Source organism: Microbacterium lacus (genome assembly GCF_039531105.1).
Classification (GTDB): domain Bacteria; phylum Actinomycetota; class Actinomycetes; order Actinomycetales; family Microbacteriaceae; genus Microbacterium; species Microbacterium lacus.
The window spans coordinates 909,755-1,371,127 of sequence record NZ_BAAAPK010000001.1 but is presented as its reverse complement, the minus strand read 5'-3'; the positions used below and the strand labels follow the sequence as shown (position 1 = coordinate 1,371,127).

The 461,373-nt window shown below is 69.7% G+C and carries 412 protein-coding genes, 2 tRNA genes, 2 pseudogenes and 2 riboswitches (1 of these 418 running past the window's edge); of the genes and pseudogenes, 167 read left to right on the top strand and 249 right to left on the bottom strand.

The window, feature by feature from the left end; genetic code table 11:
* Nucleotides 1-129 precede the first annotated feature (129 nt).
* Entirely contained in the window at nt 130-2,061 is a 1,932-nt protein-coding gene (locus ABD197_RS06390) for an anthranilate synthase family protein (protein ID WP_344052745.1), read from the top strand.
* Here ABD197_RS06390 and ABD197_RS06385 read toward each other — a convergent pair.
* The 3 genes from ABD197_RS06385 to ABD197_RS06375 all read right to left on the bottom strand — a co-directional run bounded on the left by ABD197_RS06385 (nt 2,052) and on the right by ABD197_RS06375 (nt 5,037).
* Nucleotides 2,052-3,311, bottom strand: coding sequence for an RNA polymerase sigma factor (locus tag ABD197_RS06385; RefSeq protein WP_344052743.1), 1,260 nt, complete (start codon nt 3,309-3,311; stop codon nt 2,052-2,054). The two genes, ABD197_RS06390 and ABD197_RS06385, sit on opposite strands and share 10 nt — an antisense overlap.
* Entirely contained in the window at nt 3,308-3,676 is a 369-nt protein-coding gene (locus ABD197_RS06380) for a YciI family protein (RefSeq protein ID WP_344052741.1), read from the bottom strand. Before ABD197_RS06380 ends, ABD197_RS06385 begins: the two co-directional genes overlap by 4 nt.
* An 80-nt stretch (nt 3,677-3,756) precedes the next feature.
* The gene (locus tag ABD197_RS06375; protein ID WP_344052739.1) at nt 3,757-5,037 is read right to left on the bottom strand and encodes a M50 family metallopeptidase; all 1,281 of its coding nucleotides are present in this window, start codon (nt 5,035-5,037) and stop codon (nt 3,757-3,759) included.
* Between the two features lie 64 nt (nt 5,038-5,101).
* Here ABD197_RS06375 and ABD197_RS06370 point away from each other — a divergent pair, with 64 nt between their 5' ends.
* Nucleotides 5,102-6,721: a Mur ligase family protein gene (locus tag ABD197_RS06370; RefSeq protein WP_344052737.1), complete on the top strand. Its 1,620-nt coding sequence runs from the start codon at nt 5,102-5,104 to the stop codon at nt 6,719-6,721.
* 6 nt (nt 6,722-6,727) lie between these two features.
* On the opposite strand, the gene dxr is transcribed toward ABD197_RS06370, so the two are convergent.
* Both dxr and ABD197_RS06360 read right to left on the bottom strand, forming a co-directional pair.
* Complete coding sequence (dxr, locus tag ABD197_RS06365; RefSeq protein WP_344052735.1) at nt 6,728-7,822, bottom strand: 1-deoxy-D-xylulose-5-phosphate reductoisomerase; 1,095 nt, start codon at nt 7,820-7,822, stop codon at nt 6,728-6,730.
* 24 nt (nt 7,823-7,846) lie between these two features.
* Nucleotides 7,847-8,800, bottom strand: a complete 954-nt coding sequence (locus ABD197_RS06360) for an FKBP-type peptidyl-prolyl cis-trans isomerase (protein ID WP_344052733.1) — start codon at nt 8,798-8,800, stop codon at nt 7,847-7,849.
* Between the two features lie 174 nt (nt 8,801-8,974).
* Here ABD197_RS06360 and ABD197_RS06355 point away from each other — a divergent pair, with 174 nt between their 5' ends.
* Nucleotides 8,975-9,691 (top strand): lysophospholipid acyltransferase family protein, encoded by a 717-nt coding sequence (locus tag ABD197_RS06355; protein WP_344055806.1) that lies wholly within the window; start codon nt 8,975-8,977, stop codon nt 9,689-9,691.
* A gap of 4 nt (nt 9,692-9,695) precedes the next feature.
* Here the strand turns inward: ABD197_RS06355 and ABD197_RS06350 are convergent, their stop codons facing one another.
* Nucleotides 9,696-10,190: an OsmC family protein gene (locus tag ABD197_RS06350; RefSeq protein WP_344052731.1), complete on the bottom strand. Its 495-nt coding sequence runs from the start codon at nt 10,188-10,190 to the stop codon at nt 9,696-9,698.
* A 54-nt stretch (nt 10,191-10,244) separates the two neighbouring features.
* On the opposite strand from ABD197_RS06350, the gene ABD197_RS06345 reads away from it, so the two are divergent.
* Together ABD197_RS06345 and ald are read left to right on the top strand one after the other, a co-directional pair.
* The gene (locus ABD197_RS06345; protein WP_344052729.1) at nt 10,245-11,234 is read left to right on the top strand and encodes an asparaginase; all 990 of its coding nucleotides are present in this window, start codon (nt 10,245-10,247) and stop codon (nt 11,232-11,234) included.
* A 35-nt stretch (nt 11,235-11,269) separates the two neighbouring features.
* Nucleotides 11,270-12,385 (top strand): alanine dehydrogenase, encoded by a 1,116-nt coding sequence (gene ald / locus ABD197_RS06340; protein WP_344052726.1) that lies wholly within the window; start codon nt 11,270-11,272, stop codon nt 12,383-12,385.
* Nucleotides 12,386-12,406: 21 nt separating this feature from the next.
* Here the strand turns inward: ald and ABD197_RS06335 are convergent, their stop codons facing one another.
* From ABD197_RS06335 to ABD197_RS06315, 5 genes are all read right to left on the bottom strand, one after another.
* Nucleotides 12,407-13,969 (bottom strand): APC family permease, encoded by a 1,563-nt coding sequence (locus ABD197_RS06335; protein WP_344052724.1) that lies wholly within the window; start codon nt 13,967-13,969, stop codon nt 12,407-12,409.
* A gap of 31 nt (nt 13,970-14,000) precedes the next feature.
* A complete protein-coding gene (locus ABD197_RS06330) occupies nt 14,001-16,811 on the bottom strand; it encodes an FtsK/SpoIIIE domain-containing protein (protein WP_344052722.1) in 2,811 nt (936 codons plus the stop codon).
* 72 nt (nt 16,812-16,883) lie between these two features.
* A complete protein-coding gene (locus ABD197_RS06325; RefSeq protein WP_344052720.1) occupies nt 16,884-17,708 on the bottom strand; it encodes a PP2C family protein-serine/threonine phosphatase in 825 nt (274 codons plus the stop codon).
* A gap of 97 nt (nt 17,709-17,805) precedes the next feature.
* Entirely contained in the window at nt 17,806-18,804 is a 999-nt protein-coding gene (locus ABD197_RS06320) for an aldo/keto reductase (protein WP_344052718.1), read from the bottom strand.
* Nucleotides 18,805-18,896: 92 nt separating this feature from the next.
* Nucleotides 18,897-19,616 carry a large exoprotein gene (locus tag ABD197_RS06315; RefSeq protein ID WP_344052716.1) on the bottom strand — a complete coding sequence of 240 codons (720 nt, stop codon included), beginning with the start codon at nt 19,614-19,616 and terminating at the stop codon, nt 18,897-18,899.
* Nucleotides 19,617-19,794: 178 nt separating this feature from the next.
* Between ABD197_RS06315 and ABD197_RS06310 the strand changes: the two genes are divergently transcribed.
* On the top strand, nt 19,795-20,292 hold the full coding sequence (locus ABD197_RS06310; RefSeq protein ID WP_344052713.1) for a DUF4282 domain-containing protein: 498 nt from the start codon (nt 19,795-19,797) through the stop codon (nt 20,290-20,292).
* 4 nt (nt 20,293-20,296) lie between these two features.
* Here ABD197_RS06310 and ABD197_RS06305 read toward each other — a convergent pair whose 3' ends face one another.
* The 13 genes from ABD197_RS06305 to prmC all read right to left on the bottom strand — a co-directional run bounded on the left by ABD197_RS06305 (nt 20,297) and on the right by prmC (nt 31,265).
* The gene (locus ABD197_RS06305) at nt 20,297-21,046 is read right to left on the bottom strand and encodes a YaaA family protein (protein WP_344052711.1); all 750 of its coding nucleotides are present in this window, start codon (nt 21,044-21,046) and stop codon (nt 20,297-20,299) included.
* 1 nt (nt 21,047) lies between these two features.
* On the bottom strand, nt 21,048-21,308 hold the full coding sequence (locus ABD197_RS06300; protein ID WP_344052708.1) for a F0F1 ATP synthase subunit epsilon: 261 nt from the start codon (nt 21,306-21,308) through the stop codon (nt 21,048-21,050).
* Between the two features lie 2 nt (nt 21,309-21,310).
* The gene (gene atpD / locus ABD197_RS06295; RefSeq protein ID WP_344052706.1) at nt 21,311-22,759 is read right to left on the bottom strand and encodes a F0F1 ATP synthase subunit beta; all 1,449 of its coding nucleotides are present in this window, start codon (nt 22,757-22,759) and stop codon (nt 21,311-21,313) included.
* A 27-nt stretch (nt 22,760-22,786) separates the two neighbouring features.
* Nucleotides 22,787-23,683, bottom strand: a complete 897-nt coding sequence (locus ABD197_RS06290) for a F0F1 ATP synthase subunit gamma (RefSeq protein ID WP_344052704.1) — start codon at nt 23,681-23,683, stop codon at nt 22,787-22,789.
* Between the two features lie 21 nt (nt 23,684-23,704).
* Nucleotides 23,705-25,345 carry a F0F1 ATP synthase subunit alpha gene (gene atpA, locus ABD197_RS06285; RefSeq protein ID WP_344052702.1) on the bottom strand — a complete coding sequence of 547 codons (1,641 nt, stop codon included), beginning with the start codon at nt 25,343-25,345 and terminating at the stop codon, nt 23,705-23,707.
* A gap of 63 nt (nt 25,346-25,408) precedes the next feature.
* Nucleotides 25,409-26,200 carry a F0F1 ATP synthase subunit delta gene (locus ABD197_RS06280; RefSeq protein WP_344052700.1) on the bottom strand — a complete coding sequence of 264 codons (792 nt, stop codon included), beginning with the start codon at nt 26,198-26,200 and terminating at the stop codon, nt 25,409-25,411.
* Nucleotides 26,200-26,748 (bottom strand): F0F1 ATP synthase subunit B, encoded by a 549-nt coding sequence (locus ABD197_RS06275; RefSeq protein WP_344052698.1) that lies wholly within the window; start codon nt 26,746-26,748, stop codon nt 26,200-26,202. The genes ABD197_RS06280 and ABD197_RS06275 overlap by 1 nt, the downstream gene beginning before the upstream one ends.
* Nucleotides 26,749-26,776: 28 nt before the next feature.
* Nucleotides 26,777-26,998, bottom strand: a complete 222-nt coding sequence (atpE, locus tag ABD197_RS06270; RefSeq protein WP_175525226.1) for a F0F1 ATP synthase subunit C — start codon at nt 26,996-26,998, stop codon at nt 26,777-26,779.
* Between the two features lie 47 nt (nt 26,999-27,045).
* Nucleotides 27,046-27,837, bottom strand: coding sequence for a F0F1 ATP synthase subunit A (gene atpB / locus ABD197_RS06265; RefSeq protein WP_344052696.1), 792 nt, complete (start codon nt 27,835-27,837; stop codon nt 27,046-27,048).
* Nucleotides 27,838-28,000: 163 nt separating this feature from the next.
* On the bottom strand, nt 28,001-28,468 hold the full coding sequence (locus ABD197_RS06260; protein ID WP_344052694.1) for a Cg1360 family ATP-synthase-associated protein: 468 nt from the start codon (nt 28,466-28,468) through the stop codon (nt 28,001-28,003).
* Nucleotides 28,465-29,643, bottom strand: coding sequence for an MraY family glycosyltransferase (locus ABD197_RS06255; protein WP_344052692.1), 1,179 nt, complete (start codon nt 29,641-29,643; stop codon nt 28,465-28,467). Before ABD197_RS06255 ends, ABD197_RS06260 begins: the two co-directional genes overlap by 4 nt.
* Nucleotides 29,640-30,341: an L-threonylcarbamoyladenylate synthase gene (locus tag ABD197_RS06250; RefSeq protein WP_344052690.1), complete on the bottom strand. Its 702-nt coding sequence runs from the start codon at nt 30,339-30,341 to the stop codon at nt 29,640-29,642. The genes ABD197_RS06255 and ABD197_RS06250 overlap by 4 nt, the downstream gene beginning before the upstream one ends.
* A gap of 42 nt (nt 30,342-30,383) precedes the next feature.
* Nucleotides 30,384-31,265: a peptide chain release factor N(5)-glutamine methyltransferase gene (prmC, locus tag ABD197_RS06245; protein WP_344052688.1), complete on the bottom strand. Its 882-nt coding sequence runs from the start codon at nt 31,263-31,265 to the stop codon at nt 30,384-30,386.
* A gap of 117 nt (nt 31,266-31,382) precedes the next feature.
* Here prmC and cysK (ABD197_RS06240) point away from each other — a divergent pair, with 117 nt between their 5' ends.
* From cysK (ABD197_RS06240) to epsC, 3 genes are read left to right on the top strand one after another with little or no spacing between them, the layout of a single operon-like run.
* The gene (gene cysK / locus ABD197_RS06240; RefSeq protein WP_344052687.1) at nt 31,383-32,321 is read left to right on the top strand and encodes a cysteine synthase A; all 939 of its coding nucleotides are present in this window, start codon (nt 31,383-31,385) and stop codon (nt 32,319-32,321) included.
* 24 nt (nt 32,322-32,345) lie between these two features.
* Entirely contained in the window at nt 32,346-33,299 is a 954-nt protein-coding gene (cysK, locus tag ABD197_RS06235) for a cysteine synthase A (RefSeq protein ID WP_344052685.1), read from the top strand.
* Complete coding sequence (gene epsC / locus ABD197_RS06230) at nt 33,296-33,865, top strand: serine O-acetyltransferase EpsC (RefSeq protein ID WP_344052683.1); 570 nt, start codon at nt 33,296-33,298, stop codon at nt 33,863-33,865. Before cysK (ABD197_RS06235) ends, epsC begins: the two co-directional genes overlap by 4 nt.
* A gap of 6 nt (nt 33,866-33,871) precedes the next feature.
* Here epsC and ABD197_RS06225 read toward each other — a convergent pair whose 3' ends face one another.
* From ABD197_RS06225 to ABD197_RS06180, 10 genes are all read right to left on the bottom strand, one after another.
* The gene (locus tag ABD197_RS06225) at nt 33,872-34,273 is read right to left on the bottom strand and encodes a hypothetical protein (protein ID WP_344052681.1); all 402 of its coding nucleotides are present in this window, start codon (nt 34,271-34,273) and stop codon (nt 33,872-33,874) included.
* 90 nt (nt 34,274-34,363) lie between these two features.
* Nucleotides 34,364-35,443: a peptide chain release factor 1 gene (gene prfA, locus ABD197_RS06220; protein WP_344052679.1), complete on the bottom strand. Its 1,080-nt coding sequence runs from the start codon at nt 35,441-35,443 to the stop codon at nt 34,364-34,366.
* A 20-nt stretch (nt 35,444-35,463) separates the two neighbouring features.
* Complete coding sequence (gene rho / locus ABD197_RS06215) at nt 35,464-37,536, bottom strand: transcription termination factor Rho (protein ID WP_344052677.1); 2,073 nt, start codon at nt 37,534-37,536, stop codon at nt 35,464-35,466.
* 158 nt (nt 37,537-37,694) lie between these two features.
* Nucleotides 37,695-38,657: a homoserine kinase gene (thrB, locus tag ABD197_RS06210; protein ID WP_425561002.1), complete on the bottom strand. Its 963-nt coding sequence runs from the start codon at nt 38,655-38,657 to the stop codon at nt 37,695-37,697.
* Nucleotides 38,654-39,757, bottom strand: coding sequence for a threonine synthase (gene thrC / locus ABD197_RS06205; RefSeq protein ID WP_344052675.1), 1,104 nt, complete (start codon nt 39,755-39,757; stop codon nt 38,654-38,656). Before thrC ends, thrB begins: the two co-directional genes overlap by 4 nt.
* A gap of 2 nt (nt 39,758-39,759) precedes the next feature.
* Nucleotides 39,760-41,088, bottom strand: a complete 1,329-nt coding sequence (locus ABD197_RS06200; RefSeq protein ID WP_344052673.1) for a homoserine dehydrogenase — start codon at nt 41,086-41,088, stop codon at nt 39,760-39,762.
* The gene (gene lysA / locus ABD197_RS06195; RefSeq protein WP_344052671.1) at nt 41,085-42,521 is read right to left on the bottom strand and encodes a diaminopimelate decarboxylase; all 1,437 of its coding nucleotides are present in this window, start codon (nt 42,519-42,521) and stop codon (nt 41,085-41,087) included. Before lysA ends, ABD197_RS06200 begins: the two co-directional genes overlap by 4 nt.
* Before the next feature lie 151 nt (nt 42,522-42,672).
* A complete protein-coding gene (locus ABD197_RS06190; protein ID WP_344052669.1) occupies nt 42,673-43,494 on the bottom strand; it encodes an LmeA family phospholipid-binding protein in 822 nt (273 codons plus the stop codon).
* Between the two features lie 7 nt (nt 43,495-43,501).
* Nucleotides 43,502-45,166 carry an arginine--tRNA ligase gene (gene argS / locus ABD197_RS06185; RefSeq protein ID WP_344052667.1) on the bottom strand — a complete coding sequence of 555 codons (1,665 nt, stop codon included), beginning with the start codon at nt 45,164-45,166 and terminating at the stop codon, nt 43,502-43,504.
* A gap of 50 nt (nt 45,167-45,216) precedes the next feature.
* Nucleotides 45,217-46,083, bottom strand: a complete 867-nt coding sequence (locus ABD197_RS06180; RefSeq protein ID WP_344052665.1) for a transglutaminase-like domain-containing protein — start codon at nt 46,081-46,083, stop codon at nt 45,217-45,219.
* A gap of 73 nt (nt 46,084-46,156) precedes the next feature.
* Between ABD197_RS06180 and ABD197_RS06175 the strand changes: the two genes are divergently transcribed.
* Nucleotides 46,157-46,984: an SGNH/GDSL hydrolase family protein gene (locus ABD197_RS06175; protein WP_344055804.1), complete on the top strand. Its 828-nt coding sequence runs from the start codon at nt 46,157-46,159 to the stop codon at nt 46,982-46,984.
* A gap of 24 nt (nt 46,985-47,008) precedes the next feature.
* Nucleotides 47,009-47,084: transfer RNA gene (locus tag ABD197_RS06170), tRNA-Arg, on the top strand.
* Nucleotides 47,085-47,108: 24 nt separating this feature from the next.
* Here the strand turns inward: ABD197_RS06170 and ABD197_RS06165 are convergent.
* Genes ABD197_RS06165 through ABD197_RS06155 form a run of 3 tightly spaced genes read right to left on the bottom strand, consistent with a single transcriptional unit; the run spans nt 47,109 to nt 48,799 of the window.
* Complete coding sequence (locus tag ABD197_RS06165) at nt 47,109-48,017, bottom strand: tyrosine-type recombinase/integrase (protein WP_344052663.1); 909 nt, start codon at nt 48,015-48,017, stop codon at nt 47,109-47,111.
* Nucleotides 48,014-48,232 (bottom strand): Arm DNA-binding domain-containing protein, encoded by a 219-nt coding sequence (locus tag ABD197_RS06160; protein ID WP_344052661.1) that lies wholly within the window; start codon nt 48,230-48,232, stop codon nt 48,014-48,016. Before ABD197_RS06160 ends, ABD197_RS06165 begins: the two co-directional genes overlap by 4 nt.
* 9 nt (nt 48,233-48,241) lie before the next feature.
* Nucleotides 48,242-48,799, bottom strand: a complete 558-nt coding sequence (locus ABD197_RS06155; protein WP_344052659.1) for a hypothetical protein — start codon at nt 48,797-48,799, stop codon at nt 48,242-48,244.
* Between the two features lie 147 nt (nt 48,800-48,946).
* On the opposite strand from ABD197_RS06155, the gene ABD197_RS06150 reads away from it, so the two are divergent.
* Both ABD197_RS06150 and ABD197_RS06145 read left to right on the top strand, forming a co-directional pair.
* A complete protein-coding gene (locus tag ABD197_RS06150; protein WP_344052656.1) occupies nt 48,947-49,177 on the top strand; it encodes a helix-turn-helix transcriptional regulator in 231 nt (76 codons plus the stop codon).
* Between the two features lie 143 nt (nt 49,178-49,320).
* Entirely contained in the window at nt 49,321-49,482 is a 162-nt protein-coding gene (locus ABD197_RS06145; protein ID WP_344052654.1) for a hypothetical protein, read from the top strand.
* A 35-nt stretch (nt 49,483-49,517) separates the two neighbouring features.
* Here ABD197_RS06145 and ABD197_RS06140 read toward each other — a convergent pair whose 3' ends face one another.
* The 5 genes from ABD197_RS06140 to ABD197_RS06120 all read right to left on the bottom strand — a co-directional run bounded on the left by ABD197_RS06140 (nt 49,518) and on the right by ABD197_RS06120 (nt 54,045).
* Nucleotides 49,518-50,762 carry a DUF6716 putative glycosyltransferase gene (locus ABD197_RS06140; RefSeq protein ID WP_344052652.1) on the bottom strand — a complete coding sequence of 415 codons (1,245 nt, stop codon included), beginning with the start codon at nt 50,760-50,762 and terminating at the stop codon, nt 49,518-49,520.
* Nucleotides 50,763-50,769: 7 nt separating this feature from the next.
* Nucleotides 50,770-51,642 carry an N-acetylneuraminate synthase family protein gene (locus tag ABD197_RS06135; protein ID WP_344052650.1) on the bottom strand — a complete coding sequence of 291 codons (873 nt, stop codon included), beginning with the start codon at nt 51,640-51,642 and terminating at the stop codon, nt 50,770-50,772.
* Complete coding sequence (locus tag ABD197_RS06130) at nt 51,639-52,853, bottom strand: cytidylyltransferase domain-containing protein (RefSeq protein WP_344052648.1); 1,215 nt, start codon at nt 52,851-52,853, stop codon at nt 51,639-51,641. The genes ABD197_RS06135 and ABD197_RS06130 overlap by 4 nt, the downstream gene beginning before the upstream one ends.
* Nucleotides 52,850-53,770 (bottom strand): hypothetical protein, encoded by a 921-nt coding sequence (locus ABD197_RS06125; RefSeq protein WP_344052647.1) that lies wholly within the window; start codon nt 53,768-53,770, stop codon nt 52,850-52,852. The genes ABD197_RS06130 and ABD197_RS06125 overlap by 4 nt, the downstream gene beginning before the upstream one ends.
* A 119-nt stretch (nt 53,771-53,889) precedes the next feature.
* Complete coding sequence (locus tag ABD197_RS06120) at nt 53,890-54,045, bottom strand: hypothetical protein (RefSeq protein WP_344052645.1); 156 nt, start codon at nt 54,043-54,045, stop codon at nt 53,890-53,892.
* A gap of 193 nt (nt 54,046-54,238) precedes the next feature.
* Between ABD197_RS06120 and ABD197_RS06115 the strand changes: the two genes are divergently transcribed.
* Nucleotides 54,239-54,451, top strand: coding sequence for a three-helix bundle dimerization domain-containing protein (locus ABD197_RS06115; RefSeq protein WP_344052643.1), 213 nt, complete (start codon nt 54,239-54,241; stop codon nt 54,449-54,451).
* A gap of 24 nt (nt 54,452-54,475) precedes the next feature.
* On the opposite strand, the gene ABD197_RS06110 is transcribed toward ABD197_RS06115, so the two are convergent.
* From ABD197_RS06110 to ABD197_RS06045, 14 genes are all read right to left on the bottom strand, one after another.
* Complete coding sequence (locus ABD197_RS06110; RefSeq protein WP_344052641.1) at nt 54,476-54,718, bottom strand: three-helix bundle dimerization domain-containing protein; 243 nt, start codon at nt 54,716-54,718, stop codon at nt 54,476-54,478.
* Between the two features lie 50 nt (nt 54,719-54,768).
* Nucleotides 54,769-55,605: a phosphate ABC transporter ATP-binding protein gene (locus ABD197_RS06105; protein ID WP_344055803.1), complete on the bottom strand. Its 837-nt coding sequence runs from the start codon at nt 55,603-55,605 to the stop codon at nt 54,769-54,771.
* Between the two features lie 768 nt (nt 55,606-56,373).
* Nucleotides 56,374-57,252 carry a sortase gene (locus tag ABD197_RS06100; RefSeq protein ID WP_344052639.1) on the bottom strand — a complete coding sequence of 293 codons (879 nt, stop codon included), beginning with the start codon at nt 57,250-57,252 and terminating at the stop codon, nt 56,374-56,376.
* A 128-nt stretch (nt 57,253-57,380) separates the two neighbouring features.
* Nucleotides 57,381-57,953 (bottom strand): hypothetical protein, encoded by a 573-nt coding sequence (locus ABD197_RS06095; protein ID WP_344052637.1) that lies wholly within the window; start codon nt 57,951-57,953, stop codon nt 57,381-57,383.
* Between the two features lie 215 nt (nt 57,954-58,168).
* Complete coding sequence (locus ABD197_RS06090) at nt 58,169-59,263, bottom strand: hypothetical protein (protein ID WP_344052634.1); 1,095 nt, start codon at nt 59,261-59,263, stop codon at nt 58,169-58,171.
* A 197-nt stretch (nt 59,264-59,460) separates the two neighbouring features.
* Nucleotides 59,461-61,089, bottom strand: coding sequence for a hypothetical protein (locus tag ABD197_RS06085; protein ID WP_344052632.1), 1,629 nt, complete (start codon nt 61,087-61,089; stop codon nt 59,461-59,463).
* 52 nt (nt 61,090-61,141) lie between these two features.
* On the bottom strand, nt 61,142-62,263 hold the full coding sequence (locus ABD197_RS06080; protein WP_344052630.1) for a hypothetical protein: 1,122 nt from the start codon (nt 62,261-62,263) through the stop codon (nt 61,142-61,144).
* Nucleotides 62,264-62,461: 198 nt separating this feature from the next.
* Nucleotides 62,462-65,104, bottom strand: a complete 2,643-nt coding sequence (locus tag ABD197_RS06075; protein ID WP_344052629.1) for a hypothetical protein — start codon at nt 65,102-65,104, stop codon at nt 62,462-62,464.
* On the bottom strand, nt 65,101-66,702 hold the full coding sequence (pstS, locus tag ABD197_RS06070; RefSeq protein ID WP_344052627.1) for a phosphate ABC transporter substrate-binding protein PstS: 1,602 nt from the start codon (nt 66,700-66,702) through the stop codon (nt 65,101-65,103). The genes ABD197_RS06075 and pstS overlap by 4 nt, the downstream gene beginning before the upstream one ends.
* On the bottom strand, nt 66,699-67,976 hold the full coding sequence (gene pstA / locus ABD197_RS06065; protein WP_344052625.1) for a phosphate ABC transporter permease PstA: 1,278 nt from the start codon (nt 67,974-67,976) through the stop codon (nt 66,699-66,701). Before pstA ends, pstS begins: the two co-directional genes overlap by 4 nt.
* Entirely contained in the window at nt 67,973-69,109 is a 1,137-nt protein-coding gene (gene pstC, locus ABD197_RS06060) for a phosphate ABC transporter permease subunit PstC (RefSeq protein WP_344052623.1), read from the bottom strand. The genes pstA and pstC overlap by 4 nt, the downstream gene beginning before the upstream one ends.
* A 148-nt stretch (nt 69,110-69,257) precedes the next feature.
* A complete protein-coding gene (locus tag ABD197_RS06055; protein WP_344052621.1) occupies nt 69,258-71,003 on the bottom strand; it encodes a protein kinase domain-containing protein in 1,746 nt (581 codons plus the stop codon).
* Nucleotides 71,000-71,752, bottom strand: a complete 753-nt coding sequence (locus ABD197_RS06050) for a lytic transglycosylase domain-containing protein (protein WP_344052619.1) — start codon at nt 71,750-71,752, stop codon at nt 71,000-71,002. Before ABD197_RS06050 ends, ABD197_RS06055 begins: the two co-directional genes overlap by 4 nt.
* A 52-nt stretch (nt 71,753-71,804) precedes the next feature.
* The gene (locus ABD197_RS06045) at nt 71,805-72,296 is read right to left on the bottom strand and encodes a hypothetical protein (protein WP_344052617.1); all 492 of its coding nucleotides are present in this window, start codon (nt 72,294-72,296) and stop codon (nt 71,805-71,807) included.
* Between the two features lie 582 nt (nt 72,297-72,878).
* On the opposite strand from ABD197_RS06045, the gene ABD197_RS06040 reads away from it, so the two are divergent.
* A complete protein-coding gene (locus tag ABD197_RS06040; RefSeq protein WP_344052615.1) occupies nt 72,879-74,291 on the top strand; it encodes a M23 family metallopeptidase in 1,413 nt (470 codons plus the stop codon).
* 11 nt (nt 74,292-74,302) lie between these two features.
* On the top strand, nt 74,303-75,271 hold the full coding sequence (locus tag ABD197_RS06035; protein ID WP_344052613.1) for an FKBP-type peptidyl-prolyl cis-trans isomerase: 969 nt from the start codon (nt 74,303-74,305) through the stop codon (nt 75,269-75,271).
* Nucleotides 75,272-75,594: 323 nt separating this feature from the next.
* On the opposite strand, the gene ABD197_RS06030 is transcribed toward ABD197_RS06035, so the two are convergent.
* The 6 genes from ABD197_RS06030 to ABD197_RS06005 all read right to left on the bottom strand — a co-directional run bounded on the left by ABD197_RS06030 (nt 75,595) and on the right by ABD197_RS06005 (nt 80,819).
* On the bottom strand, nt 75,595-75,999 hold the full coding sequence (locus ABD197_RS06030; RefSeq protein WP_344052611.1) for a hypothetical protein: 405 nt from the start codon (nt 75,997-75,999) through the stop codon (nt 75,595-75,597).
* Nucleotides 75,989-76,180 carry a helix-turn-helix transcriptional regulator gene (locus tag ABD197_RS06025; protein WP_344052609.1) on the bottom strand — a complete coding sequence of 64 codons (192 nt, stop codon included), beginning with the start codon at nt 76,178-76,180 and terminating at the stop codon, nt 75,989-75,991. Before ABD197_RS06025 ends, ABD197_RS06030 begins: the two co-directional genes overlap by 11 nt.
* 586 nt (nt 76,181-76,766) lie before the next feature.
* Nucleotides 76,767-77,156 (bottom strand): nuclear transport factor 2 family protein, encoded by a 390-nt coding sequence (locus tag ABD197_RS06020; protein ID WP_344052607.1) that lies wholly within the window; start codon nt 77,154-77,156, stop codon nt 76,767-76,769.
* A gap of 147 nt (nt 77,157-77,303) precedes the next feature.
* Entirely contained in the window at nt 77,304-77,435 is a 132-nt protein-coding gene (locus ABD197_RS06015; protein ID WP_344052605.1) for a hypothetical protein, read from the bottom strand.
* Nucleotides 77,436-77,622: 187 nt separating this feature from the next.
* Entirely contained in the window at nt 77,623-79,131 is a 1,509-nt protein-coding gene (locus tag ABD197_RS06010) for a leucyl aminopeptidase family protein (RefSeq protein WP_344052603.1), read from the bottom strand.
* Nucleotides 79,128-80,819, bottom strand: coding sequence for an MFS transporter (locus ABD197_RS06005; protein WP_344052601.1), 1,692 nt, complete (start codon nt 80,817-80,819; stop codon nt 79,128-79,130). Before ABD197_RS06005 ends, ABD197_RS06010 begins: the two co-directional genes overlap by 4 nt.
* Before the next feature lie 133 nt (nt 80,820-80,952).
* Here ABD197_RS06005 and ABD197_RS06000 point away from each other — a divergent pair, with 133 nt between their 5' ends.
* Nucleotides 80,953-81,450, top strand: coding sequence for a hypothetical protein (locus ABD197_RS06000; protein ID WP_344052599.1), 498 nt, complete (start codon nt 80,953-80,955; stop codon nt 81,448-81,450).
* 192 nt (nt 81,451-81,642) lie between these two features.
* Nucleotides 81,643-83,205: an SLC13 family permease gene (locus ABD197_RS05995; protein WP_344052597.1), complete on the top strand. Its 1,563-nt coding sequence runs from the start codon at nt 81,643-81,645 to the stop codon at nt 83,203-83,205.
* Nucleotides 83,206-83,906: 701 nt separating this feature from the next.
* On the opposite strand, the gene ABD197_RS05990 is transcribed toward ABD197_RS05995, so the two are convergent.
* From ABD197_RS05990 to ABD197_RS05975, 4 genes are all read right to left on the bottom strand, one after another.
* On the bottom strand, nt 83,907-84,230 hold the full coding sequence (locus ABD197_RS05990) for a hypothetical protein (protein ID WP_344052596.1): 324 nt from the start codon (nt 84,228-84,230) through the stop codon (nt 83,907-83,909).
* 536 nt (nt 84,231-84,766) lie between these two features.
* A complete protein-coding gene (locus tag ABD197_RS05985; protein WP_344052594.1) occupies nt 84,767-85,333 on the bottom strand; it encodes an RNA polymerase sigma factor in 567 nt (188 codons plus the stop codon).
* Nucleotides 85,334-85,550: 217 nt separating this feature from the next.
* Nucleotides 85,551-86,300 carry a VOC family protein gene (locus tag ABD197_RS05980; protein WP_344052591.1) on the bottom strand — a complete coding sequence of 250 codons (750 nt, stop codon included), beginning with the start codon at nt 86,298-86,300 and terminating at the stop codon, nt 85,551-85,553.
* 42 nt (nt 86,301-86,342) lie between these two features.
* Nucleotides 86,343-87,329 carry an aldo/keto reductase gene (locus tag ABD197_RS05975; RefSeq protein WP_344052589.1) on the bottom strand — a complete coding sequence of 329 codons (987 nt, stop codon included), beginning with the start codon at nt 87,327-87,329 and terminating at the stop codon, nt 86,343-86,345.
* Nucleotides 87,330-87,453: 124 nt separating this feature from the next.
* On the opposite strand from ABD197_RS05975, the gene ABD197_RS05970 reads away from it, so the two are divergent.
* A complete protein-coding gene (locus tag ABD197_RS05970; protein ID WP_344052587.1) occupies nt 87,454-88,329 on the top strand; it encodes a helix-turn-helix transcriptional regulator in 876 nt (291 codons plus the stop codon).
* A gap of 153 nt (nt 88,330-88,482) precedes the next feature.
* Nucleotides 88,483-89,571, top strand: coding sequence for a hypothetical protein (locus ABD197_RS05965; protein WP_344052585.1), 1,089 nt, complete (start codon nt 88,483-88,485; stop codon nt 89,569-89,571).
* A gap of 360 nt (nt 89,572-89,931) precedes the next feature.
* Here the strand turns inward: ABD197_RS05965 and ABD197_RS05960 are convergent, their stop codons facing one another.
* The 5 genes from ABD197_RS05960 to ABD197_RS05940 all read right to left on the bottom strand — a co-directional run bounded on the left by ABD197_RS05960 (nt 89,932) and on the right by ABD197_RS05940 (nt 94,643).
* Nucleotides 89,932-90,669: an AAA family ATPase gene (locus ABD197_RS05960; protein WP_344052582.1), complete on the bottom strand. Its 738-nt coding sequence runs from the start codon at nt 90,667-90,669 to the stop codon at nt 89,932-89,934.
* A 152-nt stretch (nt 90,670-90,821) separates the two neighbouring features.
* Nucleotides 90,822-91,712 carry a CPBP family glutamic-type intramembrane protease gene (locus ABD197_RS05955; protein ID WP_344052579.1) on the bottom strand — a complete coding sequence of 297 codons (891 nt, stop codon included), beginning with the start codon at nt 91,710-91,712 and terminating at the stop codon, nt 90,822-90,824.
* 4 nt (nt 91,713-91,716) lie between these two features.
* Nucleotides 91,717-92,949: an MFS transporter gene (locus ABD197_RS05950; RefSeq protein ID WP_486341519.1), complete on the bottom strand. Its 1,233-nt coding sequence runs from the start codon at nt 92,947-92,949 to the stop codon at nt 91,717-91,719.
* A 92-nt stretch (nt 92,950-93,041) separates the two neighbouring features.
* Entirely contained in the window at nt 93,042-93,710 is a 669-nt protein-coding gene (gene trmB / locus ABD197_RS05945) for a tRNA (guanosine(46)-N7)-methyltransferase TrmB (RefSeq protein ID WP_344055801.1), read from the bottom strand.
* Between the two features lie 99 nt (nt 93,711-93,809).
* Nucleotides 93,810-94,643 carry a DUF3097 domain-containing protein gene (locus ABD197_RS05940; RefSeq protein ID WP_344052577.1) on the bottom strand — a complete coding sequence of 278 codons (834 nt, stop codon included), beginning with the start codon at nt 94,641-94,643 and terminating at the stop codon, nt 93,810-93,812.
* Nucleotides 94,644-94,838: 195 nt separating this feature from the next.
* Between ABD197_RS05940 and ABD197_RS05935 the strand changes: the two genes are divergently transcribed.
* The 4 genes from ABD197_RS05935 (at nt 94,839) to ABD197_RS05920 (ending at nt 99,077) form a co-directional block, all read left to right on the top strand.
* Complete coding sequence (locus ABD197_RS05935) at nt 94,839-96,863, top strand: TPM domain-containing protein (RefSeq protein WP_344052575.1); 2,025 nt, start codon at nt 94,839-94,841, stop codon at nt 96,861-96,863.
* Between the two features lie 66 nt (nt 96,864-96,929).
* Nucleotides 96,930-97,691 (top strand): PspA/IM30 family protein, encoded by a 762-nt coding sequence (locus ABD197_RS05930; protein WP_344052573.1) that lies wholly within the window; start codon nt 96,930-96,932, stop codon nt 97,689-97,691.
* Between the two features lie 109 nt (nt 97,692-97,800).
* On the top strand, nt 97,801-98,619 hold the full coding sequence (locus tag ABD197_RS05925; protein ID WP_344052571.1) for an arginase family protein: 819 nt from the start codon (nt 97,801-97,803) through the stop codon (nt 98,617-98,619).
* Nucleotides 98,616-99,077 (top strand): Fe-S oxidoreductase, encoded by a 462-nt coding sequence (locus tag ABD197_RS05920; protein ID WP_344052569.1) that lies wholly within the window; start codon nt 98,616-98,618, stop codon nt 99,075-99,077. Before ABD197_RS05925 ends, ABD197_RS05920 begins: the two co-directional genes overlap by 4 nt.
* Nucleotides 99,078-99,163: 86 nt before the next feature.
* On the opposite strand, the gene ABD197_RS05915 is transcribed toward ABD197_RS05920, so the two are convergent.
* The 4 genes from ABD197_RS05915 to ABD197_RS05900 form a co-directional block, all read right to left on the bottom strand.
* Nucleotides 99,164-99,475 (bottom strand): hypothetical protein, encoded by a 312-nt coding sequence (locus tag ABD197_RS05915; RefSeq protein ID WP_344052567.1) that lies wholly within the window; start codon nt 99,473-99,475, stop codon nt 99,164-99,166.
* 127 nt (nt 99,476-99,602) lie between these two features.
* Nucleotides 99,603-100,082, bottom strand: a complete 480-nt coding sequence (locus ABD197_RS05910; protein WP_344052565.1) for an SIP domain-containing protein — start codon at nt 100,080-100,082, stop codon at nt 99,603-99,605.
* Nucleotides 100,083-100,146: 64 nt separating this feature from the next.
* Nucleotides 100,147-100,890: a tyrosine-protein phosphatase gene (locus ABD197_RS05905; protein WP_425561030.1), complete on the bottom strand. Its 744-nt coding sequence runs from the start codon at nt 100,888-100,890 to the stop codon at nt 100,147-100,149.
* Nucleotides 100,884-101,393 (bottom strand): carboxymuconolactone decarboxylase family protein, encoded by a 510-nt coding sequence (locus tag ABD197_RS05900; RefSeq protein ID WP_344052561.1) that lies wholly within the window; start codon nt 101,391-101,393, stop codon nt 100,884-100,886. The genes ABD197_RS05905 and ABD197_RS05900 overlap by 7 nt, the downstream gene beginning before the upstream one ends.
* Before the next feature lie 56 nt (nt 101,394-101,449).
* Here ABD197_RS05900 and ABD197_RS05895 point away from each other — a divergent pair, with 56 nt between their 5' ends.
* The 8 genes from ABD197_RS05895 (at nt 101,450) to ABD197_RS05860 (ending at nt 108,907) form a co-directional block, all read left to right on the top strand.
* A complete protein-coding gene (locus ABD197_RS05895) occupies nt 101,450-102,376 on the top strand; it encodes an alpha/beta fold hydrolase (RefSeq protein WP_344052559.1) in 927 nt (308 codons plus the stop codon).
* Between the two features lie 138 nt (nt 102,377-102,514).
* Nucleotides 102,515-104,029 carry an ABC transporter substrate-binding protein gene (locus tag ABD197_RS05890; protein ID WP_344052557.1) on the top strand — a complete coding sequence of 505 codons (1,515 nt, stop codon included), beginning with the start codon at nt 102,515-102,517 and terminating at the stop codon, nt 104,027-104,029.
* The gene (locus tag ABD197_RS05885) at nt 104,026-104,976 is read left to right on the top strand and encodes an ABC transporter permease (protein WP_344052555.1); all 951 of its coding nucleotides are present in this window, start codon (nt 104,026-104,028) and stop codon (nt 104,974-104,976) included. Before ABD197_RS05890 ends, ABD197_RS05885 begins: the two co-directional genes overlap by 4 nt.
* On the top strand, nt 104,976-105,893 hold the full coding sequence (locus ABD197_RS05880) for an ABC transporter permease (RefSeq protein WP_344052552.1): 918 nt from the start codon (nt 104,976-104,978) through the stop codon (nt 105,891-105,893). The genes ABD197_RS05885 and ABD197_RS05880 overlap by 1 nt, the downstream gene beginning before the upstream one ends.
* The gene (locus ABD197_RS05875) at nt 105,890-106,681 is read left to right on the top strand and encodes an ATP-binding cassette domain-containing protein (protein ID WP_344052549.1); all 792 of its coding nucleotides are present in this window, start codon (nt 105,890-105,892) and stop codon (nt 106,679-106,681) included. The genes ABD197_RS05880 and ABD197_RS05875 overlap by 4 nt, the downstream gene beginning before the upstream one ends.
* Complete coding sequence (locus tag ABD197_RS05870) at nt 106,678-107,487, top strand: ABC transporter ATP-binding protein (RefSeq protein WP_344052547.1); 810 nt, start codon at nt 106,678-106,680, stop codon at nt 107,485-107,487. The genes ABD197_RS05875 and ABD197_RS05870 overlap by 4 nt, the downstream gene beginning before the upstream one ends.
* A gap of 9 nt (nt 107,488-107,496) precedes the next feature.
* A complete protein-coding gene (locus ABD197_RS05865; protein WP_344052545.1) occupies nt 107,497-108,564 on the top strand; it encodes a M4 family metallopeptidase in 1,068 nt (355 codons plus the stop codon).
* Between the two features lie 31 nt (nt 108,565-108,595).
* Entirely contained in the window at nt 108,596-108,907 is a 312-nt protein-coding gene (locus ABD197_RS05860) for a protealysin inhibitor emfourin (RefSeq protein ID WP_344052544.1), read from the top strand.
* On the opposite strand, the gene ABD197_RS05855 is transcribed toward ABD197_RS05860, so the two are convergent.
* From ABD197_RS05855 to ABD197_RS05845, 3 genes are read right to left on the bottom strand one after another with little or no spacing between them, the layout of a single operon-like run.
* Complete coding sequence (locus ABD197_RS05855) at nt 108,876-109,490, bottom strand: GNAT family N-acetyltransferase (protein ID WP_344052542.1); 615 nt, start codon at nt 109,488-109,490, stop codon at nt 108,876-108,878. The genes ABD197_RS05860 and ABD197_RS05855 overlap by 32 nt on opposite strands.
* Nucleotides 109,491-109,494: 4 nt before the next feature.
* Nucleotides 109,495-110,196, bottom strand: coding sequence for a uracil-DNA glycosylase (locus ABD197_RS05850; protein WP_344052540.1), 702 nt, complete (start codon nt 110,194-110,196; stop codon nt 109,495-109,497).
* Nucleotides 110,196-110,981, bottom strand: a complete 786-nt coding sequence (locus tag ABD197_RS05845; RefSeq protein WP_344052537.1) for an SDR family oxidoreductase — start codon at nt 110,979-110,981, stop codon at nt 110,196-110,198. Before ABD197_RS05845 ends, ABD197_RS05850 begins: the two co-directional genes overlap by 1 nt.
* Nucleotides 110,982-111,111: 130 nt before the next feature.
* On the opposite strand from ABD197_RS05845, the gene ABD197_RS05840 reads away from it, so the two are divergent.
* Nucleotides 111,112-112,434, top strand: coding sequence for a bifunctional o-acetylhomoserine/o-acetylserine sulfhydrylase (locus tag ABD197_RS05840; protein WP_344052535.1), 1,323 nt, complete (start codon nt 111,112-111,114; stop codon nt 112,432-112,434).
* A 94-nt stretch (nt 112,435-112,528) separates the two neighbouring features.
* Here ABD197_RS05840 and ABD197_RS05835 read toward each other — a convergent pair whose 3' ends face one another.
* Nucleotides 112,529-113,224: an SDR family NAD(P)-dependent oxidoreductase gene (locus tag ABD197_RS05835; protein ID WP_344052533.1), complete on the bottom strand. Its 696-nt coding sequence runs from the start codon at nt 113,222-113,224 to the stop codon at nt 112,529-112,531.
* Nucleotides 113,225-113,369: 145 nt separating this feature from the next.
* On the opposite strand from ABD197_RS05835, the gene ABD197_RS05830 reads away from it, so the two are divergent.
* Nucleotides 113,370-113,588, top strand: coding sequence for a hypothetical protein (locus tag ABD197_RS05830; protein WP_344052532.1), 219 nt, complete (start codon nt 113,370-113,372; stop codon nt 113,586-113,588).
* A gap of 146 nt (nt 113,589-113,734) precedes the next feature.
* Nucleotides 113,735-114,946, top strand: coding sequence for a homoserine O-acetyltransferase MetX (gene metX, locus ABD197_RS05825; RefSeq protein ID WP_344052531.1), 1,212 nt, complete (start codon nt 113,735-113,737; stop codon nt 114,944-114,946).
* Between the two features lie 2 nt (nt 114,947-114,948).
* Here the strand turns inward: metX and ABD197_RS05820 are convergent, their stop codons facing one another.
* The 6 genes from ABD197_RS05820 to ABD197_RS05795 form a co-directional block, all read right to left on the bottom strand.
* Entirely contained in the window at nt 114,949-115,701 is a 753-nt protein-coding gene (locus tag ABD197_RS05820) for an NUDIX domain-containing protein (RefSeq protein WP_344052530.1), read from the bottom strand.
* Nucleotides 115,694-117,079 (bottom strand): serine hydrolase domain-containing protein, encoded by a 1,386-nt coding sequence (locus ABD197_RS05815; protein WP_344052528.1) that lies wholly within the window; start codon nt 117,077-117,079, stop codon nt 115,694-115,696. The genes ABD197_RS05820 and ABD197_RS05815 overlap by 8 nt, the downstream gene beginning before the upstream one ends.
* A 29-nt stretch (nt 117,080-117,108) precedes the next feature.
* Complete coding sequence (locus tag ABD197_RS05810) at nt 117,109-118,326, bottom strand: MFS transporter (protein WP_344052526.1); 1,218 nt, start codon at nt 118,324-118,326, stop codon at nt 117,109-117,111.
* Nucleotides 118,327-118,389: 63 nt separating this feature from the next.
* Nucleotides 118,390-118,716, bottom strand: a complete 327-nt coding sequence (locus ABD197_RS05805; protein ID WP_344052524.1) for a thiamine-binding protein — start codon at nt 118,714-118,716, stop codon at nt 118,390-118,392.
* A 17-nt stretch (nt 118,717-118,733) separates the two neighbouring features.
* Entirely contained in the window at nt 118,734-119,960 is a 1,227-nt protein-coding gene (locus tag ABD197_RS05800; RefSeq protein ID WP_344052522.1) for a hypothetical protein, read from the bottom strand.
* Between the two features lie 23 nt (nt 119,961-119,983).
* The gene (locus tag ABD197_RS05795) at nt 119,984-120,826 is read right to left on the bottom strand and encodes an ADP-dependent NAD(P)H-hydrate dehydratase (RefSeq protein WP_344052519.1); all 843 of its coding nucleotides are present in this window, start codon (nt 120,824-120,826) and stop codon (nt 119,984-119,986) included.
* A 29-nt stretch (nt 120,827-120,855) separates the two neighbouring features.
* Here ABD197_RS05795 and ABD197_RS05790 point away from each other — a divergent pair, with 29 nt between their 5' ends.
* Nucleotides 120,856-121,920, top strand: a complete 1,065-nt coding sequence (locus tag ABD197_RS05790) for an NADH:flavin oxidoreductase/NADH oxidase (RefSeq protein ID WP_344052518.1) — start codon at nt 120,856-120,858, stop codon at nt 121,918-121,920.
* Between the two features lie 42 nt (nt 121,921-121,962).
* Here ABD197_RS05790 and ABD197_RS05785 read toward each other — a convergent pair whose 3' ends face one another.
* Both ABD197_RS05785 and ABD197_RS05780 read right to left on the bottom strand, forming a co-directional pair.
* Nucleotides 121,963-123,018: a hemolysin family protein gene (locus tag ABD197_RS05785; RefSeq protein WP_344052516.1), complete on the bottom strand. Its 1,056-nt coding sequence runs from the start codon at nt 123,016-123,018 to the stop codon at nt 121,963-121,965.
* Nucleotides 123,015-124,346, bottom strand: coding sequence for a hemolysin family protein (locus ABD197_RS05780; protein WP_344055800.1), 1,332 nt, complete (start codon nt 124,344-124,346; stop codon nt 123,015-123,017). Before ABD197_RS05780 ends, ABD197_RS05785 begins: the two co-directional genes overlap by 4 nt.
* 317 nt (nt 124,347-124,663) lie before the next feature.
* Here ABD197_RS05780 and ABD197_RS05775 point away from each other — a divergent pair, with 317 nt between their 5' ends.
* A complete protein-coding gene (locus tag ABD197_RS05775) occupies nt 124,664-125,626 on the top strand; it encodes a hypothetical protein (RefSeq protein WP_344052514.1) in 963 nt (320 codons plus the stop codon).
* Between the two features lie 119 nt (nt 125,627-125,745).
* On the opposite strand, the gene guaB1 is transcribed toward ABD197_RS05775, so the two are convergent.
* Nucleotides 125,746-127,203 carry a GMP reductase gene (gene guaB1, locus ABD197_RS05770; protein WP_344052512.1) on the bottom strand — a complete coding sequence of 486 codons (1,458 nt, stop codon included), beginning with the start codon at nt 127,201-127,203 and terminating at the stop codon, nt 125,746-125,748.
* A gap of 177 nt (nt 127,204-127,380) precedes the next feature.
* Between guaB1 and ABD197_RS05765 the strand changes: the two genes are divergently transcribed.
* Nucleotides 127,381-131,130 carry a multifunctional oxoglutarate decarboxylase/oxoglutarate dehydrogenase thiamine pyrophosphate-binding subunit/dihydrolipoyllysine-residue succinyltransferase subunit gene (locus ABD197_RS05765; protein ID WP_344052510.1) on the top strand — a complete coding sequence of 1,250 codons (3,750 nt, stop codon included), beginning with the start codon at nt 127,381-127,383 and terminating at the stop codon, nt 131,128-131,130.
* 48 nt (nt 131,131-131,178) lie between these two features.
* Here the strand turns inward: ABD197_RS05765 and ABD197_RS05760 are convergent, their stop codons facing one another.
* From ABD197_RS05760 to ABD197_RS05750, 3 genes are read right to left on the bottom strand one after another with little or no spacing between them, the layout of a single operon-like run.
* Nucleotides 131,179-132,477: a GNAT family N-acetyltransferase gene (locus ABD197_RS05760; protein WP_344052508.1), complete on the bottom strand. Its 1,299-nt coding sequence runs from the start codon at nt 132,475-132,477 to the stop codon at nt 131,179-131,181.
* A gap of 32 nt (nt 132,478-132,509) precedes the next feature.
* Entirely contained in the window at nt 132,510-134,051 is a 1,542-nt protein-coding gene (locus ABD197_RS05755; RefSeq protein ID WP_344052506.1) for a glycerol-3-phosphate dehydrogenase/oxidase, read from the bottom strand.
* Nucleotides 134,048-134,629, bottom strand: a complete 582-nt coding sequence (locus ABD197_RS05750) for a TetR/AcrR family transcriptional regulator (RefSeq protein WP_344052504.1) — start codon at nt 134,627-134,629, stop codon at nt 134,048-134,050. Before ABD197_RS05750 ends, ABD197_RS05755 begins: the two co-directional genes overlap by 4 nt.
* A gap of 34 nt (nt 134,630-134,663) precedes the next feature.
* On the opposite strand from ABD197_RS05750, the gene ABD197_RS05745 reads away from it, so the two are divergent.
* Complete coding sequence (locus tag ABD197_RS05745) at nt 134,664-136,301, top strand: FAD-binding oxidoreductase (protein WP_344052502.1); 1,638 nt, start codon at nt 134,664-134,666, stop codon at nt 136,299-136,301.
* A complete protein-coding gene (locus ABD197_RS05740; RefSeq protein ID WP_344052500.1) occupies nt 136,298-137,188 on the top strand; it encodes a diacylglycerol kinase in 891 nt (296 codons plus the stop codon). Before ABD197_RS05745 ends, ABD197_RS05740 begins: the two co-directional genes overlap by 4 nt.
* A 7-nt stretch (nt 137,189-137,195) precedes the next feature.
* Here ABD197_RS05740 and ABD197_RS05735 read toward each other — a convergent pair whose 3' ends face one another.
* Both ABD197_RS05735 and ABD197_RS05730 read right to left on the bottom strand, forming a co-directional pair.
* The gene (locus ABD197_RS05735; RefSeq protein WP_344052497.1) at nt 137,196-137,438 is read right to left on the bottom strand and encodes a zf-HC2 domain-containing protein; all 243 of its coding nucleotides are present in this window, start codon (nt 137,436-137,438) and stop codon (nt 137,196-137,198) included.
* Nucleotides 137,435-138,121, bottom strand: coding sequence for a sigma-70 family RNA polymerase sigma factor (locus ABD197_RS05730; protein WP_344052495.1), 687 nt, complete (start codon nt 138,119-138,121; stop codon nt 137,435-137,437). The genes ABD197_RS05735 and ABD197_RS05730 overlap by 4 nt, the downstream gene beginning before the upstream one ends.
* Before the next feature lie 66 nt (nt 138,122-138,187).
* Here ABD197_RS05730 and aroA point away from each other — a divergent pair, with 66 nt between their 5' ends.
* From aroA to bcp, 3 genes are read left to right on the top strand one after another with little or no spacing between them, the layout of a single operon-like run.
* On the top strand, nt 138,188-139,561 hold the full coding sequence (gene aroA / locus ABD197_RS05725; protein WP_344052493.1) for a 3-phosphoshikimate 1-carboxyvinyltransferase: 1,374 nt from the start codon (nt 138,188-138,190) through the stop codon (nt 139,559-139,561).
* Nucleotides 139,562-139,576: 15 nt separating this feature from the next.
* Entirely contained in the window at nt 139,577-140,617 is a 1,041-nt protein-coding gene (rsgA, locus tag ABD197_RS05720) for a ribosome small subunit-dependent GTPase A (protein ID WP_344052491.1), read from the top strand.
* 29 nt (nt 140,618-140,646) lie between these two features.
* Nucleotides 140,647-141,117, top strand: a complete 471-nt coding sequence (bcp, locus tag ABD197_RS05715) for a thioredoxin-dependent thiol peroxidase (protein ID WP_344052489.1) — start codon at nt 140,647-140,649, stop codon at nt 141,115-141,117.
* A 3-nt stretch (nt 141,118-141,120) separates the two neighbouring features.
* On the opposite strand, the gene ABD197_RS05710 is transcribed toward bcp, so the two are convergent.
* Nucleotides 141,121-141,510 carry a histidine kinase gene (locus ABD197_RS05710; RefSeq protein WP_344052487.1) on the bottom strand — a complete coding sequence of 130 codons (390 nt, stop codon included), beginning with the start codon at nt 141,508-141,510 and terminating at the stop codon, nt 141,121-141,123.
* Between the two features lie 211 nt (nt 141,511-141,721).
* Between ABD197_RS05710 and ABD197_RS05705 the strand changes: the two genes are divergently transcribed.
* Nucleotides 141,722-141,970, top strand: a complete 249-nt coding sequence (locus ABD197_RS05705) for a WhiB family transcriptional regulator (protein WP_018171995.1) — start codon at nt 141,722-141,724, stop codon at nt 141,968-141,970.
* Nucleotides 141,971-141,987: 17 nt separating this feature from the next.
* Here ABD197_RS05705 and ABD197_RS05700 read toward each other — a convergent pair whose 3' ends face one another.
* From ABD197_RS05700 to ABD197_RS05690, 3 genes are read right to left on the bottom strand one after another with little or no spacing between them, the layout of a single operon-like run.
* Complete coding sequence (locus ABD197_RS05700; protein ID WP_344052485.1) at nt 141,988-143,475, bottom strand: sensor histidine kinase; 1,488 nt, start codon at nt 143,473-143,475, stop codon at nt 141,988-141,990.
* 9 nt (nt 143,476-143,484) lie between these two features.
* A complete protein-coding gene (locus ABD197_RS05695) occupies nt 143,485-144,861 on the bottom strand; it encodes a CpaE/TadZ family protein (RefSeq protein WP_344052483.1) in 1,377 nt (458 codons plus the stop codon).
* Nucleotides 144,858-145,487: an SAF domain-containing protein gene (locus tag ABD197_RS05690; RefSeq protein ID WP_344052480.1), complete on the bottom strand. Its 630-nt coding sequence runs from the start codon at nt 145,485-145,487 to the stop codon at nt 144,858-144,860. The genes ABD197_RS05695 and ABD197_RS05690 overlap by 4 nt, the downstream gene beginning before the upstream one ends.
* A gap of 98 nt (nt 145,488-145,585) precedes the next feature.
* Between ABD197_RS05690 and ABD197_RS05685 the strand changes: the two genes are divergently transcribed.
* A complete protein-coding gene (locus ABD197_RS05685) occupies nt 145,586-145,867 on the top strand; it encodes a helix-turn-helix domain-containing protein (protein ID WP_344052477.1) in 282 nt (93 codons plus the stop codon).
* Between the two features lie 21 nt (nt 145,868-145,888).
* Here ABD197_RS05685 and ABD197_RS05680 read toward each other — a convergent pair whose 3' ends face one another.
* Nucleotides 145,889-146,488: a hypothetical protein gene (locus tag ABD197_RS05680; RefSeq protein ID WP_344052475.1), complete on the bottom strand. Its 600-nt coding sequence runs from the start codon at nt 146,486-146,488 to the stop codon at nt 145,889-145,891.
* A 129-nt stretch (nt 146,489-146,617) separates the two neighbouring features.
* On the opposite strand from ABD197_RS05680, the gene ABD197_RS05675 reads away from it, so the two are divergent.
* Nucleotides 146,618-147,058, top strand: a complete 441-nt coding sequence (locus ABD197_RS05675; RefSeq protein WP_344052473.1) for an Rv3235 family protein — start codon at nt 146,618-146,620, stop codon at nt 147,056-147,058.
* 24 nt (nt 147,059-147,082) lie between these two features.
* Here the strand turns inward: ABD197_RS05675 and ABD197_RS05670 are convergent, their stop codons facing one another.
* From ABD197_RS05670 to ABD197_RS05650, 5 genes are all read right to left on the bottom strand, one after another.
* Nucleotides 147,083-148,309 carry a pyridoxal phosphate-dependent aminotransferase gene (locus tag ABD197_RS05670; protein WP_344052470.1) on the bottom strand — a complete coding sequence of 409 codons (1,227 nt, stop codon included), beginning with the start codon at nt 148,307-148,309 and terminating at the stop codon, nt 147,083-147,085.
* Between the two features lie 70 nt (nt 148,310-148,379).
* Nucleotides 148,380-149,195, bottom strand: a complete 816-nt coding sequence (locus ABD197_RS05665; RefSeq protein ID WP_344055799.1) for an ABC transporter permease — start codon at nt 149,193-149,195, stop codon at nt 148,380-148,382.
* A gap of 26 nt (nt 149,196-149,221) precedes the next feature.
* Nucleotides 149,222-150,139 (bottom strand): ABC transporter permease, encoded by a 918-nt coding sequence (locus ABD197_RS05660; protein ID WP_344052468.1) that lies wholly within the window; start codon nt 150,137-150,139, stop codon nt 149,222-149,224.
* 1 nt (nt 150,140) lies between these two features.
* The gene (locus ABD197_RS05655) at nt 150,141-151,292 is read right to left on the bottom strand and encodes an ABC transporter ATP-binding protein (protein ID WP_344052466.1); all 1,152 of its coding nucleotides are present in this window, start codon (nt 151,290-151,292) and stop codon (nt 150,141-150,143) included.
* A gap of 1 nt (nt 151,293) precedes the next feature.
* Nucleotides 151,294-152,523 (bottom strand): ABC transporter substrate-binding protein, encoded by a 1,230-nt coding sequence (locus ABD197_RS05650; RefSeq protein WP_344052464.1) that lies wholly within the window; start codon nt 152,521-152,523, stop codon nt 151,294-151,296.
* Between the two features lie 200 nt (nt 152,524-152,723).
* On the opposite strand from ABD197_RS05650, the gene ABD197_RS05645 reads away from it, so the two are divergent.
* Nucleotides 152,724-153,182 carry an Lrp/AsnC family transcriptional regulator gene (locus ABD197_RS05645; protein ID WP_344052461.1) on the top strand — a complete coding sequence of 153 codons (459 nt, stop codon included), beginning with the start codon at nt 152,724-152,726 and terminating at the stop codon, nt 153,180-153,182.
* 22 nt (nt 153,183-153,204) lie between these two features.
* On the opposite strand, the gene secA is transcribed toward ABD197_RS05645, so the two are convergent.
* The gene (gene secA, locus ABD197_RS05640) at nt 153,205-156,009 is read right to left on the bottom strand and encodes a preprotein translocase subunit SecA (protein WP_344052460.1); all 2,805 of its coding nucleotides are present in this window, start codon (nt 156,007-156,009) and stop codon (nt 153,205-153,207) included.
* 231 nt (nt 156,010-156,240) lie between these two features.
* On the opposite strand from secA, the gene ABD197_RS05635 reads away from it, so the two are divergent.
* From ABD197_RS05635 to ABD197_RS05625, 3 genes are all read left to right on the top strand, one after another.
* Nucleotides 156,241-156,831 (top strand): PadR family transcriptional regulator, encoded by a 591-nt coding sequence (locus ABD197_RS05635; protein ID WP_344052459.1) that lies wholly within the window; start codon nt 156,241-156,243, stop codon nt 156,829-156,831.
* Nucleotides 156,832-156,870: 39 nt separating this feature from the next.
* Nucleotides 156,871-158,652: a DEAD/DEAH box helicase gene (locus ABD197_RS05630; RefSeq protein WP_344052458.1), complete on the top strand. Its 1,782-nt coding sequence runs from the start codon at nt 156,871-156,873 to the stop codon at nt 158,650-158,652.
* 64 nt (nt 158,653-158,716) lie between these two features.
* On the top strand, nt 158,717-160,033 hold the full coding sequence (locus tag ABD197_RS05625; RefSeq protein WP_344052456.1) for a coiled-coil domain-containing protein: 1,317 nt from the start codon (nt 158,717-158,719) through the stop codon (nt 160,031-160,033).
* Nucleotides 160,034-160,092: 59 nt separating this feature from the next.
* Here ABD197_RS05625 and hpf read toward each other — a convergent pair whose 3' ends face one another.
* The 5 genes from hpf to mtrA form a co-directional block, all read right to left on the bottom strand.
* Nucleotides 160,093-160,749 (bottom strand): ribosome hibernation-promoting factor, HPF/YfiA family, encoded by a 657-nt coding sequence (hpf, locus tag ABD197_RS05620; protein WP_344052454.1) that lies wholly within the window; start codon nt 160,747-160,749, stop codon nt 160,093-160,095.
* A 124-nt stretch (nt 160,750-160,873) separates the two neighbouring features.
* Entirely contained in the window at nt 160,874-161,554 is a 681-nt protein-coding gene (locus ABD197_RS05615) for a ComF family protein (RefSeq protein WP_344052451.1), read from the bottom strand.
* A gap of 92 nt (nt 161,555-161,646) precedes the next feature.
* Entirely contained in the window at nt 161,647-163,329 is a 1,683-nt protein-coding gene (locus tag ABD197_RS05610) for an LpqB family beta-propeller domain-containing protein (RefSeq protein ID WP_344052449.1), read from the bottom strand.
* Nucleotides 163,326-165,011 carry an MtrAB system histidine kinase MtrB gene (gene mtrB / locus ABD197_RS05605; RefSeq protein WP_344055798.1) on the bottom strand — a complete coding sequence of 562 codons (1,686 nt, stop codon included), beginning with the start codon at nt 165,009-165,011 and terminating at the stop codon, nt 163,326-163,328. Before mtrB ends, ABD197_RS05610 begins: the two co-directional genes overlap by 4 nt.
* Nucleotides 165,012-165,084: 73 nt before the next feature.
* On the bottom strand, nt 165,085-165,765 hold the full coding sequence (gene mtrA / locus ABD197_RS05600; protein ID WP_344052447.1) for an MtrAB system response regulator MtrA: 681 nt from the start codon (nt 165,763-165,765) through the stop codon (nt 165,085-165,087).
* Between the two features lie 190 nt (nt 165,766-165,955).
* Between mtrA and ABD197_RS05595 the strand changes: the two genes are divergently transcribed.
* The 6 genes from ABD197_RS05595 (at nt 165,956) to ABD197_RS05570 (ending at nt 172,444) form a co-directional block, all read left to right on the top strand.
* Nucleotides 165,956-167,323: a glycerophosphoryl diester phosphodiesterase membrane domain-containing protein gene (locus ABD197_RS05595; protein WP_344052445.1), complete on the top strand. Its 1,368-nt coding sequence runs from the start codon at nt 165,956-165,958 to the stop codon at nt 167,321-167,323.
* On the top strand, nt 167,314-167,997 hold the full coding sequence (locus ABD197_RS05590) for a DUF4129 domain-containing protein (protein ID WP_344052443.1): 684 nt from the start codon (nt 167,314-167,316) through the stop codon (nt 167,995-167,997). Before ABD197_RS05595 ends, ABD197_RS05590 begins: the two co-directional genes overlap by 10 nt.
* Complete coding sequence (locus ABD197_RS05585; RefSeq protein WP_344052441.1) at nt 167,994-169,202, top strand: DUF4350 domain-containing protein; 1,209 nt, start codon at nt 167,994-167,996, stop codon at nt 169,200-169,202. The genes ABD197_RS05590 and ABD197_RS05585 overlap by 4 nt, the downstream gene beginning before the upstream one ends.
* Nucleotides 169,199-170,182, top strand: coding sequence for an AAA family ATPase (locus tag ABD197_RS05580; protein WP_344052439.1), 984 nt, complete (start codon nt 169,199-169,201; stop codon nt 170,180-170,182). Before ABD197_RS05585 ends, ABD197_RS05580 begins: the two co-directional genes overlap by 4 nt.
* Nucleotide 170,183: 1 nt before the next feature.
* The gene (locus tag ABD197_RS05575) at nt 170,184-171,488 is read left to right on the top strand and encodes a DUF58 domain-containing protein (RefSeq protein ID WP_344052437.1); all 1,305 of its coding nucleotides are present in this window, start codon (nt 170,184-170,186) and stop codon (nt 171,486-171,488) included.
* A 143-nt stretch (nt 171,489-171,631) separates the two neighbouring features.
* A complete protein-coding gene (locus ABD197_RS05570; RefSeq protein ID WP_344052435.1) occupies nt 171,632-172,444 on the top strand; it encodes an aquaporin in 813 nt (270 codons plus the stop codon).
* A 59-nt stretch (nt 172,445-172,503) separates the two neighbouring features.
* Here the strand turns inward: ABD197_RS05570 and ABD197_RS05565 are convergent, their stop codons facing one another.
* Nucleotides 172,504-173,499: a stage II sporulation protein M gene (locus tag ABD197_RS05565; protein ID WP_344052433.1), complete on the bottom strand. Its 996-nt coding sequence runs from the start codon at nt 173,497-173,499 to the stop codon at nt 172,504-172,506.
* A 16-nt stretch (nt 173,500-173,515) separates the two neighbouring features.
* On the opposite strand from ABD197_RS05565, the gene ABD197_RS05560 reads away from it, so the two are divergent.
* The gene (locus tag ABD197_RS05560; RefSeq protein WP_344052431.1) at nt 173,516-174,370 is read left to right on the top strand and encodes an RDD family protein; all 855 of its coding nucleotides are present in this window, start codon (nt 173,516-173,518) and stop codon (nt 174,368-174,370) included.
* Nucleotides 174,371-174,379: 9 nt separating this feature from the next.
* Here ABD197_RS05560 and ahcY read toward each other — a convergent pair whose 3' ends face one another.
* The gene (gene ahcY / locus ABD197_RS05555; protein WP_344052429.1) at nt 174,380-175,840 is read right to left on the bottom strand and encodes an adenosylhomocysteinase; all 1,461 of its coding nucleotides are present in this window, start codon (nt 175,838-175,840) and stop codon (nt 174,380-174,382) included.
* A 29-nt stretch (nt 175,841-175,869) separates the two neighbouring features.
* Nucleotides 175,870-176,079 carry a DUF3499 family protein gene (locus tag ABD197_RS05550; RefSeq protein ID WP_344052427.1) on the bottom strand — a complete coding sequence of 70 codons (210 nt, stop codon included), beginning with the start codon at nt 176,077-176,079 and terminating at the stop codon, nt 175,870-175,872.
* A 169-nt stretch (nt 176,080-176,248) separates the two neighbouring features.
* Between ABD197_RS05550 and ABD197_RS05545 the strand changes: the two genes are divergently transcribed.
* Nucleotides 176,249-176,692: a metallopeptidase family protein gene (locus ABD197_RS05545; protein WP_425561001.1), complete on the top strand. Its 444-nt coding sequence runs from the start codon at nt 176,249-176,251 to the stop codon at nt 176,690-176,692.
* A gap of 8 nt (nt 176,693-176,700) precedes the next feature.
* Here ABD197_RS05545 and ABD197_RS05540 read toward each other — a convergent pair whose 3' ends face one another.
* The 4 genes and pseudogenes from ABD197_RS05540 to manA form a co-directional block, all read right to left on the bottom strand.
* Nucleotides 176,701-178,119, bottom strand: coding sequence for a DUF5719 family protein (locus tag ABD197_RS05540; RefSeq protein WP_344052425.1), 1,419 nt, complete (start codon nt 178,117-178,119; stop codon nt 176,701-176,703).
* Nucleotides 178,120-180,320: 2,201 nt separating this feature from the next.
* Nucleotides 180,321-180,962 (bottom strand): annotated as a pseudogene (locus ABD197_RS16705) (glycosyltransferase family 2 protein); the annotation flags it as partial.
* Nucleotides 180,963-181,054: 92 nt separating this feature from the next.
* Nucleotides 181,055-181,375, bottom strand: coding sequence for a WhiB family transcriptional regulator (locus ABD197_RS05530; protein ID WP_344052421.1), 321 nt, complete (start codon nt 181,373-181,375; stop codon nt 181,055-181,057).
* 146 nt (nt 181,376-181,521) lie between these two features.
* Nucleotides 181,522-182,682, bottom strand: coding sequence for a mannose-6-phosphate isomerase, class I (gene manA / locus ABD197_RS05525; RefSeq protein WP_344052419.1), 1,161 nt, complete (start codon nt 182,680-182,682; stop codon nt 181,522-181,524).
* A 42-nt stretch (nt 182,683-182,724) separates the two neighbouring features.
* Between manA and ABD197_RS05520 the strand changes: the two genes are divergently transcribed.
* The 4 genes from ABD197_RS05520 to ABD197_RS05505 are packed head-to-tail and all read left to right on the top strand — an operon-like array spanning nt 182,725 to nt 186,452.
* Nucleotides 182,725-183,717 carry an O-antigen ligase family protein gene (locus ABD197_RS05520; protein WP_344052417.1) on the top strand — a complete coding sequence of 331 codons (993 nt, stop codon included), beginning with the start codon at nt 182,725-182,727 and terminating at the stop codon, nt 183,715-183,717.
* A gap of 51 nt (nt 183,718-183,768) precedes the next feature.
* The gene (locus ABD197_RS05515) at nt 183,769-184,128 is read left to right on the top strand and encodes a hypothetical protein (RefSeq protein ID WP_344052415.1); all 360 of its coding nucleotides are present in this window, start codon (nt 183,769-183,771) and stop codon (nt 184,126-184,128) included.
* Nucleotides 184,125-185,444: an O-antigen ligase family protein gene (locus ABD197_RS05510; protein WP_344052413.1), complete on the top strand. Its 1,320-nt coding sequence runs from the start codon at nt 184,125-184,127 to the stop codon at nt 185,442-185,444. Before ABD197_RS05515 ends, ABD197_RS05510 begins: the two co-directional genes overlap by 4 nt.
* Before the next feature lie 12 nt (nt 185,445-185,456).
* Nucleotides 185,457-186,452, top strand: a complete 996-nt coding sequence (locus ABD197_RS05505) for a glycosyltransferase (protein WP_344052411.1) — start codon at nt 185,457-185,459, stop codon at nt 186,450-186,452.
* 3 nt (nt 186,453-186,455) lie between these two features.
* On the opposite strand, the gene ABD197_RS05500 is transcribed toward ABD197_RS05505, so the two are convergent.
* Together ABD197_RS05500 and ABD197_RS05495 are read right to left on the bottom strand one after the other, a co-directional pair.
* Entirely contained in the window at nt 186,456-187,196 is a 741-nt protein-coding gene (locus tag ABD197_RS05500; RefSeq protein ID WP_344052409.1) for an ABC transporter ATP-binding protein, read from the bottom strand.
* Nucleotides 187,196-188,005: an ABC transporter permease gene (locus ABD197_RS05495; protein ID WP_344052407.1), complete on the bottom strand. Its 810-nt coding sequence runs from the start codon at nt 188,003-188,005 to the stop codon at nt 187,196-187,198. Before ABD197_RS05495 ends, ABD197_RS05500 begins: the two co-directional genes overlap by 1 nt.
* 103 nt (nt 188,006-188,108) lie before the next feature.
* Between ABD197_RS05495 and ABD197_RS05490 the strand changes: the two genes are divergently transcribed.
* Nucleotides 188,109-190,214: an acyltransferase family protein gene (locus tag ABD197_RS05490; RefSeq protein ID WP_344052405.1), complete on the top strand. Its 2,106-nt coding sequence runs from the start codon at nt 188,109-188,111 to the stop codon at nt 190,212-190,214.
* 10 nt (nt 190,215-190,224) lie between these two features.
* On the opposite strand, the gene ABD197_RS05485 is transcribed toward ABD197_RS05490, so the two are convergent.
* The 6 genes from ABD197_RS05485 to rfbA all read right to left on the bottom strand — a co-directional run bounded on the left by ABD197_RS05485 (nt 190,225) and on the right by rfbA (nt 199,097).
* Nucleotides 190,225-192,318 carry an acyltransferase family protein gene (locus tag ABD197_RS05485; protein ID WP_344052403.1) on the bottom strand — a complete coding sequence of 698 codons (2,094 nt, stop codon included), beginning with the start codon at nt 192,316-192,318 and terminating at the stop codon, nt 190,225-190,227.
* The gene (gene glf, locus ABD197_RS05480) at nt 192,315-193,466 is read right to left on the bottom strand and encodes a UDP-galactopyranose mutase (RefSeq protein ID WP_344052401.1); all 1,152 of its coding nucleotides are present in this window, start codon (nt 193,464-193,466) and stop codon (nt 192,315-192,317) included. Before glf ends, ABD197_RS05485 begins: the two co-directional genes overlap by 4 nt.
* Nucleotides 193,467-193,526: 60 nt before the next feature.
* Nucleotides 193,527-195,647: an acyltransferase family protein gene (locus ABD197_RS05475; protein ID WP_344052399.1), complete on the bottom strand. Its 2,121-nt coding sequence runs from the start codon at nt 195,645-195,647 to the stop codon at nt 193,527-193,529.
* Between the two features lie 163 nt (nt 195,648-195,810).
* Nucleotides 195,811-197,223 carry a sugar nucleotide-binding protein gene (locus ABD197_RS05470; RefSeq protein WP_344052397.1) on the bottom strand — a complete coding sequence of 471 codons (1,413 nt, stop codon included), beginning with the start codon at nt 197,221-197,223 and terminating at the stop codon, nt 195,811-195,813.
* 6 nt (nt 197,224-197,229) lie between these two features.
* Nucleotides 197,230-198,228: a dTDP-glucose 4,6-dehydratase gene (gene rfbB, locus ABD197_RS05465; RefSeq protein WP_344052395.1), complete on the bottom strand. Its 999-nt coding sequence runs from the start codon at nt 198,226-198,228 to the stop codon at nt 197,230-197,232.
* Nucleotides 198,228-199,097: a glucose-1-phosphate thymidylyltransferase RfbA gene (gene rfbA, locus ABD197_RS05460; protein WP_344052393.1), complete on the bottom strand. Its 870-nt coding sequence runs from the start codon at nt 199,095-199,097 to the stop codon at nt 198,228-198,230. Before rfbA ends, rfbB begins: the two co-directional genes overlap by 1 nt.
* Before the next feature lie 132 nt (nt 199,098-199,229).
* Between rfbA and ABD197_RS05455 the strand changes: the two genes are divergently transcribed.
* From ABD197_RS05455 to ABD197_RS05440, 4 genes are read left to right on the top strand one after another with little or no spacing between them, the layout of a single operon-like run.
* Nucleotides 199,230-201,938 carry an LGFP repeat-containing protein gene (locus ABD197_RS05455; protein WP_344052391.1) on the top strand — a complete coding sequence of 903 codons (2,709 nt, stop codon included), beginning with the start codon at nt 199,230-199,232 and terminating at the stop codon, nt 201,936-201,938.
* Between the two features lie 41 nt (nt 201,939-201,979).
* Nucleotides 201,980-202,726 carry a glycosyltransferase family 2 protein gene (locus ABD197_RS05450; protein ID WP_344052389.1) on the top strand — a complete coding sequence of 249 codons (747 nt, stop codon included), beginning with the start codon at nt 201,980-201,982 and terminating at the stop codon, nt 202,724-202,726.
* Complete coding sequence (locus ABD197_RS05445) at nt 202,723-203,133, top strand: DUF2304 domain-containing protein (RefSeq protein ID WP_344052387.1); 411 nt, start codon at nt 202,723-202,725, stop codon at nt 203,131-203,133. Before ABD197_RS05450 ends, ABD197_RS05445 begins: the two co-directional genes overlap by 4 nt.
* Nucleotides 203,120-204,412, top strand: a complete 1,293-nt coding sequence (locus tag ABD197_RS05440; RefSeq protein ID WP_344052385.1) for a lipopolysaccharide biosynthesis protein — start codon at nt 203,120-203,122, stop codon at nt 204,410-204,412. The genes ABD197_RS05445 and ABD197_RS05440 overlap by 14 nt, the downstream gene beginning before the upstream one ends.
* On the opposite strand, the gene ABD197_RS05435 is transcribed toward ABD197_RS05440, so the two are convergent.
* The 7 genes from ABD197_RS05435 to ABD197_RS05405 are packed head-to-tail and all read right to left on the bottom strand — an operon-like array spanning nt 204,380 to nt 213,222.
* Nucleotides 204,380-205,480: a glycosyltransferase family 4 protein gene (locus ABD197_RS05435; protein WP_344052383.1), complete on the bottom strand. Its 1,101-nt coding sequence runs from the start codon at nt 205,478-205,480 to the stop codon at nt 204,380-204,382. The genes ABD197_RS05440 and ABD197_RS05435 overlap by 33 nt on opposite strands.
* Nucleotides 205,481-205,510: 30 nt before the next feature.
* The gene (locus tag ABD197_RS05430) at nt 205,511-206,596 is read right to left on the bottom strand and encodes an acyltransferase family protein (RefSeq protein ID WP_344052381.1); all 1,086 of its coding nucleotides are present in this window, start codon (nt 206,594-206,596) and stop codon (nt 205,511-205,513) included.
* Nucleotides 206,593-207,729 (bottom strand): NAD-dependent epimerase/dehydratase family protein, encoded by a 1,137-nt coding sequence (locus tag ABD197_RS05425; protein WP_344052379.1) that lies wholly within the window; start codon nt 207,727-207,729, stop codon nt 206,593-206,595. The genes ABD197_RS05430 and ABD197_RS05425 overlap by 4 nt, the downstream gene beginning before the upstream one ends.
* A 49-nt stretch (nt 207,730-207,778) precedes the next feature.
* Nucleotides 207,779-208,672 carry a glycosyltransferase gene (locus ABD197_RS05420; RefSeq protein ID WP_344052377.1) on the bottom strand — a complete coding sequence of 298 codons (894 nt, stop codon included), beginning with the start codon at nt 208,670-208,672 and terminating at the stop codon, nt 207,779-207,781.
* A complete protein-coding gene (locus ABD197_RS05415) occupies nt 208,669-210,603 on the bottom strand; it encodes a DUF6541 family protein (protein ID WP_344052375.1) in 1,935 nt (644 codons plus the stop codon). The genes ABD197_RS05420 and ABD197_RS05415 overlap by 4 nt, the downstream gene beginning before the upstream one ends.
* A gap of 37 nt (nt 210,604-210,640) precedes the next feature.
* Nucleotides 210,641-211,540: a glycosyltransferase family 2 protein gene (locus ABD197_RS05410; RefSeq protein ID WP_344052373.1), complete on the bottom strand. Its 900-nt coding sequence runs from the start codon at nt 211,538-211,540 to the stop codon at nt 210,641-210,643.
* Nucleotides 211,537-213,222, bottom strand: a complete 1,686-nt coding sequence (locus tag ABD197_RS05405) for a glycosyltransferase (RefSeq protein ID WP_344052371.1) — start codon at nt 213,220-213,222, stop codon at nt 211,537-211,539. The genes ABD197_RS05410 and ABD197_RS05405 overlap by 4 nt, the downstream gene beginning before the upstream one ends.
* A 189-nt stretch (nt 213,223-213,411) precedes the next feature.
* Between ABD197_RS05405 and ABD197_RS05400 the strand changes: the two genes are divergently transcribed.
* Nucleotides 213,412-214,278, top strand: coding sequence for an ABC transporter permease (locus tag ABD197_RS05400; RefSeq protein WP_344052369.1), 867 nt, complete (start codon nt 213,412-213,414; stop codon nt 214,276-214,278).
* On the top strand, nt 214,262-215,002 hold the full coding sequence (locus ABD197_RS05395; protein ID WP_344052367.1) for an ABC transporter ATP-binding protein: 741 nt from the start codon (nt 214,262-214,264) through the stop codon (nt 215,000-215,002). Before ABD197_RS05400 ends, ABD197_RS05395 begins: the two co-directional genes overlap by 17 nt.
* Nucleotides 215,003-215,004: 2 nt before the next feature.
* On the opposite strand, the gene ABD197_RS05390 is transcribed toward ABD197_RS05395, so the two are convergent.
* The 6 genes from ABD197_RS05390 to ABD197_RS05365 all read right to left on the bottom strand — a co-directional run bounded on the left by ABD197_RS05390 (nt 215,005) and on the right by ABD197_RS05365 (nt 220,799).
* Entirely contained in the window at nt 215,005-216,102 is a 1,098-nt protein-coding gene (locus ABD197_RS05390) for a glycosyltransferase (protein ID WP_344052365.1), read from the bottom strand.
* Between the two features lie 5 nt (nt 216,103-216,107).
* Nucleotides 216,108-217,589, bottom strand: a complete 1,482-nt coding sequence (locus tag ABD197_RS05385; protein ID WP_344052363.1) for an LCP family protein — start codon at nt 217,587-217,589, stop codon at nt 216,108-216,110.
* A complete protein-coding gene (gene purE, locus ABD197_RS05380) occupies nt 217,586-218,053 on the bottom strand; it encodes a 5-(carboxyamino)imidazole ribonucleotide mutase (protein ID WP_344055796.1) in 468 nt (155 codons plus the stop codon). Before purE ends, ABD197_RS05385 begins: the two co-directional genes overlap by 4 nt.
* A 130-nt stretch (nt 218,054-218,183) precedes the next feature.
* Nucleotides 218,184-219,320 (bottom strand): 5-(carboxyamino)imidazole ribonucleotide synthase, encoded by a 1,137-nt coding sequence (locus ABD197_RS05375; RefSeq protein ID WP_344052361.1) that lies wholly within the window; start codon nt 219,318-219,320, stop codon nt 218,184-218,186.
* 70 nt (nt 219,321-219,390) lie between these two features.
* A complete protein-coding gene (locus ABD197_RS05370; RefSeq protein WP_344052358.1) occupies nt 219,391-219,954 on the bottom strand; it encodes a PH domain-containing protein in 564 nt (187 codons plus the stop codon).
* 50 nt (nt 219,955-220,004) lie between these two features.
* Nucleotides 220,005-220,799: a biotin--[acetyl-CoA-carboxylase] ligase gene (locus ABD197_RS05365; protein ID WP_344052357.1), complete on the bottom strand. Its 795-nt coding sequence runs from the start codon at nt 220,797-220,799 to the stop codon at nt 220,005-220,007.
* Between the two features lie 87 nt (nt 220,800-220,886).
* On the opposite strand from ABD197_RS05365, the gene ABD197_RS05360 reads away from it, so the two are divergent.
* Together ABD197_RS05360 and ABD197_RS05355 are read left to right on the top strand one after the other, a co-directional pair.
* Nucleotides 220,887-222,476, top strand: a complete 1,590-nt coding sequence (locus ABD197_RS05360; RefSeq protein WP_344052355.1) for an acyl-CoA carboxylase subunit beta — start codon at nt 220,887-220,889, stop codon at nt 222,474-222,476.
* Nucleotides 222,473-222,700, top strand: a complete 228-nt coding sequence (locus ABD197_RS05355; protein ID WP_344052353.1) for an acyl-CoA carboxylase subunit epsilon — start codon at nt 222,473-222,475, stop codon at nt 222,698-222,700. The genes ABD197_RS05360 and ABD197_RS05355 overlap by 4 nt, the downstream gene beginning before the upstream one ends.
* A 283-nt stretch (nt 222,701-222,983) precedes the next feature.
* Here ABD197_RS05355 and ABD197_RS05350 read toward each other — a convergent pair whose 3' ends face one another.
* The 3 genes from ABD197_RS05350 to ABD197_RS05340 are packed head-to-tail and all read right to left on the bottom strand — an operon-like array spanning nt 222,984 to nt 225,959.
* Nucleotides 222,984-224,045 carry a hypothetical protein gene (locus tag ABD197_RS05350; RefSeq protein ID WP_344052351.1) on the bottom strand — a complete coding sequence of 354 codons (1,062 nt, stop codon included), beginning with the start codon at nt 224,043-224,045 and terminating at the stop codon, nt 222,984-222,986.
* Nucleotides 224,042-225,298, bottom strand: a complete 1,257-nt coding sequence (locus ABD197_RS05345; protein ID WP_344052349.1) for an ATP-binding protein — start codon at nt 225,296-225,298, stop codon at nt 224,042-224,044. The genes ABD197_RS05350 and ABD197_RS05345 overlap by 4 nt, the downstream gene beginning before the upstream one ends.
* The gene (locus ABD197_RS05340; protein ID WP_344052347.1) at nt 225,285-225,959 is read right to left on the bottom strand and encodes a response regulator transcription factor; all 675 of its coding nucleotides are present in this window, start codon (nt 225,957-225,959) and stop codon (nt 225,285-225,287) included. Before ABD197_RS05340 ends, ABD197_RS05345 begins: the two co-directional genes overlap by 14 nt.
* 98 nt (nt 225,960-226,057) lie before the next feature.
* Here ABD197_RS05340 and pseI point away from each other — a divergent pair, with 98 nt between their 5' ends.
* Nucleotides 226,058-227,098, top strand: a complete 1,041-nt coding sequence (pseI, locus tag ABD197_RS05335; protein WP_344052345.1) for a pseudaminic acid synthase — start codon at nt 226,058-226,060, stop codon at nt 227,096-227,098.
* On the opposite strand, the gene ABD197_RS05330 is transcribed toward pseI, so the two are convergent.
* The 7 genes from ABD197_RS05330 to ABD197_RS05300 all read right to left on the bottom strand — a co-directional run bounded on the left by ABD197_RS05330 (nt 227,079) and on the right by ABD197_RS05300 (nt 233,830).
* Nucleotides 227,079-228,416 carry a GNAT family N-acetyltransferase gene (locus ABD197_RS05330; protein ID WP_344052343.1) on the bottom strand — a complete coding sequence of 446 codons (1,338 nt, stop codon included), beginning with the start codon at nt 228,414-228,416 and terminating at the stop codon, nt 227,079-227,081. The two genes, pseI and ABD197_RS05330, sit on opposite strands and share 20 nt — an antisense overlap.
* A 143-nt stretch (nt 228,417-228,559) precedes the next feature.
* The gene (locus ABD197_RS05325) at nt 228,560-229,300 is read right to left on the bottom strand and encodes a cytidylyltransferase domain-containing protein (RefSeq protein WP_344052341.1); all 741 of its coding nucleotides are present in this window, start codon (nt 229,298-229,300) and stop codon (nt 228,560-228,562) included.
* Nucleotides 229,300-230,427: an aminotransferase class V-fold PLP-dependent enzyme gene (locus tag ABD197_RS05320; protein WP_344052339.1), complete on the bottom strand. Its 1,128-nt coding sequence runs from the start codon at nt 230,425-230,427 to the stop codon at nt 229,300-229,302. The genes ABD197_RS05325 and ABD197_RS05320 overlap by 1 nt, the downstream gene beginning before the upstream one ends.
* 11 nt (nt 230,428-230,438) lie before the next feature.
* Nucleotides 230,439-231,419, bottom strand: coding sequence for a UDP-N-acetylglucosamine 4,6-dehydratase (inverting) (gene pseB, locus ABD197_RS05315; protein WP_344052337.1), 981 nt, complete (start codon nt 231,417-231,419; stop codon nt 230,439-230,441).
* A 36-nt stretch (nt 231,420-231,455) separates the two neighbouring features.
* Nucleotides 231,456-231,785, bottom strand: coding sequence for a hypothetical protein (locus tag ABD197_RS05310; protein WP_344052335.1), 330 nt, complete (start codon nt 231,783-231,785; stop codon nt 231,456-231,458).
* Between the two features lie 82 nt (nt 231,786-231,867).
* On the bottom strand, nt 231,868-232,548 hold the full coding sequence (locus tag ABD197_RS05305) for a glycosyltransferase family 29 protein (protein WP_344052332.1): 681 nt from the start codon (nt 232,546-232,548) through the stop codon (nt 231,868-231,870).
* 10 nt (nt 232,549-232,558) lie between these two features.
* Nucleotides 232,559-233,830 (bottom strand): class I SAM-dependent RNA methyltransferase, encoded by a 1,272-nt coding sequence (locus ABD197_RS05300; RefSeq protein ID WP_344052330.1) that lies wholly within the window; start codon nt 233,828-233,830, stop codon nt 232,559-232,561.
* A 47-nt stretch (nt 233,831-233,877) separates the two neighbouring features.
* Between ABD197_RS05300 and ABD197_RS05295 the strand changes: the two genes are divergently transcribed.
* Together ABD197_RS05295 and ABD197_RS05290 are read left to right on the top strand one after the other, a co-directional pair.
* Nucleotides 233,878-234,525: a Maf family protein gene (locus tag ABD197_RS05295; RefSeq protein WP_344052328.1), complete on the top strand. Its 648-nt coding sequence runs from the start codon at nt 233,878-233,880 to the stop codon at nt 234,523-234,525.
* Nucleotides 234,526-234,644: 119 nt separating this feature from the next.
* Nucleotides 234,645-236,411 (top strand): acetyl/propionyl/methylcrotonyl-CoA carboxylase subunit alpha, encoded by a 1,767-nt coding sequence (locus ABD197_RS05290; RefSeq protein WP_344052325.1) that lies wholly within the window; start codon nt 234,645-234,647, stop codon nt 236,409-236,411.
* A gap of 209 nt (nt 236,412-236,620) precedes the next feature.
* On the opposite strand, the gene ABD197_RS05285 is transcribed toward ABD197_RS05290, so the two are convergent.
* Nucleotides 236,621-238,069 carry an NAD(P)H-quinone dehydrogenase gene (locus ABD197_RS05285; RefSeq protein ID WP_344052322.1) on the bottom strand — a complete coding sequence of 483 codons (1,449 nt, stop codon included), beginning with the start codon at nt 238,067-238,069 and terminating at the stop codon, nt 236,621-236,623.
* A gap of 107 nt (nt 238,070-238,176) precedes the next feature.
* On the opposite strand from ABD197_RS05285, the gene ABD197_RS05280 reads away from it, so the two are divergent.
* Genes ABD197_RS05280 through ABD197_RS05270 form a run of 3 tightly spaced genes read left to right on the top strand, consistent with a single transcriptional unit; the run spans nt 238,177 to nt 241,290 of the window.
* On the top strand, nt 238,177-239,010 hold the full coding sequence (locus ABD197_RS05280; RefSeq protein WP_344052320.1) for a purine-nucleoside phosphorylase: 834 nt from the start codon (nt 238,177-238,179) through the stop codon (nt 239,008-239,010).
* A complete protein-coding gene (locus ABD197_RS05275; protein ID WP_344052318.1) occupies nt 239,007-240,698 on the top strand; it encodes a phospho-sugar mutase in 1,692 nt (563 codons plus the stop codon). Before ABD197_RS05280 ends, ABD197_RS05275 begins: the two co-directional genes overlap by 4 nt.
* A gap of 10 nt (nt 240,699-240,708) precedes the next feature.
* Nucleotides 240,709-241,290, top strand: a complete 582-nt coding sequence (locus tag ABD197_RS05270) for a GNAT family N-acetyltransferase (protein ID WP_344052316.1) — start codon at nt 240,709-240,711, stop codon at nt 241,288-241,290.
* A gap of 4 nt (nt 241,291-241,294) precedes the next feature.
* Here ABD197_RS05270 and ABD197_RS05265 read toward each other — a convergent pair whose 3' ends face one another.
* On the bottom strand, nt 241,295-243,223 hold the full coding sequence (locus tag ABD197_RS05265; RefSeq protein ID WP_344052314.1) for a BglG family transcription antiterminator: 1,929 nt from the start codon (nt 243,221-243,223) through the stop codon (nt 241,295-241,297).
* A gap of 134 nt (nt 243,224-243,357) precedes the next feature.
* Between ABD197_RS05265 and ABD197_RS05260 the strand changes: the two genes are divergently transcribed.
* The 9 genes from ABD197_RS05260 (at nt 243,358) to ABD197_RS05220 (ending at nt 251,244) form a co-directional block, all read left to right on the top strand.
* On the top strand, nt 243,358-243,705 hold the full coding sequence (locus tag ABD197_RS05260) for a hypothetical protein (protein ID WP_344052312.1): 348 nt from the start codon (nt 243,358-243,360) through the stop codon (nt 243,703-243,705).
* A gap of 123 nt (nt 243,706-243,828) precedes the next feature.
* On the top strand, nt 243,829-244,167 hold the full coding sequence (locus ABD197_RS05255) for a PTS sugar transporter subunit IIB (protein WP_344052310.1): 339 nt from the start codon (nt 243,829-243,831) through the stop codon (nt 244,165-244,167).
* A gap of 1 nt (nt 244,168) precedes the next feature.
* The gene (locus tag ABD197_RS05250; RefSeq protein WP_344052308.1) at nt 244,169-244,444 is read left to right on the top strand and encodes an HPr family phosphocarrier protein; all 276 of its coding nucleotides are present in this window, start codon (nt 244,169-244,171) and stop codon (nt 244,442-244,444) included.
* A gap of 2 nt (nt 244,445-244,446) precedes the next feature.
* Nucleotides 244,447-246,129: a phosphoenolpyruvate--protein phosphotransferase gene (gene ptsP, locus ABD197_RS05245; protein WP_344052306.1), complete on the top strand. Its 1,683-nt coding sequence runs from the start codon at nt 244,447-244,449 to the stop codon at nt 246,127-246,129.
* A gap of 23 nt (nt 246,130-246,152) precedes the next feature.
* Nucleotides 246,153-247,706: a PTS mannitol transporter subunit IIBC gene (locus tag ABD197_RS05240; protein ID WP_344052304.1), complete on the top strand. Its 1,554-nt coding sequence runs from the start codon at nt 246,153-246,155 to the stop codon at nt 247,704-247,706.
* 99 nt (nt 247,707-247,805) lie between these two features.
* A complete protein-coding gene (locus tag ABD197_RS05235) occupies nt 247,806-248,243 on the top strand; it encodes a PTS mannitol transporter subunit IIA (protein WP_344052302.1) in 438 nt (145 codons plus the stop codon).
* Complete coding sequence (locus ABD197_RS05230) at nt 248,243-249,394, top strand: mannitol-1-phosphate 5-dehydrogenase (protein ID WP_344052300.1); 1,152 nt, start codon at nt 248,243-248,245, stop codon at nt 249,392-249,394. The genes ABD197_RS05235 and ABD197_RS05230 overlap by 1 nt, the downstream gene beginning before the upstream one ends.
* 9 nt (nt 249,395-249,403) lie before the next feature.
* Complete coding sequence (locus ABD197_RS05225) at nt 249,404-250,186, top strand: alpha/beta hydrolase (protein ID WP_344052298.1); 783 nt, start codon at nt 249,404-249,406, stop codon at nt 250,184-250,186.
* 215 nt (nt 250,187-250,401) lie between these two features.
* Nucleotides 250,402-251,244, top strand: coding sequence for a hypothetical protein (locus ABD197_RS05220; protein ID WP_344052295.1), 843 nt, complete (start codon nt 250,402-250,404; stop codon nt 251,242-251,244).
* A 79-nt stretch (nt 251,245-251,323) separates the two neighbouring features.
* On the opposite strand, the gene ABD197_RS05215 is transcribed toward ABD197_RS05220, so the two are convergent.
* From ABD197_RS05215 to ABD197_RS05180, 8 genes are all read right to left on the bottom strand, one after another.
* Complete coding sequence (locus tag ABD197_RS05215; RefSeq protein WP_344052293.1) at nt 251,324-252,439, bottom strand: adenosine deaminase; 1,116 nt, start codon at nt 252,437-252,439, stop codon at nt 251,324-251,326.
* A gap of 61 nt (nt 252,440-252,500) precedes the next feature.
* Entirely contained in the window at nt 252,501-253,793 is a 1,293-nt protein-coding gene (locus ABD197_RS05210) for a thymidine phosphorylase (protein WP_344052291.1), read from the bottom strand.
* Nucleotides 253,790-254,191, bottom strand: coding sequence for a cytidine deaminase (locus ABD197_RS05205; RefSeq protein WP_091704313.1), 402 nt, complete (start codon nt 254,189-254,191; stop codon nt 253,790-253,792). The genes ABD197_RS05210 and ABD197_RS05205 overlap by 4 nt, the downstream gene beginning before the upstream one ends.
* Nucleotides 254,192-254,262: 71 nt before the next feature.
* Nucleotides 254,263-255,546: an ABC transporter permease gene (locus tag ABD197_RS05200; RefSeq protein WP_425561000.1), complete on the bottom strand. Its 1,284-nt coding sequence runs from the start codon at nt 255,544-255,546 to the stop codon at nt 254,263-254,265.
* Nucleotides 255,543-256,847, bottom strand: a complete 1,305-nt coding sequence (locus ABD197_RS05195) for an ABC transporter permease (protein WP_344052288.1) — start codon at nt 256,845-256,847, stop codon at nt 255,543-255,545. The genes ABD197_RS05200 and ABD197_RS05195 overlap by 4 nt, the downstream gene beginning before the upstream one ends.
* Complete coding sequence (locus ABD197_RS05190) at nt 256,844-258,385, bottom strand: ABC transporter ATP-binding protein (RefSeq protein ID WP_344052286.1); 1,542 nt, start codon at nt 258,383-258,385, stop codon at nt 256,844-256,846. Before ABD197_RS05190 ends, ABD197_RS05195 begins: the two co-directional genes overlap by 4 nt.
* A gap of 93 nt (nt 258,386-258,478) precedes the next feature.
* On the bottom strand, nt 258,479-259,588 hold the full coding sequence (locus ABD197_RS05185) for a BMP family lipoprotein (RefSeq protein ID WP_344052284.1): 1,110 nt from the start codon (nt 259,586-259,588) through the stop codon (nt 258,479-258,481).
* 193 nt (nt 259,589-259,781) lie between these two features.
* Nucleotides 259,782-260,897, bottom strand: a complete 1,116-nt coding sequence (locus ABD197_RS05180; protein WP_344052282.1) for a mannose-1-phosphate guanylyltransferase — start codon at nt 260,895-260,897, stop codon at nt 259,782-259,784.
* Between the two features lie 210 nt (nt 260,898-261,107).
* On the opposite strand from ABD197_RS05180, the gene sdhC reads away from it, so the two are divergent.
* The 10 genes from sdhC (at nt 261,108) to ABD197_RS05130 (ending at nt 270,700) form a co-directional block, all read left to right on the top strand.
* Nucleotides 261,108-261,530, top strand: a complete 423-nt coding sequence (gene sdhC, locus ABD197_RS05175; RefSeq protein ID WP_344052280.1) for a succinate dehydrogenase, cytochrome b556 subunit — start codon at nt 261,108-261,110, stop codon at nt 261,528-261,530.
* A complete protein-coding gene (gene sdhD / locus ABD197_RS05170) occupies nt 261,530-261,979 on the top strand; it encodes a succinate dehydrogenase, hydrophobic membrane anchor protein (protein ID WP_344052278.1) in 450 nt (149 codons plus the stop codon). The genes sdhC and sdhD overlap by 1 nt, the downstream gene beginning before the upstream one ends.
* 25 nt (nt 261,980-262,004) lie before the next feature.
* On the top strand, nt 262,005-263,807 hold the full coding sequence (sdhA, locus tag ABD197_RS05165) for a succinate dehydrogenase flavoprotein subunit (protein WP_344052276.1): 1,803 nt from the start codon (nt 262,005-262,007) through the stop codon (nt 263,805-263,807).
* Nucleotides 263,807-264,589, top strand: coding sequence for a succinate dehydrogenase iron-sulfur subunit (locus ABD197_RS05160; protein WP_344052275.1), 783 nt, complete (start codon nt 263,807-263,809; stop codon nt 264,587-264,589). Before sdhA ends, ABD197_RS05160 begins: the two co-directional genes overlap by 1 nt.
* A gap of 19 nt (nt 264,590-264,608) precedes the next feature.
* Complete coding sequence (locus ABD197_RS05155) at nt 264,609-265,826, top strand: MFS transporter (protein WP_344052273.1); 1,218 nt, start codon at nt 264,609-264,611, stop codon at nt 265,824-265,826.
* Between the two features lie 22 nt (nt 265,827-265,848).
* Nucleotides 265,849-267,114 carry a YihY/virulence factor BrkB family protein gene (locus ABD197_RS05150; RefSeq protein WP_344052271.1) on the top strand — a complete coding sequence of 422 codons (1,266 nt, stop codon included), beginning with the start codon at nt 265,849-265,851 and terminating at the stop codon, nt 267,112-267,114.
* 41 nt (nt 267,115-267,155) lie between these two features.
* Nucleotides 267,156-268,004, top strand: coding sequence for an exodeoxyribonuclease III (locus ABD197_RS05145; protein ID WP_344052270.1), 849 nt, complete (start codon nt 267,156-267,158; stop codon nt 268,002-268,004).
* A gap of 83 nt (nt 268,005-268,087) precedes the next feature.
* Entirely contained in the window at nt 268,088-269,095 is a 1,008-nt protein-coding gene (gene trpS, locus ABD197_RS05140; RefSeq protein ID WP_344052268.1) for a tryptophan--tRNA ligase, read from the top strand.
* A 121-nt stretch (nt 269,096-269,216) separates the two neighbouring features.
* Complete coding sequence (locus tag ABD197_RS05135) at nt 269,217-269,783, top strand: GNAT family N-acetyltransferase (protein ID WP_344052266.1); 567 nt, start codon at nt 269,217-269,219, stop codon at nt 269,781-269,783.
* A 38-nt stretch (nt 269,784-269,821) separates the two neighbouring features.
* Nucleotides 269,822-270,700: an Fpg/Nei family DNA glycosylase gene (locus ABD197_RS05130; protein ID WP_344052264.1), complete on the top strand. Its 879-nt coding sequence runs from the start codon at nt 269,822-269,824 to the stop codon at nt 270,698-270,700.
* A 6-nt stretch (nt 270,701-270,706) separates the two neighbouring features.
* Here the strand turns inward: ABD197_RS05130 and glpK are convergent, their stop codons facing one another.
* On the bottom strand, nt 270,707-272,221 hold the full coding sequence (glpK, locus tag ABD197_RS05125) for a glycerol kinase GlpK (RefSeq protein WP_344052262.1): 1,515 nt from the start codon (nt 272,219-272,221) through the stop codon (nt 270,707-270,709).
* A 79-nt stretch (nt 272,222-272,300) separates the two neighbouring features.
* Nucleotides 272,301-274,022: a glycerol-3-phosphate dehydrogenase/oxidase gene (locus ABD197_RS05120; protein WP_344052260.1), complete on the bottom strand. Its 1,722-nt coding sequence runs from the start codon at nt 274,020-274,022 to the stop codon at nt 272,301-272,303.
* A gap of 129 nt (nt 274,023-274,151) precedes the next feature.
* Between ABD197_RS05120 and ABD197_RS05115 the strand changes: the two genes are divergently transcribed.
* The 7 genes from ABD197_RS05115 (at nt 274,152) to ABD197_RS05085 (ending at nt 280,883) form a co-directional block, all read left to right on the top strand.
* Nucleotides 274,152-275,150 carry a sugar-binding transcriptional regulator gene (locus ABD197_RS05115; protein ID WP_344052258.1) on the top strand — a complete coding sequence of 333 codons (999 nt, stop codon included), beginning with the start codon at nt 274,152-274,154 and terminating at the stop codon, nt 275,148-275,150.
* Between the two features lie 36 nt (nt 275,151-275,186).
* Nucleotides 275,187-275,349, top strand: a riboswitch (FMN riboswitch).
* A gap of 55 nt (nt 275,350-275,404) precedes the next feature.
* On the top strand, nt 275,405-276,445 hold the full coding sequence (ribD, locus tag ABD197_RS05110) for a bifunctional diaminohydroxyphosphoribosylaminopyrimidine deaminase/5-amino-6-(5-phosphoribosylamino)uracil reductase RibD (RefSeq protein ID WP_344052255.1): 1,041 nt from the start codon (nt 275,405-275,407) through the stop codon (nt 276,443-276,445).
* Nucleotides 276,446-276,448: 3 nt separating this feature from the next.
* Nucleotides 276,449-277,087: a riboflavin synthase gene (locus tag ABD197_RS05105; protein WP_344052254.1), complete on the top strand. Its 639-nt coding sequence runs from the start codon at nt 276,449-276,451 to the stop codon at nt 277,085-277,087.
* Nucleotides 277,084-278,373, top strand: coding sequence for a GTP cyclohydrolase II (gene ribA, locus ABD197_RS05100; RefSeq protein WP_344052252.1), 1,290 nt, complete (start codon nt 277,084-277,086; stop codon nt 278,371-278,373). Before ABD197_RS05105 ends, ribA begins: the two co-directional genes overlap by 4 nt.
* Nucleotides 278,370-278,849 carry a 6,7-dimethyl-8-ribityllumazine synthase gene (ribH, locus tag ABD197_RS05095; protein ID WP_344052250.1) on the top strand — a complete coding sequence of 160 codons (480 nt, stop codon included), beginning with the start codon at nt 278,370-278,372 and terminating at the stop codon, nt 278,847-278,849. The genes ribA and ribH overlap by 4 nt, the downstream gene beginning before the upstream one ends.
* 164 nt (nt 278,850-279,013) lie before the next feature.
* Nucleotides 279,014-279,376, top strand: a complete 363-nt coding sequence (locus ABD197_RS05090) for a Fe-S protein (protein WP_344052248.1) — start codon at nt 279,014-279,016, stop codon at nt 279,374-279,376.
* A gap of 43 nt (nt 279,377-279,419) precedes the next feature.
* Nucleotides 279,420-280,883: an MFS transporter gene (locus ABD197_RS05085; protein WP_344052246.1), complete on the top strand. Its 1,464-nt coding sequence runs from the start codon at nt 279,420-279,422 to the stop codon at nt 280,881-280,883.
* A 117-nt stretch (nt 280,884-281,000) separates the two neighbouring features.
* Here the strand turns inward: ABD197_RS05085 and ABD197_RS05080 are convergent, their stop codons facing one another.
* From ABD197_RS05080 to ABD197_RS05050, 7 genes are all read right to left on the bottom strand, one after another.
* On the bottom strand, nt 281,001-281,681 hold the full coding sequence (locus tag ABD197_RS05080) for a DUF4166 domain-containing protein (RefSeq protein WP_344052244.1): 681 nt from the start codon (nt 281,679-281,681) through the stop codon (nt 281,001-281,003).
* Entirely contained in the window at nt 281,678-282,301 is a 624-nt protein-coding gene (locus ABD197_RS05075) for an SRPBCC family protein (protein ID WP_344052242.1), read from the bottom strand. The genes ABD197_RS05080 and ABD197_RS05075 overlap by 4 nt, the downstream gene beginning before the upstream one ends.
* Nucleotides 282,298-282,684, bottom strand: a complete 387-nt coding sequence (locus ABD197_RS05070; protein ID WP_344052240.1) for a hypothetical protein — start codon at nt 282,682-282,684, stop codon at nt 282,298-282,300. The genes ABD197_RS05075 and ABD197_RS05070 overlap by 4 nt, the downstream gene beginning before the upstream one ends.
* Nucleotides 282,681-283,469 carry a TetR/AcrR family transcriptional regulator gene (locus tag ABD197_RS05065; RefSeq protein WP_344052238.1) on the bottom strand — a complete coding sequence of 263 codons (789 nt, stop codon included), beginning with the start codon at nt 283,467-283,469 and terminating at the stop codon, nt 282,681-282,683. Before ABD197_RS05065 ends, ABD197_RS05070 begins: the two co-directional genes overlap by 4 nt.
* A gap of 117 nt (nt 283,470-283,586) precedes the next feature.
* Nucleotides 283,587-284,411 carry an ABC transporter permease gene (locus ABD197_RS05060; RefSeq protein ID WP_344052236.1) on the bottom strand — a complete coding sequence of 275 codons (825 nt, stop codon included), beginning with the start codon at nt 284,409-284,411 and terminating at the stop codon, nt 283,587-283,589.
* Nucleotides 284,408-285,286 carry an ABC transporter permease gene (locus ABD197_RS05055; RefSeq protein ID WP_344052234.1) on the bottom strand — a complete coding sequence of 293 codons (879 nt, stop codon included), beginning with the start codon at nt 285,284-285,286 and terminating at the stop codon, nt 284,408-284,410. The genes ABD197_RS05060 and ABD197_RS05055 overlap by 4 nt, the downstream gene beginning before the upstream one ends.
* Complete coding sequence (locus ABD197_RS05050) at nt 285,283-286,224, bottom strand: ABC transporter ATP-binding protein (protein ID WP_344052232.1); 942 nt, start codon at nt 286,222-286,224, stop codon at nt 285,283-285,285. The genes ABD197_RS05055 and ABD197_RS05050 overlap by 4 nt, the downstream gene beginning before the upstream one ends.
* 99 nt (nt 286,225-286,323) lie before the next feature.
* Between ABD197_RS05050 and ABD197_RS05045 the strand changes: the two genes are divergently transcribed.
* Nucleotides 286,324-288,219 carry an ABC transporter ATP-binding protein gene (locus ABD197_RS05045; protein WP_344052230.1) on the top strand — a complete coding sequence of 632 codons (1,896 nt, stop codon included), beginning with the start codon at nt 286,324-286,326 and terminating at the stop codon, nt 288,217-288,219.
* 155 nt (nt 288,220-288,374) lie between these two features.
* Here ABD197_RS05045 and ABD197_RS05040 read toward each other — a convergent pair whose 3' ends face one another.
* Nucleotides 288,375-290,255: a phosphoenolpyruvate carboxykinase (GTP) gene (locus ABD197_RS05040; RefSeq protein ID WP_344052228.1), complete on the bottom strand. Its 1,881-nt coding sequence runs from the start codon at nt 290,253-290,255 to the stop codon at nt 288,375-288,377.
* Nucleotides 290,256-290,373: 118 nt separating this feature from the next.
* Between ABD197_RS05040 and ABD197_RS05035 the strand changes: the two genes are divergently transcribed.
* Entirely contained in the window at nt 290,374-291,816 is a 1,443-nt protein-coding gene (locus tag ABD197_RS05035; protein ID WP_344052226.1) for a helix-turn-helix domain-containing protein, read from the top strand.
* Between the two features lie 2 nt (nt 291,817-291,818).
* Here the strand turns inward: ABD197_RS05035 and ABD197_RS05030 are convergent, their stop codons facing one another.
* The 4 genes from ABD197_RS05030 to ABD197_RS05015 all read right to left on the bottom strand — a co-directional run bounded on the left by ABD197_RS05030 (nt 291,819) and on the right by ABD197_RS05015 (nt 297,464).
* Nucleotides 291,819-292,805, bottom strand: a complete 987-nt coding sequence (locus tag ABD197_RS05030) for a DUF4436 family protein (protein ID WP_344052224.1) — start codon at nt 292,803-292,805, stop codon at nt 291,819-291,821.
* Between the two features lie 24 nt (nt 292,806-292,829).
* Nucleotides 292,830-293,909, bottom strand: coding sequence for a winged helix DNA-binding domain-containing protein (locus tag ABD197_RS05025; protein WP_344052222.1), 1,080 nt, complete (start codon nt 293,907-293,909; stop codon nt 292,830-292,832).
* 84 nt (nt 293,910-293,993) lie between these two features.
* Complete coding sequence (locus ABD197_RS05020) at nt 293,994-295,478, bottom strand: NAD-dependent succinate-semialdehyde dehydrogenase (RefSeq protein WP_344052221.1); 1,485 nt, start codon at nt 295,476-295,478, stop codon at nt 293,994-293,996.
* Nucleotides 295,479-295,586: 108 nt separating this feature from the next.
* A complete protein-coding gene (locus tag ABD197_RS05015) occupies nt 295,587-297,464 on the bottom strand; it encodes an FAD-dependent monooxygenase (protein WP_344052219.1) in 1,878 nt (625 codons plus the stop codon).
* A gap of 152 nt (nt 297,465-297,616) precedes the next feature.
* On the opposite strand from ABD197_RS05015, the gene ABD197_RS05010 reads away from it, so the two are divergent.
* Both ABD197_RS05010 and ABD197_RS05005 read left to right on the top strand, forming a co-directional pair.
* Entirely contained in the window at nt 297,617-298,318 is a 702-nt protein-coding gene (locus tag ABD197_RS05010) for an IclR family transcriptional regulator (protein ID WP_344052218.1), read from the top strand.
* Nucleotides 298,319-298,542: 224 nt separating this feature from the next.
* Entirely contained in the window at nt 298,543-300,195 is a 1,653-nt protein-coding gene (locus ABD197_RS05005) for a thiamine pyrophosphate-binding protein (protein ID WP_344052217.1), read from the top strand.
* A gap of 39 nt (nt 300,196-300,234) precedes the next feature.
* Here the strand turns inward: ABD197_RS05005 and ABD197_RS05000 are convergent, their stop codons facing one another.
* Complete coding sequence (locus tag ABD197_RS05000; protein ID WP_344052215.1) at nt 300,235-301,614, bottom strand: MFS transporter; 1,380 nt, start codon at nt 301,612-301,614, stop codon at nt 300,235-300,237.
* 114 nt (nt 301,615-301,728) lie between these two features.
* Here ABD197_RS05000 and ABD197_RS04995 point away from each other — a divergent pair, with 114 nt between their 5' ends.
* The 11 genes from ABD197_RS04995 to ABD197_RS04945 all read left to right on the top strand — a co-directional run bounded on the left by ABD197_RS04995 (nt 301,729) and on the right by ABD197_RS04945 (nt 312,566).
* Nucleotides 301,729-303,273 (top strand): fumarylacetoacetate hydrolase family protein, encoded by a 1,545-nt coding sequence (locus ABD197_RS04995; RefSeq protein ID WP_344052213.1) that lies wholly within the window; start codon nt 301,729-301,731, stop codon nt 303,271-303,273.
* Complete coding sequence (locus tag ABD197_RS04990) at nt 303,255-303,971, top strand: GntR family transcriptional regulator (RefSeq protein WP_344052211.1); 717 nt, start codon at nt 303,255-303,257, stop codon at nt 303,969-303,971. Before ABD197_RS04995 ends, ABD197_RS04990 begins: the two co-directional genes overlap by 19 nt.
* A gap of 23 nt (nt 303,972-303,994) precedes the next feature.
* Nucleotides 303,995-305,518, top strand: coding sequence for a 5-carboxymethyl-2-hydroxymuconate semialdehyde dehydrogenase (hpaE, locus tag ABD197_RS04985; protein ID WP_344052209.1), 1,524 nt, complete (start codon nt 303,995-303,997; stop codon nt 305,516-305,518).
* Nucleotides 305,519-305,602: 84 nt separating this feature from the next.
* A complete protein-coding gene (gene hpaD, locus ABD197_RS04980) occupies nt 305,603-306,757 on the top strand; it encodes a 3,4-dihydroxyphenylacetate 2,3-dioxygenase (RefSeq protein WP_344052207.1) in 1,155 nt (384 codons plus the stop codon).
* Nucleotides 306,758-306,862: 105 nt separating this feature from the next.
* The gene (locus tag ABD197_RS04975; protein WP_344052205.1) at nt 306,863-307,648 is read left to right on the top strand and encodes a 2-keto-4-pentenoate hydratase; all 786 of its coding nucleotides are present in this window, start codon (nt 306,863-306,865) and stop codon (nt 307,646-307,648) included.
* Entirely contained in the window at nt 307,633-308,436 is an 804-nt protein-coding gene (locus ABD197_RS04970) for an HpcH/HpaI aldolase family protein (RefSeq protein ID WP_344052203.1), read from the top strand. Before ABD197_RS04975 ends, ABD197_RS04970 begins: the two co-directional genes overlap by 16 nt.
* Nucleotides 308,437-308,522: 86 nt before the next feature.
* Nucleotides 308,523-309,320 (top strand): transglutaminase-like domain-containing protein, encoded by a 798-nt coding sequence (locus ABD197_RS04965; protein WP_344052201.1) that lies wholly within the window; start codon nt 308,523-308,525, stop codon nt 309,318-309,320.
* Nucleotides 309,321-309,365: 45 nt separating this feature from the next.
* The gene (locus ABD197_RS04960) at nt 309,366-309,929 is read left to right on the top strand and encodes a hypothetical protein (protein WP_344052199.1); all 564 of its coding nucleotides are present in this window, start codon (nt 309,366-309,368) and stop codon (nt 309,927-309,929) included.
* 153 nt (nt 309,930-310,082) lie between these two features.
* Nucleotides 310,083-310,937, top strand: a complete 855-nt coding sequence (locus ABD197_RS04955) for an ABC transporter substrate-binding protein (RefSeq protein ID WP_344052197.1) — start codon at nt 310,083-310,085, stop codon at nt 310,935-310,937.
* Between the two features lie 52 nt (nt 310,938-310,989).
* Nucleotides 310,990-311,835: an amino acid ABC transporter permease gene (locus tag ABD197_RS04950; protein ID WP_344052195.1), complete on the top strand. Its 846-nt coding sequence runs from the start codon at nt 310,990-310,992 to the stop codon at nt 311,833-311,835.
* On the top strand, nt 311,832-312,566 hold the full coding sequence (locus tag ABD197_RS04945) for an amino acid ABC transporter ATP-binding protein (protein ID WP_344052193.1): 735 nt from the start codon (nt 311,832-311,834) through the stop codon (nt 312,564-312,566). The genes ABD197_RS04950 and ABD197_RS04945 overlap by 4 nt, the downstream gene beginning before the upstream one ends.
* Before the next feature lie 196 nt (nt 312,567-312,762).
* On the opposite strand, the gene ABD197_RS04940 is transcribed toward ABD197_RS04945, so the two are convergent.
* Both ABD197_RS04940 and glyA read right to left on the bottom strand, forming a co-directional pair.
* A complete protein-coding gene (locus ABD197_RS04940; RefSeq protein WP_344052192.1) occupies nt 312,763-313,644 on the bottom strand; it encodes a bifunctional methylenetetrahydrofolate dehydrogenase/methenyltetrahydrofolate cyclohydrolase in 882 nt (293 codons plus the stop codon).
* Between the two features lie 3 nt (nt 313,645-313,647).
* Nucleotides 313,648-314,922 carry a serine hydroxymethyltransferase gene (glyA, locus tag ABD197_RS04935; RefSeq protein WP_344052190.1) on the bottom strand — a complete coding sequence of 425 codons (1,275 nt, stop codon included), beginning with the start codon at nt 314,920-314,922 and terminating at the stop codon, nt 313,648-313,650.
* A 39-nt stretch (nt 314,923-314,961) separates the two neighbouring features.
* A riboswitch (ZMP/ZTP riboswitch) is annotated at nt 314,962-315,045 on the bottom strand.
* Between the two features lie 68 nt (nt 315,046-315,113).
* Between glyA and ABD197_RS04930 the strand changes: the two genes are divergently transcribed.
* The 5 genes from ABD197_RS04930 (at nt 315,114) to ABD197_RS04910 (ending at nt 319,994) form a co-directional block, all read left to right on the top strand.
* Entirely contained in the window at nt 315,114-316,622 is a 1,509-nt protein-coding gene (locus ABD197_RS04930) for a family 20 glycosylhydrolase (RefSeq protein ID WP_344052188.1), read from the top strand.
* A complete protein-coding gene (gene nagA / locus ABD197_RS04925; protein ID WP_344052186.1) occupies nt 316,619-317,764 on the top strand; it encodes an N-acetylglucosamine-6-phosphate deacetylase in 1,146 nt (381 codons plus the stop codon). The genes ABD197_RS04930 and nagA overlap by 4 nt, the downstream gene beginning before the upstream one ends.
* A gap of 66 nt (nt 317,765-317,830) precedes the next feature.
* On the top strand, nt 317,831-318,199 hold the full coding sequence (locus ABD197_RS04920) for a YrdB family protein (RefSeq protein ID WP_344052184.1): 369 nt from the start codon (nt 317,831-317,833) through the stop codon (nt 318,197-318,199).
* Entirely contained in the window at nt 318,196-319,596 is a 1,401-nt protein-coding gene (locus ABD197_RS04915) for an FAD-binding oxidoreductase (protein WP_344052182.1), read from the top strand. The genes ABD197_RS04920 and ABD197_RS04915 overlap by 4 nt, the downstream gene beginning before the upstream one ends.
* Nucleotides 319,593-319,994, top strand: coding sequence for an NUDIX hydrolase (locus ABD197_RS04910; protein WP_344052180.1), 402 nt, complete (start codon nt 319,593-319,595; stop codon nt 319,992-319,994). Before ABD197_RS04915 ends, ABD197_RS04910 begins: the two co-directional genes overlap by 4 nt.
* Before the next feature lie 10 nt (nt 319,995-320,004).
* Here ABD197_RS04910 and ABD197_RS04905 read toward each other — a convergent pair whose 3' ends face one another.
* The 7 genes from ABD197_RS04905 to ABD197_RS04875 all read right to left on the bottom strand — a co-directional run bounded on the left by ABD197_RS04905 (nt 320,005) and on the right by ABD197_RS04875 (nt 326,992).
* A complete protein-coding gene (locus ABD197_RS04905; protein ID WP_344052178.1) occupies nt 320,005-320,640 on the bottom strand; it encodes a hypothetical protein in 636 nt (211 codons plus the stop codon).
* Nucleotides 320,641-320,662: 22 nt separating this feature from the next.
* A complete protein-coding gene (gene nagB, locus ABD197_RS04900) occupies nt 320,663-321,442 on the bottom strand; it encodes a glucosamine-6-phosphate deaminase (protein ID WP_344052176.1) in 780 nt (259 codons plus the stop codon).
* Nucleotides 321,435-322,361, bottom strand: coding sequence for an ROK family protein (locus ABD197_RS04895; protein WP_344052175.1), 927 nt, complete (start codon nt 322,359-322,361; stop codon nt 321,435-321,437). Before ABD197_RS04895 ends, nagB begins: the two co-directional genes overlap by 8 nt.
* 43 nt (nt 322,362-322,404) lie before the next feature.
* Nucleotides 322,405-323,376, bottom strand: a complete 972-nt coding sequence (locus tag ABD197_RS04890; protein WP_344052172.1) for a carbohydrate ABC transporter permease — start codon at nt 323,374-323,376, stop codon at nt 322,405-322,407.
* A complete protein-coding gene (locus ABD197_RS04885) occupies nt 323,373-324,341 on the bottom strand; it encodes a carbohydrate ABC transporter permease (RefSeq protein ID WP_344052170.1) in 969 nt (322 codons plus the stop codon). Before ABD197_RS04885 ends, ABD197_RS04890 begins: the two co-directional genes overlap by 4 nt.
* A gap of 99 nt (nt 324,342-324,440) precedes the next feature.
* A complete protein-coding gene (locus ABD197_RS04880; RefSeq protein WP_344052168.1) occupies nt 324,441-325,727 on the bottom strand; it encodes an extracellular solute-binding protein in 1,287 nt (428 codons plus the stop codon).
* Nucleotides 325,728-325,804: 77 nt separating this feature from the next.
* Nucleotides 325,805-326,992: an ROK family transcriptional regulator gene (locus ABD197_RS04875; protein ID WP_344052166.1), complete on the bottom strand. Its 1,188-nt coding sequence runs from the start codon at nt 326,990-326,992 to the stop codon at nt 325,805-325,807.
* 196 nt (nt 326,993-327,188) lie between these two features.
* On the opposite strand from ABD197_RS04875, the gene ABD197_RS04870 reads away from it, so the two are divergent.
* Complete coding sequence (locus ABD197_RS04870) at nt 327,189-328,664, top strand: L,D-transpeptidase family protein (protein WP_344052164.1); 1,476 nt, start codon at nt 327,189-327,191, stop codon at nt 328,662-328,664.
* Between the two features lie 19 nt (nt 328,665-328,683).
* Here ABD197_RS04870 and ABD197_RS04865 read toward each other — a convergent pair whose 3' ends face one another.
* Together ABD197_RS04865 and ABD197_RS04860 are read right to left on the bottom strand one after the other, a co-directional pair.
* Nucleotides 328,684-329,649 (bottom strand): acetylxylan esterase, encoded by a 966-nt coding sequence (locus ABD197_RS04865; RefSeq protein ID WP_344052162.1) that lies wholly within the window; start codon nt 329,647-329,649, stop codon nt 328,684-328,686.
* A gap of 8 nt (nt 329,650-329,657) precedes the next feature.
* The gene (locus ABD197_RS04860) at nt 329,658-330,680 is read right to left on the bottom strand and encodes a LacI family DNA-binding transcriptional regulator (protein ID WP_344052160.1); all 1,023 of its coding nucleotides are present in this window, start codon (nt 330,678-330,680) and stop codon (nt 329,658-329,660) included.
* Between the two features lie 294 nt (nt 330,681-330,974).
* Between ABD197_RS04860 and ABD197_RS04855 the strand changes: the two genes are divergently transcribed.
* The 6 genes from ABD197_RS04855 to ABD197_RS04830 all read left to right on the top strand — a co-directional run bounded on the left by ABD197_RS04855 (nt 330,975) and on the right by ABD197_RS04830 (nt 338,621).
* A complete protein-coding gene (locus ABD197_RS04855) occupies nt 330,975-332,291 on the top strand; it encodes an ABC transporter substrate-binding protein (RefSeq protein ID WP_344052158.1) in 1,317 nt (438 codons plus the stop codon).
* Between the two features lie 67 nt (nt 332,292-332,358).
* Nucleotides 332,359-333,387: a carbohydrate ABC transporter permease gene (locus ABD197_RS04850; RefSeq protein WP_344052156.1), complete on the top strand. Its 1,029-nt coding sequence runs from the start codon at nt 332,359-332,361 to the stop codon at nt 333,385-333,387.
* The gene (locus ABD197_RS04845; protein WP_344052155.1) at nt 333,384-334,295 is read left to right on the top strand and encodes a carbohydrate ABC transporter permease; all 912 of its coding nucleotides are present in this window, start codon (nt 333,384-333,386) and stop codon (nt 334,293-334,295) included. The genes ABD197_RS04850 and ABD197_RS04845 overlap by 4 nt, the downstream gene beginning before the upstream one ends.
* Entirely contained in the window at nt 334,292-336,724 is a 2,433-nt protein-coding gene (locus tag ABD197_RS04840; RefSeq protein ID WP_344052154.1) for a glycoside hydrolase family 2 protein, read from the top strand. The genes ABD197_RS04845 and ABD197_RS04840 overlap by 4 nt, the downstream gene beginning before the upstream one ends.
* Nucleotides 336,721-337,689, top strand: a complete 969-nt coding sequence (locus tag ABD197_RS04835; RefSeq protein ID WP_344052153.1) for a glycoside hydrolase family 113 — start codon at nt 336,721-336,723, stop codon at nt 337,687-337,689. Before ABD197_RS04840 ends, ABD197_RS04835 begins: the two co-directional genes overlap by 4 nt.
* Nucleotides 337,686-338,621, top strand: a complete 936-nt coding sequence (locus ABD197_RS04830; RefSeq protein ID WP_344052151.1) for an N-acetylglucosamine kinase — start codon at nt 337,686-337,688, stop codon at nt 338,619-338,621. The genes ABD197_RS04835 and ABD197_RS04830 overlap by 4 nt, the downstream gene beginning before the upstream one ends.
* Before the next feature lie 68 nt (nt 338,622-338,689).
* On the opposite strand, the gene ABD197_RS04825 is transcribed toward ABD197_RS04830, so the two are convergent.
* Nucleotides 338,690-340,909: an NADP-dependent isocitrate dehydrogenase gene (locus ABD197_RS04825; protein WP_344052149.1), complete on the bottom strand. Its 2,220-nt coding sequence runs from the start codon at nt 340,907-340,909 to the stop codon at nt 338,690-338,692.
* Nucleotides 340,910-341,054: 145 nt separating this feature from the next.
* Between ABD197_RS04825 and ABD197_RS04820 the strand changes: the two genes are divergently transcribed.
* Nucleotides 341,055-341,507, top strand: a complete 453-nt coding sequence (locus ABD197_RS04820; protein WP_344052147.1) for a GNAT family N-acetyltransferase — start codon at nt 341,055-341,057, stop codon at nt 341,505-341,507.
* A gap of 220 nt (nt 341,508-341,727) precedes the next feature.
* Here the strand turns inward: ABD197_RS04820 and ABD197_RS04815 are convergent, their stop codons facing one another.
* The 11 genes from ABD197_RS04815 to ABD197_RS04765 all read right to left on the bottom strand — a co-directional run bounded on the left by ABD197_RS04815 (nt 341,728) and on the right by ABD197_RS04765 (nt 355,394).
* Complete coding sequence (locus ABD197_RS04815) at nt 341,728-343,545, bottom strand: ABC transporter ATP-binding protein (RefSeq protein WP_344052145.1); 1,818 nt, start codon at nt 343,543-343,545, stop codon at nt 341,728-341,730.
* A complete protein-coding gene (locus tag ABD197_RS04810) occupies nt 343,542-345,383 on the bottom strand; it encodes an ABC transporter ATP-binding protein (protein WP_344052143.1) in 1,842 nt (613 codons plus the stop codon). Before ABD197_RS04810 ends, ABD197_RS04815 begins: the two co-directional genes overlap by 4 nt.
* Before the next feature lie 130 nt (nt 345,384-345,513).
* Nucleotides 345,514-345,864: a hypothetical protein gene (locus tag ABD197_RS04805; protein WP_344052140.1), complete on the bottom strand. Its 351-nt coding sequence runs from the start codon at nt 345,862-345,864 to the stop codon at nt 345,514-345,516.
* A 97-nt stretch (nt 345,865-345,961) separates the two neighbouring features.
* Entirely contained in the window at nt 345,962-346,453 is a 492-nt protein-coding gene (locus ABD197_RS04800) for a methylated-DNA--[protein]-cysteine S-methyltransferase (RefSeq protein WP_344052138.1), read from the bottom strand.
* On the bottom strand, nt 346,450-348,009 hold the full coding sequence (locus ABD197_RS04795) for an AlkA N-terminal domain-containing protein (RefSeq protein WP_344055794.1): 1,560 nt from the start codon (nt 348,007-348,009) through the stop codon (nt 346,450-346,452). The genes ABD197_RS04800 and ABD197_RS04795 overlap by 4 nt, the downstream gene beginning before the upstream one ends.
* An 82-nt stretch (nt 348,010-348,091) precedes the next feature.
* Complete coding sequence (locus ABD197_RS04790) at nt 348,092-350,143, bottom strand: hypothetical protein (RefSeq protein ID WP_344052136.1); 2,052 nt, start codon at nt 350,141-350,143, stop codon at nt 348,092-348,094.
* Between the two features lie 16 nt (nt 350,144-350,159).
* Nucleotides 350,160-351,224, bottom strand: coding sequence for a glycoside hydrolase family 130 protein (locus ABD197_RS04785; protein ID WP_344052133.1), 1,065 nt, complete (start codon nt 351,222-351,224; stop codon nt 350,160-350,162).
* Between the two features lies 1 nt (nt 351,225).
* Nucleotides 351,226-352,065: a carbohydrate ABC transporter permease gene (locus ABD197_RS04780; RefSeq protein ID WP_344052131.1), complete on the bottom strand. Its 840-nt coding sequence runs from the start codon at nt 352,063-352,065 to the stop codon at nt 351,226-351,228.
* On the bottom strand, nt 352,062-353,045 hold the full coding sequence (locus ABD197_RS04775; protein WP_344052129.1) for a carbohydrate ABC transporter permease: 984 nt from the start codon (nt 353,043-353,045) through the stop codon (nt 352,062-352,064). Before ABD197_RS04775 ends, ABD197_RS04780 begins: the two co-directional genes overlap by 4 nt.
* Before the next feature lies 1 nt (nt 353,046).
* Nucleotides 353,047-354,330, bottom strand: coding sequence for an extracellular solute-binding protein (locus tag ABD197_RS04770; protein ID WP_344052127.1), 1,284 nt, complete (start codon nt 354,328-354,330; stop codon nt 353,047-353,049).
* 14 nt (nt 354,331-354,344) lie between these two features.
* Nucleotides 354,345-355,394 carry a LacI family DNA-binding transcriptional regulator gene (locus ABD197_RS04765; RefSeq protein WP_344052125.1) on the bottom strand — a complete coding sequence of 350 codons (1,050 nt, stop codon included), beginning with the start codon at nt 355,392-355,394 and terminating at the stop codon, nt 354,345-354,347.
* A 193-nt stretch (nt 355,395-355,587) separates the two neighbouring features.
* Here ABD197_RS04765 and ABD197_RS04760 point away from each other — a divergent pair, with 193 nt between their 5' ends.
* Nucleotides 355,588-357,015 (top strand): dihydrolipoyl dehydrogenase family protein, encoded by a 1,428-nt coding sequence (locus ABD197_RS04760; RefSeq protein WP_344052122.1) that lies wholly within the window; start codon nt 355,588-355,590, stop codon nt 357,013-357,015.
* Between the two features lie 100 nt (nt 357,016-357,115).
* Here ABD197_RS04760 and purH read toward each other — a convergent pair whose 3' ends face one another.
* The 3 genes from purH to ABD197_RS04745 all read right to left on the bottom strand — a co-directional run bounded on the left by purH (nt 357,116) and on the right by ABD197_RS04745 (nt 361,027).
* Nucleotides 357,116-358,720 carry a bifunctional phosphoribosylaminoimidazolecarboxamide formyltransferase/IMP cyclohydrolase gene (gene purH, locus ABD197_RS04755; protein WP_344052120.1) on the bottom strand — a complete coding sequence of 535 codons (1,605 nt, stop codon included), beginning with the start codon at nt 358,718-358,720 and terminating at the stop codon, nt 357,116-357,118.
* 62 nt (nt 358,721-358,782) lie between these two features.
* The gene (gene purN, locus ABD197_RS04750; RefSeq protein WP_344052117.1) at nt 358,783-359,370 is read right to left on the bottom strand and encodes a phosphoribosylglycinamide formyltransferase; all 588 of its coding nucleotides are present in this window, start codon (nt 359,368-359,370) and stop codon (nt 358,783-358,785) included.
* 4 nt (nt 359,371-359,374) lie between these two features.
* Nucleotides 359,375-361,027, bottom strand: coding sequence for a cell division protein PerM (locus tag ABD197_RS04745; RefSeq protein ID WP_344052115.1), 1,653 nt, complete (start codon nt 361,025-361,027; stop codon nt 359,375-359,377).
* Between the two features lie 124 nt (nt 361,028-361,151).
* On the opposite strand from ABD197_RS04745, the gene ABD197_RS04740 reads away from it, so the two are divergent.
* The gene (locus ABD197_RS04740; protein ID WP_344052113.1) at nt 361,152-362,618 is read left to right on the top strand and encodes an NCS2 family permease; all 1,467 of its coding nucleotides are present in this window, start codon (nt 361,152-361,154) and stop codon (nt 362,616-362,618) included.
* Nucleotides 362,619-362,919: 301 nt separating this feature from the next.
* On the opposite strand, the gene ABD197_RS04735 is transcribed toward ABD197_RS04740, so the two are convergent.
* From ABD197_RS04735 to sucC, 3 genes are all read right to left on the bottom strand, one after another.
* A complete protein-coding gene (locus tag ABD197_RS04735) occupies nt 362,920-363,360 on the bottom strand; it encodes a nitroreductase family deazaflavin-dependent oxidoreductase (RefSeq protein WP_344052111.1) in 441 nt (146 codons plus the stop codon).
* A gap of 76 nt (nt 363,361-363,436) precedes the next feature.
* Entirely contained in the window at nt 363,437-364,339 is a 903-nt protein-coding gene (sucD, locus tag ABD197_RS04730) for a succinate--CoA ligase subunit alpha (protein ID WP_344052109.1), read from the bottom strand.
* A 12-nt stretch (nt 364,340-364,351) separates the two neighbouring features.
* Nucleotides 364,352-365,515 (bottom strand): ADP-forming succinate--CoA ligase subunit beta, encoded by a 1,164-nt coding sequence (gene sucC / locus ABD197_RS04725; RefSeq protein WP_344052106.1) that lies wholly within the window; start codon nt 365,513-365,515, stop codon nt 364,352-364,354.
* A gap of 175 nt (nt 365,516-365,690) precedes the next feature.
* Between sucC and ABD197_RS04720 the strand changes: the two genes are divergently transcribed.
* The 4 genes from ABD197_RS04720 (at nt 365,691) to ABD197_RS04705 (ending at nt 370,085) form a co-directional block, all read left to right on the top strand.
* Entirely contained in the window at nt 365,691-366,365 is a 675-nt protein-coding gene (locus ABD197_RS04720; RefSeq protein WP_344052104.1) for a TetR/AcrR family transcriptional regulator, read from the top strand.
* A gap of 64 nt (nt 366,366-366,429) precedes the next feature.
* Complete coding sequence (locus ABD197_RS04715) at nt 366,430-367,659, top strand: acyl-CoA dehydrogenase family protein (RefSeq protein WP_344052102.1); 1,230 nt, start codon at nt 366,430-366,432, stop codon at nt 367,657-367,659.
* Nucleotides 367,660-367,745: 86 nt separating this feature from the next.
* On the top strand, nt 367,746-368,900 hold the full coding sequence (locus ABD197_RS04710) for an AI-2E family transporter (protein WP_344052100.1): 1,155 nt from the start codon (nt 367,746-367,748) through the stop codon (nt 368,898-368,900).
* A 138-nt stretch (nt 368,901-369,038) separates the two neighbouring features.
* Entirely contained in the window at nt 369,039-370,085 is a 1,047-nt protein-coding gene (locus tag ABD197_RS04705) for an ATP-dependent DNA ligase (protein ID WP_344052098.1), read from the top strand.
* A 125-nt stretch (nt 370,086-370,210) separates the two neighbouring features.
* Here the strand turns inward: ABD197_RS04705 and ligD (ABD197_RS04700) are convergent, their stop codons facing one another.
* The 5 genes from ligD (ABD197_RS04700) to ABD197_RS04680 all read right to left on the bottom strand — a co-directional run bounded on the left by ligD (ABD197_RS04700) (nt 370,211) and on the right by ABD197_RS04680 (nt 377,047).
* Nucleotides 370,211-371,257: a non-homologous end-joining DNA ligase gene (gene ligD / locus ABD197_RS04700; RefSeq protein ID WP_344052096.1), complete on the bottom strand. Its 1,047-nt coding sequence runs from the start codon at nt 371,255-371,257 to the stop codon at nt 370,211-370,213.
* A 149-nt stretch (nt 371,258-371,406) separates the two neighbouring features.
* Nucleotides 371,407-372,486 carry an SseB family protein gene (locus tag ABD197_RS04695; protein ID WP_344052093.1) on the bottom strand — a complete coding sequence of 360 codons (1,080 nt, stop codon included), beginning with the start codon at nt 372,484-372,486 and terminating at the stop codon, nt 371,407-371,409.
* Between the two features lie 31 nt (nt 372,487-372,517).
* On the bottom strand, nt 372,518-374,953 hold the full coding sequence (locus ABD197_RS04690; RefSeq protein WP_344052089.1) for an ATP-dependent helicase: 2,436 nt from the start codon (nt 374,951-374,953) through the stop codon (nt 372,518-372,520).
* Nucleotides 374,954-374,990: 37 nt separating this feature from the next.
* A complete protein-coding gene (locus ABD197_RS04685; protein ID WP_344052087.1) occupies nt 374,991-376,118 on the bottom strand; it encodes an ABC transporter permease in 1,128 nt (375 codons plus the stop codon).
* Nucleotides 376,115-377,047 carry an ABC transporter ATP-binding protein gene (locus tag ABD197_RS04680; RefSeq protein WP_344052085.1) on the bottom strand — a complete coding sequence of 311 codons (933 nt, stop codon included), beginning with the start codon at nt 377,045-377,047 and terminating at the stop codon, nt 376,115-376,117. Before ABD197_RS04680 ends, ABD197_RS04685 begins: the two co-directional genes overlap by 4 nt.
* 36 nt (nt 377,048-377,083) lie before the next feature.
* On the opposite strand from ABD197_RS04680, the gene ABD197_RS04675 reads away from it, so the two are divergent.
* On the top strand, nt 377,084-377,491 hold the full coding sequence (locus ABD197_RS04675; protein ID WP_344052083.1) for a YccF domain-containing protein: 408 nt from the start codon (nt 377,084-377,086) through the stop codon (nt 377,489-377,491).
* Here the strand turns inward: ABD197_RS04675 and ABD197_RS04670 are convergent.
* The 5 genes from ABD197_RS04670 to ABD197_RS04650 all read right to left on the bottom strand — a co-directional run bounded on the left by ABD197_RS04670 (nt 377,478) and on the right by ABD197_RS04650 (nt 383,665).
* A complete protein-coding gene (locus tag ABD197_RS04670; protein ID WP_344052081.1) occupies nt 377,478-380,489 on the bottom strand; it encodes a hypothetical protein in 3,012 nt (1,003 codons plus the stop codon). The genes ABD197_RS04675 and ABD197_RS04670 overlap by 14 nt on opposite strands.
* A 47-nt stretch (nt 380,490-380,536) precedes the next feature.
* A complete protein-coding gene (locus ABD197_RS04665; RefSeq protein ID WP_344052079.1) occupies nt 380,537-381,760 on the bottom strand; it encodes a Dyp-type peroxidase in 1,224 nt (407 codons plus the stop codon).
* On the bottom strand, nt 381,761-382,294 hold the full coding sequence (locus ABD197_RS04660; RefSeq protein WP_344052077.1) for a copper chaperone PCu(A)C: 534 nt from the start codon (nt 382,292-382,294) through the stop codon (nt 381,761-381,763).
* Entirely contained in the window at nt 382,291-382,956 is a 666-nt protein-coding gene (locus ABD197_RS04655) for a copper resistance CopC family protein (protein WP_344052075.1), read from the bottom strand. Before ABD197_RS04655 ends, ABD197_RS04660 begins: the two co-directional genes overlap by 4 nt.
* Before the next feature lie 103 nt (nt 382,957-383,059).
* Complete coding sequence (locus ABD197_RS04650; protein ID WP_344052073.1) at nt 383,060-383,665, bottom strand: hypothetical protein; 606 nt, start codon at nt 383,663-383,665, stop codon at nt 383,060-383,062.
* A 107-nt stretch (nt 383,666-383,772) separates the two neighbouring features.
* Here ABD197_RS04650 and ABD197_RS04645 point away from each other — a divergent pair.
* Both ABD197_RS04645 and ABD197_RS04640 read left to right on the top strand, forming a co-directional pair.
* A tRNA-Met gene (locus ABD197_RS04645) sits at nt 383,773-383,848 on the top strand.
* Nucleotides 383,849-384,021: 173 nt separating this feature from the next.
* Entirely contained in the window at nt 384,022-384,519 is a 498-nt protein-coding gene (locus tag ABD197_RS04640) for an NADPH-dependent FMN reductase (protein WP_344052071.1), read from the top strand.
* A 9-nt stretch (nt 384,520-384,528) separates the two neighbouring features.
* Here ABD197_RS04640 and ABD197_RS04635 read toward each other — a convergent pair whose 3' ends face one another.
* Nucleotides 384,529-385,383, bottom strand: coding sequence for a sulfurtransferase (locus tag ABD197_RS04635; RefSeq protein ID WP_344052069.1), 855 nt, complete (start codon nt 385,381-385,383; stop codon nt 384,529-384,531).
* 234 nt (nt 385,384-385,617) lie between these two features.
* On the opposite strand from ABD197_RS04635, the gene ABD197_RS04630 reads away from it, so the two are divergent.
* From ABD197_RS04630 to ABD197_RS04620, 3 genes are read left to right on the top strand one after another with little or no spacing between them, the layout of a single operon-like run.
* Nucleotides 385,618-386,691, top strand: coding sequence for an amino acid ABC transporter permease (locus ABD197_RS04630; RefSeq protein WP_344052067.1), 1,074 nt, complete (start codon nt 385,618-385,620; stop codon nt 386,689-386,691).
* Complete coding sequence (locus ABD197_RS04625; RefSeq protein ID WP_344052065.1) at nt 386,688-387,488, top strand: amino acid ABC transporter ATP-binding protein; 801 nt, start codon at nt 386,688-386,690, stop codon at nt 387,486-387,488. Before ABD197_RS04630 ends, ABD197_RS04625 begins: the two co-directional genes overlap by 4 nt.
* A gap of 46 nt (nt 387,489-387,534) precedes the next feature.
* A complete protein-coding gene (locus tag ABD197_RS04620) occupies nt 387,535-388,536 on the top strand; it encodes an ABC transporter substrate-binding protein (protein ID WP_344052063.1) in 1,002 nt (333 codons plus the stop codon).
* Nucleotides 388,537-388,601: 65 nt separating this feature from the next.
* Here ABD197_RS04620 and ABD197_RS04615 read toward each other — a convergent pair whose 3' ends face one another.
* The 7 genes from ABD197_RS04615 to ABD197_RS04585 all read right to left on the bottom strand — a co-directional run bounded on the left by ABD197_RS04615 (nt 388,602) and on the right by ABD197_RS04585 (nt 395,392).
* Nucleotides 388,602-389,705 carry an FAD-dependent oxidoreductase gene (locus tag ABD197_RS04615; protein ID WP_344052061.1) on the bottom strand — a complete coding sequence of 368 codons (1,104 nt, stop codon included), beginning with the start codon at nt 389,703-389,705 and terminating at the stop codon, nt 388,602-388,604.
* Nucleotides 389,702-390,247 carry a GNAT family N-acetyltransferase gene (locus ABD197_RS04610; RefSeq protein ID WP_344052059.1) on the bottom strand — a complete coding sequence of 182 codons (546 nt, stop codon included), beginning with the start codon at nt 390,245-390,247 and terminating at the stop codon, nt 389,702-389,704. Before ABD197_RS04610 ends, ABD197_RS04615 begins: the two co-directional genes overlap by 4 nt.
* Before the next feature lie 74 nt (nt 390,248-390,321).
* Nucleotides 390,322-391,158, bottom strand: a complete 837-nt coding sequence (locus ABD197_RS04605; RefSeq protein WP_344052056.1) for a DUF1684 domain-containing protein — start codon at nt 391,156-391,158, stop codon at nt 390,322-390,324.
* A gap of 10 nt (nt 391,159-391,168) precedes the next feature.
* On the bottom strand, nt 391,169-392,539 hold the full coding sequence (locus ABD197_RS04600) for an NtaA/DmoA family FMN-dependent monooxygenase (protein WP_344052054.1): 1,371 nt from the start codon (nt 392,537-392,539) through the stop codon (nt 391,169-391,171).
* 18 nt (nt 392,540-392,557) lie between these two features.
* A complete protein-coding gene (locus ABD197_RS04595) occupies nt 392,558-393,754 on the bottom strand; it encodes an LLM class flavin-dependent oxidoreductase (protein WP_344052052.1) in 1,197 nt (398 codons plus the stop codon).
* 100 nt (nt 393,755-393,854) lie between these two features.
* Entirely contained in the window at nt 393,855-394,910 is a 1,056-nt protein-coding gene (locus ABD197_RS04590; protein WP_344052049.1) for an LLM class flavin-dependent oxidoreductase, read from the bottom strand.
* A gap of 128 nt (nt 394,911-395,038) precedes the next feature.
* On the bottom strand, nt 395,039-395,392 hold the full coding sequence (locus ABD197_RS04585; protein WP_344052047.1) for a carboxymuconolactone decarboxylase family protein: 354 nt from the start codon (nt 395,390-395,392) through the stop codon (nt 395,039-395,041).
* Nucleotides 395,393-395,607: 215 nt separating this feature from the next.
* On the opposite strand from ABD197_RS04585, the gene ABD197_RS04580 reads away from it, so the two are divergent.
* Together ABD197_RS04580 and ABD197_RS04575 are read left to right on the top strand one after the other, a co-directional pair.
* Nucleotides 395,608-396,312, top strand: a complete 705-nt coding sequence (locus ABD197_RS04580) for a GNAT family N-acetyltransferase (RefSeq protein WP_344052046.1) — start codon at nt 395,608-395,610, stop codon at nt 396,310-396,312.
* Nucleotides 396,313-396,576: 264 nt separating this feature from the next.
* Nucleotides 396,577-397,914, top strand: coding sequence for an HNH endonuclease signature motif containing protein (locus ABD197_RS04575; RefSeq protein WP_344052044.1), 1,338 nt, complete (start codon nt 396,577-396,579; stop codon nt 397,912-397,914).
* Nucleotides 397,915-398,041: 127 nt separating this feature from the next.
* Here ABD197_RS04575 and ABD197_RS04570 read toward each other — a convergent pair whose 3' ends face one another.
* The 6 genes from ABD197_RS04570 to ABD197_RS04545 form a co-directional block, all read right to left on the bottom strand.
* Entirely contained in the window at nt 398,042-399,244 is a 1,203-nt protein-coding gene (locus tag ABD197_RS04570) for an aminotransferase-like domain-containing protein (protein WP_344052042.1), read from the bottom strand.
* Between the two features lie 19 nt (nt 399,245-399,263).
* On the bottom strand, nt 399,264-400,937 hold the full coding sequence (locus tag ABD197_RS04565; RefSeq protein ID WP_344052040.1) for a dipeptide ABC transporter ATP-binding protein: 1,674 nt from the start codon (nt 400,935-400,937) through the stop codon (nt 399,264-399,266).
* Between the two features lie 23 nt (nt 400,938-400,960).
* Nucleotides 400,961-401,809, bottom strand: a complete 849-nt coding sequence (locus ABD197_RS04560) for an ABC transporter permease (RefSeq protein WP_344052038.1) — start codon at nt 401,807-401,809, stop codon at nt 400,961-400,963.
* A complete protein-coding gene (locus ABD197_RS04555; protein ID WP_344052036.1) occupies nt 401,806-402,822 on the bottom strand; it encodes an ABC transporter permease in 1,017 nt (338 codons plus the stop codon). The genes ABD197_RS04560 and ABD197_RS04555 overlap by 4 nt, the downstream gene beginning before the upstream one ends.
* 74 nt (nt 402,823-402,896) lie before the next feature.
* Nucleotides 402,897-404,558 carry an ABC transporter substrate-binding protein gene (locus ABD197_RS04550; protein WP_344052035.1) on the bottom strand — a complete coding sequence of 554 codons (1,662 nt, stop codon included), beginning with the start codon at nt 404,556-404,558 and terminating at the stop codon, nt 402,897-402,899.
* Between the two features lie 40 nt (nt 404,559-404,598).
* On the bottom strand, nt 404,599-406,011 hold the full coding sequence (locus ABD197_RS04545) for an FAD-binding oxidoreductase (RefSeq protein WP_344052033.1): 1,413 nt from the start codon (nt 406,009-406,011) through the stop codon (nt 404,599-404,601).
* 259 nt (nt 406,012-406,270) lie between these two features.
* Between ABD197_RS04545 and ABD197_RS04540 the strand changes: the two genes are divergently transcribed.
* From ABD197_RS04540 to ABD197_RS04530, 3 genes are read left to right on the top strand one after another with little or no spacing between them, the layout of a single operon-like run.
* Nucleotides 406,271-407,467, top strand: coding sequence for an LLM class flavin-dependent oxidoreductase (locus ABD197_RS04540; RefSeq protein WP_344052031.1), 1,197 nt, complete (start codon nt 406,271-406,273; stop codon nt 407,465-407,467).
* Nucleotides 407,464-408,831 carry an NtaA/DmoA family FMN-dependent monooxygenase gene (locus ABD197_RS04535; RefSeq protein ID WP_344052029.1) on the top strand — a complete coding sequence of 456 codons (1,368 nt, stop codon included), beginning with the start codon at nt 407,464-407,466 and terminating at the stop codon, nt 408,829-408,831. Before ABD197_RS04540 ends, ABD197_RS04535 begins: the two co-directional genes overlap by 4 nt.
* Nucleotides 408,832-408,833: 2 nt before the next feature.
* A complete protein-coding gene (locus ABD197_RS04530; RefSeq protein ID WP_344052027.1) occupies nt 408,834-410,756 on the top strand; it encodes an FAD/NAD(P)-binding protein in 1,923 nt (640 codons plus the stop codon).
* A gap of 18 nt (nt 410,757-410,774) precedes the next feature.
* Here the strand turns inward: ABD197_RS04530 and ABD197_RS04525 are convergent, their stop codons facing one another.
* The 3 genes from ABD197_RS04525 to ABD197_RS04515 form a co-directional block, all read right to left on the bottom strand.
* Complete coding sequence (locus tag ABD197_RS04525; protein WP_344052025.1) at nt 410,775-412,250, bottom strand: protein adenylyltransferase SelO; 1,476 nt, start codon at nt 412,248-412,250, stop codon at nt 410,775-410,777.
* A gap of 70 nt (nt 412,251-412,320) precedes the next feature.
* Nucleotides 412,321-412,593 (bottom strand): hypothetical protein, encoded by a 273-nt coding sequence (locus tag ABD197_RS04520; protein WP_344052023.1) that lies wholly within the window; start codon nt 412,591-412,593, stop codon nt 412,321-412,323.
* Between the two features lie 46 nt (nt 412,594-412,639).
* The gene (locus tag ABD197_RS04515) at nt 412,640-413,224 is read right to left on the bottom strand and encodes a GNAT family N-acetyltransferase (RefSeq protein WP_344052021.1); all 585 of its coding nucleotides are present in this window, start codon (nt 413,222-413,224) and stop codon (nt 412,640-412,642) included.
* Between the two features lie 187 nt (nt 413,225-413,411).
* Between ABD197_RS04515 and ABD197_RS04510 the strand changes: the two genes are divergently transcribed.
* Nucleotides 413,412-415,082, top strand: coding sequence for an alpha-keto acid decarboxylase family protein (locus ABD197_RS04510; protein WP_344052018.1), 1,671 nt, complete (start codon nt 413,412-413,414; stop codon nt 415,080-415,082).
* A 32-nt stretch (nt 415,083-415,114) separates the two neighbouring features.
* The gene (locus ABD197_RS04505; RefSeq protein ID WP_344052016.1) at nt 415,115-415,906 is read left to right on the top strand and encodes an IclR family transcriptional regulator; all 792 of its coding nucleotides are present in this window, start codon (nt 415,115-415,117) and stop codon (nt 415,904-415,906) included.
* A 5-nt stretch (nt 415,907-415,911) separates the two neighbouring features.
* Here the strand turns inward: ABD197_RS04505 and ABD197_RS04500 are convergent, their stop codons facing one another.
* From ABD197_RS04500 to ABD197_RS04490, 3 genes are read right to left on the bottom strand one after another with little or no spacing between them, the layout of a single operon-like run.
* Nucleotides 415,912-416,652 carry an IclR family transcriptional regulator domain-containing protein gene (locus tag ABD197_RS04500; RefSeq protein WP_344052015.1) on the bottom strand — a complete coding sequence of 247 codons (741 nt, stop codon included), beginning with the start codon at nt 416,650-416,652 and terminating at the stop codon, nt 415,912-415,914.
* A 14-nt stretch (nt 416,653-416,666) separates the two neighbouring features.
* Nucleotides 416,667-417,803 (bottom strand): alanine racemase, encoded by a 1,137-nt coding sequence (gene alr, locus ABD197_RS04495; RefSeq protein WP_344052012.1) that lies wholly within the window; start codon nt 417,801-417,803, stop codon nt 416,667-416,669.
* Complete coding sequence (locus tag ABD197_RS04490) at nt 417,800-419,299, bottom strand: amino acid permease (RefSeq protein WP_344055793.1); 1,500 nt, start codon at nt 419,297-419,299, stop codon at nt 417,800-417,802. The genes alr and ABD197_RS04490 overlap by 4 nt, the downstream gene beginning before the upstream one ends.
* Before the next feature lie 324 nt (nt 419,300-419,623).
* Here ABD197_RS04490 and ABD197_RS04485 point away from each other — a divergent pair, with 324 nt between their 5' ends.
* The 3 genes and pseudogenes from ABD197_RS04485 to ABD197_RS04475 all read left to right on the top strand — a co-directional run bounded on the left by ABD197_RS04485 (nt 419,624) and on the right by ABD197_RS04475 (nt 423,454).
* Complete coding sequence (locus ABD197_RS04485; protein ID WP_344052010.1) at nt 419,624-420,685, top strand: homoserine dehydrogenase; 1,062 nt, start codon at nt 419,624-419,626, stop codon at nt 420,683-420,685.
* Nucleotides 420,682-422,088: an aldehyde dehydrogenase family protein gene (locus ABD197_RS04480; RefSeq protein ID WP_344052008.1), complete on the top strand. Its 1,407-nt coding sequence runs from the start codon at nt 420,682-420,684 to the stop codon at nt 422,086-422,088. Before ABD197_RS04485 ends, ABD197_RS04480 begins: the two co-directional genes overlap by 4 nt.
* Nucleotides 422,085-423,454: pseudogene (locus ABD197_RS04475) on the top strand (aspartate ammonia-lyase). Before ABD197_RS04480 ends, ABD197_RS04475 begins: the two are co-directional and overlap by 4 nt.
* A gap of 2 nt (nt 423,455-423,456) precedes the next feature.
* Here the strand turns inward: ABD197_RS04475 and ABD197_RS04470 are convergent.
* On the bottom strand, nt 423,457-423,900 hold the full coding sequence (locus ABD197_RS04470) for an Lrp/AsnC family transcriptional regulator (RefSeq protein ID WP_344052006.1): 444 nt from the start codon (nt 423,898-423,900) through the stop codon (nt 423,457-423,459).
* Nucleotides 423,901-423,990: 90 nt separating this feature from the next.
* On the opposite strand from ABD197_RS04470, the gene ABD197_RS04465 reads away from it, so the two are divergent.
* Nucleotides 423,991-425,193 (top strand): trans-sulfuration enzyme family protein, encoded by a 1,203-nt coding sequence (locus ABD197_RS04465; protein ID WP_344052004.1) that lies wholly within the window; start codon nt 423,991-423,993, stop codon nt 425,191-425,193.
* Nucleotides 425,194-425,318: 125 nt separating this feature from the next.
* On the opposite strand, the gene ABD197_RS04460 is transcribed toward ABD197_RS04465, so the two are convergent.
* On the bottom strand, nt 425,319-426,329 hold the full coding sequence (locus tag ABD197_RS04460) for a glycerophosphodiester phosphodiesterase family protein (protein ID WP_344052002.1): 1,011 nt from the start codon (nt 426,327-426,329) through the stop codon (nt 425,319-425,321).
* 126 nt (nt 426,330-426,455) lie between these two features.
* Between ABD197_RS04460 and ABD197_RS04455 the strand changes: the two genes are divergently transcribed.
* Both ABD197_RS04455 and ligD (ABD197_RS04450) read left to right on the top strand, forming a co-directional pair.
* Nucleotides 426,456-427,382: a Bax inhibitor-1/YccA family protein gene (locus ABD197_RS04455; protein WP_344052000.1), complete on the top strand. Its 927-nt coding sequence runs from the start codon at nt 426,456-426,458 to the stop codon at nt 427,380-427,382.
* A gap of 125 nt (nt 427,383-427,507) precedes the next feature.
* Nucleotides 427,508-428,710: a non-homologous end-joining DNA ligase gene (gene ligD, locus ABD197_RS04450; RefSeq protein WP_344055792.1), complete on the top strand. Its 1,203-nt coding sequence runs from the start codon at nt 427,508-427,510 to the stop codon at nt 428,708-428,710.
* Here the strand turns inward: ligD (ABD197_RS04450) and ABD197_RS04445 are convergent.
* From ABD197_RS04445 to ABD197_RS04410, 8 genes are all read right to left on the bottom strand, one after another.
* Complete coding sequence (locus ABD197_RS04445) at nt 428,677-430,122, bottom strand: carotenoid oxygenase family protein (protein WP_344051998.1); 1,446 nt, start codon at nt 430,120-430,122, stop codon at nt 428,677-428,679. The genes ligD (ABD197_RS04450) and ABD197_RS04445 overlap by 34 nt on opposite strands.
* On the bottom strand, nt 430,119-431,651 hold the full coding sequence (crtI, locus tag ABD197_RS04440; RefSeq protein WP_344051996.1) for a phytoene desaturase family protein: 1,533 nt from the start codon (nt 431,649-431,651) through the stop codon (nt 430,119-430,121). Before crtI ends, ABD197_RS04445 begins: the two co-directional genes overlap by 4 nt.
* An 80-nt stretch (nt 431,652-431,731) precedes the next feature.
* Nucleotides 431,732-433,126: a glycosyltransferase gene (locus tag ABD197_RS04435; RefSeq protein WP_344051994.1), complete on the bottom strand. Its 1,395-nt coding sequence runs from the start codon at nt 433,124-433,126 to the stop codon at nt 431,732-431,734.
* Between the two features lie 193 nt (nt 433,127-433,319).
* Nucleotides 433,320-434,903 (bottom strand): glutamine-hydrolyzing GMP synthase, encoded by a 1,584-nt coding sequence (guaA, locus tag ABD197_RS04430; protein WP_344051992.1) that lies wholly within the window; start codon nt 434,901-434,903, stop codon nt 433,320-433,322.
* Nucleotides 434,900-435,430: a DUF3817 domain-containing protein gene (locus tag ABD197_RS04425; protein ID WP_344051990.1), complete on the bottom strand. Its 531-nt coding sequence runs from the start codon at nt 435,428-435,430 to the stop codon at nt 434,900-434,902. The genes guaA and ABD197_RS04425 overlap by 4 nt, the downstream gene beginning before the upstream one ends.
* A 21-nt stretch (nt 435,431-435,451) precedes the next feature.
* A complete protein-coding gene (locus ABD197_RS04420) occupies nt 435,452-436,309 on the bottom strand; it encodes an SURF1 family protein (protein WP_344051988.1) in 858 nt (285 codons plus the stop codon).
* Nucleotides 436,306-437,424 carry a GuaB3 family IMP dehydrogenase-related protein gene (locus tag ABD197_RS04415; protein WP_344055791.1) on the bottom strand — a complete coding sequence of 373 codons (1,119 nt, stop codon included), beginning with the start codon at nt 437,422-437,424 and terminating at the stop codon, nt 436,306-436,308. The genes ABD197_RS04420 and ABD197_RS04415 overlap by 4 nt, the downstream gene beginning before the upstream one ends.
* Nucleotides 437,425-437,470: 46 nt before the next feature.
* Nucleotides 437,471-438,106, bottom strand: a complete 636-nt coding sequence (locus tag ABD197_RS04410; protein WP_344051986.1) for a TetR/AcrR family transcriptional regulator — start codon at nt 438,104-438,106, stop codon at nt 437,471-437,473.
* A gap of 82 nt (nt 438,107-438,188) precedes the next feature.
* On the opposite strand from ABD197_RS04410, the gene ABD197_RS04405 reads away from it, so the two are divergent.
* Nucleotides 438,189-439,649 carry a DHA2 family efflux MFS transporter permease subunit gene (locus tag ABD197_RS04405; protein ID WP_344051984.1) on the top strand — a complete coding sequence of 487 codons (1,461 nt, stop codon included), beginning with the start codon at nt 438,189-438,191 and terminating at the stop codon, nt 439,647-439,649.
* 59 nt (nt 439,650-439,708) lie between these two features.
* Here ABD197_RS04405 and ABD197_RS04400 read toward each other — a convergent pair whose 3' ends face one another.
* The 4 genes from ABD197_RS04400 to guaB form a co-directional block, all read right to left on the bottom strand.
* The gene (locus ABD197_RS04400; RefSeq protein ID WP_344051982.1) at nt 439,709-441,397 is read right to left on the bottom strand and encodes an ABC-F family ATP-binding cassette domain-containing protein; all 1,689 of its coding nucleotides are present in this window, start codon (nt 441,395-441,397) and stop codon (nt 439,709-439,711) included.
* 110 nt (nt 441,398-441,507) lie between these two features.
* Entirely contained in the window at nt 441,508-441,786 is a 279-nt protein-coding gene (locus ABD197_RS04395) for a DUF2277 domain-containing protein (protein ID WP_344051980.1), read from the bottom strand.
* A gap of 38 nt (nt 441,787-441,824) precedes the next feature.
* Nucleotides 441,825-442,451 (bottom strand): TMEM175 family protein, encoded by a 627-nt coding sequence (locus tag ABD197_RS04390; protein WP_344051977.1) that lies wholly within the window; start codon nt 442,449-442,451, stop codon nt 441,825-441,827.
* 108 nt (nt 442,452-442,559) lie between these two features.
* Nucleotides 442,560-444,062 carry an IMP dehydrogenase gene (guaB, locus tag ABD197_RS04385; protein WP_344051975.1) on the bottom strand — a complete coding sequence of 501 codons (1,503 nt, stop codon included), beginning with the start codon at nt 444,060-444,062 and terminating at the stop codon, nt 442,560-442,562.
* A 336-nt stretch (nt 444,063-444,398) separates the two neighbouring features.
* Between guaB and ABD197_RS04380 the strand changes: the two genes are divergently transcribed.
* The 4 genes from ABD197_RS04380 to ABD197_RS04365 are packed head-to-tail and all read left to right on the top strand — an operon-like array spanning nt 444,399 to nt 448,405.
* Nucleotides 444,399-445,640, top strand: coding sequence for an ABC transporter permease subunit (locus ABD197_RS04380; protein WP_344055790.1), 1,242 nt, complete (start codon nt 444,399-444,401; stop codon nt 445,638-445,640).
* Nucleotides 445,641-445,645: 5 nt separating this feature from the next.
* Nucleotides 445,646-446,623: a branched-chain amino acid ABC transporter permease gene (locus ABD197_RS04375; RefSeq protein WP_344051973.1), complete on the top strand. Its 978-nt coding sequence runs from the start codon at nt 445,646-445,648 to the stop codon at nt 446,621-446,623.
* Between the two features lie 49 nt (nt 446,624-446,672).
* Nucleotides 446,673-447,638, top strand: a complete 966-nt coding sequence (locus ABD197_RS04370) for an ABC transporter ATP-binding protein (protein WP_425561029.1) — start codon at nt 446,673-446,675, stop codon at nt 447,636-447,638.
* Nucleotides 447,635-448,405, top strand: a complete 771-nt coding sequence (locus ABD197_RS04365; RefSeq protein ID WP_344051971.1) for an ABC transporter ATP-binding protein — start codon at nt 447,635-447,637, stop codon at nt 448,403-448,405. Before ABD197_RS04370 ends, ABD197_RS04365 begins: the two co-directional genes overlap by 4 nt.
* Before the next feature lie 314 nt (nt 448,406-448,719).
* On the opposite strand, the gene ABD197_RS04360 is transcribed toward ABD197_RS04365, so the two are convergent.
* Nucleotides 448,720-449,994, bottom strand: coding sequence for an ABC transporter substrate-binding protein (locus tag ABD197_RS04360; protein ID WP_344051969.1), 1,275 nt, complete (start codon nt 449,992-449,994; stop codon nt 448,720-448,722).
* A 249-nt stretch (nt 449,995-450,243) separates the two neighbouring features.
* Between ABD197_RS04360 and ABD197_RS04355 the strand changes: the two genes are divergently transcribed.
* Genes ABD197_RS04355 through ABD197_RS04345 form a run of 3 tightly spaced genes read left to right on the top strand, consistent with a single transcriptional unit; the run spans nt 450,244 to nt 453,016 of the window.
* A complete protein-coding gene (locus tag ABD197_RS04355) occupies nt 450,244-450,453 on the top strand; it encodes a heavy-metal-associated domain-containing protein (RefSeq protein WP_344051967.1) in 210 nt (69 codons plus the stop codon).
* A complete protein-coding gene (locus ABD197_RS04350; protein WP_344051965.1) occupies nt 450,453-452,717 on the top strand; it encodes a heavy metal translocating P-type ATPase in 2,265 nt (754 codons plus the stop codon). The genes ABD197_RS04355 and ABD197_RS04350 overlap by 1 nt, the downstream gene beginning before the upstream one ends.
* Nucleotides 452,714-453,016 (top strand): metal-sensitive transcriptional regulator, encoded by a 303-nt coding sequence (locus ABD197_RS04345; RefSeq protein ID WP_344051963.1) that lies wholly within the window; start codon nt 452,714-452,716, stop codon nt 453,014-453,016. The genes ABD197_RS04350 and ABD197_RS04345 overlap by 4 nt, the downstream gene beginning before the upstream one ends.
* Before the next feature lie 9 nt (nt 453,017-453,025).
* On the opposite strand, the gene rarD is transcribed toward ABD197_RS04345, so the two are convergent.
* Nucleotides 453,026-453,997, bottom strand: coding sequence for an EamA family transporter RarD (gene rarD / locus ABD197_RS04340; protein WP_344051961.1), 972 nt, complete (start codon nt 453,995-453,997; stop codon nt 453,026-453,028).
* 206 nt (nt 453,998-454,203) lie between these two features.
* Nucleotides 454,204-454,500 carry a co-chaperone GroES gene (groES, locus tag ABD197_RS04335; protein ID WP_017203655.1) on the bottom strand — a complete coding sequence of 99 codons (297 nt, stop codon included), beginning with the start codon at nt 454,498-454,500 and terminating at the stop codon, nt 454,204-454,206.
* Between the two features lie 427 nt (nt 454,501-454,927).
* Between groES and ABD197_RS04330 the strand changes: the two genes are divergently transcribed.
* From ABD197_RS04330 to ABD197_RS04320, 3 genes are all read left to right on the top strand, one after another.
* Nucleotides 454,928-456,841 (top strand): Hsp70 family protein, encoded by a 1,914-nt coding sequence (locus tag ABD197_RS04330; protein ID WP_344051959.1) that lies wholly within the window; start codon nt 454,928-454,930, stop codon nt 456,839-456,841.
* Nucleotides 456,842-456,861: 20 nt separating this feature from the next.
* Nucleotides 456,862-459,423, top strand: coding sequence for a LuxR C-terminal-related transcriptional regulator (locus tag ABD197_RS04325; protein WP_344051957.1), 2,562 nt, complete (start codon nt 456,862-456,864; stop codon nt 459,421-459,423).
* Nucleotides 459,424-459,517: 94 nt separating this feature from the next.
* Complete coding sequence (locus ABD197_RS04320) at nt 459,518-460,204, top strand: IniB N-terminal domain-containing protein (protein WP_344051955.1); 687 nt, start codon at nt 459,518-459,520, stop codon at nt 460,202-460,204.
* 498 nt (nt 460,205-460,702) lie between these two features.
* Here ABD197_RS04320 and ABD197_RS04315 read toward each other — a convergent pair whose 3' ends face one another.
* Nucleotides 460,703-461,373, bottom strand: partial view of a dynamin family protein gene (locus ABD197_RS04315; protein ID WP_344051953.1) — the final stretch only. The gene runs 955 nt beyond the window's last position; 671 of the gene's 1,626 nt are visible here — the last part of the coding sequence; the start codon falls outside the window, past its right edge; the stop codon is at nt 460,703-460,705.

Sequence of the window (461,373 nt, the reverse complement as noted above, 5' to 3'; positions counted from 1 at the left end):
CCGCATGCGCACGAACCGCACCTGGTGGCCCGCCTTCTAGGCGGTGTGTTCGCATTCTCTGACCACAGACCGCCCACCGGGCGGTCTTTTTCGTTTCGTGGCGACCGCCCGCCCACACCGGAGGCCCCGATGACCGACGCCGGTCCTGCCGATCTGATCGACCTCGCCGCCCGCGGCGTGCCCTTCGCGCTCATCGCTCGCGACGCCGGCTCGATCGAAGTCCTCACCGGCGACGTCGTCGATGTCGAGCTTCTGGGCGACATCCCGCTGCATGACGCCGCGGGAGCGCCGCTCGAGGTGCTCGCCCTCGTGCCGTTCCGCCAGGTCCGCGAGCGCGGCTTCGAGTGCCACGACGACGGGGCGCCGCTGCGCTGCCTGATCGTCCGCGAACACCGCGTCGTCGACCGCGAGGCCGCGATCGCGGAACTGCCGTCGGCCCCGGTGCCGCTCGCCGACCCGGGTTTCGACATCGCCGATGAGGAGTACGCCGACATCGTCCGCCGGGTGATCGCCGATGAGATCGGTCTGGGCGAGGGCGCGAACTTCGTGATCCGCCGCGACTTCACCGCGGGCGTGACCACGGATGCCGCCACCGCGGCCCTGACGTGGTTCCGTGCTCTGCTCGAGGGCGAGCGGGGTGCGTACTGGACCTTCGCGATCGTGACCGGCGACCACGTGGCCGTCGGCGCGAGCCCCGAAGCGCACGTGAGCGCCCGCGACGGCGTGGTCACGATGAACCCGATCTCGGGCACGTTCCGCCACCCCGCGGGCGGCGCGACGATCGAGACGCTCACCGAGTTCCTGGAGTCGACGAAGGAGACCGAGGAGCTCTTCATGGTCGTCGACGAGGAACTCAAGATGATGAGCGCCGTGTGCTCGGACGGCGGGAGGATCACCGGTCCGCACCTGAAGGAGATGTCGCGGCTCACCCACACGGAGTACGTTCTGCGGGGACGCAGCCGCCTGGACCCCCGCGAGATCCTCCGCGAGACGATGTTCGCGCCGACAGTGACCGGCTCCCCCATGCAGAACGCATGCACCGTCATCACGCGGCACGAGCGGTCGCCGCGCGGCTACTACTCGGGAGTGGCCGCGCTGTTCACCCCGCGCACCGACGCGATCCTCGCGGGCGAGTCCACGCATGATCTGGACGCGCCGATCCTCATCCGCACCGCCTATCTGCAGGACGGACGTCTGCGAGTGCCGGTCGGTGCGACGCTCGTGCGCCACTCCGACCCCTACGGCGAAGTGAGCGAGACGCACGGCAAGGCCGCCGGCGTGCTGGGCGCGATCGGCGCGGTGCCGCGCGACCGGCCGCTGGAGGTGCGTGCCGACGTGATCGACGAGGATGCGCCGACGGCCGACCCGTTGCCGCTCGCGGACGACCCGGGCATCGCGGCGCTCCTGGCCTCCCGCAACGAGCGACTCGCGTCGTTCTGGCTCAACCCGCAGCACGCGCTCGCCGGCGGCGGTCCGTTCCACGGACGCTCCGCTGTCGTGGTCGATGCCGAGGATCGCTTCACCACGATGCTCGCCCACCAGCTGCGCCATCTGGGGCTGAATGCCCGCATCATACCGTGGAGCGCGGTCACCGATGACGAGATCGATGCAGCCGAACTGGTGGTCGCCGGTCCCGGCCCCGGCGACCCGCGGGATCCCGGCACCCCCCGGATGCGCCGCATGCGAGAGGTCGTCACCCACCGCCGCGCGACGGGTCGGCCGCTCCTGGCCGTCTGCCTCAGCCACCAGATCCTCGCCGACGGGTTCGGCATCGCGCTCGCTCCTCTGGATGCTCCGCATCAGGGCCTCCAGAAGACCGTGGACGTGTTCGGGCAGTCGGCCTCGATCGGCTTCTACAACACGTTCACCGCACGGGTCGAACCCGGTACGACGGCGGTGGGCGATGCGGAGGTGTCCGCGGACGCGGACGGCGACGTGTACGCCCTGCGCGGGCCCGGGTTCGCCTCGATCCAGGGCCACCTCGAGTCGATCCTGTCGCGCGACGGCATGAGTACTTTGGAGCGTCTGGTCGCGAGCGCGCTCGTGCCCGTTCAGGCCTGACCGCCGCCGACCCGCGCCGCCAGCAGTCGTCGCTCGGCCTCGTTCGCGGTCAGTTCGAGGGCGACGAGGTCCTCGGCCAGCGCCTCGTCTTGCCGGCCGACCTCGCGCAGCATGCGTGCGCGCACGGCGTGCCACAAGTGCGAACGCTCCAGTGCTGTGCGCAGGGCATCGACCTCGGCGAGCGCCGCAGCCGGTCCCGCCACCTCGGCGAGCGCGACCGCCCGATTGAGGCGGACGACGGGCGTCGCGTCATACGCGAGGAGCATGTCGTACAGCGTGAGCACCTGCAGCCAGTCGGTCTCCGCCGCCGTCCGCGCGTCGCAGTGGCAGGCGGCGATCGCCGCGTGCAGCTGCCATCGGCCGGGGCGGCGGAGCGTCGCCGCGCGCGCGAGGGCCCGCCGTCCCTCAGCGATGAGCCGGGAGTCCCATCGTGAGCGGTCCTGAGCCGCCAGGAGAACGAGTTCCCCGTCGACGGCGCGCCCGCCTTCGCGGGCCCGGTGCAGGAGAAGGAGGGCGAGAAGCCCCTGCGCCTCCGCCTCGCGGGGAAGCGCCGCCGCCACCACGCGGGCGAGCCAGACGGCGTCCTCCGCGAGATCGCGGTCCGCGCCCGCATCCCCACCGGCCACGAGGTGCGCTTCGGAGTACATCACCGAGATGACGGTGAGCACGATGTCCACGCGGGCGAGCAGACTCTCCGCCTCCGGGATGCGGATCGGGATCCCGGCCGCGGCGATCTTGCGCTTGGCGCGGACGATGCGTTGCGCCACCGCCTCCTGCGTACTGAACGTCGCGCGCGCGATCTGAGCCGTCGTCAGACCGCAGACCGCCCGCAGGGTGAGGGCGAGCTGGGCGTCCGCCGAGAGCGCCGGGTGACAGCATCCGAACAGCAGCGGCAGACGCTCGTCGACGTCGGGTCCGCCTGCCGTGACGGTCGGCTCCGCCACGAGCTGCGCGAGCTTCTCGCGATAACGCTTCTCGCGACGGAGGCGGTCCAGGGCGTTGTGCCGTGCCGCCTGGAGAAGCCAGCCACCGGGGTTCGCCGGGATCCCCCGGCGCCGCCACTGTGCGAGCGCTTCGAGCACAGCTTCGGCCACGGCGTCCTCCGCGACGTCGAAGCTGCCGGTCCACGCCGTGAGCGAGCCGACGATCCGGCCGGCCTCCTCACGCACGATCCGCGAGAGGAGGACATCCGATGCCGCAGCCCGGGCGCCGTCGAAGGCGCCCGGAGCCGCGGCATCCGTGTCGGTCATTCCTCGAATTGGCTGTAGTCCACGACCATCGGCCGGACTTCGACCGACGTTCCGGGGATCTCGAGCATCGGCCAGCTGCGGGCCAGGGCGATCGCCGCGTCCAGATCCGCCACGTCGATGACGGTGAACCCGCCGACCGCCTCGCGGGCCTCGGTGAACGGCCCGTCGACCACGACGGGGCCCTCCGGCGCGTGCCGGACGGTGGTCGCGGTCTCCACGGGCTGCAGCTCGGCGCCGGAGTCGGAGATGACGGCCGCGTGCTCGCCGAACCACTCGTAGACGCGGGCGTAGACCTCCTGCTGGCGCTCCGGCGGCACGGCCGCATCCAGTTCCGGAGTGCTGGTGAACATGATGACGTACTTCACGGTGGTGGTCCTTTCGTCAGGGAGACCGTTTCATCCCTTCAGCGAACGGACAAGACCGTTTTCGACACCACAGCGGAAAATCAGATGATCGAGAGCGGATTGAAGATGTCGGCGAGGATCAGCACAGCGCCCATCACGATGAGTCCGATCACGACGACGAACGTCACCGGGACCAGTTTGGTCGCATCCACCGGCTTCGGCGGCGGCCGGTGGAAGAGCTTGGCGAGGAACCGCTTGAGCCCGTCCCACAGGGCGACCACGATGTGGCCGCCGTCCAGCGGAAGCAGCGGGATGAGGTTGAACACGAACAGCGCGATGTTCAGCGACGCCAGGAGCCCGAGGAATCCGGCGACGCGATTGAGCACCGGCGCCTCCGCGGCGGCGACCTCCCCCGACAGGATGCCGGCACCCACGATGCTGAGCGGGCTGTCGGCGCTGCGCTCCTCACCCGTGATCAGCGTCGTCGCCGTCTGGTACACCTTCACGGGCAGCTGCCACATGATGCCGGCGACCGCGCCGACGTTCTCGCCCGCCGCAGCGGCCCCCGCCCAGATCGGCTGGCGCTCGTACTCGACGGTCGGGCGCACCCCCAGGAATCCGATCCGTTCGGCCGACCCGTCCGCCCCGGTGGCATCGATCGCGGCCGGGACGACGGTGACCGTGCGCTCCGCACCGTCGCGCTGGATCACGAGGGTGAGCTGCTCGCCCGGCGAGGCCTGGATGATCCTCGACACCTCGTCGAACCCGGTGACCGCAGTGCCGTTCACCGACACGATCGTGTCGCCCGGCTCGATGCCCGCCGCGGCGGCGGGCGGCGCCGGATCTGAAGACGTGCACTCGGTCACCCCGGCCTGCGGCACGCACTCGCTCAAGGCGCTGACGGTCGTCGTGGCCGTCTGCACTCCGATCCCGGTCAACAGGATCGAGAACAGCACGATCGCGAAGAGCAGGTTCATCACCGGACCGCCGAGCATGATGATGACCCGCTTGTACACAGGGAGCTTGTAGAACACCCGGTCGTCGTCGCCCTGCAGCGTCTCGTCGTTCGCGGCCCGCGCGTCCTGCACCATCGTGGCGAAGAATCCGCCTCCGGCGCGCCCTGTCGCCGCGCGCTCGGCGGGAGACGGCGGGTACATCCCCGCCATCGAGATGTAGCCGCCGAGCGGAATCGCCTTGAAGCCGTACTGCGTCTCGCCGTAGCGGCGCGACCACAGGGTGGGGCCGAAGCCGATCATGTACTGCCCGACACGCACGCCGAATCTCTTGGCCGGGACGAGGTGCCCGATCTCGTGCAGGGCGATCGAGACCGCCAGGCCCACGATCATGAGCACGACGCCGATGACGAACGCGATGGCTTCCACACGCCCACGGTACTCGCGGCGGCTTTGAGTCAGCCGAGCAGGCGGATGAGAGGATGGTCAGGCCATGGCGAACGACCTTCCCTCCCACCTGCCCCCCGTGCTGCGCCCGGACCACCCGCCGACCCACCCTCTGCGGGAGCTGGCCGATCGGTACGCCCGGGACGTCCGCGGCGAGATCGGCGACGCCACCCTCACCGGGTTGACCCTCGCGACCGCGGACCTGCGTCCGGGTGATGTGTTCGTCGCCGTCCGCGGGGTGAACCGGCACGGCGCCGACTTCGCGGCATCCGCTGCGGAGAAGGGCGCGGTCGCCGTCGTCACGGACGCGGAGGGCGCGGACGCCGCCGCCGGGACCGGGCTCCCGGTCATCGTCGTCGATGACCCACGCGGCATCCTCGGCGACCTGTCCGCATGGGTCTACGGCACCGGCCGCGACGACGATCTGCCGCTGCTGTTCGGAACGACCGGCACGAACGGCAAGACGAGCGTGTCCCACCTGCTCGAAGGGATCCTCGGCCAGCTCGGAGTCGTCACGGGACTGTCCTCGACCGCCGAGCGGCACATCGCCGGTCAGATCGTCGTCTCGCGGCTGACCACGCCCGAGGCGTACGAGATGCACGCGCTCCTGGCGCTCATGCGCGAACGCGGCGTCGAGGCGGTCGTGGTCGAGGTCAGCGCGCAGGCGCTCAGCCGTCGACGTGTGGACGGCATCGTCTTCGACGTCGCCGCGTTCACGAACCTCACGCACGACCACCTCGACGACTACGCCGACATGCGCGAGTACCTCGAGGCCAAGCTCCCCCTCTTCCGTCCCGATCGCGCGCGCCGCGCCGTGATCTCGCTCGATTCGGATGCCGCCGCCGAGGTGCAGGAGCGCTGCGAGATCCCGTTCGTCACCGTCGGCACCCCGGCGATCGCCACGGACCCGGATGCGGCCGCGCGGGCGGACTGGGTCGTGGAGATCGTGCACGAGCGTCAGACCGGGACGGAATTCCGCCTGACGGCCGCCGACGGTCGCACACTCACCACGATCGTGCCCGTGATCGGCCGGCACATGGCCGCGAACGCGGGTCTCGCGATCGTGATGCTGCTCGAGGCCGGCTACGCGTGGGAGCGGATCGTGGCGACCCTGACGGGCGACGGCGGGATCCGGGCCTACCTTCCCGGCCGCACGGAGCGAGTGTCCGGGGACCGAGGGCCCGCGGTGTACGTCGACTTCGGCCACTCACCGGACGCGTTCGAGAAGACGCTCGCCGCCGTCCGCCGGGTCACGCCCGGCAAAGTGGTCATGCTCTTCGGAGCGGACGGCGACCGCGACGCCACGAAGCGCCACGACATGGGCCGCACCGCGGTCCTCGGCAGCGACATCCTGGTCGTCACCGACCACCACCCGCGCTTCGAGGACATCGACTCGATCCGCGCGACGCTGATCGAGGGCGCGAGGCGTGCGCGACCGGATGCCGAGATCCACGAGTTCTCACCCCCCGAGGTCGCGATCGTCGAGGCGGTCGCCCTCGTCGGCGACGGCGACGCGATCCTGTGGGCGGGGCCTGGTCATCAGGACTATCGCGACATCCGCGGCGTCCGCACGCCCTATTCGGCGCGCGAACTCGCCCGCCGCGCGCTGCGCGACGCCGGGTGGCCCGTCCCCGAGCCGCACTGGCCGGTGCCGTACCCCGACTGAGCGGACTCAGCCTGCCGCGATCGCCCGATCCGCGGCATCCCGCGCCCACCGCTCCGCCTCGGCGAGCGAGTCGCGCGTCAGCGTCGAACCGACCGTCGCCTCGGGGTCGTGCGTCTCCACGACGCGCTCGATGAGCTCGACGATGCCGGTGAACGGCAGGCGCCCGTCGTGGAATGCGTCGACCGCCTGTTCGTTCGCGGCGTTGAAGACGGCGGGATAGCTGCCGCCCGCCCGTCCGACCTTCTTTGCGAGCCGGACCGCGGGGAACGCCTCGTCGTCGAGCGGTTCGAAGGTCCACGACGTCGCGACCGACCAGTCGATCGGCCGGCCCACGCCGGCCACGCGATGCGGCCAATCGAGGCCGAGCGAGATCGGCAGCCGCATGTCCGGCGGTGAGGCCTGGGCGATCGTCGAACCGTCGAGGAACTCGACCATCGAGTGCACGACCGACTGCGGATGCACGACGACGTCGATGTGCGCGTAGTCGACGTCGAACAGCAGGTGCGCCTCGATGACCTCGAGCCCCTTGTTCACCAGGGTCGCCGAGTTCGTCGTGACGACGCGGCCCATGTCCCACGTCGGGTGGGCGAGCGCCTCGGCGGGAGTGACGGCCTCGAGGGACGCACGGCTGCGTCCGCGGAAGGGGCCGCCGGACGCGGTCAGCACCAGCCGTCGCACTTCGCCGCGCTCCCCCGCCCGAAGCGCCTGCGCGATCGCGGAATGCTCGGAGTCGACCGGGACGATCTGACCCGGGCGCGCGATCGCCGTCACGAGGTCACCGCCCACGATGAGCGATTCCTTGTTCGCGAGGGCGAGCGTGCGTCCGCTCTCCAACGCCGCGAGCGTCGGGCCGAGACCGACCGACCCGGTGATCCCGTTGAGCACCACATCGGCGTCGACGTCGCGGACGAGCTGCTCGGCCTCCGCGGCGCCGAGCGCCGTGTGCTCCACGCCGAACTGCTCGGCCTGCGTCTGCAGCTGAACACGGTCGGATCCGGCCGCGAGCCCCACGACCTCGAAGCGTTCCGTGTTCGCGCGGATCACCTCGAGCGCCTGCGTGCCGATCGAACCGGTGGAACCGAGGATGAGGACGCGACGCATGAGGCCAGACTAGCCAGCCCGCGCTTACTGAGCGGGCGCCTGGTGCTGCGTGCCGAGGATGTCGACGACGAAGACGAGCGTCTCACCGGCGAGCTCGTTCTCGGACGAGCCGGCCTCGCCGTAGCCGAGCGCGGGCGGGATGACCACGAGCACCTGCGAACCGACCGTCTGGCCCTCCAGCGCCTGCCGGAAGCCGTCCACGACCCCGGTCGTCTGGAAGGACGCGGGTGCCCCGTTCTCCCAGCTCGAGTCGAACACCGAACCGTCCGACCACTTCACGCCGGTGTACTGGACGAGGACGGTGTCGCCCGATTCGACGGTGGCGCCGTCGCCCTTCTTCAGGGTCTCCAGCTGCAGATCGGCGGGCGCGTCGCCGCTCGGGATCTCGATGGTCGGGGCGCCGTCATCGGCGAGGGTGACCTCCGGCAGTCCGGCCTGGGGCTCCTGCGGCTCGCCCCATGCGGCATCCGGCACCGTCGAGACGAAGTCGAACACGTACACCTGGCCCGGGTTGGGGTCGGCGGGCGGATAGGCGACGACGACCCGCGTTCCGGGAGTCGCGCACCCGAGGATCTGGCCGATCGGGTTGTCGGGCGAGATCTGCACGGGCAGCACCGGGTTGCCGTCGTATCCGATCGCGCCCAGCTTCTCGCCGGTCTCCGCATTAAAGGCGCTCAGCGCGTACGTGACCAGCTCGCCGGATTCCACCGGGTCGCCCGATCCCTCTTCCACGACGGTGGTCTGCAGGTTCGTGATCTCCAGCGGCGACGTGAACGTCGCGGTCGACTCCTGGCCCACCTCACCCTCCACGGTGACGGCATCCGATGCCGCGCCGGACGGCGCCGCGGCGCTGCACAGGTCCACGACCGGTGCGGCCGTGGGGCTCTCGTCGGCCGTCGGCGCGCTGGACGCGCACCCGGCGAGGAGGACGCCGGACAGCGCGATGGCGGAAAGGGCGACGAGCGGGCGAATGCGCACAGTGATCCTCAGGATGAAGGGAAGGGAAGTGACCATCTTCCCCCACGATTCCTCTGTCCCGGCTGAGAGGACACCATGCCGGTGAGGGTATGGAATCGGGAGTACCCTCGACGGGTGACTTCCGCGGACGCTCCCGATTCCACAGAAGCCGGCTCCGCGCTCGCCCCCCGACAGATGGGGGCGACGTACGGTCTCGGCCGCTTCGTCATCGCTCCGCTGGCCCGCATGGTCTACCGTCCGCGCGTGGAGGGTCGGGAGAACGTGCCGCGCTCCGGACCCGTCATCTTCGCGAGCAATCACCTCTCGTTCATCGACTCGATCGCGATCCCGGTCGCCGCGCCGCGCCCGGTGCACTTCCTCGCGAAGTCGAGCTATTTCGACGGCCCCGGATTCTCCGGCTGGCTGTCCAAGGAGTTCTTCACCGCGATTGGAGCCGTGCCCGTCCAACGCGGAGCCGGACAGGCCGCCCTGGACGCGCTGGATCAGCAGCGCCGGCTCCTCGACGCCGGCAACGCGGTCGCGCTCTATCCGGAGGGCACGCGCTCCCTCGACGGCCGGCTGTACAAGGGCCGGACCGGCGTGGCGTTCCTCGCGCTGCAGACCGGTGCCCCCGTCGTCCCCGTGGGGCTGATCGGCACGGACAAGGTCATGCCGGTCGGGGCACGCCTCCCGTCGCTGCGCGAACGCGTCACGGTCAAGTTCGGCGAACCTCTCGATCTCTCCCACCACGGCGGCGCGGATTCCGGCCGGGCGCGTCGCCTCGCGACGGATGACATCATGGCGGCGATCCACGCCCTCTCGGGCCAGGAGCTCGCGGGCGCCTACAACGAGGCACCGGCTCAGAATCCGATCGAGCGCATCCGCCAGGTCCTGCCGCACGAGCGTCGCTGAGCGGTCACTCCGATACGACGCTCGCCGAGGCGGACACCTCGATCGTCGGGACGTGGCGCACCGGGAAGTTCACGGAGTTCGCGATGAAGCACCACTCGTTCGCCTGCGCGTGCGCGGCGGTCGCGGCATCCACCATCGCGGCGTCCGCGACGACGACGTGCGGCCGCAGCTCGACCTCGCGGAAAGCCCCGCCGCCCCTGCCGTCCTCGACCATCACTCCGGTCGCCTCGTCGCGGTAGGCCACCACCACGACCCCGGCTTGCACGCACGCGTGCAGATAGGACAGGAGGTGGCATTCGCTGAGCGCGGCGAGCAGGAGATCCTCGGGATTCCAGCGCGCCGGGTCACCGCGGAACGGCTTGTCGGACGAGGCCAGCAGGTCGGGCTTCCCCTCGACTTCGATCTTGACGCTGCGATCGTAATCGCGGTAGCCGCGGGTGCCCGCACCGCGGTTCCCGGTCCAGATGGTGCGCAGGGCGTACCGGTGCTCGCCGAACATCGTCCCAGTCTGACACGCCCGGGATCGGCGGGGTGCGGGCGGTAGGCTGGCGGGGTGCCGCAGACCTTCGCCGTCGCCGATGCCGTCGAACTCGCCGTCGTCGAACGCAGCGGCTTCGTCGAATCCCGGCACGCGGGCGCCGCGATCGTGGTGGATCCCGCCGGTACTCCGGTGCGGGTGCTGGGCGACACCTCCGCGCCGATCCTCCCCCGTTCGAGCCTGAAGCCGCTGCAGGCACTGGCGTGCCTGACCGCGGGTGCGCCGCTCGACGGCGAGCGACTCGGCATGGCGACGGCGAGCCACTCCGGCACGGACCGGCATGTCTCGGTCGTGCGCGACGTGCTGGACGCGGCAGGCCTCTCCGAGGACGCGCTGCGCTGCCCGCCGGCATGGCCCGGCGACCAGAGCACGCGGGATGAGGTCGTACGCGCAGGTGGCGCACCGTCGCGCATCCGCATGAACTGCTCGGGCAAGCACGCCGCGATGCTCCTCACGTGCACCGTGAACGGGTGGCCGACCGAGAGCTATCTCTCCCCCGAGCACCCGCTTCAGGTCCACATCCGCGATGTGGCCGAGCGTCTCGTGGGCGAGCGCTTCGCGGCGACCGCGATCGACGGATGCGGCGCTCCGGTCTATGCGATGAGCCTCGGCGGGCTCGTCAAGGCGATCCATCGGGTCGGAACGTCCTCGGAGCGCTCCCCCTTCGCGCTGCACCGCAGCGCGGGGATGCTCGTTCGCGCCGTCCGGGAGAACCCATGGACGATCGACGGCCCGGGGCGCGCGGACACGGTCGTGATCGAACGCCTCGGCGTGTTCGCGAAGGGCGGCGCCGAAGGCGTCATGGTGATGGTGGCCCCGGACGGCACGACCGTGGCACTGAAGATGCTGGACGGGAGCGGGCGGGCGGCCACGGTGGTGGCGCTGCGACTCCTCGAGCAGCAAGGCGCCCTGGCCGCCGCGGACGTCGCCGCCGCCACCGCAGAACTCGCGCTGTCCGTCTCGGGCGGCGACCAGGTTGTCGGGGCCATCCGCCCCGCTTTCTAGAGGCGCTCCGACCCGGAGCGGAAAGGATCTCGACGATGAGGATCTCCGTCCCCACCGAAGTCAAGAACAACGAGTACCGTGTGGCTCTCACGCCCGCGGGCGTCCACGACCTCGCGCAGGCGGGTCATGAGGTGTTCGTGCAGCGCGGCGCGGGCGCGGGCTCGTCCATGCCGGATGCCGAATACGAGGCCGCCGGAGCGACGATGCTCGACGAGGCCGCGGAGGTGTGGGCCCGCGCCGAGCTTCTCCTGAAAGTGAAGGAGCCGATCCAGAGCGAGTACGGCTTCTTCCGCGACGACCTCGTGCTGTTCACCTACCTCCACCTCGCCGCCGACCGACCGCTGACCGACCGGCTGGTCGCAGACGCAGTGACCGCGATCGCGTACGAGACCGTGCAACTCGCCGGCGGCGGTCTGCCCCTGCTGGCACCGATGAGCGAAGTCGCGGGGCGTCTGGCACCGACGGTCGGCGCGTCGACCCTCATGCGTTCCGCGGGCGGTCTCGGGCTGCTCATGTCGGGTGTGCCGGGCACGCGACCGGCCCGCGTGACCGTGATCGGCGGCGGCGTGGCGGGTGCGAACGCCGCGGTGATCGCCGTCGGACTCGGGGCCGACGTGACGATCTTCGACACGAACGTCCAGCGCCTGCGCTACCTCGACGACCACTTCCAGGGGCGCGTGAAGACCGCGGCCTCCAACCCCCTGGATCTCGACCGTGCGGTGGTCGATTCCGATCTCGTGATCGGCTCCGTTCTCATCCCGGGGGCGAAGGCACCCAAGCTCGTCACGAACGAGATGGTCTCCCGGATGCGCCCCGGTTCCGTGCTCGTGGACATCGCGGTCGATCAAGGCGGCTGCTTCGAGGACACGCACCCCACCACGCACGCCGATCCGACGTTCCCGGTGCACGGCAGCGTGTTCTACTGCGTGGCGAACATGCCCGGCGCCGTGCCGAACACCTCCACGTCCGCCCTCACGAACGCCACGATGCCGTACATCCGCCAGATCGCACGGCACGGCTGGCGGGACGCGCTGCGGGCCGACGCGGCGCTCGCAGGCGGTCTGAACACCCACGGCGGAGCAGTCGTGAATCCGGGTGTCGCGAACGCGCACGGGATCGCGCCGGTCCCGCTCGCCGACGCCCTCCGCTGAGACGCCGGTCGACGGCGGCGGTCAGACGCCGCCGTCGACCGAGCGGATGTAGGCAGCGGGGTCGTCGGGAACGAGAACGGGCGTTTCGCGATTGAGGCTCTGCCCGCGGAAGAACGCCTTGGACCGCGGGAACGCGAACCAGATGAGCATCAGGACGACCCCGAACGCGAGGGATCCGATGCCCAGGACGAACGTGCCGCCGATGCCGAACAGCACGGTGTAGCCGTAGTCGACGTCGTACATGTCGATCGCGGACTGGACGAACGCGTACGTGAGCATGAGCGCGCCCAGCAGCGGGAAGAGGCCCTTGTAGAAGAAGTCGCGCGCCGACGAGAAGAGGTCCCGCCGGAAGTACCAGACGCACGCGTAGCCCGTCACGGCGTAGTAGAAGGCGATCGCGAGCCCGAGCGAGAGAATCGAGTCCTGGAGGATGTTGTCGCTGATCAGCGTCATGCCGATGTAGTACACCGATGCCACCACGCCCATGACGAGCGTCGAGAAGGACGGCGTCTTGTAGCGCGGGTGGACCGTGGCGAACCGCTTGGGCAGCGCCTTGTACGCCGCCATCGCGAGAGTGCCGCGCGCCGTCGGGAGGATCGTGGTCTGCGTGGACGAAATCGCGGAGATCATGACGGCCACCACCAGGATCCAGCCGACCGGACCCAGCAGTCCGTCCTTGATCGCGAGGAAGAAGTCATCCGCGTTCGCCTCGTTGCCCAGGCCCGTCCCGGTGTCCCCGAGACCCGCGTACATCATCGCGGCGACCGTGACGCCGACGTAGGTGATCAGCAGGAACACCGTGGTGAGAAGGGCTGCGCGTCCGGGGATGCGCTTGGGATCCTTCGTCTCCTCGTTCAGCGCCAGGCAGGTGTCCCATCCCCAGTAGATGAACAGGGCGAGCAGGATCGCCTCGATGAAGCTGCTCCAGTCCCCGAGCGCGAACGGGTTGAACCACGCCCAATCGAACGGGGTGGGGTCCGGCGCCGTCCCGGCGAAGAAGTGCCAGAGCGCCGCGACGACGAAGATCGCCAGTGCGAGGTACTGGATGCCGAGCAGGATGTTCTGGACGCGCTCGCCGATCTCGACTCCTCGCCAGCTGATCCACGTCATCGCGGCGATGAAGACCACGCCGGTCACAGTGACCAGCGGAACGTTGTCGGCCAGCAGGGCGTCCGACGGGTTCTGGATGATCCCGTCCACGAGAGCCCAGAAGTAGATGCCGGCGATCTGGGCGAGATTGGCCAGCACGACCATCCCCGCCACCGCGACACCCCACCCGCCGAGCCAGCCGACCCAGGGGCCGAACGCCTTCGTGCCCCAGGTGAAAGTCGTGCCGCAGTCCGGGATCTCGTTGTTGAGTTCCCGGTAGGCGAAGGCGATGAACAGCATGGGCACGAAGGCGAGGATGAAGATCACCGGGGCCTGGGCGCCGACGGCGAGCACGACGAAGCCGAGCGTCGCGACGAGCGAATACACCGGGGCAGTCGAGGCGAGCCCGATGACCGTGGATCCCCAGAGTCCGAGTGTGCCGGCGGCGAGTCCCTTGCCTTCGGGTCGGTCGAGGGAGATCGGTGTTGTGGTCACACAGTGACCGTAGGGGGTGGCGTCAGGGCGGTCAACCCGGTGCGGGCAACACGACGCGCTGCGCCGGTCCCCCCGCGCGCATCAGCCAGGCCCGGTGGGCTCGGGGTTCGCAGTACGGCGGGAGATCCCGGTCGCCGGTGAGCAGCCGGTAGTCGGCGGCGCAGCCGGCGTCCACCACGAGGTCGTGGTCGGCGCGGAACGTGTGCAGCCAGCGCCACTGACGCTGCCAGTCGTCGGGGTCTCCCGTCACGACGACGCGGCCGGAGCGAGCCCACTCGCCCCGGACGAATTCCTCGAGGGCAACGATGCACACGCCGGCTCCCACCCAGGCGTCCGGCGGGCGCAGGACGGAACCGCGACGGATCATCCCGGTCAGCGGACCCTCGGGGATCCACGGAGCCGACTCCGGCGCGACCGGCACAGGGGCGTCCGGGACGACGGCGACCTGCACGGCACGACCGTCGAGCCAGCCGCGCCCCGGGGGCAGCGCGGGCGCGTACACGGCCGGGTCGCCTCCGGCGGCGATGTGCTCCGAGCGCGAAGAGGTCCCCAGCACGAGTCGACGCGGGAGGAGTTCGGCGATGCGCGCGGCCCCGCCGACGAGCCGCTGCGCGGCGGCCACGACACGGATGCCGCTCTCCCCCGCCCGGCGGGTCAGTCGCTCGATCCGCTCCAGGAGCTCTCGGCCGTACTCGGCAGGCAGGTCTCCGGTCAGGGTGTCGAGGTCGTCGATCACCACGAGGGTCCCGGGCGTCGCGCGGGACGCGGCCGCGACGGCATCCCAGACCTGCTCTCCCGACCCGGCCACGCGGACGACATCCGTCGAGCCGGCCAGGAGCGAGCGCAGCACGGTGGACTTCCCCGTTCCGCCCGCGCCGACGACCAGCAAGCCACGTTCCGATGCGGCGAGCCCCACCGTGCACTGGCTCTGCCGCTCCGGTTCGTCGGCCAGCCCGAACGGCAGGAAACCCGGTTCGGCCGGGCCTCCTGGGGGCCCGGGCAGTTCGGACAGCAGCACGGACACCGGAAGCTCCGGCAGCCAGGGGCGTCTCGGCGGCGGCTCCGCCGCAGCGGACTCGGCGATCGCGGCGGCGTCCGCCGGCGCGGACAGCGCGACGCGCACACGCCGCGCCGAGGGGTCGGCTGCCGTCCGCACGAGTGCGATGCCGCGCGAGCCCGGATCGCCGGGCAGCAGCGCCGCCCGCTCGGTGCCGATGACAGCCCTGCTGTCAGCAGGATCGGTCACCCTCAGACTGATCCGGAGCGGGCAGTTGGCGAGCAGGCTCTCCCTGATCACCCCCGACGGTCGCTGCGTGCCCAGGATGAGGTGCATCCCGAGCGCGCGGCCGCGCGCGGCGACGTCGGTGAAGACCGCATGCAGTTCGGGGTGCTCGCCCAGCAGCGCCGCGAACTCGTCCACGACGATCACGAGGCGGGGAATCCGGACCCGGGGGTCGCGGATGTCGCGCGCGCCGACCCGCGCGAGCTCCGCCTCGCGCCACCGCACCTCCGCACGAAGGCTCTCGATCGCGCGACGCGCCCCTGTCCCGTCGAGGTCCGTGATGACGCCGGTCACGTGCGGGACTCCCGCGAGAGCATCGAACGCGGTTCCGCCCTTGAAGTCCGCCAAGAGGAAGCTCACCTCGCCGGGCGGGTGGCGCGCGCTCAGCGCCAGCACCCAGGTGATGAGCAACTCCGACTTTCCCGAACCGGTCACCCCCGCCACGATCGCGTGCGGCCCGTCGTCCACGAGGTCGATCACGCAGGGCTCGTCCGCTTCGAGTCCCACCGGAGCGCACAGGCGCCCCGGCACGGACGGCGGGGCATCGAGCAGAAGACCGGCGAGGGCGATGACCGCGACCCGGCCCTCCTCGCGCCCCTCGTCTCCGGCCCGGCGCACGAGCCAGGTCGCCAGCCGTCGCGCCTGCGCTTCGCCGATCGCCTCCACGGCGACCGGCACGACCTCGCCGCCGACGTCCAGTACGGCATCGTCCGGCGTGCGCACCGTGAGCACGACATCCGCGACGGGCGGCGGATCCTCGGTTCGGGTCCGGATGATCATGACGTCGGCGTCGTGTGCAATCGCCTCCCCCGGCGCCGCGAGAGCGAGCCCGAGGCCCGCGGTCGTGCGTCGGTGCGGAAGCACCTCGGCCCACGCATTCTCGCCGCGGAGGGGGCCGACGACGCGGAGGGCTCCCGGTGGACTGATCAGGGCGAGCTGGAGCACGACGGCGCGGACGACCGCGCGGGCGAGCACAGGCGGGCCGACGACAGCGAGAGTCGACGGAAGGGGTACCGCGACCGGAGCCGACGCCAGCAGACTCGCGCGTCGCCGCAGGTCGGCGCTCGCGGGATCGTCACCGCCCCCCGTGACCCGAAGCGCGCTCGGACGCTCGCCTCTCCCGAGCACCAGGGCCTCGGCGCGACCGGGTACGACCCGCCAGACCTCGGCCGGCCGGTCGGCGAACCCTGCGAGATCCGGATGCCGAGCGCGGAGTCGTTCGCGCTCGTCGGCGTGACGCTCGTCGATGTCGTGACCGACCTGGGCGCGCGCGATGCTCGCCGCGCGCTCCGCGCGGCGCTTCTCACGTCGGCTGCTGCGCGCTCCGTCGAGCATGCTCGCGCCCGCGATGAGGGGCCCGAGCGCTGCCAGCCAGAGAGCGAGGATCGAGCCGGTCACAGCCCACAGCGCAACCGCACCGACCACCGGGACGACCGAGGCGAGGAGAGGGACAGGCGGCCGAGCGGGCTCGGTCCACGGCGGGGGCAACTCGAGCGGCTCCGGTGGCGGTGCAACGGTGCGGACCCGCAGAGCCTGCGGCGGGGAGAAGGACGCGCTCACGTCCCGAGCACATCACGTGTTGCCGCTCTGCAGGACGGCTCGGGAGGGATCGGGGAAGAAGTGCGACGGCGCTCAGGCTGGGGAGGAGTCGGCGATCGTCGCGGGAGCGTTCTCCGGATCGTCCGCCGTCACGCGCACCGTGACATCGAGCACGATGATCGTGATGTTGTCACGCCCCCCGTTCTCGAGCGCGGCATCCAGCATCGCCTCGACAGCGGCGGCAGGATCGTCGTTCTCCCTCAGGAAGTGCTGGATCCCGTAATCGGTGAGCTCTTTCGTGAGCCCGTCCGAGCAGATGACGAAGCGGTCGCCGTCCACCACGTCCAGCCGCACGTAGTCGGGTGCGACACTCTCGCTGGGACCGACGGCGCGCGTGATCACGTTGCCGTAGGGGTGGTTCTCCGCCTCTTCCGGGCTCAGTCGTCCCGCGGCGATCAGCTCCTGGACGACGGAGTGATCCGTCGTGATCTGCTCGATGTCCCCCTCGCGGACGAGGTAGACCCGCGAGTCGCCGATGTTGAGCGTCACCCACTGCGGAGGGCCGTCACTCAGGTCGAGGTAGACGCCGGTCAGGGTCGTCCCCGTGCCGTCGTCGGTCGTCTCCGGGTGCGAGGCGATGTCGCGCACCGCGCGCGTGAGCGCCTTCTCGATCGTCTTCGGGTTCACCGGACCGTCCGCGACGACACCACCGAGCCGATCGACCGTGCTGGCGCTGGCGATCTCCCCGCCGATGTGCCCGCCCATGCCGTCGGCGACGATGAACAGCGGATAGCTGGCGAGCAGGGCGTCCTGGTTGATCTCGCGTCGGCGCCCGGTGTGCGTCACACCCGCCCAGGTGAGCTCGATCGTCCCGTCCGGCGTCGGCACGGAATGGGAGTGGGTGGATTCCTCGGGCACGCCCCGTCCTCCCGTTAGCCGACATCAGCGGCGACGGAACCCGAGCGGTCCTGTCGACGTCTTCATATCCTACTGACATTGCCGACGGCGGCCCCGGTCACACGCGCGCGGCGGGGTCCTCCACGAGCGGGAAGAGTCCGTCGATGACCGCCAGGTCGGCGTCGGACGGCGTCCACGCCGCGGCGGCCTCGGCGTTGGCGCGCACCTGCTCAGGGCTCGTCGCACCGGCGATGACGCTCGAAAGCGCCGGCTGCGCGAGCAGCCAACCGAACGTCGCCTGCAGCATCGAGATGCCGCGCTCGTCGCAGAACCGCTGGTACTGCTCGAGCGCGTCCCAGGGGGCGTCCTGCCACACATGACGACGCTGCATCATGATGCGACTGCCCTCCGGTCCGCCGTCGCGCGTGAACTTGCCGGTGAGCAGCCCGTTGTGCAGCGGGAAGAACGGAAAGAACCCCAGCCCGAAGTGCCGCGCCGCCGGCAGCACATCACGCTCGGCCGCCCGTGCGAGCGGGCTGTAGTGGTTCTGCGCCGAGACGAAGCGACTGCCGCGATCCGTCGCGCGGTGATCGGCATCCGCGATCTGCCATCCGGAGAGGTTCGAGTGACCGAAGTACCGGATCTTGCCCTCGCGGACCAGATCCTCCAGAACCGACAGGGTTTCGGTGATCGGCGTCTGCGGGTCGGGGACGTGCAGCTGATACAGATCGATCCAGTCGGTGCGCAGACGTCGCAGCGACTCCTCCACCGCGACGCGCACATAGGACCGTGAGCCTTTCGCCGCGGAGATCCGGTATCCCATGTCGCGGCCGGGGTGACCGAACTTGGTGGCCAGGACGACCTGGTCGCGGCGTCCCTGCAGTGCCTCGCCCATGAGCGTCTCGCTGAGACCCGGCTCGCCGCCGTACATGTCGGCGGTGTCCAGGAACGTGACACCCGCCTCGATCGCGGCATCCAGCACCTCGATCGTCCCGTCGAGCGTCGCGGTGCGCGTCCCCGGCCGGCCGAAGTTGTTGCAGCCGAGCCCGGTCGCCGACACGAGAAGGCCGGAGCTTCCGACGCGGCGGACGGGGACGGCGGTATCGGTGGTGTTCACGCATCCACGCTAACCCGAGCGTCCGGTGCTCCGCCCATGCCGGACGCACTCGAGCCCCCACCCGGACGGGTGAGGGCTCGAGTGCGGAACGATTACGAAGCGGGCGTCGTCGGCGGCGCGGGCGGCGTCGTCGGCGGCTCGGGAGCTCCCGGCGGCGTGGCGGACGGCGGCGTCACGGGAGGCTGCGTGGCAGCCGGCGGCGTGGCGGCCGGCGGCGGCGCGTAGCCGGCGGGCGGCGGCGGGGGCTGGTAGCCCGCCGGCGGCGGGTAGGCGCCGGGCTGGGTCACCGGGTTGGTCGGGTATCCGCCCGCGGGCGTCTGATCGGGGATCCCCGCCCACGACGTGCGGTCGGAGAGGAAGCCGTTGCCCGCCCAAGGTGCGGCGGGGATCGCGGTGTTCCAGCGCGACTTGTCGAACGCGAGGATGCCGAGCCAGACGAGCTGGAGGAAGAAGTAGAGGATCAGCCAGACCGGCTCCTTCTGGAGCTTGAGCCCGACCCGCCAGGCGGCGAGCAGCGTCACGACGAAGGCCGCGACGCCGATGATCTGGCCGATGACCGGAATCCAGCCGAGGACGATGCTCGCGCCGATCGCGATCAGGATCAGCCAGGGGCTCAGATCCCCCAGCTTGCTGAAGACCATGTAGTTGTAGATCGGCACCCACGCGCGCCACTTGCCCTGGACGCCGGCCTTCTCGAAGATCTTCATGAGGAAGATCGAGCCGACGATGTAGAACGCGATCGCGAAGATGAAGAAGAGCAGGTAGACACCCGCGAGAACCGCGAGACCTGCCCCGTCCGAATAGTCGTTCATGGGTGTTCCCCCTGGTGTGTGAACCACGACGCAGGCTCACGTCGGCACGGCGCCTCGCCGTGCGTCTCACATGCTAGCGACGGCGCGTGCCCGCGGACAGGTGATTCCGCGATACTCGCAACACGTGTCGCCCGTCGCTACTCTTGCGGGACACACGTCCGAACGACAGAAGGACTCCATGAGCCAGAACACCCCCGGCGCCGTGCCGCCGCTGCCGTCGCAGCCCGCGGACGAAGCCGCCCGCGCGGCGGACGCCGGTGCCCCGGCATCCGCACCCGCTTACGATCCTGCCCGCGATCCGGATGACACGGGCGTTCCGACGTCCCTGCACGGTGAGATCGACGACGTGGGCCGCGGCTTCCTCCGCGCGCTCTTCGACTTGTCGTTCCGGACCTTCATCACCCGTCGCCTGGCGAGCGTCTTCTACCTCGTGGGTCTTATCGCGATCGCGATCGGGTTCATCGTGTACTTCGTCTCGGGACTGGTCAGCGGCGTGAACGCACTGTTCTTCAACGTCGGTGCGGGCATCTCGCTCATCATCGCGACGCTGATCATCGTGCCGATCGCGGCGTTCCTGTCGATCGTGATCCTGAGGTTCCTGATCGAGGCCGTCGTCGCGCTGATCGCGATCGCGGAGAACACCGAGCGCACCGCGGAGAACACGCGCGGGCGCTGAGCGGCTACGCGAAAAGCAGCATCTCGCCGGGCGCGCCTTCGCTCATGCGCAGGCCGCGCCCGGCGGCCCACTGTGCCAGCCCGCGACCGGTCGACAGACGGGGCCGATCTTCGCCGAGGGCGCGCACGAGAGCACCCTTCGCGTGCTTGTTGAAGTGGTTCAGCGCCCGCACCGCTCCCCCGCCGGCATCACTGACGACCCGCACGTACACGGAGGCGCACCCGGCGGGGACGGGGCCGAGTGCGACGTACGCCTCGGAGCGCAGGTCCAGCACGAAGCGCGGCGCAGCGTGCGCGAGAGCCTCCGTGACCGCGTCCGCCCACACGCGCCTGAGCGTCGGAGCACCCGGCAGCGACACGCTCGCCCCCATCCGGTAGGCGGGGATGCGATCGAGCGCGCCCACCGGACCCAGCGGGGCGGTGTGGATGAGCACGTGTGCGCCGAGCCAGCGTCGCTCCGCCGGGGCGAGGGATGCAGCATCCACGGCGTCGTAGAGGACACCCGTGTACCGGTCGATCGCAGCCATCGTCCCGGCGGAGCGCACGCGAGCGTTGACCTCGATCTCGCCGAGCTGGCGCGGGCTGAGACCCAGCACACGCGCAGCGGTCGAAGGGTTCTCCGAGAGCCCGGCGAGGGCATCCAGGATCCGCTCACGCTGCAGACGCAAGGAAGGAAGGGCGAGCGCGTCGAGGTCCAGAGACGAGCGACCCCCTCCGGACCGCTTGGTCTCGGAGGGGGGCAGCAGGATCAGCAAGTCAGCTGATGAGTGCGGCGTTGCCCGCGACGATGGTGACGATGTCACCCTCGACAGACAGGAAGCCGTCCTGCGCGTTCGCGATGATCTTGCTGCCGTCCTCGAGCGTGATACGCACCTCGCCGGCCGCGAGCACACCGAGAACGGGCTCGTGACCGGTCATGATGCCGATCTCGCCGATCGTGGTCTTCGCGACGACGAGGCTCGCCTCGCCCGACCAGACCTCGTGGTCGGCCGCGACGAGGTTCACCGTGAGCGCCATGATCAGCCGTTCTCCTTCTGGATGCGTGCCCAGTTCGCCTCGACGTCGGAGATGCCGCCGACGTTGAAGAAGGCCTGCTCCGCCACGTGGTCGAAGTCGCCCTTCACGATCGCGTCGAACGACTCGATCGTCTCGGCGATCGGGACCGTGGATCCCTCGACGCCGGTGAACTTCTTCGCCATGTAGGTGTTCTGCGACAGGAACTGCTGGATGCGGCGTGCGCGCGACACGACGACCTTGTCCTCTTCGGAGAGCTCATCGACACCGAGGATCGCGATGATCTCCTGCAGTTCCTTGTTCTTCTGGAGGATCTGCTTCACGGCAGTGGCCACCCGGTAGTGGTCGGCGCCGATGTAGCGGGGGTCCAGGATGCGGCTCGTCGAGGTCAGCGGGTCGACGGCGGGGTACAGACCCTTCGAGGCGATCTCGCGGCTGAGCTCGGTCGTCGCGTCCAGGTGGGCGAACGTCGTGGCCGGAGCCGGGTCGGTGTAGTCGTCGGCGGGGACGTAGATCGCCTGCAGCGAGGTGATCGAGTGACCGCGGGTCGAGGTGATGCGCTCCTGGAGCACACCCATCTCGTCGGCGAGGTTCGGCTGGTATCCCACCGCGGAGGGCATGCGGCCCAGCAGCGTGGAGACCTCGGAGCCGGCCTGCGTGAAGCGGAAGATGTTGTCGATGAACAGCAGCACGTCCTGCTTCTGCACGTCGCGGAAGTACTCCGCCATCGTCAGAGCCGACAGTGCCACGCGAAGACGCGTCCCCGGCGGCTCGTCCATCTGGCCGAACACGAGCGCGGTCTTGTCGAAGACGCCCGCCTCCTCCATCTCGTGGATGAGGTCGTTGCCCTCACGAGTGCGCTCGCCGACACCGGCGAACACGGAGACACCACCGTGATCCTGCGCAACACGCTGGATCATCTCCTGGATGAGGACGGTCTTGCCGACGCCGGCACCGCCGAACAGGCCGATCTTCCCGCCGAGCACGTACGGCGTGAGGAGGTCGATGACCTTGATTCCGGTCTCGAACATCTGCGTCTTGGACTCGAGCTGATCGAAGCTCGGCGCCTGACGGTGGATGCCCCAGCGCTCGGTGACCTCGACGGTCTCGCCGGGAGCGGCGTTGAGGACCTCGCCGGTCACGTTGAAGACCTTGCCCTTGGTGACGTCGCCGACGGGGACCGTGATGGGGCCGCCGGTGTCGCGCACCTCCTGGCCGCGGACGACGCCGTCGGTCGGCTTGAGGGCGATCGCGCGCACGAGGTCGTCACCGAGGTGCTGCGCGACCTCGAGGGTGATCTCGGTGGACTCGTCCCCGATCGTGATGGTCGTCTTGAGCGCGTTGTAGATCTCGGGGAGCGAGTCGTGCGGGAACTCGATGTCGACGACCGGACCGGTGACGCGCGCGACGCGCCCGACGACCGAGGTCTCTTCGGCGGTAGCGGTGAGGGTCATTGTCTTCTTCTCTTTCGCAGGTGGTTTCTAGTTCGTCGAGGACAGGGCGTCGGCGCCGCCGACGATCTCGGCGATCTGCTGGGTGATCTCGGCCTGACGCGCGTTGTTGCGCAGGCGGGTGTAGTCGGTGATGAGCTTGTCGGCGTTGTCGCTGGCGGACTTCATCGCCTTCTGCGTAGCCGCGTGCTTCGCCGCGGACGACTGCAGCAGCGCGTTGAAGATGCGGCTCTGGATGTAGACCGGCAGGAGGGCGTCGAGAACCGTCGCGGCGTCGGGCTCGAACTCGTACAGCGGGAACGCGTGCGTCTCGGCCTGCGCTTCGGTCGCCTCGACGACCTCGAGCGGAAGCAGGCGCACCGTCTCCGGCGTCTGGGTCATCATGCTGACGAAGCGGTTGTACACCAGGTGGATCTCGTCCACGCCGCCGTTGTCGCCCCCACGAGCGAAGGCCTCCAGCAGCGTCTCCGAGATCTGCTCCGCGAAGCGGAACTCGGGGGTATCGGTGTCACCGGTCCACTCGGCGGCGCTGGCGATGCGACGGAACTGGAAGAACGCGACGGCCTTGCGCCCGACGAGGTAGTACGTGACTTCCTTGCCCTGCGACTCCAGCAGCGCCGCCAGCTCCAGCCCCTCTCGCATGATCTGCGAGTTGAACGCTCCGGCGAGACCGCGGTCCGACGCGAAGATGACGACCGCCGACCGCGACACCTCGCGGGACGAGGTCAGCGGGTGATCGATGTTCGAGTGCGTCGCCACCGCCGACACGGCACGGGTCACCGCACGCGCGAAGGGAGCGGACGCGCGGACGCGTCCCATCGCCTTCTGGATGCGCGAAGCGGCGATCAGCTCCATCGCCTTGGTGATCTTCTTGGTCGTCTGAGCAGTGCTGATCTTCTGCTTGTAGACCCGTAGTTGTGCGCCCATGGTCTCGTATCCGTCGCCGCGTTACTTGCGGCGACCCTTGACGATCTGCTCCTGGTTGACGTCCTCGGCATCGGCGGCGGCGTACTCTTCGTGACCGGGGTCATCGAGGTGACGGCCTTCACCGGCCCGGAAGTCCTTCACGAACGCGTCCACCACGTTGCCGAGCTCGGTGACCGTGTCGTCGTCCAGGACGTTCGTCTCGCGCAGGCGATCCAGGATCGTCGTGTTGCGGCGGACGTGGTCGAGCAGATCGCGCTCGAACCGCAGGACATCCTCGACCTCGATCGTGTCGAGCTTGCCGTTGGTTCCGGCCCAGATCGAGACGACCTGCTCCTCGACCGGGTACGGCGAGTACTGCGGCTGCTTGAGGAGCTCGGTCAGGCGCGCACCACGGGCGAGCTGACGACGGGATGCCGCATCCAGGTCGGACGCGAACATCGCGAACGCCTCGAGCGAGCGGTACTGCGCCAGCTCGAGCTTCAAGGTTCCGGAGACCTTCTTGATCGACTTCACCTGAGCGTCACCACCGACGCGGGAGACCGAGATGCCCACGTCGACCGCGGGACGCTGGTTGGCGTTGAAGAGGTCGGACTGCAGGAAGATCTGGCCGTCCGTGATCGAGATCACGTTCGTCGGGATGTACGCGGAGACGTCGTTGGCCTTCGTCTCGATGATCGGGAGACCCGTCATCGAGCCGGCGCCCAGCTCGTCGGACAGCTTCGCGCAGCGCTCCAGCAGACGGGAGTGCAGGTAGAAGACGTCGCCGGGGTACGCCTCGCGGCCCGGCGGGCGGCGCAGCAGCAGCGAAACGGCACGGTAGGCCTCGGCCTGCTTGGTGAGGTCGTCGAAGATGATGAGGACGTGCTTGCCCTCGTACATCCAGTGCTGACCGATCGCGGATCCCGTGTAGGGGGCGAGGTACTTGAAGCCGGCCGGGTCGGATGCCGGGGCCGCGACGATCGTGGTGTACTCCATCGCGCCGGCGTCCTCGAGCGCGCCCTTCACGGAGGCGATCGTGGAGCCCTTCTGGCCGATCGCGACGTAGATGCAGCGCACCTGCTTGTCGACGTCGCCGGATTCCCAGTTGCTCTTCTGGTTGATGATCGTGTCGATCGCGATCGCGGTCTTGCCGGTCTGGCGGTCGCCGATGATGAGCTGACGCTGCCCGCGACCGACCGGGATCATGGCGTCGATCGCCTTGATGCCCGTCTGCATGGGCTCGTGCACGCTCTTGCGCTGCATGACGCCCGGCGCCTGGAGCTCGAGAGCACGACGCCCCACCGTCGCGACCGGTCCGAGACCGTCGATCGGGTTGCCGAGCGGGTCGACGACGCGACCCAGGTAGCCGTCACCCACGGCGACGGAGAGGACCTCACCCGTGCGGCGGACTTCCTGTCCGGCCTCGATGCCGGAGAACTCGCCGAGGACGACGACACCGACTTCGTGCTCGTCCAGGTTCAGCGCGAGGCCCGACGTGCCGTCGGCGAAGGTCACGAGCTCGTTGGCCATGACACCGGGCAGGCCCTCGAGGTGCGCGATGCCGTCGGCCGCATCGACGACGGTGCCGACCTCGGTCGCCGCGGCGCCGGTGGGCTCGTACGCGGCGGCGAAATCCTTCAGCGCGTCACGGATGACATCGGGGCTGATCGTTAGTTCTGCCATTGTGTTCCTTCGTTTCGAGGGGCCACGGCCCCAGAAGCTTCCGCCGGAGCGGGAAATCTCGAGTTATCCGGCGAGGCGCTGGCGCAGGTCGGTGAGCCGCGCTGCGACGCTCGCGTCGATGACGTCGTCCGCGATCTGCACACGCAGTCCGCCGACGATGGTGGGGTCGATGATCGGGTTGAGAGCGACCTTCTTGCCGTAGCGCTGCGTGAGCACCGCGCTCAGACGCTCAGCCTGAGCCGGCTGGAGCTCGGTCGCGGTCACGACGGTGGCGACGATGCTGTCGCGCTGATCGGCGACGAGGTCCATCGCCTCCGTGAGCATCTGGCGCACGCGCCGCTCGCGCGGCTGCTGCACGAGCGAGGAGACGATCAGGACCGTCGCGTCGCTCACGCGTCCGCGCAGAAGCGTCTCCACGAGCGCGCCCTTCGCGGAGTCGTCGCCCAGCTTGCTGCCGAGCGCGAGTTCGACCTCGGGGTTGTCGGCGATGAGTCGCGTGGTGCGGAACAGCTCACCGTCCACGTCGACGTCGGGCGACGCGATCGCGGCCGCACGGACCGCGAGCTCTTCGATTCCGTCGACGAGCTGACGCGCGCTGGACCAGCGCTGCGCGGCGGCGGCACTGAGCAGCGCGACGGTCGTCGCGCTGAATGCGGCGCCGAAGACGTCGGTCACCACACGCTGACGAGCGGCCGGAGCCGCAGCGTGATCCGCGAGCGCACCGCTCAGCTGCGGCGACTCGCCCACGATGCGCGACGCGGCGAACAGCTCGCGCGACGTGTCGAGGTCGACCGACGCCGCGGCGTTGAGAGCCGACGTCGTCGCCGCGAGGGCCTGAGTGGTTGCGCTTCCCACTAGCTCCTCGCCTTCTCGGAGGCTTCGAGCTCGGCGAGGAAGCGGTCCACGACCGCCTGTGCCTTCGCATCTTCGGAGAGGGTCTCCCCGATGACGCCGCCGGCCAGGTCGAGAGCGAGGCTGCCGACGTCGGACCGCAGGGAGGCCAGGGCCGCCAGGCGTTCCATCTCGATCTGCGCGTGCGCGTTCGAGGTGATGCGCGCCGCCTCGGCCGTGGCCTGCTCGCGCATCTCCGCCACGATGGCCGAACCGTCGGCGCGGGCCTTCTCGCGGATCTCCCCCGCCTCGGCGCGCGCGTCGGCGAGCTGGGCGGTGTACTTCTCGAGTGCGGCCTGAGCCTCGGCCTGAGCGGCCTCGGCGGAGTTGATGCTGCCCTCGATCGCCTCGGCGCGCGCGTCGAGCAGCTTGTTCAGGTTCGGAAGGATCTTCCAAACGAACAGCGCGAGGATGATGAGGAACGCCAGCGTGCCCCAGACCAGGTCCGGAAGCGTGGGGAGAAGCGGATTGATCTCCCCCGCGTGGCCTTCTTCGGCGAATGCGACGAGCATTCGGACTCCTTCGGTCAGCAGCGGGTGGTTACGGCGCGGGGAACGGGATGAAGGCGACCGCGATCGCGATGAACGCGAGGGCCTCGGTCAGTGCGATACCGAGGAACATCAGGCCGCTGAGGCGACCCTGAAGCTCGGGCTGACGTGCGACCGATTCGATGGTCTTGCCGACGATGATGCCGACGCCGATACCGGAGCCGATGGCGGCGAGTCCGAAGGCGAGGGGTGCGAGCTGTCCGACGACGTTCACAGGGATTCCTTTCGAAGGGGTTGGTGGGTCTTGCAGCCGGGGACGGGTCAGTGTCCGTCGGCGAGCGACATCTGGATGTAGATGGCGGTGAGGATCGTGAAGACGTACGCCTGCAGGACGGCGACGAAGAGCTCGAGCACCGTGAAGGCGATGCCGAACGCGAACGTGCCGATGCCGAGCAGGCCGATGAGGTTGCCGCCCGCGAGCACCGTGAAGAAGAAGAAGTTCGTCGCGGTGAAGCAGAGCACGAGCAGCATGTGCCCGGCGACCATGTTCATCAGGAGTCGGAGGGCGAGCGTGATCGGACGCAGGATGAACGTCGAGAGGAACTCGAGCGGGATCAGCAGGATGTGCAGCGGCCACGGGACACCCGGGATGATGAGGGCGTTCTTCAGGTATCCGAAGCCGTGACGACGGAAACCGGCGTAGACGAACATCACGTACGCGACGACCGCGAGGATGAGCGGCAAGCCGATCACGGCCGTCGAGGCGATCTGCAGGCCCGGGAAGATACCGGTGAGGTTCATCCCGATGATCAGGAAGAAGAACGTCATCAGGATGGGCAGGAACCGCTTGCCTTCTTTTTCACCGAGCGTGTCGAAGACGATCGAGTTGCGGACGAAGCCCAGCATGTACTCGAGCGCGGCCTGACCGCGGGTCGGCACGAGCTTCATGTTGCGGGTGCCGATCCAGAGCCACAGCACGAGGGCGGCGACCACGAGCAGGCGGATCAGCATGACCCGGTTGAGCTCGAACGGCGTCCCGACGAACAGGAGGCCTTCCGGGACGAATTCGCCGATCGAGGGGCCGACGAAGCCACCATCTGATTCGTCGGCCATGACGAGCGACAGTGCGGGGAGGAGCGTTGCGGTAATCAGGAGATTCTCCGGCGTCGGGCGTCCGAGACGTTGGCGATCAGGGGGAGCTTATGAGTTCAGCCTAGCAAAACTCTCAGGGCCCAGAGGACACATCCTGGGCCTCGGCCGCCGGGCGGCGGCCGGTTCAGCGGGCGTCCGGCGCAGTGTCCTCGGGGGCACTCGCGGGCAGCTCGACGTCACCCACATACGGCGTGCGCGCCCGCTGGAACGCGATGACGTCGAAGACGAGGGAGCCGACGACGGCGATGATGACGGTGACGAAGAACACCGTGGGATCCAGCCACGTCTGTGAGCGGAGCCAGATGGCCAGGACGACGAAAAGGACGAGCTTGAGCACCCACGAGCCGAGCACGATGCCGAAGAACAGGGGGGATCCCGGGTCGTTGCGCGTCGAGTTGATCGCGAGCTGGATGCTGAGCGAGGTGAGGGCGAGGAAGACGAGCCACATCGCGGCGCCGAGGAGGCCGCTGACCATGCCCTCGACACCCGCGACGAGGTATCCGATGACCGCTCCCCCGACGGCGAGGATGCCGATCGCGATCGCCGGCCACTTGAGGCTGGACAGGACGGTGAAACTGCGGGGCGAACTCATCGGGCGGACTCCAGGGTCTGGGTGTCGCCGTGCGGCACGACGACGGGCGGTCTGCGCCGCCGCGAGGGCAGCAGGGTGACGGTGAGGCAGGCGGCGGCGCCCACGAGGCCGAACAGGACGCCGAGCGCGTACTGACCCGGCCAGTTCTCGCGGGTGCCGATGTACATCAGCAGCACGGCGATGCTGATGACGGCCGTCCATGCATAGAAGATCAGGACGGCATCGCGATCCGAGTGGCCCATGTCCAGCATCCGGTGATGCAGGTGCTTGCGATCGGGAGAGAACGGCGATTTGCCCGCGCTCATGCGCCGGATGACGGCGAGACCGAAATCCAGCAGCGGCAGGAGCACGACAACGACCGGCAGGAGGATCGGGATGAACGCGCCGAGCAGCTGCGAGCGTCCGAAACCCTCCGGATCCAGCGTCGCCGGATTCAGCTGACCCGTGATCGCGATCGCCGACGTCGCCATCAGCAGCCCGAGCATCAGCGCTCCGGAATCCCCCATGAACAGCTTCGCGGGGCTCCAGTTCAGCGGCAGGAACCCGATGCACGCGCCGATGAGCACGGCGGCGATGAAGGAGGCGAGGTTGAAGTACGTGCTCGCGCCGGTGTCGCGCACGAGGATGTAGGTGTAGGCGAAGAACACGCCGTTCGCGATGAGGCAGACTCCCGCGACGAGACCGTCCAGCCCGTCGATGAAATTGACGGCGTTCATGACGACGACGATCGCGAACACCGTCAGGGTGAAGCTCACCCAGCTGGAGGCGACGATGATGCCGCCGATCGGCAGCGTGAAGATCTGCAGCTGGCCGAACCACGCGATGATGCCGGCGGCGAGGAACTGCGCGCCGAGCTTGATCATCCAGTCGAGGTCCCAGAGGTCATCCGCCACGCCGACCACGACGATGAGCAGTGTCGCACCGAGGATCGCGTAGACCGGGGCGGGGTCCTGCCAGAAGATCGCGAAGTACGGATGCTGCGATGAGACCGCGAAGGCCGCCACCACCCCGAGGAACATCGCGACACCGCCCAGGCGCGGGGTGGGTGTCTTGTGCACGTCCCGCTCGCGGATGCCGGGGTACAGCTTGTACTTGAGGCTCAATCGCCAGACCGCCCACGAGAGCGAAAGCGTGATCGCGGCGGTGAAGAGGATCGTGAAGAGGTATTGCTTCACGATTGCTCGCCGGGGCTGTCCCCCGGCGTCGGATCCGGCTCGAGCAGGTCGCCGAGGACGCCGCGCAAGTCGGTGCGCGCCACCGCGCCCTCGCGGAGGACCCGGACCAGCGGCGCGGACCCGCTGCCCACCAGACTCGTGGCGTCCACGATCGTCGAGGCGATCCCGGTGAGCGACGGTCCGCCGTCGAGGTAGACCGCGACGCTGTCGCCGAGCATCCGCTGGGCGTCCGCCGCCGTGATCGCAGCCGCCTGGCCGGTCAGATTGGCACTGGACACGGCGAGGGGCCCGGTCTCCTCCAAGAGCTCCAAGGCGAGGTTGTTCGCCGGCATACGCACCGCGACGGTGCCGAAGGTGTCGCCGAGGTCCCAGGACAGCGACGGCTGCGCGGGCAGCACGATCGTCAGGCCGCCGGGCCAGAACGCCTCGACGAGTCGCTCGACAGGCTCGGGGACCTCCGCGACCAGGGCCCGCAGGGTCGCAACCCCGGCGACCAGGACGGGAGGCGGCGACTGACGACCGCGCCCCTTGGCCTCGAGCAGGCCCTGTACCGCTCGCGCGCTGAAGGCGTCGGCGGCGACGCCGTAGACCGTGTCGGTGGGAAGGACGACGAGTTCGCCGCGGCCGATGGCCTGACGCGCCTGGCGCATTCCGGCTAGCAGCTGGGCCTCGTCGTGGCAGTCGAAGACGGGAGACATGACGCGGTCAGTCTAACCGGCGACACCGGGACGCCTGGGCAGTCAGGGGCGCACGGCCGTCGTCGCGCGGTCCCGCATCGTCAGGTCGGGGTGAGTGGATGCCGCGCGCCAGCCGTCCGCGGTGAGGAGGTCGCGGACGGCGGCCCCCTGCCATTCTCCGTGCTCGATGACGATCGTCCCCCCGGGGTGGGCCAGGCGCAGTCCCGTGCGGCTGAGGACGCGGACGACGTCCAGGCCGTCCGGGCCGCCGTACAGCGCCTCGGGGGGATCGAAGAACCTGACCTCCGGATCACGCGGGATCGCCTCGTCGGGGACATAAGGCGGGTTGGAGGCGACGACGGAGACGCGACCGTCGAGTTCGGGGAAGGCGCGCTCGAGGTCGATGAAGGCGAGCCGAGCGTTCTGCGCGGCGACATGGGCGAAGTTCTCGGTGGTCCACACGAAAGCATCGACGGAGTTCTCCGCCGCGAAGACCTGGGCGTGCGGGACCTCGGTGGCCATCGAGAGCGCGATCGCCCCGCTGCCCGTGCCGAGGTCCACCGCGATCGGCGACGGGGACGCCGCCGCCGACAGCGCATCGATCGCGAGCTGGGCGACCATCTCGGTCTCGGGTCGCGGCACGAAGACCCCCGGCCCCACCCGCAGTTCGAGATGACGGAACGGAGCGCTGCCGGTGAGGTGCTGCAGGGGAACGCGCGTCGCCCGCCGCGCGACCAGGTCCTCCAGGCCCGCGGCCTCCTCGGCCGTCAGGGCGTCTCCGCGCACGGCAGCTGCCTGAATCGCGCCCCGCCCGGTGCCCCGCACGTGCGCGGCGAGGAGTTCGGCATCCACCTGCGCATCGTTCACGCCCGCGGCGCCCAGGCGCGCGGCGGCGCGCCGGAGGGCATCACCGAGCGGCACGGAATCGGGGGGGATCGCAGACATGGCGACCCCAGCCTACGGCTCACCGGCGCGGGCACCCGCGGTCGTCACACAAGGTCCGGGGCGTGCACGCTCCTTTAGGCTTGACCCGCACCCGCTGACCCCTCGAAAGGCTCCGACATGCCCGGTATCCACTCCGACATCACCTCCGCCTTCGGCGACACTCCGCTCGTCCGCCTCAACCGCGTCGCAGAGGGTCTGGGCGGCAACATCCTCGCCAAGCTCGAGTTCTACAACCCGGCCTCGAGCGTGAAGGACCGCCTCGGCATCGCGATCGTCGATGCCGCCGAGGCCTCCGGCCTGCTTCAGCCCGGCGGCACGATCGTGGAGGCCACGAGCGGCAACACCGGCATCGCCCTCGCGATGGTGGGCGCCGCGCGCGGTTACCGCGTCGTCCTGGCGATGCCGTCCTCGATGTCGGTCGAGCGTCGTCTGCTGCTGAAGGCGTACGGCGCCGAGCTCGTGCTGACCGATCCCGCCGGAGGCATGAAGGGCGCCGTCGCGAAGGCCGAGGAGCTCGTCGCCGAGATCCCCGGCGCCGTCCTCGCCCGCCAGTTCGAGAACGAGGCGAACCCCGCGATCCATCGCAAGACCACCGCGGAGGAGATCATCCGGGACACCGACGGCGCGGTCGACTACTTCGTCGCCGGCATCGGGACGGGCGGCACGATCACGGGTGTCGGTCAGGTGCTCAAGGAACGCGTACCCGGCGCGAAGGTGATCGCCGTGGAGCCCGCCGACTCTCCGCTGCTGACGAAGGGAACGCCCGGACCCCACAAGATCCAGGGCATCGGCCCCAACTTCGTCCCGGCGATCCTCGATCAGAGCGTCATCGACGAAGTCGTCGACGTCGAGTTCTCCGACGCGATCGACACCGCCCGCGCCGTCGGGACGAAGGACGGCATCCTCGTCGGCATCTCCTCCGGCGCGGCGATCTGGGCAGCGCTGCAGATCGCCGCGCGCCCCGAGGCCGAGGGCAAGAACATCGTCGTGATCGTGCCGTCGTTCGGGGAGCGCTACCTCTCCACGGCGCTGTACGAACACCTCCGCGAGGACTGAGCGCTTCCGCGAGAAAGGCACCCCGTGCCCGGCATCCATTCGGACATCACGTCCGCGTTCGGCGACACCCCGCTCGTCCGGCTCAACGCGCTCACCGCGGGCCTCGCGGCCGAGGTCCTGGTCAAGCTCGAGTTCTACAACCCCGGTGCGAGCGTGAAGTGCCGTCTCGGCATCGCGCTGATCGACGCGGCGGAGGCCTCAGGGCAGCTGCAGCCCGGCGGCACGATCGTGGAGTCCACGAGCGGCAACACCGGCATCGCCCTCGCGCTGACCGGCGCCGCGCGCGGCTACCGCGTGATCCTCACGATGCCCGCGTCGATGTCGAAGGAACGCCGAACCCTGCTCAAGGCTTACGGCGCCGAGCTCGTCCTCACGAACCCCCACCTGGGGATGACCGAGGCCGTCGCGACCGCGGAGCGCATCGCGGCCGAGACGCCTGGGGCGATCCTCGCCCACCAGTTCGACAGTCCCGCGAACGCCGAGATCCACCGCCGCACGACTGCGGAGGAGATCTGGCGCGACACCGACGGACGGGTGGATTACTTCGTCGCCGGCTCGGGCACGGGCGGGACGATCACCGGCGTCGGCAGCGTGCTCAAGCAGCGCAATCCCGATGTGCGCGTCGCCCTGGTCGAGCCGAAAGACTCCCCCGTGCTCACGGAGGGCCGCGCCGGCGGTCACCGGATCCAGGGCATCGGGCCGAACTTCGTCCCCGCGGTCCTGGATCGCTCGGTCGTGGACGAGATCTTCGACGTCGAGTTCGACGATGCGATCCGGGTGGCCCGCGAGCTCGCGACGCGCGAAGGCATCCTCGCCGGGATGTCGGCCGGTGCCGCCGTGTGGGCGGGCCTGCAGATCGCCGCGCGGCCCGAAGCCGCAGGCAAGCGCATCGTCGTGATCGTGCCGGATGCCGGTGAGCGCTACCTGTCGACGGCGCTGTACGAGCACCTCCGCGAGGACGAGGCGGTCACGGCATGAGCGCGTGGGCGCGCGTGCGCGAGGACCTCGCCGCCGCGAAGCTGCGGGACCCCGCCGCACGGGGAAGCCTCGAGATCGCGCTGCTGTATCCCGGTCTCCACGCCGTCTGGGCGTACCGGCTGTGGCACGCCCTCTGGGTCCGCCGCCTGCGCTTCGTGGCGCGGCTGGGTTCGCAGCTCACCCGCTGGCTCACCGGCATCGAGATCCACCCCGGTGCCACGATCGGCCGGCGCTTCTTCATCGACCACGGCATGGGCGTCGTGATCGGCGAGACCGCCGAGATCGGCGACGACGTCATGCTCTACCACGGGGTCACCCTCGGCGGCCGTCAGCGCGAGGGCGGCAAGCGGCACCCCACGATCGGCGACGGCGTGGCCGTCGGGGCGGGCGCGAAAGTGCTCGGACCCATCACGATCGGGGCGGGCTCGGTGATCGGCGCGAACGCCGTGGTGACGCGCGATGCACCCGCGGACAGCATCCTGGTCGGTGTTCCCGCGAAGCCGCGCGTCAAGCGCGAGGGCCTGGACACCCGGGCGATCCTGACGGTGCCCGAGTACAGCATCTGAGCCGGATCAGTCCGCCCGGCGCTGCGCGACCTGCTTCTTCAGGAACACGAGCGGCAGCAGCCACGTCGCGAGCGCCGTGATGATCCAGACGATCACGGGCGCCAAGACCCACGCGAGCGGGTCGGAGATGCCGATCCCGGCGTTCGGGATCAGCACGACGACGAGGATCGCGACGAACGTCGAGATGATGCCGATGCCGCCGAGCAGCGCCGGGGCATGGCGGCGCGTGATCTTGAACACCCACGGGGCGAGCACGCTCTGGATCACGGCGAAGATCAGCACGGCCAGGACGAATCCCCACCAGTCCGACCAGTCGATGTGGAAGCCGGGCAGAATCAGATCGGCGACGATCAGGCCGAGGGCCGCCGAGAACACGAAGATCGCGGCGCGGATGAGGAACGTGATCACCCTCGGAGCCTATCGGCCCGGCATCCGCCCCACCTCGCCGCACGCGCCCGCGCGGGCACCGCGTCGAGATGAGCGGGAGCGGATGCCGGATCAGGAATCGGCGCCGAGGGAAGCGAGGCGCTCCTCCTCGTCGGCCGCGATGCACGAGTCGATGATCGGCTGCAGCGCGCCGTCCATCACCTGATCGAGGTTGTACGCCTTGTAGCCGGTGCGGTGATCGGCGATGCGGTTCTCGGGGAAGTTGTACGTCCGGATGCGTTCGGAGCGGTCCATGCCGCGGATCTGCGACTTGCGGGCATCCGATGCCGCGGCGTCGATCTCCTCCTGCTGCTTCGCGAGGATACGGGCGCGGAGCACACGCATTCCCGCCTCCCGGTTCTGCAGCTGCGATTTCTCGTTCTGCATCGACACCACGATGCCGGTCGGCAGGTGCGTGATGCGCACGGCCGAGTCGGTCGTGTTCACCGACTGGCCGCCCGGACCGGACGAGCGGAACACGTCGATCTTCAGGTCGTTCGGGTTGATCTCGACCTCGTCCGGCTCATCCACCTCGGGGAAGACCAGGACGCCGGTCGTGGAGGTGTGGATGCGCCCCTGGGACTCCGTCGCCGGGACGCGCTGCACGCGGTGCACGCCGCCTTCGTACTTCAGCGACGCCCACACGCCCTGCGCCGGATCGGTCGATGACCCCTTGATCGCGACCTGGACGTCCTTGTATCCGCCGAGGTCGGATTCGTTGCGCTCGAGCAGCTCGGTCTTCCATCCGCGCGATGCGGCGTACTGCAGGTACATGCGCAGCAGATCGGCCGCGAAGAGGGCGCTCTCGGCGCCGCCTTCACCGCCCTTGATCTCCATGATCACGTCGCGCGCGTCGTCGGGATCCCGCGGGATCAGCAGGCGCCGCAGCTTCTCCTGCGTCTCGGCGAGCCGCGCCTCCAGCGCGGGGACCTCCTCAGCGAACGCCGCATCCTCACGGGCGAGTTCGCGTGCGGCATCCAGATCATCGGATGCCGCCATCCATGTGTCGTAGGCGGCCACGATGCGCGACAGCTCGGCGTAGCGCCGGTTGACGCGCTTCGCGCGCGCCGCATCGGCGTGCACGGCCGGATCGGAGAGCTCCTCCTGAACGGCCTTGTGCTCCTCGATGAGGGTCTTCACCGATTCGAACATGAATGCTCCGAACGGCTAGATCAGCGGATGCTGTTCTCGTGCCCGTGGCTGTGGCCGCCGCCGGTCGGCGTCGGGATCGACTTCTGCATCTGCACCAGGAACTCGACGTTGGACTGGGTTTCCTTGAGCTTGCCGAGGACGACCTCGAGAGCCTGCTGCGGGTCCAGGCCCGCGAGCGCACGACGCAGCTTCCAGGTGATCTTGACCTCGTCGGGCGAGAGCAGCATCTCTTCGCGGCGCGTGGAGGACGCGTTGACGTCGACCGCCGGGAAGATGCGCTTGTCGGCCAGCTGGCGCGAGAGGCGCAGTTCGCTGTTGCCGGTGCCCTTGAACTCCTCGAAGATCACGTCGTCCATCTTCGACCCGGTCTCCACGAGGGCCGTGGCGAGGATCGTGAGCGATCCGCCGTTCTCGATGTTGCGCGCAGCGCCGAAGAAGCGCTTCGGCGGGTACAGCGCCGAGGCGTCCACACCGCCGGACAGCACGCGTCCGGACGTCGGCGCCGAGATGTTGTAGGCCCGGCCCAGGCGCGTGATCGAGTCGAGGAGGACGACCACATCGCGACCGAGCTCGACGAGGCGCTTCGCGCGCTCGATCGCGAGCTCTGCGACGGTCGTGTGGTCTTCGGCCGGGCGGTCGAAGGTCGAGGCGATGACCTCGCCCTTGACCGTTCGCTGCATGTCCGTCACCTCTTCGGGACGCTCGTCGACCAGGACGACCATGAGGTGGACCTCGGGATTGTTCGTCGCGATCGCGTTCGCGATCTGCTGCAGCACGATCGTCTTGCCGGCCTTGGGCGGCGCGACGATCAGGCCGCGCTGTCCCTTGCCGATCGGGGCGACCAGGTCGATGATGCGCTGCGTGAGCTTCTCGGGCGCGGTCTCCAGGCGCAGGCGCTCCTGCGGGTACAGCGGCGTGAGCTTGCCGAACTCGACACGCTCCGCGGCGTCGTCCACGGAGAGACCGTTGACGGAATCGACCTTGACGAGCGCGTTGTACTTCTGACGGCCCGACTGCTCGCCCTCGCGCGGCTGCTTGATCGCGCCGACGACCGCGTCTCCCTTGCGGAGGTTGTACTTCTTGACCTGTCCGAGCGAGACGTAGACGTCGCTCGTGCCCGGCAGGTAGCCGGTGGTGCGGACGAACGCGTAGTTGTCGAGCACGTCGAGGATGCCGGCGATCGGGATGAGGACGTCGTCCTCGCCGATCTCGGTGTCGAACTCGTCACCGGCGCCCTGTCCGCGGCGCTTGTTGCGCTGGCGGCCCCGGCCGTTCTGCCCTGCGTCGTCGTCGGCGTCCGCCGCCGGGGCGGGTGCCTGCGCGTTCTGCGCGTTCTGGCCGCCCTGGTTCTGGCCGTTCTGCCGATCCTGCGCGTTGCGGTTGCGGTTGCGGTTGCGGCTGCGGCTGCGACCGCGAGACGGGGTCTCCTCGCCGTTCTCGCCACTGTCGCTGTTCTCCCGGTTCTCGCCGTCGGCGGCGGGCGCATCGGCGGCGGCGTCGGAATCCTTCGTCGCAGAGGCGTCGGATGCCGCAGCCTCGGCATTCGCGGTGTCACCGGCGTCGGTCGAATCCGCGGCGTCGGCGGTGTTCGAGGTGTCGGTGGCCGCCTCCGCGGAGGAGGCGTCGGATGCCGGTTCCTCGGTCGTGGCGGCTGCGTCCGGCGCGGGCTGGGCGGCGACGTCGGCGCTCTTGGCGCGGCGCGGGGCGCGCTTGCGCGGCGCCTTGACCGGCGCGGGCTCGACCGGCGCCTCATCGGCGGCGGGCGTGGCGTCCACCGGCGAGTCGGCCGGAGCATCGGCGGGCGCGGACTCCTCAGCTGCGGCGGGCTCCTCGGCCGGGGCGGCCTCCGCAGCCTGAGCGTCCGCGGGCGCGGAGTCGTCAGCGGTGGCGGGCTCCTCAGCCGGAGCGGGCGCGGCAGGCTCCTCGGCCGGAGCGGACGCGTCGGCGACGGCATCCGCCGCGGGTGCGTCGTCCTCGGTCACGGCCGGGGTCTGCGCGGCCGCGTCCTCGGTGGTGGTGTCGGCGCCTTCGGGCGCGTCGGTGCGCTCCTGCTCGGGGGCGTCGTTGTTCTGGATCTCGGAGATGGACTCCACGAGTTCTCCCTCGTAAACGTGTGGATGATTGTGACTGCGCGAAACGTCCGCCACAACGGCCGTGCACCCGCGCCGCACTTCAGCAGACTGGATGAATGGTGAAGGCAGGGGGTCGTGCAGGGGTTCGCAGATTGCGAATGGAGGCCAGATTCACGTAGCTACGTGGAACCCTCCGTTATGTCCCTCACTGTACCACCCTTGAAGTCGACGGCCAGTAATTGGGCGTCCCATGACGAGCCCGTGGCGGCGGCCGCAGCGGCTGCCGCCTCCAGCCGCTGTCCGGGTCCGTCGGCGAGCACGAGCACGCTCGGTCCCGCGCCGGAGACGACGGCGGCGAAGCCTGCGGCGCGCAGCATCCGCACGAGCCGGTCGGTCTCGGGCATGGCCTGCGCACGGTAGTTCTGGTGCAGCTTGTCCTCGGTGGCCGCGAGCATGAGCTCGGGACTCTGCGTCAGCGCGGCGATGAGCAGTGCGGAGCGCGACACGTTGAACACGGCGTCCTCGCGGGGCACCTGCAGCGGCTGGAGACTGCGCGCCACACTCGTGGACATCGTGTGCTCGGGGACGAACACCAACGGGGAGACCCCGCGGTGCACCAGGAGCTTCTTGTGCTGCGGGCCGGACTCGTCCACCCAGGCGATCGTGAGCCCGCCGAAAAGGGCCGGTGCGACGTTGTCCGGGTGCCCCTCGAGCTCGGTCGCCATGCGCAGCAGCGCATCCGGACCGAGTTCGACATCCCCCGCGAGAAGGCCCTTGGCCGCGAGCAGCCCGGAGACGACAGCGGCCCCCGAGGAGCCGAGCCCCCGCCCGTGCGGGATGACGTTGCGTGCCTGCAGCCGCAGGCCCGGCATCCGCCGCCCGACCGCATCGAACGCGTACGCGATCGTCCGCACCACGAGATGCGACGCATCGCGCGGCACGTCGTCGGCGCCCTGCCCCTCGACGAGCACCTCGAGCTCACCCTCGGGGAGCGTGGTCACGATCAGTTCGTCGTAGATGCTCAGCGCGAGTCCCAAGGTGTCGAAACCCGGACCGAGATTCGCGCTGGTCGCCGGAACCCGCACCGCGACGGTGCGCCCCTCGACAGGCACTTCCGCCTGACGCGAGGCGGATGCGGTCACGCGTTCGTCCCCGTCGGGACGGGCTCGCTCGGACGCAGGCCCAGGACGGAGGCGACATCGGAGGTGGTCGCGTCGACGACGGTGGGCTCGACCTGCGTGCCGTCCGCGTTGCGGAGGGCCCACTGCGGGTCCTTCAGGCCGTGGCCCGTGACCGTCAGCACCACGCGCGCGCCCTGCGGCACGACACCGGCCTCGACCCGGTCGAGCAGACCCGCGACGCTGATCGCCGATGCCGGCTCGACGAAGATCCCCACCTCGCCGGAGAGGAGCTTCTGGGCGGCGAGGATCCGCTCGTCGTCGATCGCGCCGAAGTACCCGTCGGTCGCGTCGCGCGCCTGCAGCGCGAGGTCCCACGAAGCGGGGTTGCCGATCCGGATCGCGCTAGCGACCGTCTCGGGGTTGCGGACGATCTCGCCGCGGACGAGCGGCGCGCTGCCCTCGGCCTGGAACCCGAACATGCGCGGAACGCGGGTGGAGACGCCGGCCTCCGCCTCTTCGCGGTAGCCGCGCGTGTACGCGGTGTAGTTGCCGGCATTGCCCACCGGGATGAAGTGGAAGTCGGGGGCGTCGCCGAGCTGCTCGACGACCTCGTAGGCGGCGGTCTTCTGACCGTCGATGCGGTCGGGGTTGACCGAGTTCACCAGGTGGACGGGGTAGTGATCGGCCAGCTCGCGCGCGATCTCGAGGCAGTCGTCGAAGTTCCCGCGGATCTGGATGAGCTGGCCGTTGTGCGCGACGGCCTGGCTGAGCTTGCCCATCGCGATCTTGCCCTCCGGCACCAGGACGGCCGCGGTGATGCCCGCGTGGGCGGCGTACGCGGCGGCGGATGCCGACGTGTTGCCGGTCGAGGCGCAGATGACGGCCTTCGCGCCGTGCTCGATCGCGCGCGAGACGGCGACGGTCATGCCGCGGTCCTTGAATGATCCGGTCGGGTTCATGCCCTCGAACTTGACCCAGACGTCCGTCCCGGTGCGGTGGGACAGCGCGGGTGCGGGCAGCAGCGGCGTGCCGCCCTCGCCGAGCGTGATGACGGTGGAGGCGTCGGTCACACCGAGCCGGTCGGCGTATTCGCGCAGGACTCCGCGCCAGACATGGGCCATGGTCAATCTCCTTCTACGCGCAGGACGGACACGACCCGCTCGACGACGCCGCTGGCGGCGAGTCGATCCACGGTGTCGCTGAGATCCTGCTCACGGGCTCTGTGGGTTCCGATGACCAGGCGCGCGACCGGCACGCCCGATTCGGGATGATCGATCACGGTCTGCTCGACCGTCGCGATGGACACGCGTCCCTCGCTGAGGATGCCGGCGACCGTCGCGAGGACACCGGGCTGATCGTCGACCTCGAGGGTGATGTGGTAGCGCGTCGTGACGCGTCCGATCTCGACGATCGGCAGGTTCGCGCGGGTGGACTCCCCCACGCCGACGCCGCCGGCGATGTGGCGACGTGCGGCCGAGACGACGTCGCCGAGGACGGCCGACGCGGTCTGGACGCCGCCGGCGCCGGCACCGTAGAACATCAGGTTCCCGGCGGCCTCCGCCTCGACGAACACGGCGTTGTTCGCGCCGTGCACGCTCGCGAGAGGATGGTCGCGGTGGATGAGCGCCGGGTACACGCGCACCGAGATCGCCTCACCGCTGGCCGACGCCTGGGTCTCGTTCTCCAGCCGCTCGCACACCGCGAGGAGCTTGATGACGTAGCCGGCGTGACGCGCGGCCTCGATCGCGGTCTTGTCGATCGTGGTGATGCCTTCGCGGTGCACCGCCTCGAGCGGCACCGTGGTGTGGAAGGCGAGGCTCGCCAGGATCGCGGCCTTCTGCGCGGCGTCGTAGCCTTCCACGTCCGCGGTGGGGTCCGCTTCGGCGTACCCGAGGGCCTGAGCCTGTGCGAGGACGTCGGCGAACTCGGCGCCTTCGGTGTCCATCCGGTCGAGGATGTAGTTCGTCGTGCCGTTGACGATCCCCATGATCCGCTGCACGCGGTCTCCGGCCAGCGAGTCGCGCAACGGTCGGATGATCGGGATCGCACCGGCCGCGGCCGCTTCGTAATAGACCTGCGCGCCGACCTGGTCGGCCGCGTCGAAGATCTCGGGTCCGTGCGTGGCGAGCACGGCCTTATTGGCCGTGACGACGTCCGCCCCGGAGTTGATCGCCTGCAAGAGGTAGGTCTTGGCGGGCTCGATGCCGCCCATGAGCTCGATCACGATGTCGGCGCCGACGATGAGCGACTCCGCGTCCGTCGTGAACAGCTCCTTGGGCAGGTCCGTCTCACGCGGCGCATCGAGGTCGCGGACGGCGATCCCGATGAGCTCAAGCGCAGCACCGGCGCGGTCGGCCAGCTCGTCCCCGTGCTTGAGCAGGAGGGCGGCCACCTGCGAGCCCACGGACCCCGCGCCCAGCAGCGCGACCCTCAGTCGGCGGTAGTCGATCATCCGGCTCCCTCATTCGTCTGGTCTGATCCGGGCTGCGCGGGAGCGGCATCCAATCCCGCGTCGAAGGACAGCAGATCACGCACGGTGATGCCGCGCACGATCGTGCGCGCCGCGCCGTCGCGCACCGCGATCACCGGCGGTCGCGGCACGTAGTTGTATGTGCTCGCGAGCGAGAAGCAGTAGGCGCCGGTCGCGGGCACGGCGAGCAGATCGCCCGGGGTGATGTCACCAGGGAGGTACTCCGCATCGACGACGATGTCACCGGACTCGCAGTGCTTCCCCACGACGCGGACGAGGACGGGCTCGTCGTCGCTGCGCCGGGAGGCGATGCGCGCCGAGAAATCCGCGCCGTACAGAGCCGGGCGGGCGTTGTCGCTCATTCCGCCGTCCACGCTCACGTAGAGCCGTTGTGCGCCGCCGTCGACGTCGACCGCCTTGGTCGTGCCCACCTCGTACAGCGTCACGCCCGCGCGACCGACGATCGCCCGGCCCGGCTCGAACGCGAGGTTCGGCATCGGGATCCCGTGCCGGGCGCATTCGCGCGCGACGGCGTCGACGATTCCGGACGCGAGGGATTCGATCGGCGTCGGGTCATCCACCGAGGTGTAGGCGATGCCGAAGCCGCCGCCGAGGTTGAGCACCGGGATCTCTCCCCCGGCGCTGAGCTGCGCGTGGAGGGCGACGATGCGCGCCGCGGACTCCTCGAAACCGCTCGTGCCGAAGATCTGCGAACCGATGTGGCAGTGCAGGCCGACGAAGTCGAGTCCGGCCGTGGCGCGGATGCGGGCGACGACCCCCGGCGCCTCGTCGAGGGTGAAGCCGAACTTCTGATCCTCGTGCGCCGTCGCGAGGAAATCGTGGGTCTCGGCGTGGACGCCGCTGTTGACGCGGACCAGCACGGCCTGCGTCGCCGTCCCGCGCTGCACGATGCCGGTCAGGCGATCCAGCTCCGCCCAGCTGTCGATCACGATCGAGCCGATGCCGACCCCGACCGCATTCTCGATCTCGTCCACGCTCTTGTTGTTTCCGTGGAAGCCGAGACGGGCCGGATCCGCCCCCGCCGCGAGAGCGACCGCCAGCTCACCGCCGGTGCAGACGTCGACGGCCAGGCCTTCCTCGGTGACCCAGCGGACGACCTCGGCGCACAGGAAGGCCTTGCCTGCGTAGTACACGCGCGCCTGCACGCCGTGCGGCTCGGCTGCCGCCCGGAACGCCGCCAGAGTCCGGCGGGCGTTCGCACGGACCTCGCCCTCGTCCACGATGTACAGCGGGGTGCCGAAGTCGCGCTGCAGCTGCGAAACGGGCACACCCGCGATCGACAGCACGCCGTGCTCGTCACGTTGTGCGGATGCCGGCCACACCGACTCGGCGAGCGCGTTCGCGTCAGCGGGCGGCAGGAGCCACTCCGGGGCGAGCGTGGTGGAGGCGGACAACTCGGACCAATCGTGGGAAGGAGGCTTCAGCGCGACTGTTGCGGGCGGTGCTCGGTCGAGCGGGATGCCGCGGCAGCGGTGCATTCACGCGCCGGGCGGTCCCTGAAGTCTAGAGCACGCCGTATGCCGCGCTCGGACTGCGCTCCGGCGGTCAGGGACAGGTCCCGTTCTCCTGCAGCGCGGGATCCGTGACGATCGCGGGGTCGATCACGAGGTCGGCCGTCACCTGCTCCCCCGTCACGGCGATCGACGACAGAGTGACCCCCGCCGGGACGTTCTTCGCGATGCACACCGTCCAGTCGCGGAGGACCGTGTCGGCGAGGCCGCCGAACTGCTCTTTCAGCGCCGCCGCCGAGATGTCGCTGCCCGCGAGCTGCAGCGACGTGGGACTCAGCACGATGTCCCCGTCCACGGCGCTCGGCGTCAGCGCGACGCCGACCGGCAGGGTCAGTCCGAACAGGCTGAGGGCGCTCGAGAAGGTCACATTCGGCTCGGCGAGTCCGAGCGAGTCCACCGGGAAGTTCTCGACGGTGGACATCAGGCCCCGCAGTTGCTCCTCGTCCAGGACCACGGTGGCGGATGCCGATCCCGTACCGGCACCGCCGCGGATCGCGATGTCCTGGGCGCGCACGGTCACGTCGCCCGCGAACGCCTGCAGCTGCACGTCCTCCGACGAGATCGTCACATCCTGCAGAGTGCCCACGATCAGCTGCGGCAGGACGGCGCCGGCGACCTCGACGTCGATCTTGTGGTCGGCAGGCAGGGAGAGCTGCGTGATGACCAGCTCGCGGATCGTGTTGGTCACGACGTTCCGGGCGATCGCCTCACCGGCGAACCAGGCCCCGACGGCGAGGCCTGCCACGACGATGAGAGCGACGATCCACGGCCACGCCCGGCGCCGACGACGCGGGGCCGTCGGGGCCGGTGCGTTGCGGGGCAGCGGCAGGGTCGGCTGGGCGTCGCCGGAGGTCATCGCGGTCCTACATTCTCTCGGGCGCGTCGACGCCGAGGAGGGTCAGGCCGTTGCGCAGCACCTGTCCTGTCGCGTCGTTGAGCCACAGCCGGGTGCGGTGCAGGTCTTCGATCGGCTCGTCGCCGAGCGGGATCACGCGGCAGTTGTCATACCACCGGTGGTACAGGCCGGCGAGTTCCTCCAGGTAGCGTGCGACCCGGTGCGGCTCGCGCACCTCGGCCGCGAACGCGACGATCCGCGGGAACTCCTGCAGGGCGCCGAGCAGAGCGGACTCCGTCTCGTGCGCGAGCAGCTCGGGTGCGAACGCGGAGCGGTCCACTCCGGACGCCGCGGCGTTGCGCCCCACGTTGTGCGTGCGCGCGTGCGCGTACTGCACATAGAAGACGGGGTTGTCGTTCGTGCGCTTCTGCAGCACGTCCAGATCGACGTCGAGGTTCGAATCGGTCGAGCTGCGCACGAGCGCGTAGCGGGCGGCATCCTTCCCCACGACCTCGACGAGGTCTTCGAGCGTCACCACCGTGCCCGCGCGCTTGGACATCCTCAGCGGCTGACCGTCCTTGACGAGGTTGACCATCTGCCCGATCAGGATCTGGAGGTTCACGCCCGGCTCGTCCCCGAAGGCTGCTGCCATCGCCATCATCCGCTGTACGTAGCCGTGGTGGTCGGCGCCGAGCATGATGATGCAGCGGTTGAAGCCGCGCTCGCGCTTGTTCAGGTAGTACGCGAGGTCTCCCGAGATGTAGGCCGGCGTCCCGTTGGAACGGATGATGACACGGTCTCGGTCGTCACCGAAGTCGGTGCTGCGCAGCCAGGTTGCACCCTCGGATTCGAAGATGTGCCCCAGGTCCCGCAGTCGCGCTATCGCCCGGTCCACGGCCCCTGACTCGTGCAGGTCGTTCTCATGGAAGTAGACGTCGAAGTCCACGCCGAACTCGTGCAGGCTCGCCTTGATCTCCTCGAACATGAACGAGACGCCGATCTCGCGGAAGGCCTCCTGCTTGGCCGCCGGTTCGAGCTCGTCGATGTCGCCGTCGTACGCGAGGGCGACGCGTTTGGCGATGTCCAGGATGTACCCGCCGCCGTAGCCGTCCTCCGGCGTGGGCAGGCCCTCGTGCGCCGCGACCAGGCTCCGGGCGAACCGGTCGATCTGCGCGCCGTGGTCGTTGAAGTAGTACTCACGCGTCACCTGGGCGCCCTGCGAGGTGAAGATCCGGGCGAGGGAGTCGCCGACCGCAGCCCAGCGGGTTCCGCCGAGGTGGATCGGGCCGGTCGGGTTCGCCGAGACGAACTCGAGGTTGATGATCTCGCCCGCGCGCGCGGTCCCCGTGCCGAAGGCGGCACCGGCGTCGACGATCGTCTTCGCCAGGGCACCTGCGGCGGCGGCATCCAGACGGACGTTGATGAAGCCGGGCCCCGCGACCTCGACACTCGCGATCCCGGGCGTGGCCTCCAGTCCGGCGGCGATCTCCGTGGCGAGCTCGCGCGGGTTCGCGCCCACGGTCTTCGCGAGCTTGAGCGCGACATTGGAGGACCAGTCCCCGTGGTCGCGGTTCTTCGGGCGCTCCACGGTCAGATCAGCCGCGGTGAGGCCGTCCGTCGAACCCTCTCGTCGCGCCTCCGCGATCGGCGTGACGACGGCAAGCAAGGCGGCGGCGAGTTCTTCGGGGTTCATAACCGCACCAGTCTACGTACGCGGGCCTGGGCGCCCCTGCCGTCGCGCTGTCAGGCGAGCTGGATCAGAGAGGTGAAGTCATCGAGCGACGGGTCCTCCGAGAGTTCCTCATCCGCCGAGGGTGCGCGCCCCTCGCCCTCGAGCCCTTCCGATGAGACGGCGTCCGGCATCACCCACGCATCCACGCGCATGTGCGAGAGGCCGACGTGGCCGCCGTGGTAGCTCAAGAAGGCGCAGTCCGCGGCATCCCGGCCGGTCGCGATGCGCACGAGCGAGCGTCGGTTCGCGAGCCGGGTCGCGTCGATCACGTACCAGGCGCCGTCGTGGTACGCCTCGGCCACGGCGTGAAAGTCCATCGGCTGGAGTCCCGGCGCGTAGCAGGCGGCGTAGCGCGCGGGCATGTCCATCGCCCGCAGCAGCGAGATGACGACGTGCGCGTAGTCGCGGCAGACGCCCTGCCCCGTCATGAGGGTCGTCACCGCGCTGTCGGTGCCCTGGCTGAGTCCCGGCGTGTAGGTCGTGCTCGCCGAGACGAAATCGGACACCGCCGCGATGAGATCGTGTCCCTGCAGCCCCCGGAACTGCCGCCGCGCCTGACCGAACACCTCGTCGGACTGGCAGTACCGGCTCGGACGCAGGTAGGTGATCGCCTCGAGGTCGCTCGTGCGGCTCGTCGCGGCCTGCCCGTCGACGGTCGCCTCGTAGCGCACCTCGAGTCGCCCCGCCTCGCCGGTGAGGCGGTGCAGGCGGCTTCCGGACTGGTCGACGATCTCGGTCGGGGTGTACACGCGCTCGCCCTGCGTGAACGTCAATTCCTCGCTCACGATCGGCACATGCTGCGCGGCCGCCACCTGGAAGATCAGGTCGACGGACGACCCCAGTTCGAGGTCCAGTTCGGCGGTCACGACGCGTTGCACCGAAGTATCCTCGCACGCCGGATCGGGTGCGTTCGGCGGAGGATGAAAGTTCGCTTACCCTCGGACCGTGAGCATGCCCGCCACCCCTCCGCGAACCCACGGGACTCCCGTGCGTCGACGGCGCGGATTCGCCGCGGTCGCACTGGTGGCGGCCGCCGTCGCGGCGGTGTGCCTGCTCGCTGCGCTGCACCCCTGGACGGATGCCGCGGCCCCCGTCACGGCGACGGCCGAGGAGTCGACATCCGGCGTCATCGCCCCCCGCCCGCTCGCTCTCCCCGATCAGCCGCGCGTGCTGATCTTCGGCGACTCGTGGACGTACGGCTCCGCCGCGTCGCTCCCCACGCTCGGCTATGCGTACGTGCTCGGCGAACGCCTGGACTGGCAGAGCACGGTCGACGGTGTGCGCGGCAGCGGGTACCTCAAGCCGGGTCTGGACGGCGGCACCTACGGCGAGCGCATCGCCGCTCTGGATCCGGGGCTCGATCCCGACCTCATCATCGTGGAAGGGTCGATCAACGACCGGCGCCTGCCCGCAGAGGGCTATCGCGAAGCGGTGAGCGCCGCGTGGGATGCCCTCGCCGCGCTCTATCCGGCGGCATCCGTCGTCATCATGGGGCCGGCGCCGCAGGTCCTGCCCGTCGAGGAGGCGACCGCCCGCATCGACGCAGACCTGGCGGCCCTCGCCGCAGAGCGGGGCTGGTGGTACGTCTCGCCGATCGCGGAGGAGTGGATCACGACGGAGAACTACACCGAGGTGATCGACACGACGATCGGGCGCTACCATCCCTCGACCGCCGGGCACGCGTACCTCGCGACGCGCCTCGCGGAGGCGATCGCGGCGATGGGCGACGAGGCGCCGGTGATCGCCGATGCTCCACACGAGGGTCCGTCGACACCTTGACCCGGTGATAACCTCGATCGGTGCGCCTCCGTAGCTCAGGGGATAGAGCGTTGGTTTCCGGTACCAAAGGTCGCAGGTTCGATTCCTGTCGGGGGCACCAGTAAACACAAGGGATCGCGGGTCTTCAGGACTCGCGATCTTTTGCATCTGACAACATTTTGACAACATCCGATTCGCGCTTGGCGCGATCGAGCGCCGCGGCAACGGCATCCAGATCGTCGTCGAACAGATCCGCGTAAACGTCCAGCGTCATCGCCGCTGAGGCGTGCCCCAGCATTCGCTGCACCGATTTCACGTGCGCTCCCTCGCTCACGGCGAGCGAGGCGGCCGTGTGGCGCAGGTCGTGCGGTGTGATGCGAGGGAATGTCGGGTCCTCCACCTGGGCGGCGCGCACCGCCTTCGTGAACCACCCGTTGCGCGATGCCGGCAGCTTCACGTGCCGGTGACCGTCCCCGAACAGCAACTCGTCCGGCGCCTTGCCGGTCGTGGCCTCCTGCAGCTGCGCGGAGAGGAACTCGGGGTACGGCACGGATCGCGATCGGTGGGTCTTGGGCGAGCCGACATGCACCTGGTGGGAGACGAGCACGGCATTCTCCTCGACCTGGACACGGCGGCGCGAGGGATCCACGTGTCGTACGCGGAGCGCGGTCGCCTCTCCCCAGCGCAGCCCCGTGTAGGCCAGGAAGAGGACGAGGGTGGGGTGCCGCGCCTTGTCGACGAGCAGCTGCACCTGTGCGTGGGTCAGATAGTGTCGCGCGGCGGATCGCGCTTTCGTGGGCAGCTTCACCTCGCGTGCGACATTCCGGCTGATTCGCCGGTCGCTGACGGCAACGTCCAGTATGCCCGCCAGGATCCCGTGCGCTCGGCGGACGGTGGTGGGTCCGCCCGCGATGCTCGACACCCACGACTGCACTTCGGAATGCCGGATGCCGCCGATCGCTCGGCTCCCCCACTGCGGCTCGACGTGCTTCTTCCAAGCGGACTGCAGGGGCCGCAACGATGACGGCTTCAGCACACCCTCCCGCTGCGTCATCCACGGCCGCCCCACGCAGCCACGGTGACCCGCGCCTGCGTGGGGTTGACGTAGTCACCTCGCGACTTCGACAGCTCAAGCTCGGCGAGCCGCAGCTCGGCGTCCCGTTTTGTCTTGAAGCCTCGCTCCGAGGTCTGCGAGTGGTCGGGGCGTCGATACGCGATGCGGTAGCGCCGCGCTCCACTCGCGGTCTCGTAGGAATAGACGCTTCCCATCGGCTCGGCTCAGCTCTCTGCCTGCCGGCCCACGGCGTAGGTCATCCCCTCGAGCCACCCGCCTTTGCGCGCGGTTGCGATCCAGTCAGAGGCAGTGCGGTGCGGGACTCCGAACTCCTCCTGGACGGCCTTCACGGGCGCGAGCCCAGCGAGGGCGTTCACGCCGTAGACGATCTGGATCGCCTCCATCCGCGCCTGCTTCGCGCCGCGTTTCACCGCCTCGCGCGTGACGAAGTCGGGAAGCAGCCGCCCCTCTCTTTGGGCAAGATCGCTCACCGTCACCCACTGCGAATCGCTGAACTGGCGCTCCAGATCGATGGCCATGCACTGCGGGATCGCCGCGCGGAGGATCGGCGACGCCGTCGCCCTCCGCAATGCCTCCGGGTCGAACTCGTCATCAATGGCCCGATTGACGACCGTGAAAACGACGAACCGACCCTTGTCACGTCGATAGCGCGCCTCGAGGGTGGTCTCGACCCCGACCTCCGTGTTGACCATTGACGCGACGAACGCCGGGGCGATACGGAGCGAGTCGCCGATCCGCTCCGTCATCGCGTCCAGTGTCATCGGAGTGTCCTCGACCGTCATCACCGTCACCACGAACACCATCTTGCCTTTGCGCGGCGCTATTTCGCAGCTAGGCATTGACGAACTTCATTGCTTAGCCGTTTACTTATGTGAAATCGAATTTATGATACGCAGAAGGAGTCGATCATGACGAACCCGTCCCCCACCGGTGCAGCTCAACTCAGTCATCGATTCCTCGCTCCGGACGAGGTCGCCGCACTCCTCCCCGGCGTCACCCGGAACACGCTCGCGATGTGGCGCTACGAGCACAAAGGCCCGAAGTACTACAAGCTCGGCCGCAAGGTCGTCTACGCGCTCGACGACGTGGAGGCCTGGGTGGCTGCATCCGAGGTCGCAGACGCCGCCGCGCGGACGTGAAGGTGAAGGACACGGCGCCTCGGGATGAACGCCGACTGGGGCACCACCTAGGAGAAGCACGGTCGCCAGCGGCCCGTGCGTCGGATGCCGTTTACCCGAGTCCGCTATTCTCCGCAACGAAACTCTTCCCGACGGAGATGTGCATGGCCAGTATCAAGAAGGTCAACTCGCATCTGGACGCCGCGCGTCATCAGATCGAGTCATTGCAGCGTCAGCAACTGAATCCCGAGATCGTCGCTGCACTGGCGAACCTCCATGCCGCCCTGGACGAGCTGGCGAGCATCGTTCGGAGCGACCGCGTCTGATCGCCGTCGGTGCGGGCCGGCGGACACGATCGCCGTCACCCACTCGGCCTGAGCTTGCGGCGGTAGTACGGCCGTAGCAGCGGACGCAGCACAACGCGCATGGGCGCGACGATCGCGAAGACTGCGTAACCCGCGGGAGTGCGGTCCTTATGGCCGAGTGCCAGCTTGCGCTCCCAGACGTCGCGCACGCGACCCCCGCGACGACGGCGGCCGGCCTTTGGCGGAAGCGCCCCGCGACGACGGCGACCGACAAGCCCGTCCAGGCGCTCCACCCAGTCGTCGACTGTCGGGTCGTGGAAATAATTGTCGGCGAGCCATCCCTGATCCGGAAACCGGAACTGTCGTCGCACGACAGACTCTTCCGACCCGAACAGCCCGCTTCCGACGAAGACCGGGTTGATCAACGCGTCGTCCACGCCGAAGGTGTCCAGCGCGATCACGGGGATCCCTCGCGCAACCGCCTCGATCGCCGCGGTCGAGCTGACGGTGACCAGTCCCTCCGCCGAGGCGAGCACCCGCCCCATCGGCTCCGTCGAGACCACCAGGTTGGCCGGCAACGGCCCCAGCCCTCGCAGCAAGTCCGGGTAGGAGTACTTCTGCGCGTGCGTCTGATGCTCGCCGGCCGCCGCGCGCTCCTTGACGATGACACGCCGTTCCGGATGCGCACGAGCAGCCGCGATGAGAAGGCGCGCCACGCGGACCCGGTCAACGCGCCCACGAGGGACGATGGACTGAGACGCGAAGACCAGGTCGCTTCCTCCGTCCCCGCGCACTGCGGTCGGAGAAGCGAAAGGCAGACTCGCGAGCCCGAACCGTTGAGTGAGCCCGCGGCGTTGCGCCAGTCGCGCGAACTCGCGGACCTCGCGCGTGGAATGCAGGACGAACATGTCGGACTGCATCCGGTGCACCATCGCGGCGGTGGTCGCGGGGATCGATATCCCCGGAAGGCCCGAGACGATGACGGGCCGCGGATCGAGCTCCGCGACGAGCGAGATCAGCACACGGACGACCGGGCCCCGAGCCGCGACCAGCACCGCATCGGCGTCCCGCGCCGACAGCACCTGTGTCAGATCGCCGTATTCGACCCGCCGGACATCCTCCGCTCGCAGCCCGCTTCCGGCGAGGGCTGCTTCCTGCTGAGCAGCGCTGACCGCCAGCGGGGTCTCGACGATCAGCAATTCCACATCCCAGGACTCCGGCATGCTGCCCAGCAGCGCGGCTGCCCATTTGACGTAGGAATCGGTGTCCGCGAGCGCGACGATGCGGTGCGGACGGCTCACCGAATGCTCACGTCAGGATGCGGCGCAGCTTCGCCATCGGCGCCTGCTCGCTCGGGAACACCCGCTTCACGCCGTCGCCGAGCGCCTGCTCGATGATGCGGATGTCACGCACGAGATGCGTCAGTCCCGTCGGTTCGAGCGATGCGGCGTGATCGGATCCCCACATCGTCCGGTCGAGGGTGATGTGACGTTCGACGGCAACGGCGCCCAGGGCGACCGCTGCGACGGAGATCTGCAGCCCGCGCTCATGCCCGGAGTAGCCGACCGGAACCCCCGGGTAGCGGTCACGCAGCGCCGGGATGACGCGAAGGTTCGCCTCGTCGGGTTCCATCGGGTAGGTCGAGGTCGCGTGCATGAGCACGAGCCGATCGGTCCCGAGCACATCGATCGCGGCGTCGATCTGTGCGATCGTCGACATCCCGGTCGAAAGGATCACCGGCTTTCCGGTCTCGCGCACGGCCTCCAGGAGCGGAAGATCCGTCAGGCACGCGGACGCGATCTTGTGAGCGGAGACGCCGAGATCCTCCAGGAACGCGACGCTGGGCACATCCCACGGCGACGCGAACCACTCGAGACCTCGCAGGAGGGCGTAGTCGGTGATCTCGATGTACTGCTCCCGGGTGAACTCCACGCGGTACCGGTAGTCGAGATAGGTCATCGTGCCCCATGGGGTCTCCCGCAGCACATCGCGCATGTGCGCGGGCGTCGAGATCTCCGGGGTGCGCTTCTGGAACTTCACCGCATCCGCGCCGGCGTCGGCCGCGACGTCGATGAGCCGCTTGGCGATCTCCACGTCACCGTTGTGGTTCAGTCCGATCTCGCCGATGACGTAGGCGGGCCGGCCGCCGCCGATGACCCGGGTTCCGATGGTGACCGTCATGAGTGCAGCCTTTCCGCTGTGGGATCTTCGCTTCGCATCGATTCATCGCTCGGGCGATCCGAGCGCTCCCCCAGCACGCGATCGGCGAGCTCTCGCACGGCGCCGTGACCACCGGTGTGTCGGAGGACGACGCGCGCCGCGGCCAGGACGAGGGGGTGGGCTTCTGGCACGGCGACCGGGAAGCCGACGATCTCGAGGCAACCCAGGTCGTTCACGTCGTTGCCGATGTAGGCCACGCGCGACAGCGGAACGTTCTGCGCGGCTGCCCACTCCCGCAGCGCGCGCGCCTTGTCGTGAATGCCCTGTCGCACATCGACTTGGAGCTTGCGCGCCCGGGCGGCAACGACGGGGTTCGTCTCACTGGAGAGGATCAGGACGGGGATCCCGGCTCGGCGGAGCCGCGCGATGCCCATGCCATCGGACCGACTGACGCGGACGCTCTCGTTGCCCTCGGCATCCGTCACGACCGTGTCGTCGGTGTGGACGCCGTCGAAATCGGTCACCACCGCCGTGGCATCGATGAGGCTCGCACCGTGCGAGACCAGGGGCGAGATGGCCTGTGCGAGGGCGAGCTGCTCTTCGCTATCGATCTCGATCGCAGTGCTTTCCGAGACCTCGACGAAGCCGATCCGACCGAAGAAGCGGTGCCCCGCCGCACGGTAGCCCGCGGTATTCATCACGTAGAACGCACCGGTCTCGAGGTAGTGCGGCTGCCGGTCCTGGCGCCGCGGGCGCACGTGCTCGTCGTGGTTGACGCCGCGTGCGACTCCGGCGTCCTCCTGCCAGAGGAACCCGTAGGTTTCGATCGCCGAGAACACGCAGTCGTGCTCGTTGGCGAGGACGAGGTCGACGGCCACGTCGATGTCGTGCGGGTCGATGAAGGGCGATGTCGCCTGCAGGAAGACGATGACCTCGGGAGCCTCTCCCCCCTCCGCGAGCTCGTCGAGCGTGTGCAGCAGGGCGCTCTCACTCGTCGCCGTATCGCCCGAAAGCCGCGCCGGCCGCCGGACCACCCGCGCACCCCACTCTTCGGAGACGGCAGCGATCTCGGCGTCGTCCGTGGAGACGATCACTTGATCGATCGACGCCGTCGCCCGCGCCGCGGCGACGGCTCGCGCGATCAGCGGCACTCCCCCCACCCTGCGGAGGTTCTTGCGGGTTACCCCTTTGGACCCGCCACGCGCCGGGATGACCGCGACGACCGATGTCATGCGTGCACCTGATCCGCGCTGGCGGCGGGAACGATCACGCTGCCGGACCCGCGCAACACCGACGGGAGCGTCGTCGACGCAGACGATGCCAGGGTCATGATCTCCAGCGGCCGAGTCGTGCCTGCCAGAAGCAGTTCGGCGGGAATGCGGCGGTCGACGACCTTCACTCCGGCGATCGCAGATACTGCATTGCGCTGAGCATCCGTCTCGCGCCGGTGGGGCAGGTAGGTCACCGACGCACGTGCCGCCTGAGCGCTGACCCAGTCCAGGTACTGCGGAAGCGGCATCCTTCCGTCGGCGGGGCGGGCGCTGCCCAGGACGATGCGGCCGTCGGTGTCATCGGTGAACGGGCGCGCGCTCTGCCGCGTCCAGGCGAAGCGGTGGCGGCGGACGCGGATGCCGAGCGCGTCGATCTCCACCGCGCGCCGCGAACCGAACTCGAACGCCGTGAAGAAGTCCACCCCGCCGGCGTACGCGCGCCCGAGCACCTGCTCGAGCACGAACGGCCGCAGCCGGGTCACGACCCCGCGCTCAGCGACGCCGGGGCGGCACAACGCCCCCCGACCGGTCAAGGCATCCGCCAGCGCGAGGGTATTGGCGCCGTCGTCGAGGAAGGTGATGCGTCGGGGTCGCAGAACGGCGACCGCGAGCCGGAACTGACCCGAGAACCCATCGCCGACAAGCCAGTGGCGATGGCGTGCCAGCAGGTTCCACGGGATGCCGAGGTACGGCTCCGTGTCGCTGAAGGGCGCGCCGCGCGCGACAAGCTCATCCGCCGTCTCGGACATCTGGGTGGTCAAGCGCCCGGCGACCGGGACCTTCGTGTCATGCGCCGAAGCCCATTCCGCAGCACCGATGAGCTGCAGCGGAGACTCCACCCACGCGATCGGAGGTGAGTCTCGGCGGGTCTCACTCATGACGCCTCCGCAATGTGTTCGCGTTCGAGGTGCCCACGATCCGCGGCTGCCGTGAACGCACCCACGCCGAGGAATGTCAGCGGATGGACGGATGGGTGAACAGTCGGAGAACCGGTCGATCAGTGCTCGCGCGCCCGCTCTTCCTCGATCTCCAACTCGTCGTCGCCCTCGTCAAGGTCGAGCTCGAAATCCTCGGGAGCATCGAATTCCTCCCCCTCGGCATCCACGTCGAAGCCGGTCTGGGCGAGGTACGGGTCGGGTGCGTTCTCTCTCATGCCGCAGACGGTACGCCGCGGCGGTGGCACGTTCGATGGACGAGTGATGAACAGTTCCTGGCGGTGTCGGACCTCCGACGAGAGCTCGACTTTTCGATCTCCCACCTCAGCGCGCGTCCCCCGGACCACCGGCGTCGCGCTCATGGGTCGGCAGAGCGACCGTTTACCTCATCCCCTTTCCCTCGGAGTCCGCATGACACACGAACCACCGACTGCCGCGCAGACCATCACCGATATCGTCCAGCGCTTAAGCGAGCGGTTTCCTAGCACTCCCGCCGAGACCATCCGCCGCGTCGTGACAGAGACGTACGCGGACTTCGCCGACGCGAAAGTGCGCGACTTCGTCGAGGTGCTGGTCGAGAAACAAGCGAAGAAGCGTCTCAAGAACGAGAATGCGGCTGCCTGAGCCGATCGCGCTGGGCAACTCGAATCAGGACGCGAGCAGGTTACCTCGATCTGGGGCGACGGTGCGTTGGGCGCGGAGACGCCGCATGAGGTTGTTCTCCACCAGCACGGGAACGTAGGCCCGCAACGGCACCCCGTCGAAGGACTCGAGTTCGTCGGCGATGAGGCGAAAGGCACTTTGCTCATCGAGTGCGGGGAATCGCGCGCACAGCCGCTCCGCAAGATAGACGAGTTCCTCGAACTCGTTCTCCGGATTGACGTGGCTCATACCCCCATTTTCCTCCGCGTGCGCGAAGTCGGGGTGGGAGTCAGTTCAACTCACCCGAAGACGCCGTTGACGTAGTCGTACGTGCGTGGGTCGATCGGGTCGGAGAACATGGCGTCCGTGTCGCCGTGCTCCACGATCGCGCCGGGGGTGCCCTGCGAGGCCAGGAAGAATGCACACTGCTGCGAGACTCTCTGCGCCTGCTGCATGTTGTGCGTGACGATCACGATGGTGACCTCGTGCGCGAGCTCGAGCATCGTTTCTTCGATCACGCGAGTGGACGTCGGGTCCAGCGCCGAGCAGGGCTCATCCATCAGGAGGACGCGCGGCCGGACAGCCAGGGAGCGAGCGATGCACAGACGCTGCTGCTGGCCTCCCGACAAGCCCGCGCCGGGTGCGCGCAGACGATCCTTCACTTCCTTCCACAGACCGGCCTTCGTGAGGCACGACTCCACGAGTTCGTCCTTCTCGTCTCGCGTCGCGTGCGTGCCGGTGAGCTTGAGCCCGGCGATCACGTTGTCGTAGATCGACTGAGCGGGGAACGGGTTGGGCTTCTGGAAGACCATTCCGATCTCCTTGCGGGCATCCACGAGCTTTCGCGTCGGGTCGTAGATGTCCACACCGTCCAGCAGGACCTCGCCGGCGAGAGAAGCAGAAGGGACGAGTTCGTGCATACGGTTGAGGATGCGCAGGAAGGTCGACTTGCCGCACCCTGACGGCCCGATCAGTGAGGTGATGATGCCGGCGTGCATCGTGAGCGAAACCCGATCAAGCACTTGGTGATCACCGAACCACGCCGTGATGTTGCGGCCCTCCAGCGTCGCCAACGGTCCCACGACGGTCGGTATCGTCGCAGCATCGCGCGCTCCGCGCTCGCCGTGACCTCGCATCCATCCAGCCGTGGCCAACCCGAGAAACGCGGTGCGCGTCTGTCCGGGATCGCGCGACGGTTCGGCGCGCGACGGTTCGGCGCCGATCGGCGGAACGAAGACCGTGATGTCGTCCGGTCCGACCGAGCCCGAGGTGTCGGACTCGATGACGGGTCCAGGGGTCGCGGCATCCTCGCCAGCGACCGCCTCGGCTTCGCGGGCGGCCTCGGCTTGGCGGGCGGCTTCGGCCTCGCGAGCAGCTTCGGCCTCGGCCTCCGCGGCAGCCAGATGCGCCGCCTCAGCGGCTGCAGCTGCGGCCGCTTCCGCATCCGCCGCCGCCCGGATCCGCTCGCGGAGAGCAGCTGCCTCAGCGGCCGAAGCGGCCTCGGCCACCGCTGCCTGGCGCGACGCCTCCGCGGCTGCCTCCGCCGCCGTACGTGCCGCTTCCTGCGCGGCGTGTACCGCATCGGCCGCTCGCTCGGCCTCGAGGCGCTTGGCCTCCTCCGCGACCAGCGCCGCGTCCCTGGCCGCCTGCTCCTCCGCGTCCGCTTCCGCGCGCAGCCTCTCCGCCGCGGCTTGGGCTGCACGCGCATGCTCGGCCGTCTGGGCTGCGCGCTCGCGGGCACTCTCCGCCCGCGCGTCGCGCGCGAGCGCGGCGTCGTCGGCGCCGCCGTCCGATGTGGTGTCACCCGGTGCACGCTCGGGAGCCGCACTGCGGGGGAACAGGCCGAGGAACTTCGAGGGAGTGGATGCCATCGGGGTGACCTTTACGGGGATGAGATGTCGGGTTCAGAGGACATTGGGAAGCAGACGGACGATCTCCCCGGTCACCCACAGCGCCGCGAACAGCGTGAGGGGCACGAAGACGATCCACGTGCGGCGGGCACCGACGTTGCGGTACGACCACACCGCGGCGATCTCGACCGCCACGAGGAACTGCAGGGCGAAGACGAGTGCCCACGCCATCGACGTGTCGCCCATCATCGGCTTGTCCGCTTCGGGCAGCGTCGCGAGCCGGGTCTGGCGGAGGCCCGCCGGCTGCGTCTCCGTCACCAGCCGCGCATCGACTCGGGCGATGCCCGATGGGGCGTACGGGATACCCCGCGCGGTCGTCAGGATGACCCGGCTCTCGCCGGCACGCAAGCGGGGCGGTGACGGGTCGCCCGCATAGCGGAGCCCGATGACCTCGAACTCGTGCTCGCCCTGGCCTGTCACGATCGTGAACTGATCGCCCGGCGCGAGCTCCTGGATGCGCCCGAATGCCCCGCCGAACCCGGCCGCGCGGCCGATGATCACACTCTCACCGGCTTGTCCGGGAAGGCTCGTGTCGCGTCGGTGGCCGGGGCCCAACTGCGTGGTTCCGGAGTCGGAGCCTTCGACGATCACCTCTCGGATGCCGAGCCGGGGGATCTCGATGATGCCCACCGGTGCTCCATCTGCCAGCAGCACGTCGTCGACGTCGCCTTCGCTGACGGGAGCGGTTCCCTTCGCGAGCTGATCGAGGAACATATCGCTCAGCTGCTGCTGTGCGACGAGATGCCGCAGCTGGCCCACGACCATGACGTTCAGCGAAAGAGCAAGGAGAAGCGCCGCCAGAACGGTCAGCGCGCCGCGAATCGCCTGCTCACGCGCTGTGAACGGTGCGAGCGGACGCGTCGGTTGCGGCATCCGTCTCGGTCGCGGCGGAGGACCCTGCCCCTTGGGGAGCTTGGGTGGCCGCGGCGGTCGCGGCGGCTTCGGGTGCTTCGGTGCGTCCGGAATGTCCGTAGACGCACCGGGGATGTCCTCGGTCAGCGTCATGCCGACACCACGACCGGAAGACCCCACCGATAGCGACCGTACGCCCACCAGCCCACCCGGCTGAGCGCCGCGATGCCGGTGATGACCGCGATGCTGAACAGCGGAGGGACGAAGAGCGTCACGTCGCGCCCAATCGGCGCGACTTCGGTGCCCGACACCTCCTCGGGCGGAGTCAGAACGGCGTTCACGTTCAGCACGATGTGTTGGCCGAGATCCGTGAACACCGCCTGAACCCGACGGGTCTCGTCGGGTTGAAGGTCATCAACCGCGATGTCTCCCGTCTTCGCGATGAACCCACCGAAAGCGTTGTCGACCCAGAAGACGGCCGTGGAGTCGAACGGACTCGGCGAGATGTTGCGAACGACGAAACTCACCGTCACCGACCCGTTGCCGACATCGATCCATGGAGACACCGATGTCGAGAGTCCGCTCATCGTGAGAACGCCGTCCACGACCACGGGGTCGTCCGTCACCGCGTCGTCGGCGGTGGCGGCGTCGGGGATCGTGGCCTGGGTGGCGACCGATGACGCGGACGAGCCCGTGGCAGACGATGGGGTGCGCGGCGGCACGGCCGAGCCCGTCCGGGGTGGCTTTGTGGACGGCGCCGGTGTCGGTGTTGCCGTGTCATCGGCCACCTCGACCGAAAGCCCACCGTCGATCTCGCTGTCGTCCGAGCTCGCGTGCGCTCCGGGGATCGGGCCCGCCCAGGCGGAAAGGGCAAGGAGAGCAGCGACTGCACCCAGAATCAAACTCGCCTGCAGACACCGCGCCATGCGATGCGGAGTCACTCGCTCGACCTCGTGCCTGCACCGACGAGGTCGGCTTCAGCCTTTCGCTTCGCCTCGGCCTCCGTGTACTCCATCCATGCCTCGGCGCGCTTCTGGTCCGCACGCCGACGCCAGGCGCGGAATCCGAATACAGCGCCGAGGAGCAAGAACACGATCAACAGGAGCCAAGGGACGGCGACCAATGGCGTGTCCCGTGACACGGGCGACACGGGAAGCTGCGCGGCGGCATCCGGGCTGTCGACGAACGGGTGCAGTACCACCTCCGCATTCAGGTAGCCGAGCTGGGCGACGCCGCTGACCGCGATCTCGTAGGTCGCCGAGTTGCCGGGCAGCAGTTCGGCGATCGACCCGCCCGACGCCGAGTCAACGGGGATTCCGAACCACGTGCGCACCTCGCCCGACGCGTTCGCCGACAGCGCGACATTGCCCGGATTGCTGACGGTGTAATGCACCGTCGTCGTCCCGCTCAGGAGGTTCCACCAGTCGCCGTTGTATGACCCGTCGATTCCGCTGATGGCGAGCCGCGGTTGAAGATCGCCGGCGACGCGGGCATACAGTCGAGAGGCGACCCGGCGGTCGAGGTTCACCTCCTCGCCCGGGGTGATCACGGATGCGAGCACGCCGCCGACATGGTCACCCGGAGTCGCATCGGCAGGAACCTGCATCGTGAACGGCAGTACTCGACTCTGACCGGGTCCGAGTGTGAACTCGATGCGATTCGCTCCGTTCTCGAACGTGACCCACGTGCCGATCTGCTCGGGAGACTCGCCGGTCGCCAGGAGCGCATAGTCGCCCTCACCATCGTTGAACGCGTCGGTCGCAACCACGGTGAACGCCTGGTCCGCAGTGCCGGTGTTGGAGACGAGAAAGTAGTCGTCCACCCGCTGACCGGGATCGATCTGATAGCGAAAGCTCGTCCTACCGTCAGGACGCCCGGCTGCGTCGGCCGGCTGCGCCGAGATGCCCACGGTGTCCTCGGCATGAGCGGCGGTGGGGCTCGCGATCGGAACGAGAACGAGGAGTGCCAGGAGGGCTACAAGTCCGAGACGGACAGCCCGGAGCGCGCGCGGAGTCGTCGGGGAAGAATGCACGTCCCATTTGCGCACGCACGGGCAACGGAACCGGGCTCCGCACGTGAATGGTCCGTGAACGCCGCACGCTCTACGAGTGACCGACCCTCCCCCGCACGTTCCGCTGAAACGCATCGGTGCGGGAGGTCGTAACGACCTCCCGCACCGGGGCTGTTCAGTTGTGAGGTTCGCTCGGGCTCGAGGCCCTCGCTCGAGGTCTACTTCGAGGCGAGGGTCAGGGTGAGCGTCGAGGTATAGGTGCCCTTCTTGGCGGTCTTGGGCGCCTTGAAGGTGAGGTCGGCGTCGAACTGGGTGCCGTCCTCCAGCGTGGTGGAGCCGGCTGCTCCCTCGGCGACCAGCGTCGAGGCCCACTCGTCACCGGCGACCTTGGCTGCCGATCGCGTGGTCACACCGTCGACCGCGTCCCCGACCTTCTTCGCAGCGAGGCCCAAGGCGCTGCCCGGGATTGTCTCGCCTGCCGCGTTCGTGAAGTCCGCGACGGTCGCGTTGAGCGTCCAGCCCTTCAGGTCGTTGCGGTCGTCGGTCACCGTGAACGCGCCGAGGGCCACCGGAGCGGTCGTCGCGCCTCGCTTGGCCGTTCCGAGCGGAAGCGGCGCCGTCCGGACACCCTCGAGGGCGAACTTGCCCGAGACCGTGACCTCAGCCGTCAGCGGCGTCTCGGTCTCGAGCGCGAACTCCGGTGCGGGCACGACCACGTTGCCCCAGGCGACAACGGTGTTGTCGGCCTGCAGCAGTGCGATCGTGTGGGCGTTGCCGTCCTGCAGGGCAGACGGAACAGTGATCGTCGCGATGCCCGAGGCCGGGACCACGACCGAGCCGAGGTTCACGGGAGTCGACCACGCGTACGCGGTGTAGGTGCCGGCCGGCACACCGGTCAGCGTCACGACACCGTCGACGGGCGCGGCGAGGGTCTGCTTGGTCCCGGCGTCGGTGGCATCGGTGGGCTCGGTGACGGGGGCAGTCACGGTCAGCTGGACCTCGTTCGTCGTGACCGAGCCGCTGGCGTTGGTGAAGACGGCCCGGAACTTCGTGAGCGACTGGGCGACCGTGACCGACGCGACGGTGAGCGTCGCGTTGGTCGCTCCGGAGACGTTCGACCAGCTCGTGCCGTCCGTCGAGGACTGCCACTGAACCGTCGGGTCTCCGGAAGCGGCGGCGGTGAAGACCGCGTCCGCTCCCGCAGTGACGGCGACGCTCGTGGGCTGCGTGGTGACGACCGGCGCCGCGACCGGCGCCGCGGTCTCGACCGGGTCGACCGTCCAACGATCGGTCGCGGCATCGACGTGGATCGTGCGGTAGATCGACACGATCGGGGTGACACCGTTGTTCTTCGTGAAGGCGAGACCGACGTACCAGTCACCGCCTTCCGTGAAGACCGTGTCGACGCCGCCGTTGTTGCCCTGCAGCTTCGAGTCGAGCTGGAAGTCATCCGTCAGGAGGCCGCCGTTCGGCCCGGCGACGAACGTCGACGAGTACCCGCGCCACGTGTTCGTGCCCCCGGAGAGCTCGTTCGAGCGGGCGACGAAGCGGTAGACCTGGTCGTACCCGCCGGCGACGGCCGCCGCCGGAACCGGGATCTCCGCGAGGACGTCCGTCTTGCTGCCCGCGATGATCAGGCCTTCATTGCGCGCATACGAGCGAGCAGGGTCGCCGTCTGCGAACTCGCCGGTGTTGCCGTCCCAGATGTAGAAGGACCCGGCGGATCCGTTGGACTGGGGGTTGAGGATGTCACCGTCGGCGGCATTGGCCGCGGCGGCGCCACCGCCGACGAGGGCGATCGCGATGGCACCGGCGAGAGCCGCGCGCCACTTCAAGCTGATTTTCATGTGAGTTGTCCGTTTCGTTTCTGAGTCTGTTTCGCGAAGGGTGGTCGGCGGATCAGCCGAGGTTGGCACGGAACGGGGTCGTGGTCGACGGCGCGAGGAAGCCGAACTTCTTCTTCACCGAGCCGGCCTGAGACGGCAGGACGCTGGCGGTGTTGCCGAGCTTGCTCGTGGCGTTGCTGACGAGTTCAGCGAGCTTGGCGTCGTACTTCGCGTCACCGGCGGTGACGCGGGCGTTCTCGACGATCACGTAGGTGTCGCGTCCCCACGTGCTGTTGGAGTAGTAGGCCGCGTTGGGGACCATCGCGGTGCCGGTGCCGCTGACCGGCGATACGCCGGCGAGGGGGGATCCGATCTTGACACCCGATCCGCGGCGATCCACTCCGGCGCCCGTGTTCTGCGCAACCCACTGGGCAGCCGACATCGGGGTGACGGCGTTGGCCGGGAAGGCGGCTCCACCGGCGATGCTGTTCGTGTCGTGCTCCTGACCGACGACGACGCAGCCGCCCTCGGAGACCTCGAGCATGCTCGACTCGGTCGCACCGATCTTCGCGAGGAAGTCCTTGCGGGTGCCGGAACCGGCCTGCGGGATCACGGGCGTGACCGTCACGCCGCCGACCTGGGTGACGGTGCACTCGAAGATGCCCTTGAGCGTCGCCTGGTCGATGTTGTCGAAGGCCGCATTCGATCCACCCGAGTGGGCGTAAGAGAGGGCGTCGCGCCCGAACGGCACGTAGAGCAGCGCACCATTGGCATTGACCGTGGCCCCGGAAGAGGAACGGGCGACGTCCACCTGTCCGGCGATGTTGACGTTCGCCGGCGAGCCGGGAGTCGCCGAGGTGTACGGCTGCCCATCGATCGACCGACTCAACGCCTTCACCCCGTCGCCTGAACCGTTAGGGCGGCCGAAGTGCGCGCCACCCGACTTCGTCTGGATCGTCACGGAACCGGTCGCGTCGAAAGACGCGACCGCGGACGAACCCGCCGTCGAGCGGACCGGCGATCCCGTCACGTTCGTGCCGTTCGTGAGAGCGTTCATGACGTCCTGCAGGGTGTCCGAACCGACGATCACCGGTCCGTTCGCGACGGGCTCGGCATTGGCGGCCGGCACGGTGGCCATCAGTGTGGCTGCCAGGCCGAGGGCGGCCCCGGCGGCGATGAACTTCTTCTTGTTCACAGCTTTCCTTTTCTGGAGGGGTGGTGATCTGGAACCGGCATCTCGGGAAAGCGGCCGGCTTGGCGGCACCGCAGGGGGACCACCAGGATCTGAGGTGATTCAGGGTCGGTTCTGACCCGATTCCCAGGTTTCGGGTGCCAGGTGAACACTCGACGCAGTTCGAGCAAAGAACCGCTGTCCACGACGTTTGCGGCCGGATCAGGTGCGACGGCGTACGCGGGACACCGCGAGCACGGCAACGGCAGCCAGGAAGCCGACCGCCACTCCGAGCGGGATCGCGCCGCCCAGGGGACCGACGTCCGGATCGTCGGGCGTGGCAGATCCAGCCAGTGCTCCCGCAACCTCTCCGGTCACCACGGGTTCGGCAGCGGCCGCCGCGCCCGCTTGTGCGGGCGCGGCAGAGGCGGGGGCGCCGGCAGCGGCAGAGGGCCGTGAACCGGAGGTCGGAGCAGCTGCGGATGCCGGCGGCACGGTTCCCGTCGACCCACCACGTTCGATCTCGTTCGCAGCCGCTCGCGCCTGAGTCACCCACGCGGCGGGAAGTGGAGCGTATCCGGGCGGCAGCTGGCCCACATCCGTGCCCGGTTCCTGCCCATCGACGGCGGCGTAGCGGATCAGGTTCGCGTAAACCGCACGCAGCGTCGCATCGCTCTGCTTGGGATTGAGCGCGGCGTAGACGGGCATCGCGAGCGGATAGGACGTGGTTGCGGCCCGGACCGAGGGACTGCTGAAGTCGTACTGCGCCACCTGGGCGTTCGAAGGCGTGGCCGTCATCGCCGCTGCGGAGGCCGCGAGAGACTCACGGGTCGGCGGGACGTATTGGCCCGCCGGATTCCGCAACGAGGCGACCACGGTCTGATAGAGAGCGGCAGCTGGCGTCGTCGTGAGCGCGAAGACCTTCTGGCTGCCGAACAGCTCACGCACGGACTTGCCGAATTTCGCGGGCACGGCGAAACGGTCCCAGGCTCCGAGAATGTTTCCGTCGCCGCGGAGGACGTGGTAACCGCCGTCGGCGAAGCTCTGCGTATAGGGCCGCCAGGTGACGAGGTTGATCGGACCGGTGCCGTTCGCGGGGTCGGACACGGTGGTGTCCGCCTTCTCCGCGGGATCGGCCTTGGGGAAGTTGTCCAACGGAAGGGCGAGACCCACCCCGGTGGGGTTCACCTCGGGATTCGTCGAGTACCAGGGATTGACGATCATCCCGTTCTCGTCCGGCGCGCCGTCCAACCACGCCAATGCGGCGGGATCCGAGATGACGTACTCCCACAGCCGGGTGGCGATGTCAGAACGTCCGGACGGCGCGAGGACGTCCGCCACGGACGCTCCCACGATGATCTGCTTCGACCACTCCGGGTCGTTGATCGCCTGGAACTCCTTGTCCTGCACGATCGTCCGCGGGTTCTTGCCCGGCTCGGAGAAGCTCTTGTAGCCGATATGGGCTTTGCTGGCGCCGTCGGGCAGCGAGTCGACGTAGGACGAGGTGAGCAGCTTGGCCACCAGGCGGGGGGTCAGATTGACTTCCGTCATCGGCAAGCCGGCGCGGGCGCGTTCCTCCGGAGACGCATCGATCGGATGCGGCTGCCGGTCGATCGAGAAGGAGATCGCGACTCCGGACAGCGCCACCGGCGCGTACACGACGGGATCCTTCGCCCCGCCGATCCGCTCGACATCCAGCGGACGCGAGGTGAAGGCGAGCGGGCTCGGCGCCGTGCCCGCCGCCCGAGCGACAGCATCCGCTTCGTTGCCCTCGCTCAAGACGAAGGGCGAACCCTTCTCACCCTGGCAGAGTTCGGGCTGCCAGGCGGCGATGGCGCCCGCGATCAGCTCGCTGCCGGCAAGCTGCCGTTCGGCGGCGCCGATCTGACAGCGGACTCCGAGCGGCTTGAACTCGAGCTTGACGGCGACGTGGTGCTCCCATGCATCCCACCACAGACCGGACCGATTGATCTCGCTCGAGCCCGAATCGCCCTGCCCGCGCGGGATGATCACGAGCCAGCACGACCTGCCGACCACGGAGCCGTCGGTCTCCTCGATCGGCGCACCGCAGCCCAGCGCGGTCGATTGCATGTTGGTCTGCACTTCGAACGGCACCGAGCCCGATCCGTCCGCACCGGCCCCCGCCCATTTGACCTCATTGGTCGTGTAGGCGGTGAAGAACTGGTTGGTGTTCAGATCCACGTAATCGGCGCCGGTCTTCTGCACGACCTTGCCCTCGGCGTTGGTGGTCAGGTTGGTCAGGACCCGGTCGGCGGGAGCATCTTCCTCATCGACGATGCCCGCGGAATTGACAGCGACGAAGGGGATGCCGGTGTAGGTCGGGGAGAAGAAGCTCTCGCTGATGTGCGTGTACGGCAAGTCCTGCTCGGCGACATCCGACGCCTCGGTCGTGCCGTCCCGATACGATCCCGCGCCGAGCGTGCCGCCGTACTGACACGTTCGCCGGTCCGGGTGGCCGGGGTGCGTGGGGTCTTCTCCCCAGCACTGCGCGATCTGAAGGAAGTTCGTACCGCCGACGGTGCCGGCCGGTCGTTCGGAGGGCTTGCCCCCCGTCCAGCTGACGACGATTCCCTGCGAGACGAGGTCCTTGGTCTGCGACACGGTCACGGCGAGATCGGGGAACGGCGAACCCTCCGCCACGAGCGCATCGTCTTTGGTCGTGAGTGTCACGGCACTCGATGTCAGCTCGTCGCCGGTCGCAGCGGCAGCCGGGTCGGTGGTGAGCACGGCGCTCGCCCCGCCCGCGAGCACCGCCGTGACGAGGCCCACGACGAGCCCGGTCGAGGCCACCCGCACCCAGACCGATGGCCAGGTCGCGTGGGGCCTGCGGTGTCGTCCGCTCATCGCGCGGCATCCGATCGGCCGGACTTCGGCGAGCGCCGCAACCGGGGCGACAGCACGGGCGGAATGGCGATCACGGCGGCGAGGAGGATCACCGCGCCGAGCATGACCGACTGCTGCCACCCCCAGCCGTTCGAGGCCAACGTGAAGGGCAGGGCCGTCGCCACGCCGGCCACCGCGCCGTCACCGGAGATGAGGTTGCCCTCGGAGTCGTAGACGGCGGCCGCGGAACCGGTGCCGGTCGCCGCGGCGCCGGCGGCTGCCGCTCCCCCACCGGACGCCGCGGCAGCGCCGGTCGTCGCCGCGCCACCGGACCCCGTCCCGGTGACGGGCGTCTCCTGCGGGGCGCCGGCTGTTCCCGTCGTGCACTGGTTGGGCCCGCGCTTGTCGCAGTCGGCCGGCTGGGCGGCCGTGAGAGCGAGCTGGTTGTTGCTGGGCGAGTCCCCCGGCTTGAACGTGGGATTGTTGCACGTATTCGGGTCGGTGCTGGCGGTGTTGCCGGGAATGCGCTTGATCTGATCGAATCCGGCCAGCACGAGGTTCATCGGCAGCGGCGAGTACCCCAGGTCGCGCGCCTGCTGCTGCCCTTCGCACAGCATGTAGCTCGCGAACGTGCTCAGCGTGTTCCCCTTCGCGGTGGTGAAGACCCCGCCGACCTCGGTGGGAACGATCATGTACGAGTAGCTCGAAAGCGGGTACGTGCGCGGATCGGCGTTGTTGTAGACGCCGTCGAGGATCTGCGTGAGGTAGTCCGGCGAGGACGGGTCGTTGTTGATCTGGGCCTGCAGAAGGGCGACGGCGACCGAATCCGCGGTCGGTTCGACGTAGTAGTCCGCCGCGTTCAGCACCTTCGCGACCGGAAAGCCCGCCTCCAGGGCGTAGGAGTATTCGACGTAGGTGATGGCGCCTTCCCCATACCCCTGACTGACGTAACCGGCAACACCGGATGATCCGCTCTGCGCCTTGCCGTTTGCCGGCGTGGGGAACTGCGAGCGCATCCCCGCCGTCCAGGCGTCGCCGTGCTGCTTCGACATCCACAGGGTGAACTGCGCGGACGAGCCGGAACCGTCGGATCGGACGACGGGCACGATCGCCTTATCTGGCATGGCGAGCCCCGGGTTGTCGGATTGAATGGCGGGGTCGTTCCAATTCGTGATCGCCCCGGTGAAGATGCGCGTGATGACCGCGCCGGAGAGCCGCAGGTTCGTCACCCGTTTGCCCCCAATGGTCAGGTGATACATGAATGCCGTACCGCCCGCGACGATCGGCATGTAGGCGTAGCCACGCGGCGGAACCTCCGGAGCGGAGCCATCCTCCGGTCGCGACTGGAACGGGATCTCGCTGACCGCGTAGTCGACGCTGCCCTGGATGAAGTCGCGGCGGCCGGCCGACGACCCGACACCGGAGTAGTTCACGGTCATGCCGTAGTTCGACGCGACGTTGCGCCGCCACTGATCCAGTGCGTTCTGCGACCAGGTCGAGCCGGTCCCGGTGATCACTTCGTAGGACGCGGCGTGAGCGGGCAGGGCGACACCGATACTGATCAGTAGCACGCCGAGCGCAGCGATCAGCCTGGCGCGTCCGCGGGAGGTCGGGGTCATTGCGGGTCCTTCGAGACGGGGGCGGATGCCGGGTGGGAGTTCTCGATCCGGGCGATGTCCCGCGCGGAGCGGGCGAGCGCCGCGCGTCGCTGCCGCGGCGACAACTCGCCCGCTCCTCTCCCGCCCAGGACCCGCGCGATCGCGAAGAGCGTGAGAACGAGAAGCATGAGCACGGCCGCGGTGCCGAAACCACGCGCGATGATGTTCGGTTCCGGCGAGCGGACGAAGTCGAACACCTGCAGGGGCAGTGAGATCATCGGGCCTTCGAACGGGTTGAGGTTCATGACGTTCGTGATGCCGGAGGTGAGCAGGACGGGAGAGGTTTCGCCGATGCCGCGGGCGGTTCCGAGGATGATTGCGGTGACCAGCCCCGAGCGCGCCGTGGGTAGCACGACATGCCAGACCGTGCGCCACCGCGAAGCGCCGAGGGCGTAGGAGGCTTCACGCAAATTGCCCGCGACCAGTCGGAGCACCACGTCCGAGGCGCGGATGATGATGGGCAGCATCATCACGGTGATCGCGAGTGCAGCCGCGAACCCCGACCGCTGGTGGGTGAAGAGCAGGATGAAGGCGGAATAGATGAACAAGCCCGCCACGATCGACGGCAGAGCAGTCATCGCGTCCACGATCGTCCGCACAAAGCGCGCGAAGCGGCCGCCGATCTCGTTGAGGAAGAGTGCCGTGACGATCCCCAGCGGGATGGAGATGGCGAGTGCGATGCTGATCTGGATCAGCGTGCCCATGATCGCGTGAGCCACACCGCCGACATCCAGCCCATCGAGAGGCCCGGCGAACTCCATGTCCTGGAAGAAGAAGTTGACGTTGGTCAGCGCCTGCCAGCCGCGCAGCATCGTGAAGATCACCACGAACAGCAGTGCGGACATCAGGATCACGCCGGCGCTGATCAGCACGACCGTCATCACCCGGTCGATCACCTCGCGCAGGTCGGAGGTGATGCTGACCAGCAGCGCGTACAGCGCGACGAAAGTCAGGAATGCCACGACCACGAAACCGATCACTCCGCTCAGCGGTGCGATCCAGCCGAAGAGCAGCCCGGCGACGGCGAGCGCGCCCGCGGCAGCACCGAGGATGGCGAAGCGGTCGTCCAGGCGCGCGGCGCGCACATTGCGTCGCTCGCCGACCTCGATGTCGTCGCGGCGCGGGATGACGGTGCGCCCCGCGCGCTCTGCGACCCTGGCATTCGGCGTCGCATCGTCCGGGGGTGCGGCGACGGATGTGCCGGTGGTGTTCGGTTCGAGAGTGATCGTCATCATGCCTCGCTCTGCGCGCCCGAGCGCGACCGGGCAACGATCGATGAGGCGGAGAAGTTCACGACGAGCGTGATGAGGAACAGCACCAGGCCTGCCGCCATGAGGGCGGACAACGCGAACTCGCTCGCCTCTCCGTAGCGCAGAGCGATCAGTGCTGAAACCGAGTTGCCGCCGGTCTTCAGCACCTGCCAGTTGATGAAGAAGATCGGCGAAATGATCATGTACACCGCGATGGTCTCACCGAGCGCCCGGCCCAGCCCGAGCATCGTGCCACCGATGATTCCGCCTCGCCCGAAGGGCAGAACGACGGCGGTGATCATGCCCCACCGTGTGGAGCCGAGCGCGAATGCCGCCTCGCGTTCACCTTGGGGGGCCTGCATGAACGCCTCCCGCATGATCGAGGTCTGGGTCGGGACGACCATGAGAGCCACGACGATCCCAGCGATGAACGCGGACGATGTGAAGGCTGACGCGTCAGTCAATGCCTCGCCGTCCGCGTCGGTGACGGCGAAGACCGGGATCCACGCGAAATACGTGGAGATCCAGCGAGAGACGGGGATGATCGCCTCCTGCAGGAAGAAGACGCCCCACAGCCCGTACACCACGCTGGGGACCGCGGCCATGAGATCCACCAGAGTGATCGCCCATTGCTTCAGGCGTCCGCGCAGCACTTCCGAGATCAGAAGAGAGGTCCCGAGCGCAAGCGGCACGGACACAGACATCGCAATGATCGCGATCGTGATCGTGCCGAACAGCACCGCGGCGATCCCGAAGTCGCCGGTCTCGGGCGACCATGCCTGCGTCGTGAGGAAGCTCAACCCCGCACCATCAGGAGGCAGGATGGCCTGCCCCGCGCGAAGCGCCAGGAAGAGCCCGACCGCCAGCATGATCGCCACGGTCACCCCTCCCGCCGAGAAAGCGACCCGCCGAAAGACGGTGTCCGCGAATGTCGGAAGTGACGCGAGGCTGCGCGGGCGGGAGGTGGTCGCGCGCGCGGGACTCGATCCGCCCGGGATGACGGTCGTGTGATCGGAGGGGCTCGGGATCACGGCGGTGGCAGTACCCGGAGCAGGATCGGTCGTGAGCTCTGCCCGGTCATCGACCGTGTCCGCGGGCAGGGGCGGCTGCGGATTCATGCCGACTCCTCGCCGCGCGACGATACGGCCATCGGTGTCCTTCGGGTATGGGCGGGGTGGCCGGGGTCGGGATTCACAGCCTCCGCCACGGTGCGCGGGGAAGATGAACGCGCGGCATCCGCCGGGCGAAGGACGACTGTCGAGCGCCTCACGGAGCGGCACCTGCTCTTCCCGCGGCGCCCGGTGTCGGGGTGGTGGTGGGTGTCGGGGCGTCTGGAGTGGGACTCGGCGACGCCGTCGGAGTCCGTGGCACCGCTTCGAAGACGGTGATCACCGTTCCGATGGCATGCAGGGTTCCGGCGGAGGGGGACGTGCCGAGGATCGTTCCCGGGAGTGTCTCCGACGGAGCATCCCGATAAGCGAATGACGGCGCGAACCCCGCAGCCTGCAGCAGCGCGGCGGCCGCGTCGCGTCCCTGTCCCGCCACGTCGGGGATCGTGTGCGACCCGGACGCCACCACCAGGACGACCGCTGCGCCAGGATCGATGAGCGTCCCGGCGACGGGGGATGTCTCCAGGACGGTCTCCGCCGGGAGAGCGGACTCGACACGACGGATCTCCCCCACCGCGAATCCCTCTGTCCGCAAGGCCAGTTCTGCCTCTGCACGAGACTGACGCATCAGGTCGGGTACCTCGCGCCGGAGATCTTGCGGCGGAATGGGCTCTGCGGGTGACGCGGCGATGACGGTGGGCGCGCTGGCGGCCGGCTCTGGGCTGGACACCGCTTGGGGTGGCGCGCCTCCGGATGCGGTGGGTGTGCCGGTCACCGCGACTGCGACGATCGTCGCCACGATCAGCGCCGAGGCCGTCGCAACGAACCACAGCGCGGCGCGAGAACGCCCGCGAGGTGCCGCGGTAGGCGCCGCAGCCGTCAACGCCGATGACCCGCCGCCGTCCGTTCGCCGAATCGGCGGCGCGGTCGCCAAGACGCGCGTCACCTCTGCCCGCGACGGAGCGGCAGGCGGCGGCATCGTGGCTGTCGCCGCCGCGGCCCCGGCATTCTCGACCGGCGCGTTATGGCGCTTGGTGAGTGCCCGCCGCATGTCCGAGGCCGTCGCGAAACGGTCCTCAGGATTCTTCAACAACGCCCGCACGACGATGCGGTCGAGGTGACGCGGAATGCGGCGATCCGTCACCGAGGGCACGGGCGGCGGCGCGGCCAGGTGGGCCCGCATCGTCAGATCGATCGTCTCTCGGACGAACGGCGCCCGTCCGGTGAGCGCGAAGTACAGGACCGCGCCGGCCTGGTAGATGTCCCCGCGCGCGTCGACGGCTTCCCCGCGCACGTGTTCCGGAGACATGTAGCCCACGTTGCCCAGCACTCCGGCGCGACCGGTCGCGTGCATGTTGAGCAGATCGTCGGTGCCGACCACGGCCGCGCCGGCGGCATCCGCAAGTCCGAAGTCGAGGAGCCGGATGCTGCTCGGCGCGATGCATCCGCGTGCGTCAGTGTCGAGCATGATGTTGGCGGGCGACACATCGCGGTGGACCAGCCCCGACTCGTGCGCGTGCTCCAACGCCCGCAGCACCACCTCCAGCATCGGGGTCGCTTCCTCGGCGGACAGCGCGCCTCGGGCTGCCACGAGTTCGGCCAGGGTCACTCCCTGCGCCCGGTCCATCGCGATCCACGCCACCGGATCATCACCACGGTCCTCTACTCCGACCCCCCGGACACCGACGATGTTCGGATGCAGGAGCCGCTGCGCTCGTGCCGCCTCAGCAAGAAACGCATCACGTGCAGCGGGGCGAGTCGACAGATGCGGATGAAGCACCTTGAGCGCGACATCCTCACCGGACGCCTCGTCCCGGGCGGCGAACACCGACGCGGATCCCCCCGTGCCCAGAAGCTCGCCGAGCCGGTAGCGATCGCCGATGAGGCGATCTCGCGCCGTCATGGGTCCGCGCGGGCTGCGTAGTCTGTGGCGACGCCCGCGACGGCATCCACATACGAATCCAGGTGGTTATAGGAGAAGACCGCCTGACGCCAGCCGGCCGGGTCCGTCAGCACGGAATCGTGGCAGAGGTAGCGCGCCGCGGCGAGCGCGGCATCATCGATCTGCTGCGGGTCGCGGATGCCGTCGCCGTTGCCGTCCGCACCCCAGGTCTCCCACGTTGCGGGGATGAACTGCAGCGGCCCGACCGCGCGATCGATCTCTGCCGTGCCGTCCCAGCGTCCCGCGTCCGTGTCGGTGATGCGCGCACTGGATTGCCCTGTCAGAGGGATGCCGAAGATCGCCGGCCGAGCGATGCCGTCCACATCGAGCGCCGACCCGCCATGCGTGCCATGGCCCGACTCGATCCAGCCGATCGCGGCCAGCGTGTTCCAGCGAACACCGCACCCAGGGTCCTCGGCGGCGAGTGCGAGTTCGGCCGAAGCGTACGCGTCCAGAGCCCGTTGCGGGATGCCTGTCGTGGACGCGACGCGCTCCGCCCACGCGGCATCGACCCGACCGACCGTCGCCGGCTGCGGCTCGGCGGGGCGCTGCGCCTTCCCCGTGCCCGTCTGCCCGCCGGAGACCGAGACGAGCTGCGAGACGGCGGGAGCCGCATCCGCTGCAATGAACGCCGCGGCGTCCGGAGGGCTCGTCGCCCCGACCGCGAGGACGGCACCCAGCCCGGCGAGCGGGACGAGAAGTCCGATCACCAGCGCGCCGCTCCAGTGCCCCGCGGATCGCGGCGCCGCTTCTGCCGGATGATCACGGAGCGGCATTTGCATCCAGGGCAGTACGACGTCGGAACCTCCCGGAGGAGTCGCTGCGGTCGGGCACGTCCGTGATCACCGCTGTGCGCAGCGCGGCGAGCGCGCCCGCAGCGGCGACCGCCCCGGTCGAGAGCGAGCCGTACCACCGGCTGCACGTCATGACCGGAGAACCGGAGGCGAGCACGACCCAGCCGCGGGACCCACTCGTCGGGCCCGGCACGTGTTCGATCGTGAGCGCATCCGGATCGGATTGCAGCTGCGTGACGTGCGCTTGCGCAGACTCGATCCGCCGATATAGCAAGAAGCTCCGACCGAGCTCCCGATTGTTGGTGGCGAGGAGGCGCCACAGGCCCGAGACGGGGTCAGCGGCGCGGGCGGGTCTCAACGGCGCCGGCACCCGGGTGGGCCCCATCGCGAGCGCACCCCGGAAGCGCGCCCACGCCAGGAGCATCGGGTCATCCGGAGACAGGAACTCGGTGAAACGCACACGGGCGTGAGACTCGGGGGACGCGCTGAACGCCAACGTTGTTCCATTCTTCCGATGCGTGAGAACCGGCGCGTGACGTCGTTCGATGCGAACGGGCACGGAGGCAGGAGCCGCCACCGTGCGGACTGCTCGGGTGTGAACGGGGACGTCCAGCGCCGAGGATGGACAGCCCCGATGAACGCCGATGTCGAGACGGTCGAGCAACGCGTGTCGCTCGGGTTACCGATCGGTGTCGCAGCCGCTCGACGGCATGCCACCTCCCCCACCCCTCCTGCCACCCACGGCCTGGCGCGAGGTTCACCCTTGGACGACATCTGTTGCACGTCGGATCGTCACCGATAGGACACTTTGTGCCTTCACCGTGATCGGGTGCTGCCTCGCCCTGGAAAGACCACCCCTCGGCGTGCGCTGATCCTGGTCGTCGCCGCGGCCGTCGTCCTCAGCGCCACGGGAGCCGCCGTGGCTCCGACACCGGCGCCCACCGATCCGGCGCCGATCGAGACCTCAACGCCGACACCTGTCGCCGTGGATCCCTCACCTCTCCCCACGCCTTCCGCGTCGACGGCCCCCACGGAGGATCCGGTGCCCGGTACCACCGTGCCGACGACCCCGCTCCCCGCCACCACGCCGAGCACCCCGCCGTCACCGTCCAGCCCGGCCGTTCCGACCCAGCTCAGCGATACGTCCTCGTACACCGCCACCCCGACGGCACCCACGTCGTTCGCCCGCTACTTTCCGACCAATCCGTGGATCTACAACGGTCAGCCCGGGACCCGCTACCTCGACCCGCGGGAGACCGACTCCCGAGGGGTCACCCGTCTTCACCTCGGCATCGACGCGCAGGGCGCCGAACGGCAACCCATCTTCGCCGTGGCGGCCGGAACCGTCATCGGGGGGACGTGGGGAACGTCGCGTCGCGACCGTCACGGATACGGCAACCAGATCGAGATCGCCCACGCCGAGGGATACGCCACACGCTACGCCCATCTCGCCGAACCCCCGCTGGTCGCCGAAGGCGAACACGTAGAGGCGGGGCAGCTCATCGGATACATGGGTGGGAGCCAGCGCGGCGACCTGAACGCGGTTCCGCGCCACCTGCACTTCGAAGTGACCAAGGACGGCGTGAATGTCGACCCGCTCGCGTTTCTCGGCGCAGCGACGACGGCGCCGGAGCCCGGCGTGGGGACCGCGTCGACACCACCCACCGGGCCGTTCCTTCAGGAGATCCGGACGAGGCCCGATGGCGGCTACGTCACCGTATCGACCGGCCTGCCTGTGAGCTCATCCGTCTACAGCGCCGTGGACATGGGTGGCGACTCGGCGCAGATCATGGCGAGCGCCGGAGGCACGCTGCATCAGATGGCCGTCGTCGCCGGCACCTGGACCGACGTCGACACGCACCTCCCCCTCGACGCGACGAGCATCTCGGCGGTGGACTCCGGCACCGGCTTCGCCGAGCTGTTCGCCGTCGAAGGCGGGCGCCTGTTCCACATCACCGGCGACGCCGCCGGGTGGACCAAAACCTGGACAGGTCACTTCTTCTCCGGCACGGTGAGCGCCGTCCGAATGCCGGACGGAACGGTGCACGCCATGCTGCAGCAGTCCGGATACCTCTACTACCTGCACCCCGCCCAGGGCGCCCTCTGGGATGTCACCGACACCGGCCTCAGAGCGGGCGACCGCGTCGACGCTGTCCTCGGCGAGACCGGCACGCCGGAGGCCATGACGGTCATCGGCGGCGAAGTTCACCGCATCACCGTGGTGGACGGGGTATGGCAATCTCAGCGCACCGGACTTCCGGCCTCCGGCTCTGTCGCCGCCGTCTACGCCGGCGGCGGTTGGCCGATCGCGATCAGCGCGGAGCCGCACGCTGTGGGAGTCTCCCGGGTCACCAACGGGGTCTGGACTCGGTACCTGTACGGAGTGCTCGCCACGGGCCCCTTCGAAGCCGTGACTCTTCGTAACGCCGGCACTGTGCTCTATTCCGTCGGCTGACCCGGGCCTTCATGACTCGCTTCTCGCTCCTCACCCTTCCGGAGGTCTCCGTGCTGTCTCGCCGCATGGCCACGCTGTCCGTCGTCGCCGTGATCCTGGTCACGGCGACCTCGTGCACCGCGACCGTCCCCTCCGACCAGCTTGAGGTCGCGGAGACGGTCGACATGTGCGCAGCAGCCGCCGCTCCGGGCGTGGCCTCCGACGCGGTGGAAGCGACAGGCGAGATCGGCACCAGCGCCTCCGCGACCTTCGCCAGCCCTCTGGCCGTGACCTCGACAGAGCGCACCGTCCTCGTCGAGGGAGATGGCCGGGAAGTCACGGGGACCGACATCGTCGACTACGCACTGACGGTCTACGACGCAACCAGCGGCGGACTCATCAGCCAGGAGGGATACACCGGTCCGCCGCAACTCCCTCTCGCGGCCGCGACCATCGGACCCATCCTCGGTTGCGCGCGCGTGGGATCACGCGTGGTTGCAGTCATGCCGGAAACGGATCAGGGCGGTCCCACCGTCTGGGTCCTCGATGTTCGCAGTGCGAGTCCGGCGATCGCCACCGGGGCGCCTCAGGCTGTGCCCGACGGGATGCCGACGGTGACGCTCAGCGAGGGCGGCGTGCCGACGATCACGGTGCCCAACGCCGAACCTCCGGCCGAGGTCGAGCTGGCCGTGCTGAAGAAGGGCGACGGCCCGCTCGTGGCCGCAGGTGACACGGTGTTGCTCCAGTACTCCGGCGTCCGCTGGTCGAACGGGAAGGTCTTCGACGCCAGCTGGAGCAAAGGTGCGCCCGCCACCCTCACGACCACGGACGTGATCGAGGGCTACCGTCCCGCGCTGGAGGGCCAGACCATCGGTTCCCAAGTCCTCGTCGTGATCCCGCCGGCGTCCGCGTACGGCGAAGGAGCAATCAACGACACAGACCTGACGGGCGAGACCCTCGTCTTCGTCGTCGACCTCCTGGCGAGCGCGCCGCCGCGTTGACACGAGCCGTGGCGCTGAGAGCGTGCGCTCACCCGGGCATCGCGAGCGCGGCCGCCGTCGTGTAACACGGGTGCAATTCCGCTTCGTTCCACCGGCACTTGGGAGCGCGGACGAGTGCGTTCCGGAGCCAGGCGGGGTATTTCGTGTTGCTCATAAGCAGTCGGTCGGACAGTAGCGCGAACTTTCGGGCTTGCGAGCACCCACGCAGTGTCGACCGCGTCCTGACGATGGCACCGGGCCCGCGCTGTACGTCCGGACTCCTTCCGGTGATTCAACGACATGTACAGATCAGCAAGCTGGGAGACGCGTTGCTGTGCTCCGTGTCATCGTGTGGCGACAACGCGGGAGTTGGACACCGCCCACACGATGGACAGCAGGAGCAGCTGGCCGCAGCTGAGCATGATCAGAAGGGGGTCGGCGAGAACGATGCAGACCGTCGCAGCGAGCAGCGAAAGGATGAGTGCCGTCCCGCCGACGGCACTGAAGCCCCGCCGGGCAAGCTCGCGATCGCGTTCATCGCGATATTCAAGGGCGTTCACCCGGGTGATGTCCTGCGAATCAGGGCGCCGTGCGTATCGAGCCGCTACCGTCGCGAAGACAGCGATGAAGCCGAGGAATGCGGTGCCAAGCCAGTTGCCGAGGATGGCTGTCGTGGCAGCGCCGGCGGTGAGCAGCCCCACCAGCAGCATGTTGATGGGCGAGAGCGGAAAACGGGCTTCAGGTGACATGAAAGATTTCCTCCACGGATGAATCGAAGAACCGGGCGAGCCGTATCGCCAGCGTCAAGGACGGATCGTACTTTCCGGTCTCTATCGAATTGATGGTCTGTCGAGATACTCCGAGGGCGGCACCCAGCGAGGCCTGCGACAGACCTGCCGCTTCTCGCCGCGCCCGGACCGAACTCTCCACATGACAAGCTTGCTTGACACATCCATCAGTTGTCAAGGACGCTTGACATCCTGCTGCAGTGGTCGCCGCTGCGTTCTCATGAGTGCGTCGCACCAGCCGGTCAACCAGTGCGACGCCCGTCGTCGCACAGAGGATCCGCCAACGAACGGGATTAACTCTCGTCGTGGGGTGCGCTCAGCCGGATGTCGCGGCGTCGGACGGCTGTCAGTCCTTGGCGAGCAATGTCCCGCGCCTGGTTGTTGTCGCGCGAAGCGCGGTCCTCTCGCCGAAGCGCCACTCGCCAGATCACGACGTAAACGACGAGGGCGACGACTACCGCGCCGCACAGCCCAATGACTTTCGGAACTATCGGACCTGGCCCGAAGGCGATCACAATCGCAACGAAGACGAGAGGAAGGCCGATGTAGCGGACGAACCCGCTGAGGAAGGAGCGGTGCATTGGCCGGCTTACCTCCAATCAGCGCCTGCGTGAAGTGACGAGGTCAGCACATCATATGCGTGGACGTGCGGGCGCTGGCACGGCCAGTGATCTGTACCCTTCAGCACCAGCTGCTGATGCGGTAGTGGATGGGCTTGGGCCGTGAGGTCAGCTCTTCTTGCGGAGGTTGTTAAAACTGTCGCGAAGAGGTGCGGTGTCGTAGACGATGTGGAGATTGTCGATCAGTCCATGCTCGGTGAGTTCTGCCACATCGACAACCGCGAACGGCGCTGGCTCGCCGTTGCTGAGCACCCAGTCGAAGTTGAACCAGAAGCTGACCACGGTGCGCCCCTCGGCGGTACCGACCATCGTGGCCCGCAGCGTAAGTTTCGATTCGGCGGTGTCCTCGAACAATCGCGGATAGAACTCTGTGGCCGGGAGGGTTCCGTACAGCGGCGAATGCACGGTCCCGGAGGGAGCGAACAGCGCCAGAACTCCGTCGAGATCGGACGCCTCGAGTGCCTTTAGGTAGCTCGCCACGAGCTGATCGGTCGTCATCGCAAGATTTTGCCACGAGACCGTCTCAACGCACCCCGCCCGACAAGGATCTCTCGCTCCCTCGCTGCGCGCAGCCGTCCCTTACTCGGGCCCTGCCCGTTTGCGGATCCACCTAAGCGACGCCGGCCTTAGCGGTGAACTACCGGGCTACTCATCGCGCTGAGAACCCATCGGCGCCGGTGCGTTGCTCAGTAGTCCTGTGAGAATCGCTGACAGCCCGGCTTCGAAGTCGATGACGTCGATCGCCTGAAGCACGCGCTCCAGGGTTGCCTCGTCCATCTTGTTCCCGCTGTCGGCCAGAGTGTCGGCTAGTGCGCGAGCGTCAACAGGCGGCAATGGCTCTGGGGGCGAGAGTGTGAGGAGCGCCGATCCCAGAGCGAACGCGACCACGGCGTTGACGCAGGTGATGGCCGATCGTTCGTCAGTTCCGCTGGATTCGCCGTGAGGACGCCTTCGGGCGGCAGCGTTACGCCGTGAATGCGCGTGCGGTTTCGAGGAGGATCCGCGCGCCGAAGCCTGTGGCCCCTGCCGAGCGCCAGGAGTCGTCCTTCTCGGTCTGCATCGTCCCGGCGATGTCGAGATGAGCCCAGGGGGTGTCGCCCACGAAGTGCGCGAGGAAAAGGGCTGCGGTCGTGGCGCCGGCGTACTTGCCGCCGAGGTTGGAGATGTCGGCGATGTCGGAGTCCAACTGCGAACGGTACTTCTGCTCGAGCGGAAGCTGCCAGAGCTGCTCATCGGCGTGAGCGGATGCGGCGAGGGCGAGATCTGCGACGCGCTGGTCGTTGGCGAATACGGGTGCTGTGGAGGTTCCGAGCGCCATGAGTGCCGCCCCGGTCAGCGTGGCGATATCGATCACGGCATCCACACGGGCCTCGTTGGCGAGGACAAGCGCGTCCATCATCACTAGCCGACCTTCGGCGTCGGTGTTCTTCACTTCGACGGTGGTCCCGCCGCGCGCGACAAGCACGTCTCCCAGCTTGTACGCGGTGCCTGAGGGCATGTTGTCAGTGCACATGAGCCAGCCGGTGATCTTTGCCTGCACGCCTGTATCCCGCAGAGCGGTGAAAGCGCCGAGGACGGCCGCTGCGCCGCCCATGTCCATCTTCATGAGCAGGTGCATCGGATCGGAGGGCTTGAGACTGATGCCGCCGGAGTCGTACATGATGCCCTTGCCGACCAAACCCAGATGACCCGTTGCCGCACCCTCGGGTGTGTAGGACAGCTTGATCATCCGGGGCTCTTCGACCGACCCCTGGTTCACGCCGAGGAGGCCTCCACACCCAAGGCCGATGAGGGCTTGCTTGTCGAACAGTTCTACCTGGAATCCGAACCGGGCTCCGAGTTCGACGGCGACTTCGCCCATGTCGGTCGCGGTGAGATGCCCTGGGGGTGTGTTCGCCAAGTCGCGGGCGATGACGGTCGCTCGGGCTTCTATCAGACCGGCTGATGATCCGCGGATCACTGCGCCCGGATCCACTCCGGCCACGTGCAGCGCGAGCTGACGCAACAGGGTGTGCTTCGAGGCGGATTTGAGCGGGGTATAGCGGTAGCGCGCCAGCGCGGCCCCCTCGGTCAGCGCGCGCGCCGCGTCTTCGGGTCCGGCATCGACCGCCCCGATGACCAGGGCAAGGCGGGAACGGCGGGCGGCGGCGCGGGTGAATGCGGCGGCGAGATCCCGCAGGCGGGTGGTGTCGAGTTTGGTCGGGCTGTCGGCTCCCACGGCGATCAGGTCCGGGCCGGAGGGGGTCGGTATCACGAGGGTGTGTCCGACCTTCGGTTCGAAGCCCGCGCGTGTGAGGGCGTCGCGGTCAAGGCCGAGCTCCGCCGGCACGGGGCCTTCAGCGTAGACCGTGTAGCCGATCGCCTCCGAGTCCGGGGGCGGGTCCGACGCGAGGATGGTCAGCGCCCGGAGCGCGTCGTATCCGGGCAGAGTGGCGAACTCGGCGGGGATGAGCTTGTTTGCACTGCGTGTCATGACACGTTCTCCTCGTCATGCGCTACCTGATTCAGCGGCACATCCTCATCGATGCGGTCAGGATCGTCTGGTTCGACCTGCTCGGGCAACTCCCCGGCGATACGCCCGGGCATGCGCGTGGCCGGCACGATCGCCAGCAACGCGAGTCCGGCGAGGCCGAGCAGAGAGATCTTGAGCGAGAGAAGCCGCGCTTCCTCGTTGATCGCGATCGCCGCAGCGGCTTCGGCATCCGTTGCGCTCGTTTCGGCCAGGACCGCCTCGAGTTGCGCGTTGGTGAGGAAGTCGGCCTGATTGATGTTGACCTCGCTGATCAACTGATCGGATATCTCCGGGTGCTCGTCAGCCGAGGTCTGCAGCGTCGCCGCCAGGATGCCGACGGCGAACGCGCTCGCCACCGCGATGCCGATCGAGCCGCTCAAGTTGTGCACGAGCCCTCGCCACGCGCCCACGTCCCCGGCGAGCTGCTTGGGCGCCGAGGACAGAAGTGTGTTGAACACGAGCGCCACGATCGAGCCCTGTCCCAGGCCGAGGAGGATCAGCCCGGCGACGATGAAGAATTGACCCCATTCGCCGCGCACCGTGAATGCGATCAGGGTGAGCGCCGCCGCGACGACGACGAAGCCGACCGGGCCGAGGACGCGTGGCGGGGCGAGCTTGTACAGGTAGGCGACGAACGTGGAGGCGAGGAAGATCGAGATCGTGTAGGGGATGATCGAAAAGGACGTCTGAATGCCCGAGAGCCCTTGCACGACCTGCATGTACAGCGGGATCAGGAAGTTCGCCGCCGTGCCGACGAAAAGCATCGTGGCCATGCAGGCGGTGACTGCCAGTTCGCTGCGTGTTGCGAGGACCCGCAGGTCGAAGATCCGTGATCGATGCTCACGCTGTCGTTTCGAGATCCAGACGAAGAAGATCTGACCGCCGATCACCCCCAGGATGATCAGCAACGGGGCAGGCGAAATTCCCAGGATGCTGAACGGCGCCTGGCTTGTGGCGAACCACACTCCCCAGGCATTCAGACCCGAGAATCCGAAACTCAGCAGGATGATCGAGACGGCGGCGAGGAGCGCCCCTGTCCAGTCGATCACCAGGTCGTTCTGGGCGGGTACCTTCTTGATTCGGAAGCTGAGCAACAGGTTGACGGCACCGAGCGCGACCATGAGGGCGAACGACCAGCGCCAGCCGATCGTCTCGGCGAACCATCCCGCGAGCAGCAGGGCCAGAACGCCTGCGAGCGGAATCGCCGCGGCGAGCAGGCCGATCGCCTTCGCCTGACGGTCGCCGTGGTAGTTCGTCGCGATGAAGACGGTCAGGGCGGGTGCGATGAGAGCGATGACCGCACCGGAGGAGGCCTGGGCGATGAACAGCATCGCGGGGCTGAGACTCAGCGCCACACCGGCCATCGCCGCGGCATGAATCCCAACAGCGATCTGGAAGACGCCGCGGGTGCCGAACCGGGCACCGATCTTCGCGCCCAACAGGATGAACGCCGCCATCGCGAACGTTCCCGCCGTGATGGCCGTGCCGACCGAGGTCGCCGGGGTATCGAGATCCGTCGTGATCCCCGCCATGGAGACTGTCAGTGCGTTCACCGCGAAGGACGCCTGTATCTGCGTGAGGACCACGACGATCAGCGGTAGCCACGAGGCTGCTTTCACGTCCGTGCCCAGCGAGTTGACTGCGGCCATCACGCTCCCTGCGGGTGAAGGATCGCACCGTTGCGGTCTGGCGCAAGCATATTGGTAGACACGGCGACGAGGTCCGCCGATTCGAAGACAAAAAGGGGCCCACGCGACCGGTCCACCGTGCCAGCATGACGTCATGGACGATTACATGTGGGTGTTGAAAGACTCCGAGCGGGACCTCATGCGCGAGCTCGAGCCGAAACGCCTGGCGTCGCTTGACGAGGACGATCTCCTCAACTTGCACAAGCGCGTGCGACGGGCGCGCAACAAGCACGTCAAGAACTACCGGCGCGGCGCGGCGCGCAGCGTGATCGATCAGGCCTCTCGCGGCTCGGCTGCCCCGAAGAGCGCAAAGGCCCGCCACCGCGCCGAGGCGTTCGAAGAAGCACTCGCCATCGTGTCGGAACGTCTCGCGGTCGTCGCTCACGAGGAGGCGGAACGGCTCAGGACCGAGCGGTTGGCGCGTGCGCGCGCGGGTCGCGGAACCGGACCAGCCGCGACCGGCACCGGCAGCAGCCCGGTCGACGGCCCTGGGAGAGCACCCGGACACATCCAAACCACCGGCGGAATCAAGCGCGATGCCTCGTCGCAGTCTCAAGGTGCGCGCCGCCAAGCCAAGCGCGACTCCCGCTGACGCGCCGTGACAATTAGCGCGGCGCAGGCTGCGAACTGATGGCCCCGCACAGCCGCCAGGTGAGGGCAGTCGGGATCCTGCTCTCCCGGCTCGACCGCGAACGCGTGCGAGGCGCCCGGCCGGCTCGGCACGGCCCCATCTTCGGCATGACCCCTCTCGCCCCGTGCGCGGCGCTGAGCAGCCAGTGAGCCCATGGACCCCGTCGCCGCAACGCTGCTGATCTTGGCGCTGTCTATCGCCGCTTTCGTCAGCAACCGTCTACCCCTCGGCATAGTCGCCATCGGGGTCTCGCTCGCGCTGTTCTTCACTGGGGTACTGTCGCTGCCTGACGCGCTCGCCGGGTTCGGGGATCCCACCGTGCTGTTCATCGCCGCACTCTTCGTCGTGAGCGAGTCGCTCGACGCGACCGGAGTGACAGCCTGGGCCGGCCAGAAGTTGATCGCCCGGGCCGGAACCAGACGGATAGCGCTGCTGGTCGTGATCAGCCTTCTCGTCGCCGGTGTCACGGCCCTCATCAGCGTGAACGGTGCCGTCGCCGCGCTCCTTCCTCTGGTCGTGGTCGTCGCCGCTCGCGCGAGCATCCCGACCTCACAGCTGCTCATGCCGCTCGCATTCGCCGCGCACGCAGGCTCGATGCTGCTCCTCACCGGAACGCCGGTGAACATCATCGTGTCCGAGATCGCAGGAGAGAACGGCGGCCACACTTTCGGCTACTTCGAATTCGCCCTCGTGGGGGTGCCCCTCCTCATCGGGACGATCCTGATCATCGTTCTGCTCGGCAGACATGTTCTTCCCGAGCGCAACGGAGCGCTCATGCCGATGGACCTCGTGCGCCACGCGCGTCTCCTGCGTCAGCAGTACTCGCTGAGCCTGGACACCTCGATGATTCTCGGGCCCGTCAACGGCGTCACCGAAGTCGTCGTGCCACCCCGGTCGCCGCTGATCGGTGTGAGTCTGAGCGTCGGCATGGTCACGCCCAGCGGTGATCTCGTGCTGTTGGCAGCCCGCCGCGGAGAAGAGCACCTCCGCGGCCGAGAGTTCATCGTCCAGGCCGGGGACATCCTGTTGCTGCAGGGCGCATGGGACGACCTTGAGAAGCAAACCGAGGGCAGCAACGTGCTCGTCGTGGACGCACCCATGGAGCTGCGCCGCTCAGTCCCGCTCGGCAAAGGCGCCAAGCGCGCGATCGGGATCCTGGCCGTGATGGTGCTGCTATTGGCGACCGGTCTCGTCCCGCCGGCCGTTGCTGCCCTGCTGGCGGCAAGTGCACTGGTCCTGACACGCACCGTCAGCGTCACGCAGGCCTACCACTCCATCTCCTGGACAACCGTGGTGCTCGTGGCCGGAATGATCCCGCTTTCGACCGCATTCATCCAGACCGGTACGGCCGACCTCGTCGCCAGCTGGCTGCTCACCCTCATCGGGAACTCGGGAGAGCACGTCGCCCTGCTGGCGCTCGTGATCCTGACAGTCGTGCTCGGCCAACTCATCAGCAACACCGCGACAGTACTCATCGTCGCCCCAATCGCCGTCTCCATCGCCGCAACCCTGGAGCTGTCGATCCAGCCCTTCATGATGGCGCTGACCGTCGCCGGTGCGGCATCCTTCCTCACCCCGATCGCCACGCCCGCCAACCTGATGGTCCTCGAACCGGGCGGCTACCGCTTCGGCGAGTACTGGAAGCTCGGGTTGCCGCTCGCGATTCTCTTCATCGTGATCGCCGTGTGGTACGTGCCCCTGATCTGGAAGTTCTAAAGTCCACCCGCTCGCCATGCGTTCGACGAACATGGCTTACTCGGAGACGTACGGCTGCCCGCTCTCAGTCGACACGCCGGTGCCCCTGACGGTTCGGGGGCCGAGTTCAACATCGCCCGATGCAGCCCGCTCCAACCTCCGATCCGTGACAACATTTTGACAACATTCGTGCCGAATTGGGCCTGATCGATCTGATTGAGCGGGAGCCAAAAGTGTTGATTTTCCAAGGATTCCGGCCATCACGCTGAGCCCGAAAAGACGTGGATTAGGTTTCCGGTACCAAAGGTCGCAGGTTCGATTCCTGTCGGGGGCACCAGTGAACACAAGGGATCGCGGGTCTTCAGGACTCGCGATCTTTTGCATCTGAGACGGCGAACGAATGTGAAGGAACCGACACCTGGCTCAGCAAGGGCAGGTCAGGCCTCATCCTCGGCAACTACCTCTACATCGACGACATCGACGGCTCAGCAGCAACGGTCACCGGCGGTCTGCAGCCAGCCGACTGAGATGTAAGCGATCCGCGATAGACCACCCCTACCCGGCAGTCGCAAGCCGATCTCCGTTGATCGTCTCGGTGAGCGCCCCGTCGAATGACGATCCCCCATCGAAGCAGGTGTGGGGGCGCAACTGCTGATCCGTCCCCGTGTGGACTGATCGTCGTCCGGCTGGGTGCACTCTCAATAGCGGATGCCCACTGAACACTAGGCGCAGTACTCCGGGGGGATCTCTTCGGTCGCGGGCAGCACGGTGACCATATACGCAAGGCCGTCCCTGAACTCGAAGATGATCGAGGTGTCCCCCATAGTGACCCGGAGCGCCGAGTCCGAGAACAGGGTCTCCTCTACCGTCGCATCCGGGTAGGCGGTGCGCACGTCTGCTTCGGTCGATCGGAGACCGACGCCTTCTGCCGTGTGCGGCAGGGGTCCCTCGCCCGTGCCGCCGTCCTGCACCTTGACGCTGCCGATGACGTCCGTGCCGGTGGTCACGCCGCCCTGGCTCACGGTCTGGGCGATGACGTAGGTCATCAGCGGATTCAGATCACCGGCCGAAGCGAACCACGGGCACCTGTCCTCGAATGAGGGATCTCGTTCCTCAGGACCAGGCAGACCCAGCATTTCGCGAGCGTTCCCGTACGAGCCGCCCAGCAGGTACGGTCCGATACCCTTCGCGCTGATCAGCAGAGGGTCGATCGTCGACGGCTCCGACGGAGCGGGTGTCGGTGACGCAGATGTGGACGGACTGGGGGTGGGGGTGGTCGTCGGTTGCGTCGTGGAGGTTTCGCTCGGTGTGGGCGTGCTCGCCGTCGGTGTTCCGGCGTTGAGTGCCGCAGTGGCGGTGAGTCCGACGACCCCGCCCACCAGGATCAGCGCAAGCGTTGCGGCCGCCCATTGCATCCCATGCGGCCGGCGGGCAGGTCGAGGGGTGGAAGGGTCGGCGTGGATCGCTGTCGGCGCCGACGCGGATGTCGATCCGACGGTGGCGCGGCCGTGTAGCGATGCGGCTGCGTGTCGGATCAGTTCTTCGCGGATCGCGTCCGAGCGGGACGGGGTGAAGTCAGGCATCAGGCACCTCCTTCTGCAGATAGGTCGGGTTGAAGATCAGCGCGCAATCGGGACCGCACCCGCGACAGTCGCATCTTGGCGGCGGGCTCGGAAATGCCCAGGGCGCCGGCTGCCTCGATGACGGTGAAGCCGTCCAGGGCGGTCATCGCGAGCAGCTGCGCATCGACGGGCCGCGCTTTCGAGATCAGCGCGCGCAGCCGGATGACCATTTCGTCATTCTGATCCGCGTGCGATTCTGCGTGGTCCGGTTGATCGCCCGGTGGAGGCAGTCGGGACAGGAACCGTCGATAGCGGATGCGGGCCCGGGTCGCGTTCCTGGTCACGTTCTGTGCGGTCACGATCAGCCAGGGAAGCGCCGACTCGTCGACGAACCGGATGCTGGATCGTCGACGCCAGAGCTCGAGGAAGACGGCGGCGGTGAGGTCTTCGGCATCCGTTGCGGAGTTGCCGCCCATCACCAGATGACGGAACACCCGGTCGCGGTGCCGATCCCAGATCAGGCCGTACGCCCGCTCGTTGCCGGCCAGCAGTTGCTGCCACACGGACTGGTCAGATTCGTCTCTCACACTTCATGGTGTCCGCAGCGGCGTGATTGGTCACACATACCGCCAACTTCGACACGAGAGTGTCGCGGCGCAACCCACCGATAGGAGCTGCTCGCGGCGTCAACACTCAATGTCCGCCCGCGGGCCGATGGGCAAAGCGGCACGCTCAACCGGCATACGGATCCCCAACCGGGCAATGAGCGATTGGGGATCCTCAGGGTTTCGGCAGCCGAGGGGGCTATTGGTCGTGTGCGTCGACGGTCGATGCCGCGCCGTCATCGATATCGCCCCACGCTGCGATGTCGACACCGTGGTTGTCGGGCGACGCGAACGTCCACCACTGCGGTGCGTGCGAGTCATCTGCGAGCCGCCCACCCGCGTCGAGGATTGCGGTTACACGCTCGGCGGCTCGATCGTTCGGTACGGCCACATCTATGTGGGTGCGACCGCGGCCCGGTGCTGCGATCTCGTCGAACCACATTCGCGGTCCGCGGCGCAGCGGGTCGACGATGATTCCGTCGAGCGACTCATAGCCCAGAGCCGCGACCCAGAACTCCTGGGTGCTCCGGTCCTCCGCCTCCGCGATGGCGATCTGAATCGTATGGAGACGAGACGGGTCGGGGGCAAGCCCCAGCTCTGCGGCGATCCCGGCGATCGAACGCACGAGTTCTACATCGGCGGTGTCCAGTCGGCCGCGCGGTGTTGCGGCAGTACGAACGACCGCCGCCTCGGGTCGCAGGTCGATGTCCGGCTCGCGACCGACCGCGTCCGTGACGAGCGCAATGCGCCGGATGAACTCCACGCCCGTCGCGAACGAGTCCGTCGGAAACACCGTCTGCGCCCCGCCGTACGCGGCGGCGGTGTCGATGAGCCGGTATCCGGTCTCAAGGGCGGCGTGCACCGCCGCCACGGTCTCGTCGGGTGTGGTCTGGAACACCCCGAACCCGAGAGCCGGCATCCGGATGTCGTTGTCGAGCGTGAGTTCCACTCCGCATGCCTCCAGGCAGTCGGTGATGTGTGCGGTCGCCGGCTACCGGCCGACCATTCCCATGCCGGCGTCGTCGTACCGGTTCCCCGCGACCCCGAGCCGGTCGACCAGGCTGTTCAGGTCTGCGAGGTCGTCCGCCGACAGCCCGACAGTGGTGGCTGCGGCGTTCTCGTCGATCCGCTCCCGCCGACGGGTCCCCGGGATCGGGACGATGTACGGGCGCTGGGCGAGAAGCCATGCCAGCGCGACCTGCGCGGGAGATGCGGAGCGCGTGGCGGCGAGGGCCGTGATGTGGTCGATGAGGGCCTGGTTCGCGGCGAGGTTCTCCGCCTCGAACCGGGGCACCCGTGCCCGGATCTCGCCGGGCGCGAATGTCGCGTCAGGGGTGACTGCCCCGGTGAAGAAGCCCTTGCCGAGCGGGCTGAACGGCACGAACCCGATGCCCAGCTCGTCGCACACCGGCAGCACCGCCGCCTCGGGGTCCCGCGTCCACAGCGAGTACTCGCTCTGGACCGCCGTCACCGGAAACACCGCGTGCGCGCGGCGAATCGTCCCCGCGCCGGCCTCGGACAGCCCGAAATGCTTCACCTTGCCTGCCGCGACCAGCTCCCCGACGGCGCCGGCGACGTCCTCGATCGGAACCGCGGGGTCGACCCGGTGTTGGTAGAACAGATCGATCGCCTCCACCCCGAGCCGCTGCAGCGACGCGTCGGCGACGCGGCGGATCTGGTCCGGCCGCGAGTCCGTACCCTGCATGGTCCCGTCGACGATGCGCCACCCGAACTTCGTCGCGACCACGACATCATCGCGGATCGGGGCGATCGCAGCGCCCACCAGCTCTTCGTTCACGAAAGGGCCGTACACCTCGGCGGTGTCGATGAAGGTCACGCCCTGCGCGACCGCGTACCGGAGCACGCCGATCATGTCGTCCCGGTCGCCCGGATTGGGGCCGTATGACATCGACATGCCCATCGCCCCCAAACCGATCGCCGAGACCTCGAGCCCCTGACCCAACGTCCTCGTGTGCATGCCTGGTCCGCCTTTCCTCGATGTGGTTCCAGACAACCGCGTCCCCACGTCACGTGGGAGTGGCGGCCGTCACCGGTACTGCCAGTCCCTCCCTCGCCCGCGATGACCGGCGTACGGTCGTGGCATGGACAATCGCAGCGAGGTAAAGGAGTTCCTCACCACCCGCCGCGCACGCATCACGCCCGACGCCGCAGGACTCCCCGCGTTCGGCGGCAACCGGCGCGTCCCCGGATTGCGCCGCGAAGAAGTCGCCCTGCTGTCCGGGATGAGTGTGGACTACTACACCCGCCTCGAACGCGGCGACCTTTCCGGCGTCTCCCCCGGCGTCCTCGACTCCCTCGCCCGCGCCCTGCACCTCGACGACGCTGAAGCCGCTCATCTTCACGACCTCGCTCACGCCGCGAACACCTCCCCGGTCGCGCGCAAGCCCCGCAAGAGCACCACGACGCTTCGACCCAGCATCCAGCGTCTTCTCGACGCCATCACCGAAGCACCCGCGATCATCCGCAACAACTACTACGACTACGTCGCAGCGAACCGCCTCGGCCGCGCCCTCTATTCACCCGTGTTCGCCGAACCCGCTCCCAACAGCGCCCGGTTCGCCTTCTTCAACCCTGCCGCGCACGACTTCTACCCCGACTGGGACAAAGTCGTGCAGGAATTCGTCGCCGCCATGCGCGGCGACGCCGGCCGCAACCCGTTCGACAAACGCCTCACCGACCTCGTCGGCGAACTCGCCACCCGCTCCGAAACGTTCCGGACCCTCTGGGCCGCACACGACGTCCGCTACCACCGCACCGGCGTCAAGCGCATCCACCACCCCCTCGTCGGCGACCTCGAACTCACCTATGAAGCGTTCGAGCTGCCCGCCGACCCAGGACTGCAACTCTCGACCTTCACCGCCGAACCCGGCTCACCATCCGAAGACGCCCTCACACTTCTCGCCACGTGGGCCGCGACCACCGACGCACCCCTGACAACCGCCCCGAAGGCAACCTGATGCGCGAGCGCAAAGACCCGGCGTGATTCACGCAGTCTCCGAACCCGATTCCTGAACGGATCCGGGCGGCGGATGATGTCGGCATCCTCATCAGCGGGCGATGGTGAGTCGGCGGGCATCTCTCGGGCGGTGCCGGCCTCTTAGGCTCGAGGAGTGTCCAGCGCGCCGGTTTCGACGGAAGAGGACGCGGAGGGTCCCGCATCCCCGTCTCGATTGCGACGTCGGGTGGTTCTGGCAGCAGGAGCGACTTTCGCTGCAGCCGTCGCAGTACTGGTGTTCTTGCTGGCGATCTCCACCGGATCGAACGGCCAGGTGTCCGTCTTGATCGGAACGATGGGGTCCTCGCGGATCGGGACGGTGGCCGTCGTCGCGGCTCTGACGTCTCTTGCGGTGGGACTGTGTCTGATCCCGGTGTCGCGGATCTGGCTGCTCGTGATGGTTCCGGCGCGTCTCGCCGCGATCGCTGCCGCGTGTCTGGCCGGATTCGTCTGGGTGCTCACCTCTTCCGCGACGGTCGTACCGCTGATCAGCGCCGGGTGCGAAACCGGATACGTGATCGAGGAGGACTCCTTCCTCCTCGCCGGCTGGGGCACCGTGTACCGAACGGATGGCATCTTCGCAACCGCCGTCGAGCGGACCGGTGGCGACGACGGATATCACCCATTCGCCGACGGCGCCTATGCCGTGGCGGGCGACGGTGATGCGCTTCGGGTCTGGTACTCCTCCAGCTTCGACTACCTGGCCGCCCCGACAGCGACCGACGGCGAGCCCGCCTTCACCCTCCCCACACGAACCGACCGAGCCTTCTCCTGCGGTCTCAGCGCGGGCACGCGGGAGCCCTCGCCGACACCGCCGCCCCGGCCCGTCTACACCGCCGACGAGGCTCGCGCAGGAGTCGCGGAGATGGCGGCTGCCTCGCTTGCCGCAACTGCGGGGTCAGCCCGCAACGCCACGGGAGCCATCATCGACGCACAAGAGCTCGAACTCGTGACGACCGCGTGCGGCGAGGACGGGACCCGCGTCGGGGTCGGAATCGAGTTCACAACGGACGACAACGCCGCCTCGCTCGCACGAATCCTCCAGGTCTGGGATGCGGCCGGCTACTCTCCCGACCGCGCCATGCAGGAAGACATCCGCTACAGCGGAACCCTGCCCGTCGAGAAGATGAGCATCCGGGACTCCACGACGATCGACGGCCTCATCCGCATGGGCATCTCGTCCCGATGCAGCGCGCCGGAGTGAATCGGGCTTTGCCTCTGGGCGACTCGCCGCTCGGGATTCGATCGGCGGGGGTTGGACAGTTCTCCGGACGAGCGACGCTGGGCGACGGCGATACGGAGTCCCGGCCACCGCGCGACTGATCGTTCGATCCCCGTCGCGGGCACCAGCAAGGAAAGCCGTCCCCTGAGGGCCGGCTTTCCTTGTTCCCGACTGTTGCGCGCACGGTCGGGGTGGGTCGGCGCCGTTCCCCCAGAAACGACGCCGACCCATGAGCTGGAACGAGCAGCCACACGGAGTGGCAAGCGAGGGTTCGACCCCTCCGCTACTTCCAGGACGCCCCGGACGGCATTCCATTACGCGACGGTCGAGAATCGCCGCCGGTCAGTCGAGCAGATGGCGCAGGTAGCGCTCCGGAGCCGCGAGGTAGGAACGCCAGTGGGTGACGAGCTCGAGGTCCTCCCACGCCGACGCGCGCAGTCCCCATTCCCCCACCTCGACGATGTGCGCGCCGGGCAGCGAGGCGAGCACGGGCGAGTGCGTCGCGCAGAGCACCTGCCCACCGGCATCCGCGATCCGACGGAGCGTCGCAATCAGCGTGAGGGTCGACGAGAACGACAGCGCCGCCTCGGGCTCGTCGAGGCAGTAGAAGCCGGGCGAGTCGAACCTGGTGTCGAGGACGGCCAGGAACGACTCCCCGTGGCTCATCTCGTGGAAGACCGGTTCGGGACTGTTCGTCGGGTTCTCCTCCAGATAGGAGTAGAACCCGTGCATCGTTTCGGCGCGGAGGAAGTAGCCCCACCGGGGTGCGCCGATGCCGCGCTGCAATCGGATCCGCTCGGACAGGTCCGACTCGCTCGGACGAGTGCGGTGCTGTGCGGAAGCGGATCCCCCCTCGGCCGAGAAGCCGTACGCCATCGCGATGCCCTCCAGGAGGGTCGACTTGCCCGAGCCGTTCTCGCCGACGAGGAACGTCACGCCCGGCTGGAGGTCGAGGCCCGCGTCGAGCAGTTCTCGGACGGCGGGGATCGAGTCGGGCCACCGCCCCGGCGTCCCTCGAGGCGCGTCCTCGCGGGGAACGACCTTGACGACCGGAGGCTGTCGGAAGTCCCTCGAGCGCATTCCCGCAGTTTGGCACGCGCGCCGGACATCCATGCCGCCCGGAACAGGAGCTTCGCGCAGGGCAGGCCCTTTCCGCGCCGGATCGTCCTGCGTTGGCCGAATCACCTGTTCTCAGTCCACGCCCGCGCGCGCGCAGCGCCGCGGACGAGCGCTCAGACCAGGAAGATCCCATCGAGCAAGCCCGGGTTGTGCGCGTGCACGAGGACCAGGAACACAACCGCGTCGAACAGCAGGTGGACGGTCACCACGTATCCGAGCGAGCGGGTGCGCTTGAAGATGTAGGCCTGGACGAGTGCGAACGGGATCGTCAGCAGCGGACCCCACGCCTGGTAACCCAGCTCCCACAGGAACGAGACGAACACGATCGCCTGCAGGATGTTGGCCTGCCAGTCCGGGAAGTGCCGGCGCAGCAGAGCGAAGACCGTGCAGATGAAGAAGAGCTCGTCCCAGATGCCGACCGCGCCGACGCCGACGAAGAGCCGTGCGATCAGGTCGGGCGTGTCCACGACCGGCCAGTTCATGTAGACGCCCGACGTGATGAAGTAGAACGGCAGGATCAGCCAGCCCAGCACGAGCACGCCGATGAGCCAGCTCCACTGGAACGCCGTCCACCGGCCTCCGCCGCGCCACGGGAACCGGATCGCGTAGTCCCGGTAGACGAATCGCGAGATCACGTACGGCACGACCACCGCCCCGCCGAGCGCGAGGGTGAAGCGGAGGAAGGCGAGGTTGTCGAGCTCGGCCTTCAGGTCGATCACGCTCACGATCAGCATTCCGACCGTGATGAGCGAGAGGTCGCGGACGAGGCTCGGCGTGCGCACCCCGGCCGTTGTCTGGGGCGACCGTGCCGCATCGGCCTCAGCATCCGTCCGTGCACGTACGAGCCAGGCGATCAGCATGCCCGCCGCGAGCAGCGCCCACCCCAGCCAGGGCAGCCGGACCACGAAGAAGGCCGGCGCCGCGAGGCAGATCAGCAGTGCCGGGATCAACCCCACCGAGAGCGTCGGGCGGATGCCGAGGACCGTCGATGCGTGTGCGGGCATGTGTTCAGTCTGTCAGCGGATGGGCGATCTCGTCCTTCGGCATCCGTGCTGCGGCGATGGCGATCAGGCCGAAGACGAGCGGAAGGATGCCGGCCGCGATGAAGATCGTCTGGATCGGGACGACCTCGGCGAGGGGTCCCGCCACCGCCATCGACAGCGGCATGAGGGCGAGCGAGACGAAGAAGTCCAGGCTCGAGATGCGTCCCAGCATGTGCCGCGGGACGCGGCGCTGCAGCAGGGTGCCCCAGATCACGTTGCCGTAGCTGAACCCGAACCCGACCACGAAGAGCGAGGCGAGGAGCAGCCAGTACTGGTCGGTGATCCCGACGATGATGAACGGCAGCGTGCTGATGCCCCACACCAGATTCATCGTCGTGAGGTACCGGCGCGGCAGCGGGAGCGAGGAGACCACGATCGAGCCGGCGACTCCGCCCGCGCCGTACACCGCCAGCAGGAAACCGAACAGGCGGGGATCCTCGCCGATCCGCTCGCGCGTCAGGAACGGCAGCAGCACCTCCTCGGGCCCGACCACGACCAGGACCCACATCGTGGCGAACAGCAGCGTCCACAGCAGCCACGGCGTGCGCACCGTGAAGACGACGGCTTCGCGGAGGTCGTGCATCACGCTGCGGGTCGAGGGCTCTTCGTGCTCGGCGGCGACCGGCTCGGGTCGGAGGAACAGCAGGATCACGAACGCCGCCCCGTGCGCGAGCGCGATCACGATCGCCGCCTGCGCGGGGATGAGCGCCGCGAGGATGAGTCCCGCGGCTGCGGGTCCTGCGGCCTGTTGCAGCGCGGGCCGGATCGCTCCCTCGAGCCCGTTCGCGGCGAGCAGCTGTCCGGGCGGCAGGATGCGCGGCAGGATCGCGCTGTAGGCCGGAAAGAAGAAACCGGCACCGGCGCCGAGGACGAACGCGACGATCGTGAGTTGCGGGATGCCGACCTCGCCGAACGCGCCGACGACCACGACCGAGCTGATCGCGAGGAAGTCCGCGAGCGAGACCATGCGCACGATCAGGCGACGGGACACCCGATCGGCGACGATCCCGCCCGGGATCGCACACGCGAGCAGACCGGTCGCGTTCGCCGCGGCGACGAGCGAGAGCTGCAGCGGTCCGCCTCCGGCCGCGATCACCGCGTAGACCATCACGACCGCCCACATTCCGGCGGCGAAGATCGACAGCACCACGGCGCTGAACAGCGCCCGGAAGTCGCGGTGGCCGAGCGGACGCACGATGCGCCACCGGTCTTTCGCGACGGCCGGCCCGTCGGCCGGGAGGGCCGCCGAGGCTTCGGGCGCCGGGGCGGATGCCGAGGCTTCGGGCTCGGTCACGTCCGTGGCCGCCGCACGTAGACGAGGTCGCGGATCTCACGACCGGCGCGGGCGCCCTTCCGCTCGAACGCCGTGAGGATGCGACCGTCGAACCGATCGGCCCAGCCGCCCTCGAACCCGCGCGTGAACTCCGGCGCGGCATCCAGGACGTCCCGCATCTGTCGCGCGTACTGCTCCCAGTCGGTCGCGAGGCGCAGAACTCCCCCGTCGCGGAGCGCGGTGGCGGCGGCGACCGACGCGAACTCGGCCGTGACCAGGCGGCGCTTGTTGTGCTTGTTCTTGTGCCACGGGTCGGGGAAGAACACCCACAGCTCGGTCACCGACGCCGCGGGCAGCAGGTGGGCGAGCACTTCGGGCGCGTTGGCCTCCACGAGCCGGAGGTTCTCGATGCCCGCCTGCTCGGCGTTCAGCATCGTGCGCGCGAGCCCGGCGGTGAAGACCTCGACCGCGAGGAAGTCGTCCTCCGGCCGCGAAGACGCCGCATGGATGATCGCATGTCCCTGCCCCGAGCCGACCTCGACGATGAGCGCGGCATCCCGCCCCCACACGTCGCGCGGCGAGATCACGGCGCCGGGCCGCACGCTCGTGGCCGCTTCGTCGCGCGGCGCCTCCAGGACGTAGCGCGGCGCGAGGTCGGCCCAGGCCCGCTCCTGACCGTCGGTCATGCGGCCGCTGCGGCGGACGAAGGAGAGCGGGCGGTCGCGGAAGGAGACGGGTTCGGACACCCCTCCAGGCTAGCCAGCGCGGCGGTGCGCTCGTACGGGTCAGGCCGTCACGAAGTCGATGAGTTCCTCGACACGGCCGAGGAGCGCAGGGTCCAGGTCACGGTAGCTCGAGACCCGCCCGAGGATGCGCTGCCACGCGCGGGCGAGATCCGCCGGTGTCTCACTCGGCCAGCCGAGCGCGCGGCAGGTGCCGACTTTGATGTCGACGCCGCGCGGCACCGCCGGCCACGCGTCGATGCCCATCGCGCGCGGGGTGACGCACTGCCACACGTCGACGTGCGGATGACCCACGATCAGGACGTGAGCGCCGTGCGGCCCGCGTGCGATCGCGTCCGCGATGCGGGATTCCTTGGACCCCGGCACCAAGTGGTCCACGAGCACGCCGTACCGGCGCTCCGCGCTGGGCGGCTCGGCGCGCAGTGCGGACTCGAGGAGGTCGACTCCCTGAAGGAACTCGACCACGACGCCCTCGGCGCGCAGGTCATCGCCCCACACCTTCTCCACGAGCTCCGCGTCGTGCTTGCCCTCCACCAGGATGCGGCTCGCCCGCGCGACGCGGGCGCGGGACTCGGGGGCGGCGTACGATCCGGATGCCGTCCGGCGGGGCGCCTGCTGGGTCGCACGCACCGGCGGGTCGAGCACGACATCGGCTCCGTCGATGAGGAAGCCCGGGCCGAGCGGGAAGAGCCGGCGGCGACCGCCGCGATCCTCGAGTTCGACCAGGCCCGAGGCGACCCCGACGACCGCGCCGCAGAAGCCGTCCGCCGCGACCTCGACGACCAGGTCGTGCGTGGCCGCGATCCTCGGGACGACGCGCCGACGGCTCGCCCGCCAGTCGCCGGCCAGCACATCGGCGGGATAGCGATCGTCCATGGTTCTCCGAAGGTGCGCGCACCGATCGCGGGCGGGATCCCGGCGTGTGCGTCGAAATCGACACGCTACCCGTCGGACGCGACGGGTGACGGCACGACCCGCCCGGCGGGCCGTACCGCGCCTACCGTCGCATGCCCGCAGATGAATAGACTCGATGGTCCGGGGTGTGCGCTGCACGCGGCGGAGGAGGGCAACATGCGTTCGCGATGGGCATCGACGCTCACGACGGCGCTGAGCGCCGCGCTCGCCACCGTCCTCGTGCTCACGTCCGCCGCAGCGGCGTCGGCCACCGACCCCGTGACGCTCGGATCCGGCTATGTGCTCGACGATGCGGGAGTGCTGTCCGCCGGCCAGGAGGCCGAGGCGCAGAGCCGGCTCGAGAAGCTCAAGACCGACTCCGGGCTGGATCTCTGGGTGGTCTACGTCGACGAGTTCACCGACCCAGCCGCGTCGGAGGAGTGGGCGAACACGACCGCAGAGATCAACGGCCTGGGGCCCACGCAGTACCTCCTGGCCGTGGCGACCCAGTCGCGCCAGTTCTACCTGTCCGGCGACTCCGCGGGCCCCGTCTCGGGCGACCAGCTGAGCGAGATCGAACAGCGGCTCATCCAGCCGCGGCTCGCGGCGGAGGACTGGGTCGGCGCGGTGGATGCCGCCGCCGATGGTCTGCAGGATGCGGCCGGCGGCGGATCGGTCTCACCGCCGGCGTCTTCGGGCTCGGGATTCCCGGTGGGACTCCTGGTGTTCCTCGCCCTCGCCGCGATCGCGATCGTGATCGTCGTGGTGATCGTCCGCAGCCGCCGCAAGAAGGTGGGCGCACAACCGGGTCCGGGCGCGCCGCAGATCAGTACGGACGAGCTGTCACGCCGCGCCTCCTCGGCTCTCGTCGCGACCGATGACGCCGTGAAGACGAGCGAGCAGGAGCTCGGGTTCGCCCGGGCGCAGTTCGGGGACGCCGCTACGGGCGAGTTCGAGCAGGCGCTGGCCACGGCGCGGCAGAACCTCAACAGCGCCTTCACGATCAAGCAGCAGCTGGACGACTCGACGCCGGACTCCGAGGAGCAGACCCGGGCGTGGAACAGCGAGATCATCCGGCTGTGCGACGAGGCGAACGCCGGTCTGGATGAGAAGGCCGCGGCGTTCGACGAACTGCGACGCCTCGAGCAGAACGCGCCCGAGTCCCTGGCGCGGGTGCAGGAGCAGCGTGCCGCCGCCGCGGCCGCGATCGAATCCGCCGACGCGCACCTGTCCACGCTCGCGACGACCTACGCGCCGGAGGCTCTCGCGACCGTCGCCGACAATCCCGACCAGGCCCGGCAGCGCATCGCGTTCGCCGATGAGCAGCTCGCCGCCGCGCAGACCGCGATCGGCGCCGGCAAGGGCGGCGAGGCCGCGGTCAGCATCCGCGCGGCCGAGGAGGCCGTCGGGCAGGCCGTCCTGCTCGAGGAGGCGATCGACAAACTCGGGCGCGACCTCGCCGAGGGCGAGCGCAGCGCTGCGGCGCTGATCACCGAACTGACCGCGGACATCGCCGCGGCATCCGCTCTTCCCGACCCGGATGGGCGCGTCGCCACCGCGATCGCCGCGACGTCCGCCCAAGTGGATGCCGCGCGCACGAATCTGTCGAGCACGGCTCGCCGGCCTCTGGTCACCCTCCAGAGCCTGGAGGCGGCCAACGCTCAGATCGACAGCGTGGTCGCGGGCGTGCGCGACGCCGCCGCGAAGGCGCAGCGCGCTCAGCAGCTGATCGGCCAGCAGATCATGCAGGCGCAGGCGCAGGTCTCCGCGGCCGAGGACTACGTCGTCGCGCGGCGCGGCGCGATCGGCGCGGAAGCCCGCACCCGGCTCGCTGAGGCCGGCGCTGCGCTCGTGCAGGCGCAGCAGCTGCAGACGGCCGACCCCGAGCAGGCCCTGCAATACGCGCAGCGGGCCAACCAGCTCGCCGGTCAAGCGATCCAATACGCGCAGAACGACGTGAACGCGTTCCAGGGCGGCGGGATGTTCGGCGGAAGCGGCGGCGGAGGAGGCGGGAACATGATGGGCGCCGTCCTCGGCGGCATCGTGATCAGTTCGCTCCTCGGCGGCGGTGGCGGCCGCGGAGGCTCGTCCGGAGGCATGGGCGGCATGTTCGGCGGGGGCGGACGCAGCAGCGGTCGCATGAGCCCCGGCAGCTTCGGCGGCGGCGGCACGCGCGGCCGCCGCGGAGGAGGACGATTCTGACCGGCCCGCAGCGCACTTCGATTCAGCACGCAAGCGTCCCCACTCATCGATAGGAAGGAAATCCCGATGGCAAAGCAGTCCATCTTCGGTCGCATCTCTACCCTCTTGAAGGCGAACATCAACTCGATGCTCGACTCCGCCGAGGACCCGCAGAAGATGCTCGACCAGCTCGTCCGCGACTTCTCCAACAGCATCGCCGACGCCGAGTCCGCGATCGCCGAGACGATCGGCAACCTGCGCCTCCTCGAGCGCGACCACGAAGAGGACGTCCAGCAGGCGGCTGAATGGGGCAACAAGGCTCTGGCCGCCAGCAAGAAGGCCGACCAGCTCCGCGCGGCCGGCAACACCGCCGATGCGGACAAGTTCGACAACCTCGCCAAGATCGCCCTGCAGCGCCAGATCGGCTCGGAGCGCGAGGCCAAGGCCGTCGAGCCGACGATCGAATCGCAGACCGAGGTCGTCGACAAGCTCAAAGACGGCCTGAACGGCATGAAGCAGAAGCTCGAGCAGCTCAAGAGCAAGCGCAGCGAGCTGCTGGCGCGGGCCAAGACCGCCGAGGCGCAGAACAAGGTGCACGACGCGGTCAAGTCGATCGACGTCCTCGACCCCACGAGCGAGCTCGGTCGCTTCGAGGACAAGGTGCGCCGCCAGGAGGCGCTCGCCGCCGGAAAGCAGGAACTGGCCGCGTCGACCCTCGACGCGCAGTTCGAGAGCCTCGAAGACATGGGCGAGCTGACCGAGGTGGAGGCGCGCCTGGCCGAGCTCAAGGCCGGCGGCACGCCGTCCCAGGCCGCGATCGACGCCCCCACGGCGCCGTACACGCCCTGATCGCACGACGGAACCCTCCGGGCCGGCGCCGCCGGCCCGGAGGGTTCCGTGCTGTCGGGAGTGCCGCGGCGGGGCCGCGCGGGAGCCGGGGCTGAGGGATGATGAGGGCATGGCCCGATTCGTGATCGTCCCGCAGTGGCAGGGTTCACCGTCCTCGCGCGCGATGCAGCTCATCGACGGGGCGCAGGCGATCGCCGGCGATCTGCCGCGCTCGTCGTGCACGACCGTCGAGATCCCCCTCGAGGCCGGCGAGGCTGTCGAGACCGGCGTGCACCGGTTCAGTGCGCTGCGACGCAGTCGCGAACTCCTCGAGCTGGAGCTCGCTCCGATCGCCGAGCCGGTCATGCTCATCGGCGGTGACTGCGGCGCGGCGGTCGGCGCCGTCGGGCACGCCGCGGCGCGGCATCCGCAGCTCGCCGTGATCTGGCTGGACGCCCACCCCGATCTGCACACGCCGGACTCCTCGCCCTCCGGCGCCTTCAGCGGCATGGCCCTGCGCGCCGTGCTCGGCGACGGCGCGGAGGGACTCGCGCTGCGCACCGGGATCCCCGCGAGCCGCGTCGTGCTCGCCGGCGCCCGCGCGTACGACCCGCCCGAAGAGGAGGCTGTCACCGCCCTCGGTGTGCACACGGTCGACGCCGCGGCTCTCACCGATGCCGACGCGCTCGCGGCGGCGGTGGCCGGAACCGGTGCCGATGCGGTCTTCATCCACGTCGACCTCGACGTGCTCGATCCTGCCGCGATGGGCGGGGTGACGGCATCCGTTCCCTTCGGAGTGAGCCTTCCGGACCTGATCGCGTCGATCGGTCGCGTCCGCGAGCGGTGGCCACTCGCCGGCTCGAGCATCACCGGGTTCGCTCCGCCATCGCCCGCGGCGGCGGTGGACGACCTCGGCGCGATCCTGCGGATCGTCGGGGCGCTCGCGTGAGCCCGATTCCCACTCCCCCGGTCGGCTGGCGGGAGCGCGCAGATCTCGCCGTGGCCCGTGGACGACGTCTGGACCGCTTCCTGCCCTTCCTCGACTCGCCGCTCAGTCGCGCGGGCTACGTCTACGGCACCGTGGTCGGATGGATCTGGGGCTCGATCTGGAGCACCGGTCGCGTCGAGCGTCGCGCGGGCATGTGGATCTTCCGCGGGATGCCGCGCTGGGCGTATCGCCGCGGCGGCGTGTGCGTGGGCGGCTGCTACCTCACCGGAGACGAACCGGTGACAGATCGCGTGCTGGCGCACGAGTCGGTGCACGCGGACCAATGGCGTCGGTACGGGTTCCTGATGCCGGTCCTGTACGCGCTGGCAGGGCGGGACCCGCTGCGCAACCGCTTCGAGATCGAGGCCGGTCTGGAGGACGGCAACTACGTGCCGCGCGCAACGGGCCGCCGCTCCTGACCCGGAACGCTGCCGTCGGACCCACCCGCTCTCGAGAACGAGAGCGAGCGGGTCCGACGTGGACGCGCGGGCTCGTCGTCGAGCGCTCAGCCGCCGTTCGGGTACAGATGGGCGTTGCAGCCCTCTTCACCGAAGGGCGTGCTCACCACCGCGGCCCCTCGCGAGCTGAACTCCTTGCGCAGCTCCTTCGGGATGTGGCCCCAGTTCTGAACGTAGCCCGGCCCCGCGGGCCCGCCCTCCGAGCCGTCTTCGAGCCCCGAGAACGCGCAGAGCGAACGCGCCTTGTCGGGAGCGGGCGTCCCGTCGCCGTTTCCGTTGACCTCCCCCGCGAAGGCGGCGCCGCCCGAACCGAGGATCAGCACGGCGCAGATCGCCGCGCCGGCCAGTGTCTTCTTCATCGAATCTCCTCACAATGCGCGGACGCACCCCGTTTACACGTCCGCAGATCGGCCCCAGAAGTCGATTGGCGCCTTTCTAGCACCGGGCGGCATCAGCCACAAGACCCTGGTGGAGAGGGGAAAATCCTCAGCGCGCGGTCGGCAGACCGAAGCGCGCAGGCGTGTGGATCGCTCCGGCGTCGACGCCCGTGCGATCCATGAGGTGATCGACGATGTCGGCCGTGCCGAGGTAGCCGCCGAGCAGGAAGACCCGGGTGTGGTCGATGTCGTCGCACAGCATCTCGTCCGCCCACGCCGTGACCGCTCGGGAGAGAGCCTCCCCGGGAGCACACGAGCGCGACGTCCCCGGCGCGCCGCTGCGCGAGGCGCGGTCGAGCCAGGTGATCACCATGCGGGTCGGAGCGGTCAAGGCGACCTGGTGGCCGGCATCCGGGATCTCGATGAACACGCGGCCGGTCGAGCACAGCGGCAGGGTGGCCAGGAGCACCTCGAGCTCGGCGAGCGAGGACTCGTCGGCGGCGATCAGATGCTGCACGCGCGTGTGACGCGACGAGCGGCAGGCGGAGGCACTGTGCTCGATCGCGAAAGGCTGCGTGGTGGAGGACATGACACGTCGACTATACCGCAGGGAAGGTTTGCCTAACCTTGGTCGGGCCGTGAAAAACCGTCGTCTACGACCGGGCGACCAGCACGCGCCGCAGCTCGGCGAGCTCCTCGTCGGTCATCCCCTGGGCACGCAGATAGTCGGCGACGGACCCGAAGCGCCGCACCAAGTCGGCGAGCAGATCCCGCATGACCGGGGCCGGAGACCGCGTCGCGAGATCCTCGAGGTGGACCGCCTCCGGATGCATGCGGCGCAGCATCCCGACGACCCGCTCGTTGCGCCACTGCGGCAGAAGCGACTCGGTACGCGCGTAATCGGCGACCACGGCGTCGGTGTCGACTCCGGCGGCGGCGAGCGTGAGCGCGACCGTGACACCCGTGCGGTCCTTCCCGACGGTGCAGTGCACGAGCACCGGCTGCTCGGCGAGGACACCCCGGACCACGTCGACGACCCCCGCCGCCGAATCGTCGACCAGGCGCCGGTACATCTCCGTCAGCGGGATGTCGTCGGCGAAGAAGGACGCCACCGAGCCGAGGAAGAGCGGAACACGCTGCGTGCGCACGTCCAGCCCGGCCACGCGGCTCGGGGCGTGATCGACTTCGTCATCGGCGCGCAGATCGATGATCCGACGGATGCCGAGCTCGCGGAGCGCGTTCACACCCGGCTGCTCGAGCTGAGCGAGGTTGCCGGAGCGGAACAGCACACCGGCACGGGTCGCACCACCATCGCGCACGGGGAGACCGCCGGTATCGCGGAAGTTGACGGCACCCGCGACGAGCGGGCGGGACGGATCGGCGCCCGCGCTCACCAGGCCGCGCCGGATGCGGCGTCGTGATCCTCTCGGACCAGGTCATCGCGCGGCGGCGTGCTGTAGCGCCCTGCGATCGCGACCCGGTTGAACGCGTTGATCGCCACGAGGATCCAGCTGAGACCCACATACTCGGGCTCGCTCAGGATGCCGCCCACACGGTCGTAGACATCGTCGGGGACGCCGTCATCCGAGATGAACGTGAACGACTCTGCCAGCTCGAGTCCGGCCCGCTCCCGTTCGGAGAAGACCCCGGACTCCCGCCACACCGCGACCTGGGCGATGGTGTCGGCGGAGATCCCCGCTTTGGCCGCCCGCTCGACGTGGACGCGCACGCAGAATGCGCATCCGTTCAGTTGCGACACGTGGATCTGGACGAGCTCCTTCAGTCGCTCGTCGATGCCTGCATCGTCGGCGATCGCGCCCACCGTCCTGGAGAACGCGGCGAGTGCCTTGTAGGCATCCGGCGCCGACTTCGACAGGTGCACGCGCGCTGGCTGGCTCATGACGTCAGCCTACCCAGCACCGCGTCGGAGGAGTCGGGAGCGGGCATGATGTCAGGGTGAGCGCACCCACCGACGAGTTCTCCTTCCTTCCGGCCCAGGCCGCCGACATCGGGGTCGCGCCGCCTCTCCCCCGCGGCGAACGCGTGGACGTGACGCTCGAGGACGGACGCACGCTCAGTGCGCTGCGCTACGGCGACGGTGCGCCCGTCGTCACGTTCCTGCACGGTGCCGGACTCAACGCCCACACGTGGGATACGACGATCCTCGCGCTGGGCCTGCCCGCGCTGGCGATCGACCTCCCCGGCCACGGCGATTCATCCTGGCGCGAGGATGCCGCCTACACGGCGCGCGTGCTCGCTCCCGACGTCGTGTCCGGGCTGCGGGAGTGGACGAACGGGCCGCAGCTGCTCGTGGGTCACTCGCTCGGCGGCCTCACGGCGGCCGCGGTGGCGGCATCCGCCCCCGCCGCCGTCGCGCAGCTCGTCGTGATCGACATCACACCGGGGGTCGACCCGAACGCGGGTCCGACGCAGATCCGGGAGTTCTTCGCCGGCCCCACCGACTGGGCGACCCGCGAGGAGCTCGTCGACCGCGCACTCGCCTTCGGCCTCGGGGGGACGCGGGCGGCCGCCGAGCGCGGGGTGTTCCTCAACTCGCGCATCCGCCCGGACGGCCGGGTCGAGTGGAAGCACCACTTCGCGCATCTCGCCGCCGCGCCCGACCGGGCTGCGGACGCGCCCGCGCGGCAGGACGCGGTCGCGAACGTCCTGTCGGCGACGGGCTGGGACGACCTGGCCGCGGTCGCCGCCCCGATCACGCTGATCCGGGGAGACCGCGGCTACGTGACCGAGGCCGACGCCGCGGAGTTCTCCCGCCGCCTGCCCGGAGCGAGCGTCGAGATCGCGCCGACCGGCCACAACGTGCAGGAGGAGAGGCCCCGCGAACTCGGCGCTCGACTGCGGGAGATCGCCGGGAAGGGTTAACGCTTGTGTTGCGTTCCGTGTAGCGGGCGCATGCCTCGGTGCGGGCGTTCTCTAGGCTGGACTACCGGATCGACCCGATCTCGTCCGAGTCGCCGTCTGAGACATCCGTATCGCGGGTGATCTTTCGAAAGGACCCCCATGTTCCGCCGTACCTCCCTTGCCGCTGCCGCCGTGCTGGCTGCCGGCGCCCTGCTGCTGTCCGCATGCACGGGAGGTGGCGCGGCACCCGATCCCACGGCGACGACCGCTCCCGACCCGGATGCGTCGGCGGTGATCCGGCTGGTGCTGGAGCCGGGCAATCTGGACATCCGGGAGACGGCCGGTGCGGCGCTGGATCAGATCCTCGTCGACAACATCTACCAGGGGCTGGTCTCGCGCACGCCCGAGCAGGACATCGTTCCCGCGCTGGCGTCGGACTGGGAGGTCTCGGACGACGGTCTGACGTACACCTTCACGCTCCGCGAGGGCGTGACGTTCCACGACGGTCAGGAGCTGACTGCGCAGGATGTGGTCTGGTCGCTGCAGACCCGCAAGGACACCCCGGAATGGTCGGACTCGGCGCGTCTCGCGAACGTGTCCTCGATCACGGCGGACGGGCAGGAGATCACCCTGACCCTGACCGAGCCGGACTCGTCGCTGCTGTGGAACCTGACCGGCCGTGCCGGACTGATCCTCAAGGAGGGTGACACGGTCGACTATCAGACGAAGGCCAACGGCACCGGGCCCTTCACCCTCTCGTCGTGGAAGCAGGGCGACAGCATCACGTTCGACCGCTACGAGGACTACTGGGGTGAGCCCGCGAAGATCGCCGAGGTCGTGTTCGACTACATCCCCGACAACCAGGCGGCGCTGAATGCCGCCCTCGCCGGCGAGGTCGACGCGGTCACCGGTTTCGACGCGAACCTGAAGGAGCAGGTCGAGGCGACCGGTGACTTCGAGCTCGTCCTCGGCGCGTCCACCGACAAGGGCACGCTCGCGTTCAACCAGGCACCGGGCAGCCCGCTCGCCGACAAGCGCATCCGGCAGGCGATCCGGCAGGCCATCGATCACGACGCCCTGGTGGAGGCCCTCGGCTCGGGTCAGACCCTCTATGGGCCGATCCCGGAGCTGGATCCCGGGTACGAAGACCTGTCGGATGTCGCACCGTACGACCCGGACGCGGCCAAGGCGCTGCTCGCCGAGGCCGGAGCGGAAGACCTCACCCTGCAGCTCACGATCCCCTCGTTCTACTCCACGACGATCCCCCAGATCCTCGTGTCGGACCTGAACGAGGTCGGCATCACCCTCGAGGTCAACTCGGTGGACTTCCCCACCTGGATCAACGACGTCTACGTGAACAAGGACTACGACCTCAGCTTCGTCCTGCACACCGAGGCCCACGACTTCGAGAACTGGGCGAACCCGGACTACTACTTCACCTACGACAACCCGCAGGTGCAGGACCTGTTCGCGCAGTCCCTCGCCGCGACGGATGAAGCCGAAGCCGCCGACCTCCTCGCGCAGGCAGCGAAGATCGTCTCCGAAGACGCCGCCGGCGACTGGCTCTACAACGGCGCGTCCGTCGTCGCCGTCGGCACGAACCTCACCGGCCTTCCCTCGATCAACGTCAACGAACGCCTCAACCTCGCAGAGCTCACCAAGAGCAACGGGTGATCAAGTACACGCTGACGCGGGCGGCCCTGCTTCTGCTCGGGCTCCTCGTCGCCAGCGTGCTGATCTTCCTGTCCCTGCGAGTACTTCCCGGTGACATCGCCCAGCTGATCGCCGGCACGAACGGCACGCCCGAGCAGGTGGCCGCGATCCGGGAGCGGCTGGGCCTGGACCAGCCGCTCCCTCTCCAGTATCTGGAGTGGATAGGCGGAATCTTCCGCGGGGATCTCGGTACGTCGCTCCTGAACGGGTCCGGTGTCGCGGCCGAACTCGCGCAGAAGGCGCAGGTCACGGTGCCGTTGGGCTTGATGGCGCTCACGATCGCGGTCTTGTTCGCCGTGCCGCTGGGCGTGCTGTCGGCGATGCGCCGCGGCCACGGGGACGGCACGTTCCTGAGCATCGGCGCGCAGACCCTCGCCGCGGTTCCCGTCGTCTGGGCCGGAATGATGCTCGTCGTCGTCTTCGCGGTCTGGCTCGGCTGGCTGCCCGCCCAGGGATTTCCGCGGAGCGGATGGAACGACCCGGCGGCCGCGATCCGCTCCCTGCTGCTCCCCGCGCTGACGATCGGCATCGTCGAGGGGGCGATGCTCATGCGGTTCGTCCGCAGCGCCACGATGCAGGCGATCGGTCAGGACTACGTGCGGACGGCCGCCGCGAAGGGCCTCACCCGCACCACGGCGCTCATCCGTCACGGGCTTCCCAACGTGGCCCTCTCCGTCATCACCGTCCTCGGACTCCAGGTCGCCGGCATCATCGTCGGAGCCGTCGTGATCGAGCAGCTCTTCTCGCTCCCCGGGATCGGACGGATGCTGGTGGCGGATGTGAGCGCACGGGATCTGCCGAAGGTGCAGGGTGAACTGCTCGTGCTCACCGGCTTCGTCCTCGTGGTCGGGTTCGCCGTCGACCTGCTGCACCGCGTGATCGACCCGCGCCAGAGGGAGGCGCCTTGATGGCCCGACACACCGCGCGCACGCCGCGCACACCGTGGCTGCGCAGGCTGTGGGCGCTGTCCACCGGCCGGTTCGGCCTGATCGTCGTCGCCGTGGTCGCCCTGACCGCTCTCGTCTCCCTGTTCTGGACGCCCTTCGACCCGCAGCAGGTCTCGATCGCCGAGCGCTGGGCGGCTCCCGGCTGGCCGCATGCGCTCGGCACCGACGGCACCGGCCGGGACATCCTCAGTCTCCTCATGGCGGGCTCGCGCACGACGGTGCTCGTGGCGGTGGGTGCCGGGGCGATCGCCACCGTGATCGGCGTGGCGCTCGCCGCGCTCGGCGCACTGACCGCCCGCTGGCTGCGCGAGTCGGTCGCGGTGCTCGTGGACATCCTCATCGCGTTCCCGGTGCTGATCATCGCGATGATGATCAGCGCGGTGTGGGGAGGATCGCTCGGCGTCGTCATCTGGTCGGTGGGCATCGGATTCGGCGTCAACATCGCTCGAGTCACCCGACCGGAGCTGCGCCGGGTCCTGCACAGCGACTTCGTCCTCGCGGGCCGCGCGTCCGGTCTCACCCCGCTGCAGAACCTGTGGCGGCACCTCATGCCGAACGTCGCACCCGTGTTCATCGTGCAGCTTTCGTGGGGCATGGCGGTGGCGGTGCTCGCCGAGGCGGGATTGTCCTACCTCGGGTTCGGCGCCCCGATAACCGAGCCGTCGTGGGGCGTTCTCCTGGCACAGCTGCAGCAGTACATCAGCGTCTACCCGCTGTCCGTGCTGTGGCCGGGCCTGGCGATCACCCTCACCGTCCTCGGACTGAACCTGCTCGGCGACGCACTCCGGGAGGCCACCGACCCGACGCTGTCCCGCGGGCGGGACCGGCTGCATCCGCCGCGCGGAGCGATCCGCCACGTGCCGGAGGTGGTCGCGTGAGCCTTGAGGTGACCGACCTCACGATCGACATCGGCGACCGCCGCGTCGTGGACGGCGTTTCGTTCGATGTGCCGGACGGCGCGCGGGTGGGGCTCATCGGCGAGTCGGGATCCGGCAAGTCCCTGACGGCTCTCGCGATCCTCGGGCTACTGCCGGACGCGGCGGTCGCGGGAGGGAGTGTCCGCTGGAACGGCCGCGAACTGATCGGCCTGCCCGACCGGGAGCTCGCCGACCTGCGCGGCGACGAGATCGGCATCGTCTTCCAGGAGCCGCAGACCGCGCTGAACCCGATCCGCACGATCGGGCGGCAGATCGGCGAGTCGGTTCGCATCCACGAGGGCCTGTCGCGCTCCGAGGTGCGCGCACGCGCCGTCGCCGAAGCGGCGCGCGTCGCCCTGCCCGATCCGGCGCGCATCGTCTCGCGCTATCCCCACCAGCTCTCCGGCGGCCAGCGACAGCGCGCCGCGATCGCGATGGCCCTCGCCTGCCGCCCGCGCCTGCTGATCGCCGATGAACCGACGACCGCTCTGGACGTCACGATCCAGGCCGAGATCCTGGAGCTCCTGCTCTCGCTCGTGACGGACGACGGGATGTCCCTGGTGTTCATCACGCACGACCTCGCGGTGCTCTCGCAGATCGCCACGCACGCGGTCGTCCTGGAGGACGGCCGGGTCGTGGAGACCGGTCCGATCTCCACGCTCCTGACCTCGCCCGCATCCGAGGTCACCCGTGGTCTTCTGCGCGATGCCACGGCGACGCTGTGGTCTCCGGATCGGGGTGACCGATGAGCGAGATCCTGGTCCGCGCCCGAGGCCTGACCCGGCGGCATCCGGTCCCCCGCACGACCCTGTTCGAGCCTCGTACGTTCACCACCGCACTCGAGGACGCGGACGTCGTCGTCCGCCGCGGCTCGGCGGTCGGGATCATCGGCGAGTCCGGATCGGGCAAGTCGACCCTCGTGCGCCTCCTCCTGGGGCTGGACGCGCCGACGGCCGGCACGGTCGAGTTCGACGGCGAGCCGGTGGATGCCGCGGCCGCGGCGCGGCGTCTGCATTGGCTCCGCCGGCAGACCGGCATCGTGTTCCAGGATCCGTATGCGTCCCTGGACCCGCGGATGAGCGTCGGCCGGATCGTCGGGGAACCGCTGTGGGCACTGGGGATCGAGGGCGACCGGCGCGCCCGCGTCCGCGAGGTGCTGACCGAGGTGGGGCTCGAGGCCGAGATGGCCGACCGTTTCCCGCACGAGTTCTCCGGGGGGCAGCGACAGCGCATCGCGATCGCCCGCGCGATCGTGCACCGCCCGGCCCTGCTCGTCGGGGACGAGCCGCTGTCGGCGCTCGATGTCACCGTGCGGGCGCAGATCCTCGAGCTACTGGCGGAGTTGCGCTCCCGAGACGCCCTCACGCTGGTGCTCGTCTCCCACGACATCGGCGTCGTGCAGAACCTGTGCGACGAGGTCATCGTGATGAAGGACGGGCGCATCGTCGAGGACGGGCCCACCGAGAAGGTGCTCCTCGACCCCCAAGTCGCCTACACGCGGCGACTGCTCGCCTCGATACCCGTCATCGATCCGGGCGTCGGCGGGGGCGGTTAGCCTCTGAGCATGACCCACGCGATCATCCCCCCGTATCTGCTCGCGCGGATCGCCGCCGTCCAGGAGCCGGCGTGGGCGCACGCGGCGCAGGCCGCACAGGCGACGCTGCTGACCCCGCGCCCGTACCGGCCGACGCGATCGCGCATCCGCATGTCGGTCGAGGACGGCGGGACCCTCGTCTTCGAGGGCGCACCGGCGCCGGATCGCACGATCTTCGACGCGCAGCAGCGCGAGCAGCTGCCCGGAACGCGCGTCCGCGGCGAGGACGACCCGCCCACCTCCGACGCCGCCGTCGACGACGCGTACGACGGGCTCGGGGCGACGTTCGATTTCTACTGGGACGCATATCAGCGCAACGGCATCGACGGACTCGGCGGGTCGCTGCTGGCGACCGTGCACTACGGGCGGGACTACGACAACGCGTTCTGGAACGGCGAGCGCATGGTGTTCGGCGACGGGGACGGCGAGGTGTTCGTCGGGTTCACCGGCTCGCTCAGCGTGATCGCGCACGAGCTCACCCACGGCGTGACCGAGTTCGCGGGCGGGCTGGAGTACCAGGGGCAGTCCGGGGCGCTGAACGAGTCGATGTCCGACGTGTTCGGCGCGCTGACCGAACAGCACCGGGCGGGGCAGGATGCGGATGCCGCGTCCTGGCTGATCGGCGAGGGCATCTTCACCGCCGCCGTCCAGGGCGTGGCGCTGCGATCGATGCGGGCGCCCGGCACGGCCTACGACGATGACGTGCTCGGACGCGACCCGCAGCCGGCGCACATGGACGATTACGTGCAGACCACGGACGACAACGGGGGCGTGCACATCAACTCCGGCATCCCGAACCATGCGTTCTATCTGACCGCGCAGCGGCTCGGCGGGAAGGCCTGGGAACGCGCGGGGCGCGTCTGGTATCTGACACTCACCTCAGGCGCGCTCTCGCCGACCGCTGGCTTCGCCGCCTTCGCCCGGGCCACCGTCTCCACGGCCGCGGCGGAGTACGGTGAAGACTCGGAGGTCCTCGACGCGGTCCGGAGGGGCTGGATCGGCGTCGGCGTGATGGATGACGGAGCAGCAACGACCTGATGCGGAGCCTGCGCGCGCGAATCGGCTGTCGGTGACCGTCACCCGCACGGGCGGCATCGCCGGCGCGAAGCGCACGTGGCAGGCGCAGCCCGAGACTGCGGATGCCGGTCATTGGGCCGAGCTGATCGACCGCTGCCCGTGGGACGCGGCGGACCCGGCGCGGCCGATCGTCCCGACCGGGGCGGACCGCTTCATGTGGCATGTCGGCGCGGTCTGCGGACCGACCGCGCGGGAAGCGGCGCTTCCCGACGCCGAGGTGCAGGGACCGTGGCGCGAACTGATCGACGCGGTGCGCGCCGTGCGCGCCGATCTCAGCGGCCGAACAGGCCCTTCCTCTTCTTGACCGGCTTCAGGTGCTTCTGCAGGTAGATCGTGCCGAGCCACCGACCGAACTTGAAGCCCACCCGGCCCATCCGTCCGACCTCGACGAAGCCGAGCTTCTCGTGGAGGGCGATCGAGGCCTCGGCCCCCTTGTCGCTGATCACCGCCACCATCTCGCGGATGCCGGCCTCCTCGCACGCTGTGATCAGCGCTTCGAGGAGGGCCCTGCCCAGGCCCTTGCCCGCGGCGGCGTGACCGAGGTAGATCGAGTTCTCGACGGAATACCGATAGGCCGACTTGCTCGACATCGGCTGGACGAGGGCGTACCCGAGGATCTGACCGGACGGGGACTCCGCCACCAGGAACGGCAGACCGAGCTTGTGCAGGAGCGCCGCCTTCTCGCGCCACTGCGTCAGCGTCCACTTCTTCTCGTCGAAGGTCACGACGGAGTTCGTCACGTAGTAGTTGTAGATCTCACGGACATCCGGCAGGTCGCGCTCCTGGAACGGCCTGATCGTGAAGGAGAAGCCGGGCTCGGGCGGCGCGGGCTTGCGCAGGTGCCGGGGAAGGCGGCGGCGATCCCGGTCGTATTCCTCCTCGAGCATGCCGTCAGCCTACGCGCGCAGGAATCGCCCAGTCGACGCCCGGCACGCCCTGCTCTTCCAGGAGCGCGTTCGCGCGCGAGAACGGACGCGAACCGAAGAAGCCACGGCTCGCGGAGAGCGGCGACGGGTGCGGCGACTCGATGATCGGCGTCGATCCGAGGAGGGGACGCAGGCTTGCGGCATCCTTGCCCCAGAGGATCGCCACGAGAGCCGCATCGCGCGCGACGAGCGTGCGGATCGCGTGCTCGGTGACCTTCTCCCATCCCCACCCCCGGTGTGACGCGGGGGCGCCGGGTGCGACGGTGAGCACGCGGTTCAGGAGCAGGACGCCCTGGTCGCTCCACGCCGACAGATCACCGTGGGCCGCCGGCGGGATGCCGAGGTCGTCGTTCAACTCGCGGTAGATGTTGCCGAGGCTGCGCGGCAGTGGGCGCACGTGGGAGTCGACCGCGAAAGACAGCCCGATCGGGTGCCCGGGCGTGGGGTACGGGTCCTGCCCGACGATCAGCACCTTCACTTCCGCCAACGGGCGCCGGAACGCGCGCAGCACGTTCTCGCCGGCGGGGAGATAGCCGCGGCCGGCCGCGACCTCTTCGCGGAGCCGGTCGCCCAGCGCGGCGATCCGAGGGGCCACCGGCTGGAGGGCGTCCGCCCACGCCGGATCGATCAGTCCGTCGGCGGCGAGCTCGGCGAGCGTGCGTGCCATCAGTCGACGCCGCCGCGGACGCGCAGCGGCCCGCGGGCGAGCAGGTGTTGCGCGGACTGCGCGACCGGTCGCATCGTCACGAGATCGAGGTTGACGTGCCCCGGCGCGTTCAGGGCGTACGCGATCACGTCGGCGACATCGTCGGCGGTGAGCGGGTTCTCGACGCCCTCGTAGACGCGCTCCGCGGCATCCCGGTCGCCACCCAACCGATTGAGCGTGAATTCCTCTGTGAACACCATTCCCGGGGCGACCTCGGTGACGCGAATCGGCTCCCCGTTGAGTTCTTGGCGCAGGACGTGGGCGAGCATGGCCTCGGCGGCCTTCGCCGCGTTGTACCCGGAACCGCCTGGGTACGGCGTGAACGCCGCCGTCGAGGTCACGAAGAGCGTGTCCGCGTGCCCGTCCACCGCGGCGGTGCCGCGCAGGTGCGGCAGGAGCGCGGCGACCAGGCGCTGGCTGGACAGGACGTTCGCATCGAACATCCACTGCCAGTCCGCGGGGCGCGCATCCTCGACCCGGTCGGTGCCGCGCGCGCCACCGGCGACCTGCACGAGGGCATGTACCGGCCCGGTCTCAGCGAGCCAGGCGGACAGCGCATCCACGTCTTCCTGGCGGGTGAGGTCCGCCGCGAACGCGACGGCTCCGGTCTCCTCTTCGAGAGCGTGCAAACGGTCGGCACGCCGTGCGACACCGACGACATCCCAGCCGCTCGCGCGCAGCGCGCGGACCGCGGCCTCACCGATCCCCGAACTCGCCCCTGTCACCACTGCGCGCCGTGTCACCATACCTCCACGCTACCGACACCCGGTGTTACGTCACATTTCCCGTCCGTTGTTGACAGAGGACGGCATCCCTACTCTCGACACAGGCCGCAGCGTCCGCCGCCGCCTGGACGACACCCGATGGAGTACGCACATGTCCGCACCCGAGAACTGGCGCTTCGAGACCAAGCAGATCCACTCCGGCGCCCAGCCGGACCCGGTCACCAAGGCCCGCGCCACGCCGATCTACCAGACGACCTCGTACGTCTTCGACAACACGACCCACGCGGCGAACCTGTTCGCCCTCGCCGAGTTCGGCAACATCTACACCCGCATCCAGAACCCGACGCAGGATGTCGTCGAGCAGCGCATCGCGGCGCTCGAGGGCGGCACCGGTGCACTGCTGGTCGCGAGCGGCCAGGCGGCCGAGACGTTCGCGGTGCTCAACATCGCCGAGGCCGGCGACCACATCGTCTCGTCGAGCTCGATCTACGGCGGCACGTACAACCTCTTCAAGTACACGCTGAAGAAGCTCGGCATCGATGTCACGTTCGTCGAGAACCAGGACGACGCGGCGGAGTGGGCGGCAGCGGTCCGCCCCAACACCAAGCTCTTCTTCGCCGAGACGATCGGCAACCCCAAGATCAACATCCTCGACATCCGCCTCGTCGCCGACGTCGCACACGAAGCCGGCGTCCCGCTCATCGTCGACAACACGATCGCGACCCCGTACCTGATCAAGCCGTTCGAGTTCGGCGCCGACATCGTCGTGCACTCGGCGACGAAGTTCCTCGGGGGTCACGGCACGGTCATCGGTGGCGTCATCGTCGACGGCGGAACCTTCGCGTGGTCGGAGAACGTCGACCGCTTCCCCGGGCTCACCGTTCCCGACCCGAGCTACCACGGCGCGTCGTACACCGCCGCCGTCGGCGACGGACTCGCGTACATCATCAAGGCGCGCGTGCAGCTGCTGCGCGACCTCGGCGCAGCGATTTCGCCGCAGAGCGCCTGGCTGCTCATCCAGGGGATCGAGACCTTGTCGCTGCGCATCGAGCGTCATGTGCAGAACGCGCAGGAGATCGCGGAGTGGCTCGAGGAGCAGTCCGACGTCGCGTCGGTGAACTACTCGGGTCTCCCGTCCTCGCCGTGGTACGCCAAGGCGAACGAATACGCTCCGAAGGGCGTGGGCGCGGTGCTGTCGTTCGAGCTGAAGGGCGGCGTGGAGGCCGGCCGCGAGTTCGTGAACACCCTCACGCTGTTCAGCCACCTCGCCAACATCGGCGACGTACGCTCGCTCGTGATCCACCCGGCATCCACCACGCACTCGCAGCTCACGCCCGAGCAGCAGCTGACGACGGGTGTGACGCCCGGGCTCGTCCGCCTCTCGGTGGGCCTGGAGAACATCGACGACCTCAAGGCCGACCTCGAGCAGGCGCTCGCGGCCGCCCGCCGGGTCAGCGAGGCTGCGCGCGCCTAGCGCGACAACCACGCTCGGGGCACGTGCTCCGCGTCGCGGCCCGTGTTGCCACACGGACCGCGGGAGCGGGCGCGTGCCCCGAATGCGTTGCGACCTATGCGCGCACCTTGGGACGCACGTGTCCGAGGCCGCCGTCGATGCCGAGGACCTGGCCGGTGATCCAGTCGTTCGCAGGATCCAGCAGGAACGCGACCCCGCGCGCGACATCGGCGGGCTCACCCAGACGACCGAGCGCGTGCATCGCCTCCGACACCTTGCGGGAGCCCTCGCTCGCCGTGAGCCCCGCCGTGAGCGGTGTCCGGGTCAGGCCGGGGGCGACCGCGTTGATCCGCAGGCCCTGGCTCGCGTAGCTGGCAGCGGCCGACAGCATCAGACCGATCACCCCCGCCTTCGCGGCGGCGATCGCGTCGTGGTTGGACAGACCCGCCATCGCCGCCGCGGACGACACCAGCACGACGGATCCGCCCGAGCGCAAGTGTCTGCCCGCCGCGCGCACCGTCGCGAACGCCGTGGTCAGCGACGCGGCGATCACGTCGTCGTACTGGTCGCGCGAAGTCAGGTGCGCGGGCTTGAGCAGCATCGAACCCGCGAAGCACGCGACGCCGTCGAGCGGCCCCACCTCGGCGACCGCGCGGTCGACCGCGTCGAAATCGGTCGCGTCGAGCACGATGTCGACTCCGGATGCCGCCCCTCGCGCCGTCGCGAGGACGTCGTGTCCGCTCTGCCGCAGCAGGTCGCAGGCCGCCGAGCCGATGCCGCTCGTCGCCGCGATGATCAGGAATCTCGCCATGCCGCCATTCTGGTGCGCCAGGGCCACCCCGAGGGCCGGATCCCGTTCGGAAAAAGTCGCCCGCTCCTGCATCCGGCCTCGGCCCCCGCGGGGAAGAACCTAGCGTGTCGGGTGAAACGCACCCGCTGTCAGAAGGGAAAGTCCAATGAAGCGCATTCTCGCCATCGGAGCCATCTCCGCCCTCTCGGTCTTCGGCTTCGCCGGTGCCGCGAACGCCGCACCGAACGCCAACGCCTGCTTCGGCGGCATCCACAAGGCCATCAACACCGAGAGCCTCCTCGGACTCGACAACGTCGGCCAGGCGGTCAAGCTGCTCGGCGGTCCGGGCAAGAACGAGGTTGCCCGGGCAGCGTGCGGCGAGTGATCGCCTGACACGCTCAAGATGATCCCGAGCGACTCGGAGATTGGGGTCTCCGAGTCGCTTCGTCTGTTCCCGGGCTTCTCCTCCTCGCGGCGCCGACGGGCGTAACACGACGGCACCCGGTCCCGGCGGACGAGAGAATGAGACGCATGGACTGGCAGACCTCGGAGGACACGGTGCCGAGCGCGCCCGTGACCGAGGCCGACGCCCGCCTGCTTCTGGGCCGCCCGCCCGCGACCGGCGCGTGGCGCGACGGCGATCCGATCGGCGATCGCCGCTTCGCGAGCTTCGGCGCCTTCCGCACCGAGGGCGGCCAGGAGCTCCCCGGCTATCGGCTCGCGTACGAGAGCTGGGGCGAGCTCTCCCCCGCGCGCGACAACGCGGTGCTCGTGCTGCACGCACTCACCGGCGACAGCCATGTGCGCGGCACGGCCGGACCGGGGCACCCCACCGACGGCTGGTGGGAGGACATCGTGGGACCCGGCGCCCCGATCGACACCGATCGCTGGTTCGTGATCGCCCCGAACATGCTCGGCGGGTGCCAGGGATCGACGGGGCCCTCGAGCATCGCACCGAACGGATACGAGTGGGCGTCGCGCTTCCCGTACCTGACGGTGCGCGACCAAGTGCACGCGCAGGTCCGGCTCGCCGACGCCCTCGGCATCGAACGGTGGGCCGGCGTGATCGGCGGGTCCATGGGCGGAATGCACGCACTGGAGTGGGCGGTCGGCCAGCCCGACCGGGTCGCGCGGGTCGGCATCCTGTCCGCACCGCCGGTGAACACGGCCGACCAGATCGCCCTGAACTCGGTGCAACTGGAGGCGATTCACATCGACCCGCGCTTCCAGGGGGGCGAGTACTACGACTCCGGCGACGGCGACGGACCCCACCGCGGGCTCGCGCTCGCGCGGCGTATGGCGCTGCTGAACTACCGCTCGCCGACCGAGCTGAACCAGCGCTTCCAGAGGTCATGGCAGTCGGGAGTGAGCCCGCTCGGCCACGGCGGGCGATTCGCGGTCGCGTCGTACCTCGACTTCCACGGCAACCGCTTCACCCGGCGCTTCGACGCGAACAGCTACATCACGCTCGTCGAGGCGATGAACTCCCACGACATCGGACGCGATCGCGGCGGGGTGGAGGACGCCCTCGCCCGCGTGACCGCGACCACGCTCGTGTTGGGCATCGACAGCGATCGGCTGTTCCCGGTGGAGGGTCAGCACCGCATCGCTCGCGGAATCCGCAGCACGATCGACGACGGCGCCGTCGTGCTCTCGAGCGATTTCGGCCACGACGGCTTCCTGATCGAGACACCTGCCGTCGGCCGACACCTGCGCCGGCTCCTGGACGCGCCGGCCGCCTGAGTTCACGGGGTCCGCGTGTAGACCCACGGCAGTCGCGAAAGGTCGAGGCGGTGACGGGATGCCGCGCCCACGGCCGATGACCGGTCATCCTCGTAGTCCGCATCGCCTTGCCACAGCAGCATCGGGCCACCGGCGCCCTCTCGAGCGACCGTCGCGTACCGCTTCAGGCCGCTGATCCGCGCCGTCTCGAGGATCGCCTGGACATCCGCGTGTCCGGCCAGATCGTCCAGCGTCACGAACGTGGGCGGGTACAGCGTCAGCTCGCCGCGGGCGTGGCGAGCGAGGACGTCCGCCGGCCGCGTCCATTCCACGGCGTCGACCTCCTGCGGCTCCGGCGCCAGCTCACCGCCGGGGTCCGACCCGAGGAAGAACCACGTGCGGATCCGCAGCGCGATCCCCGGCGGCGGGTCCCAGCACGACAGGGGAACCAGCCCACCGGCGTCGAGTTCGAGCCCGGTCTCCTCACGCGTCTCACGCAGCGCTGCCGCGCGCGCGGCCGCCTCCTCGATGGCCGGGTCGCCGTCTGCGGCGTCGAGCCTGCCACCCGGGAAGACCCATGCACCGCCGAACGAGCCGCGGTCGGGCCGTCGGATCATGAGCACCTCCGGCCCGGCATCGCCCTCGCGCAGCAGGACGACCGTCGCCGCGACCGGCACGTCCGGATCGGAGAAATCGGCGGCCGTGCGCGGTCGCGATCGCCCGGCGGCATCGGCGATGACCCGGAGCGCGCGCAGCGCCGCGTCGTCGTCAGCCACGCGGCATCCGCATGTCCGACAGCGCGAGCGGGTGCAGCGGCTCGGTGACCCACCGCGCGGCGAAGAGATCCTCGGATGCCGCGCACACGATGCGGAGCCGGTGAGGGGTCTGGACGAAGACGAGATCGAACGCGAGTTCGCCCGACTTCTGCTCCCCGCCTGCAGCCGCGACGACATCCGCGTCGTGCCACGCACCGACCCCCGCGTGCACCGTGATCTCCTCGCCCGCTTGATGGATCGAGAGCGCCGTCGAGCCCGGTCCCGGCGTCACTCGCACTTCGGTGATGCTCGGCACCGCGTTCTGCGGCCCCGGCGCGAAGGTGCGCTGCGGAGACGTCACCGGACCGCCGGGAGGGGACGGCAGGGCGGCGGCGGCCAACCGATCCCGCAGCCGGCACTCGGCATCCGGCGTCGTCGTCGCTCGGTCGATCGCCGGAAGCAAGTGCTCCCACACCGCGTCGAGGACCGCTTGCATGTCCTCGCTCTGTCCCGTCATCGCGAGCACCACATCGGCCTCCGGGAGCACGACGCAGAACTGCCCGTACGCGCCGTCGCCACGATAGCCGTGCCGGGCCATCCAGAACTGGAAGCCGTAGCCCTGACGCCAGTCCGGGTTGGGCTCGTCGGGATTCTCGATGTGCGCGCGCGTGGCCTCGTCCACCCACGCCTGCGGCAGCAGCTGCTCCCCCTCCCAGCGCCCACGTTGGAGGTACAACTGCCCGAGCCCCGCGACGGCGTCGGTCGTGGCGTGCAGACCGCTGAAGCCCAGCTCGAGGCCGCGCGGGTCGGTGAGCCAGCCGACCTCCCCGATGCCGAGCGGATCGAGAAGCCGCGGACGCAGGTACTCGGTGAGCGGCATGCCGGCGGCCTTCTGGATGATGGCGGCGACCGAGAACGTGCACGGCTGGTTGTAGGCGAACACCGAGCCCGGCTCTCGGTCGGGCGGGATCATCAGAAACCCTCGGACCAGGTCGTCGGGGTCGATCGCGCGGGCGGCGTCGATCGTATCGGAGAGGTGCCCGCTGGCCATCGCGGCGACGTGCCGCACCCGGATCCGCCGGGCGCGGGGATCGGTGACCTCGGCGTCGAGATCCGGGAAGTGCGAGAGGACGGTGTCGTCGAGGCTGACGAGGCCCTCCGCGACGGCCAGACCCAGCGCGGTCGAGGTGAAGCTCTTGCTCAGCGAGTAGAGCAGGTGCGGCCGGTCCGGCGAGTAGGGCGCCCACCAGCCCTCCGCGACGACGTGACCATGACGGAGCAGCATGAGGCTGTGCGTCTCGACTCCGGGCGCGCGCTCGAGCGCGTCGAGCAGATCAAGGATGCCGACCGCATCGATCCCGTGGGCGGACGGCGTGCTGCGCGGCAGGATCGAGGTCACTCCGGAATGCTAACCGGCGCCGGACGAGCTCAGACCGCGACGGTTCGACGCACGCGTTCCAGGCGCAGGCTGACGAGCGCGATCACCAGGCCGGCGAGAGCGAGCGCGACGCCGACCCAGGCCGGCGCGATGTAGCCGAAGCCGGCCGCGATCACCGCGCCGCCGAGGAACGCGCCCAGTGCGTTGCCGATGTTGAGCGCCGAATGGTTCAGAGCGGCGGCGATCGACTGGTTGTCGCCCGCGACGTCCATCAGACGGGTCTGGATCGTGGGGCTCAGCACGGACGAGACGAATCCCGTCGCGAAGACGAAGAACCCGAGGGCGAGGATCCACTGCGCGGTCAGTGCGAGGAGGACCAGGACCAGAGCCAGCCCGATCAGCCCGCCCACGAGGGTGCGCTTGAGGTCGATGTCGGCGAGATGCCCGCCGACGAGGTTGCCGAGGGTCATGCCGAGACCCATCAGCACGAGGACGATCGGGACGACCCAGGCCGGCGACCCGGCGATCTGCGTCACGAGCGGGGCGACGTAGCTGTAGATCGCGAAGAAGCCGCCGAACCCGATCGCTCCGATGCCGAGGGCGAGCCACACCTGCACCGTGCGGAAGACGCCGAGTTCGGAACGGAGCGTGCGGCCGGGTTCGCCCGGGTGCGGGGGGACGAACAGGGCGATGAGCACCGTCGCGGCGGCGAAGATCCCCGCGACGAGCATGAAGGCGACGCGCCAGCCTGCGAGCTGGCCCAGGAACGTGCCGAGCGGCACGCCGATGACGTTCGCGAGGGTGAGCCCGGTGAGGACGAAAGCGACGCCCTTCGCCCGGTTGCCGGGGCCGAGCACGTCGGCGGCGACGAGCGCGCCGATTCCGAAATATGCGCCGTGCGGGAGGCCCGCCAGGAAGCGCGAGGCGGCGATGAGTTCGAAGGTCGGGAGCACGATCGTGAGCGCGTTGAACACCGTGAGCGCAAGGGCGAGCGCCACCATCACCCGGTGCCGCGGGAAGCGGGCCACCGAACCGGCGATCAGTGGAGCGCCCACGACGACTCCGAGGGCGTAGAGGGTGATCAGCCAGCCGGCCTGTGCGATCGCGTCGGCCTGGTCGGCGGTCCACGCGGGCGTGAGGACGTCGGCCGCGATGTCCGGCAGAAGGCCCATCACGACGAATTCGGTCATGCCGATGCCGAAGCTGCCGACGGCGAGGGAGAGGAGCGCCCACTTCGCCGCACCCCTCGGAGAGTTCGAGGGAGTCACCCGGTCATGGTAGCCGGGCGGACGCAGGGAGTCGAATCGATTCGAGAGGGCGAGATGTGCGACTCAGATCCCGTCGTCGAGCGCGCGCTCCAGACGCGCGACCTTGCCGTCGATCTCGCCGGTCCATCCGGGCCGGATGTCCGCCTTGAGCACGAGAGAGACCCGCGAGCCGAACGGCAGCACGGCCTCGGTGGCGGCCTTGACCACGGCGAAGACCTCGTCCCACTCCCCCTCGATCTCGGTGAACATCGAGCTCGTGCGATTCGGCAGGCCGGAGGCGCGCACGACCCGCACGGCCGCCGCGACGGCATCGTGCACCGACCCGTCCGGCGCGTCGGTGGCGGCATCCGCCGGGGCGCCGCTCGGAGCGACGGAGAAGGCGACGATCACATGGACCTCCGGGTTGTTCAGGCGTCCAGTGCGCGGACGGACAGGCGGGCGGAGCGGACAGCGGGAACGCGCACGCGTGCGAGGATCACGACCGCCCAGACGAGCAGCACCACCAGCAGCAGGTTGCGCAGGGTCAGCAGGACGGCCGGAAGGACCTGGGCGTTCAAGAGCTCGTTGTACAGCAGCGGGTAGACGACCTGAGTGACCGCAGCGATCACGAGGCCCACCAGCGCCGGTCGCCGCCACCGATCACGATCGATCACGAGGCCCACCACGAGCGGCGCGATGAACCAGGTCATGTACTGGGGCGAACCGACCTTGTTGAACACGATGAACGCGAGCACGAGCGCGAGCGCGAGGGGCGAGAACAGCCGCACGAAGCCGGCTCCCCGCTGCGCTTTGTACAGCCCGAGCCCGGCGATCGCGAGAACGGCGATCACCAGGAGCGGCGTCATCGCCGCCGAAACGGCCTGCTCGGCCGGGCCCATCACCTGGAACGTCAGGATGTCGCGGGCGTAGTAGATGTACGAGCCGGGGATGCCGAGCACGGCGCGCCAGAGGTACCACGCGCTCACCGGCGCCTCCAGCTGCAGACCGCGCCCCGTCTGATCGGTGACGAAGCCGAACGCGTACGGCAGACCGCCCGCGGCGACCACCGCACCGAGCGTGAGCGCCGAGACCAGGACCGCCCCGCCGATGATCGCGAGCCGCCGGCGGACGGCGATGAGCGCGGCGGCCAGGAGCGCGGCGGGCCACACCTTGATCCAGGTGCCCACCGCGAGCAGGATCGAGCCGAGCAGCGGGCGGCCGACGAGCCACAGACATCCGGTGATCGCGAGCGGCACCGTGATGCCGTCGAGCCGGTACATCCCCACCGGGCCGAGGAGCGCGATGAAGGCCAGCCAGAACCAGGCGGCCAAGACCCTGCCGCGGGAGCGCGCCGACCCCACCAGCAGCGCGAAGGCGAGCGCGTCGCACACCGTGACGAGGATCGCCCAGGCGACCTCGTAGCCGGCGATCCACGCGAGGGCATGAGCGAGCAGCATCGGGATGAGGGCGAGCTGCGGATAGACCCACGCCTCGGTGATCCCGACGATCCCCCGCCCCTGAAGGGCCACCGTCGACCACGGCTCGTAGACGTTGTAGACGTCGCCCATCGGCTGGTTCGGCTGCGTGAAGCCGAGAACGGCGACCAGGACGTGGACCGCGAGGAACGCGATCCACAGCATCGCGCGTCTGGACACGCGACGATTCTACGGTCGCCGCGTCAGGACGACGTCTCGGCCACCGCGTACGGAAGCGCCTCGGCGACATCGAGCGCCGTGATCGGACCGCCCGCAGGCCCGAGACGGCCGGCGGCGAGGCTCGCTGCGCGACCGTGCAGCCAGACCCCCGTCGCCGCGGCCGCGGCCGGTGTCGTGCCCGGTTCCGCCCCGGCGATCACGGCGCCGATCGCGCCGGCGAGCACATCGCCCGTGCCGGCCGTCGCGAGCCACGGCGTGCCCACCTGGACGGAGCGCACCCAGCCATCCGGCGCGGCCACGATCGTGACCGCGCCCTTGAGCACGACCGCCGCGCCGAGCGCCGCCGCCGTCTGCAGAGCGGATGCCGCTCGCTCGGCATCCGTCCGGCCCTTCTCCGGCCCGAATCCGAGCCGCGCCCGCAGGCGCGCGTGCTCCCGGTCGTGCGGGGTGATCACCCGCGGGGCACGAGACGGTCCGACGAGGTCCAAGGCACCCGCATCGACGACGACCGGCTCCGCACCCGCCAGGATCTCCGCGAGCGCCTCCGTCTCGGCATCCGATCTGTCACCCGCGTCGGTTCCCGAGCCGATGAGCCACGCCTGCACGCGACCGGCCGCGGCCACCGTCTCGGGGCGACGCTGCAGCACGAGCGCGGTCGGCCGGTCGGGGCCGAGATATCGGACCATGCCGATCCCGGTGCGCCACGCTGCCTCCACGCCGAGGACCGCGGCTCCCGGATAGCGCTCGGAGCCGGTGCGGACGCCGAGGACCCCGCGGGAATACTTGTCGTCCTCGTCGGTTGGCCTTCGCAGGACGCGCGCGGCGTCCGCCCTCGTCCACGGTGCGGGCCTGTCCTGTCCGAGCATGGCGTCACCCTACCCTCGGGAGTCGATCGATGAGCATCCTGTTCTCACCCCTGACCATCGGGCCCGTCACGGCGCGCAACCGACTCTGGGTCGCGCCGATGTGCCAGTACAGCGCGATCGACGGCGTGCCGCAGGAGTGGCACCACACGCACCTCGCGCAGTTCGCGTCCGGCGGCGCCGGAATCGTGATCGCCGAGGCGACGGCCGTATCCCCCGAGGGCCGGATCTCGCCCGAGGACGTCGGATTGTGGAACGACGCCCAGCGCGACGCATGGGCCCCGATCGCGACGGCGATCCGCGCGCGTGGCGCCCTCGCCGGCATCCAGCTGAGTCACGCCGGCCGCAAGGCCTCGACCTGGTCGCCGTTCTCGGGGCACCGCGGTTCGGTGCCCGAGACCGAGGGCGGGTGGCCGACCCTCGCGCCGTCGGCGATCGCGTTCGGCCGGTATGCCGAGCCGGCGGCGATGGATGCCGAGCAGATCGATCGGGTCGTCTCCGACTTCGCCGCCGCCGCCGCACGTGCCGTCGAGGCCGGCTTCGAGGTGATCGAGGTCCACGCCGCTCACGGATACCTGCTGCACCAGTTCCTCTCCCCGCTGTCGAACGTGCGCGACGACGAGTACGGCGGGTCGCTGCAGAACCGGGCACGCCTGCTGCTGCGCGTGGTCGACGCGGTTCGGGATGCCGCGCCCGGCGTCGCGCTGCTGGTGAGGTTCTCGGCATCCGACTGGGCGCAGGGCGGCTGGGACGTTCCCGAGACGACCGAGGTCGCGGGCTGGGCGGCCGAGCACGGCGCGCATTTCTCCGACATCTCCAGCGGCGGACTCGCCGCGCACCAGGAGGTCGTGATCGGACCCGGTTATCAGGTGCCCTTCGCGTCCGCCGTGCGGGCCGGTGCCGGCGTGCCGGTCGGCGCCGTGGGCCTGATCACCTCGGGCACGCAGGCCGAAGAGATCCTGCAGGCCGGGGACGCCGACGCGGTCCTGGCCGCGCGCGAGTGGCTGCGCGACCCGCACTTCGCCCTGCGCGCGTCGACCGAACTGGGCGAACAGATCGACTACTGGCCCGCCCAGTACCTCCGCGCCCGCCCCTGAATCTCCGCGCTCACGCGCGGCGGCGCGTCGATGGCTCTGCGCTCATGCGCGGCGGCGCGTCGCGTCCTGCACTTCGCCGATGAGCTCCTCGATGATGTCCTCGAGGAACAGCACGCCGGTGGTCCGCCCCTCCGTGTCCCGCACGCGCGCGAGGTGGCGCCCCGCGCGTCGCATGAGCGCGAGCGCGTCCTCGAGGTCGGTCGTCTCGAGCACGGGAACCATCTGGTGGATGCGCTTGCTCGGAATCGACCGCGCCACGTCCTCCGGCGCGTCCGGCCCCTCCGCCGCACGCAGGATGTCCTTCAAGTGGACGTACCCGACCGGCGACTGCTCGGCATCCACGATCACGTACCGCGAGAAGCCGTACCGCGCGACCGCCTTCTCGATCGTCGCCGGGGTGACCGTCTCGGGCAGGGTCACGAGCTGGCTGAGCGGCACCGCGATGTCGCTCGCCTTCTTGTCGGTGAACTCCAGCGCCGCCGACACCGTTCCGGCCGAGTCGTCGAGGATGCCCTCGATGCGCGACTGGTTCACGATCGTGGTGACCTCCTCGAGCGTGAAGGTCGACGCGGCCTCGTCCTTCGGCTCGACGCGGAACAGCCGAACGATGTGGTTGGCGATCCAGTTGAGCGACACGATCACCGGGTGGAACAGCCGGGAGACCCAGACGAGCGGGGTCGCGAGCATCAGCACGGCACGGTCCGGCACGGAGAACGCGAGGTTCTTCGGCACCATCTCACCGAAGACGACGTGCAGGTACGACACGAGCAGGAGAGCGACGACGAACGCGATGACGTCGACGGTGCCCTCGGCGAGCCCGGTGAGTCCGAGCGGCTCCGCGAGCAGGTGGTGGATCGCCGGCTCCGAGACGTTCAGGATCAGCAGCGAGCAGATCGTGATGCCCAGCTGGCTCGTCGCGAGCATGAGCGTGGCGTGCTCCATCGCGTACAGCGCGGTCTTCGCGGCGCGCGAACCCTTCTCGGCAAGCGGTTCGATCTGCGAACGGCGCGCCGAGATGACGGCGAACTCCGCGCCGACGAAGAACGCGTTGAACGCCAGCAGCACGAACAGCCACGCGATGCCTGCCCAGTCGCTCATGAGCGCTCACCCGCCTCGGCCGCCTCGCGCTGGTCCGCGGTCGGGGTGTGCGTGAAGCGGACGCGGTCGATGCGCCGGCCGTCCATGCGCTGCACGTCCAGCGTCCCGTCCTCCACCTCGACCCGGTCGCCGACGACCGGGATGCGCTCGAGCACGCTCATGATGTAGCCGCCCACGGTGTCGTACACGTCGCCTTCGGGAATGCGGATGCCGGTGCGATCGAGCACCTCATCGGGTCGGAGATCGCCGGGGAAGGTGACCGACGTGTCGGTGCGCACGATGCCCGCGCGGCGGCGGTCGTGCTCGTCGAGCACTTCGCCCACGATCTCCTCCACGAGGTCCTCGAGGGTGACGACGCCGGCGGTGCCGCCGTACTCGTCCACGACGATCGCCATCTGGTAACCGCGGGCACGGAGCTCGGCGACGAGGGTGTCCAGGTGCACGGCTTCGGGCACGCGCAGCGGTTCCGTCGCGAGCGCCGCGGCGGGGACGTCGGCCCGGCGCCCGCGCGGGACGCCGACGGCGGCCTTCAGGTGCACGATGCCGGTGATGTCGTCCATCGACTCGTCATACACGGGGAACCGGCTGTGGCCGGTGCGGCGGGCGAGCTGGATCACGTCGTCGGCGGAATCCTCGACGGAGAGCGCGTGGATGCTGGGCCGCGGCGTCATCACGTCGGCGGCGCTCAGCCGGGCGAACGTGAGGCTGCGGTTCAGCAGAGTGGCCGTGTCCTCCTCGAGCACGCCGGCCGAAGCCGACCGGCGGACGAGGCTCGACAGCTCCTCGGCGGTGCGTGCGCCCGAGAGCTCCTCCTTCGGCTCGATCCCGATCATCCGCAGCACGCCGTTCGCGCTGCCGTTGAGGACGACGATCGCGGGACGGAACACCGTCGTGAACGCGACCTGGAAGGGCATGACGAGCTTGGCGGTCTGCCGCGGGATCGCGAGTGCGAAGTTCTTCGGCACGAGCTCGCCGAGGATCATCGACAGCACGGTCGCGATCGTGATCGCGATGATCACCGCGAGCGGCGAGACGAGGCTCGGGGGCATGCCCCATGCGGTGAACACGGGTCGGAGCAGGTTCGAGATCGCCGGCTCCATCGCATAACCGGTCAGGAGCGTGGTCAGAGTGATGCCGAGCTGCGCGCTGGAGAGGTGCGTCGAGGTGATGCGCAGAGCGCTGATCGTCAGCGAGAGACGCGATTCACCGGCATCCCGTCGCGCTTCCAGATCGGCGCGATCGAGGTTGACCAGCGCGAACTCGCTGGCGACGAAGAGACCGGTGCCGACCGTGAGCAGGAGCCCCACGCCGAGCATGACGTAATCCATCACGCATCACCCCCTTCTCGGGAGGCGCGGCAGTGGGGCGAGCGTCTACTGGGGGGGTCGTCCATCGTGCCGCCCAGTCTACGGCAGGCACTCCCCGTCGACGCCCGCGATTCCGATTCGCACGTTGGCTACACCGAACTGCGATGGCCCTATGAAACCTCAGCCGCCATCGCAGAGATGTGGCGCCGAACGGGGATCCGACCATGGCGGCTCGGCGCGGCATCCCCAGCTCCTCCCCAGGTGTCGGGCGAACCGGCGCCATCCACACATGCGTGGATCATGGCACCGCGCAGATCACCGTCGCCGAGGATTCACGGATGACGAACCTTCTCGAGCCCCCGCTGGACCGCGTCTACCGACGGCGCGAGTCGATCGACGGAGTCAACGAACGGCGGCTCGCCCGCCGGATCGAGCGAGGCGAACTCATCCGCGTCGCACCCGGGTCTTTCGTCACGAGCTCGACGTGGTCGGTTCTGAAGCCGATCGATCAGCACGCGCAGCGCGTCTGGGAAGCCGCGAGTCGGACATCGCGCGGCACGGTCTTCTCGCACGCGGCGGCGTGCGCGCTCTGGGGCATCGACATGCTCGGCGACGCCGGCGACCGCGTCGATGTCAGCGTGGAGCGGACGAGCGGCGGACGCACGACCGGCAACCTGCGGCGGCACACCCGGGACATGGCGCGTGTGCAGGTCACAGCCTGGGGCGACCATTGGATAACCACGCCCGGCCAGACGATCCTCGACATGGCGGCGGCACATTCGTTCACCATGGGCGTCGTCGTCGCTGACCGAGCCCTCTGGTCCCGGCGGACAGGCGGCCCACTGCTCAGCCTGGGCGAACTGCGTGCGGGAGCGGATGAGTACCGCGGACGCGGCGAGGTGCGTGCGCGCCGCATGGCGGAATTCGCCTCCGCGGACTCGGACAGTGTGCGCGAGTCGCAGAGCCGGATCGTGATCGATGCGCTGGGTTTCCCGTCACCGGAGCTGCAGCATCCATTCGTCCTGCCCGATGGGCGGATCGTGCGCACCGACTTCTTCTGGCAGGAGTGGGACCACGTGGGCGAGTTCGACGGAGTCGGGAAGTACATCGACGCGGCGATCCTGCGCGGACGAACCCCCGCGCAGGCCCTGATCGAGGAGAAGGATCGCGAGGACGCGCTGCGGCGCATCGTGCGCCGAGTTTCCCGGTGGCGCACTCCCCAGCTGCAACGGCCGGCACAGCTGTGGGACATCCTGACGCGCGCCGGCCTGCCGAGCGTCATGCCCCGCCCGGGGCGTTGAGCGTTCGTCCGCGATCGATGGCGCCAGATGCCTGCGGTGGCCCTACGAAAACTGAATCGCCATCGCAGGAAGGTGTCGCCAATCTGCGGGAGGATGGCGGGCGGGCGGGAGGGAGAGCACTACCAGGAGACCGGGAGCGCCTTGCCCTCCTCGTACCCGGCGGCGGACTGCAGACCGACGCGGGCACGCTCGCGGAACTCGGCGACCGAGGAAGCGCCGGCGTACGTGAACGAGGACCGCACGCCCGAGGTGATCATGTCGAGCAGATCCTCCAGCCCCGGCCGCAGCGGATCCAGATAGATCTTGGACGACGAGATGCCCTCGGCGAACAGCTCCTTGCGGGCGAGCTCGTATGGATCCAGCCGGCCGAACCGGCCGTGCACGGCCTTGGTCGATGCCATGCCCCAGGACTCCTTGTAGGCGCGCCCCGCCTCATCGACCAGGAGCTCGCCCGGAGCCTCGATCGTCCCGGCGAACCACGAGCCGATCATGACGGATGCCGCTCCCGCCGCGAGCGCGAGGGCGACGTCCCGGGGGTAGCGGACGCCCCCGTCGGCCCAGACGTGCGCGCCGAGCACGCGCGCGGCCTCCGCCGTCTCGAGCACGGCGGAGAACTGCGGGCGGCCGACGGCGGTCATCATGCGGGTCGTGCACATCGCGCCCGGACCCACGCCGACCTTGAGGATCGTCGCGCCGGCGCGGACGAGGTCCTGCACGCCGTCGGCGGTCACGATGTTGCCCGCGGCGATCGGGATGCCGAGATCGAGGTCGGCGACGGTGCGCAGCGCCCGGAGCATGCCGTCCTGGTGCCCGTGGGCCGTGTCGACGACGAGCACGTCGACACCGGCGGCGGCCAGCGCCTGCGCCTTCGCCGCCACATCGCCGTTGATGCCGACCGCCGCGGCGACACCCAGGCGCCCCGACCCGTCGACGGCCGGTCGGTACAGCGTCGAGCGCAGCGCGCTGCGGCGCGACAGCGTCCCCACGACGAAGCCGTGGTGCAGGACGCAGACGGTCTCGGCATCCGCGGCGACGAGCAGGTCGAACGCGTGCCGGGCGCTCTCCACGTCGTCGGCGTCGAGGGATGCCGTCCGTCCGCGGACGAGATCTCCCAAGCGCGCGTCCGGCAGCGCCGATCCGAGCCGGATGGCCGGGACGATCCCCTGCACGTCGTCGATGTGCAGGCGCTTGCCTGTGGTGTCGGCGACGACGATGCCGTGGCCCTCGGTGGCGGGCAACAGGCGCGCGGCATCCGCCACGGTCGCATCCCCCGGCAGCACCAGCGGCGTGTCCCAGCGCACCGGCTGGTCCTTCACCCAGCGGATCGCCGCGTCGAGCTCCTGCAGCGGCATGTCCTGCGGCAGCACCCCGAGCCCGCCGCGACGAGCGAGGGTCGCTGCCAGGCGCGCGCCCGTGACGGAGTTCATGTTCGCGGAGACGAGCGGGATCGTCGCCGGCGTGCCGTCGTTCGGCGCCAGGTCGACGTCCAGGCGACTGGTGACGTCGGAGTGCCGCGGCACCAGGAAGACATCGGAGTAGGTCAGATCGACATCGGGCTTCTCGCCGTAGAACTCCATGCTGGCCAGATTAGTGATTCTTTCCGCGGGCATAACGATGCCCGATCCTGCGTATCACAACCGGCTTCGTCCCGGCGGCGCCGGCCACGATGGGGTTAGGCTTGACAGTCGTGCGCGGATGCCGCTGAATCGGGTGCCGCGCGCTCCCACGAACTTCACGAAAGCGGGCGATCGAGCGTGTCGAGCCAGGTCACGGGCGTCGGGGTGTCGAGCGAAGGCGAGTTCGGAGCCAATGAGTGGCTCGTCGAAGAACTCTACGAGCAGTACACGGCCGACAAGAACTCAGTAGACAAGGCCTGGTGGCCGATCCTCGAGGCCTACCGGCCCGCGGACGGGACGCCGGCACCGGATGCCGCTCCCCCCGCGCCGGCGGCATCCACGACGCAGCCGGCAGCGGCCGCCCCGTCGGCCCCGCCCACCCAGACCCGCTCGGAGGGCGCCGCCCCGAGCGACGCCCACCCGGTGACGGCCCCGATCCCTGTCGTCGGAAGTCAGCCGGTCGCCCGGACGACGGCACGTCCCGCGGCCCGCCAGCCGATCCCGGCCCAGGCGCCGACCGCGGCGCCGTCCGCGGGAGCGGCGAACTCGGAAGAAGACAAGGTCACCGTCCTCAAGGGCATGACCAAGACGCTCGCGGTCAACATGGACGAGTCGCTGACCGTCCCGACCGCCACGAGCGTGCGGACGATCCCGGCCAAGCTGATGATCGACAACCGCATCGTGATCAACAACCACATGTCGCGCACCCGCGGCGGCAAGGTGAGTTTCACGCACCTGATCGGGTGGGCGCTCATCCGCGCTCTCAAGGAGTTCCCGAGTCAGAATGTCTTCTACGCCGAGATCGACGGCAAGCCGTCGGTCGTCGCACCCGCGCACATCAACCTCGGCATCGCGATCGACCTGCCCAAGCCGGACGGGACGCGCGCGCTCCTCGTGCCGAGCCTGAAGCGCGCCGACACGCTCACGTTCAACGAGTACCTGGCCTCGTACGAGGACCTCGTCACGCGCGCCCGGAACAACAAGCTCACCGCCGCGGACTTCCAGGGGACGACGATCTCGCTGACCAACCCCGGTGGCATCGGCACGGTCCATTCCGTCCCGCGTCTGATGAAGGGGCAGGGCTGCATCGTCGGTGCCGGTGCCCTGGAGTACCCGGCCGAGTTCCAGGGGGCGAGCGAGAAGACCCTCAACGAGCTCGCGATCGGCAAGACGATCACGCTGACGAGCACGTACGACCACCGCGTCATCCAGGGTGCGGGCTCCGGCGAGTTCCTGAAGAAGGTGCACGAGCTCCTCATCGGCCAGCGCAACTTCTACGAGGACATCTTCGCCGCGCTCCGCATCCCGTACGCCCCGATCCACTGGGGCAGCGACATCAACGTCGACCTCGCCGAGCGCGTGGACAAGACCGCTCGCGTGCAGGAGCTCATCAATTCGTTCCGGGTCCGCGGTCACCTGATGGCCGACATCGATCCGCTCGAGTACGTGCAGCGCACGCACCCCGACCTCGAGATCGAGAACCACGGACTGACGTTCTGGGACCTCGACCGCGAATTCGTCACCGGCGGATTCGGCGGCAAGCGCCAGATGAAGCTCCGTGACATCCTCGGGGTGCTGCGCGACTCCTACTGCCGCACGATCGGCATCGAGTACATGCACATCCAGGACCCGACGCAGCGTCAGTGGTTCCAGGAGAACGTCGAGCTGAAGTACCAGAAGCCCGGCCACGACGAGCAGCTCCGCATCCTCAGCAAGCTCAACGAGGCCGAGGCGTTCGAGACGTTCCTGCAGACGAAGTACGTCGGCCAGAAGCGGTTCAGCCTCGAGGGCGGCGAATCCCTCATCCCGCTCCTGGACGAGATCCTGCAGGGCGCGGCCGAGGCCGGGCTGGACGGTGCCGCGATCGGAATGGCCCACCGCGGTCGTCTGAACGTGCTGACCAACATCGCCGGCAAGACCTACGGACAGGTCTTCCGCGAATTCGAGGGCTCGGTCGCCGTCGGCAGCAAGAGCGGTTCCGGAGACGTGAAGTACCACCTCGGCACCGAGGGCACGTTCGTGGACGACCGCGGCGAAGAGCTGCCGGTCTACCTCGCCGCGAACCCCTCGCACCTCGAGACCGTCGACGGCGTGCTCGAGGGCATCGTCCGCGCCAAGCAGGACCGCAAGCCCATCGGCACGTTCGCCTGGCTCCCGATCCTCGTCCACGGCGACGCGGCGTTCGCAGGGCAGGGCGTGGTCGTCGAGACGCTGCAGATGTCGCAGCTGCGCGGGTACCGCACGGGCGGCACGATCCACGTGGTCGTGAACAACCAGGTGGGCTTCACCACCGTGCCGCAGGACGCGCGCACCTCGGTGTACGCGACGGATGTCGCCAAGACGATCCAGGCGCCGATCTTCCATGTGAACGGCGACGACCCGGAGGCCGTGGTCCGCGTGTCGCAGATCGCGTTCGCGTACCGCCAGCGCTTCCACCGCGACGTCGTGATCGACCTGGTCTGCTACCGCCGACGCGGCCACAACGAGGGGGACGACCCCTCGATGACGCAGCCCCTCATGACGAACCTCATCGAGGCGAAGCGCTCGGTCCGGCGCCTGTACGTCGAGGCGCTCGTCGGTCGCGGCGACATCACCGAAGAGGAGTACGAGCAAGCCAAGCGCGACTTCCAGAACGGCCTGGAGATCGCCTTCGCCGAGACGCACGCGGCAGAGACCGGAACGAATCAGGTCGTCGAGGACACGGCGGTCGAGCAGGCGGTCGGGGCTCCGGAGACGACGGGGGTCTCTCGCGAGATCGTGCACATGATCGGCGACGCGTTCGTGAACAAGCCGGAAGGCTTCACGGTGCACGCCAAGCTCCAGCAGCTCCTCGAGAAGCGGCTGGACATGAGCCGCAACGGCGGAATCGACTGGGGCTTCTCCGAACTCCTCGCGTTCGGCTCACTGCTCGTGGAGGGCACGGCCGTCCGCCTCGCCGGGCAGGACTCCCGCCGCGGCACGTTCGTGCAGCGCCACTCGGTCCTGCACGACCGCGCGAACGGGCAGGAATGGATCCCGCTGACGAACCTCGGCGAGAACCAAGGCCGGTTCTGGGTCTATGACTCGCTGCTGAGCGAGTACGCCGCCCTCGCGTTCGAGTACGGCTACTCGGTCGAGCGCGCAGACGCACTCGTGCTCTGGGAGGCGCAGTTCGGCGACTTCGTCAACGGCGCGCAGTCGGTGCTGGACGAGTTCATCTCCTCGGCCGAGCAGAAATGGGGCCAGCAGTCCAGCGTCGTGCTCCTGCTCCCCCACGGCTACGAGGGCCAGGGACCCGACCACTCGTCGGCGCGCATCGAGCGCTACCTGCAGATGTGCGCGCAGGACAACATGACGGTCGCCCGGCCGTCCACGCCCGCGTCGTACTTCCACCTGCTGCGCCGTCAGGCGTACGCCCGCCCGCGCCGGCCGCTCATCGTCTTCACGCCCAAGGCGATGCTGCGCCTGCGGGGAGCCACGAGCCCGGTCGAGGACTTCCTCGGCGGACGTTTCGAACCGGTGCTGGACGACGACCGGAACCTGGACCGCGCGTCCGTCAAGCGCGTCCTTCTGCACGCCGGCAAGATCCACTGGGATCTGAAGGCGGAATTGGAGAAGAACCCGAACCCGGAGATCGCCCTCGTGCGCCTGGAGCAGTACTACCCGGCACCGATCGAGGAGCTCAACGCGGTCCTGGACACGTATCCGGACGCGGAGCTGTACTGGGTGCAGGACGAGCCCGAGAACCAGGGCGCCTGGCCGTTCATCGCGCTCGAGGTCGTCAAGCACCTGCACGGCCGGACGATCCGTCGGATCTCGCGCGCATCGGCGGCCTCGACGGCGACGGGTTCGCCGAAGGTGCACGCGGTCGAGCAGGCGGCGATCCTGAACAAGGCCCTCACCCTCTGACGTCCGACGACGAGCGGGGCGCCGGATTCCGGTGCCCCGCTCGTCGTGTCAGTACCAGAGGCTGAGGAACGGGGTGTCCACCGACGCGAAGGCCCGATCCATCGCCACCGCCGAGTGCGGCTCCGCAGCGAGGAGGCCTGCCGCGCTCAGCACGGACGCGCGCACGCCCCCGAGGACCAGCGACGACAGGGCGTTCACGCTCAGGGTCACGTCGGGCTCGGCATCCGTCGGACGCACCGTGGGCGCACCCTCACCGTCGATCTCGAGCGTCCAGGTGCCGTCGGCGAAGCCCAGCGGGTCCGTCACCCGCAGCGTGAGCGACGCCGCGCACGCGTACGTGCGCGCGCCCAGCACGGTCGGCACGTCGAGGATCCGAAGCCAGCCGTGCTCGCTCGTGGTGACATGAGCCCCGCGCTGATCGGCGATCATCCAGCGCACCGGCTCGTCCACGCTGCGCAGCGAGGCCTGCACGACGCTCACCAGATCGTGCTCGAGCACGAATCGCCACAGCGCCGCGTACGCATCGGCCGTCTCGCTGAGCAGGTAGTGCACCTGCAGCTCGTGCTTGGTGAAGTCCTCGCCCTCGTCCGCGAGGCGGTAGACCACGAGCCCGCGGGTGGCGCCCGCCGGGTCGGCGTAACGGACGGCGCGGAGCTTCTGGGCATCCTGCTGTCCGGGCACGAGACCCGACATGCGCCGCCACAGCCCCGGCCACGCCTCGATCTCACCGGGGCGCGCGGTGCGGATGCGTCCGTGCAGATCGGCGAGTTCGTCGCGGAGCCGCTCGCGGCTGACGAAATCCAGCCGACCGTCCGGCCGCGGGCCGACCCAGGCGGCCCGGCGCGTGTCGATCCTCCAGTCGGTCGCGTACGTGGCCGGGGAGAATCCGAAGCGGCCGTAGATCGTCGCCTCGGATACGGTGAGCCCGGCGATCGCGAGCCCGGCGTCGGCTGCCGTGCGCAGCTCGCCCTCGAGCATCGCCCGGGCGATGCCCTTCCGCCGATGCGTGGGGGCGACCGTCACACCGCTCACGGCCCACATCGGCAGCGTCCGCCCGCCCGGCAGCGTCACATCGGTCACCCAGGAGTTGACCGTGCCAACCGGCTGCTCGGGGTGCGCCGACGCGGGGTCGTACACCCCGATGAACCGTCGGAAGGAGAGCCCGTCTCGCGCGCCGCCGATCTGCTCGTCCGTCTGCTCGCCGGCGAGGAACCCGCGCATCTCGGCCTGCAGATAGGGATCGAACTCGGCTCGGTCGGCGGTGTCGATCACGCGGTAGTCAAGCCCGTTCGCCGCGACCGCGGCGTGGGCTCGGGAGTCGATGGGGGCGTTCTTCCACAGGGACATCCGCTCACCCTAGCCCGATCCTCAGACACCCGTCAGGAGTCGAGCGCGGCCTCTGCGGCATCCATCGACGCGGCCCGGTCTTCGGCCACCAGACCCAGCCGCGTGCGCCGATCGAGCAGGTCGTCGGCCGTGAGGGCACCCTCGACGAGGACCCCCCAGCGCAGCTCCTGCGCCGTGACCCCGCGAGCGGCGGCAGGCCCGTCGGCGAGCGCGGCGACGAAGGGCGCCTCGGCGCCGTACCGTCGCACCAGGCGCGGCGCGGCCGAGATCTCGGCCGACCGGGCGCGCGGCCACGCGCCCACGAGGGGCAGAGACGCGGTGCGGGATGCCGGCGCCTCACCGCGTGCGAAGCGACGGGCGATCGCCGCATCGACGCCGTCCTGAGCCATCCGGCGGTAGGTGGTGAGCTTGCCCCCGACGACCGTGAGCACGCCGTCCGCCGACTCGAGGATCGCGTGCCGCCGGGACAGGTCGCTCGTCTCGGTGTGCTGCTCGTGTCCGGCCGTCAGCAGCGGCCGGAGCCCGGCGAACGTGCCGACGACGTCGGACCGACGCAGCGGATCGGCGAGGACCGCGTTGACGGTGTCCAGGAGCATGTCGATCTCGGCATCCGTCGCCTGCGGCACGTCCGGAAGAGGCCCATCGGCGGGGACATCGGTCAGCCCGATGTACGTGCGGCCATGCGGGGCGGGCACGGTGAACACGAAACGGCTCCGCGAACCGGCGACGGGTACGGTCAGCGCGGCATCCGCACCCCCCAGCCGCGACGTCTCCACGACGAGGTGCGTGCCGCGGCTCGGTCGCAGGTGCACGTCCGACTGCAGCTCCCCCGCCCACACGCCGCCGGCGTTCAGCACCGCACGCGCGCGGACCGTCACCTCCGTGCCGGTCAGGGCGTCGCGCAGCACCGCGCCGTCACCGTGCACGCGGACAGCCTCGACGCGCGTCAGAACGCGCGCGCCGAACCCCGCGGCCGTGCGGGCGACGGCGATCACGAGCCGCGCGTCGTCGAACAGCTGCCCGTCCCAGCCGCGAACCCCGCCGCGCAGGAGTTCGGACCGTACCGCCGGCGTCAGGCGCAGCACCGTGTCGCGGTCGATCGCGGCCGGGTGCGAGAGCACGGCGTCGGGCGTTCCGACCACGCGGCGCAACCCGTCTCCGAGCGCATATCCGACACCGATGTAGGCGCCGCGCGCGACGTGCCCCGGAGCATACAGCGGCAGCACCTGGGCGAGGGGCCGGGTGAGATGCGGGGCGATGCGCGTCATGAGCAAGTGACGTTCCGCGGCGCTCTCGTGCGCGATCGCGAGCTGCCCCGAAGCGAGGTAGCGCAGCCCGCCGTGGACGAGCTTCGAGCTCCACCGGCTCGTGCCGTGCGCGAGGTCGGCGCGCTCGACGAGCACCGTCCGCAGTCCCCGGCTGGCCGCGTCCAGCGCGATGCCGGCGCCGGTGATCCCCCCGCCGACGACCAGCACGTCGATCTCCGGATCGTCCGCGAGCCACGCGAGGTCACGGGCACGGCGGGCGGCGTTCAGGGCGGTCGGGTGGGCGAAGCGACCCACGATACGCGTCACGGCTCGTCCCCACGCGGAACCAGGTAACCCGTGAGCGCAGCGGCCAGCTCTTCGCGCCACTGCGCCGGGGAGACCCATTCCGCGATCAGCGAAGCCGACTGGACGGCGGACTGGGCGATCAGGAGCACGAACGCCGCGAGTCGATCGGGGTCGCCCGCACGCACGAACCCGTCCGCCTGGCCCGTGCCGATGCGCCGCGCGAGCTCGCGCTGGATCCCGCGCTGACTCGTGCCGAGACGCTCGAACACGTACCGGGCGAACAGCTCGGGATCGGTCGCGCGCAGGCGCTGCACGAGCGGAAGATCGCGGATCCGCTCCGCGGTGCGCACCATGTCGTCCACCAGGTCGGGCAGCGACGCGGCGGTTTCCTCGCGCGGTACCACCGCGAACAGCTCGCGGGTGACGAGCTCGGCCAGGAGACTCTGCACGTCCGGCCAGTACCGGTACAGGGTCTGCCGCGACACCGCGGCGCGACGCGCGATGTCGGATGCCGTCGTGCGCCGGACCCCGTGCGCGAGGAGTTCCGCAAGGGCGGCATCCAGCAGCACCGTTCGGGTGTCCGTCGCCGATTGCGCCATGTGACAACCATACATAATGTGTCATACTGTCGCGATGGATGCGAAGACGCCCCGCGCTCCGACCTCACCCGCGGCCGAACCGATCGCCGTTCCCACTCCGCGTCCGCGCTCCGCGTGGGACGCGTGGGGGGGCACGACGGCGGCCCTGCCGCCGGGCGCGAAGACATTGCTCGCGACGGTCCTCCGCGGCAAGCCGCACCCGATCCCCCGGCGCCCGGCGCCCCGGCTGACCCCCTCCCGCATCGACGAGGATCGCCTGCGCGCGCTGATCGCGATCGTCGGCGAGGAGTACGCGACGCGCGACGACGCCGCCCGCGCCCTCCACCTCGGCGGCAAGAGCACACCGGATCTCCTCGCCCGTCGCCTCGACGACCCCCAGAACGCCCCGGACGCCGTGCTCTCGCCCGCTTCCCACGCCGAGGTGCTCTCCGTGCTCGCCGCATGCGACGCGCACGGCATCGCCGTGGTGCCGTTCGGCGGCGGGACGAGCGTCGTGGGCGGCGTCCAACCCGATTCCGGCGCGCACGACGTCGTCATCGCGCTCGACCTCATCCGCACCGCGGGGCTGCTGTCGCTCGATCGGACCTCGTTCCTGGCGACACTCGGAGCGGGAACGACCGGACCGCAGGCGGAAGAGCTGCTGAACGCCCGCGGCTTCACCCTCGGGCACTTCCCGCAGAGCTTCGAGTACGCCTCGATCGGCGGGTACGCCGCGACCCGCTCGAGCGGGCAGGCCTCCCGTGGATACGGTCGGTTCGACGAGCTCGTCCACGCACTGCGCGTCGCGACACCGGTCGGCGAGCTCGCACTGGGCCGCGCGCCCTCCAGCGCCGCGGGTCCTGATCTGCGCGAGCTCTTCCTCGGCTCCGAAGGTGCTTTCGGCGTCCTGACCGAAGTCACCGTGCGCATCCGCCCGGTGCCGGCCGCCACGACCTACGGAGCGTGGACCTTTCCCGACTTCGCGACCGGAGCCTCGGCGCTGCGCGAGCTCACCCAATCTGGCATCCGCCCCACCGTCCTCCGGCTGAGCGACGAGTCCGAGACGCGCGTGAACGCGCTCATGGGCGGTCATCTGCTGCGCGCCCGCGGGGCGCTGGCCGTCGCGACGTTCGAGGGCCGCGATGCCGACGAAGCCGAGCAGACCCGCCGAAGCACCGATGAGCTGTTGCGTCGCCACGGTGCGATCGCCCGGGGCGAAGATCCCGCCCGGTCGTGGGAGCGCGGCCGCTTCGCCTCACCCGCACTGCGCGACACCCTGCTGGACGTCGGTGTCCTGGCCGAGACGCTCGAGACGGCGACGACATGGGCGAATCTCCCCGTTCTCAAGGCGGCCGTCACGGCGGCGCTCACGGAGACCCTCGCCGGCGACGGCACCAAGCCGATCGTGATGTGCCACATCTCGCACGTGTATCCCGCGGGCGCGTCGCTGTACTTCACCGTGGTCGCGGCGCTCACCGCCGACCCGGTCGGGCAGTGGATACGGGCGAAGGATGCCGCGTCCCGGGCGATCGGGACTGCGGGCGGCACGATCACCCACCATCACGCCGTGGGACGCGATCACCGCGCCCATCTGCCGGCGGAGATCGGCGATCTCGGCGTCGCGGTCCTCCGGTCGGTCAAGGCGACGCTGGATCCGCGCGGCATCATGAATCCGGGGGCGCTCGTCCCGTGAGGATCGCCCTCGTCGTGAACCCGGCCGCCCGCTCCGGAGCGCACACGCACGCGGCGGCGCGGGCGATCTCGCGATTGCGCGAGCTCGGCCACACCGTCACGGAGATCAGCGGCGGAAGCGCCGCGGAATCATCCGCCCTGATCCGGACCGCCGTCCGGCTCGGCACGGATGCGCTCGTCGTCGCGGGCGGGGACGGGACCGTCGCCCTCGCCCTGCCCCATCTGATCGGGACGGACATCCCCCTCGGAATCATTCCGGCGGGGACCGGGAACGACTTCGCGGCGCACCTCGGCATCCCCGAGCTCGACCCCGTGAGGGCCGCCGACGTGATCTCCGCCGGGCGGACGACGCGGATGGACGTCGCGCGCGTCGAACGGGCCGGCGGCGAGGATCGGTTCTACGCGACCGTCCTCGCGAGCGGATTCGATTCGCGCGTGAACGACCGCGCCAACCGCATGCGCTGGCCGCGCGGCGACATGCGCTACAACATCGCCATCCTGATCGAGTTCCTCTTCCTCGCCCCCACGCCCTATGCGATCGAGGTGGACGGCCGGAGGATCGAGGGCCCGTTCGTGATGGCGAGCGTCGGGAACACCCGCTCGTACGGGGGCCGCATCCCGATCTGTCCCGACGCGGACGCCGGCGACGGACTGCTCGATGTGACGGTCGTCCGCCCGGCGGGACGCCTGCGGCTCCTCCGACTGCTCCCGACCGTCTACCGCGGAACCCACGTGCAGCGTCCCGAGGTCGAGACCTACCGAGGGCGTCGCATCCGGCTGGACGCCCCCGGAATCACCGCGTACGCGGACGGCGACCCGATCGGAGCACTGCCGGTGACCGTGGCGGCCGTCCCGGGTGCGCTGAGGGTCTTCGTGCCGGGCGAGTGATGCCGGATCAGTGCGTGGCCTGAACGGCCCGCAGCCGCGCGAGGACCTGATCGCGCAGCTCTTCCGGCGCGGACTCCTTGCACGCACGCGCCACGACCTCGGTAAGCGTTCGCGCGACCAGCGCCTCGTCCTGACAGCCGGGGCAGTTCTCCAAGTGCTCGGCGATGTCCTTCGCCGAGGTCTTGCAGACCTCGTGCCGCAGGTACTCCTCGAGCTCGCGCTGCGCCTTCTCACATCCGCAATCGGTCATTTCCCACTCCCTGTGGCGGCCGCGCTGATCCCGCGCTCGGCCGCATAATCCGCCAGCAGCTCACGAAGCATGCGCCTGCCACGATGCAGGCGGCTCATGACCGTGCCGATCGGTGTCTTCATGATGTCGGCGATCTCCTGGTAGGCGAACCCCTCGACGTCCGCGAGGTACACCGCCAGCCGGAAATCCTCCGGGATCGCCTGGAGGGCGTCCTTGACCACGGACGCCGGCATGTGGTCGATCGCCTCCGCCTCCGCGGACCGGCTGCTGGAGGCCGTCGTCGACTCGGCCCCGCCGAGCTGCCAGTCCTCGAGCTCGTCGATCGTGCCCTGATAGGGCTCGCGCTGCTTCTTGCGATAGATGTTGATGTAGGTGTTGGTCAGGATCCGGTACAGCCACGCCTTGAGGTTCGTCCCCTGTGTGAACGTCGCCCAGGACGCGAACGCCTTCACGAACGTCTCCTGCACCAGATCGGCGGCGTCCGCGGGATTTCGCGTCATGCGCATCGCCGCCGCGTACAGCTGATCCATGAAAGGAAGCGCCTGCACCTCGAACTCGGTGCGGGCCGCGCCCTTGGCTTCTGCCTCGTCGTTCATCGCGTGCCAGTCTACGGCGGCGGCATCCCACCCGACATCGAGCAGATCGACGCTGCTGAGGTCGGGTCGATCGAGGGTCGCGATCATCACACTCCCGTTTCTCCGGCGGCGCTTCTGACGGCGGTCAGCAGCGGTTCAGTAGGGTAGAACCCGATGACAGGCGACCGGTATTCCCATGACCGTGCACCGGCCGCGCCCGATCACTGGCGCGCGCCGAGGGCGACCGGTCCCCTGCGGGCGAGCATCACGGTGCCCGGCTCGAAATCGCTGACCAATCGCGAGCTGATCCTGGCCGCCCTGGCCGACGGACCCAGTCGCCTGACCGCGCCCCTGCACTCCGACGACTCCGTCCGCATGATCGAGGCGCTGCGCGCCCTGGGCGTGGGCGTCGACCCCGAACCCGGCATCGGCCGCTTCGGCGACGACCTGGTCGTCTCGCCGATCTGGCCGCTGCGGGGGTCGAGCGTCGTCGACTGCGGGCAGGCCGGCACCGTGATGCGCTTCATCGCCGGTCTGGCCGGCTTCGCGCAGGGCGAGGTCACCCTCACCGCCCACGAGAGCGCGCTGCACCGTCCGATGGGCACGATGATCAAGGCTCTCCGCGACGTCGGCGTCGACATCGACGACGGCGGGCACTGGTCGCTGCCGTTCGTCGTCCGAGGTCACGGGCACGTGCGCGGTGGCGAAGTGGTGGTGGATGCGAGTGCGTCCAGCCAGTTCGTGTCGGGACTGCTCCTCGCCGCACCTCGATTCGACGTCGGACTGCACCTCATCCATCGCGGGGAGCGCCTGCCGAGCGTTCCGCACATCGACATGACGATCGAGTCGCTCGCCCACCGGGGTGTCCACGTCGAGCGCCCCGCTGCCGGGGAGTGGGTCGTGCCCGCCGGGCCGGTGCGCGCGAAGGACGTCGCGATCGAGCCCGATCTCTCCAACGCGGCCCCGTTCCTGGCCGCGGCCATGATCGCCGGGGGAAGCGTCGGCGTCACGGGCTGGCCCGCGCATTCGACGCAGCCGGGTCACCAGCTCAGCGAGATCCTCACCCTGATGGGCGCGCGAGCGGTGCGTCGCGGCGGTGCCCTCACGGTGACCGGCGGACCGGCGATCGCCGGAGTCGATCTCGACCTCTCCGCCGTCGGCGAGCTCACCCCCACCCTCGTCGCCCTCGCCGCGTTCGCTGACTCCGAGAGCACGTTCTACGGCATCGGACACATCCGCGGGCATGAGACCGACCGCATCGCGGCGCTCGTGGGCAACCTCCGCGCGCTCGGCGGTGAGGCGCACGAGCTGGAAGACGGCATCCGCATCGTCCCCCGTCCCCTGCACGGCGGGATCTGGCCGGCGCACCACGATCACCGTCTGGCGACGACCGGCGCGTTGATCGGCCTCGTCGTGGACGGCGTCGAGGTCGACGACATCGGCACCACCGCGAAGACGATGCCCGAATTCCCTGAGCTGTGGGCGGAGATGCTCGCCGGATCCGACGACGCAGCCCACGCCGAACCCGAACACGACCTTGCGTCCTGAGGCGATCGGCGCACGGTGAGCTGGCTCGACGACGACGACGACGACGAGGAGTTCGACGAGACCACCCTGCGGTCCCGGCCCAACCCGAAGGCGAACCGCCCGCGCACGAAGCGTCGTCCTGCTCACGCGGACGCCGAGGTCGCACGGGTGCTGGGGGTGGACCGCGGCCGGTACACCGTGCTCGCGGACGAGGACGGCCCGCACGAGCGGCGCGTGCTGGCGACGCGGGCGCGCGAGCTGCGACGGATGCCGATCGTGACGGGCGACCGGGCCCGCATCGTCGGCGACCGCAGCGGCGACGAGGGGACGCTCGCCCGCATCGTCGGTATCGAGGAACGCACGTCGCTGCTCCGGCGATCGGCGGATGACACCGATCAGGTGGAGCGGGTGATCGTCGCGAACGCGGATCAGATGCTCATCGTGGTCGCCGCGGCCGACCCTGAACCGCGTGCACGTCTCGTCGATCGCTATCTCGTGGCCGCGCTCGACGCGGGCATCCGACCCCTGCTCGTGGTGACCAAGACCGACCTCGCAGATCCGGCGGTGTTCCTCGAGCACTTCGACGGGCTGGATCTCGAGGTGTTCACGAGCAGGCAGGACGAGATGCCGCTCGAGCGCATCGGCGCTCGACTCAGCGGGCACGCCACGGTCTTCGTCGGCCACTCCGGCGTGGGCAAGTCGACGCTCGTGAATGCACTCGTCCCGAGCGCCATGCGGGCCACCGGGCACGTCAACGAGGTGACCGGTCGCGGGCGCCACACCTCTTCCTCGACGGTCTCGCTGCGCTACCGCGGCGCCGCCGGCAGCGGCTGGGTGATCGACACCCCCGGCGTGCGCTCGTTCGGACTCGGCCACGTGGATCCGGCCCACATCCTCGGCGCCTTCACCGAACTGGCGCTGATCGCCGAGGACTGCCCCCGCGGGTGCACGCATCTGCCGGACGCGCCCGACTGCGCGATCATGGAGGCCGCCGCCGACGGGCGTCTCGGCCCGAACGGTGCAGCGCGCCTGGACTCGCTTCAGCGACTGCTGCTCACCTTCGCCGGATCGTCCTGAGCGGCATCCGGATTTCGTATCCTGGGGGAATGAGCGCCCACGTCCTGGAACCCGGTACCCCCGCCCCCGATTTCACCCTCCTCGATCAGGATGAGAAGCCCGTCAGCCTGAGCGGGCTGCGCGGTCACGGTGTCGTCCTGTTCTTCTATCCCGAAGCGATGACGCCCGGATGCACGACCGAGGCGTGCGACTTCCGCGACAGCCTCGCGCCTCTGCAGGCCGCCGGGTACACGGTGCTCGGCATCTCACCCGATCAGCCCGAGAAGCTCCGTCGCTTCCGTGAGCGCGACGGACTCACGTACGACCTCCTGAGCGACCCCGACCGCACCGCGCTCGAGGCGTACGGCGCGTGGGGTGAGAAGAAGAACTACGGCAAGACGTACCAGGGCGTGATCCGCTCGACGTTCGTCATCGACGCCGACGGCGTGATCCAGCAGGCGCTCTACAACGTGAAGGCGACGGGGCACGTCGCGCGAGTGCGGTCCCTCATCGGGGTGTAGCCCTCATTCGGATGCCGCGCCGCCGCGTCCCGCCGCGCGCACGGCGATCACGAGCACGACGAGAGTCACGATCGCCGGCACCGCGAGGCCGAGCCCGGCGGCGGCATCCGCGTACGCCCCCGTCACCGCCCCGAGCGCCACGGCGAGGATGAGCAGCTGCACGACGATGCCGCCGGAGCGTCCCCAGGACTGCCCGCGCCACGTCGCGACGGCGAACGCCAGCACGGCCACCGCCCCGACGGCGGTGAGCACCACCAGGGCGATCGCGCTCTCGAGCGACTCGGTGTCGCCCGCCGCGAGCGCCGCCACCTGCCAGAGGACGAGCGCGATGATCGCGGCTGCTTCCAGGGCGAGCAGCACGGCGGCGATGCGTGCCGACGGATGGGTGGGCATGGGTTCGTGCTCCTGTTCCGATGGGCGGCACTCAGCATCTGCGCACCCGGCCCGATCACGGGAACCCTTGATTCACGTCGGGCGCTGTGGGACGATGGAGAAAGCCGTGTGCTCCCACAGCGAGGTGGGGCGAGCATAACTCGCATCTCCCACAGGGTATCGGACCCGAATCCGGGCTCTGACCACCCGATCATCATCAAGGAGCACCACCATGGACTGGCGCGATAAGGCCGCCTGCCTGACCGTCGACCCGGAGCTATTCTTCCCGGTCGGCAACACCGGACCCGCCGTCGACCAGATCGAGAAGGCGAAGTCGGTGTGCGCCCGCTGCACCGTGACCGAGATCTGCCTGCAGTACGCCCTTGAGACCGGTCAGGACTCGGGCGTGTGGGGCGGATTGTCCGAGGACGAGCGACGCGCGCTCAAGCGCCGCGCCGCGCGCGCACGACGCGCTTCCTGATACCGGCCAAGAGCCGCTCAGCCGCGGTCGCGCTCGATGTACCGCATCGGGATGTCGATCGTCACTTCGGTGCCGCTGCCCATCAGCGTGTGCCAGTCGATGGTGCCGCCCAGTTCGCCCTGGATGAGCGTCCGGACGATCTGCGTGCCGAGCCCGCGTCCGACCTGACCCTCGGGAAGCCCCGAACCGGTGTCGCGTACGCGGACGGCGAGGTTCTCGGCGCCGCGTTCGGCGATGATCTCCACGTCGCCCTCCTTGCCCGCCAGGCCGTGCTCGACGGCGTTCGTCACGAGCTCGGTCAGCGCGAGGGCGAGCGGGGTCGCGTACTCGCTGGGGAGCGTGCCGAACTTCCCCGATGAGCGCGTGCGGGCACGCGTGTTGGGAGCCGCGGCGACCTCGGCGACGAGCTTGAGCACCCGGTCGAACACGTTGTCGAAGTCGACGGTCTGCGACAGCCCCTCCGACAGGGTGTCGTGGACCACCGCGATCGCGGCGACGCGGCGCATCGCCTGTGTGAGCGCCTCGCGCGCCTCCTCGGAGTGGGAGCGACGGGCCTGGATGCGCAGGAGCGAGGCGACGGTCTGCAGGTTGTTCTTCACGCGGTGGTGGATCTCGCGGATCGTCGCGTCCTTCGTGATGAGCTCCTGCTCCTGATGGCGCAGCTCCGTCACATCGCGGCAGAGGACGATCGCGCCGATACGGGAGCCGTGGTCGCGGAGCGGGATCGTCCGCAGCGACACGGTGACCCCGCGCGCCTCGATGTCGGTGCGCCAAGGGGCGCGTCCGGTGACCACGAGCGGGAGCGACTCGTCGAACTCGCGCTTGTCCGAGAGGATGCGCGTGGTGACCTCGCTGAGCGACTCGCCCTCCAGCTCGTCGTCGAAGCCCATCCGGTTGAACGCCGACAGCGCGTTGGGACTCGCGAACGTCGTCACCCCGTCGACGTCGAGCCTGACGAGTCCGTCCGACGCGCGCGGAGCGCCGCGCCGCGGAGCAGTCGGGGCGGACAGATCGGGGAACTCCCCCGACGAGATCATCCCGAACAGGTCATCCGCGCAGTCGTTGAAGGTGATCTGCTGCCGCGACGGCGTGCGGGTTTCACCGAGGTTCGTGTGGCGGGTCAGCACCCCGATCGTGAGCGCCTGCTCCGATCCTCGGGCTCGCACGATCGGCACCGCGCGCACGCGCGTGGGCGTCTCCTCGAACCAGTCCGGCGACGCGGAGTCGACGATGCGTCCGGAGTCGTACGCGTCGCGCACCTGCGTGCGCCACTGCGGCCGCACCCGGTCGCCGACGATGTCGCGGTAGAAGAGCGTCGCCGCACCTCCGGGCCGCGTGTGTGCGACGGCGACGAACGAGTCGTCAGCCGTGGGCACCCAGATCACGATGTCGGCGAAGGCGAGGTCGGCGAGGAGCTGACCGTCTCCGGCGAGCCGGTGCAGCCACTCCACGTCGGCTTCGCTGGACCGCCCCTGGGCGTAGACGAGATCGCTGAGGGTCGACACCCCTTCAGGCTACCGGCGGGCGCGCCCCGCCGTGGCCACGGCGTCCCGACGGCGGAGCCCGCGCGGCGGTGCGTCCCCCGCATCGGAGCCGCTCGCCGCCCGCGGGCCACGAGAGCGACGGATGCCGCGCTGCACGGTCGGGACGGGGACCACGGCCTCGCCGACGAAGCGCCGCACCGCGACGGCGATCGCCGATCGCGGCGCGATCTCTCCGATCGGTCGGGCCGCGAGGAGCGCGGCATCCGCTCCGCGGGCGTCCGTGGGGACGAACCAGACGTCCTCGATCCCACCGAACCGCTCGAGCGTGCGACGCACCTGCCCGCGCGCGTCGATGCCGAGCGCACCGGGGCGGAGTCGATTGGCGACGACGGCCACCGGCGTCGCGCCGATCGTGGCACGCAGGTCGGCGTGCGCGCGGAGGAAGCGGGAGATGCCCAGCGGATCAGCGGACGTGACGGCCACGACGAGATCAGCGGCCCGCAGCGCCGCGAGGGTGGCGGCGTTCCGCCGGGGTCCGTCCAGATCGCTCATGATCTCCTCGTCGCGCTCGAGCGGCGCGGCGACATCCACCACGGTGTGGTCGGCCCATTCGCGGCAGACCATGAGCGCGGCGTCGACGCGCGGTCCGCTCAGCTCGGGCCAGCGGGACGGGCGGTTCAACCCCGTGAGGACGTCGACGCCGGGCGTTGCGATCGGTGCGCTGATCCGGGTGAGTTCGCGCGGGTCCAGGCGTCCGAGCTCGGCGTGTCGGCAGGCGGCGGCGAACCCGGGCGCCTCGTCGGCGAGTCCGAGTGCGAGAGCGAGCGACGGAGCATGGGAGTCCGCGTCGATGAGGCCGATGTGGCGTCCGCCGCGGGCGAGTTCGACAGCGAGCTCGACGGCGAGGGTCGAGCGCCCTGGGGACCCGGCCGGTCCCCAGACGGCGATGACGCGGGGGGCGGTCGACGCGCGTTCTGACGAATCAGCGCGCACAGCCGCCGCCCGCGGCGATGCCGAAAGACGCTCGGCGAGCTGCCACGCCGGGACGTCCACGGCGACCGGCGACTCCAGCCCGAACTCCCGCGCGATCCGCTCACCGTCACTCCCGGAGGACAGCGGGAGGATCCGCACCGCGGCGCGGTCGCACGCGGCCACGAGCGCGGCGGTGATCGTGCGCCGCCCGATCTCGAGGACGACCGCATCCGCTGCGAACAGCATCGCCGCGGCCTCCCCGGCTCCGGAACGGCCCGCGCCGCGCAGGGCGGCGCGGTCCTGCTCCGCCGTCTCCGCCGTGTCGGCGGCGAGGGCCGCAGCCGGAAGTACGGCGACGACGTCGAGGCCTTCGAGTTCGAGCGCCGTCGCGAGGTCGCCGCCGTGCGGCTCGTCGACGGCGACGACCACCCTCATCGCGAGGACCCGTCCGAGGGGATGACCGACAGCGCGGACTGATCGGCCATCGCCTCGAGCGCCGCCGCGACATCTGCTCTCGGGATCACGAGTTCGAGCGCGGCCGAACCGCCGCCGATCATCGAGTCGTCCCGCGTGACCGACACCACGGTGGCGTCCGCGACCAGGATCCGCGGGACATCGTACGTCCCGGGCTCCACGAGGGGGGCCGCCCACACCTCGACGACCGATCCCGCCTCGACGGATGCCGGGACGTCGACGGCGCTCCTGAGCACCACGCTGGTCGTCCGGGACTCGGCGGCCGCGCCGACCGCGCTCTGCGGCACGAGCTCTCCCGAAGGGATCGTCCGCGTCGCGACCAGACCGTCGGTCAGCGCCTCGGGCTGCAGGTAGGCATCCCCGACCTGGCCGAGGGCGACATCGACGACGCGGAGGTCGGACGCCGACACGACTTCGCCGGGAACGATCGTGCGGCCGGCAGCGAACACGGGAGCGGTCTGGCGGGCGGCCGAGATCACGAACCAGACACCGGCGACCGACGCGATCACCAGGACGATCCCGAGGAAGAACCTGATATCGCCCCAGAACGCGCGCGGACGAGGACGTGGGGCGTCGGCGATGGTCATGACACCATCGTGACCCAGACCGCAAGATCGCCGTCTCGGTTATCCACAGCGGGTGTGGCGCCGGAGCCGCCACAGGACGGAGCCTCCATAATGGGCTCATGCCCGAGATTCCGACCTCCGACGTGCGCCTGCTGGCGCCCGCGCAGGTGGCTGAAGTGCTGGGCGTCTCGGTGGACGAGGTCATGGAGCTCGTCGAGAAGGCGCGCTTGCGCGGAATGCGTGTGGGCTCTCCCGCCCGCTGGCGGATCGACGAGGCGAGCGTCGCGGCGTACCTCGACGAGCAGGCCGAGGAGGCCCGCCGGATGGCGCTCTGGCGTCAGTCGAACGAGGCGAGCTTCCCCGAGCTGTGGGGAACCGGGATCGTCCGCAACGCCGACTGACCGGCATCCCCACGCACGACGTCAGCGCAGCGCCGCCGCGCCGTCCAGGCGCACCCATCCGATCGACGAGAACGGCACGAGCCGGTGGCCGGTCACCTCGGCCGCCCTGCGCACGGTGCCCGGCTCGTGCAGGGCGATGTCGAGATGTTCGGCTCCGGCCCGGTCGATCGTCCCCGACAGCACGCGACCGTGGGTGAGATGAACGGTGACGGTGATGCGCCGGCGGACGATGTCGCGCATGACGAAGCCGAAACCCATGCGCTCCGACAGCCCGGTCCGGCCGGCGGCGGGGCGGGCGCTGCGCAGCACGTCCTCGTGCGGAAGAGCGATCGAGGCGATCGCCGTGACGGGCACGACCACGGCTCCCGCGGTCCCGCCGTCCAGTGCGACCCAGTCCGATCCGACACCGGTGACCTCCGCCGACAGCACGGTGCCGTCGACGATCTCGAACGCGGGGACACCGCCGGTTCGCTCCCGATCGATCAGCACCGACAGCCGCTCCCGGAGCGCGACGCGCGACAGCCGCAGACGCTCCGCCTCGGTGTCGAGCGCCGCACGCTCGGCCTCCCACTCCGCGGCGAGCTGACCCTCCAGGTCGTCGAAGAAGTTCTCCCAGCGCACCCCGAGAGCGTAGGGCAGTTGGTCACGACCGGATGAGAAGTTGTCCACAGGCTCGCTCCGAGTCTGTTCCTGTGAAGGAGCCGTATGTTCTAATTCCCCTCAAGACATCCCCCGGTCAGATTGGCTCCCATGGCAGCGTCGCCGTCGCGCATCCCCCGCGCACAAGCCGTGCCCCCCGGCGCTTACGAACTCTCCGAGTTCTTCGCGCCCCAGCGCACCTCCTCCGTCCAGCTTCCCGATCCGGAGCCGTTCCTGCGGAACATCACGATCGGCGTCCTCGAGGTCTTCGCCGGCGTGCGCGAAGTCGACCAGCTCGTGCGGTGGCTCACCGAAGATGCTTACCGAGCGCTCGTGACCCGGGCGAACCTCGCCGCGCGGGCCCGCAGCGCACGCGGCGTCGCGGCGATCCGGCCGGTGTACTCCCTGCTGTCGGTGCACCGGTCCTCCCCCGCCGACGGGGTGATCGAGGCGGTCGTCGTGGTGCAGGGCGCAGCGCGCGCCCGCAGCGTCGCGGTCCGGCTGGAGGGCCTGGACGGTCGCTGGCGCGCGACGTCCCTCGCGATCCTCTGACCTCGCCGGCCGGCGCCCTCGGGGCTAAGGCCGATATGACGACAGGAAGTTGCCGAGCCTCTCGACCGCCTCGGTCAGCACGCGGGCCTCGGGCAGCGTCACGATGCGGACGTGATCCGGCGTCGGCCAGTTGAAACCGGTTCCCTGGACGAGCAGCACGTGCTCGGCGACCAGGAAGTCGTACACGAATTTCGCATCGTCACGGATCTCGTACACGTCGGGGTCGAACCGGGGGAAGGCGTACAGCGCTCCCTGCGGCTTGACGCAGGTCACACCCGGGATCGCCTCGAGACTCTGCCAGGCGGCATCCCGCTGCTCGTGGAGTCGGCCGGAGGGCCCGATGAGCGCATCGATCGACTGCACCCCCGACAGCGCCGCCTGCACGGCATGCTGAGCCGGGACGTTGGGGCACAGCCGGGTCGAGGCGAGGAGGGTGATGCCTTCGATGAATCCTCGCGCGTGGTCCTTCGGGCCGGTGATGACGAGCCAGCCCGAGCGATAGCCGGCCACGCGGTAGGTCTTGGAGAGCCCGTTGAAGGTGAGGACGAGCAGATCGGGGGCGACCGAGGCCATCGGGATGTGCACGGCGTCGTCGAACAGGATGCGGTCGTAGATCTCGTCCGCGAGGACGAGCAGGGAGTTCTCCCGCGCGATCTCGGCGATGCCTTCGAGTACTTCGCGCGAGTAGACCGCACCGGTGGGGTTGTTCGGATTGATGACGACGATCGCCTTCGTCCGCGGCGTCACCTTCGCGCGGATGTCCTCAAGGTCGGGCTGCCACCCGTTCTGCTCGTCGGCCAGATAGTGCACCGGCGTCCCGCCGCCGAGGCTCGTCATGGCGGTCCACAGGGGATAGTCCGGCGCGGGGATCAGCACTTCGTCGCCCTCGTCCAGGAGCGCCTGCATGACCATCGTGATCAGCTCGGACACGCCGTTTCCGAGGTAGACGTCGTCGGGACCGAAGGAGGGGAAGGTCGGGTCCTGCTCGTAGCGGTACACCACGGCGCGCCGCGCGGACATGATGCCGCGGCTGTCGCTGTACCCGTGCGCGTGGGGGACGGCCTCGATCATGTCCCGCACGATCTGGAACGGCGCCTCGAACCCGAAGACGGCAGGATTCCCGGTGTTGAGCTTGAGGATCGTGTGACCCTCGTTCTCCAGGCGATCGGCCTCGACGAGGGCCTGTCCGCGGATCTCGTAGAGGACGTCCTTGAGCTTGCTCGACTGGTCGAGAGGGCGGAGAGGGCTCATCGGTTCAGGATAATGCGAACCGGGTGCGGCCAATCGCCGGGTCGTGGCCTGCCCGCACCCCGGTCCGCGCTCACCGGCGCAGGCGGCTCGCTCTGCGCGCGGAGACGATCTGGAAGACGAGCGTCGCCGCGATCGCGATCAGGAAGACCGCCGAGGCGATCACGTTGGCCTGCGGAGGGATGCCGCGCTGGGCGGCGACGTAGATGTACACGGGGAAGGTCTGGACCGTGCCCGAGGTGAAGTACGTGATGATGAAGTCGTCGAAGCTCAAGCTGAACGACAGCAGCGCGGCCGCGACGATGCCCGGGAGCAGCAGCGGGAATGTGATCCGCCAGAAGACCTCTCGCGGCGAGCCGTACAGATCGCGCCCCGCCTCCTCCAGAGCCGGATCGAGCGAGAGGACGCGCGCGCGCACCGTCACCACGACGAAGCTCAGACAGAACATCGTGTGGGCGATGATGATCGTGACGAGGCCTTTCGCGACGCCGATCGTGAGGAACTGCGCGGCGAGCCCCGCACCGATCACGACTTCCGGCGTGGCCATCGGCAGGAACAGCAGGAGGCTGATCGAGCTGCGGGCGCGGAATCGGTAGCGCACGAGCGCGAGGGCGATCATCGTGCCGAGCGTCGTGGCGATCACGGTCGCGACGAGGCCGACCAGGATGCTGTTGCCGAACGCGACGCACACTTCGGGCTGCGCGCACACGGTCAGCCAGTTCTGCAGGGTGAATCCGTTCCACGAGATGTTCGAACGGTTCGCGTCGTTGAACGAGAAGACGAACGTGTACACGATCGGGATCAGGAGGATCACGAAGGCGACGGTCACGTAGAGCGGCAGCAGCCACGAGCCGATCGGCCGTCGGCGGCGCGCCTCGGCTCGGCGCATCTGAACGGTGCTGGTCTGCGTGGCACTCACAGCAGATCGTCCGTTCCGGCGCGGCGCACGTAGAGCCCGACGATCACCACGATGACGGCCATCAGCAGGATCGACAGCGCGGCCGCCTGCGGGTAATTCACCGTGATCAGGAACTTCGACTGGATGACGTTGCCGATCATGGCCGTTCCCGGACCTCCGAGGAAGGACTGACTCGCGTTGACGTAGTCGCCCGCCGCGGGGATGAAGGTCAGGAGCGTTCCGGAGATGACGCCCGGCAGCGAGAGGGGGAACGTCACCTTCCAGAACGTGCTGGCGTTGCCGGAGTACAGATCGCTCCCCGCTTCGATCAATCTCTTGTCCAGCCGATCCAGCGATGCGAACAGAGGCAGCGTCATGAACGGGATGAAGTTGTAGGTGAGGCCGAAGACGACGGCGAACGGCGTGCCCGTGATGTGATCCTGCGGGCCCATGAGACCGACGACCTGCAGCACTCCGACGACGGGTCCCTCGTCGGACAGGATCTGCTTCCACGCGAGGGTGCGCAGGAGGAACGAGATGAAGAACGGCGCGATCACGAGGACCAGCAGCAGGTTGCGCAGCAGCTTGCGTTCGCGGATCGTCACACCGATGAAGTACGCGATCGGGTAGCTGATCAGCAGCGCGAAGACGGTCGCCAGCAGCGCGTACCAGAACGAGCGCAGGAACTGCGGCCAGTACTGGGCGATGACGTCGACGTAGTTCTGCCAGTAGAAGGCGTAGTAGTAGCCGCCGTACGTCGCGGTGTCGTTGATGCCGAACGACGTGATCAGCAGCGAGACGAACGGGACGAGGAAGAACAGCGCGAGGTAAGCGAGCCCCGGAACGAGGAGTGCGAGGGCGACCAGTCCCCCGCGTCGCCGTTCGGGTTCGCGCGCCGCCTGCGCTCCGGCGGGGACGAGCGCCGAGATCGCCATGTCAGCCGGCCTCGGCTGTGAGATCCGCTTCCGCGGCCTCGTCGCGGGCGGCGGCATCCAAACCGAACGTGTGCTCGCGTCGCCATGCGACCCAGACCTCCGAGCCCGGGGAGAAGACCGAGCCGAAGACCAGGTTCTGCTCGAACACCGTCACTTCGCCGAGGCCCGAGATCTCGAGGATGTACTGCGTACTGGCCCCCGCGAAGGACACGTCGACGATGCGCCCGGGACCGAGGACGTTCTCGAGCCCGTCGCGAGGCGGCTCCGTTCCGAGGAGCCGCAGCTTCTCCGGCCGGATGCCGACGGTGATGCGGCCGGTGCGGGCGACGGCCCGCTCCTCCGGGAGGGCGACGACACCCCCTGCGGTGCGTGCCGTGAGCAGGCCGCCGGCGGTGGACTCCACCTCGGCGGGGAACAGGTTCGACTGACCGAGGAAGTTCGCCACGAAGCCGGTGCGCGGCAGTTCGTACAGCTCCTGCGGCGATCCGAGTTGCTCGATGCGCCCGTGGTTCATCACGGCGACGGTGTCGGCCATCGTCATGGCCTCCTCCTGGTCATGCGTGACGTGCAGGAACGTGAGACCGACCTCGGCCTGGATCGACTTGAGCTCCAGCTGCATCTGCCGGCGGAGCTTCAGGTCCAGGGCGCCGAGCGGCTCGTCCAGCAGCAGCAGGGCCGGACGGTTCACGATCGCGCGCGCGAGGGCGACGCGCTGCTGCTGTCCGCCGGAGAGCTGGCTCGGACGGCGCTCCGCGACATGATCGAGCTCGACGAGCCGCAGGGCCTCGTGCGCCTTGGGCACGGCATCCGAGACCTTCCGCCGGCGCAGCCCGAACGCGACGTTCTCCAGGACGGTCATGTGCGGGAAGAGCGCGTAGCTCTGGAACACGGTGTTGACGGGGCGCTTGTGGGGCTTGACGGCGGTCACGTCCTGCCCGCCGATCAGGATGCGCCCCTCGGACGGATCCTCGAGTCCCGCGACGAGGCGGAGCGTGGTGGTCTTGCCGCAGCCGGAAGGACCGAGCAGGGCGAAGAAGGACCCGGCGGGGATGAGGAGGTCGAGCTCCTCGATGGCCGTGAAGCCCGGGAAGACCTTGCGGATCCCCTGCAGCTGCAGATCGGCGCCCGCTTCGGCGAATGCTCCCTGTGCCATCTCAGGCGCCGAGACCCACGGCCTCGAACTCGGAGTTGTACTTCTGCTGCTCCTCGTTCGTGAGCGTGCGGAAGATGTGCGCCTGGGCGAGCGTCTCCTCGTTCGGGAAGATGAGCTGGTTCTCGACGAGCTCCGGATCGATCTCGGCCATCGCCTCCTGCGCACCGGCGACCGGGGTGATGTAGTTCACCCACGCGGCGACCTCGGCCGCCACCGCCGGGTCGTAGTAGTAATCGATGAGCTTCTCGACGTTGGTCTTCTGCTGAGAGCCGATCGGGATCATGAAGTTGTCGCTCCAGAGCGTGCCGCCCGAGTCGGGCAGCGCGAAGGCGAACTTGTCGCCGACCTCGTAGTTGATCGCGGTGATGTCCCCCGACCACACGATCGCCGCGAGGGTGTCCTCGTTCTTGAGGTCGTCCGCGTAGGAGTTGCCCTTGATGTTGCGGATCTGCCCGTTCGAGACCTGCTCGGCGAAGACGTCGAGTGCGTTCTGGAATTCGGTGTCGCCCCAGCCGGAGCCCGAGATGTCGACGCCCTGGCTCAGCATGATGAGCCCGATCGTGTCGCGCATCTCGCTGAGCACGCCGACTCGGCCCTGCAGCTCCGGCGCCCACAGGTCGTCGATGCTCTGCAGGCCCTGCGGAAGCTTGTCCTTGTTCCAGGCGATCCCGGCGAAGCCCGACTGCCACGGGAGCGAGTTCGCCCGGCCCGGGTCGAAGTCGGGGTTCTGCAGGCTCGGGTTGAGGTTGGCCGCGTTCGGCATGTTCGCCTTGTCGAAGGCCTGCGTGTAGCCGGAGGCGATCCAGATCGACGCCATCCAGTCGGTGAGGCAGACGGCATCCGCGCCGATGTCCTGCCCGAGGGCGAGCTGGTCGCGGACCTTGGCGAAGTACGTGTTGTTGTCGTCGATCGCGACGTCATAGTTGACGGTGAGGCCGGTCTGCTCCATGAACGCATCGAGCGTCGGGTGGTTGCCGTCGTCGTCCTCGTCCAGGTAGAACGACCAGTTGGCCCAGGTCAGGGTCTTCTGCGACGCCGAGAGGTCCTCGCCGGCGCTCGCCGACGCGGCGGGCGCGGACCCGCCGACGCGTCCGGAGCATGCGGCGAGGAAAGCGGCGAGCGACAGCGCGCCGGCTCCGCCGATCAGCCCACGACGACTGATCTGTGCCTGTCGCGCGTGCGCGATGAGCGCGCGGACGGCGGGGTCTTCGGGCAGGGGTCCACGGGGCATGGAGCACTCCTCAGGGGATGCGGGTACGTCGCTCACACGACGGCGGGTGAACCGATACTGCCACTTCACCCCCGGATTTCGGAACGGAATCCGCACATCGAAACATAACTTTCACATGAATCAGTGGCCCGAATGACACCGAGCGACGGTTTCCGTCGCGGAGCGTTGCCCATAGGCGCCCGCGGTGCCAGGATCGCTGCATGTCACACGCCGGCGGGATCGACGCGCTGTCGAAGCTGATCATCGAGCAGCTGCAGGAGGACGGGCGGCGCTCGTACGCGGAGATCGGTCGAGCCGTGGGCCTGAGCGAGGCCGCCGTGCGCCAGCGGGTGCAACGGCTCACCGACAGCGGCGCGATGCAGGTCGTCGCGGTCACGGACCCCATGCAGCTCGGCTTCCACCGCCAGGCGATGATCGGTCTGCGCGTGAGCGGGGATACGCGCGAGGTCGCGGCGGCGCTGGAGAAGATCTCCGCGGTCGATTACCTCGTGCTGACCGCCGGCAGCTTCGACATCCTCGCCGAGGTCGTCTGCGAGTCCGACGACGACCTCGTGGAGCTTCTGAACAGCCGGATCCGCTCCCTGCCGGGAGTGATCTCCTCCGAGACCTTCGTCTACCTCGGGTTGCGCAAGCAGTCGTACGACTGGGGAACGCGCTGACGAAAGCGCGTCCCCTCGTCGATCACTTCTTCTTGTCGGCGGCCCGGCGCTGCGCGCGGTTCTGCGGCACGGCGGCGGGGGCGCCCTCCGTGCGCTGACCGAACGCGCCGCGCGGCGCCTCAGCGACGGGTGCCGACGCGGCGGGGGCGGATGCCGTCGCCTGACGGAGCCTGTTCGTCGCCGCCTGCTGCACCTGGCCCCGGTCGTTGCGCACCTCGACCTCGCCGGCGTCGTTCGCGGCGGAATACTGCAGGCGCTGCCCCTCGACGGGAGTGACCGCGAGGCCCTTCGCCTCGACTTCGGCGGCCTCCGTCTGCCCTTCCGCGCGGCGCACCTCGACCTCGAGGTTGTAGAGGTAGCCGACCGACTCCTCCTTGATCTGCCCCATCATCGCCTGGAACATCTGGTATCCCTCGCGCTGGTACTCGATGAGAGGGTCGCGCTGGGCCATCGCCCGCAGGCCGATGCCGTCCTTCAGGTAGTCCATCTCGTAGAGGTGGTCGCGCCACCGGCGGTCGAGCACCTGCAGCACCACGCGACGTTCCAGTTCGCGCGTCGCCGCCTCGCCGAGGCTCTCCTCGCGCTTGCGGTACGCGATGAGCGCATCGGAGAGGATCTCGCGCTTGAGGCCTTCCGGCGTGATCCGCCCCTTCGTCCCGGCCTCCGAGACGACCTCGTCGATCGTGACGCCGACCGGGTAGAGGGTCTTCAGCTCGGTCCAGAGGGCGTCGAAGTCCCAGCTCTCGGTGTGCCCCGAGCCGGTGTGGTCGTCGATCACGGCGTTGATCGCGTCTTCGATGAAGTGCTGCACGCGGTCGGCGATGTCATCGCCCTGGAGCATGTGGCGGCGGTCCGAGTAGATCGCCTCACGCTGGCGGTTCAGGACGTCGTCGTACTTCAAGACGTTCTTGCGGATCTCGGCGTTGCGCCCCTCCACCTGGGACTGCGCGCTCTTGATCGCACGGCTCACCATGCCGGATTCGATCGCGACGTCGTCGGGGAAGTTCGTGCGGGCGAGGATCGCCTCTGCGGCGCCGGACTGGAACAGCCGCATGAGGTCGTCCGTGAGCGAGAGGTAGAAGCGGCTCTCCCCGGGGTCACCCTGACGACCCGAGCGTCCGCGGAGCTGGTTGTCGATGCGCCGCGACTCGTGCCGCTCGGTTCCGAGCACGTAGAGCCCGCCGGCTTCGACGACCTTTGTCGCCTCGACGGCGACCGTGTCGCGGGTGCCCTGGTAGACGGCATCCCATTCGGCTTCGTACTCGTCGGGGGTCTCGACCGGGTCGAGGCCCTTGGCCTTCATCTCCTGCACCGCGAGGAACTCGGCGTTGCCGCCGAGCATGATGTCGGTGCCTCGACCGGCCATGTTCGTGGCGACCGTCACGGCGCCCAGGCGCCCCGCGCGGGCGACGATCTCGGCTTCGCGCGCGTGGTTCTTCGCGTTGAGGACCTCGTGCTTGATGCCCTTCTTCGCCAGGAGCCGCGAGAGGTACTCGCTCTTCTCCACGCTCACGGTGCCCACCAGCACGGGCTGACCCTTCGCGTGGCGCTGGACGATGTCCTCGACGACCTGATCGAACTTGGCCTGCTCGTTCTTGTAGACCAGGTCGGACTGGTCCTTGCGGATCATCGGCTTGTTCGTCGGGATCGGGACCACGCCGAGCTGATACGTCGACATGAACTCCGCCGCCTCGGTCTCGGCGGTACCGGTCATTCCGGAGAGCTTGTCGTACAGGCGGAAGTAGTTCTGCAGCGTCACGGTGGCGAGGGTCTGGTTCTCGGCCTTGACCGGCACCGCTTCCTTCGCCTCGATCGCCTGGTGGATGCCCTCGTTGTAACGGCGGCCGACCAGGATGCGGCCGGTGTGCTCATCGACGATCATGACCTCGTCGTTCATGACGACGTAGTCCGAGTCCCGCTTGAACAGCGCGAGCGCCTTGATCGAGTTGTTCAGGAACGAGATGAGCGGCGTGTTGACCGACTCGTAGAGGTTGTCGATGCCGAGGTAGTCTTCGACCTTCTCGATGCCGGGCTCGAGCACACCGATCGTGCGCTTCTTCTCGTCGACCTCGTAGTCCACGCCCGCCTCGAGGGTCTTGGCGATCTTCGCGAACTCGACGAACCAGCGGTTCGCCTCGCCGGAGGAGGGACCCGAGATGATGAGCGGCGTCCGGGCCTCGTCGATCAGGATCGAGTCGACCTCGTCGACGATCGCGAAGAAGTGACCCCGCTGGACGAGGTCCTCCTTGCGCCAGGCCATGTTGTCGCGCAGGTAATCGAAGCCGAACTCGTTGTTCGTGCCGTACGTGATGTCGGCTTCGTACTGCTCGCGGCGGACGTCGGGCGTCTGCCCCGACACGATCGTGCCGGTCGTCATGCCGAGCGCGCGGTAGACGCGGCCCATGAGCTCGGACTGGTAGGACGCGAGGAAGTCGTTCACCGTGATGACGTGCACGCCCTTGCCGGCGATCGCGTTCAGGTAGGCGGCGAACACCGCGGTCAGGGTCTTGCCCTCACCGGTCTTCATCTCGGCGATGTTGCCGAGGTGAAGGGCGGCGCCGCCCATGATCTGCACGTCATACGGACGCTGGCCGAGCGTGCGACGCGCGGCTTCGCGGACGGCCGCGAACGCCTCCGGCATGAGCTGGTCGAGGGTCTCGCCGGCAGCGTGGCGGGCGCGGAGCTCGGCGGTCTCGCCGCGCAGCTCCTCGTCCGTGAGCTGCGCGTAATCCTCTTCGAGGGCGCCGACCGCCTTGACCACCTGCTGCAGGCGGCGGAGGATGCGTCCCTCGCCGGCGCGAAGCAGTTTCTCGAGCGGGTTGGCCACGAAGCATCTCCATCTGTCGGGTACGTCGCCGTTCGGCGCCGCCGCTGCCCCGCGCGAGGCGCGCAGGCATACACGGCCATGTTATCGGGCTGTGACCTTGGAGTGGGCTGGGATGCCGCGCCGCCCGGACCCGCCGACACGCTCGGCCGCGGCATCCCGAGCCGTGTCCGAGACCCTGCTTAGACTCGGGAACTGCATACCCGGTATGCACACGACGAACGGGAGCACGGCATGACGGTGAGGCAGAGCCTGCTCGCGATCCTCGACCAGGGACCCTGTTACGGCTATCAGCTGCGTGCCGAATTCGAACGTCGCACCGGGTCGGCGTGGCCGCTGAACGTCGGACAGATCTACAACACCCTCGATCGGCTCGAGCGCGACGGCCTGGTGGCGAAGGGCGATGCGGATGCCGAAGGGCACGTGTTCTACGAGATCACGGATGCCGGATCCCGCGAAGTGGACGCCTGGCTCGCCGATCCCGCCGGTGGCGCACCCGCGCGCGACGACCTGGCGATCAAGATCGCGGTGGCCGCGACCCTGCCCGGCGTCGACGTCACGGACGTGCTCGCGGCGGAGCGGCGGCAGTCGCAGAGCCGGCTCGACGCGTTGCGACGCCTCCCCCGGCCGATCGCCGAGACCGAGGCCGAGGCTCTCGCGCGCGAGATCGTGACCGACGCGAAGATCGCCCGCGCCGAGGCGGAACTGCGGTTCCTCGATCGCGCCGCGGAGCGCATCGCCGAGCGTCCCGCGCACACGATGGCCCTGCGGTTGTCCTCGGAGCGTCCGAAGCGCGGGCGGCCGGCGAAGGCGCCCGCCGCCTGATCGCCTGCGGCCGCGCGGCCGCGCGGACTAACCTGAAGCGTGACTTCCGTCGATGAATCCGCCCAGACGCCCGCGCTGACCTTCGCCGATCTCGGATTGGGTGAGGCGGTTCTGAAGGCGCTCGGCGATGTCGGCTACGAAACGCCGTCCGCGATCCAGGCGGCGACGATCCCGACTCTGCTGTCGGGTCGCGACGTGGTGGGCCTCGCGCAGACCGGGACGGGCAAGACCGCGGCGTTCGCCCTGCCGATCCTCGACCGTCTGGATGTGTCGCAGAAGACGCCGCAGGCTCTCGTGCTCGCTCCGACGCGCGAGCTCGCCCTGCAGGTGTGCGAGGCGTTCGAGAAGTACGCCGCGCACACGAAGGGCGTTCACGTCCTGCCGGTGTACGGCGGTCAGGGCTACGGCGTCCAGCTCTCCGCACTTCGCCGCGGCGTGCACGTCATCGTCGGCACCCCGGGCCGGATCATGGACCACCTCGACAAGGGCACGCTCGATCTGTCGGAGCTGAAGTACCTGGTTCTGGACGAAGCCGACGAGATGCTGAAGATGGGCTTCGCGGAAGACGTCGAGACGATCCTCGCCGACACCCCCGCGACCAAACAGGTCGCCCTCTTCTCGGCCACGATGCCCGCGACGATCCGCCGGATGTCGCAGCAGTACCTGCACGACCCCGAAGAGATCACGGTCAAGACGAAGACGACGACGTCGGCCACGATCACGCAGCGCTATCTCGTGGTCTCCTACCCGCAGAAGATCGACGCGCTCACCCGCATCCTCGAGGTGGAGAACTTCGAGGGCATGATCGTGTTCGCGCGCACGAAGAGCGCGACCGAGGAGGTCGCCGAGAAGCTGCGGGCGCGCGGGTACTCCGCCGCCGCGATCAACGGCGACATCGCGCAGGTCCAGCGCGAGCGCACGGTGAACCAGCTCAAGTCGGGCAAGCTCGACATCCTCGTCGCCACCGACGTCGCAGCCCGCGGGCTCGACGTCGAGCGCATCTCCCACGTCGTGAACTTCGACATCCCCACCGACACCGAATCGTATGTCCACCGCATCGGCCGCACCGGCCGGGCGGGGCGCACCGGCGACGCGATCAGCTTCGTGACCCCGCGCGAGCGCGGCCTCGTCCGCGCGATCGAGCGCGCGACGCGGCAGGAGCTCACCGAGATGCAGCTGCCGAGCGTCGACGAGGTCAACGAGACGCGCTTGTCGCGGTTCGACGACCGCATCACCGCGGCGCTGTCCGAAAGCGAGCGGATCGACCGGTTCCGCGACATCGTGGCGCACTACGTGCGGCACCACGACGTCCCCGAGGTCGACGTCGCGGCGGCGCTCGCCGTCGTCGCGCAGGGCGAGTCCCCTCTGCTGCTCGAGCCCGATCCGGAGCCCCGCCGCAGCGTCGGCGAGCGCTCGGAACGCGGCGAGCGCCCCGGCCGCTTCGACCGCGATGACCGCCCCGAGCGGCGTCCCCGACCGGACGGGGGGCGCATGCGCACGTATCGCATCGCCGTGGGCAAGCGCCAGCGCGTCGAGCCGAGGCAGATCGTGGGCGCGCTCGCGAACGAGGGCGGCCTGAGTCGCGGCGATTTCGGGGCGATCCAGATCCGCCCCGACTTCTCGCTCGTGGAGCTCCCGGCCGACCTCCCCGCGTCGACCCTGGACCGGCTCGCGGACACCCGCATCTCGGGCAAGCTCATCGAACTGCGCCCCGACACCGGCGCCCCGGGGCGTCGCTACGCGGACGATCGCCCTACCCGGCCGTCGCGCGACGACCGTCCGCCGCGGAAGCCGCGGCACAAGGGGTCTCCGGAGGCCTGAGGACCGGCATCCGCCCACCGCGAAACCGAGCGGACGATCAGCCCCGCGAACCTAGGATCGATTCATGGCTGGTTTGTGGGGCAAGCGCAGACGTGAAGAGCAAGCGGCGCTGGATGCGCAGGATGCGGACCTCGCCCGCCGCGCCCGCAGCTCGCTCGTCGCGGTCGACGAGCGCATCCGCACGACCGCCGATGAGCTCGACTTCGCCGTCGCGGAGCTCGGCGAGGGTCCGACGAAGGACGTGCGCGACGCGCTGCAGGCCGTGCGCACGCACCTGGGCGAGGCCTTCCACCTGCACCAGCTGAACCACGACGAGATCCCGGACACACCGGAAGAGTTGCGCACGCGCAACGCGCGCATCGTGCAGCTGTGCGAGTGGGCGGAAGAGCTGCTCGATGACCGGACCGAGGCGCTCGCGGCCGACATCGAACGGGTGCGTCGTGCGCCGGAGATCCTCGCGCAGGTCCGCGTCGACATCGAGACGCTCACCGAGCGTCTGCCGCATGCGCGTGTCACCCTCGATCGGCTCGCACAGCGCTACAGCGCGGCGGCGCTGCGGCAGGTGGCCGACGGACCCGATGAGGCCGAGCAGCTCCTCACCTTCGCCGCGCACAGCGCGGACGTCTCGTTCCGCCGCCGTGAGGCCGAGCGACGCGAAGAGGCGAACCTCGCGCTGGAGACCGCGACGGAGGCGGTGCGCCGCGCGGCCGCGATCATCGACGGCATCGAGGACTTCGAGATCGAGGCGCTGCGCGCCGAGTCCACGCTCGCCGATGTGATCGCGGACTCCCGCGGCGACCTGGTGGCCGCGCGCGACGCCCCCCAGGTTCCTGCGGTCACCGCTGCGGCGGCCGCGCTCGAGGCGGCGCTCGCGGCGCTGCCGCCGTCGCGCGAGAAGGCAGACCCGTTCACGCAGCTGTCGCAGCTGCGCGAAGCCAACAGCGGGCTGGATGCCGCGATCGCGGTGGCCCGCGAGCGAGCAGCGCGGCCGATCCCCTCGGTCGCGCACGTGCGCCACGCGCTGGATGACGCCGACCGTCAGATCGCGGTCGCCCGCAATGTGATCGCCGGCCATCGCGGCTGGATCGGCGCGGATGCCCGCACGAGGCTCGCGGAGGCGGAGCGGTCGCGCATCGACGCGGAACCGCTCACGACCGACGAGGACACGCGCGAGGAGGCGATGATCCTCGCACGGCGGGCGGGCGCCCTCGCGAACGAGGCGCTGCACCTCGCCCAGCGCGACATCGATTCGTCCCGTCCGCAGGATTCCGGATGGGGCGGCCAGGGCGGCGGCCGCCGTGGCGGGATGGGTGACGCGATGGGCGGCATCCTCGGGGGAATGGTGATCGGCAGCCTGCTCGGCGATTTCTTCGACGGCTGAGCCGCTCGCCCGGACATGCGAAACGGGGCGCCCCGCGGACGCCCCGTTTCGTTGCTCTGTCAGGAAACGGCCACCGGCGCGTTCTGCGTCGTGAGCGAAATCACTCCGTAGTCCCAGCCCTTGCGGCGGTACACGACGCTCGGGTGGTCGGTGCGGGCGTCGATGAACAGGAAGAAGTCGTGGCCGACGAGCTCCATCCGGTCCACGGCCTCCTCGACCGACATCCACTCCGGTTCGAACTCCTTCGTGCGGATCACGACCGGGGTGTAGTCGGGTTCGTCCTCGTTGCCGGTCACGATGGGGATCTCCCCTGTCGCGACGGCACGGATGACATCCAGCGAGGCCGGCTGCACGTCGATTCCGGAGAGCTCTCCGCTCCCCTTCTCGAACTTCGCGCCCCGCGGGTGGTTGCGCGCATCGACGCGCTTGTCCTTCGCGCGACGCAGCTGTTCGCACAGCTTGTCGACCGCCATGTCCAGCGCCGCGAACTTGTCGCCGTCGGTGGCCTCGGCCCGGACGACCGGACCCTTGCCCGCGAGCGTGAGCTCGACCGTGTCGTCCTCCATCCGGCCGTTGTGGTAGGCGCGATGGGTCACTTTGACGTCGACACGCTGCGCGCGCGGAGCGAGGTGCTCTATGCGGGCGGCCTTGTCTTCGACGACCGAGCGGAAGCGATCGGTGATACCCACTCCCACGCCGACGATGCTGGTTTCCATCCCTGACCTCCTTGTTCCGGTCCACCCGGTCAAGGGCGGACCCTGAGTCGCCTTGTGCCCCCCACGCTAGTCCGGCCGGGACCCGGTGTCACGCGAAGCGCCCATGTCCGCGCTCGGTATCCCGTCAGGATCCGCTGTGAGCGCCGGAGCGTCGCGCCGTGGCCGCGATCGTCGCCGCGCCGACCACCTCGGCTCCGGCCGCGCGCAGGGCGCGTACCGCCTCCGCGAGGGTCGCTCCGGTCGTGACGACGTCGTCGAGCACGATCACCCGGACGCCGGGCGCGGCCCGCGATCTCATGACGCCCGCGACGTTGCGACGGCGCTCCTCGGCGCCGAGCGCCCGTTGGTCGGCGGACGCACGGACGGTGCGCAGCAGTCGCTCGGTGCGCAGCCCCGCGCTACGGGCGACGAGGTCGACGACGCGGTACCCGCGGCGGCGGTAGGCGGCGCGCGACGTGGGCACCGGCACGAGCACGACATCCCCGCGCGCAGACGCGAGGACGGATGCCGACGCTTCGGCCACGGCCGCGGACAAGGCGCACGCCAGGTCGCGGGCGAGACCCGTCCGCCCGTCCTCCTTGAGGGCGCGGATCACCCGCGCGGCCACTCCCGCGAAGGCCAGGGCGCTCCATACCGGCACCTCGCCCGGACGCCGCACCACTTGCGGCGCGAGCGCCGCGGCACAGCGCTCGCACAGGGCGATGTCGGGGTCGTCGCAGCCGGCGCACGAGGTCGGCAGGAGGAGGGCGAGCGCATCGGCGAGTGCTTCGCGCATCGTCCTGATCGCCCAACCCGCATCACCCATCCCGGAACTGTCCCGCGCACGGACGCATCGCGGAGCGGCATCCGCTCGGCATGTGCACAACGTCCGCGCCTGCCCCGGCTGGGGAGGAGGCGCTACTGCGGAGAGCCCTGCTGCGTCGCGAGGATCGTGATCCCGTTTTCGGTGCGCTGCCAGTTCGCGCCGCGCTTGACGTAGAGCGCGCCGTCGTCCGTGCGCAGTCGCACCGTCGAGATCGACGTCGCCCCCGCGACGGATGCCGCGCCCTGCGGCGCCCCGATCGTCGTGGCTGGTCCGCCGACGAGCTGCTCGGTGAACAGCGGACCGCCGGATTCGCTGCTGAGGACGCCGACGCTCGTGTCGTCCAGCCAGGCGAGGGCGGTCCCGGAACCGGTGAGCGGACCGAGCGGAACAGCTTCGCCCAGACGCACGGGAACGGCTTCCGTCCCGCGGACGATTCCCGCGACCCACACCTCGGAGCGGCCTCCGGTGATCAGGACGGCGGCGATTCGGGTGCCGTCGCGCGAGATCGCCATCGCGACGACTTCGGATGCCGCCGGCCACGCGTCCGCGACGATGCTCTGCTGGCCGGACACCGAGAACGCCGTGAGCGCGGACGGCTGGTCGCGCGGCACGCTCCAGATGAAGCCGAACGGGTCGACACCGGGATTGATCAGGCCGGAACGCGAGTCGACCACCGCGACGGGCGACTCGGCGGGCACCCGGGCGACCTCTCCCCCGACCAGGCGCACGGCGGCGACGTCGCGGTCGGCGGAGACCTGGATCGCCAGGGGATCCACGAGCTCCATCGCGTCCGAGAGCCCGGGGATCGGCGTCAGCTCGTCGCCGGCGAGGAAGCCGAAACCCGCGTCGGTCTGCACGAGCGGTGGTCCGGTCACGCGCGTGGACTGGGTCGTCGTGGCCTCGGCGCTCAGGGGTGTCGACGCCACCGACATCTGCACGGCCGAGACCCCCGCCGAGGCGAGGCTCGCCTCGAGCTGGGCCTGCATGCGGTCGAGCGTCGTCGCTTCCACCGCGAGCGCCTCCGGGGTGAGACTCACCTGGGCCACGCCGGACTCCAGCGGCACGGAAGGACGCGCGAGCGTGACGCTCTCCGGGAATGCGTCCTCCACCGCATCGGCGAGCCATGAGCTCGGCGATCCGTTCACAAGCGCGCGCGTGATGCGCGTCGCGGCGTTCGTCGTCGGGAACCAGCGCACATCGGGGACCAGGAACCGGTAGGTCGGATCGAAGTAGCTGAGCGAGTAGCGGTGGAAGACGTTCGTGAAGACATCGCGGTCGATCACAACGCCGTCCGGAGCCTCGGTGATGCGCCATTCGCCGTCGTCCTGCTGGGCGAGTCGGAAAGACAGCTGGGTGATGCCCGCGTCGGGCTGATACGCGCCTGTGCCGTCGACGCTCCCGACGGACGCGATCGCGACCTCGACCGCCCCCTCACTCGTCGGGATCGACTCGCGATCATCGGGGAGGTCGATCGTGACGCTCGCCTCGGGATTCCACGTCTCGCGGATCGACGGCGCGAGGAACATCCGGGCGACCTCCCAGTTCGCGGCCGGTCCCGGCCCCGAACCCGCGCGGATGAAGCCCTCCACGATCTGCTCCGGCGATGCGCCCGGTTGCGGCTCATCGGGGCGGAACAGGAACTCCGGCGATCCGGCGTCCTCGCCCGCCGAGAGCCCGGGGTTCACCGGGCCGCTCATCGGCAGCCCGGCACACGCGGAGAGCACGAGCGCGCCGATCACGAGCAACGCCGACAGGATGCCGCGCCGCCGGCTCACGACGCACCCCCGCGGCCCGAGGCCTCGGCGGCGGCATCCATCGAGACGATCTCGATCGGCTGGGTGAGCCCGAGCGCATCGATCGCGGCGATCGCGTCGTCACCCGGGTCGACCGGCACCGGGGAGGCGGCCGTCAGGTGGCCGGACTGACGCGGCAGCGTGAGCACGAAGTTGGACCCGCGGCCGAGTTCGGACCAGACCGACAGCTCGCCGCCGTGCAGTCGCGCGTCTCCGAGGGCGATCGAGAGACCGAGGCCGGTCCCGCCGATCGTCCGCGTGCGAGATGGGTCGGCGCGCCAGAAGCGGTCGAAGACACGGTCGACGTCCTCGGGCTTCATACCGAGCCCGAAGTCGCGCACGCCGATCGCGACGGCCTGCTGGTCGCTGTCGACCGTGATCACGATCGGCCTGCCCTCGCCGTGCTCGATCGCGTTGCCGATCAGGTTGCGCACGACCCGCCGCACACGTCGCGGATCCATCTCCACCGGCGAGTACCCGCCGGGGGCGACGAGCCGGATGTCGCTGCCGTGCTGGTCGGCGAGCTGCTGCATGGAGCCGATGACGTCTTCTGCCAGGTGGGCGAGACTCGTGGGCTCGAGTTCGAGCTGCACCGACCCGGCGTCGTAACGGCTGATCTCGAGCAGATCGGTCAGGAGCGTCTCGAAGCGCTGCACCTGCGCGTTGAGCAGTTCGGCCGCGCGCGCCGTGGCCGGGTCGAACTCGTCGCGCTGATCGTTGATCATGTCGGCGGCGAGGCGGATCGTCGTGAGCGGCGTGCGCAGCTCGTGGGAGACGTCAGACACGAAGCGCTGCTGCACGAGCGAGAGGTCGGCGAGCTCCTTGATCTGCGACTCGATGCTGTCGGCCATCGCGTTGAACGATCGACCGAGGGTCGCCAGCTCGTCCTCGCCGCGCACCGGCAGTCGCACGCCGAGCTCTCCGGACGCGAGCTTCGCACTCGTGTCGGCCGCCTCGCCGATCGGGATCGTCACCGAGCGCAGGACGAACCACGAGATCGCCCCGATCAGGACGATGAGCGAGATGCCGACGATCCACAGGGTCGCCTGCACGAAACCGAGGGTCTGCGATGCGCTGCCGAGGTCGTATGCCAGATAAAGCTCGTAACCGCCCACGTCCGGTACGGACAGCTGCTGCCCCACGACGATCCCGGGCACGGGCCCGTCCGTCAGGGGAAGCGACACCGACTGCCACCACTGCTGGTTCGCGGAGGACTGCACTGCTTCGCGGAGTCCTTCGGAGATGACGTCCTCGGTGAGCCCCCGCACGGTGAAGTCCTGGGGCGCGAGCTGAGAGGGGGTCCGGTCGATGCGGAACGCGGCGATCAGGTCGGTGGAGGACCGCTCGGCGAGCGTGTCGCGGACGCTGGTCATGAGGTTCTGGATCTGGATGCTGTCGCCCTGCACCGCCGCGGCGTCCAGCGTCGCCTGCGCCGCTTCGGTCGCGCGCTGCGAGTCGGCGAGCACCTGGTCTTTCCTGGCCTGGAACAGATCGTTCTGGATCGCGAGCGCCATCCAGATGCACGCCACGAGGATCGCGAGCGCCGTCAGGGCGAGGGTCACCAGGATCGTGCGGAACCGCAGCGACCGGCGCCAGAGGCCGGCGAGGTCATCGGGCCAGGCACGCCAGTTGCGCCATGCGATCAACGGGCGACGAGTCTGCACGACCGGCTGCGCGAACGTCCCGGTCGGCACGCCGGCGGTCGTCCCGGGGACGCCGACGGGAGGCACGACGACCTCAGACCACGGCGCCGGCGCGGTAGCCGACGCCGCGCACCGTCGTGACGATCTTCGGGTTGTCGGGGTCGAGCTCGACCTTGGCCCGCAGGCGCTGCACGTGCACATTCACCAGGCGGGTGTCGGCCTTGTAGTGGTAGCCCCACACCTGCTCGAGCAGCATCTCGCGCGAGAACACCTGCTGCGGCTTGGAGGCGAGCGCGACGAGCAGTTCGAACTCCAGCGGCGTGAGCGCGATCGGCTCGTCGTGGCGCCGCACCTCGTGCGCGGCGACGTCGACCGTCAGATCGCCGATGCGCAGCGTCTCGTTCAGCGGCTGCGCGGCCGGCCGGAGGCGCGTCCGGATGCGGGCGACGAGCTCCTTCGGGTTGAACGGCTTGACGATGTAGTCGTCGGCGCCGGACTCGAGACCCTTCACGACGTCGGCCGTGTCGGTGCGGGCGGTCAGCATGATGATCGGGATGCCGGACTCGGCGCGCACGCGCGTGCAGATCTCGATGCCGTCCATGCCGGGCAGCATGAGGTCCAGCAGCATGAGGTCGGGACGCTCTTCCCGCCAGATGTCGACGGCCTTGAGCCCGTCCGCGCAGAAGACCGTGTCGAATCCCTCGGTGCGCAGGACGATGCCGATCATCTCGGCCAGGGCGGTGTCGTCGTCGACCACCAGGATGCGTGATGTCATCTCGCGCGTTTCAGTCCTTTGCGTCCGGCCGGGGGCACGGCACTGCTCGCGCGTCCCCGTGCGCTCCCCACAGAGTAGTCGAAGACGCCTGAAGACAGGCCGAGGGGGCGCTCGGCGGACGCTGAAGCGCCGCAGAACCGTCGGAAGGGTGTGAAACGATGGGGAACCACGATCACGAGGAGGCGCATCCGTGACCGCCTATCCGGCCTGGACCCCGGCGTCCCGCCCCGGCATCATCCCGCTCCGGCCCCTGACGTTCGGCACGATCCTCGGACGCTCGTTCGCTGCGCTCCGCCAGAACCCGCGCGTGCTCCTCGGCTTCGCGCTGTGCGTGCAGACCGCGGCGTACATCCTCGTCCTGCTGGGTGTGGGCGCGGTCGCCCTCGCCTCCTTCACCCGCCTGGACACGCTGCGCGAGGGCACGGACGAGTTCAACGCCGTGCTGGCCGGGTCGGTCGCGGTCACCGCGATCGCGGCGTTCGTCCTGGGCCTGGCCTCGGCGGCGCTCGGCGTGATCGTGCAGGGCATCGTCGTCACGGAGGTCGCGCACGCCGCCGTCGCCGAGAAGCTCACTCTGCGCGCCCTCTGGCAGCAGCTCAAGCCCGTGGTCTGGCGTCTGATCGGCTACTCGTTCCTGCTGACCCTGGCTGTCCTCGTCGTGATCGCCGTCGTGGCCGCCGGTGTGATCGCGGTGGGGGTGGCCGCCCTCCCCGTCGCGATCGGACTCACCGTGCTCCTGATCCTCGCGGCGGTTCCGCTCACGCTCTGGCTCAGCACGAAGCTCCTGCTCGCGCCCGCGGCGATCATCCTCGAGCACGCGACGATCCGCGGCGCCGTCGTCCGTTCGTGGACGCTCATCCGCGGGCGCTTCTGGCAAGCGCTCGGCATCGTCGTCATCATCTCGCTCACGTTCGGCGCGATCGCGCAGGTGATCAGCCTGCCGTTCTCGTTCCTCTCCAGCGGCCTGACCACGATCATCGCGCCGACCGGAGCCCCGGAGCCGAGCGCGATCATCGCGATCATCGCCGGCGCCGTCCTCACCCAGGTCGTCACGCTGCTCATCCAGTCCGTCGCCGTCGTCGTCCAGGCCACCGCCACCTCGATCATCTACATCGACTGCCGGATGCGGCGCGAAGGCCTCGACCTCGACCTGCTCACCTACATCGAGCGGCGCGACGGCGGTGCGACGGCCCTCCCCGATCCGTATCGCGAGAACGTCGGGCGCGAGATCGCTCCGCGCCCGACGGCGTACGCCCCGGGCTACGGCGCCTACCCGCCGCCTCCGTACCCGGGCCCGTCGGCCGCTCCGGGCTCCGCGACGGCCCCCGGCTACGCTCCCGCCCCCGGCTACGCGCCAGCCCCTGGTCACCCTCCCACCCCGGGCTACGCGCCCGCTCCGGGCTACGCGCCCGCGCCGGGCTACGCGCCTCCCCCGCCGTATTCACCGCCCCCGGCATCCGCCGCGCCTCCTGATCCGACGGACGACGCCCCGCCGACCCGCTGGACGGCGCCGGGAGCGCGTCCCGACAGGGCCGACCCCGACTCGCCGTGGTCCTGACCGCCCTTCCGCGGCTGTCCGCCTCCGTCCCGCCCCTCACTCCGGACGGCGACGAGGCGCGCCGGTGGGCCGAGCAGGAGCTCTCCGATCCGGCGTACGCCGCGGCTCAGCCCACGCCGCTGGACCTCATCGCTCGCGCGGTCGGCGATTTCTTCGCCTCGCTTTTCGGCACCCAGCTCGAGGGTGAATGGGGTCCGTGGGTCGCGCTGATCGCCGCGATCGTCGTGGTCCTCGTGATCGTGGCAGCGTTCCTCATCTGGGGAGTCCCCCGCGCCACCGGGCGGCGCCGAAGGGCGGAGGACCCGTTCCGGACCGACGACGGCCTGTCCGCCTCCCGATTGCGTGACGACGCCGCCGCCCGCGCCGCGGCCGGCGAGTGGGACGCCGCGATCGTGCTGCGCTTCCGCGCACTCGCGCGCGGGCTGCTCGAACGCGGCGCCGTCGACACCCCGCCCGGAGCAACCGTGCACGCCTTCGCGCGGTCGGCCGCACGAGCGTTCCCCGCCGAGGCCGATGTCCTGGAAGGGGCCGCGGCGGGCTTCGACGACGTCCGCTACCTGCGTCGTCCCGGCACCTCCGAGCTCTACGCGCGCATCGTCGCGGTCGACGAGCAGGTGACCCGCACCCGCCCCGTGCTGCCCGAGTCCGCAGGTCTCACGGAGGCGGCCCGATGACCGCGGCGACCGTGGCCGCCGATCCGGCATCGGGCACGACAGCGCCTTCCCGGCGACGACGCGTCACCGCGTGGATCGCGATCGCCGCCGTGCTGATCGGCGTCGGGATCGCAGGCACGGCCCTGGCCGGCCTCGGCCGCTGGAGCGAGCGGAACGTGCTCGATCCCGAGTCCGCCGGTCCCACCGGCGCGCAAGCCCTCGTCGAGATCCTCCGCGACCGAGGAATCGACGTCACCGTCGTCCGCGACCGCGCCGCGGCGCGCGAGGCGCTGCAGCGCGGCGCGGCCACGCTCGTGGTGCCCGACGCACCGTCCCTGTCCGACGACGGCCTCACCGCGGTGACGGATGCCGCCGCCGACGTCGTCCTGATCGACCCGCGCGCCCGCACCCTGCGACTGCTGCTGCCGGGATCGTCGACGTCGGGCGTGGGGCCGGGCACCGTCGTCGACGGCGCCTGCGCCCTCGCCGCGGCCGAGCGCGCGGGCGGCGTCGCACCCGGCGCGATCTACCAGTCCGGCGCCGGTATCGACGCGTGCTACGCGACCGGAGGCGGCTACGGACTGCTCTCCGGCACACGAGACGGTCGTCCGCTCACGGCGGTGGACGGGCGGGCGCTCTTCACGAACGAGCATCTCGCCGAGAACGGCAATGCCGCCCTCGCCGTCAACCTGATGGGGCGGCATCCGACGGTCATCTGGTGGATGCCCGCCCTGACCGACACCGATCTGATCGACGGCGATCCGTCGCTGGGCGAGCTCACCCCGCCGTGGGTGAGCCCGGTGATCGTGCTGCTGCTGGCCTCAGGGGTCGCGGCGGCGATCTGGCGCGGGCGGCGCTTCGGCGCGCTCGTCGCCGAGCGCCTCCCGGTGACCGTCCGCGCGGGAGAGACCACCGAGGGCAGGGCGCGGCTGTACGCGCACGCCCGGGACGCGCTGCACGCCGCCGACCAGCTGCGGATCGGCGCGCTGTCCCGGCTCGCCGCGCTGCTGGGCCTGGGCCCGCAGGCGGCGGCCGGAGAGATCGCGGATGCCGCCGCCGCGCGCACCGGATGGGACCGCGGCGCCGTGCGCGGCATCCTGATCGACGCGACACCCCGCACCGACGCCGATCTGGCGGAGCTGCACCGACGGCTGAAAGACCTCGAACGGGCCGTGCACGTGCGTGTGCGACCCGAGACCGCACGTGACGAAAGGACCACCCGATGAGCGATCCGACCCCGCCCCCGACCGCAGACGACGCCGCCCTGCGCGAAGCGATGAACCGGGTGCGCCTCGAAGTCGGCAAAGCCGTGATCGGCCAGGACGGCACCGTCACCGGGCTGCTGATCGCTCTCCTCTCGCGCGGACACGTGCTCCTGGAGGGCGTCCCGGGTGTGGCCAAGACCCTGCTCGTGCGAGCCTTCAGCACCGCCCTCGGGCTCGACACGAAGCGCATCCAGTTCACGCCCGATCTCATGCCCGGAGATGTGTCCGGATCCCTCGTGTACGACGCGAAGGCCGGCGAGTTCGAGTTCCGCGAAGGACCGGTCTTCACGAACGTCGTCCTCGCCGACGAGATCAACCGCACGCCGCCCAAGACCCAGTCGGCGCTGCTCGAGGCGATGGAGGAGCGGCAGGTCTCCACCGACGGCGTGACCCGGCGGCTGCCGGACCCGTTCCTGGTCGCCGCGACGCAGAACCCGATCGAGCAGGAGGGCACCTACACGCTCCCCGAGGCGCAGCTGGACCGGTTCCTCCTCAAGCTGATCGTCGAGATCCCCGCGCGGGACGCCGAGCTCGCCGTCCTCCGCCGCCACGCCGAGGGCTTCGACCCGCGCGACCTCGCCGCGGCCGGGATCGGACCGGTCGTGAGCGCCGCCGAGATCCACGCGGCACAGCAGGCGGCGGCATCCGTCACGGTCTCGGACGACGTCCTCGGCTACGTCGTCGACCTCGCCCAGGCGACCCGTCGGAGCCCTTCCGTGCAGCTCGGCGTGAGTCCGCGCGCGACGACCGCGCTGCTGGCGGCGGCGAAGGCGTGGGCGTGGCTCGGCGGATACCCGGCGATCACCCCCGACCACGTGCAGACGATGCTCGTGCCGACATGGCGGCACCGGCTGAGGCTGCGACCGGATGCCGAACTCGAGGGCGTCTCGGTCGACGCGGTGCTCGGTTCCGTGCTGCAGCAGACCCGCGTTCCGATCTGACGTGTTCGTCACCGGCCGCCTCCCCCTCCTCGTCGCCCTCGGCGCCGTGCCCGTCGTGCTGCTCTCGCTCGCGGGTGTGAATGCATGGATCGGCGCGGCGGGCTGGCTGCTCCTGTGCGCGGCTGCGGCGCTCGGCGACGCGGCCCTAGCTCCCGACCCCCGCGTCCTGCGGGTCAACCGCGATGAACCCGCCCGCGCGCTGCTCGGCCAGCGTGTGGAGACCGGCATGTGGCTGACCAACCCCGGGGAGCGCCGGGTGCGCGGGCGGATGCGCGACGCCTGGCAGCCGACCGCGGGAGCGCCGGAGGCGCGCATCCCGATCGATGTGCCTGCCGGAGAGCGTCGCCGCGTCACCGTGCCGCTGGCGCCGCGGCGCCGGGGCGAGCTGAGGTCGGAGTTCGTCGCCGTGCGCGCGGACGGTCCTCTGGGACTCGCGGGCAGGCAGGCCACGGTGACGTCGCGGGGCAGCATCCGGGTCCTTCCCCCGTTCACGGCACGACGTCACCTGCCGTCGCGGCTCGCGCGGCTGCGCGAGCTGGACGGCAACACGAGCGTGCAGGTGCGCGGGCAGGGCACCGAGTTCGACAGCCTTCGCGAATACGTGCGCGGAGACGACGTGCGCTCGATCGACTGGCGCGCCACGGCCCGGGCGGGCACGACGATGCTGCGCACGTGGCGGCCCGAGCGCGACCGGCACGTCGTGATCGTGATCGACACGGGGCGCACTGCGGCGGCGCGCGTCGGCGACGGCGTGCGCCTGGATGCCGCGATGGAGGCGGCTCTGCTGCTCGCCGCCCTCGCATCCCGCGCAGGCGACCACACGCATCTGCTCATGTTCGACCGGACGACCCGGGCGCGCGTGACTCGGGTGGATGGCCCTTCGCTGCTGCCCGCGCTCGTGGACGCGATGGCGACCGTCGAGCCGCAGCTGATCGACACGGACTGGGACGCGGCGTTCGCCGCGGTGCGGAGCCTCACCTCTCGCCCGTCGCTCGTCGTGCTGCTGACGGCGCAGGATGCTCCGGATGCCGCTCGCGGGTTCCTCGGATCCCTTCCCGCCCTCGCCCGCCGCGCGCACGTGCTCGTCGGCACGGTGACCGACGCCGAGCGGGTGCCGGCAGCGGACGCCGCGGACGCCGCGGCGGCGTACCGCGAGGCCGACGCGGAGCGCGCCTCCCGCGACGCCGCCGCGGTCGCCGCCGAGGTCGCCCGCGCGGGCGGCGAAGCGATCAGCGCGGATGCCGAGGCCCTGCCGCCCCGGATCGCCGACCGCTATCTGGCGCTGAAGGCGGCGGGGCGACTCTGACGCCGCCGCGACGGGACGAACATGACGCCGGATGACCGGCATCCGCGCCCTGCCGACCACGCTCCCTGGGAAGTTGCTGAGCATGCCCTAGGCTCTGGGTCGGCGGATCCGCCGCCCGTTCCGATCAGAAGGAGCTTCGAGTCATGAGCGACCCGCGTCCTGACAAGCCCGTCGAGCCGACCGAGCTCGATCACACCCCCGCGGAGGTCCCGGCCGGACCCTCGACCGCGGCCACCCTCATCGCTGAGGCGTTCGGCACCCTGCTGCTGGTCCTCGGCGTCATCAGCACGGCCCTGTTCGCTGCGAACTTCGGCGCGAGCGACAACGGCACTTCGCTCGGCGTCGGCTTCACCGGCGTCGCCCTCGCCGTCGGCATCACCGTGATCGCGGGCGCGTACGCGTTCGGTCCGATCTCGGGTGGCCACTTCAATCCGGCCGTGACCCTGGGCCTCGCGGCCGCGGGTCGCTTCCCCTGGAAGAGCGTCATCCCCTACGTGATCGCCCAGATCGTCGGCGGTCTCGTCGCGACGACCCTGATCGTGCTGATCGGCATCTTCGGCCCGGACGGCTGGCTGTCCGCGGCGCAGGACGGCGGGTTCGCGAGCAACGGCTTCGGTGAGCTCTCCCCCGGCGGCTTCGGCCTGGGTGCGGCGATCATCGTCGAGGTGCTGTTCACGGCGCTGTTCGTCACGGTGATCCTCGGTGTCACGCACTCCACGCGCGGCTCGAACTTCGCGGGCCTCGCGATCGGTCTGACCCTCGTGCTCATCCACCTCGCGATCATCCCCATCGACAACGCGTCGGTGAACCCGGCCCGTTCGATCGCGACCGCGGTGTACGGCGGCGGCCTGGCGTTCAGCCAGGTGTGGGTGTTCATCGTGTTCCCGATCATCGGCGGTCTCATCGCCGGCTTCGCCTACCGGGCGCTGTTCGACGGGACCCGCAAGAAGGCCTGAGTCTGCTCTGCCGAAAAGGGCCGGTCCGCTTCGCGGCCGGCCCTTTCGCTTTGCCGGGGTCAGCCGGCGGTGAGCGTGGGGGTGCCGGCCTCGTACTCGGTCACGTCGCCCGTCTCGCCGCGCCGATGCGCGCGGCCGCCGACGAAGACCATGTAGAACACGAAGACCCCGAGCGCGAGGGCGCCGATGCCGATCTTCACGGGCCACGGCCAGGGCTGGGCGGTCACGAACCCCTCGATCAGGCCCGACAGTCCGAGGGCGATCACGAGCCCGAGCGCGATCGTCGCGAGGGAGCGACCGGCAGCGGCCAGCGCCTCCCCGCGGGAGCGCCGTCCGGGGGCGACCCAGGCCCAGCAGATATGAAGCCCCGCCGCGCCGGCGACGAAGATGCACGTCAGCTCGAGCAGGCCGTGCGGGAGGATGAACAGCAGGAACACATCCCCGCGGTCGAACGCGAGCATGACCGCGGCGGCGGTGCCCACGCCCACGGCGTTCTGCACGAGCACCATGATCGGCCAGATGCCGGTGATGCCGAAAAGAACGCACTGCGCGGCGATCCACGCGTTGTTCGTCCACACCGTCCCGGCGAACACGGCGGCCGGGTTCTCGCTGTAGTACCCCGTGAACTCGTTCTCGGCGTAGTACTCCAACTGCGCCCGGCTGCCGAGAGACGCGACGAGCGCCTCATCACCCGAGATCCAGAACGCGACGAGCGCGGTCACCGCGATGAACAGCACGGCGATCACGAGCGTCGTCCACCGCACCCGGTACAGCGCCGCGGGCAGCTGCAGCGCGAAGAACCGCGGAATCTGCCGCAGCACGTTCTCCGGAGCCCCGGTCAGGCGCAGCCGCGCCCGGGCGAGCATCGTCGAGACATGGTCGCCGTGCGCGGTGCGGCCGGCGGACGTCTTGATGTCGGCGAGATCCGCGGATGCCGCACGGTAGCGCGTGACGAGCTCGTCGACCTCGCTCCCGGACAGCCGGCGCGAGCGACTGAGCTCGTCCAGCCGCGCCCACTCGGCGCCGCGCGCGGCCGCCAGAGCGTCGAGGTCCATGCGGTTAACTGTACGCATGCCCGCACCGACACCCCCTGCCGCCCGGGTGGTGGATCTCGCCCAGGACGAGATCCTCACGGGCGAGGCTGTGGCGCTCGACGTGCAGCCGGTCGGGTACTTCCTCCGTGCGTTGGGCGCGCTGATCGACGTTCTCCTGGGCGTCGTCGTCTTCGTGCTCCTCGCGCTGGTCGCGATGTGGCTCGTCGGGCAGGGGGCGCTGGATGCCGTCACCCTGCCGATCCTCACGATCGTGGTCCTGGTCACCGTGACCGTCGCGATCCCCACCGTGGTCGAGACGATCACCCGTGGACGCAGTCTCGGCAAGCTCGTCGTGGGCGGACGGATCGTCCGCACGGACGGCGGTGCGTCCGGGTTCCGGCAGGCGTTCATCCGGGCACTGGTGGGCGTGTTCGAGATCTGGCTCACGGTCGGGGCGGTCGCCGCGCTCGTCGGCGCCTTCACACCCCGCGCGCAGCGGCTCGGCGACCTGATGGCCGGCACCTACTCGGAACGCACACGCACGCCGAAGCTGCCGCCGCCTGCTCCGCCGGTGCCACCCGCCCTCGCCGGATGGGCGCCCACCGCCGATGTGGCCCGCCTCCCCGACCGCCTGTCGCGCCGCATCGCGCAGTTCGTGCAGAACGCCGACGCGATGCAGCCGCCGCAGCGGGCCCGGCTCGCGCAGGCCCTCGCGGCGGAAGCGTCGGAGCACGTGTCCCCGGTCCCTCCCGTGGATGCGGAGACGTTCGTCCGCGCGGTGGTCGCCGTCCGCCGCGACCGCGAGCTGCGCGCGCTTCAGCTCGAGGACCAGCGTGTCGCCGCGCTCACGGCATCGGCATCCGGCACCCCACGGGGGTTCCCGGAGCGCTGACCCGCGGGTTCAGTACCGGTAGTGCTCCAGCTTGTAGGGCCCCTCCACCGGGACGCCGATGTACGCGGCCTGCTCCGGGCTCAGTTCGGTCAGCTCGACACCGAGCGCCGCGAGGTGCAGCCGCGCCACCTTCTCATCGAGCGCCTTGGGCAGCGTGTAGACGCCGACCGGGTACGCCTGGATGTTGGTGAAGAGCTCGAGCTGGGCGAGCACCTGGTTCGTGAAGGACGCACTCATGACGAACGAGGGGTGCCCGGTGGCGTTCCCGAGGTTCATCAGGCGACCTTCGCTGAGGACGAGCACACTGCGCCCGTTCGGCAGCCGCCACTCGTGCACCTGCGGCTTGATCTCGATCGCCTCGGCGCCCGGGAGCGACTCGAGCCCGGCCATGTCGATCTCGTTGTCGAAGTGGCCGACGTTCGCGACGATCGCGAGGTGCTTGAGTCCCAGCAGGTGCTCGACGGTCACGACGTTCTTGTTGCCGGTCCCGGTCACGACGAGATCGATCTCGCCCAGAACGGACTCCAGGCGCGCCACCTGGAAGCCGTCCATCGCGGCCTGCAGAGCGCAGATCGGGTCGACCTCGCCGACGATCACGCGTGCCCCTTGACCGCGAAGCGCTTCCGCCGCGCCCTTGCCCACGTCGCCGTACCCCACGACGAAGGCGGTCTTGCCGCCGATGAGCACGTCGGTGGCCCGGTTCAGTCCGTCGGGGAGCGAGTGACGGATGCCGTACTTGTTGTCGAACTTCGACTTGGTGACCGAGTCGTTGACGTTGATCCCCGGGAACAGGAGCTGCCCTGCTGCGGCGAGCTCGTACAGGCGGTGGACGCCCGTCGTGGTCTCCTCCGTCACTCCGATCAGTCCCTCCGCGAGACGCGCGAAGCGCTCGGGGTCGCGCTCGAGGCTCGACCGAAGCGTGTCGAGCACGATCCGGTATTCCGCGGAGTCCGAGGGGGCGGCATCCGGCACCGCGCCCGCGCGCTCGAACTCGACGCCCTTGTGGACGAGCAGGGTCGCGTCGCCGCCGTCGTCGAGGATCAGGTTGGGTCCGGCGAAGCCTTCGGCCGACCAGTCGAAGATGCGGTCGGTGCACGCCCAGTATTCGGCGAGCGTCTCGCCCTTCCACGCGAAGACGGGCACACCCGCGGGTGCGTCGACCGTGCCGGTCGGACCGACGGCGACCGCGGCGGCGGCTTCGTCCTGCGTGGAGAAGATGTTGCAGCTCGCCCAGCGCACCTGCGCACCCAGAGCCGTGAGGGTCTCGATCAGCACAGCGGTCTGCACGGTCATGTGCAGCGACCCGGCGATGCGGGCACCGGCCAGGGGCTGGGCGGGGCCGAACTCCTCGCGCAGGGCCATGAGACCCGGCATCTCGTTCTCGGCGAGACGGATCTGGTGACGCCCGGCTTCGGCGAGGCTCAGATCGGCGACGTGGAACTCGAGGGCGGCGGCGACATCAGTGCTCATCCGCCCATTCTCCCAGACGGGCCGGCGCGTCAGCGCTGCGCGAGCGTCTCGTGACGGACGACGACCCAGCCCTTCGGCATCGACAGCCGGTCGGTGTGGATCGCGCACAGGTCGTGGGCGTGCGGGTCGCCACCGAACCCGAGGGGTCCGAGGACCGCCATCTGGTCGCCGTAGTCGTAGGTGAGGGTGGAGACGGCCTCGCGGGCGCATCCCACCTTCGAGCAGAGTCGTTCGCGCATCGCCTCCACGCTATCCGCGCCCGCCGCACCCGCGTCGCCGCCGCGCCGCGCACCCCACCCCTCCCCCACGTTGGCGACACCAACCTGCGATGGCGCTTCAGATTTCGTGGGGCCATCGCAGGTTTCCGGCGCCGACGCAGCGAGCGACCCCGCGACGTAGGATCGGAGCATGGCATGGCGGCGCAGCAAGGAGCATGCACCCACTCCCGCGCGCCGGCCGTCCCGCCACGGCCGCCACGGCCGAGAGGGCCGGAGTCCGATCGTGCGCCCGCCGCTGCCGCCGCTGGAGACCCGCGTCGATCGCTTCGACCTCGCTGTCGGCACGGCCGCGGAGTTCCTCCGTTCGGCCTGGCCCGAACTGCGCGATGTGAGCTTCGAGGTCGGCGACATGCCCCCCTCGACGGACGACGACGGCATCCCCCGCTGGCGGGCGCTGGTCGACGAGAAGCGCATCATCATGTACCGCCTCCCGATCGAGCGACTGAGCCACCTGCACCGCGACGACGACCTGCACCGCCGCATGATGGTCGAGAGCAGCGTCTTCCGGGCCGCGGCGGAGTACCTCGGCCGCGACCCGTGGGACCTCGGGCCGGAACGGTTCCGCTTCTTCTGAGTGCGGCGCTACGGGTAGACCGTGATCTCGCCCGCGGCGGCATCCGACGGCCACACCGGGAATCCTGCGAGCGCGCCGTCGCCGCTCTGCGTGAGACCCGCGCGGATGCCGCCCCCCTCGGTGCTGAGCCGGTAGACGGTCCGGGCGGTGAGCTGCACCGAGGCCGACGCCCCGGGGGCGACCGTGACCTGCTGGGCGAACGCGCCGTCCACGGCGTCCACGCTCACGGTGACCGCTGTGTCGGTCGGATTCGCGAGCGCGAGGACCGGCGCGGGGCCGGGCGGCGCGGCGAACAGGCTCGGCGCCTCCACTTCGGGTGCGGCGGCGTACCACGCGAAGTCCGATCCCTCGCCGAATCCGGTGGTCTCCCACACGGCCGCCACGACGGGTGACTCGGCGGTCACGACGACGGTGTAGTCGCCGGCGACGAGGGTCGGCAGCTCCACCTCGGTGGGGATGCCGGCGGTGACCGGCACGGTCTCGGTCGTGGGCGGCCCCGCCGCGGCCCCGATCGCGGTCGCGGTGATCGTGACGGTCGTGTCCGCGTCGGCGGAGAGGATGCGCACGAGCGTCGCGGTTCCGGTGGCGCCGTCCGCACCGGGGTTCTGCGTCACACTGACTCCGGGGACCACCTGGGTCTTCGCCGACGCGGCGATCGCGCCGACCTGGTCGACGCCGCCCGGAACGAGGGTGCGGGTGATGCTCGTCTGCAGCGCCGCCTGCACGGGTGCGCCGGTCGCCGTGACCCGCACCACCGGGCTCTCCTCCCCGAGGACGAGACCGGCCAGCGGAACGACGATCTGCGCGCCGGGCGCGACGACGAGGTCGGTGCCGCCGGGCGGGTTCTGCACGCCGGCAGCACCGTAGACGGTGAGCTGCACGGTCGCGGGGACGGTGCCGGGGTTCGCCAGCAGCACGACGTCGGACGCGCCGGTCGCGGCCGATCCGCCCACGAGCCACGACTCCATGAGCGCGGGCCGGCACGCGGACGCGGCGAATCCGCGGAGATCGTCGGCCGAGACCGTGGCGGATCCGGATGCCGCGACGTCGGTCCGCGCGCCGGCCGCGGGGGCCGCGACGACGACTGTCGGCGCGGAGACGCCGTCGATCGTCGGTCCGGACAGCGACGCCGACGAGGGTGTCGGGTCGCCCTGCGCGACTCCGCTGATCACACTCTGCGGCGCAGCGGTCTCGATGCGCGAGGCATCCACCGCGTCCCGCCCGATCGCGAGGACACCGCCCGTGCACACGAGGACGCTGTCGGCCGGCGCCGGGGTGGCCGCGACCTGTGCGGGCTCTCGCCCCAGCGTCGGCCACGCGATCGAGACCGAGGTGACGACCGCGATCACGAACGCGATCGCCACGAGCGTGCCGGCCAGCAGCCGCGCGCTCGTGGTCGCCCATCGGAAGGCGGGGCGGTCGGTCATCGGCCTTCCCTCCAGTGCGGTCCCACGACGCGGGGCGCGCGGCGGGCTTCGCGACGCGACGCCGCCGTCGGGATCGCGAGCAGCAGCGCCACGAGCACCGCGCCGAGCTGCACGAGTCCGATCGTGCGGGACAGGTCGTGGACGGATGCCGACGCCGAGGCGCGCGGCTGAACGTCCTGGGTCACGCGCCAGAGCGCGCCCTTCGCGGTATCGCCCACGGCGTCGAGGCCGTCGCGCTGGTTGAGCGCGGTCTCGGCGGAGAGCCGGAAGGCGCGCGAGAGGTCGGACTCGGGCGCGGCGGCCGGGGCCAGGAGGACGAAGCTCACCCCGTCCGCGGCGAGGTCTCCGACGACGTCCTCCGCGGATGAGGTCACCAGGTTCGCGGTGAGGTCCGCCACTTCGTCGTCTGAGGGGATGCCGGCCGTGCGCGTCGACAGGATCGTCGCCTGTCCGTTCAGGGTCTGACTCCCGCCCCACACGACCTGCGCCGACACGCCGCCCTCGTTCTGCGGGGTGAGGATGATCGTCCCCACTTCCGGATCCTCCCGGCCCGCCGCGGCCACGTACGCCGGCAGGGTGCTCGCCGGGCCGTTCGTGAGAAGGGATGTGCCCCGCGCCATCGACGTGAGCGCCGGAACGGCGAGCACGAGCACACCGACCATCGCGACGGTCGCCGCAACCGTGCGCACCGCGGCGAGCCGCGGTGCGAGCCCGGCATCGAGGGCTGCGAGCGCGCCGCCGACCGCGCCGAGCCAGGCGAGGCTGAGTCCGGTCCCGGGCCAGAGCGCGACGGGGAACGACTGCGCGAACGCGACCGAGATGCCGACCGCCCCGAACGCGGTCGCGAGGCCGAGCGCCGTGATCACCAGCAGGGTGATGCCGGCCGCCCAGCGCTGCGTGAGCGGGGCGATGACCGCGAGCAGCGCGACGGGCGCCGCGAGCAGCGGCACCCACCACGTCGGCACGCCCGGCAGGAACCCCGCCCAGCCGACCAGGTCGGGGGTCGGGATGCCGGCGGCCAGCAGCGCCCGCCCCGCGGCATCCGCCGCCACTTGCGGCCCCGCCCACCCCAGACCCGGGTCGGCGAGCAGCCCCCACGCATTGCCGGTGCGCAGCTGACGCCACACGAGGGGCGCCGCCAGCAGGGCCCCCGGCACGGCGATCCAGATGAGTCGCGCGACGCCGCGCCCGCGGCGGAGCACCACGGTGAGCACGATCGCCCCGACGAGCGCGACGACCAGAGCAGGGGCGAGCGAGGGTGCGCACGCGATCACGGCGGCGAAGAGGAGGGATGCGGCTCCGGACGCGACCCAGGAGCGCTGCGCGACCGAGCCGGCGTAGAACAGCCAGGGCAGCAGGAGGTGCGCGAGCACGGCGCTCGGCCGTCCCTGCGTGAGGGCGGCCAGGAAGGTCGGCGCGAGCGCCCAGAGCGCGCCGCCCGCGAACCGCAGCACGGAGCGGTCGGTCACGCGCGTGGCGGCGAACCAGCCGCCGAGCGCCGCGAGGGGCAGGGCGGCGAGCCACACGATCACGAGGGCGCGGGACGGGTCGAAGGGCCAGAGCGTGCCCACGACAGCGAGGACGGCGGCGAACGGGTCGGCCGGGCCGATCGTGTCGAAGCCCGATGCGCGCAGGCCGTAGGCCGCCTCGGCCCACAGCTGCGCGACGCCGGCCACGAGCGGCTGCAGTCCGCCCCCGCCGAGCACCGTCCACGCGGCGAGCGCCGGGAAGGCCGCGATCGACACGACGATCGCCCCGAGCACGAGCCAGGCGCCACCGCCGGTGAAGAAGCGCAGGTCACCGCGTCGTGCGGGATCGATCGAGTCCGCATCGTCGTCGAGCTGCTCGCGCAGGTCGCGCTGCGAGACGCGCAACGGAGTGATCTGCGCCCACGACGCGGCGCGCGACGTGCGGATCCGTGTGCGAGCGCGTGCGACGGACGGCAGTCGGACCAGGGCCGCCAGCGCCGCCTGCCACTCGGGGATCACGAATCCGGGCTGCTTCCGCACGAGCTGGAGGATCGTTCGCCACACCGCGATCGGCAGGATGGCGAGCCAGAGGAAGAACACCGCGACCGGTGAGGCGTACACGAGTCGGCGGTGCAGCTGGGCGGTGCGGGAGGCGAAGGCGCGCCTGCGGCGCCGCGGAGCGGTGAGCGGGGCAGGGAGCCCCGCCACGCCGTCACCGGCGACCGCGACGAGGGCGGTGGGGACCAGCAGCACGCGGGCCCCGCTCAATCGTGCGCGCACGCCGAGGTCCAGACCTTCGTCCGCTCCCGAGAGCGATCGGTCGAGGCCGCCGAGCGACCGCCATGCGTCGGTGCGGGCGAGCACTCCGCGGATGTCGGACCCGAGGACGTCTTCGCGGGCGTCGTGCTGACCCTGGTCGAGTTCGTCATCGGCCAGTTCGATCGTGCGGCCGAAGCCGGTCATGCTGACCCCGAGTGACACGATCGACGTGCGGTCGTCCCAGCGGACGAGCTTGGGCGCGACGAAGGCCACCGACGGGCCGAGCTCGAGGGCGCCGACGAGGCGGGCCAGCGCCTCCGGCTCGGGAGCGGTGTCCTGCGCGAGCAACCACACCGCGTCGCCCGTCACGCGCAGGGTCGCCATCGCGGTCGCCGCAGCGAACGTCGTGGACGCGGGCGCCGTGATCACCGATTCGGCCCCGGACGCGGCAGCCACGGCGGCGACACCCGGGTCGTCACCGCACGCGACGATCGTGAGCGCATCGACGCGCCGCGTCTGCTCGCCCAGGGCCGCGAGCGTGCGGCGCAGGTGGTGCGCCGCCGGCGTGCGACCGTCGGGGCGCACGACGAGGATGGCGTGGACTCTGGCGGGCATGACGTGGTCAGCCTAGGTCGGCGGCGGCGACGAGCCGCGCGCACGCGCCGCGAGGGCGCGAACGCGACCGGATCGCTCTGCGGCTCAGCCGGTCAGCTGGCGCGGCGCTTGAGCTTGCGGCGCTCGCGCTCGCTCAGGCCGCCCCAGATGCCGAAGCGCTCGTCGTTCTGCAGCGCGTACTCGAGGCACTCGCCCCGGACGTCGCACGTCGTGCAGATCTTCTTCGCGTCGCGGGTCGATCCGCCCTTCTCGGGGAAGAACGCCTCTGGGTCGGTCTGCGCGCACAGCGCATCGGTCTGCCAGCCGAGCGGGTTGCCCTCTTCGTCGGCCAGCGGCCGGCGGACTCCGGGAACCCCGAGCTGGACCGGGTCGACGAACCAATTGTCGGGAACGCCGGAACGGTAACCCGTCATCTCGTTCTCCTTGCTGTCATCCCCCCACGCTGTTCGCGTGTACGAGTAATTACACCCGTGTAGTTCGCCAGGGTCAAGTCGCAGATCGTAAAGCCTCATCCCGGACTTGAACGTTTACGACGCGCCAGCGGCGTGTCGCGCTCGGATCACGATCCGGACACGCCCGGCTGCGCGACGAACAGCTCACCGCGTCCCGCGGCGACGGGACGCTCGTCGGGCGTGATCAGCACCGCCTGACCGGGGCGGAGGGACACGGGCTCGCCCGCCGCACCGCGCAGCGTCACCTCACCGGCGGTGGCGACGGCGATCGCGACACCGGTGAGCGCGAGCGCGACGTCGGCATCCGCCACCTCCACACGCGTCAGGGCGAAGTCGGGCGCGGGCGTCGGGTAGACGAACACTCCCCCGCTGCGGGATTCCGCGCGGACGACCGGAGCGGGGCCCGGTGTCGCGTCGAGCACGGCGACGAGCTCGTCCACGTCGATGTGCTTGGGGGTGAGCCCGCCGCGCAGCACGTTGTCGCTCGCGGCCATGAGCTCGACACCCAGCCCCTCGAGGTAGGCGTGCAGGACGCCCGCCGGGACATACACGCCCTCACCGCGGCGCAGGGTCACGAGGTTCATGAGCAGCGCCACGACGATGCCCGGGTCGCCCGGGTTCGTGGCGGCCAGGCGGCCCACGAGCGCGAACTCGGCCGCGAACGCGTCGGACCGGGTGCGCGCCGCGGCGGCCACCACGTCGTCGACGGTCGCGGACGAGTCGCCCGAGAGCAGCCACTGGATCGTGTCGCGGAGCGCGGAGGCGGCATCCGGCCCGCTCAGTCGCGCCGCGAGATCGTCGCCCGCGGGCCCGAGCTCCGCCAGCAGGCGCTGCGTGGTGTCGAGGTCGCGGAGCCCTGCGAGCGCGGTGAACTCATCGCTGATCGCGACGATGAGTTCGGGCTTGTGGTTGTCGTCGCGATACGTGCGCGTCCCGGCGTCCCGTGGGATGCCCGCGGCCTCCTCGCGCGCGAATCCTTCGATCGCCTGCGCCCGCGAGGGGTGCGCCTGGATCGAGAGGGGGGAAGCCGCCGCCAGGAGCTTCAGCAGATAGGGCAGGCGCTCCGGTGCCCCGGTGCCGGCGCCCTCGTCGCGGAGCCAGTCGCCGAGCGGGCGGCCGTCCGCCACGCGGGCCGGGCAGCCGGGATGATCGCCGAACCAGATCTCGGCCTCCGGCTGCCCGGATGCCGGTCGGCCCTCGAGGTCGGCCAGGAGGTTCGTGGAGCCCCAGTCGTAGTCCCGAGGCGTGTTCGTGATCGGCGCGAGCATGCCTCCAGGCTAGAGGGCGCCAGCCGGTAGCCTGATCTCACGATGGCCGTCCACTCGAAGCACCCCGCGTCGGCGCCCCCCGCCGCGCCCGCCCGTGAGAAGACGGGTCATCTTCTGCTTCGCGGCTGGTGCATCTTCGTGCTCTTCATGGCGCTGTCCGGAACCGCGTGGATCAACGCGTTCGGCGAGATCCCGACCGCCGTGATCACGATCGCCGGCGGGCTTCTCTCGATCGGCCTCTGGTTCGGGGTCCGGCCGCCCGTGCAGTGGCGGCGCCTGCCGTGGTTCGCGATCGGCTATGTCGTGTGGGCCACGGCGTCGATCATCTGGTCGGCCTGGCGCGAGGCCACCGCGCTCACGCTCCTGCTGCTGGTGATCACGACCCTGCAGGGACTCTTCATCGGGAGCGTCCTCACGTGGCGTGAGATCGTCCGCGCGCTCGCGTCGGCGCTCAAATGGGTCATCGCACTGTCGCTCACATTCGAGCTGTGGGTCTCGGTGTTCATCGGCGGGCCGATCCTGCCCGGATTCATCGTCCCGAGCGAGCCGGCGGAGGACCCGATCGTCTACTGGTCGCGCGACAACCTCTTCGACGGCGGGCGCCTGCAGGGCATCATGGGCAACGCGAACCTCCTGGGTCCCGTCGCGCTGCTCGCGATCATCGTGTTCGCGATCCGCTTCGCCGCCCGCGCCCCCCGCCGGACGCTCCTGATCGGCTGGATCGTCGTCTCGGCCTTCCTCTTCGTCCGCGCCTCCTCCGCCACCGCGTTCGTCGCGGCGGTCGCGGTGGTCGTCGTGCTGGTGACGGTCCTGCTGATGCGCCGGGCGAAGCGTCCCGGCGAGCGCACCCGGTACTACATCGCGTACGCGGTCGTCGGCATCGGCGGTCTCCTCGCATTCTGGTTCTTGCGCGGGCCCGTGTTCGAGGCGCTCGGCCGCAGCGCCGACCTCACCGGCCGCGAGCGCATCTGGGAGGACGTGCTCGCGCGGGCGAACGAGCACCCGTGGATCGGCTGGGGCTTCTCCACGCCGTAGATCACGACCGACCCGGCGTTCGACGGCTGGATCACCGATCACGGACAGACCGTGATGCAGGCCCACAACATGTGGATCGACGTCTATCTGCAACTCGGCGTCATCGGCGTGTTCCTGATGGTCATGACCTACCTCGCCTACATCTGGCGGTCGTGGTTCTTCGCCGTCGACCGGCCCCGCTGGGATCTGCGCGCCGACCGCCCGTACTCGCCGCTGACCCTGCTGCCGACCCTGCTCGGTGCGGTCCTGCTCGTGCAGGGTCTCGCGGAGTCCAGCCCGCTGCTGTTGTGGGGCTGGATGCTGGTGGTCCTGCTCGCGTTCAAGATCAAGCAGTCCCCGCACATCGGCGAAGGCGCCGCAGAGATGCGCATCGCGATCGAGCGTGGCGAATTGACCACGCAGGCCTCATGACGACGGCGGGCGCGCCGCCCGTCCGCTGGATCGCTCTGCTCGCCTCGGCCGATCTCGCGCGCGCCTTCACGATCGCGGTGTTCGGCGCGGTCTTCTCCGCGTTCGCGATCGAGCGGATCGCGGGTCGGGTCACCTACGCGTCGATCGTCGTCGCACTGTGCGTGCTCGGGCTCGGGATGCTGATCGCCCGGCGCCGCGAGATCTCGCTCGTGCGGCTCGCGCCCACCACCGTTCTGCTGTTCATCGCGTGGGCGCTGGCGAGCGTGTTCTGGAGCCAGGACACCTCCGGCTCGTTCTGGGGATGGGTGTCGCTGTTCGGCCTCGCCTTCCTCGCCGTGACGATCGGCCACGTCCGCGACACGCTGCAGACGGTGCGCGCGCTCGGGGACGTGCTCCGAGTGCTCCTGTCCATCTCGCTCGGCATGGAGATCCTGTCCGGCATCCTGCTGGACATCCCGATCCGCTTCCTCGGCATCCAGGGGAACATCGCCCAGTTCGGACCGGTCCAGGGCATCTTCGGCACGCGCAACCTGCTCGGGTTCGTCGCCGTGATCGCGCTCATCACGTTCCTGATCGAATACCGCACCCAGACGGTGCGACTCGGTGTCTCGGTGTACTCGGTCGTGCTCGCGGGCGGTCTCGCTGCGCTGAGCGACTCCCCCACGGTGCTCGTCCTCGCCGTCGCGGTCGGTCTCTCCGTCGGCGCCCTCGCGCTCGTGCGGCACGCCCGTCCCGCCGACCGCTCCGCACTGCAGTGGACGTTCGGCGGGATCGTGGTCGCAGGTCTTGCCATCGGCTATGCGGCGCGGCATCCGATCATCGCCCTGCTCGGCGCCGGCTCGGACTTCGCGACCCGCGTGACCCTGTGGAACACGATGGTGGACTACCTTCGCTCCAAGCCGGTCCAGGGCTGGGGCTGGTTCGGGCCGTGGAACGGCGCGGAGTTCCCCTTCAGCGCGATCAACTACACGCTGCGCACGAGCCACGCGAGCGGGCTGAACGCCTACTTCGACGTGCTGCTGCAGCTCGGCTGGATCGGTCTGCTGCTGTTCGCCGGTCTCGCCGGCGTCGCGCTCGTGCGCTCGTGGCTCGATGCGAGCCAGCGCCGCTCGGTCATCTACGCGTGGACGCCGCTCGTCCTCATCGCCCTGCTCGTCGACTCGATGTTCGAGAGCTTCACGCTCACCGGTTTCGGGTGGCTGCTGCTCGTGCTGTGCGCCGTCCGGGCCGGACAGTCCCGCTCGTGGCGCGAGCGGATCGATGCGGGCGGGCCGCTGCTCCCCCGCATCCAGGAAGCGCCGGGTGGGTCGCGGTAGGATGCTCAGGCCATGCCCCGTACAGCTGACAAGCCCGAGATGACGTCGACGACCCCCTTCGATCCCGCTTCTGCCACGATCGCGATCGTCACCTACAACCGCTCGGGACTGCTCACGCGGCTGCTGGAGAGCATCACGAAGATGGACCCGAAGCCGGGTCATGTCGTCATCATCGACAACGCCTCGGTCGACGACACCACCGCACTCGTCGAGTCGTACCGCGAGAAGCTCGGTACCGAGCTCGTGTACCGGAGGCTCGAGACCAACACCGGCGGGTCCGGCGGCTTCAGCGAGGGCATGCGCACCGCGTACGAACTCGGCTCGACGTGGATCTGGCTGATGGACGACGACGTCGAGGTGCTTCCCGACGGTCTGGCCCGCATGGGTGCGTGGGCGCCGCGGTTCAAGAGCATCCAGGGCCGGCGCTACGACTACGACGGCAGCGAGTTCTACTGGCAGTACCGAGTCGCCGAGCCGCTGGGCATCCCGATCCCGTTCGCACCCGCCGGCTTCGACGCGTCCGGCTTCAAGCCGATGAACTCGGGCTGTTTCGAGGGCATGTTCATCCATCGCGACATCGTGGAGCAGATCGGCCTGCCGGACCCGCGCTTCTTCATCTACTGGGACGACCAGATGTACGGCTGGCTCGCGTCGCGGAAGACGACTTCGGTCATCGTGGACGAATTCGTGCTGCGCCGCACCCGCGAGATCAAGCAGTGGGACATGGGCATCCGGCACATGAACGCCTCGAGCAACGCGTACCGGTACTACATCATGCGCAACCGCGGGCACATGAAGAACTACTACCGCTCGCTCGGTGTGTACAACCCGGTGCTCTTCGGCATCGGAACGGCGCTGACCTTCGGTAAGGAGCTCATCCGCCTCGTGGCCGTGGAGCGTACTGTTCGAGGTACCTCGAACCTCTTCCGCGGCATCCGCGACGGCGGCAAGATCGCGCGCGACGCGTCGTGGCAGCCCATGCCGCCGCTGGTGGGCGCCGAAGGCTGAGGCTCAGCCGGCGTTGTAGTCGGCGTTGTAGCGGTCGAGCACCTCGGCTATCGGCGCGTCCATCACGAGACCACCTTTGTCGAGGTAGAGACCCCGCTCGCAGAAGCGGCGGAGATCCTTCTCGTTGTGGCTCACGAAGAAGAGCGTGCGTCCCTCCGAGAGCAGCTCATCGATGCGCGTGTAGCACTTCTCGCGGAACGCCTTGTCCCCCACGGCGAGCACTTCATCGACGAGCAGGATGGGCTCTTCGAGCTGCGAGACGACCGCGAACGCGAGGCGTACCTTCATGCCGTTCGACAGGTGTTTATAGGGCGTGTCGACCGATTCGTGCAGCTCGGCGAAGTCGATGATCCCGTCGAAGCGCCGAGAGACCTCGGCGCGCGACATGCCGTGCAGCCCCGCGGTCAGACGCACGTTCTCGCGAACGGTCAGATCGCCGACGAAGCCGCCGGTGATCTCGATGAGCGGTGCGACCCCGCCGTTGACCTGGACCTTGCCCTCATCGGACAGGAGGACGCCCGCCACGAGCTTGAGGAGGGTGGATTTGCCCTGCCCGTTGCGACCCACCACGCCGATCGACTCGCCGGGGCGCACGTCGAACGAGACACCGCGCAGCGCCCAGAACTCCCCCGGCTTGGATCGCCTCGACGAATCGGCGAACAGGTCCTTGAAGCTGCGGCGGCCGCGCCTGTTGCGGCGGAACCGCACACCCAGGTCGCGCACCTCGATCGCGAGATCACCCATCACAGCTCCTTCAGCACGGGACGCTCGAGCCGACGGAAGACCAGGATGCCGAGCACGAGGAAACCGAGGCTCATGACGGCCCCGACCACGACACTCAGCGTGTCCCACACCTCGGGGAAGAAACCGACGCGGTACAGCGTGAAGATGCCGGACAGCGGGTTGAAGGCCGCAAGCTCGGGGAAGATGCCCGGCAGGTCGGAAACCGAGTAGATGATCGGCGACGCGTAGAAGAGGACACGCAGGATGAGCTTCGTGGTGCGTTCGAGGTCGGTGTACATCACGCACAGCGGTGCGACGAGCAGGCCGAGGCCGACCAGCAGTGCCGTCTGGAGCAGGATCGCCACGGGGAAGAGCAGAAGCCCCCAGTTGAGGGCGACCGGCGCGGCGCTGGTGAAGGCGGCGACGATCACGAAGCCGGCCAGGACCGGCAACGAGCACAAGAATTCGATGCCTTTGCTCAACACGATGCGGTTCACCCAGATCGTCCGCGGGATCGCCGTGGAACGGACGAGTCGGGCGTCTTTGTTGAACGCGCGCGTGAAGTCGGAGACCGCGGCGTTGAACCACACCCACGGCAGGAGCGCCGTGATCAGGAACACGATGTACGGCTCATGTCCGACCGTGCGCTGGAAGACCTGGGTGAAGACGAACCAGTAGATCAGGCTCATCACAAGCGGGTCCAGCACCGACCAGAGGTAACCGAGCGCGCTCGTGGCGTAACGGACCCGGAGGTCTCGTGCGGTGAGGAGCCACAGCGAGTGGAGGTAGCGCCGAGGAGAGCCCGGAGCGCCGACGGCGGCTGTGGTCACGGAGACGAGTCTATGGGGACGGATCACACCCGCGCGGTGGCGGGGCGCCCGTAACGACGGACACTACGCTGGATCCCGCCGCGATGCAGAAGGAGCGGGCGTTGTGACCTCGAGCGATACCGATGCATGGGGTCCCGCGACAGAGCCGCAACACCGCACGCCGGTCGTCCGCCCGGAGATTCAGGCGCTCCGCGCGGCAGCCGTGCTCGGTGTCCTGCTGTTCCACCTCTGGCCCCTCCGCTTGCCGGGCGGCTACGTCGGCGTCGACGTCTTCTTCGTCGTCTCGGGATTGCTCATCACCGACCACCTCGTGCGCGACCACGTTCGTCGCGGCCGCATCTCGCTCCCGGCATTCTGGGCGCGGCGCGCACGACGGCTGCTGCCGGCGTCCTTCCTCGTCCTCGCTGCGACGGCGACCGCTGTATACATCCTCGTGCCGCTCACGAGGTGGCCGCAGTTCGGCCTGGAGATCATCGCCTCCGCCTTCTATGTCGAGAACTGGGCTCTGGCGGCGCAGTCTGTGGACTACATGGCGCTGTCGAACGTCAAGTCACCGGTGCAGCACTTCTGGACCCTGGGTGTGGAGGAGCAGTTCTACATCGTCTGGCCGCTGTTGCTGATCGGGGGCGCCTACTTCGCCGGCCGGATGCGGCACAGCGGGCTCCGGGGAATAACGGGCGCCGTCCTCGTCGCAACCGTTGCGAGCTTCGTCTTCTCGGTCGTGTACACGGCTCTCGTGCCTACGGTCGCCTACTTCTCGACCGCGACGCGCGCGTGGGAGTTCGGGGCGGGCGCGCTCCTTGCACTCGTTTTGCGCCGAAACCCCACCCCGATCACCGGCGGCGTCGCTGCCGCGTCGTCGTGGGCGGGGTTCGCGTTGCTCGCCGTCGCCATGTTCCTCTTCACCGGTGCGACGCCCTTCCCTTCTTTCACCGCCCTGCTGCCCGTGCTCGGCACGGTCCTTGTCATCGTGGCGGGCGCCCCCCGCGCCAGGTGGGCACCGACGGCTCTGTTCTCGGTGCGGCCGGTGCAGTTCGTGGGCGATGTCTCCTACGGCGTCTACCTCTGGCACTGGCCCCTCATCGTCCTTCTCCCGTACGCGCTCCTGGCGCCGCTGAATACCTGGCAGTCCGTCGCGGTCGGCGCAGTCTCGATCGCACTGGGGTGGGCATCCAAGGTCTTCGTCGAAGATCCCGTGCGATCACACCGATGGCTGGTCTCCGGACGACCTCGACGGTCGCTCTTGGCGGCGGGGGGCGGGATGATCGTCGTCGTGGCGATGAGCATGCCGCTCGCGATGACAACGCCGCCGCCGCCGCCTCGGGTGCCGGCGACTCTACCGGCGTGCTGGGGTGCCGCCGCGATGACGGATCGGCAGTGCCGCGGCCCCTCAACCGCTGCCCTGCGAGCTCCGGCTGCCTCGTTCGCTTCGGACCTCCCGGCCACCGACGTCGCCGCGTGCGAGCTCAGCGTCGAGCTGTCGACGTACCGGCGCTGCGACCTGCGGCCAGCGAATCGCGACATGGACAAGACGATCGCGCTCGTCGGTGACTCGCACGCGACCCGATGGGTAGAGACGTTCGAGCGTGCGACGGAGCAGGAAGGCTGGGGACTGTCCACCTTCCTCGTCTCGGGATGCCCGCTCGTCTCGATAGAGCCGCTCGGCGGCGCCTGGGGGTACGATCCGGTCGGCGCGCAGCTGTGTCCGCAGTCGACGAGGGCGGTGATCGACGAGATCGCCGCCGACCCCGTCATCACGGACGTCGTCCTCACGAACCGCACACGGCTGTACGTCTCCGACGAGCCAGGGAATCGGCCCCTGTCTCCGCGTGCCGTCGCGGCGACGATCCGCAGACTGCAGGATGCCGGCAAACGCGTCACCGTGCTCACCGACCATCCGGAGACCGCGCGCACCCCCGTGCAGGGCGCGTCCGGTGCACCCGACTGTCTCGCGGTGCGGGATGCGCAGGAGTGCACGATGCCGCGCAGCGACGCGGATTTCGTGGACCCGATGCGCGCAGCGGCCGTCGAGACCGGCGCCGACCTGATCGACCTCACGGCGCAGTTCTGCGACGAGGAGCGCTGCCATTGGCAGATCGGCGGTCTCGTGGTCTACACGGATGACAACCACATGACGCGGTCGTTCGCCGCGACCCTCACTCCCGCGCTCGTCGAGGCCCTCTCGACCCGGAGCTCCGACGGGCGATGACAGCGGCGGGTCAGCCGGTCTCGATCACGCCCGCGGCGGCGAGTTCCCGCGCGAGCATAGGCGCCAGCGTCGCCGCGTACATGCGGGTGAGGTGGTTGTCGTCGAGGTAGACCGCGACGTTGCCGATGACCGGAAAGCACACGTCCTCCGGACAGAGGTAATCGGACAGATCCACCAGATGAGCACCTCCGACCGAGCCGCGGGCCGGATCGAAGCGGGCGAGCGCGTCCGACCGATCGGTGCGGCACAGGACCGAATCCGCACCGTTCTCGACCACGCACTCGAAGATGTCCTCGGTGAAGCGCGGGTTGTCGCGGAACAGCACCACCTCTGCGCCCGTCGACTCCAGCGACTCGACGGTCTTCTCCAGCCCGTCCAGCACACGCTCGCCGGGACCGCCCGGCTCGGTCTTCGTGGCCATGCCGAAGACGACGTCGGGCTCCAGCCGCTGGATGTACCGATCGGCGGCCGTTCGCCATCGCTCGCAGTCCTGGGATCCGGGGACAGGCGGCTCGTCGACGGCGAAGGAGCAGCCACCCTTCAGCAGCGCGATCACATTCCATCCCTGCTCCCGCGCGATCGGCAACACGGCCCCCATCCACTGCTGGGCGTGAGAGTCGCCGACGACGACCACCGTACCCGACGCACCATCACCCACTCTGAGCTGGACGCAGGTACGGGCGACCAAGGGCGAGGACGGACGGAACGCTTCTTCGCAGTCAGACTCCAACGCCACCCACTCGTCGCCGATCGACGTCGGGTCAGGGAGCAGCGGCACACCCGCCCGCACTGGAACGCCCTCGCCGAACGGAAGCGCCGCCGCTCCCGGGTAGTCGCTTGCGAACTCCGCCGCGGCAGACTCCACGCGGACCCGTTCGGCGATCTGCCACACTGTCAGCGGCACCGCAACCGTCGCGAGGCACGCGAGGATGACGACACCTCCGAGCACCGGTCGAGCATCCAGCGCGGTCAGTCGCCGCATGGGGTTCTCGACGCTCCCCGAGACGACGCGGGCGAGCACGAACGAGATGACGATGATCGCGAGGCCGGCGAGGGGACCGACGCTCGTCCGGTCCGTCACGATCAGCCACGTGATCAGGACCGGCCAATGCACGAGATAGAGCGCGTAGGCGTCGCGACCGAGGAAGCGGAGCGGTCGCGAAGCCAGGAGGGCCGACGGCGCCCCTCGAGCGGGCGCGGCGCCTCCCAAGATCACGGCTGCGGTGCACAGCACGGGCCAGAGAGCGAGGTAGCCGGGGAACCCGCCTCTCACGTCGATCACGATGCCGCACGCGATGATCCCGATGACACCCACCCAGCCGAGCACTGCTCGGACGGAGGCTGGCGCCCGGAAGAAGGGGATGGCCAGCGCGACGAGCGAGCCCGCGGCGAATTCCCAGAGACGGGTGCGCGTGTCGAAGTAGGCGAACGTCTGGTTCGTCGCGGTCTCATGGATGGAGAAGGCGAGCGAGGCCGCGAAGATCAGGCCGAAGACGACGGCCAGGAGCAGATCGGCCCGGATCCGCGTGCGCCGGACGACGAACGCGACGACGAGGAAGATGAGGGGCCAGAGGACGAAGACCTGGCCCTGTACGGAAAGGGACCAGAAATGCTGAAGAGCGCTCGGGACCTGCTCGTCCCGTGCGTAGTAGTCGACCTCGGAGAACGCCAGCTCCCAGTTCTGGAGGTAGAACAGCGACGCCCACGTCTGTCGCCACAGGGTGGACCACATCGTCGGCGGATAGAGGAAATACGCCGTCGCGAGGACACCGAGGAGTGTCACCACTGCGGCCGGCAGAAGCCGCCGGAACTTGCGGAGCCAGTAGGTGCCGACCCGCATGCGAGCGCCGTGCTTCATGCGACGGGCGAAGGATGCGGTGAGGAAGAACGCGGAGATCATCAGGAAGACGTCCACGCCGCCGGACACCCGGCCCAACCAGACGTGGTACACCACGACGAGCAGGATGGCGAGCGCCCTCAGCCCGTCGATGTCCGCTCGATACGCCACCGAGCCGGCGGCGGACAACGGAGTTCGCGGCAGTGCGGCATGCTCACCCGCTGAGGAGGATCGGGCGTCCTCGACGGGGGTGGCGATCGAGCTCACGAGCCCGTCTGGTCGGCGAGCTGGTTGTTCCACATCGACAACGCCGAGCCGATGGCCATGTGCATGTCGAGGTACTGGTACGTGCCGAGGCGGCCGCCGAAAAGCACGTCCCGCTCCCCCTTGGCCAGCTCACGGTAGGCCAGGAGGCCGGCGCGGTCCTCGGCGGTATTGACCGGGTAGTAGGGCTCGTCCTCGCGCGTGGCGAATCGGGAGTACTCGCGCATGATGACGCTCTTGTCGGACGGGTACCGATCGGCGCGCTCAGGATGGAAGTGCCGGAACTCGTGGATACGGGTGTACGGGACGTCCGCGTCGGCGTAGTTCATAACCGGGGTTCCCTGGAAATCACCGACGGGCACGACTTCCTCCTCGAAGTCGAGCGTGCGCCACGACAATGCACCTTCAGCGTCGTCGAAGTAGCGGTCGATCGGGCCGGTGTAGACGATCGGGAGCTGTCCGACCGTCGCCGTCTTGTGCAACGGCTGGGTCTCGTCGAAGAAGTCGGTGTCGAGCTTCACGTCGATGTTCGGGTGGTCGGCCATCCGCTCGATCCAGGCGGTGTAGCCGTCGGTGGGCAGCCCCTCCCACGTGTCGTTGAAGTAGCGGTTGTCGTAGGTGTAGCGCACCGGCAGACGGCTGATCACCTCGGCGGGGAGGTTCTTCGGGTCGGTCTGCCACTGCTTTGCGGTGTAGTCGCGGATGAACGCCTCATAGAGGGGACGCCCGATAAGTGCGATGCCCTTTTCCTCGAGGTTCGCCGCGTCCTTGGCGTCGAACTCCCCCGCCTGCGCTTGGATGAGCGCACGGGCCTGCTCCGGAGAGTACGCAGCCGCGAAGAATTGATTGATCGTGCCGAGATTGATCGGCAGCGGATACACCACGCCCTTGTGGTTCGTGTAGACGCGGTGCACGTAGTCCGTGAAGGTCGTGAACCGGTTGACGTACTGCCAGACCGCCGGATTGGAGGTGTGGAACAGATGCGCACCGTAGCGGTGAACCTCGATTCCCGTTTCCGGCTCGTTCTCGCTGTAGGCGTTTCCGCCGATGTGTGTCCGCCGATCGATGACAGTCACTTTGCGGCCCGCTGAGGCGGCACGCTCGGCGATTGTGAGGCCGAAGAAGCCAGAGCCGACGATGAGAAGATCCATGGGAACTCACTTGGGGTTCGGGTGCAGGGGTGGCCAGAATCCTTCGCGGCCCCGCCGATTCTACTCGGGCAGTCCAGCCGACACCTGATCGATCGCCTCACCGATGGTCGGAGCGAGCATCCGGACATACTCCCTGTTGAGATGGTCGCCGTCGAAGTACACCGGAATGCCGCCCACGGCCGCATAGCAGCGTTCGGCGTCGCAGAAGCTGTCCGAGAGGTCGATCGCTCGGACGTGCGGATCGGCGCTCCGGGCGGCTGCGATCGCTATCGGATCCGGAGGGAGCGCCTCAGCACGCGGACGAGCGCACGCCAGCGGGTCTCGGCCGTTCAGAAGCAGACAGTCGGGCTCTCGCACCTCGGCATTCAGCGGGGTATCGACGATCGGGACGACTTCGGCTCCGACGGCAGTCCATCGTGCCCAGTCGCGGAGAAGACCGTCGGCGAACTGGTCGGTCTCCGACCGAGCGGACCCGTCGTCGACCTCTTGAAGCCGGGCTGCCATGGAGGTCAGCACGAGGTCGGGCGCGGCTGCGGCCACCTTTTCCGAGACTTCCCGTGACCAGCGCCGGCACTGATCGACGTCGGCCTGTCCCCACGCACCGCGGAAACCGGTGAATGCCACGTCGGCCGGCGGGCACCCGCCATAGAAGCTGAGGGTCAGTCTCCAATGACGTTCTCGCGCGATGTCGAAGATCGCACTTTGCCACTGCTGTGCATGCGAGTCGCCGATCAGCCACACGTCCTCGGCATCTTCCGCACCGCGGGAGTAGTCGCACACGCGTGTCGTCTTCTTGTCGCCGTAGGACAGCTCGTCGAGGAAGTCCCCGCACACCGGTGGTGTGTAGAAGTACTCGTTCTTCGCGGCCATCACAGGAGATCCCACCTTGCTGAACCGTTCGGGACATGCCTCCGCCTGCGCCATGGCCGCCGGCCCCACACAGGCGCCGGTAGGCAATGGTGCTGTCGGCGCATCGGCGGCGGATCTCAGTGATTGACCGACGAGTAGCGCTCCGGCCGCCAAGAGGACGACCACGACACCCGCGATCATGCCGAACAGCGAACGCCTGACGCTCACCCATCCCGCCCAGCGTTGTCCGGGATCCTCGATCCACGTTTTCGTCGCAGCCGCGAGCAGGAGGGCGGCGCCCAGGACACCGACCTTGAGTGCTGTCGTCGACTCTGTGGCCAGTGCGAAGGGGGCAACGACGATGAGCGGCCAATGCCAGAGGTACAAGGAGTACGAAACACCGCCAAGCCACTGGACCGGGCGCGTTGCACTCAGCCGCCCGTGCCACAAGCTGTCGTGGCGGCCCCCGGCCGCGACGATGGCGGCGGTTCCCAGGACCGGGAGGAGTGCGGCGACGCCCGGGAAGGGTGTTCGTTCACCGAATGTGAGCATCGCGACGAAGATCGATGCGAAGCCGACGACTGACAGCACGTTGGCGGACAAACGGTTGAGCACGACGCGGTGGCCGAGCAGGGCGAGAAGACCGCCGACAGCAAACTCCCAGGCGCGGGTGTACGTCACGAAATACGCCTGGTTCGGAGAGGCGGCGGTGAAGAACACACTTGCCGTCAGCGACGAACCAGCGACCACCGAGAGCGCGACCAGCACCCGCCGACGGATGGAGGAGCTGCCGGTGAGACGCGCTCCGACGAGGGTTGCGGCGATCATCAGGATGGGCCAGACCAGATAGAACTGCTCCTCGACCGAGAGCGACCAGTAGTGCTGTGCGACGCTGGCCGAGTCGTTCAGTGCCGAGTAATTGACCGACATCGCCGCGAGGAACCAGTTCTCCACATAGAGCGCACTGGATGCGATCTCCAGAGCGTTCCGTTCCCAGCGCGGGTATGGGAGGAAGACCATGACAAGTATTCCGGCCACGAAGAGGACCAGGAGCGCCGCCGGCAGCAGGCGCCTGATGCGTCGCGCATAGAACGCGCCCAGTCGGACATGACCAGTCCGCGAGATCTCGTTGAACAGGTGGCCTGTGATCAGGAAGCCGGAGATGACGAAGAACACATCCACGCCGATGTACCCGCCAGTCACGCGGGCCGGCCACAGGTGATTGAGGACGACCGCGGCGATGGCGAGTGCCCGCAGCGCCTGGATGTCGGTGCGGAAGGGACGTCTCGTAGAGGGCGTCGGGGCGGCAGCTGTCGTGATCTGGCTGGTCATGGGTGCTCTGTGCGGGGGCGATCGTGGAACGAACGGTGCGCCACGGGTCGTGGCCGGCACCGGAGGAGATCCGCCCTCATCCGAGGGAACCGCACTCCGCGCCCGGCCCCAGTGTAGGCGTGGCGGTCACGTGCCATCTGAAGGACACCCGAACCCTCCCGTGTCAGGGATGAAGGTAGGTCGCGAGTGAGTCCGCTGTGTGGGGTGCGGTGTATCCGGTGGTGGTGATTTTGGTGGTGTTGAGGGTGCTGTTGTGGGGGCGGGGGGCGATCGGTGTGGTGGCGGCGGCGAAGTACTCGTCGGTGGTGACGGGTGTGATGCGGTTGGGGTCGTGGCCGGTGAGTTCGTAGACGTGGCGGGCGATGTCGGCCCAGGTGGTGGGTTCGCCGGTTCCGGTGAGGTTGTAGGTGCCGTATTCGGGGCGGGTGTTGAGGAGGTGGTGGATGCCTTCGGCGAGGGTGGTGGTGAAGGTGAGGCGTCCTACCTGGTCGTTGACGACTTTCGGGTTGATGCCGCGTTGGGCGAGGGTGGCCATGGTGCGGACGAAGTTGTTGCCGTCGCCGATGACCCAGCTGGTGCGGATGAGGTAGTGGCGGGGGACGGTGGTGGTGATCGCGTCGCCGGCGGCTTTGGTCTGCCCGTAGACCCCGAGCGGGCAGGTGGGATCGTTCTCGGTGTATTCGCCGTGTTTGGTGCCGTCGTAGACGTAGTCGGAGGAGACGTGGACCAGGGTGATCCGGTTTTCGGTGGCGATGCGGGCGAGGGTGGCGACGGCGGTGACGTTCACGGCCCACGCGGTGGCGCGGCCGGTGGGGGTTTCGGCGGTGTCGACGGCGGTGTAGGCGGTGGCGTTGATGATCGTGTCGTAGTCCCGCCACCGGCGTGCGGAGGCGAGGTTCGGGTCGGTGATGTCCAGTTCCGCGCGGGTGGTGTATTCGATGTGGGGGTGGTCGCCGAACTCGTCACGGAGAGCTCTGCCGAGTTGCCCGTTCGCGCCCAGGATGAGCGTTTTACGCGGCGGGACGGGGGTGACGTCTTTCAGGCGGGGGTGGGCGAGGTCCTTCGCGGAGATCTCGACCTCATCCAGAGGGATGGGCCAGTCGATTCCGGCGGTCTCGTCGGCGAGGTTCAGGAACGAGTACCCCTCCCCGTTCGGGGACCAGTGGTCGTTGACGAGGTACGTGTACGCGGTGTCGGGTTCCAGGGTCTGGTAGGAGTTCCCCACCCCGCGGGGCACGAAGATCGCCGTGGACGGGTCCAGTTCGGTGGTGAACACGGTCCCGAACGTGTCACCTTCGCGGAGGTCGACCCAGGCGCCGAAGATCCGGCCGGTGGCGACGGAGACCCATTTGTCCCACGGTTCGGCGTGGATGCCGCGGGTGGTGCCGACAGCGTCGTTGAAGGAGATGTTGTTCTGCACCGGCCCGAAATCTTCCAGGCCTTCGGCGAGCATCTTCTCCCGTTGCCAGTTCTCTTTGAACCAGCCCCGGTTATCGCCGTGCACGGGCAGGTCGAACACCACCAGCCCCGGGATCGGGGTCTGCGTGCGCGTCAGGGCTTTGCCGAACTCCGTCATCAGGGGTTACTGGCCTTTCGTGGCGTAGAACGCTTCGACACCGTCTTTGGTGGGCGCCCACCAGTCCTCGTGCTCCTGATACCAGGCGATCGTCGCGGCAAGCCCCGCCTCGAAATCGGAGTACTGCGGGCCCCAGCCCAGCTCGGTGCGGAGCTTGGTGGAATCGATCGCGTACCGCAGGTCGTGCCCGGCACGGTCGGTGACATGGTCATACGCAACCGCCGGCTGCCCCATCAGGGTGAGGATGAGTTCGACGACGTCCTTGTTGTTGCGCTCCCCGTCCGCGCCGATCAGGTAGGTCTCCCCGATCACCCCCTTGTCCAGGATCGTCAGGACCGCGGAGGAGTGGTCATCGGCGTGGATCCAGTCCCGCACGTTCTCCCCGGCCCCGTAGAGCTTGGGGCGGATCCCGCGGATCACGTTCGTGATCTGCCTCGGGATGAACTTCTCCACGTGCTGGTACGGGCCGTAGTTGTTCGAACAGTTCGAGATCGTCGCCTGAACCCCGAAGGACCGCACCCACGCCCGCACCAACAAGTCCGACCCGGCCTTGGTGGAGGAGTACGGGGAGGACGGGTTGTACGGGGTGTTCTCGGTGAACCGGTCCGGGTCATCCAACTCCAGATCCCCGTAGACCTCGTCCGTGGAGATGTGATGCAACCGCCGGTCATGCTTCCGCGCTGCTTCGAGCAGCGTGTACGTGCCGATGATGTTCGTGTCCAGGAACGGGCGCGGATCATGCAACGAGTTGTCGTTGTGGGACTCCGCCGCGTAATGGACCACCGCGTCGACTTTCGCGAACAACCCATCCACCAGCGCGGCGTCGGTGATGTCCCCCACCACCAGCTCCACCCGATCCTCCGGCAGCCCCGCCAGAGAAGCCCGGTTCCCGGCGTAGGTGAGCTTGTCCAACACCGTGACGTGGTGATCGGTGTGCTCGATGACGTGGTGGACGAAGTTGGAGCCGATGAACCCGGCCCCACCGGTCACGAGAAGATTCCCCATCAGCGGCCTCTTTCCAGGATCTCCAACAGATACGACCCGTACCCGGACTTCACCAGCTTCACCGCACGCTCCCGGAGCTGCTCATCGGTGAGGAACCCCTGCCGCCACCCGATCTCCTCCGGAGCACCGATCCGCATCCCCGTGCGCCGCTCCATCGTCCGCACATAATCCGCGGCATCGGTCATCTGATCGAACGTGCCCGTATCCAGCCACGCCGTCCCCCGCGGCAACACCTCGACCTGCAACTTCCCCGCCTCCAGGTACGCGCGGTTCACATCCGTGATCTCATACTCACCCCGCGGCGACGGGTCCAGGGCCCGCGCTATCTCGACGACGTCGTTGTCGTAGAAATACAGACCCGGCACCGCGAAATTCGACTTCGGAACCGCAGGCTTCTCCTCCAACGACACCGCCTTGCCCGCATCATCGAACTCCACCACCCCATACGCCGACGGCTCGGAAACCCAGTACGCGAAGATCGCCCCACCATCGACATCCGCGTACCGCTTCAACTGCGTCCCGAGCCCCGGCCCATACAGAAGGTTGTCCCCCAAGACCAGGGCGACCTTGTCGTCCCCGATGAAATCCGCACCGATCGTGAACGCCTGCGCCAACCCATCCGGCGACGGCTGCACCGCGAACGACAACTCCACCCCGAACTGCGACCCGTCCCCCAGCAACCGCTCGAAGAACGGCGCATCATGCGGGGTCGTGATGATCAGAATCTCCCGGATCCCCGCCAGCATCAACGTCGACAACGGGTAATACACCATCGGCTTGTCATACACCGGGATCAACTGCTTCGACACACCCAACGTCACCGGATGCAAACGCGTACCGGAACCACCAGCCAAGATGATGCCCTTCATCCGTCAATCGTGTCACAGGGGCAACCCGCACTCGGGCCGGACATTTCCGCAAATCGGCTTCAGGTACGGCGTGTCACATTGTTCTCAATAGTCACAGTGGTAACGGCACCCAACTTCCGCCACAATGTAGACGTGACTCGATTCGACACGCGGAGCGTCCCCCGACTGACCGCTCTGCTCGTGGTGGCGACGTTCATGCTCGGGTCGCTGGTCACCGCGCCGGCGACCGCCGCGCCGCTCAATGCGCCCGTCGCGACACAGGCGATGGTCGACACCGGCATCGTCCGCGCAGCGGATCTGAGTCAGTTCCGGCCCGGCAACATCATCTCCGATGAGCGGTTCTTCGACACCGCATCCATGAATGAAGCACAGATCGACGCCTTCCTGCGCGAACGCGTTCCCACGTGCCGATCCGGTTACACGTGCCTGAAGGACTTCCGACAAACCACGAACACGCGGGCAGCCGACCGATACTGCGCCGAGTATCAGGGTGGTTCGTCCGAATCCGCGGCCCGGATCATCTACAAGGTCGCGCTGGCGTGCGGGATCAACCCGCAGGTGCTCATCGTGACCCTCGAGAAGGAGCAGGGTCTCGTCACCCACACCTGGCCCTCGGACTGGCGGTACACGATCGCGATGGGTCAGGGGTGCCCCGACACAGCGGCCTGCGATACGCGATACTACGGATTCTTCAATCAGGTGTATGGCGCCGCGCGCCAATTTCAGATCTACACCGAGGGCCGGTATTTCACTTACTACGCCCCGGGAAAGACGTGGAACATCCGGTTCAGTCCTGACGCCTCCTGCGGGTCCTCGCCGGTATACATCGAGAACCAGGCCACCGCGAACCTCTACTACTACACGCCATACCAGCCCAATGCGGCCTCTCTGCGAGCGGGATACGGGCAGGGCGACGGCTGCTCCACGTACGGCAACCGCAACTTCTACCAGCGCTTCGTGGATTGGTTCGGCGCACCGTCGATCCAGGTGACGGGTGCCCTGTACGACTACTGGCAGTCGCAGGGCGGAGCCACCGGTTGGATCGGCGCTCCCATCGCGCCCATGCGTGGTTGGAACGGACAAGGCTGGTCTCAGCGCTTCTCGAAGGCGGACCTCTATCTCGCAGCCGACCAGTCGACCGTCCGCGCCACGATCGGCGGCACGCAGGTCGAGTACCGGATCGTCGGAGAGGTGCAGAGCGGACTCGGATGGCCGCGCGGTCCCGTGCTGGCGGCGGCCGGCGGCTGGTATCAAGACTTCGTCAGCGGCCGCATCTACGTCCGCCCGGCCGACGGAGTCGGATATGCGGTCGCGTCGCCGATCAACGAGGTGTACGAAGCCGCCGGCAACATCAACGGCGCGCTGGGATGGCCCACCAGCCGTGCGTACCGCTTCGACGCCGGGTCCCGTCAGGACTTCGCGAAGGGCAGCGTCTTCCAAGGTCCGTCGACCGTCGCGCCGCTCGACACGGCGTGGACCTCCGCGTACCTCGCGACAGGCGGGCCGTCGGCAGTCGGATGGCCGGTCACGACCGGCACGACCTCCACGGGCACCCACGCACAGTTCACCGCGGGCCTGATCCACCGCCCGACGAGCGGGACCGCGATCACCGTCCGCGGAGAGGTCTATCGCGGGTTCGCCGCCGCTGGGGGCATCACAGGGACGCTCGGCGCGCCGCTTGAGGGTGAACGGACGGAAGCCGACGGATTCTCGCAGCGCTTCCAGGGCGGAACTGTCTACGCGACTTCACGAGGGACATTCGCTGTGACAGGGCTGAGCGCGGCCCTGACCGCGTTCGGCGGCGTCGCGCGTATCGGCTACCCGACCGGTCCGCAGCTCGGCTCTGGCGCGTCGTTGTCCCAAGACTTTGGTCCGACCACCCTGACGACCTCTCCGGCCGGCGTGTTCGGAGTGACCGGGGTGATCGGTCGCACGTACCGCGGCCTCGGTGGAGCCGGCGGAGCACTCGGCGCGGCGACCTCGGCGGAGGGCGGTCTCCAGAGCGGCTTCCTTCAGAGCTTCGAGAACGGGCGCATCTACTGCAGCGCGGTCGCCACGACCTCCGTGTCGACGGCTGCGGCCCGCATCCTCGATGCGGCCGGCGGCGTGACGGGACGCCTCGGCTGGCCCGTCGGACCGGCGGTCTCCGACGGCCTGAGCATCCGGCAGCCGTTCCAGGGCGGCGAGATCTGGACGAGTGCGGACGGGACGACCGGAGCGCCCGTCGTCGGCGCCGTGCTTCAGACCGCGCGGAGGGCAGGAGGGATCGGCATACTGGGCGTACCGACCGGCGCCGAACAGGAGTCGCCGGCCGGCTGGTCGCAGTCCTTCGCCCGCGGGATCGTGTTCGTGCCCCGCAGCGGGACCGCGTCGGCCGCGACGGGCGCGGTGTTCACTCACTTCGCAGCCGGCGGCGGGATGGCGACGTACGGCTTCGCGACCGCGCCTGCGAGCACCATCAGCGGAGCGATCGTGCAGCAGTTCCAGAACGCGACGGTGTTCGCCTCGTCGACCGGCACCGCCGAAACCCGGGGCTATATCCGCACGTTCCACGAGCGCTGGGGAGGGCCGGGCGGCGTACTGGGCATCCCGAAGCAGAACGAGTTCGCGACCGCCGGAGGCTACCGACAGGACTTCGCCGGTGGAACTGTTCTGGTCTCGTCCACCGGCGCGTTCCTCACGCGCGGCGCTCTCGGGGCGGAGTACCTGCGCCGCGGCGGACCGTCGGGCGCGCTGGGCTGGCCGCTCGGCAACGAGACAACCGGTGAGGGCCGCTGGCAGCAGCGCTTCCAGGGAGGCACCCTCGTACTGCTGGCGAACGGCACGTACCTCGTGGAGTAACGGCGGGAGGCGGCGCCCGCGGTTGCTACGCTTTTGACACCATGACCTCCTCCCCTGACGCCGTGCTGGTGATCGTGCCCGCATGGAACGAAGAGCGCAACGTGGGAACGACGGTGCGTGAGATCCTCCGGGCCGGCGAGGCCTATGACGTCGCCGTCATAGACGACGGGTCCACCGACGGCACGGCAGAGGCCGCTCGCGAAGCGGGCGCAATCGTCCTCAGTCTGCCGTTCAATCTTGGGGTCGGAGGCGCGATGCGCACGGGGTTCACATACGCGCAGCGGCACGGCTACCGCCGTGCGATCCAGGTGGACGCGGACGGGCAACACAACCCCTCAGACATCGACCGCGTCCTCGCAGGGCTCGAGCACGCGGACATCTCCATAGGCGCGCGGTTCAGCGACGTCGGGGACTACGAGGTCCACGGCCCGCGCCGGTGGGCGATGGTCTTCCTCGCGTCGGTGCTCTCGCGCGTCGCACATACGCGATTGACGGACGTGACCAGTGGCTTCCGCGCGGCCGGACCGCGCGCGATCGATCAGTACATCAGCTATTACCCGGCCGAGTATCTGGGAGACACCCTCGACTCTCTGGTCGCCGCGTGCCACGCCGGTCTGACCGTCACGCAGGTTCCCGTCGCGATGCGACCGCGTGCGCACGGCCGCCCGAGTCAGGGATCCATCGGTTCCACCGTCTATCTCCTGCGCTCGGTCTTCGCACTGAGCCTGGCCGTCATGCGCCGGGCCCGTCCCGACCGACGCAGCATCGCGGACGGGAGCACGGCATGATCGTCCTCGGCGGCATCCTCCTCGCGCTGGCAATCCTCATCCTCGTCATGTGGATGCTGCTCACCCGGCGCCTCCGCGAGAAGTACGCCGTCCTCTGGCTGGTGATCGGCCTCGCCGTCCTGATCCTCGGCGTCTTCCCGCAGCTCCTCCTCTGGCTGACGGCCGTCCTCGGGGTCCAGCTGCCCGCGAACCTGCTGTTTTCGCTCGCGATCGTTCTGCTCCTCGCCGTGAGCCTGCACCTGTCGTGGGAGCTCTCGCAGGCGGAAGACGAGATTCGCCGCACCGCCGAGGAGATCGCGATCCTGCATGCCGACCTCGACCTCCTGCGCGCGCGGGTGGATGTTCTGGACTCGGATGCCGCGCAGCCGGAGGGGTCGCCGCGAGTCGACGGCGATGAGCGCATCTGACCTGACCGGAGCGCGCCCGCCGGCACGGGATCGCGGCCTGACCTACGTCCTGGGCGCCACGGTCGTCGCCGGCGCCATCGGGTATGTGATCCAAGCGGTCGTCCCCGCCTTCACCGGCACCGACGAGTACATCGCGTTCAGCGTCTTCTGGTCGGTGGTCTATCTCATCGTCTCCGCCCTGTCCGGCATCCAGAACGAACTGACCCGCGCCGCACATCCCACCGCCGACCGGAAGGGCTCCGGCTGGCGCAGCCTCTGGGGATTCGCAGGAGTCGCGGCCGCCGTCGCGGTGCCGACGGTCGTCGCGACCTCGCCCCTGTGGGCACCGGCTGTGTTCGCCGCGGACGTCGCGATGCTCGTGGCTGCGGTCGCCGTGGCGACGCTCGGCTACACGATGGTGGCCGTCCTCAGCGGCGCTCTGTACGGCGTGCGCAACTGGCCCGCCGTGGCGACGATGACCGTGAGTGATTCGGCCCTCCGCCTGATCGCGGTCACTGCCGCGCTCGCGCTCGGCGGAGGGATGGTCGCGCTCGGCTGGGCCGTCGCCGTCCCTTTCCTCCTCGCGTTCGTCGGAGTGCTCGCGCTGTCGGCACGATCGATCCGCGCCACCCTCCACCTCGACACCGGGATCGGCGCCCTGGGCCGCAACAGCCTGACGACGGTCGCCGCCGCCGCCGCGACCGGTCTGATGATCAGCGGATTGCCCTTCCTGCTCGGACTCACCTCACCGCGCACGAACGGCGCCCTGCTCGCGTCGCTCATCCTCGTCATCACTCTGACGCGAGCGCCTCTGGTGATCCCGTTGCTCGCCCTGCAGAGCTATCTGGTCGTGACGTTCCGCGACGATGCCCACGCCGTTCGGCGCCGCGTGCTCCGACTGGGCGGCGCGCTGCTGGCGCTCACCGGGGTGCTGTCGGTGCTCGCGCTCTTCGTCGGACCGTGGATCATCGTGCTCCTCTACGGCGATCGCTACGAGCTGCCTGCCGCCGCGTACGCGCTGATCGTCGCGAGCGCCGGACTCACCGGACTGCTGTGCATCACGGGTCCCGCCGTACTGGCCTCCGGACGACACGGCGTCTACCTCGCCGGATGGGCCGTCGCCTCCGCCGTGCTGGTCGGTGGGCTACTCCTCCCGTGGGAAGACCCCGCACGGGTGCTGACGGCCATCCTCGCCGCGCCGGCGGCGGGCGTTCTCACGCACGCAGCCGGTTCCGCGGTCCGTCGTCGGAGGACCGGCGGCGGCCCGTCAGCGGGAGATGCCGAGCGCCCGGTCGAATGACGTGCGCGTCTCGCGCGCGGTCCGCGTCCAGGTGAATTCGGCCGCCCGTGCCAGACCCGCTGCGCTGAGTTCGGCCTGGAGGGCGGCATCCCCCACGACAGCGTCCATCAGCTCAGCCAGCGCCTCGTCGTCGTGCGGGTCGAAGTAGCGCGCCGCCTCGCCGCCGACATACCGGTGGACGCCGATGTCGCTGAGCAGCACGGGAACACCGGCGCCCATCGCCTCGAGCGCCGGGAGCGAGAAGCCCTCGGCGAGCGAGGGGATCGCGAGCGCCGTCGCGGTGGAGTAGAGGTCGCGGACCTCCGCGTCATCCACCCATCCGCGCAGCTCGACCGTCGAGGCGACGTCGTACTCGCGCGCGACCTCGGCCAGAGGATCCTCTCCGCGACCCCCGGTGATCACGACGCGGGGTCGACGCTCGAGCGGCAGCAGCGCGGAGGCCCGGATGAGCGCAGCCCAGTTCTTGTGCGGGCGGCGATTGCCCATGGCGAGGATGAGCGGACCATCCTCGCCCGCCCGGCGCCGGTCGACCCCCGCGGGCGACGACCCTGCCAGCGGCACGACGTCGAGTCTGTCGTCCCTCACGCCGAGGTACTTCGCGATCTCGGTGGCGGAGTCCGGGCTGATCGTGATCACGCGCCGCGCGTTGCGGGCCGCCACCTTCTCCATCCATTTGACCGGCGCAGTGTAGAGCGGTGTGCTCATGTACTCCGGATGGCTCCAATAGAGCATGTCGTGCATTGTCACGACCGTGGGCATGCGCGTCTTACGTGGGCCTAAGGTCGCCGGGGCGTGCACCAGGTCCGCGTCGTGCCGGACGGCGGCGCGGGCGACTTGGGTCAGCTCGCCCCACGCCCATACGAACCGGTTCTCGCCACTGATGCCCGAGCGCACGATCGGCCCGGGGAACCACGACAGGTCGAGATCGGCCCCCTCCCGGCTCACGAAGCCGATGTAGTCGTAGTCGTCCTCCAGCCGCCCGAGCTCACGGTAAAGATCGCGCGTGTAGGTCTCCATCCCCCCTTTCGTACCGGTGTAGGAGAGGAGATCGACGAGGACGCGGGGCATGGGGAATCCAGATCTGAAGGGTCGATGCGGTCACGGACCGACGGGAGTGGGGCGCAGCCGCCCAGCGCGCGGGCGGGCCCATTCCATCGCGCGATGTTCCACGACCACCCAGCTGAGCCAGGCGAGGACGAACGTCATGACGGCCGCGATGAGGATGTACACGGGCAGACCGAGCGCCGCTGCACCCAGCAGGACGGCGATCTGCTGCATGGGCCAGGCGTAGATGTAGAAGCCGTAGCTGACGTCGTTGCGGGCCACCCAGCGCGGCTGGGGAACGACGGAGGACAGCCACAGCAGACCGTACGCGAGGAAAGGCGCGGATGCCTGACCACCCCAGCGCGGGACGGCGACGATGAGCACGACGGCGATCGTCAGCGAGAAGACGGCGACGATCGCGTTGATCCCCGAGCGCTCGACGATGAAGAAGACGAGCGCGCCACCGAGGAAGAAAGGCGCGAGCTTGGCGAAAAGGAGGAAGCTCGCGTCGAGCCCCCATCGCTCCGCGAGCGAGGCGCCGATCCACACGAACAGGCTCAGCACGAACACCGCGCCAGCCATCCATCCGTTGCGGCGGAACAGCGCGATCCCGCCCAGGAGCCAGACGAGCATGTAGCACAGGAACTCGTAGAACAGGGTCCAGAGCGAACCGTTCCAGACGCCCGGATACGGCACCGACTCCAGCGTCGTGCCGATCGTGTAGCTGTCGATGTACAGCGTGAGGTTCGACCAGACGTACTGCAGGGGCGTGATGGGGGTGCTCATGAAGCCCGCGAGGGTGCCGTGCTCGATCAGCGCCGCGATCGGGGCGAACACGAACGAGGTGACGATCAGGCACACCAGGAAGCCCGGGAAGATGCGGGCGATGCGGTGCAAAAGGTACTCCCCGGGCGCGGTCCGCAGTCGGCTCCGGGTGATGAGGAATCCGCTCAGCACGAAGAATCCCGCGACCGCCCACCCACCCAGGTTCTCCCCCTGGATCTTCGGACCTTCCCCTTCGCCCACGATGTAGAACGAGTGCGCGAAGAGCACCATCGCCGCCAGGATCAAGCGGAAGAGGTTGAGGCTGTTGGCGCGATAGGGGAAGGGGGCACCGGCGAGCGCGAGGCCCACAGTCACTTCAGCAGATTCCGCGAGGCCATCTCATCGAGAGAGCGCTGGTATGAGTCGCCTTCGAGGGGCTCGCTGAGCACCCATTCGACGAACCGTGCGACGCCGTCGCGGAACGCCACCTCGGGCTCGTAGCCGAGCACGTCGCGCAGACGTGTGGTGTCAGCGACGTTGTGGCGGATGTCGCCGAGACGGTAGTTGCCCGACACCCGCGTGGGCACCTCGCTGCCGAAAGCGCTGAACAGCGCGTCGACGACTTCACGGACCGTCGTGGCGACACCCGAGCCGACGTTGAAGACCCCGCCGGCCGCATCGGCGACGGTCGCCGCGCGGAACGTGGCCTCGACGACGTCGTCGATGTACACGAAGTCACGGCTCTCGAGTCCGTCCTCGAAGATGTTGATCTCCTTGCCCTGTCGGATGAGCGTGGAGAAGATCGAGAGGATGCCGGTATAGGGGTTCTTGAGGGACTGCCCGGGACCGTAGACGTTCTGATAGCGCAACGCGACCGGCTCGATGCCGATCGTGGGCGCGACCGTCATGATGAGTGATTCCTGCACCTGCTTGGTGATGCCGTACACCGAGGAGGGATGCAGCTTCGCGGACTCATCCGTGGGGATCACGGTGATCGGGCCCTCGCCCGGCATGTGCACGTCGAAGTCGCCTGCCGCCATAGCCGCATCCGCACGGTGTGGTGGATGGACGACCCGCCCGTCCTCGGTTCGATAGGACCCTTCGCCGTAGATCGAGCGCGACGATGCCACGACGATCCGGCGCACATCGTGCTTCTCATTTGCGAGGATGTCGAGGAGCTTCGCGGTGCCGCCGACGTTCGCCTCGACGTAGCGGTCGATCTCGTACATCGACTGCCCGGTGCCGGTCTCGGCGGCGAGGTGTACGACGAGGGTGGCACCGGTCAGAGCGCGCCGCAGGTCGTCGGCCGAGGTCACCGTCCCCCGGACGACGTCGGCGACCCCGTCCAGCGACCGCAGCAGCGGCGAGGTGACCTCAGGGTCGTCCCCGTGGACCTGGGCGATCAGGGAGTCGAGCACCGTGACGGTGTGCCCCGCGTCGACGAGGCGGCGCGCGACGCGCGTGCCGATGAATCCGGCACCACCGGTGATGAGCACGTGTTCGGGCATGCAGATTCTCCAGAGCGTGGGGCGAGTGGCTCGGTGGAGCCCGCGCGGGTCAGAAAGCGAAGATGTGCGCGAGTGTCGATTGTAGTCCGGCACGTGTTCCGTGCCGGAGGACTCCGGGCAGCTCGGCGATGCCGTGCAGGCGCGACATGACGCGCAGCCTCGCCGTGCGCTGGGTGCGATCCCACCCCATCGCCCGCGCGAGGGCGCCCGCTTCGGCGTAGTAGGTGCGCTCGTCGCGGAAGCGGCGACCATCGAGCAGGGTCTTCTGCGAGGCACTCCCCCCATGCCGACGGTAGGAGAACGCCGGTGTGGGGTTGTAAGCCAGACTCCCGCCCTCGAACGCGATGTCCATCAGGAGCGCGAGGTCCTGGATGATCGGCAAGCCGTCGCGGAAATCGATCCGCCGCAGGGTGTCAGTGCGGAAGGTGAGAGACGGCCAGTAGAGCCAGTCACCGCGGATGAGGCTCGTCGCCATGCGCTCACCGCGCAGCACCGCGATCCCCTTCCCGCCGCGCGGCGCGAGCATGCGCTGCTTCACCCGGTCGACAAGCGGGAGCACCGGCGTCCCGTGCTCGTCGATCACCTGGACTCCTGGCTGGATGACGTCGGCATCGGGCACGGCGTCGATCGTCCGACCGACCACCTCGAGATAGCCGGGGTGCAGCAGGTCGTCGCAACCCAGGATCGTCAGGTACTCGCCTCGTGCGCGCCGGATGGCCTCCCGGTAATTCTCCGTGATGCCGAGGTTCACCTCGTTCCGGATGTACGTGATGCGGCTGTCGTCGAGCTGCGAGAACCACTCGCTCACAGCAGGGTCGGGGTAGCAGTCGTCGATGACCGTGAGCCGCCACTCGCGGACGGTCTGGGCTTGCACGGAACGGACGGTCTCGTAGAGCAGACCGGGCTCGCCCCAGAACGGGACGACGATCTCGACGCGATTCATGACGTCAGTCCGCACGAGATGATCCGGAAGAGCTGGGCGCCGCCCTCTTCCGCGACGAGTTCGGTGTAGGGCGAGTCGGCGAGCCGATCCAGCCCCGAGAAGTCGCCGCCGTTGTCCATGAAGTCCCCTCCGCGGTCGAAGTCGAGCACGTAGCGCACGCCGGTCTCCTCGAGTGCGTCGCACACAGCCGGCGAATCGCCGTCCGTGTCCAGCCGCGTGTTGATGATGCGCGCGGCTTCGGTCTCGTCCATCAGCAGGTGCGGCATCAGGACCGGGCGTCCGCTCAGGCCGTACGCGAACGACGTCCCCGTCCAGGGGTCACCGGCGATGACGGCCCCCTCGGGTACCAGCTCGTCGAGTCGGTCGATGAGTGCGAGCTCGTCCGGAGTGATGATCGGCGCGTCGGAGCGCATCTTGTACGTGTACTCGATGTCCGCGGCCGCCTGCCGCACCGCGGTGCCCTGCGTCGTGACGGTGAGGACCACAGCGAAGACGACCAGCGCCACGACAGGGAAGCGCGACGAGAATGTGCGCAGCCGGGACGCGCGCCGCATCATCCACCGCACGAGAGCAGTGGTGCCGACGGCCGCGAGGGGCAGTACGGCCACCATCCACAGGGAGGCGAGCCGGGGAGCGTTGTTGTACCACGGTGCCGTCAGCCAGGTGCGGAGGAGCTCTACCGGCGACCCCGCCACCGTGATGTAGAGGACGGAGCCCACAGCGGCCGTGCCCAGAACGATCCAGCGACCGTACGTCGGTCGGCGGACGATCGAGTAGGCGCCGATGATCAGCATTGCCGCCAGTACGGGAGCGATGGGGTACTGGTATACCGCGGCCGAGACGACTTCGCCGATGGCGTGCGGCAGGCTCGCGATCACGGGCCAGTAGATCTGGTCGGCCGGCGGGCGCACGCGTTGCAGGAGGACGAGACCCACGACGAAGTAGCCGACGAGCGCGGACGCCCAGAGGAGACGCGCTCGTCCTCCCGACGCCCGGGCGATCCGGTCGGCAAGGGTCCCGACGACCATGGGGAGCGTCAGCGCCAGGAGGCCGATCAGCGCGCCGGGGTGGGCCACACCGATGCCCGGTACGGCGAGCACGAGCAGGAGGACTGCATCGTGTCGTCGTGCCACGCGCTCGGGCCGCAGCGCCTGGTAGGCGACCGCAAGACCCGCGGGCAGGCAGGCGAGTCCGAGGAAGAGCGGATAGAGCACCCCGTAGTGCAGCGGGAGGTAGGGGAACGCCGGAGACGCGGCGGTCAGGACACCGGCGGCGACGATGACGACCCTGTCGGCCCCGACGAGCGTGCGTGTCAGCAGCACGGCGCCGATGGGCCAGACGAGTGCCGCTACGACGATGATCACGGCGTTGTTCGCGACGACGACGGACGCCCCCGAGAGCATGACAACGAGCGAAACCACTGCGTGCCACGCCGAGGGGTAGAACGGAAGACCCTCGGCACTCGTCATCGTCCCGACCCACAGCGGCGACGCGTTCGCGGTGTCGAGCACGTACTGGACGGCGTTGAGGTGGAAGAAGTTGTCGTACCGCTGCGCGAAGTACTCGGGAGAGACCATGCTGCGCATGAGCACGAACCCGATCACGACCGCAGGAACGGCCACCGACAGGATCTGCGGGAGCCGGGAACGCGATGCGCGGCGCGGCGAGCCCGGAATGCCGACCCAACGCGACCAGGCGAGCGCCGCGAGAGCGGCGAGGGCCGTCAGGACCAGGAGCGGAAACGGGCTCCACGGTATTCCGGTCCACCCGCCGATGAGCGACGAGACGGCCACGAGCGACACCGACAGCGGAGCGGCGATTCCCACGAGCCACAGCCCTCGGAGTCGCAGAAGGTACGCCACCAGCCCACCGGGCAGTGCGAGGAGTGCCGTCGCCGCCAGCAGGGCGGGGACGATGGCGAGCCAGTTCACGTGCCGGGGATCCGTCGCTTCCGAGCGGTCGCGCGAGTCATCGGGCGACCTGCTCGGGGAACTCGACGGACGGGTTGAACGTCACTCCCGCCAGCCACTTGCGCAGAAGTCGTGCGCGCAGGCGCAGCGGTACCCGGCCGCGGTGCAGGCTCACGAACAGGCGTGCGCCGAATTCGAGGAAGTAGAGCAGGCCGCGGTGGTGCAACTGATAGGACGCCTCATTGCGCACCCCGTACTCGAACTTCCAGAGACTCTTCGCATCCACCATCGCGAAGTTCACCCCGCGGTTGTCGCCCATGTCGTGGATGACGACACTGTCGAGGACCTGGACGCCCGGGCAGACCTTCGTGAGGCGGAGGGTGTACTCGCGGTCATCGAACCAGATGAAGTAGTCACGGTAGGGCAGGCCGTAGCGGGCGATCGCCCAGCGAGGGATCAGCACCGACACGAACGAGCATGCGGTGACCATGACGTTGCGCTGGCCCTTGACCATCAGGCGACCCCAGTCCCATGTCGGGACCGGGTTGTTCATCTCACAGATCGAATCGTCCGTGAATTTCACGACCGAGCACGCGAACGGCACATCGGGGCCGAGTTCGGCGACGGCCTCGTCGAATCCGCGCACGAGCGTTTCCAGCGCGGTCGGCTGCGGGTAGCAGTCGTCGTCCATGATCCACACGTGGTCCGCGCCGGTCGCGTAACCGCGCAGCATCCCCTCGGCGAAGCCGCCCGCTCCCCCCGTGTTCGTCGCCATCGTGACCACGTCGATGCGAGGGTCATGCCGCAGGCCCGCGAGGTAATCTGCCGTTCCGTCGGTCGAGGCGTTGTCGATGATGAGCAGCGTCGCCGGCGCTAGAGTCTGGGCCTGAAGCGCGGCGATCACGCTCTTGAGCTTCTCGAGTCGGTTGAACGTGACGATGACTGCGGCGACCGTCACCACGATCCCACCTCCTGTGTGAACCATTCGCTTGCCGGTGTTGCGGACAGGAGCTTCTGCTCCGCGTGCCGCTCGTCGCGCCAGAGCTCCTCGCGCGCGCTCTCGTCGCCGGCGAGCCATGCGACCTTTCGGGCGGCCTGGCGGACGGCGAGATGCACGTTGCGGCTGACGAGCGCCCGCGACGGGATGATGTCGGACTGCGCGCCCACGTCGGTCGAGATCACCGGGACACCGTGGCTGATGGCCTCGAGAGTCGTGAGGGTGAGGCCCTCGTTGTGCGATGTCACGACGAGGACGTGGGCCTCGGCCAGCGTGTGCTCGACCGGAACATCCGAGTCGCGCCTCTCGACGATGCCTTGGAGCGAGTACGCCGCGATGAGGTCATCGGCCCATGACGACAACTCGCCGTCGCCGTGCATGATGAAGCGCAGCGGCGCCTGGTCCGAACGAAGACGGTGGGCCATCGCGAGGAAGACTTCGGGCGCCTTCTGGCGCGCCATGCGTCCGACGAAGGCCACCGTGAAAGGCTCCGACTCGCCTCGCGATCGGAAGGTGGGTTCGACGCTCTGGACGGTCAACCCCGCCAACGGCGCCATGACGACCTTCTCCGCGGCCACGCCCTGCGTCTCCACCATCCAGTGGCGTAGCGTCGGCGAGATCACGTGGTGCCGCGTGATGACATCCTCCACCCGGACACTGCTGTGGGGGAAGCCGCCACCGCGGTACTCGACGATGTGCGTCGAGTCGATAATGGGGATCTCCGGCCGGGACATCGCCACCCAATGCAGCCGATCGTAGAGCCATTGGTTGTGATGGACGACGATGCCACGCACATCGAAAGTGCGCAGAATGGCACTCAGCAGCTCCTCCACACCGGGTGTCTGCGACCGCACCGTCGGCTCGGAGAACGGAATCAGAAGGGCACCGTCCAGCTCCGGGCGTCCGATCCACGGATGGTGGGAATCTCTGTTGGTCAAGACGATGGGAAGGAACCCCGCGTCCCGGACGAGCTTGACGGTTTCGAAAGCCCAACGTTCAGCACCGCCCAACTCGAACCAGTGCATTCCGATGACGATTGCCCGCGGCGCCTGCGCTGGTGGGCGCGTCGCCGGGACAAGCTCGCCGTCCTCATGGATACCCCCCGGCGAGAACTCCTCCGCGAAGCGCCGTCTTTGCGCGGGGTGGGTGATGGCCCGCCGATGCCTGAGCAACTCCACGTCACGCGCCTCGTCGTAGAGGAGCGGCGTGCGGGCTCGCACCGCTCGGAGCGCTCGTCGCACCACGCTGGTGGACTGATCGCGCGGCGGGTCGAAATCCAGCACCTCGTCTCGCGAGACGTGCACATGCCGGACCGCTCCGGCGGCGAGCGCTCGTGCCATCGCTGATGCCTCAGCGCCCTCTCCCGAAGATGGAGAGATCTCGCTGGCCGCTCCGATGGTGAAGACCCGCCGACGGAATTGGCGCGACATGCCATCGAAGGTCGCGTCGTCGGTCGTGCGCGGAAGGGTCGTCCAATCGCCGTCGTAGCCGTGCACGATCAGATCGCGCCCCGGTGCCATCAGCGCATGGAAGTTGAGGGCGCCCACGAGGAGTCGCCGTTCGCGCAGCGAGAACTCCGAGAGGACGTCGGAGTCGTTCGTGATGCGGAATACGGCCGGCTGTCCGAGCACAGTCTGAATCACGATGCGGGTGTTCCCTGAGAGATCTGAGGAGCGGCCCGCCGAGTGACGGAGCAGTCAGATGCTATCAACGTGGTCTTGGAGCAACCCGTGAGCGGCGTGCGGAGCCGCTCCCAGGATCTGTGATGCGACCCGCGACTAAGATGAAATCCGCCCGCCCCGGGCCACCCGACCCACGCCTGAAGGAGGGCAATGTCCCGCGTTTCGCCCGAGTCGTCCGCGCTCGAGCAGCCAGGACGTAACCTCGGCCTGCTGGATGTCTTCCACCGCCGCTATCTGCTCTCCCTCATCGTGCGCAAGGAAGTTCAGATCCGGTACCGCGGGTCCGTTCTCGGCTGGATGTGGTCGTACGTCAAGCCGCTCGTGCAATTCGTCGTCTTCTACGTCGCGATCGGCGTCTTCCTGGGGATGAACAGCCGGGTCGACTTCTTTCCGATCTACCTGCTTGCGGGCATCACGGTGGTCACGTTCTTCAACGAGGCTTTCTCGAACGGCACCCGATCGCTCGTGGACAACGCCGCGCTGATCAAGAAGATCTACCTTCCGCGCGAGATGTTCCCCGTCTCGAGCATGCTCATCGCTGCCGTCAACACGATTCCCCAGATCATCGTCGTCGTGGTCATTGCTCTGTTCTTCGGGTGGGCGCCATCCGCCATCCAGATCGGTGCGATACTGCTCGCGCTTCTGATCGTCTCCGTGCTCGCGACCGGCCTCGGGCTTCTCTTCGGGGCGATCAACGTGACCTTCCGTGACGCGCAGAGTTTCGTCGAGATCATCGTGATGATGGCGGTCTGGGCTTCACCGGTCATGTATCAGTGGGAGATGGTCGCCGATGCCGTGCCGAACTGGCTGTTCGTCCTGTATCGCTTGAACCCCCTCACACCCGCGGTGGAGCTGTTCCACTACGGCATATGGTTTCCCCTTGATCCGGGCGGGGCGCAGCCCCTGCCGGATCTCGCTCTCTTCTCGATCATCGCCCTCGCCCTCGCCCTCGTTCTCCTGGTGATCGGCCAGTCCGTGTTCCGTCGTCTGGAGGGTCGTTTTGCCCAGGATCTCTGACGTCTCGACCCCCAGCATCGTGGTGGATGACGTTCACAAAGATTTCAAGCTCCGCCACACGCACTCCATAAAGGAGACCTTCGTGGCGGCCGTGCGCCGCAAACCGTTGACAACGGACTTCCACGCGTTGGACGGGACGTCGTTCACGATCGCGGAGGGCGAAGCGGTGGCACTTCTCGGCTTCAACGGCTCCGGCAAGTCGACCATGCTCAAGCTCATCTCCGGGGTGCTGACACCCGACAGTGGGAAAGTGCTCACACGCGGCCGCGTCGCCGGCCTGATCGAAGTCGGCGCGGGATTCCACCCGGACCTGTCCGGTCGCGAGAACATCTTCCTCAATGCGGCGATACTCGGCATGAGCAAGAAGGAGATCGACGCTCGATTCGACGACATCGTCGCCTTCAGCGAGATCGAGAAGTTCATCGACACCGAGGTCAAGCACTATTCCTCTGGAATGTTCCTTCGTCTGGCATTCTCCGTCGCGATCCACACCGAAGTCGACGTGCTGCTCATCGACGAAATCCTCTCGGTCGGCGATGAACCCTTCCAGCGCAAGTGCCTGGCGAGGATCCGCGAACTGCATGGTGCCGGCAAGACCTTGGTGGTGGTTTCCCACGACCTCAACATGGTTTCCGACCTCTGCCAACGCGGCATCCTTCTCCGCGGTGGCAAGGTGGCGTTCGACGGCGACTCGAAAGAGGCCGTTGCGATGATGAGGGCCTGACGCTACAGCTCCGCGTGCAGCTGCCACACCCGGTCGGCGGCTCCGAGCCACGAGAACGCGCGGCCACGGTCGGCCGCGAGCACGCCGAGCCGCGTGGCGGCGGCAGTCGTCCCGAGCGCGTCGGCGAGAGCCGCACCGAGTGCCTCGGGGTCGGCATCCACCACGGCTCCGCCGTCGACGATGACCTCGTCGTTCACGGGCGAGGATGCCGCCACCACGGGAACTCCGAGGGCCAACGCCTCGAGCACACGCCAAGGCAGCCCGAATCGCTGATCGGCGACGACGAACGCGACCGCTCCTGCGAAGACCGCCGCGCGGTCAGCACCGGAGAGCGCGCCGCGCACGTGCAGGCTCCGTTCGGGGATACCCGCCGCCGAAGCCTGATCCGCGATCGTCGGTTCCTCGCCTTCGGCAGCGCCGATCACGACCACCGGAAGGTCGACACCCGATCGGGCGACCGCGGCAAGTCCCGCGCCCAGGGACTCGCCGTGATGCCCGGAGAGCAGCACGAACCCCTCCGGCAGGTCGAGCTCGCGCCGGCGTCCCACATCATCGCGCGGCACGGCGAATCCTTCGGGGGCCGCTCCCGCGATCACGCGGATGCGCTCACCGAGCTTCGCGATCTCAGCGAGTCGCACCGCCATCGCGTGCGTCGGCACGACGACCGCATCGGCGTGCTTGACCGCGCGCTTCAGCATCGCCTTCTGCCACGCCACGCTCGCCTTCGGATACTCGCCCGGGGCTTCCCACGGCCCGAGATCCCAGATCGTGACGACGGTCTGGTCGTGGTCGTGAACACGATCGTGCTTCACCAGCGGTGCGAACAGGGTCGGCGAGTGGATCATGCCGCCGCCGATGCCGCTCGCGACGCCGAGTTGCAGCGCACCCGCGAGCTCACGACGAGCGAGCGGGCTGCGGCGCACCTCGGCGAGACCGGCGATCTCGACGGCGGGAGAACCTGCGGGCGCGATTCCGGCGACCTCGCAACCGGAGGGAGCGCGGTCGATCAGGGCGGTCGCCAGCTCACGAGACGCCGTTTCGAGATCGGGATCGGTGGGCGCGACGAGCTGATCGAGCATGAACCGGAGTGTGGCGGTCATGGGGTTCAGCCTTCGGGGGTCGGCGTCGGCGTCGGCGGGTGCAGCGTCTGCTGCACGAGCTGCTGGATGTAGGCGAAGTCGGGGTCGTATTCGTCGATGCCGCCCTCGGGCGTGAGCTCGATCGTCGTGACCGGCTGCTCCTTGGCCTTGAGCGCGAGCTCTGCCAGGAACGGCAGCAGCGACTGCGGCAGGTCGGTCTGGATCAGATCCTGCCCGGCGGCCGCGACATCGCTGAAGCGGGTGAGCACGACGTCGGGGGTGAACTGCGCGAGGATCGCCTCCTGCAGTTCGCGTTGGCGCTTCATGCGGTCGAAGTCGCTCGTGGTGTACCTGGACCGGGCGTACCACTGCGCGGTGTCGCCGTCCATGTGCTGCTGTCCGGGTTCGATCCAGCCGATCGCCCAGCTGTCCACGTCGTTCGGGTCGACGCCCTCGGGCGGGCCGCCCTTCGGCAGTCGCTCGACGACGTTGATGTCGACGCCGCCGAGCGCGTCGACGAGCGAGGCGAAGCCGTGCATGTCGACGAAGACGTAGTAGGGGATCTCGATCCCGAGGATGCCCTCCGCGGCGTCCTTCGTGGCTTCGATTCCCGGCTCGGAGCCGTTGGCCTTCGCGTCGGGATAGAGGGCGTTGCCGTCCTGGCAGACCTCCACCTCGGTGCGGAGCTGATTGATGCCGCTCCCCCACCCGCACGTCGCGTTCGCGAAGCCGGTGTGGCCGTTCGGATACTTGTCCTGCATCGGGCCCGCCGAGAACGGCACGTTCGGCATGTCGCGCGGGATGCCGGTGATCGTGGTCGCACCGGTCTCGGCGTTCACCGAGACGACCGAGATGCTGTCGAACCGCATCGAGTCGCGGCCTTCGCCGCTGTCGGCGCCGAGCAACAGGATGTTGTAGTAGCCGTCGCTCGGCGGCACCGAGGGTCCGCTCGCGCCGAAGATCGCGCCGAGCGTGTCACGGGTCGTGCCGGCGATCTGCGAGGCGTACACCGCGCTTCCGGTGCCCGTGACCAGGAGGACGACGGCCAGGAGCAGGATGCCGAACCGGGCGATCGTGCCCGTCTTGACCAGTCGGACCAGACGCAGGGTGTCGACCGTGAGCACGATCCAGAGCACCGCGTACGCGAGCAGCGCGATCTGGATGATCGTGAGGGGTCCGGCGCGCAGGAGCCCGAGCCAGTCCGGTAGCCACGCGCCGGTGATGATGCTCACGGTGCCCTGCCGCCACAGCAGCAGTCCGAGCCCGCCGAGGATCACGGCGATCCAGAGCCCCAGCGTCGCGCCGAGCCCGATCTTGCCGAGGCGCCGATTGCCGGCGACGGCCTGCGCCGAACCGGGAACGAGGAAGTTCAGCAGGACGAGCCACCAGCCTCGACGCGTCATCACCTCGCGCGACGACGTGTCGGGGTACCGCATCGGCCGGTCTTCGACGACCTTCGACGAGACGTTGCGGACGGATGCCGGCCGCGGCGGACTCGCGACGCTCATAGCGACTCCTTGAGGCGGCGGTTCTTCTCCTCCACCTGCTGCTCGAGGTCTCGCGCAAAGTGCTCGACCCGGTCGCCGAGCGCGGCATCCGCCGACCCGAGAATGCGGACGGCGAGCAGACCTGCGTTCTTCGCGCCGTTGATCGAGACGGTCGCGACCGGGATGCCGGCGGGCATCTGCACGATGCTCAGGAGGGAGTCCAGGCCGTCGAGGGTCGCCAGCTGCACGGGGACGCCGATGACCGGCAGCGCCGTGACCGATGCGAGCATGCCCGGAAGATGAGCCGCGCCGCCCGCGCCCGCGATGATCGCGCGGAGGCCTCGCGCACGCGCCTCGCGACCGTAGCGGAGGAGCTTGTCGGGCGTCCGGTGGGCCGAGACCACCTCGACCTCGTGCGGGACGCCGAAGTCGGTGAGCAGCTGCGACGCGTCGCTCATGACGCGCCAGTCCGAATCCGAACCCATCACGACGCCGACCAGCGGCGCGTCGGACGAATGCAGCGGCACGCGCGCGGTCGAGTCAGTCACCGATCCAGGCTAGGGCGCCCGCCTGGAAGATCCCCGCAACGGCGCGGCCGGAGCGCCGATACGACGGTCAATCCAGGAAGACGGATGCCGCCGCCCTGGCCTGATAGACGGCTTCGTCCAGGTCCTCCCCGGCGACGTTCACGTGCCCCACTTTGCGTCCCGGACGCGGCGCCTTGCCGTACGTGTGCACCTTCGCCATCGGGTGGGCCGCCATCGCCGTCGCGAACCGGTCCTCCAGTGCGCCTTCGGCGGGGCCGCCGAGGATGTTCACCATGACCGACCACTCGGCTCGCGGCTCCGGGTCGCCGAGCGGCAGGTCGAGGACGGCGCGCAGATGCTGTTCGAACTGGCTCGTGACACCGCCGTCCTGACTCCAGTGCCCGCTGTTGTGCGGGCGCATCGCCAGCTCGTTCACGAGCAGTCGCTCGTCGGTCGTCTCGAAGAGCTCGACCGCGAGCATTCCGGTGACATCCAGTCCTTCCGCGATCCCGATACCGATGCGGGCGGCGACGTCAGCCATCCGCCCGCTGGAGCGGGGCGCGGGCGCGATGACCTCTGCGCAGACTCCGTCGCGCTGCACGGTCTCCACCACCGGATACGCGCGCACCTCGCCCGACGGTCGCCGGGCGATCTGCTGCGCAAGCTCCCGGGAGAAGTCGACCAGCTCCTCCGCCAGCAGCGCGCCACCACGGCCGTCCTCGGCGAGCGCGGCGAACCAGTCATCGGCCTCCGTCGCCGCGTGGACGACGCGCACGCCCTTGCCGTCGTATCCGCCGCGGGGGGTCTTCACGACCGCACTGCCGCCGTGGCCGTCGAGGAACGCCTGCAGTTCTTCGCGGCTCGTGACCGCCGCCCACTCCGGCTGCGGCATCCCGATCTCCTGAAGTCGCGCGCGCATCTGCAGCTTGTCCTGGGCGAAGCGCAGCGCGTGCGGACCGGGGTGCACGGGGATGGAGGCGTCGACAAGCGTCTGGAGCACGTCCTGCGGCACGTGCTCGTGGTCGAACGTGACCACATCCACGTCGCGGGCGAACGCGAGCACGGTCTCGGCATCGCGGTAGTCGCCGACCGCCGTCGCGGCGAGCGAGGCCGACATGCCTTCCTCCTCGGCCAGCACGCGCAGCTCCACGCCCAGCTCCACCGCGGGGGCGATCATCATCCGCGCCAGCTGTCCTCCACCGACGACTCCGACTCGCAGCGCCATGAACGTCCCTTCCGTCGCTCTGTGTCCTCCCATCATCGCGCAGGCTCTCTCCCCTGCTCGACCCGGTGGATCAGGCGGCGGACGGCGCGGGCGGCATCGGCGGGATCGCCTGCGCGTCGCGGTGAGCGAGGATCTGGTTGACCTCGACCTGGTCGACGAGCGCCTCGTGCACGAGCGCGACGCTCGGGATGTTCGTCATCCGCAGCGACTCATCGACCCCGTTGGACAGCGTGAGCGTTCCGGCGCCCCACATCCGCTGGATGAGGCCCCGGCGTTCCTGCACGGTGTAGCCGCGGACGTGACTGAGCTCACGCCGCCGAACACCGAAGACACCCCATCGTTCCAGCACGCGCCGCGTGGTGATCGTGTAGACGTGCGACCACCACGACAGGAACGGCAGCAGGACGAGGAAGACGACCACGACCGCCGCGGCGGTCAGCAGCATCCAGTCCTCGAAAGGCGCGGGCAGATTGCCGTAGAAGTACCCGACGGCGCCGGCTACGGCGATGAGGATGAGCGCCGGCCAGATCATGCGCCGGGCGTGCCGCCGGAAGCGCGCGATGCGCAGCTCGGGTGTCGGCGCGCCCGGGACCACCATGGGCGGACGGCCGCCGTATGTGGTCGGCTGGGTCATGCTCCCATTGTGCGGGTCGCCGCCGACGTCGGCGGCTGCCACGCCCGCAGTCAGCGCACGTGGACGACGTCTCCCGCCGCGACGGGAGTCGGGACGCCGTCCGCGACGACCACGAGGCGCCCCTCGGCATCGATGCCGTCGGCGCGTCCGACGAGGTGACTGCCGTCGGGAAGCGCGACATCGACGTCCGACCCCACGGTGCTGCACAGCGCGACGATGTCGGCGGCGACGCCGGCGGCCCCGGCGTCTCCCCCCGCCGCGAGCAGCGCCGTCAGCTGCGCGTCGAGCTCGGTCAGGAACGCGGCAAGGAGACGGTCCTCGTCGACCTCGAGACCGGAGGCGGCGAACGAGGTCGCCGTCTCGACCGGGAGATCAGCGAGGCTCATGCGCGTGTTCACGCCGACGCCGATCACGACGGCATCCGGGTGACCCGGGACGACCTCGGCGAGGATCCCGGAGAGCTTGCCGCCGTTGAGCAGCACGTCGTTCGGCCACTTGACGGTCACGCGATGGGGCGTCCCGCGCAGCTGGTCGCGGACGGCCCGCGTCATCGCCGCACCGGCCACGAGCGGAACCCATCCGCGTGCGGCGACGGGCAGACCGTCGACCCGCACGAGCACGGATACCGCCAGAGCCGTACCGGGCGGGGCCGTCCACGTCCGGTCCAGGCGTCCGCGACCCGCGCGCTGATCGGTGGTCAGGATCAGCGAGAGGTGCGGCCACTGCTCCGGATCGGCCGCGACGGCCTTCACCAGATCGGCGTTGGTCGAGTCGGTGGTCTCGGTCACCTGCAGGCGCGGGGACACGGCGGCGGCGAGCGGGTAGCCCTCATCAGGAATCGACATGTGTGTCACCCTAGCGACAGCCCGCCGCGCGCCCGCTTGTGCGAACTCTCCAACTCGGATCCGCCCCCCGCCGATAAAGTGGGACGGGTGACCGAACAGCCCGATCTCTCGACCACCGCCGGCAAGATCGCCGACCTCCGCTCGCGCTTCCAGGAGGCCGTTCTCGACGCCGAGAAGACCGCGCAGACCAAGCAGCACGCGAAAGGCAAGGGCACCGCACGCGAGCGGATCGAGCAGCTCGTCGACCCGGGCAGCTTCGTCGAATTCGACGAGTACGTCCGCCACCGCACCACGGCGTTCGGGATGGACCGCTCCCGCCCCTACGGCGACTCCGTGGTCACCGGCGTCGGCACGATCCACGGGCGCACCGTCGCGGTGTACTCGCAGGACTTCTCGACCTTCGGCGGCTCCCTCGGCGAGGTCGCGGGCGAGAAGATCATCAAGATCATGGAGTTCGCCCTGCGCGGTGGGATGCCGATCATCGGCATCCTCGATTCCGGCGGCGCGCGCATCCAGGAGGGTGTCGTCGCGCTCGGCAAGTACGGCGAGATCTTCCGCCTGAACACCCAGGCCTCCGGAGTGATCCCGCAGATCTCGCTCATCATGGGCCCGGCCGCGGGCGGCGCGGTCTACTCGCCGGCACTCACGGACTTCGTGATCATGGTCGACAAGACCTCGCAGATGTTCGTCACGGGTCCGGACGTCATCAAGACCGTGACCGGCGAGGACGTCGGCATGGAGGAGCTCGGCGGCGCGTACACGCACAACACCCGCTCGGGCGTCGCGCACTACCTCGCGGAGGACGAAGAGGACGCGATCGACTACGCGCGCACTCTGCTGGGCTTCCTGCCCGACAACAACATGGCGGAGCTGCCGGTCTACGAGAACACGTTCGAGTTCGAGACGACGGATGCCGACCGCACGCTCAACATGATCGTCCCGGATTCCGCGAATCAGCCCTACGACATCCATCAGGTGATCGGTCACGTCGTCGACGCGGGCGAGTTCCTCGAGGTGCAGCCCCTTTTCGCCCCCAACATCGTCATCGGGTTCGGACGCGTGGAGGGACGCACGGTCGGCATCATCGCGAATCAGCCCTCGCAGATGGCCGGCACGCTGAACATCCAGGCGGGCGAGAAGGCCAGTCGCTTCGTCCGCTTCTGCGATGCGTTCTCCGTGCCGATCCTGACTCTCGTCGACGTCCCCGGCTACCTGCCCGGCACCGACCAGGAGTGGGAAGGCGTGATCCGCCGCGGTGCCAAGCTGCTGTACGCGTATGCCGAGGCGACCGTGCCGCTCGTGACGGTCATCCTCCGTAAGGCCTACGGCGGCGCGTACATCGTGATGGGGTCCAAGCAGCTCGGCGCCGACATCAACCTGGCGTGGCCGACCGCCGAGATCGCGGTGATGGGCGGCCAGGGCGCGGTGAACATCCTGTACCGCGGCGAGATCAAGCGGGCCGAGGACGCCGGAGAGGACGTCGCCGCCGTCCGCACGCGCCTGGCGAACGAGTACACGTACGACGTGGCGTCCCCGTTCCTCGCGGCCGAGCGCGGCGAGCTCGACGGCATCATCGAGCCGGCGCAGACCCGCGTCGCCGTCGCGAAGGCGCTCCGCGCGCTGCGGGGCAAGCGCGCGAGCCTGCCGCCCAAGAAGCACGGGAACATCCCGCTGTGAGCGAGCAGGAGGACGCCGTCGATCAGATGCGGGTCGAGCTCCTGCGGGGCGATCCGACCCCGGAGGAGCTCGCCGCCCTGGTCGCGGTCGTCAGCGAGGCCTATGCCGAGGAGGCCGCCGGCGCGACCGCCGATGACACGTCGTCCCGTTCGGGCTGGGCACTGTCGCAGCGCGGGCTCCGCGCGCCGCTGCGGCGCGACCTGGGCTGGGGAAGATTCGGCTGAGTCCGGCATCCATTCGCACGTATGCGTGTCCCCCGAAATACCTACAGACGACTTCTCGCGGGCCTGCGCATACTTGTAGGGCTGGAACGCATCATGCGTTCGGTCGACCTGCTGCTCATTCGTGACAGCCCAGGTTCGGCCACGCGGACGGTTTTCGGGTAACTGTCCGCCCGGTGGGGGGTAGGCGGCTTCGCCGCCCCCCACCATCTCCCACTTTCGCTTCCCGCCCCGGCTCCCCTCCCCCGCCGGGACGGGGAGCGAAAACTCTTTCCGCGACGCCGGCTCAGCGCGTGGGCGGGTGGTCGATCTCGCGCCAGAGGTCGACGGCATCCTCGTCCGAGAGCGTCTCACCCGAGGCCGATCGCCCGACGACCGTCACGGCGACGCGCTCATCGGGCGAGGTGCGGATGTAAAGGCGGTCCGACCGTGCTGAACGCAGCGTCTCCGCGAGCTCAGCCCGGATCACCCCGAGCGCGGCCTCGTCGAGTCCGTCCAAGCCGCCCTCGTCGAGCACGGTCACGCTCGCCCCGCGCCGGCGGGCCCGCTCGAGCTCAGCGTGCACGGCGTCGTCGAGCAGCCGGGGACCGCGCATCTCATCGCGCAGGCGACCCTCGGCCAGATGCGCCTGGGTGCGCTCCTCGTCGGTGAGTGCACCTCCGGTGGCCACCGTGCGGGTCAGCACCGGCCCGGCGACCGCGAGGGCGCGCTGCACCTGGATCCGGCGCTCCCGCTGACGTCCGCTCTGCGAGGCCTGCCACGCCGATGCCGCGCGCTGCAGCTGCGCGAGCTGGGCGGTGTCTCGCGCCGCGCGATCGATCGACAGCAGCATGAGCTGCGTCGCCGCCACCCACACGATCGACCCGACGAGCCCGAGACTCATCGCGTTGACAAGGCCCATCCAGTAGATCGAGCCGACGGCGAGCGCGGCGATGCCGATCCACGCGACCCACGGGCGGCGGCGCACCATCACGATGACCATCAGGACGCCGATGCCGCCCAGATACCACGTGGCGAAGGGGTCGGTGCGATCCTCCGGACGGACAGCCACCGCGATCGCCGTCGGGACGATGAAGGCGGAGGCGAGCGCCATGACACCGGCCCAGCGCGGAAGGCGGGTCCGCGAACCGCCGATGAGGCCGGTGGGAGGACCGTCGACGGGCGAGGGGATCTGTGCGCGACGAGGCTCCCAGAAGATGCAGAGCCAGATCGTGACCAGATAGAGGCTGAGCGCCGCCACGATCACGAGTGGCTGCACGGGCGGCTCGGTCCACCAGAGTCCGCGCAGGGCCAGATAGCCCGTGAAGGCGAGGGCGATGCCGACGATGATCCTGCGAACGCTGATCACGATGTGCCTTCCCGCCACTCGAGCCACACGGTCGTGCCCTGCGCGTCGGACTGGATCTCGCTCGTGCCGCCGACCGCCGCGACGCGGGCGAAGATCGATGCACGGATGCCGAGCCGGTCCTGCGGCACGCGCTCCAGGTCGAATCCGGCACCGGTGTCGCGGACGGTGATGAGCGTCTGAGCGGGGCGGGCACGCCCTCGCACGCTCACCGCGAGGCCCGCGCCGCCGGCGTGCTGTGCGGCGTTCGCGATCGCCTGAGCGGACGCGAGCACGAGTGCCCGCGCCACCCGACCGGGCATCGCCGGCGTGAGCGGCTCGATGTCGCGCTCGATCGTCAGCCGGACGCCGAGCTCGAGAGCCGAGCGCTCGATGCCGTCCGCGAGGCTCTCCGGGTCGCGCGGCTCGTCACTGCCCTCCTCGGACCCCTGCTCGGTGTTGGCGAGGCGGGTGAGGGCTTCGCGGGCCATCGCGACGGCCAGGGTCCGCTCGCGCGGGGTGTGCGCGCGCTCCGCGGCGATGAGTGCCGCCAGAACGCTGTCGTGCATGAGCGCCGCCACGGCGACGCGTTCCTGTTCGGCGGCATCCGCTGCTGCGGCGTCCGCATACGACTCGACCGCGCGCGCCCGGGTCTCGTCGACGTTGGCCGCGACCGACCGGAAGACCCACCCGAGCGTCGTGAGCATCCCGCCGAGGATGAGGGCGAACGACACGTCCAGGCTCACGGAGTACCAGTACTCCGGCGCGAACCCTGCCTGGATCATCCGCACCGCCCCGAACAGCAGCGGCACCATCACCGTCCAGACGACCTGCAGGATCAGCGGGAAGGCGAGCACGCTTGCGACGGTCGCGACGTTGACCAGGTACCAGATCCACGGCTCGACCGAGGGGTCGGCATCCCCGCCCGCCGTCGCCATCGGCCAGAGCAGGAGAGTGATCGGGTAGATCACCGCGAAAATGCCCGCGAACAGGCGCACACCCCGGCCGATCGCGCACGCGAGCAGCATCGCCCCGAGCGGCACGAAGGTCATCAGCATGAGCGGCACGTGCCACTGCGGCGTCTCCTGGTACGGACCCAGCGCGTTCAGGAAGGCCTGGGCGCCGAGCGCGAGGCCGCCGAGGGCGACCACGAGCGACAGGATGCGCTCGATGCGTAGACGTGTGAACGATCCGAGCCCGGCCGTCGTCTCGCGCGAGTGCGGGATGTGCCCCCACGCGTCGTCGAGGATCGCGCGCGTGCTCTCAGGCTCCGACACCACCGACGCCCTCGCTGTCGTTCGGCTCGGAGAGGATCCCGTCCTCCATCGCCCGGCGGAGGAGATCGACCTTCGTCGGCGCGGGCCTTCCCACCTCGACGTACTTGACCCGCACGCGGGTGATGTTCTCCTTCGCCGTCGAGTACGCGACCCCGAGGCGGTCGGCCACGACCTTGAGCGGAAGACCTGCGGCGTACAGACGGAGCACGTCGCGCTCACGGGCCGAGAGCTGGGCGTCGGCGAACGCCCGGTCGCCCTCGACCGCGCTCGCCCACTCGACGTTGTTCAACGGCTCACCGCTGGCGACCGTGCGGACCGCGGCGATCACGTCGCCGATCGGCGACGCCTTGCTCACGACACCCGCAGCGCCTGCCGCGAGCGCCTCTCGGACGGCGGCCGGGCGGTCGGCGACACTGTGGATGATGACACTGGATCCGTCGACGACCAGACGGCGGACGTTCTCGGTCACGGTGGTGCCGTCGCCGAGCGTCAAGTCGAGGACCACGACATCGGCCGGCGGCGCCGCGCTGAAGGCGCGCCACTCGAGATAGCCGGTGACGCTGCTGCCGGAGAACACGACGTCCTTGTCGGCGCGCGCACAGGCCGCCTCGAGTCCGAGCCGAACGGATTCGTGGTCGTCGATGAGGGCGACGCGCGTCATGGGTTCAGCCTAGCCGCGCGGTTCGGCGGAGCCGGCGGGCAGGCGCGTGAGTCATGCCTCGGTATCCTGAATGGTCAGCAAGAAGGCGCAGGGGAAACATGAGAATCGCAGGCCGAACGATCGGGACCGAATCACCGCCGTTCGTGGTGGCCGAGATCTCCGGCAACCACGGAGGTCGACTCTCCCGGGCATTGGAGCTGATCGACGCCGCGGCGGACGCGGGAGTCGACGCGGTCAAATTCCAGACGTACACGGCGGACACGATCACGATCGACGCCGACACGGCAGCCTTCCGAATCTCCGACGGCCACGGCCTCTGGGGCGGACGAACCCTCTACGACCTCTACACGGAGGCGCACACGCCGTGGGACTGGCATGCGGAGCTGTTCCGGCACGCGCGCCGCAGGGGATTGATCCCCTTCTCGAGCCCATTCGACGCGACGGCCGTCACCCTGCTGGAGGAACTCGAAGCCCCGGCCTACAAGATCGCCTCGCTGGAGATCGGCGACACCGGTCTCCTCCGCGCTGTCGCCGCGACGGGGAAGCCGGTCATGCTGTCGAACGGCGCCGCGACACTGCAGGAAGTGACGGCAGCCATCGACACGCTCACGTCCGCGGGGGCAAGCGGGATCATCCTCCTGTCGTGCGTGTCCGCGTATCCGGCGGACCCGCGAGAGGTCAATGCGCGCAGCATTCCGGTGCTGCGCGATGCTCTCGGTGTGACCGTCGGATTCTCCGATCACACTCCGGGGCTGGGTTCCAGTCTGGCTGCGGTGGCGATGGGTGCGACGGTGATCGAGAAGCACATGACGATGTCGCGGGCCGAAGGCGGCGTCGATGCCGCGTTCTCGCTCGAGCCGAGCGAGATGAAGTCGTTGGCCGTCGAGGCTCGACGGGTGTGGGAATCCTTGGGCAGCGCGACGCCGGCGGTGTCGGCGGGCGAATCGGAGAGCCGTCGTCTTGCTCGGTCGCTGTGGGTCGTCCGCGACGTCGCCGCAGGCGAAGAGGTCACCTCGGACACCGTTCGTTCGATCCGACCGGCGGGAGGTCTCGCGCCCGCGGAGTGGGACCGCGTGCAGGGGCGGCGATTCCGTTCGGACGTCCGCAAGGGCACGCCGCTCAGGTGGGATCTTCTCTGACCTCCGAGCCCGAGAGACTCCACCGCATCCATCCGGCGCCGGGGGTGCCGGGCCGCCATCCCAGACTTTGGAAAACGGCGTTCGAGGCATCGTTCGAAGTCCTGACGTCGGCGAGCAGGAGCGCGGTCGAGGACGATCGCGAACGGAATTCCGCCACGGATTCCGCGACGACGGCTTTCGCCCATCCCCGGCCCCGCGCCTCCGGCGCGAGCGTGATCGAGAACTCCCACTCATCGGCATCACGTCGGTCGAATCGGGTCGTCGCGATGGGCTCGCCGTCACTCTCGACGACCAGAACGCGGCGATCCGTGGCCTCGCGCGCACCCGCGAACCACACGACGTGATCGCTCCATCCCACAGGCTCCTGGGACCGCGAAGCTGCGCGCGTCGCCGGGTCGTTGCGCCAGGCGTACAGACGACCCACATCCCGCTCGGACGCCGGGCGGACGCGCAGTCCGACGCGGGATCGGGAGATCCGCTCTTCGCTCCACGTCCGAACGACACGCCTCGCTCCCCGCCCGTCCACGAGACCACGGGCGCGTTCGGCCATCCGAGTCAGGGAAAGCGGGTCTGCCATCGCAGCGGCGACCTCGTGGATGGCGAGCGGAGATCCGTCGGGCAGGAAGCCGAGGCCGACGGCGAGCCCTGAGCCGACGAGCGTGCCGTAATGGTCGCGCTGGTTCTCCACGAGTCCGACGACGACCATCGGCACCTGCAATGCCGCAAGTTCCCACACGGTCGTGCCTGCTCCCGTGACCACCACGTCCCAGTCCTCCAGGAGACTCCGCAGGTCCGGGTTCCGGGCCACGACCTGGAAATCAGGTGACGCTGCGGCAACCCCGTCCGCCACGAGTCCGACTCGTCCTACGGCCGGAATCGCGGCCATCGACGAGGCGATGCGCGGACCGTGACCCCCTGCATCCGTTCCGCCCATCATCACGAGCACATGCGGTCTGGGCCTGACCTCGCGCAGGGTGCGAGCCGACCCCAACCCCTCGCGCATGACGAGGTTCTTCGGGCCGAGCGCGACCGAGGAAGTGGCGTACAGCGGGTCGAAGCGAACGAGCGCACGCGGCGAGCCGTCGACGATCACATCTGCGGGACGCTTGCCGAAGTCGTCATCGACCGCAGTCGACGTCACTATTCCTCGCGCGCGACCGGCTTCGCGCAGCCCCGGGAAGGGGCCGTAGTGATCGATGTGGAGCACACCGGCGCCGACGTCCTCTGCCAGTGCGATCAACTGCTCCGGGTCGTCGATCGGCCCGTGCCTCTGCAGGCCCGCTGGCTCCAGCATCCGCTCACCGAGTTCCGTCGTCACCGCCCCGGAGAGGTGGATATCGTGCACCCCGTGTGTCCGCAACGCCTGAGCGAGGGCCACACACCGCGCCAGGTGGCCGAGGCCACCACCCGTCGTCGCATCGCAGCGCAACAACACCGCCGTCATCGGCGCGACCCGACCGGTCATCCTTCGTCGAGGGGCTTCTGCCGCACGTCCGCGTTGATCGCGACCAGGTCGGGACGTGTGGAGAGAACGGACACGACATCGCGCCAGGACGGCGGCCGGTCGGTGGGAAGCAGGGGAACGAGCGCATCGAGCAATGCCGCGTCCTGCGCTGTATCGAGAGTGACCCGAAGACGCGAGTGATCGGGTTGCACGACGATCCCTGCCGTGCGTTCCGTCGAGCCCTCGCGATACAGCCAGCTCGTCACGTGCACACGGTGGTGAGAGCCTGCGGATGCATCGGCACGGTCGAGGGCACTCCTCGAGACGAGTTCGACATCGAGCCCTCGAGGCAGAGATCGCACCAGAGTCGTCGACACGTAATCCAGGTGCGGGTCAGCCGACCAGAGCGCCACGACCTGGTCGATCAGCCGCGGATCCAGCAGAGGACAGTCGGCAGTGAGCCGCACGATCGCGTCGGCGCCGGTGACGTCGGCGGCGAGGGCGAAGCGGGAGAGCACATCGGTCTCGCTGCCACGGATCACCCGGCAGCCGATCTCCTCTGCGAAATGGACCAGCGGGTCGTCGCGAGATTCCGTGGAGGTCGCGATCACGACGTCGGAAACAGACTCGGCTGCCCGCGCGGCGCGGACCACCCATGCCAGAACCGGACGGTCACGCAGCGGGCGGAGCACCTTCCCGGGCAGGCGGGTCGATCCCATCCTGGCCTGGACGATCGCGACGACGCGCGCGGGCATCATCAGCGAAGCGCCGACCGGACGGACTCGATCACTCGGTCCACCTCGTCGTCGCTCAGTCCGGCATGCATGGGCAGCGAGATCTCTCGGCGGTACCAGTCCTCGGCGACGGGGCACATGCCGCGCCGGTAGCCGAGGTCTTCGAACACGGGATGCCAGTACACCGGTACGTAATTGACCTGCACGCCGATACCGTCCGCGCGGAGCGCATCGAAGATGTTCCGTCGCCGCTCGGACGGGACGCGAAGAGGGTACAGATGCCACATCGGATCAGCACGCGGCGGCGCCGACGGAAGCACGACCCCATCCAGACCCTCGAACGCCGCCCCATACCGAGCGTGAATCGCGGCGCGACGATCCTTGAAGGACTGCAGGCGCAGCAGCTGACTCGAACCGAGCGCGGCGAGTACGTCGGGAAGTCGGTAGTTGAGCCCGAACTCGTGGACCTCCTGATGCCAGGCGCCCTCGTCGGGGTATCTCTGCAGCGAAGGTTCACGGACGAGTCCGTGGTTTCGGAAGGAGCGGGATCTCTCCCACAGATCGGAGCGGTCAGTGACAACCGCTCCGCCTTCGGCAGTCGTCGCATTCTTGGTCGGGAAGAACGAGAAGGTCGTGATGTCCGCCAGGGAGCCGACCGGCCGACCGTCGAGCGTGCTCCCCAGCGAATGCGCCGCATCTTCCAGGAGCAGAGCTCCGGCTGCATTCGCGAGTGGTCGGAGCCGGGCCGCGTCGATCGGGACGCCCGCGTAATCCACGCCCGCCACGACGGCGGTGTCCTCGTCCAGCTCGGCCTCGACGGCATCCGCATCGATGTTCCCGGTCGCCTCCTCCACGTCCGCGAAGACGACCCGTCCGCCGAGCAGAGCGGCCGTCGACGCCGTCGCCGCGAAGGTGAACGGAGTGGTGATCACCTTGACGCCGGAACGGACGCCGGCTGCCGCGTAGGCGACGTGCAACGCAGCCGTCCCGCTGGTGACGGCGACGGCGGGCCGTGCCGTGCCGGCGAGATCGGCGACAGCCGCCTCGAACGCCTCCACGGCCGGGCCGGTCGTCAGCCAATCCGAGCGAAGGGCGGCGACCACCGCGTGCACGTCGGACTCGTCGATCGATTGACGGCCGTATGGGATCACGAGATCATCCTTCAGTCCTCAGCCAGAATGGTCCGCAACTCCGCCACGTCGAGCCACCGATCGTTTCGGTCAGAGCGGTAGCTCACGCCCTCTGGAAACGAATCGGCGGCGTCGGGGGCCCGGTATCCCCAGCCGCTGAGGTGGGGCTGGACGAGGAATCGGTCACCGAGGATGAGCGTGCGGCGTGCGTCATCCTCGGCGATCATCTCCTCGTGAAGCTTCTCGCCCGGTCGGATTCCGATCTCCACGATCTCTGCTCCCGGCGCGACAGCCTCGGCCAGGTCCGTGATCCGCACGGACGGAATCCTCGGCACGTACAGCTCCCCGCCGCTCATGACATCGAAGGAGCTGAGGACGAACTGGACTGCCTGCGGCAGCGTGATCCAGAACCGCGTCATGCGTCGGTCGGTGATCGGAAGCGGGACGCCGTCACGGGCCATCTGCCGCCACTTGGGCACGATGCTGCCCCGGGAGCCCGACACGTTGCCGTACCGGACGACCGCGAATCGCGTCGGATACGCCGCCGCGTAGTGATTGCTCGCGATGAACATCCGGTCGGCTGCCAGTTTGGTCGCTCCGTAGAGATTGATCGGGCTGGACGCCTTGTCAGTGGACAGCGCCACAACGCGACGGACGCCGGAGTCGATCGCCGCCTCGATGACGTTCTGAGAACCCTTCACGTTCGTCTCGACGAACTCGAAGGGGTTGTATTCGGCCGTATCGACCTGCTTCAGCGCCGCAGCGTGGATCACGTAGTCCACACCGTGCATCGCACGCCGAAGTCGCGCGATGTCGCGGATGTCTCCGAGGAACCACCGCAGCCGTGGATCGTCCCCGAACTGCTGCCGCATCTCGAACTGCTTGAGTTCGTCGCGGCTGAGGATCACCAGACGAGCCACGTCGTGGTGGGCCAGCAGTTCGCGGGTGAGCGCCTTCCCCAGCGAACCGGTGCCTCCTGTGATCAGAACAGAACTGTTCTTCAGGACGCTCATGCCGACCTCGATCCGTCGACGTGCTGCGTGCGGGCATCACGCATGGGCGCCGCCCTCCAGACGTCGCAGGCGTTCCTCGTAGTGGGACGCGAGTTCGAGCCGGATCCGCGCGCGCTCATGTTCGAGTTGCGCCTGCCGGAGTGCCGCACCGTCGTCGGCAACGTCGTCGCCGACGCGATCCCGGAGCCGCTCGAAGCGGTACTCCAGCGCGGACAGCTGCGGGGCCAGCCGATCGAATTCCGACCGGAGGAAGCTGTAGTCGGCTTGCAGACCGCCGAGCCTCGCCTCGTAGTCGGCAAGACGGCGCGTCACCGAATCCGGGCTGAGCTGTCGCCGCTGCAGCTGCGCGTCGAGCTGTTCGGACATCTCCTTCTCGACGCGGTGAAGGACCGCGCGATCGAGTCTGCGCTTCAGACGGTTGAGCATCGTACTCCCGGGACGAGGGTGATCAACGGTGGAATCGAATGCGCCCGGAGGATATCCAGTCGCGGACCAGGCGGCCTTCGTTGGCGATGAGATGCTCCGGCCCGACTGCGGACGGATCTCCGAATGCATGGCTCCATGTCCTCTGTTCAGGCGCATCCACGAAGGACAGACCCGCGACATCGACCGTGGCGTTCGGGAACAGACGCGTCGCCGTCCAGAGCATAGTCGTGCCCGTCGTCGCCCACAGTCCGTCGACGGCGCTCTGCTGGCCGATCACGCGATTGAGAGGGACGATCACTTCGCGGTTCGCGAGCGTGACGATGCCGAGGTCACGGGGCCAGAAATCGGGGATCTTCGGGTTCTCCTCATGCATCCGGCCCGGCTCGATCATGAGGTAGAGCCGCCGCGTGTAATCCTGAAAGAACCACGGCGTCGGGCGAACGCCGCGGTTGAAGACGACGACATCGGCGCGGCGTCCGACCGTCGGTTCGTCCTCGTCGAGGCGGAAGCCGTTCACTCGGAAGACCAGATCGGCCGCATCGATGACCGCGGCGCGCTGAGCTGACGGAGCGAGGGGCTGATTGCCGACCACCGCGACCGATCGGATGTGAGGAGTTCGCGAGTACGTCGAGACGAGGGGTCGCAGGATGTCGTAGTACGCCTCCTCCTGGGCGCTCACCTCGTCGTGGACTGCACTGTTCATCGCATCCAGCCTAGCCGCGCGGTTCGGCGGAGCCCGCGGGCACGAGGGTCGCGACAGCCTCGACGTGGTGGGAATTGGGGAACAGGTCGAAGGCCTCCACTGCGCGCAGCTCGTAGCCGGCGTCACCGAAGATCGCGACGTCCCGCGCGAGGGCGACCGGATCGCACGCGACGTAGACGACGGCCGCCGGATGCAACGCCGCCACGGCCTGCACGACCGACCGCCCTGCTCCCGAGCGTGGGGGGTCCAGCACCGTCACGCCGCGCGAGAGCCGCTCCCGTTCCCGGGTGGAGGCGTCGGCGAGGAGGCGGGTGACGAAGCGGTCGACCCGCGCGGTCTCCGCGCGGGCGCCGACCCATTCCGCGAGGTTCTCCCCCGCGTGCTCCGTGGCGCGGGCATCCGATTCCACCGAGGTGATGTGCGCGGCCCCGAGCTCGCCCAGCACGGCCGCGAACAGGCCCACACCCCCGTAGAGGTCGAGGTGCCGACCCTCGGCATCCGGCGCACCGACGGCGCCCCGGATCGCTCCGCGGACCGCGGCGTCCAGCGTCGCCGCCGCGGAGCGATGCACCTGCCAGAACCCGCCGGCGTCCACACGGAACTCGCGCGTGCCGACACGCTCGACGACGACCTCCCGCGCCTCCCGGGGCGTCCGTGCTCCGGCATCCGGTCGCGGGATCACCCGCACGCGGCCGTCCGCCGGCTGCACCAGGTCGATGCGACCGGGCGCGCCCTGACCCAGCGCGAGCGCCGCCGCCTCGACCTCGGGGGTCGCCAGCGGGTGGTCGCGCACCGGCACCACGGTGTGACTGCGCGCGGCGAACGGGCCGACGTTGCCCGCGTCGTCCACATGCAGACCGATGCGGGTGCGCCACCCGCGGCCATCGGCGGTCTCATCGGCGCCGGCCGCGCTGATCCGCACGTCCCCGGCATCGACGCCGCCGAATCGGCGCAGCGCGTCCTGAAGGACCTCGACCTTGAGCGAACGCTGGTGCGCGAGCTCGATGTGACCGAAGTCCGCACCACCCGGGCGCCGGTCGGGGGCGACGGTCACATCGGCCTGCGCCCAGATGTGCGGGCGCCGGTGCGGTGACGCGTCGAGGACGTCGAGCACCTCGCCGCGCCAGAACGACTTCTTGCCGACGTCGGTGAGTCGCACGCGCACCCGCTCGCCGGGGATCGCATCCGGAACGAAGACGACGCGCCCCTCGACCCGGCCGACGAACACACCGCCGTGGGCCACGCTGGTCACATCGAGGTCGAGTTCGTCTCCGGCATCCACCCGTCGAGCATTCCACAGCGCCGGGTCGGCGCGGCTACCGTGAACGCATGCAGGTCTGTCTCGCCTCCACGTCCCCCGCCCGACTCATGCTCATGCGGCAGGCCGGGATCGAACCGCTCACGCTGGCGCCGGACGTCGACGAGGAGGCGGTGATCAGCGGGATCGAGGCTGCTGCGGGTCGGACGCTCCCGGCCGATGAACACGTCCTCGTGCTCGCCCGGCGCAAAGCCGCCGACGTCGCCACGCGCCTCGCGGCCGCCGATACGGCCTTCGACGGGATCGTGGTCGGCGGCGACTCGATGTTCGAGATCGGCGGCGAGATCCTCGGCAAGCCCTACACGCCCGACGTCGCCACGCGGCGCTGGCACCGCATGCGGGGAGCGACCGGACTCCTGCATTCGGGTCACAGCGTGATCCGGGTGCGCGGGGGCGAGGTCGGGGACGAGGCGCACGCCGTGGCGGCGGCATCCGTCACGTTCGTGGACGACATCACGGATGCCGAGATCGACGCCTACGTCGCCTCCGGCGAACCGCTGCAGGTCGCCGGCGCGTTCACGGTCGACAGCCTGGGCGGGCCGTTCATCGAGCGGATCGACGGAGACCCGTCGACCGTCGTCGGCATGTCGCTGTCGACGCTGCGACGCCTGACCAATGCGCTCGACGTGTCGTGGCCGCAACTGTGGAACCGCGGCTGAACTCCTCGGACATCCGAGGAACTCCTCGGTGCCGCTCGTAGACTCCCCCACACGATCGCGGGTGTTTCTTGTGGAGGGCACTCAAAAGAGCGCCTGTGCGCCTCGGTAGGCTGGCATCCATGCCTCAGATCGCCAAGGTTCTTGTTGCCAACCGCGGCGAGATCGCCGTCCGCATCATCCGCGCCGCCCGCGACGCGGGCAAATCCTCGGTCGCGGTGTACGCCGACCAGGACCGCGACGCCCTGCACGCCCGGCTCGCCGACGAGTCGTACGCGCTCGACGGCGCGACGAGCGCCGACACCTACCTCTCGGTCGAGAAGATCCTCTCGGTCGCGCGACGCTCCGGTGCCGACGCCGTGCATCCCGGATACGGCTTCCTCGCCGAGAACGCCGCATTCGCGCGCGCCGTGACGGATGCCGGGCTCATCTGGATCGGGCCGACCCCCGAGGCGATCGAAGCGCTCGGCGACAAGGTGACGGCGCGTCACGTCGCCGAGAAGGTCGGCGCGCCGCTGGCTCCCGGAACTCCGGGACCCGTGTCGGGCGCCGACGAGGTCGTCGCCTTCGCGCAGGAGTTCGGGCTGCCGATCGCGATCAAGGCCGCGTACGGCGGCGGCGGGCGTGGCCTCAAGGTCGCCCGGGAGTACGACGAGATCACCGAGATGTTCGAGTCGGCGACCCGCGAGGCGATCACCGCGTTCGGTCGCGGCGAGTGCTTCGTCGAGAAGTACCTCGACAAGCCGCGCCACGTCGAGACGCAGTGCCTCGCGGATGCCGCCGGCAACGTCGTGGTCGTCTCCACGCGCGACTGCTCCCTTCAGCGCCGCCACCAGAAGCTCGTCGAAGAGGCGCCCGCGCCGTTCCTGACCGACGAGCAGAACCGGACCCTGTACGAGGCATCGAAGGCGATCCTCCGCGAGGTCGGGTACGTCGGTGCGGGAACGTGCGAGTTCCTGATCGGCGCCGACGGCACGATCTCCTTCCTCGAGGTCAACACGCGTCTGCAGGTCGAACACCCGGTCTCGGAGGAGGTCACCGGCATCGACCTGGTCCGCGAGCAGTTCCGGATCGCCGAGGGCGGCATCCTGGACTACGACGACCCCGCTCCCGTGGGCCACTCGATCGAGTTCCGCATCAACGGAGAGGACCCGGGTCGCGGATTCCTCCCCCAGCCGGGACCGATCCACGTGTTCAAGACCTTCGGCGGGCCCGGCATCCGTCTGGATTCGGGCGTGACCGCCGGCGATTCGGTCGGCGGGGCGTTCGACTCGCTGCTCGGCAAGATCATCATCACGGGGCGCGATCGCGCCGAGGCGCTGGAGCGGGCGCGACGGGCCCTGGACGAGTTCGAGGTCGCGGGGCTGCCGACGGTGCTGCCGTTCCACCGAGTCGTGGTGCGCGATCCCGCGTTCACGGCCGAGGACGGGAACTTCGGCGTGTTCACGCGCTGGATCGAGACCGAGTTCGTGAACGACATCCCGCCGTGGGACGGCGAGCTGGAATCGCCGAAGCCGGCTGAGGCGCGGCATACGGTCGTCGTCGAGGTCTCGGGCAAGCGCCTGGAGGTCAGCCTTCCCGACCGGATCGTCGCGGCGCCCGGCGCAACCGCCCGCCCGGCGGCCGTCCCGCCATCGCGGCGCTCGCACGCGACCAGCGTGGTCGCCGGTGCGTCCGGAGACGCGGTGACCTCGCCGATGCAGGCCACGATCGTCAAGCTCGCGGTTGAGGACGGGCAGCAGGTCGTCAAGGGCGATCTGGTCGTCGTGCTCGAAGCGATGAAGATGGAGCAGCCGATCCAGGCCCACAAGGACGGCGTGATCGGCGGAATCAACGCCACGCCCGGCACGACGGTGTCGGCCGGTCACCAGCTCCTCACGATCAGCTGACGGCTCCCCTCCCCGCTCGTCGCGAGGTGGTCGCCCTCCCCCGCCGAGGTTGTGGGTTTCCTCTCGAGATGGTGCCCCTCCCGCCGAGATGGTGCCCTCTCCGCCGAAACGGTGCATCTTCCGCCGAGGTGGTGCCGACCATCTCGGCGGGGAACCCGCCATCTCGGCGGGGAACCCGCCGTCTCGGGGGATGCGCGGAGGCGGCGGGGTCAGCCGTCCTCGTTCGCGATGTCCACGATGTGCATCGCACGGGCGGCATCCGTGATGCTGCCCGTCAGCGACGGGTACACCGCGAACACGCGCGACAGCTGATCCACCGTGAGGCGGCGCTCGACCGCGATCGCCACGGGGTAGATCAGTTCTGACGCGCGCGGGGCCACGATCACCCCGCCGATCACGGTGCCGCTGCCCTTGCGGGCCAGCAGTTTCACGAAGCCGTCCTTCGAGCCGGTCATCTTCGCGCGGGGATTCGCCGCGAGGGGGAGCTTGTGGACGACACCGTCGATCCGACCCTCGACGATGTCCTGCTCGGACCAGCCGATCGTGGCGATCTCGGGCGCGGTGAAGATGTTCGAGGTGATCCGCCGCCGCTCGAGCGGGATCACGACGTCGCCGAGCGCATGGAACACGGCAGTGCGTCCCTGCATCGAGGCGACCGAGGCCAGCGGCACGAACGTCGTGCAGTCCCCCGCCGCGTAGATGTTGGGAACCGAGGTGCGCGCCACGCGGTTCACCTGGATGTGACCGGAATCCGTCATCTGGACACCCGCCTCCTCGAGACCGAGTCCCGCGGTGTTCGGGATCGACCCGACAGCGAGCAGGCAGTGGCTGCCCTCGACCGTGCGCCCGTCGGACAGCGTCGCGATCACGCCGTCCTCCGTGCGCTCCACCTTGTCGGCGCGGGATTTCGACAGCACGGTCATCCCCCCGCGCTTGAAGACCTTCTCGATCACCGCGGCCGCGTCCTTGTCCTCGCCCGGCAGCACCTGGTCGCGCGACGAGATCAGCGTCACCTTCGCGCCGAGGTTCATGTAGGCGGAGGCGAACTCGGCACCCGTCACACCCGAGCCGACCACGATGAGGTGCTCGGGTACCGAGGTCATGTCGTACAGCTGGGTCCACGTCATGATCCGCTCCCCGTCGGGGCGGGCGGTCGGCAGGATCCGAGGCGACGACCCGGTCGAGATCACGAGGGTGTCCGCCTCGATCCGATCGAAATCGGTGCCCTTCGGGCCGGTCGAGACGACGACCGCGTTGTCGCTGTCGAGGCGCCCGTGACCGGAGATGATGCGCACGCCCGCCTCCACGAGCGACGCGCGCATGTCGTCGGACTGCTGACGCGCGAGCGAGAGGAGCCGCTTGTTGACGGCGGACAGGTTGATCGCGATCTCCGGCTTGAGCGGCTTCCCCTCCTGACCGCGGGCGAACAGCTGCACGCCGAGATCACTCGCCTGCGAGATCGCGACGGCGGCGTCGGCCGTCGCGATCAGGGTCTTCGACGGCACCACGTCCGTGATGACAGCCGAGCCGCCGATCCCTGCCCGCTCGACGACGGTGACCTCCGCACCGAGTTGGGCGGCGGCGATCGCGGCCTCGTATCCGCCAGGCCCTCCGCCGATGATCGCGACGCTCTGGGTGCGCTCGAAGCTCAAAGACATGCCTCCATCCTTTCAGGAGCGGCCCGCCCCCACGACATCGCGGAGATCGGATGCCGCGTCCCGCGTCGCGGGTGGCTCCGGGGCGCGCGCGTTCCTAGAGTGGGTGCATGCCAGACACACTCGCCACGTCGCTCGACGACCCCGCCGCAGACCCGTTCGCGATCGCCGCACAGGCGGCGGCGGACATCGCGCGCCTCACCGGAGTCGACCGCCACGACATCGCCCTCACCCTCGGCAGCGGCTGGGGAGGTGCGGCGGAGCTCATCGGCGAGACCGTCGCGACGATCCCTGCGACCGAGGTCACCGGATTCAGCAAGCCCGCCCTGGAAGGGCACGTCGGAACGCTCCGCAGCGTCCGCACCCCACGCGGCAAGAACGTCCTGATCATCGGCGCCCGCACCCACTACTACGAGACGCGCAGCCCCCGCCGGGTCGTGCACAGCGTGCGCACCGCCGCCGCGACGGGAGCGCGCACCATGGTGCTCACGAACGGCGCCGGCGGCATCAAGCCGCACTGGAAGCCCGGCACTCCGGTGCTCATCAGCGACCACATCAATCTCACCGCCGCGACCCCGCTCGAGGGCGCCACGTTCATCGACCTGACCGATCTGTACTCGATGCGCCTGCGCGACCTCGCGCGCTCGATCGACCCGAGCCTGGACGAGGGCGTCTACTGCCAGTTCACCGGTCCGCAGTACGAGACCCCGGCCGAGGTGCAGTGGGCGAAGACGATCGGCGGCCACATCGTCGGGATGTCCACGGCGCTCGAGGCGATCGCCGCACGGCAGTCGGGCATGGAGATCCTGGGCTTCTCGCTCATCACGAACATGGCGGCCGGCATCCAGACCACCCCGCTCAGCCATCAGGAGGTCATGGAGGCCGGGCAGGCCGCCGGCCCGGTCATCTCGTCACTGCTGGCGCGAGTGATCGGCGCGATGTGAACGGGCCGGACGACGGGGTCCTCGCCGCCGCTCGCGCCTGGCTCGCGCAGGACCCCGACCCGGTCACCCGCGCAGAGCTCGAGGCGCTGATCTCGAGTGCCGCCGCGGGCGAGGGGGCGGCATCCGCCGACCTCGCCGATCGCTTCGCGGGGCGACTGGCGTTCGGCACGGCAGGACTCCGCGGTGAGCTCGGCGCCGGCAGCAACCGCATGAACCGCGTTCTGGTCGCGCAGGCGGCCGCGGGCCTGGCCGCGTTCGTCCTCGAGCGCGCCGGGACGGATCGCGTGCCGACCGTCGTGATCGGCTATGACGGGCGCCGCAATTCCGACGTGTTCGCGCGCGACTCCGCCGAGCTGTTCGCCGGCGCGGGCCTGCGGGCGATCCTGCTTCCCCGGCTGCTGCCGACGCCGGTGCTGGCCTTCGCGGTGCGACACCTCGGGGCGGATGCCGGCGTGATGGTCACCGCGAGCCACAACCCTCCGAACGACAACGGATACAAGGTGTACCTGGGCGGCGCGGACGAGGGTGCGCAGATCGTCTCGCCCGCCGACGCGCAGATCGCCGCGCACATCCAGCGGATCGCGGACACCGGCGATGTCGGCGCCCTCCCCCGGTCGCTCGGTTACGAGACCGCGCCGGAGTCGGTGCTCGACGCGTACATCGCCGCGACCGCCGCCGTCGCCCCCGCCCCTTCCGGCGCTGACGGGTTGAGCTGGGTGTATACGGCGATGCACGGCGTCGGGTGGGAGACCCTGTCGCGGATCCTCGAGACCGCCGGGTACCCCGCGCCGATCCCCGTCGACGCGCAGCTGCATCCGGACGGTGGATTCCCCACCGTTGCTTTCCCGAACCCCGAAGAACCGGGGGCGATGGACCTCGCGTTCGAGCGGGCCCGCGAGGTCGGCGCCGAGCTCGTGATCGCGAACGACCCCGACGCGGACCGCCTCGCCGTCGCCCTGCCCGATCCGGACGCGCCCGGTGGATGGCGTCGCCTCACCGGCAACCAGATCGGCCTGCTGCTCGGCTGGCGCGCCGCCCGGCTCGCCCGCGAAGCCGACGCCGGCGAGGGGGCGTCTCTCGCCTGCTCGCTGGTGTCGTCCCCGGGCCTGAAGGCCGTCGCCGATCACTACGGCCTGGACTTCCACACGACCCTGACCGGGTTCAAGTGGATCTCGCGCGCACCCGGCATCGTGTTCGGGTTCGAGGAGGCGCTCGGCTACCTCGTCAACCCCGACACCGTGCGCGACAAGGACGGCATCTCGGCCGCGATCGCGATGCTCGGACTGGTCGCCGACGCGAGGGGCGACGGGAAGAGCCTCGCCGACGTGCTCGCCGAGTTCGACCGGACCTTCGGGTTCTTCGCGAGCGACCAGATCTCCCTCCGCGTCGACGACCTCTCGGTCATCGGCCGGATCATGGCGTCGCTGCGGGAGCGGCATCCGGAATCGATCGGCACGACGCGAGTGGATGCCGTCGAGGATCTCCTCGAGGGCGTCGACGCCCTGCCGCCCGGCGACGTGCTGCGGTTGTGGCTGCAGGACGGGTCGCGTGTGATCGTGCGTCCGAGCGGCACGGAGCCCAAGCTCAAGGTCTACCTCGACGTCCGCGGCGACTCGGCCGACGATGCCCGCGAGCGGATCAGCACGCTCAGCGACGGCGCCCGGGCGCTGCTGAGCGAACGGGGCTGAGGCGCGGACCATGCTGCTGCGCGATGCGATCACCCTCGAGAACGAGGTCGTGCGACTCGAGCCGCTGGGTACGGAGCACGCCGAGGAGCTCGCGGCCGCGACCGCGGGCCTGGAGCATGCGTGGTACACCTCGGTCCCGACCGCGGACGGCGTCGCCGCCGACATCGCCCAGCGACTCACCTGGCGCGACGAGCACCACATGAATCCGTGGGCGGTGCGGCGGCTCGACACCGGCGTCGTCGTCGGCGAGACCACGTTCTGCAACATCGACCAGGACAACCGTCACGTCGAGATCGGGCACACCTGGCTCGGCGTGGACGCGCAGCGCACCGCGGTGAACACCGCCGCGAAGCTGCTCCTTCTCGGGCATGCGTTCGAGCGCTGCGACGCGATCGCCGTGGAGTTCCGCACGCACTGGCACAACCTCCAGTCGCGTGCGGCGATCGCCCGCCTCGGCGCGAAGCAGGACGGGGTTCTCCGCAACCACCGCCTGGGTCCGGACGGCACTCTTCGGGACACCGTGGTCTTCTCGATCCTGCCGGGCGAGTGGCCGGCGGTGCGGCTGGGCCTGCAGGCGCGGCTCGCGCGCTGAGGCCTCAGCCGTCGATCACGGCGACGAGCTCGTCGAGGAAGCCGGGGAAATCGGTCGCGCGGCGGACGATCCGCTGGACGCTGTCACGCTCGGAGAAGACCTCCACGAACTGTTCGAACACGGTCTGGAACGCGCCGCGGTCGGACTCGGAGAACGCGACGACGGCCACGACCTGCACGCGCCCCTCCCCCCACGGGATCGACGGGTCGGCGATCCCGACGGCGATCGCCGTGCGGGTCGCGGTCATCCCGAGCGCGTGCGGTACGGCGAGCGCATCGGTGAAGGCGGTCGAGGAGAGGCGCTCGCGCTCGATCGTGCGCTCGACGTAGTCCTCATCGATCACACCCTCGGCCACCAGGGGCGCTCCGAGCCGCCGGATCACCGCCTCCTCACCCGCGTCCGCATCCAGTCCCCGCACGAACGCGCCCGGCACGAAGTACCGCTCGAGCTCGGTACGCAGGCGGGCGAGGCGACGGCTGCGGCGGATCCGCGCGGCCGCCGTCTGCACGCGGTCGACGTCGGCATCCGTCAGGAACGGCTGGATCCGGACGAACCGGTCCCCGGATATCGAGGGGTCGATCGTGGTCAGCACGAGGTCGGTGTCGATCGATGCCCAGTCCGGGTCCACACGTGTCTCGACGCCGACGACCTCGATCGCCTGGCCGAGCGAGCGGTCCACGCTCGAGCGCAGCAGCTCGTGCAGCTCGTAGTACCCCGGGCACACGATCGTCGCGGTGAGCAGCTGATCGGCGCGACGGCTCCGCTCCAGGCGTCCACCGACATGCATCGCGATGTAGGCGATCTCGTCGTCCAGGAGCGGGATGCCGAGCCGATGCTGCAGCCCGCTGGCGATGAAGACCGCCACCTCGAAGATCATCGGGTACGTCGATTTGAGCGACCGGGTCAGCGGGTTGCGCGACCACGCCTGCTCCCGGGCGCGATGGCGGAGGTTCTGCACGTGCAGGGCCAGGCGCAGGATGAAGTCCTCGTGCGCGATGTCGACCAGGAACTCCGCGGCCGCCTGCTCGACGACCTCGCGGACCGCAGCCTCCACCTCCGGTTCGAGACGCTCGCGCGCATGGTCCGCCGGCGCGGCCGCGCCCGGTGCGACGATGCGGGTCAGCACGATCGTGGACAGATGCTGCAGGTCGCCTGCACCGAGCTGCACACCCACGTGACGCTCGACGAGTCGACCCAGGATGGCGGCGACCTCCGCCTGCGCGGGAGACGCGTCACCGCCGACCGCGTCCAGGCCGCGGTGGCTGGCGACCCGGTCGGCCGCGATCGCGATGTGCATGACGACGTCAGCGATGCCGAACTCGTTCACGAAGTATCCGAGGGCATTGAGCTCGGTGACCAGTTCGGTCTTGAACGGGCCGAACGCGTGCGCCCCGACGGATCCTTCACCGAGAGTGCGCCGGAGCGCCTCCAGGTCGAAGGATCCGGCATCCATCTCGTCGTGGGCGAGCCTGCTGAGCAGGCGTCGCTGCGCCATCTCGGTGCCGCGGAGACGTGCGCGGGATGCCGAACGCTCGAGCGTCAGCTCCGTGCCGCCCAGGAGGCCGCGCACGCGTGCGAGGTCGGCGTCCAGCGTCGCCGGGCTCACGTGCAGCGCGTCGGCGGTCTCGAAGACGTCGATCCCGTCGTCCTCGTCGAGCAGGGCGCGTACGAGCGTGTGCAGGCGGTCGCGCGGCGTGCCGGCATCCGTCGCCCCGCCTGCGCGCAGCGCCACCGGCGCCTCCGGGCCCGCGCGGTAGCCGAGGGGGCCGGACTCGACCGCGACCGAACCGGGCACGCGCGCGTTGATCGCCGTCACGTACGAACGTATGCTGCGCGGAGTCACCCCGAGACCGTCGGCCAGCGCCGCCGCGGTCAGCCAGTCACCGTCGCGGACGAGCAGCCCCAGGAGTCGGTCCTGTCTCGCTCTGGTCACGGTGTCCTCTGCGCGTCGATGCGATCTGTCACGCCAGTCAATCACGCGGACATCCCCCATGGCGGCAACGGCGGCTCGGCGGTACCGTGAGGGCGCCGCTGCGGATGCGGCACACCTCGCAGAAGGAGAAGGACATGGCAGGACAACGACCCGGAGGCGTCACCCTCGTCGCGGTCATCGCATGGATCAGTGGAGCGGTGCAGATCATCGGCGCGGTGATCAGCCTGCTCGCCGGGGGCGGCGGCAACGCCTGGGTCGCCCTGATCGTCGGCATCCTCACGATCGCGGTGAGCCTCGGGCTCTTCCGCGGCAACAACGTCGCACGCATCCTGCTCGCGATCCTCTTCGTGCTGAATCTCGTCGTAGCGGTGTGGGCGCTCGTGATCGGCGTGAGCGTCTGGAGCGCGATCATCACCGGCATCCTCGCGATCATCGGACTCGCGATCCTGTTCTCCTCGCGGGCGAACGCGTTCTTCCGCTGAGAACCGCTCACGGATGCCCCGGACCGTCTGGTCCGGGGCATCCGTGTTTCCGCCCCTCCGGAAACAGAACTGGTTGTCGGCTCTCAGCGCTTTCACAAGAATGGCAATCGGAAAGGCGGGTCGATGAGGATCCTGGTGGTCTGCGGTGCGGGTGCGTCGAGCACATTCGTCGCTCAGCGAGTGCGCGCAGCGGCTGAGCACCAGGGGCTGTCGTACACCGCCTTCGCCGGCACCGCGTCCTCTCTCGCGACGGACATCGACGCCGCAGACGTGATCCTCGTCGGACCCCATCTGTCTCACGCGCTCGCGCGGATCGAGGCGGACGCGGCGCGGCGAGGGACGGCCGTGGTGCTGCTGCCGTCCGACATCTTCACTGATCGTGAGGGCACGCGAACGCTCGCCCTCGTGCAGGAAGCACTCGCGTCCCGCTTCGACCACCTCGCCCGACAGGAACAGGACTGACATGCCGCTCTCGACCCGCACGGTACGCATCGGCTCGGCCCATGGTCTGCACGCCCGGCCCGCGAAGCTCTTCGCGCAGGCGGCGAAGGAGGCGGGCATCCCGATCACGATCGCGAAGGATGCCGGAGCGCCGGTGAACGCCGCCAGCATCCTGGGGGTGATCGCCCTCGGGATCGAGCAGGGCGACTACATCACCCTGACGGCCGACGGCGACGACGCGGAGAACACGCTGGACCACCTGAGCGAACTGCTCTCGACCGACCACGATGCGGAGTGAAGATGACGGAGATCAGAGGAGTCGGAATCGGATTGGGCGTCGCCCAGGGACCGATCGCGCGCATGGCGGAGCCCCTGCCGGCGCCGACTGACACCCCGAGCGAGCGCGGCACCGAGGAGGAGACCGCCCGCGTGCGTGAGGCTGTCGCGGCGGTTGCCCGCGAGCTCGAGCAGCGTGGCATCCAGGCCGGCGGCGCCGCCCGGGACGTCCTCGAGGCGCAGGCGATGATGGCCGAGGACCCGTCCCTGGAGAGCGAGATCGACACCCGCATCGGGGCCGGCAAGACGGCGGAGTTCGCCGTGCACGACGCGTTCGCGAGCTTCCGCGACATGCTCACCGCGATGGGCGGGTACCTCGGCGAGCGCGCCGCCGACCTCGACGACGTGGCCCAGCGGGTCATCGCACGGCTGCGCGGCGTCGCCGCGCCCGGCGTCCCCGACCCCGGGCACCCGTTCGTGCTCGTCGCGAAGGACCTCGCTCCGGCGGACACCGCTCTGCTCGACCTCGACAAGGTGCTCGGACTCATCACGACCGAGGGCGGTCCCACCTCGCACACCGCGATCCTCGCTCGCGAGAAGTCGATCGTCGCGATCGTCGGCGCGGTCGGCGCGAAGGACCTGGTGGATGGGCAGACGGTGATCGTGGATGCCGCCGCCGGGGTCGTCACGACCGACCCGAGCGCCGAGGAACTCGAGCGCGCGGCCAATCGCGCGGCGGATCGCGCATCGGCGGCATCCGCCCCCCTCACTCCGGGGGCGCTCGCCGACGGGACCGCGGTGCCGCTGCTGGCGAACCTGGGCAAGCCCGAGGGGGCGGAGGAAGCCGTCGCACTCGGCGCGGAGGGCGTGGGGCTCTTCCGCACGGAGTTCCTGTTCCTGAGCTCGAATCAGGCGCCCACGGTCGAGCAGCAGCGTGCCGCCTACACGAAGCTCCTCGCGGCGTTCCCCGGTCAGAAGGTCGTCGTGCGCGTGCTGGATGCCGGTGCCGACAAGCCCCTCGCCTTCCTCAACGATGCGCACGAGGAGAACCCCGCCCTGGGGCTTCGGGGAATCCGCGCGCTGCAGGCGAGCGAGGACATCCTGCGCGAGCAGCTGACCGCGCTGGCCGAGGCGGATGCCGCCACCGACGCGGACCTGTGGGTCATGGCGCCGATGGTGGCCACCGTTGAGGAAGCGGAGTACTTCGTCGAGATCGCCCGGGACTACGGCATCAAGACCGCCGGCGTCATGGTGGAGGTGCCCTCCTCTGCGCTGCTGGCCGACCGGATCCTCGCAGGGTCGGACTTCGCGTCGATCGGCACGAACGACCTCACGCAGTACACGCTGGCCGCCGACCGGCTGCTCGGCTCGGTCGCGGGCTTCCAGGACCCGTGGCACCCCGCGGTGCTCCGGCTCATCCGCGAGGTCGGCGACGCCGGGCGCCTGCACGGCAAGCCCGTCGGCATCTGCGGTGAGGCCGCCGCGGACCCGCTCCTGGCGGTCGTGCTCGTCGGTCTCGGAGCGACCTCGCTCTCGATGGCCCCCACGGCGCTCGCCGACGTGCGGGCGACCCTGCTCCAATACTCCCTCGATGATGCCCGAGTCATCGCCGAGGCAGCCCTGGCCGCGAACGGTGCGGCCACCGCCAGGGAGGCGGCTCGCTCCGTCGCCACCACCCAGGCCGCACCCGCGGCCGTGCAGTCCTGACAGAAACAGAAGGAGACACAGCCATGACAACGGCGTCTGCGCCCGCGAAGGGCAGCAACAAGGCGCGTGTGGGAGTCCAGCGCTTCGGCACGTTCCTCTCCGGCATGATCATGCCGAACATCCCCGCGCTGATCGCGTGGGGCATCTTCACCGCGTTCTTCATCGACGTGGGGTGGACTCCGAATGCCGACCTCGCGACGATCGTCGGGCCGTTCATCCACTACCTGCTGCCGATCATCATCGCCTACACCGGCGGCAACATCGTCTACGGCATCCGCGGTGGCGTCGTCGCCTCGATCGCCGTGATGGGCGCGATCGCCGGGTCGGACAAACTGATCGCCGACTTCAACGCGACCCTGCCGGAGGGCGCTTCGCAGCTCGGCCAGGTGCACATGTTCATCGGAGCGATGATCATGGCGCCGCTGGCGGCCTACACCATGAAGTGGCTGGACAGCCTCTGGGACGGCAAGATCAAGGCCGGCTTCGAGATGCTCGTGAACATGTTCTCGGCCGGCATCTGGGGCTTCGTCATGGCCGTCGTCGGGTTCTATCCCGTCGCCTGGCTCGTGAACGGCCTGATGCAGACGCTCAGCAACGCGGTGAACTGGCTCGTCGAGGCGAACCTGCTGCCCTTGACCAGCATCCTGATCGAGCCGGCCAAGGTGCTGTTCCTCAACAACGCGATCAACCACGGCGTGCTCACGCCGCTCGGCATCCAGCAGTCCGCCGAGGAGGGCTCGTCGATCCTGTTCCTGCTCGAGGCGAACCCCGGACCCGGCCTCGGCCTGCTGCTCGCCTTCGCGTTCTTCGGCCTCGGCGCCGCTCGCGCGTCGGCACCCGGAGCGGCGCTGATCCAGTTCGTCGGCGGCATCCACGAGGTGTACTTCCCGTACGCGCTGATGAAGCCGATCACGATCCTGGCGCTGATCGCCGGCGGCATGACCGGTGTGACCACGAACATGCTGCTGGGCGGCGCGCTGCGGGCTCCGGCGGCGCCGGGCAGCATCATCGCCGTGCTGGCTCAGACGGCAAGCGGGTCCTACCTCGCGGTGATCCTGTCCGTCATCCTGTCCGCGACGGTGACCTTCCTGATCGCCGCCGTGATCCTGCGGGCCTCGCGCAAGCGCGACCTTGCCGCGATGGCAGCCACCGACGACGCGTTCGGTGCGGCGATCACGCAGACCGAGGCCGCGAAGGGCAAGTCCTCGGACGCGCTCGGCGGGCTCCGCGGCGGTGCCGTGACCTCGGCGGGCGGCGGTATCGACCCGGCCGTGATGACCGAGCGTCAGATCAAGAACATCGTGTTCGCCTGCGACGCGGGCATGGGTTCGTCGGCCATGGGCGCGAGCGTCCTGCGCAACAAGATCAAGAAGGCCGGCATCGAAGACGTCACCGTGGTCAACAAGGCCATCGCGGCGCTGGACGGATCGGCCGACCTGGTCATCACGCAGAACCAGCTCACCGACCGCGCCCGGGCGCAGACTCCGGATGCGGTGCACATCTCGGTCGACAACTTCATGAACTCGCCGCGGTACGACGAGGTCGTGGAGCTCGTGCGGGATCAGCACGGCAACTAGTCCCATCGACTGCTGCGGGGTCGGGCGGCGTGATGCCCCCGGCCCCGCGGCTTTCCCCGCATACTCGGTACCAAGCAGAAGCGAACGAAAGGCAACACCATGTCCCGTGACGTCCTGAGCCTCGGCCAAGTCCGCATCCACTCCGGCAGCGCGACGCGCGAGGAGGCGATGAAGGAGGCCGCCGACATCCTCGAGGCCGTCGGCGCCGTCACCAGCGCCTACTTCGACGCGATGCAGCAGCGCGAGGAGACCGTCTCGACCTACATGGGCAACGAGCTCGCGATCCCGCACGGGACGAACGAGACGAAGGCCGCGATCCTGGACTCCGCGCTCTCGGTCGTCCGCTACGACGGCGGCGTGGACTGGGGCGGCGAGCCCGTCACGTTCGTGATCGGCATCGCCGGCAAGGGCGACGAGCACCTCGAGATCCTCTCGCAGATCGCGATCCTCTTCTCCGACGAGGACGAGGTCGAGAACCTCAAGCGCGCGCAGACGCCCGAGGAGCTCTACCGGCTCGTCTCCGCGGCGGGCGTGTGATGAAGGCCGTTCATTTCGGTGCGGGCAACATCGGCCGAGGGTTCGTCGGACTTCTGCTGCACGAGGGCGGCTACGAGCTCGTCTTCTCGGACGTCGCGGCACCACTCGTGGACGCGATCAACGCCGCGTCCGAATACACCGTGCACGAGGTCGGGGAGGACTCGCGCGACACCGTCGTCACCGGCTTCCGCGCGATCAACAGCGCCACCCACCCCGACGAGGTGATCGAGGAGATCGCGGGCGCCAACGTGCTGACCACCGCGGTCGGACCGACGATCCTGAAGTTCGTCGCCCCGCACGTCGTCGCGGCGCTCGCTCTGCGCGATCCGTCCTCTCCCCCGCTGCAGATCATGGCCTGCGAGAACGCGATCAATGCGACCGACCTGCTGCGCGACGAGGTCGCCGCGCTCGCCGGTGACGCCTGGGACGCCCTGGCGGGACGCGCGGTGTTCGCCAACACCGCCGTCGACCGGATCGTGCCCGCGCAGCCGGCCGGCGGCGGCATCGATGTGACAGTCGAGCCGTTCTTCGAATGGGCGATCGAGCGGCACCCGTTCGGCGACGACCCGCCGACGATCCCCGGCGCGCACTTCGTCGATGATCTGGCGCCCTACATCGAGCGGAAACTCTTCACGGTCAACACCGGTCACGCCGCCACCGCGTACTTCGGGGCCGCCGCCGGTGATGAGACGATTGCCGACGCGCTCGCCGACGAAGCCACCGCCGCCCGCGTCGCGGCCACACTGGAGGAGACCTCGGCACTTCTCGTCGCCAAGCACGGGCTCGACCCGACCGAGCTCGCCGCGTATCGCGCGACGATCCTGCGTCGCTTCCAGAACCCTGCTCTGCCGGACACCGTCTGGCGCGTGGGCCGGCAGCCTCTGCGCAAGCTCAGCCGCAACGAGCGCTTCGTCGGACCGGCGGCCGAAGCGGCCGAACGCGGCCTGTCGGTGGACTCGCTCCTGGCGGCGATGGGGGCGGCCCTCGCGTTCGAGGACGCCGAAGACGAACAGTCGGTGCAGCTGCAGCAGCTTCTGCGGGAGCAGGATGCCGCGTCCGTGACGGCATCCGTCACCGGACTGGATGAGTCGCACCCGCTGTTCGCCCGCGTCGAGGCCGTCGTCGCCTCCCGACAGGCCGAGCTCGCGTAATCTGGGCCGGTGACCCCGAGCGCACACGATCCCGTCGACGTTCCCGCACCGAAGCCCCGGCGCCGCGGCCGGAGAATCCTCGCGTGGGTGCTCGGCTCGATTGCGGCGCTCCTCGGCATCGCATTCGTGGCGTTCCTCCTGTGGGCGAACATCGGCGTGATGTCCGCCGAGCCGGACGCGTTGGCCGCGGTGGAGGACAACGCCGCGCTCACGTTGACCGATGAAGGATCGGCGTGGGTGCTCGCGCCGGCCGATGGGGAATCCGAGACCGGACTGGTGTTCATCCCCGGTGCGAAAGTCGAGCCCGTCGCCTACGCCGCGACCCTCGCGGGTGTCGCCGAGGAGGGGGTCACTGTGGTGATCACCAAGCCGACGCTGAACCTGGCGTTCTTCGATTTCCGTCCGCTCTCCGATTTCACCGCGCTCGCCCCGGGCGTGCAGGACTGGTTCGTCGGCGGGCACTCCCTCGGCGGAGTGCGGGCGTGCCAGCTCGCCCAGGACACCGACGGTCTCGTGCTCTTCGGCAGCTACTGCGCCAACGACCTGTCGGGCACCGACCTGCCGGTGCTCAGCATCTCGGGCAGCGAGGACGGCCTGTCTACCCCCGCGAAGATCGAGGAGGCCGCCGACCTGCTGCCTGCCGACACCGAATTCGTGGTGATCGAGGGCGGCAACCACGCCGGCTTCGGCGCGTACGGCCCGCAACCCGGCGACGGCGAGGCGACCCTCACGCCCGCGGAGATCGAGGAGCAGATCACCGCCGCGCTCGGCCCGTTCCTGCTCGGGCAGTAACTCGCGCGCATAGTCGTAGAAACTCCACGGATCCGGAGCCTTTCTCGCTTCAAGTCCCCCAAAGCGCCCGGCTGACGAACGGATCTGTGGAGTTCTGCAGACGCGGGGGCTCCTCCCCAGGCGGCAATCGAGCCGAACTCATCCGCAGATGTCAACGGGACCGGTGCACCCCCGCGCGGATCCGATTGGCTGGCCGAGTGGACAAGCCGGCACACATGGCTGCGCAGATCCTGCCTGCCACATTCCTCAGCCCCAGCGCACTCGCCGACCGCGGACTCAGTCGCCATGCCGTCGCGGGGCTCGTCGGCCGAGGGGTGCTGATACGACTCCGCAACGGTCGCTATGTGAGCGCGGAGGCACCCCGCGGGCTCATCGATGCGGGGCGAGTCGGCGGGCGCCTGGACTGCGTATCGCTGCTGGCCGCCCTCGGAGTCTTCGTGCGACTCAGCCATCCGCTGCACGCGCAGTTCGAGCCATCGACCACACGACTTCCGGCGAGGGAGGGCGTCGTCGCTCATTGGCGACGTTCTCGCGCCGAGTCGACCGCACTGGCCGCCGACCTCGTCGAAGCGCTCGCTCAGGCGTGCCGCTGCCAGAGTCCCCGGGACGCTGTGGCGACGCTGGACAGCGCATGGCACCACGGTCTGATCGACGAGGGGGATCTCCGCGACATCTTCCGACGATTGCCACGGCGGTACCGGAGCCTGCGCAGACTGCTCGACCGACGGAGCGAATCGGGAGCGGAGACCCTCATGCGACTTCTCCTGCGCGGGCTCGGCGCAGAGGTCCAGGTGCAGGTGCGGATCGAAGGCGTCGGCAGGGTCGACCTCGTGGTGGACGGCTGGCTGATCGTCGAGTGCGACAGCCGCGCCTTTCACGAAGGGTGGGAAGCCCAGAAGAGGGACCGGGCACGCGATCTCGCGGCCGCCGCGCTCGGATACACCACAGTCCGGCCGCTGGCCGAGGACATCCTCTACCGGATGCCTTCCGTCGTGGAGCTCATGAAGGCCATCGTCGCGCATGGACCACGACCAAACCTGCAGAACTCCACGGATTGATCCCTCCGAAACCGCAGAGCGGTCCTGATCGACCGGTGAACCATCAGATCCGTGGAGTTTCGCAGGCGCTGCGCGCGGACTACCGCTCGAAGCCCTCGGCGATGAGCTCGATAAGCTCCTCCCGCTCCTCGATCGGGAGGAATGCACCGGCGGCGGCGTTGAGCTGGAAGGTCTCGAGGTCGTCCAGGTCGTACTCGAACGCGTCGACCAAGAGCGCCAGCTCGCGCGTGAGCGAGGTCCGGCTCATCGTGCGGTTGTCCACGTTCACGGTGACCGAGAAGCCGAGCTGGTACAGCAGATCGAACGGGTGGTCGCCGAGCTCCTCACCCCACGCCGCGACCGCGCCGGTCTGCAGGTTCGAGGAGGGCGACAGCTCGAGCGTGATCTCCCGATCCCGCACCCACCGCGCGAGATCTCCGAACTGCACGAGCACCTCGTCGCCGGCGCGGGAGATGATATCCAGGTCCTGCGCGATGCGCACGCCGTGCCCGAGGCGAAGCGCGCGCCCGTCGATGATGGCCGAGCGGATGGACTCGAGGCCTGCGGCCTCTCCCGCGTGCACGGTCGTCGGGAAGAACTCCGAGGCGAGGTAGTCGAACGCCGCGCGGTGACGGGACGGCAGGAACCCGTCCTCGGGCCCCGCGATGTCGAAGCCGACGGCTCCGCGCTCGCGCCAGGAGACGGCGAGCTTCGCGATCTCCAGCGACCGGTCGGTGTGACGCATCGCCGTGATCAGCTGCCCGACACGGATGTCATGACCGCGGTCCTCGGCGGCCTCCTCACCCTCCTCGATGCCGGTCTGCACGGCATCGACGGCTTCCTCGAGCGACAGCCCGCGCGTGAGGTGCTGCTCGGGCGCCCAGCGCACCTCGCCGTAGATCACACCGTCCGCGGCGAGGTCCTCGACGAACTCCCGCGCGACACGCGTCAGCCCTTCGGGCGTCTGCATCACCGCGGTCGTCAGGTCGAACGTCTTCAGATACTCCACGAGCGATCCGGAGTCGCTCTTGTGCGCGAACCAGTCCGCGAGCGCGGTGCCGTCCGACTCGGGCAGCTCGAGTCCGATCTCGTCACCGAGCTCGATGATCGTCTCGGGCCGCACTCCGCCGTCGAGGTGGTCGTGCAGCGAGATCTTGGGCAGCCCGCGAAGGGACAGCCCCTGCAGCTTCGTGTCGCCGTGCTGGTCGATCGGCATGTCGGTCTCCTCTGCGCCGGAGGCGCGGTGTGGGGGGTGGAACGGGGCGGATGCCGCCGCCTCAGGCGGTGATGCGTTCGAGTACTCGCGGCCGGGCTGCCGGGGCGTCGGCCCCGATCTCCCAGGATCCCTCGAGCGCCTCGAGCGCACGCGCGAAGCGGGACCCATCATCGGCGAGCAAGGTGAACAGCGGCTGACCGGCGGCGACGGGGTCGCCGAGCCCCACGTGCAGGTCGATCCCGGCGGCGTGGATCACCGGATCCTGCGCGCGAGCGCGCCCCGCGCCGAGGCGCCACGCCGCGACGCCGAACGGCAGCGCGTCCAGCCGGCTCACGACACCGGCAGACGGTGCGGTGACCGTGTGGGTCTCGCGGGCGACCGCGAGGGCGGCATCCGGATCCCCGTCCTGCGCGATGATCATCGCGCGCCACGCGTCCATCGCCCGCCCGTCCTTCAGTGCCGCCTCGACGTCCGCATCGGGCTGTCCCGCGAGGGCCAGCATCTCGCGGGCGAGGGCCACGGTGAGCTCGACGATGTCAGCGGGTCCTCCGCCGGCGAGCACCTCGACCGACTCGCGGACTTCGTTCGCGTTGCCGATCGTGCGCCCGAGCGGCGTGTTCATGTCGGTGAGGAGCGCCGTCGTCGCGACGCCGGAGTCCGTGCCGAGCGCCACCATCGTCCGCGCGAGCTCTCGCGCGCGGTCGACGTCGCGCATGAACGCGCCGGAGCCGAACTTCACGTCCAGCACGAGCGAATCCGTGCCCTCGGCGATCTTCTTGGACATGATGCTCGAGGCGATGAGGGGGATGGCCTCGACGGTTCCGGTGACGTCCCGCAACGCGTAGAGCTTCTTGTCGGCGGGAGCGAGACCGGAGCCCGCGGCGCAGATCACGGCGCCCACGTCACGCAGCTGCGCGAACATCTCGTCGTTGCTCAGTGCCGCGCGCCATCCGGGGATCGACTCGAGCTTGTCGAGCGTCCCACCGGTGTGGCCGAGACCGCGGCCCGACAGCTGCGGCACTGCGACACCGAAGGCCGCCACGAGCGGCGCGAGCGGGAGGGTGATCTTGTCGCCGACGCCGCCGGTGGAGTGCTTGTCGACCGTCGGCTTGCCGAGGCCGGCGAAGCTCATCCGCTCCCCCGAGGCGATCATCGCGTCGGTCATGACGCGGATCTCGGAGCGCTCCATGCCGTTCAGCAGCACCGCCATCGCGAACGCCGCCATCTGCGAATCGGCGACGTAGCCACGCGTGTACGCGTCGACCATCCAGCGCAGAGCGTCTTCGGGGACGACCCCGCCGTCGCGCTTGGCGCGGATGACGTCGACGGCGTCGAAAGGCTCCGGCGCGGTCACCGCGACGCCTCTTCGAGCTCGCGCGGACCGAACGCGTCGGGCAGCACCTCGTCGATCGTGCGGATGCCGGACACGGTCTCCAGCAGCATCCCGGGGATCGCGTGTTCGTACAGCAGCTGCCGGCAGCGCCCGCACGGCATGAGCGTGCGGCCCTGACCGTCCACGCACACGAACGCGACGAGCTTGCCGCCGCCGGACATGAACAGGTCGCTCACGAGCGAGCACTCCGCGCACAGCGTCACACCGTACGAGGCGTTCTCGATGTTGCAGCCCGACACGATGCGGCCGTCCGAGACGAGCGCGGCGGCGCCCACCTTGAAGCGCGAGTAGGGGACGTAGGCGAGCTCCTTCGCGGCGGTCGCCGCGGCGCGCAGCTCGTCCCAGTCGATGTCGGTCACAGCGAATCCTCCGATGGATCAGAACGGCGGACGAGCGGATGCCGCGCCCGGCGGACCGGACGCGGCAGCACTCATCCCTTGATGTAGGGCACGCCGTCCGCGGCAGGTGCCCGGGAGCGGCCGACGACTCCGGCGACGACGAAGATCGTCACCAGGTACGGCAGCATCAGCATGAATTCGCTCGGGACCGGCGAGCCGATCACGCTGAGCGTGTTCTGCAGGCTCGACGCGAAGCCGAACAGGAGCGCCGCCAGGGTCGCCTTGAACGGGTCCCACTGGCCGAAGATCACCGCGGCCAAGGCGATGAAGCCCGCACCCGCCGTCATCTCCTTGTTGAAGGCGATGCCGTTTCCGATCGTGAAGACCGTGCCGCCGAGACCGGCGATCGCGCCCGCGAGCAGGACGTTCCAGAACCGGGTCGGGTTGACCTTGATACCGACGGTGTCGGCCGCCTGCGGGTGCTCACCGACGGCGCGCAGACGCAGGCCCCATCGGGTGCGGAACATCCCGAACCAGACGAGCGCGACCGCGATGTACATGAGGTACACGATGATCGTCTGCCGGAACAGCACCGGACCGATGATCGGGATCTCGCTCAGGAACGGGATCGGGATGCGCGGGAACCGCGGCGGGGAGTTCAGCAGCGCCTGGTTCGGCTGGAGGACCTGCGAGTAGAAGAAGCTCGTCAGGCCGATCACGAGGACGTTCAGGACGACACCGACGATCACCTGATCGACGAGATATCTGATCGCGAAGGCCGCCAGGACGAACGCCACGAGCACGCCGGCGAACATCGCCGCGACGAGACCGAGCAGCGGCTGTCCGGTGAGCGAGGAGACCACCGCCGCGCTGAAGGCTCCGGCCAGCAGCTGACCCTCGATCGCGATGTTCACGACACCCGCCCGCTCGCCGATCACGCCGGCGAGAGCCCCGTAGATCAGGGGGATCGCGAGGGCCACCGCGCCGGCCAGGAGACCGGCGAGCGGGATCGTCGCACCCGCCGCGGCCCACGTGAGGAACCCGACGATCGCGATGACGATGTAGGCCGCGACGAGCCAGAGCGGCGTCTTGCGGAACCCGCGCACGAGGATGGCCGAGAAGACCGTCAGCAGCACGAGAAGGCCGAACACCGTCCAGATCGTCACCCCGACCGGCGCGCTGATCGCGGGCAGCTGCAGGGCGTCAGCCTCGGTCGAGATGCGGAACGTCGTCTCACCGCTGCGCGGCACGGCGAGGATCAGCAGCGCGTAGAGAACGGTGAAGACCGCGAACGCGATCGGCGCCTTCCAGCTGCGCACGTCGGCCTTCGCGGGTGCCTCGACGGCTGCCGCGCCTGTGGTCTGCGTGAGTGTCACTTCGCCACCGCCCCTGCCTCGGCCTTGAGCTGCTTCTGCCGCGCCTTCTCGCGCCGGCGCTGATCGCGCTCGGCGGAGGGCAGGAAGAAGATCGTTCGCACGAGCGGCGGTGCCGCGATGAAGAGCACGATGAGCGCCTGGACGACCGTGATGATCTCGATCGGCACGCCCTGTGCGGCCTGCATGGAGAATCCACCGGCCTTGAACGCGCCGAACAGGATGCCGGCCGCGAACGTGCCCCACGGCGTCGAGCGTCCGAGCAGAGCGACCGTGATCGCGTCGAACCCGATGCCGGCGTCGATGTCGGCCGAGAAGCCGGTCGTGATCGTGCCGAGCACCTGGTTCACTCCGGCCAGGCCCACCAGCGCGCCGGCGATCAGCATGCCGATGATGTACATGCTCGGGACGTTGATGCCCGCCACGCGCGCCGCGTGCGGGTTCTCCCCCACGGCGCGGAACTTGAATCCGAGGCTCGACCGGCTGAGGATCCACCACACCACGATCGTCGCGATGATCACGAGGATGAAGCCGAAGTGCAGGTTGTATTGGGGTCCGAACAGCTCGGGGAAGACCGCGGTGTCCTTCATCGGGGGCGTCTTCGGGTTGCTGGAGCCAGGAGCCTGCAGCAGGCCGGGGGTGCGCAGCATCCACGAGATCAGATAGAACGCGATGAAGTTCAGCATGATCGTCACGATGACTTCGTGCGCGCCCGTCCAGGCCTTCAGCGCACCCGCGATGCCGGCCCACAGCGCGCCGGCGATCAGGCCCGCGAGCAGGGCCACGATCATGTGGATGCCCCACGGCAGGTCGAGCGAGAACGCGACCCAGCCGGCCGCCGCCGACGCCATGAGCATCTGCCCGCGGCCGCCGATGTTGAACATGCCGATGCGGAACGCGAGCGCGACGCCCAGGCCCGCCGCGATCAGCGGGGTCGCGAAGGTGAGCGTCTCGGTGAGGGGACGGATGCCGCGGGCGAAGGTCGGCGCACCGAAGTTGTACACCGAGCCCTGGAACAGGGCGATGTAGGCGCCGGAGACCGCGCTCCAGACCGCCGCGATCGTGTCACCGGGTCGTGCGAAGAAGTACTTCGACGCCGTCTGGACCTCCTCGTCGGTGAAGGCGATCATGATGCCGCCGACGATGAGGGCGAGCAGCACCGCGAGCACCGAGATGATCGCGTTGCCCTGGGTGATCTTGAGGAACGTGTCGTGCCACTTCGACGGCTCCGGCGCCTCCTTCTGCACGAGGGGCGCGGATCCGGGCGCGGTGATCGACGTGCCTCCGGTCAGGTTCTCGCTCATGCCGCGACTCCTCTGTCGTCGGTGGGCGGGGTCGCTTCGGCGGGCGTCTCGCCGGCCATCATGAGACCCAGGACGCCGCGCGGGGTGTCGCCCGGGACGATGCCGATGATGCGACCGCGGTACATCACGATGATGCGGTCCGCGAGCGCGGTGACCTCGTCGAGCTCGGTCGAGACGACGATCACCGGGATGCCGGCATCCCGCGTCTGCACGATGCGCTTGTGGATGAACTCGATCGAGCCGACGTCCACGCCGCGGGTCGGCTGCGCCGCCACGAGCAGGGACAGATCCCGGCTGAGTTCGCGGGCGAGCACGACCTTCTGCTGGTTGCCGCCGGAGAGGGTGCCGACCGGGGCGTCGATCCCGGGACCGCGGACGTCGAATTCGGTGAACTTCTGCGCGGCGAACTCGGCGATGTAGCCGAGTCGGAGACTGCCGGCGCGGACGAACGGCGGCCCGTCGGTGCGGTCGAGCACCAGGTTCTCGGCGATCGTCATCTTGCCGACGAGCCCGTGCTCCTGACGGTCCTCGGGGACGAACCCGACTCCCTCGTCGAGGATGCGGCGGACGCTGGCGCCGACGAGCTCCTCGCCGTTGAGCGTGATCGATCCCTTCACGCGCTGCTCGAGACCGACCAGCGCCTCCGTCAGCTCGGTCTGACCGTTGCCCTGCACACCGGCGATCGCGACGATCTCGCCCGCCCGCACGTCGAAGCTCACGTCGTTGACGACGATCTGGTCCTTCGCGTCGATGACCGTGAGGCCTTCGACCACGAGGGACCGGTCGCCGAGCTTCGGCTCGTCCTTGTGGACCTTCAGTTCGACGGCGCGACCGACCATGAGTTCGGCCAGCTCGGCGTTCGTCGCCGTCGGCGACGCCTCGCCGACGACCTTGCCGAGCCGGATCACCGTGATGCGATCCGCGACCTCGCGGACTTCGCGCAGCTTGTGGGTGATGAACACGATCGAGGTGCCCGACTCCTTGAGCTGGCGCATGATGCCCATGAGCTCATCGGTCTCCTGCGGCGTGAGCACGGCGGTCGGCTCATCGAAGACGAGGACGCGCGCGTCGCGCGAGAGCGCCTTGATGATCTCGACGCGCTGCTGCACGCCGACCGGGAGGTCTTCGACCAGCGCATCGGGATCGACGTCGAAACCGAAGCGGGCGGAGATCTCGCGGACGCGCTCGCGCGCGGTGGCGAGGTCGAGGATGCCGCCGGCCTTGGTCGCCTCATGGCCCAGCATGACGTTCTCGGCGACGGTGAAGACGGGGATCAGCATGAAGTGCTGATGGACCATTCCGATGCCGGCGCGCATCGCATCGCCGGGACCCTGGAAGTTCTGGACGACATCGTCCAGAAGGATGACACCGTCGTCGGCACGGTACAGCCCGTAGAGAACGTTCATCAGCGTCGACTTGCCGGCGCCGTTCTCGCCCAGGAGACAGTGGATCTCTCCGGGCTGGACGACGAGGTCGATGTGATCGTTCGCGACGAGGGTGCCGAACCGCTTGGTGATCCCGCGGAGTTCGAGCTTCATAGCTGAAGATCCTAGTAAGTGGGGCGCGTTCGGGCGCGTGGGGAAAACGGAAACGGGGAGGCTGGGCGACCAGCCTCCCCGTCCGTGGAGGGATTACTGAGCGAGGTAGGACTCGACCGGGATCGACCCGTCGATGATGCCCGCCGCGATCGTGTCGAGCTCGCCCTGGAGGTCAGGCGAGACCTTGGACTCGAAGTCGTGGAACGGGGCCAGCGCCACGCCCTCGTTCTCGAGCGTGCCGATGAACGGCGTCGCGTCGAAGTCGCCCGTACCGGCGGCCAGGACCGCCTCCTGGACGCCCACGTCGATCGCCTTGCGGATCGAGGTCAGCAGCAGGTCGGCGACCGACGGGTCGGTCTCGAACACGTCCGCGTCCACGCCGAGCAGCGCGATGTCGCGGCCGGAGTCGCGGATCACCGAAGCAGCGCTCTGGTAGATCGGTCCGCCGACGGGCAGGAGCACGTCCACACCCTGGTCGACCAGGCCCTGGGCCGCGTTGATGGCGTCCTGGTTGGCCGCGAAGCCACCGGTGAAGACACCGTCCTGAGCAGCGCGATCCCAGCCGAGGACCTCGACCGTGTCACCCTTCTCGGAGTTCCAGTACTCCACGCCCTGCGCGAAGCCGTCCATGAAGATCGAGACGGTCGGGAAGTTCATGCCGCCGAACGTGCCGACCTTCTTGGCCGTCGAGTACGACGCCGACGCGTAGCCCGCGAGGAACGCGGCCTGCGAGGTGTCGAAGATGATCGGCTTGATGTTGGGCGCGTCGGTGTTGCCGTCGAAGTCGTTGTCGACCACGTCGTCGATCGAGACGAACTCGATGTCGGGGTTGGCAATCGCGGCCTCACCGGCGGCGGACGCGAGCGCGAAGCCGACCGTGATGATGAGCGTGCAGTTCTGGTCGATCAGGCTCGTGATGTTCGGGGCGAAGTCCGCCTCGGAGTCCGACTGGACCGTGACGTATTCGACGCCGAGCTCATCGGAGGCCGCAACGAGGCCCTCGAAGCCGAGCTGGTTGAACGACTTGTCGTCGAATCCGCCCGCGTCCGAGACCATGCAGGGCTTGAAGCCGTCGACGGCACCGCCGGCGGCAGCGGTTTCGCTGGCGGCCGGCTCGGGTGCCGATCCGCAGCCGGCAAGGGCGACGAGGAGTCCGGCGGCGGCAACTACCCCGACGAACTTCTTGGTGGTAGAGAAAGTCAACTCACGCCTCCATGAAAGGTGCCCCGCGCACTTCGCGGGTGACGTGCCAAAGTTACCGACTGTGACGCGGGGCTTGCATGCCGGACGGGCCCCCGGCGGCCAATGGTTACAAAGACGCAACACGCCGGAATCGGATGCCGCACTCGGCGGGACTGCGATTCACCGGTGCCGGTGCGCCGGGCGCGGCATCCGCTCAGAGGACGTCGCCGCGTCCGGTGAGCTTGAGGGCGTCCACGACGCCCTTCACGCGCTGCGCGTGCTCGCTCGTGGTCACCAGGAGCGCGTCCTCGGTGTCGACCACGACGATGTCCTTCACGCCGATCAGGCTGATCACGCGCTGCGTCTGACTGACGACGATGCCGCTGGAGGCATCGGAGAGGATGCGCGCGTTCTCGCCCAGGATCGCCAGGTCGTTCTTGCGTCCGTGGGAGTTGAGCTTGGCCAGGCTCGCGAAATCGCCCACGTCGTCCCAGTCGAAGTGGCCCGGGATGACCGCGAGGCGCCCTTTCTCGGCGGCGGGCTCGGCGACGGCGTAGTCGATCGCGATCTTGGTGAGGGTCGGCCACACGCGGTCCACGACCGGACCGCGCTTCTCGCGGTCGTCCCACGCCTCGGCGAGATCCATGAGACCGGCGTAGAGGTGCGGATCCTGCTCGGCGATCTCCCCGAGGAGGACGTCGGCACGCGAGATGAACATGCCGGCGTTCCACAGGTACGACCGCTCGGCGAAGTACTCCTTGGCCGTCTCCAGATCGGGCTTCTCGACGAAGCGCTCCACCAGTGCGGCCTCGGGTGCGCCGTCGACGATGAGCTCGGATGCCTTCTTTATGTAGCCGAATCCGATCGAGGGCTCGGCCGGCTGGATGCCGATCGTGCAGATGTAACCCTCGCGCGCGACGGCGACCGCCTGGCGCACCGCCCACTCGAACAGATGCGGGACGCGGATCACGTGGTCGGCCGCGAACGAGCCGATGATGACGTCGGGTTCGCGACGCACCAGGATCGCTGCGGCGAGACCGATCGCCGCGGTCGAATCGCGCGGCTCGGACTCCAGGAACACGTTGTGGTCGGGGATGTCCGGCAGTTCCTTCTCCACGGCGGCGCGGTGCGCGCGCCCCGTGACGACCGCGATGCGGTCGCCGCCGGTCAGCGGCTCGAGGCGGTTCCACGTGTCGCGCAGCAGCGACGAACCCGATCCGGTGAGGTCGTGCAGGAACTTGGGGGCGTCCGCGCGCGACAGCGGCCACAGGCGGCTGCCGATCCCGCCTGCGGGGATGACGGCGTAGAAGTCCTCGATCGGCTCTGGCATGCCTCCACCGTAGCCGCGGGCCCCGACCGGCGCGTTTCGCCCGCATGTCCGGCATGTGTACCGGCTCGGGGTCCGAAACTCTCTCGACATCGAGAGAGTTTCGGTACGCCGACGTCGCCCGCCTCATCGGGGCGGTCCTAGGATGGGTACGCGCCAGCGCAAGGTCCGCACCGGCGCTCAACGACCTCGCACCGAGCAGGGAGGACGATCGTGTCCACAGTCACACGCTCCGTACCGTCGGTATCCGAGACCACCTCGAAAGTCCCCCGCGGCACGCTGTACCGCGGCCGCGAGGGCATGTGGTCGTGGGTGCTGCACCGCATCACCGGAGTGGCGATCTTCTTCTTCCTCCTGGTGCACGTCCTGGACACCGCTCTGATCCGCGTCTCCCCCGAGGCGTACAACGCGGTGATCGGCACCTACAAGAACCCCCTGATGGCCATCGGCGAGGTCGTCCTCGTCGCGGCGATCGCGTACCACGCGTACAACGGCCTCCGCATCATCGCGGTCGACCTGTGGCCGTGGGCGACGCGGCACCAGCGTCAGCTCTGGTGGGGTGTGCTCGGCATCTGGGCCGTCACGATGGCCGGCTTCGCGCCCCGCCACCTCATGCTCGCGTTCGGAGGTGAGTGATGACCACGATCGCGGATCCCCGCTCGTCCCACACGACTGTCCGCCGCTCGGGACCCAACCTCGAGAAGTGGGGCTGGATCTACATGCGCGTCTCGGGCGTGTTCCTGGTGATCCTCATCTTCGGCCACCTCTTCGTGAACCTCATGCTCGGCGAGGGCATCTCCGGAATCGACTTCGCCTTCGTCGCCGGCAAGCTCGCGAATCCCTTCTGGCAGTGGTGGGACGTGCTGATGCTGTGGCTCGCCCTGATCCACGGCGCGAACGGCATGCGCACGATCACGAACGACTACGTCACGAACGCGAAGGTGCGCCGCGTGCTGGTCTGGGCGATCGGCTTGGCTGCGGCCTTCCTGATCGTGCTGGGCACGCTCGTGGTCTTCACTTTCGACCCCTGCATCGGGCTGACCTCCGACAGCGTCGATTTCCTGCAAGAACTGTGCGCGGCGTAGCACGAGAGACAGAAGGCACCCACACGTGAGCAGCGAGACCCAGAGCGTCGTCCGGGACGGCGTGCACTACCACCAGTTCGACATCGTGATCGTGGGCGCCGGCGGCGCCGGCATGCGTGCGGCGATCGAGGCCGGACCGGGAGCCCGGACGGCCGTGATCTCCAAGCTCTACCCGACGCGTTCGCACACGGGTGCGGCGCAGGGCGGCATGGCCGCGGCGCTCGCGAACGTCGAAGAGGACTCGTGGGAGTGGCACACGTTCGACACGGTCAAGGGCGGCGACTACCTCGTCGACCAGGACGCCGCCGAGATCCTCGCCAAGGAGGCGATCGACGCGGTCATCGACCTCGAGAACATGGGTCTGCCGTTCAACCGCACCCCCGAGGGCAAGATCGACCAGCGCCGCTTCGGCGGACACACCGCCGATCACGGCAAGACGCCCGTCCGCCGCGCGTGCTACGCCGCGGACCGAACCGGCCACATGATCCTGCAGACGCTCTTCCAGAACTGCGTCAAGCTCGGGATCAACTTCTTCAACGAGTTCTACGTCCTCGACCTCATCACGGTCGACAAGGCGGACGGCTCGAAGGAGATCGCCGGCGTCGTCGCCTACGAGCTGGCCACCGGTGACCTGCACGTCTTCCACTCCAAGGCCGTCATCTTCGCCACGGGCGGCTTCGGCAAGATCTACAAGACGACCTCGAACGCCCACACCCTCACCGGCGACGGCGTCGGGATCGTCTGGCGCAAGGGCCTGCCGCTGGAGGACATGGAGTTCTTCCAGTTCCACCCGACCGGTCTCGCCGGGCTCGGCATCCTGCTCACGGAGGGCGCTCGCGGTGAAGGCGCGATCCTGCGCAACGTCTCGGGCGAGCGCTTCATGGAGCGGTACGCGCCGACGATCAAGGACCTCGCCCCGCGCGACATCGTGAGCCGCTGCATGCAGCAGGAGGTCGCCGAGGGGCGCGGCGCCGGTCCGCACCGCGACTACGTCCTGCTGGACTGCACGCACCTGGGGGCTGAGGTCCTCGAGACGAAGCTCCCCGACATCACGGAGTTCGCCCGCACGTATCTCGGCGTCGATCCGGTCGTCGAGCCCGTGCCGGTGATGCCCACCGCGCACTACGCGATGGGCGGCATCCCGACGAACAACAACGCCGAGGTCCTCTCGAACAACACCACGGTCGTGCCCGGCCTGTACGCCGCCGGCGAGTGCGCATGCGTCTCGGTGCACGGCTCGAACCGACTCGGCACGAACTCGCTCCTGGACATCAACGTCTTCGGCAAGCGCGCCGGCAAGAACGCCGTGCAGTACGTGCAGACCGCCGACTTCGTCCCGCTTCCGGAGGACCCGGCCGCACAGGTGCGCAACCTGATCGAGGGGCTCCGCGCCGGAACCGGCACGGAGCGCATCGCGGTCCTGCGCAAGAAGCTGCAGGAGGAGATGGACAAGGGCGCACAGGTGTTCCGCACCGAGGAGTCCCTGACGCACGTCCTCGGTGTGATCGAGGAGCTGCGCGAGCGGTTCAAGAACATCCACGTGGACGACAAGGGCAAGCGCTACAACACCGATCTGCTCGAAGCCGTCGAGCTCGGCTTCCTGCTCGACATCGCCGAAGTCGTCGTCGTCACCGCCCGCAACCGCAAGGAGAGCCGCGGCGGGCACATGCGCGACGACTTCCCCAAGCGCGACGACGAGTCGTACATGCAGCACACGATGGCCTATCTCTCCGGGGATGCCGGATCCTCGCACGCCGACGACCACATCCGTCTGGACTGGAAACCCGTCGTCATCACCCGCTACCAGCCGATGGAGAGGAAGTACTGATGTCGACTGCGCTCGTGGACCCCGGCACGATCGACAAGATCGAAGAGGAGGCGGCCGCCGACACCGGCATCCAGTCGTTCCTCGTCACCTTCATCATCCGTCGCTTCGATCCCGAGGTCGACGAAGAGCCCCGCTGGGTCGATTACGACGTCGAGCTCTACTCGACCGATCGCGTGCTCGATGCCCTCCACAAGATCAAGTGGGAGGTCGACGGCTCGCTCACCTTCCGCCGTTCGTGCGCGCACGGCATCTGCGGGTCGGACGCGATGCGCATCAACGGTCGCAATCGTCTGGCGTGCAAGACGCTCATCAAGGACCTCGACATCTCGCAGCCGATCTACGTCGAGGCGATCAAGGGTCTGCCGCTGGAGAAGGACCTCATCGTCGACATGGAGCCGTTTTTCGCCTCCTACCGCGAGGTGCAGCCGTTCCTGATCGCGAACTCCACGCCGGAGAAGGGCAAGGAGCGCATCCAGTCGATCGTCGACCGCGAGGTCTTCGACGACACGACCAAGTGCATCCTGTGCGCGGCCTGCACGTCCTCGTGCCCGGTGTTCTGGACCGACGGACAGTACTTCGGCCCCGCGGCGATCGTGAACGCGCACCGCTTCATCTTCGATTCGCGCGACGACGCGGGCGATGTGCGTCTGGACATCCTCAACGACAAGGAAGGCGTGTGGCGCTGCCGCACGACGTTCAACTGCACCGAGGCATGCCCCCGCGGCATCGAGGTGACCAAGGCGATCGCCGAGGTCAAGCAGGCGGTGCTGCGCGGCCGGTAGTGGCGAGTATGCTCCGAGCGTGAGCACGCCCACCGCCCCCGCACGCGAGCGGGTCGCGGTGACACTCTCGTACGCGGCCCAGGGTCTGGGCTACGCCGTCGTGGTCACCTCGCTCCCGGCGTTCAAGGATCGGCTGGGGATCGACGACCTGACGGTCTCGCTGCTGGTGCTGCTCGTGTGCGTCACCGCGGTGCTCGGATCGGTCGGGGCCGATGTCATGGCGAAGTGGCGCGGGAGTCGCGTGGCGCTCGCGGCAGGTCTTGCCGTCGAGGCTCTGGCGTTCGTGAGCGTCATCGTCTCGGTGCTCCTCCCCGATCCGGCGTTCTTGCTCTTCGCCGGGGCATTCGGGCTGTACGGGCTGGGACTGGGCGCGGTCGATGCCGGCGGTGCCATGCAGGGCGTGCTCGTGCAGCGCCGGTACGGCCGCGACATCATGGGCGGCTACTTCGCGGCGTACACCGCTGCGGCGATCGTCGGTGCGGTCGTCGTGGCCGGCGCCTCCGCCGTCGGCGCTGCGGTGATCGCACCGCTCGTCGTGTCGGTCCTGCTGGCGGTCACGGTCGCCGCCTGGGGGCTCCGGGTCTTCGACCCCGCCCGGGCCGCCGCGCCGATCGGGGCGCATGCCCGCACACCGCTCCCCCGGCGCGGCGTCTGGCTGTTCGGCGTCGTCATCCTCGCCGCCTTCACCGTCGACTCGGCCGTCTCGACGTGGAGCACCGTCTACCTGCAGGACGACCTGCTCGCCACCGCGGCGCTGGCACCCATCGGCTACGCGGCCTACCAGGCCGCCATCCTCGTCACGCGCCTGGTGACCGACCGCGCCGCCGGCCGGTTCGGCCGCGCCCGGGTGGTCACCGTCGCCACGGCGGTCTCGGTCGCGGGCTGCGCGCTCGTCGCGGCCCTGCCCCTCCCCATCGCCGCCGTCATCGGGTTCGCGCTCGCCGGTGTCGCCGTCGGTGCGCTGGTGCCGCTCGCCTTCACGTCGGCGGGCGCCCTCTCACCGGCGCGCAGCGACGAGATCATCGCCCGGGTCAACCTCTTCAACTACGCCGGTGCAGTCCTCGGGGCGGTCATGCTCGGGCTCCTCGCCGACGCACCCGGCCTCGGGATCGCCTTCCTCCTGCCCGCCGCCCTTCTGGTGCCGGTCTTGTTCATCACACGGAGGTTCCGCGCGCCGGTGTCCGCGGGCGCCGTCGCGGACCGGGCGGGCCGGGATGCGGCATCCGTCGATCGATGAGACGGATCGGTAATCTGAGAGCGTGAGTCACGAGCGCGCGGACACCGAGGTGCGTGACCCGCGGGCGGCCGCCAAGCATGCGGCCCGCGAGGAGGAGACGCTCCGCGAGCGCTGGGAGGCGACGCAGGAGTCATTCCGCGAACGGTTCGATGAGCCCCTGCAGACCGCGACGAAGCTGACGCAGGCGACGCTCTCCTGGTTCCCCGTGCGAGTGTGGCGGCATTTCCTGATCAACAACGGCTTCCTGCTCGGCGCCGGCATCAGCTACCAGGCGCTGTTCGCGATCTTCGCCGCCGTGTACGTCGCGTTCGCGATCACCGGGATCTGGCTCGGCGGCAACGAGGACGCCGTGAACGCCATGATCGGCGTGATCAACAACTACGTGCCGAATCTCATCAGCGCCAGTGGCGTCATCACGCCCGAGCAGGTGCAGGACATCGTCTCGCAGACCACCGGCGTGCTGGGGGTGACGGGCCTGATCGCCCTCATCACGGTCATCTGGACCGCGATCGGCTGGGTGACGTACTCGCGCCGCGGAGTGCGCGACATGTTCGGGCTGCCGCCGGACCGGCGCAGCTACGTCCTGCTGAAGGCACGCGACCTCGTCGCCGCGACGATCTTCGGTGCGGCGCTCATCGTCGGCGCCGCCCTCACCTGGGTGAGCTCCTGGCTGCTGTCGGTCATCCTGTCCATGCTGGGCGTCCAATTGGACCGCGGAGCGCTCAGCACGAGCATCGGCATCGGCTCGGTGATCGTCTCGTTCGCGTTGAACTCCACCGCCCTCGCGGCGCTGTTCCGCTTCCTCACGGGCACCGAGCTGCAGTGGCGCACGATCTGGCCGGGCGCCCTGCTCGGCGGCGGCGCGCTGACCATCCTGCAGTTCGGTGCGGGTCTGCTTCTCAGCTACACACCGTCCAACCCGCTGCTGGCGACCTTCGCGCTGTTCGTGGGACTGCTGCTGTGGTTCAAGATCAGTGGCATCATCATGCTCGTCGCGGCCGCGTGGATCGCCGTGGCGACCAGAGACAAGGACATCCCGCTGCTTCTGCCCACGGAAGCCGAGCGGATCGCCGCCGAGCACAAAGCGCTCCTGCTCGCCGCGCAAGTCCGGTTGCGAACAGCGCGCGAGGCTCGTGATTCTGCGCCGTGGTGGCGGATCTGGCGCGCCGACCTCGCCCTGCGCGAAGCGGAGGAGGAACTGGCCGCGGTCCAGGACTCGGCGCCCGCCCTGCCGCCACCCTCCAAGCGCGCCCTCCGGGCCGAGCGCAAGATCGCCGATCGGCCCTGACCGCGACCGCCGTGTCGGGGCTGCTGGATAGGCTGGAAAGCGTGCCCCAACGCATCCGTCTCGCTTCTGTCAACGTCAACGGCATCCGCGCGGCGGTGCGCAACGGCATGGCCGGCTGGCTCGATGCCGCCGATGTCGACGTGCTCACCCTGCAGGAGGTGCGCGCGACCGCGGCAGACCTCGCCGGGGCGCTTCCGGGTTGGACGATCGCGAACGACGAGGCGCTCGCGAAGGGTCGCGCGGGAGTCGCGATCGCGAGCCGCATCGAGCCGTCCGCGGTGCGACGCGGACTCGGCGACGAGTCGATGGACCTGTCCGGCCGCTGGATCGAAGCGGACTTCGACGTCGCGGGGGCCACGCTGACCGCCGTGAGCGCGTATGTGCCCACCGGCGAGGCGGACACCGCCCGCCAGGATCTCAAATGGCGGTTCCTCGACGAGATGTCGGTGCGCATGGCCCAGATCGGATCGTCGACGCCGTACGCCGTGGTCACCGGCGATCTGAACGTCGGTCACCGCGAGTTCGACATCCGCAACTGGAAGGGCAACGTCAAGAACGCGGGCTTCCTCCCCCGCGAGCGCGCGTACTTCGACCGCTTACTGGGCCCTGCAGGACAGCGCGTCGCAGCCGTCGACGGCTCGGTCGGACTCGGGCTCGGGTGGGTCGACATCGGCCGCCGCACGCACGGCGAGGTCGACGGGCCCTACACCTGGTGGTCGAGCCGCGGGAAGGCGTTCGACAACGACACGGGCTGGCGGATCGACTACCACCTGGCGACGGGTCCCCTCGCCGCGCGGGCATCCGGGTATCACGTCGTGCGGGCGGCGTCGTGGGACACCCGCTGGAGCGACCACGCACCCGTCGTGGTGGACTACGCGCTCGGAGACTGACCGGAGCCGCCGGTCGCGGCGGAGCGGCATCCGCTCGTTCTGTCGAAGCCGGGCCACGCGACGCACGCCCGTAGAATCGTCGGGTGAGCAAACCCCGCCTGTATTCCGGCATGCAGCCGTCCGCCGACTCCCTTCAGATCGGCAACTACATCGGGGCCCTCATGCAGTGGCGCGACCTGCAGGAGACCTACGACGCGTTCTTCTCGGTGGTCGACCTGCACGCCCTGACCCAGCCGAACGACCCGGCCGAGCTGCGTGAGAAGACCCGCCGCACGGCCGCGCAGTACATCGCGGCCGGCATCGAGCCGTCCAAGTCGACCCTGTATGTGCAGTCGCACGTGTCGGCGCATCCCGAACTGGCCTGGATCCTGTCCACGATCACCGGCTTCGGCGAAGCCGGGCGCATGACGCAGTTCAAGGACAAGTCGCAGCGCTACGGAGCGGACGCCACCTCGGTGGGCCTGTTCACCTACCCGGTGCTCATGGCGGCGGACATCCTGCTCTATCAGACCGACATCGTGCCGGTCGGCGACGACCAGAAGCAGCACGTGGAACTCACCCGCGACCTCGCCGAGCGCTTCAACGCCCGGTACGGCGAGACGTTCCGCGTGCCGATGCCGGTGATCCAGCAGGAGACCGCCCGCATCTACGACCTGCAGAATCCGACGTCGAAGATGTCGAAGTCCGCCGAATCGGACGCCGGTGTGCTGTGGCTCCTGGATGACCCGGCCGTGTCCGCGAAGAAGATCATGCGCGCGGTGACCGATTCGGACGGCACGGTGCGCTACGACCGGGAGAACAAGCCCGGCGTCTCGAACCTGCTCGTGATCTACGCGGCGCTCACGGGCCGCCAGATCCCGGCGATCGAGGACGAGTACGCCGGTCGCGGCTACGGCGACTTCAAGAAGGGCCTGGCCGAAGTGGTCGTGAACGAGTTCGGCCCCGTCCGCGCCCGCGCGCTCGAGCTGCTCGATGACAAGGCGGAGCTGGACCGCGTGCTCGGGGCGAACGCCGACCGCGCTGCCGAGGTCGCCGGCAAGACCCTCTCCGACGTGTACGACCGGGTCGGTCTGCTCCGCCGCCGCACCTGAGCCCTCCGGCAGGTTGGCGACACCAATCTGCGATGGCGACTCAGGTTTCGTGGGGCGAAGGCAGGGATCTGCAGCCGAAGCCGTCGGGAAGGCTCAGACCGGCGGCGGGTAGCGTGAGCGCATGCGGCCCGTCACCCTGACCACCGAACGACTCGAGCTCTCCGTGCCCACCGAGGCCGACGTCGACGCGATCTTCGCGGCCTGCCAGGATCCGACGCTGCAGCGCTACACGACCGTCCCCTCGCCGTACGAACGGCAGCACGCCGAGGGATTCATCGGGTACGCCGCGACGCGGTGGCAGGATGACCTCGAGGCGACATGGGCGATCCGCGAGGGTGACGCACTGGTCGGCATGATCGGCCTGAACGGGATCACGCCGGCGGGAGCCGGGGAGATCGGCTACTGGATGGCCGCACCGCACCGCGGTCGAGGACTGATCACCGAAGCCGCGCGCGCCGTCGTGGACTGGGGCCTCGGTGCGCGCGGCGCGGCCCTCGCCCGCATGGAGTGGCGCGCCGTCGCCGGCAACACGGGCTCGGCATCCGTCGCCCGCAAGCTCGGCTTCCGCTACGAAGGACTGCTGCGCCGAGCCGCGGCGAACTCGTTCGGGCGCGACGACGCGTGGATCGCGGGCCTCCTCCCCGCCGATGACCGGATGCCGCAGCCCTGGCCCGTGCTCGGAGGCTGACCCGAGACACCGCACCACGCGCGTGCGAGGATGGGACGATGCCGGAGATGCCCGAAGTGCAGGGCCTCGTCGACTTCCTCCGCGGCAGGACGACGGGCCTGAGTATCACCCGCGTCACGGTCGCCGCGTTCGCGGCGCTGAAGACCTACGATCCGCCGGTCGACGCCCTGGTCGGCGCCGAGATCACCGCAGCCGCGCGGCACGGCAAGTTCATCGATCTGGCGACGACCACGTCCGCGCGAGACGGCGAGCCGCACCTGATCTTCCACCTCGCGAAGGCGGGCTGGCTGCGCTGGTACGACCAACTGCCCACCACGCTCATCCGCCCCGGCAAGACGCCGATCGCGTTGCGCGTAGCCCTGTCGGACGGATCCGGTTTCGACCTGACCGAGGCCGGCACGAAGAAGTCCCTCGCGGTGTACGTGGTCGACGATCCGCAGGATGTCCCCGGCATCGCGCGCCTCGGCCCCGATCCGCTCGATCCGACCTTCACCCGCAACACCCTCGCGGGGCTCATCGAGGGCCGCCGCACCCAGATCAAGGGCGTGCTCCGCGACCAGTCGATCCTCGCCGGTGTCGGCAACGCGTACTCCGACGAGATCCTGCACGACGCGCGCATGTCCCCGTACGCGCTCGCTGCGAGCCTCACCCCCGAGGACGTCGACCGGCTCTACGCGGCGATGACCGAGACGCTGACGGATGCCGTGGCCGCGGCATCCGGAAAGCCCCCCGCCGAGCTCAAGGACGCCAAGCGCCGCGGCATGCAGGTGCACGGGCGCCGCGGCGAGACGTGCCCTGTGTGCGGCGACGTCGTGCGGAGCGTGTTCTTCGCGGACAACTCGCTCGAATACTGTGCGACGTGTCAGACCGGTGGCAAGGTGCTCGCGGACCGTCGGCTGTCGCGCCTGCTCAAGTAGCCGGCCTCAGCTGACGTCGCCGTCGACCCAGTCGAAGGTCTTGGTGACCGCTTTCTTCCAGTTGCGCAGGAGCCGCTCGCTCTCGGCCGGGTCCATCCGCGGCTCCCACCGCCGGTCCTCCTGCCAGTTCTTGGACAGGTCGTCCAGACCCGACCAGAAGCCGACCGCGAGCCCGGCGGCGTAGGCCGCCCCGAGCGCGGTGGTCTCCGGCACCACCGGACGCACGACCGGCACCTGCAGGATGTCCGCCTGGAACTGCATGAGCACCTCGTTGGAGGTCATGCCCCCGTCGACCTTGAGCTCGGTCAGCGGGACTCCGGAGTCCGCATTGACGGCATCCAGCACCTCACGGGTCTGGTAGGCCGTGGACTCCAGAACCGCTCGGGCGATGTGGCCCTTGTTGACGAAGCGCGTGAGCCCGACGAGTGCCCCACGGGCGTCTGAACGCCAGTACGGTGCGAATAGACCTGAGAACGCGGGAACGAAGTACGCGCCGCCGTTGTCCTCGACGCTCTCGGCGAGCGCCTGCACCTCCGAGGCCTCCGAGATGATCCCGAGGTTGTCGCGCAGCCACTGCACGAGCGACCCGGTCACCGCGATCGAGCCCTCCAGCGCGTAGTGCGCCGGTTCGTCGCCGAGCTTGTATCCGACCGTCGTGAGCAGGCCGTTCTTGGAGCGGACGATCTCGGTGTCGGTGTTGAAGATCAGGAAGTTGCCGGTGCCGTACGTGTTCTTGGCCTCGCCGCGCTCGAACGCCGCCTGACCGAAGGTGGCCGCCTGCTGATCGCCCAGGATCCCGGCGATCGGCGTCTCTCTGAGCAGACTCGACGACTCGGCGTGACCGTACACCTCGGAGGAGCTTCGGATCTCGGGCATCATCGACAGCGGCACCCCGAAGGCCTCGAGGATGTCCTCGCGCCAGGAGAGCGTCTCGAGGTCCATGAACATCGTGCGCGATGCGTTCGTGACGTCCGTCGCGTGCACCCCGCCGTCGACCCCTCCGGTGAGGTTCCACAGGATCCAGGTGTCGGTCGTGCCGAACAGCAGGTCGCCGGCCTCGGCGCGATCGCGCGCGCCGTCGACGTTCTCGAGGATCCACACGATCTTCGTGCCCGAGAAGTACGTCGCCAGGGGAAGCCCGACGATGTCCTTGAAGCGCTCGATCCCGCCGTCCGCGGCCAGCCGGTCGACGATCGGCTGGGTGCGGGTGTCCTGCCAGACGATCGCGTTGTACACCGGCTCGCCGGTCCGCTTGTCCCACACCACCGCGGTCTCGCGCTGATTCGTGATGCCGATCGCCGCGATGTCATGCCGGGTCAGGTCTGCCTTGGCCAGCGCCTGGCCGATCACCTCACGGGTGTTCTGCCAGATCTCGTTCGGGTCGTGCTCGACCCAACCCGCGCGCGGGAAGATCTGCTCGTGCTCCAGCTGGCCGCGCGCGACCGGCGATCCGGTGCCGTCGAAGATGATCGCGCGGGTCGACGTGGTCCCCTGGTCGATCGCGAGAACGTAGTCCGCCACAGTCGTACTCCCTTGTTCGATGCTGGGCTGTGCCCGTGCAGCGCGCCGCCGTCTCAGACGACGCTACCGACGATCCTGGTCAGGCGCCGACGCGCTCCGCCGACAGCGCCACTCCGTGCCGCTCCCGCAGAAGTCGCATCGTGGCGGCGACCTCGTCGCTGCGTCGGGCGGTGTCCCACCCGAGCACGTCGCCGGCGACGTCGGCGATCTCACGGAGCGCGTCCTCGCTCGCCGAGCCGACGAAGGCGATGCTCGTGCGACGCAGCAGCAGGTCGTCCAGATGGACGACGTACTCGGATGCCGCCAGATGGGCGATCTCACCGACCGAGTACTCCGGCAGCGAGACCAGCGGCGCATCGTCTGCGGGGAGGGACGCGATGAGGTCGGCGGCACGGGTGCCGTACCGCTCGAGCAGCCGGTCGACCCGTGCGACGTCCGTGCCGTCGGCGTGGCCGTGCACCCAGGCGTCCCGGGCGCGCTGCGTGCGCGGATACCCCTTCGCACCACCGATCGCGACACCCGCGGTGCTGCGCACGCGGGACCGGCCGAGGAGGCCCAGGACGTCGTCGGCGAGCTGCTCGCCGAGCGCACGGAAGGTGGTCCACTTGCCGCCGACCAGGCTCAGCACGGTCGTGCCTGGGCGACCCTTGGCGGTGGCGCGCTCGATGCGGTAGTCGCGGGAGACGAAGCCGGGCTGCGTGTCATCGTGTCGCGGCAGAGGGCGCACGCCTGAGAAGCGGTACACGATCTGCGAGCGGTCCACGGCGATGTCGGGGAAGACATGAGCGATCAGGTCGAAGAAGTAGTCGACCTCCTCCTCCGTGCACACCGCGGGTTCGCGCATGTCGTGCTCGAGGTCGGTCGTGCCGACCATGACCCGCCCCTTGAGCGGGTAGATCAGGACGATGCGACCGTCCTTGTGCTCGAAGAAGATCTCGCGGCCGGCGGTGGCGTCGAGCAGCTCGGGGTGGTCGAGGACGATGTGTGAGCCCTTCGTGCCGCCCATGAAGCGGGTCGGGTCGCCGAGCGCGTCGTTGGTCAGATCGGTCCAGGGACCGGAGGTGTTCACCACGACGTCCGCGGCGATGTCGAACTCCTCGCCCGTGACGGCGTCGCGCACGCGGACGCCGTCCGGCCCCATGCCGACGGCGGGCAGGTAGTTCGCCGCCCGCGCGTGGGGGCCGGTCGCGAGGGCGTCGTGTAGCACGTCCAGCGCGAGGCGCTCGGGGTCGTGCATGCTCGCGTCGTAGTACGTCGCCGTCCACTTCACCTTGCGATCCAGCGCCGGCAGCTCCTGGGCGGAGCGCTTGCTTCCGTGGAACCGATGGCGCGGCACCGCGCCGCCGTCGCGGGAGAAGAAGTCGTAGATCGTCAGGCCCGCCTTGATGAGCAGCGCACCGCGCTCGGTGCGCTTGCCCTGCTTGTGGGTCAGGAAACGCAGCGGCGCGGCGGCGATGCCGGAGAACGTGGAGTAGATCGGCACGGTGGTGGCCAACGGACGGACGTAGTGCGGCGCGGTCTTCAGCAGCGCATTGCGCTCGACGACGGACTCCCGGACGAGGCGGAACTCACCGTTCTCGAGGTAGCGGATGCCGCCGTGGATCATGTGCGAGGACGCACTGGAGGCGCCGGCGACGAAGTCGTCACGCTCGACGAGAACGACCTTCACGCCCTGGAACGCCAGGTCGCGGAACGTCGCGATGCCGTTGATGCCGCCTCCGATGATGACGACCTCGGCGGTCGGATCCGCGGCGATCGCCCGAACCGTCTCGCGTGCGGCGCCGGTGTCGTGGCTCGTCATGACGTCCCCCTTCGCAGTGTTGCGCGTGGTGCCGCTTGCGCGGCGGCGCACCATGTGGATGAATACATACTCACGCCCTCCGAACGGAGGTGCAATCCGATTGCACATATGTGCAGAGGGACGATCGAGATGCCGAACCGCCCGCCCGCCGATCACGCCCTCCCGGTCCGCACCCGGGATGCGTTGCGCGCCGCCCAGCTCTACTACATGCAGGACCTCACGATGGAGGCGATCGCGCACGAACTGTCGACCTCCCGATCCTCGGTCTCGCGCCTGCTGAGTCACGCACGCGAGAGCGGAGTGGTGGAGATCCTGATCCATTCACCGTTGGAGGGGCCCACCCGGCTCGAACAGGAGATCCGCGAGCGGCACGGCGTGACCGCCCATGTCGTCCCGGTCCCCGATCAGACCAGCGATGTCGAGCGGCTCGATCGCGTCGCGATGACCGCGGCGCGACTGCTGTCAGGGTGGGTGGACTCCAATCAGCGCATCGGGATCGCCTGGGGTTCCACGATCGGGGCGGTGAGCAGGCACCTCCCTCAGCGCAGCACTCACAACACCGAGATCGTCCAGCTCAACGGCGCAGGGAACATGCGCACCACGGGCATCATGTACGCCAGCGAGCTGCTGACCCGATTCGGCGCGGCGTTCGACGCGCCGGTCCATCAGTTCCCGGTGCCGGCGTTCTTCGACGACCCCGAGACGAAGCGCGCGTTCTGGCGCGAGCGGTCGATCCGGCCGGTGCTCGAGTTGCAGGCGAGCCTGGATCTCGCCGTCTTCGGCGTCGGATCCCCGTTCGCCGAAGTGCCCAGCCACGTCTACCAGGGCGGCTACCTCGACCGCGCCGATTACCGGGTGCTCAGCGAGCACGGCGTCGTCGGCGATGTGGCGACGGTGTTCTACCGCGCGGACGGCTCCAGTGACGGCATCCCCGTGAACGATCGTGCGACCGGCCCCGACTTCGACACCCTGCGCCGCACTCCCCGGCGCGTCGGCATCGTCGCGGGACGCGCGAAGGTGCCCGGGCTGCGAGGGGCGCTCCGGGCGGGGTTGATCACCGATCTCATCGTGGACGAGTCCACCGCCCGGGAGCTGGCCGGCACCGCGTCACACCGGGTCACGGAATGAATCGCGCGCGAAGGCGTTGACTACACTCGAGTGCAGTACGTGCTCCGGGGTCGGTGAGAATCCGAACCGGCGGTGACAGTCCGCGAGCTGAGGGATCGGCATCCGATCAGGGTGTCCCCGAGGTTGATCCGGTGGAATTCCGGAACCGACGGTGATGTGGCGTGAGAACGCTGCGAGTCCGGATGGGAGGCAGCACGAGCGGCGCAGGCATGCGCCGCCGTTCGCGATCCCCGGAGCCTGGACGAAGGATTCGGATGTCGATGAATGCTGCGGAGCGTGGCGCGATGGAACGCGCCCTCCGGATCGCGAGGAACGGACCGCGCGGGGTGAACCCGCAGGTCGGTGCCGTGATCCTCTCCGCCGACGGCGATGTGCTCGCCGAGGGGTGGCACCGCGGTGCCGGGACCGCGCACGCCGAGGTCGATGCGCTGTCGCAGCTGCCCGCGGGCGGCGCCGAAGGCGCGACGGCCGTCGTGACGCTCGAGCCGTGCAACCACACCGGCCGGACCGGTCCGTGCGCCGAGGCCCTGCTCGCGGCGGGAGTCGCGCGCGTCGTCTACGCACTCCCGGACCCCAACGCGGAGTCTTCCGGTGGCGGGGAACGCCTGCGGAGAGCGGGGGTCGACGTGGCGCAGGGGCTGCTCGAGGGGCCGGCGACAGAGCTCCTCGAGTCGTGGCTGACCGTGCAGCGCCTGGGGCGCCCTCACGTGAGCGTCAAGTGGGCCCAGAGCCTGGACGGTCGCGCGGCCGCCGCCGACGGCACGAGCAAGTGGATCACGGGCGGTGCGGCACGGGCGGACGTGCACCGTCGCCGGGCGGATGCCGACGCGATCGTCGCCGGCATCGGCACGGTCCTGGCAGATGACCCCGCACTGACCGCGCGGCAGCCCGACGGCTCGTTGTACGACGATCAGCCGCTCCCCGTCGTGCTCGGGGCGCGCCCCGTGCCCGAGGACGCCGCGGTCGTCCGCCATCCGCGCCGTTTCGTCCAGTACCCGGGCTCGGACATCTCCGGCCTCCTGAAGGATCTGCGCGAGCGCGGCGTGCAGCGCGTGTTCGTCGAGGGCGGCCCCACGGTGGCCAGCGCGTTCCTGCGCGAGGGGCTCGCCGACGAGGTGCTGGTCTACATCGCACCGACCTTGCTCGGTGCCGGATCCGACGGGGCCGACCGCCCGGCTCTGCGTTCCGTCGGAGTCGACACGATCACGCAGCAGCGACGTCTGCACATCGACGCCGTCCAGACCCTCGGCGATGACCTTCTGGTGATCGCCCGTCCCATCACGAAAGAGGACTGACAGATGTTCACCGGAATCGTCGAAGAGATCGGCGAAGTCACCGCCGTCGCACCGTCAGGTGACGGCGTGCGCCTGACCGTCCGCGCGCCGAAGGCGGTGTCGGATGCCGGGCACGGCGACTCGATCGCCGTGAGCGGCGTGTGCCTCACCGTGATCGACCAAGGGCCGGATTGGTTCACTGCCGACGTGATGCAGCAGACGCTCGCGATGTCGACCCTCGACGGGGTCGCGGAAGGGCGCCGGGTCAACCTCGAGCGCGCGACCGCGGCACACGGGCGGCTGGGCGGACACATCGTCCAGGGCCACATCGACGGCACCGGCGAGCTGCTCGAGGTGCGACCCGGAGAGCAGTGGCGGGTGCTGCGCATCTCGCTTCCCCCCGCGCTGGCACCGCTCGTCGTCGACAAGGGCTCGATCGCCGTGGACGGCGTCTCCCTCACGGTGAGCGCCGTGAGCGCCCCCGACGCACCGTCCGCCTGGTTCGAGGTCTCGCTGATCCCCGAGACTCTCGCCGCCACCACACTCGGCGCACGCTCCCCCGGCGACAGCGTGAACTTCGAGACCGACATCCTGGCGCGACACGTGCAGCGCCTCCTCGCCTTCGCCCCGCACGACCCCACCACAGAAGGAGGCTCGCGATGAGCCTTGCATCCATCACCGACGCGCTGGAAGCCCTGCGCGCCGGGAAGCCCGTCATCGTCGCGGACGACGAGAACCGCGAGAACGAGGGCGACGTCGTCCTGTCCGCCGAACTCGCCACCCCCGAGTGGATCGCCTGGACCGTGCGCTGGTCCAGCGGCTTCATCTGCGCACCGATGCCCGCCGAGTGGGCGGACCGGCTCGACCTCCCGCCCATGGTCGAAGTGAACGAGGATGCCCGCGGGACCGCGTACACCGTGAGCGTGGATGCCGCAGACCGGGTCTCGACGGGGATCAGCGCCTCCGACCGCGCGCACACCCTCAACGTCCTCGCCGATGCGACCTCCACGCCGACGAGCGTGATCCGCCCGGGCCACATCCTGCCGCTGCGCGCGGTCGACGGCGGCGTGCGCGAACGCGGCGGTCACACGGAGGCCGCGGTCGAGCTCATGCGCCTGGCAGGGCTCTCCCCCGTCGGAGCGATCGCCGAGGTCGTGGCCGAGGACGGTTCGATGATGCGGCTACCCGGTCTCATCGAGCTCGGCGAGCGCGACGGCGTGCCGGTCATCACGATCGAGCAGCTGGTCGCGCACCTGGACGAGCACGACCCCGTCGCGGCGCCCGCGCACGCCGCGCACCGTCGTCGGGTGAGCCTGCGGGCCGAGGCCAAGGTGCCGACCTCGCACGGCGAGTTCCGCTTCCTGGCGTACAAGGACCGCATCACCGGGACGGACCACCTCGCGATCGTGTCGGGCGAACTCGGCGACGCGCCGCTCGTGCGCGTGCACTCCGAGTGCCTCACCGGCGAAGCGTTCGGCTCGCTCAAGTGCGAGTGCGGCCCTCAGCTCGAGGCTGCGCTGGACGCGATCGAGCAGGACGGCGGCGTGGTGATCTACATGCGCGGCCACGAAGGCCGCGGGATCGGCCTCATCAACAAGCTGCGCGCCTACAGCCTGCAGGAGCGCGGCCTGGACACCGTCGACGCGAACCTCGCGCTGGGTCTGCCGGCGGACGCCCGCGACTACGCGGCCGCGGCCGGCATGCTCGCCGACCTGGGGGTGGAGAAGGTGCGCCTTCTCACCAACAACACCGACAAGGTCGCGCAGCTGCGCGAGCTCGGCCTCGAGATCGTCGAGCAGGTGCCGCTCCTGGTCGGGGTGGGGCCGAACAACCACCAGTACCTCTCCACGAAGCGCGATCGGATGGGGCACCTGATCGCCGAAGAGGATCTGGCCGACGCGCTCGCGCAGATGCACGAACCGACCACCACCCGGGGAGCAGAAGCATGAGCGGCAAGGGAGCGCCGATCGTCGGCGGCACGGACGGCACCGGACTCGAGGTCGTGATCGTCGCCGGCACGTGGCATGACGTGATCACGGACGGGCTGATCGCCGGTGCGCAGCGCACGCTGGACGCCGCCGGCGCCACGTGGCAGCTCGTCCGCGTCCCCGGCTCGTTCGAGCTCGCGGTCGCGGCGCAAGCGGCCCTCGCCGCGGGCGCCGACGCGGTCGTCGCGCTCGGCGTGATCATCCGGGGCGGGACGCCGCACTTCGAGTACGTGTCGTCGGCCACCACCGACGGGCTCACGCGCGTCGCGCTCGACGCCGGCAAGCCCGTGGGCTTCGGCGTCCTCACGCTCGACGATGAGCAGCAGGGCCTGGACCGCGCGGGGCTGCCCGGCTCGCACGAGGACAAGGGCGCGGAGGCCGCCGACGCTGCCGTGCGCACGGCGCTCGTGCTCCGCGCCCTTCGCTCCCAGGTCTGACTGCTCCTCCCGCGAGAGGCGCCCCGGCCCGGTCCTGCTCCCCCGCGAGAGGGCAGTTCTGTAGGGCGACACGCCGGTCGACGGGTGCATTCGTGCCCTCTCGCGAGCGGCCGTGAGGCGTGTCCAGCTGGCGGCGGGGCGCGGCGCGCAATAGCGTGCTGAGCATGGAACCCCTCGAAGTCCTCCGCCACATCGTCGTCTTCATCCACCTGATCGGCTTCGCGATCCTTTTCGGAGCATGGGCGGTCGAGGTGTACAACAAGCGCGTGCACGTGACGCCGCTGATGAACATCGGCCTGCTGATCGCGGCGGTCGCCGGACTCGCGCTGGCCGCGCCGTGGGGCATCTCGTACGACCTGAACTACGCGAAGATCGGCGTCAAGCTCGTCGTCCTGCTGATCATCGGCGCCTTCATCGGAATCGGCCTGGCCCGGCAGCGCAAGGGCGGAGCATGTCCGCCGGCGATCTTCTGGGGCATCGGCATCCTGACCCTGCTCAACGCGGGTCTCGCCGTCATCTGGCGCTGACGCTCCCGCGGCAGGCGGAGGACGCGGGCTAGACTCATCGCTCGTGTCCTCCCCCACCACAGCCCCGGCAAACCCCCGTTCCCGCGTCATCACGGCGAGCCTGGTCGGCACGACGATCGAGTTCTACGACTTCTACGTCTACGCGACGGCAGCGGTCCTGGTCTTCCCGATCCTCTTCTTCCCGACCGGCAACGACACGACAGCGCTGCTCGCCTCGTTCGGCGTCTTCGGCGCCGCCATGATCGCCCGCCCGCTGGGTGCGGTGATCTTCGGGCACTTCGGCGACAAGTTCGGCCGCAAGGCGACCCTGGTCGCGTCCCTGCTGACGATGGGCATCGCGACATTCCTCATCGGGTGCCTGCCGACGTTCGCGGACATCGGCTGGTGGGCGGCACTGCTCCTGCTGATCCTGCGCCTGGCCCAGGGCTTCGCCCTCGGCGGCGAGTGGTCCGGCGCGGCGCTGGTCGCGACCGAGAACGCTCCGGCGGGGAAGCGCGCCTGGTACGGCACGTTCCCGCAGCTGGGCGCCCCGCTCGGCTTCATCATCGCGAACTCGGTCTTCCTCGCGATCAACTTCCTCCTCCCCCACCCGGACGGTGCCGCCCAGCGTTCCGCCGACTTCCTGGCGTGGGGCTGGCGTGTCCCGTTCCTGTTCTCCGCGGTGATGGTCATCATCGGCCTCTGGGTGCGTCTGCAGCTCGTCGAGTCCGACACGTTCGTGAAGGCGGAGGAGAAGGGCGCGATCCGCAGGTTCCCGCTCGGCACGGTCTTCCGCAGGCACTGGTGGCACCTGATCCTCGGCACGTTCATCATGCTCGCGACGTATGTGCTGTTCTACCTGATGACGAACTTCACGCTGTCCTACGGCACGAAAGCCGCGGACCTGCAGACCGCCTCCGCCGCGGCGCAGGCCGCCGCCGAGGCCGCAGGCAAGCCGTTCGACGCGACGGCCTTCGCGGCTCAGTTCTATCCCGGCCTCGGCTTCGGGTACACGGACTTCGTCATCATGCAGATCATCGGTGTCGTCTTCTTCGGCATCTTCACGCTGCTCTCCGGCCCGATCGCCGACCGCATCGGCCGCCGGCGGCTCCTGCTGTGGGTGACGGGGCTGATCATCGTCTTCGGACTCACGTTCAACCTCTTCCTCCTGCCGCAGGCGGACCCCAAGTTCACCGGCGCCCTCACCCAGGCCTTCCTGATCTTCGGCTTCGTCCTCATGGGCTCCACGTTCGGCCCGATGGGTGCGGTGCTCCCCGAGCTCTTCCCGACCAACGTCCGGTACACCGGCTCGGCCGTGTCCTACAACGTCTCCTCGATCCTGGGCGCGGCGCTCGCCCCGATCGTCGCGGTGGCGCTCTGGGCGGGGACCGGCGGCAGCCCCTGGCTCGTCGGCATCTACCTCTCGGCGATGGGCGTGCTCACCTTCATCGCTCTGATCCTCGCCCCCGAGACGAAGGACGTCGACTACGACGCCGACCTGGGCGTGGGGGCGACTGCGTCGCTCTGACGCGGGCGGATGCCGCTGCCCGCCGTCCGCCGCGTGCAGGATCACGGCGATGTGCAGAATGACGGATGCCGGACGCGACTTTCGTCCGTCATCATGCACATCTCCGCAATCGTGCGCTCACTCCCGCCGCTCGTGCCGCACCGGGAGTACGTGCGCGGGGACATCGGCGGCGTCCGGGAACTCGCACCGGAACGTGCCCTCGTAGCCCGAGAGGTACCCGAAGACCCGATTGCGAACCTCGAGCCGGATGCGGAAGACCCCGGCACCGTCGTCGTAGCTCTCGCGCAGCTCGGCCCGCCCGCTGAAGATCATCGGAAAGCGGAAGGAGAGCGGGCCTTCGTGGAACCGTTGCGCGCCCGACCTCAGCAGGAGGCTTCCGTCCGGCTCCGCCGTGAGTTCGAGGTCGACGGCGAGATGCTGGTGGGTACCGAGGTAATCGATCACCCGACCGCTCGCACCGAGGATCATGGTCGCATCGAAGCGGTGCACGGCGCCCGGCATCCGGAAGTGCCGTACGAAAGTGACGGTTTCGCGTCCATAGGGGTCGCGATACGGGTGATTCTCGATCGTGAACTGCACGTCGGTACCGGTCTCGGGCACGAGGATGTTGCGGAACCGCCCGATCTGCAGGAACGGGACCGTCCACCACGGGCCGCGGCGGATGCGGCGCATCGTGCCACGGCCGACGCACGAGTACCCGGCGGCAAGCCCCACCCCGAACCTCCGCTGGAGCATCGGATGGAGGCGCTCGAAGTCGGCACCCATCGCGCGAGCGAAGATCGACGGAGCATCCGTCATGGCTGCACCAGAACGCCGAGTGTCGCGGGCGCATCGCTCATGATCGCGCCGCGGTGTACACGGTGACCGCAACGCGCGGCCCGCGGCCTGTCCCCCCGCCAGACCGCGAGCACCGACCGCAGTGGCCATCGCTCGGGCGGCGCGCCCCCTTCGGCCCAGATCCGCAGCCGATCGAAGCTCCACGCGGTGACCCAGCCGATCAGCGGCCTCACGATCAGATCGGCCACGCGGCCCCAGTTCGGGTCGTAGTCGTATCCGGTCGTGAAGACCACCCCGCCGGTGTCCTCGCGATAACGCCAGTATCCGCGTCCGGCGCCCAGGGGTGACAGCCGGCTGTCGGCGTCGAAGCGGAGTGCGGATGTGCGTGTGCCGTCGGGGCGGTCGCGCTCGCCGATCGTCGTGCCGGTACCGACGATCGAGAGGGGGCCCACCCGTCGTTCGTAGCGGAACCGGATGCCGCCCCCGGCAAGCGGCTCGACCGGCGTGATCCGGCTGAAGCGCGCGTCCCATCTCGCGTGTCGGGCTGGATCCTGGGTGAGCTCCCACACACGATCCAGCGAGGCCTCGATGCGGATGCTGACGAAGATGGGACGAGGACCTCGCGTGCCCGGCCGGATCACGACAGCGAGCCGATCAGGGCGGGGAGATACCAGAACCCGGCGATCGCAACCGGCACGGTGAGGGCGATCGTGCCCCACACGGTCATCGCACGGAGGAACCGCGCACCCTTCTGGGGCCGGCCGTACATGTTGAGGGACGACAGCGCGGCGGCCCCGGCGACGATGACCAGGCTGACGGCGGGGGCCACGAAGGTCGTGGGCACGACCGGAAACGCAAGAATCGCCCACGCGGGCGGCGTTCCGGGCTCACCGTAGGCCATCAGCAGGCCGACGACGACGGATCCAGCGACGAGCGACACGTTTACGATCGTCAGTACTCGGAACCAGCCGACGCTCCACAGCCCCGCTTCGGCATCCGCCTCCGGCGCGATCGCCGCGCTCACGCGCGCACCTCAGCGACCAGGTCGAGAAGCTCGCGCAGCGGTTTACGCAGCACGCGCACGCGGATCAACGGCAGCGAGAGCTTCAGCAGGCGCAGCCCGCGGTCGAGCAGCCGCCGCGTGCGCTCGCGCTCCGGCGAGCCGTCATAGACCCAGAACAGCGCCAAAAGGAGGTGTGCCAGAACGAGGGCAGAAGGCATATCCCGCTCGAACTCGGCGGGGAGCCGATTCGCGGCGCCGGAAACGGCTTCGCGGAACAGCCCCACGACGATGTCGCGTGAAGGGGCCGATTCCCCTGACAGCGGGTTGAGTGAGGAGCGCGGCGACACAGCGGCTGAGAGGAACTCCGGCGCGAAACGATGGTACGGCTCGAGCTGGTCGAGCCCGGTGCGGAAGACGATCCCGAGGCGTTCGACGAGGTCGTCGGTCTGTCCGAGCAGCGGCTCCGCCGCATCGCGATGCGCCCGCTGAACCTCGAGGTAGAGCTCTTGCACCAGATCGTTCTTCGACGCGAAGTGGTAGTTCGTGGTGCCCACGGACACCCCCGCCTCCTGGGCGATCAGGCGGATCGTGGTGAGGTCGTAGCCGCGCTCACGGAACGACCGCAGCGCGATGTCGCGTATCGAGGAGCGAGTCCGTTCGCTCTTGGTGACGGGCGCACTCACGGAACTGAACATGTTCAGATCGTAGCCCGCAGACTGAACATGTTCAAGAACGGGTGCACTTCGCGCAACGGGGCCGCGGTGCGGCATCCGCCACGCCCCGGTCCCGCGCGCGTGCAGGATCACGGAGATGTGCAGAATGACGGATGCCGGACGCGACTTTCGTCCGTCATCCTGCACATCTCCGCAATCGTGCGCGCGGATGCACGCGGAAAGCTGGGACCGCGGATGCCGAACGCGGCGTCAGTCGAGGAAGAGCGCGCGCAGCCGCTTCGTGGTGAAGACGAGCCCGACGGCGATCATCACGACGTAGTACAGGACGTGCCAGAGCATGCCCCAGTACAGGGCTCCCGTGGTGAGCCCGCGGACGAGTTCGACCCCGTGCCACAGCGGGAAGATCTTCACGATCACCTGGATGAACTCCGGGTACACCGTGATCGGGTACAGCGTCGCGGAGAAAAGGAACATCGGGAGCAGTACGAAATTGATCCAGTCCATGTGCTGGAAGGCCTTCATGTAGCTCGTGACCGCCATGCCCAGGCTCGCGAAGCCGAAGGCGATCAGCAGAACGGCCGGAATCGCGAGAATCGCGGTCCACGCGAGATTCAGCCCGGCGATCTGCATGATGATCATGAAGCCGGTCGCATAGAGCAGCCCGCGCAGAAGGGCATAGAGGATCTCGCCCAGCGCGACATCGAGCGGGCCGAGCGAGGTGGACAGCATCCCCTCGTAGAGCTTGCCGTAGTTGAGCTTGAAGAACACGTTCCACGTCGAGTCGTAGATCGCACCGTTCATCGCCGAGACCGCGAGGAGCGCCGGGGCGATGAACGCGGCGTAGGAGACCTCCAGGCCGCTCGTGGTCTCCACGGTGCCGATGAGGGCGCCGAGCCCGATGCCCATCGAGAGGAGGTAGAACACCGGCTCGAAGAAGCCGGAGAGCACGACGACCCAGCTCGACGAGCGCGCGGCCAGGAGCCCGCGCTGCACGACGGCGGCGGGGTTCCCCGCCCACAGCGCGCGGACTCCGCCCGCGCGTCGGACGGGCGCGTTCTCGGTCACGGCGGTCACGCGGCCAGCCTCCGCTCGAACAGGCGCCGGGCGATCACGAAACCGCCGACGGTGAGCGCGATGAGGTACCCGAAGTGGACGAACAACAGGAGCGGTTCGATCGGGCGCCCGTACGTCAGCCACCGGCCGATCTCGGTCGCATGCCAGAGCGGCGAGATCCAGCCGATCCACTGCAGCCAGAGCGGTAGCGTCGCGAGCGGATAGAACGTGCCGGAGAACAGGAACATCGGCATGAAGATGAACCGCTGCACGAGCGCGAACTGGCCCTTGTCATCGGTGATCGACGCCGCGTACGCCATGAGCGGGACGCCGAAGGCGAGCCCGGCGAGGATCGCGATGAAGATCGCCAGCCAGCCCGTGGCGGCATCCGGGATCGCCCCGAAGAGGTACAGGAACGCCGTGTACGCCACGGCGGTGACGACCATGCGGGCTGCGGCGCCGAACATGACGCCGGTGGCGATCTGCCCGGGCGCGATCGCCGACGCGCTGAAGCCGAAGAAGTAGCGGCGCCACTTGAAGCCCGACATGACCGGGTAGGTGAACTCCTCGCTCGCGACCGCGATCGTCGAGGTCATGAGCAGTGCGGGGGCGACGAAGACGAGGTACGAGACCTCGACGCCGCCCTCGCTCACGGGCGCGTCGATCAGGGCCGCGAGCCCCACGGCGAGGCCGAGCAGGTAGAGGATCGGCTGCCCGAGCGCGCCCACGATGATCGTCCATCCGTACGCGCGCATCGCGCGCACCATGTGCTCGGTGACGTACCAGGCGCCGAATCGGCGCGGCTTGCGGCCCCACTGGAGCGCCTCGGCGCGCAGTTCGTCGAGGGTGGGCTGCTCGATGACGGATGCCGCGTCCCCGCGTTCGGGCAGGCTCATTCGATCAGCGACCTTCCGGTGAGGCGGAGGAACACGTCCTCCAAGCTCGAGCGCCGCACCAGGCTCGTGAGCGGCTCGAGACCCCGCCGGGTGACCTCCTCCAGGGCGTGCTCGCCGTTCTCCGTGTAGATCAGGACGCGATCGGGCAGAACCTCCACCCGGTCGCCGATCCCCCGCAGCTGCGGCTCGATCTGCTGGTTGCGGTCGGAGCCGAAGCGCACTTCGAGCACCTCACGGCTCGAGTGCTCGCGGATGAGCGAGGCCGGAGTGCCCTCCGCCATGATGCGCCCCTTGTCGACCACGACCAGGCGGTCGCACAGCTGCTCGGCCTCGTCCATGTAGTGCGTCGTGAGGAGCAGGGTCGTGCCGCGCTCCTTCAGACGGAAGAGGCGGTCCCACAAGACGTGCCGAGCCTGCGGGTCCAATCCCGTCGTCGGCTCGTCCAGCAGCAGGATGCGGGGATCGTTGATGAGTCCGCGCGCGATCGTGAGCCGCCGCTTCATGCCGCCGGACAGCTGGTCGACCTTGCTCTTGGCCTTGTCCTCGAGGGCCGCGAACGCGAGCAGCTCATCCGCCTTCTGCGCGCACACCGCGCCCGGCAGGCCGAAGTACCGGCCGTAGATGTAGAGGTTCTCGCGCGCGTTCAGCTCGCCGTCGAGGTTGTCCTGCTGCGGGACGACCCCGAGGCGGGAGCGGATCTCGGGCCCGTACTGGTCGGGGTCCAGACCCAAGATCGACAGCTCGCCGCCCGTGCGCGTGGAGACGGCCCCGATCATCTTCATCGTCGTGGACTTGCCGGCGCCGTTCGGCCCCAGGAGCCCGAACGACTCGCCCGGGGCGACCTCGAAGGAGAGCCCGTCGACCGCGACGAAGTCGGGCTTGCCCTTCACGGAATAGGACTTGACGAGGTTCTTCGCATCGATCACGGGGGCAGGCACCGGACCACCCTACCCGCGGCTCCGGACACCACCCGGGGCTGGGACGGCCCCGCACGAAGTACCGTCGTAGATGAACGTCCGCAGGAACGAGGTACCCGCATGTCCACGACCCGTCCCACCCGCCGTCGCGGGCGCACCGAGCCGGAAGGGCCTCGCGCGACCTTCCGGCAGCTGCTGCCGTTCATCTTCGAGCACAAGCGGACCCTCGTCGTGGTCGCCGTGCTCAGCATCCTCGGCGCCGCGGCGACCCTCGCCCAGCCTCTTCTGGTCGGCGTCGTCATCGAGCGTGTGCAACAAGGCGACACCCTCGGTCTCCTGGTCTGGCTGCTCGTCGCGCTCGTCGTCATCGCATCCGTGATCTCGGGCTATCAGCACTACCTCCTCCAGCGGACCGGGACAGCGGTCGTCTACTCGAGCCGCCGCAAGCTCATCGCGCGCATCCTGCGTCTGCCGATCAGCGAATTCGACGCGCGCCGCACCGGTGACCTCGTCTCGCGCGTCGGCACGGATACGACACTGCTCTACGCGGTGCTCACTCAGGGACTTGCGGACGCGGTCGGCAATTCGCTCATCTTCGTCGGAGCGCTCATCGCGATGGCCGTGATCGATCCGGTCCTCCTCGTCCTCATCGTGGTCGTGATCGGGATCTCGGTCGTGATCGTCGTGCTGCTCAGCGGCCGCATCCGCACCGCGTCGACCGAGCAGCAGGAACGCGTCGGCGAGCTCGCCTCCGGCGTCGAACGCGCGGTCGGATCGATCCGCACGGTGCGCGCCGCCGGCGCGACGGCCCGCGAGACCGCCGCCGTCGAGGCGATGGCGACCCAGGCCTACGAGGTCGGCGTGCGCATCGCGAAGGTCTCCGCCCTGGTCGTGCCGGTCGCGGGCATCGCCCTGCAGGTCTCGCTCCTGGTGGTGCTCGGCGTCGGCGGCTTCCGCGTCGCCGCGGGCGCGATCACGATCGCCGCCCTCGTGTCGTTCATCCTCTTCCTGTTCCTGATGATCCAGCCGCTGGCCTCGACCTTCGGCGCGATCACGTCCGTCAACCAGGCCCTCGGCGCCCTCGGACGCATCCAGGAGGTCCTCGACCTGCCGACCGAGGACCAGGACGACGCCCGCATCGCGGCGGGCGCGACGCCGACGGATGCCGGGGCGGCGGCATCCGATTCGGCACCGGCGATCTCGTTCCGGGACGTGCGGTTCCGCTACCCCGAGAACGTGATCGCCGCCCGGGAGGCCGCGGCGAAGGAAGCCCGCGCGGTGCTCGAGCAGGTGCACCTGGAGAGCGCCGCGACCGAGCCGGCGATCGAGCCCGAGCGCGATGTGCTGCGCGGCGTCACCTTCGACGTGCCCCGCGGGGCACGCGTCGCCCTCGTCGGGCCGAGCGGCGCGGGCAAGAGCACGATCCTGTCGCTCATCGAGCGGTTCTACGACCCGACCGACGGGGCCATCGCGCTGGACGGGCGCGACATCCGCACGCTGCCGCGCGACGAGCTGCGCGCGCAGTTCGGTTACGTCGAGCAGGACGCTCCCACGCTCGCCGGCACGATCGGCGACAACCTCCGGCTCGGGTCCCCCGACGCGACGGATGCCGACTGCGAGCGTGTGCTGCGCGCCGTGAACCTGGGCGAGGTGCTCGAACGGAGCCCGCTCGGCGTCGACGCCCCCGTCGGCGAGGACGGCGTGATGCTCTCCGGCGGCGAACGTCAGCGCCTCGCGATCGCACGGGCGCTGCTGGCTGCGCCGCCGATCCTGCTCTTGGATGAGTCCACCTCATCCCTGGACGGCGTGAACGAGCAGCGCATGCGCGACGCGATCGACGCCGTCGCCGCCGACCGGACGCTCATCGTGATCGCGCACCGCCTGTCGACCGTGGTGGACAGCGACCGGATCGTGGTGCTGGATCACGGTCAGGTCATCGGCCAGGGGACGCACTCCGAGCTCGTGGCCTCGACGCCGCTCTACCGCGACCTCGCGAAGCACCAGCTCCTGGTCTGACCCGCGCGCCCTCGCCCCCCCCCCCCCCCCCCGAGGTGGTGGTTCTTCCGCCGAGATGGTGGTTCTTCCGCCGAGATGGTGGGCACATTCTCGGCGGGAAAGGGACCATCTCGGCGGAAAAGGGACCTTCTCGGCGGGAACAGAGATCCGGCGGATCAGGAGCGCTGGAGGCGGTACCGCAGGGCCTGCAGCTCGGACTGGAGCGGGGCGGGGATGCGGCCGCCGAAGGTTGCGTAGAACTCCTCGGTCAGCTCCGCCTCGCGCAGCCACGAGGACCGGTCGATCGCGAACAGCTCGTCCAGGTCGGCCTGCGGAACCTCGATCCCGTCCAGGTTCAGGTCCTCCGTGCGGGGAAGGCGCCCGATCGGGCTGTCGACCGCCGGAACGGCACCCTCGATGCGGCGGATGATCCAGTCGATCACGCGGGCGTTGTCGCCGAAACCGGGCCACAGGAACCGGCCGTCGGCGCCCTTGCGGAACCAGTTCACCTGGAAGATGCGCGGAGCGCGGTCGAAGCGCAGCTTCTGCCCGACCGAGAGCCAGTGCCCGAAGTAATCGGCCATGTTGTAGCCGCAGAACGGGAGCATCGCGAACGGGTCGCGGCGGAGCTCGCCGACCGTGCCCTCGGCGGCCGCCGTGCGCTCGGAGGAGATGTTCGAGCCCAGGAAGACACCGTGCGTCCAGTCGGTGGCCTCGACGACGAGCGGGACGTTCGTGGCGCGGCGGCCGCCGAACAGGATCGCGTCGAGCGGAACGCCCTCGGGAGCCTCCCAGTCGCTCGCGATCTGCGGGCACTGCCCCGCTCCGACCGTGAAGCGCGAGTTCGGGTGCGCGGCGGGACGACCGGATGCCGGCGTCCACGGGTTGCCCTCCCAGTCGATGAGGTTCGCGGGCGCCTCGTCCGTCAGACCCTCCCACCAGACGTCGCCGTCGGGACGGAGGGCGACGTTCGTGAAGATCGTGTTGCCCCACAGGGTCTCGACCGCCGTGACGTTCGTCGACTCCCCCGTGCCGGGAGCAACACCGAAGAAGCCCGCCTCGGGGTTGATCGCCCAGAGGCGCCCGTCCTCGCCGGGGCGCAGCCACGCGATGTCGTCGCCCAGCGTCTCGACCCGCCAGCCGGGGATGGAGGGACGGAGCATCGCGAGGTTCGTCTTGCCGCATGCGGACGGGAACGCCGCCGCGACGTGGAACGCCTTGCCCGCCGGGTCGATCACCCGGATGAGCAGCATGTGCTCGGCGAGCCAGCCCTCGTCGCGACCGATGACCGAGGCGATGCGCAGCGCGAAGCATTTCTTGGCGAGGATCGCGTTGCCGCCGTAGCCCGAGCCGAAGGACCACACCTCGAGCGTGTCGGGGAAGTGGACGATGTACTTCTCGTCGTTGCAGGGCCACGCGACGTCCTGCTCGCCGGGAGCGAGCGGAGCGCCGACCGAGTGCACGGTCTTGACCCACGGCGCGCCCGCCGCGATCTCGCGGAGCACGCCGACGCCGACCCGCGTCATGATGCCGATCGAGGTCACGGCGTAGGCGCTGTCGGTGACCTGCACGCCGATGTGCGAGAGCGGACCGCCGACCGGACCCATCGAGAACGGGACGACGTACATCGTGCGCCCGCGCATGCTGCCCTCGAACAGCGGCGTGATCGTCGCACGGATCTCGGACGGGGCGACCCAGTTGTTCGTGGGCCCGGCGTCCTCTTCGAGCTCGGACGCGATGAAGGTGCGGGCCTCGGTGCGCGCGACGTCGCTCGGGTGCGAGCGGGCGAGGTACGAGCCCGGCCGCCACTCGGGGTTGAGCTTGATGATCTTGCCCTCGTCGACCATCTCGCGCAGCAGCGCGTCGTTCTCAGCGCGGGACCCGTCGACCCAGTGGATGCGGTCGGGCTGGGTCAGCGCGGCGATCTGATCGACCCATGCCACGAGCGCGGCCATGCCGTCCCCCTCGACGGTCGGCCGTGCTCCGAAGCCCGTCGCGGCGGGGTTGCGGCGGGCGGGCGTGTTCGAGGGCCGTGTGAAGATGTCGGCAAGGGCCATGATTACTCCTGTTCGATCGGCTCAGATCGGTGGTCTTCCTCCACTATGCGAGGTGTTCCGAAGAGTTTTCCGGATGTCTTCGTCGCAAGAAGTGCGAATCTTTCGCTAGCATCAAAGAATGGCGCCCACCTCGATCGAGCTGTCCACCCTCGGCCACCGCATCCGTCATCAGCGTGTGGCGCACGGCCTCACCCTGGACGAGCTGGGCGAGCAGGTCGGTGTCGCGGGGAGCCAGCTCAGCCTGATCGAGAACGGCAAGCGCGAGCCGAAGCTCTCGCTGCTGCAGGCGATCGCGACCGCGACCGGGGTCGAGGTCACCGAGCTGCTCTCCCCGGAGCCTCCGAACCGCCGGGCCGCGCTGGAGATCGAGCTCGAGCGCGCGCAGGCGAGTTCGGTGTTCCGCCAGCTCGGCGTCCCGCCCGTGCGCGTCACGAAGGGCATCCCCGACGAGACGATCGAATCGATTCTGGGCCTGCATCGCGAACTGCAGCGCCGCGAGCGCGAAGCGATCGCGACACCCGAGGAGGCCAGGCGCGCGAACACCGAACTTCGGCTGCGCATGCGGGATGCCGACAACTACCTCCCCGAGATCGAGCAGCTCGCCGAGAAGCAGCTCAAGGCCGCGGGTCACGTGTCGGGGGCGCTCACGCACCGCACGGTGAGCGTCATGGCCCAGCAGCTGGGATTCGAACTGATCTATGTGAACGACCTGCCGCATTCGGCTCGCTCGGTCACCGACCTCGAGCACGGCCGCATCTACCTGCCTCCCGCGTCGATTCCGGGCGGCCATGGCCTGCGATCGATGGCGCTCCAGGCCATGGCTCATCGACTCCTCGGACATCAGCGTCCGACCGACTACGCCGATTTCCTGATGCAGCGGCTCGAGATCAACTACTTCGCAGCGTGCGCGCTCATGCCCGAAGCGGCATCCGTCGCCTTCCTGAGCCAGGCCAAGCGCGACCGCAACCTCGCCGTGGAGGACTTCCGCGACGCGTTCGGCGTCACGCACGAGGCGGCGGCGATGCGGATGACGAACCTGCTCACGACGCACCTCGGGATCCGACTGCACTTCCTGCGAGCGGACGGCTCGGGGGCGATCTCCCGCGTGTACGAGAACGACGACCTTCCGGTGCCGCACGACGTGACCGGCTCGGTGGAGGGTCAGATCCTGTGCCGCCGGTTCCTCGCCCGCTCCGCGTTCGAGGAGCAGAACCGCACGACGGAGCACTACCAGTACACCGATACCCCGGCGGGCACGTTCTGGTGCTCGACGCAGACCGGATCGACGAAGGACGGCGAGTTCTCGATCACCGTCGGCGTGCCGTTCGACGACGCGAAGTGGTTCCGCGGCCGCGAGACCCAGAAACGCGCCACCTCGACGTGCCCCGATGAATCCTGCTGCCGCCGCCCTCCGACCGAGGTCACCGAGCGATGGCAGGGCAAGGCGTGGCCGAGCGCCCGCGTGCACATGCAGATGTTCTCGCCGCTCCCCCGCGGTGCCTTCCCCGGGGTCGACGACAACGAGGTCTACGCGTTCCTCGACCGGCACGCGGGAGGCTGAGCTCAGTCGGCGGCGCCGTCGCCCGAGGTCGACGAGTCGACGGCGTCTGCGGCCGGCGCCGCAGCGATCGCGACCGCCACCGCCCCGGCGCCGTCCACGGACGCGCGTGCGCCCGGTGTGCTCCAGCGCAGCCACGCGCGCACGTAGATGACGAGGGCCAGCACCAGACCCGCGACCACCCAGAGCACGACGAGGTAGTCCACCCACGAGCCGATCGGCGGTGACCCGGGAAGGAACGTGCGCAGCGGGATCGTGGCGAAGAGCATCGCCGCCAGCCAGCTCATCAGGGTGGCCTCCACCTTGCGGAGACCGCGGTACGCCACGATCGCGACCGTGAGGCCGATCACGGGCAGCACCGTCATGAGCACGAGGATCACGATTCCGAACGCGATCGTGGCGCCGGAGCGGGTGGCGGTGATCCGCACCTGCGTCACCGGCTGACCGTCGATGACGATCTCGTTCGTGCCGGCGACCTCCTGCGAGGAGAAGTCCCAGCCCGGAACGTGGGCCGATCCGCAGAGGACGGTCGGAATGACCTCCCCGACCCCGTCCACCTCGCGCGAGGACACGACGGCGATGTCGACGGTGTGCGCGTCGAACGGCCACTGCTCGATGAAGCCCGTCGTGATGAAGTTCACGGACTGCGGTGAGGGGATCTCGTCCTGCGCGATCGTGAAGGTCCGCGGACCGTCCGTGTCGCTCACGAGCACCGTGAGGGGTTCGGTGAGCAGGCCCGTCTCATCGGCGCCGATCGGCCCGAAAGACAGCACCTCGAGGTTCGTGACGATCCGATCGGTCGACGCGTTCACGGATTCAGGCGTCAGCTTGATCAGGACGGCGTCGGCCGGCGCCTCTCCGTTGCACCCCTCGACCGTGGTGTTGCGCTCGTGCCAGGCGTACAGCGCGACCACCACGCCGTAGAGCACGGCGAACGCGGCCACGATCACGATCACGAGGGCACGCCCGCCGGGCACCGACCGCCTGTTCACGGAGCCAGTGTGGCACGCCGCCGCTCAGCCGGTGATGAAGTCGCGATAACGCTCGAGTGCGCCCGAGATCTCGGCATCCGTCGCCGCATCGGGAACGAAGAGCTCCGGCAGCGGGTGCTCGGCGTGCCATCCCACCGCGACCGAGTGCGTCCAGACACCGACGATCTCGCCGCGGGACACCAGGATCGGGCGCACGATGCCGTTCATCCCCGGACCGATACGGGCGAGGAACTCCGACGCGCACGGCACCGATCGGTCGGCGTACGACAGGTAGTACTCCTCGAACGGCGGCAGGGCGAGGACGTCGGGCACGGTGGTGAGTCGGCGGGGCGCCGGGCCCGCAGCGATCCACACAGGTTCGGGGTCGGCGTCGATCTCGACGAGCCGATCGGATGCCGCCCCCGCGGCGGCCCGCGCCACGCCGAGCGGCAGACCCGACCACCACGCGAAGTCCCGCGCGCCGGCGGGCCCGTGCGAGGCCACGTAGCGCGCGAAGAACTCCGCGAACGGGTCGGCAGGGCTCGCGGACTCGACGATCCATTCGTCCGTGCGCACGAGGTACTGCTCGCGCGACGGTCCCCCCTCACGCGGCACCACGGGGCCTTGGCACACGACCCCGCGCAGAGACAGCGCGACGAGCACGTGATACCCCCGCTGCCCCACCGTCGACACTCCACCGCCTTCGAGCACGCCGAACAGCTCGGCCCGTGTCAGGCGCCCGCCGCCGGCGAGTGCCGCGCGCGTCACCCGCTCAGCACGCGCCAGGACGTCGGCATCGATCCCCTCTCGGCGGTGCACGGCGGCGGCGCCTCGACTCTGCCGCTCGGCGGTCAGGGACAGCACCCAGGCGAGGTCGCGCGCCGGGATGATGTGGATCGTCCCGCGCATCGTCCAGGAGCGGACGATCTCGCCCCGGTCGAAGGCCGCGTCGACGCCGCTCAGCGCGGGCGTGCCGCGTGTGCGGACCGCCAGCGCCCAGCGGCCACCCCAGAACTCCTGCCCCTGTGTCGCGAGCATGTGCGCGGCCGCCTCCGCGACGGTCGGGGCCGGCGCGCTCAGCCGGTGCGAGCGCAGCCGCCGCTCGATCATCTCGCGCTGCCGCATGAGCTCAGTCTCCTCCGCACAGGGCACATGCGCGGTGTATGACGAAGGGCGGATGCCGCGGCATCCGCCCTTTGTCGTCCGGTGTCAGGCGTACGGATTGGCCGTGAGCGTGTACTTCGTCTGCAGGTACTCGTGGATTCCCTCGGCGCCGCCCTCCCGGCCGAGGCCCGACATCTTCCAACCGCCGAAGGGGGCTGCGGCGTTGGAGACGACGCCCACGTTCAGGCCCATCATGCCGGTCTCGAGCTTGTCGATCATGCGCTGCCCGCGCGAGAGCGACTCGGTGAAGACGTAGGAGACGAGCCCGTATTCGGTGTCGTTCGCGATCGCGACGGCTTCGTCCTCCGTGTCGAACGGGACGATCGCCAGGACGGGGCCGAAGATCTCCTCGCGGAGGATGTCGCTGCCGGCCGCGACGTCGGTGAGGACGGTGGCCTCGTAGAACGTGCCGTCGCCGAGACCGTCGATCACGCCGCGCTGACCGCCGGTGAGGAGCTGCGCGCCGCGCTCGACGGCGTCTCCCACGAGCTCTTCGGCCTTCGCGACCGCCCGGTCATCGATGAGCGGGCCGATCACGACGCCGTCCTCGGTGCCGCGGCCCATCTTGAACGCCTTCACGCGCTCGGTGACGCGGCGGGCGAACTCGTCGGCCACAGCACGGTGCACGATGAAGCGGTTGGCCGCCGTGCAGGCCTGCCCGATGTTGCGGAACTTCGCCAGGATCGCCCCGTCGACCGCCTTGTCGAGATCCGCGTCCTCGAACACCACGAACGGCGCGTTGCCACCGAGCTCCATCGAGGTGCGCAGAACGCCCTGCGACGCCTGCTCGAGCAGACGCTGTCCGACTCCGGTCGAGCCGGTGAAGGAGAGCTTGCGCAGCCGCGGGTCGCGGATGATCGGCTCGGAGACCGCGCCGGAGGTCGACGTCGTGAAGACGTTCACGACACCCTTGGGCAGGCCCGCGTCCTCCAGAAGCTTCGCGAAGTACAGGGTGGTGAGCGGGGTGAGCTCGGCGGGCTTGATGACGACCGTGCATCCCGCGGCGAGCGCGGGCGCGATCTTGCGGGTCGCCATCGCGAGCGGGAAGTTCCACGGGGTGATCAGGAAGCAGGGGCCGACCGGATGCTGCGACACGATCATGCGGCCGGTGCCCTCGGGGTTCGCTCCGTAGCGGCCCTGGATGCGCGCGGTCTCTTCGCTGAACCAACGCAGGAACTCACCGCCGTAGCCGACCTCGCCGCGCGCTTCGGCCAGGGGCTTGCCCATCTCGATCGTCATGAGGAGCGCGAAGTCCTCCTTGCGCTCCTGCAGCAGGTCGAACGCGCGACGCAGGATCTCGGCGCGCTCCCGTGCCGGGGTCTTCGCCCACGCGGGGAAGGCCTCGACGGCGGCATCCATCGCGGCCTTGCCGTCCTCCGGCGACGCGTCGGCGATCGTCTTCACGACGCGGCCGGTCGCCGGGTCGAACACACGCAATTGCTTGCCCTCGGTCGCGGCACGCCATTCGCCGCCGATGAACAGGCCGTCGGGGACGTCAGCCAACAGGGCGGACTCGCGGTTCTCGGTCATCGGGGCTCCTTCGTGCTCAGGGTTCACTTGTCATTCTGGTCAGGTGCGGGCACCAGGACGATGTACGCGTCGTACAGCGTTCGGGTGCTCCTTGTCCGACACGGACGGTCAGTGCGCGGACGCCGTCGCGACCTGCGGCAGGAGGGCGGACGCGAAGAACGCGGCGAGCTCCTCGGTCGCGGCAAGCGGGAAGACACCCGCGACGTACTGATCCGGTCGGACGACGACGACCACTCCGTCATCGGACAGCTCGCGCTCGGCGAAGATGTCGGCATCCGTCCAGGCGCTCGGTCCGGCGGCGTACACCTTCTCCCAGTCCGTCAGCTCGAGGGGCCCGGTGCGCGGGAGGAACAGTGCGGGCACCCGCGTGATGTCGATCTCCTCGAACGGATGCCGGTAGATCGCCTTCACGTCGAACACGGCGTCGACGTCGGCGCCGTCGGGAGTGAACCGGGCGATAGTCGTTACGACCGCGTCGGCCCACTCGTGCAGCCCCGCCGGGTCACCGGCCGGCGCGAACGCGTAGACGCGCCACCGGCCATCCGCTCTCGCGTGGTGGCCGAGGTGCACGACGTTGCCGTCGCACACCCGGACGACCTCGACGCTCTTGAAACGCTTGCCGACGGGGAAGCCGGCGGCGAGCGCCTGGTGGGCGGCATCCGTCACGATCGAGGACGGACCGTACTGCGTCATGAAGCCCGACGGGAACTCCGCCGTGCCCAGGTAGAACGTCGCGAGCTCGGTCGGATCGGAGATCTCCTCGGGCTTGCGGGCCATGAGCGAGGACCACTCGCGGTCGAAGTCGATCAGCTGCTGCGCGACGGGCTGGCGCTCTGCCGAGTACGTCGACAGGAGCGACGCGGGCGCGAGCCCGGTGAGCACGTGTCCGAGCTTCCAGCCCAGGTTGAAGCCGTCCTGCATCGAGACGTTCATGCCCTGTCCCGCCTTGGCGCTGTGGGTGTGGCAGGCGTCGCCGGTGAGGAACACGCGCGGCTCGCGACCGTCTTCGTCGGCGGCGTCGTCGAAGTGATCCGTCACGCGGTGGCCGACTTCGTAGACGCTGCTCCACGCGACCTGCTTCACGTCGATCGAGTACGGGTGCAGGATCTCGTTCGCGCGGCGGATGACCTCTTCGACCGGCGTCCGCCGCACGCGGTGATCGTCGTCCGCGGCGACTTCGCCGAGGTCGATGTACATGCGGCTCAGGTAACCGCCCTCGCGCGGGATGTGCAGGATGTTGCCGGCCTCGGAGTTGATCGCACACTTCGTGCGCCAGTCGGGGAAGTCCGTGTTGACGAGCACGTCCATGACCCCCCACGCGTGTGCGGCGAAGGCGCCCACATGCTTGCGGCCGATCGCCTCGCGGACACCGCTGCGCGCACCGTCGCTGCCGACGACGTACTTGGCGCGCACGGTGCGCTCGACGGCGCCTGCGCGCACCCGCACCTCGACCGGGAACTCCCCGTGCTCGTGCACGGTGAGGCCGACGAAATCGACGCCGTAGTCGGGGACGATACGGGCGGGACCGTGCGCCGCCGCCTCCGCGAAGTAGTCGAGCACCCGCGCCTGATTCACGATGAGGTGGGGGAACTCGCTGATCTTGAACGCGTAGTCCTCGGTCCGGGCGGTGCGGATGATGTTGCGCGGGTTCTCGGGATCGGGCCCCCAGAAATTCATGTACGCGATGTTGTACGCCTCGGCGACGATCCGCTCGGCGAACCCGAACGCCTGGAACGTCTCGACGCTGCGCGGCTGGATGCCGTCCGCCTGACCGAGCACGAGGCGGCCGTCCCGGCGCTCGATGATGCGCGTCGTGACGTCCAGGAACTGCGACATCTGCGCCGCGAGCAGCATGCCGGCGGGACCGGACCCGACGATCAGCACGTCGACCTCGTCGGGCAGATCGGCGGGCCGATCGATGCCCGTGCCGGCTGCATCCTGCAGCCGAGGGTCGGCGGAGACGTACCCGTGGTGGTGGAACTGCATGTGTCCTCCTCGGACGGCGATGTCGAGGTCACCGCGAACGGCGTTTGCGCAGAGGACACACTTTGTTCTATATTCGAACACGGCGTTCCACTGTTGAACAGATCGTATATGTTCGGCATCCGTCGCACAAGGACACCGAAGGAGTCGACGTCATGCCGGAGACCGCCGCTCCACCCTCGCAGACACTCAGTCGCGGCATCCGGATCCTCGAGATCCTCGCCGACGCGGGCGAGCCGCTCTCGATCGACGAGGTCGCGAAGCGTCTCGCGGTGCATCGCTCGGTCGCCTATCGGCTGCTGCGCACGCTCGAGGGCCACGGGCTGATCCGCCGCGACGTCGCCGGTCGGATCAGCCTCGGCGCGCGGATGGCGGCGCTCGCCGCGGGCGTGGCGCATGACCTGCAGGCCGAGGCCCTCCCCGAACTCACCGCGGTGGCCAACGAACTCGGCATGACGTGCTTCCTCGCTGTACTGGACCACGACGAGTGCGTGACGCTCACGAGCGTGGAACCCCGGCGGGCCATCGCCTCGGTCGCGCAGCGACCGGGGACGCGGCATCCGGTCACGGTCGGCGCGCCCGGCAAGGCGATCCTCGCGGGACTCCCCCACGCGCTGCCGGCGGATGCGTCGGCCGCGCTCCGCGCCGAGGTGGCCGAGGCCGCCGCTCGCGGCTTCGCCACGAGCCACGACGAGGTGATCCCGAGTCTGCGATCGGTTGCCGTACCGCTGATGCTGCCCGGCCGCGAGGTGGCGGCGGTCGCCGTCGTGTTCGTCGCGAGCGCGAACGCCGACATCGCGATCGCTGCGCGACTGGAGCGGTCGGCGGCGGTGATCCGCGCCTCGCTGGGCGGCTGAGACTGGTCCGGTCGTCGGACCCGTTGTGACCGATGAGGCCTACGGCGACGCGTGGGCACCAGGAGCGCCGGGCTTCCGACGACCGGAACACGACGGCCCTATACTCGAGCTGTCCGGCCGCTTCCGAGCCGCCGGTGCTCGGAAAATGGGCACGCAGCCGCCGATCCCGTGGCGCGCGAGACACATACGGATCCTTTCCCTCCGTCCCGTCTCGAGGTCCCGTCATGTCCACCGTCTCCGCGCACGTCGCCGCCGCTCTCTCCGGTCACATCGATCATGTCTTCGGGGTGATGGGCAACGGCAACGCCTACTTCCTCGACGCGCTCGAGCGGTCCACCCGGGTCGGCTTCACCGCCGTCCGCCACGAGGCCGGCGGCGTCGTCGCCGCCGACGCGTATCACCGGGCGGGCGGGAGCCTCGCCGCCGCGACCGCCACGTACGGTGCCGGGTTCACGAACACCCTCACCGCGCTCGCCGAAGCGGTGCAGGCGCATGTCCCGCTCATCCTGGTCGTGGGCGACGAACCCACGTCGGGCCGTCGGCCCTGGGGCGTGGATCAGATCGCGCTCGCCTCGGCGGTCGGCGCGCGCACATACACGGTGGGCCGGACGGATGCCGCCGCCACGACGATCATCGCGATCGAGCACGCCCTCACCTACCGGGTGCCGACCGTGCTCGCGATCCCCTACGACGTCGCTGCGCTCGACGCGGGCCCGGCGCCCGAGCCGCCCGCTCCGCGCCTGCCCGCACCCGTCGCCCCCGCAGGGCCGTTCGCCGCGCAGGCGATCCGCGATGCCGCCGCCGCACTCGCCGCCGCGAAGCGCCCCCTGCTGCTCGCCGGCCGCGGCGCGTGGCTCGCCGGCGCCGGCGCCGCCCTCGGTGCCATCGCAGACGCGACCGGAGCCCTCACCGCCTCCACGGCGCTCGGCCGCGGCATTTTCCCGCGCGCCGAGTTCGACCTCGGCGTGACCGGCGGCTTCGGCGCAGAGACGGCGATGCAGCTCATTGCCGAGGCCGACGTCGCCGTCGTCTTCGGCGCCTCCCTCAACCAGTTCACGATGCGTTTCGGGGCGCTCTTCGCCCCGGGTACCCGCGTGATCCAGGTCGACCTGGCCCCCGCGGCGACGCATCCGCACGTGGGCGCGTACATCCGCGGGGATGCCGGACTCGTCGCCGCCGCGATCGCCGACGAGCTCGACACGATCGACGCGGCACCGAGCGGCTGGCGGGAGAGCGTGGACGCGGCATCCGCCCGGACGTACGACGCGGGGGACGAGCTCGCGCCGGACGGACGGCTCGACCCGCGATCGGCCGCACGGCGGATCGGCGAGCTGCTCCCGGAGGACCGGGTGGTCGTCTCGGACGGCGGGCACTTCATCGGCTGGGCCAACATGTACTGGCCGGTCGCCTCACCCGATCGGATGATGATGATCGGCACGGCGTTCCAGTCGATCGGACTGGGCTTCGCGAGCGTTCCCGGCGCCGCCCGCGCGCGGCCGGACGCCACGATCGTGCTGACGACGGGCGATGGTGGAGGCCTCATGGCCCTCGCCGACCTGGAGTCGGCGGTTCGGACCGCCGCCGGCCGCGGCCTCGCGGTCGTCTGGAACGACGCGGCCTACGGCGCCGAGGTGAACCTCTACGGACTCAAGGGGCTCGCCGAAGGACCCATGCTCATCCCCCAGGTCGATTTCGCCGAGGTCGCGCGGGGCTTCGGCGCGGAAGGGGTCGTCGTCCGCACCCTCGCCGACCTCGACCGGCTCGCCGAGTGGGCCCGAGTGCCGGCATCCGAGCGTCCGTTCCTGCTGCTGGACCTGCGCATCTCGGGTCGCGTGATCGCGCCCTACCAGGAGGAGATCATCCGCGTGAACTCCTGAGCCCCGCACCGATCGGCGCGGGGCTCAGGAGGATGCACGTCAGGCGCGCGCGAGACCGCGGATCGGGCTGACCGACTGCTCGTCCTCGTGGTCGGGTCCGAGCGGGATGCCGGACCGGTCGCGCAGCAGAAGCGTCGCGATCAGGCCGATCACCGTCATGCCCGCGAGGTACCACGTGACCGACATCGTCGATCCGGTCGCCTGCACGAGTGCGGTCGCGATCGTGGGCGCGAACGCGCCACCCAGGATCGCGCCGATCGCGTACGAGATCGACACTCCCGAGAAGCGGATGGATGCCGGGAACAGCTCGGAGTACAGCGCCGCCTGGGGGCCGTAGGTGAAGCCCAGGCCGATCGTGAGGATCGCGAGGCCCGCGAACAGCAGGCCGATGTCTCCGGTGTTCACGAGCGGGAAGAGCGTGAAGACACCGACCAGCTGCAGGATCCACCCGATGATGTACGTCGTGCGGCGACCGATGCGGTCCGAGATGAAGCCGGCGGCCAGCGTGGACAGCAGCCAGGTGATCGCGGACCCTGCGACCGCCCACAGCACCGGACCCCGCTCGAGCGCGAGCGGACCGTCGGGGTTGGTCGCGTATCCCTGGATGTACCCGCCCGTGGTCATGTAGCCCACGGCGTTGTTGCCTGCGAACACGAGCGCGGCGATGATCACGAGCAGCAGGTGCTTGCGGAAGAGCGTGATGATCGGCATCTTGGCCTTCTCCTTGCGCTCGGCGAGCTCGGCGAAGACCGGGCTCTCCTCCACGCGCCGGCGGACGTAGTACCCGACGAGGATCAGAACAACGCTGAGCAGGAACGGCACGCGCCAGCCCCACTCCAGGAACGCGTCGCCGGGGGCGATCATCGCCATGAGCGCCATGACACCCGAGGCCAGCAGGAGTCCCAGCGGAACGCCGATCTGCGGCGACGCGCCGAACGCGCCGCGGCGCGTGCGCGGAGCGTGCTCGACGGCCATGAGCACCGCACCGCCCCACTCGCCACCGGCGGAGATGCCCTGGAGGATGCGGAGCAGGACGAGCAGGATGGGCGCGGCGATGCCGATCGCCTCGTACGTGGGGAGCACGCCGATGAGCGCGGTGGCGGCGCCCATCAGGATCAGGGTCCACATCAGCACCACCTTGCGGCCGTACTTGTCGCCGAAGTGGCCGGCGAGGAAGGCGCCGAGCGGGCGGAAGAGGAAGCTCACGCCCACCGTGGCGAAGGCGACGATCGCACTGTTCGCGCCGAGCGGCGCGAAGAAGAGCTGGCCGAAGACGAGCCCGACCGCCGTGGCGTAGATGAAGAAGTCGTACCACTCGACGGTGGTGCCGACGACGGTCGCGAAGACCACGCGGCGGCGGTCCGCGGCGGTGGCGATGGTGCCGGTCGGGGTGAATCCGTCCGGGGTGCGTATGGACATGTGTGACTCCAGTGTCGATCGACTGCGCTGTCTGGCATCTCGTCGAGAACGAGCTTGCCGGGGGTGCAGCCGATCATATACGATTTCACATACGACGCAAGGGCGAGGGAGCTCATGACACTTTCAACGGATGCCGCACCCCACGGTTTCGGCGCGCTGCCGGCCCGGCCGGGCAAGATCATCGCGATCCACCTGAGCTACGCGTCCCGTGCCGACCAGCGCGGCCGACGACCCGCCGCCCCCTCCTACTTCTTCAAGCCGTCGAGCTCCGTGGCGGCATCCGGAGGGACGATCGAGCGCCCGGCCGGAACCGAGCTCCTCGCGTTCGAGGGCGAGATCGCGCTCGTGATCGGCACGCCCGCCCGCCGGGTCCCGCTCGCCGACGCCTGGGACCACGTCGCCTGGGTCACCGCATCGAACGACTTCGGCCTGTACGACCTGCGGGCGAACGACAAGGGTTCGAACGTGCGGTCCAAGGGCGGCGACGGCTTCACCCCGATCGGCCCCTCCCTCCTGGATGCCGCCACCCTCAACCCCGGCGATCTTCGGCTGCGGACCTGGGTCAACGGCGAGCTCGCGCAGGACGATACGACCGCGGGCCTGATCTTCCCGCTCCCGCAGCTCGTCGCGGACCTGTCGCAGCACTTCACGCTGGAGACCGGCGACGTGATCCTCACCGGAACGCCGGCCGGCTCCTCGGTCGTCGTCCCGGGCGACGTCGTCGAGGTGGAGGTGTCCGGTTCCGGATCGAGCACCGGGCGCCTGCGCACCACGGTGACCCAGGGCGCGGCATCCTTCGATCCGGCGCTGGGTTCCCTTCCCGCCGTCGACGATCTGCAGCGCGCCGAGGCGTGGGGCTCCCCCGAAGCCGCCGGGCTCTCCGGATCAGGAGTTCCGGCCGACACAGGCGCATCCGCGACTGCCGAGCCTGCCTCCGCCGAAACGCCTGTTCCGGCGGGAACGGGCGTGACCCCGGACCTGCGCGAGAAGCTCCTGCGCGTGCCCGTCGCCGGACTCTCGGCCCAGCTGCGCAAGCGCGGGCTGAACAACGTCACGATCGACGGGGTGCGGCCGATGCACCCCGGCACCAAGATCGTCGGCACCGCCAAGACCCTGCGCTTCGTCCCCGGCCGCGAGGACCTGTTCCAGAGCCACGGCGGCGGCTACAACGCGCAGAAGCGCGCGTTCGACGCCGTCGGCGAGGGTGAGGTCATCGTGATCGAGGCGCGCGGCGAGACCGGTTCCGGAACCCTCGGCGACGTCCTCGCCCTGCGCGCGCAGGCCCGGGGCGCCGCGGGAATCGTCACCGACGGCGGGGTGCGCGACTACGACACGGTCGCCGAGGTCGGCATCCCCGTCTTCTCCGCCGGACCCCACCCGGCCGTCCTCGGACGCAAGCACGTCCCGTGGGAGCACGATGTCACGATCGGATGCGGCGGCACGACCGTCCAGCCGGGCGACATCATCGTGGGCGACGGCGACGGCGTCATCGTGATCCCGCCGGCCCTCGCCGACGAGGTCGTCGACGCGGCGCTGGCACAGGAGGACGAGGACGCCTACGTCGCCCAACAGGTCCGCGCCGGTCACCCCGTCGACGGACTGTTCCCGATGAACGCCGAGTGGAGAGCGAGGTACGACGCATGGCGCCGGAAGAACTGACGACGATGGATGCCGCCGGCGTGGGTGCTGCGCAGAGCAAGTCGCAGCGCGCCTACCGCTTCATCAAAGGCCGCATCGCGAATCAGGACTTCACCCCCGGATACCGGCTCGTGCTGGGCTCGATCGCGAAAGAGCTCGACATGAGCGTCGTGCCCGTGCGCGAGGCGATCCGGCAGCTCGAAGCCGAGGGGCTCGTGACGTTCGAGCGCAACGTCGGCGCGCACGTGTCGATGGTCGACGACGCTTCGTATCGGTTCAGCATGCAGACCCTGAGCTTCCTCGAGGGCACGGCCACCGCTCTGGCCGCACGCCGGCTGACCGCAGACGATCTCCGCCGCGCGCGACAGGTCAACGACCTCATGGTCGAGACGCTGGACCACTTCGATCCTCGATCGTTCACCGCGCTCAATCACGAGTTCCACGCGATCCTGTTCGCACCGTGCGCCAACCCGCGCCTGCTCGAACTCGTGAACGCCGAATGGGCACGGCTGGGCAATCTCCGCGACTCGACCTTCAGTTTCGTACCCGGGCGCGCCGCCGAGTCGGTGCGGGAGCACGCCGAGATCGTGACTCTCATCGAGCAGGGCGCCCCGCTCGGCGAGATCGAGATGACCGCGCGACGCCACCGCTCGGCCACCCTCGACGCGTACTTGACGCACGAACATCCCGACGAGGCCCTCGGCCTCCCCAACTTCTGACCCTCCGAACCACAGGGAGCACCATGACCGACACCGCCACGGCACCCGCGACCCATCGCGTGCCCGAGGGCCTGCCCGCCCGCATCCAGCACTACATCGACGGCGGGTTCGTCGACTCGCAGGACGGCGATACCTTCGACGTGCTCGACCCCGTCACGAACGAGACGTACGTGCAGGCGGCCGCCGGCAAGAAGGCCGACATAGACCTGGCGGTCGCCGCCGCGCGGCGTGCGTTCACCGAAGGCCCGTGGCCGCGGATGCTCCCGCGCGAGCGCTCGCGCGTGCTGCACCGGATCGCCGACATCGTCGAGTCGCGCGATGCCCGCCTGGCAGAACTCGAGTCGTACGACTCGGGCCTGCCGATCACGCAGGCCCTCGGGCAGGCGCGGCGCGCCGCCGAGAACTTCCGGTTCTTCGCCGACCTGATCGTCGCGCAGGCCGACGACGCCTACAAAGTGCCGGGCAAGCAGCTGAACTACGTCAACCGCAAGCCGATCGGCGTCGCCGGGCTCATCACCCCGTGGAACACCCCGTTCATGCTCGAGTCGTGGAAGCTCGGCCCTGCGCTGGCGACCGGCAACACCGTCGTGCTGAAGCCCGCCGAGTTCACGCCCCTCTCCGCCTCCTTGTGGGCCGGGATCTTCGAGGAGGCGGGGCTGCCGAAGGGCGTCTTCAACCTCGTGAACGGACTCGGCGAGGATGCCGGAGACGCGCTGGTGAAGCACCCCGACGTCCCCCTGATCTCGTTCACCGGCGAGAGTTCGACCGGGAAGCTCATCTTCGGCAACGCCGCACCGTACCTCAAGGGTCTGTCCATGGAGCTCGGCGGCAAGTCCCCCGCGATCGTGTTCGCGGATGCCGACCTCGACGCCGCGATCGACGCGACGATCTTCGGGGTGTTCTCCCTCAACGGCGAGCGCTGCACCGCCGGGAGCCGCATCCTGGTCCAACGTGACGTGTACGACGATTTCGTGGAGCGCTACGCCGCGCAGGCGTCGCGCGTGAAGGTCGGCTATCCGCACGACCCCGCCACCGAAGTCGGCGCGCTCGTGCACCCCGAGCACTACGCGAAGGTCATGTCCTACGTCGAGATCGGCAAGACCGAGGGGCGCCTGGTCGCCGGCGGCGGCCGCCCCGAGGGTTTCGAGACCGGGAACTTCGTCTCGCCCACCGTGTTCGCCGACGTCGCACCCGATGCGCGGATCTTCCAGGAGGAGATCTTCGGCCCCGTCGTCGCCATCACGCCGTTCGACACCGAAGAAGAGGCGCTGGCCCTCGCGAACAACACGAAGTACGGGCTCGCCGCGTACCTCTGGACGAGCGACCTGCGCCGCGCGCACAACTTCGCCCAGGCGATCGAGGCGGGCATGGTGTGGCTGAACTCCAACAACGTCCGAGACCTCCGCACCCCTTTCGGCGGCGTCAAGGCGTCCGGACTCGGACACGAGGGCGGCTACCGCTCGATCGACTTCTACACCGACCAGCAGGCCGTGCACATCACCCTCGGCGAGCCCCACAACCCCACGTTCGGCAAGTACCCCGGCTGAGTGTCCAAGACGCGCCGTGAAGCCGCCCGCACTCACGGCGAGTCTTGGACACTCGACCACCAAAGAGCAAGGACGCCCACTGACATGAACACCGCAAAGACCCTGACCTCCTCCGGCTTCTTCGTCTCGCAGGAGGCGCCGATCCACTCCGACAACCCGATCCCGACGCCGTCCGCGCCCGCGCCCGACATCCTGCGGTGCGCGTACATGGAGCTCGTCGTCACCGACCTGGCGGCATCCCGCGTCTTCTACGTCGACGTGCTGGGCCTGTACGTCACGGAGGAGGACGACAGCGAGATCTACCTGCGTTCGACCGAGGAGTTCATCCACCACAACCTGGTCCTGCGCCAGGGGCCGGTTGCAGCGGTCGCGGCGTTCTCGTACCGCGTGCGCACGCCCGCGGACCTCGACCGCGCTGTCGCGTTCTACGAAGAGCTCGGATGCCGCGTCGAACGTCGTGCGGAGGGCTTCGTCAAGGGCATCGGGGATGCGGTGCGGGTGACCGACCCGCTCGGCTTCCCGTACGAGTTCTTCTTCCAGACCGAGCACGTCGAGCGCCTGTCATGGCGCTACGACCTGCACACCCCCGGAGAGCTCGTACGCCTGGACCACTTCAACCAGGTGACCCCCGACGTGCCGCGGTCGGTGAACTTCATGCAGTCGCTCGGATTCCGGGTGACGGAGGACATCCAGGACGACGAGGGCACCGTCTACGCCGCGTGGATGCGTCGCAAGCCCACCGTGCACGACACCGCGATGACCGGGGGCGACGGCCCGCGGATGCACCACGTCGCGTTCGCCACGCACGAGAAGCACAACATCCTCGCGATCTGCGACAAGCTCGGCGCGCTCCGGCGCTCGGACGCGATCGAGCGCGGCCCGGGCCGACACGGGGTCTCTAACGCGTTCTACCTGTACCTCCGCGACCCCGACGGGCACCGCGTGGAGATCTACACGCAGGACTACTACACCGGCGACCCCGACAACCCGGTGATCACGTGGGACGTGCACGACAACCAGCGCCGCGACTGGTGGGGCAACCCCGTCGTGCCGTCCTGGTACACCGAGGCCTCGCTCGTGCTCGACCTCGACGGCAATCCGCAGCCGGTGGTCGCCCGCACCGATGACTCCGAGATGGCCGTCACGATCGGGGCCGACGGCTTCTCGTACACGCGCCCGGGCGAGGACTCGATGCCGGAGTACAAGCAGGGCGAGTACAAGCTCGGCCACCAGCTGTAGCCCGCGCCCGTGTCAAAGCGCGGGGGCGGACCGACCTGATCGCCCCCTCAGGGGCCCCTGAACGCCGATTCGTCCCCAGGCTTTCACCGAAACGAAGGAGAACCGATGCTGACACCCGAGCAGATCGCGCGGATCGCGGAGGAGCTCGCCGAAGCCGACCGCACGCACGAGCTCATCCCGCGCATCACCTCGCGCCACCCGGACGCGACCGTCGAGGACTCGTACGCGATCCAGGGGGTCTGGCGCGACCGCATGATCGCGTCGGGTCGCCTGCTGGTCGGCCGCAAGATCGGGCTGACCTCCAAGGCCATGCAGCAGGCGACCGGGATCACCGAGCCCGACTACGGTGTCATGTTTGACGACACCGTCTACCGCACGGGCGACGACATCCCCGTCGAGCGCTTCTCGAACGTCCGCGTCGAGGTCGAGCTCGCGTTCGTCCTGAAGCACCCGCTGGAAGGCCCGGACTGCACGCTCGAGGATGCCCTGGCCGCGATCGACTACGCGGTGCCGGCGCTGGAGATCCTCAACTCCCACATCGAGCTCGAGGGCCGGACGATCGTCGACACGATCTCCGACAACGCCGCCTACGGCGCGATGGTGCTCGGCGATGTGCGCAAGCGCCCGGACGAGATCGACCTGCGCTGGGTCCCCGGTGTGCTCAGCCGCAACGGCGAGGTCGAGGAGACCGGTGTCGCCGCCGGCGTCCTCGGGCACCCCGCCACCGGCGTCGCGTGGCTCGCGAACAAGTTTTACCAGCACGGTGCGCGACTGGAGACCGGCGAGATCATCCTCGCCGGATCCTTCACCCGCCCGATGTGGGTGCAGCGGGGCGATAGCGTCAGATGCGACTTCGCCGAGATGGGAGTGATCGAATGCCGTTTCGTCTGAGCCCGACCTTCCGCGACGCTCTGGCGGCGGCATCCCGTCCCCTCGCCGGCATCTGGGTGTGCTCCGGCTCGCCGCTCGTCGCCGAGATCTGCGCCGGATCCGGGATGGACTGGACGCTCATCGACATGGAGCACTCCCCCAACGGGCTCGAATCGGTCCTCGCGCAGCTCCAGGCCGTCGCGGCATACCCGATCACGCCCGTCGTGCGGGTGCCGATCGGCGACGTCTCCACGATCAAGCAGGTGCTCGACCTCGGCGCGCAGAACATCCTGGTGCCGATGGTGTCGACGGTGGCGGATGCCGAGCAGGCGGTCTCCGCCGTGCGCTATCCTCCGCGCGGCACGAGGGGCGTGGGCTCCGCCCTCGCTCGGTCGGCGCGCTGGAACCGGGTCGACGGGTATCTCGAGGACGCCGACGCGCACGTCTCGCTGTTCGTGCAGATCGAGACGTCCGCGGGAGTGGATGCCGCCGCTGGGATCGCCGCGGTCGACGGGGTGGACGGCGTCTTCGTGGGGCCGTCCGATCTCGCCGCGTCGATGGGGCGGCTCGGGCAGCAGACGCATCCCGATGTCCGCGCGGCCGTGCTGCGGACCTTCGAGGCGGTCCGTTCCGCCGGCAAGCCGGTCGGTGTGAACGCGTTCGACCCCGACATCGCGGACGCGTACCTGGCCGCGGGCGCGTCCTTCGTCCTGGTGGGCGCCGACGTGTCGCTCCTCGCGCGCGGCTCGGAGGCCCTCGCTGCCCGGTTCATCCCCGACGACCCGGCGCCCACCCGCTCCTCTTACTGAGCGCACGCCGCTTTCGCGCGGCACACGTCACTGTCAAGCCCGCGTCCGGAAATGCGCCGGACATCGGAGCGTGCCACCCTGGGGTCATGAAGAGAGACGTCGCCGCCCGCATCGAGCTGGATGTCACCGAGCCCGCCGAACTCGTGTTCTCGATGGCGGTGAGCGGGCACCACACGCCGACGACCGAGCACGTCTCCTTCACGCTCGACGGGGAGCCGCTCACTTTCGAGCAGATCCCGGACGCCCACGGCACGCGCCTGCACACCGTGACCTCCCCTGTCGGCCGCCTGGTCGCCTCGTACGACGCGTCGATCGAGGGCGAGGCGGCGGGCACCGTCGCGAACGCGACCGATCTCATCGTCTACCGTCGGCCGAGCCGCTACGCCGAGTCCGACGCGCTGGGTCCGACCGCGTTCGCCGAGTTCGGGACGATCACCGACCCCGCCGAGCTTCTGGCCGCCGTCTCGTCCTGGGTCGGCACGCACCTGTCGTACGTGAGCGGCTCGAGCCTTCCGACCGACGGCGCGATCCGCACCCTGCTCGCCCGTCAGGGCGTGTGCCGCGACTACGCGCACCTGACCGTGGCGCTCCTGCGCGCGCTGAACGTCCCCGCGCGGCTGGTCTCGGTCTACGCGCCCGGTCTGTCGCCGATGGATTTCCACGCGGTCGCCGAGGCGTGGGTGGAGGGGGCGTGGTGCGTCGTGGATGCGACCACGCTCGCCCCGCGGTCCACGCTCGTGCGCATCGCGACGGGCCGGGATGCCGCCGACTCGGCGTTCCTGACGACGGTCTCGGGTCGGATCACCCTGGTCGACATGCAGGTCACCGCTGTGGTCGACCAGCTCCCGGGCGACGATCTGGACCAGCTCGTCCGGATGCACTGACCTCCGCGGTGGCGCGTGCCGCGCGCGCGTGGCAACGTAGCGGGCATGAAGAAGTGGGTCGTCCGGTTCCTGTCGCTTCTGGTCTTCACCGTGCTCGTGCTGCTGATCATCGGCTGGTTCACCCCGGCGCGCGTCGGCTGGGCGGCGCTCTGGGCCGGTGTGATCCTCACCGCACTGACGATCTGGATCAAGCCTCTCATCCACGGCCTGTTCCAGAAGATGGCGTCGCGCTCGGCCGGCCAGCGCACGAAGATCGGCGAGAAGGTCGTACAGGGCGTCCTGGTGTTCCTCGTCGCGCTGATCGTCTGGGTGATCACGGTGCTGCTGTCCAGCGTGAGCGTCGGCGGCTGGTTCTGGGGCTACGTGCTGCCGCCGATCATCATCCTGATCGGATGGGCGATCTACGACGCGGTCGATGACCGGGTCGAAGCCCACGCGGGCGCGCTCTACGACCGCGCGACCGGCAAGCCGGGGCAATCGGATGCCGCGGGTTCGGCATCCGCCACGGGCTCGCTCAGCGCGAGCGAGTCCGCAGCCGCGCGGAGTGAACTGCACGACGGCCTGACTGAGGAGCAGCGGCGCATGCTGGACGAGCTCGGCAAGAGCTGAGCAGGCCCGGCGCGGCGGTTGCGGCATCCGGATGTGAAGAACTCGTAACAGAGCGACTCAGGACGCGGCCCGCGCGCGTGACGCCGGTCATGATGGAAGCTGCGGCCGCGCCGACAGCACGAGCGCGCCGCATCCCGAACTCCGGAGGCACCCATGTCGCGTCGTCACACGTCCCTGCGAGCCGCCCTGGCCGGCATCGCCCTCACCGCCCTCGCCCTCACCGGCTGCGCCGCGAGTGGTACGCCGTCGGGCGAGGAGACCACGGCGTCGGCCGACGAGGGGTACATCACCCCCGGCAAGCTCACGATCGCCACCGGAGACATCGCGTACGAGCCCTACGTTGTGAACGACGACCCCGCCTCCGGGGAGGGTTTCGAAGCGGCGATCGCGTACGCGATCGCCGATGAGCTCGGCTTCGCGCCCGAAGACGTCGAGTGGGTGCGCACGAGCTTCGAGGCCGCGATCGCGCCGGGACCGAAGAACTTCGACTTCAACATCCAGCAGTACACGATCACCGACGAGCGCAAGCAGGCGGTCGACTTCTCCTCGCCCTACTACTCGGCCAGCCAGGCGGTCGTCGCGATCAACGGCGGCGCGGCCGACGGCGTGGACACGATCGACGGGCTCAAGGGCCTCACCCTCGGTGCGATGGCGGGCTCCACGAGCGCGCAGACGATCGAGGAGGTCATCCAGCCGGACGTGGACCCGCTTCTGTACGCCTCGAACGAGGATGCCGTCGCCGCTTTCAACGCCGGGCAGTTCGACGCGTTCGTGATCGACCTGCCGACCGCGTACCTCGCGACCGCGCTCTACATCGACAACTCCTACATCGTGGGCGAACTGCCCGCGGGCGGGGTCGCCGACGAATGGGGAGTCGTGCTGGCGAAGGACTCGCCGCTCACGGAGCGCGTCTCGGCAGCGATCGACACCCTCCGCGACAACGGGACGCTCGCCGAGATCACCGACGAGTGGCTGGGCGCAGGCCAGGGCGTCACGCTGCTGCAGTGAGGCCCGGGGCTCCCGTGAGTCCGGTGCGCGCCGCGGCGTGTACCGTCGTGCCGTGACCTCCCACACCCCGAGCGCGCTCGAGCTCGAACGCCGGGCCTTCCGCGCGCGCCAGTCGCAGCGCTCGGTGCTGATCGCGGTCGCCTCGACGATCGCGTTCGCGGTCATCGTGTGGGTCACAGTCATCCAGACACCGGGGTGGGCCGCCGTCCAGCAGGCGTTCTTCAACCCGACGATCGCGTGGGAATCGCTCCCGCGGGTCTGGGAGGGGTTCCTCGTGAACCTCCAGGTGCTCGGGCTGTCGCTGATCACCGTGTCGATCGTCGCGCTGCTGATCGCGGTGCTGCGCACGCTCCCGGGTCCGGTGTTCCTGCCGCTGCGCGCGATCGCGGCGGCGTACACCGACATCTTCCGCGGACTGCCGTTCATCATCGTCCTGTATGTCGTCGGATTCGGCATCCCGACCCTGACCAACACGCGGATCCCGCTGATCCTGCTCGGCACCCTGGCCGTGACGCTCACGTACTCGGCATACGTGGCCGAGGTGATCCGCGCGGGCATCGAAGCCGTGCACCCGTCTCAGCGGCTCGCGGCGCGGGCGCTCGGCCTCGGCTACACCCAGACGCTCCGCCGGGTGGTCCTCCCCCAGGCGCTGCGCAAGATCACCCCGCCCCTGATGAACGATTTCGTCGCGATGCAGAAGGACGTGGGGCTCATCTCGATCCTCGGCATCGCCGACGCCGTGCTCGCGGCCAAGATCGAAGCCTCGCAGACCTACAACTTCACGCCGTACCTCGTGGCCGGCATCCTGTTCGTGCTTCTCGCGATCCCCACGATCCGCCTCACCGACTGGTACGCCGCGCGGCTGCGGCGGCGTGAGCAGACCGGAGCGATCCTGTGACCGCGCTGCTGCGTGCCGAAGACCTCTGGAAGTCCTTCGGCGAGCGCGATGTGCTGCGCGGGGTCTCGGTGGACCTCGCCGCGCACGAGGTCGTCGCGGTGATCGGTGCGAGCGGATCGGGCAAGTCCACGCTCCTGCGGTGCCTGAGCCTGCTCGAGCCGATCGATGACGGGCGGATCACGCTCGGCGACGAGGACATCTCCGACCCCCGGGTTGACGCGAACCGCGTGCGCGCGCGCTTCGGCGTCGTGTTCCAGAGCTACAACCTGTTCCCGCACATGTCGGTGCTCGACAACGTGACGCTCGCGTCGCGCGTGGTGCACCGCGAAGCGCGGAAGGATGCCGAGACCAGGGCGCTCGCGCTGCTCGAGCGCGTGGGGTTGGGCGAGAAGGCGCGGGATCACCCCGACCGGCTTTCGGGTGGACAGCAGCAGCGCGCGGCGATCGTGCGGGCGATCGCGACGGACCCCGAGATCCTGCTGCTGGACGAGATCACGTCGGCTCTGGACCCCGAGCTCGTCGGCGAAGTGCTGGAGCTCGTCCGCGAACTCGCGCAGGACGGCACCACGATCCTGATGGCGACGCACGAGATGGCGTTCGCGCGCGACGTGGCTCACCGCGTCGTGTTCCTGGACGAAGGACGAATCCTCGAGCAGGGCCCGCCGGCCGAGGTGTTCGGCAACCCGCGCGAGGCTCGGACGCAGGAATTCCTGACGCGCTTCCGCGCCTGACCCGGTCCCCGCTCAGATTCCCGCCGAGACGGTGGGGTTTCGCGCCGAGACGGTGCGTTCTCCGCCGAGACGGTGCGTTCTCCGCCGAGATGGTGCGTTTCCGCCGAAATGGTGCCCGCCACTTCGGCGGAAGGGCCACCACCTCGGCGGAAGGGCCACCACCTCGGCGGGAAGCGAGCGCTCGGGAAGCGAGCGGTCAGTCGAGCGAGCGCTCGGCGGCCTCCACCACGTTGGTCATGAGGAGTGCGACCGTCATCGGACCGACCCCACCCGGATTCGGTGAGAGCCACCCCGCGACCTCGGCGACATCGGCGTGCACGTCGCCGTACACCTTGCTCTTGCCGGTCGCCGGGTCGACCTCGCGCGTCACACCGACATCCAGCACCGCGGCACCGGGCTTCACGTCCTCCGCGCGAACGATGTGCTTGACGCCGGCTGCGGCGACGATCACGTCGGCCTGACGCAGGTGCCGGCCGAGATCGACGGTGCCGGTATGTGTGAGCGTCACGGTGGCGTTGTACTCGCGGCGGGTGAGCAGCAGCCCGATCGATCGACCGATCGTGACGCCGCGTCCCACGACCACCACGTCCTTGCCCGCGAGGTCGTAGCCGTTGCGCACGAGCAGCTCGATCACGCCGCGGGGCGTGCACGGCAGCGGCGAGGTGATCGGGGTGTTCACGTTGAGGACGAGCCGGCCGAGGTTCGTCGGATGCAGACCGTCGGCATCCTTCGCCGGATCGATGCGTTCGAGCACCGCGTCGGTGTCGAGATGCTTCGGCAACGGCAGCTGGACGATGTACCCGTGACACGCGGGGTCGGCGTTCAACTCGTCGATGAGCGCCTCGACCTCGGCCTGCGTGGCGTCGGCGGGCAGTTCGCGCTGGATCGAGTTCATCCCGATCGCCTCGGACTGCCGGTGCTTCATCCCGACGTACAGCTGCGAGGCGGGATCCGCCCCGACCAGCACCGTGGCGATGCCCGGGACGACACCGCGCTCCTTCAACGCGGCCACGCGCGCGCGCAGCTCTTCGGCGATCTCGGCCGCCGCTGCGCGACCGTCGAGGGTGAGTGCGGTCACGGTCTACTGCTCGAGGCCGGGGTACAGCGGGAAGGCAGCGGTCAGCGCGGCGACGCGCGCGCGCAGCGCCTCGGTGTCGGCATCCGGCAGCAGAGCGAGCGCGATCACGTCGGCCACCTCGGTGAACTCCGCGTCGCCGAAGCCACGGGTCGCGAGCGCCGGCGTGCCGATCCGCAGACCCGACGTCACCATGGGCGGACGCGGGTCGTTCGGGACGGCGTTGCGGTTCACCGTGATGTGGATGTCGTGCAGAAGGTCTTCGGCCTGCTTGCCGTCGATCGCGGCGTCGCGGAGGTCGACGAGGACGAGGTGCACATCGGTGCCGCCCGAGCGCACGGCGATGCCGGCGGCGGCGACGTCGGGCTGCATGAGGCGATCGGCGAGGATCTTCGCGCCGCGCAGCGTCCGCTCCTGACGCTCGCGGAACTCCGGCGTGGCGGCGAGCTTGAACGCCGTCGCCTTCGCGGCGATCACGTGCATGAGCGGGCCACCCTGCTGACCCGGGAAGACGGCGGTGTTGAGCTTCTTCGCCAGATCGGCGTCATTGGTCAGGATGATGCCCGATCGGGGGCCGCCGATCGTCTTGTGCACCGTCGAGGAGACCACGTGCGCGTGCGGCACAGGGCTCGGGTGCACGCCACCGGCGACGAGACCGGCGAAGTGCGCCATGTCGACCCAGAGGTACGCGCCCACCTCGTCGGCGATCGCACGGAACGCGGCGAAGTCGAGCTGCCGCGGGTACGCCGACCACCCGGCGATGATGACCTTCGGCTTGTGCTCGAGCGCGAGCCGGCGCACTTCGTCCATGTCGATGACGGACGTCTCGGGGTCGACCCCGTACGCGACGATGTCGTACAGCCGACCGGAGAAGTTGATCTTCATGCCGTGCGTGAGGTGACCGCCCTGGTCCAGGGCCAGACCGAGCAGAGTGTCCCCCGGCCGGGCGATCGCGTGCAGCACGGCGGCGTTGGCCGTCGCACCCGAGTGCGGCTGGACGTTCGCGAACTCGGCGCCGAACAGCGACTTGGCGCGCTCGATCGCGAGCTCCTCGGCGACGTCGACCTCTTCGCAGCCGCCGTAGTACCGGCGCCCCGGGTAGCCCTCGGCGTACTTGTTCGTCAGGACCGAGCCCTGCGACTGCAGCACCGAGACGGGGACGAAATTCTCGGACGCGATCATCTCGAGGTAGCCGCGCTGACGCTGCAGCTCGCGGTCGAGGACCTGCGCGATCTCGGGGTCGACCTCGCTCAGCGGCGCGGTGAAGTACTGGTCGGTCATGGCGTGCTCCTTTGACGACGGCTAGGAAGGGGAACGTTCCGCATCGACCCAGGCGTACGGTCGAGTGCCGTGTCGGTCGCTCCCCGGTGGTGACCCACCTCAACGCCAGTCGCGACACGACGAGCATATCCGATCGCACGCCCGACAAGACGCCCGTGACGTCGCGGACCTATTTTGTTAGGCTCCTTTACATGATGCTCCCGCTCGTCCCGCTGCCGCTCGGGCTGCGCCCCTCCGACAGCCCCGCCCTGCGCGTCACGGCGGACCTGCGGATCACCGGCGATACGGATGCCGCCGCAGCACTCACCGCCCTCATCTCGGCCCGCACGGGCGTCGAACCCGCCGGTTCTGAAGGCGGCACCGCGGTGATCGACCTGCGCCGCGAGCCGGGCGGCACCGCCGAGTCGTATCGGATCACCGTGGACGCGGCATCCGCCCGCATCACCGCGCCCGATGCCGCCGGCCTCTTCTATGCGGTGCAGACCCTCGGTCAGCTGATCACCCGTGACGACGCCGGATTCACGATCCCGGCCGTCGAGATCGCCGACGCGCCGCGTTTCGCATACCGCGGGGTGATGCTCGACGTCGCCCGGCACTTCTTCCCCGTAGACGTCGTGCGGGATTACATCGATCGCGCAGCGAGCCTGAAGTTCAACGCCCTGCACCTGCATCTGAGCGATGACCAGGGCTGGCGCATCCACCTGGACTCGCGACCGAAGCTCACCGAGCAGGCGTCGGGAAGCGCGGTGGGAGGCGACGCCGGAGGCTTCTACTCCAAGGCCGACTACCGGCGCATCGTCGATTACGCGGCCGAGCGGCACATGATCGTCGTGCCCGAGATCGACGTGCCCGGGCACACGCACGCGGTGTCGCTCGCGTACCCCGAGTTGACCGAAGCACCGGTGCTCTCCCCGCACGTGCTCGAGATCGTCGCGTCCCACGGTGGCGCCGCACCCGTCACCGGCGAGCCCTACACGGGCATGGCGGTGGGGTTCTCCTCGCTGCGGATCCACGACGAGGCGACGTACGACTTCCTCGCCGATGTGTTCGGCGAGCTCGCGGGGATGACCCCGGGGCCCTATCTGCACATCGGCGGGGACGAGGCGCTCGGCACGGCCCCGGACGACTTCGCGACGTTCATCGCGCGCGCGACCGCGATCGTCGCGGATCTCGGCAAGACCCCGATCGCCTGGCACGAGGCGGGAGCGGCGCCCGGCATCGATCCGAGCACGGTCGGGCAGTACTGGGGGTTCCGCGTCCCGACGGACGGCATGGACGAGAAGGCCCGCACGTTCGTCCGCAACGACGCCGGACTCATCCTCTCGCCCGCCGATGCGGTGTACCTCGACATGAAGGAGACCGCGGACAGCCCCCTCGGCCTCACGTGGGCGAACGGGCCGACGAGCGTCGAGCGCGCGTACTCGTGGGATCCGGCCGAGGTGATCGACGGCGTGGGTGAGGAGGACATCCTGGGTGTCGAGGCTCCGCTGTGGAGCGAGACGATCCGCACCCCCGAGGACATCGACCGCATGGCGTTCCCCCGCCTCGCGGCCGCCGCGGAGGCGGCGTGGTCACCGCGCGAGGGCGATCTGCGCTCCTGGGAGTCGTTCCGCGTGCGCGTGGGCGGGCTCGCGCCCCTGTGGGCGGGCCTCGGGATCGCATACCACCCGTCGGTGGAGATCCCGTGGCGCAGCGAATGAGCACGGTCGTGCACGGGGTGCGGCTCGTGGATGCCGGCCGCATCGTGCCCGACGCGTGGGTGCGGTTCGAAGACGGGCGTGTCACGGGAACCGGCACGGGCGACGGGTGGCGGGCGGGAGCGACATCTGCCGACGAGATCGTCGACGGCACGGCAGCGGCCGGCGTCTACCTCACCCCCGGATTCATCGACCTGCACGGGCATGGCGGCGGCGGCGCGTCGTACGACGACGGTGCCGAAGCGATCCGCGCCGCGCGGGCCGTTCACCGCGCTCACGGGACCACCCGCGCCGTGATCTCCCTCGTGCCCGCGCCTCTGGACCACCTCGCGGCCAGAGTCGCCGTCGTCGCCGAGCTCACACGGACCGACCCCGACATCCTCGGCTCCCACCTGGAGGGCCCCTTCCTGGATCCCGCGCACAAGGGCGCCCACGACGACTCGCTCCTGCGCACGCCCGAACCGGGTGCGGTCGAAAGGCTCCTCGAGGCCGGACGCGGCACGATCCGTCAGGTCACTCTCGCCCCGGAACTGCCCGGGGCCGTGGCTGCGATCCGCGCCGTGGTCGCCGCGGGCGCCGCCGCCGCGGTCGGCCACACCGGCGCCGACCTGGAGCAGACGCGCGCGGCGTTCGACGCCGGAGCGAGCATCCTCACGCACGCGTTCAATGCGATGCCGGGCCTGCATCACCGCGATCCCGGTCCGGTCGCCGCGGCGGCCGCCGACCGGCGCGTCACGCTGGAGGTGATCGCGGACGGCGTGCACCTGCATCCCGAGATCGTCCGCATCGCGTTCGCCGCCGCACCCGGCCGCGTCGCCCTCATCACGGACGCGATGGCGGCCGCCGGGCACGCCGACGGGCACTACGAACTCGGCGCGCTCGGCGTGGACGTCGAGCGCGGCGTCGCCCGGCTGAGCGACGGCGGCGCGATCGCAGGGTCGACGCTGACTCAGGATGCCGCGCTGCGGTACGCGTTCGCCGCCGGCATCCCGCTGCCCGATGCCGTGCACGCGCTCACCACTGCGCCGGCCCGGGCTCTCGGACGCGCGGGCGACCTCGGATCCCTCGCGGTCGGTGCGATCGCCGACGCCGTGCTCCTGTCCGAGGACCTGCGTGTGGTCCGCGTCTGGACCGCCGGGTCCTGACGCGTCGCCGCGCCCCGCAGCACCCCGGCACGGCGCGGGGACCCTGGGCGGCGATAGAATCGTGGGATGCCGAACGACGTGCCCCTGCAGCCCGGCATGCGCGCGCCCCTGTCCGGCGTGGACATCCTCGCGTTCGTGTGCGAGATCTTCGCGTTCGTGACCCTCGCGATCTGGGGCTTCGCGATGTGGCCGTTCCCATGGAACGTCGTCGTCGGCATCGGTGCGCCGGTCGCGGCGATCCTCGTCTGGGCCCTGTTCGTGTCGCCGCGGGCCGTCCTGGACGTCCACCCGTTCGTGCGCGCCGCAGTCGAACTGCTCGTGTACGTCTCTGCCACGGCGGCATGGTGGAGCATGGGCCTCACCTGGGTGGGCCTCGGATTCGCCGTCGTCGCGGTGGTCGCCGGCGTCCTGGCCGGTCGTCGCCGGCTCGCGTGAACACGCCGCCGGCGTCCACGGACGTCCTCGCGCAACTGCGCGCCGTCCTCGGCGACCGCGTGGACACCGATCACTCCGCGCTGCAGGGCGCGCGCGCCGACAAGTCCGGGCATGCCGCGGCGGGCATGCCCCTCGCGCTCGTGCGCGCGACATCCGTCTCCGACGTCCAGGAGACGCTGCGCATCGCCTCGGCCACCGGCACACCGGTCGTCACCCGCGGTGCGGGGACCGGTCTCGCCGGCGGAGCGAACGCGGGTACCGGCGAGATCGCCCTCTCCGTGCGCGGGATGGACCGGATCCTCGAAGTGCGTCCCGACGATCTGCTCGCGGTCGTCGAACCGGGCATCATCAACGCCGACCTCAACGCAGCCCTCGCCGAACACGGCCTCTGGTGGGCTCCGGATCCGGCGAGCCGCGCGATCTCGACCGTCGGCGGCAACATCGCCACCGGCGCCGGCGGCCTGCTGTGCGCGAAGTACGGGGTCGTCCGCGACGCGGTTCTGGGCGTCGACCTCGTGCTCGCCGACGGGCGCCTCCTGAGCCTCGGGCACCGCACCGTGAAGGGTGTCACCGGACTCGACCTCACTTCTCTCGTGATCGGCTCGGAGGGCACACTCGGCGTCGTCGTCGGGGCGATCCTCAAGCTCCGGCGACTCATTCCCGGTGAGGTATGCACGATCGCCGCGACGTTCCCGGACGTGCGGGCGGCAGCCGAAGCGTCCGCCGCCGTCACGGCGTCCGGCGCGCAGCCCTCGATCATGGAGTTGATGGATGCCGCATCCCTCTCCGCCGTACACGCTCTGCTTCAGCTCGAACCGCCCACGCCGGGTGCGGCTCAGCTGACGATCCAGACCGACGGTCCGGCCGCAGCCGGGGAGGCGGACGCGATCGCCGCGGTCCTGAACGCTGCCGGGGGCACGGTCGCCGTGTCCCATGACCGCGCCGAGGGCGAGCGTCTGCTCGCGATCCGCCGCGCAATGCATCCGGCGATGGAGACGCTCGGCACGGCCCTCATCGAAGACGTCTCCGTGCCGCGCAGCGCCCTGCCCGCGATGTTCGACGAGATCGCCCGCGTCGAGCGCGAGCACGGACTCGTGATCCCGACCGTCGCCCACGCGGGCGACGGCAACCTGCACCCGAACTTCATCTTCGACGCGACACCCGATGAGAACGGCGTCATCGAGGCACCCGAGTACATCTGGGCGGCGGCCGACGATCTGTTCCGGGCTGCCCTGCGCCTCGGCGGCACCCTCACCGGCGAGCACGGCATCGGTGTTCTCAAGAAGCGCTGGCTCGCCGACGAGCTCGGAGACGCCCAGTGGGAGTTGCAGCGCGACATCACGCGCGTGTTCGACCCGGCCGGCATCCTGAACCCCGGCAAGGTCTTCGCCTGGTGACCGACGCGCGGATCTTCGTCAGCGCAGCCGTGATCACGGATGCCGACGGCCGGGTGCTCGTCGTGCGCAAGCGCGGGACGAGCGTGTTCATGCAGCCCGGCGGCAAACCGGAGGCCGGCGAGAGCGCGGCCGAGGCGCTCGCCCGCGAGCTGCACGAGGAGGTCGGGCTCGTGGTGTCCGCCGCAGCGCTCGAGCCGCTCGGCACGTTCGAGTCCGCTGCCGCCAACGAGCCCGGGCACCGGGTGGTCGCGGCGGCCTTCCGGACGACGGCGAACCCCGGCGACCTCGCACCCCGGGCCGAGATCGAGGAACTGCGCTGGATCACCCGGGCGGACATCGGACACCTGCCGCTGGCGCCGCTGAGCCTGGATCACCTGCTCGCGTTCGCCTGGGACTGATCCCGGAGACTCAGCTGCCCGGATAGACCTGCACCGCGGTCGGGCGGCTTCGTGCGAGCAGCACCGCACAGAGGCCGAGACCCAACGGCACCGCGACCGCGATGAGCTGACCGAGCCCGACCATCGGCGCCGCCATCCCCTGCACGTCCGCTCCCGGACTCGCGGCGACCGCCTGCAGGATCAGCTGCGGAGCGATCGCCGCACCGAGCGCCCAGAGCGGCGCCCAGCGCCATGGGTGCGGCACGACCCCCGCTCGGGCGATGAGCACGACCGCGACGATCGCGGCGGCGAGCGGCACGAGGAGCGAGACGTACCCCCAGACCTGATAGCTCTCGAGCGAGTCCATCGTCGGCGGGACGAGTGCGTACACGACGGCGTCCACGAGGGGCCAGACGGCGAGGAGCACGAGCGCGGACACCCCGAGCGGTCGGCGGTCCACGACGCTCCCCCGCCCGCGGATGCCGACCGCGAAGACGACGAGAGCCGCCGAGAACGCGAGCGTGCGCGCCCACGACACGGGCGTGAACAGCGCGGTGAACATCAGTGCCGGTTCGAGGACGCTGAGCCCCGCGCACACGAGCAGCAGGATGCCGCCGATCGTCCAGGCCTGACGCGGACCGGTGCGGGCGGGAGCGGCATCCGTCATGCTCCCACCCTATGCAAGCGCTCTAGAGGCCTTGCCAGGCGGGCTTGTTCTCGAATGCGAACCGGTAGTAGTCGTACAGGCGCAGATCGGAGGCGGCGGCCTCGTCGAGGATCACCGTGGCGTGCGGATGCAGTTGGATCGCGGATGCCGGGACGAAGGCGCTCAGCGGCCCCTCGACGGCAGCCGCCACCGCCGCCGCCTTGCCGGCGCCGAACGCGAGCAGCACGAGGTGCCGGGCGCGCAGGATCGTGCCGAGGCCCTGCGTGATGCAGTGCCGTGGGACGTCCTGGATGCCGTCGAAGAAGCGTGCGTTGTCCTGGCGGGTCTGCGCGGTGAGGGTCTTCACGCGCGTCCGGGACGCGAAGGAGGAGCCGGGTTCGTTGAACCCGATGTGCCCGTCCGTGCCGATGCCGAGGAGCTGCAGGTCGATGCCGCCGGCGGCTTCGATCGCCGCTTCGTAGTCCTCGCCGGCGTGCTCGATGCCCGTCGCGGCTCCGTTGGGCACGGCGATCCGCGCGGGGTCGAGCCCCAGCGGCTCGACGACCTCCCGCGTGATGACCGACCGGTAGCTCTCGGGGTGCGCCGGGTCGAGCCCGACGTACTCGTCGAGCGCGAAACCGCGCACGCGGGAGACATCGACGTCGGCGAGCCGCACCGGTAGCGCCTCGTACACCGGAACGGGGGTGGATCCGGTGGCGAGACCCAGCACGGCGTCCGGGTTGCCGCGGATCAGGCGGGCGATCTCGTCGGCGACGAGCGCGCCGGCGGTCGCCGGATCGGGGACGATCACGATTTCAGCCACGGGCGAGCGCCTCCTCGGGCGCGCCGACGAGCGCGGCGCCGAGCGCCGCGGCCGGGGAGCCGAGCGGAAGCATCTCGACGCGCTCGGAGAGCCGCAGTGAGCGCATGAAGGCCGATGCGTCGGCGCTCGCCGCGAGTTCGGCCGACACGTCCTCGCGCAGTCGCTCCCCGAGAGCCGTGATGCCTCCGCCGAGCACGACCGTGTCGACGTCCGCCGTGAGGACGAGGACGCGGACGGCCGCGGCCACGCCTCGCGCCAGCCCCACCCTCAGCTCGCGGGCCTGCGCGTCGCCGCGATCAGCGGCGTCGAACACGTCGCGCACAGGCAGCGCGCCGGGTCTCCCCCAGCGCTCGGCGATCGCTCCACCGCCGGCGAGCGCCTCGATGCAGCCGTGCTGCCCGCACCGGCAGAGCGGCCCTGCCGGATCGATCGAGATGTGCCCGACCTCGCCGGCCGTTCCACGCGCGCCGCGCCACAGCCCGCCACCGGCGACGATGCCGGCGGCGATGCCGGTGCCGAGGTTGAGGTAGGCCATCGAGCCGGGGGTCGCCGAGAGCGCGAACGCGCCGTACGCCGCGGCCTTCACGTCGTTCTCCACGCTCACGGGCACCGCGAGCAGCGGCGCGAGGGCCTCGGCGAGGTCGAGCTCGTCCACACCGAGGTTGACAGCGTGGACGACGCGGCCCGTGCCCGGCTCGACCTGGCCCGGGATGCCGATCCCGATGCAGCGCATCGGACCGGCGTCCGCGCTCGAGGCGGCGACCTCCGCCTCGAGCGAGCGGACCGCGGCCACGGCGGACCGCACGACGGCCTCGGGGCCCCAGCCGGTCGGGCGACGCACGCGCGCCAGGATGGCGCCGGCGGAGTCAACGGCGACGGCATCCGTCTTCGTGCCCCCGATGTCCAGCCCGACCCTCATCGGCCGACCTCCTCGCGGAGGGCGGCGGTCTCCCGCACGCGCATCAGCCCTTGACCGCCCCGGCCACCAGGCCCCCGGTCATGCGTCCCTGGACGATGAGGAAGAAGATGATGACCGGCAGGGCGATCAGGGTGGAGCCCGCCATCACCGCTCCCCAGTTGACCGAGCCGCCCACCGACGATGACTGGAAGGCGTTGAGCCACGGCATGAGGGTCAGGTTGTAGCCCTTCATCAGCAGCAGCGCCATCGTGAACTCGTTCCACGCCTGGATGAAGGCGAAGATGCCCGTCGCGACGAGCCCCGGGGCCAGGAGCGGGAAGGTGACCTTCCAGAAGGCCTGAGACTTGGTGCACCCGTCGATCATGGCCGCCTCCTCGAGGTCGGCGGGGACCCCCGCGACGAAGCCGCGCAGCGTCCAGATCGTGAAGGGGATCACCGCGGCCAGGTACACGATGCCGAGCCCGAGGAGGGTGTTCATCAGACGCCAGTCGTCGATCATCCCGTAGATCGTGAACATCATGGCCTCGCCCGGGATCATCTGGACCACGAGCACCGAGACGATGAACACGCGGCGGCCCCGGAAGCGGAAGCGGGCGACCGCGACGGAGGCGAGGAACGCGAACAGCAGGGTCGCGATCAGCACGCCGAACGTGACGGTCATCGTGGCGCCCAGCGCGTGGGGGAAATCGGTCTGACCGGGGGCGGCCTCGCGGTTCCACGCGGTCAGGTAGTTGCCGAACGTGAAGTCCAGCGGCAGGAAGCTGGGCGTGCGGCTGATGATCTTGTCGTTCGGGGTGAACGAGAGGTTCACCATCCAGTAGACCGGGAACACCGAGAGCGCGAACACGATCGCCGCGGCGATGTTCAGGAGGGTCCTCGTCGCGACCTTGCGCGGGGAGGGGCGTCGGGCCTGGATCGACCGGCGCCGCGGCGTGCGCGGCTCGCCGCCCTCGCCGAGGACCTCCTCCACGCCGATCGTGCCGAGCTGGGTGCTCGCGTTGATCTGGGTGCTCACAGCTCCTCCTCCTTGAGCGTGCTGCGGACGTACCCCCACGAGAGCGTGAGCAGCAGGATGACCATGACGACGCCGATCGCGGCCGTCGCGCCGAATTCGCCGACGCCCTGCCGGAACAGGTACGTGCCGAGGACGTTCGTCTCGGCGGCGATGCCGCCGCGGCTCTGCAGGGCGTACACCTGCGTGAAGATGCGCAGGTTCCAGATGATCTGCAGGACCAGGACGACCGTGAGAACACTGCGCAGATAAGGGAACACGACGAATCCGAAGCGCTTCAGGCCGGTCGCGCCGTCGAGGGATGCCGCCTCGAGGACTTCGCCCGGCACCTGACCGAGCGCCGCGTACGTGGTGAACGCGACGAACGGGACGGACTGCCAGACGATGATGATCGTCAGCACGAAGAAGAACGACCAGGGGTTGAGCAGCCAGGAGTGATTCGTCCAATCCGACGTACCCGTGACCGCGTTCAAGGCCCAGTTGACGACGCCGTACTGCGTGTCGAAGATCCAGCCCCAGACGACGGTCGCGGTCAGGGGCGGCATCGCCCACGCGAGGAGCAGGCCGACGGAGACCACGATGCGCCAGGCGCGGCCCAGCCGCGTCATCAGAACGGCGACCAGGATGCCGAACAGCATGTTCAGGAACGTGAGGACGACCATGAGGCCGAGGCTGCGCATGAGCACGGCCGGGAAGTCCGATTCGGAGAACAGCGCGATGTAGTTCTCGAACCACACGACGTTCGGGGTCGTGCCGAGCACCTTGTTCTTCACGGTGTAGTCCGTGAAGGACTGGATGACCATGAGGACGGCGGGGTACGCGACCATGACGCCGAGGATGATCAGCGACGGCCCGAGCAGCACCCACGCGCCGCGTGCTTCGCGGCGGGCTCGTACTCGTTCGCGTGAGACGGGCGGACGCCCGGCGGCGGTCGCCTTCGACCGTTCCGCGGTGGCGGTCTCGCTCATGTCGTCTCCTCTCCAGGGAAGATGATGGGCAATCGGCGGATGCCGACGGCGGGCAGGCCGGAGGGGTCCAGGCAGTGCACCTGGACCCCTCCAGGTGTACTACTTGTTGAGGATCGCCTCGATGGCGGTGTCGAGCTCTTCGGCGATCGCCTTCACGTCACCACCCTGCGCGATCTTCACCAGTGCGTCGGGGATGATCTGCGCGGCTTCGACCTCGGCCCACTTCGGGCTCGTCGGGGTGAACTTCGAGTTCGCGAGCGCCTCGGCCTGCGCCTTGGCGATCGGGGTGTCGGGCAGGTACTGCGCCGCCGATTTGATGCCCGGGGTCAGCCCCTGCTCGGCGAGGAGCTTCTGGTAGCCCTCCGAGAGCATGATCTCCAGCGCGGCCTTGGCCTTCTCCGGTGAGTCGGACTTCGTCGCGACGGCGACGTTCGAGCCGCCCGCGAAGATCGGCGCGGTCTCACCGGCCTTCATGCCGGGCAGCGCGAAGGCGCCGAGGTCGGACCCGTACGTGTCGGGGCAGCCCTCCGAGACCTCTTCGCCCGCGGCCTCATCGCCCCAAGGCCAGTCGCCCGTGATGTTGCCGGCCGCCCACGCAGGGCTGGAGAGGAAGCCGACCTCCCCGGCGCAGAAGTCGATGTTGCCGAGACGCTCGTTGCCGTCCACGGGTGCGACCGACGCGTTCAGGTAAACGTCCTGCAGCTGCTCGAGGCCCGCCAGGCTCTCCTTGCTGGAGAACTGCGCGTCCCACGTGTCACCGTCCTGGACGGCGATCTCGCCGCCGTGCGCCCAGACGTAGGGCAGCGCGTTGTACCAGTCCTTGCCCGGCGCGTAGATGCCCGAGACGGTGTCCGTCTTCAGCGCGATGCCCTGGGCGACGTACTCGTCGAGTGTGGTCGGCAGCGTGTCACCGACGATCTGCGGGGTGTAGAAGACGATGCGCCCGCCCGCGTAGTACGGAGCGGCGTAGAGTGCACCGTCGTAGGTGCCGGCATCCACCAGACCCGACAGCAGGTCATCGCCGCCGATCTTGTCCTGGATGTCGGAGATGTCCAGGAACAGCCCCGCGTCGGCGAAGCCGAGCGCCTGGGTGTTGCCCACCTCGACGACGTCGGGCGAGTCGTTGGAGGACAGCGCCGCAGTGTACGTGTCCGAGACGTCCGCCCAGGTCTTCTCCTCGACAGTGAGGGTCCACCCGTCGTTCTCGGACTCGAACGTCTCCTTGAGGTAGTCGCGCGCCGTCTGGGGCGTGTCGGCGCCGACGAGCCACACCGTCAGGTCGCCGGTCGCCGCCTCGCTGGGCGCGCTCCCGCTGCCACCGGCGCAGCCGGCGAGGACGACGGCCGAAGCGCCGACGAGCGCGAGGGCTCCGAGCTTGTGGTTCATGTGTCTTCCTTCGTGTTCTTCTTGGTGTTTCGGTGGGCCGGGTGGCCCATCCGGGGGGTTGCGATCGCCGACCGAGCTCAGGAGACCCCGAGCTGACCGGACAGGACCATGACGGCCGCTCCGCGCAGGACGATGTCCTGGCCTTGCTCCGTCATCCGCACGCGGACGCCGTCGTGGAACTCGGCGAGCGTCCGTGCGCGGAGGGTCTCGACGGTCGCCTGGGCGAGGGGTCCATCGAGAAGTTCAGGGGGGCCGGAGAGCACGATCTCCGAGACGTCCAGCACGCCGACGATCGGCGCGAGGGCGATGCCGAGACGCTCGCCCGCGTCGCGCAGGATGCCCTCGCGGGCGTCGTCGGATGCCGCACCGAGTCGCTCGGTCAGCGCCGGCACGGCGAGCCACGCCTCGAGGCATCCGACTTTTCCGCACACGCACACCGGGCCACCGTCCGTGCCGACCGTGACATGGCCGATCTCGCCCGCGGCGAAGTGCGCACCGCGCATGGGCTGCCCGGAGGCGAGCAGACCCGAGCCGACACCGCGGCCGACCTTGACCAGCAGGACGTCGTCCCCGGCGCCGCCGAAGGTGTACTCGGCGAGGACGGCGGCGTTCGCGTCGTTCGCGACGAGGACGGGCAGTTCCAGGGCGCGGGCGAGCGCGCCCTGGAGGTCGAAGCCGGCCCACCGCAGATTGGGGGCGGTGAGAATCACGCCGTGGTCGTCGATGACTCCGGGGGTGCCGACGCCGACCCCGAGCACCGGGGCGTCCGCGTCGGCGACGAGATCACGGGCGAGCTGGACGACGGCGCCGACGACGGCGCCGTCGGTCGCGATCGGGACCTCGCGGCGCGCGACGATCTCCCCGTCGAAGGTCAGGACCGCCCCGATGAACGAGTCGGCGCCGGACAGGTCGATGCCGACGATGCGGTGGCCGGCGCGGTCGAGGTCGACCAGGATCGCGGGCTTGCCGGGGCCCGAGGCTTCGCGCACTCCCATCTCGGCGACGAAGCCGTCGGCGATGAGCTCGGCGATCAGGTCCGAGATCGTGACGCGCGTGAGTCCGGTCTCGCGGCTGAGGTCGGCACGGCTCATGGCTCCCTGATGGAAGAGCGTCTGCAGCAGGAGCGAGCGGTTGTGCCCGCGCGCATGCTCGGGCAGGACCTTGCCGCCGTGCCGGAGAGCCCGCCCGGCGCCGAAGGCGCGCGCGTTGGCGGCGGGCTGCTGCTCGAGAAGGGACGAGCTGCGGTGCGCTTCCGTGGAGGACATGTTTGTTAGTACACCTTACGAACATTCTCAACGCAAGCCTTCGGGCGAATTTGCTCAGGGTGTTTACAAAACCGTTACCTGCCGAGGTCGCCAAGAATCGCCCTGCCTGCATGGAGCGTGATGCATCCGTTGCCTGGTACGGTTCCGCTCTCCCGTACCATGAGAGAACACGTGTTCACAGCCGGGGGGTGATGGCATGACAGATCTGGTGACCAGACCGGACGCCGATACGGCGCCTGTCGAGGCGTCCGATTCACAGTCGACCGCTCCTCTGGACGGCGGCGGAGAGACTCCCCCGCTCGCATGGGCGCCCGCCGAGCCTGCGCCGCGCAAACGGCGTCTCGGCCTGTGGATCGGCATCCCGGCGGCGATCGCCGCCGTCGCTCTCGTGGCGTCGTCGCTCGTGCTGATCGCGCCCGGAACCACCGTCGCCGGCGTCCCGGTCGGGGGCATGACCCCGGGTGCGGCGGCGGATGCTCTGCAGCAGCGACTCGCGGAGACGACGGTCGTGCTCGCGGGCGCCGACGGTGAGCCCGAGGTCACCGGCGCCGAGCTGGGTGCGAGCCTGGACGCGAAGGCACTCGCCGACCGCGCGTTCGGCGAGCACCCGATGTGGAACGTGACCTCCTGGTTCAGCGATCCGAACAGCGCGTCCGTCTCGATCGACGCCGTGGCGGCGACCGCGGCCCTCAGCGCGGCGGCACCCGAGCTTTTCACCGAACCGACCGACGCGACGATCGCCTTCGACGCGGCGACGGCGAGCTTCGTCGCGACGCCCGCCGTGCCGGGCACCGGCGTCGACGTGGAGAGCGTGCGCCTCGCTCTGCAGAAGGCTCTCGCCGACGGGCAGACGCGTGTCGAGATCGACGCCACCCCGGTGGAGGTTCCGGCCCTGCACACCACCGCGACCGCCGACGAGAGCATCGCGAAGCTCAACGGCATGCTGGACGCGGCGGGCTTCTACGTCGGGGCCGAGCGGACCGTGCCGGTGGATCGCGCCGTGGCCGCCTCGTGGCTGTCGGTCGAACCGATCGACGACGGCACATTCGAGATCACTGCGGACGCCGCGGCGATTCAGCCCGTGGTGGACGAATTGGCGCCGCTGGTGAACCGCGGCGCGGAGGACGGCAAAGTGATCACGGACTCCTCGGGAGACGTGCTGCGCGAGATCGCCCCGGGCATCTCCGGCCGCGAGCTCGGCGACACGTCCTCGGTCGCCTCGGATTTCGCCGCACAGCTCGCGGACGGCAACGCCGCTTTCGCCCTGCCGGTGACCGAAGTCGCGCCCGTCATCACGACACTCGCCCGCCGCATCGACGTCAACCTCAGCGAGCAGCGCGCCTACCTGTACGAGAACAATCAGGTCGTGCAGTCCTGGTACATCTCCTCCGGCGCCGAGGGTTTCAGCTCCAGCACCGGGAACTTCCGCATCCGGGCGAAGCTCGAGTCGCAGAACATGGGCAATCGCGATCTGACGAAGGCCCCGTACTACTTCACGCCCGACGTGCCGTGGGTCATGTACTACAACGGCGACGAGGCTCTGCACGGCGCGTACTGGCACAACAATTTCGGCAATGTGATGAGCCACGGCTGCATCAACATGCCGGTGGATGCCGCCGCCTACGTCTTCGAGTGGGCACCGATGGGCACCGAGGTCTCCGTCCACTACTGAGCGGACGACACCGCGCCGATCAGACGCGTGCGCCGAGGAACGCCGCCTGGGCGAGCCACTGATACGTCGTGCCGCCCTCGTGCTCGTTGAACGGATACACCTCGATCTGCTTCTCGCCCGCATATCGGTTGTAGGTCGCGTACACGGTCGACGGCGGGCAGATCGGGTCCAGGAGTCCCACCGAGAACAGACCGGGCGCCGTCGCGCGCGTGGCGAAGTTCGCCCCGTCGAAGTACGAAAGCGTCTCGAACACGCGCCGCTCCGCGCCGCGGTGGATGGACAGGTACCGGACGATCTCCTGGTACGGATCGCGATCGGTCAGTCCGACGGCGCGCTCGAAGTGGCACAGGAACGGCACGTCCGGCATCGCGGCGACGAGGCCGTCGCTGAGCCCGGCGGCCGCGAGGGTGATGCCGCCGCCCTGGCTGCCTCCGCAGACCGCCACGCGGTCGGCATCCACCCGCTCGAGAGTGCGGACGGCGTCGATCGCGCGCACCGCGTCGGTGTAGACGCGGCGGTAGTAGTAGTCGGCGGGGCTCTCGATGCCGCGGGTCATGAAGCCGCTGAAGGACGGACCGGTGCCGTGCGGGTCGGGGGTGTCGCCACCGGTCCCCCAGGCGGAGCCCTGCCCGCGAGTGTCCATGAAGAGGTGCGCATAGCCGGACGAAACCCAGCCGAGCCGCTCGACCGGCAGCCCTCGGCCTCCGCCGTAGCCGTTGAACTCGACGACCGTCGGGAGGGGTCCCGCAGAGCCCGCAGGAAGCAGCAGCCATGCCTTGATCGGGTCTCCACCGAACCCCGGGAAGGTGACATCGAAGACGTCGGCGCTCGTGAGCGGCGTCGCAACGGGCTCGACCCGGACCGGCTCGTCGTGCGCGCGCGCGTCGGCGAGCGTCTCGCGCCAGAAGTCGTCGAAATCCGCGGGCTCGGAGATCTCGGGCGCGTAGGTCTCGAGCTCGGCCGGGGAAAGGTCGAAACGGGGCATGGGACTCCTCAGGGTGACGGTGCGGGCAGTGGACGCTCACCGCTGCCGCGTTCGATGATCCAGGTGGGCAACTGCAGCTGCCGGGTGAACCCGGACGGATCTCCGATGCGATCGATCGCGGCCAGCGCCGCCTGACGCCCGAGCTCGTAAGGGTCGTAGCTGATGACGCTCACCCCGATGACGTCGGCGGTGTCGAAGTCGTCGAAGCCGATCAGGGCGATGCGGGCGCCGGGATCCTGATCGCGCAGCACCCGCAGGGCGCCGATCGTCATTCGGTTGTTTCCCGTGATGACCGCGGTCGGCGCCGACTCGCGCGCGAGCAGTTCGCCGACGACCCGCTCGGGCGGAATCGACAGGTCGTCTTCGAGGCGCTCCCACGGCGAGCTGTCGTGGATTCCGTACACGGCGAGCGCGTCACGATAACCGCGCAGGCGCTCGGACTGGCTGTAGACGGATGCCGGATTGCAGACGTAGCCGATCCGGCGGTGCCCGCGCTCGAGGAGGCGGGTCGTGGCCTCGAACACGCCTCGGTGGTTCTCCAGCACGATCGAGTCGGCCACGAGGTTGCGGGCCGGACGGTCGATCGCGATCACGGGCGTACCCAGCTGCCGTTCCCCTTCGAGGTAGGACTGGTCTTCGGCCACCGGAATGAGCAGCAGCGCACCGATCCGCTGCGCGAGGAGCGCATCGGCGACACGCTCCTCGCCCTCAGGGGTGTCGTCGGTCGTCGCGACGACGAGCGCGTGACCGTGGGCCGCCAGCTCCTTCTCGATGCCGGCGGCGACCTTGTAGTAGAACGGGTTGCCGAGCTCGCCCATGATGAACCCGATCGTGTTCGTCCCGCCGCCGCGGCGCAGACCGCGAGCGAGCGAATTGGGTCGGAAGCGCAGTCGCTTGGCCGCCGCGAGCACGCGCTCGACGGTGTCCGGAGCGACGAGCTCGCGGGACGCGAAGACACGCGAAACGGTCTTCGAGCTGACGCCGGCGAGCCGTGCGACGTCCTCGAGCGTCGCCCGCTGCTGCACCGTCACCTGCTGACCCTCCGTCGGATGAGCGTCAGCCTAGCACCGCCAGGGGCCGATGACCACGATGGACATTCCACGGACATTCATGCGAGTGCTGATCGCCCGACCATTGATTAATACCTGATCAGAGGCTGTTTATTGACCAGGAATGCGGAAAGGACAAGGAAAGACAACGCTGACATTGGGTGCTTGTGAAGCAAGTGACGATGTGCCTAGGGTGGCCCCGCGACCAACTCCGCGCGACGACGCCGCGGCACCCGCACCTTCAGTTCACAGCTGAACCTGACAAGGAGAGATCACATGGCCATCAAGAAACTGGCGGGCTTCGCACTGCTCGCCGTCACCGCCGTCGCGGTGAGCGCGTGCGCGGGCGGATCCGGCGCGAGCGATGCCGACAACACGATCGACGGCGAGGTCAAGGGCGACGTCGTCTTCGTGACCTGGCGCACCGATCTCGTCCAGGACGGCACGTTCGACAAGTACGCCGAGGAGTTCCACGCGAAGTACCCCGACGCGAACGTCACGTTCGAGGGCATCACCGACTACGAGGGCGAGCTGAAGACGCGCTTGTCGACGAAGAACTACGGCGATGTGCTCGGCATCCCGAACAGCGTGCAGCCCGACCAGTTCGCCGATTTCTTCGAGCCGCTGGGCAAGACGGCCGACCTTCAGGCGGACTACCGCTTCCTCGCGGCGAAGAGCTACGAGGACACGCAGTACGGCCTGGCCCTCGGCGGGAACGCGAACGGCATCGTCTACAACACCGCGGTCTTCGAGGAGGCCGGTGTCGCCACTCCCCCGACCACGGAGGAAGAGTGGCTCGCGGCGATGAAGAAGGTCCAGGACAACACCGACGCGATCCCGCTCTACACGAACTACAAGGACGGCTGGCCGCTGAGCCAGTGGTCCGGCAACATCGGCGCCGTCACGGGCGATCCCGACGCCATGAACGCGATGGCCACGGAGGACGCGCCGTGGACCGATGGCGAGGACATCTTCGCGATCGACTCCCTGATCTACGACACCGTCGAGGCCGGCTACACCGAGGCCGATCCGCTCACCACGAACTGGGAGCAGTCCAAGGTCGACTTCGCGACCGGGAAGATCGCCACGATGGCGCTCGGCTCGTGGGCCATCTCGCAGCTGCAGGCCGCGGCGTCCGACAACGGCGAGGACCCCTCGGTCGTCGGCTACATGACCTTCCCCGCGGTCGCGGACGGCACGCAGTTCGCGATGGTCGGCGGCGACTACAACCTCGGCATCAACAAGAACTCCTCGGTCAAGGCGGCCGCGAAGGCCTGGATCGACTTCCTGATCGAGGACTCCGGCTTCACGCAGGACCAGGGCATGGTCTCCTCCCTGCTGGCCGAGCCGCTTCCGGAGAACCTCACCGGTCTCTCGGATGCCGGCGTCGAGCTCATCGAGCTGAACGCCGCGCCGACCGGCCAGGAGGCGCTGTTCACGAACATCGCCGACACCGCGCAGATCGACGTGTGGGGCAACCTCTACCGCCAGAAGCTCATCGACATCGCCCGCGGCGCCGCGGACGGCGACAAGCAGTCGTACTTCGACGAGCTGAACACCCGCTGGGCCGAAGCCCGCGCCGAGGTGGGCTGACCCCCGACACCGTCGCACCGGCCGGGGCGCGCAGCGTCCCGGCCGGTACCCGTCGAACGGACGCACCATGTCTTTCTCCACCGCCGGCCCCACCGGCACCGGGGCCCCCGGCCCCCTCGTCACCGTCACCCCCGACGAACTCGACCTCGACGAGATCACCGACTCCGATCGCCCCCGTCGCCGCCGGCGTCGCAAGCGCACGGCGGGCGCCGCCGGTGCCCCCGCCGGGCGTGGATTCCTCGGCCAGCTGACCCCATACCTCTTCATCGCGGCCGCGGTCGGGCTCCTGCTCCTGCTGACGTACCTCCCGGCCGCGAACATGCTCTGGTATTCCGTCACCGACTGGGACGGACTGGATCTCGACAAGAACTTCATCGGACTCGAGAACTACACGGACGTCTTCACGAACCCGCAGATCTTCGGGGTCTTCTTCGTCTCGCTGTACTACTTCGCGGGCGCCTTCGTGCAGATGGCGATCGCCCTGTACTTCGCCGCCCTGTTGTCCAGCTCGACCCGTTTCTCCAACTTCTTCCGCGGTGTGCTGTTCTTCCCGTACCTGATCAACGGCGTCGCGATCGGGTTCGTCTTCCTCTACCTCTTCCAGCCCGGCGGGTCGCTGGACACCGTGCTGAGCTGGTTCGGTCTCACTGACCCGCCGCAGTGGCTCGGCGATCCGAACATCGCCAATTTCTCGCTCGCCGGAACGAGCGTGTGGCGGTACACCGGCATGAACTTCGTGCTGTTCCTCGGCGCGATGCAGTCCATCCCGTCCGAGTTCTACGAAGCGGCCGAGATCGACGGAGCGAGCAAGTGGCAGCAGTTCTGGGCGCTGACCTTCCCCGGCATCCGCCGCATCATCGGACTGACGTTCATCCTCGCCGTCGCGGGCAGTCTGTCGGTGTTCGAGATCCCCTTCATCATGACCGGCGGCGCCAACGGCACCTCCACATTCGTGATCCAGACCCTGCAGACCGCGTTCAACTTCCGCCAGGTGGGGCTCGCTTCCGCGATGGCCGTCGTGCTCCTGCTCATCGTCCTGCTGGTCACCTGGGTCCAGCGCAAACTCTTCCCCGACGAGAAGGTCGACCTGTCATGACCGCCGTGCACACGCCGCCCGACACCCGGAGCGGATTCACCCTCGGACCGCCGCGCCGCCGCCGCGATGCCAGCGATGCGGTCATTGCGACCCGTCGCGTTGCGGGGACCACGACGAAGTACGTCTCCCTCGTGATCGGCGTCCTGTTCACGCTCATCCCGCTGAGCGTCGTGTTCATCGCGAGCTTCAAGACGCCGCAGGAGTTCGGGCAGACCGGGCCCTTCGCGCCCCCGTCGAACTGGTTCAACCTCGAGAACTACGTGACCGCCTTCGAGAAGGGCGGCATGGTCGAGGGATTCATCAACACCACGATCGTGCTGGTGTTCTCCCTCGTCGGCACGATCGCGATCGGCACGATGGCCGCATACGCGCTGGATCGCTTCTCGTTCCGCGGCAAGAAGCTCGTCGTCGCGCTGTTCCTGATCGCCACGCTCATCCCCGGGGTCACGAGCCAGGTGGCGACGTTCCAGATCATCAACGGACTGGGGCTCTACGACAACATGGCGGCCCTCGTGCTGCTGTTCATGGGCACCGACATCATCTCGATCTACATCTTCATCCAGTTCATGCAGTCCATCCCGGTCTCCCTCGACGAGGCCGCGATGATCGACGGCGCGAACCGGTGGACGATCTACTGGCGGGTCATCCTGCCGCTGCTCAAGCCCGCGATCGCGACGGTCGTCATCATCAAGGGAATCGCCATCTACAACGAGTTCTACATGCCCTTCCTCTATCTGCCTTCGCACGAGATGATCTCCACATCGCTGTTCCGCTTCAAGGGACCCTTCGGTGCGCACTGGGAGATCATCGCGGCGGGCACGATCCTGGTGATCATCCCCACGCTCGTCGCGTTCGTCGCGCTGCAGCGCTTCATCTACCGGGGCCTGACCGCGGGAGCCGTCAAGTGACCCGGGCACGTGCGCTGCACGACGGGTGGACCCTGCACGCCGCCGGCGGCCCCGTGCCCGGCGGCCTCGAGATCGACGGGGTTCCCGCGCAGGTCCCGGGATGCGTGCACACCGACCTGCTGACGGCCGGCCTGATCCCCGATCCGTACCACGGCGTGAACGAGGCGCTCCTGGCGTGGATCGGCCTCGTGGACTGGACCTACCGCGCGACGTTCGCCTGGGCGCCCGATGGCGAACAGCGGCATGACCTCGTCTTCGACGGCGTCGACACCGTGGCCACGATCATCCTGAACGGCCAGGTGCTCGGCGAGGTGGCGAACCAGCACCGCTCCTACCGGTACGACGTGCGGACCGTCCTGCGCGAGGGCGCGAACGAACTCGAGGTGCGCTTCCGCGCCCCCGTCCCGTACGCAAACGCCGAGTCGCTGCGCCTGGGCGCTCGCCCGCGGCCCTACCCCCTCCCCTACGAGGCGATCCGCAAATCGGCCTGCAACTTCGGCTGGGACTGGGGCATCGCGACGTTCACGAGCGGGCTGTGGCGCGGAGTGCGACTCGAGTCGTGGTCCGTCGCGCGGCTCGCCGAGGTGCGCGTGAGCGCTGCACCCGAGGGCGACGGCGGACGCGTCACCGTCGACGCCCGCCTCGAACGCGCAGCGGATGCCGCCCTCTCGGTCGCCGTGTCGGCCGCAGGCGCCGAGGCGGCGGCATCCGTCGACGGCGACAGCGTGCAGGTCGTGCTCGACCTCGCGGACGTGGAGCGCTGGTGGCCGGTGGGATACGGCGCGCAGCCGCTCACCGACATCACGGTGACCCTGTCCGGCGGCGACGGCGAACTCGACCGCAGCGACAAGCGGGTCGGCTTCCGCACCGTCCGGTGGGACACGACGCCCGACGAGACGGGCACGCCCTTCACGCTCGTCGTCAACGACGTCCCGGTGTTCGTGAAGGGCGCGAACTGGATCCCGGACGACGCCCTCCCGGTGCGCGTGGACCGCGCGCGCTACGAGCGGCGCCTGCGTCAGGCGGTCGATGCGAACCTCAACCTCATCCGGGTGTGGGGCGGCGGCATCTACGAGTCCGACGACTTCTACGAGCTGTGCGACGAGCTCGGCCTGCTCGCGTGGCAGGACTTCCTGTTCGCGTGCGCGGCCTATCCCGAGGAGAAGCCCCTCCGCTCGGAGATCGCAGCGGAGGCCGGGGAGAACATCGTGCGGCTGGCCGCGCACCCCTCCCTCGTGCTCCTCACGGGCAACAACGAGAACCTGTGGGGCTTCGAGGACTGGGGATGGAAGGCGCGCCTGGACGGGCGGACGTGGGGCGCGTACTACTACTACGAGCTCTTCCCCGCGCTGATCACCGAGCTCGCCCCGCACGTGCCGTACGCGCCGGGCAGCCCGTTCAGCCCCGGCGGCGAGCACCCGAACGATGAGCAGCACGGGTCGATGCACCTGTGGGAGCAGTGGAACCGGCAGGACTGGATCACCTATCGCGACCACACCCCGCGCTTCGTCGCGGAGTTCGGCTGGCAGGGTCCGCCCACGTGGTCGACGCTCACCTCGTCGCTGGACGACGACCCGCTCACCCCCGAGTCGCCGGGCATGATCGTGCATCAGAAGGCCATGGAGGGCAACGTCAAGCTCACGAACGGCCTCCTCCCCCACTATCGCGTCCCCGACGACATGGAGACGTGGCACTGGGCGATGCAGCTGAATCAGGCGAACGCCGTATCGGCGGCGCTGGACCACTTCCGCACCCATGCCCCGCACACGATGGGGGCGATCGTCTGGCAGCTGAACGACTGCTGGCCGGTCACCTCGTGGGCCGCCATCGACGGCGAAGAGCGGCCGAAGCCGCTCTTCTACGCACTGCGGAATGCGTTCGCGCCGCGGAGCGTCGTGATCCAGCCGCGGGATGCCGGGCTCGCCGTGATCGTCACGAACGAACGGCCCGACGCCTGGTCCGGTGAGGTGCGGATCGCCCGCCGCTCCTACGCCGGGGACGTGCTCGCCGAGAGCCTGATCGCGGTGGACGTGGCCGCGCGCGGACGCGTCGAGGTTCCGGTACCGGCGGATACCGCCGCCCCCGGCGACACGACGTCCGAGCTGGTCACCGCCGAGCTCGACGGCGTTCGCGGGGTGTGGTTCTTCGGCGAGCCGCGCGATTCCGCCCTCGAGGCTCCCCGTGTGTCCGTCGAGGTCCGCGAGCATCCGGAGGGAGCGGAGATCACCCTGACCGCCGGCAACCTGGTGCGCGACCTCACGCTGCTGGTCGACAAGGTCGCGCCGGACGCCGTCGCGGCAGAGGGACTCGTCACGCTCCTCCCGGGCGAGCAGACCACGATCCTCGTCCGGGGCCTGCACCCTCAGCAGGCGCCCGCCGTGTCCCACCCGAGCGTCCTGCGCTCCGCCAACCAGCTGGTGGTGCGATGACGACGCTGATCGAACGTCTCGGCGAGCCCGTCTGCGGCATGACGTGGGGCTGGGTCGGCACGCGCGGGACGTGGGCGACGCCGGCGGCTTCGGACTCGATGGCCCGCATGGCCGAGCACGCGGTCACGTGGACGGCGATCGCGTACGCGGCCGAACAGGCGACTGCGTTCTCGACCGACATCCCGTTCGACCGGGAGCCGACCGTGACCGACGACGAGATCGTCTGGGCGATCCGCCAGGCCAAGAGCCTGGGCATGAAGGTCGTGCTCAAGCCCGTCGTGAACTGCGCGGACGGCACGTGGCGCGCGCACATCGGCTTCTTCGACTGGGACGTTCCGAACGAGCCGAGCTGGTCGGACTGGTTCGCCTCGTATCGGACGTTCATCCTGCACGCGGGACGCCTCGCACAGGCCGAAGGATGCGAAATGCTCTGCATCGGGTGCGAGATGGTGCGCGCCGACAGCCAGGAGGCGCACTGGCGCAGGCTCATCGCGGACGTGCGCGAGGTCTACGACGGGCTCGTGACCTACAACTGCGACAAGTACCAGGAGGATCACGTCACCTGGTGGGACGCCGTGGACGTGATCTCCTCGAGCGGCTACTACCCGATCACGAAGTGGAAGCAGCAGCTGGACCGGATCGAGCGCGTGGTCGCGGCATCCGCGAAGCCGTTCTTCTTCATGGAGGCCGGGTGCCCCAGCCGGACCGGATCGCCCGATCTGCCGAACGACTGGGCGTTGCCCGGAGAGCCGTCGGGCGCGGAGCAGCTGCGCTACTACGAGGCGATGCTGCAGGCGTGTCGTGCCCGGCCCTGGGTCGGCGGACTCATGCTCTGGGACTGGCCGGCGGATCTGTACGACGCCGCCGATGCGGCGGAGAATGACGACTACTGCCCGTACGGCAAGCCCGCAGGCGACTATCTCCGCGGCGCGTACACCGCGTGGGCCGAGGAGACGAAGCGATGAGCACCAGCGAGCCGGTCGTCCTGGCGATCGACGCCGGACAGACGGCGATCAAGGTGCGGGTCGAACGGCCGGCGACGGCGCCGGTGGACCGGCTGTTCCCGGGCATCCGCACGCACGAGCCGCTGCTGCCGCAGCTCGCCGACGTCGCGCGGGCGGTCGCCGCGGAGCAGCACCTCACCGTCGACGTCGTCACGGCCGGCGTCTCCGGGCTGACGCGGCACGAGTCCGACGCCTCGGGCCTGCACCGCATGCTCGGACTCCCTGCGGACGTGCGGCGGGTCATCCTCGCGCACGACTCGGTCACGTCGTTCCTCGGGGCCCTCGGCGAGGGGACGGGAGCCGTCGTCGCCGCGGGCACCGGCGTCGTCACGCTCGGCGTCGGGCGCACGCGGGTGGCGCGCGTCGACGGCTGGGGGAACATCATGGGCGATGCCGGCAGCGGGTACTGGATCGGCCGCGAGGCGCTGGACGCCGTCATGCGCGCGCACGACGGCCGCGGCGAGCGCACGGCGCTGACGGGACTCGTGACGCAGCAATGGCCCGACCTGGAGAGCGCCTACATCGAACTGCAGGCGGCGGAGGACCGGGTCTTCATCGTGGCGTCGCTTGCGCGCGGCGTGGCGGAGCTCGCCGCGAACGACGCGGTCGCCGCGCAGATCTGCCTCCGCGCCGCTCGCGAGCTGTCGGTCTCGGCGACATCGGCCCTCCGACGCGTGGCCGAAGCCGACGATGTCGACCCGCCCGCGGTGTGCGCGATCGGAGGCGTCTTCCGTGCGGACGTGATCCGCGAGCGCTTCGGCGAACTCGTGCGCGAGGCGTTCCCGACGGTGCGTCTGGAACCGAGCCACGGCTCGGGTATCGACGGCGCTGCGGCGCTCGCCCATCTGAGCCCGTCGCACGCGCTGCTGTCGTACGTGTCGACGTCCGGCTAGGGGCCAGGCCCGATGCGAGAGGGCGACGGATGCCGCGGCATCCGTCGCCCTCCCGCGTCAGGTGTCGGTCAGCTCAGTGCGTCGATGATCCCGTTGAGCGTCTGCGACGGGCGCATGACCGTCTCGACGAGCTTCTCGTCGGGGTGGTAGTACCCGCCGATCTCGACCTTCGAACCCTGCACCGCGACGAGCTCGTCGACGATCTGCTGCTCCTTCGCGGCGAGCTCCGCCGCCACCGGCGCGAAGGCCGCAGCGAGCTCCGCGTCGGCCTTCTGCGCCGCGAGCTCCTGCGCCCAGTACAGGGCCAGGTAGAAGTGGCTGCCGCGGTTGTCGATCGTGCCGAGCGCACGGCCCGGCGACTTGTCGTTCTCCAGGAACGTTCCGGTGGCGGCATCCAGTGTGTCCGCGAGAACCTGCGCCTTGGCGTTGCCGGTGTACTGCGCGAGGTGCTCGAGCGACGCGGCGAGCGCGAAGAACTCGCCGAGCGAGTCCCAGCGCAGGTAGTCCTCCTCGAGCAGCTGCTGCACGTGCTTGGGAGCGGAGCCACCCGCACCGGTCTCGAACAGTCCCCCGCCGGCCAGGAGCGGCACGATGCTCAGCATCTTCGCGCTCGTGCCGACCTCGAGGATCGGGAACAGGTCGGTGAGGTAGTCGCGCAGCACATTGCCGGTGACCGAGATCGTGTCCAGCCCGTGGCGCATGCGCGCCAGCGTGTAGCGCGTCGCCTCCTCGGGGCTCAGGATCGTGATCTGGATGCCGGACGTGTCCAGCAGCGCGAGACCCTGGTGCACCTTCGCGATGAGTTGCGCGTCGTGCGAGCGGTTCACGTCGAGCCAGAACACGGCGGGCGCACCGGTCGCGCGGGCACGCGTGACGGCGAGCTTGACCCAGTCCATGACCGCGATGTGCTTCGTCTGCGTGGCACGCCAGATGTCGCCCGTGTTCACCTCGTGCTCGATGAGCACCTCACCCGCGGAGTCGACGATCTGCACCGTGCCGGGCGCGGCGATCTCGAACGTCTTGTCGTGGCTGCCGTACTCCTCGGCCGCCTGCGCCATGAGACCGACGTTGGGCACGGTGCCGATCGTGGTCGGGTCCAGCGGTCCGTTCGCGATCACGTCATCGATCGTGGCCTGGTAGACGCTCGCGTACGACGAGTCCGGGATCACCGCGAGGGTGTCGTCTTCTCCCCCGTCGACGCCCCACAGCTTGCCGCCGTTGCGCACGAGCGCGGGCATCGACGCGTCGACGATGACGTCGGAGGGCACGTGCAGGTTCGTGATGCCCTTATCGGAGTTGGTGTAGGAAAGGCGCGGGCCGCGCTCGAGGTCGGCCGTGATCGCCGCGGCGATCTTGTCACCGCCTTCGACCCCGCCCAGGCCGGCGAGGATCGAGCCGAGGCCGTTGTTGGGCGTGAGCCCCGCCTCGGCGATGATGTCGCCGTACGTGTCGAACACGTCGGCGAAATAGGCCTTCACGACGTGGCCGAAGATGATCGGGTCGCTGACCTTCATCATCGTGGCCTTCAGGTGCACCGAGTACAGCACGTCCTCGGCCTTCGCCTGGGCGAGGGTGTCGGCGAGGAACGCGTCGAGGGCGGATGCGGAGAGGAACGTCGCGTCGATGATCTCGCGCGGAAGGACCTTGAGGTTGTCCTTGAGGACCGTGACGGTGCCGTCCTCCCCGATGTGGCGGACGGTCAGCACGTCGTCGTGGGCGGCGACCCAGGACTTCTCGTTCGACTTGAAGTCGTCGTGGCCCATCGTCGCGACGCGCGTCTTCGATCCGGCAGGGAACGGCTTGTTGCGGTGCGGGTGCTTGCGGGCGTAGTTCTTGACCGACAGAGGTGCGCGCCGGTCGCTGTTGCCTTCGCGCAGAACGGGGTTCACGGCCGATCCCTTGATGCGGTCGTACCGCGCGCGGACGTCCTTCTCCTCGATCGACTGCGGGTCGTCCGGGTAGTCGGGGATGTCGAAGCCCTGCGCCTGCAGCTCGGCGATCGCGCCCTTCAGCTGCGGGATGGATGCGGAGATGTTCGGAAGCTTGATGATGTTTGCCTCGGGCAGCGTCGCGAGACCGCCGAGCTCGGCGAGCGCGTCGCCCACCTGCTGCTCGGGCGTGAGGTTCTGCGGGAACGCCGCGAGGATGCGGCCCGCGAGGGAGATGTCGCGGGTCTCGACGTGCACTCCGGCCTGACCGGTCACGGCCTTCACGATCGGGAGGAACGACGCCGTCGCCAGAGCCGGTGCCTCGTCGGTGTAGGTGTAGATGATGGTCGAGTCAGTCACCGGTTTTGTCTCCGTTCGAGTGGTCTTTCCAGCCTATCGCAACGGGCAAAGTATCTTGACATCGAGATATCTCGCTCCATGAACACCGCGTTACAGAGGGACGCGCACCGTGACGCGCGTCGGGTTTGCCGACTACCCTGTGCCTATGGCTGAGCTGCGACTCGAGGAACTGTCCGCATCGACGATCGTCGCCGTCAACACACTGGGTCTCAAGCCCGGACAGGAGCAGTTCCTGGCCCCGGTCAGTTACGGCGTGGCCGCCACCGTCGTCAACCCGCAGACGACCTGGCAGCGCGTCGTCCTCGACGGGGACGAGGTCGTCGGCTTCGTCAGCGCCAACTTCGACCCCGAGGCGCACGAGCCGCACTTCCGCTCCGTCCTGTGGCGCATCAACGTCGACGCGGACGACCAGGGCCGCGGTGTCGGCCGGTACGCGGTCGAGCAGCTGATCGAAGAGGCCCGCCGGCGCGGCATGGACCACGTCGATGTCATCTACGAGGCGGGCGAGGGCGGCCCGGAGGCGTTCTTCACGCGCGTCGGTTTCACTCCGAGCGGGGAGACCGAGTACGGCGAGGTCATCGCCGAGGTCCGGATCTAGGCTCCCGCCCGCCGGCTCGCGGCCGGCATCCGCTCTTCCCCTCTCCCCACGAGATGGTGGGTCTTTCGCCGAGGTGGTGGGTCTTTCACCGAGATGGTGGGTCTTTCACCGAGATGGTGGGCACCATCTCGGCGGAGAACCCACCATCTCGGTGGACAACCCACAATCTCGGTGGAGAACCCACCATCTCGGCGGGGAGGCGGAGAGGCGGAGCGGCGGGTCAGACCAGGGACTCCCGCCACGCGGCGTGCAGACGCGCGAAGCGCCCGTCGCCGCCGATGAGGGCATCCGGAGCGTCATCCTCGATGATCTCGCCGTGTTCCATCACGAGCACCCGGTCCGCGATCGCGACCGTCGACAGCCGGTGCGCGATGATGATGGCGGTGCGGTCGGCGAGCAGGGTCTGCAGCGCATCCTGGATCATCCGCTCGCTGGGCATGTCCAGCGATGCCGTCGCCTCATCGAGGATCAGCACCGCCGGGTCCGCGAGGAAGGCCCGGGCGAACGAGATCAGCTGACGCTGGCCCGCCGAGACCCGGCCGCCGCGCTTGTTCACGTCGGTGCTGTATCCGTCCGGCAGCGCCTCGATGAACGCGTCCGCCCCGACCGCCCGCGCCGCGGCACGGATCTCGTCGAGCGTCGCGTCGGGCTTGCCGAGCGCGATGTTGTCGGCGACCGTTCCGCTGAAGAGGTAGGCCTCCTGCGTGACCATGACGATCGCGCGGCGCAGGTCCTTCGGGTGGAGGGAGCGCAGATCCACGCTGTCCAGCGTGATGCGTCCGCTCGTCGGGTCGTAGAACCGCGACACGAGCTTCGCGAGCGTCGACTTGCCCGCACCCGTCGTCCCGACGAGCGCGACGGTCTGGCCCGCCGGCAGGTCGAGCGAGAAGTCCGGGAGGATCGTGCGCCCGCTGCTGTACGCGAACTCGACGTCTTCGAACCGCAGGTGTCCGCGCGCCTTCCACAGATCCACGGGCTTGACCGGGTCGGGAACCGTCGGCTCCTCCTCCAGCACACCCGAGACCTTCTCCAGCGCCGCCGTGGCGGACTGGTAGGAGTTCAGGAAGAACGCCACCTCCTGGAGCGGCGCGAAGAAGTTCCGCACGTACAGCACCGCCGCGATGAGCGTTCCGATGAGCATCGAGCCGTCCACGACGCGGATGCCGCCCCACAGCAGCACGATCGCGACGGTGACCGAAGCCACGGCCATGAGCCCCGGCTCGAAGGTGCCGAACAGGCGGATCGAGCGGATGTTCACGTCGCGGTAGTCGCTCGCGAGACCGCCGAACTCGTCGTCGTTGCGCTCCTCCTTGCGGAAGGCCTTGACCGCGCGGATGCCCGTCATGGTTTCGACGAACTTCACGATCACCTTCGCGCTGATCACACGCGACTCGCGGTACACGACCTGCGAGCGCAGGTAGAACCACCGCATCAGCAGGTACAGCGGCAATCCCATGACCACGAGGATCACGCCGGACTGCCAGTCCAGCAGCAGCAGCGCGATCAGCGTGAACCCGCCGTACAGGATGCCGGAGACGAGCTCGTTCAGCCCGCCGTCCAGAAGCTCGCGGATCGTGTCGAGGTCGCTCGTCTGCCGCGAGATGATGCGCCCGGACGTGTACGACTCGTGGAATTCCAGGCTCAGCCGTTGCGTGTGCAGGAAGATCCGCTTGCGCAGATCCAGCATGATCGCCTGCGTGAGGCGCGCCGCGACGACGACGTACCAGCCGATGAGCCCGGCGCCGCCGATCGCGGTCAGGACATAGACGGCGACGACGCCGATGGTCGGCATCCAGTTCATCTGATCCACCACGGCCGGAAGCGCCGTGTTGATCCCGTACGCGATGAGCGCGGGACCCGCCACGCGCAGCGCGGTGGAGACGATCAGCACGACCGCCGCGAGCACGAGCTGCCAGCGCAGCGGCGCGACGAGCGATCCGAGCAGGCGCAGAGAGCGACGACGGATGCTGCGACTCTCGGCGCGCGTGTAGTCGGAGCGGTCCTCACCGCTGGTTCCTTCGACGGTGGCCGTGGTCATCGCTTCACCTCCTGTTCGCGGTTCTCGAGCATTCGCCCGGGGCCCTGGGTCTGCGCTTCGCGCTCGGCGTCTTCCAGACTCGAGATCACGTGGCGGTAGTGCTCGCTCGTGCGCAGGAGCTCCGAGTGCGTGCCGACCGCCGTGATCCGCCCCCCTTCGAGGAGTGCGACACGGTCGGCGAGGGTCACGGTCGAGGGGCGGTGGGCGACCACGAGCGCGGTCGTCGCGTGCAGCACTTCGCGCAGCGCGTCCTCCACGAGGGCCTCCGTGTCGACGTCGAGGGCGGAGAGCGGGTCATCGAGGACGAGCACCGCCGGCCTCGCGGCGACAGCCCGCGCGAGCGCGAGGCGCTGGCGCTGTCCACCCGAGAGCGACAGCCCCTCCTCGCCGATCACCGTGTCGACGCCCTTCGGCAGATCGTCGACGAAGTGCGCCTGGGCGACCTGCAGCGCCTCGCGGAGAACCTCTTCGGCCTCCGCGCTGCCGGGCTCGAGATCCTCCCGGCCGAGCAGCACGTTCTCACGCACGGTCTGCGAGAACAGCGTGGCGTCCTCGAACGCCATGCCGACATGGGTGCGCAGCTCCTTCAGGGTGAGGTCGCGGACGTCGACACCGTCCAGGGTCACGCGGCCGCCGGTCACGTCGTACAGGCGCGAGGGCAGGGTCGTGAGCGTGGTCTTGCCGGATCCGGTGAGACCTACCAGCGCCATGGTCTCCCCCGGACGCAGGACGAGGTCGATGCCGTCGAGCATGTCGCGCTCGGTGGGAGCGGCATCCTGATAGCGGAAATGCACGCCCTCGAACGCGAGTTCGCCCCGGGGGCTCGCGATCCGGACCGGCCGGTCGGGATCGGTGATCGTGTTCTCCTCATCGAAGACCTCGAAGATGCGGTCGGTCGCGGTGCGCGCGTCGAGCATGAAGGAGAAGAGGAACCCGATCGACTCCATCGGCCAGCGCAGCACGGTCGCCATCGCGAAGAACGCGATGAGCTCGGCGACCTGCAGCTGGCCGAGCTGGACGAGGTAGATGCCGGCACCGAGGCAGAGCGCGAACGCGAGGTCGGGCAGCAGCACGAGCCAGAACCAGATCACGCCGATCGCGCGCGCCTTGCGCAACTCGGTCTGACGCAGCGTCTCGGCCTGCTGGGTGAACTTGTGGAGCGCGTGCTTGCCGCGTCCGAACGCCTTGAGGACACGGATGCCGTGCACGCTCTCCTCGACCGACGTGGCGAGATCGCCCGCCTGGTCCTGGCTCTGGCGCGCGAGGGTGCCGTAGGTCTTCTCGAACCGGTACCCGGTGTACCAGAGGGGCAGCGAGCAGATCAGGAAGATCGTGCCGAGCAGCCAGTGCCAGCGGAACAGCAGCACCGTGCCGACGGCGATCGTGAGCACGTTGACGACCAGGAGCACGAGACCGAACGCCATCCAGCGCCGGAGCATGCTGATGTCCTGCATCATGCGGCTGAGGAGCTGACCGGACTGCCAGCGGTCGTGGAACGCCACCGGCAGACGCTGCAGACGCGAGTAGAAGCCCTTGCGCAGGTCGAATTCGACCTGCGTTGCGGGTCCGAGGACGAACCAGCGGCGCAAGTAGACCATGACGGCCTCGAGCAGGCCCAGCGCGAGCACCGCGACGGCACCCCAGACCAGCTGTGAGGGGTCGCCGGACGCGATGGGGCCGCGGACGATGACCTCGAGGACGAGCGGGATGGAGAGCGCGAGGAGGCTCGCGATGAGCGCGCTGACCGCACCCATCGTGAGACGCGGCAGCACGGGCTTCGCGAAAGGGAGGAGGCGGGCAAGGGCGCGCGGCGTGGAGAGTGGAGCGTTGGTGGTCATGATCCTTGTGGGATTCGTTCGCGGGAGTGCGGTGTGGGCGGGCGTGCGCGGTCGCCGGGCAGGGCGATCGTCGATGACGCCTGTCGAAGGGAACGTGCGGAAGGCGGGGACTATGCCCCGCGAGGGCGTGTCAGCCGAGGATTCCGGTGGTTCCGAACGGGTCGCGGAGGACTGCGGCGACCGGCGTGACGGTGACGGCGATCGTGTGCATGGCATCCTCCTTCGGTGGGCGTCCGCGGGTCGCGCGAACCAGAGCCTTCCAGAGTAGCCCGTTGATTTCGCTCGGCGCAACAACTTTCTCTCGGGATTCTGCGCCCGCCCGCCCAGACGGCCGGTTCTCTCCCGAGAATGTGGTCCCTCCGCCGAGGTGGTGGGTTCCCTCGCGAGATGGTGGGTTCTCGCCCGAGATGGTGGGTTCCCCCTCGAGATGGTGGGTTTCCTCCCGAAATGGTGGGTTTCCTGTCGAGATGGTGAGCACCATCTCGGCGGAAGGAGCACCATCTCGGCGAAAGGGGCACCATCTCGGCGGAAAGGGCACCATCTCGGCGGAGCCTGGGAACCGCGGAGACCCCGGCGACTCAGGCGGACTCGCGAGCCAACAGGCGCTCCTTCACCTCGAGTCCCCAGGCGAAGCCCCCGAGCGAGCCGTCCGAGCGCAGGACGCGATGACATGGCACATACAGCGCCGGAGCGTTGCGTGCGCAGATCGACGCCGCAGCGCGCACGGCGGTCGGCTGCCCGAGTGCCGTCGCGAACTCTGCGTACGTCAACGGGCCGCCCGCAGCGATGCGCCGCAGCGCCGTCCAGCCCGCCAGCTGCATCGCCGTGCCGTGCTGGAAGACCTCGACCTCGTCGATCGCGCTGAGGTCGCCGCCGTAGTACGCGAGCGCCGCGGACGCGGCATCCGTTCGCCCGTCGCGCACGATTTCGGGCCGGATGCGGGGATGGATGCGGGCCCGCAGCGCCTCCGGATCGGCGGTCCACCCCGACGCCAGCACGCGCCCGCGGTCATCGGCCACGATCGTGAAGGCTCCGTCCGGGGTGTCGATGGTCTGGGTCGTCGCGGTCATGACTGCTCCTTTACGGTTCCGGTCGCAGGATCCGGCGTGACGGATGTGGGCGGGTGGGTCTGCTGAGGCGCCGAAACGCTCGAGGATCCTGCGACCGGCACCCGGCGCGACGGGCGCGGCGGCGCCGAGCGCCACAGGTGCGCGGTGAGGTAGCTGCGCCAGGGTGCGGCGCGACGCGACCACTCCTCCAGGAGTCGCGGATCGGCGGGCAACCCGAGCGCGGCCGCCCCTGACCGCACCGCGACATCGCCGGGCAGGAAGACATCGGTGTCGCCGAGGACGCGCATGCGGACGTAGTCCGCGGTCCATGGTCCGATCCCGGGCATCGCGAGCAGCGCGGCGCGTTGATCGGCCGCATCGTCTCCGGGCGTCACGGTGAGCGAGCCGTCCGCGAGTGCCGCCGCGGCGCCCGTGATCGCCCGGATCCGTGCCGCGGGCCCCCGCAGCACCTCGTGCCCGCGCTCGGCGATCGCGGCCATCGTCGGGAACAGCCGGGTCTCGCCCGCGCCCAGCGCGACATCCTCGCCCAGCGCGTCGGACAGCGCCTGCAGCGCCGTCCGCGCCGCGACGACGGTGATCTGCTGGCCGACCATGGCGCGGATGAGCATCTCGTGCGGGTCGGCGGCCCCGGCGACGCGGATGCCCGGCAATCGCCGCACGCATGAGGCGAGCTCCGGATGCCGCGCCAGGGCGTCATCGATCGCCAGGGGGTCGGCATCCAGGTCGAAGAGCCGCCGCGCGCGGGCCACGAGGCTCGGCAGGTCACTCAGCTGCGTCAGCCGGGCGCGGAGGTGCACGAGGCCGTCCTCCCCGCGGCGCAGCTCGAACCACGCCGGACCGCCGTCCAGGCGGATCGTCCGCGCGAACGACTGCGCGGTCGCCGTCTCGACGCCGGTCACGGCGCGCGCCGCCATCCAGTCGAACAGGCCCGACGCGTCGAGCGGACCGCGGTACGGCAGCGCGAGGTCGATCTCACCGGGCGCGACCGCGGCTGCTGGCCCGCGTCGGCGCGCACGCAGCTCGAGCGGCGTCATGCCGAAGACCTCACGGACGGTGTCGTTGAACTGCCGGATGCTGGTGAACCCCGCCGAGAAGGCGACATCGGCGACGGGCAGATCGGTGCCGACCAGTAGCATCCGGGCGGTGTGCGCGCGGTGCGCGCGGCTGAGCGCCAGGGGTCCGGCGCCGAGCTCCGCGGTCAGCAGCCGGGTCAGGTGCCGCGGCGAGTAACCGAGGCGCCGGGCGAGGCCCGGAACGCCTTCGCGCTCGATGACACCGTCGGCGATGAGCCGCATCGCACGGGCGGTGGTGTCGCCGCGCAGATTCCACTCCGGCGATCCCGGCGCCGCCTCGGGGAGGCACCGCTTGCAGGCCCGGTAGCCGGCTTCGTGCGCGGCCGCACTCGTGGCGAAGAACGACACGTTCGCCGCTTTCGGCGTGCGGGCCGGGCAGCTGGGACGGCAGTAGATGCCGGTGGAGCGGACGGCTGTCACGAACTGGCCGTCGAAGCGCGGATCGCGCGAGAGTATCGCGCCGTACCGCTCGTCGAAGGACATGGATGCCGTGCTCACGGCTCCAGCCTGCCACGGCCCGCGGCGCCCGACTGGCGGAAATCGGACACCGCGGTTCGTTTGTCGGTCAGTCGCCCGTGACGATCGCGAACCCGCCGCTGGGCACCGGCACGGTCCGCGAGCCGCGCAGCCGGTACTCGTTGACCACGTCGCCTGAGCTGTCGTACACGACCGCCGTGGAGGGCGCGCCGGTCCATCCGACGCGAGCCGGCTTCGTGGTCGGCCCGGATGAGTGCACGAGCTCGGTGCTCCCGCCGTCGCCGACGAGCACGAGCCGCGACACCCAGGGGCGCACCAGGAGCGCGTCCAGCTGCAGCTCCCCGGCGGTCACCGCGACGGTGACCTCCGGACGATCCGGCAGCACGGCCTTCTCGAGCGACCGGGGCAGCAGCACGCCGGGGGTCGGCGAGATGCCCTGCGGGGGCGCCGATTCCTCCACCGTGCCCAGCCGCACCCGTGCGGAGGTCCACTCCGACGCGCTCGAGCGGTCCGGGCTGGACCACACGACCGGTTCGACCCATCGTCTGGTGTCGTCCTGGCCGATGTCGAACACCGCGCTCTCGCCCGCGGTCAGCGCGAGCCCGCCGCCGGACCACAGCGACTCCCCCGTCCACGCCTCGGGCGCGATGACGGTGCCGGTCGTTTCGGTGGCCGATTCCGCCTCGACGAGCTCCAGTCCGTCGCGATCGGCCACCGAGGTCACCGATGCCGCGCGCTCTGCGAGGTCGGGGCGCTGGTCCAGGGCGATCATCGTCAGCAGGCCGTGGATCGTGCTCTCGGCACCGCTGTTGCCGTTGACCGTGCCGTCGGGCTGAAGTCCGTCGTACGTGACACCGGTCGCCGGATCGTATATCCGCGCACCGGAGCGGTTCGCTCCGAAGAACCACGCGGCCTGCATCCCGGCGAGCGCCTCGAAGCCCGCCGACCCGGTCGCATCCGCGACGGCTAGGAGCGACTGCACTCGCGCGTCCGCGCCGTACGCGATCTGCACGCGGTCGGCCGGGGTGGGGAACCAGCCGTTGTCGGGTCCACCGGCGGTGAGCACCGTCGTGGAGAACAGCGCCGCGTCACGGACCGCCGGAGCGGCCAGCTGCTCATCGCCGAGGGCGACGGATGCCGCGGCCAGCGCCGCCGGCATCTGCGAGCCCCAGGCGTGCCACATGCTGCGGGACTGCGCCCACGGCAGGATCGCCCCGTAGGGCCACGACCGCTCGTCGCCCGCCGACATCGCGGCGATGCCCTCCGCGAGCCGGCGCAGCGCCACCGCGGACCGTTCGTCGTCGGGTTTCGCAGCCACGCGGGCGGCCAGGCCGAGCACCGCTTCGGCCGACGCGTCCGCGCCGTCCACGATCAGCCACGCGGGCACGCGCATCCCGTCGGATTCGACGTACTCGCCGTATCGGCTGAGTGACTGCCGCTCCACCGCGCCGAGCGAGAGGGCCAGCCGCTCCTCGAGGAAGGCGGCGAAGGCGGGGTCCGCATCCTGGAACGCGGCGTAGCCCTCGCCGAGGGCCCAGATCGTGCGGGCGAGCCAGTAGCTTTCCCCGGAGTCGGACGGGTCGGGCAGCTCGACCGGTTCCGCCGAGGGGTTCAGCGTGCCGTCCGGTTGCATCCAGAGCACGACGTTGCCGGCGTTCTCCCCGTCGGTGGTCTGCAGGTAGGTGATCGCGCGCAGCAGCTCGTAGGCGGAGTCCTTGCTCGATGACGCACCGGTCGCCTTCCAGTCGCGGAGGTAGACGACCGCCGCGCGGGCGATGTCGTCCGCGTTGTAGGCGCCCTGGCCCCAGTACCCGGTCTCGGGGTCCAGAGGTCCGCCGCCTACGCGCTCGAACGTGCCCCCACCACGGGCATCCGCATACGTCCAGGGGAGCGTGAGGGTCGGCTCCTCGGCGAGGCGGTAGGTCGTGTGCCCGTCCACCTGGGCGGGCGGGGTCGCCTGGTCGAGCAGGAAGTCCAGGTGGGCGAGATTGGTCAGCCGCCCGTCCGGCGAGGCGACCGCCGGGGCGGTGGCGGATGCCGCGGCATCCGCTCTGTCGGGTGCGGCGATACCGCCGCCGAGCACGGTCGCCAGGGCGAGGCCGCCGATCAGAAGCGGTGCGGTGCGGGTTCGGGATCTCATGATGTCTCTCCGTCGGTCACGCGGGTGCGGTGCGCTCCAGGAGCGCGACGCCGATCTTGGAATCCGCCATGCCGTAGAAGACGAACAGGCGTCCGTCGACCTCCTCGATGGCGGTGGGGAAGACGACGTTGGGCACGATGCCGCTGCGCTCGTCGTCGGTCTCGGGCGCCAGGAGCGGCTCCGAGCTGCGCGCGATGACCCGGGAGGGGTCGTCGGCGTCGAGGATCATCGCCCCCGCGGCGTAGTTGACCTTCTGCTGCTGCGAGAACGCGCTGTCGATCACGCCGGTCACGCCGTGGTGGATGACCAGCCAGCCCTCGGGCACGCGCAGCGGAGGCGGTCCGCCGCCGATCTTGAGCTCCTCGAACGCGAACTCCGGGGCGGCGACGAGACGGTGCTGTTCCCACAGGCACAGTCGGGAGAGGTCGGCCTGCACCTCGGCGAGGGGCACGTAGCTGATCCAGATCGACTGGCGCGGATCCTCGATCCCCGGAGGCACGCGGACGCCCTGACCCTCCTTGGTCTCGTCGAGATCCCACATCGGGCGGTGCAGCACGGCCAGAGCGGGTGTGCCGTCGGGTGCGGTGACCGGCTCGGGGAAGAACACGGTGTCCTTGTTGTGGAACAGGTTGAGGTCCGTGTCCAGCGCATCGTCGTAGCGGAACAGCGCGGGCCCGAGTCGGGTCCATGTGCGCAGGTCCTCCGAGACGGCGAGCGCCGTCCGCGGGCCGAGCGGCCCGTACGCGACATAGGTCATCACGTGCCGGCCGAGCGCGGCGATCCAGGTCACCCGCGGGTCCTCGACGCCGGCGTTGCCGACTCCGCGCTCCCATTCGCGATCGGGCTCGAGGACGATGCCCTCGCGCTCCACGCCGACGGGGACTCCGTTCTCGATCCGCACCTTGGCCAGTCCGACGCGGGAGACGTTGCCTTCGGCCACCAGCCGCGGCAGGAGGTACAGCTCGCCGTCCGGCCCACGGCCGGACGCGGGGTTGAGCACGCCTTCCGCCTCGCGGCTGTCGCCGGGCGCGGGCGTCATGACGACGCCCTGACGGGTGAGTGTGTACGGTACGTCGGGCATATCAGCCTTTCACCCCGGATCCGAGGTCGTTGGTGGTGAAGTAGCGCTGGAAGACGATGAACAGGGTCACCGCCGGGACGGCCAGCACCACGGCGCCGGCCATCATCGCGCCGAACGGATTGGCGGTGGATGCCGCCACGTTCGAGATGAAGTTCGCCAGGGAGACCGCGAGCGGCTGCATCGAGGCCTCCTTGGTGATCAGGAACGGCCAGAGGAACTCGTTCCACGGGCCGATGAAGGTCAGCAGCAGCGCGGTCACCAGCGCCGGTCGCACGAGCGGCAGCGCGATGCTCCACAGCAGCCGGAACTCCCCCGCCCCGTCGATGCGCGCCGCCGAGAACAGGTCGGGCGGCAGCTGCAGGAAGTACTGGCGGAAGATGATCACCGCGGTCGAGTTGATCAGGAACGGCAGGATCATGCCCGCGTAGGAATCGGCGAGGCCGAAGTCCCGGGCGATCATGACGTACAGCGGGATCATGAGCATCTGGAACGGCACCACCTGGACGAGCACCAGCAGCGCGAAGGTGGCGCCGCGTCCGCGCCACTGCAGGACGGCGAGCGCGTAGCCGGCCAGAACGCCGAACACGACGGTGCCCAGGAGCACGCCCCCGGTGAAGATGCCCGAATTCAGCAGTCCCTGCGCGAGGTCGATCCGCTCATTGATCGCGACGTAGTTCGCGCCGGTCAGGTTCGCCGGATTCGGGAACGCGCCCTTCGGCGTCGGGTCCACGTCCGCCTGCAGCGAGCCGACGATCATGTACCAGAACGGGAAGAGGAAGGCGACGGCGCCGAGGCTCAGGACGACGTACAGCGCGATGCGGCTGCCGAGTGCGCGCTTCATGAGTCGTCGCTTCCGACGAGCTTGCGCTGGATCCAGGCCAGCGCCAGCACCAGGATGATCAGGATCACGCCGATCGCCGCGGCGATGTCGGGGTTGCCCTGCTCGATGCCGCGCTGATACATCAGCAGCACCGGCGAGGTGGAGGCTCCGTTGGGCCCTCCGCCGCCGGTGAGCAGGTACGGCTCCGTGAACAGGTTCGCGCCGGTGATGGTCGACAGCAGCACGACGAGGAACGTCGCCGGTCGCACGCCCGGCACCGTCACCGAGAAGAACTGACGCAGTCGCCCTCCACCGTCGACGGCGACGGATTCGTACAGCTCCTTCGGCACGTTCTGCAGCGCCGCGAGGTAGAGCAGGATGTAGAAGCCCAGACCCTTCCACGTGACGAACAGCGCGATCGTCGGCATCGCGAGGGCGGAGTTGACCAGCCACGACGGCTGCGGGGCGAGCGGACCGAGGATGTTGTTGACGAGGCCGCCGCTGGAGAAGAGGAACAGCCAGACGGCGACCACGGCGACGGATGCCGTGACATAGGGCACGTAGTAGCTCACGCGGAAGAACGTGCGCGCGTGCACGACGCGGTCCAGGGCCGTCGCGAGCACGATCGAGAGCACCACCGTGAGGGGCACGTTGATCAGCAGGAACACCCCGACGTTGCGGAAGGACTGCCAGACATCGGGGTCCGTCAGGACGGCGATGTAGTTGTCCAGCCCCACGAAGGGGCGGTCGACCTGGGCTCCGGGGGCTGCGAAGAAGTAGTCCTGGAACGACATCCACACGGCGAAGATGATCGGCCACGCGAACACGACGATCACGAAGATCACGTAGGGCGCCGCGAACAGGATGCCGAGCGGCTGCGCTCCGAGCAGGCGTCGACGCCTGCGCGCGCGGGTGGGCGACGCGGCGGCGTCGCCCGGGCGGCCGGCCGGGCCGGGGTCTCCCCCGGCCAGGCCCGGTCGCCCCGTGACGGGGGCGGTCATCTCACTTGCCGCCCGCGAGCGAATCGACCTCGGCGGACGTATCGGACAGGAACGCGTCCACGTCCTTGTCGCCGAAGATCACCGCTTCGGAATAGCCGTCGCGGAAAGCCTGCCAGATCTCCACGGAGTTCTGCACGTTGGGGACTTCGACCGTGCGCGAGGCCTGATCGCCGAACTGCTCGTAGGCGGGGTTCTCCGCGAAGTAGTCGGGGTAGGTCGCGGTGAGGTCCGCACGCAGAGGCATCTGCCCGGTCTCCTCGAGCCAGATGCCGTCCTGCTCCTCGCTCGTGGCGTACTTGAGCACGTCCCACGCGGTGCCCTTGTTCTCGCACGCCGTGAACATGCCGACGTTCTTCGCGTCGCTGAAGGTCCAGGTCTCCTCCGGAGCGGTGCCGTCGGCCGTCGGCACCGGCACGGATCCCCATTCCACGGAGTCGCCGTACACCGAGATCGCCCAGGGACCCACGATCGCCATCGCCGCATATCCGTCGGCGAACGCGTCGCCCTGGTACTGCTCCTGTCCCGCGAGCTGCTCGTCGTAGAGCGTGCGCCAGAACCCGGCGACGGCCTGGCCGTTCTCATCGTCGAAGGTCGCGGCCCCGTCCTCGACGAGCTGCGTGCCGCCGGTCTGCGCGGCGTACAGCGGGTAGAAGTCGAACCACGGCTGGAAGAACTCGCTCGTGGGCGCAGGATTGATCGCGAACGACGCGACGCCCGATTCCTTGATCGTCCGGGCGGTGTCGAGGAACTCGTCATACGTCGACAGGGACGGGTTCTCGGCATCCAGTCCGGCCTCGGCGAACATCGCCTTGTTGTAGAAGATCATGACCGGGTTGGACTTCCAGGGCATCTGGTAGAAGGCGCCGTCCTCCGACCGGTACTGCTCGGCGAGCTCCCCGCTGCGGGCGGTGATGTAGTCCTCGCCGTCCTCGAAGTCGGAAAGGTTCACCAGGCCGCCCTGCTTCTGGAACCCCGGGACGGCAGCCGGGGAGGTGTTGAAGATCAGGCACGGCGCGTTGCCGGCGGTGATCGCGGCGCCGATCACCTCTTCGCTGGAGGCTCCGGCGGGGATCTCCTGCGCTGTGATCTGCTCGTCGGGGTGATCGGCGTTCCAGCCGTCCACCATCTGCTTTCCCCAGGCGATCTCCTGCTCGTTGTTGGAGTACCAGATGGTGATGTCACCGCGGCTGTCGGTGGCGGTGCTCGCGCCTCCTCCGCCGCCGCATGCGCTGAGAGTGAGGGCGCCGGCCACCGCGCCGGCGGTCAGAAGTATGCGTCGTCGCATGAGTGCTCCTTGGGTCAATGGCGGCCGAGGCCGCCGGTGGGGGGATGGGGTGAGACAGACGTGGATTCGCGGATGACGAGGGTGGGCTCGGCGAGCTCGATGTGCGCGACGGCATCGCCTGCCAGCATCCCGAGCAGCGCGCGGGCGGCAGCCGCCCCCCACGCGCGGGCGTCGGTCGCGACGGACGTGAGTGCGGGGCGCAGGTGACGGCCGAGCTCGGTGTCGTCGAAGCCGCTGACCGAGAGGTCCCCGGGCACGCGCAGGCCGAGGCGCTCGGCGACGCCGATCCCGGCCACGGCCATCTGGTCGTTCGAGTAGACGATCGCCGTCGGGGCGTCCGCGAGCGCGAGCAGGTCGCGGGTCGCCGTCGCCCCCTGAGCGGCGCTGAAGTCGGTTCGCACGACGCGCGAACTCATCCCGTTTGCCCGCGCGGCGTCCTCGAACGCGGCGGTCCGCCGCCGTGCGTGCAGCATCGCGTCGGGTCCGGCCACGTGCGCGATGCGGTCGTGGCCGAGGGCGGCGAGGTGCTCGACGGCGCAACGGATGCCGGCCCCGTCGTCGACCGAGACCGACGAGAACGGCGAATCGACATCGGGGCGCCCGAGGGTGACCGCGTGCAGGCCGAGCTCGCCGACCAGCGCGATGCGCTCGTCGGCGGCGCGCAGGTCGGTGAGGATGAGCCCGTCGACCCGGCGGTCCGCCGCCAGGCCGCGGTAGGTCTCCACCTCGTGTCGACCGGGGGTGGCCGCCGAGAGCACGAGCACCTGGCCGGAGACCGAGAAGACGTCCTCGAGTCCGGCGATGAGCGAGGGGAAGAACGGGTCCGCCGCGATCACATCGGTGCTGCGCCCGATCACGAGCCCGCAGGCGAAGGAGCGGCCCGTGCTGAGCGAGCGGGCACGCAGATTCGGTGTCCAGCCGAGTTCGGCGGCGGCATCCAGGATGCGGGTGCGGGCCTGCGCGGACACACCCGGCTTGTCATTGAGCGCGAAGGACACGAGTCCCTTGCTCACGCCGGCTTTGCGTGCGACGTCGGCGATCGTGGGGCGAGCCTCGGGCGACATGCACACCTCCTCGTGTGATCGATCGGTAGGACAGGGGTGACCTAAACCGGTTCAGATTCCAGTAGAACGCGCCGCCCGGTTCTGCGGCACCCCCTTGCGCGACCATGCGCGCGTCATGTATCCGCGTGCGAAGGGGTGCTCCGGAAGCAGCCCGGGCGCTCCCCCGCGGTCACGAGCGGGCTACCGTGATCCCATGAGTGAACGCGAATACGACGTCATCGTCATCGGGGCGGGGGCGGTGGGCGAGAACGTCGCCGACCGGGCCGTGCAGGGCGGCATGAAGACCGTCATCGTCGAAGCCGAGCTGGTGGGCGGTGAGTGCTCGTACTGGGCATGCATGCCCTCGAAGGCCTTGCTGCGCAGCGGCGCAGCGGTGCGGGCGGCGCAGGACCTCGACGGGGCGAAGCAGGCGGTGACCGGCGAGCTGGACGTGGCGGGCGTGCTGCGCCGGCGCAACACCATCACCCACGACTGGGACGACGGGTCGCAGGTGCAATGGCTCGACGGCGCGGGAATCGATCTGGTCCGAGGCCACGCCGAGTTCACCGGACCCAAGCGACTGCGGGTCACCGCCGCCGACGGCACGGTCACCGATCTCGTCGCCCGTCATGCCGTGGCCGTCGCCACAGGATCAGCGGCGCTCCTGCCCGACATCCCGGGGCTGCGCGAGATCGAGCCCTGGACGAGCCGGGAGGCGACGAGCGCGCAGGAGGTTCCGGCATCCCTCGCGATCCTCGGCGGTGGCGTCGTCGGCGTCGAGATGGCGACCGCATACGCCGGGTTCGGCACGAAGGTCACCCTGATCGTCCGCGGTGCGGTGCTGGACCGCCTCGAGCCGTTCGCGGGACAGCTGGTGAGCGCCTCCCTGGAGAAGCTCGGGGTCACGATCCGCACCGGCGTCGAGGTGACCGGTGCGCACCGGACGGAGAAGAACGCGGTGCTCTCACTCTCCGACGGGGGCCGCGTCGTCGCTGAGCAAGTGCTCGTCGCGGTCGGGCGCACGCCGCGAACCGGTGATCTCGGACTCGAAAGCATCGGCCTGGAGCCCGGCGCGTGGCTCGACGTCGACGACACGCTCCTGGTCGAGGGGACGGACTGGCTCTATGGAGTCGGCGACGTGAACCACCGCGCCCTGCTCACGCACCAGGGCAAGTACCAGGCGCGTGCCGCTGGCGACGTGATCGCCGCGCGGGCGAAGGGCCTCCCGGTCGACGACGCCCCATGGGGCGTGCACGTCGCGACCGCCGACCACGAGCACGTGCCTCAGGTCACCTTCACGGATCCGGAAGTCGCCTCGGTGGGATTCACCGAGGCCGCCGCCCGGAAGGCGGGGCGCCGCATCCGCGTTCTGGATTACGACCTGTCGTGGGTCGCCGGATCGAGCGCGTACGCCGACCACTACGAGGGAATGGCGCGGGCGATCGTCGACGAGGACCGCGGCGTGCTGATCGGCGCGACGTTCGTGGGTCCCGAGGTCGCCGAGCTGCTGCACTCCGCCACCGTCGCGATCGTCGGCGAGGTGCCGCTGCACCGCCTCTGGCACGCCGTGCCGCCGTACCCGACGGTCAGCGAGGTGTGGCTGCGCTGGCTCGAGGCCTACGGACGCCCGACCCCGTCCTGACCCTCCCCCGCTGAGACGACAACTGCACGTCGAGATCGTGGGGTTACCCCACCGTCTCGCCGTGCAGTTGTCGTCTCAGCATCAGAGGGAACCGCGCGGGTCAGTGGAAGAAGTGCCGCTCGCCGGTGAAGAACATCGTCGCGCCGGCCTTGCGGACCGCGTCGATGACCTCTTCGTCGCGCACCGAGCCACCGGGCTGCACGATCGTGCGGATCCCGGCGTCCAGCAGCACCTGCGGGCCGTCCGCGAAGGGGAAGAACGCATCGGATGCCGCCACCGAGCCGGCCGCACGCTCCCCCGCCCGCTCCACCGCGAGCCGGCAGGAGTCGACGCGGTTGACCTGCCCCATGCCGATTCCCACCGTGGCGGAGTTCTTCGCCAGCACGATCGCGTTCGACTTGACGGCCCGGCACGCCTTCCAGGCGAAAATGAGGTTCTGCATCTCCTCGTCGTCCGGGCGCTCCCCTGACACCAGCTGCCAGTCCTTCGCGACGGACTCGATGTCCGCGGGGAACCGGTCGGCATCCTGCAGGAGCAGTCCGCCCGAGACGAGGCGGACGTCCATCGGCTCCTGCTGCCAGTCGGCGGGCAGCTGCAGGACGCGCAGGTTCTTCTTCAGCCCGAAGACCTCCAGCGCCGCCGGCTCGTAGTCCGGCGCCACGATGACCTCGGTGAAGATGTCGCGCAGGTTCTCGGCCATCTTGAGAGTGATCGTGCGGTTCGCCGCGATCACTCCACCGAACGCCGACACGGGGTCGCACTCGTGCGCGCGCAGGTGGGCGGACGCGATCGGATCCAGAGCCTGAGGTGCGGCGACGGCGATGCCGCAGGGATTGGCGTGCTTGATGATCGCCACGGCGGGCTTGACCATGTCGAACGCGGCGCGGAGCGCGGCATCCGCGTCGACGTAGTTGTTGTACGACATCTCCTTGCCCTGCAGCTGGGTCGCCTGTGCGATGCCGTGACCGCCGACGCGCGAGTAGATCGCGGCACGCTGATGCGAGTTCTCGCCGTATCGCAGGGTCGCCAGGCGCTCCGCCTTGATCGTCAGGTGCTGCGGCAGGTCGGGCTCGTCGAGGGTCTGCTCGGCGAACCAGGACGCGACCGCGCGGTCGTACTGGGCCGTGTGCGCGAACGCCCGGGCAGCGAGTTCGCGGCGCTGCGCGAGCGTCGTGCCGCCGGATCCGAGCGCGTCGATGATCGGGCGGTAGGAGTCCGGCGAGACCGCGATCGCGACGTTCGCGAAGTTCTTCGCGGACGCGCGCACCATCGCGGGCCCCCCGATGTCGATCTGCTCGACGACGTCGTCGCCCTCGGCGCCCGAAGCGACGGTCTCCACGAACGGATACAGGTTCACCACGACGAGCTCGAACGGCAGGATGCCGAGCTCGGCGAGCTGGCTCTCGTGATCCTCGAGCCGGAGGTCGGCGAGGAGCCCCGCGTGCACGCTGGGGTGCAGGGTCTTCACACGTCCGCCGAGGGACTCGGGGAAGCCCGTGACCGCGGCGACGTCGGTGACCTCGTGCCCGGCATCCCGGATCGTCTGGGCGGTCGAGCCGGTCGAGACGATCTCGACGCCGGCGTCGGCGAGCGCCTTCGCGAGCGTCAGGAGGTCGGTCTTGTCGCTGACCGAGACGAGTGCGCGGCGGATCGGGACGAGGTCGCGGTGGCGGTACAGGGACGGGTCGTTGCTCGGGCCGGCCATGCGGGCTCCTCCGGGTCGGGGTCGGGACGGCGCTGCGCACCGCGTTCGGGTCGGGCCGGTGCTCAGCGCACCGCGGTCAGGTCGAGGTCGCCGGAGGCGATACGTCGCACGACGTCGATCAGCAGTCGGCGCTCGACCGGCTTGATGCGCTCGTGCAGCGCGTGCTCGTCGTCGCCGGGGAGGACGGGCACGCGTTCCTGCGCGAGGATCGGCCCGCTGTCCACGCCGTCGTCGACGATGATCACGCTCGCGCCGGTCTGGGTGACGCCGGCCGCGAGCGCATCCCGCACGCCGTGCGCACCGGGGAACTCGGGCAGATAGGCGGGGTGCGTGTTGATGATGCGGGGCGACCACGCGGCGACGAGGGATGCCGGCAGCAGGCGCATCAGGCCGCTCAGGACCACGAGATCCGGGCTCCACACCCGCAGCTGGGAATCCAGCTCGTCGGCCCACTCCTGCCTCGAGTCGAACTCGCGCCACGGGACGAGGATCGTCGGGATGTTGAAGTCCTCGGCGTGCTGGAACCCGTCCGCCTCGCGGTCGGCGCCGACGACGATCACGCGGGCGGGGAAGTCGGGTTCGGCGGCGGCCTCCAGCAGAGCCCGCAGGTTCGACCCCGCGCCCGAGATGAGGACCGCGACCGTGAGCACCGGGTCAGTCTACCGGCGGTGCGGCGGGCTCTTCGGGCCGCGTGATCGGCGGCAGCGGCTGCGGCTGGCGGGGGCCGAGATCGGCGGAGGGCATGTCGGCTTGCGCGCGCGGGGCAGGGGCTTCGCGGGCGGGCTGGTCGGGTTCTCCGGGCGCGGGCTCTTCGGGCTCCGGCTCTTCGGGCGCCTTCGTCTCGCGTTGCGGATCCGCGACGACTGGCACCGGATCGGTATGCAGCGACCACAGCGGGGTCGGCGCGAGCCGCTCGGGAGCCCACGGTTCGAGCGGGGTCGGCGCGAGCCGCTCGGGAGCCTCCTCCTCCGCGACCAGCACCGCCGGCGCAGCCGGTTTCGGGCGGCGGCGCGGCGACAGCAGCAGGATGGCGGCGCCGATCAGCACCTCGAGTCCGACCGCGAGCGCCAGCGGCCCGGGCGCCGGACCGACCTCGGCGAGGCGGCCGGGACCGATCGCTCCCGAGGCGAGCACCGCCAGGAGCGCGGATGCCGCGCCGGCGAGAACCGCGATGCCCGCCGCCGTCACGAGTCTCGCCCCGATCGGGTCGTCGTCCGGGATCGCCGGGGTCGACGGCTCGACCGGCTCGTCGCGTGTCCGGGCCAGCAGTGCATCGAGCGTCGCGTTCCCACTCGATTCGGGAGCGACCTGCGGGATGACCGGTACGGCGACGAGTCGCGACCGGCAGATCCATCCCGCGAAGCCGCCGACGGCGATCGGCAGCAAGGCGAGCAGGAGCAGCCACGGTGTCGTCGACTCGGGCAGGGCGCCGAGGATCGGGATGCCGGGCACGACCCCCAGCTGCGTCCCGGCGGGCGAGACCGCGGTGCCGGTGCCCACGGCGAAGCCGGGCCCGGCGATGAACGACAGGCCCCAGATCGCGAGGGTCGGGAGGTACGCGAACTGCGCGAGCGTGACGACGGTCGCGCCGAGCCCGTCGACGTGGGCGGCCTCGAACAGGGCGATCACTTCCCCGCCCCGCAGGATGAGGGCGACCGCGAACAGAAGCGCGCCGAGGCCGATGAGGCCGACGACGACGACCGCGGTGCCACGCGCAACGAGTCCCGGCACCTCGCCCCACCCGTGCGGCGCCGCCTCGATCCGGTCCCGGAGACGTGCGATCACCCCGGATCCGGCCTCCCGCCACTCGGTGACGACGGCACCGAGTGCGAGCGGAACCGCGAAGACAAGGGTCGGCAGCAGGATCGCCTGCCAGCGCTCGACCGCCGCAAGCGGATTGGCCGCCGTGACCGCGATGAGCGCCGACAGCCCGGCGAAGACCGCGATTCCGGTGAGGACGCCCGTGATCCAGGCATCCGCCTGCGAAGCCCGCCGCCCTGAGCGCGCCGCGAAGATCGCGGTGAACGCGGCGAACGCGAGGGGGGCGAGGGACAGGACGAAAGATGCGACGGACGGATCGATGCCGACGACGGCCAGGTAGTCGCCCGGCAAGGTGACCTGCAGCGGCACCAGGTTCCCGAACTGCCAGATCGTCGCGCCCGTCGGCCACAGCGTCCCCCAGTCGGCCGCTCCGCCGAATCCGAAGACCCAGAGCAGAGTGAGCGGGGCGAGGGTCGCCGCGACGCCGACGGCCACCGCGATTGCGGCGTCGACGGCGGAGAGGATGAGGACGATCAGGCGATGCATGCCTCATCGACCCTACCCAGGCGGATGCCGCGACCCTGCCCGGCGCGCCCTGCGCGGCATCCGTCGACGAAGTGGCGGGCAGGGACCCGGGCGGGCATTAGCCTCGGGTGCGGAGGTTCTGCCCATGAGCACTGCACAGGCGAGCGACACGGCCGCGAGCGCACCGGAAGGACGAGGTCCCCTCGACCGCTTCTTCGAGATCACGAAGCGCGGTTCGACGCCCGGCTCCGAGGTGCGCGGCGGAATCGTCACGTTCGTCACGATGGCGTACATCGTGATCCTGAACCCGATCATCCTGTCGGGCGGGGTCGATGTCGACGGCAATTCGCTCGGCTTCGGTCAGGTCGCCGCGGTGACCGCACTGACCGCCGGTGTGATGACGATCCTGTTCGGGCTCGTGACGCGTCTGCCGTTTGCGTTCGCGGCGGGCCTCGGGATCAACTCGTTCCTGGCCGTCTCGGTCGTGGGCCAGGTCACGTGGCCGGAGGCGATGGGTCTCGTCGTCATCAACGGCCTCATCATCGTGCTGCTGGCCGCGACGGGTCTGCGACGCATGATCTTCGACGCGGTGCCGCTGGCGCTCAAGACCGCGATCACGGTCGGCATCGGGCTCTTCATCGCGTTCATCGGCTTCGTGGACAGCGGGTTCGTGACGGCGACCGGCGCGTCCTCTCCCCCGGTGGGCCTCGGTGTCGAGGGGTCCATCGCGACCGTTCCGGCGCTGCTGTTCGTCCTGACGCTGCTGCTGACCGGCGTGCTCATGGCGCGGAAGGTCAAGGCGGGACTGCTGATCGGCCTCGTGACCGGCACGGTCGCGAGCGTGGTCGTCGAGGCGATCTGGAACATCGGACCCCGCTTCGGCGCGGACGGCACCGAGAACCCCGGAGGCTGGGGCCTGACCGTGCCCGAGCTGCCGAGCCAGATCGTGAGCCTTCCCGACCTGAGCCTGATCGGGCAGGTGAGCTTCGGCAGCTTCGAGCGGATCGGCGTGCTGGCGGCCACGATGCTCGTGTTCACGCTCGTGTTCACGAACTTCTTCGACGCGATGGGCACGATGACCGGGCTCTCCCGCGAGGCGGGCCTGGCCGACGCGAAGGGCGACTTCCCGCGGCTGCGCTCCGCGCTGATCGTCGAGGGCGTCGGCGCGGTCGCCGGTGGCGTGACCTCGTCGTCGTCCAACACGGTGTTCATCGAGTCCGGCTCGGGCATCGGCGAGGGTGCGCGGACGGGTCTGGCCAACGTGGTGACCGGAGCGCTCTTCCTGCTGGCGATGTTCTTCACTCCGCTGACGACGATCGTGCCGAGTGAGATCGCCGCGGCCGCTCTGGTGATCGTCGGTGCGCTCATGATGGCGCAGATCCGTCACATCGACCTGACCGACCTGTCGGCGCTCATCCCGGTGTTCCTGACGGTCACGGTGATGCCGCTGACCTACTCGATCGCGAACGGCATCGGCGCGGGCTTCGTTTCGTGGGTCGTGATCCGGTCCTTGTCGGGCAAGGCGCGGGAGATCAGCCCGCTGCTGTGGATCGTGGCGGCCGGCTTCGTGGTGTTCTTCGCCCGAGGTCCGATCGAGGCCGCGCTGGGCTGACCCGCCCTGCGCCCTCTGCCGCCGAGATGGTGCCCCTTCCGCCGAGGTGGTGCCCTTTCGACCGAGATGGTCCTTCTTCCACCGAGGTGGTGCCCACCATCTCGGCGGATAACCCACCATCTCGGCGGATAACTCACCATCTCGGCGGATAACCCACCATCTCGGCGGACAAACCACCATCTCGGCGGACAAACCACCATCTCGGCGGACAAACCACCATCTCGGCGGACAAACCACCATCTCGGTGGATAACCCACCATCTCGGGGAGAGGGGGAAACGCGGGAACCCGCGGAAGGTGGGTCAGGGGGTGAACGGCTCCAGGACGAAGATCGCGATCTGTCGGTCGGTCTTCTTCTGGTACTCGTCGTAATCCGGCCACACCGCGGCGGCGCGAGCCCACCACTCGGCGCGCTCGTCACCGGACAGCTCCCGCGCGAGGTAGTCGCGCTTGACCGCTCCGTCCTGCAGCTCCACGTGCGGGTGCTTGCGCATGTTCTCGCCCCAGCGCGGCTCGTCCGGTGCACCGCCCTTGCTCGCGACGACCGCGTAGCGCCCGTCGTGCTCGACGCGCATGAGCGCGGTCTTGCGCAGCGCGCCGCTCTGCGACCCGACCGTGGTGAGCACGATGATCGGCACCCCGCGCATGTCGTTGGCCTCGGTGCCTCCCGAGGCCTCGTAGCGCTCGGCCTGCGTGCGGGCCCATTCGGCGGTGGACGGCTTGTACTCTCCGGTCAGCGGCATGCCCCCAGCCTACGGGCGACCGCGCAGACGACGAAGGGGCGGATGCCGCGGCATCCGCCCCTTGCAAAGCCGAGTGTCAGAGCCCGGCGATGATCTCGCGCATCAGATCGGCGGTCTCGGAGGGCGTCTTGCCCACCTTGACGCCGGCGGCCTCGAGGGCCTCCTTCTTGGCCTGCGCCGTGCCCGCCGAGCCGGAGACGATCGCGCCGGCGTGGCCCATCGTCTTGCCCTCGGGCGCGGTGAAGCCCGCGACGTAGCCGACGACCGGCTTCGTGACGTTCGCCTTGATGAAATCGGCCGCGCGCTCCTCGGCGTCGCCGCCGATCTCGCCGATCATGACGATCGCCTTCGTCTCGGGGTCGGCCTCGAACGCGGCGAGCGCGTCGATGTGCGTCGTGCCGATCACGGGGTCGCCGCCGATGCCGATCGCGGTCGAGAAGCCGATCTCGCGCAGCTCGAACATCATCTGGTACGTCAGGGTTCCGGACTTCGAGACCAGACCGATCGGTCCCTTGCCGGCGATGTTGGCCGGAGTGATGCCGACGAGCGACTCACCGGGAGTGATGATGCCGGGGCAGTTCGGACCGATGATGCGGGTCGTGTTGCCCTTGGACTGCGCGTACGCCCAGGCCTCGGCGGTGTCGCCGACCGGGACACCCTCGGTGATGACGACCAGGAGCGGGATCTCGGCGTCGATGGCCTCGACCATCGCGTCCTTTGTGAATGCGGGCGGGACGAACGCGATCGACACGTCGGCGCCGGTCTTCTCGATCGCCTCGGCGACCGACGCGAACACGGGCAGCTCGACCGGGTTGCCCTCGGGGTCGTGATGCAGCACGGTCGTGCCGGCCTTGCGCGCGTTCACGCCGCCGACGACCTGGGTGCCGGCCTTCAGCATGAGCGCGGTGTGCTTCGTGCCCTCGCCACCGGTGATGCCCTGGACGATGACCTTGGAGTTCTTGTCAAGAAAAATCGACATGGTTCTTGTCCCTTACGCGTTCGCGAGCTCGGCGGCCTTGTCGGCGCCTTCGTCCATGGTGTCGGCGAGCGTGACCAGCGGGTGGTTCGCGTCGCGCAGGATCGCGCGGCCCTCCTCCACCTTGTTGCCGTCCAGGCGCACGACGAGCGGCTTCGAGGCGCTCGAGCCGAGCTCGGCCAGCGCACCGACGATGCCCTTCGCGACCGCGTCGCACGCGGTGATGCCGCCGAAGACGTTCACGAACACGCTCTTGACCTGCGGGTCGCCCAGGATGACGTCGAGCCCGGCGGCCATGACCTCGGCCGAGGCGCCGCCGCCGATGTCGAGGAAGTTCGCGGGCTTCACGCCGCCGTGGTTCTCACCGGCGTACGCGACGACGTCGAGCGTGGACATGACCAGGCCCGCGCCGTTGCCGATGACTCCGACCTCGCCGTCGAGCTTGACGTAGTTGAGGTCGTTCGCCTTGGCCTTCGCCTCGAGCGGGTCGGCGGCATCCTTGTCCTCGAGCAGGGCGTGCCCGGGGTGACGGAAGTCGGCGTTCTCGTCGAGCGACACCTTGCCGTCCAGGGCGATCACATCGCCCTCGTCGGTCAGCACGAGCGGGTTGACCTCGACGAGCGTGGCGTCCTCGCCGGTGTACACCGCGTACAGCTTGACGAACACGTCGCTGACCTTGTCGACCAGCTCGGGCGCGAACCCGGCGGCCTCGGCGATCTCAACGGCCTTCTGCTTGTCGATGCCGGTGAGCGGGTCGACCGTGATGCGGGCGAGGGCCTCGGGGCGCTCGACCGCGAGCTCCTCGATCTCCATGCCGCCCTCGACGCTCGCGAGCGACAGGTACGAGCGGTTGGCTCGGTCCAACAGCACCGAGAAGTAGTACTCCTTGTCGATGCGCGCGCCCTGGGCGACCATGACGCGCTTGACGACGTGGCCCTTGATGTCCAGGCCGAGGATCGCCTTCGCGGCCTCGTACGCCTCATCGGGGGTCTTCGCGACCTTGACGCCGCCGGCCTTGCCGCGGCCTCCGGTCTTGACCTGCGCCTTGACGACGACGACTCCGCCGATCTTCTCCGCGGCCGCGCGCACCTCCTCCGGCGTGTCCGCGACGATGCCGGCGAGCACCGGCACCTCGTACTTCTCGAAAAGGTCTCGTGCCTGGTACTCGTACAGATCCACAGTGATTTCCTTCGCAGTGGCGACGGGGAAACGACGCGAAAGCGTCTTGATGTCGAGATATCTCGACCGTCGTCCAGCCTACTACCGCCGTTCCCCGGCTCCTGACCGGGCCCGAAGAGACGACCCACGGATGCCGTGATCCGCATGCACGCGCGGGTCTAGGCTTCTGTCGATCATGAGTGAGTCACCGTCCGCCTCCACCGCGCGCACCGCCGTCGTCGCCGCCGCGCTCGATCTGTTCGCACGCCAGGGTTTCGACGCGACCTCCGTGGAGCAGATCGCCCAGGCCGCGGGCGTCTCCCGCAGCACGTTCTTCCGCCAGTTCGGCGGCAAGGAGGACGTCGTCTTCGCCGACCACGAAGCGCTTCTCGACGACGTGCGAGAGTACTTGGCCCGCGGCCACGCCAACCCGTGGGTGGCCGTGTGCGAAGCATCCGAGCGGGTGTTCCAGCATTTCGCGCGCGATCCCGAAGTCGCGCGGCTGCGCTACCAGATCGTCCGCCAGGTGCCCGCACTGCGCGAGCGCGAGATCGTGACGGTGTTCCGCTATGAGCGTCAGTTCGACGAGTACCTGCGCCGGTCGATCCCCGACATCGACCCGCTCGACGCGGTCGGGTTCGCAGCGCTGGTGACCGCACTCCACAACCACGTGCTGCGCCGGCTCCTCCGCGGCACCCGACGCGTCCCGCTCACCGCGCTCCGCCGCGCGCTCGACGACGCCCTGCGCCGGTACGGCGTGCATCCGGACGGCACGTCGGCGGCATCCGATGACGTCGTCGTCGCCGTCTTCCCGCGGTCGATGCCCGCCGCCGAGGTGGCCAGACGCGTGCGTTCCCAGCTGGACGCCTGAATCGGTTCCGCGGTGGGATTCAGTTCCACCCCACGCGGGACTGAGTGCCGGTACGATCGTCGTCATGACCCACACCCCGGTGCCCGGCGAGCGCGTCGCCGGCTATGACGTCTCCGATCGCCTCGACACCGATTACTACGGCGTCTTCGACGACATCCCGGATGCCGACCGCGCGGTGTGGCAGCGGGCGAAAGGCTTCATCGACGAAGTGCTCCCCCGCATGGACGCGCTGTGGGATCGCGCCGAGTACGACGTGAGCCTCGCCCGCCGCATGGGCGAGCTCGACCTGTTCGTGGACGGCATCGAGCACGAGGGCCTCGGCTACTCCTCCCCGCTGGCCGCGGGCCTGGTGAACATGGAGATCTCGCGCGGCGACGGGTCGCTCGGAACGATCGTGGCCGTCCAGGGGGGTCTTGCCCTGCGCTCCCTCGCCCTGTTCGGCAGCGCCGCGCAGAAGTCCCGCTGGCTCGGCCCGATCGCCCGCGGCGACGTACTCGCGGCTTTCGCGCTGACCGAACCCGACCACGGCTCGGATTCCGTCTCGCTCGAGACCGAGGCCCGACGCGAGGGCGACGAGTGGGTGCTGAACGGCGCGAAGAAGTGGATCGGCAACGGCTCGTCGGGCGGGCTGACCGTCGTCTGGGCGCGGGTCGACCACGAGGGCGACGCCGACCACGGCGCCGTCCGGGCGTTCCTCGTGCCTCAGGAGACCCCCGGCTACGACGGGAAGCCGATCCTCGGCAAGGCGTCCCTGCGCGCGATCCACCAGGCCCACATCACGCTGACCGACGTGCGACTGCCGGCGGATGCCGTCCTCCCGGGATCCCACACGTTCAAGGACGCCTCCACCGTGCTGTACGCGACCCGCTCGGGAGTCGCCTGGTCGGCGCTCGGGCACGCGACCGCCTGCTACGAAGCCGCACTCGCGTACGCGCAGCAGCGCGTGCAGTTCGGCAAGCCGCTCGCGAAGTTCCAGATGGTGCAGGAGCGGCTGACCCAGATGCTCGACGAGCTGACCGCGATGCAGCTGTACTGCCGGCACCTCGCCGACCTGGAGACGGGCGGCGTCCTCCGGCCCACCCAGGCCTCGCTCGCGAAATACCACAACACGCGCGCCGCACGCCGGATCGCGGCGGTCGCGCGGGACCTCCTCGGCGGCAACGGCATCCTGCTGGAGAACCGGGTGATGCAGCACATGGCCGACATCGAGGCGATCCACACGTACGAGGGCACCGAGAGCATCCAGGCGCTGCTGATCGGCCGGGACATCACCGGGATGAGCGCTTTCGTCTAGCGGTCGGCGGGCCGCGGCCGTTAGCGGTCCGCGGGCGCGCCCGCAAGCGGCGGGGCGGTCACCGGGGTCCGGATAGCCTCTTCGACATGGGACTGTTCCGCAATGATCCGCAGACCGTGCGTCTGGAGTCGCAGGACGTCGAGCTGAAGGCGAGCAAGGCTCCGTGGAGCCTGTGGGCCGACGGGTTCGGCAAGCTCGGCATCCGTGCGATCCAGATCATCGTGGTCGTGATCGTCGCGGCGGGTGTCATCATCGCCAACCAGCAGCTGACGGTCGTCACGATCCCGCTCGTCATCGCTCTGATCCTGGCGTGTGCGTTCGCACCCGTCATGGGCTGGATGCGGGGGCGCGGCATCCCGTCGCTGCTGGCGACGATCCTCACGCTGCTCGCGATCGTGCTGATCCTCGGCGGGATCGGCTGGCTGATCGTCTGGGCGGTGCGCAACCAGTGGGACGACCTGTACGCGCAGGCGCAGGACGGCTTCAGCGATCTGGTCGCCTGGGTGCAGACGCTGCCGTTCTTCGACGCGGTCGCCGATCAGCTCGACGAGTTCGGCAGCACGGTGACCGACTTCCTCACGAGTTCGCAGTTCGGCTCGGGAGCCCTCGCGGGCGTCGGGGCTCTTGCGAACTTCGTCACGGGATTCGTGCTCATGGTCGTCGTGCTGTTCTTCTTCCTCAAGGACGGGCCGCAGCTGTGGGAGTTCCTGCTCCGTCCCTTCCGCGGCGAGAACTACCGTCGCGCGCAGCGCATCGGCGCCAAGACCGTCACGGTCCTCGGGTCGTACGTCCGGGGGACCGCCACGGTCGCGGCGGTGGATGCGATCGGCATCCTGATCGGTCTGCTCATCCTGCAGGTGCCGCTGGCTGTGCCGCTCGCGGTGCTCGTCTTCCTCCTCGCGTTCATCCCGATCGTCGGCGCCACGCTCGCGGGCACCCTCGCCGCGCTCGTCGCGCTCGTCGCGAATGGTCCGCTGAGCGCCCTGCTCGTGGTCGGCGTCGTCGTGCTCGTGAACCAGCTCGAGGGCAACTTCCTGCAGCCGGTGCTCATGGGCCGGTCGATGAAGCTGCACGCGTTCGTGATCCTCATCGCCCTGACCGTCGGCACCGTGCTCGGCGGCATCGTCGGCGCAGTACTTGCGGTGCCGATCACTGCGGCGGTGTGGGGCGCGATCTCGGTGTGGGACGGCGACGGGGTGCCCGCGCGCTGGGCACGCCCGAAGAAGCCCGTCGCGTCCTGACGCGGCTCGCAGAACTCCACGGATCCGGATGCTGTCGGCCGTGATCAGCGCTTGTCGGCGCTCATTGCGCCGATTTCTGTGGAGTTCTGCAGACCGCCGGCCATGGACCGCGGCGGGTGCCTCGGCGAGGATGAGGGCATGACGTACGAGATTCCGGCGCCGATGCTCGCGAAGTCCGTTCCCGAGGTTCCCGACCCCGACCGGGTCGAGGGCGGGCTGAGCTACGAGCCGAAGTGGGACGGCTTCCGCGGGCTGGTGTCCTGGGACGGCGAGGGCGTCGAGATCGGCAGCCGCGGCGCGAAGCCGCTGACGCGGTACTTCCCCGAGCTCGTCGACGCGTTCTCGCGGCTGCTGCCCGAGCCGTGCCTGCTGGACGGCGAGGTGGTGGTCCCGCGAGGCGCGCCCGGCGCCCAGCGCCTGGACTGGGAGTCACTCACGCAGCGCATCCATCCCGCCGCGTCGCGGGTGACCATGCTCAGCGAGACCACACCCGCGATGTTCATCGCGTTCGACCTGCTGGCGCGCGGCGACCGCGACCTCCAGAACGCGCCCTTCGCCGAGCGCCGGGCACAGCTCGTCGAGCTGCTCGCCGGGGTGCCGCATCCGATCCACGTCACGCGGACGACGACGGATGCCGACCTCGCCCGCCGCTGGCTGCACGAGTTCGAGGGCGCCGGGCTGGACGGTGTCGTGGCCAAGCCGCTCGCCCAGCCCTACGCGCCGAACAAGCGCACGATGTTCAAGATCAAGCACGCACGGACCGCGGACGTCGTCGCCTTGGGATACCGGGTGCACAAATCCGGCGCGGGTGTCGGGTCGCTCCTGGTCGGCCTGTACGACGCCGAGGGTCGCCTGCACAACGTGGGCGCGGTCTCGGCGTGGACGGACAAGCGTCGCCTCGAGCTCATCGACGAGCTCGCGCCCCTCGTGCAGACGGGCGAGGACGGTGCGGCGCTCACCGGCGCGGGAGAGAAGTCACGGTTCTCCGCGGCCGACCGCGACTCGTCGTTCGTGAAGCTGCGGCCGGAGCGCGTGCTCGAAGTCCGGTACGACCAGCTCGAGGGCATGCGGTTCCGCCACACCGTGCAGTTCGAGCGCTGGCGCCCGGACCGCGAGCCGGCGTCCTGCACGTTCGAACAGCTCGAGTCCGTGTCTGCCTACGACGTCGGCGCCGTCCTGCTCTGATCGCCCACTCGGCGCGAGGTGCGCTCGCGGCCCGTGCGCGGGCTCGCGGCCCGTCGCACACGACGTGCCGCGAGCTGCGAGGCGTGCCGCGACGCGGGACGCAGAACGGATGCCGCGCGCGACGGTCAGCGCGGGGCGCCGTCCTCGGTCCAGTTCTCGGGATTCTTCTTGCTCGGCTGGACGCGCGGCGGCTCCCCCGGCATCTTGGGGAAATCGGGCGGGAACGGCAGCTCGCCCAGGCCCGCGTCCAGGTCTCGCTGCCACCACTCCAGGAGCGTGTCGATGCGCCCGGGCCGGTCGAGGAAGCCGGCCCACGGATCGCCGACCGCGGCCAGTCGCTCGGGGATGCTGCGCACCGTGAAGGCGGCGGGATCGACCTCGTCGAGCTCCGACCACGTCACCGGCGTCGACACGGTGGCCGCGGCGAGGGCGCGTGGACTGTACGCGCCCGCCATCGTGCGGTCGCGGTTCGCCTGGTTGAAGTCGACGAAGATGCGCTCGCCACGCTCCTCCTTCCACCAGCTCGTCGTGACCTTCTCGGGCATCCGGCGCTCGAGCTCGCGCGCCGCGGCGATCACTGCGTGGCGCACGTCGAGGAACTCGTGTGTCGGTTCGATCGGGCAGAACACATGCAGTCCGCGGTTGCCGCTCGTCTTCACCCATGCCTCCAGGCCCGCCTCGCCGAGCACCTCGCGCAGTGCGTGCGCGGCGGGGACGGCATCCGAGAAGTCGGTGCCCGGCTGCGGATCCAGGTCGATGCGCAGCTCGACGGGGTTGTCGGTGTCCCCGGCGAGCGAGGCCCACGGGTGGAACACGATCGTGTTCATCTGGATGGCCCAGACGATCGCCGCGGGCTCGGTCAGGACGAGCTGCGGATGCCGGCGGCCGCTGTTGTATCGGACGGTGACCGCCTCGACGTAGTCCGGGGTTCCCTTGGGCGGGTTCTTCGAGAAGAACGACTCGCCGTCGATCGAGTCCGGGAAGCGCTCGAGCGAGACCGGCCGGTTTCCGTTCGCGGCGAGGAACGGATCGGCCACCGCGACGGCGTACTCGGCGAGCTCGCGCTTCGTGATGCCGACCGCGGGCCACAACAAGCGGTTCGGACTCGACAGACCGACCATGCGGTCGCCGTCGGGTCCGGGCACGGTCAGAGTGATGCGCTCGCTCGCCATGCTGAGGAGCCTAAGCCGGGCCCGCGACCTCCGACCAGGCCTTGTGTCGGGCCGAGGGTGTGCACAACTCCTCAGATTCGCCGGGGGCGGGTCACCCCTCCCGCGTGAACTCGGGGCTCACCGTGCGGTGGCCGCCCGAAAGTGAGGAGTTATGAACCGGCCAGCGCGATGACCGGTGCGAGGTCGTCGCGACTGAGGCGGATCCAGGGACCGTGTGCGTCCACGATCGCGCCGTCGAGCGCCTCGTCGGCGCGGAGCGCGGCGCCGAGCTGAGCCGCCGTCATGGGCGCGGCCTGGTCCCCGCGGCGGAGCGTGGCGACCTCGAGCGGGTGCGAGTACAGCTCGATCAGGCGGGATCCGTCCGTGCCGCGCGCTTCAGCCACGCCCATCCGACCCTCGGCGGACGTGTTCACCGCCACCCAGAACTTCACGCGCGTCAGCGCATCGCTCACGCGCGACCCGGTCTCGGCGGTGCGCTCCCCCGCCAGCAGGGTCTTGAGCTCGAGGGACGGATCGGCCTGCTCCACGAGCTTCTCGATGAGCTCGCGCGGCAGCACGGCGCGCGCCGGAGCCGAGGAGTTGTCGATGATGAGGCCGGTGTAGGGACCGGCGAGCGTGTGCCGCAGCACAGCGAGCACGGGCTGCCCCATCGCCGAGGTGTCCGTGTCGCGGTCGGCTTCGAGGCTCTTGCGGAGCGCCGCGCCGCTGCTGAAGGCGAGGACGTACTGGGCGTCGCCGACCTTCGCGACGCCGAGCGGAAGGTCCTTGCCCTCCGCGAGGAGGGCGCGCGCATCGCCTTTGACCCGCAGGAACAGATGCCCCTGCATCATCTGGCGGGCGACCTCGAGCAGGTCGGTCGACTCGGGCTGCGCCGGAAGCGCCGCGAGAGCGTCGCGGAGCAGGACGTTGTCACGCAGCCCCGGGATCGTCTCGGTCGGCGCCGGGGCCTCAGCGGGTCGGGGCGGTGCCGGAGCGGGCGGCTGGGCGACCGGCTCAGCCGGCGGTGCCGGTGGCGCCGCTTGGGCACCGAGTCCCTGGTAGGACGAGACGGAGATGTTGACGGATGCCGCGCCGGTCTCTGCGGTCGGCGACGTCCGAGCCTCGCCGGACTCCGCGGTCTCGCCGACCTGCGGCACCTCACCGACTTCCAGGACCTCGCCGGACGGCGAGACCTCATCGGACTGCGGGACTGCGTCGTCGGTCTTCTTCCGCCGGGAGAAAAGCGCCATCGGGCCAGCCTAACCCGGCGGCCGCGGCGGCCTAGAGCTTCTCGATCGGGGCGATCTTGATGAGCAGCTTCTTGGGTCCTGCCGAGTCGAAGCGCACGTGCGCGACGCGCTTCGCGCCTTCGCCGGTGACGGCATCCACGCGGCCCTCGCCGAAGTCGTCGTGCCTGATCCGGTCCCCGGACGCGAGCTGCATGTCGCCGTTGTCGCGGACCTTCGCGGGGATGCGGTTCGCGAAGCGTTCGATCGACGTCGACTTCGGCACCAGGTCGTCGCCGTAGCGCTTGGCTGCGGACGGACCACCGGGCCGGCGGGCGTTGAGCGCGCGAGATTGCATTCCGCCGCGGGAATTCACATCCCCGGGCGACTGACGCCACTGGATCAGCTCGGCGGGGATCTCCTGCAGGAACCGGCTCGGCATCGCGACCGAGATCTCGCCGAACTGGGCGCGGGTCATCGCGAGCGAGAGGTGCAGGCGCTTGCGGGCACGCGTGATGCCGACGTAGAACAGCCGCCGCTCCTCCTGCGGTCCGCCCGGCTCACCCGCCGAGATCCGGTGCGGGATGAGGTCCTCCTCGACACCGGTGACGAACACGGCGTCGTACTCCAGCCCCTTCGCGGTGTGCATCGTCATGAGCGACACCGACCCGGAGGCGTCTTCGAGGTCGTCGGCATCCGAGACGAGCTGGACTTCGGCGAGGAAGTCCACGACCGTGCCCTCGGGGTTGTTCCGCGCGAATTCCCGCGCCACGGCGACGAGTTCGTCGAGGTTCTCGACGCGCGCCTCGTCCTGCGCGTCCTTGCTCGCGCGCAGGGCATCGGTGTAGCCGCTCTTGCCGAGCAGCAGCTGCAGACCGTCCGCGACGGCGGTCGGTGGCGGAAGCTCGCCGGTCGCCGGGAGCATGATCTCGGTGGCTTCGGCGAGCACCGCATCCAGGTGGGCGATCGCCGCCTGGATCTTCGGCCCCACTCCGAGCGCCGAGGAGTTCGCGAGCGCGTCGCGGAACGTGATCTGCTCGTTCGCCGCGTACCGCGAGATCGCCTCGATCGTCACGTCGCCGATCCCGCGGCGCGGGCGATTGATGATGCGCCGCAGCGCCATCTCGTCCGCCGGGTTCGACACGGCGATCAGGTAGGCCAGGGCGTCTTTGATCTCGGCGCGCTCGTAGAACTTCGTGCCGCCCATGATCTTGTACGGCAGCGCCGCCCGGATGAAGATCTCCTCCAGCGCACGGCTCTGCGAGTTCGTCCGGTAGAACACCGCGACCTGCGAGTAGTCGACGCCCTCGCGGTGCAGCTTCTCGATCTCGTCCGCGACGAACTGCGCCTCGTCGTGCTGCGAGTAGCCGGTGAAGCCGATGATCTTCTCACCCTCGCCGACGTCGGTCCACAGCTTCTTGTCCTTGCGGTCGAAGTTGTTGCCGATCACGGCGTTCGCGGCCGACAGGATGTTCTGCGTCGACCGGTAGTTCTGCTCGAGGAGCACGACCTTCGCGCCCGGATAGTCGCGCTCGAACTCCGTGATGTTGCGGATGTCGGCGCCGCGGAACGCGTAGATGGACTGGTCGGAGTCACCCACGACCGTGAGGGATGCCGGCCCCTCGGCATCCGTCGCCGGTTCGGGCTCGAAGATCATCATTCCGCCGGACTCGAACGGTGCGGCGCCGCCGCCGGACACGGGCTGGGTGAGCTCGTGGATGAGCGCGTACTGGGCGTGGTTCGTGTCCTGGTACTCGTCGACGAGGATGTGCCGGAAGCGCCGGCGATAGGTGTCTGCGACGTGCGGGAAGGCCCGGAAGAGGTAGACGACCTGTCCGATCAGGTCGTCGAAGTCGAACGCATTCGCCCGCTGCAGCTCGCGCTGGTAGTCGCTGAACACGTCGACGAACACGCGCTCGGCGGGATCGTTCATGTTCGCCGACCGGGCGTAGGACTCGGCATCGGCGAGTTCGTTCTTGAGCTTGGAGATGCGACTCTGGGCGCCGGCCGGGGTGATGCCGTAGGCGTCGGCCTCGTGCTCCTTCACGAGCCGCTTCAGCAGCGCCCGCGAATCGCCGGAGTCGTAGATCGTGAACGACTTGGTGAAGCCGAACTGCTGGGCCTCGCGACGGAGGATCCGCACGCACGCGGAGTGGAAGGTCGAGATCCACATGCCCTGCGCCCGGTCGCCGATCAGCTGCCCGACGCGCTCGCGCATCTCGCCCGCGGCCTTGTTCGTGAAGGTGATCGCGAGGATCTGGCTCGGCCAGGCGTCCTTCGTGCGCAGGAGCGAGGCGACACGGCGGGTGAGGACGCTCGTCTTGCCCGATCCGGCACCCGCGACGATCAGGAGCGCCGGACCGCGGTAGACGACGGCCTCGCGCTGCTGCGGGTTCAGGCCGTCGAGGAGGTCTTCGTCGGCGCGCACCGACCCTCCGGCGGGTGAGGCCCCACCGCCGACGATGATCAGGGGCGTGGAGGCATCGGTCATAGCCCGACAAGTCTAGGCGCGGGACCCGACACCCGACTCAGGCGATGCGCGTCCCGGGCGGCATTCGGCGCGACGGCGTGCGGGTCCGCGACCAGGCGCCCCAGAGCAGCAGCCCCGCGAGCACGAGCTGCACGCCCAGACCCACGAACCAGCTCGGCGTGGACCCGGCGATCTGCTCCTCGGAGGTCGGATAGCTCTGCTCGCCCTCGACGCAGCCGTCGTACTCCTGGACCGCTTCGGGCGCTTTCTGGGCACCGCGGACGAGCACCTTCACATTGCCGAACAGATCGACCGGGTAGCCGTTCTCGAAGCGTGACGGCGTGGCGTCGGCGAGGATCACGAACGGGTTCGCCGCCAGGATCCACCACACCGTGTCGGTGCGGGCCGAGTCGTAGCGGGTCGTCGACCACGGGCCGCAGACGTACTGGGGCTCCGGCATCGGCATCGGCGTCATGCACTGCGGCAGGGGCTCGGTCTGACCCGGCTCCGCGGTCATGCACTCCGGCGGCACGGTCGGCAGCGACTGCGTCGGCGCGGGCTCGAGATAGCGCGAGCGCGACTCGACTTCGATGCGGGATGCCGCCGTCCCGAGTCCGAAGGCGATCAGAGTGCCGATCACGAGCGCCGCGACCACCAGATACGTCACGGCGACCGAGAAGAGCGGGCGCGCGAGGATGCCGCTGAAGCCGATGCCGATCGCCGCGACGACGCCGATCTCGACCACGAGGATCGCGAGGGAGACCAGGAGCACGCTGAGCGACACCCCACCGGCGGCCATCGCGAGGATCAGGAACGGCACGGCCACCACGAGGAACGCGAGTCCGGTCGCCCACGCCGCCAGGAGCTTGCCGACGATGATGTCGGCGGTGGTCGCCAGGGTGATCTGCACGGGGGCCAGGGTGGCCGCGTCGCGGTCGCCGTTGATCGCGTTCCCGCTCAGCGTCGGCGAGACCAGCACCACGAGCAGGAGGACGAAGTACACGATGATCGAGAAGATCGCGCTTCCCGCGGGTCCGGTCGGATCCGGCGGCACCGCGAGGAATGTCAGCGCGGTGACGATTAGGAGCAGCACGGCGAAGATGCCGAGCAGCACGTACCAGGCGACGCTGCGGACGCGCTGCAGGAGCTCCAGCCGGAAGATCGTACCGATGCGCGCGGCGTTCATGACGCACTCCCGTCGCGGAGGTCGAGGAACGTGTGCTCGAGGTCCCCCGTCGCGGGCGCGTATTCGATCACGGGGACTCCCGCTTCCACGAGGGCCCGCAGTGCTGCGGCGGCCTCGGTGTCGGAGGCGAAGCCGACGAGCACTCCGCTGCGATCGGTGGCGAGGGTCGCTGCGTCGCGCTGCAGAGCGGCGGCAATCGCCTCGACGGATACCGCGGGGTCGGCATCCGCGACGCGCACGCGCCACGTACGAAGACTCCGTGCCGCGGCGGCGACGCGTTCGGCGGACACCGTGGCCCCCGCGACCAGGAACACCGCGTCGTCGACGACCTCTTCGAGCTCGGCGAGGATGTGGCTGGAGACGAGGACGGTGCGGCCCTGCGCCGCGAGCTGGCGGAGGAGGACGCGCAGGCCGACGCGCGCTTCGGGGTCCAGCCCCGAGGCCGGTTCGTCCAGGAGCAGCACCTGCGGGTCGTGCACGAGGGCACGAGCGAGCCCCAGCCGCTGCTTCTGACCGCGCGAGAGCACGCGCGCGGGGGACGCGGCGAGGGCCGTCAGATCGACCATGCGCAGAAGCTCCTCCGCGCGGTCGCGGGCGGCGTCGCGCGGCAGGTCGTACAGGCGGCCGGTGACGAAGAGGGTCTCGCGCGCCGACAGCGACCCCCACGCGCCGAGCGCGTCCGGCATCCACCCGATGATCCGTCGCACCCCCGACGGATCCTCCACGGGATCGATCCCGCCGATGCGGATCTGACCGGCGTCCGGCGCCAGGAGGGAGGCGAGCATCAGGAGCAGGGTCGTCTTGCCCGAGCCGTTCGGACCGACCAGGCCCGTCACGCGACCGGGCTCGACCTGCAGGGAGATGTCGCGCACCGCCGGAACGGAGCCGAACGAGCGGCGCACACCCGACGCCGTGATGGTGGGGGTCATCACTTCACCCTAGGCGCGGCCTGCCAGAATGACCGGGTGCGCACGCTCCTGAACATCATCTGGCTGATCTTCGCCGGCTTCTGGCTCTTCCTCGGCTATCTGCTCGCGGGAGTCGTGCTCTGCATCCTCATCCTCACGATCCCGTGGGGCATCGCATCCTTCCGCATCGGCATGTACGCACTGTGGCCGTTCGGCCGCGAGGTCGTCTCCAAGCCGACCGCGGGCGTCGGATCCTTCCTCGGCAACGTCGTCTGGGTGATCCTGGCGGGCTGGTGGCTCGCGCTCGGTCACATCGTCTCGGGCATCGCGCTGTGCATCACGATCATCGGCATCCCGCTCGGCATCGCCGACTTCAAGCTCGTGCCGGTCTCGCTCATGCCGCTCGGCAAGGACATCGTCTCGACGCGTCGCGGCGCGTTCGATCAGACGCTCACGTCGCGCTGATCCGCGAGCGCCGCGGAAGCGTCAGCAGCACCCCGACCGCAGCGATCACCAGGCCAACTCCGACCGCGTACCAGGCGGCGGAGACCGGGATGTCGAGGTAGACCGTGATGCCGAGGATGCGTGCGAGGCCCCACGGCAGCAGCCCCATCTCGTCGTTCCAGAGCGTGAGGGCCCGCTCGAGCCCGATGAAGGCGACGACCGCGGCCGGCACAGCGAGCCCCGCGCCCACACCGGTCAACACGACACCGGTCGCCCGCCGCGCGCCGAGCTGGGTGCTGAGCGCCCACCCGGCGGCGACGAACACCCACACGAACAGAGCGAACGCCACCGCGATGTAGAGCGTCCGCGGCACGGGCTCGGTCCAGAACGCGAACCAGTAGCCGCCGGGCCCCGTGAAGGACAGCGCGAGAAGCGCGAGGATGCATCGCAGCACGATCACGCCGCCGACCGCGGCGATCACGGGCCACGGCGAGCGGCGCCCGACCAGAAGGCGCACGACGAGCGCGAACACGAGCCACGCGCCGAGGGTGAGCGCGAGGTGCGTCCACGAGAGGAACGACGTCTGCACCGCACGCGTGCCCACGAGGAGCGCGGCCGGGATGCCGATCAGCAGCACCCGGTCCGTGCCGAGCATCCCGAGGGTGGACTCCCGCGCACGCCACGGGCGGGTCGCCCCGAGCCACGCGGCACGTGCCGCCGCCGCACCCGGCCGGCGGACGAGGCGGGTGCGCGAGGACACCATTCCGATCACGAGCCACAGGCCGGCCAGGAGCAGGAGCACACGCGCGGTCCACGCCATCGCGAGGTCGCGGTCGGCGCGCTGCACCCCGAGCTCGGCGGCGGTCAGGTTGAAGGCCGGAAAGTCGATGTCGCCGGCGTAGGTCTCGACGTGCTGCGCGGCGAGCGCCTCGAACCGGTCGCGGTCGGACTGCCACGTCGCGTACGCGTCGGGAGAGAGCGTGTCGTGCCACTGCGCCTGGTGCAGGATCATCGCCCGGTACGAGGTCAGAAGCCGCAGCACGTCCACCTCGTAGTCCATCGTCCCGGTGAAGGCGTCGCGCAGCGCCGCGTCGCGCCAGGTGGCCGGGTCGGTGGAGGAGATCAGGTCGCGCATCGTCTCGGCATCCGCCACCGCCTGCGCACCGCCCGCGATCGCCGCATCGATGTCTCCGCCCGTGGCGTCGCGCGAGATCGCATAGAGGACATCCAGCACGGCGGAGTCGCCGGTGAGGATGTCCCACTCGAAGATCCACATCATCGGCGGAGGCTCGAGGCCGATCGCGAACACCCGCTGCTCAGCGAACGGCTGGATGTACATGCCCTGCTCGATCGCCGGTCGCGAGAGCGTCATCGCCCCCACGATCGCGTCGACGGTCGCCGGGTCCTCCGAGAACCACTGCCGCGCCCAGTCCTGCATGATGCGGGCGACATCGGCGTCGGGGTCGCGGGCGAGGTCGGCGGCGAGCACCGTGTTCAGTTCGTAGAGCTGCCAGAACCCGGCCTTCAGGTAGAGCGTCATGGGGCCCGCCCGCCAGGGGCCGCCGTCCTGCGTCCAGGTCCATACGCCCTCGATCTTCGGATTCGCCGCCAGCAGCTCCTGGAGCGCGAACTGGTACTGCGTGCCCAGGTCGTTCGGGAACGCGCCGAAGTTCTCGAACTCGCGGCGGCTCTGGAACTCCACGATGCGCCGTTGGTCGCCCTGGGCGAGCGTCGTGTTCAGCGGCAGCCAGCTGTAGAAGTCGCCGAGCGTGTACTTCGTGGACACGATGAGGGCGGGCGAGTCGATCCCGCCGAGCACCGCGTCGTACGAGGCGTCGCTCGTGTGCATGTCGCCGACGGCGCCGATCCCGACGCTCCACGAGCGGAAGATCACCTCGCGGTCCGCGCCTTCGGCCTGCGCGGTGAGCGTCTGCAGCATCGTGCGGACGGCGTCGACCGAGGTGACGGCGAGCTTCGAGTACGCGTCCCAGCCGTCGACGTCGTACACGCGGCCGGCCTCGCCGATGCGGATGAGGACACCGTCCAGGGCGGGCTCCGCGGCGTACAGCTCGTCGAGGCCCGCGGCGTACACGTCCCAGAGGTCGGCGTTCTCGGTGTCCAGTGACCCGAACTGATCGGTCAGGTACTGCTCGAGCGGGGTCGTGAGGGTCAGCATGTCGGTGCGGAGGAACACCTTCACGCCGAGCTCGTCGGCCCGGTCCCACATGGGCGCGAACGCGTCGCGCAGCGCGAGCGCCTTCGCGCGATGGTCGTCGCCGGCCGCGTAGACCTGCACGTCGTCGAACGTGAGGAACTCGACGAGGCCGGGGAAGGCGACCGCGTTGTACCCGTTCGCGAGCGAATGCCGGAGGAACGCGTCGAAGTCCGCGTACGCGTCCGCGAGCGACTCCTGATCGATGTAGGGCGCGTCGGCGAGGATCACGTCGGCGAACGCCTTGGATGCGTGCGAGTAGTCGGTGCCCGCCTCCCACTGCGCGGGGTCCGGCTCCACCGCGACCGCCCCCATGTCCACCATACGCAGCGGCAGGCGCGAGCTCACGGTCTCCCCGAGCCGCTCGGCCACCGACCGGCCGGCCCGGATCTGCGCGGCGAGGTCGTACACGCCGCGGACGGCTCCGGCCTCCCCGGCGGCCTCGACCCGCAGCGCATCGGGGGTCCCGGTCAGCTCGTACGTCTCATCGGCGGGGTCGCCCGCGCCGGTGACGACGGTCAGGGATGCCGCGCCCGCCGTTCCGGATGCCGCGGCGGCGGCATCCGAGAGGCTCTCGAGGGCGACCCGCATGCGCTCGGTGTCGGGCGCCTCGACCTCGGTGAACTCCGGCGGCAGCACGACCGTCGCCGAGGCGGGGGCGACGGGGGCGGCGGGCGTCATCTGCGCGGACGGTTCGGTGCGGATGCCGAGCGCATCGCCCAGGACCACGCCGACGCCCGCGCCGAGCGCGAGGAGCACGATCGCGGTGACGACGGCGAGGATCCCCCGCCGTGTCGCCTGCGCCATCCCCTCATCCTAGATCTCGGCACTGCGGGGCTTTCGGGGCGGAGGACTCAGCCGAGGATGCCCTCCCCGATGAACCCGCCCGGCGCGCAGCCCGGCGGGAGGGCGAAGACGGAGGACCCGATCGGGGTCGTCCACTCGTTCAGGAGGTCCAGTTCGTCCAAGCGCCTCTGGATCGGGGTGAACTGCCGCGCCACGTCCCGCTGGTACGACCCGAAGATGAGCCCCGAGTCCGAGATCGCGCCGCCGGTGCCCGCAAGGTCGTAGTTGTACGAACGGCGGAAGATCCGCTCGTCGGGATCGTCGCTGCGCGCGCGGCGGAGGTGCGAGAAGTCGGCGATCACCGGGAAACCGAGCGGGGTCGTCGCCGCGAAGTCCGGTTCGTCGCGCTCGTTCACTCCGGTCAGCGGCGCCCCGTTCGCGAGCGTGCGCCCGACGGACTGCTCCCGGCCCGAGCGGTCGAGCCGGTCCCACGTCTCGAGGTTCAGGCTGATCCGCCGGATCACCAGGCTCGTACCGTTATGCAGCCAGGATCCGGGCGCGTCGATCCACACCACCCGATCGAAGTCGGTGGTCTCCGGCGTCGGGTTCACGGTGCCATCGACCTGCCCGAAGAGGTTGCGCATCGTGACCCCGTGCGCTTCCGATCCGTACGCGCGGCGGAATCCGATCTGCGTCCAGGCGAGCTCGGCGAACGAGCGAGTGTCCTTCAGCAGCATCCGGCTCGCGTGCGCCACGGTGATGGGGTCGTCGGCCGCCACGTGCACGAGCAGGTCGCCGCCGCTCCACGCCGGCTCGAGCCGGTCGATCGTGAACGCGGGCAGAGGCGCGAGCCACGCAGGGGTCGGGCCGCCGGCCCGCCGGACGAACTCGGGACCGTAGCCGAACGTCACCGTGAGCCGCGCCGGAACGAGCGCGAGCTCGGGCTCGGAGTCGGCGAGCGCCGGCTCGCCCTGCGTCAGTCGCGCCGCGTCGTCGGTGAGGATCCGCATGAGCCGAGCGAGCGCCGCACGATCGACCTCGGGACGCAGAGTCAGCCCGAAGTAGGCGGCATGCGCTTGCACGGGAGTGTCGACGCCCGCCTGGCGGGATCCGTGGAAGGCGATCGTCTGAGTGCCGTTGAGCTCCTCCGGTGCGGCGACGGCCGCGGGCGGATCGAGGATGCGATCCGCTCCCGCGGCCGCGACCGCCCCGACGCCGGCGACGGCTCCTCCGAGGAGGAGCTGCCGCCGGCTGAGGCGCGCACGACCGTCGTTCGGGTCGTGGCGGGACATCTACCGATCCATGTCCATGTCGCCCTCGTACGTCTCGTTCGCGCCCTCGTAGTCCTTGCCGGGAGCGGTGAACTCGAGCGTCGAGCCGTCCTCGAATTCGAGGGTGAAGGTGACCTCGTCGCCCGCGACGATCGGGTCCGCGAGGCCCATCAGCATGATGTGGTTGCCGCCGGGCTCCAGGTGCAGGTGGTCGCCGGCCGGGATCACGAACCCGCCCTCCTTCTGGCGCATCACCATCGCGCCGGAGTCGTCCTCGACGGTCTCGTGGAGTTCGATCATCGGGGATGCCGCGGTGCTCGCACCGACGATCACCACGTCCGTGTCGCCGGTGTTCTCGATCGTCCCGAACGCGGCGGACATGCCCTCTTCGGCGGTCTTGACCCAGGCGTCCTCGACGGTGATCGAGTCGGCCTCGGGAGCGGTCGTCGCCGAGGGCTCGGCGGTCGCCGTGCCCGCGCAGCCGGTGAGGGCGAGCAGGAGTGCGGCGGTCGCCGCCAGGGCGGCGAGCGGTGTGCGGGTGTGCAGGGTGTTCATGAACGGTCCTTTTCGTGTGGTGCGGGCGCGGATGCGCGCTTCGCGGATTCAGCCGGTGCGCCGGATCGGATGCCGGTCGCGCGGTCGGCGGCGGCTCGCCGGCGACCGAGGGTGATCCCCACGATGAGGAGAAGGAGAGCGAGAGTCGCGCCTCCGGCGGCGACAGCCGCCGTGCGCGCCCAGCCGCCGGGCGCCCACGCGCTCGAGGCGGGCGGCGCGGCATCCGTCGCCTCGGCGTCGACGGCAGTCGGCGTCGGCGTCGCGGACGGCGTGTCGGTGCGCTCCGGGGAGGGTGAACCGACCACGAACGGCACCGATCCCGAGATCGGATGCCCGTCAGAGGACACGACGCGCCACACCACGGCGTACGAGCCGTCGCCGCCGCCCGGGTCGACCGGGACGGTCACGACCGTCCCGTCGATCTCGGGGTCGCCGGCGGCGTGATCGACGCCGCCCGCGTCGCGGACCTCGACGATCGCGCCGAGCTCCATGAGCTCGCCCGAGAACGTCAGTTCGACGCTTTCGGGCAGGCTTTGCCGCACCTCCCCCGAGGCGGGGTCGCTGCCCACGAGCTCGTCATGGGCCGCGGCCGACTGCGCCGATCCGAAGATCAGCACACCGATCACGGCGGCGCCGAGGAACACCGAACGCCGTGCACGCATCGCGCACTTCCTTCTCTTCTCGCCCGGGCACAGCCGTCCGTCGGCGTACGCGCGGGCAGCGCCTCGCGGACGAGGCGCACTCCGATGGCGACGCGGAGGTCGCCTAGATCGCGGGGAGAAGGATGCCGCGCGGCGGCCCGCGCCGCGTCGCGGGCTCGGCGACCCAGCGGCGGCCTGGGAGGACGCTGTTCTCGATGCGGGCGGCGGCGAGCCGACGCGGGCGCGCGGGCGTGACCATGACGACGTGCACGACCGCGCGGACGAGGGTGACCAGCGGCTCCAGCAGAGCGCGAACGGCCCGCTCCCCGCGGTACAGCGCGGCGATCGTGACGACCGCGGCCAGGGCGTGGGCGGCCCACATCAGCGGGTCCGCCGCGACCATCGCGGTCGCGTGCGGAGCGGCATCCATCGTCATCGCGTGGTGGGCGTGAACGCCACCGCTCGCGGCGGCGGCCTGAGGCGTGCCCAAGACGCTGAAGGCGGCGTGGAACGCGAACTGGCTGAGCCCGACCGCGAGCGCGAGGCGCACGAGCGACAGACGGCGGCCGGCGAGAGCGAGGCACACGATCCAGGAGACGACGAACGTGAGCGCCACCAGGAGCGCGTCCGGCGCGGCGCCGCCGGCCAGCACGTGCGAGAGCAGGGCGACCTCGATCGCCACGGCCGCTGCGATGCCGCCCCGAAGGGTGCGGATCGCGCGGGAGGTCATGCTTCCAGTCTGCCGCACCACGCGCGAGGCGTCACACGCCGACGCATTGCGCAACCCCCCTTCACAATCCGGACGCCTGCCGCAGGATCGGGTTAGCGTCAAGACATCGCGGCGATCCGGGCGGTCCCGGGCTCCGGCTCATACCCGGCAGCGTTGCGGGTTCGACTCCCGCCGTCGCGTCCACTCCTCAGTGCGGCCACGGTTGGGTCGGCTCCTGCCGCCTCGGACTGACATCCGGGCGCGAGCGCAGCCCCCCCCGTTCCGCGCTGTTACGCCCGGCGCACCGACGGCCGGCAAGTGTCGGTAACGTGCGGATCCAGGCGGCTCGGACCGCCGCCACGCACCCAGGAGCAGCCATGTCCTCGATCGTCGTCCTCGTCGGCAACCCGCAGCCTCAGTCGCGCACGCGTCTCATCGCGGAAGAACTCGCCGCGCAGCTCGCTCGACGCAGCGACGCGACGGTGCACCCGACGATCGACCTCGCCGACGTGGCGGACGAGCTCTTCCGCTTCCCCGCACCGCGCATCGACGAGCTGCTGGGCCGCGTCGCCGGCGCAGACCTGCTGATCGTGGCGAGCCCGACCTACAAGGCCAGCTACACCGGGCTGCTCAAGGCGTTCCTCGACCGCTATCCGACGAATGGGCTGGCGTCCGTGACAGCCGTGCCGATCCTGACGATCGGCAGCCCCGCGCACACGCTCGCCGTCGAGCACACCCTGCGCCCCCTGCTCGTCGAACTCGGGGCCTCCGTCCCGACGCGGGGGCTCGCGTTCCCGGCGTCCGAATCCGACGAGCGCGCCCGGATCATCGCGGAGTGGCTCGACGGGCAGTGGCCGTACCTGCAGGCGCGCTGAGCCCGCGACTCACCAGCCCTGCAGGACTCCCGTCGGCGTCGGCCCGACCGCGACGGGCCGGTTCGGCGCGAGCGACCACTGGCTCCATGAGCCGATGAACAGGCGCGCATCGATCCCCGCGGTCGCGAAAGCGAGCGCCGAGTGCGCCGAAGCGATCCCCGTGCTGCAGTAGAGGACGATCGGCGCGTCGGGGTCGACGGATGCCGCCTCGATGGTCGCCCGGATCTCCGCGGGCGCGCGCAGCGTGCCGTCGCGCGCGATGTGCGCGACGGTGGGGATGTTCAGGGCGCCGGGGATGTGCCCCGCGGCGGCTTCGGTGCCGGCGGCGAGTCCGCGATAGTGCTCGGGTGCGCGGACGTCGATCAGATGGCCCTCGCCGGGGGCCCGGGCGGCGTCGTCGATCGTCGCGACACCGGGGTCGGCGTCCCTCAGAGTGATGTCACCACGCTTCGGCAGGACATCTCCGCGTTGCACCGGGAAGCCCGCACCGACCCAGGCGCGGATGCCGCCGTCCAGCACCCGGATGTCCACGCCGCGGCTCCGCAGCAGCCACCACGCCCGCGCGGCCGCGACCGCATCGTTGTCGTCGTAGACGACGACCAGGTCGCCGTCGTTCACCCCCCAGCGCCGGGCGGAGTGCTGCAGGTCCGCCAGAGCCGGGAGGGGATACCGACCGATCTCGGGGTGCCCGGTCTCGGCGAGCTCGCGCTCGAGGTCGACGTAGACGGCGCCGGGCAGGTGCCCCGCGACGTAGGCGGGTCGCCCCTCCGGCGCATTCAGTCTCCACCGCACATCGAGCAGGCGCACAGGACGCCCCGAATCGATCTCGGACGCGAGTTCGTGAGCGTCGATGAGCAGGGGCATACACCGAGTCTCCGGACCTCCGCGCCTGCTGTCGCGGCGGGGTGAAACACACCGAAATCAGACGACCCCCGGCGACACATCGGTCCGTCCCGCAGGGCGCACCGAGCGCGTGTTACGGCCGATGACCGGTCATTGCGTCATGTGATGACGCGGCGTGCGGCCGCCGCTTGGCCCTCCTAGGTTTGCCGAGCACCCGCGGTCCCCTCCGCGGCCTCCGACCGAAGAGGAACAGACATGAGCACGATCACCACAGCGCCCGTCGCGGTATCCGCGCCGGAACAGGGCGGCCCACCGGCGCGGGCCGAACGCGTCGACCTCGGCGACGTGCGCGTCGTCCACACCCGCCACTGGTTCCGGTGGGTGCTCAGCGCGATCCTGATCTTCGCGATCGCGCAGTTCGTGTGGTCGCTGTTCACGAACGAGAACTACGAGTGGAACGTCTTCGCGTCGTACTTCTTCTCCGAGCCCGTCCTGATCGGCATCGGCTACACGCTCTCGCTCACCGCGATCTCGGCATCCATCGGCTTCATCCTCGGAACGGTGCTGGCGCTGGGCCGGCTGTCGAAGTCGACGCTGCTCAACTCGATCTCCTGGGCGTACATCTGGTTCTTCCGCTCGGTGCCGCTCGTGGTGCAGATCATCGTCTGGTACAACCTCGGCTACCTCTACCCGACGCTCGGGCTCGGGACGCCGTTCACGACCGACTTCTGGATCGTGGAGTTCCCGACCGTCCAGCTCATCAGCGCCTTTGCGGCGGCGATCCTGGGGCTCGGTCTGCACCAGGCTGCCTACTCGGCGGAGATCATCCGCGGCGGCCTGATCTCCGTGGACCAGGGCCAGCACGAAGCGGCTGCCGCGCTCGGCATCCCGGCCCGCAAGCGACTATTCCGCATCATCCTCCCGCAGGCGATGCGCTCGATCATCCCGAACGCGACGAACGAGGTGATCGGCCTCGTCAAGGGCGCCTCGGTGGTGTTCGTGATCGCGATCCCGGAGCTGTTCTACGCGGTCCAGGTGATCTACAACCGCAACAGCCGCGTGATCCCGCTCCTGCTCGTGGCGGTGGTCTGGTACACGATCATCACCACGATCCTGAGCATCGCGCAGTACTACATCGAGCGGTACTACGCCCGGGGATCTGTCCGCACGCTGCCGCCGACTCCCCTGCAGCGGTTCCGCCGGTGGACCGCGGTGCAGTGGGCGCGCCTGGGCGAAGACGGCGCGAAGGCACCTCCGCGGGAACCCGTATCCGCCGACCTTCCCGTCCGGCCGGATGCCGCCATCGACGCGAACGAGGAGACCCGATGAGCACGCACACCGCTGCCGCTCCGCGGATCACGACGACGGGACTCGTCGAGATCCACAACGTCCACAAGTCCTACGCGGGGGTCGAGGTGCTCTCCGGGATCGACCTCACGATCGCGCCCGGCGAGGTCGTCGCGATCCTGGGGCCGAGCGGCTCGGGAAAGTCGACGCTGCTGCGCACGATCAACCACCTCGAGTCCGTCGATCGCGGATCGGTCACGGTCGACGGGCAGCTGATCGGCTACGAGCGGCGGGGAGACAAGCTCTACGAGCTGCGCGAGAAGGAGATCCTGAAGCGGCGCACGCAGATCGGCATCGTCTTCCAGAACTTCAACCTCTTCCCGCACCTCACCGCGCTGGAGAACATCACCGAGGCGCCCGTCGACCTCGGCGTGCTCAGCAAGGATGCCGCGCGCGAGCTCGCCCTGTCGCTGCTGGAGCGGGTCGGCCTCACCGACAAGGCGGAGCACTACCCGCGACAGCTGTCCGGCGGCCAGCAGCAGCGCGTCGCGATCGCGCGCGCCCTCGCTCTGAACCCCAAGGTGCTGCTGTTCGACGAGCCCACGAGTGCGCTGGACCCCGAGCTCGTCGGCGAAGTGCTGGACGTGATCCGCGATCTCGCCCGCGGCGGCACAACCCTCATCATCGTGACCCACGAGATCGGCTTCGCCCGCGAAGTCGCCGACCGCGTCGTCTTCATCGACGGCGGTCACGTGATCGAGGACGGATCCCCCGAGAAGGTCCTCACGAACCCGGAGCACCCGCGCACGCGGGAGTTCCTCGCCAAGGTTCTGGCCTGACGCGCCCCGTCGGCTCAGAACGCACCACCCGAAAGAGAGACACAGCATGGCAATCAGCAAGAAGCAGGGCATCGCGATCGGCGTCGGCGTCGTCGCGGTGGCCGCGATCGTCGGCGGCGTGTTCGCCGCCGTGAATCTGAACGGCGGCGCGGCCGAGGCCGCGGCATCCAGCCCGAAGCCGACCGAGACGAACACCGCGACCGGCGAGATCGAGTGGTTCCACACCGACCCCGTTCCCGAGGCCGTCGAAGCCCTGAAGGCGAGCGGATTCGAGCCGATCGAAGAGGGCAAGCTCACCGTCGCGGTCGGGGCGTTCGTCCCGCCGCTGAGCTACCAGCCCGACGGCACGTCCGCCGCGACCGACGTCGCCGGCACCGAACCGAACATCGGCCTGCTGATCGCGGAGGGACTCGGCCTCGAGTACAACCCGCAGGTCGTGGCGTGGGCGGACTGGCCGCTGGGCATCCAGTCGGGCAAGTACGACCTGATCACCTCCAACGTCACGGTCACGGAGGAGCGCAAGGAGCTCTACGACTTCGCGAGCTACCGCGAGGACCTCCTGGGCTTCTACGTCAAAGCCGACAGCGACATCGACTCGATCAGCGAGGCCGCCGACATCTCGGGCCTGAAGATCATCGTCGGTTCGGGGACGAACCAAGAGCAGGTCCTCCTGCGCTGGAACGAGGAACTCGAAGCGGACGGCAAGGCACCCGCCGAGCTGCAGTACTACGACGACACCGCCGCGGCCACGCTCGCGCTGCAGTCGGGTCGCGCCGACGCCAACTTCGGCCCGAACGCGACTGCCGCCTGGGCGGCGCTGGAGACCGGTGACACGAAGCTCGTCGGCATCGTGCCCGGCGGCTGGCCCGACACCGCGAACATCGCGGCCGGCACCGCGAAGGGCAACGGCCTGATCGAACCGGTCAGCATCGTGCTCAACAAGATCATCGAGGACGGCACCTACACCGAGCTGCTCGAGTTCTGGGGCCTGGAGTCCGAGGGCGTCACCGAGTCGCTGGTCAACCCGCCCGGGCTGCCCAAGCCGTGACGGCACGCGAAAGGGGCGGGATCCGATTCGATCGGATCCCGTCCCTTTCGCCGCGCGGCGCCTGATCAGCGCGGGTCGACGACCAAGTCCGCCAGCACGCGACCGATCACCGGCGTGAACTTGAACCCGTGACCCGAGAAGCCGGCGCCGAGGGCGACCGGTCCGATCCGCTCCAGGACGAACGCGGAGTCCGGGGTCGAGGTGTACGTGCACGTGATCTCGGAGAACGCGGCGGAATCCACCCCCGGGAGCCACTCCCGCGCGTACCGGACGATCGCGTCCGACAGGCCTGGGTCGGGAACGTAGGTGCGGCGATCGGGGTGGGTCTCGGGTCCGACCCCGTGCCAGCCGGCCTTGATGCCCTCCCCCGGCGAGCCCATGCCGTACACACCGCTCGGGAACCACGCGGTGGCGGCATCGTCGGCCGCAGGGGTGTGGTTGAATCCCGGCCACGCGGTCGACCCGTCGCGCGGCGCGAAGAACGCCGGCTGCTCCTGCGTGACTCGCAGCGGCGGCAGGGACGCCTCGATGCCGAGCGCGGTGAGGACATCCGTCGTCCATGCCCCGGCCGTGATGATCGCGCGTCGTGCGCGGATCGTATCCTCGCTCCCGTCCGCGGTCCGCACGCGCACCCGGACGCCGTCGTCGCCGGCCGACCCGTCCAGCACCGCCGTCTGATGGCGGATCCGCGCGCCGCGCACCGCCGCCGCCGAGCCGAGCGCCGCGACGGCCCGGTCTGCGTGCAGACGGCCCGCCTGCGGGGTGTGGAAGACCGGACCGGCGAAGCGGAAGCCGGGCCAGCGATCGGCCGCCTCGCGCGCGTCCAGATGCTCGACGTCGAAGCCGCCGTCCCGCAGCGCCTGCACGGCACGGTTCTGGTCGCGGCCCGGACCGTGGTTGATGATCCCGGTGCGGGTCAGCAGCTCGGAACCGGTCTCGGCCTCGAGCTCCTGCCACAGCCCGTCGGCTTCATGCAGCCAGGCCAGGAGCCCCGGATCCTCGTAGCTGAGATTGAAGTTGCGGGACGCGCCGTGCGACGCGCCGTGCCGGTGGCCCGGCTCGAACTGCTCGAGGAGCGTGACGTCGACGCCGCGGCGGGCGAGCTGCCACGCGGATGCCGCCCCCATCGCACCGCCGCCGACGACGACCACCTCGGCGGTGTCGCTCATGCGGCGGCCCTCCGGGCGACCGGCTTCTCGAAGCACTGCGAGAAGGCGATCTCGAGGTACGGCGGATAGATCGGGATGCGCGTGTAGCCGATCCGCTCGTACAGGGCGACGGCTTCGGGCTGGCGGTCTCCGGTCTGCAGGATCAGCCGCTGCGCGCCGAGGTCGGCGGCGATCCGCTCGAGTTCCGCCATCAGCAGACGGCTCACGCCGCTGCCCCGGGCGTCCGGAGCGACGTACACCCGCTTGACCTCGAGCGACCCCGCGAATTCCGCGCCGAGGTCGCGGAGCGCGGCGTGACCGACGGCTTCGCCCTCGGCATTCGTCACGATCACCGTCGCGACGATCGTCTCCGGCGCGACGGACAGCGCCGCCCCGATCCGTTCCGCGACGTCCTGCGGCACGTCGTCGAGCCTGCCCGCGTACCGGGGTCCGATCTCGGCGTCCATCGCGTCACGCAGCGCGTGCGCACGCGGATCGGTCCACTCCACCTGCTCGACGAGCCACTCCGCGGAGGGGACCGCCGGCGCGTCTGCACCCGACATGGTTCCAGTATCAGCGGGCGGCGCCGGGGTGCCCGCGGGGCGAGCAACACCGCGTAACGAGGTGGCACCCCTCGTCAGAGGGTGGCGTGCACCCGCGCGAGCGGCGTCTTCTCCCCCGCTTCCACGGCGATCGGCAGGTGGTTCCCGGCCGGCGGGAGGGGGCAGGTCGCGAAGTCGGTGTAGGCGCAGGGAAGGTTGACGGCGCGCGTGAAGTCGATCACCGTCCCGCCGTCGGCGTCCGGGGCCGGCACGCCGACCGTCCGATTCGCGGCGTAGGTGGTCCGCCCGCTCGTCTCGTCGGTGAACAGCACGACGAGCTCGCCCGGCGCGTATCCCTCGAACGCGATGAGCCGGTGGGTCTCCCCCCGCAGCGTGAACTCCACGTACCCGGGCGACTCGTAAACGTGCGTCAGCCCGTCCACCGCGGCACCGACTTCGGTGCGACGCGGCGTCGCATACTCGACGAAACGCGCCGGAACACGCCACTGCGGGTGAGGCGCATAGACCGGCGTACCGTCGTACGCGGCGAGGAACGGGTGATCCGGCCTGCGGGGACGGACGATGTCGTGCCCGCCGCGCTTGGCCACTTCGGCCACACCGCCGTCGTAGGCGACCGTGAGTCCCCCGCGCTCGGGGATCTCCCCGAACGTATGGATGCCGCGCAGCACCTCACCGTCGAAGGTCAGCACATCGTCGTCGGTGAGGGCCACCACCGGGCCCTCCGGGCCCGTGGACCACGCGCCCGGAACGCCGGGGATGAGTTGCGGCGCGGCGGTGAGCCAGTGCAGGCCGGTGATCGCGAGGAAGCCGTGCGGGTCCGCCCGGCGGGCCTCATGTTCACGATGCCAGGCCTCCCAGCCGCGGCCGAAGTCCGCCCGGTCGATCGTCGCCGTGCTGAGCGTGTCGGTCATGATCGCCCCCTCACACCGTCGCGGCGAGCGCGCCGCGACGCTCGGGGACGGGCAGGCCGAGGTTCTCGCGCAGCGTCGAGCCCGTGTACTCGGTGCGCAGCGATCCGCGCTCCTGCAGGAGGGGCACGACCTTGTCGACGAACTCGTCGATGCCGCCAGGCGTGACGTGCCCGCCGAGGACGACCCCGTCGGCGCCGTCGTTCTGGATGAACGCGTCAAGCGCATCGGCGACCTGCTCGGGCGTCCCGATGAAGTCGGCGCGCGCCGACACCTCGGCGGCGACACCGCGGATGCTGAGGCCCTTCTCCTCCGCCAGAGCACGCCAGCGCCGCACGGTCTCGAAGCGGTCCTGGTAGATGAAGGCCTTCCCCTGGATGATGGGCGGGGCCTCGGGATCCGGGTCGATGCTCGGCAGCGGCCCGTCGATGTCGTACGCCGACAGATCGCGGTTCCACAGCTGCTCGAACTGGACCTGCACGGCCTTGTCGCTGAGCTGCTGCTCGAGGATGTGCCGGGCCTTCTCCTCGGCATCCGCCCGCGAATCGCCGAGCACGAAGCCGGCGCCGGGGATGATCTTGAGGTCGTCGGGGTTGCGCCCGAAGCTCCGCGCCCGCGACTTGACGTCGGCGTAGAACTCCTGCGCCTCGGGCTGACGCGAGAACGGCGAGAAGATCAGATCGGAGTTCGCGGCCGCGAAGTCCCGGCCCTGCGGCGAGATCCCCGCCTGCACGAGGACCGGGCGCCCCTGGGGACTCCGCGGCACCGTGAACCGGCCCTCGATGTCGAACTGCGCACCGGCGTGGGAGAAGCGCCCGACCGTGTCGTCGGCCAGGAAGCGCCCGCTCTGCTTGTCGGCGACGATCGCGTCCTCCGCCCACGAGTCCCACAGCTCCTGCACCGTGCGCACGAACTCCTCGGCCCGGGTGTAGCGCTCCTCACGCGTGAGGAACCCGCCGCGCCGGAAGTTCTGCCCGGTGAAGGCGTCCCAGCTCGTCACGACGTTCCAGCCCGCGCGACCGCCGGAGAGGTGGTCCAGGCTCGCGAGCTGCCGGGCAAGCTCGTACGGCTCGTTGAAGGTCGAGCTCAGCGTTCCGATCAGACCGATGTGGTCGGTCACCGCGGCGAGGGAGGCGAGCACCGCGAGCGTGTCCGGACGCCCGGCGATGTCGTGCTCGAACACACGGCCGGCGCGTTCGCGCAGCGCGAGGCCCTCCGCGAGGAAGAAGTAGTCGAACCGCCCGCGCTCGGCGGTCTGGGCGACCTGGCGGAACGTGTCGAAAGCGATCTGACTGCCCGCGTCGGGGTGCTCCCAGGCGGTGTGCTCGTTCACACCGCCGACGTAGGCGGCGAGGATGATCTGCTTGCGTGCTCTCGTGCTCATCGTCTGCTCCTGAGTGGGTCAGCCGGCGAGCGCCGGCGCGTAGCGGTTGGGGACGGAGGTCGGCAGGCCGAGGACGCCGCGCAGGGATCCTCCGTCTCCGGCCAGCAGGTCACGTCGGCGCAGTTCGGGCACCAGGTCGTCGGCGATACGGGGCAGGTCGTCGGTCGCGACGCCGGGGCGCAGCCGCACCCCCGCGTAGCCGAGCTCGCCGAGCGCGGCGATCTCGTCGGCGAGCTGTGCGGCCGACCCGGCGAAGATGCGGGCGTCCGAGGAGAGCGGCCGGCCGAGGGCATCGAGTCGCTCGAGGCGATCGGATGCCGGTTCGTCGGCGTCCAGGAACACGACCAGGTCGGCGAACACCCGGAGCGGCTCCCCGGTTCGAGCGACGTCGCGCTCCGCACGGCGGACCTCATCGAGGATCGCGGTCGCACCGGCGATGTCCTGCGGGGTGACGAAGACGACGTCCGCGGATGCCGCGGCGAAGCGGTACGGGATCTCGGCGTGCGCGAGCGCGGCGATCACGGGCTGCCCCTGGGGCGGTCGCGGCGTGATCGACGGACCGCGCACACGGAAGGAGCGTCGCTCGAAGTCGACGGTGTGCAGCTTGTCGGCATCCAGGAATCGGTCGGTCGCGACGTCGCGGATCTCCGCGTCGTCCTCCCAGCTGTCCCAGAGCCGGCGCACCGCTTCGACGACGTCCTCCGCCTCGGCGAACAGCTCGGCGGCGATCTCCCACAGCCGAGGGTCTTCTCGGTCGGTGAACTCGGGGATGTCGCGGCGTCCGAAGTGCCGCGCCTCGTCGGCGCGCGGCGACACCTTCGGCTGCCATCCGGCGCGGCCGAGGCTGGTGTAGTCCAGAGTGGCGATCCCGGTGGAGATGTGGAAGGGCTCGGTGTGGGTCGTGGTCACCGTGGGGATCAGCCCGATCCGGCGGGTCACCGGGGCGACGCGCGAGGCGATCAGCAGCGCGTCCAGCCGGCCACGCACCTCGTCCGTGCGGTCGTCGGCACCGAACGGCGAGCCGGACTGCACGGCGAACGAGTCCTCGATCGTGGCGAAGTCGATGCCGGCGGCATCCGCTCGTCGCACCAGATCGGCCCAGTAGTTCGGTGTGAACAGCTCCGTCGGGCGCGAAGACTCTTCGCGCCACGCGGCGGGGTGCCAGCCGGCGCCTTCGAGCGCCACGCCCAGACGCAGTCGATCGGTGGTGGTCATGGAGTCTCCCGTTCCTCACTCAGGTCGCGGAGCCCGTCTGTCCGCTGTCGCCAGCCTCGCGGCATCCCGCGCCCGTCGCGCGTGGCGCCGTCAAGAGGGGTCATGCGCGGTCATCCGCGGTAATCAACGACGCGGCGCCGCGTTCGGACGCGGGCGTCCAGCCGAGCGCGGGCAGCACGGCGTGACGGATGTCGAAGAGGATCTGCCGGTATTCGTCTTCGGCGAAGCCGTACGGCAGCGCGACGCGGAGCTCGGTGCGGCCGTCGATCGACGGGTCCTCGCCGAGGCGCTCGATGATCTGCGCGGCGGTGCCCACGAGATCGCGCTGGAACACGACGCGACGCGGGCCGATCTCCGCCGGGGCGGCGGTCCGGGCGTCGCGCGCCTCGGCGTACGCGCGGTAGTGCTCGCGCTGCGGCGCGGTCGCGGTCGTGGTCGGCACGATCACCCGTTCCACACCGACCGTGGGGATGCCGCTCCCGACGAACTCGGAGTAGTACGCGTCCAGGTGCGCGCGCTGCGCCGGCTCGAACCGGTCGTGGCCGCCCGCGTCGCTCAGGTTGCCGAGCAGGAGCTTGAGTCCGTGCCGTGCGGCCCAGCGCACGGAGCGCTCCGATCCGCCGCCGAGCCACACGCGGTCGCGCAGGCCCGGGATATGCGGCTCGATGCGCGGGATCTGCGGGCCGTACGGCGTCTGCAGCGGTTCGCTCGCGAGCGGATGCCCTTCGAGCGCTTCCAGGAACCGCTCGATGAGCGCGTACGCATCGACCGGCGCGTCGCCGCGCCCGAGCCCCGCGAGCAGATCGCCGTGCGGCGCGGAGCTGCTGATGCCGACGTTGACCCGCCCTCCCGAGAGGGCGTCGACCGTGCCGAAGTCCTCGGCGAGGCGGAACGGCGTCTCGTAGCCCAGGGGCACGACGCCGGTCTCGAGCCGGATCGACCGCGTCCGCTGCGTCGCCGCGGCGAGGAACGGCAGCGCGGAGGAGATCCCCCGCTCGAGGTGTCGTTGACGGATGCCGGCCACGTCGTACCCGAGATCCTCGGCGAACGAGAACAGGCGCAGGGTCTGCTCGAGTCCTGCGCGCGGGTCGTCCTCGGGGTGGGTGCCGGCCAGGATGAATCCGGCTCGGGGGACCAGCATCCGCTCGCTCGTCATGGGCTCTCCGATTCGTGATGCGGCCGCGTCTGTCACGGCCCGTTCACGCTGGCAGGTGCGACATGACTGCGGCCCCGCGCCCGTCACCCGACGTCACCCCGCGTCACCCGACGTCACACGATCGGTCCTCAGTGCTGGTGGGCCACCGCGCTCTGGTCGCCGAACTTGAACGCGAGGCGGCCGTGCGCGAAGCCGCCGCCGGCGCGGATCGCGGTCGAGACCCACGCCGCCTCGGCGAGCTCGGCCTGCGTCGCACCGGCCTTGATCGCGCGCTGGGTGTGGCCGTCGATGCAGTAGACGCACTGCGTGCTGATGCCGACGGCGACCGCGATGAGCTCCCGGTACTTCAACGGGATCTCCCGGCCCTCCCCGGCGAACACGGCATCGTCGAACTGCGCGAACGCCTGCAGGATGTCGGGCGTCTCGCTCTTGTAGACGCGCGTATAAGTGCGGTCGTTCTCGCGGTCGAAGTAGTCGGCCATCGTGCTCTCCTGTCATGCCGGTCGGACTTTCGACGATGCCATGCGCGGCGCATGACACTGTGCGGCGATGACACACAAAGACGCGGAAGCGGAACACCCTGGGCGCGACCGCGGTTGCGCTTCGAGATGTGTCGGTTCGTGTCGCCTCGACGAATCCGAGCCGACACGAACTGACACTCTCGTACCACGCAGAACGCTGACGAAGGACTTCACGAATGACCCAGACCCTTTGGAGGCAGCAGGATGCCGTGCTGGACAACCCGGCATGGCACTCGCTCGCCGGTCCGCACGCGCAGTTCGCGATAGGTGACGACCTGGTCCGCCAGTACCCCGCCGATGTCGCCCCCTTCGTCGCCGTGCGCACGTGGGAGGACCCCCGGGTGTGGGACGCGCTGGCCCAGCTCGTCGGACCCGCGGCCGAGATCGGTCTCTCGAGCACCGATGAGCTGCCGCCCGAGGGCTGGGAGATTCTGGGGCGCGGCGACGGTGTTCAGCTCGTGGAGACCCCGGCGCTCGCGCCGCGGCCGTTCGAGGAGGCGATCGAGCTCGGAGTGGACGACGTGCCGGAGATGCTGGCGCTCGTCGAGCGCAACCAGCCCGGCCCGTTCCGGCCCCGGACGCACGAACTGGGGCGCTACATCGGCATCCGGCACGAGGGTCGGCTGGTGGCGATGGCGGGCGAGCGACTGCATCCCGAGGGCTGGACCGAGATCAGTGCGGTGGCGACGGATGCCGAGCACCGCGGCCGGGGACTCGCCTCGCGCCTGGTGCTGGACGTGGCGTTCCACATTCAGGAGCGCGGCGATCGGGCGATGCTGCACGCCGCGGCGACGAACGTGGGCGCGATCGCGGTGTACGAGCGCCTCGGCTTCGCGCTGCGCCGGCACACGACGTTCTCCTTCGTGCGCACGCCCGCCTGAGGCTGCCGCCCGCCGCCCGCGCCCCGCTGCTCCCGCCGAGGTGGTGGGTCTCCCGCCGAGATGGTGGGTCTCCCGCCGAGATGGTGGGTCTCCCGCCGAGATGGTGGGTTCCGCCGCGAGATTGTTGAACTTGCACCGAGGTGGCTCCCACCATCTCGGGAGGAAACCCACCATCTCGGGGGGAAACCCACCATGTCGAGAGGGGGCGGCGAAGGGTACCTGTCGGCCAGCGGCGATGTCGGTGGGTGGCGGTGACTTTAGAACATGTATTCGAACACGGTGGTCGGATTCACCGACTCGCAGACCGACATGTTGCGCAGCCTGCGCGACCAGGTCGCCGCGTTCGACCAGGCGATCGCCGCGGCAGAAGCGGCGCGGGTGCGGGTGCTCGCGCAGGCGGCGGACCTCGTCGACGATGTGCTGACCGGTGTCTCTGCCCGGGAGCGGCAGGCGGACATGGTGCTGCGGACGGTCGCGTCCGAGATCGCGGTCGCCACGCACGTGTCCGACCGGTCCCTGCAACGCCAGATCGGGGAGGCGGCCATGCTCGTCGGCGACTACCCGGCGACCCTTTCTGCCTGGGAGGACGGGCGGATAACCCGCGGGCACGTCCGGGCCGTGCAGGACGCCGGCTCGATCCTTCCCCCAGAGAACCGACGGGAGTTCGATGCGGCCGCCGCTGATCTGTGCACCTCGGACACCGCCGGGCGCGTGGCCTCGCGGTTGCGGGTGCTGGCCGAGCAGGTGCACCCGATCAGCGTCCAGGAACGCCACGACGCCGCGAACGCGACCCGGTGCGTGAAGGTGATCCGCGGGACCGAGGGCATGTCGACACTCATGATGCCGATCCCGTCACTGCTTGCTGACGCGGTCTACGACCGGCTCACCCAGCAAGCCCGGGTCATCGTCGACACCCGTGTCACCCCACCCGCGGGATCGGACGACGCGGACCTCGCGGTGATCACGACGGACACCCGGACGATGGACCAGATTCGCGCCGACCTCGCGGTGGACATGCTCCTCACCGCCCAGCCCGGCGCGGATCCCACCCGGGACGACGACGGAGCCGGCACGCTCGGGGCGATCCGCGCGAAAGTGCAGATCGTGGTGCCCGTCCTCTCCCTGATCGGCTCCTCCTCCGAGCCCGCAACCCTCGTCGGCACCGGTCCGATCGACCCGGACACCGCCCGGCATCTCGCGGCCGGCACCCGGTCCCCGTGGGAGAGGATCCTCACCCACCCGATCACCGGAACAGTCCTGCACACCGACACCTATCAGCGCACCGCACAGATCGACCGGCAGCTCCGAGCCCGAGATCAGCACTGCCGGTTCCCCGGCTGCCGGGTCCCCGCGATCCGCTGCGAAGTGGACCACACCATCGACCACGCCAGAGGCGGACCCACCGACACGGGAAACCTCGCGCATTTGTGTCAACGGCATCATTCGATGAAGCAGTTCACCCCCTGGCGGGTTCGACAACTCCCGGGAGGCGTCCTCGAATGGATCTCCCCCACCGGCACCGTGTATCTCGACATGCCCACGACGTACCCGCCGGCCGTCACGTTCGCGCCCACCGACGACACCTCCGACGCACCCTTCTGAACCCCGCGCCGAGTCGGCAGGGTGGAGCCGTGCACGAGCCCGGATTCAGGCCCGGCGTCGTCCCCGGCGCCACCCCCGGCGCCACCTGCTCACCGGGGATCCGTCCGGCAGGACGCCACTCGGACGGTCAGACGCCCTGACGGCGCAGCGCCCGGCCGAGGCGGTGCGCGGCCTCGCGCAGCTGCTCGGCGGACGTGTCGCCATACGCGAGCCGGAGCCGGCGCTCGGCATCCGTCCCCGGCCCCGACGCGAAGAACGCGCCCTGCTGGTACTCCACGCCCTCCGCGCTCGCGTCTGCCGCGAGGCGCGCCGCATCGACCCCGTCATCGCGCAGCCGCGGCCACAGGAACAGCCCGCCGTCGGGCCGGTCGATCTCGAACGCACCGGGAGCCTCGGCCTCCAGCCCGTCGGCGAGCGCGTCCGCACGCTCGCGGTACAGCGCCCGCGCCCGCTCGAGCGTCGCGTCGAACAGCAGCGGATCGGACGTCAGCAGCTCGGCGATCACGGCCTGCACGAACGTCGACGAGTGCCCGTCCTGTCGGCTGCGGAGCGCCACGACGTCCGGCACCGCGTGAGCGGGCAGCACGACCCACCCGAGCCGCAGGCCCGGGCCGAGGGTCTTGGTGAACGTGTTGACGTGCCACACGAGGTCGGAGTCGTGGAACGGCTCGACGGACTCCTGCTCGCCGCGGAAGCGCAGCTCGCGGTACGGATTGTCCGCGAACACCACGAACCCGTACTGCTCGGCCAGGCGCACGAGCTCGCGGCGCTGATCGGTCGGCAGCGTCGACTGCGAAGGGTTGTGGAAGTCCGGCACCGTGTACAGCGCGGCGGTGCGCTCCCCCGCACGCAGGCGGTCGGCCAGGTCGTCGACGTCGATGCCCGTCCGGCCGACGCCGATCGGCAGGATCCGCGCGTCGGACAGCTCGAGCCCGCGCAGGAACAGCGGGAAGATCGGGTTGTCGACCGCGACGAGGTCGCCGCGTTCGAGCACGGTCTGCACCGCGAGGGCGAGCCCGTGAAACCCACCGTTCGTGATCACGACGCGCTCGACGGGCACACCCTCGCGCGCGGCGATCCACTCGCGCAGCGCCGGGATGCCCTCGGTGCGCGAGTACTGCAGCGCAGGTGCGCCCGGCTGGGCGAGCACGCGGGCCGTCGCCTCGGCGATCTCCCGCGAGGGCAGGACAGACGGGTCGGGGATGCCGCCCAGAAGCTCGATCGCATCGGGACGGCGATCGCGCAGGGTCTGGTCGCCGAAGCCCTTCGGCGCCGTGAGCGCGCGGATGAGCGCGGGGCGCGGGGCGCGGGTGTCGGTCAGCGTGGTCATGGGTGCTTCTCCTTCGAGCTCACGCGGTGGGTGTCAGCGCGGCCGTGGCGGTGGGCGCCGCCACGGCGCCGGGCACCGGCGCGGACGCGGCACGGGACGACCGGGGACGGGGGATCGAGCGCACGAGGGTCTTCGTGTACTCCTCGCGCGGGTTCTCCAAGACCTCGGTCACCGACCCCGCTTCGATCACGCGGCCGTCCTTGAGCACCGACACCGTGTCGGCGATCTGCCGCACGAGCGCGAGGTCGTGCGAGACGAACAGGTAGGTGAGGCCGCGCTGCTCCTGCAGGCGGAACAGGACGTCGAAGATGTCCGCCTGGACGCTGACGTCCAGCGCGGAGGTAGGCTCGTCCAGCACGATGACGTCGGGTTCGAGCACGAGGGCCCGCGCGATCGCGACCCGCTGCCGCTGGCCGCCCGAGAGCGCCCCGGGACGCCGGCGGCCGAGCTCCGCGCTCAGCCCGACGGCCGAGAGCGCCTCCGTCACCGCCCGCGCGCGATCCCGACGCGTGCCGACCCGATAGCGGTCCAGCGGCTCGCGCACGATGCGCTGCACGGTCCACGACGGGTCGAGCGACGTGAAGGGGTTCTGATACACCAGCTGGAGGTGACGGCGGATGCCGCGCAGCGCGGCCGGCGAACGGCCGGTCACCGTCTCGCCGTCCACCCGGATCTCGCCGGCGTCCGCGTGCTCCAGACCGAGCAGGAGCCGCACGGTCGTCGTCTTGCCCGATCCGGATTCGCCGACCAGGGCGTGCGTCGTGCCCGCAGGAACCTGGAACGACACGGCGTCCACGACCGTCCGGGACGTGCCGTCGACCGTGAATGCCTTGGACACCGCGCGGACGTCCACGCGGGGAGCGGCATCCGTCACCGCGGGTCGTCGCGGCGCGTCACGATACCGGGTCGGGTTCAGCGCCGGCGCGTCGCTCTGCAGGCGCGCGGTGTACGCCGAGGCCGCGAAGTCGAAGACCTCGGCGGTGCGCCCGGCCTCCTGCACGGCGCCGTCCTTGAGCACGACGATCTCGTCGGTGCGCTCGGCGGCGATCGCGAGGTCGTGGGTGATGAGCAGCAGGCTGATGCCGAGCGAGGTCTGCAGATCGGTGAGCAGGTCGAGGATGCGCTTCTGGATCGTGACATCCAGCGCGCTCGTCGGTTCGTCGGCGACGAGGAGCTTCGGCCGCGGGAGCACCGCCAGGCCGATCAGCACCCGCTGCAGCATGCCGCCGGACAGCTGGTGCGGGTAGGAGTCGAACACGCGCGCCGGGTCGGGCAGACCCACGCGCGCGAAGATGTCCAGGATCGCCTCGCGCTGCTCGTCGGCGCGCGTGAGCCCTGCCAGTGCCGCCGCTTCACGCGCCTGCGCGCCGATCGTGCGGACCGCGTTCAGCGCGTTCGCCGGGTCCTGCGGGACGAAGCCGAAGCCCGTTCCCCGGAGGGCACGGAAGCTCCGCTCCGGAAGCGACAGCACGTCCGTCCCCGCGAAGCGCACGTCGCCCGATGCCCGCGCTTCGGCGGGCAGGAGCCGCAGCACGGCCCGGGCGATCGTGGACTTGCCCGAGCCGGACTCCCCGATCAGGGCGAGGCTGCTGCCGGGGCGGACGGAGAATCCGACATCGTGGACGACCTCGGTGCCGCCGTACGACACGGAGAGGTCCTGCACCTGCAGCAGGGCATCGGGAGCGGTGGTCACGACGGGACTCCTGTCTGCGCGGCTCACGAGGTTCCTCGCAGCCAGCGACTGATGCGATTGATCGACAGCACCGTGAGGATCGTCACGATCGCGGGCCAGAACACGAGCCACGGCGAGCGCGGATAGTCCTTGCCGGAGGAGATGAGCAGGCCCCAGTCCGACGCGGGCGGCGGATCGCCGTACCCGAGGAAGGCCAGGCTCGCGATCACGAGGATCGACAGTCCGAACTGCAGCACGGCGAGCGGGATGAGCGAGCGGGACGCGTTGGGCAGCACGTGCCGGAACAGGATGTGCGCGGCGGATCCGCCCTGCAGCGTCGCCGCTTCGACGAACACCGACCGGCGCACCTTGATCACCTCGGCCCGCATGACCCGGGCGAACACGGCGACCGCGGACACCCCGGTCGCGATCGCGGCGTTGATGGTCTGGAAACCGAGCGAACTCACGATCACGACGGCCAGCAGGAAGGCGGGGATCGCCAGCAATACGTCGACGAAGCGGGCGAGGACGACGTCGATCCACGAACCGAGGAAGCCGGCGACGAGCCCGATGAGGCCCCCGACCACCACGCCGATCACGACGGCGACGAGAGCGCTCGTCACCGAGGACTGCGCACCGAAGACGACGCGCGCGAACATGTCGCGCCCGAGCTGATCGGTCCCGAGCAGGTGCGCCAGAGAGGGCGGCAGGAACTTGTCGGCCGGGTCGCCCTTCGCGGGGTCCTGGTGGGCGAACAAGCCCGGCGCGAGCGAGAACGCGAGGACGATCGTCACGACGACGAAGGACAGCAGCACGCTCGGCGGGACAGCGAGAGCGCGCACCCGGGGGCGTGTCAGCGCGCGGGGCGCCTGGGTCAGGGCGGCACCGGTCATACGATGCTCACCTCCTCCTGCAGGTCGGAGCGGATGTCCTGATCGGCCGCGGGCGAGACGGCGCGCGCGCGTCCGCCGACCGTGACCCGGGGATCCAGCAGCGGGTAGGCGAGGTCGGCGAGCAGGTTCACCACGACGAAGACGAGCGCCGCGAGCGAGACGACGGCTTGCAGGACGGGGAGGTCCTGGCTGGCCACGGCGCCCTCCACCAGGGTGCCGATGCCGACGCGTCCGAAGATCGACTCCGTGATGAGCGCTCCGCCGAGCAGCTCGCCCACCATGAGGGCGAGCACGGTGACGGCCGGGAGGGAGGACGGCTTGACGAGGTGCCGGAGGAACAGCCTGCTCTGCCCGAGACCGCGCGAGCGGGCGACGGCGATGTACTCCTGCCGCGACTCGTGGTCCAGGTTCGCGATGAGCACTTCGGCCAGCTGCGCCGACACGGGGATGCCGAGCGCGAGCGCGGCGAAGAACGTGCCCCAGGGGGTCTCGGTGTCGATCATCGTGAACAGGCCGAGACCGAACGCGAAGACGTTGATCAGCAGGAGACCGATCACGAAATTGGGGACGGAGAGGAAGAGCGACGGCAGGGAGCGCAGAACTCCTTGCCCGAACCGCGGAGGCAGGAACTGCGTTCCGTAGGCGATCGTGACCGCCAGCACGATCGCGACCAGGAGGGCGGCCCCGGCCAGCTGCAGCGTCGAGCCGAGTGCGTCGAGGATCAGCTGACTCACCGGGAGGTTCGAGCGCAGCGAGATGCCGAAGTCGCCTGTGACGAAGCGACCGAGCGAGCCGGCGAGCTGCACGAGCAGCGGCTGGTCCAGGCCGTAGTAGGACACGATCCGCGCGATGTCCTCCTCGGTGAACCCGTTCTCGGGATTGCGCAGCGTGCTCGTGATGGGGTCGCCCGGCAGGATGCTGATCACGAAGAACGTGAACAGGTACGCCAGGAGCACCACGACGACCGCCTGGCCGATTCGGCGCAGAGCGTACGGTCCGTAGGTGCGGAGCATGGGATGTTCCCTCCGGCTCGACGGGGCGGGGACGCGTGTGCGCCCGGACGGCTCCGGGCGCACACGCGCGATGATCACTCGGTCAGGTACGCGTCGAGGTAGTACGCGTAGGCCAGGCCGTTGTACGTGACGCCCTCGAGGGCGGGGTTCTGCACGTACACGCGCTGCACGATCTGCGTGAGCGGAACGAAGTACGCCTGCGCGAGCACGTACTCCTGCAGCTCGTCGGCGACGGCGGCGCGGTCGTCACGATCGGTCGCCGTGGCGATCTGGTTGGAGAGGTCGTTGAGCGTCTGGTCGCTCGTGCCGACCTTGAACCAGTCCTCGTCGCCCTTCTTCTGGCTCGTGAGGACACCGGCGACGGTTCCGACGTCGACGAAGCTGCGCGTGATCTCGTTCGCGGGGATCGCGGCATTGCCGATGACCTTCTGCCCGTACGTCGGCACATCGTAGGCCTCGAGGGTCACGGCGAAGCCCAGGTCGGACAGCTGCTGCGCGACGAGCTCGTCGACGGCCTGCGAGGTGGCCAGGTACGGGTTCGGGTACAGCGTGAACGCGAGTTCCTGCCCGTCCTTCGTGCGGACGCCGTCCGCGCCCTCGACCCACCCGGCCTCGTCGAGCAGATCGGCGGCCTGGTCGGGGTCGAACGCGAACTGGTCGCTGTGATCGGTCGCCTCGGGAACGTTGCTCTGGATGAACGACTCCGCCGCCTGCCAGTCGCTCGTGTAGACCGTGGACAGGATCTCGTCGCGGTCGATGCCGTGCTGGACGGCCTGCCGGACGAGCGGGTCGTCGAAGGGTGCGACCGTGGTGTTCAGCGCGTACCCGTTCACGAAGCCGAGATAGCGGGGCACCGCGATCTCGAAGCCCTCGTCCTTGAGCGGATCCAGCTCCTGCGGGCTCGCGTTGTAGGCGACGTCGGCCTGGCCGGACTGCACGGACGACGTCCGCAGGGTCGGCTCGGCGACCTGCTTGTACGTGATCGAGTCGAGGTACGCCGCGCCGTCGTGGTTCAGCGCCTCCGGACCCCAGTCGTAGTCGTCGCGCTTGGTGAGCACGACACTGTCGCCCTCGGCCCACGACTCCACCACGAACGGCCCGCTGCCGATGTCATTGGACAGGTCGGCCTGCTGATCGGCCGGCAGCGCGAGGGTCTCCGGCGACAGCAGGATCGAGCCGTGGTAGGCGAGCGTGGGGATGAAGCTCAGCGTCGGCGCGGTGAAGTACACCTTGACCGTGGTCTCGTCCACGGCCTCGGCCCGGTCGTAATTGGCGGCGGGGAACAGCCCGATGCGGTTGATGCCCTCGTCGGGGCGGCCCTTCGCCCAGATGTCGATGTTCGCGACGACCGCCGCGGCATCGAGCGGCGTGCCGTCCGAGAAGGTGACGCCGTCCTTGAGGTTGATCGTGAACTCGGTCTTGTCCTCGCTCTCCTCCCAGCTCTCCGCGACCCACGGGCTCAGGTTGCCCTCCGCGTCGACATAGATGAGCTTGTCGGTGACGTGTCCCCAGATGTGCCCCTGGTAGCTCGAGATCGAGCTGTTGTTGGGGATCCAGGTGGCGCCGAGCGAATCGATCAGGAACGTGATGTCGCCGCCCTCCGTGGGCGCGGCGCTCTCGTCGGCGGCAGGTGCGGTGCCGCCGGAGGCGCAGCCGGCGATGAGTGCGACGCCGGCGATCAGGCCGATGCCGGTCAGGAGGGCGCGTCGCCCTCGGGTGCGGTGCTGTGTGGACATGTGATCGTTCTCCTTGGTGTGCTGTGGGGCGAGGTGAAGGTCAGAAGGCTTTGCCGGGGTTGAACAGGCCGGTGGGGTCCAGCGCCGCCTTGAGGGCGTGCTGGGCGGCGAGCGTCCGCGGGGACAGTTCGACGGCCGCGAGCTCTCGCTTGACCGTGCCGATGCCGTGCTCCCCGCTCACGGTGCCGCCGACGCTCAGAGCGAAGCGGACGAGGTCGTCCGTGGCGTCGTGCAGCGTGGCCGGGGGTGCGGACGGATCGGCACCGTCCGGGATCCGCAGCGTGATCAGCGGGTGCAGATTGCCGTCGCCGGCATGGGCGACCGCGCTGACCTCGACGCCGTACCGCTCCTGCAGAACCGCGAAGTACGCGTACACCTCGGGGATCCGCGACTTCGGCACGGCGATGTCGCCACCCGAGAACCAGCTGTCCAGGTCGAACCCGCGTCCGGAGCGGCGGAGTTCCCACAGCACCTCGCCGTCGGCATCCGTCTCGGCCTGCACGCGACCGCCGACCGCGGTGAGCGCGTCGCGGAGCTCGGCGAACTGCTCGGCGATGCCGAAACCGTCGAGCTCGATCAGCAGGAGCGAGCCACCGCGTTCGCGCAGGCGGGAGTGCGAATGCCGGTCGATGCTCACGAGGGTCGGCTCGTCGAAGAACTCCACGATGCTCGGCCGGACCCGGGATGCGGTGATCGCCGCCAGCGCGGCGGCCCCCTCAGCGGTCGAGTCGAAGAACGCGGTCACCGTGCGGCGTGCGGCCGGAATCGGCCGGAGGCGGACGGTGGCCGCGACGACGATGCCGAGGACCCCTTCGGATCCGACGAACAGCGACACGAGGTCGAGCCCCGTGACCCCCTTGATCGATCGGTGCCCGACCGAGATGAGGCTCCCGTCGGCGAGGACGACATCCAGCGCAAGCACCGACTCGCGGGTGACGCCGTATTTCGCGCAGCGCAGTCCGCCGGCGTTCGTGGCGATGTTCCCCCCGATCGAGGAGATCCGCCAGCTGGCCGGATCGGGCGCGTAGAACAGCCCGAGCGGGGCGAGGTGGGCGTTCAGCTCGGCGTTCAGGACGCCGGGCTCGACCACCGCGACTTCGTCCTCGGGCGAGACCTCGAGGATCCGCGTCAGCCGCTCCGTCGAGATCACGAGCTCGCCTGTGGTCGCCGACGCGCCGCCGGAGAGCCCGCTGCCGGCGCCACGCGGCACGACGGGCACACCGTGCTCTGCGGCGATCCGCACGAGGTCCTGCACGTGCTCGGGCGAGGCCGGGAGTGCGACGGCCGGGCCGATCGTGGATGCGGAGCCGGCGGGCGCCAGGCGGGTGGCCGCGTCGTGCAGGTAGTCCACCGTCGCCGGCGACGAGGGCCGCACCTCGATCTCGGGATGCCGCTCCTGGAGTGCCGCGACGAGGGCATCCAGGGCGCTGGGCGCGAGAACGGGACTGGTCATGGCGGATCTGGCCTCTCCGGCAGGGATCGGGGTCATGGGGTGGATCGGTGGATCGGCTCGACCGTAGAGCGGAGGAGCGGCGGGGCGCGGCCGCGAACGTCATGCGACGTTGCGATCCGTCACGGGACGTCACATTCCGCCTCGGGGATCCCTGATCCGGACGCCCCGCGACGTCACGTTACGAAGCGATTTGAGCGCCGCCGCTCCCCCGGCGACAGTGATCATCGCGTCGTTCTCGCGGCGCGGTGAGGAGTGGACCATGACCGATCGCGTGCATGTCGCCGTCGCACTGGACGGTGCCGGTTGGCACCCGGCCGCCTGGCGTGAGCACTCCGCTCGGCCCGCAGCTCTGACGACCGCAGCCTATTGGCGCGACCTCGTCCGAGCCGCGGACGAGGCGGGAGTCGCCTTCGTCACGATCGAGGACGCCCTCGCCCTCGGCGAGCGCTTCGACACCGCGCCCGAGCCGCGCACCGACCGCGTCCGCGGGCGCCTCGACGCCGTGCTTCTCGCGTCGTTCCTGGCTCCGCTGACCACGCGCGTGGGACTAGTTCCCACCGTCACCACGACCCACCCCGAGCCGTTCCACGTCGCCACCGGCCTGCAGACGCTCGACCACGCGAGCCTCGGCCGCGCGGGCGTGCGCCTCGTCGCGGGCTCGACGCCGGCCGAGCGGGCGAACTTCGGACGCCGCGCGGACGGACCCACCGGCCTGCCGGAATCGGGCCATGTGGAGGAAGATCCGCAGCTCGTCGCGGCGTTCCGCGAGGCCGGCGAGGTCGCCCAGGCGATCCGCGGACTCGCCGACTCGTGGGAGGACGACGCGATCATCCGCGATCTCGAGTCCGGCCGCTTCGTCGACCGCGACCGCATCCACAACCTCGACTTCTCGGGCGAGTTCTTCTCGATCACCGGCGCTTCGATCGTGCCCCGCTCCCCCCAGGGGCAGCCCCTCGTCACGGCGCTCGCGCACCAGAGCATCCCCTACCGCTTCGCCGCCGAGCACGCCGACGTCGTGTTCGTGACGCCCGCCGATCCTGCCGGGACCGGCGCGATCCTGGCCGAGCTCGCCGAGGCCGCGGCCCAGGTGCGGACCGAGCCGGAACCGCTGCGGGTGTTCGTCGATCTGATCGTGCTCGTCGAAGACACCGCGGATGCCGCACGCGAGGCATGGGATCGACTCGAAGCCCGCGCGCCCCTCGTCACGGACGCGCGCATCGTGGTCGGCACCCCCGACGACGTGGTGGCCGAGATCCGGGCGTTCGCCGAGGCAGGTGTCGACGGCATCCGTCTGCGGCCCGCGCGACTGCCCGCCGACCTCAACGCGATCGCCGAGGAAGTCCTCCCCCGCGCGTCCGCGCTGCTCGTCGGCGACGACGGCGCACCCACCCTGCGCGAGCGACTCGGACTGCCGCGTCGCGCAAGTCGCCACACCCGATCGGAGGTTTCGGCATGAGCTTGAATCCCGCGAAGCGTCAGATCCACCTGGCCGCGCACTTCCCCGGTGTGAACAACACCACGGTCTGGACCGACCCGACCGCCGGCAGCCAGATCGACTTCGCGTCCTTCGAGTACTTCGCCCGCACGGCCGAGCGCGGGCGGTTCGACTACCTCTTCCTGGCCGAGGGTCTGCGACTGCGCGAGCATCGCGGGCGGATCCACGAGCTCGACGTGCTCGGCCGGCCGAACACACTCGCCGTGCTCGCCGCCCTCGCCGCCGTCACCGAGCACATCGGTCTGGTCGGCACGCTCAGCACGACCTTCAACGAGCCGTACGAGCTCGCCCGCCAGCTCGCGACGATCGACCATCTGTCCGGTGGAAGAGCCGGCTGGAACGCGGTCACGAGTTCGGATGCCTTCCACGGCGCGAACTTCCGGCGCGGCGGGTACCTGGACCACGCCGACCGATACGTCCGCGCGTCGGAGTTCGCCGAGATCTCGAAGGCCCTGTGGGGGTCGTGGCAGGACGACGCGATCGTGGCGGATGCCGATGCCGGCGTCTACCTGGACGCGGAGCGCATCGCGCGGGTGCGCCACCAGACGCGCTTGTTCGACGTGGACGCCCTGTTCGACGTGCCCGCCTCGCCGCAGGGACGCCCGGTGATCGTGCAGGCCGGGGACTCCGCCGACGGCCGGGACTTCGCAACCGACCACGCCGATGTGATCTTCTCCCTGCACACCGAGTTCGAGGATGCGCAGGACTTCTACCGCGATGTGAAGGGGCGCCTGGCCGCCCGCGGACGTGACGAGGAGTCGCTCAAGATCCTTCCCGCGGCCACGTTCGTGCTCGGCGACACCGCCGAGGAGGCCCGCGAGCGCTCGCGCGAGATCGCCCTGGCCCAGGTGCGGCCCGAGACGGCGATCACGTACCTCGAGCAGGTGTGGAACCGCGACTTCAGCGGGTACGACCCCGACGGCCCGCTGCCGGAGGTCGAGCCCGACACCGGCCCGGAGAGCGCCCAGGGCTTCGCGAACCGGCACGCCGCAGTACGGGCGCGCATCGCGAAGCTGCGCGAGACGGCCGCAGCCGAGAATCTCAGCATCCGCGATCTGATCATCCGGCTCACGGCCAACCACACGTTCGTCGGCACCCCCGAGTTCGTGGCGGGCGAGATCGACCGTTACGTGCAGGAGCGCGCGACGGACGGCTTCACGGTCGTCGGCCACCTCACCCCGCACGGCCTGGATGAATTCACCGACCGCGTCGTGCCGCTCCTGCAGGAACGCGGCTCCTACCGCGACACCTACGAGGACGGCGCCACCCTGCACGACCTGCTCGGCCTGCCCGCGGTGCGCACCGGGGCACCAGTCGGGGTGTGACGATGACGGATGCCGCGCCCCGGGACTCCGCGCAGACCACACGCCTCGTCGTGGTGGGCGCGGGCCCGCGCGCGGTCATGCTCCTCGAGCGTCTCCTCGCCCGCACCGATCAGTCGCCGCTGGAGATCACGCTGATCGATCCGCACCCGCCCGGTGCGGGACGCATCTGGCGCGCGGACCAGTCGCCGCTGCTCAAGCTCAATTCGATGGCGCAGGACGTCACCGTGTTCACGGACGACACCTGCACGATCGACGGGCCCATCCGGCCGGGACCCACGCTCATCGCGTGGGCGGAGCTCGTCCGCGACGGCGGGCTCGAGGACGTGACGATCGACGATCCCGCCGTCCTCGCCGAGATCGCGACGCTCCGGGGCGAGAGCTTCCCCACGCGCCGACTGCAGTCGTACTACCTCGACTGGTTCTGGCGCGGGGTCGTGGATGCGGCTCCGGGGCACGTGCGCGTCCACCGGCTGACCGGAACGGTCGCCGGCGTGGCGACAGCAGCGGAACGGCACCGCGTCCGCCTCGTCGACGGGCTGGAGCTCGATGCCGATGTCGTCGTCTACGCGGTCGGCCACAACGGACGCGAACCCGCAGCCGAGACGGCCGCGCTCATCGCCCAGGCCGCCCGCGAACGCCTGACCTACGTACCCCCCGCTTTCACCGCCGACGCCGATCTGTCCGCCCTCGCCCCCGGCGCGGACGTCATCGTGCGCGGGATGGGACTGGCGGCGGTCGACCTGCTCGTGCTGCTCGGCGAAGGTCGCGGCGGTCGCTTCCACCGCGATGACGACGGCTCGCTGCGCTACGAACCCTCCGGGCTCGAGCCCCGCCTGCACATCGGCTCGCGGCGCGGCATCCCCTACCGCTCGAAAGTCTCGTCCGTTCTGCAGGGCGACCCGCCGCAGCTGCACGTCGTGACGAAGGAGGCGGTCGCCGCCCTCGTCGCACGCCCCGAAGCTGTCGACTTCGAGCGGGACGTCTGGCCGCTCATCGCACAGGAGCTCGTCTGGAGCCACTACCGCGAACTGTTCACGGGGCACCCCGAGCGGGTCGCCGGTACGTGGGAACAGTTCCAGGACGTGCTGCGCGCGCATGCCGGCGACACCGCGGCCCTCCGGGCCGCCGTCGCGGAGGTCGTGCCGGACCCGCTGGATCGCTTCGACGTCCCGACCCTCGACCGTCCGCTCGACGGCGAGGAGTTCTCGTCCGACGATGACCTGCAGCGCCGCATCCGCCAGCACATCACGGATGATCTGACCCTCCGCACGACGCAGGAGCGCAGCAGCGCGCAGGCGGTCTTCCTCGCGATCCTGCTGTCCTTCCTCGCTCTCGCGGACGTGCCACCGGAGAAGTGGAGCGCGCGCTCGCGCGCGGAGAGCCTGCCCGTCACGTGGCACACGTTCTTCAGCTACGTCGCGAGCGGTCCGCCCGCCCACCGGCTCGAGGAGCTCCTCGCGCTCTCCGAGGCCGGCGTCGTGCGGTTCCTGGGTCCGGACGTGACCGTGCGGGTGGAGACCGGCCGCGGGTTCGTCGCGTCGAGCCCGCGCGTGCCGGGCGAGACCGTCGCCGGTGCCCTCGTGGACGCGTGGCTGCCCGGCTCGGGGGCCGCCGTCAGCGAGAACAGCGCACTGCGCGAACTCGCGGCGGTCCACGGACGGGAGTTCCGCGTCGCGGACGCGTCGTTCGAGGGCTCGCTCGGGCGCATCGAGGTGGATGCCGACGGCCGGGTGATCGACGCCACCGGCGCCGCGCACCCCACGCTGTTCGCGATCGGCCCGTTCACCTCGCTCACCGAGGCGGGCGCCTTCACGCGACCGGGGTCCAACGCGCTGCCGTTCCGGCAGACCGATCGGATCGCCGGGGCGATCGCGGAGAGCATCGCCGCGGCGCGGGCCGACCTCGGCGAGCTCGTCGCCCGCTGAGACCGGCCGCGCCGCTCGTCAGGTGCCGCAGAACGTCCGGTGACGCGGCGTGCCGTCCGGGGCGGGCAGCGCGAATCGGCGGGCGTCCGGACGCTCGGTGTACGGGTCGCGCAGGAGATCGACCAGCTCGTCGAACGGGGCGAGGTCGCCGTCGGTCGCGGCCTGCAGCACCTCTTCGACGATGTGGTTCCGCGCGATGTACACGGGGTTCACCGCCCGGATGACCGCGGCATCCGGTCCCTGTGCCTTCCACGCGACGAGCCACTCCTCCAGCGCCAGGACCTCGCCGAGGAAGCGTGAGCGCAGGGCCCGCTCGTCGCCCTCGGCCGCCGCCGCGAGGTCGCGCCAGAAGCCGGTGAAGTCGACACCGTGATCGGCCAGGAGCGCGAGCGCGGCATCCGTGAGTTTGTCGACCGTGGCCGCGTCGACATCGCCGACCAGACCGAGCTTGCGCCGGAAGGCCTCCCGTCGCGCACGCGCGAAGGCCTCGCCGAATCCCGCGACGATGTCGGCCGCGATCGACAGCGCCTCCGCGAGGTCGTCGTGCAGCAACGGGGCGACAGCCTCGCCGAGCCGGTCGAGGTTCCACCGCATGATCTCCGGCTGCCGCTCGTGCGCGTATCGCCCGAACTCGTCGATCGAGCTGAAGAAGGCGTCCGGTTCGTAGGTGTCCAGGAACGCGCAGGGTCCGTAGTCGATCGTCTCCGCGCCGACGAGGACGTTGTCCGTGCTGAGCACTCCGTGCACGAAGCCGAGGCGCATCCAATCCGCGGTGAGCCGCGCGACAGCCTCGACGATCTCGGTGAGGAGAGCGCGATATGGATGCCGGGCCCCGGCGGCGCGCGGGTAGTGGCGGGCGATCACGAGGTCCGCGAGTCGCCGCAGCAGACCGAGATCGCCGTGCACCCGCACGTACTCGAACGAGCCGTAGCGGACATGGCTCGTGGCCGTCCGCACGAGGATCGCCCCGGGCAGCCCGTCCATCGGCCGCACGGCCCCGGTCGCCACGACGGCGAGCGCACGCGTCGTCGGCACACCGAGCGCGTGCATCGCCTCGCCCATCAGGTACTCGCGCAGCATGGGGCCGATCACGGCGTACCCGTCGCCGCGCGACATCGGCGTCGGCCCGGAACCCTTCACGTGGACATCGCGCAGGCGGCCGTCGACGTCGCGGATCTCGCCGAGCAGGGCCGCGCGGCCGTCGCCGAGGATCGGCTGGAAGCGGCCCCACTGGTGCCCCGCATAGACCTGGGCGACCGGACGGGCATCCCCCGGCTCACCGCTCAGGAAGCGGATGCCGTCGGCGGAGCGGAGGGCATCGACGTCCAGGTTCAGCTCGTGCGCGAGAGGCTCGTTCAGCGCGAGGAGCCGGGGCTCGGGCGGGAGGGCGGGAACGGACGGCAGCGACAGTTCGGGCAGGAGCGCGGCCCACTCGTGCGTGAGCACGGGGTGACGCGTGCCGGCACGCTCGGGCCTGTGCACGACGGAGGTCATGTCGGGATCCTAAGTCGGCCGCAGGGGCACGGGCGGGCAGGGCGACTCGCCCCGACACACGGGCCGCGGCTCAGAGGCCGGCGCGGGCGTCCGGGTCGTCTGCGAGCCGGTCCGCCTCGCGCGCGACCGCTTCCTGCTCGGCTTCGCTGAGCGGCGGCAGGCCGATCTCGTCGGCAGGGATGCCCGCGTAGGGATCGGCGCCGGGGAACTCCTGGTCGAACGAGCCCGCGACGCGGCCGCCGGGCGGCACTTCGTCGCCGGCCGCACCGAGGATCGTCTCCTCGCCGGGCGCCTGCTCGGGAACCCCGTCTCCGAGGTGCTTGCGGTGCCACTCGACGCTCATGTCCACTCCCCATCCGTGCGGTGTCGATGCAGTCTACGGCCGCGCTTCAGTCGGCCGGTGGCACCGTGATCCGCATGACGGTCTTGCTCTTGCCGATATGCCGTTCGAACGTGAAGCCGGCTTTCTCGAACATCGCCCGCGTGCCGTTGTGCAGGAAGGAGGACGACGTGCGCTTGCCCGGCACGAGCTCGTTCGGGAACGACACGACCTCCCCGCCACCCGCTTGCGCGATCAGATCGAGGGCGCCGTCGAGCGCCTCACGGGCGACGCCGGAGCGGCGGTGATCCCGGTCGACGAAGAAGCACGTGATCCGCCACGGCGCCGGATTCTCCTCACCCGCGTCGTACTGCTTGCGGTGGTAGATGCCGGGCAGCTCCTCGGGGCTGCCGTACTCGCACCACGCGATCGCCTGATCCCCGTCGAACACGAGCGCCGCGTGGGCGACGCCCTCGTCGACGAGGCGCTTCTTGAAGGTCGCCCCGTCGTGGTCGTCCTTCACCGTGTGCGCGGTGTCGCCGTGGAAGTAGGAGCAGTAGCACCCGCCCCACACGCCGTTGTGCTTCTCGGCGAGCGCGAGCCAGGCCGGAAACGTCTCGGGTGTCAGCGCCCTGATCACGTGCGTCCCGCCCATGCCGGCCCCTTCCGCCGCCTCGATCCATCCCATCGCGTCCGACCGGTGTGCACAACTCCTGCTTTCGTGCGGGGGGCACGCCCACGGGCCGCGGGATGTCGCGGCGGACGAGAGCTGCAGCACACGGAGAGCAGGAGTTGTGCGCACGACAGCCCGCGCACCGCGCCCGATCTGCTTCACTGACACCGTGACTGAAGCCCCGTACACCGTCGCCGATCACCTCCTCGACCGGCTCGCCTCCCTCGGCGTCCGCCACCTGTTCGGGGTGCCGGGCGATTTCACGCTCGCGTTCCTGGACCACGTCGAGCGGCATCCGCTCATCGAATGGGTCGGCTGCGCGAACGAGCTGGGTGCGGGCTACGCCGCGGACGGCTATGCGCGACTGAACGGACTCGGCGCGCTCAGCACGACGTTCGGCGTCGGGGAGCTGTCGGCGATCAATGCCGTCGCCGGAAGCTCCGCCGAGCACGTCCCGGTCGTGCACATCGCCGGCGCGCCGACCCTCGCGACACAGGCCGCCGGCCGGGCCACCCACCATTCCCTGGGCGACGGCGACTTCGGACACTTCGCCCGGATGAGCGCGGAGGTCACCGCCGCACAGGCGGTCCTGACCGCCGAGAACGCCGCCGCTGAGATCGACCGGGTGCTTCGCGTCGCACGAGACCGCCGCCTGCCGGTGTACCTGATGCTGCCGGCCGACGTCGCCGAGACGCCGATCGCCCCCGCAGCAGGTCCGTTGCCCGAACGGGACCCGATCACCGACCTCGCCGCGCTGACCGAGTTCACCGAGGTGGTGTCCGGGCTCGCGGGGCGCGCGGCATCCGTCGCGGTTCTGGCCGACATCCTCGTGAACCGGGTGGGCGCGGAGGCGCACCTGCACGCGCTGTTGGAGCAGCGGATCCCGCACGCGACGCTCCTGTGGGGCCGGCGCGTGGTCGACGAGTCCAGCCCCGCGTACCTGGGCTCGTATCTGGGCGCATCGAGCGATCCGGCCGTCCGCGCGGCGATCGAGGATGCCGACCTTCTGGTCATGGCCGGCGTGCAGTTCACCGATCTCACGAGCGGGTTCTTCACGCAACGGCTGGACCCCGCGCGCACGATCGAGATCCGCGGCGAATCCGCGCGCATCGGCGACCGGGAGTTCACTCCGCTCGCGATGGCGGACGCCCTGGACGCCGTGACCGCGGCGGTGCGGGCCGCCGACCTCCCCACCGCGGTCGACAGCCGAGCGGATGCCGCTCCCCCGGCACCCGTCCCCGACCGGGCCCCGCTGAGTCAGGCCTTGCTCTGGGACGCAGTGGGTGCCGCGATCCGGCCGGGCGACACGGTGCTCGCCGACCAGGGCACCGCGTTCTACGGGATGGCCGATCACCGGCTGCCCCACGACGTCGTCTTCGTCGGCCAGCCGCTGTGGGCATCGATCGGTTTCACCTTGCCCGCGCTGCTCGGAGCCGCCCTCGCGCAGCCGGACCGCCAGCCGGTCCTCCTGATCGGCGACGGGGCCGCCCAGCTCACGATCGCCGAGCTCGGCACCCTGCTCCGCCACCGGGTCCCGGCGATCATCGTGCTCGTCGACAACAGCGGGTACACGGTCGAGCGGGTGATCCACGGCCTGCGCGAGGAGTACAACGACATCGCCGGCTGGGACTGGGCGGCACTCGTGGCGGCGATGGGACCGTCCGGGCGCGGCGCCGGGGTGCGGGTCGACACGGCCGGCGCGCTGCGCCGAGCACTCGCCGACGCACGCGCGTTCGACGGGCTCACGCTCATTCAGGCGGTCGTCCCACCCGAAGACGTGCCGCCCGTCCTCCGCTCGCTGGCCACCGCCGCCGCTGCGGCCAACCGGCCTCGGGACTGAGCCGCGGTGCGACGCCCGGCTAGGCTCGAAGCATGCCGCAGTCCCCGGCGATGCCGCCCGCCCTCAGCAGCATGGGCCGCGGATTCGAGGTGATCGGCGCCCTCGCGGCGCTGACCGGCAGCTCGTCGCAGAACGGCGCGAGCGTGACCGCCGTGGCAGAGCACCTCGGCCGTGACCGCTCGCAGGTCTCGCGGACCCTCGCGGCGCTCGATCGGCGCGGCTACCTCACACGCGACGGCGGCCGCGGGTACCGGCTGTCGTGGGCCTGGTACGCGCAGGCGCAGGAGATCACCGCGGTCCGGCTGCGCACGGAAGGGCTCTCGCTGCTCGACGAACTCGCCGACGCGACCGGCGAGAGCTGCTTCATCGGCGTGCTGCACGGCGCAGACACCGTGACCGTCGTCGAGAGCATCCCGGCCACCTCACGGATGATCGGCTCCTGGATCGGCCGCGCCTACCCTGCGTGGTGCAGTGATGCGGGCCGTGCGGTGCTGTGGGATGCCGACGACGAGGAGATCCGCGACGTGTTCACCGGCATCCGCTTCACCGGTGCCGGCCCGAACGCCCCCGCGTCGCTCGAAGTCTTCCTCGAGCGCCTGCGCGACTCGAAGGAGCGCGGATACGCGATCGTCGATGAGGAGGCCGAGGCGGGCCTCTTCTCGGTGTCGGCGCCGGTGCGGGACTTCCGCGGCGAGGTGATCGCGGCCGTGCAGGTCGTCGGCGAGCGCCGGGCGCTCGTCGACCGCGCCACCGAGGTCGGTGGCCGCTGCCGGATCGCGGCCGATCGGCTGTCCACGCTCCTCGGCGCGCCCGACGTGCGCTGAGCGGGTCACTCCGACCCGAGTCGCGCGGCTGCGGCGATCAGCGCGCGCTGCAGCTGCCCGGCCACAGACACCGTGACCGGTGGACCTTCGGCCGAGATCGAGGCGATGATCGTGCCCTCGACACGGATCGGCACGGCATGTTCGGTGATGCCGGCGACGTACTCGTCGACGGCGCGCACGATTCCCTGCCCGCGATCGCGGTCCACGAGCGCAGCGACCTCGTCCACACTCCGCGCGGCCGCCGGCCCACCGACCCCGACGAACTGCACGCCTTCGAGGAGCCCCGTCAGCGCGGCGCGATCGTGGTCCAGGAGCAGCGCGCGGCCCGCGCCGGTGCTCCACACCGGGCTGACCATACCCGCGCGGATGGACGGGTCGACCGCGGCGGCACCCGATTCGAACCGCAGGAGCAGCGCCTGAGGTCCGTCGCAGGCGGTGATGCGGGCGGTCATCGAGAAGCGGGCGGCGAGGAGCCGCAGCTCGCGCCGGGCGACGCGCAGCCACGGGGCGTTGAGTGCACCGGCGGTGCGGAAGAACGCCGGCCCGACCGCGAAGGCGGATCCCTCGCCGCGCCCGAGGAAGTCCATGGCACGCAGCTCCTGAGTGAGCCGCGACACCCGGCTCCGCTCCATGCCGGTGATCTCGGCGAGTCGGGACGCGTTGTGCCCCGGGCGCCCGGAGCGCTCGCGGTCCACGACCGCACCGAGGAGTGTCAGCCCCTGCGCCAGCGATGACGGGCCGTCCATGCGCACCTCCCGTCTCAGCCTATCGACGCCGTCCGCACGGTCACCTCGACCGCACGCCGCGGCAGGAGCCGCCCCCATGCGGTGTACAGGTCCGCGGCGATCTGCCCGCTCACACGCTCGATGTCCGCGGACGTGATCGCATCGCCGCCCTGTGTGCCGTACAACACCACCTCGTCGCCGACCCGGGTGCGCGGCAGGTCGCTGACGTCGACCAGCAGGGTGTTCATCGCGAGGCGATCCACCACCGGGGCCCGGCGCCCTCCGATCAGCACCTCGGCCCGCTGCCCGAGCGCGCGGTGGTAGCCGTCGGCGTACCCGACAGGGATGACGGCGAGACGGGCGTCGCGCTGCAGCGTGTACGCGCGGTCGTACCCGGCCGTGCCGCCCGCGGCGTAGTCGTTGAGCGCAGCGACCCGGGACAGCACCCGCATCGCCGGCCTCAGCGCTCCGTCGAGCAGCGGGGAGTCGCCGTAGAGCGCCGCACCGATGCGCACCATGTCGAAGCGGGATGCCGGCACGCTCAGCGCCGCGTACGTCGTGGCGCAGTGGCGGTCGAGCCGCCGGTTGCCCAGCAGCTCGATCGCGACGGCGGACTCCCTGCCGAACACAGCGGCCCCGCGCTCGACGTCCACCGCATCCTCGCGCGGGAAATGGGCCGCGACACCCACGATGTCCAGCCCAGTCCTGCCCGCGAGCGACGCGATCGTCGCCCGCCCGACGCCGGTGTCGACAGGGATGCCGTCGCGGCTGAGACCCGTGGAGTTGAGGGAGACGTGCACCCGGACCGGTCTGCCGAGACGGGACGCGGCATCCGTCACCGCCTCCGCGTGCTCGCGGCCACCCAGCCACTCCTCGATGTCGTACGCGGCGCCGTCCAGGATCTCGTCGGCGAGCGCCGGGCGCAGTCGCAGGAGGCGGCCGGTGAAGCCCGCGTCACGGACGGCGCGGGCCTCGACGTTGCCCGTGATGCCGAGGCGCTCCACCCGGCGGGCGACGAGCACGGGGGCGACGAGATCGACACCGTGCCCGTAAGCGTCCGCCTTCAGGACGGCGCAGAGCGCGACGCCTTCTCCGAGGTGGGTCCTGACGAGATCGAGGTTGTGCGCGATCGCGCCCGTGTCGATCTCGACCCACCCCGCAGCGGTGGTCATCGGCGCGGTGCGGCGGCGTCGTCGATCGGGGTCGGCGCTTCGACGGCGGGATCTTCCTCCGGGTCGACCGGTGCCTCGCCTGCGAGCACCGAGACCTCCTTCGCCCCGCGACGTCCGTACCGCAGCCAGAAGTAGAAGTAGCAGAGTCCGACGAAGGGGATGCCGAAGTACAGGGCGGCGACCTGGTTCGGGTCGAACGCGATCGCGATGATCGAGATCGACAAGAGGACGAAGGCCAGGATGGGCACGAACGGGAACAGCGGCGTCCGGTAGGGCAGCGCCGAGACGTCACCGCCTTCGCGCACGAAGCGGCGACGGTGGAAGTACAGCGACGCGACGATCGACATCCACACCGCCACGACCGCGAAGCCCGCGATCGAGACGAGCACGAGGTAGACGGTCTCGGCGGCGATCACGCTGGACAGGAGCGACGCGAGTCCCACGAAGATCGAGACGCTGAGGGCCACGATCGGGATGCCGCGCCGGGTGAGCCGACCGAGGGCCTTCGGCGCGTGGCCCTCTTCGGCGAGCGAGAACAGCATGCGGGCGCAGGAGAAGAGTCCGCTGTTGCCGGCCGAGAGCAGTGCCGTGATGATCACGAAGTTCATGATGTCGGCCGCGTACGGCACGCCCACGTATTCGAAGACGTCCACGAACGGGCTCGAGGTGACGCCGGCCTGGTCGTAGGGCAGGAGCGCGGCGATGACGGTGATCGATCCGACGAAGAGGATGAGGAGGCGCAGCACGGTCGAGCGCAGCGCGCGGGGGATGTTCTTGGCGGGATCCTTCGTCTCGCCAGCGGCGACCCCGATGAGCTCGGAGCCGCTGAAGGCATAGAACACGGCGAGCGAGGTGACGAGCACGCCCATGGCGCCGTTCGGGAAGAGGCCCTCCGGCGTCTGGAAGTTGCTGAACAGCACGGCGGCCGGGTGCTCGGCGGACAGCGGAGTGAACCCGAAGATCGCCATGCCGCCGAGGACGATGAGCGCGACGATCGCGACGACCTTGATGAGGGAGAACCAGAACTCCGTCTCACCGAAGACCCGCGCCGAGATCGCATTGAGGAGGAACAGGATGCCGGCGAACACGAGGCACCACACCCAGACGGCGACGGAGGGGAACCAGCGCTGCATCAGGATGCCGGCCGCCGTGAACTCCGAGCCGAGCGCGACCACCCAGCACAGCCAGTACAGCCACGCGGTGGTGAAGCCCGTCGCGGGGTTGATCGACCGCGCCGCGTAGACGTGGAACGCGCCCGAGACCGGATAGGCGAGGGCGAGCTCCCCGAGACACGCCATCACGAGCCAGACGACGAAGGCGCCCACGAGGTAGGCGATCACGGCACCGAGGGGTCCCGCGACACCGATCGTGTACCCGGAGCTGAGGAACAGCCCGGATCCGATCACGCCGCCGAGCGCGATCATGACGAGGTGGCGTGCGTCCATCGTTCGCTGCAGGCGACGCAGGGGCACTTGCGTCGCCGTGGTGTGCGGCATGGCGTTGGGCAGCTCAGTGCTGCGAGGAGAAGAGGTCATTGCGGTCTCGCGCCTTCGTTCGGTCGGGTGGTGATGCACCGCTGACGTGTGGGATAAACACGGCAGTGTGTTCATTTAGCACGGTAAATGTTTCACGGACGTTACTCGCGACTCACGGCGACCACAAGTCGGAAAGCACGATCCTCCGGTCTCCACCCGGAAACGGGCGATCTGCCTCTCCACCGACACATCGTCAGTGCGCGCCGACGATCCGGCAGGCGCGCACCGACACGGCCCGCCCGGATGCTGGAGCTCGACCGTCCCTTCCCCTTCCGAGGAGTCCTCATGAACCGACACGACATCGCCCTCATCGGCTTCGGCGGCGTGGCCCGCGCGCTGGCCGAGACCATCCGCGACCGCGGCGAGGAGCTGACGCACGAGCTCGGCTTCGAGCTGCGCGTGGTCGCGATCACCGACCTGCGCCTGGGCTCGCTCATGGTCGCGGACGGGATCGACCTCGACGCGGTCCTGCGGATGCCCGCGGGCGAGACGTTCGCCGGAAAGCACGGCGGCACCGCCGCACCGCAGAACGACTACGTGATCCGCAACACCACCGCCGACATCGTGGTCGAGGCGACCTTCACCAACCCGATCGACGGCGAACCGGCCGTCTCGCACGTGCGCGCCGCACTGGAGTCGGGGAAGTCCGTCACGACGACGAACAAGGGGCCGGTGGCCCTCGCGGGGACCGAACTGAATCGCATCGCCGCCGAGAACGGCGTGACTTTCGCGTACGAGGGCGCCGTCGTCAGCGGCACCCCGGTGCTGCGTCTGGCGGAGAAGACCCTCGCGGGACTGCAGATCAACGCCGTGCGCGGCATCCTCAACGGCACGAGCAACTACGTGCTGGGACAGATGGAGCTCGGAATGACGCTCGAGGACGCCGTCGCCGAAGCGCAGGCACTCGGCTACGCCGAAGCCGACCCCACTGCCGACATCGAAGGGTCCGACGTGCAGCTGAAGGTCGTGATCCTCGCGAACGAGCTGCTCGGAGCGAACCTCACGACCGCGGACGTTCAGCGCCGCGGGATCTCGGAGGTGACCGCCGCCGACATCGTCCAGGCAGCGGCGGAGGGCAAGCGCTGGAAGCTCGTGGGCTCGGCGTTCCGCAATGCGGCCGGCGGCGTGACCGCCGGGGTGGAGCCGGTTGCCCTGCCGGTCGGCGATCCCCTCGCAGGTGTCAGCGGGCCGACGAACGCGGTGTCCTTCGACACTGACATGCTCGGCACCGTCACGGTTTCCGGGCCCGGTGCGGGCCGGGTCGAGACCGCGTTCGCCCTGCTGTCGGACATCATCGCGATCAACGCCGCCCGCGCGGCCGACGAGGCCGTGGCGGTCGGACGATGAGCGCCCCGGCAATGGTGCGCATCCAGGCGACCGAGGACGTGATCGTGCGCAACCCGTACGACGGCAGCGAGATCGGTCGCGTCACCCAGAGTCACGCCGACCAGGCGGACGGCATCCTCGATCGCGCACGCATCGGTGAGCGCATCGCGCGCGGAATGTCGCGGTTCAGCCGCCACGACGTCCTCGAGCGCGCCGCCGGGCTCCTGCACGAGCGTGCGGACCTCGCTGCGGCACTCATCGTCCGTGAAGCGGGCAAGACGATCCGGCAGGCGCGCAAGGAGGTGCGGCGTGCGACGACCACTCTCTCCCTCTCGGCCGAGGCCGCGCGATCGCAGACCGGAGAGGTCATCCCCTTCGACGCGTTCGAGGGGTCCGAGAACCGTCGCGGATGGTTCACGCGGGAACCGCTCGGCATCGTCGTCGCGATCACCCCGTTCAATGACGCGCTGAACCTCGTGGCGCACAAGATCGGACCCGCGATCGCGGGTGGGAATGCCGTCATCCTCAAGCCGTCGCAGGAGACGCCTCTCACCGCGCACTTCCTCGTGGATCTGCTGATCGAAGCGGGGCTGCCGGACGAGATCGTCACCGTCGTGCACGGCGACCGGCACCTCGCCCAGGCCCTCGTCGCCGCGCGCGACGTGCGGTTGGTGTCGTTCACCGGAGGCTTCGTGACCGGCGAGGCGATCGCCCGGTCGGCGGGCCTGAAGCGTCTGGCGATGGAGCTCGGCGGCAACGCGCCCGTCGTCGTGTTCGAGGACGCCGACATCGATGCGGCCGTGCAGGCCTGCGTGTCCGGCGCATTCTGGGCGGCGGGGCAGAACTGCGTCGGCGCGCAGCGCATCCTGGTGCAGCGGCGCGTGTACGACTCCTTTCGCGACGGCATGGTGGCCGGCACCGAGGCTCTGATCGCCGGCGACCCGACGGACGAGGCGACCGACGTCGGCCCGATGATCACGGAGAGATCGGCTCGCAACGCGGAACGTCGCGTCCAGGACGCCGTCGCCGCAGGCGGCCGCGTGCTGGTCGGACACCGCCGCGAGGGGTCCGTCTACTGGCCGACGGTGGTCGAGAACGTGTCGCTCTCGTGCGAGCTGTGGGCCGACGAGGCGTTCGCACCGGTGGTCGTCCTCACTCCGTTCGACACCGAGGACGAGGCGATCGCGCAGGCGAACGACGTGGAGTACGCCCTTCACGCAGCGACCTTCACGTCCGATCTCTCGCGCGCGCTGCGGGTCGCCGAGCGACTGGACGGCGGAGGCGTCATGATCAACGACTCCTCCGACTACCGCATCGACAGCATGCCGTTCGGCGGTTCCAAGTACGGCAGCATGGGCCGCGAGGGCGTGCGGTTCGCATTCGAGGAGATGACCCAGCCCAAGGTCATCTGCATCAACGCATGACCGTGCGCATCGAGCGGGACTCGCTCGGCGAGCGCGAGGTGCCCGCCGACGCATACTGGGGCATCCACACGCTGCGGGCGCGGGAGACTTCCCGATCAGCGGGACGATGCTCTCGGCCCATCCCGCGCTCGTGAACGCCCTCGCCGCGGTGAAGGAGGCCGCGGCGCGGGCGAACGGCGACCTGGGCCTCCTCCCGCCGGCCCGCAGGGACGCGATCGTCACGGCCTGCCGTCGCATCCGCGCGGGCGAGCTGCACGAGCAGTTCTGCGTCGACGTCGTGCAGGGCGGAGCGGGCACGAGCAGCAACATGAACGCGAACGAAGTGATCGCCAACGCCGCGCTCGAAGCGCTCGGGACAGGGTTCGGCCGCTACGACATCGTGCACCCGATCGATGACGTCAACGGCAGCCAGTCCACGAACGACGTCTATCCGACGGCGATCCGGCTCGCGGTCGTGACGGGGCTGAGCGGCCTCGTCGACGAGCTCGCGACCCTGGCCGACGCGTTCGACGAACGCGGTGCGGCGCATCGCACGGTCCGCAAGATCGGGCGGACGCAGCTGCAGGATGCCGTCCCGATGACCGTCGGGGACGAACTGGGCGCATTCGCCGTCGCGATCCGCGAAGACGTCGCACGCCTGGGCGAAGCGGTGCCGCTGCTGCTGGAGTGCAGCCTCGGCGGGACGGCGATCGGCACGGGCGTCACCGCGCCGGCCGGATACCGCGAGGCCGTCCTCGCCCACCTGCGCGAGATCACCGGCCTGCCCGTCGTGCCTGCGCACCACCTGTTCGAGGCCTCGTGGGATGCGGGCGGCTTCCTCCACGCCTCCGGCGCGCTCCGGCGCACCGCCGTGAAGCTGTCGAAGATCTGCAACGACCTGCGGCTGCTCGCAAGCGGACCACAGGCGGGGTTCGGCGAACTCCGGCTCCCGCCGCGACAGGCCGGCTCCTCGATCATGCCGGGCAAGGTCAACCCGGTGATCCCTGAGGTCGTCAACCAGATCGCGTTCGCGGTGATGGGCGCTGACCTGACGGTCGCCGTCGCTGCCGAGGGCGGCCAGCTGCAGCTGAACGCGTTCGAGCCGATCATCGCGCACTCCCTGCTGCAGGCGCTGGCATGGCTCACGAACGGAGTACGGGTGCTGCGCGAGCTGTGCGTGGAGGGCATCACCGCCGACGAGCGGATCCTGGCCGACCGCGTCGCCGTTTCCGTCGGCACGGTCACCGCGCTCGTGCCCACGATCGGCTACGAAGCGGCCGCTGCCGCCGCGCATCGCGCCCTGCGCACGGGCACGCCGATCGCGGATGCCGTCGCCGCGGTCTCGGGAATGACCCGGGCCGAAGCGGCGGAGCTGCTCGTCGGATGAGATCAGGGACGGTCGATGGGCCGGGAGAGCGAGACGGAGGTCACCGTGTTCTCCACGTCCGGCAGCGCGGAGACGTGCTCCCAGATCTCCCCGACCCGGTCCATCGACTCCGCCACCACGGTCACGAGCAGGTCGAACTCACCCGAGAGGATGTCGCAGCGCACCACTTCGGGGATGCGGGCGAGCTCGGCGACGACCCCGGCGCCGCGCATGCGATCCGCGCGATAGACGAGCATGATCGCCGTGACCCGCCGGGAGGGGCCGGAGCCGCGGCGCAGGGTGTAGCCCTCGATCACGCCGTCGCGCTCCATGCGCTCCATGCGCTGCTTCACCGCGTTGCGCGAGAGGTGGACCCGGTTCGCAAGGGTCACAAGGGACAGCCGGGCGTCGACGGAAAGCTCCGCAAGGATGCGCTGATCAATGTCATCCAAGTGCAGTCCGACCATGCGGGCTCCTCAGTACGTGCACGAATGACACTCGTGCGTGCTAATGTTGCACGCACAGCTTAGGTGATGAACGTCGGGAAAGGAAGAGCGATGGCCGAGCGCCCCGATCGATCGCAGCCGGGCACCCTGGGCGATCTGAGCCTGTCCGTGCACGGCGGAGTCGCCCTGGACAGCACACAGGCGCTGCGGACGCCGCTGGTGATGGCGAACTCCTACCAGCTGCCCGACGATCCGAGCGAGATCAGCTGGTCGGCCACCGCCCCCGGCCTGTACACCCGCAACACCGGTGTGAACCAGGCCGCCCTCGAGACCAAGCTCGCCGCTCTCGAGGGCAGCGAGGACGCGGTCGCTCTCGCGAGCGGCGTCGCCGCCCTGCACGCCGTGTTCTTCACCCACGTGCGCGTCGGCGACCACGTCGTGGTCAGCGACGTGGTCTACGAGGCGACCTGGCGCCTGTGGACCGAACTCCTCCCGCGGCGCTACGGCATCCAGGCGACCTTCGTCGACGTGACCGATCTGGACGCCGTCCGCGCAGCGATGCGTCCCGAGACGCGCCTCGTCTGCGTCGAGGCGATCGCGAACCCCACCACGAAGGTCGCCGACATCGCCGCTCTCGCGGGCATCGCCCATGACGCCGGCGCGATCCTGATGGTGGACTCGACCTTCACGCCCCCACCGCTGTACCGTCCGATCGCAGACGGTGCCGATCTGGTGGTGCACTCGCTGACGAAGTACATCAACGGCCACGGCGACGCGATGGGCGGTGCGGTGCTCGGTCGTCACGAGCTCATCCAGCCGATCAAGGCGGACGCGATGGTCGACGTCGGCGGGGTGATCTCCCCGTTCAACGCGTGGCAGATCCAGCGCGGATCGGTGACGCTGCCACTGCGCCTGCGCCAGCACCAGGCCTCGGCACAGGCGATCGCCGACCTCCTGGACGCCGACTCCCGGGTGGCGTTCGTGCACTACCCGGGCCTTCCCTCCCACCCCGGACACGACCTCGCCACCCGCCAGTTCGGCGGACGCGGGTACGGCGGGATGATGGCGTTCGCCGTCGACGGCGACCCCGGGGCGCAGAACCGCTTCGTGGCTCATCTGCGCCTGATCACTTCGGGATTCTCGCTCGGCCACGACGACTCCCTCATCGTGCACACGGGCGCCGAGGGTCCGCGCGTCGCGACCTACCCCGAGCCGTTCCGGCGTCTGGGGCATCTGCGCCTGTCGGTCGGCATAGAGGACACAGACGACCTCCTGTCCGACGTGTCAGCGGCTCTCGACGCGACGTTCGCCTGACGATCCGAACCGGACAGGCACGCGGAACTCCACAGAATCGGTCGCCGCGCACCGGAATCGCGCCCGATCCGCCCCTCCGCCGCCCAGATCTGTGGAGTTCTGCAGGCGCGGCCCCGCCACCCGACTCAGCGGCGGAAGAACTCCACTCCGAGATCGGCGTGATCCACGAAGACGCCGTCGACACCGGCGTCTCGGATCACGCCCCACTCCCGCTCGTAGTCGCCGAACGCGGCCGCACCTCCACGCGTGCGGTTCTGGGCCACGAGGAATGCATTCTCCGGGCGGCATGTCCAGGTGAAGGCGCGCAGCCCGCGGGCGTGCGCGTCGGCGACGACGGATGAGGGCCCGGTCACCCGACCGAGCTTGTCGGGCGCGAGGATCATCCGCTTGTCGACGCTGATGCCGTCGACGACGCCGATCAGGGCGTCGAGTCCGGCCGGCGCCGCGGTGGCGCGATAAGTCGGGGCCGCGGACCCGAGCGCGGCGACGAGATCGTACGGACGGCCGGCGGCCTCGAGCAGATAGACGTACGACCCGCGGATGCCGCGCTCGCGCACCCGGGCGAGGACGGTCGATTCGAACGACTCGATCACGAGCGGATGCTCGCCGTTCGCCCATCCCGCCGCGGTGAGCTCCGACTCGACGAGCTCGGCGAGATCCCAGCCGATGCCCGAGAAGTACGTCGCGTGCTTGATCTCGAGGACGACGCCGATCTCCCGCCCGTGCTCCTGCGAAGCGTCGCGGACGAGATCCAGCACATCGCGCAACCGCAGCACACTCTGTTCGTCGTCGAAGCTCGCACTCGAGGGCCGGATCTTCGGCAGCCGCTCCCGGCACCGCAGCGTCGCGAGCTCGGCCCACGTGAAGTCCTCCGTGAACCAGCCGGTCAGCTCGGCACCGTCGATCGTCTTCGTCGTCCGGCGATCGGCGAACTCGGGCCGATCGGCGACGTCCGTGGTGCCCGAGATCTCGTTCTCGTGACGGACGACCAGGACGCCGTCCCTGCTGACGACGACATCGGGCTCCACGGCATCCACGCCCATCGCGAGGGCGAGGTCGTAGGAGGAACGGGAATGCTCCGGCCGGTACCCGGGCGCACCGCGATGGCCGATCACGAGCGGGTGGGCGCGGGGCACGTGACCAGGCTACCGGCGGCTCTCAAAGGGCTCTCACAGCAGGGTCCCGTGAGGTAATGCGGACGGTCCGATATCGTTATGTCACAGCACAGTGCTGTGAAACCCCGACTTTGGAGTGTGAGAGCTGTGGCCCTCAGAAACCCCGCATTCGACAATCCGGCCTTCCAGGACAAGAAGGCCGTGCAGACCTACCCCGGTGGCCGCCAGGCTCCGGGCTTGACGCCGCCCGCCGCGCCGACGCAGTACGCGACCGCGCAGGCCGCGGGAACGGATGCCGCGGCACAGGCGCAGCTGGAGGGCATGTACGCCGCTCCCCCGGCCGGCGCGATCGAGACCGACCGCATGTCCGTCGAGGACACCGTCTGGAAGACGGTCGGCCTCTTCGCGATCCTCGTGGTCGGCGCCGTCGCCGGATGGATCTGGACGATGGCGGGCGTGAGCGCGCAGAACCCCAGCCCCAACATGGCTCCGTGGCTCATCGGCATGCTCGGTGGGTTCGTCCTGTCGATGGTCGTGATCTTCGGGTCGCGCAAGAAGGTGCGCCCGGCGTTCATCTTCGCGTACGCGGCGTTCGAGGGTCTGTTCGTCGGCGGAATCTCCGCCTTCTTCGAATTCATCTGGCCCGGCATCGTGGTTCAGGCGACGCTCGCGACCCTCACCGTCGTCGGCGTCACCCTGGCTCTGTTCGCGAGCGGCAAGGTGCGCGCCTCCAAGCGCGCGACGAAGGTCTTCATGATCGCGATGATCGGATACCTCGTGTTCTCGCTCATCAACATCGGCCTCATGCTCTTCAACGTGCCGATCGCGGGCGGCGCGTTCGGCCTGCTGAGCCAGACGTTCATGGGCATTCCGCTGGGCCTGATCATCGGCATCTTCGTCGTCATCATGGCGGCCTACTCGCTCGTCCTCGACTTCGACCAGATCCAGCAGGGTGTCCGCAACGGCGCCCCCCGCCAGTACGCCTGGCTGGGCGCCTTCGGCATCATGGTCACCGTCGTGTGGCTGTACGTCGAGATCCTGCGCATCCTCGCGATCCTGCGCGGCAGCAACTAGTTCCGATCCTCGAAAGCCCGGTACATCCTCGGATGCGCCGGGCTTTCGGCTTTCCGGCGTCAAGACCCTGTCCCGGGGTGCCCGCCGCCGCTAGCGTGGCGAAGGTGGCGGCACGCAAAGAGACCATGCTCGAGATCGACGGCACGCCCGTGCGGATCTCGAGCCCCGACAAGATCGTGTTCCCCGCGCCGGGCCTCACGAAGCTCGACGTCGTCCGCTACTTCCTCGCCGTCGCATCGGGAGCGCTGCGCGGAGCGGGAGGCCGGCCGATGGTGCTCAAGCGCTTCGTGAAGGGCATCGAGCAGGAGGCGTTCTTCCAGAAGCGCGTTCCCGAGAGCCACCCGGACTTCATCGACACCGCGACGCTCCACTACGCCCGCGGCACATCGGCGGAGGAGACCGTGATCCGAGACGCCGCCGGTCTCGCGTGGGTCGTCAACCTCGGCTGCCTCGACCTGAACCCGCACCCGGTGCGCGCCGAGGACCTCGACCACCCCGACGAGCTCCGGGTCGACCTCGACCCGATGCCCGGCGTCGACTGGGCGCAGATCGTCGACGTCGCGATGATCGCCCGCGACGTGCTCGAAGATATGGGACTCGTCGGCTGGCCGAAGACGAGCGGTTCCCGCGGCCTGCACATCCTCGTCCGCATCGCGCCGCGGTGGGACTTCCGCCAGGTGCGCCTCGCGGCCGAGACCCTCGCCCGCGAGATCGAGAACCGCGCGCCGGGACTCGCGACCGCGCGGTGGTGGAAGGAGGAGCGCGGCGAGAGCGTGTTCGTGGACTTCAACCAGAACGCGAAGGACCGCACCGTGGCGTCGGCCTATTCGATCCGCCCGCTGCCCGATGCCCGGGTCTCCACTCCCCTGCGCTGGGACGAGGTGGGCAGCCGCAGACCCGAGGAGTTCACCGCGCTCACGGTCCCGGCGCGCTTCGCCGAGATCGGCGACCCGCACGAGGGGATCGACGACGCGATCGGCTCCCTCGAGGGGCTCCTGGCCCTCGCCGACGAACTGGGGCCGGCTGAGAAGCCGCCGCGTGCGGGCGACGGCGACGGGCGGCGGCAGTCCACGATGCCGCTCATCGAGATCGCGCGCACGAAGACCAAGCCCGAGGCGCTCGACGCCCTGCGGGAGTGGCGGGACCGGCATCCGGCCGCCGCCGCTCTGCTGCACCCCGCCGATGAACTCGTCGACGGCATGCGCGGGTCGAGTTCGCTCTGGTATCGGGTGCGCGTCAACCTGCAGCACGTGCCCGAGGGTGAGCGCCCCGCACAGGAGGAGCTGATCGCCGACTACGACCCGTGGGCGGGACGCAGGTCGCCGTAGAACTGGCCGTGATAGCCGAGCAGGACCGGATGCGGGAGCTCGGCCCGTGCGATCTCGGTGAAGGTCGCGGCATCCAGCACGAGGAGGAACGACGTTCCGCGGGCGGCGTCCAGCACGACCGAGAGCACTACGCCGTCATCCTCGACCTCGCGTCCCGGACGCCCGACGAACACGCCCTCACCCGGATAGCACCCCTCCTCCGACCACGACGCCGTCGAGCGCTCGGCGACGTCGATCTTCACGAGCCGGTCGTAGAAGCCGCGCTCACCGCGCACACCGACGCCGTACACGTAGCGCAGCTCCGGGCTGGTGTTGCGTCGCGCATAGTCGATGCTCGGCAGCTCGATCCCGGTCGGCGAGATCACCTCGGCGTGCAGGCGACCGGTCGCGCCGCCCAGGGGCACCCGCAGCCGCCGCAGCGTCCCCGGCGGGATCTGCACATCGGGATCCTCGAGCCGGTGCAGGTAGAAGGACTGGATGACCGATGCGTCGTCGTACGCGACGAGGTCGACGACCACATCGTCGCCGTCGTCGTACGCGTTCACGTGGTGGAACGCGAAGAACGGATCGGCGGTCGCGGATTTCACGTGCTTCCCGGTCGCCCGATCGAACACGTGGATGCGGGTCCCCCGGTTCGGCTTCCACCGGAAGTTCTCGATGTAGGGCTTCAGCCAGAGCAGCAGCGACACGGGGTTCACGACGAGAGGGAACTCCACGAGGATCACGTGCTTCTCGGACATCCCGAACGAGTGGATGTAGGACGGCTCCCCCACGGCCCGGCTCGCGAACGTCGTGCCCTCGAGCAGACCCGGGTCGGTCGTGTCGACGCGCCGGAAGACGTACGTGCTCAGGGCTCCGTAGCGGGTGACCAGGTTGATCGCCTCGTGACGCTCCTCGTCGAGGTGCGGATGCACGGTCGTCATGCGACCGAAGTTCGAGCGGTCCCACCCGGTCACCCCGACGGTGCGGAGGGTCTCGGGATCGAACTCCACCTGGATCGGCGTCTCGGCGAGCGCGAGGTAGTGCTCGGCGACCCGGGCGATGTTGACCTTCGCGCTGTCGGTGGCCTGCGGGTCGAAGACAGCCATCGCGCGGGCGAACAGCGAGCGGCAGGGGTCCGTGGCGAACTCGGGGAACGCGATGCGTCCCTCCTCGCGTGCGGCCCGGTACGACTCGGTCTCGAGGAACCTGTTGGCGTAGGAGACGCGACCGTCCGAGATCGTGAACCGGTGCAGCATCGCGAGCCCGTCGAACCAGTGCCGGTATCGGCGGTCGCCGACCTGGAAGGTGCCGGGGCCGTTGCGCAGCAGAGACCCGGTGAGCCACGTCGGCAGCGCACCGGTCACCGGAACGTCGTCGAGAGCGACCTCGGGGCTCTCCCCGAAGCCGGCGGCGGCGTACGTCGCCGTCATCGCGCGGCCGCCGTCCGGACGGCCGGGCGCCGCGCGGTCGCGTCGCGGGCGACGAGATCGGCGGCGATTTTGCCCGACGCGAGCACGGCGGGGATGCCCGCCCCCGGGTGCGTCCCGGCTCCCACGAGATAGAGCCCCTGCACCCGCGGCGAGCGGTTGTGCGGCCGGAACCAGCCGGACTGGAAGAGCGTCGGCTGCAGGGAGAACGCCGCGCCGTGGGGGGTGTTCAGGACGTCGCGGAAGTGCTCGGGTCCGATCGCGTGCTCGACGACGAGGTGGTCTTTCAGTCCCGGCAGGTAGCGTTCGTCCAGCACCTGCACGACGATGTCGCGCACGTCCCGCGCCGTCTCGGGGCTGATGTGCTCGGCATCCCGCAACGGCGGCGCGGCGACGAGCACGTACATCGCCTCGCAGCCCTCGGGGGCGATCGAGCGGTCGGTGCGCGTCGGCAGGTGCACATAGAGGAACAGGTCGTCGGCGGCGAGCTGCTCCCTGCCGGCGGTGCGGCGGGGGCGGCGGAACACGCGGTCCAGGACGTGTCGCGAGTCCCCGCCGAGCAGGAGGTTGTGGTGCGCCAGCGGCGTCTCGGGCCAGGTCCGATCGGCGCCGAAATACAGGACGTGCAGCGACATGCTGGGGCGCGCGGCCTTGGCCCGTCGCGCGGCCAGGCCGCGGGACGGACCGAGCAGCGCCTCGTACGTGAAACCGGGATCCGCGTTCGAGACGACGATGTCGGCATCCCTCGTACTGCCGTCGGCGAGCCGGACACCCCGCACCCGTCCGCCGTCGGTGAGGATCCGCTCCACCTCCGCACCGCACTCGATGCGGCCGCCCAGGCGCTCGAGGAGCCCGCCGAGCGCGTCGACGATCGCCGCCGTGCCGCCCACCGCGTAGTGCACGCCCCAGCGACGTTCGAACTCGACGATGAGCGCGTAGAGCGCGGGCGTGTGCGCGGGGTGACCGCCGATCAGCAACGGGTGGAAGGCGAGCGCGCGGCGCAGGAAGGGATCGCGGATGCAGGCGTCGACCAGACGCTGGACGCCGAGCGCCGCACGATGGCGCAGCAGGAAGGGCAGCATCCGCAGCATGACGTGCAGCTGCATCATCGGGCGCTCGGTGTAGGGGTAGAACGCGTCGAAGATGCGGCTGATCCGGCCGCTCAGCCGCGTGTAGCCCGCCGCGTCGGCCGGACTGCGGCGCGCGACCTCCTCCCGCATCCGCTCGGCGTCCGCGTGGAAGTCGAAGTGCGCGCCGTCCGCATCGAAGGCTCGGTAGAACGGGTCCAGCGGCACGAGCCGGACGTGGTCCTCGAGCTTCTCCCCGGCGAGCGCGAACAGCTCCTCGAACATGAACGGCGCCGTCAGCACGGTGGGCCCCCCGTCGAAGCGGAAGCCGTCCAGTTCGTACAGGTACGCCCGTCCGCCGATGCGTTCGCGCTTCTCGAGCACGGTCACCTCATGACCGGCGGCCGCCAGGCGGATGGCCGCGGCGAGACCGCCGAACCCGCTCCCGACGACGATGGCCCGCATGAGGTCACGATATCCGCTCCGCGCGGCAGCCTGGGCGGTTCGATCCCCCTGATTCCCCCGGGGTTTCCCCGATGTTCCGGTCACGTCCTCCGGGAGGGGCGCCCCAGGACGTCGTGCACCGCCTGCGCGAGCGAGGTCATCGCGTGCGCGGGGTCGACGGCGCGGGCGGCGACCACCGCTTCCGCGGAGAGCCGCGCACGTCGCTCCACGTCACCGAGCACCTCGACGAGTGCGCCGGCGAGGGCGTCGATGTCGGCATCCGGAACGAGCACGCCGCCGCCCGAGGCCAGCAGGTCGCGGGGCCCGTACCGCACGTCGTAGGCGACGACCGGGCACCCGTGCGCGAGCGACTCGGCGATCGAGAGCCCCTGCCCCTCGAACGCGGAGGTGGACAGGAACACGGATGCCGCATCCAGCTCACGGCCCGGGTCCTCGGTCAGCCCGCGCAGAGCGACGTGCGCGTCGAGTCCGAGCTCGTCGATCAGCGCCTGCAGCGACGCATGCTCGGCGCCCTCGCCGAAGACGTCGAGGGTCGCGCCCGGCACCTCTGCCACGACGGCCGCGAACGCGCGGATCGCGTGGTCCACCCGCTTGCCGGGCGCGAGCCGGTTCAGCATCACGACGCGGCCGGGAGCCCGATCCGACAGCGGGGTGACGGATGCCGCGGAGGGGACGGCGTGCGGCACGACGACGTGCACCGGGGAGGCGCCGAACCGGTCCTGCACGTCTGCGCGCTGGGTCGTGGTCGGCCAGAGCACGGCGTCGAAGCGCTCGGCGAGACTGAACCAGCGCGACCACAGCGGGTTGGTCGGCGCGTCCGGAGTGAACGGGGGCTCGAGGTGGATCGTGTGGATCGCGTGCACGAGACGCAGCGCCGGATCATCCCAGCCCGCCAGGAGCTCGCCCAGTTGGCGGGACTCGCAGATGACGACGACCGGGCGGTCGGCATCCCCCGCGCGCAGCTGCGCGACGACGTAGGCGAGCCACGCCCGGTAGAGCGCCCCGAATCCCTCGAGGACCCCGGCGACGTGGCCGCGCTCGTCGTACGCGGCGACCGGTGCCGTGGCGACGTGCCAGTCGGGGTCGCCCGCGATGACCGGGAGACCGAGGACCGGACGACCCTCCGTGTCCGAGACCCTGCGGTACTCGAGCGCCGGATCGGGCGCGCCGGGCTCGGCGGCCGCGCGGATCCAGGCGGCCGCGCCGCCATGGGGCGCCGCGGCCTCGTCGAACAGGTTGCGCATGCGGTCGGGGTGCAGCACGAGGTCGCGGCCCGCGAACGCGGCACGGTGGCGGGCATGCTCCTCGGGCGTGCCGGGGTCCAGGGTCAGCAGCAGTGGACCACGGCCCTCATGGACACCGGCAGCGGCCATCTGGCGGGCCCGGGCGAGGGTCGCCAGGGTGTACCCGCCGTCACGATCGGGGATGAGACGGCTCGAGAGCACGAGGTATTCGGCATCCGGGAATTCGCTCACACCCCCATCCTGCCCCTCTCCCTCCCGCCGAGACGGTCCCTCTCCCCCCGAGATGGTCCCTCTCTCGCCAAGACGGTCCCTCTCTCGCCGAGATGGTGCCCACCACCTCGGCGGGAAACCCACCATCTCGGCGGGAAACCCACCACCTCGGCGGGAACCGGAAAGCCGGGGAGCGGCGCGCGGTGCTACCGGGTCACTCCCACTCGATCGTCCCCGGCGGCTTGGAGGTCACATCGAGCACGACGCGATTGACCTCGCGGACCTCGTTCGTGATGCGGTTCGAGATCCGCGCGAGGACGTCGTAGGGCAGGCGGGTCCAGTCGGCGGTCATCGCGTCCTCGGACGACACCGGTCGCAGCACGATCGGGTGACCGTACGTGCGGCCGTCGCCCTGCACGCCGACCGAGCGGACATCCGCGAGCAGAACGACCGGGCACTGCCAGATATCGGCATCGAGCCCCGCGCGGGTCAGCTCTTCACGGGCGATCGCGTCGGCGTCACGCAGAATCTCGAGACGGTCAGCGGTGACCTCACCGACGATCCGGATGCCGAGGCCGGGCCCCGGAAACGGCTGGCGTCCGACGATCACTTCCGGTAGACCCAGTTCGCGGCCGATCGCGCGGACCTCATCCTTGAAGAGGGTCCGCAGCGGCTCGACGAGTTCGAACTGCAGGTCTTCCGGGAGTCCGCCGACGTTGTGGTGCGACTTGATGTTGGCCGTGCCCGTGCCCCCGCCGGATTCGACGACGTCGGGGTACAGGGTTCCCTGCACGAGGAAGCGGATCGGCTCGCCGTCCGCGGCGGCCTCGGCCACGAGCTCCTTCTCGGCCGCCTCGAACGAGCGGATGAACTCGCGGCCGATGATCTTGCGCTTCTGCTCGGGGTCGCTCACCCCCGCGAGTGCCGTCAGGAACTGCTCGCGCGCGTCGATCGTGACCAGGCGTACGCCGGTGGAGGCCACGTAGTCCTGCTCGACCTGCTCGCGCTCGTTCTTGCGCAGCAGCCCGTGGTCCACGAAGATGCAGACGAGCTGGTCGCCGACGGCCTCGTGCACGAGCGCCGCCGCGACCGCGGAGTCCACGCCGCCGGACAGCCCGCAGATCACGCGGCCCGTGCCGACCTGCTCGCGGATGCGCGCCACCTGCTCGGCGATCACGTTCCCGCTGTTCCAGTCGGCGGCGAGGCCGGCCCCGCGGTGCAGGAAGTTCTCGATCACGCGCTGCCCGAAATCGCTGTGCTTGACCTCGGGGTGCCACTGCACGCCGTACATGCGCCGCTCGTCGCTCGCGAACGCGGCGACCCGCGTCGCCGAGGTCGAGGCCAGCACGTCGAAACCTTCGGGAGCCTGCGAGACCTGATCCCCGTGGCTCATCCACACGTTCTGCTCCGCCGGCTGCCCGGCCAGCAGCACGCCGCCGTCACCGGCGAGGGCGGCATCCGTCGCGCCGTATTCACGCAGCCCGGTGTTCGCGACCTCGCCGCCGAGCGCCTGCGCCATGACCTGGAATCCGTAGCAGATGCCGAGCGTCGGCACACCGAGCTCGAACACGCCGGGGTCGAGGGTCGGCGCGCCCGGCTCGTACACCGATGACGGGCCGCCGGAGAGGATGAGCGCGACGGGGTTCTTCGCGGCGATCTCGGCGGCGGTCGCGGTGTGCGGCACGATCTCGCTGTACACGCCCGCTTCGCGCACGCGCCGGGCGATCAGCTGCGCGTACTGCGCGCCGAAGTCGACGACGAGCGCCGGGCGCTGACTCGTCTCGGTTTTCTCGGTCACCGGGAACCTTCCGAAGCGGGGACGGTGGATGAATCGGATGCCGTCTCGGCGGCTTCCCGCTCGTCGAGGTAGCGGCGCACCTCGCGGGCGACGCGCGCCTCCATGAAGAACGACAGGAACGGCACGATGCCGCCAAGCGCCAGGACGATGAACCGCGGGAACGGCCAGCGCATGAGGCTCCAGATGCGGAAGCACGAGAACAGGTACACGACGTAGAACCAGCCGTGCGCGACCAGGATGAACTGCGAGACGTTGAAGCCGTCGCCCACCGAGGTCATTTCGCACGCGTTCGTCATCGGCAGGAACAGCGACCACCACTGGCAGTCCGCACCCGCAATGACCGGTGCGAACCACACCGCTCCACCCGATCCGCCGACGAACAGCTCGACGTGCAGCGGGGTGTACTTCAGGATCATCTCGGTGACCAGCAGCAGCAGGCCGATACCGGTGATCGTGGAGCAGATCTCGTAGAACTTCAGCGCTCCGCGGATCGCCGGAAACGTGGCGAGTTTGGGAGCGCGCGGCATGGCTCCAGTCTACCCGCGGGCCTAGGCGTCCTCGGCCGCCGCCTGGGCGTCCTCGAGGTCCTCGACCTCTTTCTCCCACGCGTCCCGGGCGAGGCGATACCAGAGGTAGAACGCGAAGCCGGCGAAGACCGCCCACTCGAGTGCGTAGAAGATGTTGAGCCAGTTCAGCGGCGCGTCCGCCGGTGCGGGTGAGGAGATCGCCTGCAGGCCGGCCAGCGGAACCTCCGCGGCGATGTACGCGCGGTAGACGTCGAGTCCCGCCACGTCGTGCCAGCGCGACAGCAGCGCCGCGGGCGACATGCGGGTGAGCTCGAGAGGGTCGCCGGCGCGCGAGGGCGGGACCGGCCCCTCGTCCGAGATCAGGCGCCCGGTGATCGCGAGCGGCGCGTCGTCGGACCCCGCCGCGCGGGCCTGCTCCTCGAGCTCCGCAGCCGCGGCGAGCGCCTCCTCCCGCGTGGGCACCCACCCGATCGCGACCGCGACCGACACCGGCTGGGCGGGCACCTCCTCGGCGATGCGGAACTGGCCCGTCACCCAGTAGCCCTCGGCGCCGTCGTTGAAGCGGGAAGAGACGACGATGAAGTCGCCGGGGATCCACGTGCCGGTCGCGGTGACGCGCTGGCCGACGAGCGGCTCGGGCACGTACTCCCCCGGCGCGGCGACATCGGCGAGCGGCTGCACGACCTCGGTCGCACCGGGAGGAATCGGGTTCGACTGCAGCGCGCGACCGAGCTGCCACTGGCCGAGCCACGCGAAGACGCCCGCGATCACGAGGCAGAGCGCGAGCACGCCGATCCACCGCGGGCGCAGCATGACTTCGCGCAGCGTCGGCGGGAAGACCTCGTCCGGCGGCACGACGTCCGCGTCGGGGGAACTCATCCCGTGCTGTACGGCGCGACCACGACGTCGACCCGCTGGAACTCCTTGAGATCGGAGTATCCCGTGGTGGCCATCGACTTCTTCAACGCCCCGATGAGATTCGCGGTGCCGTCGGCGACCGGCGCCGGGCCGTACAGGATCGACTCGAGCGTCGTCACCTGGTCCACGCGCACGCGGTGCCCGCGCGGGAGCTTGGGGTGGTGCGCCTCCGGTCCCCAGTGGAACCCGCGACCCGGCGCGTCGGTCGCGCGTGAGAGGGCGACGCCGAGCATGACGGCATCCGCCCCCATCGCCAGCGCCTTCACGATGTCGCCCGACGTGCCTACGCCGCCGTCGGCGATCACGTGCACGTAGCGCCCGCCGGACTCGTCGAGGTAGTCGCGGCGCGCCCCGGCGACGTCCGAGACGGCGGTGGCCATCGGGGCGTGGATGCCGAGCGTCGCGCGCGTCGTGGACGCGGCCCCGCCGCCGAAGCCGACGAGCACACCCGCGGCGCCGGTGCGCATGAGGTGAAGGGCCGCCGTATACGTCGAGGCGCCGCCGACGATCACCGGGACGTCGAGGTCGTAGATGAATTTCTTGAGGTTCAGCGGCTGGTCCACCGACGAGACGTGCTCGGCCGAGACCGTCGTGCCGCGGATGACGAACAGGTCGACGCCGGCCGCGACGACCGTCCCATAGAGCTCCTGCGTGCGCTGCGGCGTGAGTGCCCCGGCGACCGTCACCCCGGCCGCGCGGATCTCCGCCAGTCGATCGCGCACGAGCTCGGGCTTGATCGGCTCGGCGTACAGCTCCTGCATGCGGCGCGTCGCCGTCGCGTCGTCGAGCGAGGCGATCTCCTCGAGGTGCGGTTCGGGGTTCTCGTAGCGCGTCCACAGCCCTTCGAGGTCGAGGACGCCGAGCCCACCGAGCTGGCCGAGCACGATCGCCGTGGTCGGGCTCACGACGGAGTCCATCGGCGCGCCGAGCACCGGGATGTCGAACGGGAACGCGTCGATCGTCCACGCGGTGGACACGTCTTCCGGGTTGCGCGTGCGCCGGGACGGCACGACGGCGATGTCGTCGAACGTGTAGGCGCGACGCGCGCGCTTCGCGCGACCGATCTCGATCTCCATGCTCACGTCCTCAGCCTACCCGGGGCGCTCGCGGCGATGCGGGCGCTCACCAGGGCTCATCGACGCGCGGTGCCTCGTCGAGCACCATCTGGATGCTGACGGGGAAGCACTCGTCGAACAGCTCGGTCATGCCGGCATCCCTGCCGTACTCCTCTGTCATGCGCAGGCCCACCATCGTGTTGATGAGCATGCCCGTCGCGAGGAACTTCTGCGCGTCTTCCGGAGAGAACCCCGCCTCATCGCGCAGGAAGTGCCACACCTGGGCGAAGCCGCCGCGGGCGGCGGGCCCGATGACCGGGTGCGCGCCGAGCAGGAACGCCTGGGAAAGGATCTGGTGCAGACCGCGCACCTCGAGCAGGTTCAGGTAGGTCTGCCCCATCAGCTCGCCGCGCGCGTGCGGGTCCGAGACGGCCGGCGCGCTGCGGAAGGCGGCGAGAAGACGATCGAGCGCGCTGCCGAGAGCCGCGAGGAACAGGTTCTCCTTCGTGCCGAACAGCCGCACGACATACGGCTGGGAGACGGATGCCGCACGGGCGACGTCGTCGGTCGTGGTGCCCACATATCCCTTGGCTCCGAACACGGCGATCGCGGCTTCGACGATCTGCTCGCGTCGCTCGTCGGAGCTCATCCGGCCCTTGGTCTCGGTACCGGCATCCGCGTCGTCGATCCTGTTCGCACCCACGCTTGACATGTTATCAGTCGATTACTACAGTTGCCCCATCTTGGTAATCATTCGATTACAACAATCATCGAAAGGGTCCGTCATGGCTCTCCTCACTCCCCGCACGACCCGACGCCGGGCCTTCGGACTCGTCGTGCTCGCGGCATCCCTGCCGATGTTCATGGCGACCCTCGACAACCTCGTCATGACCAATGCCCTGCCCGTCCTCCACGATCGGCTCGGTGCGTCCGTCGAGGAGCTCCAATGGTTCGTGAACGCGTACACGCTGTCGTTCGCGAGCATGATCCTCGTCGCGGCGGCGCTGGGCGACCGGTTCGGCCGCCGGACGGTGTTCCTGATCGGCATCGCGATCTTCGGGGTCGGCTCGGCGCTCGCAGCTCTCAGCACCGACCCCGCGCAGCTGATCGGCGCACGCGCGCTGCAGGGCTTCGGCGCCGCCGGCGTGCTCCCCCTGTCGCTCGCCCTCATCTCGGGCGGGGTTGCTCCCGAGCGGCGACCGCTCGCGATCGGCATCTGGGGCGGGATCTCGGGTCTCGGCGTCGCGGTCGGACCCCTCGTCGGCGGTGCGGTGATGGAGGGCTGGAGCTGGCAGGCGATCTTCTGGATCAACGTGCCGGTCGCCCTGATCGCGATGCCGCTCGCCTTCGTCGTCCTGAACAACGACTTCGGCCGGCGTGCGCGCATCGACATCGCGGGTGCGGTTCTCGCCGGGACGGCCGTGCTCGCTCTGGTGCACGCCATCGTGCGCGGCAACGACGACGGCTGGGGCTCGGCGGGCGTGATCGCCGAGATCGTCGGCGCTGTCGTGCTGCTGATCGTGTTCGTGCTCTGGCAGGCCCGAGCGAAGGCGCCCCTCATTCCGCTCCGCCTGTTCGGGGACCGCTCGTTCTCGGTGACGAACATCGTGGGCTTCGCGTTCAGCTTCGGGACGTTCGGGGCCGTGTTCATCCTGATCCAGTACATGCAGGTCGTGCAGGGCTCCACGCCGCTCGAAGCGGCCGTGCAGACGACACCGTGGACGCTCGCCCCGATGTTCGTCGCACCGCTCGCGGGCTTCATCGCTCCGCGCGTGGGCACCCGGGTGCTCATGGTCGCCGGGCTCGGGCTGCAAGCGGTGGCCCTGTTCTGGATCGCCGTCACGATGTCGACCGATCTGGCCTACGCCCAGCTCGTCGCGCCGTTCATCCTGGCCGGCGTCGGGATGGGCCTGGTGTTCGCACCCTCGGCGACCGCGCTGCTGGCGACCCTCGGCATGATCGATCACGCGAAGGCATCGGGAGTCAACTCGACCATCCGAGAGATCGGCCTCGCCCTCGGCACCGCGGTGATGACCGCGATCTTCGTCGGCGCCGGCGGCGAGCTGCGCCCCGACCTCTATGTGGATGCGGCGCGGCCGGCAGTCCTCGTCGGAGCAGTGGTGCTGCTCGTCGGGATGGTCGTCGCACTGTGGCTGCCGGCGGGTCGCTCGTCGACCGACGCCGCCGGTGACGAGACGGATGCCGAGGGGCCGGCATCCGCTTCACCCGAGCTCGTCAGGGCCTGACCCGTCGACGCCCGGCCGTTCCGCGCAGAGGCGGCGACTTCCGCCTGCACTGACCGCCTTCACCGCGCGCGGGTCACGCGCTCCTCGTCCCAGACCGGCTCGTCGGACTCGTACACCGCACCGTCGGCGCCGAACACGAGGAACCGGTCGAACGATCGCGCGAACCAGCGGTCGTGCGTGACGGCGAGCACCGTCCCCTCGAAGAGGGCCAGCGACCGCTCGAGTGCCTCAGCCGAGGCGAGGTCGAGGTTGTCGGTCGGCTCGTCCAGCAGCAGCAGCGTGGTGCCCGACAGCTCGAGCAGCAGGATCTGGAACCGCGCCTGCTGCCCACCCGAGAGCGTCTCGAAGCTCTGCTGCGCCTGACCGACGAGGCCGTAGCGATCCAGGGCCGAGCTCGCGGCATCCCTCGGCAGTCCAGGTCGGTTCTCGTCGCCACGATGGAGCAGCTCGAGAAGCGTGCGGCCGAGGAACTCGGGATGCCGGTGGGTCTGGGCGAACCAGCCGGGGACGACGCGCGCGCCCAGGGTGGCACGGCCCGTGTGCGCGACCTTCTCCAGGTTCGCGCCGGCGGAGGTGACGTGTCCGAGGCGGGTGTCGGGGCCGGTGCCGCCGCGGGCCAGGAGACGGAGGAAGTGCGACTTGCCCGAGCCGTTGGATCCGAGCACGGCGACGCGGTCACCGAACCAGACTTCGAGGTCGAAGGGCTTCATGAGACCGGTGAGCTCGAGTCGCTCCGCGATCACCGCGCGCTTGCCGGTGCGCGCTCCGCGCAGTCGCAGCTGGATATCCTGCTCGGGCGGCCGTTCCTCGGGCGGGCCGGCCTGCTCGAACTTCGCGAGCCGGGTCTGGGCGGCCCGGTAGCGCGAGGCGAACTCGTCGCTCGAGGTCGCCTTGACCTTCAAGGCCGCCACGAGCGCCGTGAGCTTGGTGTGCTGCTCGTCCCAGCGGCGCCGCAGCTCGTCGAGCCGATTCATCCGGTCGATGCGTGCCCGATGGTAGGTCGCGAAGCTGCCGCCGTGCACCCAGGCGGTGCTCCCGGCCGCGCCGGTCTCGAGAGTCACGATGCGGTCCGCGCCGCGCGCGAGCAGCTCGCGATCGTGCGAGACGAGCAGCACCGTCTTGGTCGTGCTGCGCAGTTGCTCTTCCAGCCATCGCTTGCCCGGGACATCCAGGTAGTTGTCGGGCTCGTCGAGCAGCAGCACGTCGTCGGGTCCCCGCAGCAGCGCCTCGAGCACGAGTCGCTTCTGCTCCCCACCCGACAGCGAAGTGAGCTCGCGGAACCGCGCGCGTTCGAAGGGGACGCCGAGTGCGGCCACCGTGCACTGATCCCAGACGGTCTCGTGCTCGTAGCCGCCGGCATCCGCGTAATCGGCGAGCGCCGTCGCGTACCGCAGCTGCGCGTCGAGGTCGTCGTCCTCGATGATCGCGGCCTCGGCGGCTTCGAGCTCGATCGCCGCCATCCGGATGCGGCGGGGCGCCACCTCGATCAGCAGGTCGTGGACGGTCGCCCCCTGGGCGCCGTGCCCGACGAACTGGTCCATGACCCCCAGGGCGCCGCCGATCGAGACCGCTCCCCCGTGCGCGGGCTCATCGCCGCGGATGATGCGCAGCAAGGTGGTCTTTCCCGCCCCGTTCGCTCCGATGAGTGCGGTGGTCGACCCCTCGCCGACGCGGAACGAGACCTCGTCCAGCAGAGGTCGTCCGTCCGGAAGGCCGTACGAGACCGTGTTGATGTCGATGTAGCCCATGGCCTGACCTGCGCACCGCTTCTGATCGTCGCCGGGCGCTCGCGCGCGGCATCCGTCGGCGTCGTGCGCCGGCCCGCGGGTGGCGAGCCGACCAGACTACCCCAGCACGCTCAGGCGGCCGAGTACCGCCCGGACGCGATCGCGCGGGCGCGCGCCTTCGCCGCCTCCTCCTCGCGGTTCTTCGGCGGCGTGACGGCGACCAGGTCCTGAAGGAGGTGTCCTGTGATGTGGGCGATCTCCTGCACGGCGCGGTCGAAGGCCTCCTGGTTGGCCTTGGAGGGCTTGGTCGTCCCCGCGATCTTGCGGACGTACTGGAGGGCCGCCGCGTGGATCTCGTCGTTCGTCGCGGCCGGCTCGAAGTTGTGAAGCGTGTGGATGTTGCGGCACATGAGTGCCACGGTACGCCGGGCGCTGTGGCGGCGGAAGGTCAATCTCCCGAACGCGCCGCCCGCTTCTGCAGCGCCGCAGCCAGCGGCTGATTGATGACGAAGACGAGGAAGCCCCATGACCCGACGAACGGCGCGAGGACCACGGCGCCGGCGGCGCACCCCACCGCGACGGCACCCGCGATGGACTGGGTCGCCGCGTCGGGCCGCGCTTCGTCGGAGAGCAGGTGGCCACCGCGGGCCATCGCCCATCGGTAGGCGAGGAAGCCGAACAGCGTCGCGAAGAAGAAGTTGATCGGCAGCAGCATCCGCCCGGCGTAGAACTCCGAGAACTCTGCCACCAGGGTCGTGGTGAACGGGATGAGCACGATGAACAGCAGCCGGATGCTGTTCAGCCACATCAGGCCGCCGTCCACCCGCGCGATGTCGCGGAACTGCTGAAGGTGGATCATCCAGAGCAGGCTGAGCAGACCGAAGGAGATGACGAACGCGAGGAAGCTCTCGGACATGTCCGCCAGCGCCGACCACATCTCGGCATCCGAATCGATGCGTCCGAAAGCGGTCGTGGTCAGATCCAGGACCAGGAGCGTCGCGGCGATTGCGAACACGCCGTCCGCATACGCCTCGACCCGGGTGGTCGAGAACACGCGCTGCTGGGGGACGGCCATCGCCCCAGGTTACCGAGAGCGCCCAACCGCCGGCGATTCGGCCGAATCCCTGCGCGGTTGGCTCGATCCTGCGAGCTCTGACGGTCTACCGACTCGAGCGGATGCCGCTTACCGCTTGTAGTTCGGCGCCTCGACCACGATCTGCACGTCGTGCGGGTGGGACTCCTTGAGCCCGGCCGCGGTGATGCGGACGAACTTGCCCTTGGCCTTGAGCTCCTCGATCGTGCGCGCGCCGACGTAGAACATGGACTGCCGAAGGCCCCCGACGAGCTGGTACGCCACCGCCGAGACCGGGCCGCGGTACGCGACCTGGCCCTCGATGCCCTCGGGGATGAGCTTGTCGTCGCTCGGGACATCCGCCTGGAAGTAGCGGTCCTTCGAGTACGAGGTCTTCTTGCCGCGCGTCTGCAGCGCACCGAGCGAACCCATGCCGCGGTACAGCTTGAACTGCTTGCCGCCCTGGAACACGATCTCGCCCGGCGACTCGTCGGTTCCGGCGAGCAGCGAGCCGAGCATGACGGTATCGGCGCCCGCGACGAGAGCCTTGGCGATGTCGCCGGAGTACTGCAGCCCGCCGTCGGCGATCACCGGGATGCCGGCATCCCGCGCCGCCTGGAAGGCCTCCCAGATCGCGGTGACCTGCGGCACGCCGACACCGGCGACGATGCGGGTCGTGCAGATCGAGCCCGGCCCGACACCGACCTTGACGGCATCCACGCCCGCGTCGATGAGAGCCTGCGCACCCTCGCGGGTCGCGACGTTGCCGCCGATCACGTCGATGTGGTCGAAGGACGCGTCGGCCTTGAGGCGGCGGACCATGTCGATCACACCGGCCGACTGTCCGTTCGCGGTGTCGACCACGAGGACGTCGACGCCCACGTCGCGCAGGGCCTCGGCGCGCTCCCACGCGTCGCCGAAGAAGCCGATCGCCGCACCCACGCGGAGGCGCCCGTGCTCGTCCTTCGTGGCGAGCGGGTACTTCTCGCTCTTGTCGAAGTCCTTGATCGTGATGAGGCCGGCGAGCTTGCCCTCGTCGTCGATGAGCGGCAGCTTCTCGACGCGGTGCTGGGCGAACAGGGCGATGACCTCGTTCGCGCCGATGCCGACGCGGCCGGTGATCAGCCCGTCACTCGTCATGACGTCGCGGACCTTCGTGGTCTGCCGCTCGAAGCCCGAGACGAAGCGCATGTCGCGGTTCGTGATGATGCCGAGCAGGCGCCCGTCGTCGTCCACGACCGGCAGGCCGGAGATGCGGTACTGGGCGCACAGGGCGTCGACCTCTTCGATCGACGCGTCGGGGGTCGTCGTGATCGGATCGGTGATCATCCCCGACTCGCTGCGCTTCACGCGATCGACCATCGACGCCTGCTCGGCGATCGAGGCGTTGCGATGCAGGATGCCGATCCCTCCCTCGCGGGCGATCGCGATGGCCATGCGGGCCTCGGTGACGGTGTCCATGGCCGCCGAGAGGAGCGGGGTGGCGACCGTGATCCGGCGCGTCACGCGCGAAGAGGTGTCCGCTTCGCTCGGGATGACGTCCGTGTGGCCCGGCAACAGAAGGACGTCATCGTACGTGAGCCCGACGAAGCCGAAGGGGTCGTGGTTCTGCATGGGTTCTCCTGCGCGCACCGCGCGTTGATCGGGGTGGACGACGACGGCCGGGGCGCGAGGCGCACCGTACTCGATTCTAAGCGCGGAGGGCGCCGATTCATTCCGGCCGCGCACCCGTCGGACACCGGCCGGTCACGGATCGGACACGTCTCGGATGTGTGCGGTAGGCGAAACAAGTCCGACACATTACGCTCGTACCGTCGTTGATCAGCGCTGCTTCGACCCGAACCCTCGGCGCGGCAGCGGACTGGAGGTTTTGTGAGTCCCACGGCTCTACGCGTTCGACGGGCCCAGCCCTGGCTGGTCGTCCTGATCGGCACTCTCCTCGCGGCGGCGATGGTGTTCCTGTCCACCCCCGGCGCGTTCGCCGCGGCCCCCGACACGCCAGGCGGCGACCAAGAGGCGACGGACTTCTACTTCGGCGGTGTGATCACGTTCGAGGACAAGCCGGTGCCCGATGTGACCGTGAAGGTCTCGGGCGGCGGCTTCGATGCGGAGACCGTGACGAACGCCGAAGGCCAGTGGCGCCTGTACGTGCCCGAAAAGGACACGTACACGCTCACGGTCGACGAGTCCACGCTGCCGGACGGCGTGATCGTGGACGGCGAATCCGCGTCGCAGGAGGTGGAGTTCGGCCTCACGGGATCGAAGATCGTGAACCTCTTCCTCGGTGAGGGTGAGCGCGTGACGCAATCCCTGTGGGACCAGCTCCTGGTGCGCGTGATCAACGGCCTGAACTTCGGCCTGCTCCTCGCCCTCGCGGCGATGGGCGCGTCGCTCATCTACGGCACGACGGGCCTGTCGAACTTCGCGCACGGCGAGATGGTGACCTGGGGCGCGCTCATGGCGCTCGTGCTCACCTCCTTCTGGGCGCTGCCGTTCTGGCTCGGCATCATCGTCGCGGTGGTCATGGGAGGTGTGCTCGGCCTGGCGCTCGACGCGGGCCTGTGGAGACCTCTGCGCCGAAGAGGGCTCGGGGTCGTGCAGCTGATGATCGTCAGCATCGGCCTCTCCCTCGCCCTGCGCTACACGTTCCAGTACTTCATCGGCGGATCCACGTACCAGCTGCCGGGAGCCAGCCCCACCCCGATCCAGTTCGGACCGATCTCGCTGTCCTACATCGACCTGATCAGCATGGGCGTGAGCATCGTGGTGATCCTCGCTGTCGCGTACTTCCTGATCGGCACCCGCGTCGGCAAGGCGACCCGCGCGATCTCGGACAACCCGCAGCTGGCCTCGGCGTCCGGCATCAACGTCGACCGGGTCATCCGGATCGTGTGGATCCTCGCCGGTGTGCTGGCGGCCCTGTCCGGCATCCTGTGGGCGTACTTCCGCCCGGGTGTGCGGTGGGACATGGGAACGCAGATGCTGCTGCTGATCTTCGCGGCGATCACCCTCGGCGGCCTGGGCACCGCATTCGGCGCGCTCCTCGGCTCGCTCATCGTGGGCATGGTGGTCGAGGTCTCGACGCTGTGGATCCCGTCCGATCTCAAGTACGCCGGCGCGCTGGTCGTCTTGATCCTCATCCTGCTCGTCAGACCTCAGGGCTTGCTCGGTCGCAAAGAAAGATTGGGGTAGCGGCCATGGATTGGGGAGCAATTCTCTCGAACACGCTCGGGTACATCCTGAGCCCGGTCACGATCGCGTACGCGCTCGCGGCCACCGGCCTCGCCGTGCACTTCGGCTACGCCGGACTGCTGAACTTCGGTATGGCCGGCTTCATGGCCCTCGGCGGCTACGGCTACGCGATCTCGGTCCTGAGCTTCGGCATCCCGTGGTGGCTCGGCATGATCATCGGTCTGCTCGCCGCGGCCGTGTTCGCGCTGATCCTGGGTATCCCGACTCTGCGGCTGCGGGCGGACTACCTCGCCATCGTCACGATCGCCGCAGCCGAAATCGTGCGCCTGCTGTTCACGACGCAGGTGTTCGACGAGTTCACGAACTCCGCGGACGGCCTGGGCGGCTACCACGCGAGCTTCCGTGCGGCGAACCCGTTCCCGCCCGGGCAGTACGGCTTCGGGCCGTGGCAGTCCAACGAGACCGTGCTGTGGACGCGGGTGTTCGGGCTCGGAATGCTCGCGATCGCGATCCTGCTGGTCTGGTCGCTCATGCGCAGCCCGTGGGGCCGCGTGCTCAAGGGCATACGTGAGGACGAGGACGCCGTCCGCTCGCTCGGCAAGAACGTCTTCGCCTACAAGATGCAGGCCCTCGTGGTCGGCGGTGTGATCGGCGCGATGGGCGGCATCGTCTACGTGCTGCCGTCGGCGGTCGTCCCGTCCAGCTACACCACGGCGCTGACGTTCTTCCTGTGGACGATCCTCCTGCTCGGCGGTGCCGCGACGGTCCTCGGACCGACGCTGGGTGCCGTGATCTTCTGGGTGGTCCTCGCTCTTCTGGGCAACCTGCTCCCCGAGCTCGCCGACGCCGGCATCCTGCCGATGTCGTCGATCCAGGCCGGCACGTTGCGCTACATCCTGGTCGGGGTCGCCCTCATGGTCCTCGTGATCTTCAGGCCGCAGGGAATCCTCGGCGACAAGAGGGAGATGACCTTTGTCAAGTAATCAGCCGGCGAGCGAACAGCCGGAGCGCGAATACGGCTCACCCAAGACCGTGCCCACCACGGCGAGCATCCGACGGCCCAAGACCGGCGGACTGGCCAAGGGCGAGAACGTCCCCGGCGTCGCCAAGACCGATCCGATCCTCGTGATCGACAACGTCACGCGCCGCTTCGGCGGCCTCACCGCGGTCAACGTCGAGCACCTCGAGGTCCCCCGCGGCGCGATCACCGCACTCATCGGACCCAACGGCGCGGGCAAGACGACGCTGTTCAACCTGCTGTGCGGCTTCGACAAGCCCAACAGCGGGACGTGGGCGTTCGACGGGACGACCCTGTCCGGCATCCCCGCGTTCAAAGTCGCCCGGATGGGTCAGGTGCGCACGTTCCAGCTGACCAAGGCGCTCTCGCTCCTCACGGTGCTCGAGAACATGAAGCTCGGCGCCACGAAGCAGCGCGGCGAGCGGTTCTGGACGAGCTTCATCCCGGCCTTCTGGAGATCGCAGGAGACCGAGAACGAGGCGAAGGCGCGCGAGCTGCTCAAGCGTTTCAAGCTCGACGCGAAGGAGAAGGACTTCGCCGCGTCGCTCTCGGGCGGTCAGCGCAAGCTCCTCGAGATGGCGCGTGCGCTCATGAGCGACCCGACCCTGGTGATGCTCGACGAGCCGATGGCCGGCGTCAACCCGGCCCTGACCGAATCGCTCCTGGACCACATCCTCGACCTCAAGGAACTCGGCATGACCGTGCTCTTCGTCGAGCACGACATGCACATGGTGCGGCACATCGCCGACTGGGTCGTCGTGATGGCCGAAGGCAAGGTCGTCGCCGAGGGCCCGCCGGACACCGTGATGCAGGACCAGGCCGTGATCGACGCCTATCTCGGCAGCCACCAGGACGTCGACCTCGGCGTCGTGACAGGCCGCGTCCAGGGCGATCTCGGCGAAGAAGGCCAGGAGCTGCTGGAGGAGATCCGCGAGGAGCGCCAGCACGAGATCGACGAAGCAGAGAAGGAGACGCGATGAGCCTGCCGCAGACCGCGCCGGCGCAGCCCGCGAAGTCCGACGAGATCGTCGTCGAGGCGACCGACCTGTTCGCCGGCTACCTGCCGGGGATCAACATCATCAACGGCGCGAACCTGGTCGCCCGCAAGGGCGAGCTCGTCGGCATCATCGGCCCGAACGGCGCCGGCAAGTCCACGCTGCTGAAGTCGATCTTCGGCCTGGTCAAGGTCCGCGGCGGCGACATCACCGTGAACGGCGAGTCGATCGTGGGCCTGAAGGCCGACAAGCTCGTGCAGCGGGGTGTCGCCTTCGTGCCGCAGACGAACAACGTCTTCCCCTCGCTGTCGATCGAGGAGAACCTGCAGATGGGGCTCTACCAGAACCCCCGCATCTACAAGGATCGCCTCGAGTTCGTCACCGGGATCTTCGCCGAACTGGGCAAGCGCCTCAAGCAGCGCGCCGGCTCGCTCTCCGGTGGCGAGCGCCAGATGGTGGCGATGTCGCGGGCGCTGATGATGGACCCGTCCGTGCTGCTGCTGGACGAGCCGTCCGCAGGCCTGTCCCCCGTCCGCCAGGACGACGCGTTCATCCGCGTCTCGGACATCAACAAGGCGGGCGTGACCACGATCATGGTCGAGCAGAACGCCCGCCGCTGCCTGCAGATCTGCGACCGCGGGTACGTCCTCGACCAGGGCCGCGACGCGTACGAGGGCACCGGCCGCGAGCTCCTGAACGACCCGAAGGTCATCGGGCTGTATCTGGGCACGCTCGGCGCCGACGGCGTGTAGCTGTTTCGTCGTAGCGAAGCGGATGCCGGGTGACCGGCATCCGCTTCTCTTTTCGTGCGCGCCGAGATGGTCCCTCCTGCGCCGAGATGGCCCTTCCCCCGCCGAGATGGCCCCTCCTACGCCGAGATGGTCCCTCCTGCGCCGAGATGGCCCCCACCATCTCGCGGGAGAACCCACCACCTCGGGAGAAGACCCACCACCTCGGGAGAAGACCCACCATCTCGGCGGAAAACCCACCATCTCGGCGGAGCGGGCGGGGGACGCACGAAGGGCCCCGGGTTTCCCCGGGGCCCTTCTGCGCTCAGCTGATCAGATCAGTTGATGCGCGTGTACATGTTGTCGGCACCGTACTGGAAGATACCGATCGTGGCCTCGGTCGGGTCGCCCGCGTCGTCGAACGCGACGCCACCGGAGTAGCCGTCGTAGTCGGCCACGCCGCCACCGTTGATGATCTCGGCGCACGCGGCGAACGAGTCGCACTTCTCGCCGTCACCGGAACCACCTGAGACCTCCTGCAGCTTGCCCGCGATCGCCTCGGCGTCGGTCGAGCCGGCCGCGAGCGAAGCGAGGGAGAGCAGGATGACCGCGTCGTAGGACTCGGCCGCGTAGGAGTAGTCCTCCAGCTCGGCGTTGCCCTCGGCGACCCACGCGTCGTTCAGACGCTGCTGGAAGTCGTCCTCCAGCTTGGGGCCGGGGAGCGTTCCCTTCGCGCCCTCGAGCGAAACGGCGACGTCCGTGCCGTAGTTCGACAGGTTTCCGTCGACCAGGTAGAACTCCGAGGCGGGGATGCCGGCGTTCACCAGCAGCGGCGCGATCGTCGTGAACTGGTCGAACGTGATGAGCACCACCGCGTCGGGGTTCGCCGCGGTGACGGTGGCCACCTGAGCGTCGAACGAGCTGTCGCCGTCGTTGTAGGACGCCTCAGCCACGACCGATCCGCCGGAGGACTCGAAGACCTCCTTGACGACGTTGTACAGGCCGGTGCCGTACGCGTCGTTCTGGTAGATGATGCCGATGTTCTTGTGTCCGTCCTCGGCGATCAGGTTTCCGAGGACCTCGCCCTGCAGCAGGTCGCTGGGAGCCGTGCGCCAGTACAGGCCGTTGTCGTCCCACGTGGTGAAGTCGGGCGACGTGTTGGCCGGCGAGAACGTGATGATGCCCTCGGACACGTTGCTGTCGAGGAACAGCTTGGTCACACCGGAGGATGCGGCACCGATCATGGCCGAGACGCCCTCGCTCTGCAGCTTGGGAACCGTCGTCTCGAACGCCTTGTTGTCGGCGTCACCCGAGTCGCCGAACGTGACGTCGACGGTCACGCCGGCCGCGGCCTCGTTGACCTCGTTCACGGCGAGCGTGACACCGGCCTCCTCGGGCGGGCCGAGGAAGGCGAGGCTGCCGGTCTGGGGCAGGACGGTGCCGATCTTGAGGGTGAGATCCTCAGCGGGGGCAGCCGAATCCGAAGGCTCGGCCGTGCCTCCACCGCCGGCGCACCCGGCGAGGACGAGGGCGCTGGCGCCGGCGATGGCGATACCGCCGATCACCGCCCGCACGCGCGAACGGGAGGCAGTGCCTCGGGAGAAGACGCTCATGTTGCTCCTTGCTGTGAATGAACGCGGTCCGGCTCGGGCGCCGGGCCAGTTCCCCTAAACCTAAACCGGAGCCGGTCTCGCCAATGTTGCCTTTCGTTAACGATATGTAACGCGACCCGATCGTTATGGTCCGCGGTTCCACGGTCGATGGGAGCGGATTCCACCTCTGCGGCCCGGAATACCCCACTGCCGTATACGGTTGTCATCGACGTACTACCCCCTAGGGGTATCCTCACGAAAGGCCGAGACATGACGACGAACCAGTACACCGTGACCGGGATGACCTGCAGCCACTGCGAGAACGCCGTGCGCGGCGAGGTGCAGAAGATCGCCGGGGTCGAACAGGTCGACGTGAGCGCCGCTGCGGGCACCCTGGTCATCACCTCCGCCTCCCCGCTCGACGACGACGCGGTGCTCGCCGCGGTCGACGAGGCGGGATACTCCGCGGCCCGCGTCTGATGGCCCCGGCACCCGCGGCCGTGCCGGACGCACCGTCCCATGTCGAGCTCGACATCGGCGGCATGACGTGCGCCTCGTGCGCGAACCGCATCGAGAAGAAGCTCAATCGCCTCGACGGCGTCTCGGCGAGCGTGAACTACGCGACCGAGAAAGCCGTCGTCGACGCGCCCGCCGGAGTGGACCCCGCCGTCCTCATCGCCGAGGTGGAGAAGACCGGCTACACCGCGGCGCTCCCCGAGCCCCCGGCATCCGCCGGCGACGAGCCCGAGGATCGCGAGCTGACCTCGCTCCGGCGCCGCCTGATCGGAGCGGTCGTGCTGTCGGTGCCGGTGATCGCGATGGCGATGATCCCCGCGCTGCAGTTCGACTACTGGCAGTGGGTCTCGCTCGCCCTGGCCACCCCGGTCGTGCTGTGGGCGGGCTGGCCGTTCCACCGCGCCGCGTGGATCAATCTCCGCCACGGCGCCGCGACGATGGACACCCTCATCTCGATCGGCACGTCGGCGGCGTTCGCGTGGTCGCTGTACGCGCTCTTCTTCGGCACCGCCGGGATGCCGGGCATGACGCACGCGTTCGAATGGACGATCCGCCCGTCGGACGGCGCCGGGAACATCTACCTCGAGGTGGCCGCGGGCGTGACGATGTTCGTCCTCGCCGGCCGGTACTTCGAGGTGCGCTCCAAGCGGCGCGCGGGGGCGGCCCTGCGGGCGCTGCTCGAGCTCGGCGCGAAGGACGTCGAGGTCATCCGCGACGGCGTGTCCGGGCGCATCCCGATCGCCTCGCTCCGGGTCGGCGACGAGTTCGTCGTGCGCCCGGGTGAGAAGATCGCGACCGACGGCGTCATCGTCTCGGGCACCTCGGCGGTGGACGCCTCCATGGTGACCGGCGAATCGCTGCCGGTCGAGGTCGGCGAGGGCGACGCGGTCCTCGGCGCCACCGTGAACGCCGGCGGACGACTGCTCGTGCGTGCGACGCGCGTCGGCGCCGATACGCAGCTCGCGCAGATGGCCCGGCTCGTGCAGCAGGCGCAGTCCGGCAAGGCCGACGTCCAGCGGCTCGCCGACCGGATCTCCGGGGTCTTCGTGCCGATCGTCCTCGTGATCGCGCTCGGCACCCTCGTGACGTGGCTGCTGATCGGTGCTCCGGCCGCCGCGGCCTTCACCGCCGCGGTCGCGGTCCTCATCATCGCGTGCCCGTGCGCGCTGGGCCTCGCGACCCCCACCGCACTGCTGGTCGGCACCGGCCGCGGAGCCCAGCTCGGCATCCTGATCAAGGGTCCCGAAGTGCTCGAGTCCTCGCGCACGGTCGACACGATCGTGCTCGACAAGACCGGCACCGTGACGACAGGGCGCATGTCGCTCATCGACGCGGTCACGGATGCCGACACCCCGCGCGCCGAACTGCTGAGGCTGGCCGGCGCCGTGGAGGCGGCATCCGAGCACCCCATCGCCCAGGCGATCGCCCGCGCGGCCCGCGCGGAGCTCGGCGACCTGCCGGCTGTGGAGTCCTTCGCCGCCACGACGGGCGTCGGCGTCTCGGGTGTCGTGGCGGGTCACGCGGTGATCGTCGGCCGCGAGCAGCTGCTCGCGGACTGGGCGATCCACCTCTCCCCCGAACTCCTGGCGGCCAAGGAGTCCGCCGAGGCCGAAGGCTCCTCCGCGGTGCTGGTGGCGTGGGACGGTCGGGCCCGCGGCGTGCTCGTGGTCGCCGACCGGGTCGCACCCTCCAGCGCGGAGGCGGTCGCGCAGCTGCGCGCACTGGGACTCGATCCCGTGCTGCTCACCGGCGACAACGCGACGGTCGCGCGACGCGTGGGCGACGAGGTCGGCATCGAGCGGGTGATCGCCGGCGTGCTGCCGCAGCAGAAGGTCGCCGTCGTCAAGGAACTGCAGGCCGAGGGACGCGTCGTCGCGATGGTCGGAGACGGCGTGAACGACGCCGCCGCCCTTGCGCAGGCCGACCTCGGTCTCGCGATGGGCACGGGGACGGATGCCGCGATCGAAGCCGCGGACATCACTCTGGTGCGTGGCGATCTGCGCAGCGCCGCCGACGCGGTGCGTCTGTCCCGCCGGACGTTCCGGACGATCCGCACGAACCTGTTCTGGGCTTTCGCCTACAACGTCGCGGCGATCCCGCTCGCGGCGCTCGGGCTGCTGAACCCGATGATCGCCGGGGCTGCGATGGCGGCATCCAGTGTCTTCGTCGTCGGCAACAGCCTGCGCCTGCGCCGTTTCCGCCCCCTTCCCGTCAAGGAGCTCGCATGACCGACACCACCGCGCACGCGCACCACGGCTACATCACCGACAAGGAGAAGTACCTCAACCGCATGCGGCGGATCGAGGGTCAGGCGCGCGGCATCCACAAGATGGTCGAGGACGAGAAGTACTGCATCGACATCCTCACGCAGATCAGCGCGCTGACGAGCGCTCTGGAGGCGGTCGCGGTGGGCCTGCTGGACGACCACCTGCGGCACTGCGTCGTCGATGCGGCGCGCCTGGGCGGTGCGGAGGCCGACGCCAAGATCACCGAGGCGACCGCGGCGATCGCGAGGCTCGTGCGCTGAGGCGGCCGCTCAGGTGAGCTCGCCGACGTCCGAGACGCCGCGCGCGCGGCGCGCGAACAGCACCGAGTCCACCGACAGCACGATCAGGGCGAGCCACACGAGGGCGAAGCCGATCCAGCGCTCGAGGGGCATGGGTTCGCCCAGCAGCCACGCGCCGATGATGAACTGCAGAATCGGCGCGATGAACTGCAGCAGTCCGACCACGGTCAGCGGGATGCGCCGCGCGCCGGCGGCGAACAGCAGCAGCGGCACGGCCGTGATGACGCCGGCGAGGCTCAGGAGCAGCGCGTGCCACGGCCCCGCCGCACCCATCGTGAGTCCGGAGGTCGATCCGACCACGATGAGGATCACGGCCGCGACCGGGACGAGCCACGCCGATTCGAGCGTGAGCCCGCTCACGGCATCCACCGAGGGGCCCAGTCGCTTCTTCACGAGCCCGTAGATGCCGAACGTGAACGCGAGGGTCAGGGCGATCCACGGGAAGTCGCCGTAGCCGACGACGATGACCGCCACGGCGGCGACGGCGATGCCGACCGCGATCCACTGCACGACGCGCAGTCGCTCGCGCAGCACCACGACCCCCAGCACCACCGTGACGATCGGGTTCATGAAGTAGCCGAGACTCGCTTCGATCACGTGCCCGCTGAGGGTGGCGAGGATGTACACCTGCCAGTTGACGTAGATCAGCGCCCCGGCAACCCCTGTCCACAGCAGCAGCCGCGGCCGGCGGACGACGGCGAGCAGTCTCCCCCATCCGCGGAGCACGGTCAGCAGGAACGCGCAGAAGATCAGCGACAGCAGGATGCGCCACGCGACCAGTTCGAACGGCCCGGTGGGTGCGAGCAGGAGGAAGTACAGCGGCAGGAAGCCCCAGAGCAGGTACGCCGTGAACGCGTACAGACCGCCCAGCGCCCGCTCTCTCGGCGTGTCGATCTGCGATCCGGATGCCGCGCGGGCGGTCTCAGGATCGGGTCGGCTCACTCACCCAGCGTAGGCGCGGATCCGTCAGCGCCGTTGCGCGTTCACGACTCCCGCTCTCCGCGTCCGCGCAGTGGCCGAATCCGCGCGAATGCGCGGCCCGCGCTCTGCGCGGCCTCGGCGAATGCGGGAGTTGTGAACAGCGGGCGCCCCGCAACGACGGAAGGCCCGGGTGCCGAAGCACCCGGGCCTTCCGAAAGCGGCCGGTCTCAGCGGACCACGACCGCCAGAACGTCACGCGCCGACAGGACGAGGAACTCGTCCGCGCCGAACTTGACCTCGGTGCCGCCGTACTTGCTGTACAGCACGCGGTCGCCGACGGCGACATCGAGCGGAACACGGTTGCCGTTGTCGTCAATGCGGCCGGGGCCCACCGCCACGACCTCGCCCTCCTGGGGCTTCTCCTTGGCGGTGTCGGGGATGACCAGACCACTCGCGGTGGTCTGCTCGGCCTCGACCTGCTTGATGACGATGCGGTCCTCGAGCGGCTTGATGGAAACCGACACGGTCTACCTCTGCTTTCCTTGAAACTTCAAGACTGATTAGCAAACTCCACCTGAGAGTGCTAACGCCAGTCTAGGCAAGCGCTGGCACTCATGCAACGTGAGTGCCAGCCTGTGACGCAATCCGAATCACGCGCCGCACCGAAGACCTCAGGACGGGCGGGAACGTGCCGTGACGGGCATTTTCCGAACCCGATGTATCAGGGCGGGCACTCGATGCTCTGAGCACATGAGAACTGCGGATCGTAACGTCTCGAGATACCAGGGACAAGGGTCGGCACACCCCTCGCGGACAGCCCCACGCGGTGGTAGACATGGCATGGGGGAAGCAGTACGTCAGGTTCTTGGGGGAACTGGCAACATGACACAGTCGTCTTATTTTCTTGCTATCGATGTGGGGACAAGCCGCGTAGCGGCAGCGACCGCACGCGTGGCGGCCGACGGCAGCATCGTCGCAGCTCCGTTCACGCTGGGTCGCCGCAGCGACAGCGCGGCCACCGTCGTCTTCGTCGGCGACGACGGCGAGCTGTCCTTCGGAGATGCCGCCGAGCGTCGCGGTGTGACGCAGCCCGAGCGGCTGATCCGCGAGTTCAAGCGCAGCGTCGGTGACGACGTCCCGATCACGGTCGGTGACCGCGCACTGCGCGCCGAGCACCTCTATGCCCAGACCGCGGCCGACATCGTCCGCCAGGTCGCGGAACGGGAAGGTGCGGAGCCTGAGGGCGTCGCCCTGACGCACCCGACCGAGTGGGGCGCGCACCGCCTCGAACTGATCCGGTCCGCCCTCGCCGCGGTGGGCGTCACCGCGGTCGAGCTGATCTCCGAGCCCGAAGCGGCCGCACGGCACTACGAAGCGGCCCGCCCGCTGGAGATGGGCCAGACGCTCGCGGTGTACGACCTCGGCGGCGGCACGTTCGACACGGTCCTGCTCCGCAAGGAGATCGACGGCACGTTCGACATCGTCGGTGAGCCGACCGGGATCGAAGACCTCGGTGGAGCGGACTTCGACGATGCGGTTCTGCGGCACGTCATCTCGGCATCCGGAATCGACGTCGCGACCCTCGCGATGGACGAGCCGGACACGCGACTGGCCCTCTCGCAGCTGCGTCGCGAGTGCGTGGATGCGAAGGAGGCGCTGTCGTTCGACTCTGACGCGTCGATCCCGGTGCTCGTTCCGCCGCAGCGCACGAGCGTGCGTCTGACCCGCTCCGAGTTCGAGGCCATGATCCTGCCGTCGGTCGACCGGACGATCGACGCCGTCGACGACGCGCTCGAGTCCGCGGGCCTCGAGCCCGAGCAGCTGGACTCGATCCTCCTGATCGGCGGGTCGTCCCGGATCCCCCAGGTCGCGCAGCGGCTGTCCGAGCGGTTCGATCGGCCCATCGCGGTTGATGCCGACCCCAAGGCCGCGATCGCCCTCGGCGCCGCGCGCACGGCGCTCGTCCGCGCCGAGGACCGCCGCGTCCTCGGGACTCCCGGAGCTCTTGCGCTGATCGCCGATGGGCCGTCCGACGCGCTGGCCCTTCTGCCCGACGCACCCACCGGGGAAGCCGTGGCGCTCGACCCGCCGTTCCCCGTGTCCGCCGAGTCGTCGTCGTTCGCGCGCAAGTCCTCGCCGATCCTGCTGGCGGGCGCCGCCGTCACGATCGCCGCGGCGATCGTGTTCGCGAGCACACTGTCGGCCGGGTCGCGCTCCCCCGAGCTCACGGGGTTCGACTCCGGCACGCCGAGCCCGACGCCGTCCTCGTCGTCGGCACCGGCGACGGATCCCGTCGCCGCACCCCCGCTGGAAACCGTCGCCGAGACGCAACCCGTCGCCGATCAGGGAGGCAGCCGCGGCGGCGGAAGCGGCCCGTCGAATCCGCGCCGGCAGGCCACGCAGCGCGCCGTGCAGCAGAGCGAGAAGCAGATCGCGGCCGCCTCGCCGACGGCCAAGCCGACGACGCCGGCCTCACAGGCTCAGACCGGCGGCGGATCGGGCAGCGGGTCGGGCACACCGACGGGCACCACCCCCAACGGCAACACGACACCCAGCCCGAGTCCGACGGGTGGGAGCTCGGACCCCACCACTGCCAACCCCGACCCGACCACGGACCCGACCACTCCTCCGGCAGACCCGACCGCCGATCCGACCACTCCCCCGGCAGACCCGACGGATCCGCCCGCCGATCCGACCGATCCGCCCGCCGATCCGACGGACCCGCCGGCGGATCCGACGACGCCTCCCGCGGACCCGTCGACACCGCCCGCCGACCCGACGACACCGCCCGCCGAACCCGACCCCACGACTCCACCCGCTGACCCCGCTCCGGATCCGTCTCCCTCGCCCACCGACCCGGTCTGACCCGCGGAAGCTCCATCGAGATGGCTACACCGAATTCCACCGTCATGCCCGAGCGCCAGGCTGCCCACCTGTGGGAGCGGCAGGCCCGCCCCGCGATCGAGTCGATCGTCGAGCCGGGCCGGCCCGTGCGCGGAGTGATCTCCGGCACCGCCGGCGCGGGAAAGACCGCCGTGCTCGCCGAGATCGAGCGGCTGCTGATCGAGCAGAATCGCCCGCACCGCTTCCTCGACGAAGCTGCGGACGTTCACGCGATTCCCGCGGATGCCGTCCTTCTGGTCGACGATCTCCACCGGGTGTCGCCGGCGCAGCTGGCGGCACTCCTGGATCGCGCAGAAGACCTGTCCGCCTCGCTCGTCGTCGCTTCCCGCCCGTCGGCGCAGCACGCCGAACTGGGCCGCGTCCGGCACGCGCTCGAGCGCAGCCGTCCGGCGATCGTGCTCGGCACCGTCTCTCGTTCGGACGTGCTGACCTTCCTCGAGAACTCCGACCGCCGCGCCGAGATCGCGTGCGTCGATGAGGTCCTGGAGTGCACGGGCGGGGTGTCCTGGCTCGTCGCCGAGGCCCTCGCGCTCCACGATCCGCGCGACTGCGCAGCGGATCGTCAGCACCGCGCCGTCCGGCGCGCGGTCGAGGAGCGCGTCGCCCACCGGCTGGAGACGATCGACCCCGCGCTTCGGGACGAGGTCGTGGCGCGCTGCCTCAGCTCTGCGCCGCACGGCGACGGCTCACCGCATCAGGAGGATCTCGTCGCCGAGGGATACGCCGAGGGGCTGCTGCTGCGCAACGGCCGTCCTGCTCCCGTCGTCCGCTCGGCCGTGCGCTCCGCGATGCCCACCACGCGCATGGGGGGCATCGCGGCCTCCGCGGTGCAGACGCTCGCGCTCTCGGCCGCCGGCAACGAGGATGCGTTCGCGGACTGGGTCAGCGGAGAGGCGGACGCCGCCTTCGGACGCAGTCTCGTCGAGCAGGCGGACCGGCTTCTCGAACGGGAGCCGGCACGGGCGCTCGAGCTCTACGCCGCCGCGCTGGAGTGCGGCATCGGCGAAGCCGAACTCACGGGACGCCGGGCGCAGGCCGCGTGGGCCACCGGCGACCTCGAGGCGGCGAGCAGCATGCTCGACGACGTGTCGCTGCTGGACGGCGTGCGCGACGGTGACCGCGTCGCCGACACCTCGGCCGCCATCTGGGCATCCCGCGGAATGCTGCGCATGAGCGACGCGGTCTACCGCTCGCTCCCGCCGGTCGGGGCCGAGTCGTGCGCACGCGCCACGATCGCCGCGGTGGGTGTCGGGGATGCCGCTTCCCTGGGCGCTCCGGAGGCCGGTCACGGCCTGCCCTCCACCCTCGGTGTCGCGATGGAGCTCCTCGACCGCGGGTTGCGCGAATCCCTGCGCCCGGACGGTGCGGAAGCCGCCGTGGCCGACCTGGTGCGCGCGTCCGAGATGTACACGGCGTCGGGATCCGCCGCCCCCGTGCCCGAACTTCCCGCCGTGATCGCCGCGATCGTCGCGATCGGCGTCGGAGAGCTCGAGATCGCGCAGTCCAGCATCGACGACGCCCTGTCCGGTGGTCAGGGCGGTGCGATCGCCCGCACGCGGCTGCTGCTGTGGAAGTCCTGGCTCGCGGTGCAGCGCGCCCGGCCCGTGGACGCACGGCAGGCGCTGGCGGACGCCGTGAAGGGCGACGCCGTCCTCAGCGCCCGCGACGCGATGCTCGCCCACGCGATCCGCGTGGCGATCGCCCGCCGCTACGAGGACGCCGCGGCGCTGGACGCGATCTGGGTGGATGCCCGCGACAGCGTGCTGCGCACGGAGACGGATCTGTACACACTGCTGCCGCTCACCGAGCTCGTGGCCGCCGCCGCCCGTGTCGATGACACCGCGCGCGTACAGCCGCACTTCGCGCGGGCTCTCGAGATCGTGGAGCGCCTCGGCGCCCCGCCCGTCTGGGCGGCGCACGTGCACTGGTCCGGCATCCAACAGGGGATCCTGCTGAACCGCCCGGACGACCTGAAGCCCCACGCCCGCGTGCTCGTGACGGCCTCCACGCACAGCGCTGTCGCCGCGGTGATGGCGCAGGCGGGCCGCGTGTGGACCGCGACGCTCGCCGGCTCGGTGGATGCCGACGCGATCGAAGCGGCCGCGCACGGTCTCGCCTCGGCGGGACTCGGGTGGGACGGCGCACGGCTGGCGGGTCACGGTGCCGGGAAGTCCACCGACCGTCGGGTCTCCGCCCGGTTGCTGTCGGTCGCCCGCGAGCTGCACCCGAACGACGGATCGCGCACCCCGCGGTCTGCGGACACCGGTGCGGTCGCGGTGCAGAAGAAAAGCGACGAGTCCGGCGGCATCGTCCTGAGCGAACGCGAGCGCGACGTCGCCCGCCTCGTGCTCCAGGGCAAGACCTACGCCGAGATCGGCCAGACGATCTTCATCTCGCCGCGCACAGCGGAGCACCACATCGCGCACATCCGGCGACGCCTGGGTGCGACATCGCGCTCCGACCTGGTCGCGAAGCTGCGCGTCGTCGTCGAAGACGCAACGTCCTCTGCCGAATCGCAGGGGACTCCCCCCGGATCCCCCTGACGCACCCCCATCGCATCGGGGTTATCCCCGATGTGATCCCCGGACCACCGGATCAGACTGAAGATGAGAATTTGAGGAGACACAGGAGCCACTCATGACCACACCGCTCACCACGATCGCGGATGCGCTGATCGAGTTCATTCTCAGCCTCCTCCGCGACCCTGCAGCCCAGGCCGAATTCGATGAGAACCCCGAGGCGATGCTCGCCCGCAACGGGCTCAGTAACGTCTGCGCCGATGACGTCCGCGCCGTCGCGCCGGTCGTCATCGACCGCCCAGATGTCCACCCGACACCTCCGCCGCCGCCGAAGCCCTACCCGAACGACGTCGTGAAGGAGATCAACACCCTCACGCAGAACGTGACGATCGACAACCGATCCACGGTGATCGACCAGTCGGTGAACCAGAACATCTGGGCCAAGGGCGATGTCACGCAGATCTTCGACAACGAGGCGATCGTCGCCTCCGGCGACGGAGCAGCTGCGGCCGGCGACGACGCGACCGTCGACAACTCCGACACCGAGGTCTCGACCGGGGACATCAACATCGGCAACGAGACGACCGATGTCACCGTGGAGGACTCGTTCAACGACCAGTCGACCGAGACCGACAACTCCACCGAGACCGAGACAGACGACTCGTTCAACGACAACTCCGAGAACACCGCCGTCGACAACTCGACGGACGTATCCGCCGACGTGGCGATCGACGACTCGTTCAACGACGTCGACACGACGATCGAGGGAGACGGCCAGGTCGAGTTCACGACGGAAGAGCCCTAACCCGCTGTGACGGATCCGAATCCGAAGGGTCAGACGGCGCCGGAGTCATCCGGCGCCGTCTCCCGCGTGCCCACGCCCGCTCCCCGCGGAGAAGCGCCCCCGCCACCGCGTCGGGAGGCGCCGTCGCGTCCGCCGCTGACGAACCCCAATGCGGCGCCGGTCGTCGCCAAGGTCCCCCCGCCGGCATCCATCCGCCTGACGCAGCTGTTCTGGATCCTGAGCTTCGCGCTCGGCGGCTTCTGCGTCGTCTATCTCTTCATCATCCGCAAGGCCCAGCTGCCGATCATGGAGGAGGTCATCCGCGGCGTCGTGCAGGGCCGCGCGGACGAGACCTACACGGCGGCGGCCGACATCCTGTTCTGGACGGTGTTCGGCGCGATCGTGTCGATCCTGATCGTCCAGATCGCTCTGCTCGTGTCGTTCATGAGCAGGCGACCGGGCGTGCGCTGGTGGCAGTTCGCGACGCTCGTGCTGCAGGTGATCCTGCTCGCGATCTCGCTAGAGCTGGTCGCCACGAGCGGCGACGGCCAGGTCCTGCGCCAGCTCCTCCCGCTGCAGGCGATCCTCGTCCTGCTCGCCCTCCTCGTCAGCACCCTCCCTGCGGGCCTGCGCTGGACCGCTCGCGGGGTCGATGTCCGCCGCGGCCCCGTCGGGTCCGAGGGCTCGGAGATGTGACGCGATCTCTTCGAGACTGCGGATCACCACCCGGCACACTTCCACACCCGCTCGCTCGGTCAACGGCGACTGAGCGAGTGTCCGCCACCGCACGAGGAGCGCGTCCACCGCGGCCCGCTGCTCGTCGGTGCGCGCGTCTTCGCTGAGGCCGAGTCGAACCGCGTCGGGGGTCCCGCTGCCGCCGACGATGCGCTGCGCGTCGACGGATGCCGCATCCGGCAGTGGCAGGCCCGCAAGGCGTGCCCGCGACAGGAGCGACAGTTCCCGCAGCGTGTGCGCGGTGGCGTGGATCCGCTCGATGCCGGCGGCGATCGCGGCATCCCCCTCGCGCGGGAAGTCGCGCAGCAGCTTCTCGAGCCCGGACAGCACCCCGCGCACCTTCAGCGCATCGGCGCGCGTACGGAACTGGTCGCGCACGAAGATGTTCAGGTCGTTCAGCCCGCTCTGCTGCACGAGGCGCTCGGCGAGCTGGGTCGAGTCGGTCACGCCGCCCC

Bases quoted from the DNA above. Each gene is read 5' to 3' on its own strand.
- ABD197_RS06390 (WP_344052745.1), top strand. From the start codon at position 130: ATGACCGACGCCGGTCCTGCCGATCTGATCGACCTCGCCGCCCGCGGC.
- ABD197_RS06385 (WP_344052743.1), bottom strand. From the start codon at position 3,311: ATGACCGACACGGATGCCGCGGCTCCGGGCGCCTTCGACGGCGCCCGG.
- ABD197_RS06370 (WP_344052737.1), top strand. From the start codon at position 5,102: ATGGCGAACGACCTTCCCTCCCACCTGCCCCCCGTGCTGCGCCCGGAC.
- dxr (WP_344052735.1), bottom strand. From the start codon at position 7,822: ATGCGTCGCGTCCTCATCCTCGGTTCCACCGGTTCGATCGGCACGCAG.
- ABD197_RS06355 (WP_344055806.1), top strand. From the start codon at position 8,975: ATGGGGGCGACGTACGGTCTCGGCCGCTTCGTCATCGCTCCGCTGGCC.
- ABD197_RS06350 (WP_344052731.1), bottom strand. From the start codon at position 10,190: ATGTTCGGCGAGCACCGGTACGCCCTGCGCACCATCTGGACCGGGAAC.
- ald (WP_344052726.1), top strand. From the start codon at position 11,270: ATGAGGATCTCCGTCCCCACCGAAGTCAAGAACAACGAGTACCGTGTG.
- ABD197_RS06315 (WP_344052716.1), bottom strand. From the start codon at position 19,616: ATGAACGACTATTCGGACGGGGCAGGTCTCGCGGTTCTCGCGGGTGTC.
- ABD197_RS06310 (WP_344052713.1), top strand. From the start codon at position 19,795: ATGAGCCAGAACACCCCCGGCGCCGTGCCGCCGCTGCCGTCGCAGCCC.
- ABD197_RS06300 (WP_344052708.1), bottom strand. From the start codon at position 21,308: ATGGCGCTCACGGTGAACCTCGTCGCGGCCGACCACGAGGTCTGGTCG.
- atpD (WP_344052706.1), bottom strand. From the start codon at position 22,759: ATGACCCTCACCGCTACCGCCGAAGAGACCTCGGTCGTCGGGCGCGTC.
- ABD197_RS06290 (WP_344052704.1), bottom strand. From the start codon at position 23,683: ATGGGCGCACAACTACGGGTCTACAAGCAGAAGATCAGCACTGCTCAG.
- atpA (WP_344052702.1), bottom strand. From the start codon at position 25,345: ATGGCAGAACTAACGATCAGCCCCGATGTCATCCGTGACGCGCTGAAG.
- ABD197_RS06275 (WP_344052698.1), bottom strand. From the start codon at position 26,748: ATGCTCGTCGCATTCGCCGAAGAAGGCCACGCGGGGGAGATCAATCCG.
- atpB (WP_344052696.1), bottom strand. From the start codon at position 27,837: ATGGCCGACGAATCAGATGGTGGCTTCGTCGGCCCCTCGATCGGCGAA.
- ABD197_RS06260 (WP_344052694.1), bottom strand. From the start codon at position 28,468: ATGAGTTCGCCCCGCAGTTTCACCGTCCTGTCCAGCCTCAAGTGGCCG.
- ABD197_RS06250 (WP_344052690.1), bottom strand. From the start codon at position 30,341: ATGTCTCCCGTCTTCGACTGCCACGACGAGGCCCAGCTGCTAGCCGGA.
- prmC (WP_344052688.1), bottom strand. From the start codon at position 31,265: ATGTCTGCGATCCCCCCCGATTCCGTGCCGCTCGGTGATGCCCTCCGG.
- cysK (WP_344052687.1), top strand. From the start codon at position 31,383: ATGCCCGGTATCCACTCCGACATCACCTCCGCCTTCGGCGACACTCCG.
- epsC (WP_344052683.1), top strand. From the start codon at position 33,296: ATGAGCGCGTGGGCGCGCGTGCGCGAGGACCTCGCCGCCGCGAAGCTG.
- prfA (WP_344052679.1), bottom strand. From the start codon at position 35,443: ATGTTCGAATCGGTGAAGACCCTCATCGAGGAGCACAAGGCCGTTCAG.
- thrC (WP_344052675.1), bottom strand. From the start codon at position 39,757: ATGGCCCATGTCTGGCGCGGAGTCCTGCGCGAATACGCCGACCGGCTC.
- ABD197_RS06200 (WP_344052673.1), bottom strand. From the start codon at position 41,088: ATGATCGACTACCGCCGACTGAGGGTCGCGCTGCTGGGCGCGGGGTCC.
- ABD197_RS06190 (WP_344052669.1), bottom strand. From the start codon at position 43,494: ATGACCTCCGGCGACGCCCAGCCGACCCTGCCGCTGCCCCGCAACGCA.
- argS (WP_344052667.1), bottom strand. From the start codon at position 45,166: ATGAACCCCGAAGAACTCGCCGCCGCCTTGCTTGCCGTCGTCACGCCG.
- ABD197_RS06175 (WP_344055804.1), top strand. From the start codon at position 46,157: ATGCCCGCCACCCCTCCGCGAACCCACGGGACTCCCGTGCGTCGACGG.
- ABD197_RS06165 (WP_344052663.1), bottom strand. From the start codon at position 48,017: ATGACGCAGCGGGAGGGTGTGCTGAAGCCGTCATCGTTGCGGCCCCTG.
- ABD197_RS06160 (WP_344052661.1), bottom strand. From the start codon at position 48,232: ATGGGAAGCGTCTATTCCTACGAGACCGCGAGTGGAGCGCGGCGCTAC.
- ABD197_RS06155 (WP_344052659.1), bottom strand. From the start codon at position 48,799: ATGACACTGGACGCGATGACGGAGCGGATCGGCGACTCGCTCCGTATC.
- ABD197_RS06150 (WP_344052656.1), top strand. From the start codon at position 48,947: ATGACGAACCCGTCCCCCACCGGTGCAGCTCAACTCAGTCATCGATTC.
- ABD197_RS06145 (WP_344052654.1), top strand. From the start codon at position 49,321: ATGGCCAGTATCAAGAAGGTCAACTCGCATCTGGACGCCGCGCGTCAT.
- ABD197_RS06135 (WP_344052650.1), bottom strand. From the start codon at position 51,642: ATGACGGTCACCATCGGAACCCGGGTCATCGGCGGCGGCCGGCCCGCC.
- ABD197_RS06130 (WP_344052648.1), bottom strand. From the start codon at position 52,853: ATGACATCGGTCGTCGCGGTCATCCCGGCGCGTGGCGGGTCCAAAGGG.
- ABD197_RS06125 (WP_344052647.1), bottom strand. From the start codon at position 53,770: ATGAGTGAGACCCGCCGAGACTCACCTCCGATCGCGTGGGTGGAGTCT.
- ABD197_RS06120 (WP_344052645.1), bottom strand. From the start codon at position 54,045: ATGAGAGAGAACGCACCCGACCCGTACCTCGCCCAGACCGGCTTCGAC.
- ABD197_RS06115 (WP_344052643.1), top strand. From the start codon at position 54,239: ATGACACACGAACCACCGACTGCCGCGCAGACCATCACCGATATCGTC.
- ABD197_RS06110 (WP_344052641.1), bottom strand. From the start codon at position 54,718: ATGAGCCACGTCAATCCGGAGAACGAGTTCGAGGAACTCGTCTATCTT.
- ABD197_RS06105 (WP_344055803.1), bottom strand. From the start codon at position 55,605: ATGCGAGGTCACGGCGAGCGCGGAGCGCGCGATGCTGCGACGATACCG.
- ABD197_RS06100 (WP_344052639.1), bottom strand. From the start codon at position 57,252: ATGCCGCAACCGACGCGTCCGCTCGCACCGTTCACAGCGCGTGAGCAG.
- ABD197_RS06085 (WP_344052632.1), bottom strand. From the start codon at position 61,089: ATGAAAATCAGCTTGAAGTGGCGCGCGGCTCTCGCCGGTGCCATCGCG.
- ABD197_RS06075 (WP_344052629.1), bottom strand. From the start codon at position 65,104: ATGAGCGGACGACACCGCAGGCCCCACGCGACCTGGCCATCGGTCTGG.
- pstS (WP_344052627.1), bottom strand. From the start codon at position 66,702: ATGACCCCGACCTCCCGCGGACGCGCCAGGCTGATCGCTGCGCTCGGC.
- pstA (WP_344052625.1), bottom strand. From the start codon at position 67,976: ATGATGACGATCACTCTCGAACCGAACACCACCGGCACATCCGTCGCC.
- pstC (WP_344052623.1), bottom strand. From the start codon at position 69,109: ATGAATCCGCAGCCGCCCCTGCCCGCGGACACGGTCGATGACCGGGCA.
- ABD197_RS06055 (WP_344052621.1), bottom strand. From the start codon at position 71,003: ATGACGGCGCGAGATCGCCTCATCGGCGATCGCTACCGGCTCGGCGAG.
- ABD197_RS06035 (WP_344052613.1), top strand. From the start codon at position 74,303: ATGACTCGCTTCTCGCTCCTCACCCTTCCGGAGGTCTCCGTGCTGTCT.
- ABD197_RS06030 (WP_344052611.1), bottom strand. From the start codon at position 75,999: ATGTCACCTGAAGCCCGTTTTCCGCTCTCGCCCATCAACATGCTGCTG.
- ABD197_RS06020 (WP_344052607.1), bottom strand. From the start codon at position 77,156: ATGACGACCGATCAGCTCGTGGCGAGCTACCTAAAGGCACTCGAGGCG.
- ABD197_RS06015 (WP_344052605.1), bottom strand. From the start codon at position 77,435: ATGGACGAGGCAACCCTGGAGCGCGTGCTTCAGGCGATCGACGTCATC.
- ABD197_RS06010 (WP_344052603.1), bottom strand. From the start codon at position 79,131: ATGACACGCAGTGCAAACAAGCTCATCCCCGCCGAGTTCGCCACTCTG.
- ABD197_RS06005 (WP_344052601.1), bottom strand. From the start codon at position 80,819: ATGGCCGCAGTCAACTCGCTGGGCACGGACGTGAAAGCAGCCTCGTGG.
- ABD197_RS06000 (WP_344052599.1), top strand. From the start codon at position 80,953: ATGGACGATTACATGTGGGTGTTGAAAGACTCCGAGCGGGACCTCATG.
- ABD197_RS05995 (WP_344052597.1), top strand. From the start codon at position 81,643: ATGGACCCCGTCGCCGCAACGCTGCTGATCTTGGCGCTGTCTATCGCC.
- ABD197_RS05990 (WP_344052596.1), bottom strand. From the start codon at position 84,230: ATGACCTACGTCATCGCCCAGACCGTGAGCCAGGGCGGCGTGACCACC.
- ABD197_RS05975 (WP_344052589.1), bottom strand. From the start codon at position 87,329: ATGCACACGAGGACGTTGGGTCAGGGGCTCGAGGTCTCGGCGATCGGT.
- ABD197_RS05970 (WP_344052587.1), top strand. From the start codon at position 87,454: ATGGACAATCGCAGCGAGGTAAAGGAGTTCCTCACCACCCGCCGCGCA.
- ABD197_RS05960 (WP_344052582.1), bottom strand. From the start codon at position 90,669: ATGCGCTCGAGGGACTTCCGACAGCCTCCGGTCGTCAAGGTCGTTCCC.
- ABD197_RS05955 (WP_344052579.1), bottom strand. From the start codon at position 91,712: ATGCCCGCACACGCATCGACGGTCCTCGGCATCCGCCCGACGCTCTCG.
- trmB (WP_344055801.1), bottom strand. From the start codon at position 93,710: ATGACCGACGGTCAGGAGCGGGCCTGGGCCGACCTCGCGCCGCGCTAC.
- ABD197_RS05940 (WP_344052577.1), bottom strand. From the start codon at position 94,643: ATGGACGATCGCTATCCCGCCGATGTGCTGGCCGGCGACTGGCGGGCG.
- ABD197_RS05935 (WP_344052575.1), top strand. From the start codon at position 94,839: ATGCGTTCGCGATGGGCATCGACGCTCACGACGGCGCTGAGCGCCGCG.
- ABD197_RS05930 (WP_344052573.1), top strand. From the start codon at position 96,930: ATGGCAAAGCAGTCCATCTTCGGTCGCATCTCTACCCTCTTGAAGGCG.
- ABD197_RS05925 (WP_344052571.1), top strand. From the start codon at position 97,801: ATGGCCCGATTCGTGATCGTCCCGCAGTGGCAGGGTTCACCGTCCTCG.
- ABD197_RS05915 (WP_344052567.1), bottom strand. From the start codon at position 99,475: ATGAAGAAGACACTGGCCGGCGCGGCGATCTGCGCCGTGCTGATCCTC.
- ABD197_RS05910 (WP_344052565.1), bottom strand. From the start codon at position 100,082: ATGTCCTCCACCACGCAGCCTTTCGCGATCGAGCACAGTGCCTCCGCC.
- ABD197_RS05900 (WP_344052561.1), bottom strand. From the start codon at position 101,393: ATGAGCCAGCCAGCGCGCGTGCACCTGTCGAAGTCGGCGCCGGATGCC.
- ABD197_RS05890 (WP_344052557.1), top strand. From the start codon at position 102,515: ATGTTCCGCCGTACCTCCCTTGCCGCTGCCGCCGTGCTGGCTGCCGGC.
- ABD197_RS05880 (WP_344052552.1), top strand. From the start codon at position 104,976: ATGGCCCGACACACCGCGCGCACGCCGCGCACACCGTGGCTGCGCAGG.
- ABD197_RS05870 (WP_344052547.1), top strand. From the start codon at position 106,678: ATGAGCGAGATCCTGGTCCGCGCCCGAGGCCTGACCCGGCGGCATCCG.
- ABD197_RS05865 (WP_344052545.1), top strand. From the start codon at position 107,497: ATGACCCACGCGATCATCCCCCCGTATCTGCTCGCGCGGATCGCCGCC.
- ABD197_RS05855 (WP_344052542.1), bottom strand. From the start codon at position 109,490: ATGCTCGAGGAGGAATACGACCGGGATCGCCGCCGCCTTCCCCGGCAC.
- ABD197_RS05850 (WP_344052540.1), bottom strand. From the start codon at position 110,196: ATGGCACGCACGCTCGCCGAGCTCGCCGCCGACGGACTGATCGATCCG.
- ABD197_RS05845 (WP_344052537.1), bottom strand. From the start codon at position 110,981: ATGGTGACACGGCGCGCAGTGGTGACAGGGGCGAGTTCGGGGATCGGT.
- ABD197_RS05840 (WP_344052535.1), top strand. From the start codon at position 111,112: ATGTCCGCACCCGAGAACTGGCGCTTCGAGACCAAGCAGATCCACTCC.
- ABD197_RS05835 (WP_344052533.1), bottom strand. From the start codon at position 113,224: ATGGCGAGATTCCTGATCATCGCGGCGACGAGCGGCATCGGCTCGGCG.
- ABD197_RS05830 (WP_344052532.1), top strand. From the start codon at position 113,370: ATGAAGCGCATTCTCGCCATCGGAGCCATCTCCGCCCTCTCGGTCTTC.
- metX (WP_344052531.1), top strand. From the start codon at position 113,735: ATGGACTGGCAGACCTCGGAGGACACGGTGCCGAGCGCGCCCGTGACC.
- ABD197_RS05795 (WP_344052519.1), bottom strand. From the start codon at position 120,826: ATGCTCGGACAGGACAGGCCCGCACCGTGGACGAGGGCGGACGCCGCG.
- ABD197_RS05790 (WP_344052518.1), top strand. From the start codon at position 120,856: ATGAGCATCCTGTTCTCACCCCTGACCATCGGGCCCGTCACGGCGCGC.
- ABD197_RS05785 (WP_344052516.1), bottom strand. From the start codon at position 123,018: ATGAGCGACTGGGCAGGCATCGCGTGGCTGTTCGTGCTGCTGGCGTTC.
- ABD197_RS05780 (WP_344055800.1), bottom strand. From the start codon at position 124,346: ATGGATTACGTCATGCTCGGCGTGGGGCTCCTGCTCACGGTCGGCACC.
- ABD197_RS05775 (WP_344052514.1), top strand. From the start codon at position 124,664: ATGACGAACCTTCTCGAGCCCCCGCTGGACCGCGTCTACCGACGGCGC.
- guaB1 (WP_344052512.1), bottom strand. From the start codon at position 127,203: ATGGAGTTCTACGGCGAGAAGCCCGATGTCGATCTGACCTACTCCGAT.
- ABD197_RS05760 (WP_344052508.1), bottom strand. From the start codon at position 132,477: ATGTCCCTGTGGAAGAACGCCCCCATCGACTCCCGAGCCCACGCCGCG.
- ABD197_RS05750 (WP_344052504.1), bottom strand. From the start codon at position 134,629: ATGGCGCAATCGGCGACGGACACCCGAACGGTGCTGCTGGATGCCGCC.
- ABD197_RS05745 (WP_344052502.1), top strand. From the start codon at position 134,664: ATGGATGCGAAGACGCCCCGCGCTCCGACCTCACCCGCGGCCGAACCG.
- ABD197_RS05735 (WP_344052497.1), bottom strand. From the start codon at position 137,438: ATGACCGATTGCGGATGTGAGAAGGCGCAGCGCGAGCTCGAGGAGTAC.
- ABD197_RS05730 (WP_344052495.1), bottom strand. From the start codon at position 138,121: ATGATCGCGACCCTCGATCGACCCGACCTCAGCAGCGTCGATCTGCTC.
- aroA (WP_344052493.1), top strand. From the start codon at position 138,188: ATGACAGGCGACCGGTATTCCCATGACCGTGCACCGGCCGCGCCCGAT.
- bcp (WP_344052489.1), top strand. From the start codon at position 140,647: ATGAGCGCCCACGTCCTGGAACCCGGTACCCCCGCCCCCGATTTCACC.
- ABD197_RS05710 (WP_344052487.1), bottom strand. From the start codon at position 141,510: ATGCCCACCCATCCGTCGGCACGCATCGCCGCCGTGCTGCTCGCCCTG.
- ABD197_RS05705 (WP_018171995.1), top strand. From the start codon at position 141,722: ATGGACTGGCGCGATAAGGCCGCCTGCCTGACCGTCGACCCGGAGCTA.
- ABD197_RS05695 (WP_344052483.1), bottom strand. From the start codon at position 144,861: ATGAGGGTGGTCGTCGCCGTCGACGAGCCGCACGGCGGCGACCTCGCG.
- ABD197_RS05690 (WP_344052480.1), bottom strand. From the start codon at position 145,487: ATGACCATCGCCGACGCCCCACGTCCTCGTCCGCGCGCGTTCTGGGGC.
- ABD197_RS05685 (WP_344052477.1), top strand. From the start codon at position 145,586: ATGCCCGAGATTCCGACCTCCGACGTGCGCCTGCTGGCGCCCGCGCAG.
- ABD197_RS05675 (WP_344052473.1), top strand. From the start codon at position 146,618: ATGGCAGCGTCGCCGTCGCGCATCCCCCGCGCACAAGCCGTGCCCCCC.
- ABD197_RS05670 (WP_344052470.1), bottom strand. From the start codon at position 148,309: ATGAGCCCTCTCCGCCCTCTCGACCAGTCGAGCAAGCTCAAGGACGTC.
- ABD197_RS05665 (WP_344055799.1), bottom strand. From the start codon at position 149,195: ATGCGCCGAGCCGAGGCGCGCCGCCGACGGCCGATCGGCTCGTGGCTG.
- ABD197_RS05660 (WP_344052468.1), bottom strand. From the start codon at position 150,139: ATGGCGATCTCGGCGCTCGTCCCCGCCGGAGCGCAGGCGGCGCGCGAA.
- ABD197_RS05655 (WP_344052466.1), bottom strand. From the start codon at position 151,292: ATGGCACAGGGAGCATTCGCCGAAGCGGGCGCCGATCTGCAGCTGCAG.
- ABD197_RS05650 (WP_344052464.1), bottom strand. From the start codon at position 152,523: ATGCCCCGTGGACCCCTGCCCGAAGACCCCGCCGTCCGCGCGCTCATC.
- ABD197_RS05645 (WP_344052461.1), top strand. From the start codon at position 152,724: ATGTCACACGCCGGCGGGATCGACGCGCTGTCGAAGCTGATCATCGAG.
- ABD197_RS05635 (WP_344052459.1), top strand. From the start codon at position 156,241: ATGACGGTGAGGCAGAGCCTGCTCGCGATCCTCGACCAGGGACCCTGT.
- ABD197_RS05625 (WP_344052456.1), top strand. From the start codon at position 158,717: ATGGCTGGTTTGTGGGGCAAGCGCAGACGTGAAGAGCAAGCGGCGCTG.
- hpf (WP_344052454.1), bottom strand. From the start codon at position 160,749: ATGGAAACCAGCATCGTCGGCGTGGGAGTGGGTATCACCGATCGCTTC.
- ABD197_RS05615 (WP_344052451.1), bottom strand. From the start codon at position 161,554: ATGGGTGATGCGGGTTGGGCGATCAGGACGATGCGCGAAGCACTCGCC.
- mtrA (WP_344052447.1), bottom strand. From the start codon at position 165,765: ATGACATCACGCATCCTGGTGGTCGACGACGACACCGCCCTGGCCGAG.
- ABD197_RS05585 (WP_344052441.1), top strand. From the start codon at position 167,994: ATGACCGCGGCGACCGTGGCCGCCGATCCGGCATCGGGCACGACAGCG.
- ABD197_RS05580 (WP_344052439.1), top strand. From the start codon at position 169,199: ATGAGCGATCCGACCCCGCCCCCGACCGCAGACGACGCCGCCCTGCGC.
- ABD197_RS05570 (WP_344052435.1), top strand. From the start codon at position 171,632: ATGAGCGACCCGCGTCCTGACAAGCCCGTCGAGCCGACCGAGCTCGAT.
- ABD197_RS05565 (WP_344052433.1), bottom strand. From the start codon at position 173,499: ATGGACCTCGACGCTCTGGCGGCCGCGCGCGGCGCCGAGTGGGCGCGG.
- ABD197_RS05560 (WP_344052431.1), top strand. From the start codon at position 173,516: ATGCCCGCACCGACACCCCCTGCCGCCCGGGTGGTGGATCTCGCCCAG.
- ahcY (WP_344052429.1), bottom strand. From the start codon at position 175,840: ATGAGCACTGATGTCGCCGCCGCCCTCGAGTTCCACGTCGCCGATCTG.
- ABD197_RS05550 (WP_344052427.1), bottom strand. From the start codon at position 176,079: ATGCGCGAACGACTCTGCTCGAAGGTGGGATGCGCCCGCGAGGCCGTC.
- ABD197_RS05545 (WP_425561001.1), top strand. From the start codon at position 176,249: ATGGCATGGCGGCGCAGCAAGGAGCATGCACCCACTCCCGCGCGCCGG.
- ABD197_RS05540 (WP_344052425.1), bottom strand. From the start codon at position 178,119: ATGACCGACCGCCCCGCCTTCCGATGGGCGACCACGAGCGCGCGGCTG.
- ABD197_RS05530 (WP_344052421.1), bottom strand. From the start codon at position 181,375: ATGACGGGTTACCGTTCCGGCGTTCCCGACAATTGGTTCGTCGACCCG.
- manA (WP_344052419.1), bottom strand. From the start codon at position 182,682: ATGCTCGCGCCGATCACGAACACGCCTCGGGACTACGACTGGGGCTCC.
- ABD197_RS05520 (WP_344052417.1), top strand. From the start codon at position 182,725: ATGGCCGTCCACTCGAAGCACCCCGCGTCGGCGCCCCCCGCCGCGCCC.
- ABD197_RS05510 (WP_344052413.1), top strand. From the start codon at position 184,125: ATGACGACGGCGGGCGCGCCGCCCGTCCGCTGGATCGCTCTGCTCGCC.
- ABD197_RS05505 (WP_344052411.1), top strand. From the start codon at position 185,457: ATGCCCCGTACAGCTGACAAGCCCGAGATGACGTCGACGACCCCCTTC.
- ABD197_RS05500 (WP_344052409.1), bottom strand. From the start codon at position 187,196: ATGGGTGATCTCGCGATCGAGGTGCGCGACCTGGGTGTGCGGTTCCGC.
- glf (WP_344052401.1), bottom strand. From the start codon at position 193,466: ATGGATCTTCTCATCGTCGGCTCTGGCTTCTTCGGCCTCACAATCGCC.
- ABD197_RS05475 (WP_344052399.1), bottom strand. From the start codon at position 195,647: ATGACCAGCCAGATCACGACAGCTGCCGCCCCGACGCCCTCTACGAGA.
- ABD197_RS05470 (WP_344052397.1), bottom strand. From the start codon at position 197,223: ATGACGGAGTTCGGCAAAGCCCTGACGCGCACGCAGACCCCGATCCCG.
- rfbB (WP_344052395.1), bottom strand. From the start codon at position 198,228: ATGGGGAATCTTCTCGTGACCGGTGGGGCCGGGTTCATCGGCTCCAAC.
- rfbA (WP_344052393.1), bottom strand. From the start codon at position 199,097: ATGAAGGGCATCATCTTGGCTGGTGGTTCCGGTACGCGTTTGCATCCG.
- ABD197_RS05450 (WP_344052389.1), top strand. From the start codon at position 201,980: ATGACCTCCTCCCCTGACGCCGTGCTGGTGATCGTGCCCGCATGGAAC.
- ABD197_RS05445 (WP_344052387.1), top strand. From the start codon at position 202,723: ATGATCGTCCTCGGCGGCATCCTCCTCGCGCTGGCAATCCTCATCCTC.
- ABD197_RS05440 (WP_344052385.1), top strand. From the start codon at position 203,120: ATGAGCGCATCTGACCTGACCGGAGCGCGCCCGCCGGCACGGGATCGC.
- ABD197_RS05435 (WP_344052383.1), bottom strand. From the start codon at position 205,480: ATGCCCCGCGTCCTCGTCGATCTCCTCTCCTACACCGGTACGAAAGGG.
- ABD197_RS05425 (WP_344052379.1), bottom strand. From the start codon at position 207,729: ATGCCCGAACACGTGCTCATCACCGGTGGTGCCGGATTCATCGGCACG.
- ABD197_RS05420 (WP_344052377.1), bottom strand. From the start codon at position 208,672: ATGAATCGCGTCGAGATCGTCGTCCCGTTCTGGGGCGAGCCCGGTCTG.
- ABD197_RS05400 (WP_344052369.1), top strand. From the start codon at position 213,412: ATGTCCCGCGTTTCGCCCGAGTCGTCCGCGCTCGAGCAGCCAGGACGT.
- ABD197_RS05390 (WP_344052365.1), bottom strand. From the start codon at position 216,102: ATGACCGCCACACTCCGGTTCATGCTCGATCAGCTCGTCGCGCCCACC.
- ABD197_RS05385 (WP_344052363.1), bottom strand. From the start codon at position 217,589: ATGAGCGTCGCGAGTCCGCCGCGGCCGGCATCCGTCCGCAACGTCTCG.
- purE (WP_344055796.1), bottom strand. From the start codon at position 218,053: ATGGGTTCGGATTCGGACTGGCGCGTCATGAGCGACGCGTCGCAGCTG.
- ABD197_RS05375 (WP_344052361.1), bottom strand. From the start codon at position 219,320: ATGGCGCTGCGAGTCGGAGTCGTCGGTGGAGGACAGCTGGCGCGGATG.
- ABD197_RS05370 (WP_344052358.1), bottom strand. From the start codon at position 219,954: ATGACCCAGCCGACCACATACGGCGGCCGTCCGCCCATGGTGGTCCCG.
- ABD197_RS05365 (WP_344052357.1), bottom strand. From the start codon at position 220,799: ATGTCGATTCCTGATGAGGGCTACCCGCTCGCCGCCGCCGTGTCCCCG.
- ABD197_RS05340 (WP_344052347.1), bottom strand. From the start codon at position 225,959: ATGACGCGCGTCGCCCTCATCGACGACCACGAATCCGTTCGGCTCGGA.
- pseI (WP_344052345.1), top strand. From the start codon at position 226,058: ATGAGAATCGCAGGCCGAACGATCGGGACCGAATCACCGCCGTTCGTG.
- ABD197_RS05325 (WP_344052341.1), bottom strand. From the start codon at position 229,300: ATGATGCCCGCGCGCGTCGTCGCGATCGTCCAGGCCAGGATGGGATCG.
- pseB (WP_344052337.1), bottom strand. From the start codon at position 231,419: ATGAGCGTCCTGAAGAACAGTTCTGTTCTGATCACAGGAGGCACCGGT.
- ABD197_RS05310 (WP_344052335.1), bottom strand. From the start codon at position 231,785: ATGTCCGAACAGCTCGACGCGCAGCTGCAGCGGCGACAGCTCAGCCCG.
- ABD197_RS05305 (WP_344052332.1), bottom strand. From the start codon at position 232,548: ATGAACAGTGCAGTCCACGACGAGGTGAGCGCCCAGGAGGAGGCGTAC.
- ABD197_RS05295 (WP_344052328.1), top strand. From the start codon at position 233,878: ATGCAGGTCTGTCTCGCCTCCACGTCCCCCGCCCGACTCATGCTCATG.
- ABD197_RS05290 (WP_344052325.1), top strand. From the start codon at position 234,645: ATGCCTCAGATCGCCAAGGTTCTTGTTGCCAACCGCGGCGAGATCGCC.
- ABD197_RS05285 (WP_344052322.1), bottom strand. From the start codon at position 238,069: ATGTCTTTGAGCTTCGAGCGCACCCAGAGCGTCGCGATCATCGGCGGA.
- ABD197_RS05280 (WP_344052320.1), top strand. From the start codon at position 238,177: ATGCCAGACACACTCGCCACGTCGCTCGACGACCCCGCCGCAGACCCG.
- ABD197_RS05270 (WP_344052316.1), top strand. From the start codon at position 240,709: ATGCTGCTGCGCGATGCGATCACCCTCGAGAACGAGGTCGTGCGACTC.
- ABD197_RS05260 (WP_344052312.1), top strand. From the start codon at position 243,358: ATGGCAGGACAACGACCCGGAGGCGTCACCCTCGTCGCGGTCATCGCA.
- ABD197_RS05255 (WP_344052310.1), top strand. From the start codon at position 243,829: ATGAGGATCCTGGTGGTCTGCGGTGCGGGTGCGTCGAGCACATTCGTC.
- ABD197_RS05250 (WP_344052308.1), top strand. From the start codon at position 244,169: ATGCCGCTCTCGACCCGCACGGTACGCATCGGCTCGGCCCATGGTCTG.
- ptsP (WP_344052306.1), top strand. From the start codon at position 244,447: ATGACGGAGATCAGAGGAGTCGGAATCGGATTGGGCGTCGCCCAGGGA.
- ABD197_RS05240 (WP_344052304.1), top strand. From the start codon at position 246,153: ATGACAACGGCGTCTGCGCCCGCGAAGGGCAGCAACAAGGCGCGTGTG.
- ABD197_RS05235 (WP_344052302.1), top strand. From the start codon at position 247,806: ATGTCCCGTGACGTCCTGAGCCTCGGCCAAGTCCGCATCCACTCCGGC.
- ABD197_RS05230 (WP_344052300.1), top strand. From the start codon at position 248,243: ATGAAGGCCGTTCATTTCGGTGCGGGCAACATCGGCCGAGGGTTCGTC.
- ABD197_RS05220 (WP_344052295.1), top strand. From the start codon at position 250,402: ATGGCTGCGCAGATCCTGCCTGCCACATTCCTCAGCCCCAGCGCACTC.
- ABD197_RS05215 (WP_344052293.1), bottom strand. From the start codon at position 252,439: ATGCCGATCGACCAGCACGGCGACACGAAGCTGCAGGGGCTGTCCCTT.
- ABD197_RS05195 (WP_344052288.1), bottom strand. From the start codon at position 256,847: ATGAGCGAGAACCTGACCGGAGGCACGTCGATCACCGCGCCCGGATCC.
- ABD197_RS05190 (WP_344052286.1), bottom strand. From the start codon at position 258,385: ATGAAGCTCGAACTCCGCGGGATCACCAAGCGGTTCGGCACCCTCGTC.
- ABD197_RS05180 (WP_344052282.1), bottom strand. From the start codon at position 260,897: ATGCCAGAGCCGATCGAGGACTTCTACGCCGTCATCCCCGCAGGCGGG.
- sdhD (WP_344052278.1), top strand. From the start codon at position 261,530: ATGACCACGATCGCGGATCCCCGCTCGTCCCACACGACTGTCCGCCGC.
- ABD197_RS05160 (WP_344052275.1), top strand. From the start codon at position 263,807: ATGTCGACTGCGCTCGTGGACCCCGGCACGATCGACAAGATCGAAGAG.
- ABD197_RS05135 (WP_344052266.1), top strand. From the start codon at position 269,217: ATGCGGCCCGTCACCCTGACCACCGAACGACTCGAGCTCTCCGTGCCC.
- ABD197_RS05130 (WP_344052264.1), top strand. From the start codon at position 269,822: ATGCCGGAGATGCCCGAAGTGCAGGGCCTCGTCGACTTCCTCCGCGGC.
- ABD197_RS05120 (WP_344052260.1), bottom strand. From the start codon at position 274,022: ATGACGAGCCACGACACCGGCGCCGCACGCGAGACGGTTCGGGCGATC.
- ABD197_RS05115 (WP_344052258.1), top strand. From the start codon at position 274,152: ATGCCGAACCGCCCGCCCGCCGATCACGCCCTCCCGGTCCGCACCCGG.
- ribD (WP_344052255.1), top strand. From the start codon at position 275,405: ATGTCGATGAATGCTGCGGAGCGTGGCGCGATGGAACGCGCCCTCCGG.
- ABD197_RS05105 (WP_344052254.1), top strand. From the start codon at position 276,449: ATGTTCACCGGAATCGTCGAAGAGATCGGCGAAGTCACCGCCGTCGCA.
- ribA (WP_344052252.1), top strand. From the start codon at position 277,084: ATGAGCCTTGCATCCATCACCGACGCGCTGGAAGCCCTGCGCGCCGGG.
- ribH (WP_344052250.1), top strand. From the start codon at position 278,370: ATGAGCGGCAAGGGAGCGCCGATCGTCGGCGGCACGGACGGCACCGGA.
- ABD197_RS05090 (WP_344052248.1), top strand. From the start codon at position 279,014: ATGGAACCCCTCGAAGTCCTCCGCCACATCGTCGTCTTCATCCACCTG.
- ABD197_RS05080 (WP_344052244.1), bottom strand. From the start codon at position 281,681: ATGACGGATGCTCCGTCGATCTTCGCTCGCGCGATGGGTGCCGACTTC.
- ABD197_RS05055 (WP_344052234.1), bottom strand. From the start codon at position 285,286: ATGAGCCTGCCCGAACGCGGGGACGCGGCATCCGTCATCGAGCAGCCC.
- ABD197_RS05045 (WP_344052230.1), top strand. From the start codon at position 286,324: ATGTCCACGACCCGTCCCACCCGCCGTCGCGGGCGCACCGAGCCGGAA.
- ABD197_RS05040 (WP_344052228.1), bottom strand. From the start codon at position 290,255: ATGGCCCTTGCCGACATCTTCACACGGCCCTCGAACACGCCCGCCCGC.
- ABD197_RS05035 (WP_344052226.1), top strand. From the start codon at position 290,374: ATGGCGCCCACCTCGATCGAGCTGTCCACCCTCGGCCACCGCATCCGT.
- ABD197_RS05025 (WP_344052222.1), bottom strand. From the start codon at position 293,909: ATGCGGCAGCGCGAGATGATCGAGCGGCGGCTGCGCTCGCACCGGCTG.
- ABD197_RS05020 (WP_344052221.1), bottom strand. From the start codon at position 295,478: ATGACCGAGAACCGCGAGTCCGCCCTGTTGGCTGACGTCCCCGACGGC.
- ABD197_RS05015 (WP_344052219.1), bottom strand. From the start codon at position 297,464: ATGCAGTTCCACCACCACGGGTACGTCTCCGCCGACCCTCGGCTGCAG.
- ABD197_RS05010 (WP_344052218.1), top strand. From the start codon at position 297,617: ATGCCGGAGACCGCCGCTCCACCCTCGCAGACACTCAGTCGCGGCATC.
- ABD197_RS05005 (WP_344052217.1), top strand. From the start codon at position 298,543: ATGTCCACCGTCTCCGCGCACGTCGCCGCCGCTCTCTCCGGTCACATC.
- ABD197_RS05000 (WP_344052215.1), bottom strand. From the start codon at position 301,614: ATGTCCATACGCACCCCGGACGGATTCACCCCGACCGGCACCATCGCC.
- ABD197_RS04995 (WP_344052213.1), top strand. From the start codon at position 301,729: ATGACACTTTCAACGGATGCCGCACCCCACGGTTTCGGCGCGCTGCCG.
- ABD197_RS04990 (WP_344052211.1), top strand. From the start codon at position 303,255: ATGGCGCCGGAAGAACTGACGACGATGGATGCCGCCGGCGTGGGTGCT.
- hpaE (WP_344052209.1), top strand. From the start codon at position 303,995: ATGACCGACACCGCCACGGCACCCGCGACCCATCGCGTGCCCGAGGGC.
- hpaD (WP_344052207.1), top strand. From the start codon at position 305,603: ATGAACACCGCAAAGACCCTGACCTCCTCCGGCTTCTTCGTCTCGCAG.
- ABD197_RS04975 (WP_344052205.1), top strand. From the start codon at position 306,863: ATGCTGACACCCGAGCAGATCGCGCGGATCGCGGAGGAGCTCGCCGAA.
- ABD197_RS04970 (WP_344052203.1), top strand. From the start codon at position 307,633: ATGCCGTTTCGTCTGAGCCCGACCTTCCGCGACGCTCTGGCGGCGGCA.
- ABD197_RS04965 (WP_344052201.1), top strand. From the start codon at position 308,523: ATGAAGAGAGACGTCGCCGCCCGCATCGAGCTGGATGTCACCGAGCCC.
- ABD197_RS04960 (WP_344052199.1), top strand. From the start codon at position 309,366: ATGAAGAAGTGGGTCGTCCGGTTCCTGTCGCTTCTGGTCTTCACCGTG.
- ABD197_RS04955 (WP_344052197.1), top strand. From the start codon at position 310,083: ATGTCGCGTCGTCACACGTCCCTGCGAGCCGCCCTGGCCGGCATCGCC.
- glyA (WP_344052190.1), bottom strand. From the start codon at position 314,922: ATGACCGACCAGTACTTCACCGCGCCGCTGAGCGAGGTCGACCCCGAG.
- ABD197_RS04930 (WP_344052188.1), top strand. From the start codon at position 315,114: ATGATGCTCCCGCTCGTCCCGCTGCCGCTCGGGCTGCGCCCCTCCGAC.
- nagA (WP_344052186.1), top strand. From the start codon at position 316,619: ATGAGCACGGTCGTGCACGGGGTGCGGCTCGTGGATGCCGGCCGCATC.
- ABD197_RS04920 (WP_344052184.1), top strand. From the start codon at position 317,831: ATGCCGAACGACGTGCCCCTGCAGCCCGGCATGCGCGCGCCCCTGTCC.
- ABD197_RS04905 (WP_344052178.1), bottom strand. From the start codon at position 320,640: ATGACGGATGCCGCTCCCGCCCGCACCGGTCCGCGTCAGGCCTGGACG.
- ABD197_RS04895 (WP_344052175.1), bottom strand. From the start codon at position 322,361: ATGAGGGTCGGGCTGGACATCGGGGGCACGAAGACGGATGCCGTCGCC.
- ABD197_RS04885 (WP_344052170.1), bottom strand. From the start codon at position 324,341: ATGAGCGAGACCGCCACCGCGGAACGGTCGAAGGCGACCGCCGCCGGG.
- ABD197_RS04880 (WP_344052168.1), bottom strand. From the start codon at position 325,727: ATGAACCACAAGCTCGGAGCCCTCGCGCTCGTCGGCGCTTCGGCCGTC.
- ABD197_RS04875 (WP_344052166.1), bottom strand. From the start codon at position 326,992: ATGTCCTCCACGGAAGCGCACCGCAGCTCGTCCCTTCTCGAGCAGCAG.
- ABD197_RS04870 (WP_344052164.1), top strand. From the start codon at position 327,189: ATGACAGATCTGGTGACCAGACCGGACGCCGATACGGCGCCTGTCGAG.
- ABD197_RS04865 (WP_344052162.1), bottom strand. From the start codon at position 329,649: ATGCCCCGTTTCGACCTTTCCCCGGCCGAGCTCGAGACCTACGCGCCC.
- ABD197_RS04855 (WP_344052158.1), top strand. From the start codon at position 330,975: ATGGCCATCAAGAAACTGGCGGGCTTCGCACTGCTCGCCGTCACCGCC.
- ABD197_RS04850 (WP_344052156.1), top strand. From the start codon at position 332,359: ATGTCTTTCTCCACCGCCGGCCCCACCGGCACCGGGGCCCCCGGCCCC.
- ABD197_RS04845 (WP_344052155.1), top strand. From the start codon at position 333,384: ATGACCGCCGTGCACACGCCGCCCGACACCCGGAGCGGATTCACCCTC.
- ABD197_RS04835 (WP_344052153.1), top strand. From the start codon at position 336,721: ATGACGACGCTGATCGAACGTCTCGGCGAGCCCGTCTGCGGCATGACG.
- ABD197_RS04830 (WP_344052151.1), top strand. From the start codon at position 337,686: ATGAGCACCAGCGAGCCGGTCGTCCTGGCGATCGACGCCGGACAGACG.
- ABD197_RS04820 (WP_344052147.1), top strand. From the start codon at position 341,055: ATGGCTGAGCTGCGACTCGAGGAACTGTCCGCATCGACGATCGTCGCC.
- ABD197_RS04815 (WP_344052145.1), bottom strand. From the start codon at position 343,545: ATGACCACGGCCACCGTCGAAGGAACCAGCGGTGAGGACCGCTCCGAC.
- ABD197_RS04810 (WP_344052143.1), bottom strand. From the start codon at position 345,383: ATGACCACCAACGCTCCACTCTCCACGCCGCGCGCCCTTGCCCGCCTC.
- ABD197_RS04805 (WP_344052140.1), bottom strand. From the start codon at position 345,864: ATGGTGCTCACCATCTCGACAGGAAACCCACCATTTCGGGAGGAAACC.
- ABD197_RS04800 (WP_344052138.1), bottom strand. From the start codon at position 346,453: ATGACCGCGACGACCCAGACCATCGACACCCCGGACGGAGCCTTCACG.
- ABD197_RS04795 (WP_344055794.1), bottom strand. From the start codon at position 348,009: ATGTCCTTCGACGAGCGGTACGGCGCGATACTCTCGCGCGATCCGCGC.
- ABD197_RS04790 (WP_344052136.1), bottom strand. From the start codon at position 350,143: ATGAGATCCCGAACCCGCACCGCACCGCTTCTGATCGGCGGCCTCGCC.
- ABD197_RS04785 (WP_344052133.1), bottom strand. From the start codon at position 351,224: ATGCCCGACGTACCGTACACACTCACCCGTCAGGGCGTCGTCATGACG.
- ABD197_RS04780 (WP_344052131.1), bottom strand. From the start codon at position 352,065: ATGAAGCGCGCACTCGGCAGCCGCATCGCGCTGTACGTCGTCCTGAGC.
- ABD197_RS04775 (WP_344052129.1), bottom strand. From the start codon at position 353,045: ATGACCGCCCCCGTCACGGGGCGACCGGGCCTGGCCGGGGGAGACCCC.
- ABD197_RS04770 (WP_344052127.1), bottom strand. From the start codon at position 354,330: ATGCGACGACGCATACTTCTGACCGCCGGCGCGGTGGCCGGCGCCCTC.
- ABD197_RS04765 (WP_344052125.1), bottom strand. From the start codon at position 355,394: ATGTCGCCCGAGGCTCGCCCCACGATCGCCGACGTCGCACGCAAAGCC.
- ABD197_RS04760 (WP_344052122.1), top strand. From the start codon at position 355,588: ATGAGTGAACGCGAATACGACGTCATCGTCATCGGGGCGGGGGCGGTG.
- purH (WP_344052120.1), bottom strand. From the start codon at position 358,720: ATGGCCGGCCCGAGCAACGACCCGTCCCTGTACCGCCACCGCGACCTC.
- ABD197_RS04745 (WP_344052115.1), bottom strand. From the start codon at position 361,027: ATGCATCGCCTGATCGTCCTCATCCTCTCCGCCGTCGACGCCGCAATC.
- ABD197_RS04740 (WP_344052113.1), top strand. From the start codon at position 361,152: ATGAGCACTGCACAGGCGAGCGACACGGCCGCGAGCGCACCGGAAGGA.
- ABD197_RS04735 (WP_344052111.1), bottom strand. From the start codon at position 363,360: ATGCCGCTGACCGGAGAGTACAAGCCGTCCACCGCCGAATGGGCCCGC.
- sucD (WP_344052109.1), bottom strand. From the start codon at position 364,339: ATGTCGATTTTTCTTGACAAGAACTCCAAGGTCATCGTCCAGGGCATC.
- ABD197_RS04720 (WP_344052104.1), top strand. From the start codon at position 365,691: ATGAGTGAGTCACCGTCCGCCTCCACCGCGCGCACCGCCGTCGTCGCC.
- ABD197_RS04715 (WP_344052102.1), top strand. From the start codon at position 366,430: ATGACCCACACCCCGGTGCCCGGCGAGCGCGTCGCCGGCTATGACGTC.
- ABD197_RS04710 (WP_344052100.1), top strand. From the start codon at position 367,746: ATGGGACTGTTCCGCAATGATCCGCAGACCGTGCGTCTGGAGTCGCAG.
- ABD197_RS04705 (WP_344052098.1), top strand. From the start codon at position 369,039: ATGACGTACGAGATTCCGGCGCCGATGCTCGCGAAGTCCGTTCCCGAG.
- ligD (WP_344052096.1), bottom strand. From the start codon at position 371,257: ATGGCGAGCGAGCGCATCACTCTGACCGTGCCCGGACCCGACGGCGAC.
- ABD197_RS04695 (WP_344052093.1), bottom strand. From the start codon at position 372,486: ATGGCGCTTTTCTCCCGGCGGAAGAAGACCGACGACGCAGTCCCGCAG.
- ABD197_RS04690 (WP_344052089.1), bottom strand. From the start codon at position 374,953: ATGACCGATGCCTCCACGCCCCTGATCATCGTCGGCGGTGGGGCCTCA.
- ABD197_RS04685 (WP_344052087.1), bottom strand. From the start codon at position 376,118: ATGAACGCCGCGCGCATCGGTACGATCTTCCGGCTGGAGCTCCTGCAG.
- ABD197_RS04680 (WP_344052085.1), bottom strand. From the start codon at position 377,047: ATGACCCCCACCATCACGGCGTCGGGTGTGCGCCGCTCGTTCGGCTCC.
- ABD197_RS04670 (WP_344052081.1), bottom strand. From the start codon at position 380,489: ATGGCGCAGGCGACACGGCGGGGGATCCTCGCCGTCGTCACCGCGATC.
- ABD197_RS04665 (WP_344052079.1), bottom strand. From the start codon at position 381,760: ATGTCCCGCCACGACCCGAACGACGGTCGTGCGCGCCTCAGCCGGCGG.
- ABD197_RS04660 (WP_344052077.1), bottom strand. From the start codon at position 382,294: ATGAACACCCTGCACACCCGCACACCGCTCGCCGCCCTGGCGGCGACC.
- ABD197_RS04655 (WP_344052075.1), bottom strand. From the start codon at position 382,956: ATGCGTGCACGGCGTTCGGTGTTCCTCGGCGCCGCCGTGATCGGTGTG.
- ABD197_RS04650 (WP_344052073.1), bottom strand. From the start codon at position 383,665: ATGACCTCCCGCGCGATCCGCACCCTTCGGGGCGGCATCGCAGCGGCC.
- ABD197_RS04640 (WP_344052071.1), top strand. From the start codon at position 384,022: ATGTCCTCGATCGTCGTCCTCGTCGGCAACCCGCAGCCTCAGTCGCGC.
- ABD197_RS04635 (WP_344052069.1), bottom strand. From the start codon at position 385,383: ATGCCCCTGCTCATCGACGCTCACGAACTCGCGTCCGAGATCGATTCG.
- ABD197_RS04630 (WP_344052067.1), top strand. From the start codon at position 385,618: ATGAGCACGATCACCACAGCGCCCGTCGCGGTATCCGCGCCGGAACAG.
- ABD197_RS04625 (WP_344052065.1), top strand. From the start codon at position 386,688: ATGAGCACGCACACCGCTGCCGCTCCGCGGATCACGACGACGGGACTC.
- ABD197_RS04620 (WP_344052063.1), top strand. From the start codon at position 387,535: ATGGCAATCAGCAAGAAGCAGGGCATCGCGATCGGCGTCGGCGTCGTC.
- ABD197_RS04615 (WP_344052061.1), bottom strand. From the start codon at position 389,705: ATGAGCGACACCGCCGAGGTGGTCGTCGTCGGCGGCGGTGCGATGGGG.
- ABD197_RS04610 (WP_344052059.1), bottom strand. From the start codon at position 390,247: ATGTCGGGTGCAGACGCGCCGGCGGTCCCCTCCGCGGAGTGGCTCGTC.
- ABD197_RS04605 (WP_344052056.1), bottom strand. From the start codon at position 391,158: ATGACCGACACGCTCAGCACGGCGACGATCGACCGGGCGGACTTCGGC.
- ABD197_RS04600 (WP_344052054.1), bottom strand. From the start codon at position 392,539: ATGAGCACGAGAGCACGCAAGCAGATCATCCTCGCCGCCTACGTCGGC.
- ABD197_RS04595 (WP_344052052.1), bottom strand. From the start codon at position 393,754: ATGACCACCACCGATCGACTGCGTCTGGGCGTGGCGCTCGAAGGCGCC.
- ABD197_RS04590 (WP_344052049.1), bottom strand. From the start codon at position 394,910: ATGACGAGCGAGCGGATGCTGGTCCCCCGAGCCGGATTCATCCTGGCC.
- ABD197_RS04585 (WP_344052047.1), bottom strand. From the start codon at position 395,392: ATGGCCGACTACTTCGACCGCGAGAACGACCGCACTTATACGCGCGTC.
- ABD197_RS04580 (WP_344052046.1), top strand. From the start codon at position 395,608: ATGACCCAGACCCTTTGGAGGCAGCAGGATGCCGTGCTGGACAACCCG.
- ABD197_RS04575 (WP_344052044.1), top strand. From the start codon at position 396,577: ATGTATTCGAACACGGTGGTCGGATTCACCGACTCGCAGACCGACATG.
- ABD197_RS04570 (WP_344052042.1), bottom strand. From the start codon at position 399,244: ATGACCACGCTGACCGACACCCGCGCCCCGCGCCCCGCGCTCATCCGC.
- ABD197_RS04560 (WP_344052038.1), bottom strand. From the start codon at position 401,809: ATGACCGGTGCCGCCCTGACCCAGGCGCCCCGCGCGCTGACACGCCCC.
- ABD197_RS04555 (WP_344052036.1), bottom strand. From the start codon at position 402,822: ATGCTCCGCACCTACGGACCGTACGCTCTGCGCCGAATCGGCCAGGCG.
- ABD197_RS04550 (WP_344052035.1), bottom strand. From the start codon at position 404,558: ATGTCCACACAGCACCGCACCCGAGGGCGACGCGCCCTCCTGACCGGC.
- ABD197_RS04545 (WP_344052033.1), bottom strand. From the start codon at position 406,011: ATGACCAGTCCCGTTCTCGCGCCCAGCGCCCTGGATGCCCTCGTCGCG.
- ABD197_RS04540 (WP_344052031.1), top strand. From the start codon at position 406,271: ATGACCGATCGCGTGCATGTCGCCGTCGCACTGGACGGTGCCGGTTGG.
- ABD197_RS04535 (WP_344052029.1), top strand. From the start codon at position 407,464: ATGAGCTTGAATCCCGCGAAGCGTCAGATCCACCTGGCCGCGCACTTC.
- ABD197_RS04530 (WP_344052027.1), top strand. From the start codon at position 408,834: ATGACGGATGCCGCGCCCCGGGACTCCGCGCAGACCACACGCCTCGTC.
- ABD197_RS04525 (WP_344052025.1), bottom strand. From the start codon at position 412,250: ATGACCTCCGTCGTGCACAGGCCCGAGCGTGCCGGCACGCGTCACCCC.
- ABD197_RS04520 (WP_344052023.1), bottom strand. From the start codon at position 412,593: ATGAGCGTCGAGTGGCACCGCAAGCACCTCGGAGACGGGGTTCCCGAG.
- ABD197_RS04515 (WP_344052021.1), bottom strand. From the start codon at position 413,224: ATGGGCGGGACGCACGTGATCAGGGCGCTGACACCCGAGACGTTTCCG.
- ABD197_RS04505 (WP_344052016.1), top strand. From the start codon at position 415,115: ATGCCGCAGTCCCCGGCGATGCCGCCCGCCCTCAGCAGCATGGGCCGC.
- ABD197_RS04500 (WP_344052015.1), bottom strand. From the start codon at position 416,652: ATGGACGGCCCGTCATCGCTGGCGCAGGGGCTGACACTCCTCGGTGCG.
- alr (WP_344052012.1), bottom strand. From the start codon at position 417,803: ATGACCACCGCTGCGGGGTGGGTCGAGATCGACACGGGCGCGATCGCG.
- ABD197_RS04490 (WP_344055793.1), bottom strand. From the start codon at position 419,299: ATGCCGCACACCACGGCGACGCAAGTGCCCCTGCGTCGCCTGCAGCGA.
- ABD197_RS04485 (WP_344052010.1), top strand. From the start codon at position 419,624: ATGAACCGACACGACATCGCCCTCATCGGCTTCGGCGGCGTGGCCCGC.
- ABD197_RS04480 (WP_344052008.1), top strand. From the start codon at position 420,682: ATGAGCGCCCCGGCAATGGTGCGCATCCAGGCGACCGAGGACGTGATC.
- ABD197_RS04470 (WP_344052006.1), bottom strand. From the start codon at position 423,900: ATGGTCGGACTGCACTTGGATGACATTGATCAGCGCATCCTTGCGGAG.
- ABD197_RS04465 (WP_344052004.1), top strand. From the start codon at position 423,991: ATGGCCGAGCGCCCCGATCGATCGCAGCCGGGCACCCTGGGCGATCTG.
- ligD (WP_344055792.1), top strand. From the start codon at position 427,508: ATGCTCGAGATCGACGGCACGCCCGTGCGGATCTCGAGCCCCGACAAG.
- ABD197_RS04445 (WP_344051998.1), bottom strand. From the start codon at position 430,122: ATGACGGCGACGTACGCCGCCGCCGGCTTCGGGGAGAGCCCCGAGGTC.
- crtI (WP_344051996.1), bottom strand. From the start codon at position 431,651: ATGCGGGCCATCGTCGTCGGGAGCGGGTTCGGCGGTCTCGCCGCGGCC.
- ABD197_RS04425 (WP_344051990.1), bottom strand. From the start codon at position 435,430: ATGCCGCGCGCTCCCAAACTCGCCACGTTTCCGGCGATCCGCGGAGCG.
- ABD197_RS04420 (WP_344051988.1), bottom strand. From the start codon at position 436,309: ATGAGTTCCCCCGACGCGGACGTCGTGCCGCCGGACGAGGTCTTCCCG.
- ABD197_RS04415 (WP_344055791.1), bottom strand. From the start codon at position 437,424: ATGGAGATCGAGATCGGTCGCGCGAAGCGCGCGCGTCGCGCCTACACG.
- ABD197_RS04405 (WP_344051984.1), top strand. From the start codon at position 438,189: ATGGCTCTCCTCACTCCCCGCACGACCCGACGCCGGGCCTTCGGACTC.
- ABD197_RS04400 (WP_344051982.1), bottom strand. From the start codon at position 441,397: ATGGGCTACATCGACATCAACACGGTCTCGTACGGCCTTCCGGACGGA.
- ABD197_RS04395 (WP_344051980.1), bottom strand. From the start codon at position 441,786: ATGTGCCGCAACATCCACACGCTTCACAACTTCGAGCCGGCCGCGACG.
- ABD197_RS04390 (WP_344051977.1), bottom strand. From the start codon at position 442,451: ATGGCCGTCCCCCAGCAGCGCGTGTTCTCGACCACCCGGGTCGAGGCG.
- guaB (WP_344051975.1), bottom strand. From the start codon at position 444,062: ATGCAGAACCACGACCCCTTCGGCTTCGTCGGGCTCACGTACGATGAC.
- ABD197_RS04380 (WP_344055790.1), top strand. From the start codon at position 444,399: ATGGTGTTCCTGTCCACCCCCGGCGCGTTCGCCGCGGCCCCCGACACG.
- ABD197_RS04375 (WP_344051973.1), top strand. From the start codon at position 445,646: ATGGATTGGGGAGCAATTCTCTCGAACACGCTCGGGTACATCCTGAGC.
- ABD197_RS04365 (WP_344051971.1), top strand. From the start codon at position 447,635: ATGAGCCTGCCGCAGACCGCGCCGGCGCAGCCCGCGAAGTCCGACGAG.
- ABD197_RS04360 (WP_344051969.1), bottom strand. From the start codon at position 449,994: ATGAGCGTCTTCTCCCGAGGCACTGCCTCCCGTTCGCGCGTGCGGGCG.
- ABD197_RS04355 (WP_344051967.1), top strand. From the start codon at position 450,244: ATGACGACGAACCAGTACACCGTGACCGGGATGACCTGCAGCCACTGC.
- ABD197_RS04350 (WP_344051965.1), top strand. From the start codon at position 450,453: ATGGCCCCGGCACCCGCGGCCGTGCCGGACGCACCGTCCCATGTCGAG.
- ABD197_RS04345 (WP_344051963.1), top strand. From the start codon at position 452,714: ATGACCGACACCACCGCGCACGCGCACCACGGCTACATCACCGACAAG.
- ABD197_RS04325 (WP_344051957.1), top strand. From the start codon at position 456,862: ATGGCTACACCGAATTCCACCGTCATGCCCGAGCGCCAGGCTGCCCAC.
- ABD197_RS04320 (WP_344051955.1), top strand. From the start codon at position 459,518: ATGACCACACCGCTCACCACGATCGCGGATGCGCTGATCGAGTTCATT.